367 protein-coding genes, 3 tRNA genes, 1 other RNA gene and 2 pseudogenes (2 of these 373 only partly in view) are annotated in these 369,829 nt (G+C 51.1%); 213 read left to right on the plus strand and 160 right to left on the minus strand.

Features of this window, described 5'->3' with window-relative positions; genetic code table 11:
• Positions 1–70, minus strand: partial view of a hypothetical protein gene (locus HND56_00280; protein ID QKK04209.1) — the 5' end (the start) only. Its footprint begins 98 nt before the window's first position; 70 of the gene's 168 nt are visible here — the first part of the coding sequence; it begins with the start codon at positions 68–70; its stop codon lies beyond the left edge, outside the window.
• A gap of 229 nt (positions 71–299) precedes the next feature.
• On the opposite strand from HND56_00280, the gene HND56_00285 reads away from it, so the two are divergent.
• From HND56_00285 to HND56_00315, 7 genes are all read left to right on the plus strand, one after another.
• Positions 300–1,025, plus strand: coding sequence for a D-Ala-D-Ala dipeptidase (locus HND56_00285; GenBank protein ID QKK04210.1), 726 nt, complete (start codon positions 300–302; stop codon positions 1,023–1,025).
• Positions 1,022–2,044 carry a hypothetical protein gene (locus HND56_00290; protein QKK04211.1) on the plus strand — a complete coding sequence of 341 codons (1,023 nt, stop codon included), beginning with the start codon at positions 1,022–1,024 and terminating at the stop codon, positions 2,042–2,044. Before HND56_00285 ends, HND56_00290 begins: the two co-directional genes overlap by 4 nt.
• A 387-nt stretch (positions 2,045–2,431) precedes the next feature.
• Positions 2,432–5,488 carry a VWA domain-containing protein gene (locus HND56_00295; protein QKK04212.1) on the plus strand — a complete coding sequence of 1,019 codons (3,057 nt, stop codon included), beginning with the start codon at positions 2,432–2,434 and terminating at the stop codon, positions 5,486–5,488.
• A gap of 90 nt (positions 5,489–5,578) precedes the next feature.
• Positions 5,579–8,515, plus strand: coding sequence for a hypothetical protein (locus HND56_00300; protein ID QKK04213.1), 2,937 nt, complete (start codon positions 5,579–5,581; stop codon positions 8,513–8,515).
• 37 nt (positions 8,516–8,552) lie between these two features.
• Positions 8,553–9,011 carry a hypothetical protein gene (locus tag HND56_00305; GenBank protein ID QKK04214.1) on the plus strand — a complete coding sequence of 153 codons (459 nt, stop codon included), beginning with the start codon at positions 8,553–8,555 and terminating at the stop codon, positions 9,009–9,011.
• Positions 9,004–10,512, plus strand: a complete 1,509-nt coding sequence (locus HND56_00310) for a hypothetical protein (protein ID QKK04215.1) — start codon at positions 9,004–9,006, stop codon at positions 10,510–10,512. The genes HND56_00305 and HND56_00310 overlap by 8 nt, the downstream gene beginning before the upstream one ends.
• Positions 10,513–10,861: 349 nt before the next feature.
• Positions 10,862–11,032, plus strand: a complete 171-nt coding sequence (locus HND56_00315) for a hypothetical protein (GenBank protein QKK04216.1) — start codon at positions 10,862–10,864, stop codon at positions 11,030–11,032.
• Positions 11,033–11,077: 45 nt separating this feature from the next.
• On the opposite strand, the gene HND56_00320 is transcribed toward HND56_00315, so the two are convergent.
• The 7 genes from HND56_00320 to hemC form a co-directional block, all read right to left on the minus strand.
• Entirely contained in the window at positions 11,078–11,488 is a 411-nt protein-coding gene (locus HND56_00320) for a hypothetical protein (protein ID QKK04217.1), read from the minus strand.
• Positions 11,489–11,575: 87 nt separating this feature from the next.
• Positions 11,576–12,970, minus strand: a complete 1,395-nt coding sequence (lpdA, locus tag HND56_00325) for a dihydrolipoyl dehydrogenase (GenBank protein QKK04218.1) — start codon at positions 12,968–12,970, stop codon at positions 11,576–11,578.
• A gap of 50 nt (positions 12,971–13,020) precedes the next feature.
• Positions 13,021–14,454, minus strand: a complete 1,434-nt coding sequence (locus HND56_00330) for a patatin-like phospholipase family protein (protein QKK04219.1) — start codon at positions 14,452–14,454, stop codon at positions 13,021–13,023.
• A 146-nt stretch (positions 14,455–14,600) separates the two neighbouring features.
• Positions 14,601–15,992: a hypothetical protein gene (locus HND56_00335; protein ID QKK04220.1), complete on the minus strand. Its 1,392-nt coding sequence runs from the start codon at positions 15,990–15,992 to the stop codon at positions 14,601–14,603.
• A 56-nt stretch (positions 15,993–16,048) separates the two neighbouring features.
• A complete protein-coding gene (locus HND56_00340; protein QKK04221.1) occupies positions 16,049–17,830 on the minus strand; it encodes a hypothetical protein in 1,782 nt (593 codons plus the stop codon).
• 17 nt (positions 17,831–17,847) lie between these two features.
• Positions 17,848–18,576, minus strand: coding sequence for a uroporphyrinogen-III synthase (locus tag HND56_00345; protein QKK04222.1), 729 nt, complete (start codon positions 18,574–18,576; stop codon positions 17,848–17,850).
• Positions 18,573–19,541 carry a hydroxymethylbilane synthase gene (gene hemC, locus HND56_00350; protein QKK04223.1) on the minus strand — a complete coding sequence of 323 codons (969 nt, stop codon included), beginning with the start codon at positions 19,539–19,541 and terminating at the stop codon, positions 18,573–18,575. The genes HND56_00345 and hemC overlap by 4 nt, the downstream gene beginning before the upstream one ends.
• An 87-nt stretch (positions 19,542–19,628) precedes the next feature.
• Between hemC and HND56_00355 the strand changes: the two genes are divergently transcribed.
• The gene (locus HND56_00355) at positions 19,629–20,480 is read left to right on the plus strand and encodes a prephenate dehydratase (protein QKK04224.1); all 852 of its coding nucleotides are present in this window, start codon (positions 19,629–19,631) and stop codon (positions 20,478–20,480) included.
• Between the two features lie 5 nt (positions 20,481–20,485).
• The gene (locus HND56_00360; GenBank protein ID QKK04225.1) at positions 20,486–21,331 is read left to right on the plus strand and encodes a hypothetical protein; all 846 of its coding nucleotides are present in this window, start codon (positions 20,486–20,488) and stop codon (positions 21,329–21,331) included.
• A 23-nt stretch (positions 21,332–21,354) separates the two neighbouring features.
• On the opposite strand, the gene HND56_00365 is transcribed toward HND56_00360, so the two are convergent.
• From HND56_00365 to pdhA, 4 genes are read right to left on the minus strand one after another with little or no spacing between them, the layout of a single operon-like run.
• On the minus strand, positions 21,355–21,564 hold the full coding sequence (locus HND56_00365; protein ID QKK04226.1) for a DUF2384 domain-containing protein: 210 nt from the start codon (positions 21,562–21,564) through the stop codon (positions 21,355–21,357).
• Between the two features lie 27 nt (positions 21,565–21,591).
• Entirely contained in the window at positions 21,592–22,911 is a 1,320-nt protein-coding gene (locus HND56_00370) for a pyruvate dehydrogenase complex dihydrolipoamide acetyltransferase (protein ID QKK04227.1), read from the minus strand.
• Entirely contained in the window at positions 22,901–24,289 is a 1,389-nt protein-coding gene (locus HND56_00375) for a pyruvate dehydrogenase complex E1 component subunit beta (protein ID QKK04228.1), read from the minus strand. The genes HND56_00370 and HND56_00375 overlap by 11 nt, the downstream gene beginning before the upstream one ends.
• A gap of 30 nt (positions 24,290–24,319) precedes the next feature.
• Positions 24,320–25,255 (minus strand): pyruvate dehydrogenase (acetyl-transferring) E1 component subunit alpha, encoded by a 936-nt coding sequence (gene pdhA / locus HND56_00380; protein ID QKK06510.1) that lies wholly within the window; start codon positions 25,253–25,255, stop codon positions 24,320–24,322.
• A 248-nt stretch (positions 25,256–25,503) separates the two neighbouring features.
• Between pdhA and HND56_00385 the strand changes: the two genes are divergently transcribed.
• The 3 genes from HND56_00385 (at position 25,504) to HND56_00395 (ending at position 28,360) form a co-directional block, all read left to right on the plus strand.
• Positions 25,504–25,920, plus strand: coding sequence for a PTS sugar transporter subunit IIA (locus HND56_00385; protein QKK04229.1), 417 nt, complete (start codon positions 25,504–25,506; stop codon positions 25,918–25,920).
• An 8-nt stretch (positions 25,921–25,928) separates the two neighbouring features.
• Positions 25,929–26,225 carry an HPr family phosphocarrier protein gene (locus HND56_00390; protein ID QKK04230.1) on the plus strand — a complete coding sequence of 99 codons (297 nt, stop codon included), beginning with the start codon at positions 25,929–25,931 and terminating at the stop codon, positions 26,223–26,225.
• Between the two features lie 131 nt (positions 26,226–26,356).
• Positions 26,357–28,360, plus strand: coding sequence for a PAS domain S-box protein (locus HND56_00395; GenBank protein ID QKK04231.1), 2,004 nt, complete (start codon positions 26,357–26,359; stop codon positions 28,358–28,360).
• A gap of 1 nt (position 28,361) precedes the next feature.
• Here HND56_00395 and HND56_00400 read toward each other — a convergent pair whose 3' ends face one another.
• Positions 28,362–28,811: a response regulator gene (locus HND56_00400; protein ID QKK04232.1), complete on the minus strand. Its 450-nt coding sequence runs from the start codon at positions 28,809–28,811 to the stop codon at positions 28,362–28,364.
• Positions 28,812–28,856: 45 nt separating this feature from the next.
• Complete coding sequence (locus HND56_00405; protein ID QKK04233.1) at positions 28,857–31,133, minus strand: GHKL domain-containing protein; 2,277 nt, start codon at positions 31,131–31,133, stop codon at positions 28,857–28,859.
• Positions 31,134–31,222: 89 nt separating this feature from the next.
• On the opposite strand from HND56_00405, the gene HND56_00410 reads away from it, so the two are divergent.
• Positions 31,223–32,320, plus strand: coding sequence for a M48 family metalloprotease (locus HND56_00410; GenBank protein ID QKK04234.1), 1,098 nt, complete (start codon positions 31,223–31,225; stop codon positions 32,318–32,320).
• Positions 32,256–32,963 (plus strand): DNA-3-methyladenine glycosylase I, encoded by a 708-nt coding sequence (locus HND56_00415; protein ID QKK04235.1) that lies wholly within the window; start codon positions 32,256–32,258, stop codon positions 32,961–32,963. The genes HND56_00410 and HND56_00415 overlap by 65 nt, the downstream gene beginning before the upstream one ends.
• Here HND56_00415 and HND56_00420 read toward each other — a convergent pair.
• A complete protein-coding gene (locus HND56_00420; protein QKK04236.1) occupies positions 32,958–33,473 on the minus strand; it encodes a hypothetical protein in 516 nt (171 codons plus the stop codon). The genes HND56_00415 and HND56_00420 overlap by 6 nt on opposite strands.
• Before the next feature lie 192 nt (positions 33,474–33,665).
• Positions 33,666–33,741, minus strand: a tRNA-Lys gene (locus tag HND56_00425).
• 194 nt (positions 33,742–33,935) lie between these two features.
• Here HND56_00425 and HND56_00430 point away from each other — a divergent pair.
• Positions 33,936–34,022: transfer RNA gene (locus HND56_00430), tRNA-Leu, on the plus strand.
• 170 nt (positions 34,023–34,192) lie between these two features.
• Positions 34,193–35,509, plus strand: a complete 1,317-nt coding sequence (locus tag HND56_00435) for a tyrosine-type recombinase/integrase (protein QKK04237.1) — start codon at positions 34,193–34,195, stop codon at positions 35,507–35,509.
• A 4-nt stretch (positions 35,510–35,513) separates the two neighbouring features.
• On the opposite strand, the gene HND56_00440 is transcribed toward HND56_00435, so the two are convergent.
• Both HND56_00440 and HND56_00445 read right to left on the minus strand, forming a co-directional pair.
• On the minus strand, positions 35,514–36,656 hold the full coding sequence (locus tag HND56_00440) for a HigA family addiction module antidote protein (protein QKK04238.1): 1,143 nt from the start codon (positions 36,654–36,656) through the stop codon (positions 35,514–35,516).
• The gene (locus HND56_00445; protein ID QKK04239.1) at positions 36,653–36,994 is read right to left on the minus strand and encodes a killer suppression protein HigA; all 342 of its coding nucleotides are present in this window, start codon (positions 36,992–36,994) and stop codon (positions 36,653–36,655) included. The genes HND56_00440 and HND56_00445 overlap by 4 nt, the downstream gene beginning before the upstream one ends.
• Positions 36,995–37,148: 154 nt before the next feature.
• Here HND56_00445 and HND56_00450 point away from each other — a divergent pair, with 154 nt between their 5' ends.
• Both HND56_00450 and HND56_00455 read left to right on the plus strand, forming a co-directional pair.
• Positions 37,149–37,649, plus strand: a complete 501-nt coding sequence (locus HND56_00450; protein QKK04240.1) for a SocA family protein — start codon at positions 37,149–37,151, stop codon at positions 37,647–37,649.
• 75 nt (positions 37,650–37,724) lie between these two features.
• Positions 37,725–38,453 carry a hypothetical protein gene (locus tag HND56_00455; protein ID QKK04241.1) on the plus strand — a complete coding sequence of 243 codons (729 nt, stop codon included), beginning with the start codon at positions 37,725–37,727 and terminating at the stop codon, positions 38,451–38,453.
• A gap of 17 nt (positions 38,454–38,470) precedes the next feature.
• Here the strand turns inward: HND56_00455 and HND56_00460 are convergent, their stop codons facing one another.
• The 3 genes from HND56_00460 to HND56_00470 form a co-directional block, all read right to left on the minus strand.
• Positions 38,471–39,364: a DUF1738 domain-containing protein gene (locus tag HND56_00460; GenBank protein QKK04242.1), complete on the minus strand. Its 894-nt coding sequence runs from the start codon at positions 39,362–39,364 to the stop codon at positions 38,471–38,473.
• A 459-nt stretch (positions 39,365–39,823) separates the two neighbouring features.
• The gene (locus tag HND56_00465; GenBank protein ID QKK04243.1) at positions 39,824–40,873 is read right to left on the minus strand and encodes a Fic family protein; all 1,050 of its coding nucleotides are present in this window, start codon (positions 40,871–40,873) and stop codon (positions 39,824–39,826) included.
• 520 nt (positions 40,874–41,393) lie between these two features.
• Entirely contained in the window at positions 41,394–41,741 is a 348-nt protein-coding gene (locus HND56_00470) for a hypothetical protein (protein ID QKK04244.1), read from the minus strand.
• 169 nt (positions 41,742–41,910) lie between these two features.
• On the opposite strand from HND56_00470, the gene mobC reads away from it, so the two are divergent.
• Positions 41,911–42,291, plus strand: coding sequence for a plasmid mobilization relaxosome protein MobC (gene mobC, locus HND56_00475; GenBank protein QKK04245.1), 381 nt, complete (start codon positions 41,911–41,913; stop codon positions 42,289–42,291).
• The gene (locus tag HND56_00480) at positions 42,288–44,192 is read left to right on the plus strand and encodes a hypothetical protein (protein ID QKK04246.1); all 1,905 of its coding nucleotides are present in this window, start codon (positions 42,288–42,290) and stop codon (positions 44,190–44,192) included. The genes mobC and HND56_00480 overlap by 4 nt, the downstream gene beginning before the upstream one ends.
• A 76-nt stretch (positions 44,193–44,268) precedes the next feature.
• On the opposite strand, the gene HND56_00485 is transcribed toward HND56_00480, so the two are convergent.
• Both HND56_00485 and HND56_00490 read right to left on the minus strand, forming a co-directional pair.
• Positions 44,269–44,475 (minus strand): hypothetical protein, encoded by a 207-nt coding sequence (locus tag HND56_00485; protein QKK04247.1) that lies wholly within the window; start codon positions 44,473–44,475, stop codon positions 44,269–44,271.
• Positions 44,476–44,520: 45 nt separating this feature from the next.
• A complete protein-coding gene (locus tag HND56_00490) occupies positions 44,521–44,811 on the minus strand; it encodes a helix-turn-helix domain-containing protein (protein ID QKK04248.1) in 291 nt (96 codons plus the stop codon).
• A 411-nt stretch (positions 44,812–45,222) separates the two neighbouring features.
• Between HND56_00490 and HND56_00495 the strand changes: the two genes are divergently transcribed.
• The 31 genes from HND56_00495 (at position 45,223) to HND56_00645 (ending at position 78,548) form a co-directional block, all read left to right on the plus strand.
• Positions 45,223–45,603 (plus strand): hypothetical protein, encoded by a 381-nt coding sequence (locus tag HND56_00495; GenBank protein ID QKK04249.1) that lies wholly within the window; start codon positions 45,223–45,225, stop codon positions 45,601–45,603.
• Positions 45,604–45,900: 297 nt separating this feature from the next.
• Positions 45,901–46,251, plus strand: coding sequence for a hypothetical protein (locus HND56_00500; protein ID QKK04250.1), 351 nt, complete (start codon positions 45,901–45,903; stop codon positions 46,249–46,251).
• Positions 46,252–46,371: 120 nt separating this feature from the next.
• Positions 46,372–47,661 (plus strand): TolC family protein, encoded by a 1,290-nt coding sequence (locus HND56_00505; GenBank protein QKK04251.1) that lies wholly within the window; start codon positions 46,372–46,374, stop codon positions 47,659–47,661.
• The gene (locus HND56_00510) at positions 47,658–48,755 is read left to right on the plus strand and encodes an HlyD family efflux transporter periplasmic adaptor subunit (GenBank protein QKK04252.1); all 1,098 of its coding nucleotides are present in this window, start codon (positions 47,658–47,660) and stop codon (positions 48,753–48,755) included. Before HND56_00505 ends, HND56_00510 begins: the two co-directional genes overlap by 4 nt.
• 21 nt (positions 48,756–48,776) lie before the next feature.
• Positions 48,777–51,959 (plus strand): CusA/CzcA family heavy metal efflux RND transporter, encoded by a 3,183-nt coding sequence (locus HND56_00515; GenBank protein ID QKK04253.1) that lies wholly within the window; start codon positions 48,777–48,779, stop codon positions 51,957–51,959.
• On the plus strand, positions 51,949–52,851 hold the full coding sequence (locus tag HND56_00520) for a cation transporter (protein QKK04254.1): 903 nt from the start codon (positions 51,949–51,951) through the stop codon (positions 52,849–52,851). The genes HND56_00515 and HND56_00520 overlap by 11 nt, the downstream gene beginning before the upstream one ends.
• A gap of 615 nt (positions 52,852–53,466) precedes the next feature.
• On the plus strand, positions 53,467–54,192 hold the full coding sequence (locus tag HND56_00525) for a HupE/UreJ family protein (protein QKK04255.1): 726 nt from the start codon (positions 53,467–53,469) through the stop codon (positions 54,190–54,192).
• Between the two features lie 36 nt (positions 54,193–54,228).
• A complete protein-coding gene (locus HND56_00530; protein ID QKK04256.1) occupies positions 54,229–54,846 on the plus strand; it encodes a transmembrane anchor protein in 618 nt (205 codons plus the stop codon).
• A 675-nt stretch (positions 54,847–55,521) separates the two neighbouring features.
• Positions 55,522–55,977 (plus strand): periplasmic heavy metal sensor, encoded by a 456-nt coding sequence (locus tag HND56_00535; protein QKK04257.1) that lies wholly within the window; start codon positions 55,522–55,524, stop codon positions 55,975–55,977.
• Positions 55,946–56,554: an RNA polymerase sigma factor gene (locus HND56_00540; GenBank protein QKK04258.1), complete on the plus strand. Its 609-nt coding sequence runs from the start codon at positions 55,946–55,948 to the stop codon at positions 56,552–56,554. Before HND56_00535 ends, HND56_00540 begins: the two co-directional genes overlap by 32 nt.
• A 121-nt stretch (positions 56,555–56,675) precedes the next feature.
• The gene (locus HND56_00545; protein ID QKK04259.1) at positions 56,676–57,923 is read left to right on the plus strand and encodes a TolC family protein; all 1,248 of its coding nucleotides are present in this window, start codon (positions 56,676–56,678) and stop codon (positions 57,921–57,923) included.
• Positions 57,920–59,776: an efflux RND transporter periplasmic adaptor subunit gene (locus HND56_00550; protein QKK04260.1), complete on the plus strand. Its 1,857-nt coding sequence runs from the start codon at positions 57,920–57,922 to the stop codon at positions 59,774–59,776. Before HND56_00545 ends, HND56_00550 begins: the two co-directional genes overlap by 4 nt.
• Positions 59,763–62,975 (plus strand): efflux RND transporter permease subunit, encoded by a 3,213-nt coding sequence (locus HND56_00555; GenBank protein ID QKK04261.1) that lies wholly within the window; start codon positions 59,763–59,765, stop codon positions 62,973–62,975. Before HND56_00550 ends, HND56_00555 begins: the two co-directional genes overlap by 14 nt.
• Positions 62,965–64,296, plus strand: coding sequence for an APC family permease (locus tag HND56_00560; protein QKK04262.1), 1,332 nt, complete (start codon positions 62,965–62,967; stop codon positions 64,294–64,296). The genes HND56_00555 and HND56_00560 overlap by 11 nt, the downstream gene beginning before the upstream one ends.
• 214 nt (positions 64,297–64,510) lie before the next feature.
• Entirely contained in the window at positions 64,511–64,975 is a 465-nt protein-coding gene (locus HND56_00565) for a copper-binding protein (GenBank protein QKK04263.1), read from the plus strand.
• A gap of 21 nt (positions 64,976–64,996) precedes the next feature.
• Complete coding sequence (locus HND56_00570; protein ID QKK04264.1) at positions 64,997–65,614, plus strand: DUF2231 domain-containing protein; 618 nt, start codon at positions 64,997–64,999, stop codon at positions 65,612–65,614.
• 275 nt (positions 65,615–65,889) lie between these two features.
• The gene (locus HND56_00575) at positions 65,890–66,297 is read left to right on the plus strand and encodes a MerR family transcriptional regulator (GenBank protein QKK04265.1); all 408 of its coding nucleotides are present in this window, start codon (positions 65,890–65,892) and stop codon (positions 66,295–66,297) included.
• 192 nt (positions 66,298–66,489) lie between these two features.
• Positions 66,490–66,681: a DUF2933 domain-containing protein gene (locus tag HND56_00580; protein ID QKK06511.1), complete on the plus strand. Its 192-nt coding sequence runs from the start codon at positions 66,490–66,492 to the stop codon at positions 66,679–66,681.
• Between the two features lie 3 nt (positions 66,682–66,684).
• A complete protein-coding gene (locus HND56_00585) occupies positions 66,685–67,350 on the plus strand; it encodes an isoprenylcysteine carboxylmethyltransferase family protein (protein ID QKK04266.1) in 666 nt (221 codons plus the stop codon).
• The gene (locus tag HND56_00590; protein ID QKK04267.1) at positions 67,350–67,523 is read left to right on the plus strand and encodes a hypothetical protein; all 174 of its coding nucleotides are present in this window, start codon (positions 67,350–67,352) and stop codon (positions 67,521–67,523) included. The genes HND56_00585 and HND56_00590 overlap by 1 nt, the downstream gene beginning before the upstream one ends.
• A gap of 44 nt (positions 67,524–67,567) precedes the next feature.
• Complete coding sequence (locus tag HND56_00595) at positions 67,568–69,796, plus strand: copper-translocating P-type ATPase (GenBank protein ID QKK06512.1); 2,229 nt, start codon at positions 67,568–67,570, stop codon at positions 69,794–69,796.
• A 43-nt stretch (positions 69,797–69,839) separates the two neighbouring features.
• Positions 69,840–70,115 (plus strand): hypothetical protein, encoded by a 276-nt coding sequence (locus HND56_00600; GenBank protein ID QKK04268.1) that lies wholly within the window; start codon positions 69,840–69,842, stop codon positions 70,113–70,115.
• Between the two features lie 8 nt (positions 70,116–70,123).
• Entirely contained in the window at positions 70,124–71,311 is a 1,188-nt protein-coding gene (gene nhaA, locus HND56_00605) for a Na+/H+ antiporter NhaA (protein ID QKK04269.1), read from the plus strand.
• Positions 71,312–71,334: 23 nt separating this feature from the next.
• On the plus strand, positions 71,335–72,702 hold the full coding sequence (locus HND56_00610; GenBank protein ID QKK04270.1) for an MBL fold metallo-hydrolase: 1,368 nt from the start codon (positions 71,335–71,337) through the stop codon (positions 72,700–72,702).
• Positions 72,699–74,216: a thymidine phosphorylase family protein gene (locus HND56_00615; protein QKK04271.1), complete on the plus strand. Its 1,518-nt coding sequence runs from the start codon at positions 72,699–72,701 to the stop codon at positions 74,214–74,216. The genes HND56_00610 and HND56_00615 overlap by 4 nt, the downstream gene beginning before the upstream one ends.
• A complete protein-coding gene (locus tag HND56_00620) occupies positions 74,213–75,097 on the plus strand; it encodes a ribose-phosphate pyrophosphokinase (protein ID QKK04272.1) in 885 nt (294 codons plus the stop codon). Before HND56_00615 ends, HND56_00620 begins: the two co-directional genes overlap by 4 nt.
• 3 nt (positions 75,098–75,100) lie before the next feature.
• Positions 75,101–75,787, plus strand: a complete 687-nt coding sequence (locus HND56_00625) for a hypothetical protein (GenBank protein QKK04273.1) — start codon at positions 75,101–75,103, stop codon at positions 75,785–75,787.
• Positions 75,788–76,154: 367 nt separating this feature from the next.
• Positions 76,155–76,424, plus strand: a complete 270-nt coding sequence (locus HND56_00630; protein ID QKK04274.1) for a hypothetical protein — start codon at positions 76,155–76,157, stop codon at positions 76,422–76,424.
• Between the two features lie 455 nt (positions 76,425–76,879).
• Positions 76,880–77,389 (plus strand): hypothetical protein, encoded by a 510-nt coding sequence (locus HND56_00635; GenBank protein ID QKK04275.1) that lies wholly within the window; start codon positions 76,880–76,882, stop codon positions 77,387–77,389.
• Between the two features lie 94 nt (positions 77,390–77,483).
• Positions 77,484–77,843, plus strand: coding sequence for a hypothetical protein (locus HND56_00640; GenBank protein ID QKK04276.1), 360 nt, complete (start codon positions 77,484–77,486; stop codon positions 77,841–77,843).
• A gap of 138 nt (positions 77,844–77,981) precedes the next feature.
• Complete coding sequence (locus tag HND56_00645) at positions 77,982–78,548, plus strand: hypothetical protein (GenBank protein ID QKK04277.1); 567 nt, start codon at positions 77,982–77,984, stop codon at positions 78,546–78,548.
• Between the two features lie 6 nt (positions 78,549–78,554).
• Here the strand turns inward: HND56_00645 and HND56_00650 are convergent, their stop codons facing one another.
• Complete coding sequence (locus HND56_00650; GenBank protein QKK04278.1) at positions 78,555–79,310, minus strand: hypothetical protein; 756 nt, start codon at positions 79,308–79,310, stop codon at positions 78,555–78,557.
• A gap of 114 nt (positions 79,311–79,424) precedes the next feature.
• Here HND56_00650 and HND56_00655 point away from each other — a divergent pair, with 114 nt between their 5' ends.
• Entirely contained in the window at positions 79,425–80,516 is a 1,092-nt protein-coding gene (locus HND56_00655; GenBank protein QKK04279.1) for a DUF21 domain-containing protein, read from the plus strand.
• 63 nt (positions 80,517–80,579) lie between these two features.
• On the opposite strand, the gene HND56_00660 is transcribed toward HND56_00655, so the two are convergent.
• Complete coding sequence (locus tag HND56_00660; GenBank protein ID QKK04280.1) at positions 80,580–81,293, minus strand: hypothetical protein; 714 nt, start codon at positions 81,291–81,293, stop codon at positions 80,580–80,582.
• A gap of 247 nt (positions 81,294–81,540) precedes the next feature.
• Positions 81,541–84,174: an ATP-dependent chaperone ClpB gene (clpB, locus tag HND56_00665; protein QKK04281.1), complete on the minus strand. Its 2,634-nt coding sequence runs from the start codon at positions 84,172–84,174 to the stop codon at positions 81,541–81,543.
• Positions 84,175–84,459: 285 nt separating this feature from the next.
• Here clpB and rpmH point away from each other — a divergent pair, with 285 nt between their 5' ends.
• The 5 genes from rpmH (at position 84,460) to HND56_00690 (ending at position 87,963) form a co-directional block, all read left to right on the plus strand.
• Positions 84,460–84,594 (plus strand): 50S ribosomal protein L34, encoded by a 135-nt coding sequence (gene rpmH, locus HND56_00670; protein QKK04282.1) that lies wholly within the window; start codon positions 84,460–84,462, stop codon positions 84,592–84,594.
• Between the two features lie 115 nt (positions 84,595–84,709).
• Entirely contained in the window at positions 84,710–85,054 is a 345-nt protein-coding gene (rnpA, locus tag HND56_00675; protein QKK06513.1) for a ribonuclease P protein component, read from the plus strand.
• Positions 85,051–85,338 (plus strand): membrane protein insertion efficiency factor YidD, encoded by a 288-nt coding sequence (gene yidD, locus HND56_00680; protein ID QKK04283.1) that lies wholly within the window; start codon positions 85,051–85,053, stop codon positions 85,336–85,338. The genes rnpA and yidD overlap by 4 nt, the downstream gene beginning before the upstream one ends.
• A 29-nt stretch (positions 85,339–85,367) precedes the next feature.
• Positions 85,368–87,311, plus strand: a complete 1,944-nt coding sequence (gene yidC / locus HND56_00685; GenBank protein ID QKK04284.1) for a membrane protein insertase YidC — start codon at positions 85,368–85,370, stop codon at positions 87,309–87,311.
• 1 nt (position 87,312) lies between these two features.
• Positions 87,313–87,963: a YihA family ribosome biogenesis GTP-binding protein gene (locus HND56_00690; GenBank protein QKK04285.1), complete on the plus strand. Its 651-nt coding sequence runs from the start codon at positions 87,313–87,315 to the stop codon at positions 87,961–87,963.
• A gap of 5 nt (positions 87,964–87,968) precedes the next feature.
• On the opposite strand, the gene HND56_00695 is transcribed toward HND56_00690, so the two are convergent.
• From HND56_00695 to HND56_00715, 5 genes are all read right to left on the minus strand, one after another.
• Positions 87,969–88,883 carry a polyprenyl synthetase family protein gene (locus HND56_00695; GenBank protein ID QKK04286.1) on the minus strand — a complete coding sequence of 305 codons (915 nt, stop codon included), beginning with the start codon at positions 88,881–88,883 and terminating at the stop codon, positions 87,969–87,971.
• Between the two features lie 158 nt (positions 88,884–89,041).
• Positions 89,042–89,863 (minus strand): flagellin, encoded by an 822-nt coding sequence (locus HND56_00700; protein ID QKK04287.1) that lies wholly within the window; start codon positions 89,861–89,863, stop codon positions 89,042–89,044.
• Positions 89,864–90,036: 173 nt separating this feature from the next.
• On the minus strand, positions 90,037–90,891 hold the full coding sequence (locus tag HND56_00705) for an alpha/beta hydrolase (GenBank protein ID QKK04288.1): 855 nt from the start codon (positions 90,889–90,891) through the stop codon (positions 90,037–90,039).
• A gap of 2 nt (positions 90,892–90,893) precedes the next feature.
• On the minus strand, positions 90,894–91,709 hold the full coding sequence (locus tag HND56_00710) for an alpha/beta hydrolase (protein ID QKK04289.1): 816 nt from the start codon (positions 91,707–91,709) through the stop codon (positions 90,894–90,896).
• 46 nt (positions 91,710–91,755) lie between these two features.
• The gene (locus HND56_00715; GenBank protein QKK06514.1) at positions 91,756–93,492 is read right to left on the minus strand and encodes an ATP-binding cassette domain-containing protein; all 1,737 of its coding nucleotides are present in this window, start codon (positions 93,490–93,492) and stop codon (positions 91,756–91,758) included.
• A 254-nt stretch (positions 93,493–93,746) separates the two neighbouring features.
• On the opposite strand from HND56_00715, the gene HND56_00720 reads away from it, so the two are divergent.
• Positions 93,747–94,682 carry a lysophospholipase gene (locus tag HND56_00720; GenBank protein ID QKK06515.1) on the plus strand — a complete coding sequence of 312 codons (936 nt, stop codon included), beginning with the start codon at positions 93,747–93,749 and terminating at the stop codon, positions 94,680–94,682.
• A 16-nt stretch (positions 94,683–94,698) separates the two neighbouring features.
• Here the strand turns inward: HND56_00720 and HND56_00725 are convergent, their stop codons facing one another.
• The 4 genes from HND56_00725 to HND56_00740 form a co-directional block, all read right to left on the minus strand.
• The gene (locus HND56_00725) at positions 94,699–95,172 is read right to left on the minus strand and encodes a hypothetical protein (protein QKK04290.1); all 474 of its coding nucleotides are present in this window, start codon (positions 95,170–95,172) and stop codon (positions 94,699–94,701) included.
• Between the two features lie 113 nt (positions 95,173–95,285).
• Positions 95,286–95,984: a hypothetical protein gene (locus tag HND56_00730; protein QKK04291.1), complete on the minus strand. Its 699-nt coding sequence runs from the start codon at positions 95,982–95,984 to the stop codon at positions 95,286–95,288.
• Between the two features lie 126 nt (positions 95,985–96,110).
• The gene (locus tag HND56_00735; protein QKK04292.1) at positions 96,111–96,617 is read right to left on the minus strand and encodes a hypothetical protein; all 507 of its coding nucleotides are present in this window, start codon (positions 96,615–96,617) and stop codon (positions 96,111–96,113) included.
• An 86-nt stretch (positions 96,618–96,703) separates the two neighbouring features.
• Positions 96,704–97,744 carry a lysine-2,3-aminomutase-like protein gene (locus tag HND56_00740; protein QKK04293.1) on the minus strand — a complete coding sequence of 347 codons (1,041 nt, stop codon included), beginning with the start codon at positions 97,742–97,744 and terminating at the stop codon, positions 96,704–96,706.
• Positions 97,745–97,836: 92 nt separating this feature from the next.
• On the opposite strand from HND56_00740, the gene HND56_00745 reads away from it, so the two are divergent.
• Positions 97,837–98,697, plus strand: a complete 861-nt coding sequence (locus tag HND56_00745) for a universal stress protein (protein QKK04294.1) — start codon at positions 97,837–97,839, stop codon at positions 98,695–98,697.
• Positions 98,698–98,710: 13 nt separating this feature from the next.
• Positions 98,711–100,135 (plus strand): hypothetical protein, encoded by a 1,425-nt coding sequence (locus HND56_00750; protein QKK04295.1) that lies wholly within the window; start codon positions 98,711–98,713, stop codon positions 100,133–100,135.
• 9 nt (positions 100,136–100,144) lie between these two features.
• On the opposite strand, the gene HND56_00755 is transcribed toward HND56_00750, so the two are convergent.
• The gene (locus tag HND56_00755) at positions 100,145–100,486 is read right to left on the minus strand and encodes a hypothetical protein (GenBank protein ID QKK04296.1); all 342 of its coding nucleotides are present in this window, start codon (positions 100,484–100,486) and stop codon (positions 100,145–100,147) included.
• A gap of 37 nt (positions 100,487–100,523) precedes the next feature.
• The gene (locus HND56_00760) at positions 100,524–100,850 is read right to left on the minus strand and encodes a hypothetical protein (GenBank protein ID QKK04297.1); all 327 of its coding nucleotides are present in this window, start codon (positions 100,848–100,850) and stop codon (positions 100,524–100,526) included.
• A gap of 163 nt (positions 100,851–101,013) precedes the next feature.
• Here HND56_00760 and HND56_00765 point away from each other — a divergent pair, with 163 nt between their 5' ends.
• The 8 genes from HND56_00765 to HND56_00800 are packed head-to-tail and all read left to right on the plus strand — an operon-like array spanning position 101,014 to position 108,326.
• Positions 101,014–101,556 carry a hypothetical protein gene (locus tag HND56_00765; GenBank protein QKK04298.1) on the plus strand — a complete coding sequence of 181 codons (543 nt, stop codon included), beginning with the start codon at positions 101,014–101,016 and terminating at the stop codon, positions 101,554–101,556.
• Positions 101,557–101,615: 59 nt separating this feature from the next.
• Positions 101,616–102,092: a nucleoside deaminase gene (locus HND56_00770; protein QKK04299.1), complete on the plus strand. Its 477-nt coding sequence runs from the start codon at positions 101,616–101,618 to the stop codon at positions 102,090–102,092.
• Between the two features lie 31 nt (positions 102,093–102,123).
• The gene (trpD, locus tag HND56_00775; protein QKK04300.1) at positions 102,124–103,086 is read left to right on the plus strand and encodes an anthranilate phosphoribosyltransferase; all 963 of its coding nucleotides are present in this window, start codon (positions 102,124–102,126) and stop codon (positions 103,084–103,086) included.
• Complete coding sequence (locus HND56_00780; protein ID QKK04301.1) at positions 103,083–103,844, plus strand: indole-3-glycerol-phosphate synthase; 762 nt, start codon at positions 103,083–103,085, stop codon at positions 103,842–103,844. Before trpD ends, HND56_00780 begins: the two co-directional genes overlap by 4 nt.
• Positions 103,834–104,439: a phosphoribosylanthranilate isomerase gene (locus tag HND56_00785; GenBank protein ID QKK04302.1), complete on the plus strand. Its 606-nt coding sequence runs from the start codon at positions 103,834–103,836 to the stop codon at positions 104,437–104,439. The genes HND56_00780 and HND56_00785 overlap by 11 nt, the downstream gene beginning before the upstream one ends.
• Before the next feature lie 5 nt (positions 104,440–104,444).
• Positions 104,445–105,656, plus strand: a complete 1,212-nt coding sequence (trpB, locus tag HND56_00790) for a tryptophan synthase subunit beta (protein ID QKK04303.1) — start codon at positions 104,445–104,447, stop codon at positions 105,654–105,656.
• Positions 105,653–106,435, plus strand: coding sequence for a tryptophan synthase subunit alpha (locus HND56_00795; protein QKK04304.1), 783 nt, complete (start codon positions 105,653–105,655; stop codon positions 106,433–106,435). The genes trpB and HND56_00795 overlap by 4 nt, the downstream gene beginning before the upstream one ends.
• Positions 106,428–108,326 carry a phenazine-specific anthranilate synthase gene (locus HND56_00800; protein QKK04305.1) on the plus strand — a complete coding sequence of 633 codons (1,899 nt, stop codon included), beginning with the start codon at positions 106,428–106,430 and terminating at the stop codon, positions 108,324–108,326. The genes HND56_00795 and HND56_00800 overlap by 8 nt, the downstream gene beginning before the upstream one ends.
• On the opposite strand, the gene HND56_00805 is transcribed toward HND56_00800, so the two are convergent.
• Genes HND56_00805 through maeA form a run of 3 tightly spaced genes read right to left on the minus strand, consistent with a single transcriptional unit; the run spans position 108,323 to position 111,123 of the window.
• On the minus strand, positions 108,323–109,183 hold the full coding sequence (locus HND56_00805) for a hypothetical protein (protein QKK04306.1): 861 nt from the start codon (positions 109,181–109,183) through the stop codon (positions 108,323–108,325). The two genes, HND56_00800 and HND56_00805, sit on opposite strands and share 4 nt — an antisense overlap.
• The gene (locus HND56_00810; protein ID QKK04307.1) at positions 109,183–109,506 is read right to left on the minus strand and encodes a hypothetical protein; all 324 of its coding nucleotides are present in this window, start codon (positions 109,504–109,506) and stop codon (positions 109,183–109,185) included. The genes HND56_00805 and HND56_00810 overlap by 1 nt, the downstream gene beginning before the upstream one ends.
• Positions 109,507–109,509: 3 nt before the next feature.
• Positions 109,510–111,123 carry an oxaloacetate-decarboxylating malate dehydrogenase gene (maeA, locus tag HND56_00815; protein QKK04308.1) on the minus strand — a complete coding sequence of 538 codons (1,614 nt, stop codon included), beginning with the start codon at positions 111,121–111,123 and terminating at the stop codon, positions 109,510–109,512.
• 71 nt (positions 111,124–111,194) lie between these two features.
• Here maeA and HND56_00820 point away from each other — a divergent pair, with 71 nt between their 5' ends.
• The 3 genes from HND56_00820 to HND56_00830 all read left to right on the plus strand — a co-directional run bounded on the left by HND56_00820 (position 111,195) and on the right by HND56_00830 (position 113,708).
• The gene (locus HND56_00820) at positions 111,195–111,899 is read left to right on the plus strand and encodes a pirin family protein (protein ID QKK04309.1); all 705 of its coding nucleotides are present in this window, start codon (positions 111,195–111,197) and stop codon (positions 111,897–111,899) included.
• A gap of 130 nt (positions 111,900–112,029) precedes the next feature.
• The gene (locus tag HND56_00825; GenBank protein QKK04310.1) at positions 112,030–112,554 is read left to right on the plus strand and encodes a hypothetical protein; all 525 of its coding nucleotides are present in this window, start codon (positions 112,030–112,032) and stop codon (positions 112,552–112,554) included.
• Positions 112,555–112,601: 47 nt separating this feature from the next.
• Positions 112,602–113,708, plus strand: a complete 1,107-nt coding sequence (locus HND56_00830) for a hypothetical protein (GenBank protein ID QKK04311.1) — start codon at positions 112,602–112,604, stop codon at positions 113,706–113,708.
• On the opposite strand, the gene cobB is transcribed toward HND56_00830, so the two are convergent.
• Positions 113,700–114,431, minus strand: coding sequence for an NAD-dependent protein deacylase (gene cobB / locus HND56_00835; protein ID QKK04312.1), 732 nt, complete (start codon positions 114,429–114,431; stop codon positions 113,700–113,702). The two genes, HND56_00830 and cobB, sit on opposite strands and share 9 nt — an antisense overlap.
• Before the next feature lie 32 nt (positions 114,432–114,463).
• On the opposite strand from cobB, the gene HND56_00840 reads away from it, so the two are divergent.
• Complete coding sequence (locus HND56_00840; GenBank protein ID QKK04313.1) at positions 114,464–114,970, plus strand: GNAT family N-acetyltransferase; 507 nt, start codon at positions 114,464–114,466, stop codon at positions 114,968–114,970.
• Here the strand turns inward: HND56_00840 and HND56_00845 are convergent.
• Together HND56_00845 and HND56_00850 are read right to left on the minus strand one after the other, a co-directional pair.
• Complete coding sequence (locus HND56_00845; protein ID QKK04314.1) at positions 114,967–116,010, minus strand: nitronate monooxygenase; 1,044 nt, start codon at positions 116,008–116,010, stop codon at positions 114,967–114,969. The genes HND56_00840 and HND56_00845 overlap by 4 nt on opposite strands.
• Positions 115,991–116,251: a hypothetical protein gene (locus HND56_00850; GenBank protein ID QKK04315.1), complete on the minus strand. Its 261-nt coding sequence runs from the start codon at positions 116,249–116,251 to the stop codon at positions 115,991–115,993. The genes HND56_00845 and HND56_00850 overlap by 20 nt, the downstream gene beginning before the upstream one ends.
• A 65-nt stretch (positions 116,252–116,316) precedes the next feature.
• On the opposite strand from HND56_00850, the gene HND56_00855 reads away from it, so the two are divergent.
• Both HND56_00855 and HND56_00860 read left to right on the plus strand, forming a co-directional pair.
• Entirely contained in the window at positions 116,317–118,119 is a 1,803-nt protein-coding gene (locus HND56_00855; protein QKK04316.1) for a mucoidy inhibitor MuiA family protein, read from the plus strand.
• Between the two features lie 41 nt (positions 118,120–118,160).
• A complete protein-coding gene (locus HND56_00860; GenBank protein ID QKK04317.1) occupies positions 118,161–119,873 on the plus strand; it encodes a mucoidy inhibitor MuiA family protein in 1,713 nt (570 codons plus the stop codon).
• Between the two features lie 7 nt (positions 119,874–119,880).
• On the opposite strand, the gene HND56_00865 is transcribed toward HND56_00860, so the two are convergent.
• On the minus strand, positions 119,881–120,690 hold the full coding sequence (locus HND56_00865; protein ID QKK04318.1) for a hypothetical protein: 810 nt from the start codon (positions 120,688–120,690) through the stop codon (positions 119,881–119,883).
• Positions 120,691–120,922: 232 nt separating this feature from the next.
• Here HND56_00865 and HND56_00870 point away from each other — a divergent pair, with 232 nt between their 5' ends.
• Genes HND56_00870 through HND56_00880 form a run of 3 tightly spaced genes read left to right on the plus strand, consistent with a single transcriptional unit; the run spans position 120,923 to position 125,323 of the window.
• Positions 120,923–122,404, plus strand: coding sequence for an NCS1 family nucleobase:cation symporter-1 (locus tag HND56_00870; protein QKK04319.1), 1,482 nt, complete (start codon positions 120,923–120,925; stop codon positions 122,402–122,404).
• A 34-nt stretch (positions 122,405–122,438) separates the two neighbouring features.
• A complete protein-coding gene (locus HND56_00875) occupies positions 122,439–123,797 on the plus strand; it encodes an aspartate aminotransferase family protein (GenBank protein ID QKK04320.1) in 1,359 nt (452 codons plus the stop codon).
• Between the two features lie 29 nt (positions 123,798–123,826).
• Positions 123,827–125,323 carry a CoA-acylating methylmalonate-semialdehyde dehydrogenase gene (locus HND56_00880; protein ID QKK04321.1) on the plus strand — a complete coding sequence of 499 codons (1,497 nt, stop codon included), beginning with the start codon at positions 123,827–123,829 and terminating at the stop codon, positions 125,321–125,323.
• A 77-nt stretch (positions 125,324–125,400) separates the two neighbouring features.
• Here the strand turns inward: HND56_00880 and HND56_00885 are convergent, their stop codons facing one another.
• Positions 125,401–128,439, minus strand: a complete 3,039-nt coding sequence (locus HND56_00885) for a hypothetical protein (GenBank protein ID QKK04322.1) — start codon at positions 128,437–128,439, stop codon at positions 125,401–125,403.
• A gap of 95 nt (positions 128,440–128,534) precedes the next feature.
• The gene (locus HND56_00890; GenBank protein ID QKK04323.1) at positions 128,535–130,487 is read right to left on the minus strand and encodes a response regulator; all 1,953 of its coding nucleotides are present in this window, start codon (positions 130,485–130,487) and stop codon (positions 128,535–128,537) included.
• Between the two features lie 110 nt (positions 130,488–130,597).
• Between HND56_00890 and HND56_00895 the strand changes: the two genes are divergently transcribed.
• Together HND56_00895 and HND56_00900 are read left to right on the plus strand one after the other, a co-directional pair.
• Positions 130,598–131,611 (plus strand): aspartate-semialdehyde dehydrogenase, encoded by a 1,014-nt coding sequence (locus tag HND56_00895; GenBank protein ID QKK04324.1) that lies wholly within the window; start codon positions 130,598–130,600, stop codon positions 131,609–131,611.
• 92 nt (positions 131,612–131,703) lie between these two features.
• Positions 131,704–132,213 (plus strand): hypothetical protein, encoded by a 510-nt coding sequence (locus HND56_00900; protein QKK04325.1) that lies wholly within the window; start codon positions 131,704–131,706, stop codon positions 132,211–132,213.
• A 49-nt stretch (positions 132,214–132,262) separates the two neighbouring features.
• Here the strand turns inward: HND56_00900 and HND56_00905 are convergent, their stop codons facing one another.
• The 6 genes from HND56_00905 to HND56_00930 all read right to left on the minus strand — a co-directional run bounded on the left by HND56_00905 (position 132,263) and on the right by HND56_00930 (position 136,813).
• Positions 132,263–132,568 carry a hypothetical protein gene (locus HND56_00905; protein QKK04326.1) on the minus strand — a complete coding sequence of 102 codons (306 nt, stop codon included), beginning with the start codon at positions 132,566–132,568 and terminating at the stop codon, positions 132,263–132,265.
• A gap of 214 nt (positions 132,569–132,782) precedes the next feature.
• On the minus strand, positions 132,783–133,334 hold the full coding sequence (locus tag HND56_00910; GenBank protein ID QKK04327.1) for a hypothetical protein: 552 nt from the start codon (positions 133,332–133,334) through the stop codon (positions 132,783–132,785).
• A 13-nt stretch (positions 133,335–133,347) separates the two neighbouring features.
• A complete protein-coding gene (locus HND56_00915) occupies positions 133,348–133,671 on the minus strand; it encodes a hypothetical protein (protein ID QKK04328.1) in 324 nt (107 codons plus the stop codon).
• Entirely contained in the window at positions 133,652–134,302 is a 651-nt protein-coding gene (locus HND56_00920; protein QKK04329.1) for a sigma-70 family RNA polymerase sigma factor, read from the minus strand. Before HND56_00920 ends, HND56_00915 begins: the two co-directional genes overlap by 20 nt.
• A gap of 96 nt (positions 134,303–134,398) precedes the next feature.
• Positions 134,399–134,695 carry a hypothetical protein gene (locus HND56_00925; GenBank protein ID QKK04330.1) on the minus strand — a complete coding sequence of 99 codons (297 nt, stop codon included), beginning with the start codon at positions 134,693–134,695 and terminating at the stop codon, positions 134,399–134,401.
• A gap of 216 nt (positions 134,696–134,911) precedes the next feature.
• Positions 134,912–136,813: a long-chain fatty acid--CoA ligase gene (locus HND56_00930; protein QKK04331.1), complete on the minus strand. Its 1,902-nt coding sequence runs from the start codon at positions 136,811–136,813 to the stop codon at positions 134,912–134,914.
• 244 nt (positions 136,814–137,057) lie between these two features.
• On the opposite strand from HND56_00930, the gene acs reads away from it, so the two are divergent.
• The 3 genes from acs to pgsA all read left to right on the plus strand — a co-directional run bounded on the left by acs (position 137,058) and on the right by pgsA (position 141,737).
• On the plus strand, positions 137,058–139,025 hold the full coding sequence (gene acs / locus HND56_00935; protein ID QKK04332.1) for an acetate--CoA ligase: 1,968 nt from the start codon (positions 137,058–137,060) through the stop codon (positions 139,023–139,025).
• A 201-nt stretch (positions 139,026–139,226) separates the two neighbouring features.
• On the plus strand, positions 139,227–141,098 hold the full coding sequence (gene uvrC, locus HND56_00940; GenBank protein QKK04333.1) for an excinuclease ABC subunit UvrC: 1,872 nt from the start codon (positions 139,227–139,229) through the stop codon (positions 141,096–141,098).
• Between the two features lie 93 nt (positions 141,099–141,191).
• Positions 141,192–141,737 (plus strand): CDP-diacylglycerol--glycerol-3-phosphate 3-phosphatidyltransferase, encoded by a 546-nt coding sequence (gene pgsA / locus HND56_00945; GenBank protein QKK06516.1) that lies wholly within the window; start codon positions 141,192–141,194, stop codon positions 141,735–141,737.
• Here pgsA and HND56_00950 read toward each other — a convergent pair.
• Positions 141,726–142,277: a hypothetical protein gene (locus HND56_00950; protein ID QKK04334.1), complete on the minus strand. Its 552-nt coding sequence runs from the start codon at positions 142,275–142,277 to the stop codon at positions 141,726–141,728. The genes pgsA and HND56_00950 overlap by 12 nt on opposite strands.
• A gap of 152 nt (positions 142,278–142,429) precedes the next feature.
• Between HND56_00950 and HND56_00955 the strand changes: the two genes are divergently transcribed.
• Genes HND56_00955 through HND56_00965 form a run of 3 tightly spaced genes read left to right on the plus strand, consistent with a single transcriptional unit; the run spans position 142,430 to position 146,073 of the window.
• Positions 142,430–143,155, plus strand: a complete 726-nt coding sequence (locus HND56_00955) for an RlmE family RNA methyltransferase (protein QKK04335.1) — start codon at positions 142,430–142,432, stop codon at positions 143,153–143,155.
• Between the two features lie 47 nt (positions 143,156–143,202).
• Positions 143,203–144,678 carry an IMP dehydrogenase gene (gene guaB, locus HND56_00960; protein ID QKK04336.1) on the plus strand — a complete coding sequence of 492 codons (1,476 nt, stop codon included), beginning with the start codon at positions 143,203–143,205 and terminating at the stop codon, positions 144,676–144,678.
• 15 nt (positions 144,679–144,693) lie between these two features.
• Positions 144,694–146,073, plus strand: coding sequence for a HAMP domain-containing protein (locus HND56_00965; GenBank protein QKK04337.1), 1,380 nt, complete (start codon positions 144,694–144,696; stop codon positions 146,071–146,073).
• Here the strand turns inward: HND56_00965 and HND56_00970 are convergent.
• The 6 genes from HND56_00970 to mutY all read right to left on the minus strand — a co-directional run bounded on the left by HND56_00970 (position 146,070) and on the right by mutY (position 153,025).
• Positions 146,070–146,789, minus strand: coding sequence for an N-acetylmuramoyl-L-alanine amidase (locus HND56_00970; protein ID QKK04338.1), 720 nt, complete (start codon positions 146,787–146,789; stop codon positions 146,070–146,072). The two genes, HND56_00965 and HND56_00970, sit on opposite strands and share 4 nt — an antisense overlap.
• A 4-nt stretch (positions 146,790–146,793) precedes the next feature.
• Positions 146,794–147,660: a purine-nucleoside phosphorylase gene (locus HND56_00975; protein QKK04339.1), complete on the minus strand. Its 867-nt coding sequence runs from the start codon at positions 147,658–147,660 to the stop codon at positions 146,794–146,796.
• Positions 147,661–147,693: 33 nt separating this feature from the next.
• Positions 147,694–148,779 carry a histidinol-phosphate transaminase gene (locus tag HND56_00980; GenBank protein ID QKK04340.1) on the minus strand — a complete coding sequence of 362 codons (1,086 nt, stop codon included), beginning with the start codon at positions 148,777–148,779 and terminating at the stop codon, positions 147,694–147,696.
• Between the two features lie 894 nt (positions 148,780–149,673).
• The gene (locus HND56_00985) at positions 149,674–151,044 is read right to left on the minus strand and encodes an AarF/ABC1/UbiB kinase family protein (protein QKK04341.1); all 1,371 of its coding nucleotides are present in this window, start codon (positions 151,042–151,044) and stop codon (positions 149,674–149,676) included.
• A 20-nt stretch (positions 151,045–151,064) separates the two neighbouring features.
• Positions 151,065–151,856: a DUF4852 domain-containing protein gene (locus tag HND56_00990; GenBank protein ID QKK04342.1), complete on the minus strand. Its 792-nt coding sequence runs from the start codon at positions 151,854–151,856 to the stop codon at positions 151,065–151,067.
• Between the two features lie 65 nt (positions 151,857–151,921).
• Positions 151,922–153,025 carry an A/G-specific adenine glycosylase gene (mutY, locus tag HND56_00995; protein ID QKK04343.1) on the minus strand — a complete coding sequence of 368 codons (1,104 nt, stop codon included), beginning with the start codon at positions 153,023–153,025 and terminating at the stop codon, positions 151,922–151,924.
• A 58-nt stretch (positions 153,026–153,083) separates the two neighbouring features.
• Here mutY and HND56_01000 point away from each other — a divergent pair, with 58 nt between their 5' ends.
• The 7 genes from HND56_01000 to HND56_01030 all read left to right on the plus strand — a co-directional run bounded on the left by HND56_01000 (position 153,084) and on the right by HND56_01030 (position 158,061).
• On the plus strand, positions 153,084–153,380 hold the full coding sequence (locus HND56_01000; protein ID QKK04344.1) for a DUF721 domain-containing protein: 297 nt from the start codon (positions 153,084–153,086) through the stop codon (positions 153,378–153,380).
• A complete protein-coding gene (locus HND56_01005; protein QKK04345.1) occupies positions 153,364–153,585 on the plus strand; it encodes a hypothetical protein in 222 nt (73 codons plus the stop codon). Before HND56_01000 ends, HND56_01005 begins: the two co-directional genes overlap by 17 nt.
• 75 nt (positions 153,586–153,660) lie before the next feature.
• On the plus strand, positions 153,661–154,227 hold the full coding sequence (gene efp, locus HND56_01010; protein ID QKK04346.1) for an elongation factor P: 567 nt from the start codon (positions 153,661–153,663) through the stop codon (positions 154,225–154,227).
• A 6-nt stretch (positions 154,228–154,233) separates the two neighbouring features.
• The gene (locus HND56_01015; protein QKK04347.1) at positions 154,234–155,061 is read left to right on the plus strand and encodes an inositol monophosphatase; all 828 of its coding nucleotides are present in this window, start codon (positions 154,234–154,236) and stop codon (positions 155,059–155,061) included.
• A 55-nt stretch (positions 155,062–155,116) separates the two neighbouring features.
• The gene (locus HND56_01020) at positions 155,117–156,322 is read left to right on the plus strand and encodes an OmpA family protein (GenBank protein QKK04348.1); all 1,206 of its coding nucleotides are present in this window, start codon (positions 155,117–155,119) and stop codon (positions 156,320–156,322) included.
• A gap of 37 nt (positions 156,323–156,359) precedes the next feature.
• Positions 156,360–156,875, plus strand: coding sequence for a hypothetical protein (locus HND56_01025; GenBank protein QKK04349.1), 516 nt, complete (start codon positions 156,360–156,362; stop codon positions 156,873–156,875).
• Positions 156,876–156,894: 19 nt separating this feature from the next.
• On the plus strand, positions 156,895–158,061 hold the full coding sequence (locus HND56_01030) for a hypothetical protein (GenBank protein ID QKK04350.1): 1,167 nt from the start codon (positions 156,895–156,897) through the stop codon (positions 158,059–158,061).
• A gap of 6 nt (positions 158,062–158,067) precedes the next feature.
• Here the strand turns inward: HND56_01030 and HND56_01035 are convergent, their stop codons facing one another.
• Positions 158,068–160,077 carry a hypothetical protein gene (locus tag HND56_01035; GenBank protein ID QKK04351.1) on the minus strand — a complete coding sequence of 670 codons (2,010 nt, stop codon included), beginning with the start codon at positions 160,075–160,077 and terminating at the stop codon, positions 158,068–158,070.
• A gap of 266 nt (positions 160,078–160,343) precedes the next feature.
• On the opposite strand from HND56_01035, the gene HND56_01040 reads away from it, so the two are divergent.
• From HND56_01040 to HND56_01070, 7 genes are all read left to right on the plus strand, one after another.
• The gene (locus HND56_01040) at positions 160,344–161,978 is read left to right on the plus strand and encodes an electron transfer flavoprotein-ubiquinone oxidoreductase (GenBank protein ID QKK06517.1); all 1,635 of its coding nucleotides are present in this window, start codon (positions 160,344–160,346) and stop codon (positions 161,976–161,978) included.
• Positions 161,979–162,066: 88 nt separating this feature from the next.
• Positions 162,067–162,912, plus strand: a complete 846-nt coding sequence (locus HND56_01045; GenBank protein ID QKK04352.1) for a diguanylate cyclase — start codon at positions 162,067–162,069, stop codon at positions 162,910–162,912.
• 11 nt (positions 162,913–162,923) lie between these two features.
• Positions 162,924–164,267, plus strand: coding sequence for a TldD/PmbA family protein (locus HND56_01050; GenBank protein QKK04353.1), 1,344 nt, complete (start codon positions 162,924–162,926; stop codon positions 164,265–164,267).
• 19 nt (positions 164,268–164,286) lie between these two features.
• The gene (locus tag HND56_01055) at positions 164,287–164,628 is read left to right on the plus strand and encodes a hypothetical protein (GenBank protein QKK04354.1); all 342 of its coding nucleotides are present in this window, start codon (positions 164,287–164,289) and stop codon (positions 164,626–164,628) included.
• Positions 164,629–164,871: 243 nt separating this feature from the next.
• On the plus strand, positions 164,872–166,248 hold the full coding sequence (gene radA / locus HND56_01060; GenBank protein QKK04355.1) for a DNA repair protein RadA: 1,377 nt from the start codon (positions 164,872–164,874) through the stop codon (positions 166,246–166,248).
• 24 nt (positions 166,249–166,272) lie between these two features.
• A complete protein-coding gene (locus tag HND56_01065) occupies positions 166,273–167,085 on the plus strand; it encodes a CvpA family protein (GenBank protein ID QKK04356.1) in 813 nt (270 codons plus the stop codon).
• Positions 167,082–168,065 carry a cation diffusion facilitator family transporter gene (locus HND56_01070; GenBank protein QKK04357.1) on the plus strand — a complete coding sequence of 328 codons (984 nt, stop codon included), beginning with the start codon at positions 167,082–167,084 and terminating at the stop codon, positions 168,063–168,065. Before HND56_01065 ends, HND56_01070 begins: the two co-directional genes overlap by 4 nt.
• 6 nt (positions 168,066–168,071) lie before the next feature.
• Here HND56_01070 and HND56_01075 read toward each other — a convergent pair whose 3' ends face one another.
• Positions 168,072–168,689, minus strand: a complete 618-nt coding sequence (locus tag HND56_01075; protein ID QKK04358.1) for a hypothetical protein — start codon at positions 168,687–168,689, stop codon at positions 168,072–168,074.
• An 80-nt stretch (positions 168,690–168,769) separates the two neighbouring features.
• Between HND56_01075 and HND56_01080 the strand changes: the two genes are divergently transcribed.
• The 4 genes from HND56_01080 to HND56_01095 all read left to right on the plus strand — a co-directional run bounded on the left by HND56_01080 (position 168,770) and on the right by HND56_01095 (position 171,306).
• Positions 168,770–170,029, plus strand: coding sequence for a UbiH/UbiF/VisC/COQ6 family ubiquinone biosynthesis hydroxylase (locus tag HND56_01080; GenBank protein QKK04359.1), 1,260 nt, complete (start codon positions 168,770–168,772; stop codon positions 170,027–170,029).
• Between the two features lie 134 nt (positions 170,030–170,163).
• On the plus strand, positions 170,164–170,451 hold the full coding sequence (gene ihfB, locus HND56_01085) for an integration host factor subunit beta (protein QKK04360.1): 288 nt from the start codon (positions 170,164–170,166) through the stop codon (positions 170,449–170,451).
• A 16-nt stretch (positions 170,452–170,467) separates the two neighbouring features.
• On the plus strand, positions 170,468–170,815 hold the full coding sequence (locus HND56_01090) for a LapA family protein (protein ID QKK04361.1): 348 nt from the start codon (positions 170,468–170,470) through the stop codon (positions 170,813–170,815).
• Between the two features lie 101 nt (positions 170,816–170,916).
• Positions 170,917–171,306, plus strand: coding sequence for a hypothetical protein (locus HND56_01095; GenBank protein QKK04362.1), 390 nt, complete (start codon positions 170,917–170,919; stop codon positions 171,304–171,306).
• 71 nt (positions 171,307–171,377) lie between these two features.
• Here the strand turns inward: HND56_01095 and HND56_01100 are convergent, their stop codons facing one another.
• Complete coding sequence (locus HND56_01100) at positions 171,378–171,596, minus strand: hypothetical protein (GenBank protein ID QKK04363.1); 219 nt, start codon at positions 171,594–171,596, stop codon at positions 171,378–171,380.
• Between the two features lie 107 nt (positions 171,597–171,703).
• Here HND56_01100 and uvrA point away from each other — a divergent pair, with 107 nt between their 5' ends.
• The 13 genes from uvrA (at position 171,704) to HND56_01165 (ending at position 182,796) form a co-directional block, all read left to right on the plus strand.
• Entirely contained in the window at positions 171,704–174,583 is a 2,880-nt protein-coding gene (gene uvrA, locus HND56_01105; protein ID QKK04364.1) for an excinuclease ABC subunit UvrA, read from the plus strand.
• A 92-nt stretch (positions 174,584–174,675) separates the two neighbouring features.
• A complete protein-coding gene (locus HND56_01110) occupies positions 174,676–174,933 on the plus strand; it encodes a hypothetical protein (GenBank protein ID QKK04365.1) in 258 nt (85 codons plus the stop codon).
• Between the two features lie 14 nt (positions 174,934–174,947).
• Positions 174,948–175,328 carry a gene transfer agent family protein gene (locus tag HND56_01115; protein QKK04366.1) on the plus strand — a complete coding sequence of 127 codons (381 nt, stop codon included), beginning with the start codon at positions 174,948–174,950 and terminating at the stop codon, positions 175,326–175,328.
• On the plus strand, positions 175,325–175,531 hold the full coding sequence (locus tag HND56_01120) for a hypothetical protein (GenBank protein ID QKK04367.1): 207 nt from the start codon (positions 175,325–175,327) through the stop codon (positions 175,529–175,531). Before HND56_01115 ends, HND56_01120 begins: the two co-directional genes overlap by 4 nt.
• A 382-nt stretch (positions 175,532–175,913) precedes the next feature.
• Positions 175,914–176,972, plus strand: a complete 1,059-nt coding sequence (locus HND56_01125; GenBank protein QKK06518.1) for a DNA-packaging protein — start codon at positions 175,914–175,916, stop codon at positions 176,970–176,972.
• Positions 176,973–177,165: 193 nt separating this feature from the next.
• Positions 177,166–178,389, plus strand: a complete 1,224-nt coding sequence (locus HND56_01130) for a phage portal protein (GenBank protein QKK06519.1) — start codon at positions 177,166–177,168, stop codon at positions 178,387–178,389.
• 82 nt (positions 178,390–178,471) lie between these two features.
• Complete coding sequence (locus HND56_01135) at positions 178,472–178,801, plus strand: hypothetical protein (protein QKK04368.1); 330 nt, start codon at positions 178,472–178,474, stop codon at positions 178,799–178,801.
• A gap of 18 nt (positions 178,802–178,819) precedes the next feature.
• On the plus strand, positions 178,820–179,572 hold the full coding sequence (locus HND56_01140) for a hypothetical protein (GenBank protein QKK04369.1): 753 nt from the start codon (positions 178,820–178,822) through the stop codon (positions 179,570–179,572).
• 10 nt (positions 179,573–179,582) lie between these two features.
• On the plus strand, positions 179,583–180,275 hold the full coding sequence (locus tag HND56_01145; GenBank protein ID QKK04370.1) for an HK97 family phage prohead protease: 693 nt from the start codon (positions 179,583–179,585) through the stop codon (positions 180,273–180,275).
• A 46-nt stretch (positions 180,276–180,321) separates the two neighbouring features.
• Positions 180,322–181,617, plus strand: coding sequence for a phage major capsid protein (locus HND56_01150; GenBank protein QKK04371.1), 1,296 nt, complete (start codon positions 180,322–180,324; stop codon positions 181,615–181,617).
• Positions 181,618–181,694: 77 nt separating this feature from the next.
• Complete coding sequence (locus tag HND56_01155; GenBank protein ID QKK04372.1) at positions 181,695–181,871, plus strand: hypothetical protein; 177 nt, start codon at positions 181,695–181,697, stop codon at positions 181,869–181,871.
• Positions 181,868–182,449 carry a hypothetical protein gene (locus HND56_01160; protein QKK04373.1) on the plus strand — a complete coding sequence of 194 codons (582 nt, stop codon included), beginning with the start codon at positions 181,868–181,870 and terminating at the stop codon, positions 182,447–182,449. Before HND56_01155 ends, HND56_01160 begins: the two co-directional genes overlap by 4 nt.
• A 5-nt stretch (positions 182,450–182,454) precedes the next feature.
• Positions 182,455–182,796: a head-tail adaptor protein gene (locus HND56_01165; GenBank protein QKK04374.1), complete on the plus strand. Its 342-nt coding sequence runs from the start codon at positions 182,455–182,457 to the stop codon at positions 182,794–182,796.
• Between the two features lie 3 nt (positions 182,797–182,799).
• On the opposite strand, the gene HND56_01170 is transcribed toward HND56_01165, so the two are convergent.
• Entirely contained in the window at positions 182,800–183,564 is a 765-nt protein-coding gene (locus HND56_01170) for a sel1 repeat family protein (protein ID QKK04375.1), read from the minus strand.
• Positions 183,565–183,642: 78 nt separating this feature from the next.
• Between HND56_01170 and HND56_01175 the strand changes: the two genes are divergently transcribed.
• The 14 genes and pseudogenes from HND56_01175 (at position 183,643) to HND56_01240 (ending at position 193,538) form a co-directional block, all read left to right on the plus strand.
• Positions 183,643–184,065, plus strand: a complete 423-nt coding sequence (locus HND56_01175; protein ID QKK04376.1) for a DUF3168 domain-containing protein — start codon at positions 183,643–183,645, stop codon at positions 184,063–184,065.
• 32 nt (positions 184,066–184,097) lie between these two features.
• Entirely contained in the window at positions 184,098–184,511 is a 414-nt protein-coding gene (locus HND56_01180) for a hypothetical protein (protein QKK04377.1), read from the plus strand.
• 25 nt (positions 184,512–184,536) lie between these two features.
• The gene (locus HND56_01185; protein ID QKK04378.1) at positions 184,537–184,890 is read left to right on the plus strand and encodes a hypothetical protein; all 354 of its coding nucleotides are present in this window, start codon (positions 184,537–184,539) and stop codon (positions 184,888–184,890) included.
• A complete protein-coding gene (locus HND56_01190) occupies positions 184,887–185,360 on the plus strand; it encodes a DUF1833 family protein (GenBank protein ID QKK04379.1) in 474 nt (157 codons plus the stop codon). Before HND56_01185 ends, HND56_01190 begins: the two co-directional genes overlap by 4 nt.
• Positions 185,361–185,615: 255 nt before the next feature.
• Positions 185,616–185,807 carry a hypothetical protein gene (locus tag HND56_01195; protein QKK04380.1) on the plus strand — a complete coding sequence of 64 codons (192 nt, stop codon included), beginning with the start codon at positions 185,616–185,618 and terminating at the stop codon, positions 185,805–185,807.
• Between the two features lie 122 nt (positions 185,808–185,929).
• Positions 185,930–186,346, plus strand: a complete 417-nt coding sequence (locus tag HND56_01200; GenBank protein QKK04381.1) for a phage tail protein — start codon at positions 185,930–185,932, stop codon at positions 186,344–186,346.
• A gap of 9 nt (positions 186,347–186,355) precedes the next feature.
• Positions 186,356–190,069: a hypothetical protein gene (locus HND56_01205; GenBank protein ID QKK04382.1), complete on the plus strand. Its 3,714-nt coding sequence runs from the start codon at positions 186,356–186,358 to the stop codon at positions 190,067–190,069.
• Between the two features lie 30 nt (positions 190,070–190,099).
• On the plus strand, positions 190,100–191,230 hold the full coding sequence (locus HND56_01210) for a hypothetical protein (protein ID QKK04383.1): 1,131 nt from the start codon (positions 190,100–190,102) through the stop codon (positions 191,228–191,230).
• A gap of 19 nt (positions 191,231–191,249) precedes the next feature.
• Positions 191,250–191,519, plus strand: coding sequence for a hypothetical protein (locus tag HND56_01215; GenBank protein QKK04384.1), 270 nt, complete (start codon positions 191,250–191,252; stop codon positions 191,517–191,519).
• A gap of 35 nt (positions 191,520–191,554) precedes the next feature.
• A pseudogene (locus HND56_01220) lies at positions 191,555–191,896 on the plus strand (structural protein).
• 200 nt (positions 191,897–192,096) lie between these two features.
• On the plus strand, positions 192,097–192,285 hold the full coding sequence (locus tag HND56_01225; protein ID QKK04385.1) for a hypothetical protein: 189 nt from the start codon (positions 192,097–192,099) through the stop codon (positions 192,283–192,285).
• Entirely contained in the window at positions 192,282–192,500 is a 219-nt protein-coding gene (locus HND56_01230) for a hypothetical protein (GenBank protein ID QKK04386.1), read from the plus strand. Before HND56_01225 ends, HND56_01230 begins: the two co-directional genes overlap by 4 nt.
• Before the next feature lie 214 nt (positions 192,501–192,714).
• A complete protein-coding gene (locus tag HND56_01235; GenBank protein ID QKK04387.1) occupies positions 192,715–193,059 on the plus strand; it encodes a DUF4258 domain-containing protein in 345 nt (114 codons plus the stop codon).
• A gap of 17 nt (positions 193,060–193,076) precedes the next feature.
• Positions 193,077–193,538: a transcriptional regulator gene (locus HND56_01240; protein ID QKK04388.1), complete on the plus strand. Its 462-nt coding sequence runs from the start codon at positions 193,077–193,079 to the stop codon at positions 193,536–193,538.
• A 37-nt stretch (positions 193,539–193,575) separates the two neighbouring features.
• Here the strand turns inward: HND56_01240 and hemA are convergent, their stop codons facing one another.
• Positions 193,576–194,823 (minus strand): 5-aminolevulinate synthase, encoded by a 1,248-nt coding sequence (hemA, locus tag HND56_01245; GenBank protein QKK04389.1) that lies wholly within the window; start codon positions 194,821–194,823, stop codon positions 193,576–193,578.
• A gap of 227 nt (positions 194,824–195,050) precedes the next feature.
• Here hemA and HND56_01250 point away from each other — a divergent pair, with 227 nt between their 5' ends.
• Positions 195,051–195,896: a hypothetical protein gene (locus tag HND56_01250; protein QKK04390.1), complete on the plus strand. Its 846-nt coding sequence runs from the start codon at positions 195,051–195,053 to the stop codon at positions 195,894–195,896.
• Positions 195,893–196,441 carry a hypothetical protein gene (locus tag HND56_01255; protein ID QKK04391.1) on the plus strand — a complete coding sequence of 183 codons (549 nt, stop codon included), beginning with the start codon at positions 195,893–195,895 and terminating at the stop codon, positions 196,439–196,441. The genes HND56_01250 and HND56_01255 overlap by 4 nt, the downstream gene beginning before the upstream one ends.
• Positions 196,442–196,457: 16 nt before the next feature.
• Here the strand turns inward: HND56_01255 and HND56_01260 are convergent, their stop codons facing one another.
• From HND56_01260 to gshB, 12 genes are all read right to left on the minus strand, one after another.
• Positions 196,458–196,781 (minus strand): YbaB/EbfC family nucleoid-associated protein, encoded by a 324-nt coding sequence (locus HND56_01260; GenBank protein ID QKK04392.1) that lies wholly within the window; start codon positions 196,779–196,781, stop codon positions 196,458–196,460.
• A gap of 24 nt (positions 196,782–196,805) precedes the next feature.
• On the minus strand, positions 196,806–197,237 hold the full coding sequence (locus HND56_01265; GenBank protein ID QKK04393.1) for a hypothetical protein: 432 nt from the start codon (positions 197,235–197,237) through the stop codon (positions 196,806–196,808).
• A gap of 92 nt (positions 197,238–197,329) precedes the next feature.
• Positions 197,330–198,589, minus strand: coding sequence for a DNA polymerase III subunit gamma/tau (locus HND56_01270; GenBank protein QKK04394.1), 1,260 nt, complete (start codon positions 198,587–198,589; stop codon positions 197,330–197,332).
• A gap of 29 nt (positions 198,590–198,618) precedes the next feature.
• Positions 198,619–198,716: signal recognition particle sRNA small type (gene ffs, locus HND56_01275), an RNA gene on the minus strand.
• Between the two features lie 101 nt (positions 198,717–198,817).
• Entirely contained in the window at positions 198,818–200,602 is a 1,785-nt protein-coding gene (locus HND56_01280; GenBank protein ID QKK04395.1) for a hypothetical protein, read from the minus strand.
• Between the two features lie 99 nt (positions 200,603–200,701).
• Positions 200,702–202,090: a hypothetical protein gene (locus HND56_01285; protein QKK04396.1), complete on the minus strand. Its 1,389-nt coding sequence runs from the start codon at positions 202,088–202,090 to the stop codon at positions 200,702–200,704.
• A 154-nt stretch (positions 202,091–202,244) separates the two neighbouring features.
• Positions 202,245–203,609 carry a TldD/PmbA family protein gene (locus tag HND56_01290; GenBank protein QKK04397.1) on the minus strand — a complete coding sequence of 455 codons (1,365 nt, stop codon included), beginning with the start codon at positions 203,607–203,609 and terminating at the stop codon, positions 202,245–202,247.
• A 29-nt stretch (positions 203,610–203,638) separates the two neighbouring features.
• Positions 203,639–205,105: a metalloprotease TldD gene (tldD, locus tag HND56_01295; protein ID QKK04398.1), complete on the minus strand. Its 1,467-nt coding sequence runs from the start codon at positions 205,103–205,105 to the stop codon at positions 203,639–203,641.
• Between the two features lie 131 nt (positions 205,106–205,236).
• Positions 205,237–205,896 carry a hypothetical protein gene (locus tag HND56_01300; GenBank protein ID QKK04399.1) on the minus strand — a complete coding sequence of 220 codons (660 nt, stop codon included), beginning with the start codon at positions 205,894–205,896 and terminating at the stop codon, positions 205,237–205,239.
• A gap of 124 nt (positions 205,897–206,020) precedes the next feature.
• A complete protein-coding gene (locus tag HND56_01305) occupies positions 206,021–206,341 on the minus strand; it encodes a hypothetical protein (GenBank protein QKK04400.1) in 321 nt (106 codons plus the stop codon).
• A gap of 11 nt (positions 206,342–206,352) precedes the next feature.
• Positions 206,353–206,661, minus strand: a complete 309-nt coding sequence (locus HND56_01310) for a hypothetical protein (GenBank protein ID QKK04401.1) — start codon at positions 206,659–206,661, stop codon at positions 206,353–206,355.
• A 69-nt stretch (positions 206,662–206,730) separates the two neighbouring features.
• Positions 206,731–207,735, minus strand: coding sequence for a glutathione synthase (gene gshB / locus HND56_01315; protein ID QKK04402.1), 1,005 nt, complete (start codon positions 207,733–207,735; stop codon positions 206,731–206,733).
• On the opposite strand from gshB, the gene HND56_01320 reads away from it, so the two are divergent.
• The 5 genes from HND56_01320 to HND56_01340 are packed head-to-tail and all read left to right on the plus strand — an operon-like array spanning position 207,734 to position 212,195.
• On the plus strand, positions 207,734–208,930 hold the full coding sequence (locus HND56_01320; GenBank protein QKK04403.1) for a glutamate--cysteine ligase: 1,197 nt from the start codon (positions 207,734–207,736) through the stop codon (positions 208,928–208,930). The genes gshB and HND56_01320 overlap by 2 nt on opposite strands.
• Complete coding sequence (locus tag HND56_01325; GenBank protein ID QKK04404.1) at positions 208,869–209,081, plus strand: hypothetical protein; 213 nt, start codon at positions 208,869–208,871, stop codon at positions 209,079–209,081. The genes HND56_01320 and HND56_01325 overlap by 62 nt, the downstream gene beginning before the upstream one ends.
• 50 nt (positions 209,082–209,131) lie before the next feature.
• A complete protein-coding gene (locus tag HND56_01330; GenBank protein QKK04405.1) occupies positions 209,132–209,974 on the plus strand; it encodes a 3-hydroxybutyrate dehydrogenase in 843 nt (280 codons plus the stop codon).
• An 18-nt stretch (positions 209,975–209,992) separates the two neighbouring features.
• Positions 209,993–211,309: a polyhydroxyalkanoate depolymerase gene (locus tag HND56_01335; protein QKK04406.1), complete on the plus strand. Its 1,317-nt coding sequence runs from the start codon at positions 209,993–209,995 to the stop codon at positions 211,307–211,309.
• A gap of 13 nt (positions 211,310–211,322) precedes the next feature.
• Positions 211,323–212,195 carry an MOSC domain-containing protein gene (locus HND56_01340; protein QKK04407.1) on the plus strand — a complete coding sequence of 291 codons (873 nt, stop codon included), beginning with the start codon at positions 211,323–211,325 and terminating at the stop codon, positions 212,193–212,195.
• Between the two features lie 6 nt (positions 212,196–212,201).
• Here HND56_01340 and HND56_01345 read toward each other — a convergent pair whose 3' ends face one another.
• The 3 genes from HND56_01345 to HND56_01355 all read right to left on the minus strand — a co-directional run bounded on the left by HND56_01345 (position 212,202) and on the right by HND56_01355 (position 216,261).
• Positions 212,202–213,905 carry a hypothetical protein gene (locus HND56_01345; protein QKK04408.1) on the minus strand — a complete coding sequence of 568 codons (1,704 nt, stop codon included), beginning with the start codon at positions 213,903–213,905 and terminating at the stop codon, positions 212,202–212,204.
• A gap of 114 nt (positions 213,906–214,019) precedes the next feature.
• The gene (locus tag HND56_01350) at positions 214,020–215,327 is read right to left on the minus strand and encodes a neutral trehalase (protein ID QKK04409.1); all 1,308 of its coding nucleotides are present in this window, start codon (positions 215,325–215,327) and stop codon (positions 214,020–214,022) included.
• Between the two features lie 88 nt (positions 215,328–215,415).
• The gene (locus HND56_01355) at positions 215,416–216,261 is read right to left on the minus strand and encodes a ferritin-like domain-containing protein (protein ID QKK04410.1); all 846 of its coding nucleotides are present in this window, start codon (positions 216,259–216,261) and stop codon (positions 215,416–215,418) included.
• 115 nt (positions 216,262–216,376) lie between these two features.
• Here HND56_01355 and HND56_01360 point away from each other — a divergent pair, with 115 nt between their 5' ends.
• Complete coding sequence (locus tag HND56_01360; protein QKK04411.1) at positions 216,377–217,303, plus strand: ribokinase; 927 nt, start codon at positions 216,377–216,379, stop codon at positions 217,301–217,303.
• Positions 217,304–217,377: 74 nt separating this feature from the next.
• Here the strand turns inward: HND56_01360 and HND56_01365 are convergent, their stop codons facing one another.
• Entirely contained in the window at positions 217,378–218,352 is a 975-nt protein-coding gene (locus tag HND56_01365) for a hypothetical protein (protein ID QKK04412.1), read from the minus strand.
• A gap of 240 nt (positions 218,353–218,592) precedes the next feature.
• Between HND56_01365 and dxs the strand changes: the two genes are divergently transcribed.
• From dxs to HND56_01380, 3 genes are read left to right on the plus strand one after another with little or no spacing between them, the layout of a single operon-like run.
• The gene (dxs, locus tag HND56_01370; protein QKK04413.1) at positions 218,593–220,572 is read left to right on the plus strand and encodes a 1-deoxy-D-xylulose-5-phosphate synthase; all 1,980 of its coding nucleotides are present in this window, start codon (positions 218,593–218,595) and stop codon (positions 220,570–220,572) included.
• A 47-nt stretch (positions 220,573–220,619) separates the two neighbouring features.
• Positions 220,620–221,405: a hypothetical protein gene (locus HND56_01375; GenBank protein ID QKK04414.1), complete on the plus strand. Its 786-nt coding sequence runs from the start codon at positions 220,620–220,622 to the stop codon at positions 221,403–221,405.
• A gap of 51 nt (positions 221,406–221,456) precedes the next feature.
• Positions 221,457–222,194, plus strand: a complete 738-nt coding sequence (locus HND56_01380; GenBank protein ID QKK04415.1) for a TlyA family RNA methyltransferase — start codon at positions 221,457–221,459, stop codon at positions 222,192–222,194.
• Between the two features lie 3 nt (positions 222,195–222,197).
• Here HND56_01380 and HND56_01385 read toward each other — a convergent pair whose 3' ends face one another.
• The gene (locus HND56_01385; GenBank protein ID QKK04416.1) at positions 222,198–222,962 is read right to left on the minus strand and encodes an SDR family NAD(P)-dependent oxidoreductase; all 765 of its coding nucleotides are present in this window, start codon (positions 222,960–222,962) and stop codon (positions 222,198–222,200) included.
• Positions 222,963–223,084: 122 nt separating this feature from the next.
• Between HND56_01385 and HND56_01390 the strand changes: the two genes are divergently transcribed.
• The 6 genes from HND56_01390 to arsB are packed head-to-tail and all read left to right on the plus strand — an operon-like array spanning position 223,085 to position 226,560.
• Positions 223,085–223,420, plus strand: a complete 336-nt coding sequence (locus HND56_01390; GenBank protein QKK04417.1) for a helix-turn-helix transcriptional regulator — start codon at positions 223,085–223,087, stop codon at positions 223,418–223,420.
• Positions 223,417–223,893: a glyoxalase/bleomycin resistance/dioxygenase family protein gene (locus HND56_01395; GenBank protein ID QKK04418.1), complete on the plus strand. Its 477-nt coding sequence runs from the start codon at positions 223,417–223,419 to the stop codon at positions 223,891–223,893. The genes HND56_01390 and HND56_01395 overlap by 4 nt, the downstream gene beginning before the upstream one ends.
• Positions 223,893–224,309: an arsenate reductase ArsC gene (locus HND56_01400; GenBank protein ID QKK04419.1), complete on the plus strand. Its 417-nt coding sequence runs from the start codon at positions 223,893–223,895 to the stop codon at positions 224,307–224,309. Before HND56_01395 ends, HND56_01400 begins: the two co-directional genes overlap by 1 nt.
• Entirely contained in the window at positions 224,302–225,264 is a 963-nt protein-coding gene (locus HND56_01405) for a permease (GenBank protein ID QKK04420.1), read from the plus strand. The genes HND56_01400 and HND56_01405 overlap by 8 nt, the downstream gene beginning before the upstream one ends.
• An 11-nt stretch (positions 225,265–225,275) precedes the next feature.
• Entirely contained in the window at positions 225,276–225,512 is a 237-nt protein-coding gene (locus HND56_01410; GenBank protein QKK04421.1) for a thioredoxin family protein, read from the plus strand.
• Positions 225,513–225,516: 4 nt separating this feature from the next.
• Complete coding sequence (gene arsB, locus HND56_01415) at positions 225,517–226,560, plus strand: ACR3 family arsenite efflux transporter (GenBank protein QKK04422.1); 1,044 nt, start codon at positions 225,517–225,519, stop codon at positions 226,558–226,560.
• A gap of 1 nt (position 226,561) precedes the next feature.
• Here the strand turns inward: arsB and HND56_01420 are convergent, their stop codons facing one another.
• From HND56_01420 to HND56_01430, 3 genes are all read right to left on the minus strand, one after another.
• Positions 226,562–227,563, minus strand: coding sequence for a hypothetical protein (locus tag HND56_01420; GenBank protein ID QKK04423.1), 1,002 nt, complete (start codon positions 227,561–227,563; stop codon positions 226,562–226,564).
• A 110-nt stretch (positions 227,564–227,673) separates the two neighbouring features.
• A tRNA-Phe gene (locus tag HND56_01425) sits at positions 227,674–227,749 on the minus strand.
• Positions 227,750–227,830: 81 nt separating this feature from the next.
• On the minus strand, positions 227,831–228,748 hold the full coding sequence (locus HND56_01430) for a diguanylate cyclase (GenBank protein QKK04424.1): 918 nt from the start codon (positions 228,746–228,748) through the stop codon (positions 227,831–227,833).
• Positions 228,749–228,866: 118 nt separating this feature from the next.
• Between HND56_01430 and HND56_01435 the strand changes: the two genes are divergently transcribed.
• From HND56_01435 to HND56_01445, 3 genes are all read left to right on the plus strand, one after another.
• Complete coding sequence (locus HND56_01435) at positions 228,867–229,487, plus strand: COQ9 family protein (GenBank protein ID QKK04425.1); 621 nt, start codon at positions 228,867–228,869, stop codon at positions 229,485–229,487.
• An 81-nt stretch (positions 229,488–229,568) separates the two neighbouring features.
• Positions 229,569–230,255 carry a hypothetical protein gene (locus HND56_01440; GenBank protein QKK04426.1) on the plus strand — a complete coding sequence of 229 codons (687 nt, stop codon included), beginning with the start codon at positions 229,569–229,571 and terminating at the stop codon, positions 230,253–230,255.
• Between the two features lie 206 nt (positions 230,256–230,461).
• Entirely contained in the window at positions 230,462–231,406 is a 945-nt protein-coding gene (locus tag HND56_01445; protein ID QKK04427.1) for a hypothetical protein, read from the plus strand.
• Between the two features lie 85 nt (positions 231,407–231,491).
• Here the strand turns inward: HND56_01445 and HND56_01450 are convergent, their stop codons facing one another.
• Positions 231,492–232,988 carry an MmgE/PrpD family protein gene (locus HND56_01450; protein ID QKK04428.1) on the minus strand — a complete coding sequence of 499 codons (1,497 nt, stop codon included), beginning with the start codon at positions 232,986–232,988 and terminating at the stop codon, positions 231,492–231,494.
• 102 nt (positions 232,989–233,090) lie between these two features.
• Positions 233,091–234,014 carry a hypothetical protein gene (locus HND56_01455; protein QKK04429.1) on the minus strand — a complete coding sequence of 308 codons (924 nt, stop codon included), beginning with the start codon at positions 234,012–234,014 and terminating at the stop codon, positions 233,091–233,093.
• A 149-nt stretch (positions 234,015–234,163) separates the two neighbouring features.
• On the opposite strand from HND56_01455, the gene HND56_01460 reads away from it, so the two are divergent.
• Complete coding sequence (locus HND56_01460) at positions 234,164–234,658, plus strand: DUF2147 domain-containing protein (GenBank protein ID QKK04430.1); 495 nt, start codon at positions 234,164–234,166, stop codon at positions 234,656–234,658.
• Here the strand turns inward: HND56_01460 and rnhA are convergent, their stop codons facing one another.
• The 6 genes from rnhA to ispH all read right to left on the minus strand — a co-directional run bounded on the left by rnhA (position 234,659) and on the right by ispH (position 239,499).
• Entirely contained in the window at positions 234,659–235,111 is a 453-nt protein-coding gene (rnhA, locus tag HND56_01465) for a ribonuclease HI (GenBank protein QKK04431.1), read from the minus strand.
• Entirely contained in the window at positions 235,108–236,073 is a 966-nt protein-coding gene (locus HND56_01470; protein ID QKK04432.1) for a homoserine kinase, read from the minus strand. The genes rnhA and HND56_01470 overlap by 4 nt, the downstream gene beginning before the upstream one ends.
• Positions 236,074–236,135: 62 nt before the next feature.
• Positions 236,136–236,786 (minus strand): hypothetical protein, encoded by a 651-nt coding sequence (locus tag HND56_01475; protein QKK04433.1) that lies wholly within the window; start codon positions 236,784–236,786, stop codon positions 236,136–236,138.
• An 88-nt stretch (positions 236,787–236,874) separates the two neighbouring features.
• Positions 236,875–237,828 (minus strand): hypothetical protein, encoded by a 954-nt coding sequence (locus HND56_01480; GenBank protein QKK04434.1) that lies wholly within the window; start codon positions 237,826–237,828, stop codon positions 236,875–236,877.
• Positions 237,818–238,444 carry a hypothetical protein gene (locus HND56_01485; GenBank protein QKK04435.1) on the minus strand — a complete coding sequence of 209 codons (627 nt, stop codon included), beginning with the start codon at positions 238,442–238,444 and terminating at the stop codon, positions 237,818–237,820. The genes HND56_01480 and HND56_01485 overlap by 11 nt, the downstream gene beginning before the upstream one ends.
• Positions 238,445–238,536: 92 nt before the next feature.
• Positions 238,537–239,499, minus strand: coding sequence for a 4-hydroxy-3-methylbut-2-enyl diphosphate reductase (ispH, locus tag HND56_01490; protein QKK04436.1), 963 nt, complete (start codon positions 239,497–239,499; stop codon positions 238,537–238,539).
• Positions 239,500–239,550: 51 nt separating this feature from the next.
• On the opposite strand from ispH, the gene HND56_01495 reads away from it, so the two are divergent.
• The 5 genes from HND56_01495 to HND56_01515 all read left to right on the plus strand — a co-directional run bounded on the left by HND56_01495 (position 239,551) and on the right by HND56_01515 (position 243,316).
• The gene (locus HND56_01495; protein QKK04437.1) at positions 239,551–240,108 is read left to right on the plus strand and encodes a hypothetical protein; all 558 of its coding nucleotides are present in this window, start codon (positions 239,551–239,553) and stop codon (positions 240,106–240,108) included.
• Positions 240,109–240,208: 100 nt separating this feature from the next.
• A complete protein-coding gene (locus HND56_01500; protein ID QKK04438.1) occupies positions 240,209–240,841 on the plus strand; it encodes a D-sedoheptulose 7-phosphate isomerase in 633 nt (210 codons plus the stop codon).
• Positions 240,842–240,860: 19 nt separating this feature from the next.
• Positions 240,861–241,115, plus strand: coding sequence for an exodeoxyribonuclease VII small subunit (locus tag HND56_01505; protein ID QKK04439.1), 255 nt, complete (start codon positions 240,861–240,863; stop codon positions 241,113–241,115).
• A gap of 30 nt (positions 241,116–241,145) precedes the next feature.
• Positions 241,146–242,105 carry a hypothetical protein gene (locus HND56_01510; protein ID QKK04440.1) on the plus strand — a complete coding sequence of 320 codons (960 nt, stop codon included), beginning with the start codon at positions 241,146–241,148 and terminating at the stop codon, positions 242,103–242,105.
• Positions 242,084–243,316: a CCA tRNA nucleotidyltransferase gene (locus tag HND56_01515; protein ID QKK04441.1), complete on the plus strand. Its 1,233-nt coding sequence runs from the start codon at positions 242,084–242,086 to the stop codon at positions 243,314–243,316. The genes HND56_01510 and HND56_01515 overlap by 22 nt, the downstream gene beginning before the upstream one ends.
• A gap of 3 nt (positions 243,317–243,319) precedes the next feature.
• On the opposite strand, the gene HND56_01520 is transcribed toward HND56_01515, so the two are convergent.
• Positions 243,320–243,529, minus strand: a complete 210-nt coding sequence (locus tag HND56_01520) for a hypothetical protein (protein QKK04442.1) — start codon at positions 243,527–243,529, stop codon at positions 243,320–243,322.
• 107 nt (positions 243,530–243,636) lie between these two features.
• Between HND56_01520 and genX the strand changes: the two genes are divergently transcribed.
• From genX to HND56_01535, 3 genes are all read left to right on the plus strand, one after another.
• Positions 243,637–244,662 carry an EF-P lysine aminoacylase GenX gene (gene genX / locus HND56_01525; protein ID QKK04443.1) on the plus strand — a complete coding sequence of 342 codons (1,026 nt, stop codon included), beginning with the start codon at positions 243,637–243,639 and terminating at the stop codon, positions 244,660–244,662.
• 26 nt (positions 244,663–244,688) lie between these two features.
• On the plus strand, positions 244,689–245,543 hold the full coding sequence (locus tag HND56_01530; protein ID QKK04444.1) for a shikimate dehydrogenase: 855 nt from the start codon (positions 244,689–244,691) through the stop codon (positions 245,541–245,543).
• A gap of 144 nt (positions 245,544–245,687) precedes the next feature.
• Positions 245,688–246,038: a hypothetical protein gene (locus HND56_01535; GenBank protein ID QKK04445.1), complete on the plus strand. Its 351-nt coding sequence runs from the start codon at positions 245,688–245,690 to the stop codon at positions 246,036–246,038.
• Positions 246,039–246,157: 119 nt separating this feature from the next.
• Here HND56_01535 and HND56_01540 read toward each other — a convergent pair whose 3' ends face one another.
• The 9 genes from HND56_01540 to HND56_01580 form a co-directional block, all read right to left on the minus strand.
• Positions 246,158–246,493, minus strand: coding sequence for a hypothetical protein (locus HND56_01540; protein ID QKK04446.1), 336 nt, complete (start codon positions 246,491–246,493; stop codon positions 246,158–246,160).
• A 12-nt stretch (positions 246,494–246,505) separates the two neighbouring features.
• The gene (locus HND56_01545; GenBank protein ID QKK04447.1) at positions 246,506–246,892 is read right to left on the minus strand and encodes a hypothetical protein; all 387 of its coding nucleotides are present in this window, start codon (positions 246,890–246,892) and stop codon (positions 246,506–246,508) included.
• 5 nt (positions 246,893–246,897) lie between these two features.
• Complete coding sequence (locus HND56_01550) at positions 246,898–247,851, minus strand: phenylalanine 4-monooxygenase (protein ID QKK04448.1); 954 nt, start codon at positions 247,849–247,851, stop codon at positions 246,898–246,900.
• Between the two features lie 27 nt (positions 247,852–247,878).
• Positions 247,879–248,556: a maleylacetoacetate isomerase gene (maiA, locus tag HND56_01555; protein QKK04449.1), complete on the minus strand. Its 678-nt coding sequence runs from the start codon at positions 248,554–248,556 to the stop codon at positions 247,879–247,881.
• A 24-nt stretch (positions 248,557–248,580) separates the two neighbouring features.
• Complete coding sequence (locus tag HND56_01560) at positions 248,581–249,021, minus strand: hypothetical protein (GenBank protein QKK04450.1); 441 nt, start codon at positions 249,019–249,021, stop codon at positions 248,581–248,583.
• Positions 249,018–249,497, minus strand: a complete 480-nt coding sequence (locus tag HND56_01565; protein QKK04451.1) for a hypothetical protein — start codon at positions 249,495–249,497, stop codon at positions 249,018–249,020. The genes HND56_01560 and HND56_01565 overlap by 4 nt, the downstream gene beginning before the upstream one ends.
• Before the next feature lie 20 nt (positions 249,498–249,517).
• Positions 249,518–250,522, minus strand: a complete 1,005-nt coding sequence (locus HND56_01570; protein ID QKK04452.1) for a fumarylacetoacetate hydrolase family protein — start codon at positions 250,520–250,522, stop codon at positions 249,518–249,520.
• 32 nt (positions 250,523–250,554) lie between these two features.
• A complete protein-coding gene (gene hppD / locus HND56_01575; GenBank protein ID QKK04453.1) occupies positions 250,555–251,622 on the minus strand; it encodes a 4-hydroxyphenylpyruvate dioxygenase in 1,068 nt (355 codons plus the stop codon).
• A gap of 99 nt (positions 251,623–251,721) precedes the next feature.
• The gene (locus tag HND56_01580; protein ID QKK04454.1) at positions 251,722–252,468 is read right to left on the minus strand and encodes a cyanophycinase; all 747 of its coding nucleotides are present in this window, start codon (positions 252,466–252,468) and stop codon (positions 251,722–251,724) included.
• Between the two features lie 143 nt (positions 252,469–252,611).
• On the opposite strand from HND56_01580, the gene metF reads away from it, so the two are divergent.
• A complete protein-coding gene (gene metF / locus HND56_01585; GenBank protein ID QKK04455.1) occupies positions 252,612–253,619 on the plus strand; it encodes a methylenetetrahydrofolate reductase in 1,008 nt (335 codons plus the stop codon).
• Between the two features lie 4 nt (positions 253,620–253,623).
• On the opposite strand, the gene HND56_01590 is transcribed toward metF, so the two are convergent.
• Positions 253,624–254,544: a hypothetical protein gene (locus tag HND56_01590; protein ID QKK04456.1), complete on the minus strand. Its 921-nt coding sequence runs from the start codon at positions 254,542–254,544 to the stop codon at positions 253,624–253,626.
• Positions 254,545–254,750: 206 nt separating this feature from the next.
• On the opposite strand from HND56_01590, the gene HND56_01595 reads away from it, so the two are divergent.
• Entirely contained in the window at positions 254,751–255,506 is a 756-nt protein-coding gene (locus tag HND56_01595) for a (d)CMP kinase (protein QKK04457.1), read from the plus strand.
• A gap of 6 nt (positions 255,507–255,512) precedes the next feature.
• On the opposite strand, the gene HND56_01600 is transcribed toward HND56_01595, so the two are convergent.
• The 5 genes from HND56_01600 to HND56_01620 form a co-directional block, all read right to left on the minus strand.
• Positions 255,513–256,049 carry a hypothetical protein gene (locus HND56_01600; protein ID QKK06520.1) on the minus strand — a complete coding sequence of 179 codons (537 nt, stop codon included), beginning with the start codon at positions 256,047–256,049 and terminating at the stop codon, positions 255,513–255,515.
• Positions 256,050–256,218: 169 nt separating this feature from the next.
• On the minus strand, positions 256,219–256,983 hold the full coding sequence (locus HND56_01605; protein ID QKK04458.1) for a hypothetical protein: 765 nt from the start codon (positions 256,981–256,983) through the stop codon (positions 256,219–256,221).
• A 164-nt stretch (positions 256,984–257,147) separates the two neighbouring features.
• The gene (locus HND56_01610; protein QKK04459.1) at positions 257,148–257,645 is read right to left on the minus strand and encodes a hypothetical protein; all 498 of its coding nucleotides are present in this window, start codon (positions 257,643–257,645) and stop codon (positions 257,148–257,150) included.
• Positions 257,646–257,775: 130 nt separating this feature from the next.
• Complete coding sequence (locus HND56_01615; protein QKK04460.1) at positions 257,776–258,519, minus strand: PhoH family protein; 744 nt, start codon at positions 258,517–258,519, stop codon at positions 257,776–257,778.
• A gap of 341 nt (positions 258,520–258,860) precedes the next feature.
• Positions 258,861–259,406 (minus strand): DUF882 domain-containing protein, encoded by a 546-nt coding sequence (locus HND56_01620; GenBank protein ID QKK04461.1) that lies wholly within the window; start codon positions 259,404–259,406, stop codon positions 258,861–258,863.
• A 446-nt stretch (positions 259,407–259,852) separates the two neighbouring features.
• On the opposite strand from HND56_01620, the gene HND56_01625 reads away from it, so the two are divergent.
• From HND56_01625 to HND56_01635, 3 genes are all read left to right on the plus strand, one after another.
• Entirely contained in the window at positions 259,853–260,809 is a 957-nt protein-coding gene (locus tag HND56_01625; GenBank protein ID QKK04462.1) for a hypothetical protein, read from the plus strand.
• Between the two features lie 156 nt (positions 260,810–260,965).
• A complete protein-coding gene (locus tag HND56_01630) occupies positions 260,966–261,388 on the plus strand; it encodes a hypothetical protein (GenBank protein ID QKK04463.1) in 423 nt (140 codons plus the stop codon).
• Between the two features lie 128 nt (positions 261,389–261,516).
• Positions 261,517–262,119, plus strand: a complete 603-nt coding sequence (locus tag HND56_01635) for a type IV secretion protein DotN (protein ID QKK04464.1) — start codon at positions 261,517–261,519, stop codon at positions 262,117–262,119.
• A gap of 18 nt (positions 262,120–262,137) precedes the next feature.
• On the opposite strand, the gene HND56_01640 is transcribed toward HND56_01635, so the two are convergent.
• The 17 genes from HND56_01640 to HND56_01720 all read right to left on the minus strand — a co-directional run bounded on the left by HND56_01640 (position 262,138) and on the right by HND56_01720 (position 282,287).
• Positions 262,138–263,136, minus strand: coding sequence for a MoxR family ATPase (locus tag HND56_01640; protein QKK04465.1), 999 nt, complete (start codon positions 263,134–263,136; stop codon positions 262,138–262,140).
• 33 nt (positions 263,137–263,169) lie between these two features.
• Positions 263,170–264,618 (minus strand): hypothetical protein, encoded by a 1,449-nt coding sequence (locus HND56_01645; GenBank protein QKK04466.1) that lies wholly within the window; start codon positions 264,616–264,618, stop codon positions 263,170–263,172.
• A 178-nt stretch (positions 264,619–264,796) separates the two neighbouring features.
• Positions 264,797–266,656, minus strand: coding sequence for a cell division protein FtsZ (gene ftsZ / locus HND56_01650; GenBank protein QKK04467.1), 1,860 nt, complete (start codon positions 266,654–266,656; stop codon positions 264,797–264,799).
• 304 nt (positions 266,657–266,960) lie between these two features.
• On the minus strand, positions 266,961–268,361 hold the full coding sequence (gene ftsA, locus HND56_01655; GenBank protein ID QKK04468.1) for a cell division protein FtsA: 1,401 nt from the start codon (positions 268,359–268,361) through the stop codon (positions 266,961–266,963).
• An 88-nt stretch (positions 268,362–268,449) separates the two neighbouring features.
• Positions 268,450–269,334 carry an FtsQ-type POTRA domain-containing protein gene (locus HND56_01660; GenBank protein QKK04469.1) on the minus strand — a complete coding sequence of 295 codons (885 nt, stop codon included), beginning with the start codon at positions 269,332–269,334 and terminating at the stop codon, positions 268,450–268,452.
• A complete protein-coding gene (locus HND56_01665; protein ID QKK04470.1) occupies positions 269,279–270,310 on the minus strand; it encodes a D-alanine--D-alanine ligase in 1,032 nt (343 codons plus the stop codon). The genes HND56_01660 and HND56_01665 overlap by 56 nt, the downstream gene beginning before the upstream one ends.
• 108 nt (positions 270,311–270,418) lie before the next feature.
• A complete protein-coding gene (murB, locus tag HND56_01670) occupies positions 270,419–271,381 on the minus strand; it encodes a UDP-N-acetylmuramate dehydrogenase (GenBank protein QKK04471.1) in 963 nt (320 codons plus the stop codon).
• On the minus strand, positions 271,347–272,810 hold the full coding sequence (locus HND56_01675) for a UDP-N-acetylmuramate--L-alanine ligase (protein ID QKK04472.1): 1,464 nt from the start codon (positions 272,808–272,810) through the stop codon (positions 271,347–271,349). The genes murB and HND56_01675 overlap by 35 nt, the downstream gene beginning before the upstream one ends.
• Complete coding sequence (murG, locus tag HND56_01680) at positions 272,807–273,985, minus strand: undecaprenyldiphospho-muramoylpentapeptide beta-N-acetylglucosaminyltransferase (protein QKK04473.1); 1,179 nt, start codon at positions 273,983–273,985, stop codon at positions 272,807–272,809. Before murG ends, HND56_01675 begins: the two co-directional genes overlap by 4 nt.
• Positions 273,986–274,035: 50 nt before the next feature.
• On the minus strand, positions 274,036–275,214 hold the full coding sequence (locus tag HND56_01685; GenBank protein QKK04474.1) for a cell division protein FtsW: 1,179 nt from the start codon (positions 275,212–275,214) through the stop codon (positions 274,036–274,038).
• Positions 275,201–276,550: a UDP-N-acetylmuramoyl-L-alanine--D-glutamate ligase gene (gene murD / locus HND56_01690; GenBank protein QKK04475.1), complete on the minus strand. Its 1,350-nt coding sequence runs from the start codon at positions 276,548–276,550 to the stop codon at positions 275,201–275,203. Before murD ends, HND56_01685 begins: the two co-directional genes overlap by 14 nt.
• Before the next feature lie 62 nt (positions 276,551–276,612).
• Positions 276,613–277,698 (minus strand): phospho-N-acetylmuramoyl-pentapeptide-transferase, encoded by a 1,086-nt coding sequence (locus HND56_01695; protein QKK04476.1) that lies wholly within the window; start codon positions 277,696–277,698, stop codon positions 276,613–276,615.
• Positions 277,688–279,196 (minus strand): UDP-N-acetylmuramoyl-tripeptide--D-alanyl-D-alanine ligase, encoded by a 1,509-nt coding sequence (gene murF / locus HND56_01700; GenBank protein QKK04477.1) that lies wholly within the window; start codon positions 279,194–279,196, stop codon positions 277,688–277,690. Before murF ends, HND56_01695 begins: the two co-directional genes overlap by 11 nt.
• A gap of 46 nt (positions 279,197–279,242) precedes the next feature.
• The gene (ruvB, locus tag HND56_01705; GenBank protein ID QKK04478.1) at positions 279,243–280,328 is read right to left on the minus strand and encodes a Holliday junction branch migration DNA helicase RuvB; all 1,086 of its coding nucleotides are present in this window, start codon (positions 280,326–280,328) and stop codon (positions 279,243–279,245) included.
• A 24-nt stretch (positions 280,329–280,352) separates the two neighbouring features.
• Positions 280,353–280,982 (minus strand): Holliday junction branch migration protein RuvA, encoded by a 630-nt coding sequence (gene ruvA / locus HND56_01710; protein QKK04479.1) that lies wholly within the window; start codon positions 280,980–280,982, stop codon positions 280,353–280,355.
• Entirely contained in the window at positions 280,979–281,482 is a 504-nt protein-coding gene (gene ruvC / locus HND56_01715) for a crossover junction endodeoxyribonuclease RuvC (protein QKK04480.1), read from the minus strand. Before ruvC ends, ruvA begins: the two co-directional genes overlap by 4 nt.
• A 46-nt stretch (positions 281,483–281,528) precedes the next feature.
• Positions 281,529–282,287, minus strand: a complete 759-nt coding sequence (locus HND56_01720; GenBank protein QKK04481.1) for a YebC/PmpR family DNA-binding transcriptional regulator — start codon at positions 282,285–282,287, stop codon at positions 281,529–281,531.
• 174 nt (positions 282,288–282,461) lie between these two features.
• Between HND56_01720 and HND56_01725 the strand changes: the two genes are divergently transcribed.
• Positions 282,462–283,259, plus strand: a complete 798-nt coding sequence (locus tag HND56_01725; protein ID QKK04482.1) for a hypothetical protein — start codon at positions 282,462–282,464, stop codon at positions 283,257–283,259.
• A gap of 107 nt (positions 283,260–283,366) precedes the next feature.
• On the opposite strand, the gene HND56_01730 is transcribed toward HND56_01725, so the two are convergent.
• Positions 283,367–284,224, minus strand: a complete 858-nt coding sequence (locus HND56_01730) for a parvulin peptidyl-prolyl isomerase (GenBank protein ID QKK04483.1) — start codon at positions 284,222–284,224, stop codon at positions 283,367–283,369.
• Positions 284,225–284,408: 184 nt separating this feature from the next.
• Between HND56_01730 and secA the strand changes: the two genes are divergently transcribed.
• Together secA and HND56_01740 are read left to right on the plus strand one after the other, a co-directional pair.
• Positions 284,409–287,120 carry a preprotein translocase subunit SecA gene (gene secA, locus HND56_01735; GenBank protein ID QKK06521.1) on the plus strand — a complete coding sequence of 904 codons (2,712 nt, stop codon included), beginning with the start codon at positions 284,409–284,411 and terminating at the stop codon, positions 287,118–287,120.
• A 35-nt stretch (positions 287,121–287,155) separates the two neighbouring features.
• Positions 287,156–289,582: an aldehyde dehydrogenase family protein gene (locus tag HND56_01740; GenBank protein QKK04484.1), complete on the plus strand. Its 2,427-nt coding sequence runs from the start codon at positions 287,156–287,158 to the stop codon at positions 289,580–289,582.
• A 35-nt stretch (positions 289,583–289,617) separates the two neighbouring features.
• On the opposite strand, the gene HND56_01745 is transcribed toward HND56_01740, so the two are convergent.
• The 4 genes and pseudogenes from HND56_01745 to HND56_01760 all read right to left on the minus strand — a co-directional run bounded on the left by HND56_01745 (position 289,618) and on the right by HND56_01760 (position 293,977).
• On the minus strand, positions 289,618–290,199 hold the full coding sequence (locus HND56_01745) for a hypothetical protein (GenBank protein QKK04485.1): 582 nt from the start codon (positions 290,197–290,199) through the stop codon (positions 289,618–289,620).
• An 880-nt stretch (positions 290,200–291,079) separates the two neighbouring features.
• Positions 291,080–292,471 (minus strand): annotated as a pseudogene (locus tag HND56_01750) (PleD family two-component system response regulator).
• Between the two features lie 111 nt (positions 292,472–292,582).
• Positions 292,583–292,948 (minus strand): response regulator, encoded by a 366-nt coding sequence (locus tag HND56_01755; protein ID QKK04486.1) that lies wholly within the window; start codon positions 292,946–292,948, stop codon positions 292,583–292,585.
• A 144-nt stretch (positions 292,949–293,092) separates the two neighbouring features.
• Entirely contained in the window at positions 293,093–293,977 is an 885-nt protein-coding gene (locus tag HND56_01760; protein QKK04487.1) for a DUF1849 family protein, read from the minus strand.
• A 64-nt stretch (positions 293,978–294,041) separates the two neighbouring features.
• Between HND56_01760 and HND56_01765 the strand changes: the two genes are divergently transcribed.
• On the plus strand, positions 294,042–294,839 hold the full coding sequence (locus HND56_01765) for a 4-hydroxy-tetrahydrodipicolinate reductase (GenBank protein QKK04488.1): 798 nt from the start codon (positions 294,042–294,044) through the stop codon (positions 294,837–294,839).
• A gap of 118 nt (positions 294,840–294,957) precedes the next feature.
• Positions 294,958–295,467 (plus strand): hypothetical protein, encoded by a 510-nt coding sequence (locus tag HND56_01770; GenBank protein ID QKK04489.1) that lies wholly within the window; start codon positions 294,958–294,960, stop codon positions 295,465–295,467.
• Between the two features lie 260 nt (positions 295,468–295,727).
• Here the strand turns inward: HND56_01770 and HND56_01775 are convergent, their stop codons facing one another.
• Entirely contained in the window at positions 295,728–296,198 is a 471-nt protein-coding gene (locus HND56_01775) for a methylated-DNA--[protein]-cysteine S-methyltransferase (GenBank protein QKK04490.1), read from the minus strand.
• An 89-nt stretch (positions 296,199–296,287) separates the two neighbouring features.
• Here HND56_01775 and nth point away from each other — a divergent pair, with 89 nt between their 5' ends.
• Positions 296,288–296,920, plus strand: coding sequence for an endonuclease III (nth, locus tag HND56_01780; GenBank protein QKK06522.1), 633 nt, complete (start codon positions 296,288–296,290; stop codon positions 296,918–296,920).
• Here the strand turns inward: nth and HND56_01785 are convergent.
• Both HND56_01785 and HND56_01790 read right to left on the minus strand, forming a co-directional pair.
• Positions 296,917–297,690: an MBL fold metallo-hydrolase gene (locus HND56_01785; protein QKK04491.1), complete on the minus strand. Its 774-nt coding sequence runs from the start codon at positions 297,688–297,690 to the stop codon at positions 296,917–296,919. The two genes, nth and HND56_01785, sit on opposite strands and share 4 nt — an antisense overlap.
• Before the next feature lie 54 nt (positions 297,691–297,744).
• Positions 297,745–298,536 carry a TatD family hydrolase gene (locus tag HND56_01790; GenBank protein QKK04492.1) on the minus strand — a complete coding sequence of 264 codons (792 nt, stop codon included), beginning with the start codon at positions 298,534–298,536 and terminating at the stop codon, positions 297,745–297,747.
• A gap of 251 nt (positions 298,537–298,787) precedes the next feature.
• On the opposite strand from HND56_01790, the gene HND56_01795 reads away from it, so the two are divergent.
• From HND56_01795 to prpB, 5 genes are all read left to right on the plus strand, one after another.
• The gene (locus HND56_01795; GenBank protein ID QKK04493.1) at positions 298,788–299,633 is read left to right on the plus strand and encodes a hypothetical protein; all 846 of its coding nucleotides are present in this window, start codon (positions 298,788–298,790) and stop codon (positions 299,631–299,633) included.
• 33 nt (positions 299,634–299,666) lie between these two features.
• Positions 299,667–300,239: a hypothetical protein gene (locus HND56_01800; protein ID QKK04494.1), complete on the plus strand. Its 573-nt coding sequence runs from the start codon at positions 299,667–299,669 to the stop codon at positions 300,237–300,239.
• Positions 300,240–300,272: 33 nt separating this feature from the next.
• Positions 300,273–301,088 (plus strand): metallophosphoesterase, encoded by an 816-nt coding sequence (locus HND56_01805; protein QKK04495.1) that lies wholly within the window; start codon positions 300,273–300,275, stop codon positions 301,086–301,088.
• A 63-nt stretch (positions 301,089–301,151) separates the two neighbouring features.
• The gene (locus HND56_01810) at positions 301,152–302,852 is read left to right on the plus strand and encodes a DMT family transporter (GenBank protein ID QKK04496.1); all 1,701 of its coding nucleotides are present in this window, start codon (positions 301,152–301,154) and stop codon (positions 302,850–302,852) included.
• 34 nt (positions 302,853–302,886) lie between these two features.
• On the plus strand, positions 302,887–303,849 hold the full coding sequence (gene prpB / locus HND56_01815; GenBank protein ID QKK04497.1) for a methylisocitrate lyase: 963 nt from the start codon (positions 302,887–302,889) through the stop codon (positions 303,847–303,849).
• A gap of 19 nt (positions 303,850–303,868) precedes the next feature.
• Here prpB and HND56_01820 read toward each other — a convergent pair whose 3' ends face one another.
• A complete protein-coding gene (locus HND56_01820; protein QKK04498.1) occupies positions 303,869–304,387 on the minus strand; it encodes a hypothetical protein in 519 nt (172 codons plus the stop codon).
• Between the two features lie 143 nt (positions 304,388–304,530).
• Here HND56_01820 and HND56_01825 point away from each other — a divergent pair, with 143 nt between their 5' ends.
• The 5 genes from HND56_01825 to HND56_01845 all read left to right on the plus strand — a co-directional run bounded on the left by HND56_01825 (position 304,531) and on the right by HND56_01845 (position 311,494).
• On the plus strand, positions 304,531–305,907 hold the full coding sequence (locus HND56_01825; protein ID QKK04499.1) for a glutamine synthetase: 1,377 nt from the start codon (positions 304,531–304,533) through the stop codon (positions 305,905–305,907).
• Between the two features lie 16 nt (positions 305,908–305,923).
• Positions 305,924–307,219, plus strand: a complete 1,296-nt coding sequence (locus HND56_01830; protein ID QKK04500.1) for an FAD-binding oxidoreductase — start codon at positions 305,924–305,926, stop codon at positions 307,217–307,219.
• A 105-nt stretch (positions 307,220–307,324) separates the two neighbouring features.
• The gene (locus tag HND56_01835) at positions 307,325–308,689 is read left to right on the plus strand and encodes a glutamine synthetase (protein QKK04501.1); all 1,365 of its coding nucleotides are present in this window, start codon (positions 307,325–307,327) and stop codon (positions 308,687–308,689) included.
• Positions 308,690–308,709: 20 nt separating this feature from the next.
• Positions 308,710–310,206, plus strand: coding sequence for an aldehyde dehydrogenase (locus tag HND56_01840; protein QKK04502.1), 1,497 nt, complete (start codon positions 308,710–308,712; stop codon positions 310,204–310,206).
• Between the two features lie 22 nt (positions 310,207–310,228).
• On the plus strand, positions 310,229–311,494 hold the full coding sequence (locus HND56_01845; GenBank protein ID QKK04503.1) for a hypothetical protein: 1,266 nt from the start codon (positions 310,229–310,231) through the stop codon (positions 311,492–311,494).
• Here the strand turns inward: HND56_01845 and HND56_01850 are convergent.
• Positions 311,491–312,555, minus strand: coding sequence for a hypothetical protein (locus tag HND56_01850; GenBank protein ID QKK04504.1), 1,065 nt, complete (start codon positions 312,553–312,555; stop codon positions 311,491–311,493). The two genes, HND56_01845 and HND56_01850, sit on opposite strands and share 4 nt — an antisense overlap.
• A gap of 157 nt (positions 312,556–312,712) precedes the next feature.
• On the opposite strand from HND56_01850, the gene HND56_01855 reads away from it, so the two are divergent.
• Together HND56_01855 and HND56_01860 are read left to right on the plus strand one after the other, a co-directional pair.
• The gene (locus tag HND56_01855) at positions 312,713–313,636 is read left to right on the plus strand and encodes an alpha/beta fold hydrolase (protein QKK04505.1); all 924 of its coding nucleotides are present in this window, start codon (positions 312,713–312,715) and stop codon (positions 313,634–313,636) included.
• An 83-nt stretch (positions 313,637–313,719) separates the two neighbouring features.
• A complete protein-coding gene (locus HND56_01860; GenBank protein QKK04506.1) occupies positions 313,720–314,073 on the plus strand; it encodes a hypothetical protein in 354 nt (117 codons plus the stop codon).
• Between the two features lie 8 nt (positions 314,074–314,081).
• Here HND56_01860 and HND56_01865 read toward each other — a convergent pair whose 3' ends face one another.
• The gene (locus tag HND56_01865) at positions 314,082–314,987 is read right to left on the minus strand and encodes a hypothetical protein (protein QKK04507.1); all 906 of its coding nucleotides are present in this window, start codon (positions 314,985–314,987) and stop codon (positions 314,082–314,084) included.
• A 1-nt stretch (position 314,988) separates the two neighbouring features.
• Positions 314,989–316,884, minus strand: coding sequence for an ABC transporter ATP-binding protein (locus tag HND56_01870; protein ID QKK04508.1), 1,896 nt, complete (start codon positions 316,882–316,884; stop codon positions 314,989–314,991).
• A 46-nt stretch (positions 316,885–316,930) separates the two neighbouring features.
• Here HND56_01870 and HND56_01875 point away from each other — a divergent pair, with 46 nt between their 5' ends.
• From HND56_01875 to HND56_01920, 10 genes are all read left to right on the plus strand, one after another.
• Positions 316,931–317,308 carry a hypothetical protein gene (locus tag HND56_01875; GenBank protein QKK04509.1) on the plus strand — a complete coding sequence of 126 codons (378 nt, stop codon included), beginning with the start codon at positions 316,931–316,933 and terminating at the stop codon, positions 317,306–317,308.
• A 54-nt stretch (positions 317,309–317,362) separates the two neighbouring features.
• Positions 317,363–317,734 (plus strand): hypothetical protein, encoded by a 372-nt coding sequence (locus HND56_01880; GenBank protein QKK04510.1) that lies wholly within the window; start codon positions 317,363–317,365, stop codon positions 317,732–317,734.
• A gap of 118 nt (positions 317,735–317,852) precedes the next feature.
• Positions 317,853–319,319 (plus strand): efflux transporter outer membrane subunit, encoded by a 1,467-nt coding sequence (locus HND56_01885; GenBank protein ID QKK04511.1) that lies wholly within the window; start codon positions 317,853–317,855, stop codon positions 319,317–319,319.
• On the plus strand, positions 319,300–320,499 hold the full coding sequence (locus HND56_01890) for an efflux RND transporter periplasmic adaptor subunit (GenBank protein ID QKK04512.1): 1,200 nt from the start codon (positions 319,300–319,302) through the stop codon (positions 320,497–320,499). Before HND56_01885 ends, HND56_01890 begins: the two co-directional genes overlap by 20 nt.
• Positions 320,496–323,678 (plus strand): efflux RND transporter permease subunit, encoded by a 3,183-nt coding sequence (locus tag HND56_01895; GenBank protein ID QKK04513.1) that lies wholly within the window; start codon positions 320,496–320,498, stop codon positions 323,676–323,678. Before HND56_01890 ends, HND56_01895 begins: the two co-directional genes overlap by 4 nt.
• Positions 323,623–324,270 (plus strand): sigma-70 family RNA polymerase sigma factor, encoded by a 648-nt coding sequence (locus HND56_01900; GenBank protein QKK04514.1) that lies wholly within the window; start codon positions 323,623–323,625, stop codon positions 324,268–324,270. Before HND56_01895 ends, HND56_01900 begins: the two co-directional genes overlap by 56 nt.
• A complete protein-coding gene (locus HND56_01905) occupies positions 324,267–324,680 on the plus strand; it encodes a hypothetical protein (GenBank protein ID QKK04515.1) in 414 nt (137 codons plus the stop codon). Before HND56_01900 ends, HND56_01905 begins: the two co-directional genes overlap by 4 nt.
• Positions 324,680–325,135: a periplasmic heavy metal sensor gene (locus tag HND56_01910; GenBank protein QKK04516.1), complete on the plus strand. Its 456-nt coding sequence runs from the start codon at positions 324,680–324,682 to the stop codon at positions 325,133–325,135. Before HND56_01905 ends, HND56_01910 begins: the two co-directional genes overlap by 1 nt.
• Positions 325,136–325,243: 108 nt before the next feature.
• Positions 325,244–326,701, plus strand: a complete 1,458-nt coding sequence (dapE, locus tag HND56_01915; GenBank protein ID QKK04517.1) for a succinyl-diaminopimelate desuccinylase — start codon at positions 325,244–325,246, stop codon at positions 326,699–326,701.
• On the plus strand, positions 326,664–327,152 hold the full coding sequence (locus HND56_01920; protein ID QKK04518.1) for a GNAT family N-acetyltransferase: 489 nt from the start codon (positions 326,664–326,666) through the stop codon (positions 327,150–327,152). The genes dapE and HND56_01920 overlap by 38 nt, the downstream gene beginning before the upstream one ends.
• A 9-nt stretch (positions 327,153–327,161) precedes the next feature.
• On the opposite strand, the gene HND56_01925 is transcribed toward HND56_01920, so the two are convergent.
• The 4 genes from HND56_01925 to HND56_01940 all read right to left on the minus strand — a co-directional run bounded on the left by HND56_01925 (position 327,162) and on the right by HND56_01940 (position 331,060).
• Positions 327,162–328,553 carry an NAD(P)(+) transhydrogenase (Re/Si-specific) subunit beta gene (locus HND56_01925; GenBank protein QKK04519.1) on the minus strand — a complete coding sequence of 464 codons (1,392 nt, stop codon included), beginning with the start codon at positions 328,551–328,553 and terminating at the stop codon, positions 327,162–327,164.
• A gap of 13 nt (positions 328,554–328,566) precedes the next feature.
• Positions 328,567–328,983 carry an NAD(P) transhydrogenase subunit alpha gene (locus HND56_01930; GenBank protein QKK04520.1) on the minus strand — a complete coding sequence of 139 codons (417 nt, stop codon included), beginning with the start codon at positions 328,981–328,983 and terminating at the stop codon, positions 328,567–328,569.
• A 37-nt stretch (positions 328,984–329,020) separates the two neighbouring features.
• Entirely contained in the window at positions 329,021–330,307 is a 1,287-nt protein-coding gene (locus HND56_01935; GenBank protein QKK04521.1) for a Re/Si-specific NAD(P)(+) transhydrogenase subunit alpha, read from the minus strand.
• Between the two features lie 84 nt (positions 330,308–330,391).
• Positions 330,392–331,060 carry a TetR/AcrR family transcriptional regulator gene (locus tag HND56_01940; GenBank protein QKK04522.1) on the minus strand — a complete coding sequence of 223 codons (669 nt, stop codon included), beginning with the start codon at positions 331,058–331,060 and terminating at the stop codon, positions 330,392–330,394.
• 414 nt (positions 331,061–331,474) lie between these two features.
• On the opposite strand from HND56_01940, the gene HND56_01945 reads away from it, so the two are divergent.
• Positions 331,475–331,648, plus strand: coding sequence for a hypothetical protein (locus HND56_01945; GenBank protein QKK04523.1), 174 nt, complete (start codon positions 331,475–331,477; stop codon positions 331,646–331,648).
• Positions 331,649–331,670: 22 nt separating this feature from the next.
• Here HND56_01945 and HND56_01950 read toward each other — a convergent pair whose 3' ends face one another.
• The 4 genes from HND56_01950 to murJ all read right to left on the minus strand — a co-directional run bounded on the left by HND56_01950 (position 331,671) and on the right by murJ (position 337,055).
• Positions 331,671–332,264: a hypothetical protein gene (locus HND56_01950; protein ID QKK04524.1), complete on the minus strand. Its 594-nt coding sequence runs from the start codon at positions 332,262–332,264 to the stop codon at positions 331,671–331,673.
• 3 nt (positions 332,265–332,267) lie between these two features.
• A complete protein-coding gene (mutL, locus tag HND56_01955; protein ID QKK04525.1) occupies positions 332,268–334,124 on the minus strand; it encodes a DNA mismatch repair endonuclease MutL in 1,857 nt (618 codons plus the stop codon).
• Positions 334,125–334,232: 108 nt separating this feature from the next.
• Complete coding sequence (locus HND56_01960; protein ID QKK04526.1) at positions 334,233–335,324, minus strand: Glu/Leu/Phe/Val dehydrogenase; 1,092 nt, start codon at positions 335,322–335,324, stop codon at positions 334,233–334,235.
• Positions 335,325–335,501: 177 nt separating this feature from the next.
• Positions 335,502–337,055 (minus strand): murein biosynthesis integral membrane protein MurJ, encoded by a 1,554-nt coding sequence (murJ, locus tag HND56_01965; protein ID QKK04527.1) that lies wholly within the window; start codon positions 337,053–337,055, stop codon positions 335,502–335,504.
• Positions 337,056–337,158: 103 nt separating this feature from the next.
• Between murJ and ubiE the strand changes: the two genes are divergently transcribed.
• From ubiE to cysK, 4 genes are read left to right on the plus strand one after another with little or no spacing between them, the layout of a single operon-like run.
• Positions 337,159–337,923, plus strand: coding sequence for a bifunctional demethylmenaquinone methyltransferase/2-methoxy-6-polyprenyl-1,4-benzoquinol methylase UbiE (gene ubiE / locus HND56_01970; protein QKK04528.1), 765 nt, complete (start codon positions 337,159–337,161; stop codon positions 337,921–337,923).
• A 5-nt stretch (positions 337,924–337,928) separates the two neighbouring features.
• The gene (gene coaBC, locus HND56_01975; GenBank protein QKK04529.1) at positions 337,929–339,170 is read left to right on the plus strand and encodes a bifunctional phosphopantothenoylcysteine decarboxylase/phosphopantothenate--cysteine ligase CoaBC; all 1,242 of its coding nucleotides are present in this window, start codon (positions 337,929–337,931) and stop codon (positions 339,168–339,170) included.
• 23 nt (positions 339,171–339,193) lie between these two features.
• Positions 339,194–339,667, plus strand: a complete 474-nt coding sequence (gene dut, locus HND56_01980; GenBank protein ID QKK04530.1) for a dUTP diphosphatase — start codon at positions 339,194–339,196, stop codon at positions 339,665–339,667.
• A gap of 3 nt (positions 339,668–339,670) precedes the next feature.
• Positions 339,671–340,627: a cysteine synthase A gene (gene cysK, locus HND56_01985; GenBank protein QKK04531.1), complete on the plus strand. Its 957-nt coding sequence runs from the start codon at positions 339,671–339,673 to the stop codon at positions 340,625–340,627.
• 7 nt (positions 340,628–340,634) lie between these two features.
• Here cysK and HND56_01990 read toward each other — a convergent pair whose 3' ends face one another.
• The 3 genes from HND56_01990 to HND56_02000 are packed head-to-tail and all read right to left on the minus strand — an operon-like array spanning position 340,635 to position 343,146.
• Positions 340,635–342,029 carry a VWA domain-containing protein gene (locus tag HND56_01990; GenBank protein QKK04532.1) on the minus strand — a complete coding sequence of 465 codons (1,395 nt, stop codon included), beginning with the start codon at positions 342,027–342,029 and terminating at the stop codon, positions 340,635–340,637.
• 27 nt (positions 342,030–342,056) lie between these two features.
• Positions 342,057–342,629 (minus strand): pilus assembly protein, encoded by a 573-nt coding sequence (locus HND56_01995; protein ID QKK04533.1) that lies wholly within the window; start codon positions 342,627–342,629, stop codon positions 342,057–342,059.
• Complete coding sequence (locus tag HND56_02000) at positions 342,616–343,146, minus strand: pilus assembly protein (protein ID QKK04534.1); 531 nt, start codon at positions 343,144–343,146, stop codon at positions 342,616–342,618. Before HND56_02000 ends, HND56_01995 begins: the two co-directional genes overlap by 14 nt.
• Before the next feature lie 310 nt (positions 343,147–343,456).
• Between HND56_02000 and crcB the strand changes: the two genes are divergently transcribed.
• From crcB to HND56_02020, 4 genes are read left to right on the plus strand one after another with little or no spacing between them, the layout of a single operon-like run.
• Positions 343,457–343,852, plus strand: coding sequence for a fluoride efflux transporter CrcB (gene crcB / locus HND56_02005; protein ID QKK04535.1), 396 nt, complete (start codon positions 343,457–343,459; stop codon positions 343,850–343,852).
• A gap of 30 nt (positions 343,853–343,882) precedes the next feature.
• Positions 343,883–344,899, plus strand: a complete 1,017-nt coding sequence (locus tag HND56_02010) for an RluA family pseudouridine synthase (GenBank protein QKK04536.1) — start codon at positions 343,883–343,885, stop codon at positions 344,897–344,899.
• A gap of 7 nt (positions 344,900–344,906) precedes the next feature.
• Positions 344,907–346,439 (plus strand): hypothetical protein, encoded by a 1,533-nt coding sequence (locus tag HND56_02015; protein ID QKK04537.1) that lies wholly within the window; start codon positions 344,907–344,909, stop codon positions 346,437–346,439.
• Positions 346,436–347,122, plus strand: a complete 687-nt coding sequence (locus HND56_02020) for a hypothetical protein (GenBank protein QKK04538.1) — start codon at positions 346,436–346,438, stop codon at positions 347,120–347,122. The genes HND56_02015 and HND56_02020 overlap by 4 nt, the downstream gene beginning before the upstream one ends.
• On the opposite strand, the gene HND56_02025 is transcribed toward HND56_02020, so the two are convergent.
• Entirely contained in the window at positions 347,119–347,673 is a 555-nt protein-coding gene (locus HND56_02025) for a response regulator (protein ID QKK04539.1), read from the minus strand. The genes HND56_02020 and HND56_02025 overlap by 4 nt on opposite strands.
• 277 nt (positions 347,674–347,950) lie before the next feature.
• On the opposite strand from HND56_02025, the gene HND56_02030 reads away from it, so the two are divergent.
• Entirely contained in the window at positions 347,951–348,493 is a 543-nt protein-coding gene (locus HND56_02030; protein ID QKK04540.1) for a hypothetical protein, read from the plus strand.
• A gap of 92 nt (positions 348,494–348,585) precedes the next feature.
• Entirely contained in the window at positions 348,586–350,388 is a 1,803-nt protein-coding gene (locus tag HND56_02035) for an acyl-CoA dehydrogenase (GenBank protein ID QKK04541.1), read from the plus strand.
• Between the two features lie 8 nt (positions 350,389–350,396).
• On the opposite strand, the gene HND56_02040 is transcribed toward HND56_02035, so the two are convergent.
• Positions 350,397–351,125, minus strand: a complete 729-nt coding sequence (locus HND56_02040) for a hypothetical protein (protein ID QKK04542.1) — start codon at positions 351,123–351,125, stop codon at positions 350,397–350,399.
• A 243-nt stretch (positions 351,126–351,368) separates the two neighbouring features.
• Here HND56_02040 and sucC point away from each other — a divergent pair, with 243 nt between their 5' ends.
• The 9 genes from sucC (at position 351,369) to gcvP (ending at position 360,079) form a co-directional block, all read left to right on the plus strand.
• Positions 351,369–352,541 carry an ADP-forming succinate--CoA ligase subunit beta gene (gene sucC / locus HND56_02045; GenBank protein ID QKK04543.1) on the plus strand — a complete coding sequence of 391 codons (1,173 nt, stop codon included), beginning with the start codon at positions 351,369–351,371 and terminating at the stop codon, positions 352,539–352,541.
• A complete protein-coding gene (gene sucD / locus HND56_02050; protein ID QKK04544.1) occupies positions 352,541–353,416 on the plus strand; it encodes a succinate--CoA ligase subunit alpha in 876 nt (291 codons plus the stop codon). The genes sucC and sucD overlap by 1 nt, the downstream gene beginning before the upstream one ends.
• 14 nt (positions 353,417–353,430) lie before the next feature.
• Positions 353,431–353,964 (plus strand): L,D-transpeptidase family protein, encoded by a 534-nt coding sequence (locus tag HND56_02055; GenBank protein ID QKK04545.1) that lies wholly within the window; start codon positions 353,431–353,433, stop codon positions 353,962–353,964.
• A gap of 278 nt (positions 353,965–354,242) precedes the next feature.
• On the plus strand, positions 354,243–354,722 hold the full coding sequence (locus HND56_02060) for a hypothetical protein (GenBank protein ID QKK04546.1): 480 nt from the start codon (positions 354,243–354,245) through the stop codon (positions 354,720–354,722).
• Positions 354,723–354,737: 15 nt separating this feature from the next.
• A complete protein-coding gene (locus HND56_02065) occupies positions 354,738–355,049 on the plus strand; it encodes a hypothetical protein (protein ID QKK04547.1) in 312 nt (103 codons plus the stop codon).
• Between the two features lie 130 nt (positions 355,050–355,179).
• The gene (locus HND56_02070) at positions 355,180–355,542 is read left to right on the plus strand and encodes a histidine triad nucleotide-binding protein (protein ID QKK04548.1); all 363 of its coding nucleotides are present in this window, start codon (positions 355,180–355,182) and stop codon (positions 355,540–355,542) included.
• A 37-nt stretch (positions 355,543–355,579) separates the two neighbouring features.
• Positions 355,580–356,716, plus strand: a complete 1,137-nt coding sequence (gene gcvT, locus HND56_02075; GenBank protein ID QKK06523.1) for a glycine cleavage system aminomethyltransferase GcvT — start codon at positions 355,580–355,582, stop codon at positions 356,714–356,716.
• An 18-nt stretch (positions 356,717–356,734) separates the two neighbouring features.
• Entirely contained in the window at positions 356,735–357,118 is a 384-nt protein-coding gene (gene gcvH, locus HND56_02080; protein ID QKK04549.1) for a glycine cleavage system protein GcvH, read from the plus strand.
• Positions 357,119–357,187: 69 nt separating this feature from the next.
• Entirely contained in the window at positions 357,188–360,079 is a 2,892-nt protein-coding gene (gcvP, locus tag HND56_02085) for an aminomethyl-transferring glycine dehydrogenase (protein ID QKK04550.1), read from the plus strand.
• A gap of 70 nt (positions 360,080–360,149) precedes the next feature.
• Here gcvP and HND56_02090 read toward each other — a convergent pair whose 3' ends face one another.
• From HND56_02090 to HND56_02120, 7 genes are all read right to left on the minus strand, one after another.
• A complete protein-coding gene (locus HND56_02090) occupies positions 360,150–362,492 on the minus strand; it encodes a S9 family peptidase (GenBank protein QKK04551.1) in 2,343 nt (780 codons plus the stop codon).
• Between the two features lie 245 nt (positions 362,493–362,737).
• A complete protein-coding gene (locus tag HND56_02095; protein ID QKK04552.1) occupies positions 362,738–363,505 on the minus strand; it encodes an enoyl-CoA hydratase in 768 nt (255 codons plus the stop codon).
• Between the two features lie 6 nt (positions 363,506–363,511).
• Positions 363,512–363,898, minus strand: coding sequence for a cupin domain-containing protein (locus HND56_02100; protein QKK04553.1), 387 nt, complete (start codon positions 363,896–363,898; stop codon positions 363,512–363,514).
• Positions 363,898–364,242, minus strand: a complete 345-nt coding sequence (locus HND56_02105) for a hypothetical protein (GenBank protein ID QKK04554.1) — start codon at positions 364,240–364,242, stop codon at positions 363,898–363,900. The genes HND56_02100 and HND56_02105 overlap by 1 nt, the downstream gene beginning before the upstream one ends.
• Entirely contained in the window at positions 364,239–364,862 is a 624-nt protein-coding gene (locus HND56_02110) for a hypothetical protein (GenBank protein QKK04555.1), read from the minus strand. The genes HND56_02105 and HND56_02110 overlap by 4 nt, the downstream gene beginning before the upstream one ends.
• A gap of 76 nt (positions 364,863–364,938) precedes the next feature.
• Positions 364,939–365,370 carry a hypothetical protein gene (locus tag HND56_02115; GenBank protein QKK04556.1) on the minus strand — a complete coding sequence of 144 codons (432 nt, stop codon included), beginning with the start codon at positions 365,368–365,370 and terminating at the stop codon, positions 364,939–364,941.
• 41 nt (positions 365,371–365,411) lie between these two features.
• Positions 365,412–367,244, minus strand: coding sequence for a hypothetical protein (locus tag HND56_02120; protein ID QKK04557.1), 1,833 nt, complete (start codon positions 367,242–367,244; stop codon positions 365,412–365,414).
• A 149-nt stretch (positions 367,245–367,393) separates the two neighbouring features.
• On the opposite strand from HND56_02120, the gene HND56_02125 reads away from it, so the two are divergent.
• Positions 367,394–367,792 carry a hypothetical protein gene (locus tag HND56_02125; GenBank protein ID QKK04558.1) on the plus strand — a complete coding sequence of 133 codons (399 nt, stop codon included), beginning with the start codon at positions 367,394–367,396 and terminating at the stop codon, positions 367,790–367,792.
• Here HND56_02125 and HND56_02130 read toward each other — a convergent pair.
• The 3 genes in view from HND56_02130 to HND56_02140 are tightly spaced (at most 35 nt apart) and all read right to left on the minus strand, a layout consistent with a single transcriptional unit that may run on beyond the window.
• Positions 367,786–368,511, minus strand: coding sequence for a 1-acyl-sn-glycerol-3-phosphate acyltransferase (locus tag HND56_02130; protein QKK04559.1), 726 nt, complete (start codon positions 368,509–368,511; stop codon positions 367,786–367,788). The genes HND56_02125 and HND56_02130 overlap by 7 nt on opposite strands.
• 35 nt (positions 368,512–368,546) lie before the next feature.
• The gene (locus HND56_02135) at positions 368,547–369,464 is read right to left on the minus strand and encodes an ABC transporter permease (protein QKK04560.1); all 918 of its coding nucleotides are present in this window, start codon (positions 369,462–369,464) and stop codon (positions 368,547–368,549) included.
• 22 nt (positions 369,465–369,486) lie between these two features.
• Positions 369,487–369,829 carry the 3' end of an ATP-binding cassette domain-containing protein gene (locus HND56_02140; protein QKK04561.1) on the minus strand. It continues 374 nt past the right edge of the window, so only the last 343 of its 717 coding nucleotides appear in the window; the start codon falls outside the window, past its right edge; its stop codon occupies positions 369,487–369,489.

A 369,829-nucleotide genomic window follows, 5' to 3' on the forward strand; every position in this document is an offset into this window, starting at 1 on the left:
TATTGCCGAAGCTTTTACAGAACAGCGACAGCGACGTTTCGCGCAATTCACCTTTGTCCTTCATACCCATATCGGAATCTCCTAAAGTTAAGCTATACACTAGAATTATCCTTCAAAAAGCTTAATATTTCCTTAAATTAGGATTTTGTATTTTGAAATACAAAATCCGCGTTCAGCTGCCACGCAGGCTTCGCCCGAAAGGGCGGCCCGCGCTTGCGGGCTATCTGTTGAGCGGTTTAATATAAAAACCGCTCAACAGATGTCTTTCAAAGACCATTATACAAGAGAATTGTGCCGGAATGAAACAAAAACAGATACCCCCTGCGGATTTACAGGCATTTGATGATTTTACCGCGACGCAGCCGATTGCGGTTGACCTTGTCTATGCGCAGCCTGAACACCGCGATAATATCTTCGGATGTGCCCTATACCGCGGGGATGCGAAATTATGGGGACATAAGGATATTGTGGCCTTAACACTGCTGGCGGCGCAAATCTGTCACAAGGAATATGGCTGGATATTGGAGATCAAGGATTCGCTGCGTCCCGTCGAGGCGCAGGCCGCTATGCAGGAAACAGCGATTGTCCGCGCCAATCCGCATTGGATGGAAGAGCCGCGGCTGTTATCGCCGCCGGGACATGGCGGACATCCGCGCGGTATGGCGATTGATCTGCTGCCCTTGACGGAAAACGGCGAGGAGATTGATATGGGGACGCGGTTTGACCATCTTTCGGAAGACCGCAGCAATAATCCGGCGGCGCGGGATTATACCGCTTTTTCAGAGGATGAAGCCTATAACAATCTGATTGTTGAAAACCGCAGGAAACTGACGGATGCGATGCTGGATGCGGCGGCGCAAAACGGTATGGAGCTGTTGCCGCTGCCGCAGGAATGGTGGGACTTCCGCTTTTACCCCGCCTATACAAAAAGTTTTTTACCGCTTTTCGATGCGGATCTGCCGGAAGAGATGCAAATGATGCTGCATGGTGACGGCAGAGTATATTCAGAAAGAACATATCCATGAGCTTTGATTTTTCCGCCGTCTTCTCATCCGCGCCCTTTGTGATCGCCGCCGTTCTGGCCGTGCAATGGGTTGTCGATACGGTCTTTCCCTTTAATGCCGGAAAAGCGCGCCCGTTATTGTGGCGGATGGCGGAGCGCGGCGTTTTGGTTTTTGCCGGCTTGTTGAATAACGGCGGTAAAGGGGCGGTCACACAATTGCTGCGCGGCATCGTCTTATTGCTGTTTCTGCTGGCGGGCGGATTTATACTGGGCGGGGTCTGGTCATTTGTGACGGCGCTGCTGATGTTTGCGCAAGGCGCAGTGCTGTTTGTCTGTTTCTATATTTGTCTTGGTTTTACGCGTCTCCATAAGATCCACTCACATCTTTTGGAGAGACTCGGGGAAACGCCGCCGGAACGTGCGGAGATTGTACGGCTTTTCGCTTGTCTCGGAATTCCGGTGCCGCGTATTTCCAAAGAAATGTCACCTTATATAAAGGCGGCGGCGGTTTCGGCAGGATATTATATGAATATCCTGCTGACGGGTCCGCTGTTCTGGTTCTGGCTGGCCGGGCTTTACGGCATGTTTTCCTATGTTCTTGTGATGGCGGCATTGATTGTTCTGCCCCGGCAGGGCGATTCTCTGTTCACCCTGCCGCTTCGTCTGGCGGCGCAATTAATGGATTTACTGCCCGGTCTGATAACGGCGGCGCTGCTATATGTTGCGGCATTGGCGGCGTTTCGCGTGCCGCCGCGGGCGGCGCTGGCGGATTTGCGGCAGGACCCGCTGCCGCTGCTGACAAACGGGTTGCTGGCGGTGACGGCGGTGATGGCCTCTGCCGCGGGGGTGATTCTCGGCGAGACCGCGCCGCATTGGTATATCGGGGTAAAAGCGGCGGAGACGGTTCTGGGAGAGGAAGCGGCGGATGCGGAAGGAATAGCGCAGCCGGAAGCGCTGCGGGCGGCATTGCGTCTTGCGGCGGTTCTTCACCTGTTGCTTTTGATCGCCGCAGCGGCGTTTAGTATAAAATTTGCCGTATAGGCGGTTTTTTTGTAATTTTCGCAATGGAAACGTAAAAAAACCGCATCATTGTTTTATTTTTTTTCACATATACCTTTTTTTCTCTTGTATATGAGTTTTTAATCGTCTAGGGTATGACTGCTTCGAGAAATGGCGCAAAAGCGCACAAAAGGTAATGATTCCCAAGGGAAGACCACCTTAGTTCGCTGGAATATATAGAGAAATTATGAAAAACCTCTCTGATGTGATTCGCCTGTTCTTGAATGGAAAGTGTAAAAGGTAAAGGTTAATAAAATCTGAACAGAGAAAACCGCCTGACAGCTTTCCGGCCGGAGCATAATGAAGAAGGTTTCGCTTTCGGATGGGAAAGTCAGAAACCCGCTCAAAACCTGAAGAAGGGGGCCGTAAATGGCAGATAAGAACAGCAATAAGGAACGCAAAAAACTTCAGAATATTCTGAAGGAGCCGCTGACTGGTCACCGTGTCATGCTGGCCTCGACGTTTCGCGCTGCGCAATCCGGCGCTCCCGTGGAATTCGGTCTTGAAGATCTTAAAAAATTCGTTGCGACGATTCCCGGCCAGAATGATGATTTCAAGGCCGAGGTGCAAAATATGCTGGAGGCTTTGCAATCCGGTAAGGCACCGAAACGTCCGCAAATCAACACCCCGTCCAAACAGGTTCTGTGGGGCGCGGGTCTGACCTATCTTGCTTTGAACCCCGACCAGCTTGGTGAATGGGAAAAGCCTGTCGATTGGCAGGGGCTTGAAAAATCCGGATTGTGGAAGCAATTGACGGAAAGCAGCTATGCAACGCAGGAGCTGTTGTCGCATTCGCAGAATGTCGAGGAAGTGCTGCGTCACCGCCATACCGCATATAAATGGGGTAAGCCCGGCAGCGGTGTCGGATACGACCAGAACAGCAATAAAATCAATATCGACTTCATGCACTGCCTTGTCGTCGGTTTCGAGCACGCCCGTGCCGATGTGATGCGCGAGATCGGTTACGCCTATCTGTCACGCAGCTATCCCGAGCGGATGCAGAAAGTTTATAAAGAGCTGTCGCCGCTTTTGGTGAAGTCACGCAAAGCGTCTGCGAAAAAAGGCCCGCAGCTGTCGAAAGACGAGTATAAGCAAATGCGTGTCTTGAGCGCCGAATGGCAGCTGCGCCATATGCTGTTTAAAGCGGCTGAAGGCAATACGGTCAATAAATATGTGGATAATCTGGGTCAGGTGCGGATGCAGGATTTCGGTGTCTCGCTGAATAATTCCGGCGTGACCTCCGAAGGATTCGGCTTTATGCCGCCGCCGAAAAAAGGCAATAACATGTCAGAAGAGCTGGCGCGTTACCTGAACCTTGTTCACACGGTGCGGATCAGCTTCTTCCAGAATAACGGTTTGTTTGATAATGACGATGCGGCCTGGAAACAGGGCGGTGTTGATACGGATCAGGTGCGGACGCTGGAGTCGCTGAAAAAGAAAACGGCGGGCGGTCCGAAAGGCGTTGACCACCCCGATTTCAAAATGCTGCTGGATTTATGCCGCGGTGATGAAGGTCTTGAAAATCTGCAGCCGAAACAGCATGAGCGTCTGTATGGCGATGATGTGATCGAGCGCAAAATCCGTGAAAACGATAAAAAGCGTAATCAGATTATCACGCATATCTGGGATTTATACGCGGAAGAATTGATCGAAAAAATTCTGGAGCAAACAGCCGAGCAGGTTGAGCAACAGCTTGAGAACGGCGAACAGAATAAAGACGAAAATAAAAACGATCATCTGCAAAATCAGGATGGTCCGCCGCAACAGCAGGACGGACAGCAGCAGGACGGTCAGGATCAGGATGGCCAAGACGGTCAGGACGGCCAAGATGGTCAAGACGGTCAGGATGGTCAGCAGGGCCAACAAGGTCAACAGGGCCAGCAGGGTCAACAAGGCCAGCAAGGCCAGCAAGGCGACCAGAGCGGCCAAAAAGGCGATCAAAGTGGTCAGGACGGCCAGCCGAGCGACCAAAAGGGCGATCAGAGCGGTCAAGACGGCCAGCAAAGTGACCAAAATGGTGATCAAAGCGGTCAGGATGGCCAGCAGAGTGACCAGAACGGCGATCAAAACAGCCAAGACGGTCAGGATGGTCAATCCGGCGATCAGAATGGTGACCAGCAGGACGGTCAAGGTCAAAACGGTGACGGCACGCCTGAAGAAGGCAAGCTGGGAACCGATGAAGACAGCACGGTTCCTGTTGACGGTGCCGGTGATATGCCGAATGTTGAAGATGCTGCTGAAACGCCGGGCCAAGAAGGGCAAGGTCAGGATGCGGACGGCCAGGACGGCGACGGTCAGGACGGCCAAGGTCAGGATGGCCAAGACGGTCAGGACGGACAAGACGGTCAGGATGGTCAAAAAGGCCAGAAGGGCGATCAATCCGGTGACCCGAGCGAATCCAGCGATCAGGCCGGAACCGGTGACGGTAAATCACTGTCTGAACTGGCAAAGCAGGACTGGACACAGTATGAGAAACGTGTTGCGGAATTGCGCGGCCCGATCATGCAGACACGGAAGGTCTTTAAGCGCGTACAGGATCTGCAAATGCAGAATAAAAAGAAGAAATCCTCTTCGATGGATATTCTGCCGCAGGATGGCGAAGTTATGGACCGCTTCAACATGGAGGCGCATAAGCATCTGACGCTGAAAAAAGCGATCGGTGATGTGCAGGAAGATGATTTGAAACGCTTCCACCTTGATGATGATTACGAAATCCCGGCCGAGATCGATATTCTGATTATGATTGACGGTTCCGGCTCTATGGGTATGGGCGGCGGCTCCAGTGCAAGCCCGCTGGAAAGCGCGCTGCAGGCAGGTGCGATTCTGTATGAAGCGGCTGCCGGTAAAGACATGAAGATGAATGTCTATGTCGGAATGTGGGGCGATTCAAACGCGCCGATCAAGATTAAGCCCGGCGATAACCGCACCAAAATCGGTCAGGTTATGCAGGCAATGCGTAGCGGTTTGCACAGCGGTACCGATCTGGCGCCTGCGATTAAACGTGCGGCGGAAACGATTTCCGAACAGCGCGGCAAAGGCGATACATTGAGCGGCTTTACGCATATTCTGGTTCTGTCCGATGGTGATATCGGCGATCAGGCGGAATCGGTTAAGAATCTACAATCGCTGTTTAAATTCTGTGACAAAGTCACGATGGATACGGCCATTATTAAGCCGCGCGGCGGTTCGTCCGAAATGGAACGGATGGCCAAGACCTTTAAAGGCAAGAAAAGTAAACCGAATGAAGAAATCGGTACCGTCATCGAAAATAAAGGTGATGCTGTTCCGATGGCGATTGTCGGCTTGCTGCTGAACAAGATCCGCAAATGCGGCAGCTTTAAAGCCGAGCCGCATCAGAAAAAACGTCGTGATATGAAGAAAGCGGCGAATGAGATGAAGAAACGCGGCGGCGGACGCAGATGGTAGGATAAGGTTTACAGGAACCGTATTTATTTAGGAACAGAAACAAAGAGAACACAAAACAAAGCTTAAAAAAAGAAGAAAGAGGTAGGCAAGATGGCAAAGAAAAAAGGTGAATTGAAAGGCAACGGAACAGATAAACTGTTGCACAAGAAAATCTCCGATCTGACGGACGCGGACGTCGATAAGCTGGAGGTCGCACTCGGCACGAATGCACGCCCTTACCCGATGTGGGGAACGGTTGTCGTTGACGAGGACGGACATCAGTCTATCGAACAGCGCCTTGGTAAGATTAAAGATGATGAAGAGCCTCTGCGTCTTTACTCCGAGCGCCCTTACGAGGAAGTCATCGGTATGATGTACCGGGATATGCCTACGCCCAGTATGATGCCGATGCTGAAAGACATCCTCGAGATGATCAAGCCGGAAAGCAAAAGCCGCATCTACTTTATGAAAGGTGATCCGGGTGCCGGTAAATCCTTCCTGGGTGGTCTGGTCGGCCGCGCACAATCCACACGCCCTGTCGAAATCTTCGATTGCGGCGGTAAGAACATGAACGACCTTCTGTTCGAGATGGTTCTGGATTTCGGTGCCGGTGATGCGCTTCCCGAAGCAATTGACAAACGTCTTGCAGCCGGTGCGTTGCAGCCGCTGTCCTACGGTCTGCTGAAAAGCGGTCTGCCGAGCAAATTCGTCGAGGAAACCGATGAAGGTAAACTGGTCATTGACTGGGAAGGCCTGAAAGAATCCGGTACGGATAATGTCGAGAAAGCTTTCCAGGTTCTGACGAAAGTCAGCAAGCTTGAAGGTCTGGACAGTGCCGGCGGAAACGCGCTGGGTATGAACTCGCAGTTCGGTCTCGCGATTCGCGACTTTGAAGAAGGCAACTTCTCGACTTATGACGAGTACAACAAATCGAAAGAAGGCACGGATAACGCCCTGCAAACATTCCTGCAATTCGCCAATGGCGAAATTGACGAATGTACAGTTGTTAACCCGCTGAAAAACAAAGATCAGACCAGTGGTCCGAGCGAATACACATTCCGCCGTGAAAACACGAAAACGGGCTGGGGTATCGTGATGACAGGTAACGCGGTTGAAGATGGTACGACAACCCGTTCGCTGAACAAATCGGTCTATTCCCGTCTGTCTCCGGTGACGATTCCGAAACCGTCCCTGATGGATTGGCAGCACCGTATCTGCCAGATCATGACAGGTCTGCCGGTATCGACGCTTTACCATTCCTTTAAGGACAAAGCGGATAAAGATCCCGAGCAATTCACGGAAATGCTGCTGTACTGGCGTACTGCCGGTCTGACGGAAGAGCAGAAAGCCAATGTTCCGCAAATCCACACATCGCTTCTGAAAAACTGGAAGAATGTTGTGGAAGCCTCCGAGAAACTCGCCAAGTTCTACAAAGGCTGGGCCGAGCTGACGGATCCGGACAAAGCGCTGATCAAAGACGGAAACCTTGTTGAAGAGGTGGATGAGGAATACCAGAAAGAAGTCAGTATCGACTTCCGTAAGGTCATCCAGCATCTGCAATATGCGATGCCGCTGCGTGCGCGCATGACGAAAAGCGAAAGCAACGAGGATGTTGATTTTGATCCGAAATCATGGGCGGAAAAACCTGCAAAACGCGTTAAGCGTACGCAGGAAAGCGTCGAGCGTAACTATGGTACGCGCCTGACCGATCTGCTTGCGGATAAAATCTATGAAACCTCCGGTGCTGCCGGTAAACCGGTTCTGTACAAGCATCTGAAAGAGCTGATGAAACAGTGCGGCCTGAAAGACCTGCACCTGCAGGAAGGCGCACATAGTAACGTCAAATCTGTCGAGGCATCGCTGAACATCAATCTGTTTGCGACGACCGATCCGAAAGAGCAGATGAAACTGGCGCAGAAAATGTTTGCCGATTATGTCCGTGAAAGCAATACGGATGTGAAAACGCAGGATGACAACGCCATTGTAACTGTTGCGCAGATCAAGGAAACGCTGGATCGTGTGAAAACACAGCTCAGCAGTGATGATGCGACTTTCGTTATCCCGAATACGGATGTCGAAACGCTGTCTTCGCAGCCCTTTATCACGGCGGAAAAAGTCGATGTTGCCAATGAAGCAAACCGCGACTTTGAGCCGGTAACGGAAGAACTGGTTGACCATGATGCTCTGATGATGACGCTGGCCTTCCCGAAAGCGAGCGAGCAGAATCTGAAAGCCGTCTGGGACAAGGAAAACCACCTTGCGCTGCTGCTGATGAAGAGCAACTACGCGCAAAAGCGGATTGACCTTGAAAGCGATATCGAAGAGCTGAAAGCACAGCAACCTTCGGCTTCCGCTGATAGTGACGATGATGCAAGCGGCTTCTTTGCCGGTGGCGATGATGATCTGGTCGGAAAACAGAAAGAGCTTCTGGACCTTCTGAAGAAGGAACAGGCGCAGCTGAAAGATTTCGGTCAGGACACAGACGAAGTCGACACATATATCACAACGCTGAAGAAAGACATCACCGCAGCAGGCGGCACAGTTGAAGACGATACCCGTACGGTAACGCCCTTCACCGGTGACATGATCCTGGATGATGATGTTAAAATCGCTGAGAACAACTCGGATACCGGTATCGGCGCGACGACAGTCGTGGTGAAAGCCACAAACGAGAATGGCGAAGCAGAACGCGTTCCGGTTCATATTATCGTCAACAACAACAGCCAGAAAACACTGGTTGTCGGTGGCGAGACATCGGAACGTCTGTCGACCCTGTTCCGCGAAGTCGGCGTGAAACATGTGAACCGTAATGACAAGAACGCGGCGTCTCAACTGCGCGAAGCACTGGATGACATCCTGCGCGGCGCATCCGAGGAAACGCGTAACAATGTCCGCTCGGCTCTCTTGTTCCGTAACGATCCTGTTGATGTTCCGGAAAGCAAGATTATCGAGCATAATGAGAAGGCAAGCATGGAAGATATTCTTCTGTCTTACGAGCCTTACCTCGGTAAATATCTTGTTGCGAAACAAGCCCCGCGCAATATCTGATTGATAAGGCGCTAGGCCCGGCACTGAAACGGACACCATGATCAAGGACGCGCTTGTGACGGAAAAGAAAGACAAGTCCGAAAAAAACAGTGACCCGAAAGAAAGATATGAGGGGGGAGGCTCCGCAGGCGGAGGCTCCCCTTCTTCATCTCGGGACAAGGCTGCTGCGACGGAGCGTAATATCGATATCGTGGCACGGCAGGCTGCACGGCTGCGGGCGATGGAAGCAGGTCCGATGGAAATATTGCCGCATGGATCACGGCTTTATTTTGTTGATAAAGGATGGGAAACCTCTATCATAGAAGGCGATCCGAACGTCAGAACTGCTGCGACTCTGCGCACATTTGAAGAGGCGTTCAAAGATCCGGAGGTGGGAACGATTTTTGTTCCAGAGGGTGCGCTTGTAACATTGGCCGGGGTAACGCGAATTTGTCGCCGTTACGCCGTGAGCAAAGTGATTTATAAAGAAGAAGAAGGGAAACAAAGCGATGCCTGATAACAAAAAAAATGACAGTTCTTTAAAACAGGCTTTCATTGCGACACTGTGCAAACACCCCAAAGCTTCTGATTACCAACAGGATGCCTTCCGCAGCGCCGATATTATGGGGCTTTACAAAAAGCTGAAAGAGGCCGGCGAAACGCTGTCGAAAGAAGATTTTCTGGGTGCGGATAAAAGCGGGGAATATTTCCTTGGCTCTTCGCGCGCATGGGATAATTTCCATCATATTGTTGAAATTCTGCGTGATAACGGTGAAGAATTTACCGCCGATGATTTCCTGACGGTGAAAGAAGGCTCTTATTACCAGCGTCCGCTGATTGAAAGCGTTGTCAGCCATGACAAAGTGGACAAATTGTTCAGCGCCGATGTCTGGAAAGGCCGTTTCGAAGAAATGGAAAATCTGTGGTATTACATTCCGCCGAATAAGCGCGGTCAACTGGCGCAGGATGAAGACGGACGTGTGCCGCTGAAACTGAAACGCGAAGTGCTGGAACTGGATGAACAGACGCCGTTGCGCGAGGAATCGTTGAAAAAAATCGGTGTTGATTATAAAGCCATCCCGGATATGTTCTCCAAACGCGGAACATTTGATGCGTTTTTGCAGACATTGTATGAAAACAACACGCCGCTGAAAAAGGAAGATCTGCTCTTCGTCAATAAAGACGGCGACACCATGTTCCACAATGCCGCGGCCTGGCAGTATTACGATAAAATTGTCGACAGTCTGCAGCAGACGGGACAAAGTTTTGGTATTGAAGAGCTGACCTTTAAACGCGGCCGGAAGCCGTCTATTCTGGAACGCGCCGCACAGCATAAAATGCTGCATAAAGTCTTCGAGCCGCGCTTCTGGATCGGACAAGTCGACGAAATGGTCGGGTTGTGGGATAATCTGCCGCCGGCACAAAAAGTCCTGAGCGGCCGCAACAGTTTCGATACGGTCGTTGCCGATGTGGAAAATATGACATACCGTTCGCATGTCTCTTTGAATGAAGATATGACGGCATCCTCGCTGACGACGCCGATTGTCGCCAATGACGGCAAGCAGAGCAAAGTTCTTCCGATCGGTCTGCGTGACACATGGGACAATATGGACATCGTGCGCGAGAAATTGCAGTCCAAAAAGGATGATCTGAAAGTAGCACATCTGCGCCAGACAAGCGGTGCATTGGAAAACACGGTCTTAATGGTGGCGGCGGAAGCCGGACAGTTCGATAAGGTTCTCGATATTGTCCGCAGCGATTCCGATACGCTGCAAGTACAGGACTTCCTGAAGCCGAATAAAAACGGTGTCTCGCTGCTGGATGTTTTGATTGAAAAACGCCAGTTGAAGAAAGCCTTTGCACCGGAAATCTGGGCAGGCCGTCTGCGTGAGATGCATATCCTGTGGAACAATGTTCAAAACCGTGACCGCGGGCAGGTTGATTTCCAAAAGGTGGTCAGCCAGGTGAACCAGATGACGGTGCGCCAGAAGCTGCGCCGTCCGGGCCGCAAAATGTAATCAAAATGCGGATATTTTTTAAAAACGGCGCAGCATTTGTTGCGCCGTTTTTCTTTTCATGTTGCAGCAAAGCGATTCGAGCGGATTGCCGCCTATATTGCTTTATCCGGCGAAATTGTGGAAAACTCCTGCATTATTGTAATAATATTGCGCATATTTTGAAAAAAACACCCATTATAGAAATAAAATTGACAGAAATCTAAAATTTTTGTTAACATTTTAGCTGTACTATCGTTTGCATTCATATGTGACATTGCAGAGAGAAGAAGGAGGTTAATACTCGGAATCTGCAAAAGCTGTGAATGTTTATTTTTAAAACAATCATTTGAAAAACGGGGTCTTTTACGTCATGAAACAGTTAAGCCAAGCCAAAGTCATCTTCGTCGTCGGAAATAATGTGCCGGATCTGGGCATTGGAAATGTTATTCCGAAAGCGCCGAAACTGCGCATGGTTGGCGAGGATGAGACACCCGAACTTCTCCCCAAAGAAATCCATTGCTGCATTGCCGCCACCGATTAAGGCGCAGCATTTTTAGATAAAACAGGCGTGACAGGTTGCCATTTTTTATGATGGTTGTGTCGGTTTTCTGTATTTTTGCATTGTTGCGATTGTGCCATTCCGGTAAACAGAAGGTAAAATCGCCACGGCATCTGTGATGCATTCTTCAATCAAGGAGGCAGTGTCAGCGAACCCGTTTTCCTTCGCGCTGTTTGCGATTTTCCTCCAATTCGGATCGACAGCGGATCCTGTCGCCATGATATCTTGTAAAGATTTATATGGTTGCAGATCAAAATCTTTACAGATAGTTCTGTAAAGCACATCAGGCTTATGTGTCAGCCTGTTGAAAGCTAGCTGCAACAGAGAGACGACCGCCGATTTTTGTGTATCCTTAATGGCATTCAGTTGCTGTTGCTGGAAAGTGAAATAGTCCGTCACATTATCTTTAATTGCGGTCGTCCATTGAACGGTCATCATTATATCCCTTTTAGAATCACATTATGAGAAAAATGATACGCCTGTTTTATTAATATGTCAAATGACACCAACTGGCAGAAAGGGTATTTAGAAATGCAACGCGCGGCCGTATGCATCCAGCACTGATTCATGCATCATTTCCGACAGGGTCGGATGCGGGAAGACGGTGTGCATCAATTCCGCCTCGGTCGTTTCCAGCGTTTTGGCAATGCCGTAGCCTTGAATCAGTTCCGTGACTTCCGCGCCGATCATATGGGCGCCGAGCAGCTCACCGGTTTTGGCATCAAAGACGGTTTTGACCATGCCTTCCGGCTCACCCAAAGCAATCGCCTTACCGTTGCCGATAAAAGGGAAGCGTCCGACTTTGACCTGATGGCCTTTTTCTTTTGCGGCGGCCTCGGTCAGTCCGACAGAAGCGACCTGCGGCATGCAATAGGTACAGCCGGGGATCAGACCCGTTTTCAGCGGGTGAACATCTTTGACGCCTGCGATCTTCTCAACGCAGATTGTGGCCTCGTGACTGGCTTTATGCGCCAGCCAAGGCGGTCCTGCGAGATCACCGATGGCATAAACGCCTTTCTCACCCGTTTCCGACCATTCATTGACGGTGACATGCGTGCGGTCCGTTTTGATTTTGGTGTTTTCCAGACCGAGATTTTCAACATTGCCGACAATGCCGACCGCCATGATAACGCGGTCAACCGTCAGTTCCTGCTTTTTACCGCCTGCTTCGAGCGGGACGGTGACGTTATTTGCGCCTTTTTTGAAATCGCCGAGTTTGGCGGAGGTGATGATTTTCATCCCCTGTTTCTCAAACTGTTTTTGCGCGAAGGTGGAAATTTCCGCATCTTCCACCGGCAGAATACGATCCATGACTTCAACGACCGTAACATCGACGCCAAGCGTGCGGTAGAAGCTGGCGAATTCGATACCGATTGCGCCCGAGCCGACGACCAGCAGTGATTGCGGCAGCGTGTCCGGTGTCATGGCTTCCTTATAGCTCCAAATCAGCTTGCCGTCCGGCTCTTTGCCTTCCAGCGCGCGTGCGCGTGCGCCTGTTGCGAGAATGATATTTTTTGCCGTCAGGGTTTCGGTTTTTTTATCCGGTGTTTCAACCGTGACTTTGCCGCTGCCGGCCAGTTTGCCGTGGCCGTTAAAGACGGTGACTTTATTCTTTTTCATCAGATGCGCGATTCCGGCGCTGAGCTGTGCCGCGACACCGCGCGAGCGTTTGATGATTTTTGAGAAATCGATGCTGACATCCTTGACCGACAGACCGAAAGCATCAGCATGTTGAATCAGGTGATAAACTTCGGCAGAGCGGAGCAGCGCTTTCGTCGGAATACAGCCCCAGTTCAGGCAGATGCCGCCCAGATGTTCACGCTCAACCAAGGCGGTTTTCATACCCAGCTGTGCGGCACGGATAGCGGCAACATAGCCGCCGGGTCCGCCACCGATAACGATGAGATCAAAATTTGACATGAGTTTCACCCTCCTCTTGTCTTAATGTAACTGCCGCTATTGCCGTATGATCAGCGCTTCGGAGCCTTGCCTTTTTTCTGCTGCGGAGACGGCTTGTTCTCTGCGGTATCTCCGGCAGGATTGTCATTGGCAGGTTTATCTTTTTTCTTCCACAATGTCCATGGCATAAAGACCGCTTTCAGCCCGTTTTTGAATTTGCTGGTCGGTTTTTCCTGATAGCGTTTTCTTTCACGCAAGACGCCGACAACCCGGTCCAGCTGGTTTAAATGGTCTTCCTCAAGGTTCTTGGCCAGTTCCTGAATATCCCGGTCTTCCGCGGGGATATCTGTGACATCGACATCGCTGGAATATTTCACCACTTTGGTATAGGCGATATTCAGCTCTTTCGTGTTTTTGGTATCGGCCAGGATATCGGTCAGCTCCGTCAATGCGGCGCGGCTTTGCGTATAGGCCTGATCGACATAGACTTTGCTTTTCAGAATTTCGCAAAGCCTGTCGAGATCATCACCGTAATCCTCAACCAGACGCTCGGAATAATCGAGCAGGGCGTTCAGGTTCTTCTCCGAAGCGTCATCCAGACGAATCGACGGGTTGATATCAGGCGCATATTTGTCAATCGACTGGTCAAAACTGAACAAGCGGTCACCGATTTCGGATTTTAAATCATCCAATACGGCAGTGCCGTTCATATGAATCATCAATCCGACGGTTTCTTTCAGCAGTGTCATGGGTGACACTTTATTAAATTCATCCGGAGACGCGCTGAGTTTCTGAAAGGCCGTGCCGATATGCACAACAACAATTTCCGCATCCGGCGGTGCCGCCTGTTTTGCCTTGGTATAGGCGTAACGCGGGGCGGAGGCGCTGAAGATATTACCGTCTAAAAAGGTATAACGCTCACGCACATCCGGCGTATTGGGATTGGGGGCGGTATAGGTATATTTTGCCTGAAACAGCGACGGTGCCGTGCAGCTTGCGCGCACTGCTTCCCACAAATCCATATTGCGCCAGCCGTCCTTATCGGAGAGTTTTTTGATGTTTTGAATCCAGGCCGGGCGATAGGCTTTCATATCCGTTGCCGTGACAATCAGATCGGTCAGGCTTTCGCCCATTTTTGTTTCGCCGTAAAGGGTTTTCAGAATTTTCTCAAAATTCTCGACATCATAATAACCGTCCGCACCGGGAACGAAATGTTTGATATTACGGAATTTGATATTCGGAAAAATATTCGGCGCTTCGCGTTTGAAGGTCTGGAGAACTTCACTGGCGGTATAGCGCGGTTTTTTCGGGTCATCTGCGGACGGAACCGTCAGGCTGGCACCGACAAGTGCGCCTGCCGAGGTCACGGCAATCATATCGAAGAGCTCGGATGTATGTTTACCCGTCTTTTTTTCGATTTCTTCCAACATTCTTGCGGGAATTAACCCGCGTACACCACCCCCGTCGATCACCAAAACCGTGTAAACGCGTTTTTTCGTGCTCATTCGGGTGCCTTTCTCGCGAAACGGCGCAAGCGAAAAGCTGACGCGCCGCTGTTCCTTTTTGAGAGCCTGCCTGTAAGAGGCTCTTTTACGAAACGTTTTTACGTGTCAGCAGTATAAGAGATTCCCATAGGGATGTCAGTAAATTATTATTTTCCAGAACTTTGCGGTGTCGGCGGGGCAATAATGCCGTCGCCGGGAGCGTCGATGCTGATGGTAGGAGACGGATTTTTGCGCCGTCCGCCCACGCCGGAGGAAAGCGCCCAGACAGATGTATTAAACGCACCGCAACCGCGGCATAACGGTTTCCATTTTTTGCCGGACTGTCCGCAGGAGCGGCAGACCCATGCGGGTTTTCCGGGTGTTTCGGCGGCCATTTCCAGCCATTCCCGTGCTTTTCCTTCATCACCGCCATCGACCAGTTCCAGCTTGGCCAGCATGCGGTAGTCACCGGATTGTTTGAACAGCCCGCGTGCTTCTTCCCATTTTTCCGCAGCCATGGCCGCGCGCCCCAATATGGCAGCGGAAGCGCTGCTATGCGGTGCCTTTTTGAACAAGCGGCGTACCCAGTAATAGCGGTTTTCTGCGCGGTCCAAATCGCTGGCATCTTTCTTGCGCAGCGCCGGTGTCATGGAATGCCACAATTCCTGTAAATCCGGATGCTGGTTCGTTTCCCATGTTTTCTCGACCACTTTGATCGCAGCGCGTTGCTTATTGGTTTCCAGCAGCAGGCGGGCATAGAAAACAGCTGCCGGCGCAAAAGACGGGTCGATGCGATAGGCTTTTTTCGCCAGACTGATTGCCGTGTGCAGAATGTCCTGATCTTCGGTTTCCATGGCGCGCGCCAGCAGGAGTGCCTGACGGTGATGTTCGCCCGCTATGCGGTCAATAGCACCGAGACGGACGGCTTTGGACAGGCTTTGCTCGGCCTTTTGCCATTGCCCCTGCGTGGCTTCATTTTCAAAAAGCTGTGCAACGATCCATGGCTGTTTCGGGGCGATCAGCTCCGCATGCTGCATCAATTCGACCAGACGGGCATAATCATTTTCATTTGCGGCCAGTTTCATCAAGCCGCGAATCCCGAAGAAAGAGGCGTGTTTATCATCCAGCAGGGTTTCAAATTCCAGCTTGGCGGCGGCAGTGTCACCGGCCATTAAGGCGGCTTGTGCGGTCAGTAAACCCGTCAGTGGCGCATCGGGAAGAAGTTTCTTTGCGCGTTTTGCCTGTTTGGCGGCGCCTGTGCCGTCACCTGCGGCAACGGAAGCCAGACCGCGGGTAATGGCAAGATAGCCGTTTTCGCGGCTTTGCACTTCGCGGTAATGGCGGACGGCCTTTGGAACGGAAATAAAAGCGCGGTAAAAACGGTAGCCGAGTGCAAAAAGCACAACAATAAAAGTGATAAAGAACAGCAGGAACTGTGTGGATGTTTCAATCGTGTAATCCTGCCAGTCGATACGGACATCACCGGGATGGGCCATCACCCATCCGACCGCAGCGACCAGAAGACCCAGCCGTAATATAAACCAGATTGCCCGTATCATAATTGTTCCAGCCTGTTTAAAAACCTTCTATAGACGTTTTAAACGCTTTTTATCGGTTAATCAAACTCTATGACGGTTTGCTGGTTGGGGTTTTTTGTCGGGTCCCATTGCAGATTAAGCGGTTTTCCGCCTTTCGGGATGCCGAGAGGCTGTAGGAAATTACGGTCAATAAAGTTTTCCATGCTGTCGATGGAGACGGAACCTGCGCGTCCTCCGCTGCCGTTTGAAAGGCGTCGCAGAATATCCTGACTGATCTTCATATTCGCATCCTCGGCCAGCAGGGCGGCGCGGGCTTTTTGTACCCATTTTTCTGCGGCTTTTCCGGCGGGTCCTTCAAGATTTTGCAGGGTTTGTACCGCACCGCGGACATCACCTTTTAAAATCTGTGCATGTGCCGTATTGACGACATTGGTGATGGGATGGTTGGGCGTCAGGATACGTTCGCCGTCTTTGGTGACAGTGACAAGACTGCTGAAACGCTGGGCGGCAAGATCGCTGATGGATAAATCTTCTCCCGATAATCCGGCGGCGACGATATCCGTTGCCAAATCGCCGAATTCCGATTGCAGTGCATCAGGCGTGAGAATACCGGATTCGGCATAAGGCGCCATTTTATTGATTGCGGCGGATAACTCCGGAGAATTGCCGACAAGGTCGCGGATGATTTGCAGATCATCTTTGAAAGGACGACCGCTGCCGACGCTTTCACGGAATTGTCCGAGCGCCAGCAGCATTGCGGCCGCACCCAGATCCTGACGGCTGACATCCTGCAGCAGTCTTGCGAGTTCTTCATTTTTTTCGCGGGCATCGGCAACAGCATCATCCAGCCTGTTCACATCACCTTGCATATGTTGAATAACGCCTTGCAGGTTTTTCACCGATTCATTGACATTCTCTTTTTTGCCGGAGCCGGTCATGCTGTCGATACGGTCCATTAAACCGTTCAGGCTGGAATACTGGCTTTCAAGTCTTTCAATACGGCTGCCGATTGTTGCGCCGCCGATTTTGCCGATCGCACCGACGGTTCTGGAAATCGTGTCCGTGCGGTTTTCCAGTTTTTCCAGTTTCTGATGCAGAAGACCGGCATAAGACGGGGAATTAATGGCATTGCCGCGTTGAACATCTGTTAAGGCGATGCCGAGATCATTCAGGCGTTTTTCAATTGCGGCAACACGATGTGCGCGTTCCTGCAAAGAATCATATTCCGGCTTCATCATAAAAATAAAGGCGGTTGCAATCAGCATGTAAAGAACGGAGGCGGTCATAATCGTCCGTTCAACGAAATTCCATTTTGTCTGCCAGACGACCTGACGGCGGCGGCGATCCATAAAGGCGCGGCGGTCAACACCTGTCCGGCGCTGGACGCCTGCGCGGCGTTCCGGGCCTTTGTAATTCGGGTCCAATCCTTTACGGCGGTCCTGCCCCGAGCGGCGCTCCTTGGCGGAGCGGCGGCCATTGGGGTTACGGTCTTCGCGGCGGTCATCAGGGATGATGATATCATTGCCGCTTTCAAGATAGCGGACGGCTTTCTCATTGCCATGCACCGCTGTCGCGGGGGACGGTGTTGCGCCGCTGACGGTCTGGCTTGTGGTGGAGCTGATCGCCATATTTCCGGTTTCATTGCCGGATTGCTGTTCCGCTGCGGATTCGTAGATATCAATCCCCTCGTCCTCTGCCAGTGCGGTCAGCTGTTCCAGACGGTTATCCGGAATACTGTCACGCTGTTTCCAGCCCTGTACGGTGCTGGGGGTCAGCCCCATTTTTTTCGCAAGCGGGCGGATACCGCCGAAACGGTTGATAATTTCTTCGGCGGAGAGGGGAGAGCTCTTTTTGATCATAGGGATGTGTTTCCGTTTTATCTGAATTGCTGTTCAATGCAATGCAACATATGTGCATGGTCGGGTTTTTCCGCTGTGAGGATATTTCCCCACTGTACGTCTTTTATCGCCTGCGCCGTACGTGTGCTGATACATATTGCTGTTATTTGACCATATTTTTCCGTCAGCTCATAGTTTTTTGACAGACGGATAAAGTTCTCAGCCGTACGTACGGAATAAAATAACACACAAGCTATCTTTTCATTATGCAGGAGGGATTGTAAATTTTTTGTAAAGTTTTCGGCACGTACGGCGGAATAAACCGTAAAAGTCGTGATTTTGGTGTTTTTCACGTCAAAATGATGGGCGCGGTCCCTGCCGCAGATATGCAGCATGTTTTCAGGCAGGGTGTTTTGGGCGGATTCTCTTTTAAAAACAGCCTCTAACGCTGTTGCGGAAGCTGCTGTGGCGGCGATATTGCGGAATCCTTTTTTTTTCAAAGCGGCTGCGGTTTTTTCGCCGACGGTATAGACCGGTTTTTGCAACAGTTCAGGAGGAATATCCTGCCAATGGGCGGCGGCGCGCGCGCTGGTGAAAATCAGTGCATCCGCCTGTACGTCTTTTGGTAATTGGTGTGAAACCGGACGGATTTCCAGCATCGGTTCGGAAAAAGTTTCAAAACCGCGTCTTTGCAGTTCACCGGCAAGTGCCGCAGCCTGCTGTGCAGGGCGGGTAATCAGAATGGTCGGTGTACGTATAGCCGTCACGCGACCCGCCCCATCAGTTGATCCAGAATATCCTGCGGGACTTCGGCGCGGATATCGCGCCCCAGCTTGTCACCGATGGCGCTCGCCGTGCCGTCATCGGTCTTTTGTACGGGTTTTGTGACGGCGGCATGCCAGAGCATTTCGCCGTTTTCGGTGGCAAGCGCGCCTTCCAATGTCAATTTTTCTTCCTGTTCATTATAGACCGCATGGGCGGCAATCGGGGTTTTGCAGGAGCCGTCGAGGGCGGCGATAAAGCCGCGCTCCGCCGCGACGCAAAGTGCCGTCACGGGGCAGTTGACGGGGGCAAGCAGATCACGGCAGCGCGTATCCCCTTTGCGGATTTCAACGCCGACTGCGCCCTGCCCTGCGGCGGGCAGCATGTCATCGGCATCCATCACAGCGGTAATCTCATCGGTCAGGCCAAGGCGGTTTAAGCCTGCGACGGCCAAAAAGGTTGCATCCGCCACGCCGTCGCGCAGTTTTTGCAGGCGGGTTTCGACATTGCCGCGGAACAGCACGACATTTAAATCAGGGCGTTTTGCCAGCGCAAAAGCCTTGCGGCGGACACCTGCCGTGCCAAGCGTCGCACCTTTAGGCAGGTCCTCAAGCGAGGCGTATTTGACCGACAGGAACGCATCATGCGCATCTTCGCGCGGCAGGATACAAGCCATTTCGCCTTCATCCGGCAGAAAGGCGGGGACATCTTTCATGGAATGTACCGCCATATCGATACGGCCTGCGAAAAGCGCTTCCTCGATTTCCTTGATGAATAATCCCTTGCCGCCGGCTTCCAGCAGGCTGCGGTCCTGAATTTTATCGCCGCTGGTGGTGATGATTTCGATGGCGATTGCGCTCTCTGCCGCCAGAGAAGGATGGGCGGCGCGCAAAGCATCAGCGACCATATGGGTCTGGATCAGGGCAAGGCGGCTGCCGCGCGTGCCGATGGTGACAAGGGGTTTTTCCATTATAAAACTCTTTCCGGCTTTTGTTTTTGCTTCTCTCTGTTTAAATTAAAACGACTGATAATGTAAGAGCGAAGGACTTAAAAAATAATGTCAGCAGAAAAGAAAAAAGTCGCCTATCAAGGCTGCCCGGGCGCTTATTCCGATATGGCCTGCCGCGCCGCCGCGCCGGATTATGAGCCGCTGCCCTGTAACAGTTTTTCCGATGCCTTTGATGCGCTGGAGGAGGGAGAGGCTGATTACGCGATGATTCCGATTGATAATGCGATCGCCGGACGTGTTGCCGATATCCATCATTTACTGCCAAACCGCGATTTTTACATTCAAAAAGAATATTTTATGCCGATCCATCACTGTCTGCTGGGGGTGAAGGGTGCGAAGCTGGAAGATATTACCCGTATTTTCAGCCATGTCCATGCACTGCCGCAATGCCGTAAATTCACCAAGCCGCTGGGGGCGGAAGAGATTGTCTATGGCGATACCGCCCGTTCCGCACAGAAAGTGGCGGAAGACGGCAATAAGGATTCCGCTGCGATTGCCTCCGCACTGGCGGGGGAGATTTACGGGCTGGAGGTACTGGCGGAAAATATCGAGGACGAGCCTTATAACACCACGCGTTTTATCCTGCTGTCAAAAAATGCGAAGGTGACGGAATATAGCGAGGACGGGCGTTATATTACCTCCCTGATTTTCGAGGTGCGGAACTGGCCTGCGGCGCTATATAAATCGCTTGGTGGATTTGCCACGGCGGGCATCAATATGACGAAGCTGGAAAGCTATATGATGAAGGGCAATTTTGTTGCCACGCAATTCTATTGCGAGGTCGAGGCGCATCCGAAGGAACAGCGTTTCCAATATGCGCTGGAGGAAATGGCCTTTTTTGCCAGCAGTATTCGCACGATGGGAACTTATGAGGCTGATATTAATAGGCAGGATGGGTAAAGTAAGTGGGACTTGGCAAGGCTGGTGATAATATGAAGGTAAAAAGCAAAGTGCAAGTTTTTGGAACGAAAGGAGAGGACGCTAACTGCAATCTTTGTAATAGTAAACTAAAAATGAGCCAAGCACATGTGCCGCCGAAATCTTGCGTTGAACAGAATAAAAGAGGGCGTGGTGTTAGCCACTATTTTTGGGGAGAGGGGAAGTACAACCTACAAAATGGCATTCATTTTTATACATTGTGTAAAAGCTGTAATGGTAAGTTGGGTGACCCTTTTGATAAAGAGCTGGCGTCTTTCTCTCGTACGTTACGAAGTAAAATACACTTATTTAAATATCTCCCTAACTATTCTTGGGGGATTGACTGTAAACCGAACTTGATAGCTCGTTCGCTGGTCGGTGCTTTCTTAACGGGCTCTCGTGGTTGTATTGATGCTTCGCATAGGGATTTACAACATTATATTCTCAATACAATAAGTGGGTTGCCGGGTAACTTAAAGGTAGGTTTCTGGCTGCACCCGTATGATAGCGTAATTGTGAAACCGGATTTTATTATGGCTGCTCCCAAGAGAGCGCCCCGACATGTTCTTTTTATAATGAAGTACTTTCCCCTTGCTTGGATACTTTATTATCAAGACGAGGGTACTGCTAGCTTTTGCAAGGAACACAATATTCACGATTTTTCTCAGTATCTCAGTACTGACGTTGATTCTATATCAAGAATTAGCGTGTATCCGAAAAAATATAAGCATCAATATTGGCCATCAACTTCTGATAATATACGAATTTTGATAGGAGAGAATGTTGTTAATAATGCTGTTTTAGGGAGTAGCTTGCAAGCAAGTTCAGAATGACGCTGTACGCGTTGTAACGAAAATTAGCGATTATTCTTCTGCGCGAGTTTATGGGTCAGATATTGATCGACTTTGACCGCGCCTTCATAGGGTTTGCAGATATTTAAAGGGGCGTAGCCGTTGAAATCGGCATTGGGGCTGGTCATCCACTCGCTGGCCTTGTCTTTGTCGCCGTTGTGGAGGGCGGCGGCTTTGTCGAAAATATCGCGCATGATATGCGGGTTGAAATCCATCGTCTTTATCCTTTGTTAGGCCAGCTGTTACGCCAGCATCGTCAGCGGGTTTTCGATCAAATTCTTGAAGGCTTCAAGGAATTGCGCGCCGACGGCGCCGTCAACGGCGCGGTGGTCGAAAGAGGCGGTGGCTGTCATCACCGTGCCGATGGCAAGGGCACCATCTTTCACGATCGGGCGTTTATCGCCTGCGCCGACCGCCAGAATACAGGATTGCGGCGGGTTGATGATGGCAACGAATTCCTTGATACCGAACATACCGAGATTGGAGACGGAGATCGTGCCGCCCTGATATTCCTCGGGTTTCAGCTTGCCGTCTTTGGCACGGGCGGCGAGGTCTTTGACCTCGGCGGAAATGGCTTTCAGGCTTTTGTTATCGGCATCCTTCACGATCGGCGTAATCAGCCCGTCGGGGATGGCAACGGCGACGGAGACATCGGCGCGGTCATAAATGACCAGCGCATTATCCGTCCATGAGGTATTGACGGCAGGCACTTTTTTCAGCGCCAGCGCGGTGGCTTTGACGATAAAGTCATTGACCGAGAGTTTGAACAGCCCGTCTGCGCCGTTATTGATTTGTTTGCGCAGATCGAGCAGTTTATCCAGCACGCAATCCACCGTCAGATAATAATGCGGTACGGTTTGTTTTGATTCCAGCAAGCGGCGGGCAATGGTTTTGCGCATACCCGAATTTTCCTGTAGATGATGCGGAATGCCGAGCATTTCGGCAAGCACGGCGGCATCGGGGCCGGAGCTTGCGGGGGCGAAAGTCGCGCTTTGTGGTGCGGCGGCGGATTTCTGTGCCGTGCCGCCTGTTTTGGCGTTTTCGATATCGGCTTTGACAATGCGTCCGTTCGGACCGCTGCCCTGAATATTGGCAAGGTTTAATCCGGCTTGTTCCGCCAGACGTTTTGCCAGCGGGCTGGCGAGAATGCGGGAGGCGGAGGTTGCGGGAATTGGCGCGGGCGCGGCGGTGGGTGCAGGCGCAGGTGCTGCCACAGGGGCGGCTTTCGGTGCGTCCGCTTTGACCGCTTCTTTTGCGGCGGGTGCGGTGGCATTGTCATTGCCGCCTGCCAGCAGTTTTTCAACGGCGCCGTCATCTTCGCCTTCTTCCAGCAGCACGGCAATCAGATCATTGACCGGCACATGATCCGTGCCTTCGGGAATAACGATTTTCGCCAATACGCCTTCATCAACGGCTTCGACTTCCATTGTCGCCTTATCGGTTTCGATTTCGGCAATGATATCGCCGGAGACAATCTCGTCCCCTTCGGCTTTTAGCCATTTGGCAAGTTTGCCTTCCGTCATCGTCGGCGACAAGGCGGGCATTAAGATTTTAACCGGCATAGCACACCTTCTTTGCTGCGTTGATAATCTCCTCGATTTGCGGCAGCGCCATCTTCTCGAGATTTTCCGCATAGGGCATCGGCACATCCGCGCCGTGGACACGCAGAACCGGTGCATCGAGATCGTCAAAAGCCTGTTCCATGATAATGGCGGCGAATTCCGACCCCATTCCTGCGACGGGCCAGCCTTCTTCAATAGAGACAAGGCGGTTGGTTTTGCGGACGCTGTTCAGGATGGTTTCCGTATCCAGCGGACGCAATGTGCGCAGATTGATGACCTCGGCAGAGATACCTTGTTCCGCCAGCGCATCGGCGGCTTCCAAAGCACGCCCGACGGAGATCGAGAAGGAGACCAGCGTGACATCTGTGCCTTCGCGTTCGATTTTGGCCTTGCCGATCGGAATGACGTAATCTTCGGAAGTCGGAACCTCGAAGCTTTTGCCATACATGATTTCATTTTCCAGCACGACAACCGGATTCGGGTCACGGATGGCGGCTTTCAGCAAGCCTTTGGCATCTGCGGCGGAGTAAGGGGCAACGACTTTCAGACCTGGTACATGCGCATACCAGCTGGCATAGCATTGCGAATGCTGTGCGCCGACACGGGCGGCGGCACCGTTCGGGCCGCGGAAGACAATCGGGCAGCCGAGCTGACCGCCTGCCATATAAAGCGTTTTCGCAGCGGAGTTGATGATGTGGTCAATCCCCTGCATGGCGAAGTTGAAGGTCATGAATTCGACAATCGGTTTTAATCCGGAATAAGCCGCGCCGACGCCGACGCCGGCAAATCCCATTTCGGTAATCGGCGTATCAACGACGCGGTCGGCACCGAATTCCTGCAACAGACCTTGTGTGACTTTATAGGCGCCCTGATATTCGGCGACTTCCTCACCCATCACGAAAACGTCCGGGTCGCGGCGCATTTCTTCAGCCATGGCATCGCGCAGAGCTTCGCGCACCGTCAGTGTGACGGTATCGGCAAAGAATTTATCTTCGTCGCTGGCAGGGGCGGCGGCGGTTGCGGGTGCGCCGGGGCGTTCCGGTTCAGCCGGACGCTCCATCTGTTTTTCAACCGCACAGGCTTCGACAGGTGCAGGTGCAGCGGCGGGGGCTGCACCGATATCGCTTTCACTTTCGCCTTCTTCCAGAAGGACGGCAATCGGCGTATTGACCGCGACATTATCCGTGCCTTCGGCAATCAGGATTTTCCCGATTTTGCCTTCGTCAACGGCTTCAACCTCCATCGTGGCCTTGTCGGTTTCGATTTCAGCAAGAACATCGCCCGCGGAAACCTCGTCCCCTGCGGCAACATGCCATTTGGCAAGCTTGCCTTCCGTCATGGTCGGGGAAAGTGCGGGCATGAGAATGTCGATCGTCATGGCAAATACCTTTTTAAAGAGCAGTGTTTTTTAAAGTACGATATCCGTCCACAGTTCCGACGGGTCGGGTTCGGGACTTTGTTGTGCGAATTCCGCGGCTTCGTTGACGATGGATTTGATCTCTTTCTCCACCGTTTTGATATCATCTTCGGAATAGGTGCCGTCATCCAGCAGCAGTTTTTTGATGCCTTCAATCGCATCGCTTTCGGCGCGGACGGATTGTACCTCTTCCTTTGTACGGTATTTGGCCGGATCGGACATCGAGTGACCGCGGTAACGATAGGTATCGAATTCCAAAATCATCGGGCCGTTGCCGTCGCGGACGTAATCGGCGGCTTTTTGCGCCTCTTCATAAACGGTGGTGACATCCATACCGTCGACTTTTTTGCCGGGAATGCCGTAGCCCTCGCCGCGTTTATATAATTCACCTGCGGCGGCGCGTTGCTGGCTGGTGCCCATCGCATATTTGTTGTTTTCGATGACGAAGATCACCGGAAGCTTCCATAGGGCGGCCATATTATAAGCTTCATAAACCTGACCCTGATTTGCGGCGCCGTCGCCGTAATAACAGGTGGTGATGCCGCCGTCTTTACGGTATTTATGCGCAAAAGCCAGACCTGTGCCCAGCGGCGCGGTGGCACCGACGATGCCGTGACCGCCGTAGAAATTCTTTTCGCGGCTGAACATATGCATCGAGCCGCCCTTCCCTTTGGAATAACCTGTGGCGCGGCCTGTCAGCTCGGCCATGACGCCTTTCGGATCCATACCGCAGGCCAGCATATGGCCGTGGTCGCGATAGGCGGTGATGACAGTGTCAATGTCTTTCAGGGCGGATTGTACGCCGACAACGACGGCCTCCTGCCCGATATAAAGATGGCAGAAACCGCCAATCAGACCCATGCCGTAAAGCTGGCCGGATTTTTCTTCGAAACGGCGGATCAAAAGCATCTCGCGGAAGAAGGTCATAAGCTGCGCGGCGGGCAGGCTTTCCTTCTTCGCAGATTTCTTTGGGGATTTTTTGGCTGCACTCTTCAAGGATGGTTTCCCCCCTTTTTTTGTTCCGGTTTTGACACTCACGATTTGCTACTCGCCTTATCTTTATCAAATTCGGTTACTAAAGTATATGATTCCCGCATTTTTTCAAGCTTGCAAATACACAAAAAAACGCAGTAATATGCCTTTTACAACGCATAAATCAAAAAGGCGCAAGTTTTATGATCGGTCTCGTTATCGTTACCCATGGAAAATTGGCAGAAGAGTTCCTGAATGTTGCCGAACAGATTTCCGGCAAACAGGAGGGGATTGAGACGGTTTGCATCGCCGAAAAAGACAATATTGAGGAAAAACGGCAGGAATTGCTGAAAAAAGTCCGCCGCGCCGATGGCGGTGACGGTGTGATCGTTCTGACCGATCTGTTCGGCGGCACGCCGTCCAATATCGCCATTTCCGTCGCGCAGGATGAAAATGTCGAGGCTTTGACGGGCGTGAATTTGCCGCTGTTGATCGAGCTTTTGACCGTGCGCGGTCAAACCGGCCATGATTTACAGACCGTGGCACAAAAAGCGCAGGAAGCCGGACGGAAATATATCCATGCCGCGACATCATTGCTGGAACAAAAAGAAGTCGGCTGATTTTCCCCATGCCCGCGCCGCCGAAAATTTTGACACAATCCGTTACCGTGACGAATGAAAAAGGCCTGCATGCCCGCACGGCCGCGCAGATCGTGGCGGAGGTGCAGCGTTTTCCGGAGGCGGTTTTGTATGTGGAACGCGACGGTTACAAAGTAGACGGGCGTTCGGTGCTGGGATTGCTGACGCTGTCGGCAACGCAAGGGACAAAATTGACACTGCATATATCGGGGAAAGAGGCTCCGGCGCTTTTGGCGGCATTAACGGCGTTATTCGCAAGCGGATTTTTGTCCGCTGCGCCGGAATAAGCCCTAGCCAATCGCGGTAAAATCTGTCATAATTTGAAGCGATAAAACGAGAAACAGGAAAACCGGCTTGAGGGGGAGGTTTTCTGCGAAAGAAGGAACGCCGGAAACAGGCGGAAAGCGAGAGCGAAAGAATGAGCTTGCAGCAGGATACAGCCTCAGTCGTCGGAACCAAACCCACAGAAATGATGCGTTGCGTTGTTGATGAAACCGGGGAAGTGGTTTTCGCAAGCCCTGCCCTGAGCTGGCATCTGGGTTCCAACACCTCCGAAATTCTGTCGCGTCCCATTGATAAAATCATCCATATTTTGTCGGGCGATAGCGGTGTTCCGCAAAATATCATTGACATCCAGTCCGGTTTTTACGATACGGCTCTGCAGCGCAAGGGGCGTGACCCGCTTTTGGTGCAAAGCCGTATTGATAATATTCACCTGCCCGACGGGCGGCGTTTCGTTGTGTTCTGGGTTGATCCCGATCAGAACGCGGCGGCTGTTGCGCAGGGTGCGGAACTGTTATCAGGTTATGAAAGCACGGCATTGGAACTGGCGAATATTGCCAGCCGCTTTGTGTCGCGCAAACGCATTAACCAGCATATGCACCGGAAGCTGGTGCGGGAAACCAGCGGATTATCCATCCCGCGCATCGGCCATATCTCGCAGGATGACGGTGAGCTGCGCCATTTCCTGAATCTGTCGAATGATTTGCTGGCGGTTTACCGCCGTGACGGGTCTTTTGTGCGCGTCAATTACGCTTTTAACCGCGTCTTGGGCTATACGGATGATGATCTGCGCCAGATCCCGTTTATTGATATGATCCATCCCGAAGACCGCGAATATGTTTGCGTTGAAATGAACAAGCTGACCGCGCTGGATGATTTTGAAGAAAAACGCGTTGATTTTCAGGCGCGCGCACGTTGCAAAGACCGCGGCTGGCGCTGGATTGAATGGATTCAGAAATCCATCGGCGGGCATATTTACATTATCGGCAGCGATATTACCGACCGCAAACAGCATGAAGCGGAATTGCGGTTGCAGGAACAACAGCTTTCCGAAGCCCAGAAAATCGGGCGTATGGGGCATTGGTACTGGGTGGTGAAGGACAGCCATATCGACTGGTCGGATAACCTTTATGAAATTTTCGGCGTAAAGCGCGGCGAATTCGAGCCCAGTTTGAAGAACATCAAAACCCTGATGCCGGATGAGGATGCCCAGCAGATTTTGCGTGTTTTCCGCCAATCCATCCGCGATGCCAGCGATTGCGTTCTGGAATTTCGTATTCGTATGGGGCCGATGAAAGAGCTGCGCTATATCCATTGTGAAGGGCGTTGCAAGACCGATCCGAAAAGCGGCAAAGTAAAAGCGCTGTTCGGCATTATGCAGGATATTACCGAGCGTAAATGCCATGAGCGCGCTTTGAATGAAGCAAAAGAAGCGGCGGAAACCGCTTATGCGTCGAAAACGCGTTTTCTGGCGAATATGAGCCATGAACTGCGTACGCCGTTGAATGCGATTATCGGTTTTTCACAAATGATGCAGCAGCAGCTGCTCGGCCCGCTGGGGAATGAGCGCTATGTCGAATATATCAGCGGTATCCGCGAAAGCGGTGAGCATCTGCTGAATCTGATTAATGACATTCTGGATATGTCGAAAATCGAGGTCGGCAAATACGAGCTGGAGATTGAGGATTTCAATCTGTCCAAGCTGGTGCAGTTGGCCGTGCATATGATCGAAACCCGCGCCCATGAAGGCAATATCCGCCTGATCGCCGATCAGGTGCCCGAAAATATTACCATCCGCGCCGACCGCCGCGCCATTATGCAGATTATGCTGAACCTGATGTCGAATGCGGTAAAATTTACCGCCAATGACGGCGAGGTTGAAATTTCCTGCAAACAGGGCGAACAACTGGTTGTTATCACTGTACGCGATACCGGTTACGGCATTCCCGAAGATAAAATCAATCTGGTGACTCTGCCGTTCGAACAGGTCAAAAGCGCGATGACGCGTGACCATGAAGGATCAGGCCTTGGCCTTGCCATCACGAAAGAGCTGGTGGAAATGCACAGCGGTACGCTGACGATCAAAAGTAAAGTCGGTGAAGGTACAAGCGTCACCGTTCTTCTTCCCCAGAATTACTGATCTATTCTTCCTGCGGCAGTTTGGCTGCCAGAAACCAGAATTCTTCGATACGGTGCGCGAAATCGACCATTTCCGAGAAGCTTTCCGGTTTGGTGATGAAGGCATTGGCGTAATGTTTATAGCTGGCGCGGACATCATCCTCATGGCCTGACCCTGTCAGCATGACAACGGGAATATCTTTCAGATCCTTATTGCCTTTGATTTCTTCCAGAACCTCAATGCCGCTTTTTTTCGGCATATTGATATCCAGCAAAATCATATGGGCGCGGGGATTCTTTGTATCGGTCAGAAATTCCAGTGCCGCTTCGCCGTCGCAGGCGGTGAAAACGCTGACGCTGCTGTTTTCGCAATGGCTGAAGGCTTTGCGGGCGATTTCGATATCCAGTTCGGAATCATCCACGATCAGAAGATTGATCGGCATTTTATTCGGCGTTTGTTTTTTGGTATTCATAAGATACATCCTTTGGATAGAAAATTATTTAATTAAATCAGTATATTATACATTATCGTGATGCGGCAGGGTGAAACAGAAACGGCTGCCGCCCTTGTAATCCGTATCAAGCCAAATACGGCCTTTGTGGTATTCTATAATTCTTTTACAGGCGGGTAAACCTATACCGGTGCCGGAATATTCGGCGTTCCGGTGCAGTCTTTGGAAGACTTCGAATATTTTCTCGGAAAATTGCGGCGCGATGCCGATGCCGTTATCACTTACGCAGATAATCCATTCATTGTCATTTTGTTTGCAGGAAACATGGATGCGCGGCGGCCTTCCCGGGTCTTTATATTTCAGCGCATTATCAAGCAGGTTCAGGAAAACCCGCGATAAAAGCGCGCCGTCGGCATGGACAACGGGCAGGTCATCCCGCGTGACGGAGGCATCATTCTCCGCGATAACGCTCGCCATATCCTGTTTGACCGTGTCGAAAACATCATTCAAAGACGTTCGTTCCTGTTCGCCGTCACTATGATTGATACGCGCATAGTCAAGCAGGCTGTCGATCAGGGCCGACATATGTTTGGTGCTTTTGCGGATGACTTCCAGATATTCCCGCGTTTCCGTTGCCAGTCTGTCACCGTCGCCGTCATTGATGAATTCGGCGCAGATCGAAATATGCCTGAGCGGTGTTTTTAAATCATGTGAGGCGGCATAGGCGAATTGTTCCAGCTCGGTATTTGATCTTTTCAAAGCCTGTGTCCTTTCGGCCACGATACGTTCGGTGGCGCTGGTTTGTCCCGTAATAATCAGCAGCAGAAATTGCAACAGCGAAACAAAGACAACGCCGCCGATCATGGTAAACCAGACTGCCCAGGGACGGTAGGCGGAAAAATATTCCGGCGTGGCGATATAGGTGATATTCCATGACCGTCCGGCAAGCTCTATCTGCCGCATTTCCCGCAAGACCGGCTGACGCGGTGTTTCTGCGGGAGAAGAGGGCAGTGCGGAGATCTCTGTGCCGCTATCTGCTGTTGTGATCTTGATGCCGTTTGTCTTTGTCGGCGACAGCAGCGTGTCAATCAAATGGGGAATATTCAATGTGACGACAACAAAGCCGGTTACGTTTCCGTTCATTTTATCATCATGGTTTTTAAAGACCGGGTCGGCGATGATGATTCCCTGTGTGTCGTCGGTCAGTAATAAGGGTCTGCTGGCCTGCGGTGTTTTTTCGGACAAGGCCTTTTCAAGCGCGATGCGTTTTTCTGCGACGGACCCCAGATCAAAGCCGATCGGAGGGTTTGAGTCTTTTTCCGGCGCAATCAGCAAAACCGGAAAGTAATCGGAACGGCGGTCGGCCGGGACAAAAGCGCTATCTTTGTTTTTTTCCAAAATCCGGAAACGGGGGCCGTGTTTCCTGCCGGTTTTTCTTTCAAACAGGGCGCGCTTATTCGCGGTGATATAAGGCACCCATTGCACATTCCGTATCTCGTCATATTGCGCGAGAATATGGCGTGTGAAAATGCGGAATTCATCAGCGGTTACTTCCTCGGAGGCAACATAAAGGCCGGAAACGGAATGCAGAACATTCCGCATACCTTCAAGATAATCCTGCACCTGATCGGTTTTACCTGTGACTTCCGTCTGAAAGCGGAGCTGGACACTTTTTTCTTCGACATGTTTAACCCATAGGAATACGGCAAAACTGGCAGCGGCCACACCGATCAGCGGCAGGGTGACGGTTATTTTCCGCTTTGCGGAAATGGATGCGGTGGAAGAGGCCAGCAAAATGAACAAAGGCGCGGCAATCAGAACGCCGATCGTATCGCCTGCCCACCAGGTAAAATACTGAAAGAAAAGTGCGCCCTCATCGACAATGCCGACGAGATTGAGCCATGTTACCGATAGCGCGGCGCTGATCAGGCATCCGACGGGGCCGCCGAGCAGCAGGAAAAGCGCAATATCCCGCCCGCTTTCCAGATGGCCGGGAAGACGGATACAGGTTCTGACCAGTTTTGCGCCCAGCCATGCCTGCATAAAAACAGCGGTGGAGATGCCCAGCGGCACGATCAGGAGCGCAGCACCTGATGAGGCGGCACCGGCCTGCGCGACGGCGAGGATATTGGTGCAAACGGCACCCAGCAGAATACCGGGCAAAACGGCATTGCCCCATAGCAGCACCGCCCCCAGCGCGATACCGGCGGCGGGCCAGATCGGCGTGGCGATTTCCGGCACCAGTTCAAGCAGCAGGCTGGCCGCACCTAATCCGAAATATAGCAGCGCCGCCAGAATATTGCGGCGGAATGCGGTTTTTTTATCTATACCGTTCCGTGTCATATAAAATAACCTGTTTCAAAACAAAGAACCTCCTAATAGAATATAAACCGATATGGATGTTGTTGCACAATAATAAGGCGAAAAGAGACATGTTGAAAAAAACCGGACAGATTGTTTTGGCGGGCGTTTTAGGTCTGTTGACGCTGCTTCCCGGAGGCTGCGCCGCACCCTATAGCGCACCGCCGCAGGTGAATGCGCAGGCGGTGCAGCAGGAAACGCTGGAACAGAAGAAACTGCTGTATAAACGGGCGGAGCAGGATAATGACCGTGTGGCAAGGATTGCCTTTCCGCTGATGACAGCGAATACCGCGTTTTGCGGGCGGAATGTTACGGCTTTTGACGGTTTGTCGGGCTGGACGCTGGATGCCTTCCCGCCGCAGGAACAGCAAATGGCGCGGCAGTTATTCGGTCTTGGGGCGGAGGTGACGCTCAGTCAGGTTGTCAAAGGCTCCCCCGGTGATAAGGCGGGATTGCGCAAAGGCGATGTGCTGGTTTCCATCAACGGTGTCCGGCTGATGACAGGGCGGCAGGGGCTGAAACAGGCCAGTGACTTGATGAAACAGGCGGGGTTGCGCCCCAGCCAGATTCACTTTATGCGCGGCGGTCAAATTGCCAATACGACTCTGACACCTGTCCAGAGCTGCGCGTTTTCGGTTTACATCGATCAGAAAGCGTCAAATTTGAATGCCTATGCCGACGGGCAGAATATCGTGATTTCGCGCGGGATGATGCGCTTTGTCGAAAGCGATACCGAGCTGGCGCTGGTGATCGCGCATGAGCTGGCGCATAACGCCATGGCGCATGTCGACAAGAAAAAGAACAACGCCTTAACGGGGGCGCTGGGCGGGCTGGCGATTGATGCGCTGCTGGGCGCGGCAGGGGTTTCGACCGGCGGGCAGTTCGGTCAGGCCGGTATGCAGGCCGGAGCATTGTCTTATTCCGTCGCCTTTGAACAGGAAGCCGATTATATCGGCATGTATTTCATGGCGCGAGCGGGATTCGATACGTCAAATGTGGCGACATTCTGGCGGCGCATGGCGGTGGAGCAGGGAAATGCGGCGATCCAGATCCGGTCAACGCATCCGACCTCGCCCGAGCGTTTTGTGGCCATTTCCCGCACGCATGAGGAAATCCAGAGTAAGAAAAAACGGGGGCAGACGCTGGCTCCGAATATGCAGAAGCGGTAGAGAAAACGTGACAACGGAAGCATGGCGTCAATTATCGACCGTTGAAGGTGCGGATGGCCGCCACCGCTGCGGCTGGGTCGGTGAAGGCAAGATTTTCGAGGGCAGGGCTTTTTACGAGGACTATCACGACAGCGAATGGGGCGTGCCTGTCCATGATGATGCGAAACATTTTGAATTTCTGATTCTGGAAGGCGCACAGGCCGGACTGAGCTGGGAGACGGTTTTGAAAAAACGCGCCGGATACCGCGCCGCCTTCAAGGATTTTGATCCTGCCGCGGTTGCCGCCATGACGGATGAGGCGCTGGAAGCATTACTGCAAAACCCTGAAATTATCCGCAACCGTTTAAAAGTCTTCGCGGCACGGAAGAATGCGCGGGTGTTTCTGGAGATTCAAAAGGAATGCGGCAGTTTCAATGATTATATCTGGTCATTTATTGGCGGTGCGCCGCTGGTGAATAGTTGGGAATCTCTGGGGGAGGTTCCCGCGACATCAAAGGAAAGCGACGCCTTGTCAAAAGATTTGAAAAAGCGCGGGATGAGCTTTGTCGGCTCCACCATTATCTATGCGCATATGCAGGCCACAGGTCTGGTGAATGACCATCTGACGGGTTGTTTCCGTTATGCCGAAACGGTGAATCTATAAGCCGCGCACCGGTTTTTGCGGTTTTCTGCGGCGCATATTGCGGGAAATTCCGCCCGCGGCAAAAGCCGCGCCCAGCAGTGCAAAGGAAATTCCTGCCGCCGTGCCGAAGGCTTTGTTCATGTCGCGGGTTTTTTCGGCATGACGCAGCGGTGTGACTCCGTGCCAGTGCAGATCGGAAATCTCTTTCCACTCCGCGCCGTCTCCGCGTTTTTCATACAGAAAGGCGTTGAGCGTATTTTTATCCATCGCATCGGCGGCGGCGTGTTCCTCATCTGTGACCAGCGGTTGAAGGCGCGTCAAGGCCTCGCTGCGCGCATCGGCGTAAATTTCTTTCGCGTTTTCCATGCCGCCGTAATAGGGTTTCATCCAGTAATTGCCGCGCTCCATATTCGTTAATACGGGTGTGGCGGCGATGGCGAAGGCGAAACACAGACCCGCCATGGCGTAATCGGCGTTTTTCAATAGCGTTCCTCCGGCTTTTCCAAGAAAGTCGGTTTTTTTCTGCGTCATGGCTTTGGATACTCCCCTTTTATATGACAGTCGTTATTTTTAAGAACCGGCTGTTTTAAAGGATACCTGCGTTATGGCAGCACATCCTTGCTGCCGCTATTGTAGCGATTCTGTATGTATTATGTCAATAAAAAACAGGGAGGAATAAAAAAAGCCCCTGTTTGACGAGGGGCTGTTTTAAAGCGTTTTCAATGGTGAGCGCTCAGGGATTCGAACCCTGGACCTACTGATTAAAAGTCAGTTGCTCTACCGACTGAGCTAAGCGCTCCCATAGAAAACAGTCAGCTTTTCCGTTGCTGAAAAAGCTCGTGGCACATTACTGCAAAAAAGCCAGAAAGGTCAAGGCGTTTTTTGCCTTTGCCCGCGATAAAATTCCCTTTAGATTTCACGGTGGTTTTCAGGGCGGTTTTCATTACCGAAATGCTTGACAAAAAAAAGCGAAAGCATTACTAAGAATGTCATGCCCAGATGGCGGAATTGGTAGACGCGCTAGCTTCAGGTGTTAGTTCTCGTAAGGGAGTGGAGGTTCGAGTCCTCTTCTGGGCACCAAAATTACGTAAATTCTGATAAATAATTTCCCCCTAACATGCTGTTTTAAAAAGACTTATTCCGATGATGTTGCCGGATAAGCCCTCCTCAAACCCCGCATTCGGTATACTTTTCGGTATACATTGTTGTATACTAAAAGGATAGGCTTTGACCGGAAAGGATGCGGCGATATGTCCGATTATCTGATTGAGCGCGACGGATATTACTATTATTTCCGGCGTGTGCCCAAACACATTAAACCCTATGATTCGCGGCGGCATATTAAAATCTCGCTGAAAACGCGGGATAAGGCAACGGCGAAAAAACGCGCACTTGTCCAGAATGAGTCGATTGAAAAATTCTGGCGTAATCTGGCACAGTCTGCCCCGACGGATTTGCAGCGCGATACGCTCTACCGTGATGCGGTACAAAAGGCACGGATGCACGGTTTTGTTTACCGCGATATTACCGACTTGTCGGAGAACGCTTCAGCGGCGGAACTGGTGGACAGGTTGCTAGCTCTGAAAGAGGCGGAAGACAAACAGCCTGGTGCTGCCGTTGAACTCGGCGCGGCGCTGGTCGGCACGGCAGAACATCCGGATATTAAACTCAGCGAAATCTGGGAAATTTACCGTCCGAAAATCGGTGATCGATTGGTTGGTAAGACCGATCATCAAATCCGCAAATGGGAAAACCCGCGTAAGCTGGCGGTTAATAACTTCATCAAGGCCGTTGGCGATAAGAACATTCTGGAAGTCAATCGTAAGGATGTTCTGGCCTTTCATGACTGGTGGTTGAACCGTGTCACCAAAGAGGGCAAGAAACCGGCCAGCGCCAATAAGAATTTCCGCCATGTGAAGGATATGCTTGATATCGTTTTTACGGCGCTGGATATAACGCCCGTTGTTGATGTCGAAACGCTGTTCGCCAAAATCAAGCTGCGAGTTGTTGATGACAGTCGTCAGTCCTATGAGGCGGAATATGTGCAGCGTGTCTTTATCAGCGGCGATGCCTTAAACGGCTTGAATGAGGAAGCACGGGCGCTTGTCTATATCATGGCCGACACCGGGGCTCGTGTGGCTGAAATCACCGGACTAATGCCCGAAGATGTTCGGTTAGATACACCGATCCCCTATATTCACATTCGATCAAATGCGCGGGGCGGGTTGAAAACTCTGCATTCCGAACGGCAAATTCCGTTAGTTGGTGCGGCTTTGTACGGTGCCAAGATGTTTCCGAACGGGCTGGAACGCTATTCCAGCGGTGACACGGCCTCAAATGTTATCAATAAATTTCTGCGCGAAAACAATCTGAATCCGTCTGAAGGTAACTCACTCTATTCGCTGCGCCATACGTTTAAAGACCGGTTGCGTGATATTCAGGCACCGGAGGAAGTGATCGACAATCTGATGGGGCACAAATCACGCGGCCCGAAATACGGGCGCGGGCATATCTTGGAGACCAAGCTGGAATGGCTCAACAAGATTGCTTTTAAGCCTCCGAAGTAGGAAATCAGTTTACTGCACTATTGCGTGAGCTTAAAGAAAACAACCTCTTCTCGTCCAGTTTAACTCTTAGTTTACTCAAAATTTTATATTGGTAGGACTGATAGCGTATTACATTTTCATGCAATAATCGGCCTAAAACGATACCGGGCGCAATACGCTGTTCTGCGGCAAATGTTTCAATAAACTCACTATCGGGATTTAAACACATCATTTCGAATTCCCTCCACTCTGCTTTGGGAATGAGAGTGTTCTGGGAAAAACTATTTGCCTCTGCTTCTAAATTGATCACAGAAGAAGCAGGCTCCATGTCAATAAACAATTCTTTTTTGCCGTGCAAAAGAATATGTCCCGCTTCATGAAAAAATGTAAACCAAAAACTGTCTTCAGTCTTATAGCGTCCACTTAATTGAATAAGTGCCTTCTCCTTTGTTAACCAACGTGCTGCACCACTCAACCTTGTCCCGTTGAATTCTGGAATAATAGTGAGCGCCACACCAGCTTCGGCACAAATTTCTTGCGCCTGTGGGAAAGCGCTATCAATGGGCTCTCTTGTTAATTCTCGGATTTTCTTGAGAGCACTTTTAAATTTATCGGCGTTGTATGACTTAGTTTCAATATCTTCTGCCTGTATCTGGCCACAGCGCAACCAAGCAGCAACAGAAAATTCATTACTATCGAATTTTTCTGAAGCACGATAGTAAGCTTTTTGGATATTATGCCATTGGCTAAGCGCATCTACGGATGCTACACCGAAAAACGATAAAACTTTCTTTAGTTGTTCAGCCGGGTTGCTTTCTTTATCTAAAAATCCGAATTTAACAAGGCTATTAACAGGAAAGCGGCCTAAGATTTCCTTGTGTTTTTCTAAATCCTTGTGTTCGACTTCCTCAGCCAGCTTTAGTCTATAACGTGCCTCCAAGTTGGACCATAGGCGCGCAGAGACACCCAGGACTTTCTCAAATTGCAAAGCTGTTTCAGGGGTAATAGCAGCCTTGCCAGCGATGATTTCGCTGATCATTTTTGCTGTTCTTCCGCAACGTTCTGCAAATTCCTTCTTTTTTATGCCACGTGCCTCTAATGTTTCTTCCAGAATTTCTCCGGGAGTAATAATATAATCAGGCATAAATGTTTCTGTACTTGTGCTCATCGGTGATAATCCTCACATATGTCTGTTATGACGATAGATGTTATTTTTTCTTTATCTATTCCACCGTCTTTTTTGCGTGGAATGGGATTATGATCCGGAATAAAAATAATCCTCCATTGTTTTTCTACATCAACAGCAAAGAGCTCGTCTTTGTCTTGCGTTAGTTGGTGGCAACGCTCCGGCGGTGTATGCGGCACATGTTCTAAGTTATCCGCCGAAACTAGAACCTCTAGCCGTCGCGCTATTTTACGTGCGCACTGCCGCCCGAAATTCTTTTGAAGCTCTTTCATGCTTTCGCATACTTTTTTCAGCTTCTTACTTTTAAAGTTTACATCCAATTTATAAATTTTTCCTTAACGTATTAGGTAAAGGTTTTGTTTATACGAAGTTATAAAAAAAAATACCCAAAGGCAAGTAAAAATTCTTAGTTGGTAAAAATAGTGCTATAGTGCAAGATACGAACTCGGGGACATTTACTTAGGTGTAATAGCGATGCCATATGATGGTAGAGATATAGCCAACTTTATTCTTGATATCTGCGATGAAAATGATCGTAAAATTACCAACCTTGCTTTACAGAAAATCATCTACTTTTGTCACGTCTGGTCTTTAATTGACTTTGATCGTCCTTTAATTAAACAAAGATTCGAAGCATGGCAGTATGGCCCTGTCCTTCCTTATGTATACAGAGAGTTTAAAGAATTTGATGCCAGTCCTATAACAAAAAGAGCGCAAAAGCTGAATATTGAAACTGGGAAAAAGGTGGTTGCCTCCATTCGGTTTGATGAAACAACAGAAGATTGGCTTAAAAGAGTGATTAACTTTTATAGCCGATTGTCAGCAGGACAGCTAGTTGAGTTGACACACACAGAAAATGGGCCATGGGCAAAAGTTTGGAAGCATGAAAGCGCCGTTAATCCGGGAATGAAAATTGACGACAGAGAAATCAAAATTTACTACTCCCAAGTTATACCGCCTTACGGAATACAGTAATTTAAAACCACCTTGACATTGCGTATAAAAATCATTACGTTTTTGGTTAAGGATTTTATATAGGATTTTTGTATTATGGCTACACTTAAAATACCAACTTTGTTACATGCGGCCCGTCTTTGTAAGGAAACGCCTGAGCTAACTCAAAGGGAGTTTATAAAAATCTTCTACAGTAAGATCCCGTTCAATTACAATCCGCTTGTAGCTGGTATGAGGGATATGATGTTATGGGGTATACCTTATGAAACAGTAGCACAGGGGATAATTAGGAAGGAAAAGCGACAAAAGGTTGCGGATAATTTTCTTGAGGCACTGCCGCTCATGCAAGAGTATGTTGATAGTATTTCACCGCATCATATTCAAGAAATGCCACGCGTTTACTACCCCCTTTCGCACGATTTGCGGATACCATTCTCTTCCCCTCTTGTTTATCAACAAAACAATCAATTACATATACCCTCTTTTATTTTTTGGAAAACGAACCCTCTAACCGAAGAACAAAAGTCGCTCTTGGCGACAATAATTGATGATTTGTTTTTAGAGGACCCAGATTTCGAAAACGCTAACTTCCAAATAGTAGACTTTAGTAAACCAGCTAAAAAAGAAGATCGGGAGTTATTGATTACAAATACAAAAGAGATACCTCGCCTTACGCAGAGTGAGAAAAATCGTAAACTGGAAAACCTCGTTCAAGGTTTTCATTTGGCTGAAGCAGAAATAGCAAATGCTCGACCCTCTCAGGAAAAAAATAGACCGCAACCTGAAAGTTATTCAAAAGACCAATACACCTTATTCTTGGAATAGAGAGTTCTGGAGACGGCCTAAGCCGCCTCCTGTTGTGTTTGCGGTTGCAGCGCTTTCAGAAAGTCTGCTGCCTTTACAGCCTGACTTGCGGCAGTGAAGATCGCTTTCTTGTCAGCTTTGAGAACGGCCAGCCAGTTCTCAAGATAGGCTGCGTGATCTTGTCTCGGTTCAACTGTGATACCGAGATCGGCGCAGAGGAATGCAGCACTCAGCTCTGCGACCAGTTCTTCCACCGCATAGGCGTTATCGCCGAAGCGTTTGCCGAAGGTTCTGTCCAGACGGTGCTTTGCACCTGTCCAGTGGCTGAGTTCATGCAGCAGCGTTGAATAATAGGCCTCTGTTGCCGTGCTGGTCTTGGAGCCGAGAAAGCGGCTTTGCTCGGGCATTGTGATACTGTCATCTGCCGGGCGGTAAAAGGCACTGTTGCCGGTATGTTTGATTGTTGCATTTGTATGCTTGATGAATTTCTCGACATTATCGAGGATTTCGACCGGATTTTCCGGTACGGGCGCTGGCGGTGCTTGATAGCCGTCTACCTGATCGGCGTTAAAGACGTAGGATGCTCTGGCGATATAGCGTGTTTCAAGTTCACCGTCGGTGTTTTCGATCTCATCTGTTTTATAGAAGATTACCAGAGAAGATTTTTCGCCTTTGCGGACTTGGCAGTCTTTTTCTTGCCATTGCTTGTATGTGCCCCATGTTCCGGTGCTGAAGCCTTGTGCCTGAGCTGAAACCCAGAGGTTCAGGATATTGATGCCGCGATAGTGATTGCCGGTATTGATGTTGTTCGGGCGGTTGAGGCCGGTTCCTGTACGGTGCCAGGGCATTTGCCAATCGCCTGCGCCTTTTTCGATAGCGGTGATGATGTTCTGCGTTACCCGGCTGTAAATATCTGAATGTTGTTTTGTCATTGTCTTACTTCCTTTTGCTTGGCGTTTGTTGGCCGCGACCGCCGCGGCCGTCTCATGGCAACCGATAGACGGCAGACCAAGCCAAAGGCGCACTCCAAAGGAGCCGCAACAAAGTGAAGGACGCGATAAAGCGGGCTGTTTCTTGTTTTCCGCGAGGAAGGCGCAAGCCGGGGAAGAAACCGACCGTCAAGCGTTGCGCCGCAGGGCGCATGCCGTCAGGTTCGCCACAAAAGAGACGACCGCGCCGGTTAGCGGCGATAGGCAAGCTTAAAAAAGGGAGAAGGGTTAAATGGCAGGTGTTCAGGGAATTTACAGGTGACGAAAGAATAGTGCATTGCTGTCCCTATGGCGCAGACATTAGTAGCGATACCCACGCTCAATAGGGTCAGAAATCGGTATAAAACTGGACAGCAAGCGTCCACCACGGAGCCTTATAGTATCAGAATTGGACTAGGTCACTCATGGGAGTCCATACCATGTTGATCGCCCTGCCCCATGCCGCGCAAGAAGGCCTTTTTCCACGAGTGATGAAAAAGTCGCCTTCAGAGTATTCGGACTTGCGCCATACTCCCGAACGATATCTCTGTTTGTAACGCGGCCATGATCACGAACATAATCCAAAATCTTGATCGCCAGTTCCGGCAAATCAGCGATTGCCCTCCGCTCACGCTCCACCTTATCGGCTAGGCGGCGCTTTTGTTGCTGTAAAGCACGTAGAAAAAAACTTAGCCAAGGTTGCCAATCCGGCGCTTCGCTGCGGATCGTGCCCTGCGTTTGGCGCAAGGCGAGGTAATAGCCGTCCTTGCTGTTTTCAATTACGCTCTCTAACGAGGAATAAGGCACGTAGGCATAGCCTGCCTGTAACAGCAGGAGTGTGGTTAGTACGCGGCTCAATCGGCCATTACCATCTTGAAAGGGATGAATGGCCAAAAAGTCGACTGTGAAAACAGCAACAATTAGCAGTGGATGTATCCGGTCAAGCTCACGGGCTTCGTTTAGCCATGTGACAAGCTCCTGCATCTGGCGCGGCGTGTCAAACGGCGTGGCGGTTTCAAATACGACACCGATCATCTTGCCGGCAGCGTCGAATGCGCCGACGTCGTTGCGCAGGGCTTTGTAATCCCCCCGGTGCCGCTCGTCTTTTTCGCTGTAACGCAGCAAGTCGCGGTGAAGCTGTTTAATATGATTTTCAGTGATCGGGATATCTTTCCACGAATGAAAGATCGCTTCCATCACCTCGGCGTATCCGGCGACTTCCTGCTCGTCACGGCTGGAGAACTTCTTGACCTCTAGCTTATCCAAAAGTTGTTCCACCTCTCGGTCGGTCAGCTTGCTGCCTTCGATGCGGGTGGAGGAGCCGATGCTCTCGATTGTTGCGACATGGCGCAACGCACGCAGGCGCTCGGGTGCGAGGGTTCTAAGGGCGCGCCATGCACCCTTGAACTCGTCAATCTCAGAGATCAAAGCCAGTAATTCAGGCGTGATCTGAATGGAATCAGTATTTATCATACCTGATAATATACCCGATTATACCGGATTGTCCATACCTGGTAATATATCCAATTATACCGAATTATGGAGGATGGCGGATTCTAGGGGGGGAGAGAATATCTAGTGGCATCCAATCGGCGTACGGTTGGTCGTTAGTCCAGAGCGCGAAAGCTTTTGGTCGATGGGTGTCCAGAGGGAGCGCTGAAAGCTCCCTTTGGTCTCAATGAAATTGTGCGCATCCAAACCGCACAGGGTTGGTCAGGGTTTTCAGGGGCAGGAACGCCCATGAAGCGATGGGGTATTGTTAAAGGGGAGAGCGCAGTCTCCTCCTTTGACGCGGGCTCAAACAGCGATATGTTTGTCTCCGTGAAACGGCCCTAAAAGAGGGATGCAACGGGAGAATACGGGTAGTAGTTTCTCCCTTGCCAAGATCGTTTTGTACTACAAAACACATCTTGCGCGGCAGGCGCGATTCGAGGTTTTCTGGGATTTTACTTGATAGGCTAGCGCGGGTTTTTGCGGGTGCTGTTAAACTTTTTTACTCCCGCGAAATCGTCCTTGCCTCTTCATCGCTCCAGGGCAGTCTTTGCACAGCGCCTTTGAGCAAAGTCTGCGGCTTTTTGCGGAGCGTTTCGTCTTTCGTATAGGTTTTCAGAGGCTTTGCTGTCTCGTTCAGCACGATAACAGCCTCGATCACCTTCACATGGACAAATTCAGCGGATATTTCCTCGATTTGTCCCGTAACCTGCTGTTTTCCGGTAATTTTATGCTTTGCCGCCTTGCCGCGCCCCTTTTTGCGGTCAGACCAGATGTTTTCCGTCCAGCGGATCACATCTCCAGGCGTTAAATCCTCCGCTGCGGCGATCCATTCCGTACTATCGGGCATGGTTTAAGCGTCCTTCCATTAGGAGAGTTTAGCAAAAACAGCGCGGAATGGCGAGAATATTAGGTCACAGAAATGGCTGAAAACCGGCCATAATTTGTGCAGTGCGACATGAAAGCACCGCCGCCCTCGTGATAAAATATAAGGATAGGGGAAAAGAAGGTGTTTTAAGATGGCTGATAAGGGGAAATATCCACCGCCTTATTCGCTCAGATTAACGTTTGAAGAGCGAAAACAGCTCCGGCAACAAGCCGGAACCAAGACGCTGAGCGCCTATATCCGCGAGAGGTTGTTTGAACAGCCCTCTCCACGCCGTCATTACCGGCAATTATCCGAAGATCATGCTGTTTTGGGCGAGCTTCTCGAAGAACTCGGCAAAACACGGCTGTCAAATAATCTCAACCAGCTGGCCAAGGCCTGTAACAGCGGTGCCTTTGAGGTGTCCGATGAAGCGGAAGCCGCAATCATCGAAGCACGCGATGATATTAAGCGTATGCGCGAAGAATTGGTGGCGGCGCTTGGCCTCAAGCCCAAAACAGGAGAAACGCCGTGATCCTGAAAGCCAGTCAGAGAAAAGGCGGAAAAGACCTGGCTTTGCACCTTGGGCGCGGCGATACCAATGAACATGTCACCGTGCATGAGGTGCGCGGTTTTATCAGTGAAGATATGATTGAAGCCTTTCAGGAGGCCGAAGCTTTAAGCCGGTTGACGAAATGCGAGCAATATCTGTTTTCTCTCAGCCTTAATCCGCCGAAAGAAGAATCTGTAGGGGTTGGGGATTTTGAAGAGGCGATTGATAAGGTCGAGAAAGCTCTCGGTCTGTCAGAACAGCCGCGCGTCATCGTGTTCCACGAAAAGAACGGGCGGCGGCATTGTCACTGCGTCTGGTCGCGTATCTTCCATGACGGCGAAAAATTCAAGGCGCTGAATATGGCGCATTACAAATTAAAGCTCAACGCCATTGCCAAAGAGCTGTTCCTGCATCACGGCTGGCATCTGCCGCCGGGATTCAAGAACAAAGAAGAAACCAGCCCGACCAATTACACGCTGCATGAATGGCAGCAGGCGGAACGGCTGAAAGACGATCCGGTTAAGCTGAAGGCGTTTTTTCAGGAATGCTGGAACGGTTCGGACAATAAGCAAAGCTTTGCAGGTGCTCTGCAAGAGCGCGGCTATTATCTCGCCAAAGGCGACAGGCGCGGCTATGTGGCGGTGGATTTTGAAGGGGAAGTTTATTCGCTCTCACGCTGGCTGGGCGTGAAGAAGAAAGAGCTGAAACAAAAACTCGGTGCCTATGAAGAGCTGCCAACGGCAGATCAGGCAAGAGACTTTCTGCAAAGCCGGATGCAGCAAGGAACAACGCAGCTTTTGGCTGAAAAACGGGCGATGTTCAAAGAGCGGAAGAAGCCTGTTGTGCAGGAGCTGCGGCAGCTGGTGAAAATCCAACGCCAAGAGCGTGCAGAGCTGCTGGAGCGGCAGAGAGAAAGATGGATTGTAGAGACCAAAACCCGCGCGGGGCGGTTTGCAAAGGGCGTGTCCGGCATCTGGGATATGATGACAGGCAAGAATGCCGAGATCAGGAAGCAGAATGAACAGGAAGTGGATACTGCGCATAGACGAGACCGTGCCGAGATGGAAGCAATGGTGCGACGTCATCTCGAAGAAAGCCGCGATCTGCACAAAACGCTGAACTTCTACAAGGAACAACATAGAGAAGAAGAATGGCAGCTTAAGAAGCAGATTGCCGGGCATATCAATGCCGCGACTGTGCCGGAGAAGCCGAAAGACAGTCAAGAACAGATTAAAGAGAAGTTGGCGGTGCTGGAGAGCAAGATTGCGGCATTATCAGGCGATATTGCCTCTTTGCAGGCATCACTCGACAGCGCATTGCTGTCTGATGATATGAAGGCGAAAATCCGTGCGCTTATCTTAAGAGCGCAGGAGACCATCATGGCCGAAAAAGTGCAGAAGAAACGCGCGGAGATAAAACAGCAGGAAAAAGCTGATACGGCAAGACTGATCCAGATGCAGCAGGAGCTTTACCGTGCCTTGCAGCAGCATGAGCAGTTAATACAGCAGCAGGAAGAACAGAAACGGCAAATAGCAGCAAATACGGCGTTTTACGCACGTGTGCAGCATATGAGCTATGATCTAAACGGCTTGCCGCTTTATCCGCTGAAAGTGACCGCACCACCGGGTGAGCCGTTCAATGAAGTGCGATACAAAGAGACATTAAAGCGCGAGAGCAATACCAGCCTTGTTAAAACCGTTAAAACAGTGCCGCCGAAGAAGCAGCATGTGACAACAACCGGCCTCAAGCAATCGACACTGACGGTTTCGGAAGTTCTGAAACGCGGCAAAATACCGCCGCGAAATGCTGGAAGGAAAACACGCGCTCCAGCGTTCAATGCAAAGACAACAGTAAAATTCTCAAAGACTGTTTTGCAGCCGTAAAGAGCTTGCTCAGATTAACTTTGTGAGTTATGCGATTTAGTATGATAACGCCCTTCACCGGAATATGCGGCAAGTTTTATTTTTTTAAGCCGAGCTCTTTCAATACATTATCTTTGTCAGATTTAATTAAAAATCTATCTGCGGGCATTTTAAGCACTTTGTCTATCAAGTCTGGCTCAAACAACTCTGCTGCAATCCGGCCTTGCTCTGCGCTTGGTGGAGAGGAAACACCTATTCGATTGAAAAACTCTGATACTTCTTGATCACTTAATTTTTTGGCCATGTTTTAATCCCGTTTCCAATATATAGTTTTTAGCGGCGATGCCATTTATGGCGTCTTAGAATTGGCAATCTTAGCGCTTAAGTAGCCACCTATTTTTGCTACAATTTTTTCATCGTTTTTGTTAATGGGCACCCTGCCTGATTCCACTCTGGAAATATCATCCTCTTGAGCACCGATCTCTTTCGCTAGCTCTTTTGTAGATAAGCCTGCAGCGATACGGAATTGTTCCAATAATCTACCAAGAGTTCTTTTCGTTCTTGTTTCTTCCCATCTTTCAAGAAACTCTTTGCTCGGTTTTAGCCCAGAAGAAAACTGCTCTTTATTTGGATCCGTCATTTCATCTTATCCTCATTATTTCCAGTGTATTCTACGGGGCGGCTAATCGCTTGTTTTCATTAATCTGAGTCGCCGCCGTTAAAGAGGCATAATGGCATACAGAAATTATTATGTCAATGTGTGGACGTAAAAACGTATATATAACAATACTTTAAATATGTTGTATTGCATTACATTGTCAAAATCGATGCTTGGCTATTTATACTAAAATGTGTGTTCATGATGTTGATAAGTATTCTGATTGGCCCACCCTCTGTGCGTGGTGGGGCAGGTAAGATACCTTCCATCTCGAAATATCGGGTGGTTTCAATGTTTACGCTTGTCTGAGAAGACAATTTTCCATTGGTAAAATCTTTGCTTATAAAAAAAAATCCTTGCACCTGTAGTAACTACAGGTTTTATATTAGAACTATGAAGTGGAAATTCAACATTAACAAAACCAAGGCCAGCGCTATTGGTAGCGTCTTTGCATCATTTGGGGCCATTTTGGCCTCGTCCTGCTGCATCATCTCCATTATGTTTTTTAATATAGGTATTGGTGGAGCATGGCTGGGAAATTTAGCTGTTCTTCATCCTTATCGTTTTCATTTCATCAGTGTTTCCGTATTGATGTTTGCTGCGGGCCTGTTCTTATTTGTGCGTGGCCAATTAAAAACTAAAGAGGTTTGTGACCCTAAAGACGGCAAACTCATAAAGCGTGTGCCTATCATGCTGACTGTATCTGCAATTCTGATTGCTGCGGCGATTGTATGGCCGGAAATGGAACCCATTCTTTTAAGAGCTATACGATGAAAGGTATATTTGAAACCCATTCCACAATCACATGTCCAAAATGTGGCCATGAAGAAACCGAAGAAATGCCAACGGATTCCTGCCAGTATTTTTATGATTGTAAAGGGTGTGGTGGAATTCTAAAGCCGGAACAAGGTGATTGCTGTGTGTTTTGTTCTTATGGCACTGTAGCTTGCCCACCGATACAGCTCGATAAAGGATGTTGTAAATAATTACTATACCTTCTTGTTTATCAAGTTCTTTGCTTGCTCCCCGTTGACAAAGTAAGGCTCTCTGTTTAACTCTAAAGATATGAAGATGGTGTTTCATATCATAACTCTTGTAATGTTTGTATTCGGTACGACCGTGTTGCCGTCAGCTGCGTGGTCGATAGGCTGCCAGGGGCTGGATTGCGCTGGTCTCGCATCTTCCGTAACAAACGAAATCGCGGCGGCATCCTATAATCAGGACAAAAATTCAGAACGGCCTATTCCGCTTGAAAGTCAGCATGATTGCGGTGATTGTTGCCACCATGCCCATGCCATTAATGCCGTTCTTGCTGTCACTTTGGTTGATTTTTCATGTGCCGAACATTTGTACGGTATATCTGACAACCTGAAACTTTCCATTATTTACGGACTTGACCGTCCGCCACGCACTTTTGCTTAAGGGCGAAGTGCGTCTGGAATTCATTTTTTCATAAAGCATTTTGCCTGTTTACACGGTAGCTAGATCAAAGGATCGATCTGCTACGAATTTGTATGACGAAAGCAAAAGAGATGAAATAAAATGATAAGAAAATGGATTCCGTTTTTGATTTGCGCTGTTTTGGGGGCGGCTCCTATACAGGCGTTAGCGCAAACCAACCATAATAAGCCGTTATTTGCTGTATTCGATGCAGTACTCAAAAATTCACCATCACTACGTTCCGGTGTCGCAGCTGTTGATGTGGCGAAAGCCGGAACAGTTCAGGCAGGATTGAGGCCAAATCCTTCAGCTTCATTTGAGGTGGAGAATTTTTCTGGCGATGGCCCGTTTTCTGGTGTTAATAGTGCCGAGATGACGCTCGGATTTACGCAGGAAATTGAAATAGCCGGAAAGCGGCGGTTACGGCGCGAGGTCTCCGGATATAATGTATCGATTGCCCATCAGAACGCTGTAGCATCGGCGCTGTCCTTATTGGCTGAGGCTTATCAGACTTACGCGGCGTACATTATTGCAGAAGAACGTCTGGCGCTTGCAGAGAAAAGGCGCACACTGGCCGATAAAATGCATGATGCTGTAAAAAAACGCGTGAAAGCAGCTGTTGCATCAGATATTCAGCATACACAAGCAGATATTGAACAACAGACAGCTGGTATCCAAAAAGCAAGGGCAGAAAGAGATTTGAGAAATGCGGTTCTGCGTCTTGAGCGACTGACAGCAACGGATATGACGCAGTTTGCAGCGGGTCGTGAATTTTTAAAAGCACTTCCTACGCTCCCGACCGAAGATATGTTTTTGTCATCTATTGCTGACCTGCCACAGATACATCTTTTGAAGTTTAAAGAATTGCAGGCGCAAAGGATGTCAGAGCTTGCAAAATCTAACGCTGTCCCGAACCCGACAATAGGACTGGGGGTGCGGCGGTTGAACGATGCAGATCGCAGCGCGTTTCTCGCGAGTATATCATTCCCCCTACCTGTTTTTGACCGTAATCAGGGAAAACGGCAAGAGGCACATGCTCTGAGAGAGCAGGCTGAGTTTGATAAACGAGCGGGCGAGCTGCTTTGGACGGAAACAGCAAAAAACGTCTATACCGGTCTGGAAGTAGCTGTGCAGAACGTTTTATCCTATCGCGACAAAATTATTCCTAGTGCACAAAAAGCCTATGATCAGGCTACGCAAGGATATGAGGCTGGTCGGTTTTCTTTCCTGCAAATGTTGACTGCGCAAAGAACGTTATATGAAGCCCAAGATGATTATTTGAGTAATTTGCTGTCGCTGCATGAATCAAAAGCACAAGCGGATTTTCTTATGGGAGTTCATCGGGACATAGTTGAAAAAACAGTCTCTTTACATGAAGGAGAGAGCCAATGAAAATATGTAATTTTGTAATAGCCCTCGGACTATGTCTTTCGCTTTCGACGTCTGTGGCGGTGGCTTATGCGCAATCGCATGATAGCCATATGCACGAAGAAACCCATGAGAAACATACGGTGACGGAGAGTGGAGGGCATGATGATCATAACGATCATAGTGAAGAAGGTGATAGTCACGATGAATATGATCACGATGCGCATGAGGAGCAAGATATTCATGACGATCATGGTCACGGTGCAGAAGACAAACATGATGATGAGCATGGAGAGCATGAAGACAGCAAGACGGAAATATCGTCGGAAATGGCTTATAGTGCCGGTATTGTTACCGAACAGGCAGATTCGAAAACAATTGCCAAAACAGTCGCATTGACGGGGCGCATTATTATAAACCAGAATGCAAAAGCAAATGTGCGGGCGCGGTTTTCCGGCATTATCCGTAGCGTGAACGTCAATCTAGGAGAGGCAGTCGAGAAAGGGCAGCTTCTGGCAGTTGTTGAAGCAAATGAGAGCTTGAAGGATTATAGCGTCACAGCGCCGATCAATGGCGTTATTCTGGAGCGCAATACCAATCTGGGTGATGTGGCAAATGGCAAACCTTTATTTGTCATTGCTGATTTATCTGAAGTTTGGGCGAAATTCCATATTTTCCCAAAGGATGCAGATAGAATAAAATCCGGACAAAATGTGCGGGTTCATACATTAGATGAAGGCAAACAAGGGGTAGCCAAGATCGATATGCTGTTTCCTATGGCGGATGAGGCAAGTCAGACATTGGTTGCGATTGCTCCACTATCAAATCAGAGCGGTTTATGGCGTCCCGGTATGACGGTTGAAGGCGATGTTATAGTTGCCGAAAAACCGGTACCTCTTGCTGTCCGTGTGTCCGCGTTGCAAACGATGGAAGATAGAACAGTTGTCTTTTTGAAAGAGGGAAATTCTTATGAAGCAATGCCTGTCCAGACCGGTATCAGCGATGGAGAATACGTTGAAGTTCTGAGCGGAATACAAGCGGGACAGGAATATGTCAGTGAGGGTAGCTTTATCATTAAGGCAGATATCATGAAAGCCGGTGCGGAGCACCATCACTAAGATGAAAGCGGAAACGGAATAATGTTAGAAAAAACAATTGAACTTTCTATACGGCACCGCTGGCTTGTCCTTGTTGCGGTTCTTGGTCTCTGTATCCTGGGTGGATACAACTTCAATCGATTGTCGATTGACGCTGTGCCAGATATCACCAATATACAGATACAAATTAATACAGAGGCATCAGGTTATACCCCGCTTGAGGTTGAGCAGCGTATTACCTTTCCAATTGAAACGGCAATTGCCGGTGTTCCGCGATTGGATTATACGCGCTCTATATCCCGCTACGGTCTTTCACAGGTGACAGTCGTGTTTGAAGAGGGCACGGATATTTATTTTGCTCGCCAGCTTTTGGCCGAACGTCTTTCGGAAATAAAGAGCGAAATGCCTGCTGGAATTGAGCCCGGAATGGGGCCGGTTGCGACAGGTTTGGGTGAGATTTACATGTATACGGTCGAAGCCGAAGATGGTGCTGTAAAAAAAGATGGTACGGCTTACACGCCGATGGATTTACTCACTATTCAAGAGTGGGTAATTATGCCACAGCTCCGCAATTTGAAGGGCGTGATAGAGATTAACACTATTGGTGGTTATGAACAGCAATATCATGTGATGCCATACCCGGATCAACTGCTTGCTTATGGCATTACGATTACTGACTTAATTACAGCACTGGAAAAAAATAACAGTAACGTGGGTGCCGGTTATATTGAAAAATATGGTGAACAATATCTTGTTCGTGTTCCGGGGCAAGTGAAAAATATTGAAGATATTCGCCAAATAATTATTGCGAAGCGTGATGAGGTGACTATTCGTATCGGCGATGTTGCGGATGTTGCTTTGGGCGCACCATTGCGTACCGGTGCTGCAACCCAAAACGGGGTAGAGGTTGTTTTGGGAACTGCAATGATGCTTATGGGAGAAAATAGCCGTGAGGTTGCTAAGCGCGTCGCAAATAAATTGGAAATAGTGAATCTCTCATTGCCTGAGGGTGTTGTGGCCAAGCCGGTTTACGACCGCACGGCTCTGGTAGATCGTACGATTAAAACGGTTGAAAAAAACCTTATTGAAGGCGCTTTGCTTGTTATCGTCGTTTTATTTCTGCTTTTGGGAAATTTTCGGGCAGCATTAATTACGGCATTGGTTATTCCAATCACGATGCTGATGACTATTACTGGTATGGTAGAAAACAAGGTGTCTGGGAATTTGATGAGTTTGGGGGCTCTTGACTTTGGCCTGATTGTTGATGGGGCTGTCATTATCATTGAAAACTGTTTGCGGCGTTTCGGTTTGGAGCAACATCGGTTGAAGCGTCTGCTAAGTAAAGAAGAGCGCTTTTCTCTTGCGGCAAGTTCGGCTGCGGAAGTGATTAAGCCCAGCATTTTCGGAATTTTGATTATTACCATTGTCTATATCCCGATTTTTGCACTGACAGGTGTGGAGGGTAAAATGTTCCATCCGATGGCTTTTACAGTTGTGACGGCGCTCCTGTGTGCATTAGTGCTTTCTCTTACTCTTGTACCGGCGGCTGTGGCTGTTTTTATTACCGGTAAAGTGCAAGAGAAAGAGAATATTGTCATGCGCGGTGCGAAAAGAGGATATGAGCCGTTACTGAAATGGAGCTTGCGTCATCCGGTTATTGTGATTTCTACAGCGCTCGTATTGGTTATTGTTAGTCTGTTCGGTGCGACACGTATGGGGACAGAGTTCATTCCAAATCTTGATGAGGGGGATATAGCTATGCATGCGATGCGTATTCCCGGTACGAGTATGACGCAATCAGTTGAAATGCAGTATGCGGTTGAGAAAGCTGTTGCTACATTTCCTGAGGTAAAAATGGTATTTAGCAAAATCGGTACGCCGGAAGTGGCGACAGATCCGATGCCACCGAATGTGGCTGATACATTTATTATTCTCAACCCCCGTAGGGAATGGCCCGATTCATCGTTATCGAAGGCTGACCTTGTTAAGCGGATTGAAGAGGCTGTTGAGAAACTTCCAGGGAATAACTATGAATTTACCCAGCCGATACAAATGCGCTTTAACGAATTGATATCCGGAGTGCGATCAGATCTTGCTGTGAAACTTTACGGTGACGATTTGGGACAGCTTTTGGAAACGGCACAGAAAATTGAAGCCGCCGTAAAAAATGTGAGCGGCGCTGAGGATGTTCGCATGGAGCAGGCGGATGGCTTGCCGACCCTGAGTATCGTTCCTGATCGAAAACGCCTTGATCTGTACGGGCTAAATATATCAGACGTGCAGGATGTGGTGCAAATCGCTATGGGAGGTCGACAGGCTGGCCAAATCTTTGATGGAGATCGTCGCTTTGATCTGGTTGTGAGGCTGCCTGAACGCTTGCGTACAGATATTAAAAAACTGGAAATGCTACCTATTCCGTTACCAAACACTTCGCACGGAGAGGCAAGAAATCCTGCCTATGTTCCTTTAAAAGAGGTGGCTGATCTTAGTATTGCTTATGGCCACGCACAGATTAGTCGTGAGAACGGTAAACGCCGCATATTTGTGACGGCGAATGTCAGAGGGCGTGACCTTGGCAGTTTTGTGGATGAAGTACAGAGAACGATACGACAGCAGGTTAAGATTCCTGCCGGGTATTGGGTTGATTACGGTGGTACGTTTGAGCAGTTGATATCTGCGCGTCAGCGCTTGGCGGTCGTTGTTCCGGTTGCATTGTTGCTGATTTTTGGATTGCTGTTTATGGCTTTTAATTCGGCGCGTGCGGCATGGCTGGTATTTTCCGGTGTGCCTCTAGCGCTAACAGGTGGGATAGGTGCTCTGCTGTTGAGGGATATTCCCCTTTCCATTTCCGCTGGTGTGGGGTTTATCGCTTTATCCGGTGTGGCCGTATTGAATGGAGTGGTCATGCTCTCATTTATTCGTGAGTTGGAAGACAAAGGAACGGATAGATATACAGCAATCATTGAGGGGGCATTGACCCGCTTGCGCCCGGTTTTGATGACGGCTTTGGTCGCAAGCCTTGGGTTTGTTCCTATGGCTTTGAATACTGGTGCAGGGGCTGAGGTTCAGCGTCCTTTGGCGACGGTCGTTATTGGTGGAATTATATCTTCGACGATTTTAACCTTATTGGTTTTGCCTGCTCTATACCGTTTGGTACCAGATAAGATATCCTTAAACAGAAAATCACAACGACAATCCACTGTGGAGAGTTCTCATGGGGCATAATCACCACCATCACCACCACCACCATCATCACGGTGATCTATCTATTAAAGGAGAACGGCGGCTACTCTGGGCAGTGGGGGCTAATATCCTTTTGACGCTTGCGCAAGTTATTGGCGGGCTAATTTCGGGTTCGTTGTCACTTATTGCAGACGCGCTGCATAATTTCAGTGATGCGGCGTCCTTATTGATAGCGCTGGTTGCTATCCGCATTGGAAGAAAACCGCCGGATAAATTTAAGACCTTTGGTTATAAGCGTGCTGAAACCATTGCTGCGCTCGTTAATTTGACCACACTAATCATAATCGGTTGTTATCTTTGTTACGAGGCAATTGTGCGCTTCTTTGCCCCTGAGCCAATCATGGGGTGGACCGTTATAATTGTTGCAACTGTGGCATTGGCGGTAGACCTTTTTACAGCAGCTTTAACTTACGCGCAGTCAAAACATAGTATGAATATGCGCGCCGCCTTTTTGCACAATATGACCGATGCGCTGGCATCTGTGGGCGTAATTATTGCTGGCACACTGGTGTTGCTTTACGGTTGGCTATGGGTGGATGCGGTTATGACACTATTGATCGCCGGATATGTGCTGTGGCACGGTTTTTTAGAGATGCCAAAAGTAGTTCATTTGCTAATGGAAGGGACGCCTGAGCATATTGATATCAAAGATGTGATTTCTGCAATGGAAACACAGAAGGGTGTAATTAATATTCACCATGTTCATATCTGGCAGTTGGATGAAAGCCGCATAGCTCTGGAAGCACACGTTGTGGTGCTTGAAAAGGAAGAATACGAAAAAATTAAGGCAGAGCTCAAATCGTTGTTACATGACAGATTTTCGATTGAGCACTCTACATTAGAATTTGAAATGAATGCGCGGATTTGTCCATAAGACTGGGTCAGATTAAAAATCTTGTATTATATGATATCTCGGCTACATTAAAATTGATGAAGAACTTTATTTTAACATTCTTAATAGTGCAGCTTTTTATGCCAGCTTTGTTACCGTGGCTACCTCACGGTTCTGTACATGCATGGCACAATCACCAGGAAAAACACTCTCAAAGCCGCAGTCAGTTAAATTTTGTTCAGGTACATGATCACCTGACACATGAGCATGAGCAAGAAGCTTCAGTCAATAAGCACCACCCTATAAGTCTGGACATCTCGGCGTATTTTAGTGATTATCTCCATGTCGATTTGCAGCACTCCAATCGCGACGTTTTGACGGCTTCTACGCAGGACAGTGAGAACTTTGATTATACACTCACGACTGATTCATTGCTGCGATCACGCTATAAGCTAGCTTCTGTGCAAAATCGTTCGCCTCCTGATCGACTAACGACTAGAGTGAAAATCACCCCTCTTTTTCTATCTACGCAGCGCTTGCGTATTTAAAATCTAAATTTGGAGCATGTTTGTATATCTATCACAGGATAGATATCTGTACCCTATGCCTTCAATTACTAATCCAAAAAATTCACTCTATGAAATGGAGACACTATTAATGACTAATTTTTTACAATTTTTTAAGGGACGAGAGCGATTGCTGACCTTTGTGGGTTTTGGAATAGTTTTCGCCGTTATCTTTGGATTTATTCCGGAAACTTTCGCTCACTCAGTAACAGAAGGCGATAAAGGCTATATTCAAGAAAGTACTGGAATACTTACCATGCCGTTTCTTTACCTTGGTGCAAAACACATGATGACCGGATACGATCATTTATTATTTTTATTCGGAGTGGTTTTCTTTCTATACCACCTTAAAGATGTAACGATCTATGTAACCTTGTTTGCGGTTGGCCATGTTATCACACTACTTTCAGGTGTTTTAATGGGGATCAGCATTAATGCCTATCTTATTGAAGTAATTATTAGCTTCTCAATTATTTATATAGCACTTGATAATATGGGTGCATATCAACGCTGGTTTGGCTTTCAGCCAAGTACAAAGATAGCCACGCTTATTTTTGGGCTCTTTCACGGTTTTGGCCTAGCCACTAAAGTACTGGATTATAAAATTTCGCCGGACGGCCTCTTCCCTAACTTAATAGCCTTTAATGTTGGTATTGAAGTAGGTCAGATTTTAGCTTTGGCCGTAATATTAATTTTAATGGGTTATTGGCGACGCTCAGAGAGTTTTATACGCCATTCTTATGCGGCAAATACGGCATTAATGACCGCCGGCTTCCTTCTTATTGGCTTCCATGTAACCGGATTTCTTACCGCATAACTAACTTAGATTTAACAAATAACAAAAGGAATTATCATGTATAATAAAAATACCCCTACACAAGCCGAGCTTCCTTCAACAGGCAAGCTTATTAAATCAACAATTATAGCGGCAGTTACCGCTGGTTTTTTACTGGTCACTGTTGTTATGCCTGCCGAATATGGTATTGATCCGACAGGCATTGGCAAAACTATAGGCCTGAAGAAAATGGGAGACATCAAAGTCTCACTTGCTGAAGAGGCGGCAGCAGATAAAGCTAAGAGTTTGATTGCTCAAGATGGTTCTGCAAATTCAACTATCGTAGAGCCTACGCCGGAGGCTGCGCCAGCCATATTAGTCCACGAAATGCAGGTAACACTTTCTCCTGATGAAGGCACTGAAATTAAAGTTGCCATGGCAAAAGGAGCAAAGGTTACTTACTCATGGTGGACAGATGGTGGTAAAGCAAACTTCGATATCCATGGGGATTCTAAAGAGCTTAAAATTGACTATCATAACTACGAAAAAGGCTCAAAGAAACGTGTCGACAACGCAACTATTGTAGCAGATTTTGATGGTAGCCATGGCTGGTTTTGGCGTAATAGAACATCTAAAATAATGACCATTACCCTGCAAACAAAAGGTGAATACACTAAGATTCAGCATATGAAATAAAGAGGGGTGAGCATGAAGACCTTATCTCATCGGCTTCTACCCGCGCAGTTCTTCTAAGAAGTCTTTTTGTAAATCGTTGGGCTCATCGAGAATTAGTCGCTTGTCTTGTTTTCCGATGTTTATCCCCCGCTATTTGACGGTAAAAGGTTGGTTGCGTTAAATATTTATCTCAAGATCGTGGCCTCTCACCGCAACCAACCAATGTTTTTTTGACGCAGAACTTATACTAAAAGAGTCTGCTGATGGAGTATTGTCTGCAAGCATAGCAATCAGATAAAAAAGTGAGGGAAAGGTAGCATTTGATTCGTATAAGGATTATATAAAGGCTATAGCTATAAGAGAGACGGATTTATGTTGTTGAGAACTGTGGACAAATTATTGGATAGGTTTTTCAAAAGGGAGGCATCCTTCTCTCGGCTTGATAGGCTTGAAGAGGATGTGTGGGGACGCATCAATTTAAGAGATGATAGTTATCAGGTGTCCTTTTTTCTCCTTCCAATATGGGAAAATGCTAGATTTCGTTATGTATCGTTAGCAATAGCATTGGTAATAGGGCTTATTGCTTCCCAACTATCGACTATAAGTGTGCACCCTGATAGCATGGGGCTGGAGGTGTTTTCAACAAACGCCCCATATATGCTCACATCCTCCATTCTCAACGCCATATAGAAAAATATGAAAAAAACAGAACAATTTATCACATTTGCGATATTAATCATTTGCATGGTAAGTGCTGGTGTTTTAGTGGGGCAACTCTTTAAGAGTGACGATGCTGCATATCATAGTGCGGTATCTGGTGATATGCATGCTCTTTTCCATCGTGACTTGAAGCTCAATGAAAAACAGGATGAAGAGCTGCAAAAAATTGAGAAACGTTTTTATCAGCAAAAGACGTTATTGGAAGAGCAAATGAAACTGGCTAATTTAGAACTTGCTGAAGCGATTAAAAGTGCGGATTACTCTTCTGCTGAAGTCCAAAAAGTTGTCGATAAAATTCATGCTGCGATGGGAAAATTGCAAAAACTTACCCTACAACATCTGACTGATATGCAGTCTGTTTTGAGTGATGAGCAAAACAGAATACTAGAGGAGAAAGTCGTTGAGCAGCTCTACCGAAACGCCGGACGGTAATTATGCTCCGGAAAGTTCTGATGAAGAGCTAATGCTTGCTTTACAGGGCGGGCAAGATAGTGCTCTTGACGATTTAATGAAGCGGCACAAACAGCCACTTTACCATTTTATTGTCAGCTATACACGTGATGACGATATTTCATACGATCTCTTACAAGAAACTTTTTGTCGGGTATTCACCCGCTCGGAAACATATAATTCTACATATAAATTTAAAACGTGGCTTTACCAAATCGCGCTGAACTTGTGTCGCGACTATTCGCGCAAGAAAAAATTATTATCTATTATGTCTTTGGATACGTTTTTTCGTAGTGAAGAAAATGGATCGTTACATGATGTTTTACCAAGTGATGCGAATATTGAAAGCCTGACGGAGCATCGCCAAACCTTAAAGCTACTTGGAAAGCATATTGACAAACTACCTCATAAATTAAAAACAGCTCTAATTCTCTTTGCTCTTGAGGATCATTCACAAGAAGAGTGTGCTCGGATATTAGGGGTTACTCCAAAAACAGTAGAAATGCGCGTATATAGAGCACGTAAAATTTTGATGCAAAAACTTGCGAATAATTTTTAAGTACAATTTTGGCGCCCATCGTAGCTTATAACTGTTAGCATTATCCTATATGAAAAGATTCTTGAGGGATGGTACGATATTCTTCGTAACATATTAAACGACTGTATTCTCGGAGAAGGTCATGACATTTAAAAGAATTCTATGTATTAGCGCTGTTCTTATTTTCTGCACATCGGGTTCCGCTATGGCGGCATCCTTTGAAGACTATGTGCGGCGTTTAAATGAACACCCTCAAGTGGAGAAACTTCTGGCTGAAAGTGCAGCATCCAATGCACAAGGAGCGGGGGAGCTGGGGCTTCCTGATCCAATGTTCATGATTGGTGTCGATAATATGCCTATCTCCGATCCGGCTTTTGATCGTTTTCTGCCAACATCCAAGGTAATCGGTTTTTCCCAAGCTATTCCTAACCCCGCTTTACGTGGGGCAAAAGCTGATAAGCTGCAACAAATGTCTAAGAAACAAGCACTGATAGCTAATTATACGCTTAGCAGGCTTCGTTTTATGCTGGTTGCTAAACTGGCAGAATATGAAAGTGTTAAAACGCAGCAGAAGCTGATCAAAACTCAACTTGGTCATTATCATGACCTGGAAAATACGTTTAAAGGGCAAATTGAATCTGGACGCTCTGTTTACCAGCGTTTTTCTGAAGTCGATGTCGAACGTGCCGAAGCTGAACGCAAGCAAAATGATCTTGACTCACAAAAGGCCGCAATTGAGGCGGAGTTTATTCGTTTGGTCGGGGAAGTACCGGAGATTGGTTTGCCGGAGATTGTTAATGAGAACTGGGATAAAAATCCTAATGTAATTTATGCTGTTTTGATTGCGGCGGAAGATGTTGCGATCGCACAAAAAGATATAGGAATTGCTGATGCTGCTTTTCTGCCGAATTTCGGTGTAAACGCAGTTTACAAACAGCGGGAGGGTGGCAGAAATGGAATGTTTTCAGGTGATGACTGGTTTTCTGTTCAGGCCCAGGTGAGTATTCCGCTTTGGGCATCTGCTAACCAGAAACCGAAATTGCAAGCGGCGAAAGACAGGCAGCGCGGCGCCATGTTTGCCTATGACGATGTGAGCCGGATGTGGGTGAAACAAATGACGGCGCTCCAGAGTGCCCGCGATGCTGCCGCGAAGAATGTGGCGGTGTTGCAGGATAAGGATCATGCGATGAAGGGCAAGATCGATGCGGCGCAGCGCAACTACGAGGCTGGAACCGAAGATCTCGACCGGGTGTTGTTGGCCAAAATTGACAGGCTGAATATTCAGGCGCAGCTGGCGCAAGTTAAAGCGGCGCATATAGCCAAAACGGCAGAATTTAATTCCAACATTGCCTCTCAAAATATCGGCGGTTTTAAGGAGACACAAGAATGAGAAAAATAATCCCGGCCCTGTTTCTGATCATGGCCTTCTTTTCGATGCCCGCTTTGGCGGAAGGGCAAAAATACACCTGCCCGATGCATCCGCATTACATTGCCGACCGGCCGGGCAGCTGTCCGATTTGCGGTATGGATTTGGTTGCTCTTGATGCGGAAGAAGAAAGCAGCGGTTCTGACGCGGCTGATACTTCTTCATCCTCAGCGCCATCCGGCGAGAAGAAAATTCTCTACTGGCAAGCGCCGATGAACCCGAATTACAGAAGTGATAAACCGGGAAAATCACCGATGGGCATGGATCTGGTGCCGGTTTACGGCGATGGCAGCGAGGGCAAAAAGAAAGACCCTAACGCACGAACGGCAGTTACGATTGCGCCTGAAACCATCCAAAACACAGGCGTGCGGACGGAGCAAGCGCAAATGGCGGCGTTTGGAACAGCCGTGCGCAGCTATGGCGATGTGACTGAAAATGTCCGTCTGCAGACCGATATTGCGGGGCGCGTGTCCGGCTGGGTACAGGATTTGAAATTCAAGGCTGAAGGCGATGAGGTTAAAAAAGGCGAATTGCTGTTTACGCTGGATAGCCCGGAGTTGATCTCGGCGCAGCAGGATTATATCAGTGCGCTGCAAACAGGCGTTCAGGGACGGATCGGCGCGGCGGAAAGACGGCTGCGTTCGCTCGGCGTGCAGAACTCTGTGATTAAGACGATCCGCAAAAACCGCAAGGCTGAAATCTATATGCCGTTTTATGCGGAAAGCGACGGCGTGATCAGCATGATCAGCATTCGTGAAGGCACCTATGTGAAGCCCGGCATGATGGTGATGCAGATACAGGATTATGCCTCCGTCTGGGCCGAGGTCAGCATTGCCGAACAGGATATTCCTTATATTGATGAAACGACCAAGGTTATGGTGTCTTTCCCCAATCTTGGCATTCAGGAAACGCGGGCGAAGATTGATTATATTTACCCCACCATTGACCGTGCCACGCGCACTGGCCGTGTGCGGCTGGTGCTGGATAATCCGGATAACATCCTAAAGCCTGGTGCCTATGCCGATGTGGAATTTGAAACGGGCGTGGAGCGCCGCCTGTCAATCCCCAGCGATGCGATCCTGAAAAGCAAGGACGGCGATTTTGTCGTGGTGGCCTTGAATGAATCCCGGTTTCAGCCGCGTAGAATTTTGGCGGGTCTGAAATATAAAGGCCGGACGGAAGTGCTGAAAGGCCTGGCCGAGAATGACAATGTCGTGGTCAGCGGGCAGTTCCTGATTGATTCCGAAAGCTCGCTGCGGGAATCCTTCCGCAAGATGCAGCGCATGCAAAGACCGTTGCATCTGCTTGAGGTCGGCGATGACCAGATGGCAATGATCGATCATCTGGCCGATGCCGCGCTTTATATCCATGAAGAATTGATGGAAGGCCGTACGCCCAACCCGAAAATGATCATGCCGGCGATAACGCTGGGCGATCATTTGATGCCGGTCTTCCGGGGCACGAAACTGCAATTCGTTCTGGAAGATGCGGAAGATGCGCTTGTCAAAGCCAAGGACAGCCTGACCGATATGGAATGGCAAACCAGCCTGAATGAGTTGGTGACGGCCTTAAAACCGTGGCTGCTGGAAGGCCGTCCGCAATATTACAAGGATAAGGGCTTAAAGCTTTATATGGCGCACGGTCTGGACAAATACTGGCTGCAGCTGGATGAAGAGGTGCAGAACCCTTACGGCGAAGGTCATCCGATGAAGATGGACTGGCCGGATAAGGTTGTTGAAGCCGCAAATGATACAGAAGCCCCTGAAGAGGCGGAAGCGGCAGAACGTTCAGCAGGAGGCGGCCATGGCGGACATTGATAACCAAGCGCCGGGCGGAGACGATCACCTTTCTCATGACCCGACGAAATCTTTTGTTGCCAAAGTCATAGACTGGTCGGTGCATAACCAGCTGCTGGTCGGCATGATGATGATTGCGTTGCTGGTGGCAGGCATATTGGCTGTGCAGAAAACGCCGCTTGATGCCATTCCTGATATGTCGGATACGCAGGTGATTATCCGCACCGATTTTGCCGGGCAATCGCCGCAGATCGTTGAGGATCTGGTGACCTACCCGCTATCTACCACCATGCTTGGTTTGCCGAAAACGAAAGATGTGCGCGGCTTTTCCATGTTCGGCAGTTCCTTTGTATACATTATTTTTGAAGATGACGTGGATCAATACTGGGCGCGAAGCCGTGTCATCGAGGCTTTATCCAAGATCCAGGGCGATTTGCCGGATGCGGCCAAGCCGCAAATCGGGCCGGATGCCACCGGTGTCGGCTGGGTGTATCAATATGCGCTTGTTGATAAAAGTGGCACTTATGATTTGGCACAGCTGCGCAGCCTGCAGGATTGGTTCTTAAAATTTGAGCTGGCGACTGTGCCCGGCGTGTCGGAGGTGGCTTCGGTCGGTGGGTTTGTGAAGGAATATCAGGTCTTGATCGATCCTAACCGTTTGCGCGCCTTTAACGTGCCGCTGAAACGGCTGATGGAAGCGGTCAGGAATGCCAGTATGGAAGCCGGTGGCCGGGTCATTGAAAAGGGCGAGATGGAGATGATGATCCGCTCCAAAGGCTATGTCACCAAACTGGATGAACTTCAGAAGGTTGTGGTCTATGCTCAGGACGGCGCGCCTGTAAGGCTGCAGGATGTCGCCCGCGTGATTGAAGGACCGGAGCTTAGGCGCGGTGTGACAGAGCTTAACGGCGAAGGCGAGGTTGTGGCCGGGGTCGTGGTGATGCGCGCCGGGGAGAACGCCCTGCATGTGATTGAGGGCGTGAAGGAAAAGATTGAAGAATTGCAGCACGGCCTGCCGGAAGGGATCGAGATTGTTTCGGTTTATGACCGTGCGCCGCTGATTGAGGGCGCTGTTGAGTATCTGGTGGAGAAGCTGATTGAGGAAGCTATCGTTGTGGCCTTGATCTCGTTTATTTTCCTTCTCCATGTGAGATCGGCTTTTGTGGCGATTGTGACTTTGCCCCTTGGCGTTCTGGCCGCTTTTATCGTGATGTCGGCGCAAGGGATCACAGCCAATATAATGTCACTGGGGGGAATTGCGATTGCGATTGGCGCGATGGTGGATGCCTCGATTGTCATGGTTGAAAATGCGCACCGAAAACTTTCGGAACTTCCCAAGGATGCTTCGCGTGAGGATAAAAACGCGGCCATTTTACTGGCGACCAAGGAAGTCGGTCCGGGGCTGTTTTTCTCATTATTGATCATTACCGTCTCGTTTCTGCCCGTCTTTGCTTTGACCGGACAGTCTTACCGTTTATTTGCGCCGCTGGCCTTTACCAAGACCTATGCGATGGCGTTTGCCTCTATCCTGTCGGTGACGATTGTGCCGGTGCTGATGCTTTGGCTTATTCGCGGCAAGATCCGCAAAGAGGAAGAAAACCCGATCAACCGCTGGTTCATTCACCTCTATGAGCCGATTCTGAAGCTGGCCTTAAAACGCAAATGGCTGACGGTTTTGATTGCCGCCGGACTTTTAGGCTCGATGGCCATACCTTTAGCCAAAACCGGATCTGAATTCATGCCCGCGCTGTATGAGGGTGAGTTGCTTTATATGCCAACCACACTGCCCGGCGTGTCCATCACCAAGGCCAAGGAAATTCTCCAGCAATCAAACCGCCTGATTAAAACCATTCCTGAGGTGCATCATGTCTTCGGTAAGGTGGGTCGCGCCGATAGTGCCACGGACCCGGCCCCGATCTCCATGATTGAAACATGGATCAGGCTGAAACCGCGCGATGAATGGCGTAAGGGGCTGGATGCGGACGGGTTGATCAAGGAGCTGAATAATCGCGTCAAAATCCCGGGCGTGGTCAATTCATGGGGCTATCCGATTAAAATCCGTATGGACATGATTTCCACCGGCATTCGTACCCCGATTGGGATTAAGATTGCCGGAGATGATCTCAATGTCATAGGCCGCGTGGCTTTGGATATCGAGGCAGCTGTGAAAGACGTGCCGGGCACGCGCTCTGCTTTTGCTGACAGGGTCACAGGCGGGAAATACCTGGAGATTGAACCCGACCGGGATGAGTTGGCGCGGCGCAATATCGACCTTGGCGTATTCCAAAAGATTATTCAGACGGCGCTGGGCGGCATGAAAATGGCGGAATCCATTCAGGGACGTGAGCGCTATAATATCATGTTGCGCTATGACCGTCCGTTTCGTGAAGATCCGGAAGATCTGGCCGATATTCTGGTGCCGACGCCGCAAGGCCAGCATATTCCGCTGGGTGAGTTGGCGAAAATAGAGTTCGTCGAAGGCCCTCCCATGATCAAGTCGGAAAATGCCCGCCTGACCGGCTGGGTGTTTGTCGATATTGAAGACCGGGATATTGGCACCTACGTTAAGGAAGCGCAGAAAATTGTGGCGGAGAAAGTCGATCTCCCCGCTGGTTATGCCTTGATCTGGTCGGGACAGTTTGAGCAGATGTTAGAGGCTGCGGCGCGTATGAAAATCGCTGTTCCTGCCGCTATCTTTATTATCTTTACGCTGTTGATGGTGCATTTCGGGCGGCTGGACAGAACGCTGATTATCATGCTCTCGCTCCCCTTTGGTTTGATCGGCGGGGTCTGGGCGCTATATCTGGCCGGATATAATTTCTCGGTCGCGGTCGGTGTCGGCTTTATCGCGCTGGCCGGGATTGCGGTGGAAACCGCCGTAGTGATGTTGCTTTATATCGATCACCAGGTACGGGAACATCCACCAAAAACCAAGCAGGATTTGCTTGAAGATGTGATCCATGGCGCGGTGCTGCGTGTCCGGCCGAAATTGATGACGGTCTCCGTTATTCTGGCAGGTCTGGCGCCGATCTTTATCACAGAAGGCTTAGGGTCTGATGTTATGCGCCGCATCGCCCTGCCGATGGTCGGTGGCATGATCAGCACAACCATTCTCACGCTCATTTTCATCCCGGTTGTCTATTACCTCTGGGAAGGACGGCGGTTTAAGCCAGCGGAAATCAAAAAAGACGAACAGGAAGCGCTGTCGCATGAAGCATGATCACTCCACGCAATATAAAGAAAACAGTTTAAGTCTGGTTGGGGCTGTCTCTATGGGGACAGCTGTTATCATCGGCGCAGGGATCTTTGCGCTGACCGGCCAGATTGCCGAGCTGGGCGGGCAGTGGTTTCCCCTGGCCTTTCTGGTTGCGGCTGTTGTGACCGCTTTTAGTGCTTATTCCTATGTGAAAATGTCGAATGCTTATCCATCCGCTGGGGGTATCGCAATGTTTCTGGAGAAGGCCTACGGTAAGGGCACAATCACGGCTGGCGGAGCATTATTGATGTATTTCTCAATGGTGATCAATGAAAGCCTGGTCGCGCGAACATTTGGCTCCTACACCATACAGCTCTTTGATGTTGGTAAAGACAGCTGGCTCATTCCGGTTTTGGGTGTCGGCCTTTTGTTGTTCGCCTTTTTCATCAATATTTCTGGTAACCGCTTGATCGGAACATTCTCGTTTGTTATGTCAGTGCTGAAAATCGGTGGGATTGCCGTATTTGGTATTGTTGGGCTGTGGTTATCGGGCTTTTCGTTAGAGAGTTTTTCCGTTGCCCCCGCACAGCCATCCGGTGCGAGCGGATTCTTAGCTGCGGTTGCCTTGGCGATTTTATCTTATAAAGGCTTTACGACCATCACAAATAGCGGCTCGGAGATTGTTGACCCGCACCGCAATGTCGGGCGGGCGATTATTATTTCTATTGCCATCTGCGTTGTTGTTTATTTTTTGGTGGCGTTGGCTGTAGCTGGTAACTTATCATTACCTGAAATTATTGCTGCGAAAAATTTTGCTCTGGCGGAGGCGGCGCGCCCTGTTCTGGGTGATTTTGGATTATGGTTTACCGTCGCCTTAGCGATTATTGCGACAGTTTCAGGAGTGATTGCTAGTGCTTTTGCAGTTTCCAGGATGCTCGCTATGCTCACCGATATGAAGTTGGTTCCACATAGTCATTTCGGAATGCCAGGCGATATTCAAAAGCACACACTTGTTTATACGATTATTCTGGCGATCTTTCTTACGGTGTTTTTTGATCTCAGCCGGATTGCTTCTCTTGGTGCAATTTTTTATCTCATCATGGATATTGCCGTTCATTGGGGTGTGCTCCGATATTTGCGCAAGGATGTGAAGGCTAATGTGCTTGTCCTGATTACCGCGATCGTAATGGATATTGCAGTGCTGGGCGCATTTCTGATAATAAAAGTGCAGACGGATATGCTGGTGATATATGTAGCTCTCGCCGGAATAATTTTTATATTTGGGGCAGAAAAGCTCTTTTTAAGCACGTCTTCTAATCCTGATGGCGGCGCCGATAAGCCATAAAAAAACCGTTTCTGCCCTTTGCGGCATTATCACTCTAATACCCACGTCTGCAATGTGGCCTAGCCGTAAATTCTCTCCGCATTGTATTAAGATTGGTGCCCTAAAGTTTCTAATATAGCCATTAAGAAAATCATCTTTTTTTGAGGGTTAGTCTGTATCTGTTCGTAACAGTTCTGTAAGCCGTTTTATTAAACTTTATAAGGAGAGCTCTGCTATGGATTTTGTCAAAAAGATGTTGTTTTTAACTATGGTATTTATTCTGGGATCGGCGTATACCCCTTCAGCATTTGCTGAAGGTGATCAACACAAGAGCCATCATCAAGAGCAGGCCAAACATGACCATCATGACAAGGTTAGCGCAAAGCATGATGCTGTAATGGGGAAGGCAATTATTCATAGCATTGATCTGGAAAACAGAAAAATCAATCTCTCGCATGAGCCGATCCCGGCTTTAAAATGGCCTCAAATGACCATGGATATGGATGTTGCTGAAAATGTAGATATAGCTTCTCTGGAGCCAGAACAAAACATTCTCTTCCATATCGAATTGGGTGCGGACAAAATTTACCGCATCACTCAGATTATGGAAGCGGATGATCATCAGGCTACTCAGCAGTGTGTAGCTGGTATGGACTGCCCTATGCAGAAAAACCTAAACCATGCAGAACATGCTCATTAAGGCAGGAGAAAAATTAGTATCATGGATATAGAACTCATTCCAAATTGGCATCCTGTATTTGTTCATTTTACGGTCGCTTTATTAAGTTTATCGGCGCTGATGTATTTGACAGGGTTCGTTTTAAAAAAAGAAAATCTGTTAGTTGTTGCGCGGTGGAACCTTTGGATTGGCGCGATTATTACAGTCGGCACAGTTCTGGCTGGTTTTCATGCTTATAATACAGTTGCACATGATGGCCCCTCGCATGCTGCGATGACAGATCATAGGCACTGGGCGTTAATGACAGCATCCGTATTTGGTGTAATAGCACTCTGGTCACTCATCATGCATCGTGGCGCAAAAACTGTGAGCGCGGCTTTTGTTCTGGTAATCCTTTTGGCTTCCGGATTACTCGCCATTACCGGCTATAAAGGTGGTGAGGTCGTATATCGACATGGTACGGGAGTAATGAGGTTGCCGAAGGTTACGGGGGATGGTAGTCACGCAAGCCACAAACATGGTGAAGAGGTGCGTGGTGATGAGCATAAGAGCCATGCGCACAATGAAGAGCCCGGCAACCATAACGCTATGACAGAAGAGGTTGATAAACAGCCGAGTAGCGATCACATAGATCACGACCATGGCGGAGCCACGCACTGATTTGTATATCTCTTCTTGGAGGGGTGTGGCGCTATGGTAGTAACGAGGTCAAAACTATAGGGGGTTATCACCCGAAAATTAATTGTTAAAGACAGCGCAGATCACTTCGTAATAGAGCGCTATGCATGAATTGGAATGATAGTACGGGGTCATAAAATAGCGTCGTTTCCTGATGCATGGGGCTCTAAGCTGTAACCAGTAAAAAACCGGCAGAAAAAACATCTTGATCTTAGAGTACACTTCAAGGTGTAGGGTTAACTGGAAAGGTGAAATATATGAGAAATTTAACTATAGGACAATTGGCAAGTGAAAGTGGCGTTCGTTCCGATACGATCCGTTATTACGAGCAGTTGGGGCTTATTAATCCAGATGGGAGGTCTGCAGTTGGATACCGTCTCTACGGAGCAGAAAGTATTCGCCTGTTAATGTTTATTCGCAGAGCAAAAGGTTTGGGATTTAAGCTGAGAGAGATTAAAACCCTTCTTGCTCTTAAGTCATCGCAAACTGCGACCTGCAAAGACATGTTAGAGCGGACAAATCATAAGTTGGAGGAAGCTAAGGGTAATATAAAGTACTTGAAAAATATTTACGGAGCGCTCGAAAAATTATCTCAGGAGTGCCCTGGTGGCGATATGCCGCTTAGTGAGTGTCCAATTTTAGATTATTTGCATGCAGAGGGTTAATACAATTTCTTTCAGGAATGTGTCGGTATTTGTACATATGCTGGGGTTATTTTGACAATACTGGGAATTGTTTTGGTCAACACACTTCAGCAAACAGCTCTGATGAAATAACAGGAGGAAATTATGAACCACCATCACAAACATTATCACAAGCCGGAAAATAAGAAAATTTGGTGGAAAACACCTTTCGGAATGGTGTGTATTTTCTTTTTTGCTATAGCTGGGTATCTCCTATTTATGGAGCACCGCGCACACATTGGCGACAAGTGGATATGGCTGCTACTGTTGGCCTGCCCGTTAATGCACGTATTCCATCACGGCGGACATAGTGGACATGGCGGCCACGGAAGCCATGATCATTCAGATATCGAAGAGGAAAAATAAACAATGGAACATGAAATGGGAAGTTCCTATGGACTATGGTCGTTGGTTATTTTGAATTCGGCAATATTTATCATTTTTGCTTTTAGTTTTTTCAAGCCACGAACCAAGAGAGATTGGCGAAGCTTCAGTGCTTTTTCCGCCTTTGTCGTGGCATTGTTTGTGGAGATGTACGGCTTCCCTTTAACAATTTATCTTTTGTCCGGATGGCTTGCGAGCCGTTATCCGGGTGTGGATTTCCTAGCTCACGAGAATGGGCACCTATGGCATACGATTTTTGGCTTTGATGGTGACGCTCATTCCGATCCGATGCATATTGCCAGCTTTGTATTTATTGGTGGCGGCTTCTGGATTTTATCGGCCGCTTGGAATGTGCTTTATAAAGCACAGCGCGTTGGAAAAATGGCGGTGACAGGGCTGTATGAAAAAGTACGACATCCGCAATATATCGGTTTTATTGCCATTATGTTCGGCTTCCTGTTGCAATGGCCTACGATCCCAACCCTCATTCTTTTCCCGATCCTGACCTATATGTATATCCGTTTAGCTAAGAAAGAAGAACAAGATTCAAGTGAACGTTTTGGCATAGCATGGGCAGATTATTCTGCCCGAGTTCCGGCGTTTATCCCTAAATTTTCATCATCTTCAACTGCTCAAAAAGGAGAAAAATAATGAACGATCATAAACACGATAAAAAATCCGGCGGGTGCTGCGGTAGTGATAAACATAACGATCATAGCAACCCAGAAAAAGACAAAGATGGCTGTTGTGGGGGAGATAAAGATAAAAAACCAGAAACAGATAAAGCAGAAGAAAAAGGCGGTTGCTGCGGTAGCAACAAATAAAGCGGAGAAATGACATGGCCTCACATGACCACGGCTCGACAAAAATGGCTGAAGATCATTCCCATTGTGCCCATCACGGTGACAATAAGCCTACCGATGACGCGCTCAAGCACGGTGGCAAATACGACAGGGTGCCGGAAGGGTTTGGTGGAACAGTTTATACCTGTCCCATGCACCCCGAAGTGCGTCAGCCTAAACCGGGGTCGTGTCCTATTTGTGGAATGGGCCTTGAAGCCGAAACGACTTCTGCTCGGGATGATGAGGAACCTAATCTGGAACTTGTGGATTTCGCTCGCCGTTTTTGGGTGGGGGCAGTTTTAACAATACCGCTCCTTATTTTATCAATGTCGCCTTTCGTTGGGTTTACTGCTATCCGTGAGTTTTTTGGGGAACGCATGACGCTCTGGATTGAATTTGCCTTGGGTACGCCCGTTATTGTCTGGTCGGGGTGGCCTTTTTTTGTGCGAGGCTTTCACTCTTTCCGCACTATGAAACTCAATATGTTTAGCCTGATTTCTATGGGTACGGGCGCAGCTTATATCTTCAGTATTTTTGCGGTTCTAATGCCTGATATTTTCCCTGATGGATTTCGTGATGCTGAAGGTCATGTCGGGGTTTATTTTGAAGCTGCTGCTGTCATTATAACGCTTGTGTTGTTAGGCCAGATTATGGAGTTACGTGCTCGTGAGCGCACGGGGGCGGCGATTAAGGCGTTACTGGATATGGCGGCTAAAACCGCCCGTGTGATCCGTGAAGACGGCACGGAAGAGGAAATTCCGCTTGAAGATGTGCTGGTTGGCGATAAGCTGCGTGTGCGCCCAGGTGATAAAGTGCCGGTGGATGGAAAAGTTCTTGAGGGCCGGTCTTCGGTTGATGAATCGATGATTTCCGGTGAACCGGTACCGGTTGAAAAAGTCTCCGGAGATACTGTGACCGGGGCCACGATCAATGGCACGGGCAGTTTGATTATTGAGGCGACACGGGTGGGCGCAGATACGACACTCTCACAAATCGTTGAGATGGTCGCTAATGCACAAAGATCGCGCGCTCCGATCCAGAAATATGCCGATATGGTAGCCGGATATTTTGTGCCTGTGGTGATTCTTGTTGCTATTTTTGCCTTTATTGGCTGGGCTATCTGGGGTCCGGATCCGGCGCTGTCTTATGGTCTTGTTGCTGCCGTGGCGGTGTTGATTATCGCCTGTCCCTGCGCTCTTGGTCTGGCCACGCCGATGTCGATTATGACGGCGACAGGGCGCGGCGCACAGGCTGGTGTTTTGATTAAGAATGCCGAAGCTCTGGAGCGTTTTGAAAAGGTCGATATCTTGATTGTTGATAAGACGGGTACCCTCACTGAAGGAAAGCCTAAGCTGGTTGCGGTGCTGCCTGAAGAGGGGCATGATGAGGCCGAAGTTCTGCGTCTTGCGGCTTCACTTGAACGCGGATCAGAGCATCCGCTAGCTGAAGCTATCGTGAAAGGAGCAGAAGAGCGTGGCGTAGATATGGCGGATGCCACGGACTTTGAAGCTATCACAGGTAAAGGTGTTAAAGGCGTGGTTGATGGGCATGCAGTGGCACTCGGTAATTCTAAACTGATCGCTGATATGGGGCTTGATAGCGGGGCACTGGTTGAGACTGCTAATGCACGGCGTGATGAGGGTGAAACGGTGATGTTTGTTGTTCTTGACAACGCTATTGCCGGGCTGGTCAGTGTGGCTGACCCCGTTAAGGAAACAACACCTGCGGCTTTGAAAGCGCTGCATGAGCTTGGTTTCCGGATTATCATGGCGACCGGTGATAATGAGCGCACGGCAAAGGCTGTGGCCGGACGGTTGGGGATTGATGAGATCCGCGCCGACGTTTTGCCGGAGGATAAAGCCCGGATTATCAAGGAACTTCAGGAGCAGGGTCTCAAAGTCGCGATGGCTGGGGATGGTGTCAATGATGCACCAGCCTTGGCGCAAGCCGATGTGGGCATTGCTATGGGTACTGGTGCGGATGTGGCGATTGAAAGCGCAGGTTTTACCCTCATTAAAGGCAATCTTGACGGTATTGTCCGCGCCCGCCGCCTCGTGCGCGCTACCATGCGCAATATCCGTCAGAATCTGTTTTTTGCCTTGGTTTATAATGCCGCTGGTGTTCCGGTGGCGGCGGGGCTTTTGTTTCCGCTTTTTGGCATATTGATTAGTCCGATGTTTGCCGCCTTTGCTATGAGCGCATCATCGATTTCAGTTGTTTTGAATGCACTGCGCTTGCGGCGTGTAAAAATTTGAAAGGGAACGAAAATTAAAATGGAACATCTCAGAGGAAGGAAATATGGATCAATTTTCTGGTGACATTGCAGCCATGCTAGAAATCGCACTGATCGGCGCCGGTCTGGTGGTTCTTTATTACGGGGGTAAAGAAGGCTCAAAGCTAATGAAGGCAGGTGCTTGTCTCATGCTGATCGGGGGCTTTTTGGGCCTTGCCTGTACTGGATATTGGTGGTTTAAATATCACAGCATAGGGGTTTTTGATAACCCGAGAGTTTCAACTGTCAATCTCGTGCACCATGATGGTGACACCAAGCATCATTTCTTTCCTAAAGAGTAATGAGAAATATGCAAAAGCGTACACGCCATTTTGCTGTCGCGGGTAAAATCGCTAGTGCCGATCAATGGGCTAGTCTTATGATGATTGGTGCGCTGGTTGTTGCTTTGTTCTGTGTTAATTCACCCCTGAAGCTAGCTTACGATATTTTTCACCACACGCCTGTTGCGATCAGTTTCGGAGATTTTGTTCTGCAAAAGCCGCTGGTGTTTTGGATTAATGAAGGACTGATGGCACTTTTCTTTTTGGCCGTTACCCTTGAAATTAAGCGCGAGATTCTGGAAGGCCACTTCTCTGGCATGCGCCAAATACTCCTGCCCGCTTTTGCGGCTTTAGGTGGGATGGCAATTCCGGCGGCGTTTTATTTTTTGCTCAACCGAAATAGTCACGAGTGGATTCAAGGCTGGGCGATTCCAACGGCTACCGATATTGCACTTAGTCTCGGCGTGCTGTCATTACTGGGCAAGCGTGTACCGATTGAGCTGAAGCTGTTTCTGGCCGCGCTGGCCATATTTGATGATCTGGGCGGGATTCTGATTATTGCACTTTTCTATGGTAGTCACCTGACTGTGAGCGTTCTTCTTTTCTCACTACTTGGTATTGCTACTTTATTTGTATTGAATCGCTTGGGTGTACCTCGTGCTTCGCTTTATGTCGTCATCGGCATCTTTTTATGGGCGACTTTTCAAGAATCCGGCATCCATCCGACTATGGCTGGTGTTGCAGTGGGGCTGGCTTTGCCTTTACGGCTTAAAAAGTCATGCACTCATATCCCTTTGCGCTTTGTTGAGGATGGTTTGCACCCGTGGGTAGCGTTTTTCGTTATACCGCTTTTTGCTTTTTTTAATGCTGGAATTATTATTAGCGATGTTACTCTGCATTATTTGGAATCATCGCTCTCACTCGGTATTATTGCCGGACTTGTTCTTGGAAAACCGCTTGGTATTTTTACCTTCGCGTGGCTTTCACATCTATTTGGTTTTGCCAGTTTGGCCCCTCACGTGAGTTGGCGGCATATTTTTGGTGTGGCGTTACTTGGTGGGATAGGTTTTACCATGGCGTTGTTTTTAAACACACTGGCCTTTCCTGTTGGGGGTAATTCTGAGGTTGGCAGAATAGCAATACTTTCTGGTTCTTTGATATCTGCCCTGGCCGGATATGTATGGTTATACTTCAGCTTGCCAAAATCTGAACATTAAACCATCCATCTAAGGAGATTTAAATGAAACTGACATTTTTAGGTGCAACTAGTACGGTGACCGGTTCGAAATATCTTCTAGAAGCTGGTGGTAAGAAGATTATGATAGATTGTGGCCTGTTTCAAGGCCATAAGGAGCTGCGCCTGCGTAATTGGCAAGGATTCCCGGTCAACCCACGCGACATTGATGCGTTGATCTTAACTCATGCCCACCTGGATCACAGCGGCTATATTCCCAAACTGACAAATGCTGGGTTTGAAGGGCCGATATACTGTTCCGAGGCCACGTTTGATTTATGCAAAATTTTGTTGCCCGATAGTGGTCATATTCAGGAAGATGACGCTGAACGCGCTAACCGCTATGGTTATACCAAACATAAACCAGCTTTGCCGCTTTACACGGAGCAAGAAGCCCGTGAGACATTTGAATATTTCAAACCTGTTGATTTTGGTAAGCCGTACAAGATTACAGATGAGCTTGAATTTACTTTGCATCATGCCGGACATATTTTGGGGGCATCTTTTATTAGGGTTAGCGACAAAGGCGGTACATCCATCCTATTTTCTGGCGATATAGGCCGTCTTGACGATCCTGTAATGAAAGCGCCGGAAAAAATAGAAGATGCTGACTATATTGTTGTGGAATCAACATATGGTGACAGACTGCACGGGAAAAGTGATCCTACAGAAGATATTGAACGTGTCGTTCAGGAGACCATTCAGAGAGGTGGTACGGTTGTGATCCCTGCTTTTGCAGTTGGTCGAGCACAAGCTATGATGTTCTACATTCACAAACTAAAAATCACTGGTCGTATACCACGTAATCTGTCAGTTTTTCTTGATAGTCCTATGGCAATCAATGTGTCTGATTTGCTTTGTAAACATATAAATGATCACCGAATGCCCCCTAATTTTTGTATGGATGTTTGTGGAGTTGCAACATACACGCGCTCTGTAGAGCAATCCAAAGCTATTAACAGTAAAAATAACAATATGCCGAAGATTGTTATTTCAGCTAGCGGTATGGCGACTGGGGGGCGTGTTCTTCACCATCTAAAGAATTATATTGGTGATGAGCGCAATACCATCCTTTTGGCTGGATTTCAGGCCGGAGGAACGCGTGGTGCTAGACTGGCTCGTGGAGAAAAGGAAATCAAAATCCATGGTCAACTTTTTCCAGTGCGGGCACAGATCGAGAAGCTCGATAACATGTCGGCGCATGCCGATTATGCTGAAATTTTGTCGTGGATGGGTGGTTTTAAAAGCCCACCACGTAAGGTATTTGTTGTCCACGGCGAAGCGACAGCGGCGCGAAGTATGAGAGATAAAATCGAAGAAAAATTTGGCTGGAACACAGAGGTTCCCGAATACCTACAAACGGAGGAATTATGACGGACAGACCTAAGTCTATATTGAAGCTGCGGCGCCTTGGTATAGATACCTATAAGGAGGCCGTGATATATATGCGTGAGGATTGCCATGTTTGTCGTGCTGAAGGCTTTGAAGTACAGGCGCGGGTTAAAGTAACTCTAAACGGGGAATATTTGATCGCGACGTTGAATATGGTGACATCCGATATTTTGCAGCATGGCGAGGTCAGCTTGTCCGAATATGCTCTACAAAAGCTTGAAGCCCGGGATGGGGATGAAATCCATGTTTCTCATCCTTCTCCCGTTCATTCTCTCAGCCATGTACGCTCTAAAATCTATGGTAATGCATTGGGATCGGATCATTTGCGGTTGATTGTCAATGACATAGTTGCCGGTCGATATTCAGACATTCATGTGTCTTCTTTTTTAACCGCTTGTGCAGGCGGGCGACTTAATGGGATGGAGGTCGTTCATTTAACCCGCGCTATGGTTGATAGTGGTGAGAAGCTGGATTGGGGCGGGAAACTGGTGGTGGATAAGCATTGCGTCGGCGGCTTGCCAGGAAACCGTACAACACCGATTGTGGTAGCAATTGTTGCAGCGCACGGGCTGACCATGCCAAAGACCTCATCGCGTGCTATAACTTCTCCGGCAGGAACGGCGGATACGATGGAAGTGCTGACCAATGTTAATCTTGATGTGGTAGCTATGCGCAAAGTAGTGGAGTTGGAAAATGGCTGTGTGGTCTGGGGTGGTTCAGTGTCTTTAAGCCCTGCAGATGATATTCTCATTCGCGTAGAAAAAGCTTTGGATCTCGATAGTGAAGGGCAACTTGTTGCGTCTATTCTGTCAAAAAAAATTGCTGCCGGATCTTCGCACGTTTTAATCGATATACCGGTAGGACCTACAGCTAAGATACGTTCTATAGAGATGGCCGCAGAACTTTCCCGTTACCTGGAACAAACAGGAGCAGAAATGGGGATAGGCGTGCGTGTGCATACAAGCGATGGCAGTCAGCCGATCGGGCGTGGCATTGGTCCCGCTTTGGAAGCGCGAGATCTTATAGCTGTGTTGAAGGGGGAAAAAGATGCTCCGGATGATTTACGACAACGGGCACTAGACTTGGCTGGATATATTCTAGAATTTTCACCGGACGTTGAAAATGGACAAGGTCGAGCACTGGCTATGGCTCTTCTGGAAAACGGCAAGGCATGGGAAAAGTTTCAGGCAATTTGTGAGGCTCAGGGGGGTATGAAGGATATCCCGACCGCTGGATATACGCAGGTGATTGAATCGAATAGAGCAGGGCAGGTCATGGCTATTGATAACCGCCGTATCGCCCGTGTGGCAAAATTGGCCGGAGCTCCTGCGGATAGGGAGGCCGGTGTAGATCTCCATAGCCCGGTGGGCACAAAGGTTGAAAAAGGCCAACCGCTTTTTACCGTGCATTCTAATGCGCCGGGGGAGCTTGATTACGCGTTGAGTTATCTTGAAGAACAGAATGGGATCATAGACATTCAAGGAGAAACATCATGAGTCTCTTATTTGCTTATCCGAAGAATGAAGAGCACGCTGTAGCGCTAGTCAAGGAGACCGGATATGAGCTGGGAGCAGTAAAAATCCACCATTTTCCGGATGGTGAAACTTTAGTGCGGCTGGAAACCGATGTAAAAGATAAAGATGTGATTTTATTTTGCAGTCTTGATCATCCTGACAGTAAAGCTATGACGCTCATGTTTATTGCGCAAACTGCCAAAGAGCTGGGTGCAAAATCAGTGGGACTGATTGCGCCGTATCTTGGCTATATGCGTCAGGACAAGCGCTTTAATGAAGGAGAAGCGATCACTTCCAATATCTTTGCAGCTTTTTTATCGCGACATTTTGATAGCTTGATCACTGTTGACCCGCATCTTCACCGTCACAAGACTATGAAAGAAATATATACTATTCCGGCACAGGTGATCCACGCTGCCGACGCCATCGCGGGTTGGATTAAGGGCAATGTAGAGAAACCCGTTCTAATTGGCCCGGATGAAGAGAGTGAGCAATGGGTGTCGGACGTGGCGGCGCGTGCAGATGTACCTTACACAGTTCTGACTAAGACGCGGCGCGGGGATAAGGAGGTAGAAGTTTCTGTGCCGGATGTTGATCAATACAAGGCTCATACGCCTGTGCTCGTAGATGATATTATCTCTACCGCACACACTATGATAGCAACAGTGATTCATTTAAAAAGAGCTGGAATGAATCCGCCAGTTTGTATTGGCGTGCATGCTGTCTTCTCGGGAGGTGGGTATGAAGCTCTGCAGAAGGCTGGCACCGCAAAAATAGTGACTTGCAATACAATCCCGCATCCCAGTAATGCGATTGACCTAAGTAGTCTACTTGCCGTGCATCTTCAGAATAAGAAAGTGTAAGGTATGTGCATGTCAGAACCTGTCAGTTTTGTGGCTGGTGGCATACTATTGGCAGGGGGCGCTTATGCGGCATGGAAAGCCTATAAAATTAACATGCGCTATTTTCCCGTTTCCATGATGCCGGTGTTGGCAGGCATTCAGCAAATGATGGAAGGGCATGTCTGGATGGGATTGACAAATGGTGATCCGAATATGGTCTGGTGGGGAGCGATGGGATTTATCTTTTTCTCATGGCTTATGTGGCCCACCTGGATTCCTTTTGCTATTTACTTTCTGGAGCCGCCTGGTAGTAAACGAAAAAGAACACTTCTGATGTTTTCTTTTGCGGGGCTAGCATTAGGGCTGACATTATATATCCCACATTTAGCTAATCCCGATTGGGTCAAGGTAGCCATTAATAATCATTCAATAGCTTATGAGGATACGATGTTCCTCGATTATTTTATCCCGCGTGAGCTGACTTACGCAATTTATATGTTTCTGATCGTCACGCCTCCATTGATTTCGAGATATCTGCATATGCGGCTATTTGGATTGACCTTGATCATCGTTATCGCTGTGGTTTGGCTTTTCCTTTCCTATGCTTATATTTCGTTTTTCTGCCTGTTGGCAGGTGTGGCAACTATGCACCTGATCTATATCATCGTTCATAATAAATGTTGTCGAGAATGCCCTGAGCTGTTTCTTTAAGCTTCTTTAATGAGGGTTGTAGAACCCTGGGGATGTCTGTTCTGGTACACAGATGGGGTCATTTGCTTTTTTTGCCGGTCGCTTAATGCTGGCAACATAATATTATAAATTGCTACCGATTCTTTTTATGGTGCTATTACACTGGTAGTATTTTCAAGGCGTTACCCAATTAACATAATTATAAACTATTATTGTTTATTCTATTTCATTGTATTTTATTGTTAAATTGGTTTTTCGATATTCAAAATGCTGGTTTCCTAGGGTTTTTAGTGTGTTTTTGCGGTATAATAGAAAGATAAGGCTTTTAAAAGCTCAGCACGCTGCAGGAGGGAACTAAACTGCAAACTTGGAAGGATGTGCTGCCGGAATGGACAAGCCGCAAGAGCCGGTTACATACAAGCGTAAATACGCCGACGGCGAAGAGGTTTCTTTTGTAGATCTGCGTGAGGCCTACCGGACAGCTGCGAGTCTGGTTGCGGATTTAGGCGACAACTATCTTCCCGTTTTTCAGCGTCTGGAGCAAGAGTTGCAAGAGCGGCAACAGAAGGAAGCTGTGAAGGCTCGCGCTCTGGAAGTCGCGCGGAAGGAACGACAAAAGAATACCACTGGACTGCCTCCGCATCTCACAAAGTCATGATAAGATTCCGTACATAAAATCTGCGTTTTTTGCTTGCAAAACGTGGACGTATTCCGTATATTTCGGTATACGTAACGGTATACACAACGGTATACTTTTATGTGGGGTCGATAAGGTGAAACGTTAGTGAATCAATGTTTATCAATAACTTAATGTGGTGTCTATTTAAGTAAGAGTCCTCTTCTGGGCACCACAAACAAAGAAAAAAGCCCCGTTGGGGGCTTTTTTCTTTGTTTGTCACTGGAAACTTCGCGCAAACAAGCAGCTTTAGCTGCGCCGGTTGCGCGTTAGTTGGAAGTGGAGACAAAAAGACCCCTTGAATGGGGTCTTTTTTCTTTATTCTGCCGCCAACCACCTTAAAATGAAATCTGTTGTTTTGTTTTCTTGTGGGGGAAGGATTAAATGTATTGTGTCCCGCTTTTTCCAATCCACTTCAACGATTAAGGAGTTTAAAAATGGACGAACTCCAAATGATAGATATGCTCGTTAATCAGGATTGGCAAACCGTTCGTGCTACAAATCTGTATGAATCTTTAGGAAAGCGCTTTCTTCTTCATATTACCTTTGAAACACAAAAAGGTAATATCACATTAGCTGGCGAAGCACATTCAGATAAAGAAGGGTATGACAATAGTTTTTCATTGAGTATTCCTGGATTACGCCCCAAACCTGAATGGGGGATTTCGTCTTCATCAAAAGATGTGTCGTGGGAAATAATAAATTTTAGCCAACAATGGAAAAATACACCTTTCGAAACCCTTATGAAGGCGCCTCGGGATGTCACATTTAGACATGATCCATTGATTTATATTCGTCAATACCCATGTAAAACATTTCTTGATCATTTTGTGTCGATGGAGTTATTCAAAAAAACTGACGATGGAAGGACTGTTAAATTCATTATCACGTCCTCTGACGAAGAGCCTTGTTGTGTAGAAATTGAAGAGACAATCGAGGAGAAGTAAAGGGGTCAGATTAGATTGAAAATCCGGCCTTATTGGAAAAAAGTGTGGAAAAAAGTGGGACACGATACAATTAATTCCCTGACGGGAATCCCGAATGCAACCCCGCTTTGTGCCTGTGTGGAAAAAGCGGGACACGATACAATTAATTCCCTCGCGAGAATCCCAAACTTTGTCACAAAGCGGTGGGTTTTTAATGCGTTACCATGCGGGTCAGGAGGATGAGAAGAAACAGGATCAGAATAATGATTTGAAGCCTTGTTGCGATTTTATCCCATTTTTTTTGCTCTTTTATATTATCGTTCCTTTTATTCACGCGCCCTCCTTGAAAAACATAGATAAACAGCCGCATAGCTTTGCGCTGCGGTACGGGTTTTTATCTATAAAAGGGGCGGCGGGCGGGAGCTGCTATAAGCCAGGATATTTTCAAGGACATCAAACATATTCCGCAGGCTAACACAGGTCATAGGCGGATGCAAAAAATCCGGCTTTCCGGTTTGCTTTTACCGCGCGGGCTTTGCCGGATTGACTCCGGCAAGGCTACGCATTAGGCTCATAGCCTTACATATTGCAGAAAATAAAAGGAAGATTGCGGATGCCATGGACGATTGAGGCAAAGGTGCAGCCTTTTGCGGGTTTTGCCGGTCATTTATATCTGGATATTTTTGACGATGCGGGAAAGCGCGTTGTGCAGATCAACGGTTTTTCCTTTTGCGACAAGACAAAGAAAATTACGCCGATCGGCACGCCGCAAGATAAATTAAAAGCCTATGTGACGAATAAGGTTGTTCTGGCTGAAACATCCGGGCTTGACCGTGACCATCAGCCCTATGACGGGCATGTTATTTTCTCCGGCACGAAGGAGGAGGTGCTGGAGGTGATCGACCGGCTGAAAGAACTGGCGGAGGAATTTAACGCCAAAGATTTTCTCTATCGCGTCTTTTCCTTTAACAGCAATACGGTTTTTTCGGCGATGGTGCATAAAATCTCCCAGATTGTGCCTGTCGATATGGAGGCCGTTGATAAAACAATCGCCCTTAAAAAGATTACGCCCGGCGTGAAGCGTAAGCTGATGCGCAATAAGACCAGCCTGACGGAGGTTTTTAATAAGGGTAAAAAATCCCGCGGCACAAAGCCGAAACCGCCGAAGCCGACACCTTAAAACAAGTCATATCCCGTAAGCGCGGCTGAGGAGGAAACCGACGGCATAGGCAAGTCCTGCCGCCGCGCCGCCTGTCAGCAGGGTTTCGATTCCTGCGCGGAGGCGCGGGCGCTGCATGGCTTGCCCTTTTAAGACGCCGATGGTGAAAAAAGCGCAAAGGGTAAGAACTGCACTGGCGGAGGCCGCTTGTACAAGCGGCAGCGCGGTTAGGAAAAACGGCAGCAGCGGTACCAGCCCGACCAGTAGAAACATAGCGAATGTGACAAAGGCGGCGGTGGCGGGTTTCGGCACGCTGACGGGCAGGCCGTGTTCCTCCACCAGCATGGTGTCGATCCAGCGGTTTTCATCCGCCGTGATGGTGGCGACGATTTTTTCCAGTATATCGCCTGTGAAGCCCTTGTTTTTGAAGATGCGGCGGATTTCCTCGCGTTCGCCTTCGGGGACGGTCGCGATATGATGGGCTTCCTCCCGCCGCGTTTTTTCGATGACTTCCTCGCGGCTTTTGGCGTTCTGGTAATTGCTGATGGCCATGCTGAAACCGTCGGCGACCAGATTGGCGCAGCCTAAAATGGCCACCACGACAGGGTTAAACCCTGCGCCGACGCCGCCCGCGACAACGGCAAAAGTGGTGATGCAACCGTCAATGCCGCCCAGCACGGCATCGCCGACATAGCTGTGCTGCGGCGGGCTGCCGATGCGCTGTTTGACGGCGGCGGGGGTGTGGGAGGCCTCCAGATTTTCCTGTGTTTTGCCGTTGCTCATTTTTCTGCCCGTATCTTTTTCAGGGATGGACGGCTATTTCTTGGAATTTCCGTCAATTTATATTATATATAATAGTCCGGCTTTACACGAAAGAAACAGGTTTAGACCCGCCATATGTTTGCCGCCCTTATCGGTTTTTTGTCTATTTCGATTATTTTCTCCTTCCTCTGCTCCCTTTGGGAGGCGGTGTTGCTGAGTATTTCGCCCTCCTATATGCAGATCAAGCTGAATGAAGGCGGGAAAGTCGGCGCGATTTTGCAGAATTTCAAAAACAATATCGACCGCCCGCTGGCGGGGATTTTGACGCTGAACACGATTGCCCATACGGTCGGCGCGATCGGGGTGGGGCAGCAGGCAACGAAAATCTGGGCGGACAGCAATCCGATGATTACGGGTTTTGTTGTGCCGGCACTGATGACGGCGGCGATTCTGATTTTCTCCGAAATTATCCCGAAAACCATCGGGGCGACGAATTGGAAGCTGTTTGCGCCCTTTACCGTGCGCTGTCTGGATATTGTTTTGAAAATTCTGGCGCCTGTGATCTGGCTTTGTCAGGGAATTACCAAGCTGTTTAATAAAGGCGAGAAAGAGAGCATCTTCTCCCGCACCGATTTTCTGGCGCTGGCGCAGATCGGCTCGGAAGAAGGGCATCTGGACGAAACGGAAACAAATTTCATCCATAATCTGCTGCATTTCCGCAAATATAAAGTGCGCGACGTGATGACGCCGCGCGTTGTCGTGGTTTCCGCCCCGCAAACAATGACGGCGCGGGAGTTTTACGATTTTCAGGAGGATCTGACCTTCAGCCGTATCCCCTTGCGTGAAAATGCGGAAACGGAAACCATCATCGGCTATGTGCTGAAAGATGATGTGCTGGAACATCTGATCGACAGCGAGGAAGATGCGCCTTTGGAAAAATTCCGGCGCGATATTATTACCGTGCCGGAGGGCTATACGCTGTTCCAGATTTTCGGCGATTTTATCGAAAAGCGCGAACATATCGCGCTGGTGATTGATGAATATGGCGGTGTCTCCGGCATTGTGACGATGGAGGATGTCGTCGAAACCCTGCTGGGCGCGGAAATTGTCGATGAAACCGACAAGGCCATTGATATGCAGGCGATGGCAAAACGGCAATGGAAAAAACGCAATCAGGATAGTGCGGGGCTTATTTCTGCGGAGGAGAAGCTTGCCGAGAAAAAATAGTGTTTATTACGCTGGAGGCGACCGATCGGTCGCCTCCTTGAAGTTTAAAATATATATTTTATTTTATGCGGCGTACCTACTAGGTCTAATTTTTCGATCTAAGTATTCAATGGAACGTTGTTGCATGTTAAAATTTATACTGTGTGGCGCTGTGTTCTCTTTAAATTTAAAGCCTAAGTGTATTGCTGCAAAGACTAGACTGCCCGAACATACATATTTAGGTTCTGATACTTCTCCGTCTGGGTAAGTAAAGCTAAGCTTTTCTGCTATATGCTTCAGCTTGTAGCTACCGTATTTTGTAGTAATTGTTTTTGTCTTCGGAATTTCACTAACTAAGTGGCAAGAGCGTAGAAATTCTTCAACAGCAAAATCCAATAACATGTCATTACGCTCTCCCATAAAACGCTGTGTGTATTCTTGCAGGGTTTCTTCTGGATGGTTTTGCGTATGAATGCCGATTCCTGATCGAGTTAACATGGGATATCTGTCCATGATGCGCCGAATAGCGGCCTTACTTGCGGCAAGGTAAAGTGGCTTTGCAGTAGGATGAAAGTCTTTGCCATTTAGGTAATTTCTAAAATCCTTCCAGCTTACAATAGTTTCGAAAGAAGAATGTTGATTAGTTGCAGCACGCAATGCGGCATTTGTTTGAAAACCTAGTGCGCGTGCCAGTGCTTCTATACGATGGGATGATTTAATTGCGGGGAGGGTTTTCCTCAGATCAGCTTTCATCGATTCGATAGTGGCTGAGTCAACAAAGATAGGTAAAGTGAACATAGATATGTCCTTTCTATAAGAGTTATAGTCCATCGATTACGCTATAACTCATTGAAAGAGCATAACTATTGCAAGAGAAATAATTCAGGACGTTTGACACGATGGTAAGTCGGAGGTGTCCTACACCCAATAAAACTTTATTATGGTGACAGAATATTTGTCAAGTTTGTATATTTCTATGGTGTGGGTAGTAGGAATAAAAAGAGGCGGCGCGAGGCCGCCTCTTCTTGTTGGAGTTTTGTTTTGCTTACGCCGCGGCGGATTTTTTGGGGCGTTCGGGTTTTTCCGCGGCGTCAGGCTTTTTTGCGGTGCTGAAATCCAGCGTATCGCCTTTTAGCCTGACATTGACGGTTGTGCCGTCCAGCACCTCGCCTGCCAGGATCAGGCCGGCGAGTTTGTCCTGCACTTCCTTTTGAATGACACGGCGCAAGGGGCGCGCGCCATAGGCGGGGTCATAGCCCTGATCGGCCAGCCAGTTCACGGCTTTGTCATCAATATCCAGCACGATCTGGCGGTCCTTCAGCAGGTCCCGTACATCTTTCAGCTGGATATGGACGATATCGGCCATATGTTTTCTCTCCAGCCTGTGGAAGAGCAGAACTTCGTCCAGACGGTTCAGGAATTCGGGGCGGAAGGCCGCGCGCACGGAGGTCATCACCTGACTGCGGACGCTTTCGGTTTCCTCGCCTTCTTTCAACCCGACCAGATATTCCGCGCCGAGATTCGAGGTCATAATCAGCACGGTGTTGGAGAAATCGACCACGCGTCCCTGCCCGTCGGTCAGGCGGCCGTCATCCAGCACTTGCAGCAGGATGTTGAAGACATCGGGATGGGCTTTTTCCACCTCGTCAAACAGGACCACCTGATAGGGGCGGCGGCGGACGGATTCGGTTAAGGCACCGCCTTCCTCATAACCGACATAGCCCGGCGGCGCACCAATCATGCGGGAGACGGAATGTTTCTCCATATATTCCGACATGTCCAGACGCAGCATGGCGCTGTTATCATTAAAGAGGAAGCCTGCCAGTGCCTTGGTCAGCTCCGTCTTCCCGACCCCTGTCGGGCCGAGGAACAGGAAGCTGCCGATCGGCAGATTGGTGCGTTTCAAGCCTGCACGGGCGCGGCGCACGGCGTTGGAGACGGCAATCACCGCTTCCTCCTGCCCGACGACGCGTTTGTTCAGGGCTTCTTCCATTTTCAGCAGTTTGTCTTTCTCGCCTTGCAGCATGCGGTCGACGGGGATGCCCGTCCAGCGGCTGACGACGGCGGCGATATCGCTTTCGCGTACCTCCTCCTTAATCATCGCGCCTGCGGCTTCCGGCCCCTCGGCGGCGGCGAGTTTCTTTTCCAAAGACGGGATAATGTCATAGGACAGCTCCCCCGCGCGGGTGAAGTTGCCTTCGCGCTGGGCCCGCTCCAGTTCGATACGGGCATTATCCAGCTCCTCCGTCAGTTTCTGGCCTGAGAGCAGCTTGTCTTTCTCCTCCTGCCATTGCGCCGTCATATAGGAGGATTCGGATTCGATTTCCTCAAGCTCTTTCTCCAGCTTTTCCAGACGGTCGCGGCTGGCATCGTCTTTTTCCTTTTTCAGGGCTTCACGCTCGATCTTCAGCTGCATGATGCGACGGTCCAGCTCGTCCAGTGCTTCGGGTTTGCTGTCGGCCTCCATGCGCAGGCGCGAGGCGGCCTCGTCCATCAAATCAATCGCCTTATCGGGCAGGAAACGGTCGGCAATATAGCGGTTGGACAGATTTGCCGCCGCGACAAGCGCCGAGTCGGTAATGCGCACACCGTGATGCATTTCGTATTTTTCTTTCAAGCCGCGCAGGATGGAGATCGTATCCTCCACCGTCGGTTCGGCAACGAAAACCTGCTGGAAACGGCGTTCCAGCGCGGCGTCTTTTTCGATATATTTGCGGTATTCGTCCAGCGTGGTCGCGCCGATCATATGCAGCTCGCCGCGTGCCAGTGCGGGTTTAAGCATATTGCCCGCATCCATTGCGCCTTCGGCTTTACCGGCACCGACCAGCGTGTGCAGCTCGTCCAGAAACAGCACGATTTCTCCTGCGGCGGCGCGGACATCTTCCAGCACCGCTTTCAGCCGTTCTTCAAAATCGCCGCGGAATTTCGCACCGGCGAGCAGCGCGCCGAGATCAAGCGCCAGCAGTTTCTTGTTGCGCAGGCTTTCCGGCACGTCACCATTGATGATGCGCAGCGCCAGCCCTTCGATAATGGCGGTTTTACCGACGCCCGGCTCCCCGATCAGGACGGGGTTGTTTTTGGTGCGGCGGGACAGAACCTGAATAACGCGGCGGATTTCCTCATCCCGCCCGATGACGGGGTCAAGCCGTCCTTCCCGCGCATCGGCGGTCAGGTCGCGGGAATATTTTTCCAGTGCCTCGTATTTATCCTCCGCCGTTTCACTATCGGCGGTTTTGCCTTTGCGCATGTCATTGACGGCCTGATTGAGCCCGTTTGCGGTCATGCCCGCCTTTTCCAGCAATTCATGGGTTTCGGCGGATTTTTCCACACTCATGGCTTGCAGGATACGTTCCAGCGTTGTGAATTTATCGCCCGCTTTTTCGGCGATCTGATGTGCCTTATCCAGCAGCCGTGCCAGCTCGGTTGACACATGCAGGCCGGTTGCGCCGCTGCCTTCAACCTCGGGAAAAGCGGCGATTTTGGCATCTACGGCGGATGACAGCGCATCGGCCCGTCCGCCCGCATTCGTAACCAGACGCGGGATAACGCCGCTATCGTCCAAGAGCAGCGCCTTGAGCATATGTGCGGGTTGCAGATATTGATGATGATGGCGAAGCGCAAGTGTTTGCGCGGATTGCAGGGCGCGTTTTGCCCTGTCGGTCAAGCGTTCGAAGTCCATGATAGGCCCTCCTTATATATATGTTGCACCACAGAACCCTGCGATATGATATTTTATATCATTAAGGCGTTCCGATTTGAAACCCGCTATGCGGCATCTCAATAACTTTATTGTAGCATAATTTTGCCGTTTTTTGCAAAAAATCGGGGAGAAAGCTTTTTAAACAGACACGGTTTTATGTTGACAGATAGAGGTAAATCACGATATAAACCACCACCTATAGGGATTTTTTGCCGGATTCCGAGAGGGGAATCGGTAAACAAAAGAAGAAACGGAGTTTAAAAAATGAAACGTACATTCCAACCTAGCCGCCTTGTTCGCGCACGTCGCCACGGTTTTCGTTCGCGCATGGCCACTGTCGGCGGCCGCCGCGTATTGAGCAACCGTCGCAAAAAAGGACGTATTCGTCTTTCTGCGTAAGGCTTTGGGCTGCGGGGTCCGCCCCGCCCTTTAAAACGCTTTTTTACTGATATTTTAGATATTTCTTTCCGCTCTTTTTCTATTCGCAGGGGGCAATATGTCACAGCCACAGGCCATGACGACATTGAAAAAACGTGCGGATTTTCTGCGCGCCGCCGCTGCCGGAGAAAAGAAAGTCACCCAGAATATTGTTGTGCAGATTTTCCGCCGCGCCGAAGAGGATGCCGGCGGTATTCGCGTTGGTTTTACCGCGACGAAAAAAACCGGCAATGCGGTGCGGCGTAACCGTATCAAGCGCCGTTTGCGCGCCTTGGCGCGGAATATTTTGCCGCAAGTCGCAGAGGGCGGTTTCGATGTCGTGCTGATCGGGCGCTGGCGGGCGGCGGAAAGCGCATTTTCAGAACTGGAACGCGATTTTCTCTATGCGCTGAAAAAACTGGGTGTAAAGGCGGGCGCATGATGAAAATTTTCAAATATCCGCTGCTGCTGCTGATTAAATTTTACCAATTGATGATTTCGCCGTTGAAACAGCCTTGTTGCCGTTTTCATCCCACATGCTCGGCCTATGCCAGACAGGCTGTGCAGAAATACGGGGTTTTAAAGGGCGGATGGCTGTTTTTGATCCGCTTTATGAAATGCCATCCCTGGGGACCGCACGGCTATGATCCCGTGCCGGATTTTTTTGACTGGCATCCGCGCCGAAAAAGCGGTAAAAAACTAAACGAACACAAGACAAAAACCTGAAAGAACTTCAAAAAGAAAGTGCCTGATCGATGCGTCGTCCCGATGATCCGAATAGTGTCCCGCCCAGTAATATAATTACGGCCGTTGTTTTTTCGCTGGTTATTCTGGCCGGATTCTATTTTCTTTTTGAAAAGCCGCGCATGGAAGCGGCACGGGCGAAATATGCTGCCGAGCAGGAGCTGAAAGCCGCAGCCGAGAAGAACGACCCCGCCTATATCGCGAAAAAAGCGGCGGAAGAAGCCGCGGCGGAGGCGGCGCGCATAAAAACGCGTGACGAGATTCTAAGTCAGGAAGCCGCACCGCGTCTGTCCTTTGAAACGGAACATCTGAAGGGCTCGATTTCTTTGAAAGGCGCGCGTCTGGATGATTTGATGCTGCTGGGGCATTACAAAACAGTCGCGAAAAAGCAACTGGTCAGTCTGTTTGCGCCGGAAGGTGTGGCGCATTCCTATTACGCGCAATTCGGCTGGGTGTCGCATGAACAGGCGGCATTGCCCGATGAGAAAACAATCTGGCAGGTAGAGGAAAATACGGCGGTTGAGAATGATCCCGCCGTTGCACATCGTATCGTACTGTCATGGGATAATAATGAAGGGCTGCTGTTCCGCAAAACCATCACGCTGGACCATGACTATATGTTCCATGTGACGCAAAGCGTGACGAATTACGGCGCAGAAAAACAGGTGCTGTACCCGTATGGCGCATTGAGCCGTGCGGGAAAACCTGTCGATTATATGGGTTTCTTCATTCTGCATGAAGGGCCGCTGGCCTGGCTTGATAATGATCTGGACAGTCCGAATTACGACAGCGTTGAAATCGGTGAGGCAAAAACCTATGAAAACGCGAAGGGCTGGATCGGTTTTACCGATAAATACTGGTTTGCGGGGCTGATTCCCGGCGATATGGAGAGTATGAATACCGTACGCTATGTGCGGCAGGGAACGGAGGCTGCGGAGGAATATCAGACCGATATCGTTGCACCGGAGATGAATATCGCACCGGGTGCAACCGTTCGCCATGAGATGAGGCTTTATGCCGGCGCTAAAGAACAGGCCGTTCTGCGCAAATACGAAGCCGCGCACGGCATCAAAAATCTGGAACTGGCGATTGATTTCGGTATTTACTGGTTTTTGACCAAGCCGCTTTTCATGCTGCTGACATGGCTGGGCAATTCTTTCGGTATCGGAATCGGTATTCTGGTGCTGACGGTTATTCTGAAGCTTTTGACCTTTCCTTTGACCAGCCGCGCCTTTACCTCGATGACCAAAACCGCGATTTTGGCACCGCAGATGAAAGAACTGAAAGAAAAATACGCCAATGACCGTGAAAAGCTGCAAACCGCCTTTTTGGAGCTGTATCAGAAGGAGGGGGTGAACCCGCTCTCCGGTTGCTGGCCGATGATGGTGCAAATTCCGATCTTTTTCTCGCTTTATAAAGTGATCCTGACCAATATTATGCTGCGGCATCAGCCGTTTTGGGGCTGGATTCAGGATTTATCCGCGCCTGACCCGACATCCATCTTTAATCTTTTCGGGCTGCTTCCTTTTGAGCTGCCGCAAATACTGATGATCGGCGCATGGCCCTGCCTGATGGGTCTGACCATGTTCTGGTTGAACCAGATGAGCCCGAAACCGACGGATCCGACGCAGAAATTGTTGAAAAGCTATTTCCCTTACCTGTTTACCATTATGCTGGCGCATTTTGCCTCCGGTCTTGTGATTTACTGGGCCTGGAGTAACGTACTGACCGTGATGCAGCAATATGTGATCCTGCGCCGTCTGAATGTGCCGATTTCGCTGATCCGCGGTCGTCTGGATGACCCGCAGGAAGATGCGCAGAAAGAGTTGGCGCGCCGCCGTGCGGAAGAAGGTGACGGAGAAGAGGCAGAGGAAACGCCTGACCCCGCGCCGAAGAAAAAGGCAAAGAAACAGCAGGCCGGAAAAAAACCTGCCAAACCGAAAAAGAAAAGCTGATATGTCCGAAGATGTGCAAAAACAAATCCGGCAGATGTTTTCAGGCGGATGCGTCTTCGTGACCGGTGCGGCCACAGTCGATGCCCTTCCTGATACCTCCGTACCGGAAGTGGCTTTTGTCGGGCGGTCAAATGTCGGAAAATCAAGCCTGTTGAATGCATTGACGGGGCAGGCGAGTCTGGCAAGGACATCACACACGCCCGGTCGTACGCAACAACTGAATTTTTTTGCGGTTTCCGATGGCAGTATCCGTCTTGTGGATTTGCCGGGTTACGGCTATGCCAAGGCATCAAAAGGCGCGGTGAAGTCGTGGAATAATCTGATTCGCGATTATCTGGAATATCGTCCCAATTTACGCCATGTCTATATTCTGATCGATTCACGTCACGGCTTGAAAGAGGGTGACAAGGAAGTGATGGATTTGTTGGATAAGATGGGTGTTGCCTATCAAATTATTCTGACGAAATCAGATAAAATTAAAAAAGAACAAATGGATAAAGTTGTTGCGGCAACGGAAGCGGTATTGAAGAAACATCCCGCGGCCTTCCCTGTGCCGCATAGCACAAGTTCCCACAAGAGATATGGTGTGGACGATATGCAGAGAGCGGTCTTTAAACTCGCGCATCCTGATATCATTGTCGATGATCAGTAAATAATCTATACGCGGCGCTGCAAGACGTAATCCGCGACATGGTGCAGCATGTCGGCGCGGCCGTAATCGAAAATCTTCAGATGTGATTTTGCCTGCTGGCACAGCATTTGTGCGCGTGACTGTGCGGCCTCGACGCCCATGGCGGAGACAAAGGTCGCTTTTCCGGCATCTTCGTCTTTTCCGGCATCCTTGCCCATTTCTTCCGGATTGCCGGTGATATCAAGCAGATCATCCGTCATCTGGAAGGCCATACCGAGATCATGCGCATAGTTGCGCAAAGCCTGACGGTGGGCGGGGTTGGCTTTGCCGAGGATGGCGCCGGCCTCACAGCAGAAGGCAATCAGCTTCCCTGTTTTCAGGCGCTGCAAGCGGCTGATGGTACCGATATCGAATTCTTCCTGCTCGCCCAGAAGGTCAAGCATTTGTCCGCCGACCATGCCGTGGCCGCCTGCGGCGCCGGCCAGTTCGGATACCAGCTCGATACGGACGCGCGGGTCTTCATGGGTTTCCGGCGTGGCCAAGACTTCAAAAGCCAGTGTTAAGAGTGCATCGCCGGCCAGAATCGCGGTTGCCTCGTCATATTCCTTGTGAACGGAAGGCTTGCCGCGACGTGTGTCGGCATCATCCATTGCCGGAAGATCATCATGAATCAGGGAATAGCTGTGTAAAAGCTCGACCGCAACACCGACACGGCGGGCGCGGTATTCATCAACACCGAAGATTTTGGCCCCTTGCATAACAAGGAAAGGACGAAGGCGTTTTCCGCCGTTTAGCACGCCGTAGCGCATGGCATCCCATAAAGGTGCTTCTGCCCAGTCCCCTTTGGTCAGCATTTTTTCCAGCGTTTTATTGATTTTTTCGCGGCATTCGTCCATCACCTGCTGTAGTTCGGGTGAGGCCTGTCTTGGGGAGGGTGCCATTTTCCTGTTTCTCCTTAAGAGGAATTAGAATTTCTATCCGCAACGATATTAGGCGTAAAAGCTGTCAAGTTCAAGCGGATAAAAGCATCGACGGCGTCTGAAAAGACGCCGCCGACATATTCGTATTCTTTGTTTTGTTGTTCTTGGATCTGTTCTTATTAGAACAGACGCAGAACAGACTGCTGAGCCTGGGATGCCAGAGACAGCGAGGTGATACCCAGCTGCTGCGCCGTTTGCAGCGACAACAGTTTTGCACCTTCCTCGTTATTATCGGCAAGGACAAGCTTGTCGGAACCTTCCTTCAGCGTATTGATGAGGTTTTCCGTGAAATCCTCGCGCGTCTGGATAATGTTCAGATTGGTACCGAAAGACCGTGCCTGTGCGCGCACCAGCGTCAGGGCGGCGGAAATCTCGTCCAGTGCAGCCTGTGCGGCTGTTGCGTCAGAGAAGTCAGCTGCCGAGATGGCCAGATCACCGCCTGTGGTGAAGTCAACGCCGGACACCGTCAGGGTTGAGCTCGCATCCTCGTTAAAGGTCACCGTCAGGTCACCTGAATCGAGCAGATTGGTACCGCGATAGCCGGAATCGGCTGCCACAAAGTCCGTCTGTGCAATCAGCTCATCATAGCTGGCTTCCAGAGATGTTTGGTCAGTCGGCGCACCGCCTGAAGCATTTGCCTGATCCAGCGCTTCCTGTGCGACGGCTTGCAGTTGCTCCAAAAAGGATGTGATGGTCGTGATACCTTGATCAGCCGCTTTCAGAACCTGTACACCCTGCCCGATACCGTCGAGCAGACGCTCCAGATCGCTTGCGCGGTTGGTCAGCGATTGCGATGCGAAGAATGCGTTGGCATCATCGAGCGCGCTGTTGACCTTTTTACCCGTGGCAAGACGGTTCTGGGTCAAGTCCAGAAGGCTTTGCGTACGTTGAAGGCTGAGGAGGTTTGTCCGCAGTGCTGCGGTAAGTGTTACTTCTGCCATTGTAGTTCTCCCTTTTCTAGGTTTAACGTTTTACGTTTTTAGATTTGCGAAATACTTTCGCGTTTGGAACAAATTCTGCCCCATAGTTCCATCATGCCATAGAAATCGTTAATAAAAGGTTTATTGATTATGTTATTTATCATATTGGGCGGTATTGCTATGGCGATAAAGGACTATTTTTTTTGGAACAGCCTGAAAATACCTTGCTGTCTGAGGAAGGCGCCTATTTCCGTACCGGTTTGCGGGAAATCATAGAGATTGTTATGATTGCCGCCTTCGATGGGGATAAATCTCTTTGGCTGCGCTGCGGCTTCAAACAGTTTTTCTCCCTCGGTAAACGGCACAACACCGTCTTCGGTGCCGTGCACGATCAGGACGGGCATCGGTTTGATATTGCGGATTTTCGCAATATTATCGTAGCGGTCTTTCAGCAGCAGGCGCGCCGGAATAAAGGGGTAAATAGCAGAGGCGACGGCGGCTGTGCTGGAAAAAGGTGTTTCCAGAATTAAAGCTGCGGCATCATATTCGGTTGCCATTTGTACGGCAACGCCGCTGCCGAGGCTTTCGCCGTAAATAGCGATTTTTTCAGGCGGCAGGTTCTTTTCCTTTGTCAGAAAATCCATTGCGGCGCGTCCGTCGGTATAAAGCCCCTCTTCGGTCGGTGTGCCGTCATTACCGCCATAGCCGCGGTATTCGACCAGTAAAACACCGACACCGAAAAGGTGATAGATGGCGGCTTTGGCAACGCGGTGACCGATATGCCCCGCATTGCCGTGAAACAGCACAATTGTGCCGGTATCTTCCGTTTGTGCAGGCATGTAAAAGGCTTGCAGACGCAGACCGTCTTTTGTCATCAGGGAAATTCTCTCCAGCGTGTCAACGCCGAAAACGCGGGGCGGCGGCAGCGGATTGGTATCGGGCAGATACATCAATTTCCGCTGGAAAACAAACATACAGGCGACAACCATCAACCAGGCCAGAAACAGACAGGCGGCGGTGGAAAGGGATATTTTTATCAGGGATGGCATGGTTATTCCGTGACCTCTTCCGGCAGGTTATTATTTTGCAGGGCGGTGTTTTCTTCCGTAAACGCTGTTATGACGGCGGGGGTTTGTGTGAAATCCCATAAATTATTATGCCCGCCGCCATCAATACTTGCAAAGGCTTTTGGTTGCGGCGCGGCGTTATAAAGGCGCCCGCCTTCGGTCTGCGGCACAATATTGTCATCTGTGCCGTGAATAATCAGCAGAGGCATGTCCAGATGCCCGATTTTGTCGATATTGTCATACCTGTCTTTCAAAAGCAGATCGATCGGGATCATAAAATAGATGCTTTTGGCAACGGAGGCTGCGCCGGTAAAGGGTGCTTCCAGAATAAGACCTGCGGCTTTGAATTCCGTGGCCATCTGCACGGCGACACCTGTGCCGATGCTTTCACCGTAAATAAAGATTTTCTCCGGCGGGATATGCAGTTCATCCTGCAGGAAGTGCATGGCCGCGCGTCCGTCTTTGTAAAAGCCTTGCTCCGTTGGTTTTCCGGGATTTCCGGCATAGCCGCGATAGCTGAGCATCAGCATGCCGGTTCCGGCGGCGCGTTGCAGCGTCTGGGCTTTGCCTGCGCGGTAGCCGAGATGTCCGGCATTGCCGTGGAAGAAAACCAGCACGGGCTTATTATCTTGCGGAGGAATATACCATGCCAAAAGCGCGAGATTGTCTTTTGTTGTTAAGGTGACGGCGCGGATACCGTCTATGGCATGTGCAGGAAGGGCGGGGGCGCTTGTGGCGGGGCTGTACATGATATGGCGCTGAAACAGATAAAGACAGGTGATAACGTAAAGCCATGCCACGGATATGCACAGGGCAACAGTCAGAATATTGCGACGGGTCAGTTTTTTAAGAATGGGTGCCTCCGCCGTAAAGGCGTTTATAGACGCCGTCTTTTTTCAACAATTCCTTATGTGTGCCGTGTTCAACGATTTTGCCGCGGTCAATCACGTAAATCAGATCGGCATTCTGTACGGTGGACAACCGGTGGGCGATCACAAGCGTTGTGCGTCCCTTTTGCAGTTTCTTTAAGGCTGACTGGACGGCGCGCTCCGATTCATTATCAAGGGCGGAGGTGGCTTCATCCAGCAGCAGCAGCGGTGCGCCGCGCAATACGGCGCGGGCGATGGCGATACGCTGCCGTTGCCCGCCGGAAAGCGTTGCCCCCTTCTCACCCAGAACCGTATCATAGCCGTTTTCCATCTCCAGAATGAACTCATGCGCCGTGGCGGCTTTGGCGGCGTCTTCAACCGCGTCATCATCGGCATCAAAGCGGCTGCAGCGGATATTGTCGCGGGCGGTGTCGTTAAAGACGGTGACGTCCTGACTGACCAGCGCGGCATGTCCGCGCAGACTGGCGAGGGTTACGTTACGGATATCCTCCCCATTCACCAGAATGCGCCCTTCATCGGCATCATAAAGGCGCAGCAGCAGATTGATGACGGTGCTTTTACCGGCGCCGGAAGGTCCGACCAGCGCAACGGTTTTGCCTGCGGGAACGGTAAAGCTGAGATGATCTAGCGCCGTTTCGGCCTCGCTTGATTTGTTATTGTCGGGATAGGCAAAACAGACATTTTCGAAAGTGATTTCGGGGGCTTTTTTCAGTTTCAATTCTTTGGCATCGAGGCGGTCGGCAATGCCCGGCTGCACATCCATCGCGTCAAAAACCCGCTGCGCGGCGGCAAGTCCTGTTTGCAGAACCGTATTCAAATTGGCAAGACGTTTCATCGGCTCATAAGCCAGAAGGAAGGCTGCGATAAAGGAAAACAGCTTGCCGGCGGTGGTTGCACCATCCATGACCTGATAACCGCCATAGATGATAATGGTGACGATTGCCAGCCCTGCAACGGTTTCAGAGAGCGGTGTCGCGAGCGCCGAGGTGCGGATGACCTTCAGATAGAATTTGTAAAGGCGGGTAATATTGTTTTTGACGCGGGTATCTTCATGTTCTTCCAGCCCATAGGCGCGGATATGCCGGATTCCTTGAAAACTTTGCTGCAGAACGGCGGTAAGGTTACCGGATTCCTCCTGCATCAGGGTCGCGGTTTTGCGCAGTTTTTTACCCAGCCGCATGACGCCGTAAGAGATCGGCGGGAAGATGAACAGGGAAATCAGAGTCAGTTTCCAGTCCTGATAAAACATCACGCAGACCAGTACGACGAGTGTGAAACTGCCCTTTGCCAGACCTGTGATGCTGTCGGCCATTGCCATACGCATCATCGTGGTGTCCGAGACCATACGGACAATCAAATGACCGCTGTCTTTTTGCTGGAAAGCGGCAATATCCATGCGGATCAGTTTTGAAAAGAGCTCTTTCTGCACATCGGCAATCATGGCTTGCCCTGCTTTTCCCATCAGAACGGTATGACCGTATGTTGCTGCGCCGCGCAGGGTGAAGGCACTGAAAATCAGAATAGCAACCTGCCAGAGCTGTTTCAGATCCCCTTGTGAAAAGACGTCATCAATGACAGGCTCCATCAGTTTGGCGAGCAGTCCCGTCATGCCGGCGGAGAGCAGCATCAGCAAGGTGGCGGCGATAATGAGTCCCAGATGCGGGCGCACATAGCCGGAAATGATACGGCGCATGAGTTTATGCGTCGCCTGATGCTGCCCGGTTTCTGTTTTTGCTGCCGTCAATGTTGTCTCAATTTTTCTTGTTTAATTCTTCTAGGCTTTGTCTCTTGAAACGGATATGATAATAAGAACTTGTATAGCCTTTTTGTTCAAAAAATACCACGTTTTAGGTCATGATCGGCAAGAAAAATAACAATAACGGCGATGATACCCTACCCGGCGGCGAAGACGGAAAACCGGAAAATCACGATCCGCAGAAGCCGCAGATGCTGCCGCCGCCGCAAATCGGTCTGGCGCTGGGCAGCGGCCTTGCCCGCGGCTTTGTGCATATCGGTGTTTTGCGCGGGTTAAAGCGGCACGGCATTACGCCGACGATTTTATCGGGAACCTCGATGGGGGCGCTGGTTGGCGGCGCTTATTTGGCGGGGCGGCTGGATGCGCTGGAAGACTGGGCCTGTTCCCTGAACCGTTTGAAGGTTTTATCCTATCTTGATTTCCGTGTCCGCAGCGGCGGGCTGATCGGCGGTAAACGGCTTTTAAAGCTGATGATGACGCATTTCGGCGAGGTCGAGGTCGAAGAACTGCCTTATCCTTTCGTATCGATTTGTACCGATTTGATGACAGGTCACGAGGTCTGGCTGCGGTCGGGACGTTTGGTGGATGTGATCCGCGCATCTTTTTCCCTGCCGGGTGTGTTCCCGCCTGTTTTCATGAAAAACCGCTGGCTGATTGACGGTGCGTTGACCAATCCCGTACCGGTTTCCGCCTGTCAGGCGCTGGGCGCGCGGATGACGATTGCCGTGAACCCGAATGGCGATATTATCGGTAAAGCATCAAAACCCGGTGCGGATTTCCCGAAAGTTGCCGGTTTTGACCTGCTGGATGAAAGCGATGATAATCCCGAAGTGAAGGCGGCGAAAAGCTTTTCACTGACGCGCCGTATTTTCCGTCGCGAGGAAAAAGAACCGAGTATGTTTGGTGTCATGGTGTCTTCCATGAATATTGCGCAGGACAGGCTGGCGCGCTCACGCCTTGCCGGTGACCCGCCTGACGTTCTGATTACGCCGCGTGTCGGTCATATCGGATTAATGGAATTTGACCGCGCCGAAGAGCTGATTGATGAAGGGGAAGCCGCCGTTGAACGCGCCCTGCCTGACATCAAAGCCGCCTATACGGTTTTATGCACGCATTATAACGCCTAGAATAGGCGGATTCCGGTCAGTAATGGCTCGGGTATTTTTTATCAAACTCTTCCAGAGCGATCAGAGAGTCTTCATAATAGCCCGGTGCCCTGCGGGAACGTGAATAATCATATGTTGCAAAGGCACTGCTGCCATATGTTACCAGTGTTTTCCGCCGTTCGGGCGCATTTGCCAGCTTTGCTTTCCGCATTGCTTCGCGTTTTTCCCGGCGTCCGACCAGATCGAAGCTGCCGCTGCCGGATTTTTTCTTCATATCGGCGCCGCCGGGACTTGCCCCTGCCATTTTCTCAAGATTTGCCTGATCCGCATCGATCTGCGCCTTCATTTCCGCACGTTTTTGTGCGGCGGCGGCACGTTTTTGGTCAAGATCGACCATAGCAGGTGTCTGGATACCGCCGCTTTGTGCATGGGCGGGGGCGGATTGCAGCAGCAAAGCCGCACCGATGCCGATTACGGCGACAAAAGCACCGATTTTAAAAGATTGTCGCATTTATGAGCCCTCCTTTGGCAAAAACATACCTCTCCATTATAGACGGAAAAAGTAAAAAAAATCCGTATAGATTTTAAAAGAAAGACCGGAGAATTCTGTCCGGTCTGTTTTTATTACGGCGATTTCCTGTAAGAGGGCGCCTCACGCGGTTGCGGGCGGTTTTGACGTATCTCCTTCTTTTTCCGCCGGTTATCGCGGCGGAAAAGCTTATTGTCTTCGATCGTGTCTTTCTTGTAATTATGCAGATCCCTGCCCATGCCGTCGCGGTGTTCCTTGCGGTCTTTGCGTTGTTCTTTTTTATGGTTGCGGTGCTGTTCCTGCATGTTCCGTTGGAAGGAGTCATGCTGGTCCTTTTTATACTCCCTGTAATCAATTTTTCTTTCAGCGAGGGATTTCTGAAACGCTTCATGCATGCTACGGGCGGCGGCAGGATCGGTTTTTGCCGTTTCACGAATCTTTTCGTATTCCGCATCAATTTCTTGTTGCAGCGCGGCGCGGGTTTTTGCGTTTTCTTCCTTTATATCTTCGCGGAGAGATTGTCTTTCTTCCATCGCGCCCTCGCGGTAGGCTTCATTCTCTTCCTGTGTTTCCTGACGAAAAGAGTCATTTTCATCCCGCAGGCTTTCGCGGAATTCTTCGCGGTCTTCCAGATTGTCTTCGCGGTGGTCGATCCGTTTTTCTATCTGCTCCTTATGGAATTGCCGCGGCGTTTCCGGCGCGGCTTCGATGGCATAGGCGGGCGCGGATAGCGTGATTAAAAAAGCGCCGATGCCAAAAGCGGCCAGAATAGTGCTTGTTTTCAGATGTTGCATTGCGGTTCTCCTAAAACGGTCAAAATTCCCTCCGCCTATTATACGCAAAGACGTTAAAAAATCCTGCGCGAAATAAAAAAAGCGGAGCCGGAAATTCTCCGGCTCCGCCTGCTTAAAAGAAACCGGTTATTCAGAGGGCGTATCCTGTATCTCCGGTTTCGGGGATTTCTTCATAACGTCTCTTTTTCCTTTTTTCATGCCCTCTTTCAGGGGCGGCAGACCGCATAATTCTCTCATTTTCGCGGCTTTGGCATGTTTGCCTTTATGGTCTTCTTTTTTTGCGGCGTGTTCGGCCTTCATTTTTTCGCGTTTGGCCTGCCATTCCTGTTTCATTTTCTCGGCGGCTTCGGGATTGGTGGCTTTCAGCTCTTCATAAGCGGCTTTGCGCTCTTGCATTTTCTTTTTGCGTTCCGCCATTTTTGCCTTTCTTTCTTCCATACGGGCGGAAAATTTGGCGCAGGCTTCTTCCTTGTTGAAATTCTTGCCCGGGCCGCGGCGGTCACCGGGAGAATTTACATCGGGCTGTACGGCCTCCGCAGCGGGGGCACTGTTTTCAGCATGGGCGGCGGCGGGCGTGAAACCCAGCATGACGGCAAGGCAGGCGGCGGCAAGATAGGGTTTGAAATGCGTCATTGATTGTCTCCTTTAAAAAACAGTTGGTATTCCGTGTCGTTACAGATGATACGCGGCGGAAAGAAGAAACCCTGCGCTTTTTTTGATTAATCCTGATAAAAATGTGTGCGGCCGGACGGGTCGCTGATTTGATAGATGCCGTCACCTTCGGCGGAAAGATAGCAGGGTGTGAGCGGGATTTTGCCGTGACCGCCCGGAATATCCAGCATATAGACAGGCTGTGCCAGACCGGAGAGCCGTCCGCGCAATTCCCGCATAATCTGTTGCCCTTCGGCAAGCGGTAGCCGGAAATGTGCCGTACCCGGCGCTTTATCAGGGTGGTGCAGATAATAGGGACGGACGCGCAGACTGACAAGGCGGCGGAACAGCGTTTCCAGTGTGGCGGCGTTATTATTCACGCCTTTAAGCAGCACGGATTGGGATAGCAGCACACAGCCTGCCTTATGGAGTTTTTTGAAGGCGGTTTCAACCGCGGGCGATAATTCCTGTGCATGGTTGATATGTACGGCGATATAAACGGGCTTTTGCATTTTTTTTAGCAATGTGCAAAGCGCATCCGTGATACGGCCGGGATCGGCAACAGGGACGCGGCTGTGAATGCGGATGACGCCGATATGGTCGATTTTGTCCAGTTCTGCCAGAATATGGCTAAGCCGGCGCGGGCTGAGGATCAGGGGGTCGCCGCCGCTGAGGATGACCTCCCAGATATTTTGATTGCCGCGGATGTAGTCCAGTGCGGCGTCAAGCTGTGCGGGTTCCAGCAGTCCCGCGCCTTTGCCGACTTTTTCACGGCGGAAGCAATAGCGGCAGTAAACGGCGCAGCGTGATACCGGCATCAGCAGAACACGGTCGGGATAGCGGTGGACAATACCGGGGACAGGGCTGTGGCTGTGATCACCGATCGGGTCGGTCAGCTCATCCGGTGTTTCGGACAGTTCCCGCGCATCAGGCAGATATTGCAGGGCGACCGGATCATCCGGGGCGGGTTTTGCGATTGTGTCGTAAACGGCAGGGGTAACGCGCACGGCATAGCGTGCGGCAACGCGGTTTAAATCCGCATCATCGCCGAACCCTGCCGGACGGTTTTCCAGTGCGGCCTGCGGTATTTGTTGTTTTTTAGCTGTCATAATAACGGTTTATATCTGAAATAAGGCTGTTTGGCAATCTTGTACAAAGCGCAAAACACAGGTTATACTCGTCAGCGGAACAGGGAAGACCCATGACGCAAATCGATCAATTTGAAAGCATTTTCCGCGCGGCGGATAAAACACTTTACGCCTATCAGATGCCGGAGATCAGAAAAATTCTGGTGGTGACGGATCTGACGGTCAAGGCATCGGAGGCTTTTCTGGTGCAGCTGCAGGAGTTTTTATCCGTTCTGTCCGTGCCGAAAGAGCCGAAATGGGTGCCGGTCAGCGGCAAGGATTTTAAAAGCTCCGCCGATCTTCTGAAACTGGTAAAAAAACACAAACCCGATCTGATTTGTACCTATCGTAACCTGCAGAGCGCGGGATGGAAATACCCGCATTCGCTGGGCGAGCATCTGGATGTGCTGGTACAGCTGGCGGATGTGCCGGTGATGATTCTGCCGCATCCGGAAGCCGGACGCGCTGACCGCCACGCCATGCAGAATACCAACCGTGTCATGGTGCTGACCGATCATTTATCCGACAGCCATGATCTGGTGAATATTGCCGTAAGGCTGACCCGTGAAAAGGGGCGTTTGTCACTGGTACACCTGGAGGATACGCAAGTTTTTGAGCGCTATATTGATGCGATTTCAAAAATTGCCACGATTGATACCGATGAAGCGCGGGAAAAAATCAAGGAAAGGCTGTTGAAAGAGCCGCGTGATTATATCGCCTCCTGCGCTGCGGTATTGGCAAGCCATGATGTGAAAATCAAAATCAGATCCGTTGTCGGCTTTGGCCACCACATTACGGCCTTCAAGAAGAAAATCGATAAACAGAAACTGGACCTGATCGTTATGCGCGGCAAGGATAAAACACAGATGGCGATGCACGGCATCGTTTATCCGTTGGCGGTTGAAATCAGGCAGATTCCGCTGCTGCTTATTTGAGGATAAGGACAAGATGACACCGGACGAAACATTGCCTTTACCTTTGCCCCCCGGCTTTGCACCGGAGATGGCTGCGGCGCATGATGTGCCGTCATGGGTGACGTATTTATTTGCGGGGTTACTGGTGGCAATGATTGCCTCGCTGGCGCTGGAAGAAAAACTTCACGCCAAGAAATCCGTTATTGTCGGGGTTTTTGCGATTATCTCGCTGTTTCTCGGTTCTTATTTCGGTCTGATGCCTTTTGGTGAGTTGACGCTGGCGGACGGGCATAAACTGTCGATGCCGGTTTATATTCCGGCAGTGGATTGGAGCGTGATTGCCATCATTGTCGGTTCGGGGGTTTTTGTGGATGTTACCTCGCGCTCGGGCTTGTTCACATGGATTGCGATTAAACTGACGAAAGCCTCGCGCGGCGACCCTTTGCTATTGCTGTGCTTTTACGGTGGGATGACGGTGCTGTTTTCCGCCGTATTGAATAATGTGGCGGCGATGATTATCGTCGGTTCGCTGACGGCGGTTTCGCTAAACCGTTTGGGGCAGAACAGTAAATTGCTGGGTTTCCTGCTGGTGGAAGCTTTGCTGACGAATGTCGGCGGTTTGCTGACGCTGATCAGCTCCGTGCCGAATATTATTGTCGGAAAAACGGCGGGTATCAGCTTTATGCAGTTTTTCATCTATGCCGCACCCTTTGTCGCGGTGACGACATTGGTGACGTTATTTCTTGGGGCGCGGATGTTTAAAATCAAGCGCCTGTCAGGAGATAAGCAAAAAGAAGAGGCACAGGCGCTGGTTGCCGGATTTGATGAAAATGACGGGATCGAAAGCCGCGGCTTTTTCATTTTCGGGGCGGTGGCGCTGACAGGTTTTATTATTACAATTGCCGCGGCCTCGGTTTTGCCTTTGATTAAAGATCTGGGAATGGGCTTTGTGGCGCTGGCTTTTGCGACATTAATGCTGCTGCGTTACAAAGCCGAGGCCGACCAGTTTTACAAGGCGGTGGATTGGGATTTGATCGGCTTCTTTATGGCACTGTTTGTCGTGATCAATGTCATGGAACATGCGCTGGTGCTGGATTTGATCGGTGGCGGCATTCAGTGGCTGATCGGCACGGAAGAAGGCGCGCGCAGTACGGGATCACTTTTGGTCGCGGCGGCATTTTTCAGCTCGGTCACCGATAATATTCCGCTGGCGGCAATGCTGGCGAAAATTCTGGGCGGTATGGGGACGGAAACATCTTCCCCTTTATGGTGGAGTGTGATTTTCGGGGCAAATCTGGGCGGAAATCTGACGCCGATCGGCAGTGCGTCGACGCTGGTAGCGGTCACGATCATGCATAAGCATAAATTGAAGCTGTCCTTTGCCGATTTTATAAAACTGGCGCTGCCTTTTGCCGTCGTGCAGATCGTTCTGGCGACGCTTTACGTCCTATTCATGTAAGAAACGGGTTTATGCGCCGGGCGCCGGGTCTTTCGGACCGTGTTTTCCGGCGGCGGCTTTATCCGTGAGCGCCGTTTTCAAGGCCGGCAATGCGCCGTCTCCCGCAGGGAGGGAAAGCTCTATGCTGTTCGCATTTCCTTTGTACAGTACCAGCGTGACCGGATCGGATAATCCGGCGAGATCGGGTGTGAAACGGATGGCGTCGCCTTCCCGGTCGGCATGGGCGATTGCCGGATGGTCGGTAAAATTTTCGGGGAAGGATTTATCGCCGCGCATGGCTGTCATCACTGCAATGCCTGCACCCAGCGTATCGGCATCGATAGTCTCACTTGCGTAAACGGTGATTGTCATGGCGTTTTCCTTCCGTTGATAAAATTCCGTCTTTCTTTTACGTCCGGGTTTGTAAAGTGAATGCGATATGGTGCATCAGCTTTTCCCCGTTTTCCGCATTGGTGACCAATGCAACGCGCTTAATTTTCGTCCAGCGCTCCATCTCTTTCGGCGGCAGCTTTACCTTCAGCTTTGCCATGGCACCGCCCATCTGGACGATATAGACAGTGCCTGTAGACGGATCGCCTTCAATCCAGGCCGGCACATCGTCGAATGCGGCATTCACTGTTAAAACAACGCTTCCGGCATCGTCAAACAGGAACGCAATTTCCGCCTCCAAAAGCCCGTTAATGCCTTGCGGCGACGGATGACCGGTATCGTGCATGATATCCGAATCAACGCTTTCATCGCTTTTGCGCCTAAATAACATATAACGCAATTTTGTTAAGAAAGTCTTTATCATAATACGTAACTTCGCCTTTGCGGACCAAATCTATCCTTTTCATCTTAACCGCCCCTGTCATTAATTCAAGAAAGCATTGCTTTGCTTGACCCGTTGCCGGTTTTGGCGTATTTTTGACGGCATGGATGAGAATGTGTTTATTTATCAACGTGATGATTACTCCTGCGGGCCGGCATGTCTTGCAACGGTCTCGCTTATTTTTGGTAAAGAAACCGATTATGAATTTTTCCGGCAGCTGCTGACCCCTAATCCTGAATCCGGTACCCGCAATTCGCAACTGGCGGCGGCGGCGGCGGCGCATCTGGGTGCGGTTGCGCATGGGGAAGACATCTATCGCGGCGGTATCGCGATTGCCAATATCATCCACGAACCCAGTGAAGACGGCCATTATGTTGTGTTTCTGGATAAACGGGATGAAGAGATCGCCTATTATGACCCTTACGACCATGAAATCCATATCAGAAAGCAGGATGATATCCGCTGGGTGTCGGAATCCGGTCATTTGGAGAAATGGTCCGTGAATTTTCCGCCGCTGGAGGGGGCTGATTTTGCGCTGTGGAAATCCCTGCAGGAAAAGGTTCACCGGCAACCGAAACTGATCCATAAACAGCCTGCCGCACAGTCTTGACAAGGCCTCCGCCCTGTCGCACCATAAACAGTCTTAAATCTTTCGGAGATAAAGAAAAAATGACGAGCGACCACGAGCACTTTATGCGCGAGGCCATTGCGCTTTCTGCGCAGAATATGGAAGACAATACCGGCGGGCCTTTTGGCGCGGTTATTGTGAAAGACGGCAAGATCGTCGGGCGCGGGTCGAATAAAGTGACATCCTCAAATGATCCGACGGCACATGCCGAGGTGGTTGCCATCCGCGATGCCTGTAAAAATCTGGACGATTTTTCGCTGGCGGGATGTGAAATCTATACCAGTTGTGAACCCTGCCCGATGTGTTTATCGGCGATTTACTGGTCACGGCTGGATAAAATCTATTTCGCCAATACCCAGCATGATGCGGCGGAAATTGATTTTGATGACCGCTTTTTATATGAACAGGTCGCCCTGCCCAAGGAAGAACGCAGCTTGCCATCCGTGCCGCTGTTGCGGGATGAGGCACTGAAAGTGTTTAAGGAATGGCAGCAAAAAACCGATAAAATCCCCTATTAAAGCCCTATTAAAGCCCTATTAAAGAATGAATATGAATGCGCAAAAAGACTCCATCCACCGCCTTGTTCATGATGAATTATCTATGGACGGGCAGCTGGATTGTCTGCGCGGATTGACGCTGGACAATCTGACGCCGGAACTGGTGACGGAGGCCGTAAAGCTGTTCCGCGGGCAGATGATTGCCGTGCCGCTGCCGCATAAGGATGCGGTTGACCCTGTCGGGACGGGCGGTGATAAATCCGGCAGTTTTAATATTTCGACCACGTCGGCCTTGGCGGCGGCAGCGGCGGGAACGGCGATTGCCAAACACGGCAATATTTCCATCTCGAGCAAATCGGGTGGGATTGATCTGCTGCAGGAACTGCATCTGACAATCCCCGGCACAGCGGCGCAGGCGGTGTCGGAATTTGAGCGCAATAATATCGTTTTCTTTTTTGCGCAGATATTCCATCCGGTTTTTAAAAACTTCACCGCGGCGCGGCGGGCGCTGGCGGCGGAAGGTGTGATTACGCTGTTTAATATTCTGGGGCCGTTATTGAATCCTGCCGAAACGCAGCGCACGGTAACAGGTGTGTTTCGCGCCGATCTTGTGCCGCTGGTGGCGGAGGTGAAACGCGCGACCGGCATTAAAAAGGCGCTGATCGTCCATGGCAACGGCATGGACGAACTGACATTAACGGGGGAGAATATCATCGCGGAAATCAATGGGGGTGATATTCGCTATTACACAAAAATGCCGGAGGATTTCGGTTTTAAATCCTGCACGGCGGAAGATATTCAGGGCGGCAGCCCACAGGAAAATGCGGTGATTACCCGCGCTATTTTCGACGGCAGTATTACAGGTGCAAAAAAAGACATCGTGGCTTTGAATACAGCGGCAGCAATTTATGTCGGGGATGACGACATCACATTTGATACGGCGCTGGAAAAAGCGCGGGCGGTGATTGAAAACGGCGCGGCAACGGCATTGCTGGAAAGGCTGGCAACAGTATGAGCATATTGGACGAGATTGTTGCGCATAAGCGGGAAGAGATAAAGGCACTGGCGGATGTCTCAAACCCGGTGCATTGTACACGTGATTTTGCGCAGCTGTTTGAAAATGCACCCTGCCTGATTGCGGAGCTGAAGGCGGCCTCGCCATCCGAGGGGGTGATTGCCGAAAATTTTGAACCGGAAACGCAAGCCGCGAAATATGTCGCAGGCGGCGCGAACGCGATTTCCGTTTTGACGGATAAAAAATATTTCGGCGGCAGTTTTGAGGTGCTGCGTAAAACGCGGGCGCTGACGGATTTGCCGCTACTGTGCAAAGAATTCATTATTGATGAAAAGCAAATTCGCGTAGCGCGTGATTGCGGTGCGGATCTGGTCTTGCTGATTGTGAAGATTTTGCGTGATGAAGAATTACTGCGGTTGAAAAATGCGGTGGAAGATTTGGGTATGGCGGCGCTGATTGAAATTCAGAATGAGGAAGAGTTAGAGCGCGCTTTGAAAACATCTCCCGATCTGCTGTTGATCAATAACCGCAATCTGACCAGCTTTGATGTTGATATGGGTACAACGGAAAATCTGCTGGCGGGCATTCCCGATCATGTGAAAGCGATTGCCGCCTCGGGCATTAAAACGCCGTCCGATCTTGAAAATTTTTCACCGCGTGTTGACGGTTTTCTGATTGGCACGACATTAATGCGGTCGGAAGATCCTGCCGCATTTCTGCGGAATTGCCGCGGAACATGGAAGACACATGCAGCCTAAAGTAAAGATATGCGGTATTACGAATTTGGGTGATGCGCTTTTGGCGGAAAGTCTGGGGGCGGATTTTATCGGATTTGTCTTTGCGGAGAAATCGCCGCGCCGCGTCAGTGAAACAACGGCCAGGGAAATTTCCGCTGCGCTGACAAGGGCGCGCGCTGTTGGTGTGTTTGTCGAACACAGCCGCGATGAAACCGAACGGATAGCGGAGGAGTGCGGCTTATGGGGTGTGCAGCATTATACTTATTTCCCCGAAGGGTTCTGGGGGCCGCATTATATTTACGCACTGCGGCTGGGCGCGCCGGATGCGCCACAAGATTTTTCTTCCCTGAATTGTGATTATATGCTAATTGATTCCTATGATGAAAAACAACATGGCGGCACAGGCAAAGTATTCGATTGGACGGAACTTCCGTCCGGCATTAACCGTGCGCGCGTTTTTCTGGCCGGCGGCCTAGGACCTCATAACATCTGCGCGGCCGCACGCGAAAACACATTCTCTCTTGATCTTTCCAGTAGCGTAGAAGCCCGCCCCGGGAAAAAAGACCCGGCAAAGCTCAAAAAACTTTTTACCAATTTAAAACATTGTGAAGGATAACGACAATGACAGTTTCCTTACGGAACCTGCCCGATGAAAAGGGTTATTTCGGAGATTTCGGCGGGCGCTTTGTACCCGATACGCTGATGCAGCCGCTGCTGGATTTGCAGGCGGCTTATCTGGAGATAAAAGATACGGCGGAATTCAAAGATGATTTGGCGGATTTGCTCAATCATTTTGTCGGCAGGCCGACACCGCTGTATTTCTGTGCGCGTTTGACGGCGGAATGCGGCGGCGCGAAAATCTATCTGAAACGCGAAGATCTGACCCATACCGGCGCACATAAAATTAATAATGCCGTCGGGCAGATTTTGCTGGCCAAACATATGGGTAAAACCCGCATCATTGCCGAAACCGGCGCAGGGCAACACGGTGTGGCGACGGCAGCTGTTGCGGCCAAGATGGGCATGGGCTGCGTTGTCTATATGGGGGCGGAGGATATCAAGCGGCAGGAGCCGAATGTGTTCCGTATGCGTCTGCTGGGCGCGGAAGTGCGCGGTGTGGAAAGCGGTTCGGCAACTTTGAAAGATGCCGTATCCGAAGCGATGCGCGACTGGGTCAGCAATGTTGCCGATAGTTATTATCTGCTGGGATCGGCTTTGGGGCCGCATCCTTATCCGATGATTGTGCGCGATTTTCACAAAGTCATCGGGCAGGAAGCGCGGGCGCAAATTCTGGAAACGGAAGGCCGGTTGCCGGATGAAATCTGCGCCTGTCTTGGCGGCGGCTCAAACGCGATCGGGGCTTTTCACGAGTTTCTGGATGATAAAGAGGTTGCACTGACGGCGGTCGAAGCCGGCGGCACGGCGATTGAAACAGGTCATCACGCGGCGCGTTTTTCCGGCGGGCATGCGGGAATTTTCCAAGGTATGAAAAGCTATGTTTTGCAGGATAAAAGCGGACAGATTTCTCTGACGGAGTCCATTTCCGCAGGATTGGATTATGCCGGTGTCGGCCCCGAACATGCCAATCTGATGGAAGAAGGGCGCGTGCAGTATTTATATGTGCATGATAAAGAAGCGCTGGCGGCTTTCCGGAAATTGAGCCGGATGGAGGGTATTCTGCCTGCGCTGGAATCATCGCATGCGCTGGCTTACGGGCTGCGCCGTGCAAAGGAAATGACACAAGAGCAAATCATTATCGTTAATCTTTCCGGGCGCGGCGATAAAGATATGGGGATTGTGATGGAAGCATTGGCAGAGGAGTTGTCGTTATGAGCAGAATCGCAAGCACATTTGCCAAAGGCAAAGCCTTTATTCCCTATATTACGGCGGGCGATCCCGATATGGCGACGACGCTGTCGGTTTTGAAAACACTGGCACGCAGCGGCGCGGATATGATCGAGCTGGGGATTCCTTTTACCGACCCTGTTGCCGATGGTCCGACGATTCAAAAAGCGTCCGAACGTGCTTTAAAACATCCGTTCCGCATGGAAAGCATTTTCGGGCTGGTGAAGGAATTCCGTTCGGCGGGATTTGAAACACCGGTTGTATTGATGAGCTACGCCAATCCTGTTTTTGTCTACGGCTATGAGGCCTTTGCCAAAGAGGCGGTGGCAAGCGGTATTGATGCGGCTTTGCTGACGGATATTCCGCCGGAGGAAGCGGAAGACTATGTTGCTGCGGCAAAAAAATACGGGCTGGGAACGGTCTTTCTGTGTTCGCCGACGACATCACCGGAACGGCTGAAACTGGTCGATGATGCCTCCACCGCCTATGTCTATTATGTGGCGCGTGCGGGGGTGACGGGCGCGCGCGATGATCTGCCCCGTGATGTACAGGAAGCATTGGCGGATTTGAAGAAAAATCTGAAGAAACCGCTTTGTGTCGGCTTCGGTATTTCGACGCCGCAGCAGGCGGAGGTGATGGCAAAATATGCGGATGGGGTTATTGTCGGCTCCGCCCTTGTCGGTTTGTTTGAGCGATGGCGCGGGACGGAACTTCTCTCGCATATCGCAAAACTGACGCAGGATTTAAAAGGAGCCATTCATGCTTAATATAGAATTTGTAAAAACAATTGATGATACAAAACCCTTCGCCCTGATTGAGAAAGAAGGACGGCTGAATTTTTATCAGGGGAGGGTCAGCCGTCTGGACAATATTCGTGATATTCATAAGCTTGCACGGCGTGAAAATAATGATGTTGTTTTTGTGCTGCCTTATGCCGCCATTCGTGAACGCGGTTTCGAGGCTAAGGGAGATGAACCTGTTTTGGGGTTGTCGGCAAAAACACAGCTGGGTTTCGCAACGGAAGAGATTTTGCCGCATCTGCCGCAGGAAGGATTTGATCTGGACGGCAGTGTTGAACCGCTGCTGAATGACGATGATTACGCAGCACTGGTGGCGGCGTTTCAGCAGAATGAAATTGAAGGCGGGCATGTGTCACAGACGACAATCTCGCGTAAATTTGCGGGGCGGATTAAGAACCTGTCACTGCAATCGCTGCTGGGAACATTCCGCCGGATTATTTTGCAGCGCGGCCATTATATGGCGGTGCTGTTTTACAATCCGGCTGCGGAGGAAAATGACGCGCAGATTATTCTGGCGGCAACACCGGAGCGGCATCTGGAAGTGACGGGTACGCGGACGATTATGACGCCGATTGCCGGAACCTTGCGCAAGGAGGACCGCGAAACTTTTCCCGAAAGATTGAAACAGTTTATTCACGATAAAAAAGAAATTAACGAGCTGTTTCAGGTGCTGGATGAGGAAATGAAAATCATGGGTCTGATCTGTCCGGAAGGCGGGGCGGTGAACGGCCCGTTTCTGCGTGAGGTCGGTGCGGTTGTGCATACCGAATATAATCTGATCGGCAAACGGACTTTGCATTCGATTGACGCTTTGCGTGAAACGCTACATGCACCGACGGTGGTCGGCTCTCCCATGGAATCGGCGGCGCGGGTGATAGCAAAATACGAACCTGATTCCCGCCGTTATTACGCGGGGGAAATCGGCGTTTATAAAAGGCCGCGTACCGAAGAACCGGATGGTGATATTGATGCCGCCATTTTGATCCGTATGGCGGAAATCGGCAAAGACGGAAATTTTGTCGTGCAATCCGGCGGCGGGCTTGTCCGTGATTCCGACCCCGCAAATGAGGCGCGGGAATCGACGGCAAAGGCGATGGGAATTCTGCGTTATTTCACCAGCGAGAGCGATGCCGTTCCTTATTTGACACAGGAATTACAGGACGGCATCCGTGCGGATTTTGAAGCACGCAATGACCAGCTGTCGCAATTCTGGATGCAGAAACAAAACCATTATGCGCCGCAGCTGGGAACGGCGCTGGAAGGTAAATCCGTCACGATTATTAATAACGAGGATAATTTTGCGCATATGATCGCGCATTTAATTCGCAGTTTTGACGCAGACGTCACCGTCACGGATACCTTTGCCTATAACCCCGCACAGGATAAAGCGGATGTGACATTGATCGGCCCCGGTCCCGGTAATCCGAACAGCCGTGATCAACCGCGTATGGCAAAGCTGCATGATATTACGGCGGCTTTGCGCAAATCGGGCAGGCCGCTTTTGGGTGTGTGTCTGGGGCATCAGGTCTTGGCACTGCATGAAGGCCTGACGGTGGCGCAGCAGACCAGCTCGACACAAGGTATGCCGATTGCTGTGACGGTTGACGGTCAAGATTGCCGTCTGGGATTTTACAATTCCTTTTCGCCCGTGATGGATGAGGCGGCTGAAAAATGCCGCGGTATTGCGTTTGATTGTGATGATAAGAGCCGCATTATTGCGATGCGCGGTGCGGGGTTTTCCGGCTTTCAATTCCATCCGGAATCGGTGATGTCAATCGAAGGGGTGGAGCTGCTTTATAAAGCGCTGGCGCATTTGACGGACACGGCGCAGCGGGAAAAAGTCGCGCGGGTGCTTTAAGGCGATAAGAGCAGAATGTTTTTATAGATATCGCTGGCCTCATGCGGGTCAAGTTTGATTAAGCCGGCGAAAAGCGTTGTCGAGACAAAACACATTTCGGCATTCGTCATATAGGGGTTTTGCATGGCCTGTTTGATTTTATCTTCCTGCCCGCTGTCGCGATAGATTGCCTCAAGCCGGCGTTCAAGGCGGCGGGTCGTGTAAAAGGACGGATCATTCGGTGCCTGCAGGGCGCTTTCGATGATGCCAAGTGTCGTATAGGTTTCATTGATAACGGCATCATCGCCGATAACGACCGAAACGCTGCGCAGCCTTGCGGTTTTTCCGGTAATGTAATCGGCGCAGGTGTCATATTGCGCGGAGCGCATAAGCCCGTCGAGGACGGAGGATTTCGACCGCAGCAGGCTGTGAATGGCCTCGGGTGATGCTTTCATCATATAATGCCCGAAATGCGGCATAATTTCATCCAGCAGAATGACGGTGACGGCTTCGACGGCGTCGTCCTGTGGCAGTTCCAGCTCCATCACAGCGGCAATCCGCGCGGTGATGCGGTCTTTCAGATCAGGATGATGCTCATACAGGATTTTTAAAACCGGGTGCTGTGTTCCCAGACTGTCCAGAACGGCGATATAGGGCGGTGCTTTCAGAAGCATAAAAATACCGAACAGGCAGGGGATTAAAACGGCAAACCGTGCCGGCGGCCAGCCTGCGGCTGCGGTCTCCCCTTTTCGCAGTCCCGGAAAAAGACGTGTCAGCACCATCCAGACGGCAGTGCTGATGAGAAAACCGAGCACGGCAATAATCAGGCTTTTCACCGGAGAATTCCACAGGATAAATTCCGTCCACTGCTCTTGCATCAGAAAGTCTCTTCCCCGTTTTGGGGTGCGGGTATGGTTGTTTTTTCAATATCGATTTCCGCCGTGTTTTCCGCGGGGGGATTATCCTCCGTCTGCGGTGTGGCCAGCGGCAGATAGACGGCGGTGAAGACGGCACAGACAATCAGCACGCGGGACAGCGGCATATAAAGCGGTTCGCCGTCTTTGTTTTTTGTCCTTAAAGCGGGAAACATTTTTGCGGCTATCAGCCATGTGATCTGCGCGGCAAATACGGCGAGCACAACAAGAAGAATATCTTTTGTGCGGCTGTCCCAGAGTATGAAATCCGTCAGATATCCGGCCATTTTTTACCTTTTAAAGCGCTGCAGTAATTTGCGTGCGGCACCTGTTTGCGGTGCCACCCGAAAAGGGTCATAGGATTTTTTATCCAGAAATTTATCAATATTTTTCGGCGGGGCGGCGGGGACCAGCTTTTCTTTCACAGCCGTTTTGATAACGGATTTTGCGATGGCGCGCGACATCTCGCCCGCCTTTGCCATACGCGGATAAAGCGACCCTGCCGCAAGATCGTCTTTGCTGACATTGGCGGCCAGCGTTCTGGCGGCGGCCAGTAGCATGGAATCGGTAATTTTTGATGTTTTGGACACCATTGCCCCCAGACCGATACCGGGGAAAACAAAAGCGTTATTGGCCTGTCCGGGGATGAGTGTCTTGCCGTCATAGGCGACGGATTTGAACGGGCTGCCGCTGGCGAAGAGCGCCTTTCCTTTACTCCATTTATAAGCATCCTCCGCGGTGCATTCGGCATTTGCCGTCGGATTGGAGAGCGCGAAAATGACCGGGCGCTCATTCAGCGCCGTCATTTTCCCGACGGCTTCTTTGGGGAATGCGCCTGCTTTTCCGGTTGCACCGATCAGCACATGCGGCTTTACCGTATCAATGGAAGACAGAAAATCCGCAGGCGCGGCATCAACGGCATAGGGTTTTTTATGCGCTTCCAGCTTGTCGCGGCTTGTTGTGACCAAACCTTTACTGTCCACAAAGCTGAGGCGTGTGCGTGCTTCTTTTTCAGACAAGCCTTCTTCCTGCAGGGCCTTGACGATCAAATCGCCGATACCCGTTGCGGCAGAGCCTGCGCCAAGGAACATGATGCGCATATCCTTGAAATCCGTTCCCGTTTCGCGGGCGGCGGCATAGAGCCCTGCCAGCACAACTGCGCCTGTGCCCTGAATATCATCATTGAAACAGGGGAGCTGATCCTGATAACGCGTCAGCAGGCGGTAGGCGTTATCGGTGGCAAAATCTTCGAATTGCAATACGGTTTTCGGATATAGTTCTTTCACCGCATCAATAAATTCATCCATCAATTCCAGATATTCCGCGCCGCGCAATCTTTCAGAGCGGTGACCAAGGTAAAGGGGGTCGGCAAGCAGAGCCTTGTTATTGGTGCCGACATCGAACATGACCGGCAGGCTCTGTCGCGGTTCAATACCGCCCAGCGCGCTGTAAAGCGATAATTTGCCATGCGGGATTTCCGCACCGTTTGCGCCCAGATCACCGAGGCCGAGGATGCGCTCCCCATCCGTGACGACAATGGCGCGGATATCTTTTTCCGGCAGTGCGGCGAGTTTCTCTTTGATTTTGCCCTTATCCGCAGGGGTGATGTGCAGCCCGCTGACTTTGCTGAAAATATGTCCGGCTTTTTGGCAGGCTTCGCCGACGGTCGGGGTATAGACCAGCGGCATGACCTCCTCCATATTGTTGTGGAAAGTCTGGAAAAACAAATCCGTGTCGCGCTGTTTCAGATTGGCGAGGTAAAGATATTTTTCGATAGCGCTGTTTTTCTGTGCGAGAGCGTCCATCACCGCATCTGTGCGGGCGGTGTTGTTATTTGCGCTCTTCTTCTCCGGGGAAAAGAATTTTTTGACGGGTGCCGCAAGAGTATTAAACAGCTTTTTCATGGACCGGCTTTCTTTATAATAAAGACGCATTTATTGTGACATGAAACAAGGGAAGAGAAAAGGGGCGGAAAATGGCTGTGACAATTTATCCTTTCGAAGGGCTGGGGCAGTTTAAGAATGACTGGCTGCATGCGCGCTATCACTTCAGTTTCTCGGAATATCACAATCCGGCGCGGATGGGGTTCGGCACATTGCGCGTCATTAATGATGATATTATTCAGCCGCAGAGCGGTTTCGGCATGCATCCGCACCGTGATATGGAGATTATTACCTATGTTCGCACAGGCGCGATCAGCCATGAGGATAATCTGGGCAATAAAGGCCGCACCGCGGCGGGCGATGTGCAGGTGATGAGTGCGGGCAAAGGTATTCTGCATGCCGAGCAGAATGCGGAAGATGAGGAAACCAATCTGTTCCAGATATGGATTACGCCGCGTGAAAACCGTGTGCAGCCGCGCTGGGATATGCGGCAATTTCCGAAAACGCCTGTAACGGAGGCGCTGCATTTGCTGGTCTCGGGACGTAAAGAGGATGATGCGCAAGGCGCGCTCTACATCCATCAGGATGCGTTTCTCTATGGCGGGCGGCTGGCGGCAGGGGCGGAGATTGTGCATAAGCTGCACAATCAGGCCTATCTGCTGGTGTCGGAAGGCGAGATTTCACTGGACGGGCAGGTGCTCAAAAAAGGTGACGGTGCGGAAATTACAGCGCAGGAAGCGGTCAAAATCAGTGCCGTCAGCGATGCGGAAGTCGTTGTGATTGACGTTCCGGCGTAAATAAACGGAAAATAACGAAAAAACCGTATTGTTATAACAAATGTTAAAACTTTTTCCTTGACTTTCCCCTGTTAAATTTGCCATAATAAAAACACAGAGAAATACCAGAAAACAGGGGAGTACGGCTTTTATGAAACAGTTTGTTAAAACGGGTCTGGTCGGAATTTTTGCAGTGGGTGCGCTGGTCGGATGCGACAAGGCGAATTTTGAAAGCCGTCATGATTATCTGGAGCGCCGCGCCGCCGAAAAACAGCAGGAATTATTCGAGAAAATGCCTGCCTTGCAGGTTGCGGCGGTGACAACCCCCGAAGATTTCAAGGATTTGAAAAAAGGCGTCTATGCCACGCGCTTTGTTGAAGAGGGCGATACGTTGCACTATCTCGTCAATGTCGTGCAGACCACCCATGCGCATAAGAATGTGATTGTCACCGGCGGCGAGGGTGATGAGAAAAGCCTGTCGGAAAGATTTAGCACATTATCGGCAAAAGACCTGACCCCGATCGATCTGCCTGCGGAATTGTGGGAGCTGTCAAAAGGCCAGTACGAAATCACGGCGGAAGTCGCGGGTGATTTACAACGCTGCACCGCCAATGTTTCGCAAACGACACATGGGCATAAAAATGTCGTGCTGTCGCAGTGTCGTCCGGTGCGGTAAGGCAAATTCTTCTATCCTTTATGCGCAAAACTGGCTTTAATTAGACCATGCGTAGGATTTTTATTCTTTTTGTTGTTGTGTTTCTTGTGTCTCCTTTTGCAGAAGGCGCGGTTCTTGCGCAGCCCGCGCCTTGGCAGGGATCACTTTATGAAGGTGATGGAGGTGCGGGAACTGCTTTACAGACCAGTATCGTTGAAGAATTGACAACGCCTATTCAGAACCGTCTTTTAAAAAAAAGCTGGAGAGATGCTTCTGCGGAGGAATTGGCAGATGCGTTTGTTGAGGCTGTGCTTGGTTACGAGTTAACATTCGATGTTTTAAGAAAGATCGAACGAGCAAAGGGGGATGTTTACAAACGTACGGAAATTGTTTTCGACCCTGAGAATCCAGAATATGTCAGAACTCTGCGAAATGGGGGCTATCATGTTACAGAAAAAGGCCTTTACAAGTATCGTGGAAATGAACCGATCTCCATGGAAATAAGGCACTTCGCTTCGAAACTTGTGCGTGAGAGAAAGAACGGATTACCATTGCCTTTGGAGAAGGATGACCCTGTCTATCAGGGTTGGTTACGTGAAGCGGAGTCCCCTTTTGAAGAAATGAGAAAGAAAATTCAGGATGTAACAGGCATCTCTGTGTATGGGGAATTTACGTTAAACGAGTATATAAAAGATATAACTGTGAATGTGCGGGATGAGATCGATGAAGATACACTCAGAATTGCCTTTAAATTTAATCATGAAGGTTGGACTGACGGAAACAGAACTGCTGATCGTTATCGGGAAAAGGTGCGAATGCCACTCCATTTGCGCAAGGTAGTTGGAGTATCGTACCACGAACGAGATCGAAAGAGAAAGAATGCGCATTACCCAATGAATGTAAAAGTCTATGTCGGGGCAGATAGCTTAGAACATATATATGTAGAGTGTGGTGAGCGTTATACAGCTCTGAACGCCAAGCAAGAATTAGCGCAACTGGGCTGTCTTATTAAAGCTGTTGGTTTGGTCAACTTGAACTTTTCAGGCGGTGCTGATTATGCTCTGTGGATGCTGCGCGTTCTCTATGATGATCGTATCACACAGGGCATGATGGAAGAAAAATTGCGCCAAGTGCTGCCTGATATATTGCGGGACAAAATGAAGGAATTACAGTAATTCGTTGACCCAGTTGGTGACGGTTTCGGTGGCGGGACCGTAAAAGCCTTCATCGAAAGCGGAATGGGTGAGGGAGCGTTCGAGGTTGAGCTCGACGGTTTTTGCGCCGTGCAGGGCGGCGGCTTCGACAAATCCGGCGGCGGGGTAGACATGGCCTGATGTGCCGATGGCGGCGAAAAGATCACAGCCGGAGAGATGATGATAAATCTCGTCCATGTAAAGCGGCATTTCACCGAACCAGACGATATGCGGGCGCAGCCCTCCCGCAATGCCGCAGGCGGAACAGTGTGTCGCGGCATCAAAATCATCACGCAGTTCCGAAATTTCACCGCAGGACAGGCAGCGCGCTTTCAGTAATTCGCCATGCATATGCAGCAGGTTTTGACTGCCTGTGCGGTCATGCAAATCATCAATATTCTGCGTCACGACGACAACTTCGCCGTCATAGTTTTTTTCCAGCGCGGCCAGCGCGTGATGTGCGGCATTCGGCGCGATCTCGGGGGAGAGAAGCTGCTGTCTGCGCTGATTGTAAAAACGGTAAACCAGTGCGGGGTCGCGGCGGAATCCTTCGGGGGAGGCGACATCCTCAACGCGGTGATCCTCCCACAAACCGTCCGACGCGCGAAAGGTGCGGATGCCCGATTCCGCTGAAATACCTGCCCCTGTTAAAATGACGATTTTTTTCATTTCCTCTTTTCCTGCACGGATTTTTCTTTCTATCATAACGGGGGAAGAGGAAGAAAAGGAAGGCAAATATGGCACAGACGCGTGCAGTAAAAATGGCGGGAGATGTACTGGAACAGGCGGCGGAGATTTACCGCATCTGTTTCAACGCCCCCGATAAGGGTGAAAACTGGACGCAGGAAACGGCGAGAGATTATTATCGCGGTTTGCGGGATAAGGACGGATTATTCTGGGTGATTGAAAAAGACGGTGTGATCGCAGGCGTCTGCGGCGGCTGCCCGCTGGAGCGGAGTGATATTGCGGCGGATCTGGATGATATGGAGGAGAATTGTTTTTATTATGCCGTGGCCTCTCTGTCCCCCGCTTTTCAGGGGATGGGGCTGGGGTCACAGCTTTTTGCGGATTGGCTGCGATTGATGAAGGAGACGGATTATCAGGCCGTGGTCGGGCGTTGCCGCGCCGACAACCATGCCATGCTGCGTATTTTCTTGAAAAACGGTTTTCAGGAAATCAAACGCTATCGCGCCGAAATGGGCGGCGTTGTTTGTGACCGTGTGTTGCTGCGTAAACAGCTTTAACGGCGCAAGCCGCCTGACGGTTTTTTGCGGTTGTTATCATTGCCCGCACCGTTTGACGGTTTCGCGTCTTGGTCATGCGCCTGTTTATATTCATCCTTAAAGCGCGTGACCAGTTCCGAAACCGAGGGGATATCGTCAATATTCTCGACACCGTGCCCTGCCGACCAGACGGTTTTCCATGCTTTTGCATCTTCCTCCAGCGGTTTCAGCTTGCCTTTGCCTGACGGGCCTTTTTTCAGCTCCTCCAGATCAAATCCGGCTTTTTCCAGACTTTGGCGCATGAAATTGGCGGGAACGCCGCTGACCGCATCGGTATAGATGATGTCATCTGCCACCGCATCAATAATCATTTGTTTGTAATCTGCCGGGGCGGCGGATTCCGTTGTATTGATAAAACGCGTACCCATATAGGCGAAATCCGCGCCTTTTTTCTCGGCATTATAAACATCTTCGCCAGTGGTCATGCCGCCTGCTAGGACGATAATACCGTCAAAAACCTTGCGGATGTCTTCCACCAGCGTTTGTGCGTCCTGCGTTCCGGCATGGCCGCCCGCGCCTTCGGCAACGGCGATAATACCGTCAACGCCTGCATCGGCGGCTTTTTTCGCGTGATAGGCATTGGTGACATCATGCAGTACAATGCCGCCATAGGCATGGACTTTTTCCACCAGTTCCGGCACCGCACCCAGCGAGGTGATGATGACCGGCACTTTGTGTTTGATGCAAAGTTCCAGATCTTCCTGCAGGCGCTTATTGCTTTCATGCACGATCAGATTAACGGCATAGGGGCCGATTTTTTTGCCCGGATTATCTGTCGCCAGTTTTTCAACACCGTCATTCATCTGCACCAGCCATTTTTCAAAATCATCCGAGGTCAGGCAGTTCAATGCGGGGAAACTTCCGGTAATGCCTTCTTCGCAACAGGCCAGCGCCAGATCGGGATTGGAGACCAGAAACATCGGCGCGGCGATCAGCGGCAGATCGAGCTTTTCTTTCAGCGCGGTTTTGGCGTCTGTTTTTTTACTTGGCTTTTTGGTCATTTTTTTTCTCCAATGTTGCGAGCTCGTCTTCCATACGGGCGCAGTTTAATTGACGGGACAGGCGCAGCTCTTTCAAAGACGGGCCGGTATAAAGCATAAAAGCGGTCAGAACAGGCAGCGCCATCAGTGCCAGCGCCAGCAACGCATGCTGGGCGTTATGCCCGTTAACCAGAATAAAAATGCTGCTGCCGAACTGGATCAGCGCGGCAAGATATGTCACAAAGCGGAAAAACCGGCACATCGTCGTTAACCTTTCCCATACTTTTTTGTTTGATAATGTTGCAAGACTTTAACATGCGGAGGGGCATGGACGAAATGAAAAAACTGTTTTTCCTTATTTTGGCGATTTGTCTGGTGATGCCTGCGGCGGCGGATGCGGCGGCGGAAACCGTCACAGCTGACAGTAAAATCACGGCGGTGACGGTTTATGCCAACCGTGCGGCGGTAACGCGTACGGCCCGTGTGAAAATCGGCAAAGGTGCGCAGGAAGTGGTGTTTGGCGGGCTTCCGGCGCAGATTGATACCGATTCCCTGCGTGTGGAGGGACGCTCCCGCGCGACGGTGACGATTGGCGCTTTGATGCATAAACAAGTGATCTCGCAGGAGCTGACATCGGAGCGGGAGCGGGAACTGAATGAGAAGCTGCAGCTTTTGCGTGACCAAATCGCATCGGAAAATATCGGTTTGGAAGCCCTGCAGGAAAGGCAGAATCTTGTCGGCAGAATCGGTGATAACACGCCGCTGCAGCGCGATGAGGAATTTCAGCCTGTGGAATTTCATCCCGAGGAATGGGCAAAAGCGGCACAGGCCGTACAGCAGGATATGTCGGAAACGCTGCGTATGAAACAGCAGCATGATATGAAGATCAGGAAACTAAATGAGGCGGTTGCGCAAATTACGGAAGAGCTGCGGTCGCAGCGCACGGGGCAGCGCAGCTCCTATCAGGTGACGGTGCCGCTAGACTCATCCGCTGCCGCTGATATGACGATTGAATTGACCTATCAGGTACAGAATGCGTCATGGCATCCGATTTATGATGCACGGCTGGAAACGGCGGAAAAAGGCCGTTTGGAACTGGTGCAATATGGTGCGGTGAAACAGCTGTCGGGTGAGGATTGGAATGATGTGGCACTGACCTTGTCAACGGCGCAGCCGCAGCGCGGCACATCACCGCCTGCATTTTCGCCGATGTGGTTGATGAAGAGAAATTATGACGATATGACCTCGGAAGAGTACAGAAGAGCCGTGGAAGATACCAATGTCAAACGTGCAGAGATTGCAAAACGGATCGGCGGTGCAGCACTGCCGACACCGATCGGGCAGGTTCAGGGTCAGCTGGATGTTAGCCGTGATGAAGAAGAGCAAAATATCGGTACTGACCCGCTACAGGAATGGCGGCGGACAGCGAAAGCAAGCCGCGCGAAAAAGCCCGGGCAAAAACAGGCGCGTTTTGTTGCCGCGAATATCGAAACCGGCGGTTTTATCAGCGAATATAAGGTGGCCGGTCCGGCGACGATTTTAAGCGATAATACCGAGAGTAAATTACTGGTCGGATCATTCGAGACGGAAAGCAAGCTTGAGGTGCATGTCCAGCCGGCGCAAACAACGGAAGCCTTTCTGGTGGCGCATAGCAAGCTGAAAGGGGAAACGCCTATTCTGCCCGGCCCTGTCAGCCTGTTCCGCGATGGCGCTTATATCGGCAAAAGCCGTTTTCCGCTGCTGCGTCCCGAGGAGGAACATAATCTGTCCTTCGGGATTGATGACCAGATTTCCGTCAAACGCAACAAGCTGAAAGACAAGCGCAAGGAAGACGGGCTGATTATCAAGGAGTCGATTATCGAGCGGAATTTCGTCAGTGATATTCAGAATTTGCGTAAAACGCCTGTCGATATCCGTCTGCGCGAAGTCATTCCCGTCAGTAAATCAGGCGATGTGAAAATCGAAATCCTGAAAGATAAAACATCCGCCGGTTATAAAACGGATGTGGAAAATATCGCCGGATTGACGGAATGGGTCTTTACGCTGAAACCTGAACAAAAACAGGAGATGCGTCTTGGCTGGAAAGTGACCTGGCCGAAAGATCAAAATCTGTCGGGTCTGCCGCAATAGCATAATGGAAAGAACGGAGTTTTAAAAAGATGCGGGTAAACATGAAACAGATATCTTTTTTTATGCTGGCGCTGCTGCTGATTTTTCCGGCTTTGGCACAGGCGGAGGAATTTACGGCGGAAAGTAAAATCAGCGGCGTGACCGTTTATACAAACCGCGCCGCCGTGACGCGGCATGCAAAGATAAAACTGCCGCAAGGGGCGCATACGGTGGTATTTCGCGGCTTGCCTGACAGAATTGCCACGGATTCCCTGCGTGTGGAAGGCAGTGCCAAGGCGGATGTGGTGATCGGTGCCTTGGCGCATAAACGGGTGATTACGCAGGAGCTGACCTCGGAAAAAGAGCGGGTGCTGAGCGATAATCTGCAAAAACTCGCTGACCAGATCGGTTTTGAAAAAGCGGAAATCAATGCCCTGAAAAACCGTCTGCAGCTGATGGACACGATCAAAACCCATGCCTTGCAGCAAATTAATGAAGAGATCAAAAGCTTTACCCTGCAGCCGCTGCAATGGATCAGCGCGGCGAAAAAAATGCAGGAAGAAACCGCCGCCGTTAAACAGGCGCAGCAGCAGCATGATATCAATATCCGTGATTTGAACGAGGCGGTGCAGAAAGTAAAACGGGAATTATCGTCTTTGCGGACGGGATCGCGCAGCAGTTATGAGGTGACGGTGCCGCTGGAGGCGATGGCGGCAACGGAGCTGGAGCTGGATTTGACCTATCAGACCGGCAATGCCTCATGGCAGCCGATTTACGATGCGCGTCTTGATACGGATAGCGGTGATCTGGTGCTGGTGCAGTACGGCGCGGTGCGCCAGCTTTCCGGTGAAGACTGGAGTGATGTGGCTTTGACCTTGTCCACAGCGCAGCCGCATCGTAGTGCCGCCTTGCCGCCACTGAATCCGGTATGGGTGAATAGTTATAAGTCATCTGTGGATTACAGTGTGTTACGCGCTAACGCAACGGCACAGGGGACTGTTGGCGCTGTTACTGATCCCTTGCAGGAATGGCGGCGCACAGCGGAGGCGCGGCGGTTTGAAATAGAGTTTAGCGATGACCATGACCCAACGGCAACGGCACCGCAGAAACAGGCACAATTTGCCGCGGCGCAAGTGGATACCGGCGGTTTTGTCGCCGAATATCGTGTGCCGAATACGGTGACGGTTCTGAGTGATAATGAAGAAACAAAGCTGATGGTCGGCAGTTTTGATGTTGAAAACAAGCTGGAAATCCATATCCAGCCGCAGCATCTGGCGGAGGCGTTTCTGGTGGCGCATGGCAAGCTGAAAAGCGAAGCGCCTGTTTTGCCCGGGCAGGTGAATCTGTTCCGTGACGGTGCTTATGTCGGGAAAACGCGGATTCCGCTGCTGCGCCCCGAGGAAGAGCATAATCTGTTCTTTGGTGTTGATGACAGCCTGTCCGTCAAGCGCAATACGTTGAAAGACGAACGCAAGGATGACGGATTGATTGTGAAGGAGGCTTCATTGGAGCGCCATTACATTACGGAGATCAAAAATCTGCGCAAAACCCCTGTTGATATCCGTGTGCGTGAAACCGTGCCGGTCAGCAAGGATGACGAGATTGAAATCGCCATCCTGCGCGATAAAACCACGCAGGGTTATGAGACGGATATTGACAAGATTAGCGGTCTGACGGGATGGTCATTCACGCTTGCGCCCGAAGAGCAGAAAGATATCCGCCTTGGCTGGAAAGTGACCTGGCCGCAAGAGGACAGAATTACCGGCCTGCCATAGACGCTGTTTACGCGCGCCAGACTTTACTGGCATTCATGGCGCTGACGGTGCGGTATTCCCATGTATGATAATCGTCTTTTTGTACAAAGCCTGCAGCTGTGCGGTTATCCAGCACGTAATTGCCGTCATCGGCATTGACGACCAGTACGGCATGGCCTGCGGTTTTATCCCATTTCATCGTCACGGCGGTAAAGCGCATATCATCATCCGGTACGCCGAGATAATAAAGCGAGACATATTTCATGATGGCGAAATCATCACAGTCACCAAAGCCGTTTTTGAGCGATTCCGCAGGTGTGGCGAAATAATCCTTTTTGCCGTAGATATTTTCGTCGCTGTCATAGATCAGGAAATTATCCACGCGGCGGTCAACTTCGCAGAGCTGTTCAAACAGCGGTTTGTCTTTCAGATCATCCAGAGATTTTGCCCAGTTGACAACCAGATCGCGGTTTTCGCCGGGGCGCTGCATCTGGCGGTTATGGCGGTCGATGACGCGTTTCCAGTCGCGGGATGTCCATGCACTGCGCGTTTCTTTCATATCGCGGTTGAAAATATTGGACAGTGAGGCTTTTTCGGTTTTTTCGGATGTGCCGCGTAAATAATCGCGTCCGCTTTCAAGACTTGTCCATGCCGATGTGCTGCGTTCATTGACCGTGACATGTTCCGCCGCTTTGGAATCCGGCGGCAAATGAAGATCGGCGGCGGCATAGGAGATGCCTTGTGCGGCGACGGATAACCCGACAGCGGCGATGGCAAGGTTGAAATATTTGCGGAGGTTTTTCTTCGGTTTTTGTGAGGACGGGTTTTTAGGTTGCAAGGCGACACTCCTGAAAATTGGACAACAGGCACACCTTGTAAAATAAAACCGCTTTAAAAATGGTAGGACGGGGAAATATAAAAGTAAACAGGGATAATGCCCGTGAAAACAAAAACTTGCCTTTGGCGGGATTCATATTATAGTAAGTCCCGTAAATTCGCGGTTTACCGCTGGAGTTTGCAAGGGTGTGCACGATTCTTATAGACATTAAACAATGGAGGCCGGAGCCTTTATGCACGCCGATCATTCCGATATCAAAATGCCGAAAACAGCTGATGAGGCTTTGTGGAATGCCGATCTGGCGGTAACGCCTGATTCCGCGCGCCATTGGGACTGGAAGGCGATTGCCGCATTATGGGTCGGGATGGTGGTTTGCGTACCGACTTATATGCTGGCGGGCAGTCTGGTTTCCGAAGGGATGGCCTGGTGGCAGGCGGTTGTGACGGTATTGCTGGGCAATTGCATCGTGCTGGTGCCGATGATGCTGCTGGGTCATGCGGGAACAAAACACGGTATTCCCTTTCCGGTATTGCTGCGCTCTTCCTTCGGCACATTCGGTGCGAAAATTCCCGCCGTTGCGCGGGGACTTGTTGCCTGCGGCTGGTTCGGCATCAATACATGGGTCGGCGGTTCGGCCATTTACATCATCATCAATAATCTGACCGGCGGCGTGCTGGAAACCGCAAATCCGCTACCGCTTCTGGATATTAATATCTGGCAGACGCTGTGCTTTTTGGGATTCTGGGGGCTGCATATCTGGTTTATCCGTCACGGCACGGAATCCATCCGCTGGCTGGAAACGCTGGCGGCGCCGTTTTTGCTGTTTATGGGGCTGGCACTTTTGGGCTGGGCCTATTTTACCGCAGGCGGTTTCGGGGAAATGTTATCGACGCCGAGCGCTTTTGTGGCAGGCGGTGCGAAGGAAGGGCAGTTTTGGATGGTGTTCTTCCCCAGCCTGACGGCGATGGTCGGGTTCTGGGCAACCATGGCATTGAATATTCCTGATTTCACCCGTTTTTCAAAAACACAGAAAGACCAGTTTATCGGTCAGGCGCTGGGGCTGCCTTTGCCGATGGCGCTGTTTGCCTTTATCGGTGTTGCCGTGACCTCGGCAACTGTGACGATTTTCGGCGAGGCGATCTGGGACCCTGTACAGCTGGCCGGAAAAATGGGCGGCACGGCAACCGTGCTGGCATTATGCGGTTTGGTGATTGCGACGCTGACAACCAATCTGGCGGCGAATGTGGTTGCGCCGGCTTACGGTTTTTCCAGTGTGGCACCGAAAAAGATTTCTTTTAAAACCGGCGGCTATATCACCGCCGGTATCGGGATTGCGATTTTCCCGTGGAAGCTGATGGAAACCGCGGGTGATTATCTTTTTGTCTGGCTGGTCGGTTATTCGGCGCTGCTGGGACCGATCGCCGGTATTATGCTGGCGGATTATTATTTCATCCGTAAGACGGATTTGGAAATTGATGATTTGTATAAGCGCGACGGTATTTACAGCCGCGGCGGAAAAGGCTGGAATGCCGCAGGAATGATTGCGTTGGTCTTTGGTGCGCTGCCGTCACTGCCCGGTTTTGCAAAAGCGGCAGGGTTTATCGCGGATGTGCCGGAGATTTTTTCGACGATTTATTCTTATGCATGGTTTGTCGGGCTGCTGCTGGGCGGTGCGGTTTATCTGATGCTGCGGAAAATTTGTAAAACGAATTGAATTGATCTTTTTTTTGAGAAGGAAAGGAAAAGCCATGTCACTTGCTACGACACCGAATACGCCGACGGAGGAAGCGCGCCGCAACAAAACGGGGCTGGAGGAGTTCTGGATGCCGTTTTCGGCGAACCGCCAGTTTAAGTCAAAGCCGCGCATGTTCGTCTCCGGTGATAAAATGCATTATATGACCGATGACGGGCGCAAGGTGATGGACGGCACGGCAGGGCTGTGGTGCTGTAATATCGGCCATTCCCATCCGAAAGTGGTGAAAGCCGTGCAGGAACAGGTGCAGGAGCTGGATTACGCCCCCGCCTTCCAGATGGGGCATCCGAAAGCTTTTGAACTGGCGACGCGTCTGGCGGAAATGATGCCGGGCAGTCTTGACCATGTTTTCTTTACCAATTCCGGATCGGAATCGGTTGATACGGCGCTGAAAATTGCGCTGGCCTATCACAATGTGCGCGGCGAGGCCGGACGCACCCGTCTGGTCGGGCGCGAGCGCGGCTATCACGGTGTCGGATTCGGCGGTATTTCCGTCGGCGGGATCGTCAATAACCGGAAGTTTTTCGGTACGCTGCTGACAGGTGTTGACCATTTGCCGCATACGCATGATTTGAAAAAGAACGCCTTTACCAAAGGCCAGCCGGAACATGGTGCGGAACTTGCCGATGATCTGGAACGGATTGTTGCGCTGCATGGCGGGGAAACGATTGCCGCCGTGATTGTCGAGCCGATTGCCGGTTCGACAGGTGTGCTGATACCGCCGAAAGGTTATCTGGAACGTCTGCGCGAGATTTGCACCAAACACGGTATCCTGTTGATTTTTGACGAGGTTATCACCGGTTTTGGCCGTGTCGGTAATGCCGCCACCGCGGCGGAATATTACGGTGTGCAGCCTGATATTATCACCATGGCAAAAGGCCTGACCGCCGGCACGATTCCGATGGGGGCGGTTGCTGTTGACAGTAAAATCTATGACGCTTTTATGAAGGGGCCGGAAAACGCGATCGAGCTGTTCCACGGCTATACCTATTCGGGGCATCCGATTGCGGCTGCCGCAGGTCTGGCGGTTCTGGATGTTTATAAAGAGGAAAAACTCTTCGCCCGTACGGAAGAATTGGCGCCGTATTGGGAAGAGCGCATCCATGCTTTGAAAGAGCTGCCGCATGTGATTGATATCCGCAATACCGGCTTGATCGGTGCGATTGAGCTGCAGGGAATTGACGGCAAGCCGACGGCGCGCGCTTTTGAAGCCTTCCTGCAATGTTTTGAAAAAGGTCTGCTGATCCGCACGACGGGTGACACGATTGCCCTGTCGCCGCCGCTGACGATTTCCAAAGAGCAGATTGATGAAATTTTCGACACGCTGTCCGGCGTGATCAAGAATTTGAAATAGAAATTTTTTATAAGATGGAGGAAGAAAACATGCTTGCACAATTGAAACATTATACGGGTGGCCATGCCGCCCCCGGCAGCAGCGACCGCTTTGGCGATGTCTTTAACCCGGCAACGGGCGAAGTGATTGCGCAGGTGCCTTTCGCCTCCGCCGCTGAAATTGATGCGACGGTGCAGATTGCCAAAAAAGCGTTTGAAAGCTGGTCGCAGGTGCCGCCGCAACGCCGCGCCCGCGTCATGTTCCGCTTTCTGGAATTGCTGCATCAAAATGCCGAAGAGCTGGGCCGTATTGTCAGCCGTGAACACGGTAAAGTGAAAACCGATGCCGAAGGTGAAGTGCAGCGTGGTATCGAAATTGTTGAATTTGCCACAGGTATTCCCAGTTTTCTGAAAGGGGAATATTCCGACAGCGTTGGCACGGGCGTAGACAGTTATTCTATGCGCCAGCCTTTAGGTGTGGTGGCGGGCATTACGCCGTTCAATTTTCCGGCGATGGTGCCGATGTGGATGTTCCCGATTGCGATTGCCTGCGGTAACACCTTTATTTTGAAACCGTCGGAGCGTGATCCCTCCGCCGCCATGTTTATGGCGGAGCTGCTGGAGCAGGCCGGACTGCCCGAAGGCGTGTTCAATATCATCCATGGCGATAAGGAAGCGGTGGATGCCATTTTGCACAATGAGGATATCAAAGCCATCAGCTTTGTCGGTTCGACCCCGATTGCCGAATATATCTATACAACCGGTACGAAAAACGGCAAACGCGTGCAGGCTTTGGGTGGTGCGAAAAACCATATGATTATCATGCCTGACGCCGATATGGATCAGGCAACTGATGCATTGATGGGCGCGGCTTACGGTTCTGCCGGAGAGCGCTGCATGGCGATTTCCGTTGCGGTTGCCGTCGGTGATGATGTTGCCGATACGCTGGTGGAAAAACTGACCCCGCGCATTGAAGCGTTGAAGGTCGGCCCTGCGGAAACGGATGCCGATATGGGGCCGTTGATTACGGCGGTTCACCGTGACAAGGTTTTGTCTTATATCGATAGCGGTGTTGCAGAAGGCGCGAAGCTGGTTGTGGACGGGCGCGGATTGAAAGTGCCGGGTTGCGATGGCGGCTTCTTCCTTGGCGGCTGTCTGTTTGACCATGTTAAGCCGGAGATGAAAATCTATAAGGAGGAAATCTTCGGGCCGGTGCTGTCACTGGTGCGTGCAAAAACTTATGCCGAGGCCGTGAAACTGATTAATGATCATGAATACGGCAACGGCACGGCGATCTTTACCCGCGACGGCGGCACGGCACGTGCCTTTGCCCGCGATATCGAGGTTGGTATGGTCGGCATCAATGTGCCGATTCCCGTTCCGGTGGCGATGCACAGTTTCGGCGGCTGGAAACGCTCACTGTTCGGTGACCAGCATATGCACGGGATGGAAGGCGTCCGCTTTTTCACGCGCCTGAAAACCATGTCCGCCCGCTGGCCTGACGGTCCGGCGCAGGGTGCGGATTTCCATTTCCCGCAAAATAAATAGCATTTGCTGAAAACGGATAAAGAAAGAGGGCTGATCAATCAGCCCTCTTTTTATTTATAAGAAAACTTCTTGCGGCGTTACTGGATCAGAATCGGTTCCTGACTATGTGACAGCTGTGCGGGGATATGGTCGATTTTGACGGCTGCGCCGGAAAGCGACTGTAGCGCCGGAACAAGACCTGCGGTCAGTGTTTGCAGATCGCGGCTGTAAACGGGTTGTGCGACATGAACGATGGCCGAGAAGCTGTGCTGCGGTACGGCATAGAAAACAAACACGGCCTCGTAATTATTGCCCTGAACGGGGCAAAGCGTGTGAACGCTTTGAATACTGTCGCTGACGGTTTTATCGGACAAGACGCGCAATTTGTTTTCACAATCCTGATTATAGCGCGAGACATAACGCGCCGCGAGATCACGGAGATTGGCGTTTTTATATTGCGGCCATGCCTGTTGTTCAAACAAGCCGTTGGCAACACCTGCGCTCCATTTCAGCATATAGCCGTCTTCGCTGAGTTGCGGGTTCTCCGGTGCGATACCGGATTTTTTCAACAGGGCCGATAGCGGCTGTTCCGCCGTGGCGGTACTGCCATAGGACGGCAGCGGGGCGGCTTTTTGCTGTACCGGTGCGGGGGCTGCCAAAACCTGTGTTTGCACAGTCTGTTTTGTCTGCATCGGCATATGTGCCGATGGTGCGGTCAGATCGTGATATTGCGGCTGCGGTTGTTGCTGCTGCTGTATGACGGGGTGTTCCGCATAAATAGTCGTTTGCTGTTGTTGCTGCATCTGCATCATTTCCGCAGCGACCTGTGCGGCTTCATTTGCGCGTTTTTCGCGCTCGGCCAGAACGCTGGACGGGGTCGGAACATCCAAAGCGGTGGCCGGACGTTCGCCGCGGTGGACGGCCATAATACCGTCAAGGAAATTGCGATACGCATCGGGAGCGGGCTCTGCTGCTACGGGAGCTGCTTGTGCCTGCATATTACCGGATGCCGCGGCATAAGGCATATGCGTGCTGACAGCAGGTTCCATCGCCGTGACGGTGTTTTCAGGCGTATTATCCGCAGGTGCCTGCGGCTCGTAATCGGGAATATACTGCCCGCCCTGCTGTGCCTGCATACGTGCCGTTTCTGTCGTGACGGGAGCGGGCAGGGAATTGGCCCAGTTGTTTTGTGATTGGTGCGGCGTTTGTGTCGGTTTTGCACCGGGGTTGTAGCTGCGCTCCAATGCGGCGAGATCTTCCGCAGAGATTTCTTTCACGACCAAAGACGGTTTTGCGTTACCGCCGGCCTGCGGTTCGATATGGGTCATGGCGGCAGAGGCGATATCGTTATCTCTTCCGGTATAGCGTTTATTGACGTGTTCGATCTTTTCCCGTGCGGCGCGTGCAGCTGCCAGCTCGGCGGCATATTTTGTTTCCTGCGCGGCAACGCGTGCGGCGGTGTCCTGCGCAATTTTTTGTTTTTCCTGTTCGGCGGCAGCCAGACGCTGTTGAACGGCGGCGTTTTCGCGGATCAGTTTTTGACGTTCCGCCTCATGTTGGGTACGCAGGGCGGCGAGTTCTTTTTCCAGACGTGCTTTTTCCGCCAACACGCCCTGATCGGCTTGTTTTGCTGCAAGCGCGGCTTTTTGCTGTGCCTGTTGCAGACCGGCAAGGCGTTCCTGCATTTGCAGATTTTCGCGCATCAGCTTCATACGTTCGTCTTCATGCTGTTTTTGCAAGGCTGCGATGCGCTGTTCCGCGGCGGTGAGTTCCTCTGCCGTTTTGGCCGCATTGCGGGCGCGGGCGGCTTCTTCCTGCTGCGCCTGCTGCAGACTGGCAAGACGAGCCTGCATTTTTTCATTTTCTTCCAGCAGTTTTTGCTGCTCGGCATCATGCTGTTGTTTTAAAGAGGCCATACGTGCCGCGGCGGCTTGCATTTCAGCCTGTTTCGCAGCGGCGGCTTTTGTTGCGGCTTCGCGTTCCATCTCTGTACGTAGTTTGGCAATTTCCTGCTGTTTTTCCGTTTCCAGTTTGGAGAGATAATCCTGCAACTTTTTATTATTCGCGCTCAGCAGTTGGCGTTCCGCCTCATGCTGTTTTTGCAGTTCGGCCAGTTTGGATTCGGCGGCGCGGCGTTCCGCATCCGTTGCCGTTTTTTCCTTGGCAAGGGCGGCGGCGGTTTCTTGCGCTTGTTGCAAGGCCGCCATTTTTTCCTGCATGCGGCTGTTTTCCGCGATCAGCTGTGCACGTTCGGCGGCGTGACGCTTTTCCATCTCGCGGATATGCGCTTCGGCCTGTTGTTTTTCTTCCGCTGTGACGGCTTTGCTGCGGGCTTGTTCGGCTTCCGCTTTTTGTGCTGTCTGCAGATTGGCGATTTGCTCCTGCATGCGGCTGTTATCGGCGATCAGCTGCGCGCGTTCGGCGGCGTGGCGTTTTTCAATCGCGATGATTTTCCGCTCGGCTTTTAAACGCTCATCCTCGGCGGCGCGGCTGCCTGTGGTGATCTGTACCGGCGTTTTGACGGATTTCTGATTTTGCAATTCGGTGATGCGGTTTTGCATCTCCTTGTTTTCTTTGACCAGTTTGGACATTTCCGTCTGATAACGTTTTTCCAGCGAATCCATTTTTTGGTAAGCATCCGTCAGCTCTTTGGTCGTTGTGGCCCCATTCGCGCCTGCGACCTGCTGCTGCAGTTTTTGAATGCGCAACCGCTCTTTTTCCAGCCATTCCCGCTGCTGGACAAGGCCGCGTGCCTGACGTTCCAGATCTTCCTGTTTTTTCATCAGTTCAAAATCGACCTGTGCGATATTCAGGTTTTTGAAACCGTGTCTGTCCTGCGCATCCTTGTAAAGGGTAGCGTTTTCGATTTGTTTGCGCTGCAGGGAGAGGGAGTGTTTCAGCTCCTCCAGTTCCTTTTCCTTTTTGATCAGCTGTGCGCGCAGTTCGGACACATCGGACGCATCGGCCAGCGCTTCCTGTTGCCGGGAGGAAACCGGAGCGGCTTTCAGCGGTGCAACATTCTGTACAGGGATGTTGTTATCTGCGGCAAAAACGGGCGTGCCGGCAAGGGAGATCACGGCTGTTCCGACCATCAGCGATAACAGGCTGCCGAAAACACGGTTTTTGGAAACGGACATTGGTTTTTTCTCCTGAATAAAAAATCAAAATAATGTTAATTTCATGCATTTCATGTATAGCGCGGCGGGAGGGAATTTACCAGCTTAAATTAGGCTCAAAGCGTGTTCAGATAAGCCTTTATGCGGGTAAATTCGTCTTTGACGCGGCGGATATCCTCTGCGGGGACGGTATCGCCGTTCTGCAGGCAGGTTTCGATCTTTGCGGCGACCTGCCCCAGTGCCGTGCAGCAGGCGGAATGCGCCGCGCCTTTTAAACTATGTGCATCTTCTTCGAGTTTCTCTAAGTCTTTGTTTTTATGGGATTTCTCAAGGCTATCGATGAGGGGCTCCGTCATCTCGACGAAAAAGCCGAGCATTTCCATGATGGCGGCCTCATCAAAACCGCCGAGCAGTTCTTTTGCCGCTTCCGCATCAATGGGGGTGCTGTCATCAATGCTTTTTGCATTATTTTGTGCCTGTGCGGGAACGTCCTCCGCCTGTTCGCTGAGCAGACCCCAGCGGATCAGCAGCCGCCGCATCTGTCCCAGAGAAATCGGTTTCAGAAGACATTCATCAAAACCGCGCGACAGGTAAACCTGTCTGCGTGACAGCTGGACATCGGCTGTCAGGGCGATAATGGGCAGGCGCTCATCAAGTGTGGTGCGGTTTTCATCCTCTTCGATGGCGCGCAGTCTTGCCACCAGCGTATAGCCGTCCATTTCCGGCATATGCAGATCGGTCAGCAATAATCCGTAATCCCGTTCCGCCAGTTTGTTCATGGCCTCGATGCCGTTTTCGGCAAAATCCGCCTGAATGCCAAGATGGACGAATTGCCTTTCCAGCACATCGCGGACGGAAGGGTTATCTTCGGCGATCAGAATGCGGTGCGGTCTTTGTGAAATATATTGGGCGGCATTGCGGGCGGCGGCGCGGACGGCCTCCCCCAGCCCCAGACGGCTGGCCGGTTTGCCGAGATAGGTGGCGCCCAGCGCCCGCGCCGAATGCTGCAGCCCCGCATCATCACGCGCGGTATAGATGACGATGCCTGTAAAGGGGCGGATTTCCGCGGCATATTTTGCAAGATCGACGCCCAGCCCGTCAGGCAGTCCCTGATCGATAATGGCAACGTCAAAACTGCGCTGTTCCAGCAGTTTTAAGCCGGCCTCATAAGTGCCGCAATTTTCAACTTTCGCGCCCATAGATGTCAGACAGGCGACGATTTCCCGTGCCGCCGCCGGATGATCTTCAACGGATAAAACGGCAAGACCGGCAAGATCGGGCAGGGACGCGAAATTTTCGGAACTGACAGGTGCGGCGGGAATTTCAAACCAGAAAACACTGCCCTGACCGGGGGTGCTGTCAACACCGATAATGCCGCCCATCAGCTCAACCAGCTTGCGGCAGATTGACAGCCCCAGCCCCGTGCCGCCGTATTTTCGTGTGGTGGAGCTGTCGGCCTGTGTGAAAGGCTGAAACAGTTTTTCCGCGACATCCTGTGACATGCCCGGGCCGGTGTCACGGATTTCAAAGCGCAGCCCGACCATATGTTGTTCCGGCGCGGGAAGTTCCTGCGTTTGGCAATTGACGGTTAAACTCACGCTGCCGCGGGTGGTGAATTTGATGGCATTTCCGACCAGATTCAGCAAGACCTGTCTGAGCCGTTTCGGATCACCGGCGACGACGGCGGGAACGTCTTCGGCGATGTCCGCCGTCAGGCTGACACGGTCACCATGCAGCTTGACCTCCATACATTCCAGAATGCCGTATGCCAGCGTTCTTAAGGGAATTTCCAGCGGCTCAAGCACCAGTTTTCCGGCATTGATTTTGGCAAGATCGAGGATGTCATCCAGAATTTCCAGCAGACCTGTGGCGGCGTCTTTTGCCGTATGTGCCATTTTTTCGGTTTCATTGCCGGAATTTTCCTCCAGAATCAGTTCCAGCAGACCGTAGATGCTTTGCATCGGCGTGCGGATTTCATGGCTGACAACGGCAAGGAAATCCGACTGTGCGTCATTCAGTTCATGAGATGGACGTCCCTCTTCGTCTGTGCTATCTGTAGTGCCGGTCATGTGGGTACCGCATATATGTTCTTGTATTTATCTGTCTTGACTGGGGCAGGCAAAGCCTGCATTAAAAAGCGTATCGTTTTCACACGGAAATGTAAAAGGGATTGGAACTGATGTCTTATAAAGTCGCTGTTGTCGGTGCAACGGGAAATGTCGGGCGTGAAATGCTGAAAACGCTATCTGAGCGTGAATTCCCCGTCAGTGAAATTTATGCTATTGCCTCGGCGCGTTCGGCGGGCAAAGAAGTCTCGTTCGGTGAGGATAAGGTTCTGAAAGTTCATGCGCTGGATGATTTCGATTTTAAAAAGGTTGATATTGTTCTGATGTCTGCGGGCGGAAAAATCGCGGAACAGGCTGCGCCGCGTGCGGCGGCGGCAGGGGCGGTTGTGATTGATAACTCCTCGCAATTCCGTATGGATCCCGATGTGCCGCTGGTTGTACCGGAGGTGAATCCGGAAGCGCTGGACGGCTACAAAAAGAAAAACATTATTGCTAATCCGAATTGTTCGACAATCCAGATGGTGGTGGCGCTGAAACCGCTGCATGATTTGGCACCGATCCGCCGGATTGTCGTATCGACCTACCAGTCGGTATCCGGTGCGGGGCATGAGGCGATGGACGAGCTGTTTAACCAGACACGTGCCGTTTATATGAATGCGCCGCTGAAAAAAGAAAGTTTTTTCAAGCAAATCGCTTTTAACGTCATTCCGCAAATCGATGTGTTCCAGAAAGACGGCAGCACCAAAGAGGAATGGAAGATGGTGGTGGAAACGCAGAAAATTATGTCGCCGGATATTCAGGTTAGTGCAACCTGTGTGCGCGTACCGGTTTTTATCGGCCATGCGGAATCCGTTAATATCCAGTTTGACGCACCCGTCAGTGCTGCGCAGGCGCGGAAAGCGCTGCGTGATGCGCCGGGCGTTTTGGTGATTGACAAGAATGACGAACAGGACGGTTATATCACGCCTGCGGAAATTACCGGAGATGATAATGTCTTTGTCAGCCGTATCCGTGAGGATAAAAGCGCCGAGAACAGCCTGAATATGTGGATTGTGTCTGATAATCTGCGTAAAGGTGCGGCCTTGAATGCCGTACAGATCGCCGAGTTGCTGGTGAAGTTGTTCTGATTCTTTTTCGTGCCGGAAGCGTAATATTTCTTTAATGCATCTGCCTTATAATGAACGTGTGAGAACACCGTTTCAGACAAAAGGGGGATAGCATGGGGTGGGAAAAATATATCGAACTGGATAATTGCGAAAACGGCGGCCATTCCTACGATACTTATTATTCGCAGGGCGGTTATATGATTTTATCCGGCTATGATGAGGAAAAATCCCGCCATTTTCTGAATGTGGTGGAAGCGGCAGTCCAATTTGACAAAGACATGAAACCCGCAAAACAACTGGGAGAGATGATCGCCGCCGGTGATTTGGAGCCGGAATCCCTGACCAAAGCGGGGATCGGCTTCCATTATGTCGGTCTGGCGCAAGGTGTTAATAAACACGCTCTGGCAGAAGCTATCGGCACATCGCTGGCAAACGGTCAGACGCCCGGCTATGCTATTAACTGCGGTCTTTTAAAACAATACGGCTATGCCGATGATGCGGCACGGGAAGGCGCGAATAGTCGCAAGACGACAGATTTGATAAAAAATCTTCAGGAAAAATTCCCCGAAGGACCGCAGCGAAAGAAGCTCGCATCTTATGCGGGCGCAATGGGGAGTGTTTAATGGGAAGCGTTTGAGGAATAGAAGCTTTCAAATTGCTTGAGAAAGTTATTTATTCACCGCCTGCGGGTTCAATCCTATCGAAATCATCAGCAGTCTGGAAGATCGGCGCATCGCGGTGAATGGCACCGGGGTCGTTCTGGATTTGGCCAAGGCTGTTCACTTTATAGAGGGCGGCGAGATCGCCTTTCTTTTCAGCGAAAGAAGCACCTTCCTGATAAAGCGGATTGATCTGTTTTCTGACTTCCGTTTGCAGAAACATGACCCCTGCCAGCAGCGCGACCATAATGACGCCGTCGCGCAAAAGACGCGTCAGCTTATAGCTGTTTTTGGATGGCGTATTGGTTGTGTCCGTCATTATTTTCTCCCCGTTCTATAAAATACGGCCCTTACCCCGTAAATTATGAAATACATAATACCAGAAACGGCAAAAAAAGTAAAATAAATGACGGTATGAAAGTTATTTTTTATTTATAAACAAACACTTATATATAGCACCAAAAGAAGAGTAAAGAGAAAGGCGCAGCCCGTTATCCGGTGCTGCGCCTTTTTATTATTATGCCGTAAGATACTTATTCCACAGGTGTTTCTTCGGTCGTTGCGGGCAATTTCGAATCGGCATTCTGTAATTTTGTCATCAGCTTGTCGATGAACATATTGGCCTTCGGTTCGTGATTACGGATGGCTTCGGCAATTATGTGGCGGTCTACTGCGGGCAGTGCGGATAATGTTGTGCGCATTGTCCCGCGGAGATCTTCACGCAGGCTGCCGGCAAAATTTTCTTTTTTTGCGACAAGCGCATCCAGCGCTGTTTCATCCACGGCATCGCCGTCAATAATCGCGGCAAATTCCAGCTGGAATTCGCGTCCCTTTGCGGCATTGGCTTTCATTGTATCTTTGCGCGCCAGCAAGGCCTCGCGGATGATGTCTTTTCCTTCGGGGGTTAGCGATACCCAGACCTGTTTCAATTGTGCCAGCGGGCGAACCGCGCCTGCGGCGTCAGCCAGTGCCGTGCTGCCGAGGGCAAATGCGGCAAAAAACAGGTTCAGCGTCAGAGAGACGGCCAGAATGATATTGCCTGTTTTGAAGCGTTTTTTTCCGGTATTATTTTGCGTTGCAGTCATCTTCGCTCTCCTTTCAAATCAAAAGCAGTGATGTGTGGAAATCCACCGGCGTATCGGCAAGCAGCGCGGCCGCTTGCAATTCGCCGTAAAGTATTTCGGCCCCTAGCCCCGTAAAAAGACCTAATGCGGCGATGGAAAAAGTGATCCCTGCCGTTAAAAACGGATGTTTCATTATGGTGATGAACAGGAAACCGCCCGTGTCTTCACCTTCCCGGCAAGATTGCGCTGCCTGCGCCGTGATCTTTGCGGCCAGTTTTTCGTGATTGTAATCAGGCGCGTCTGCGGCCATATCCAGCAATTTGTCCAGATATTTTTCGCTAATCGGTTTTGTGGTCATGGTAGCCCCTTTCTTCTAACATTCCGCCAAGGCGATGACGCATCGATTCCCGCGCACGGTATAGCAGCGATTCGACCGCCTTCTCGGAAACATCCAGTATTTCTGCAGCTTCGCGCTGGCTTGTACCGTCGTAATAACAAAGAATCAGTGCGGCTTTTTGTCTGTCCGGCAGTTCCGCAAGCGCTTCGCGCACGCAGGCCTCCAGCCCGGCTTTCAGCATATCTTTTTCGGCGGTGTCGTCATCCCGGCTTTCCAGTAACATGCCCGCATCATGGTGGTATTTACTGCGCCGTTTTTCGCTGCGCAAATGATCGATACAGGCATTGTAAGTGACGCGGTGCAGCCATGTCGTAACCCTTGCCGCTGCCGTCCATGAGGCCGCATTGTCCCATAATTTCAGCAGAGCCGTTTGCGCGATATCTTCGGCATCATCGGCAGAACCGGTCATTTGCGCGGCAAAACGCACCGTGCGGCGCAGATGGCGGTTGACGAAAAGGCGAAAGGCTTCGGAATCGCCTTTGCCGATACGTTCCATTAATTCCTGATCTTCCGCAGCATTTTTCTGCTCGTCCGGAAGTGCTACGACTTTGTCATCATCATTCCGCATAGGAGATGTTTCTTCTTCCGGCATATACGCCGCTATGATGGGTTTCGCGTTTCTCATACAAGTTAAACGCATCACGGCGGGCTGACCCCGCGTTATTTTTTATTTTTTTTGAAAAAAAAATCAGTCGCCGGCTGCCGGGGCGATATTTTGCAGATCGTGCATTTCGGCTTCGGAGACGTAACGCGCGGCGTAAAGCTCCGACAAGTCGAAATTATGGCTGTCTGCCGTATTTCCGGCGACCATCAGATCAGTTACATCGGGAATGGCGGCAATTGTGACAGGGGCTGTCTGATGCAGCTGTGCCTGCTCTTTCATGACGGCGGCTTGCAATGTCAGCAGCAGGCCGATAAATACGGCAACGGTGAGGCCGTCTTGAAGAAAGCGGCCAAGACCGGCATTTTGGGTATTTTGGGACATTTTAAGAACACTCCTTAAAAAGAAAGATTTTTCAGGGCGCGCAGAAAGCGCAGGGACGGAGGTGTTATAGATCGGCGCGGCGGAGGTGCCGCAAGTCGCTTGCAGATATTTTAACGTAAAATGCTGCAAAAGAAAAGGACTGCGGGCATTTCTGCGCCGCAGTCCTGTTTCGTTGGAACGCCTCTTTCACGAGAGTGACGGGCGTTTTCTTATATATTACATGCCAAAACGGTTGGCGTTGCGTTTGCGCAGCGTGGTCGGTGCCGCATCGCTACCGCCCTTATTCTCATTCGCAGCAGCTTCGCGCTTGGCCTTTTCTTCTTCGGCAAGAGCTTTGCGGTCAGGTTTACCGATCAGCGTTTTCGGCAGCTCTTTGCGGAATTCGAATTGTTTGGGCATTTCGATCGGGGACAATTTGTCCTTCAGGAATGTTTTGACCTCATCAACACTCGGCTCTTTCTCGCCCGGTTTCATCACGATGAAAGCTTTGGCAACTTCGCCGCGTTTGTCATCCGGTACGCCGATCACGAGGACTTCGGAAATGCTGTGATTTTGTGCCAGAGCATCTTCGATATTACGCGGATAGACGTTATAACCATTGGTGATGATCATGTCTTTGATACGGTCAACGATAAAGACGAAACCGTCATCATCAATATAGCCGATATCGCCGGTGTGGAAGAAGCCGTCTTTATCAATCGCTTCTTTCGTCGCGTCATCACGTTTCCAGTAGCCTTTCATCAGCTGCGGACCGCGCAGGCAGATTTCCCCTTTGACATTGACCGGCTGGTCTTTTGTCGGGAATTCGGGGTCGCGGATACGGACTTCCGTTCCGGGTGCGGGTAGGCCGATGGAATTGGCTTTCTGCAGACCCTTCAGCGGATTGGCGGTCGCCATCGGTGAGGTTTCGGACAGACCGTAACCTTCAAACAACACACAGCCGGTTTTGCCTTCGAAATCCTTTTTCAGCTCGTCGCTCAAAGGTGCGCCGCCGGAAATGCAGTATTTCAGCGAGGACAGATCATATTTCGACAAGGACGGATCATCGGCAATCGCTTTGTAGATGGCGGGAACGCCGGCGAAAATCGTCGGTTTGTCTTTGTGGATGGTTTTGATCGTGTCTTTCAGTTCGAAACGCGGCTTCATATTCAGCTCTGCGCCGATGGCAATCGACAGGTTCATTTCCGCCGTCATGGCAAAAACATGGAAGAAGGGCAGAACGGCCAGAACCTGATCCTGCTTCTTTTCGCCTGTGGCGGCTTTTTCGTTACCCGTACCCATATCGAACCATGCTTTGGTCTGTTGCGTGTTCACATACAGATTGGCATGGGTCAGCATGGCGCCTTTCGGCAGGCCTGTCGTACCGCCGGTATATTGCAGAACGGCGATATCATTTTCAGGGTCAATCGTGACGGGCTTGAATTTGCCGTCATTTTTCAGCAATTTGCCGAATGTGGTGTGCGAATCGTCTTTCGGCAGTTTTGCTTTAAACTGTTTTGCCTCGGGTGCCATTTTGCTGCCCTTGAACACTTTATCCAGCCATGTTTTCAGGCCGAAAAGGTAGTTTTTCGGAAAGGGCAGTGCTTCGGACAGGCTGCAGGTAACGATTTTTTTCAGCTTGTTGTCGTCTTTGCCGACCAGATCGCCGAATTTCGGATAGATCGATTCCATGTCCAGCGTGACAACGGCTTCGGCATCGCTGTCCTGAATCAGATGTTCCAGTTCATTTTTTGCGTAAAGCGGGTTCATATTGACAACAGTGGCACCGGCTTTCAGCGCGCCGTAGTAAGAGGCGACGTAAAAGGGGCTGTTCGGCAGGCACAGGGCAACTTTGCTGCCTTTTTTAATGCCCATATCCTGAAAGCCTTTTGCGGCTTTATCGGCCATTTCGCCGACTTCTTTATAGGTGTATTTTTTGCCCATGAAGGACAGGAAGGTTTTATCGCCATGCTCTTTAACGGCGTCGTCCAAAAGATCGGTCATCGGGCGTTTTTCGAATTCCTGATGCCAATCGACATCGACGGGATAGTTTTTCAGCCACGGACGCAGATCGTTGTCATTTCCGACAGCGGCTTTTGCGGTTTTGCTTTTACCTTTGGCTTTCTGCGGTTTCGTCATTCTTTTACGCCTTTCTTTGAATAGTGAGCACGATCAAATTCATAAAATTTAATTTTCGCATTGTTATGTATAATGTTGGAGCAAGTAATATGCTATATTTTTATGGTTCTTGCAAGAACTTTTCGTGCAGCTCTTCCCTGCGGTTTTGCGTGGCGGTAACGCTCTTGCAGTTTTTCGCGGGATTCTCTATGATTCCGCCATATTCAAGCATGTGGGATTTATTTAAAACCTATAGGAGAGAGCCATGACAGAACAACATACCCAGCATATGACGATTCCGGTTCCGGAACATATTAAAGAGACGGCAAAAATCAACCGTGCCGATTATGACCGGATGTATAAAGAATCCGTCGAAGACAGTGAAGGTTTTTGGGACAAGCAGGGCAAGCGTCTTGACTGGTTCAAACCCTATACCAAAGTGAAAGATACCGATTTTAACAATCATGTCCATGTGCGCTGGTATGAAGACGGCACGCTGAATGCCGCTTATAACTGTATTGACCGCCATTTGCCTGCCCGCGCCGCGCAGACGGCGTTGATCTGGGAAGGTGATAATCCCGCAGACAGTAAAAAAGTGACTTATGCACAGCTGAAAGACGAAGTTTGCAAATTGGCAAACGGTCTGAAAAGCCGCGGTGTAAAAAAAGGCGACCGCGTCACGATTTATATGCCGATGGTTGTGGAGGCGGTTTATGCGATGCTGGCCTGCGCGCGTATCGGTGCGGTGCATTCGGTTGTTTTCGGCGGCTTTTCGCCGCAAAGTCTGATTGACCGTATTCTGGATTGTGAATCCGATGTGCTGATTACGGCTGATGAAGGCGTACGCGGCGGCAAGAAAATTCCGCTGAAAGCGAATGCCGATAAGGCGCTGGAAGAATGCCCGGATGTTCACACGGTTATCGTTCTGAGACATACGGGCGGCAATACCGGCTGGAAAGACGGCCGCGATATTTGTTACCGTGAGCTGTGCGATGCGCAATCGACGGATTGTGAAGCTGAGGAAATGAATGCGGAGGATCCGCTGTTTATTCTTTATACGTCAGGGTCAACGGGCAAGCCGAAAGGCGTGCTGCACACGACCGGCGGCTATATGGTTTATGCCGCGATGACGCATGAATATGTGTTCGATTATCACGATGGTGATATTTACTGGTGTACGGCGGATGTCGGTTGGGTCACCGGACACAGCTATATTGTTTACGGCCCGCTGGCCAATGGTGCGACCACGCTGGTTTTTGAAGGCGTGCCGAATTACCCTGATTGGAGCCGTTTCTGGCAGGTTGTGGACAAGCATGAGGTGAATATTTTCTATACCGCACCGACGGCAATCCGCGCGCTGCTGCGCGAAGGCGATGCGCCGGTGAAAAAGACCAGCCGCAAAAGCCTGCGTATTCTGGGCTCGGTCGGTGAGCCGATTAATGAAGAAGCATGGCTGTGGTATTACGATGTCGTCGGCGATAAACGCTGCGCCGTTGTGGATACGTGGTGGCAGACGGAAACGGGCGGTATTCTGATTAGCGGGTTGCCGGGTGCGATCGATATGAAACCGTCTTTTGCAACTGTCCCGTTCTTTGGTGTACAGCCTGCGCTGGTCGATGGTGAAGGCAATATTATCACGGATCAGGTCGCGGAAGGTAATCTGGTGATGCTGGATAGCTGGCCGGGACAGATGCGCAGTGTTTATAAAGACCATGAGCGTTTTGTGCAGACCTATTTCTCGACCTTCCCCGGAAAATATTTCACGGGTGACGGTGCCCGCCGCGATGAGAACGGTTTTTACCGCATTACCGGACGTGTGGATGATGTGATTAATGTCTCGGGTCACCGCCTAGGAACGGCGGAAATCGAGGAAGCCTTGAACGCGCATGAAAAAGTGGCGGAATCCGCCGTTGTCGGTTATCCGCATGACATCAAAGGGCAGGGTATCTATGCCTATGTCACGCTGAACAGCGGCGAAGAGCCGAATGAAGAGTTGCGCCGCGAGCTGGTCGGGTGGGTACGGACGGAAATCGGTCCGATTGCCACGCCTGATGTTATTCAATGGGCACCGGGTCTGCCGAAAACCCGCTCGGGTAAAATTATGCGCCGCATTTTGCGTAAAGTGGCGGAAGGTGCGCATGACCAGCTGGGCGATACCTCAACGCTGGCGGATCCGTCTGTTGTGGATGATCTTGTTGCCGAACATAAGAATTTGGTGAACAAGGCCGCCTGAAAAGCGGAATAAGGACAAAGAAAAACCGGGATGCGCTTTGGAACGCATTCCGGTTTTTTTACACCCACAAAATATAAGAAAGGCCGTTTGTCCTTTTCCTCTGTGAAAGTCGTTATAAAGCGACTTCCTGTTCCCATTACAGCAGTGAAAAGTTATTATTTTGTTAAGAGCCGTATAAAAAAAGCAGATCGTGCAATAAAAATGACAAAAACGCGTGAGGCCGTTCCGCCTTCTCTTGCGGAGGGGATAAAAATCATTAAAGAATTTGCCGCCGGATTGCCGCTTGATCCGGGGGTGTACCGTATGCTCGATAAGAACGGTGAAGCGCTTTACGTCGGCAAGGCGAAAGAGCTGAAAAAGCGCGTGCAAAGCTATACGCGGGCGCGGCAGTTGACGGTGCGGCTGGCACGAATGGTGGCGGAAACGGTGCGGATGGAGTTTACCGTGACGGCGACGGAGGCGGAGGCGCTACTGCTGGAAACCAATCTGATCAAAAAGCTGAAGCCGCGTTATAACATCCTGATGCGCGATGATAAATCCTTCCCCTATATCGCCATTACCAGTGACCATGATTATCCGCGGGTGTTGAAACATCGCGGGGCAAAGCGGAAGAATCGTGACTATTTCGGCCCTTTTGCCGGGGCGGGGGATGTGAACCGCACATTGGCGCTGTTGCAAAAGGCTTTCATGCTGCGGAACTGCACCGACCATGATTTTGCCACGCGCAGCCGCCCCTGTCTGCAATATCAGATCAAACGCTGTACGGCGCCTTGTGTCGGTTATGTCAGTAAAGAGGATTATGCGGCACAGGTGAAAATGGCCGAGAATTTTCTGACGGGCAAAAGCGCGGAGATTCAAAAAGACTTCGCGGCAAAAATGCAGCAGGAAAGCGATGCGATGAATTTCGAAAAGGCGGCGCAGTACCGCGACCGGATTCGCGCTTTGTCTGCTGTGCAGTCGCGGCAGGGTTTCCATGCGGCAGGGTTGCAGGATGCCGATATTATCGTCATTCACCAGCAGGAAGGGCGCAGCTGTATTCTTAGTTTCTTTTACCGTTCGGGGCAATATTACGGCAATCATGCTTTTTATCCGCGGCATGATGTCGATGCGGAAGATGCGGATGTTATGACGGCCTTTTTATTGCAGTTTTATGAGAGCCATCCGGCGCCGCCGGAAATTTATCTGAATGTGAAACCGCGCGAGAAAAATCTTATTGCACAGGCGTTATCATTACAGGAGGAGAAGAAGGTCGCCATCCTGGTGCCGCAACGCGGGCGCAAGCGGGAGATGATCGAACAGGCCGCACTGCAGGCTGAAAAACAATGCCGTGACTACGTATCCGGACTGGCGACACAAAAACAGCTGTTGAAAAAACTGGCGAAAATTCTGGGGCTGGCGGCGGCGCCGACGCGGATCGAGGTCTATGATAACAGCCATATTTCCGGCACCAATGCCGTTGGCGCCATGATCGTTGCCGGCGAAGAAGGTTTTCAAAAACAGTTTTACCGTAAATTCAATATTGCGCAGGGCAGTCTGACGCCGGGTGATGATTATGCCATGATGCGGGAAGTTTTGCGCCGCCGCTTTGCCCGCGTGCAGAAAGATGATCCGGATAAGAGTAAAAATCTGTGGCCTGATCTTGTGATTCTGGATGGCGGCAAAGGGCAGCTGTCAACGGGGCTGGCGATTTTTGAGGAATTGGGGATTGCGGATGTGCCGATAGTGGCGGTTGCCAAAGGTGTGGAGCGGAATGCGGGGCGCGAGAAAATTTTCCTGCCCGGCAAAGCCGCGCCGCTATCCCTGCCGGAGGGGGATGCCGTGCTGTATTTTATCCAGCGTATCCGTGACGAAGCACATCGTTTCGCGATCGGCGCACATAGAACGCGCCGCAAAAATGCCGCGCATAAAACACCGCTGGATGATATTGACGGTATCGGTGCGAAACGCAAGAAAGCATTATTGAAACATTTCGGCTCTGCCCGTGCGGTATCGGAGGCCGGGATCGCCGATATTGCGACTGTGGAGGGGATCAGTCACGAAATGGCCAGAAAAATCTATGAATATTTCCGCTAAACCTATAGTCTGGCAAGGGAATAAAGTGATTCTTGAAACAACAAAAATAAACCTATAAAAGGCGGTTCCGACGTGCTGACAAACTTACCGAATATGTTGACAATCTTCCGGGTGGTGGTCGTGCCGCTGCTGGTGGTGCTGTTTTATATCGGGGGGGCGACGGCGATCTGGACGGCGGTCGTGATTTTTGCGCTGGCGGGTGCCAGTGATTATCTGGACGGGTATTTTGCCCGCACCATGAAACAAACCTCCGATTTCGGGCGGTTTCTTGACCCGATTGCCGATAAGCTGATTGTGATCGTATCGCTGATGCTGGTGATCGGATTCGGCCATTTGCAGGGTTACTGGATTTTGGCGGCAATTATTATTGTGGCGCGCGAGATTATGGTCTCGGGGCTGCGCGAATTTCTCGGCCCGTATAAAATTACCGTGCCGGTGACAAAGCTGGCGAAGTGGAAAACAACCGTGCAAATGCTGTTTCTGGGGTTTCTGATTGCGGGACCTTACGGTCCGACGCTGGTGCCTTATGCCGAGGAAATCGGCCGTTACGGGCTGGTATTGGCGGCTGTTGTGACCGTCATTACCGGATGGGATTATATGAAGAGCGGTTATAAAACCGTGAAAGAGCTAGACAGTTAAGCCTTTTTGCTTGTGACCCTCAGCGCGCCGTCCGGGAAAGGCAATAACGACACCGGTTGATCTTTGCGGCGAGAAATCCATATTTTCACGAAAATGTCCCAGAACCGGAGATTGCGCTTCCGCATTGACGGCCATGGCGCTTTCGATATACTGTGCGGCAGCGCCTTCCTGAATATCGACAATACGGCTGTGAAAAATGCACAGACCCAGTTCAATCATCGCCTGATTGCCGGCATGATGGGTTTGTCCGTCCAGTTCCATATGGATGATGCGGAACACATCACCGCTGCCGATACGCATGGCGCGAATCTCGACATTTTCTTCGTAATCTTTGTAAATCTGGCCGTCATCGGCTTCGTAATCGCCGCGGCGGTGATACAGGGAGGCGGAGAACAGGCGACCGTCTTCTTCCATGCGGATTTCGGCGACACCGTTGATCATCGGGTTCGCGGCATCGCTGTAGGAGGCTGTGTATTGTCCGTCTTCGGATAATACCTCAAAGCCCATTTTACTTGCTAAATCCTGAATGCTGTAATCCATTTATCGCGCCTCTCTCTCAACACCAATAAGCTTGTCTGCTTTGTTTTTCCTGTTTTTAATTGCACCTTGGTGACGCAGACTTTATCGTAGCAAGAGAAGATTATCGAAAAGTTAACATGCAAAAAGATTTTTATCTTTAGGAATTATCAAAAATGGCACCGCCATCTTCATCAGGAGCAGGCTCGGGTTCGGGAACAGGAAAAGGCAAGCCGCCGCGCGGTTTGCAAAAGAAGAAGCGCGTGCGCACGGCACGCGGACGGAAAAATTCTTCGACGCGCTGGCTGGCGCGGCAGTTGAACGACCCTTATGTGGCGGAGGCTAAACGGCATGGATACCGCAGCCGCGCCGCTTTTAAAATCATACAGCTGGATGACATGCTGGGCTTGTTTAAACCGGGGCGGCGGGTTGTCGATCTTGGCGCTGCGCCGGGCGGCTGGATGCAGGTGGCGGCAGATAAGGTAAAGCCGTCCTCAACCGGCGGCGTGGTTGTAGGGATTGATTATCTGGAAATGGATGAAATTCCCGAAACAACGATTCTTATGAAAGATTTCACCGATGACGATGCGCCGGAAGTGCTGAAGCAGATATTGGGCGGACAGGCTGATGTGGTGATGAGCGATATGGCACCGCCGACGACAGGCCACAGGACGACCGATCATATACGCATTATGGCGCTGGCGGAGATGGCTTTTGAATTTGCGCGTGAGGTGCTGGCGCCCGATGGCATATTTCTTGCGAAAATATTGCAGGGCGGTGCGCAGAAAACATTGCTGGATGCGATGAAAAGAGACTTTAAAAAGGTGCGCCATGTAAAACCGGATGCCAGCCGTAAAGATTCTTCTGAAATGTATATTGTCGGAGAGGGTTTCCGCGGATAAGATAAGCAGGACGAATTTTGACCTTTTGATCGGGAGTGTAAGAAAAAATGATTCATGAATTTAATCCGCCGGCGGCTTTGACCTTTGACGATGTATTGCTGGTGCCGCGGAAATCCGAGGTGATCCCGTCCGAGGTATCGCTGAAAACACAGCTGACCAAAAAAATTACGCTGAATGCACCGTTGATTTCGGCGGCGATGGATACGGTCACCGAAGCACCGATGGCCATTGCGCTGGCGCAGGCGGGCGGTATCGGCGTGATTCACAAAAGCATGCCTTTGGGCAAGCAGGTGGAAGAAGTCCGGCGCGTTAAACGCTATGTATCGGGAATTGTGACGGACCCGATTACGATTTCACCGGAATCCTCTCTGGCGGAAGCGCTGGATCTGATGAAAACCTATGGCATTTCCGGGATCCCCGTTGTGGAGCAGCCGTCGAAAAAGGTTGTCGGTATCCTGACAAACCGCGATGTGCGCTTTGTCGAGGAATTCGAACGCCCTGTTAAAGAGCTGATGACGCATGAAAATCTGATTACCGTCCCGAAAGGAACGGACCGGGAGGAAGCCAAGCAGTTGCTGCATGAACACCGTCTGGAAAAGCTGATTGTGGTCGATGAGCAAGGGCGCTGTGCCGGACTGATTACCGTGAAGGATATCGAACGCGCGATTTTAAACCCTTTTGCCAGTAAGGATGATGATGGCCGTTTGCTGGTGGCTGCTGCTGTCGGCGTCGGTAAGGACGGGATTGACCGCGCCATGGCGATGGCGGATGCAGGGCTTGATCTGGTTGTTGTTGATACGGCGCATGGTCACTCCAAGGCGGTGATCGAGACTGTGAAACAAATCCGCCAGATGCGCTCCAAAGATATTCAGGTGATGGCCGGTAATGTGGCAACAGCCGAGGGTGCGGGCGCTTTGATCGAAGCGGGGGCGGATGCCGTTAAAATCGGTATCGGTCCGGGATCAATCTGTACGACGCGGATTGTCGCCGGTGTCGGCGTGCCGCAGCTTGCCGCGATCAAAGCCGCAGTACATGCCTGCAAAACCTATGATATTCCGGTTGTTGCCGATGGCGGCATCAAATATTCCGGCGATATTGCTAAAGCTATCGGTGCGGGGGCGAATGCCGTGATGGTCGGTTCACTTCTGGCCGGAACGGATGAATCGCCGGGCGAGATTATCTATTATCAGGGCCGCGCCTTTAAGAGCTATCGCGGTATGGGGTCGCTTGGCGCGATGGCGAAAGGCTCTGCCGACCGTTATGCGCAATCGGGTGATATGGGGCTGGGTAAACTGGTTCCCGAAGGTGTCGAGGGCCGCGTGCCTTATAACGGCGCGGTCGAAACTGTGATTTACCAGCTGCTGGGCGGATTGCGTTCGGCAATGGGCTATCTTGGTGCGCCGGATATCGAGACGCTGAAACGCGATGCGGAATTCGTGCAAATCACCCATGCGGGTGTGCTGGAAAGCCATGTTCATGATGTGCAGATCACACGCGAGGCACCGAATTACCGTCAGAAATAAGTACGGTCATATTTTATGCGCATTCACCTTCCTTACGGCAGATTCTTAAAACGGTACCTGCCGCGCACGCTGCTTTGGCGGACGATGATGATTATCATCATTCCGGCGATGCTGCTGCAGGCGATTGTTTTCTTTATTTTTATGGAGCGGCACTGGGACGCGGTCGGCACAAGGCTGGCCATGGCTGTCGCGGGGGATATTTCGATTGTCTTGCGCGAGTTTGACGGGCTTCACGGCCAAGTTTCGGCGGATGACCTGACGCAGCGGCTGAATGAAATAATGGGCGGCACCGGTTTTGTTATTTATTACCACCCTGAGGCGGCATTATCGGGGCAGCACGGAAAAATCGGGAAATGGTTTGATATTGCGCCGCTTATGATCGCGAGGCTGGAGAGTGTTGTGCCGCATGATTTTCTGGTCGGCACGCCGTCGGAACGGCATAAGATGATCCAGATTCGTATCGGGCTTGAACAGCGCGGCGTTCTAGTGATTGATATGCCGGAATACCGTCTTTATACGGCGACATCCTATATTTTTGTGCTGTGGATGCTGGGCAGTGCCGTGGTGCTGTTCACGATTGCGGTTTTGTTTATGCGCAATCAGGTGCGTCCGATCAGGCGGCTGGCTGTGGCGGTGGAGAGTTTCGGGCGCGGGATGGATGCGCCGGATTTTCGTCCCGAAGGGGCGCTGGAAGTACGGCAGGCGGGGGTGTCCTTTCTGAAAATGCGTGAACGTATCCGCCGTCAGGTGGAGCAGCGCACCGCGATGCTGAACGGTATTTCACATGATTTACGCACACCCGTTACCCGTATGAAAATAGAAATCGAGATGCTGGAAGACCGTGAAACGGCGGAGGCGTTGAAAAGTGATCTGGACGCAATGGAAAAAATGCTGGAAGGATATCTGGCCTTTGCGCGCGGCGAGCAGGATGAAAAAGGTGAAGCCGTTTCCCTGAACCGTTTTCTGGCCAGTATTGTTGAAAATGCCCGCCGTCAGGGCGGGGAAATTCTGTGCAATGTCGAAACCCTGCCGGAAATACAATGCGAGGTAAAAGCCTCGGCGCTGTCGCGTGCTTTGAGTAATATCATAGATAACGGGTGTAAATACGGCACGGAAGTGCGCGTGTCACTCAATTTGGTTCAGAACGAGGTTGGCAATGATCTGGCGGAAATACTGGTGGAGGATAACGGCCCCGGCATTCCCGCAGAGTCTTACGGCGAGGTGTTCCGCCCCTTTGTGCGGCTGGAAAAGTCACGCAATCCCGAAACCGGCGGTATCGGCCTCGGTCTGTCGGTGGCGCAGGATATTATTCACAGCCATGGCGGCCATATCACGCTGATGCCGCGCAAGGATGGTAAAAAAGGGCTGGCGGTTTCCGTTATTCTGCCGCTTTAGAATGTTTTGCGGGTTTCACGTTTTTTGCGGATAAGGGATGTCAGCAATTCTGCGGGGCTGTCGGTTTTTGTGCTGTCGCGGGTGAAGTGCTGGGCGAAGGCATCCTGCAGGGTTTCCAGCGGCAGATCGGGATTATAGCCGAATTTTGCGAAAAGCTTTGTCAGCCCGCCTTCCTCTTTCAGGGCTGCGGCGGCGCGGGTTTTGTCTTCTTCCGTGACATCGGGCCAGATGCCGATATTTCTTTTAGCCAGAAATTCCCAGTCGAATAACTCACCGGGGTCGCGCTTGCGCCCGGGGGCAATATCGGAATGTGCCAGCACATTTGCGGCGGGGATATCATGCCGCACCATGATTTCTTGGCACAGGGCGGTGACGGCTTCCATTTGCTCCGCGGGAAATTCACGGTAGCCGTTGCTGTGCCCCGGATTCTGGATTTCAATGCCGATGGAGTGGGAGTTGATATCGGTTTTGCCGTCCCAATAGGATTTCCCCGCATGCCATGCGCGTTTTTCTTCTTCGACAAGCTGATAAATCGTGCCGTCTTCATCGACAAGGTAATGGGCGCTGACTTCCGTTTCCGGATTTTGCAGGATGGATAATGCCTCGAAAGCCGATTTGGTATCGGTGTAATGCAGGATCAGCATATCCGGCGCGTTCTGCCCATCGGGCAGGTTACGGCTGTTTGCATTGGGTGACGGGCTGTCGATAATGTCCATAGGCTCAAGCGGCGGCCAAAGCGGTGTTGTGAAAGCGCACGACAAAATCCTCGATCAATGCCGTCAGATTCTGATGTGCCAGTTTTGCACCGGACAGCGTATGTTCATGGCTGAGCGTTTCATCACGCATGCCTGCCGCCATATTGGTAATAACGGCACAGCCAAGGACGCTTAAACCGCAATGTACGGCCAGAATACATTCCGGCACGGCGGACATGCCGACGGCATCGGCACCGATCGTGCGCGCCATGCGGATTTCGGCAGGGGTTTCAAAACAAGGGCCGCGGAAGGCCGCCAGCACGCCTTCATAAAGACGCAGATCGATCTTGTCGGCGGAATCTTTCAGTGCGGCGCGCAGCGTTTTATTCCATGCGCCTGTCATGGCGGGGAAACGCGGACCGAATTCATCCTCGTTTTCGCCCAGCAACGGATTAATGCCCATCAGATTGATATGATCCATAATGGCCATGATTGAGCCGGGGGGCATGTCATCATGCAGGCTGCCGCAGGAGCTGGTTGTCATCAGCGTCTCCACACCTGCCGCTTTCAGCGTACGGATCATGGTTTTCAGCGGCAGGAAGTCACTGGTTTCGCCTGCGGCGCCGATTTCATAGGTGTGGACGCGTCCCTTTAGACAGATCAGCGGTACGCCGTCCAGCTCGCCTGCGACCAGATCGCCGCTATGGCCTTCGACCGTCAGCACCGGAAAGCCGGGCAGGTCTTTATAGGGAATGGTGACGGCATTTTCCAGCTTATCCGCAAAACTGCCAAGGCCGGAGCCGAGGATGATGGCGAGACGCGGCATGTCTCCTTTGATTGTCTGTTGGATAATCTCCGCTGATTTTTTGACATTCCGGCTATGCTGGGTCATGGCGCGTCCTTTTCGGTTTGGTGGGTGTCGTGGTCAGTTTTTTAAAATCTCGCCGAGGGCACGGCATAGTTCTTTGTTTTCGTCTTCCAGTCCGACGGTAATGCGCAGATGTTCCGCCAAACCGTAAGCGCCCATCTGGCGGATGAAGATGCCCTGATTGCGCAGTTTTTGGCGGATATTTTCCGCCTCCGCACCGAAATCAGCCAGCAGGAAATTGCCGGCGCTGGGCTGTGTGCCGATGCCCAGTTTTTGCAGTTCTTCCGCCAGCCATGCCCGCCACTGCGTGTTATGCGCGATGGATTGCTGCAGAAAATCATGGTCGGAGAGTGCAGCAATACCGACAATCTGGGCAACGGCATTGACGTTAAAAGGGCCGCGGACGCGGTTGATGACGTCAGCGACATCGGCGGGGAAATATCCCCAGCCAAGGCGCAATCCGGCAAGGCCGTAAATTTTTGAGAAAGTGCGCAGCATCACGACATTGCCATATGTGTCGACCAGCTTTTCGCCGCTTTCGTAGGTCGGCAGGCTTTCGGCAAATTCCGCATAGGCGGCGTCAATCACCAGCAGCACATGCTCGGGCAGGTTTTCGCGCAGGCGTTTGATTTCCGAAGACGGCAGATAGCTGCCGGTCGGGTTGTTCGGATTGGCCAGAAACAGCAGTTTCGTTTTATCCGTGACCTTGGCGAGCAGCGCATCGACATCGGCGGTCAGGTTCTGTTCTTCGGCGTAAACCGGTGTGGCGCCGACGGCTTTTGCGCCGATCGCATACATCAGAAAACCGTGACGGCTGTAGAGGACCTCGTCACCGACGCCTGCATAGGCACGGATCAGCAGAGAAATCAGCTCATCCGATCCCGCGCCGCAGACGATTTTGTCTTTATCCAGATTGTAGGTTGTGGAAATGGCCGTGCGCAAGGCGGCGGCGCTGCCGTCGGGATAGCGGTGCAGTTCACCCGCATGACCCAGATAGGCGGCTTTGGCCAGCGGGCTGCAACCGAGCGCATTTTCATTGGAGGCCAGGCGGATAAAACGTGTGATGCCTTCGATTTTTGCCTCGCCGCCGATATAGGGATTGATCTCCATAATGCCGGGTTTCGGTTTGCGTAACGCGCTCATATCTCTGCCTCTTTCCTGCTAATCTTTTACGCCCCAGAAATAGCGCAATTCCGCGCATTGTTCAAGCTTTATGACAGCACTCATTCATCAACATTTTGTTAACGCATTTCCTGTATCATATAACTGTACAAATTTTATTTCTGTGGGATTGCCAAGAAGATGTTTCAAAAACTATGTCTTGATAAAGATTATCTGCGGCAGGTTTTCTCCTTCATTATCTACAACAAAATTGTGGATAATCTCGACAGCCAGATCGAGATGCTGGAAGAGCTTTTTTCCGTCGATAACTGGGCGGGGCGGCTGGATGAAATGGAAGATTTATGGCACAGCATCCCGATGCCGAAAATGACGCGGGATGCCTTTGATTTTATCGGTGCAAAACGCTGCGTTTCCTATGATATGGGGCAGGAGTTGCGCGAAGACCGCTTAAAAAAATACGGTATTGATTATAACGATATTCCGCATATGTTTTCAGACCCTGACAAATTTATGGCGGTTTTTTCAAAATTGCAGATGTATGGCGACGGTTTGAAAAAATCGGATTTGTTCCTGCTGGATAAAAACGGTGAGAACGCCATGTGTCAAAAGGGAACATGGAATAATTTTAATCTGGTGCTGGAGCTGTTATCCCGCAACGGTGAAACGCTTGCAAAAGATGATTTTCTGAAATGTAAGGGGCGCATGAATGCGCCTTTGGCTTATGCGGCGTGGAACGGCTGTCTGGATAAGGTTTTTGCGCCGGAGCTTTGGCACGGACGCAGAGAGGAAATGATGGCGCTGTGGGGTTACGTCAAGCCGGCATGGACGGTCGGGATTGATATTTTCGAGGTGAAAAACAATACCCGCAGCCCGTTGATGAATGCGGCTTACCGTGCATGGACGGGACTGAAAGCTTTATGCGGCATCCGGGAGCTCAAGACCGAAACGTCCGAGGACATCTTTCTGCGTTTCTGTGAGGGTCTCAAGGGAGAAATCTGCAATCAGGTCGTTAAAAACGCGAAACCAATTAATCTGTGCCTGAAGATGGAGAAAAATCGATCCCATCCCCAAAGCTGCACGATCCATAAAAACGAATTCCCGCGGCACCTTCAACCCGCCAATATTGCGTAATTCCTTATGAACTTTTGAGGCGACGTCACGCCCGTAAACCGTTTCACCGAGTTCGCCGATCGGACGTTTCTTGTCTTCCAGTATCGGACTGTACAGGAAACGCGCCCAGATATTCAGCACATCCACCAGCTCTTTTGTCAGATTTTCAAAACCCCAGTTGCGGTAGGCTTGCGCAGCCATGTCTTCATCATCATTTTGCAGGGCGCGGTACAACATAATCACACCGGCGACAAAACGCGGCGGAAAAATGCGGATACAGCCAAAATCCAGCAGATTGATTGACAGGTCTTTTTGCACGGTGTAATTGCCCGGATGCGGATCGCCGTGGATAATGCCGTAATTATACAAGGGAATATACCAGGCGCGGAACAGATTCATGGCAAGCGCATCGCGTGTTTCCTGCGGCGCGGTTTTGAAATCAAGAATTTTTCCGCCGTCATGCCAGATAGAGGTCAAAAGCCGCCCTGTGGACAATTCCTCGAGCACATCAGGGACGTGCACCGTATTTTCATGCCGCAGCATATGGGCATAGAGACGCTGGTGACGTGCTTCGCGGCGGTAATCCAGCTCTTCATACAGCCTCTCGGAGATTTCCTTATAGATTTCTTCGGGCGAGATGGAGTTATCGTATTTCTGAAAGATGCGGAAAATCAGTTTCAGCTGCTTCAAATCGGCGGCAACCGCGCTTTCCATGTCAGGATATTGCAATTTGCAGGCAATATTTTGTCCCGCAAGGGTGACGGCTTTGTGAACCTGACCGAGGGAGGCTGCTGCCGCGGCTTCTCTGTCAAAACTCTTGAATTTGCTTTGCCAGTCGCGTCCCAGCTCGGCCGCCATACGGCGGCGTACAAAGGGCCATCCCATTGGCGGGGCGTCGGCCTGCAGGCTTTGCAGCTCTTGCGCGTATTCCTGCGGCAGTGCCTGCGGAATGGTGGAAAGAAGTTGTGCGACTTTTAGAAGAGGGCCTTTCAGATTGCCGAGTGCTTGCGTTAACTGTATGGCGTGTTTGTCGCGGTTAATACCGATGCCGAGATATTTCTCGCCTGCCAGCCTAGCGGCCAGCCCGCCCATTGTTGTCGAAACGCGGGCATAACGGCTCAAGCGTCCGGATGCGGTCGATTTCTCCGTTTCGTCTGCGCCGTCATTTTTTGACATGATGTTGGTTTATCCGTTATTTACAGCTCGATCTTGACCATATGCTGTGTCAGTTCCTTATCGGCAAAAACATCCATTTCCAACAGTTGCCCGTTAAAAATGACTTCCTCCTGATCCGTTCCGGAGGTGCGGATATCGGCGATGGCATCCAGCCGTACACGGAAACGGATATGGACTTTACGCGTGTTGGTTCTCTCGTGCGGCTGTACAATACTGACAAATTTTTCCGCCTCTTTCGGTGTCATCGGAATTTCTTTGAAATTGATGGCACTTGGCAACCGGACGCTGAAAGAGGTCGGCAGGTGTACGGCAATAAACTGCTTTGATTTACCAAATGCATGGGAGCAGTTCTTTTCACCGCGTTGTGATTGTGTACTGTAACGGAAAATATTCAAAAGGCGAATGCCTTGAAGCGAGGCATTCTCGTTCAAAGGAAAGATTTCTTTTTCAAAATCGTAAGGGTCAAGCTCCACGGAGCCGCTGAATTCGAAATAGCTGAAATATTCGCGGTCAAGGCGGTTGATCGACATATTCATATTTTCGCGGACTTTACGCCATTCGAATTCGTTATTGTAATATTCCACAACAAGCGGGCAGGCGAAAATCCGCGCATAACCGTCAATGTTTTTCGCGGGTCTGTTATCGGCGGGTTGGGACAGAAGATAAGTTGTAATAAGGGCATTGTAATTTGCGATAATATATCCTGTGCCGATTTCGGCGAAAGCCTGCGCTGCGGCATCACGGGCAGGCGAGGCGGCGGTCATTGTGACAGCCAGAACACAGGATATTAGGAAATTACGCAACAGTTTCATCAGATCGTCCTTTTATTGTCCCTTTCGGATTCCATACACTTCAATAAGCTACAATGAATATTCTATCACAGGAAAGATTTATTTTCTTTTAAAGTATGGTCATGGAGTTTTTTCATGACGCTGGGAAGGGCGTATTTATGCAGGTCTTTTTCTGCGGCCCAAAACAGGGAACCGGAAAGAGTTGTTTCAGGAACGGAGCCTGCCCAGACGGTCAAATGCAGGGTGAAATGGGTAAAATGATGCGTGACCCGGCCGGGCAGTTTTCTGAAAACGGCAGGAATATGACCGGGCAGCGGAAAATGCGCGAGAATATCCTGTTCCTTTTTATAAATACTGTCCCGCCACGGTGTGGAGGGGAATTCCACCATACCGCCGAGAAGACCGCTTTCAGGGCGTTTTTGCAAGAGCAGTTTTCCGCTGTTTTCCGCCGATAAAAAGAAAGCGGTTCCGTGACGTTCGGGTTTTACCTGTTTTGGCGCGCGTTTTGGCAAATCTGCGGCAATTCCCTGTTGATGCGCCAGACATGTCTTTTGCCACGGACAGGCGGGGCAGGCGGGTTTTGTCGGGGTGCAGAGGGTCGCTCCCAGCTCCATTAAGGCCTGTGTCAGATCACCGGCGTTTTTATCATCCGCATAAGCAAGCCGTTCAGCGAAAGATTTCAGTTGTTTTTTATTATCGCGGATCGGCGTGGTAATGGCGTGATAGCGCGTAAGAACACGCTCGACATTGCCGTCAACGGCGGCGGCGGGGATATTTAAAGCGATAGAGGTAATAGCGGCCGCCGTATAGGGTCCGATACCGGGCAGTTTTTGCAGTTCTTCCGCCGTGGCGGGAAATTCCCCGCCATAATCCTGTGTGACGGTTTGGGCGCATTTATGAAGATTGCGGGCGCGGGCGTAATAGCCAAGTCCCGCCCATGCCGTCAATACATCATCCAGCGGTGCGGCGGCGAGGTCTTCAATGCGGGGCCATTGCCGTATAAATTTCAGGAAATAGGGAATAACGGCTTTTACAACGGTTTGTTGCAGCATGATTTCCGACAGCCAGACATGATAGGCAGGCGGCGGCGGTGTTCCGGGAGGGCTACGCCAGGGCAGGCTGCGATGGTGGAGCCCGTACCATGTCAGAACGGTGTTACGCAGATTTTTATCACTTGCGGCGGCGGTCATTATATTTCTCTGGATTTCTCTCTGGTATTGCAGGCTATCATTCCACTATAATGCGCGGATGTCAAAGCCCCGTTCCATAGCCGATTTTGTGCCGAAACTGACCGAAAACGCGTTCGGAAAGAAATCCGCGTTGCTGGGAAAACTGATGGTGCATTGGGATGATATTGCCGGGCCGGTGCTGGCGGAAAATGTCAAACCCGCAGAGCTGCAGCACCGGACAAGCAAGCAGAAGGACGGTAAAAGACAGCAAAATGTCGTGCTGGCGCTTTATGTGCGTGACGGCGGCACGGCGCTGGAAATGCAATACCAGACCCATGCAGCTGCTGGAAAAGATCAATATGTTCTGCGGTTATAATGCCGTCGCGGAATTGCGTTTTGTGCAGGCTCCTGAAGCCTTTTTGCCGCAAAAGCCTTTGGAAAAAGCTCGTCCGCCATTGCCGGAGGAAAAGAAACGGCAAATTCACGAGATGGTCGAGGGGGCCGGTATTGAAGATGCGGAGCTGCGCGCGGCATTGGAACGGCTGGGCGAGGGGGTTTTCTCGCAATACCGGGAATCGTGATAGGGATTGCAAGCCGGGGCGCAAAATGTTATGAGAAACCTTGACGAAACGCCCAATCAATAAGAGGTCACCAAGATGAAAGTCAGCGCTATTACGATACGCCCCGGCAACGTACTCGAATATAACGAGAAACTGTGGGTCGTATTGAAAAACGATATTATTCAGCCCGGTAAGGGGGCGGCTGTTGTCCAGGTGGAAATGCGCGATCTTTCCAGCGGTAACAAAACCAATGTCCGTTTCCGCACACAGGAGACTGTGGAGCGCGCCCGCGTGGATGAGGTTGAATATCAATTCCTGTTTGAAACCGATGGTGATTATGCCTTTATGAATGTTGAAAATTACGAGCAAATTACGATTTCCAGCGATCTGATCGGTGATCCCAAGGTCTTTTTGCAGGATGGTATGATTGTGCAGGTGCAAATTCACGACGGTAACCCGCTGGGTGTTGCTCTGCCTGATCAGGTCACGATGCAGATTGTCGAGGCTGATCCTGTTGTGAAGGGCCAGACGGCTTCTTCCTCTTATAAACCGGCAGTGCTGGAAAACGGCGTGCGCGTGATGGTGCCGCCGCATATTGAAAGCGGAACGCGTATCGTTGTGAAAACCGCCGATAACAGCTATGTTGAACGCGCGAAAGATTAAAAAACAATGAGAAACGCACAATATTCCCCGAATATCGCTGTCATGATCCGTGCGGCGGAAAAAGCATCCCGCGGCCTTGTACGCGATTTCGGAGAAGTGGAGCAGCTTCAGGTTTCACGTAAAGGTCCTGCCGATTTTGTCTCCGCCGCTGATATCCGCGCGGAAAAGACCATTTTTGAAGAGCTGGATAAAGCGCGCCCCGGCTATGGCTTTCTGATGGAAGAACAGGGAAAGCGCGCTCCGAAAGACGGGCATGAATCGATCTGGGTGATTGACCCGCTGGACGGGACAACGAATTTTCTGCACGGCTTGCCGCATTGGGCGGTATCAATTGCGCTGGAAGTGAAAGGCGAGATTACCTGCGGCGTGATTTACGACCCTGTGAAGGATGAATTATTCTGGGCGGAAAAAGGGCGCGGCGCCTATATGAATAACCGCCGGTTGCGCGTTTCGGGACGCGGCGAGATGTCGGATGCGGTAATCGCGCTGGGAACACCGGCGATCGGGAAGGAAGACGATGATTATGCCGTTTTTCTGGAGCAACTGGATGCGGTTGTCCGCCGTACGGCATCAACACGCCGTATGGGGGCGGCCAGTCTGGATCTGGCTTATGTGGCGGCAGGACGTTTTGACGGTTTCTGGGAAACCGGCCTGCAGGCATGGGATGTTGCCGCAGGTGCACTGATTATCAAGGAAGCGGGCGGCTTTGTCACGGATATGGACGGCAAAGCCGGACATATCTATGGCGGCAGTGTTGTCGCAGGAAACGGCCAGTTACAGCGGCAATTGCTGGAACTTGTCGCGCGTCCGAAAAAGGCAAAAGCGTCCGCCTGATTTTGAAGAATAAGAAATTTTATTTTATTGATGAAAAAAACCGGAGAATGAAAAGATGCGTAAGACCTCTTTAACACTCACAGTTGCAGGCTTTGCCCTGATTTGCACAATGACGACAGCCAAGGCGCAGAGCCCCGGCGTCGAAGTGAATTACGATGTTTTGAAAAATACGGCGATTCACCAACATTATTCCGTGCAGAAAGAAAAAGAACGGGAAGCGCGTGAAAACATGCTGTCTGCTCCGGAAAATATGACGGATGAACAGCCTGTGCAATCTGGTGTCAGCGGAACGGGCGCCTTTTTGACCGGGCCGGAAGTGTCGGGTGAAATTCTGGACGGCGCTGCGCCCGTACTGACCGATCCGATGCCGCATCAGGAAGATGCTGCGGCAGATGCGGAAAAACTGTTTGAAGAAATGCAGGGCGTGCAAACCGCGCCTGAACAGGAAATGGCTGAAGAATTGCCGCATCCCGCCGAAGCAGCGCCGGAAACGGTTATCAACTGGGTTGAAGAAGAAAAAGCTGCGGAAACAGCCGCACCTGCTGACGCCCCTGTTGTGGAGATGATGCCTGCCGATCCGCGCATCCTGAAAACCGCGCCGGATGAACTGCCGGAATCTTTGCGCCGTGAAATGATGGGGATTCCCTCCGGCGATACCGAACAGCACTCTGCCGCTCCTGTGGAAGCACCTGTTGTTGCGGCGCCGGAAATAGAGACAAAAGCGGAGGTGATGCCGGAAAAGATTGTGCCGCGCCCGTTGCAACGTCCTGCTGCTGCAAAACAACAGGCTATAGAGAAGCGTGAAGCGCAGGAAGCCGTGTCTGTACCGGAAGCTCTGCCAATGCCGGATAAGGCACCTGTGGAGGAAGTGGCGGCCGAGAAACTGCCCTTGCCGGAAGCCAGCCTGATGCCGGAGGCGTCAGTAGCCCCTGCGGTATCCATGGATGTCGAAAATGCGGTTTCCCTCGCCTTTGACGGCAGCGAAAGCCGCATTACGCCGGAAATGGAAACCGTGTTGAAAGATATCACCACGCGTCTCGCCGCTGATAACGGGTTGCGTGTCCAGCTGAACGCCTTTGCCAGCGGTGAAGCCGGTAATCAAAGCAGCGCCCGCCGTATCTCGCTGTCACGCGCTTTGTCGGCGCGTGATTATCTGGTGGAACATGGCGGTATTACGCCGACCCGCATGGATGTGCGCGCTTTGGGTGACCAGACGCAAAAACAGCCGATTGACCGCATCGACTTTGTTTTTGTAGAGTAACGGGTGAGTTTATCTGTTACTTTATGCGGCACGGTTAATGAAAAAATTACAAAAATTCCTAATTCTATTGCCGTTACTTTTCGGGATTTCCGCCTGTGTGCCTGCGGAAATACGCCCGCTATCCGAATGGTCCGTCTTTAAAAAAACATCCCCTCCTGCTGCTGCGGGACAGAATACTGCGCCGCGTGCGGCAGTTGATCCGCGGCCATACGGGCCGTTTATTCAGTGTACGGTTTTTGACGGGCAGGCAAAATTCCCGTCCGGCTGGTTCCCGCTGCAGAATACGGATTTTAAAATCCGCCGCGGTGACAGCAACAGTTTTACCCTGCACAGCAAGAAAAATGAAATGCGTGAAATTTATGTGCGTTTTGACGATGCCGGACAAAAAATGGTGTTCTGCCCTGAAACGGATGATGCCGGACGGAACGGTAAAATTCCCTGTTACAGCATTTACGCGCTGGAAGATGATTTTGATGCGGGTATTAAGCGCACTTTTGATGTGCCCAAGGCTGTACGCGGCAGTGAGATGACCTGCAAGACCGCTACAAAGTAAAATTTTTAGAGGAAAATACATGAGTAGAATGGTTGCGGTTGTTATTGCCGTCTTGCTGACTTGTCTTGCTGTAGTCGGAGTAGCGGAAGGCGAACCCCCGTGGAGCGATAATCCCGATTACAAAAGCCCTGCGGCGGTTGATAAACCGCGTGCGACATTTTCTATGGCGACTTTGTCGGAGCTTGATGGTGTTTTGCGCCCGACATCAAAGCACCAAATTCTTCACCATTTTACGTCTTTTACAATGCCAAGCGATTTATGGCTGGTAGAGCGTCAAATAAGAAATGAAGCCTTCTACGAAAAACATAAAAACGAGAAGCATTGGAGTTTTACCCGTTATGCCGGATATCCCCTACGGAAGAACGGAGTTACTTTGTATGATGAGAAGAATCATGTGCAAATTGCGGCGAAATATGCCGATGCGCCGCAAACCGGTCACATTGTTCGCTGGGTAAAAGAACAGCCAATAACTGTTGCATTGCTTATAGATCAAAATATGGATTTAGAAGATTTTCGCAAATGGAATATTTCCTTTAAAAATGATCAGGAGCAGCGGGACTATCTGGAAACTGTAAAGCAAATAAGGCGGGACACGCTGCGTGTATTCGAGCGTTTAAAGCCGCGTTTGGAAGCGGCAACAGGGCTAAAGCTGGAATTTGTTGAGAAGCCGGATAAGGACGTTTTCTACAAAAAATATGATGGCGATCCCTGTAAGAGCGCTGATATTACCATCCAGTTCGGGATTAAGAAAAGTTGCAGGCGTCATGGTAGAGCAAGAGCGGATTTTGACCCTGATGATGAAATCGCTTTTCAAGCTTATGAAGTTGTTTTTCCAATTTTGCACAGCCAATACAACGCACGCAGTATTCGGGAATTTTATAAGGGAGGGCAATATCTGAAAATTATCTTCGGCGTTTCCGAAATCGGAGAGGATTACAGCATTAAAAGCAGTATATGCAATGCCCGTGGCGGGCCGATGCCTGAAGGTAAAATATTGCGGGAAAAGTTTCTGGAGAATTGTCTGATTACAGCACTCGGCCTGCGTATGGACAGCGATTTTTATGATTTTGATTATCTAATGTTTCTACTTGATAGTCTTTACGGCATGGAAGCGGGCTGGACGTATCAGCAATATGTGTCGCCTAACCTCATGCAACGTGTGACACATTCCAAAGTAGAAAAATAATAAATTCTAGAACAATCCGAAGCGTTTTTTGCGTTTGGCCGGTTTTTCAGCGGATTTGTCCGTGGCGGTTTCGGCAGTTTGCGTTTTTTCCTGCGTTGTTTCCGCCGGTGCTGTTTCAGCGTCGGGCTCTTTTTCCGGCTGTGCCGCTTTGGCGGCGGCTTCCGCTTCGGCTTTGCGTTTGGCTTCTTCCTCGGCGGATTTTTTTGCCTCGGCATCGGCCTGTTTCTTTTTCGCCGTATTGATCAGAATCTGCTGCATACCGCTGAGATCTTGCGCTTTTTGTTCCATGAAGCGTTTGAAGTTTTTCTGCACTTCCGGTGACGCGGTCTGGAATTGCGGACGCAGGGTCAGTTCGGTATCGCCCTCTTTGGGCTGTTCGGCGAAAATCTTTTGTACAGCCAGTAAATGATCAACGGAGCGTTCGATTTCCGGTGCAAAGGCTTCGACCGGAACGATGTTCAGCATACCGTTACCTTTCGGATCATCGCGTTCGTCAATATAGAAATAATCGGCCTGCGACATGTTGCTCATACCGGGGAAGAGGGTCGATTTCAGACGGTTGGTCGGACGGGTGACGTTTTCCACCGATACAATGGCATTGATCATCAGATATTCCGCACAGGCCGCTGTATCTTCATTGGCAGGCAGATTCTGCATGGCGAAAACATATTTCCCCATAATGTCATTTTCCAGCGGAGCCAGCACTTCCTTCATCTGCTCACCCAGTTCGGTTCCGGCAAAAGCATCAAGATTGCTGTGACTGGAAATCAACTGCCCCGGGGTTGTGGCTTTGGAAACGGTATTATTTGCGACCATGGCCGAGAGCGGCGTCATCGGCGGCAGACCCGTTTTGATATCGCCGACAACTTTCTGGCGGTAATCGGGATCGGTATCGATTTTGTCGAAAATAGCGGCCAGCGGGAAGATCATCTGCTTGCCCGTCGGCTCGTGCATCAGCGGTACAAAGGCGGCTTTCACAGCACCGCGCGCGGCATCATAATTGCCCTGACTTTCAAAATAATCGACGGCCTGCGGCAGCGGAACGGATTTGACGCTCTTTTTCTCTTCCGTATCTGCGGCGGCGGCATCTGCAGTTTTCTCTTTACCGGCAGTTTTTTCATCTTTTTTGTCTGCCGTTTTTGCGGCATCCTCACCGACCGGATTTAACGGCACTTGTGCGATCTGGAACATGCTGTCTTTGGCCAGATAGGTTTCGACCATATCGGCAAGGCTGTAGGAGCCCCAGATCGTCGAATCGACCAGATAACGCATATTTTCGTCGAAATCCTCGGCAAAGCTTTCCTCGTCATCGCGGTACTGCCCATGCAGGGCGGAATAGACCAGAAACGGCAGGGCTGCCTTCTGTTTGTCTTCAGGCGTACTGAAAGTTGCGGCATCGGCAAATTTGCGTGCGGCGCTGAGCGTATCCTGAATCATGTCATATTGTTCATTGTAGAAATGCTGCTTCATTTCGTCGGCATTGCCGCCGGTCATGGTGGCTTGCATTTCCAGCTGCTGTTCCATTGCCGTCTGGTTGGTGATGATGTCTTCCATAAAGACTTCATAAGCCAGTTTGACAACGGGGTCATCGGGCAGCTGTTTGGTCGCGTAGTCTTTGTCCATATAGGCGCGGTTGATCATTGAGCCGGTAATCAGGCTGACATTATCCAAAAAGACATCTTCCGAAATCGGTGATGTTTCGCCATCGGCATTGACGAATTTGCCTTCGGCGCGGCGGCTGAGCATATTATTGACGGTTTCGCCGAGTTTCGGCTCGATCTTTCCGAAAAATTCCGGGGCGGAGGCCAGCGCTTCATAGGCATTGGCAAAGGCTTTTGCCGCCAGTTTGGTTTGCGCTTTATCGCCTTCATATGATTTGATCTGGTCGAGAACGGCGGTAAAGACTTCCTCCGCTGCGTAATTATCTTCTGTCATGACGCTTTTGATCGACTTGTGCAATCTGTCGTAATCAGGCTTTACCTCTTCGGGCAGCCGTGTATCTTCAAAAGCCATCATTGTCTTACACCCTCATTCATTTGAGCCGGAAGGCTCTTTCTACAAGAATCTCACTTACCGCATAATATATGACAATATAACATAATAAATCGTCATATGTCAAATAAATATCCGGTTCCCGTCATGGGGCAGGCTTATGCCTCTGCCGCTATCTTGCATTACGCGGGCAGACTGCCTAAAGTATTCGCACGGAACAAAAACAACGGAAAAACGAACGAAAACAGGATATAAAAATGAGCGAATCCGAACAGCCGCAGCGCGAAAGCATGGAATATGATGTGGTGATTGTCGGGGCGGGACCGTCCGGACTTGCCGCCGCCATCCGTTTGAAACAGCTTGCGGCGGAAAAGGGAGCGGAAATCAGCGTTTGTATCCTTGAAAAAGCCTCTGCCGTCGGTGACCATCTGTTATCGGGCGCAACAATTGAAACCCGCGCATTGGATGAACTGATTCCCGACTGGGCGGAAAAAGGCGCACCTTTAAAAACCGCTGTGACGGCGGAGAAATTCCTGTATCTGACGGAGAAAGGCAGCCTGCCGCTGCCGGTGCCGCCGCAGATGAAACCGCCGAAAGGGAAGAAAAACTATATTATATCGCTGGGGGAACTCGGGCGCTGGCTGGCGGAACAGGCTGAAGAGCTGGGCGTGGAAATCTATCCCGGTTTTGCCGCCGCCGAACTGCTGTACCATGATGACGGCAGCGTCAAAGGGGTGGCAACAGGCGATATGGGGATCGGCAAAGACGGCGTACGGAAAGACAGTTACGAACAAGGCATGGAACTGCATGCGCGGCAGACGGTTTTTGCCGAAGGCTGCCGCGGATCGCTGACGAAAATTTTATTTGAGCAATTCGGGCTGCGTAAGGATTGTGATCCGCAAAGCTACGGTATCGGCATTAAGGAAGTCTGGGAAATCCAGCCGGAAAAACATCAGGCAGGTCTGGCGATGCATACGGTCGGCTGGCCGCTGGACAGCCGCACTTATGGCGGATCATGGATGTATCATTTTGAAGGGAATCATGTCTCGGTCGGTTTTGTCATCGGGCTTGATTACGAGAACCCGCATTTGTCGCCCTATGATGAAATGCAGCGTTTTAAACATCATCCTGCCATTGCCAAAGTTCTGGAAGGTGGTAAGCGCATTGAATACGGTGCACGTGCTTTGTCCGAAGGCGGCTGGCAATCGATCCCGAAATTGAGTTTCCCCGGCGGTTTATTGATCGGTGATACGGCGGGTTTTCTGAATGTACCGAAAATCAAAGGTACGCATACGGCGATGAAATCAGGCATGGTTGCGGCGGAAGCGGTTTTTGCGCATCTGACGGCGGATGAAGCGCCGCAGCAGAATGAATGTACGGGTTATGCGGAATTGCTGAAACAAAGCTGGGTGATGGAAGAGCTGTATAAGGTGCGCAATATCCGCCCCGGCTTTCACAAGGGTTTTATCATGGGCATGCTGCGCGCGGCATGGGAAACCCTGACAGGCGGTAAATTTTCCGGTACATTGCCTTATAATCACGGCGACCACGAGACATTGAAAAAAGCTGATGAGGCACCGAAAATCGCTTATCCGAAACCTGACGGTGTACTGAGCTTTGACAAAATGTCCTCGGTCTTTCTGTCCGGCACAACGCATGCGGAAGACCAGCCCGCGCATTTGAAACTGGCGGATGACAGTGTGCCTGTTGCGGTAAATTTGAAACTTTATGATGCGCCCGAACAGCGTTACTGTCCGGCGGGTGTGTACGAGATTATCCGCGATGCGGAGGGCAATAATCCGCAGCTGCAGATCAATGCGCAGAACTGCGTGCATTGCAAGACCTGCGATATCAAAGACCCGACACAGAATATCAACTGGGTCCCGCCCGAAGGCGGCGGCGGCCCGAAATATGCCAATATGTAAGGCGGGTTTCGGCAGAAGGCTTTCCCTTTGCCCGTTTTTATGCTGGTATAAGCAAGGCATTTTTTAATTATTTGAGGGCGGCTTTTCCATGCGTATTCTGATTATCGACCGTGATCCCTTATCCATCAAACTGATGTCGTCGAAACTGGGGCAGGCGGGGCATGAGGTCGTTTGTGACGACAGCAAGCAACGCGCCATCAAATTGGCGGCGGAACAGTATTTTGATTGTGTCTTTGTCGACCCGACGCCGCTGAATGATGTGCGTCCCGTGGTGCTGGAAATCTGGCGCGGCCTGAAAAAAGACCAGCATCGCCCTTATATGGTGTTGCTGGCGAAAGCGGCGGAACGCGAAGCGGCCATTGGGCGCGGCTGTAATGATGTATTGTTAAAACCTTTGGATGCGAAGGCGCTGGAAACCGTGGTCGGCAATGCGGCGCGGCTGAATTATTATTACAGCGTTTTTCAGCAGGAGGTTGGTGATTATTTCCCCGAAACGGCAATCGGCGTATTGGGGCAAAAAGCCTTTGAGCAACTGTTTCTGGCGTCGGTTGATCGCGGGTTCCGTTACGGTGAGCGCAATTGCGTCATGTTTATCCGCGTCAAGAATTTTGAAGAGCTTTTAAAAAGCGGCGGCGAGAAAGCGGCGAAAGAGGCTTTGGACAAGCTGGGCGAGAAAATCTCCTGGATTCGTCGCCAGAGCGATGTTGTCGGTCATATCTGCCCCGATACTTTCGGGATTCTGATGCAGCGCCCGATCTATGAAACGGAAGTTTATGACGCGTTTTCCCGTTTTCAGGAAAAAACCAAGGAATTTGTCGCGACACTGCCGGAGAAACACCGCCCTGAAGTGCATCTGTCCGTTGTTGAGCTGCCTTATGGTGCGATTCTTTGTGATGACGGTGATACGCGTTTCTCCAAACTGGATAACGGATAAGGAATAATAAAATGAAAAATATGCCGCTGGAAGATATCTTGAATCAGGCTTTGAAAGCCGGGGCGGATAGTGCCGATATTTTATTGGCGCATAGTGTTTCGCTTTCAGCCGGTGTACGGCTGGGGAAAACGGAATCGCTGGAGCGGTCGGAAAGTTTTAATCTGGGCTTAAGGGTTTTTAAGGGCAAGAAACAGGCGATTGTTTCCAGTAATGATATTTCGGATGCGGCGATCAAAACCACGGTGGAACGGGCGGTTGCGATGGCGGGGCATATTCCCGAAGATGAATATTGCGGTATCGCTCCGGAAGAGCTTTATGCGCAAAACTGGCAGCATGATGCGGAGCAGCTGGAGCTGGAAGACCGTGTGGCGACGGTCGGGCCGGAAAGGCTGCTGGAACTGGCGCTTGAGGCCGAAGATGCGGCGCTGAGCGTTGACGGTATTGAAAATTCCGAAGGTGCCAGCGCAGGCTGGGGGCCGGAACATTATACTTATGTGACCAGTAATGGGTTCAGAGGCAGCTATGCCCGGACAGGGGCGGGGCTCAGCGTTTCCGTTTTGGCCGGAACGGGAACGGAGATGGAGCGCGATTACGCCTATCATTCCGCCTGTCATTTTGATGATCTGGAAAGCCCGCAGGAAATCGGCAAACGCGCTGCGGAACGCACATTGAAACGCCTGCATCCGCAAAAAATCGCTACGGCACAGATGCCCGTGGTTTATGATCCGCGCGTCTCCAATTCCCTGTTGCGGCATTTATCGGGCGCGATTAACGGTTCGTCCATTGCGCGCGGCACATCCTTTTTGAAAAACGATATGGGTAAACGCATTTTTGCCGAAGGTATTACCGTTACGGATGATCCGCGTATTTGCCGCGGCATCCGTTCCCAGGTTTTTGATGATGAAGGTGTCTCGTCAGAGGAATTGTTGCTGATTGAAGACGGCGTATTGCAAAGCTGGGTGCTGGATTTACGCACGGCGCGGAAGTTGAAACTGGAAACGGGCGGGCGTGCCTCGCGTGATGTGTCCTCCCCACCCTCGCCTGCGGTGACCAATCTGTTTATGGGTGCGGGGAAAGTGACGCCGCAGGAATTGATCGGTGATATCAAACGCGGCATCTATGTGACCGAACTGATCGGCAGCGGCGTGAATATGGTCACAGGCGATTACAGCCGCGGCGCTTTCGGCTATATGATCGAAAACGGCGAGATTACGCATCCCGTCACCGAAATCACCGTCGCGGGTAATCTGCGCGATATGTGGCTGAACCTGACCCCGGCCAATGATCTGCGCCACCGCTACGGCATTGATGCGCCGACCCTGCGCATTGACGGGATGACGGTTGCGGGGAATTGATGGTGTCAGGCTTGCTCAGATGAATTTTGATAAAGTCAAAGAGCGCGGCGTTCTTGCTGTTTTTTCAGTTTTGTTTTTCGTTTGTGTATTAGTTGGATTAATAGCCGCTTACGAAAGCGTGAATGTTGCTTTGGCGACTCCGGAAGAGTTAAAGTTGTGGCCGTTCGGGTGGGAAGGTGGCGGTTTTAAGTATGAGTCCGCAGAGGTTTATCTGGGAACAGGAATTTTACAGTCTTATATTTTTGTTCAGGCAATGATTATCGGACTTTATTTTTATATTAAACGGCAGCGGTTTGCAGGTGTTGTTGTTTTGTTTTCTACACTGTCATTCTGGTTTTTGTTTGTCACATTCATTCCTTGATAAGAAGGTTTTTTCACCTGCAACTCGGAATGACGGGCTGACGGTTGCCGGTAATTAGCTGCGGGAAAATGCTTTTAAAAGGCGTTTACCGGGCTAATGGTGACTTCGGTAAGTGTTCTATTCTAGCTGCGTTTAATATGCGGGAGCAAGCGTGAAGCTAAGGCGATCAATTGACGGCGAGCGTTTACTTGCGGCGGGAAACGGCTTATTCTTTTATGAATGGAAAAATAAGGGTTTTGCATTATGGCCAAAACAGCAGCTCAATATGTTTGTCAAAATTGCGGCTCCGTCTATAACAAATGGGCGGGGAAATGTGACGGCTGCGGGGAATGGAATACGATTTCGCAGGAAACGGGTTTTTCCGATGCCGTGCCGAAAGGGCTTGGCACGAAAAAAGGCCGTGTGATTGATTTTGTGCCGCTGGCGGGCGTCAGTAGTGATGTGCCGCGCCATATCAGCGGCATTCGTGAGCTGGATCGTGTGGTCGGCGGCGGGCTGGTGCCCGGTTCTGCCGTGTTGATCGGCGGTGATCCGGGGATCGGGAAATCGACATTATTACTGCAGGCCGTTTGCCGTCTGGCGGATAAAGTGCGCTGCTGTTATGTTTCCGGTGAGGAAGCGGTTGATCAGGTGCGGATGCGTGCAGCAAGGCTCGGCCTTGCCGATAGTAAAGTGCGGCTGGCGGCGGCGACGAATGTGCGCGACATTGTCAGCTCTATGGACAAAGGCGAAATTGATCTGATCGTCATTGATTCCATCCAGACCATGTATCTTGATAATATTGATTCCGCGCCGGGGACGGTCAGTCAGGTGCGTGCCTCATCGCAAGAGCTGATCCGCATGGCGAAAAAGAAAAACATCGTCGTGCTGCTGGTCGGCCATGTCACCAAAGACGGGCAGATTGCCGGACCGCGCGTTGTGGAACATATGGTGGATGCGGTTTTGCATTTTGAAGGTGATCGCGGCCATCCGTTCAGGATTTTGCGGGCGGTGAAAAACCGTTTTGGCCCGACGGATGAAATCGGCGTGTTTGAAATGGCGGAAGCCGGACTGGTCGAAGTTGAAAATCCATCGGCTCTATTTTTGTCGCAACGGCAGGAGGATATTGCCGGCAGCGCGGTTTTTGCCGGCATGGAAGGCACGCGTCCCGTGCTGGTCGAAATTCAGGCGCTGGTCGCGCCCTCGCCGCTGGGGACGCCGCGCCGTGCGGTGATCGGCTGGGATTCCTCCCGTCTTGCCATGGTGCTGGCCGTGCTGGAATCGCGCTGCGGTGTACAGATCGGTATGAATGATGTTTATCTGAATGTGGCAGGCGGTTTGCGCATTAATGAACCTGCCGCTGATCTGGCGGTGGCGGCGGCATTGCTGAGTTCATTGACCGATATTGCGCTGCCCGGTGATACGGTGGTGTTCGGGGAAATCGGGCTGTCGGGCGAGATCCGCCATGTCGGGCAGATTGAACACCGTTTGAAGGAAGCGGCGAAGCTGGGCTTTACGCAAGGTTTTATTCCCAAACCGCTGCGCACAAAAAATACTGGTCAAAAGAAGCTGTCTCAAGATATAAAGGTGGTGGAACTGGAGAAACTTTCGGATTTGATGCCGTTTTTCGCCATTGATTAGATTTATTGACACCAAGAGGGTCTGATGACAGCCATTATTTTCGACATCGTCGTCGGTGTGATCGTTTTGATTTCCACGTTGATTGCGACTTTGCGCGGTTTTGTGCGCGAGGTGCTGACGATTCTGGGTCTGATCGGTGCGACTGCCGTGACATGGATTTTCGGCGGCGTGATGTCGGGTTTTTATACCGGACATATGACGCGCTGGGCCGAGGGGCGGCTGGAAGAGATTCCGGAGGGCGGCGTGACGCATATGCCGTTATTCAGCGGGCGGCTGGAACTGCCGATTGATTTTTTCTCGCAGGTTGCCTCCTATAGCACGGTTTTTTTCCTGAGTTTTTCTATTGTCGCGGCAATCAATTTCTATGTTGCAGGGTTGGTACAGGAATCGAAACTCAGTATTGTTGACCGCTCGCTGGGCGCGGCTTTTGGTCTGGCGCGCGGTGTGTTGCTGGCGACATTGCTGTATATTCCGATTGCGCTGTTTGTCGCAGATGAAGAGGAAAAGCCGGTCTGGATTGCCGAGGCGCAGACCGCGCCGCTGCTGCAATACGGGGTCGATATTATCCAGACGCATTTTATGCCTGAAAAAGATGAAGATGAGAAAGACGGCAAAAGCCGCGATAAAACCGCGAATGCGGCTGAAAAAATCATCTCGAATATGAAAGATGCCGCGCTGGAAGCAGGCGGCGGCGTGAATACCGATGATATTCTGTTTGGTGCAGGCGGTAAAAAAGATAAAAACACGCCCAAAGATGACGGTTATGACGGTGATGACCGCGGAGAACTGGACCAGCTGATTGAACAAGAGCTGGATCAAGGCGGCATGAACCCATGAGTATTGCCAATCCCTTTTTGCATGATCCCGACCAGCGCGGCGAGCAGGAGCGCGGCAATAAGCTGAAACGCCTTGCCGCCGTTGCCAGTGTGACAATGGCGATCACGCTGATTGTTACCAAGCTGGTGGCCTATATGTGGACGGGCTCTGTCAGTCTTTTGTCATCGCTGATGGATTCAACGCTGGATTCGCTGGCTTCGATTGTGACATTTATCAGCATCAAACGTGCGATGGAACCTGCCGATAAGGCGCACCGCTATGGTCACGGCAAGCTGGAGGCGATTTCCGCCATGGCGCAGGCGGCCTTTATCGTCGGCAGTGCCGTTTTTCTGTTTTACGAAGCATTGCAGCGGATTGTTAACCCGCATGTTATTGAAAAAGTGTCGCTGGGTTATGCGGTGATGCTGCTGTCGATTGTTTTGACGCTGGCACTGGTGATGTTTCAGAAATATGTGATTAACAAAACCGGCTCTGTCGCCATTGAGGGCGACCATATCCATTATAAGGGTGACCTTTTGATGAATGCCGGTGTGGTTTTGGCGATGTTTCTGGCCAGTAAGACGGGCTGGCTTTATTTTGACCCGCTTTTTGCGCTGGCGATTTCCGTTATTTTATTGAAATCGGCGAAAGAGGTCGGCACGCAGGCATATGATATTCTGATGGATCGCGAATTGCCGGATGAAGAACGCGCGAAAATCAGTGAAATTGTGATGAAGCACCCGCATGCGAAATCCGTGCATGATCTGCGTACACGCAGTACCGGGCAGCAGATTTTTATTGAACTGCATCTGGAGCTGGACGGAAAAATGACGCTGGATATGGCGCATCACGTGACCGAAGAGATCGAGATCATGGTCTATGCCGCTTTTCCGAATGCGGAGCTGATTATCCATCAGGAACCGGCCGGAATTGCCGATGACCGTCTTGATACCCGCGTGGAAGATGCCACGGCAGCGGAAGAGGCCTCCAGACAGGGTTAGGCTTTTTTACGCGCCAAATCCCTGTTTTTTTGTCTTCAGATAGGCTTTGCCGGTAATGTCGCGCTTGCAATGCTGCGGATAGGACGGGTCTTTCAGGAAATTTTTCAGAACGGATTCATATAAATTCGTCGCCTCGTCACGGGTCTTGACGCCGTTTTCCGTCAGATGATGCGGAACAGTACCGGTCTGCTGCAGGATGAAGTAATCCTGTACGATCGAAGCCTGTTGTTCCATGCCGTAATTGACAAGGTCTTTGCCGTCTTCCAAGACATAATCATAGGCGGCGTTATAGTTGAATTTATGCTTCATGCTTTCTTTCGTCGCCTCGACAATCGGGTTCAGCACGTTATTCTTGAACTGCCAGACATGCACCATTTCATGCAGGAAGGTGCTGCGCATGGACAGTGAAACATCCTGCGCGGTGTAATCCTCCTTATAAAGATCCTGCGGCATATAAAGATGCCCGTTCGGTGCCATCGCCGTATGGTCGGACTGCAACCCGCCCGGCAGATAGGGACGGTTGTGGATTTTGACATTCTCATAATCGATCGTGTCTTCGAAATAGGTTTTCAAGAAGGCGATCTCCCGGTCATTCAAATGCCGGTAGTCTTGTTTTTCAGACATGTTTTCGTTGCTCCTGTAGCCTTTGCGGGGATATAATGCCCCTTGAAAATCATAGAGCATGATAGGGGGGAAAATCTGTCATGGCAATAAAAAGTAAAAAACATATGAAAACAGAAGTGCTGGTCGCCGGCGGCGGTCCGTCCGGTTTGACGATGGCGTTGTTGTTGGCAAATGCCGGTCTGAATGTGATCTGTGTGGATCAGGCGCAGAAATCCGAACAGCTGAAAGAAAGCTTTGACGGGCGCACAACGGCGATTTCCGCGGCGTCGAAAAATGTGCTGGCGGCAGCCGGTATATGGGATGCACTGGAAAAAGATGCTTGTCCCATTCTGGATATTCGTGTTGCCGATAGTGATTCTCCGCATTTTCTGCATTTTGCCAGCGATGAGAGTGATAAAGGGGCTTTTGGCTGGATTCTTGAAAACCGTGTTTTACGCAAGGCTCTGTTTGAGGCGGCGGAAACATCACCGCTGACGCATTTGCAGCCCGCAAAGATAGAGGAATTTGCTTATGCCGATGACGGTAAAGCGGTGACGGCAACACTGTCCACGGGGCAAGTGATTGAAGCGCAGCTGCTGATCGGCGCGGATGGGCGCAAATCCGCCGCGCGGGACTGGGCGGGAATCGGTACGGTTGGCTGGAGCTATAAGCAGGAAGCGATTGTCTGCTGTGCACAGCACGAGCTGGACCATGAAAATGTTGCTGTTGAACATTTTATGCCATCGGGTCCGTTTGCAATTTTGCCGATGATGGATACGGAGACAGGCAAGCATTGCTCTTCCATCGTCTGGACGGAGCATGGCGGTGATGCAAAGCGCTATCTTGAGATGAGTAAAAAAGACTTTGATGCGGCCTTGCAGGAGCATTTCGGCGACCAGCTCGGTAAAGTGAAGCATCTGGGAACACCGATGGTTTATCCGTTGTCGCTGATGCATGCCAAACGCTATACCGCGCCGCGACTCGCCCTGATCGGTGAGGCCGCCCATGCGATTCACCCGATTGCGGGGCAGGGATTGAACCTGAGTATGCGCGATATTGCCCTGCTGGCGGAAATGGTGGTTGACCGCCGCCGCGTCGGGCTGGATATCGGTGCGGCAACCATGCTGAAGACATACCAGCGGTTGCGCAAAACGGATAATCTGATGATGGCGGCGATAACGGATGGCCTTAACAGGCTGTTTTCAAACAATATTCCGCCTGTGCGTTTTTTGCGGACGCGCGGAATGTCGATGGTGAACCGTTTGCCGCCGCTCAAGCGTTTTTTTGCGGGACAGGCAATGGGCTTTGGCGGGCTGGGCGGTCGCGGCTTGCCGCGCTTGCTCAACGGAGAGTTATTGTGATTTTTTTGTGCTTTTTGAAAAGGATGGCTTGACGAAAGCGGACAAGGCTGGCAATCTTGTCCTCAAGTTTTCAATGGAAAGCAACCAAATACGGATTCTTTAAAAGTTCTTGTTTGAGAAGGCAGGGAATAAAAATGACGAAATCAGAACTTATCCAGCGTATCGCAGAGCTCAACCCGCATTTGTATCTGCGCGATACGGAACAGATCGTGAATACGATTTTTGAGGAAATTTCCTCTGCCTTGTCACGCGGTGACCGGGTTGAATTGCGCGGCTTCGGAACCTTTTCCGTGAAACAGCGTCAGGCGCGTCAGGGCCGCAACCCGCGCACCGGCGAAAAAGTTTTTGTCGAAGAAAAGCATGTTCCGTTCTTTAAGACCGGCAAAAAACTGCATGAGCGTATGAACCCCGAAAACGCATAAAACGGGGGAACGCGCGATGATGAAATATTTTTCATGGTTCATCACGATTCCGCTGACTGTCCTGTCTTTGATGTTTTTGATCGGTAATACCGACAATGTTTCCGTTTATTACTGGATGGATACGCCGCCTTATGAGCTGCCGCTTTATGCCGTTGGGCTTGCGATGCTGGCTGTCGGGTTTCTGGGCGGGGCATTATTTGTTTCCTTAAATTACTACGCGCTGCGCCACGAACACTGGAAAGTGAAGCGCCGTCTGGCCCGCATCGAAACGGAGCTGGAAGAAAGCAAAAAGAAGCCGGCCAAGCCCGCAGAGACAGAAAACCGGGAGATGCCGCAGAAACTGGCTTTATTGAAGCCGCGCTAATATTTCCATTCCCCTCGTTGATTTTCCCATAAAAAAGAATTATACTGCCTGCCACAGCCGCATATTGGAATCACGGACGGTTTGAAAAGGTTATAGGCCGCATGGGTGCGAAGAAATTACAGAAAAGATTATCGCTTGCGATTATCCTGTCGGAGATGGGGCATGTTTTCTGTTGCGTGCTGCCCAGCATTTTCAGTGTTCTCAGTGTTTTCGTCAGCGCGGGAGTTATCTCGGTGATGCCGCCCTTTATGGCGGTTTGGCATGAGGCCATTCATAAATGGGAAATACCGATTATTCTGTTTTCCGGCACGCTTTTGCTTTTGGGCTGGGCGCTGCATAGCTATAGCCAGAAAATCGACTGCCATGATACGGGCTGCCATCATCCGCCCTGCACGCCGAAGAAAACAAAATCTTCAAAACTGCTGATGGTCGCCACGGCGCTGTTTGCGGTGAATGTGTTGATTTACCTGAGTATTCACGCCGGGGGTTAATCAGCTATAGGGCAATAAAAAAAGCGCGGCCTCTTACATAAAAGCCGCGCTTTATTCTTTTACGGAGGCCGTTATTTTGCGTTGGCGGCAATCAGCTCGTCAATCATGCCTTTGGGCACTTCGACGACAAATTCATCATCTGCGATGCGACCGGATAGTTTCTGTTGTTCTTCCGTCGTCAGTTTCTTACCGATAATGACGTAAGAATCATCTTCTTTCTCAAAAACCGCCGGGCAGCAGTTAGAAGTGTGGCAAAGGTAATTTTCGGGGGTAATTTCTTTCATGCTCATCAGAGGTCTCCTGAAAAACTGTTACAAAGCGCGATTTTCATGTGTCGCAGATGTTTCATTCTACGAAATATACTTGAATCTTGCAAGCTGCGTGCTATGTTGCGCGCATGGGCGATTATAACAGGGATATCCGCGTACGCGGGGCGCGTGAGCATAATCTGCGGAATGTCGATGTTGATATTCCGCGTGACAAGCTTGTGGTGGTGACGGGATTATCGGGCTCGGGGAAATCATCGCTGGCTTTTGACACGATTTATGCCGAAGGGCAGCGCCGCTATGTCGAGAGCCTGTCGGCATATGCGCGGCAGTTTCTGGAGATGATGCAAAAGCCGGATGTTGATTCCATTGAAGGGCTGTCGCCCGCGATTTCCATTGAACAGAAAACGACCTCGCGCAATCCGCGTTCCACCGTTGGGACGGTGACGGAAATTTATGATTATATGCGTCTGCTTTGGGCGCGGGTCGGTGTGCCGTATTCCCCTGTGACGGGCAAACCGATTACCAGCCAGACTGTCAGCGAGATGGTTGATAAAGTCATGGAAATGGGGGACGGGGTGCGGCTGTATCTGTTGGCGCCGATTGTGCGCGGGCGTAAAGGGGAATATAAAAAGGATTTGCAGGAGCTGCAAAAAAAGGGTTTCCAGCGCGTCAAAATTGACGGCAAAATCTATGATATTGATGATACGCCTGCGCTGGATAAGAAAATAAAACATGATATTGAAGTCGTGGTTGACCGTCTGGTCGTGCGCGAGGATATCGGGACGCGCCTGGCGGATTCGGTGGAAATTGCACTGGAGCTGTCGGACGGTTTGCTGATTGCCGAAAATGCCGATGACGGCAAGCAGACGGTTTTCTCCGCGCGTTTTGCCTGCCCTGTTTCCGGTTTTACCATCCCTGAGATTGAGCCGCGTTTGTTTTCCTTTAATAATCCGCATGGTGCCTGCCCCGATTGTGACGGTTTGGGCAACAAGATGCGGTTTGACCCTGAGCTGGTGGTGACGGATGAAGATTTGCCGCTGAATAAGGGCGCGATTTCGGCATGGTCATCGCCTTACTATCAACAGGCGTTGCAAAGCCTGTGCGACCATTACGGTGTGAAGATGAAAACGCCGTGGAAGGATTTGCCGGAACATGTGCGTGATGCCGTGTTATACGGATCGGGTGAGGAAGAGATCGCCATGATCTATGAAGGCGACCGCATCCGCCGCTATGAGGTTGTGCAGCCTTTTGAAGGTATTATTCCGAATTTGCGCCGCCGTTATTACGAAACCGACAGTCCGCGTATGCGGGAGGAACTGTCCCGTTATCAGTCCAGCCAGATTTGCGGCACCTGTGAAGGTTTCCGTTTAAAGCCTGAAGCGCTGGCAGTGAAAATTGACGGCAGACATGTCGGTGAAGTCTCGCTGCTGTCCATCGGCGAGGCGGTGAAATGGTTTGACCATGTACCGGAAACATTGTCGGAAAAGGATAATAATATCGCCGGACGGATTTTGAAGGAAATTCATGAGCGGCTGCATTTCCTGAATAATGTCGGGCTGGATTATTTAAGCCTGTCGCGGATGTCGGGGACGTTGTCGGGCGGGGAAAGTCAGCGTATCCGCCTTGCCTCGCAAATCGGTTCAGGCTTGACGGGGGTGCTTTATGTGCTGGACGAGCCGTCCATCGGGTTGCACCAGCGTGATAATAACCGTCTTTTGGAAACGCTGAAACGGTTGCGCGATATGGGTAATACGGTGCTGGTTGTCGAACATGACGAAGATGCCATCCGTACCGCCGATTATCTGATTGATATGGGCCCGGGTGCGGGTATTCACGGCGGCGAGATTGTCGCGCTTGGCACGCCGGATGAGGTGATTGCCGCGGGAAAAGGTGTGACGGCTGAATATCTGAACGGCAAGCGTGAGATTTCTGTGCCGAAAACGCGCCGTCCGGGAAAACAGCTGGTCTTATCAGGCGGAAAGAAGCGCGGCGAATTTTTGCAGCTGATCGGGGCAACACATAATAATCTGAAAGATGTGGATGTAAAAATTCCGCTGGGCACGATGACCTGCGTGACGGGTGTATCGGGCGGCGGGAAGTCATCGCTGATTATTGACACGCTTTATGCGGCGGCGGCGCGGCAATTGATGAAGGCACGGCAGACACCGGGTGAGTATCGTGAAATCCGCGGGCTGGAATATCTGGATAAGGTCATTGATATTGACCAATCGCCGATCGGGCGGACGCCGCGCTCGAACCCCGCGACTTATACCGGTGCCTTTACGCCGATCCGTGAATGGTTTGCCGGACTGCCTGAGGCGAAGGCGCGCGGCTACGGGCCGGGGCGTTTCTCTTTTAATGTGAAGGGCGGGCGTTGTGAAACCTGTCAGGGTGACGGCGTCATCCGTATTGAGATGCATTTCCTGCCTGATGTGCATGTGACCTGTGACAGCTGTAAAGGTAAACGCTATAACCGCGAAACGCTGGAGATTAAATATCGCGGCAAATCCATTTCCGATGTGCTGGATATGACGGTTGAGGAAGGGCTGGATTTCTTTAAAGCCGTACCTGCGATTAAAAACCGTATGCAGACCTTGTTTGAAGTCGGGCTTGGTTACATCCATATCGGGCAGCGGGCAACGACTTTGTCGGGCGGGGAGGCGCAGCGTGTGAAGCTGGCGAAGGAATTGTCGAAACGCTCGACAGGCAGAACGCTTTATATTCTGGATGAGCCGACAACAGGGCTGCATTTCGAAGATGTGCGCAAATTGCTGGAAGTGCTGCACCGCCTTGTCGATCAGGGGAATACGGTTGTGGTGATCGAGCATAATCTGGATGTGATCAAAACTGCTGACTGGCTGGTCGATATCGGGCCTGAAGGCGGCGACAAGGGCGGGCAGGTGATTGCCGAAGCCACCCCCGAAGGACTTGTGAAAGTGGCGGAGAGTTATACGGGGCAGTATTTGAAGCCGCTTTTGGCGCAAGTGAAAACGAAGAAATCAGCTTAAATTTACATTTTGTAAATTTTATATTGACATTTCGGGAATATTTCTGTAGTGTAATCCTTATCATCCCGAAAAATTATCTGACAAGACAAATCATGACACAGGACAATATGGGCGAAAATGCCGGTATCCGAGAACGTATCAATGTTCTCGCCATTATTCGCGCGCTGGAAGACCATATTCTGAACGGTACGGAAATGAGTGCGACGCAGATTAAGGCGGCGCTGGTACTGCTGAAGAAAGCCGTGCCTGATATCACGGCGGCGGCGGAAGCCAAGAACCGCGAGATCAGCAAAGAAGAAATGCTGAAAATTCTGAAAAAACACGAAGACGCTTTGCAAGAGCTGGAATAAGGAGATATCCGAAAATGAGTGACATGACGGCACCGCGCATTACGGCGCGGGGAGAGATTGCGTTCGCTTTCGCGGGTGCGGAACATCTGTTTAAACCGACGCTGGCGAATATTGCCGCGCTGGAGGAGAAACACGGCAGCCTGTGGCTGCTGGTCGAGAAGATCGAGAAGAATGCGTTGCCGCTTTCCGCTTTGGCCGCGTCTTTTGCCGCGCTGCTGCCGCAGATGACGGAAGAGGAGATCGGTGCGGAAATTCTGCAGAAAGGCGCAGCGCATTATCTGCTGTTGCTGCTGCAAATCTGTGCGCCTTTGCTGACGGGATTGTCGGCAATCGGCGCGGCGCGGGAAGAGGATGTTCCGGCGGGGGAGGACAGCCCCCGGTGCGCCGGACTGTGACGGATGCGCGCAAGGCTGCGCGTTTTTGTCTTGGTGCGCTGGGGTGGACGCCGCAGGTTTTCCGCTGCGAGGCCGTATTGCAGGATATTATTGACGCGTTGGAAGGTTATGCGCTTTATCGGCTCGGCACGGATACGGCGGAGATGCGTTTGCCGCCTTCCGCCGCGTTTTTGAACGAGATGACGGCGCAGTTCCCCGATTGATATGGACAAAAAAGAACGCGCCATCCGGCAAAGGCTGAAGGATGATTTCATTCATTACGCGGAAAAATGCCTGAAAATCCGCTTGAAAACCGGCGGGGTTGCGCCGCTGATACTGAACCCTGCGCAGCGTTATATTCATGAGATGCTGGAGCGGCAGAAACGGGAAACAGGACGCGTTCGTGCGCTGGTCTTGAAGGGGCGGCAGCAGGGATGTTCGACTTATGTCGCGGCGCGGTTTTACTGGCAGTTGACGCATCGGCGCGGTGCAAGCGGTTTTGTGTTGACCCATTTGGAGGCGGCATCGAAAAATATTTACAAGATTTTGCGCCGTTTTCACAAATTCTGTCCTGTCCTTGTGCGCCCTGAGGCGACGGCGGAGAATATGCAGGAGATGGTCTTCGGCAATCTGGAGACGGCCTACCGGATAGGAAGCGCGGGTTCGGCAGGAGTCGGGCGGTCGGACAGTCTGCAATATTTTCACGGATCGGAAGTGGCGTATTGGCCGCAAGCGACCACGCATATGGCGGGTATTTTGCAGGCCGTACCTGATCTGGCGGAGACGGAGATTATCCTTGAAAGTACATCAGGGGGGGCGGAAGGACTATTTTATAAAATGTGCATGGCGGCGCAAAATGGCGAGATTCCTTATCAGCTGATTTTTGTGCCGTGGTTCTGGCAACCGGAATATGCGCTGGCTTTGCCGGAGGGCGTATTGGAGCTGACGGCGGAGGAAAAGGATATCAGCACGCATTATGATTTAACGCCGCAGCAGATTTATTGGCGGCGGATGCGGATCGGCGAGCTGGGGGGCGTTTGGGCGTTTCGCCGTGAATATCCTGCAACGGTGGAGGAGGCCTTTCATGCGGATCGCCCCGGTGCGCTCTGGACGCGGGCGATGCTGGAAAAAAACCGTGTACAGGCGGCGCAAATTCCGCCGCTGTCGCGGATTGTCATTGCCATTGATCCTGCTGTGACCAGCAAAGAGGGCAGTGATGAAACCGGCATCATCGTCGCAGGTCTGGGTGAGGACGGGCATGGTTATGTATTGGAGGATTTAAGCGGCAGATACAGCCCGCGGCAATGGGCACAAAAAACCGTGGCGGCGTTTTGCCGTTATAAGGCCGACCGTATTGTCGCGGAAGTAAATCAAGGCGGGGATATGGTGACGGCGGTTTTAAAAACATGTGATCCGCATATCCCTGTGAAAACGGTACGTGCCAGCCGCGGGAAATATGCCCGCGCCGAGCCCGTCGCAGCACTGGACGAGGCGGGGCAGGTGCATCATGCGGGTGTGCTGGGGATGCTGGAAGACCAGATGTGCGCATTTCTTCCCGGCGGCAGTACAGCTGCGGGCCAAAGCCCTGACCGTGTTGATGCCCGCGTCTGGGCAATCAGTGAGCTGATGCTGGGACGGAAAACGGATGGCCCGCAACTGTGGTGAAAATTCAAAAACGCAATAAATTGGATAAAAAATTGCTAAAATGTAAATTTTTATCTTGACAATGCGGGAACAAAAGCAGTAAGCTTATTTCATCATCACAAATTCTTCTTTGCAGCGGCTTTTCGACAGAAAGGCCGTTTTTGTTTTTTCTACTTTTTGAAAAGGACAATACATCATGGGATTGAAACACCGGATGACCGGTTTCTTTGGAGGCGGCAAAAATGCGGCGGAACAAAAAACAAGTGCGGCGGCACCGCTGCTGGTACAGTTTGGTACGGGACAGCCGCGCTTTACGCCGCGCCGTTATGACAGACTGGCGGAAGAGGGATTCCGCAAGAACGTCATTGCCTATCGCTGTATTCGTTTGATCGCACAGAATGCCGCGGCTGTGCCCTGGTCATTATACCAAGGGCATCAGGGCAACCGGGTCAAGCTGCATGATCATCCGCTGTTGTCTTTGATCAATCGTCCAAATCCGATGCAGGGGCGCGGCGAATTGATGGAAGCTTTATGCGGTTTCTTTATGATTGCCGGTAATGCGTGGCTGGAGGCTGTCGGTCCGTCCGGCGAAACACCGCATGAGCTGTGGGCGCTTCGCCCTGACAGGATGACAATTGTGCCGGGACGTGACGGTACGCCGGACGCCTATCGTTACAGCACGGGAGGTCAAAAAATAGACTTTAAAGTCGATCGCGTGACAGGGCGTGCGGCGGTGCTGCATTTGAAAAACTTTCATCCGCTGGATGACTGGTACGGGATGAGTCCGCTGGAAGCGGCGGCATTCAGTATTGACCAGCATAATGCGGCGGCGAAATGGAATACGGCTTTGCTGCAGAATTGCGGGCGTCCCGGCGGCGCATTGGTTTACAATCCGCCGCATGCCGACGGGCCGGATACGCTGACGGCAGAACAGCGGCAGGTTTTGAAAGACGATCTGGAGCGTCATTACAGCGGCGGTGATAATGCCGGACGGCCTCTGGTACTGGAAGGCGGGCTGGACTGGAAAGAAATGTCGCTGAGCCCGAAAGATATGGACTGGCTGGCGGGCAAGGATATGGCGGCGCGGGAAATTGCGCTGGCCTATAATGTGCCGCCGCAGCTGGTCGGGGTGGAGGGGTCACTGACCTATGCCAATTTCGAACAGGCGCGGCTGGCTTTATATGATGATGCCGTGCTGCCGCTATTGGCGCATATGCGGGACGAGCTGAATAACTGGCTGGTGCCGCAATTCGGCGCTGATTTGAAAATGGATTTCGATCTTGATGCTGTGGAGGCACTGGCGCCGCGCAGGGAAAAGATCTGGTCGCGCCTGAATAACGCCTCCTTTATGACGGTGAATGAGAAACGTGCGGCGCTTGGGTTATCTCCTCTGCCGGATGGGGACTGTCTGGAAATGCAATCAGAGCCCGCGTCCTGACCCCTGCAAGAACTTGCAGTTGTATGCAGGTAAGGGATTATGTAGTTTCTTGGCAGATCAACGCGAACGGGGATGAGAAAATATGCACAAGACAGCACAAAAACATATCCGTCTTGATATCGGCAAAACCCGCTTTCTGGTGCGGCTGAGAATGCCGCTGGTCTGCCAGATTGAAGATGAAATCGGCGGGCTGCCGCTAATTCTGGCGAATTTGCGCAGCCAGAACTGGAAACTGGCGGATCTGGTTGCGCTGGTTCATATCATGCTGGCCGAGGAAGGAACATCATATGATTACCATGAGCTGGGCAATCATATCCTTTCGGCGGGAACGGGATATTATCACGGCAAGGTGACGGAGTTTTTGGAATTGTGTCTCGCCGATCTTCCGCAGTTTGCTGCCGGTCACGCTTAACGTCAAAAGGATCGTATCATGAAAGAAGCAGAGGACAGTGTCCGCCTGGTGCGGGACGCGTTGCAGGATTATATCCATAGTCAGATTGTTGTGCCGCTGGAAAGTGATCAGAGCCTGCGCAATAAGGTGATGCGTGATTTACGCAGCCGCGCACAGACAGTCAATGAGACAGGGCGGCAGATGAGCGTCTTGAATGATGCAATGACGGATGTGTCGCGGCGCGGTATCAAAAATCTGACCGATGGTTTGTTTTCGCTGTCAAAAAACGCCAGTGCGACGCAAAAGGCGCTGCATAAGGAATTATCGTCTTTGACGCGGGATTTGTTGAACGGCATTCTTGCACAGATCCGTGCGGCGGGAACACGGGGCATTGTGAATGCACCGGCAGAGACCGGCGGCGGATTACTTTCAGGCATATTTGAATGGGCGGGAGGGCTGCTCGGTTTTCGTGCGGGCGGCGGTTCGGTGATGCCGGGGCAGGCTTTTGTGGTCGGTGAAAAAGGCCCTGAATTGCTTGTGACGGGGCGGACATCGGGCACGGTCATTCCCAATGGTGGTGTTTCCGGCGGTGCGGCAGCGGTAAATGTGACAGTGATTAATAATGCCGGTGCGGAAGTGTCTGTGCGTGAAAGGCCGTCACGGGGCGGTGGTCGCGAGTTGGAAATTATGGTCGATGCGCTGGTGGCGAAATCCATCAGTCAAAGCGGGTCGAAAGCCTTTCAGGCGATGGAGGCGACTTATGGTCTGCGTCCGGTGTTAAACGGCAGATAAGGAAAAAATCATGACAGGTCAGTTTTTGCAGGCGGCTTTCGGGATCGAGAAAGCCGGAGAGACAGGTGTGTTCGAAGGATATGCCTCCGTCTTTGATGAAATCGATAATGTAAAAGACCGTGTCGCATCGGGAGCATTCCGTGCGTCATTGGAAACGCACCGCCGTCAGGGGCGTATGCCGCCGCTGTTGTGGCAGCATGATATGCGTGAACCTGTCGGTGTGTTGAAGGAAGTTTATGAAGATAAAAAAGGTCTGCGTATTCGCGGGCAGCTTTTTATTGAGGATATTCCGCGTGCCCGTCAGGCGCACCGCTTGATGAAAGAAAACGGATTATCGGGGTTATCAATCGGTTTCCGTGCGGCGGAATCCGCTTTTGATCCGGGCACAGGTGTGCGGACATTGCTGAAAATCGATCTGATGGAAATTTCGCTGGTGACCTTCCCTGCGCTGGACAGCGCACGGGTCGCCGGTGTGAAGGCGGCTCTGCAATCCGGCAATATGCCGCCTGTCAGGGCGTTTGAGGGTTTCCTGCGCGATGCAGGATTTAGCCGGAAACAGGCTAAGGGCATTATTGCCTGCGGCTATCATGGCTTGAAAACAGCGCCGCGCGATGCGGCGGAAGATGTAAATGACGGGGGTTCCGCTGAAGAGGCAGATATTTTGCTGAATTTGGCAGACCGTCTGCGGGAACTCGCGCTGTAGAATTTATCTTTGAAATTTTTTCTTTGAACAATGAAAGGAATGCATCATGCGTCAAGATGTTAAAAACGCTGTCGGCGAGCTTGAAAAAGCTTTCGCCGATTTTAAACAGGTGAATGATATTCGTCTGAAGGAAATTGAGAATAAGGGCTCTGCCGATCCGTTGACGGATGTGAAAGTACAGCGCCTGAATCAGGAAATCAGCCGCGCGCAGGATGCCGCCATGACGGCGAAGCAACGCGTAGATGTGCTGGAAACCGTGCTGAAACGTGCGCCTGTCGGCGGCAATACGGGCGGCGAATATGAGGAGGCCTGCCGCTTTGCGCTGGAATTGAAGGGCAATTGGCCTGCCGATGGCGGCGATGTGGAACAGTATCGCAGCTATAAAAAAGCCTTCCGCAATTATCTGCGTAAAAACAATGCCGGATCGGATATTGAAGAAATCAAGGCGCTTTCGGCAGGGTCTGACCCTGACGGCGGTTATCTTGTGACGCCCGATATTTCCGGACGTATTGTGCAGTTGGTCAATGAAACCTCGCCTATGCGTCAGGTGGCCAATATCGTGACCATCGGTACGGACCGTCTGGAAGGAACGCGCGATCTTGACGAGGTGACGACAGGCTGGGTTGCGGAAACGGATGCGCGGACGGAAACCGACACCCCGCAGATCGGTCAATATGCCATTCCTGTGCATGAGCAATATGCGGAGCCGCGTGCAACGCAGCGTCTGCTGGATGATGCCATGTTCAATATCGAGGAATGGCTTGCCGCAAAAATTGCCGACAAGTTTTCCCGTATGGAAAACACGGCCTTTGTCAGCGGTGACGGTACGGGCAAACCAAAAGGTTTCCTGACCTATGCCGCCGGTGTTCCGGACAGCACGACCTTTAACGTGATTGAGCAGGTTGTCAGCGGTGCAGCGGGGGCATTTGCCGCCAGTAATCCGGGTGATGCGCTGATCAATCTGATCTACAGCTTGAAAGGCGTTTATCGCAGCAATGCCGTTTTCATGATGAAACGTGCGACGCTGGCGGAAGTGCGCAAGCTGAAAGATACGGATGGCAATTATATCTATAACCCCGATATGCAGAACAAGACCGGCGGCACGCTGTTCGGTTTCCCTGTTGTCGAGGCGGAAGATATGCCGGCACTGGCGGCTGACAGTCTGTCGATTGCCTTTGGTGACTTTAATGCCGGTTACCAGATTGTTGATCGTCAGGGGCTGCATATTCTGCGTGACAATCTGACAGCCAAGCCTTTCGTCAAATTCTATACGACGAAACGTGTCGGCGGTGATGTTGTGAATTTCGAAGCCATTAAACTGATGAAATTCGCGGCTGTCTAAGAACCGCGGCATATCCCACGGACGGGGGCGGCTTGATGTCGCCTCCGTCTCTTCTTTCGATGTACAGGAGCTGATTTATGACGGTCAAAATAAAAGTCATCAAACCTTTCACTTTCGCTTATGACGGGATCAAGCCCGTACATTATGCGCCCGGCGAACACAGCGTCTCGCAGCGTTGCGCCGAAGTTGCCATTGCGGAAGGCTGGGCAAAAAAACAGCCCGCCAAAACAAAAAAGAAAGGCGGGAAAACATGAAAATGTCATTAATGCTGACGATACCGCCTGTCGCAGAGCCTGTTTCAACAGCGGAATTGCGTGATTATTTGCGCCTCGCTGCGGAGAGTGATGAAGCACTGTTATTTGAAATGATCAAAGCCGCACGCGGTATTTGCGAGGCTTTTACGGGACGCTGTTTTATCGCACAGGGCTATTCGTCATTTCTGGATGTCTTTCCGCAGGCGGGCGAACTTGGTTTTTCGCGTCTGCCGTTACTATCGCTGGATTTTGTAAAAATTCATACACCCGACGGTACTGTTGCGGAAGATGATTTGGGGAAATATGAAACGGATATTTCCGACGGGCGTATTGCCTTGAAAAACGGTGCTCTGCCGCCGCAATCCGCAAAACAGCACGGCGGTATTGAAATCGGTTTCACCGCCGGATATGGCGCGGAAGCAACGGAGGTGCCGTCCGCTTTGCGGCAGGCGGTGCTGCGGGTGGCGGCGGATTTGTATGAAAAGCGGGGCGATATGCAGTCCCCTTCCGGCAGTGTGATCCTGCGCAGCGGGGCGGCAGGGTTACTGCAGCCTTTCCGGGTTATGGGCGTGGAGTAAGGGCAATGGATAAGGATATTATGATTGGCAGAATGACTCGTGCCATGACTGTGGAATCGCCTGTTGTGAGTGCTGATGACGGCGGCGGTGCGGAGGTAATCTGGCAGGCTGTGGCGGAGAATTCTGTGATTGATGTGCAAAATCTGCAAGTAAAGGCAGCTGAAAAACTGCGGTTCTCACAGCTTTCCCGCCGGGTGACACATAAAATTGCTGCGCGCAACCATCCGGCACTCGTCACGGGGAACAGGCTTGTTGATGCAGAAGGTGCGGTCTACAGGATCACGGAAACAGAACAGGCTGACCGGCAGGGAGCCTATGCGGTTTGCTATCTGGAGCGCATGGTTTAGATATTATTCGCTGTCGCCGTCCGGTACGGTTTCTCCCTGATTGTCATCCGGAACGGTTTCCGGTTCCTGTGGGGAGGGAGCAGCTTGATCCGGGGCGACGGTTGCGATGTCCTGACCGGTTTCCGTGTTCCAGTGGATATGGGTCTGGGCAATATCTTCCCATTTTTTCTGTTTCCAGTTTTTGAGCGCTTCATCAGCTGCGGGACGGTTTTTGATCTCCATCTGCTTGTCGTAGATATGTTTTGCCAGTTTGTTTGCCGTACTGCGCATTCTGAGGGGAAGATCTCTGTCCCGCCCTGCCAGGCTGAGCCATTTATAGGAGTCTACCAGATCGGATTGCAGGCCGATTTTTTCGTCACCTGCGGCCAGTGCCATGCCGACGGCAAATTGTGCGACGGAGTTATTGAGTTCTGCCGCTTTGCGGAACCATTCCAGTGCGGCTTTTTTATTTGCCTCGACACCCTGACCGCCGCTATAGAGCGCGGCAACGGAGACCATTGCCTCCGCATTGCCCTTTTGGGAGGATCTGAGGAAAAGGTCAAAGGCTTTTCCCGGGTCTTGCGGAACGCCGAGGCCGTCGGCATACATTTTGCCGAATAAAAGCAATGCGTCAGCATCGCCTTCCTGCGCGAGAGGGAGCAGAAATTGTGTCGCGGCAGCCCAGTTTTTTTGGTCGAATGCCGCTTTCCCGGCCGCAAAATCGGCACGGGCGGTGCCGGCGGATATAAAGACGCATAACGTAAAAGCAAGCAGGAATCTGTACAGCATTTGAAAATCTCCTTTATGGGCAAAGGATAAAGGATTTTTGCATTTGCATCAATTTTTTCTTGGCGAGGAGTGAAAGCCATGACAGCAGACAGCCAATGGGCGGTGCAATCCGCTCTTTATGATAGTCTCTGCGGCGATAGCCAATTGATATCTCTTCTGAAAAACGGTGCGGAAAGTATTTTTGACGCCGTTCCGGATGATGCCGCACTGCCGTGCCTTGTGATGGCGGGAATGCGGACGGAGGCGTTTGAAACGCAAGCGGGCGGCGGAATGAAAATTCTGTTGTCTCTGGAGAGTTACAGCCGCTACCGCGGAATGCGTGAGTTAAAAATGATTATGCAGGCTGTTTACGACCATCTGCACGGAAAGGATGACCTGCTTGTGGCCGGGCATCATGTTATTGACTGCCGCTTTTTGTCATCCAGAACACTGATGGATGAAGACGGTTTGACGCGCCGCGCTGTGCAGAATTTTGAAATCCTGACGGAACCCGCTCTTTAGAATTTTAACAACAGAAACAAGGAGACACGAAAATGCCCAGTCAGAAAGGACGCGATTTTTTGCTGAAAGCCGGTGACGGCGGCAGTCCGGAAACATTTACGACAATCGGTGCCGCACGCAGCAATGCGCTGGTGGTGAATAATAACCCTGTCGATGATACGGCGATGGATAGCGGCGGCGTACAAAGCATGATTGCCGATGCCGGGGTGCAGACATTGCAGATTACCATTGACGGATTATTTAAAAACGATGCGGCGGAAGAGCTGTTGCGCAGTGCGGCGATGGATAGGGTTGCCGCAAATTTCCAGCTTGCTTTCCCGAATGGTGACAGTTATCAGGCCGCTTTTGTCGTGCAGGACTATAATCGCAGCGGCAGTTATGACGGGCTTGAAACATTCGCAGCGACATTGATCCGTACCGGATCCGGTGTTTTGACACCGGCTTAAGCGGCAGCAGGAAAAGGATAAAAATATGACAGCCCAATGGCCATCGGCATTGCCGGAGAGTCCGCTGACGGAGGCTTATGCAGAAGCCTTGCCGGATAATATTATACGCAGCAGTACGGATCAGGGTCCGGCAAAACTGCGCCGCAGAACAACGGCTGGTGTTCGTCATCTGCAACTTGCCTATATTTTGTCGGCGGCACAGACGGAACTGCTGGACGGATTTTATCTGGAGGATTTGCAAAGCGGCAGTCTGCCTTTCCTGCAATCCCATCCCCGTACCGGAGAGGAAAAGAGCATGCGTTTTAAATCGCCGCCTGATTATACGTCTTTGAATGGCGGCTATTTTCGCGTGACGCTTGAACTGGAGATACTGCCATGAGCCGTCCCTTGACACTGGCTGCGTTAAAAGCCGTGAATGCGCAGGAAACTGACGAGGTTTTTCTGGTTCTGCTGACGCTTGCCCATGAAAGCCTGATCCAGCCGCTGCGTGTGACAAGTGATGCGGTGAATACGGTAAGCCGGGGAGAGGTTTTTACCGCCTATCCTTTTGATTTGTCCCTGCCTGAAGACAGCGAGGCTTTGACGGCAACGGCGCATCTATCCATTGATAATGTGGACAGGGTGATCGTTGCAGCATTGCGCGGATTGCAGGATAGCCCGTCTGTGACGGTGGAAATTGTGCGGGCGTCTGCCCCTGATATTGTGGAGGCGGTTTTTCCTGATTTCCGCCTGTCGGAAATACAATATGATGCCGCCACGGTGACCGGCGTGCTGACAATTGAAGACTTTACGGCCGAACCTTATCCTGCCGCCGTCTTCACACCGGCGGGATTTCCCGGTCTTTTTTAGTGTAAATGAGCATTTTCGTGATTTTTCGAATCAGTTGCCGCCATTGTTGATTGCACTTAAATTGTTGAAAATAAATAATAAGTAATTTTTTGTTTTGCAAAACGCGCCGTTTTATGTACAATGGTATAATCAATTCGGATAAGGAACAGTGGGTGAAACAATAAAAAAAGAAAAGAAGGAGCGGCGGATATGACAGATCAAGATAACACAGTACAGTCGGCATTCGGAACAGTTACCAGCACAACTGCAGCGGTTATGACAGCGCTGGATAATGTGGTTTCAGGCAATGAGGATGCTGTTAGTGCTATTCGCTCGACAGTACAAGCGAGTAGCAGTAACAGTAATAGTAACAGCGCCAAAGCCGCAAAGGGGAACAGCAATAAATCCTCGACGACAAAATCACGCCCTTCGACGGCGATGTCGGGCAAAGGTGGTGGCGGACGCTAGTTTTCTAGAGTTTTAAAACTCCTTCTAAGACAGAAATATATGCACCCATATCTGAAACGGTATGGGTGCTTTTTTTTGTCCTGCAACAGCATTATCAAATAACAGCAAAAGAGGTTTAGACAATGCCGATCCCTTACTGGGCCGGTCATTATATCGGCTTGCCGTTCCGTGAGCACGGACGGAGCATTGCCGGAACGGATTGCTGGGGGTTGGTACGTCTTGTTTTGCAGGAACAGTTTGCGGCGGTTCTGCCGTCTTATGCCGCGGATTATCAGACAACCGGGAACGCAACAGAGCTGGGGAAACTGATCGGGCAGGAAGCGGAGAAATGGATCGCCATATCTGCGGGACAAGAAAAATTGGGAGATGTCATTGTTTTAAGAATGCGGGGGGCACCGATGCATGTCGGGCTTGTTTTGGGAGACGGGCGAATGCTGCATATTGAAAAACATATCAACAGCGCCATCGAAGATTACCGCAGCAGGCGCTGGCGTGAACGGGTGACGGGGTTTTACCGTCATCCGCAGCTTGAAAAATAGGAAGAATTCATGATTTCTGATAAAAACAACAAACCCGCAGCGGCGGTGCGGGTTTCCGCACGTCCGCATCCTTTTGCGGCGCAGAATAATCTATATTTTTTGCCTGCGGGTACGACGCTGGAGGAGATGGCGCAGAAAATACAGCCGGATCCGTTGCTGCGCAGATATTTGCGGGGTTTCATTAACGATGCGATGATTCCGCAACGGAAATGGCGTTTCATACGTCCGAAAGCGGGGACGGATGTACGGTTTTGTTCTGTCCCGATGGGCGGCGGTGGCGGAAAGAATCCGCTGCGTACGGTTTTGAGCCTGGCTATTCTGGCATCAACCTCCTTTTTGGGGACGGCGTTTGCAGCCGGTGCTTTGGGACAGGCATCGCTGTTTGGAATCAGCGGTGGCAGACTGATCAGCGGTGCACTCAGCTTTGCGGGACGGTTGGCTTTGAATGCGCTGGCTCCGCCCCCGCGTCAGCGTTTGTCCTCATCTGCCAAGGCAAGTCCGACGCTGTTTATTCAGGGTGCGCAAAACCGTCTTGATCCCTTCGGGAAAGTGCCGCAAGTTCTGGGCAGGCACCGCATGGTTCCGCCAATGGGAGCAAAGCCCTTTACCGAAACTTTCGGGGATGACCAGTATTTACGGATGTTGTTTGTCTGGGGATACGGTCCGCTGGATATTGCCGATTTAAAAATCGGGGAAACACCGCTGTCGGAGTTTAAGGATGTTGAGATTGTGCACCGTTACGGTTTTCCCGAAGATGCGCCGCTGACGCTTTATAGCGGCAGCGTTATTCAGAATGACTTGCAGATTGCCTTGCGGGAAAGTGAAGGTTATCACATCCGGACAACGGCAACGGATGCGGAGGAGATTTCCGTTGATGTAACCTTTCCGCGCGGTTTGATGGTGCTGGCGGATGGCGGTGTACGCCAGTCGCGCAATGTGGTGCTGGAAGTACAATATGCACCTGCCGGCACAGAGGCGTGGAGTGCGGGGGAAGAGGAATTCGCGCTGCTGGATGTTACGGGCAACCAGAATAATGCGCTTAGAAAATCCGTCCGCTTTATTGTGCCGAAAGGCCAATATGATGTGCGTATACGCCGTATCACGGAAGATTCGGAAGATGATTCCGTATTTGACGAATGTGTCTGGACGGCGGTCAGAACATTGCGTTATGAAGCACCGATTGCCATGGCAGGACTGGCGGTAACGGCGCTGCGTATCAAAGCGACGGATCAGTTGAGCGGTGTGATTGACCGTTTTAACGGTGTGGTGCAATCCATTGTGCCTGACTGGGATGGCGAGAACTGGGTGTCGCGCGCGACATCCAATCCTGCGGCATTGTTCCGTCATGTTCTGCAAGGTGCGGCAAATGCCCGTCCGCTGCCGGAAAACCGCCTTGATCTGGCCAAGCTGGAGAATTGGCATGCGCTTTGTGAAACAGAAGAACGGGAATTTAACGCCGTTATAGACTATCAGGCATCGGTGCGTGATGTCCTGATTGATGTCGCGGCGGCGGGGCGTGCTGCCCCTTCCGTTATTGACGGGAAATGGGGGGTGGTTGCGGATATGCCGCAAGCGGTTCCCGTACAGCATTTTACGCCGCGCAACAGTTCCGGTTTCCGGGGAGAAAAGCATTTTGATACGCCGCCGCACGGCTTGCGTGTGCGTTTTGCCAATCAGGAGAAATATTGGCAGCAGGATGAAATGCTGGTTTATGACGACGGCTATGATGCGGCAACGGCCGTGCGGTTTGAAACGCTGGAACTGCCCGGTATTACCGACCCTGCGCAAATTTGGCGCGATGCGCGTTATCATATCGCCACGGCGCGGCTGCGCGGGGAAAGCTACAGCTTTACCGTTGATATTGAACATCTGGTCTGTACACGCGGCGACTTGATCCGTCTGACGCATGATGTGCCGTTATTCGGCGTACAGGCGGCACGGGTCAAAGCCGTCAGTGAAACCGGCGGGCTGGTAACGCATGTCTTGCTGGACGAAGAGATCGAGATGCAGGCGGGGCATACATATTCCGTCAGATTCCGCAGGCAGGACGGTACGAGTTTGGTCAAACAGCTGGTGACGGCTGCCGATACGGCAAATAATCTGCAATTTGAAACGCCGTTTGATTTGGCTGATGCGCCATTGGCGGGGGATCTGGCCATGTTCGGTGAAACCGGACAGGAAAGCGTGGAGCTGATTGTGCAATCCATCCGCCCCGGCCCCGATCTGACGGCGCGTCTGACTTGTCTGGATGCAGCCCCTGCCGTCCATCTGGCTGATCAGGGGGTGATTCCGGCTTTTGACAGTCACATCACTCTGCCGCAAGGGCTGGAGCGTCCGCCCCGTCCGCATATTTTATCCGTCCAGTCCGGCGCGGAAGTGCTGGAGGTGCAGGATGGCGGTCTTTTCGCGCCGCAGATTGTTGTGCGTTTTGCGCCGCCTGCGGCAGGGGATGATTTGGAATTACGGGTCAAAATCCGTGATGTGAATAACAGTTTCTTTTCTGCGGCGCGGTTTACATTGCTGGACGGGGATGCGGTCTCAATCAAAGATGTGCGGACGGCCGGTATTTATGATTTGCGCTTTTTATACATTCGAAAGAACGGCTGGTCTTCGCAAGAGACATTACTGCCGAATTACCATGTCATCGGCACAGGCGGCGCGCCGCAGGATGTGGAAGGTTTTCGTATCAGTGTTCTGGGGGATACGGCCTTTCTGTCATGGGAGGCGGTGCCGGATATTGATCTCAGCCATTATATTCTGCGCTTTAGCGCCGCAACGACAGCAGCCTCGTGGCATGAGGGGGTTGATATGCTGCCGCATATTGAGAAAGGTGCGTCTTCGGTGGCGGTTCCCGCATTGGTCGGCACATATCTTTTGAAGGCGGTGGACATGCAGGGGGAACAGAGCGTATCTGCGGCCGGTATCGTATCGACGGCTGCCGGATTATCCGCTTATAACGCGGTTGCGATTCTGACGGAAGACCCCGCATTTACCGGATTTTGTGACAATATGGCGGCAGCCGGAGGTGTTTTAAGTCTGTCCGGGCAGGACAGTATTGACGATTGGGGCGATATTGATGCGGTCACGCGTTTTGATATCGGGCTGAACGGTCTGGCACCGGAAGGCAGTTATACATTTGCATCCCCCTTTGATCTGGGAGCTGTCTACAGCTCGACCCTGTCAGCATCGGTTGCGGTTGATGTGCTGGATTTATCCGCTGTGATGGATGAATGGGGTGATGTCGACAGTCGGCTGGATTGGGATACCGCCAGCGGCGGCGGCGCATGGCAGACCCGTTTACAGTTGCGCACAACCGCTGATGACCCTGCAGATGCGGAGGCTGTCTGGACGGAATGGGAAGATTTTATGGTCGGCGACTATACGGCGCGCGGCTTTGCTTTCCGTTTATTGGCCCGGACGGAAGACATATTTGTCACGCCTGTCGTGTCAGCTCTGAGCGTGAAAATCGATATGCCCGACCGGGTGGATGGGCGGGAAAACATTCTGTCGGATTCTGCCGGTTCAAGCGTTGTATTCAACCGTTCTTTCCGTGCCATACCTGCGATTGCCGTATCGGCACAGGATATGGAGACCGGCGATTACTACAGCATTACGGAGACCACGGAAAGCGGTTTTGATATCCGGTTCTTTAATGCGGCAGGCGCGGGAATTATGCGCCGTTTTGATTATGTGGCCAAAGGATACGGCATTCGCCAGCCTTAACCGTTCTTTTTTAACAAGGAGATTATCACGATGACACAATCCAATCCTATTATCGGCGCAGATAAAAGCGGTCTGCAATACCGTAATGAAGATAATGACGGCAAACGTGCGCTTTTAAATCATCATAAGGGTGCAACCGCCCCCTCTTATGCCGAAGCGGGGGCGTTATGGCTGGATGATAATGCAACGCCCTGGCTGCTCAAATGGTATGACGGCACAAGCTGGATTACGCAGGGCAGTCTTGATGCGGGTAGCGGTTTGTTCACGCCCTATGTGAACGGTGCGGCACTGGGGGATGCAGGGGAAAGTTCCAAAGGTCTGGTTTTGCGTGCAAGCGATGCGGAGGCGGCAGCCGGAGAGGATACGCAGAAATTTATTACACCTGCGCAACTGGCGGCTTACGGCGGCGGCGATTTTTTAACCAGCGTCAGTCAGGGGGATGTGAACACGTCGACGGGAGAAATCTCGGGGATGGTGAGTACGACCGGCGCGATTATCGGAACATTGCCGGGCGGGGAATACGGTTTCAGCTATACGCTTTTGGGGGTTACGGGTGCGTCATTTAATACCTATGTCACAACGGACAGCAATAGTTATGCCGCCAAAATTTTTGCGCATAAAACAGCAGGCGGCGGAACGAGTCTTATTACGGTCAAGCAGCGCTATATTACGGCGTCGCCGCCTTTTGATATGGGGGACGGTACGGCCTATGGCTTCCTTTATTTAAAACTGGATGCGGCGGGAAATATTATCGGCCATTATCTCGCCGATGTGCCGCCCTGGGGTTATAACGGCCCGACATCCGTGCGTGCCGATAAAATCGACCGTATCACAGGCAAGAAATACCGCAAGGTTCTGACGCCGCAAACTATGGAAGCTTATATGGACGGCGCGCCGCTGGAATACATTTACGAGGAAATCACACAAGAGATTAAAAACGCCGATATGGATCTGATACCGCAGCCTTTTGCTTTGGCGGAAGGCGAGACGGCGGTGCTGGTTGATCCGCTGGATCAGCGTATCGAAAAACTGATCGAATTACAGAATACGGGCGGAGATGTTGCCGCTCTGATTAGCGGCGGTTTTGTCCGCCCTGATAACGAGGCGCTGTCTCGTAGCGGCCCTGCAGGCATTATGCAGGTTGCCTGGAAGAACGACTGAGTCCTGAAAGGATCAAAAAATGGAAAATCACACATCATCGCTGCTGCCGGCGGTTTTTGCGGCGCTGTTTGCCGGAATGGGAACATTACTGGCCTCCGAAGAAAAACTGACATGGCGGATTGTTGTCGGGCGGGCATTGAGTTCAGCGGCGCTGGGGGCTGCGGCGGGAGCGATTTTTCTGTGGTTTCCCAATGCGCCGACGGCGGCGCTGGTCGGGGTTGCGGCATCGCTGGCCAGCCTTGGTACCAGCGGGCTTGAGAAATTACTGCAACTGGTTGCAAAGAAATAACCGAAAAGGAGTGACAGACAATGAATGATATTCTGATGCCGCGCGGCATTCGCAATAATAATCCCGGCAATATCCGTAAAAGCAGTGCGCATTGGCAAGGAATGCGTGATGAGATGTTCGATTCCGCTTTTGTGGAATTTACCGACCCCGTTTTCGGCCTGCGCGCGATGATGAAGATTTTCCTGACCTATTACCACAAATACGGTCTGGATACGGTTCAGAGCATTATCAACCGCTGGGCGCCACCGTCGGAAAATGCGACTGACCATTATGCGGCGCATGTTGCGCGGAAGCTGGGTGTAAAACGCTATGATCTGCTGGATGTTCCGGCATTACTGGTGCCTTTGGCGCAGGCTGTGGTGCTGCATGAAAACGGTGCGCCGCCCCGTGCATTGGAAAAACCGCATTATTGGTATGCGGATGAAATCTATCAGCAGGCGCGGGACATGGCGCTGGGGATCAGGGAAAGCGAGAGCGGCGGTAAACAGGGCGGTTTCGCGCCGCAGGAGGGGTTGTTCCCCGTTTATGAAACCAAAATGCATGACGGATATGGCAGTTTTTTGTAAGGGAGGAAAATATGTTGAAAAATATTCTGACATTTATAATTGCGCGAGCAAAGGAACGCTCGACATGGCTGGGGCTGATTTCCTTCGGCGCGGCGCTGGGGGTCGCGTTATCTCCCGAACAAACGGAGGCTATTATCGCGTCAGGCGTTGCGCTGGCGGGACTTGCGGCGGCGTTCAGCAAAGATGCGCCGAAATCATGACATCACTTTTGATGGCAGTGCTGGGATTTTGCGCTTTGTCATTTTGCGTGTTTCTGGCCTGCCGCTGGGCGTTTCGCGCAGGGCGGGAAGAAGAAAAAGCCCAAAACGAGCGGGGGAAAAATGAACATATTGAAAAAGCGTTGCTGCATCGTGACCGTCTGCGCCGCGATGCTGATTATGCCCGCCGCTTGCGCGCCCGCTTCACGCGCAAGTGATTTCTGCGCCCTCTACCGCCCTGTTTACCTAAACAGCAGTGATACGGAAGAAACGAAAAAGCAGATAGATGGCAATAATGCAATATGGTTAGAGTTTTGCTCATAATATAATGTAAAAAAACAATATTTACATAAAAAAACACTTGATTTTAATGATTTGGTAACTTATATTGAGGTATCATAGTGATACATACATATATCAAGGTGATATATTATGGCGAAAAATAAAAATACTGGAAAAACTAAGGTCGCAAAATTTCCTGCTAATGGAAAAATTAGTGATACAGACCTTTTAAAAAAAATAAGGGAATTGATTGCGGCTGATAGTGGAAACTTGTTTTATACCAATCACGCGCTGGATCGTATGGAAGAACGAGGTTTTACCAGACGGCAGGTTGATTGTTGTATCCAAAAGGGGTGGGTTAAAGAGCCCAATTACTACGATCATAAGAACGGAAATTATGTAGTTAGTATTACACGAGGGTGCGCTGGAGAGACAATTGATGTCATTTTAGCTTGGTGTCCTGAAGATAATGTTGTTGTTATAACTGTTTATTGATATGGAGGTATTTAAAAATGGCTAAGTCTAAAAAATACCACTATACGGAGTGTGGTCTTGATTACGTTTATCTTTTGAATGGGTATACAGAAAGAATAACCCCATATGGGAAGGCTGTTTCTATCACTGCTGTGGAGCAGTTACATAAGATTATTGGAGAAGCAATCATTTCAAGTCCAGAGCCATTGAGTGGAGCGGAAATTCGTTTCTTGAGGCATGAACTGGACTGGTCTCAAAAAAGATTAGGCTCTCAATTGAAAGTAGAGGGACAGACTGTCGGACGGTGGGAACGTGGTGAAACTTCAATTGATAGTACGGCAGACAACTATATTCGCATCTTATACGCTTTATATGCTTTGGATGATAGTGCGGATGATATCAAATCTTTTGTGGATATGATGGCCGACTTAGATTCTAAAAAGGTACACAAAGAACTTAAGTTCACAAAAACTGACGAAAGCTGGAAAACCGCAGCTTAGTACAGAATTTTGCAGGGTATCATTACAGTATGTTTTCTTAGGCGACCTGACGCACGAGGCGGACGGGTTTTGCGGCGGGCAGAACCTTTTTCAGGCAATCGGCCAGATAGTGCATGTCCTCATCCGTATGGAAGGGGGACGGGGTCAGGCGTAGGCGCTCGGTGCCGCGCGGTACGGTCGGGTAGTTGATCGGTTGTACATAGATGCCGAAACGCTCCAGCAGAATATCGCTGGTTTGTTTGCAGATGCGCGGATCGCCGATCATCACCGGAACGATATGAGTTTCGGTATCCATGATCTGGATGCCGCGCTGCGTCAGAATTTGTTTCAATGTCGCGGCGCGTTCCTGATGTTTTTCGCGCAGATCGCCCGCCTGTTTCAAATGGCGGACGCTGGCCAAAGCGCCGCTTAAAACTGCGGGCGGCAGGGCTGTTGTAAAAATAAAGCCCGGAGCGTAAGAGCGCACAACATCGACAATCGCCTGACTGGCGGTGATATAACCCCCCATCAGGCCGAAGGCTTTGCCAAGTGTGCCTTCAATCACATCCAGACGGTTCATCAACCCGCGCTGGTCGGCAATACCGCCGCCTTTTTTGCCGTACATGCCGACGGCATGGACTTCGTCCAGATAGGTTAATGCGCCGTATTCTTCCGCGATATCACAAATTTCTTCGATCGGCGCAATATCACCATCCATGGAATAGACGGATTCAAAGGCGATCATTTTCGGGCGGCAACGCTCGACGGAATCCAGCAGGCTGCGCAGATGTTTGATATCGTTATGGCGAAAGATATATTTTTCACAGCCGCTTTGACGAATGCCTTGAATCATGGAGGCGTGGTTCATCTCGTCGGAGAAAATCACGCAGTCAGGCATCAGTCTTGCCAGCGTACCGATAGCGGATTCATTGGAGACATATCCGGAGGAAAACAGCAGTCCTGCTTCTTTATCATGCAGATCAGCCAGTTCTTTCTCAAGCGCGATATGGTGGTTTGTGGTGCCGGAAATATTGCGCGTTCCGCCCGCACCTGCGCCGTTTTTGCGTACGGCATCGCAAACGGCGTCAATGACGACGGGGTTATGCCCCATGCCGAGATAATCATTACTGCACCAGATGGTGATTTCTTTTTCTACCCCGTTTTCCGTCCGGAAAAGCGCTTTGGGGTATTTTCCGACCATACGTTCAATATTCGCGAAAACGCGGTAACGTCCTTCCCTGTGCAAATCTTCGATACGTGCTTGAAAAAAACGTTCGTAGTATTCTTTGCTTTGGGCCTGGGACATGGCTTTTAAACCCCTTGTATTTCTTTTGATTTTTTTTATTGCTTTGCTTGCTGTTCAAGAGCCTGAAAAACAGTTATATTGAAAAGCGAAGGTAAAGCCGTGGCTTTAGGAATATGTAGAAAGATTCCGGGCAAATTGCAAGGAAAAACGGTATTTGTAAAATTGCCTTCACACGCTTAGACTGTTTTTAGTTATTTGTATTCAAGCAACAAGAGACCGTATTCCTGATGAAACAAAAGCCCCTTTTCTCGGTCAAACCCAAATTTATCCCCAAAGTCGTGATGATGCAGTCGCTGTTTTACGGCTTCTTTGGTGCATTATTCTTAACGGTTATCGGTGGTCTGCTGCTGTCGCTTTTGACAATGATGCTGGGGTTTCTTGGTAAAATTGCGATCGGAAATATTTTCTGGGGATGTTTCCTGCTCGGGATTATCGGTATTCCGATTCTTTATTACGAGATCCGGCGTAAAAATGCCGCCGCAACGCGGTTTGATTTCTTTGAGGACCGTTTAAGCTTTTCCTATTTTTCCGGCCGCTTTCTAAACAGAAAGCAAGGCAGGCTTTATTACCGGGATATTGTGGATGTTGTACAAAATACCAGCTTTTTGCAGGGGCTTGGCAATCTGAAAACAATTGAACTGCATGCGCCAGCCTCAGCCTATTATGAGCCGGGGCAGAAATTTGTCGGTATCGCGATTGAAGATGTGCCGATGGGGACCGGCATTGCCGAGAAAATTCTGGATGTTTTGGATAAAGTACATGCCGAATACCGCGATGCATGGGCGGCTGATATGCAGCGCAGTGCATTGGCGGAGGCGCGCGCCGCGGAAGATGCCGCATCTCCGGCGGAAGAAGAGGTGGCGGAGGCGGAAGCGTCTGAAGACACCGCGGATCTGCTGCGGGCGCAGCCTGTGATTCCGCCGTCATCCGTTCCGTCCCGTGATACGCAAGAAGATGCGGCGTTGGAAAGTGCCGGCGAAAATGAGCCGGAGGATAATGCGGAGGAGGAACCGCAAGAGCTGGAACCCGCCATTTCCGATGAAAGACCGCATCATTCCGGAAAAGATAAGTGACGGAAACAGCCCCAGATAACAAGCCGTTATTCAGGCTGCGCTCCGTTTTCCATCCGGCGGTGGTGGCGTATTCTTATCCGATCCGTATCATTGGTATTTCCTGTATTTTATTGATGCTGCTGCCTGAAATGGCTAAAGGCATGGCCTGGGTGACGGGCGTTGAAGGATTTTTATCTTACCTGATGGCGATTTCGATTGTCGGGCTGATCGGTTTTGCCGGTCCGCTGTTTATGACATGGCTGGATTATAAGGCTGTGGCCTTCACCGTTTACCCCAACCGCATTGAATTCATCCAGAGCTTCTGGATCAGGGAGCAATCACGCGTGTTGCTGCACAGTGTGCGCGAAATAAAGCCCTCGGCAAACTGGCTGCAGAAACGTTACGGTATCGGGAATATTTCGCTGGTTGTGGAATCGCGTATCGGCGCCAAACAAATGGGCACGGTTCTGCCGAATATCCGTTATCCTGAAAAAGTTGCGGCAAAATTATCAACGGTTCTTGAAGACCATAAAAGACGGCAACAAGAGCAACAGCAGCAACAGTAAAACCGCGTTGTCAATCTTAGAACTGGAAATCAAGATCGGGCGGCAGGCCGAGATCTTCCATGATTTTTGCCGTTTCTTCAGAGATTGCCTGTTCAGCCTTTTTGCGCGCATCATTGATGGCGGCAACAATCAGATCTTCCAGAACCTCGATATCATCGGGGTTGACGATACCCGGCTCCAGTTTCAGCGCACGGACTTCTCCGCGGCCGGTGATTGTAATATTGACCATACCGGCACCGGCTTCGCCAATAATTTCTCTTTCATTGGCGCGCTTTTGCATCTCCGCCATTTTTTCTTTCATGACTTGTGCTTTTTGCATCATTTGGGCGAGATTTGTCATTTTTTCTTCTCCTTAAAAACACGTCTAATTCTGTTTGGCAATATCCCGGATCGTCGAAAGGCGCGCTCCGGGGAACCGTGCCAGCACATCTTTCACAATAGGATGATTGGCGGCATTTGCAAGCTTTTGTTGCTGTGCCTCCCTGTCTTCATCGGCCAGCGTTTTCATCTCCGCCGTTTTCCTGTTTTCGGGAACAAGCGAGATAATCCAGTTTGTTTTCGTCCAGTCTGACAGATGCTTTTTAATCGTGCCGGGGGCGCTGCTATCCCCTGCCGGATCAAGCCAGATATCTATTTTTCCGGCGGCAAAGCTGACGGGAACCATAAAATTATAAAGCTGGCTGTAAAGCAGCATCTCCTGTTTTTCCCGGAACATTTCGGCGATATCGCGAAAGCTTTGCGGCGCGGTGAGCGTGTCGGGATCCTGTGCCGGAAGCGCGGGGATATCTGCCGGCATCTGCGCCTGCGCTGCGGCATGTGTTGCGGCAGTGGAAGAAGGAGGGGGCGTTCTGACAGGCGGCGGTGCCGAAACGGAGGATTCTTTCGGGTTTAGGCTTGTTTCAGGCTTTTTTTTTGCGTCGCGGCATCGTCACTGCCGCTGTTTTCCAGCGCCGTAATAATCTCCGACGGCAGCGGCATTTGCGCGGCGTAAATTGTGCGGATTAACACCATATCCAGCGCCTGTGCAGGCGTGGCGGCGGTTTTTAGCTCCTCCCGCCCTTTGGACAGGATTTGCCACAGCCGTGATAATGCCGGAACGGATAATGTATCCGCCAGCGCCAGTCCGCGCGTTTTTTCCGTTTCCGGCAAAAAGCCCGTTTTCAAGCTTTCCGGCACAAGCTTGCCCTTACTGACAAGATGCACGGCGTCCAGCAGGTCTTTTAGAATCTGGTCGGGGTCGGCGCCGGAGGTGAAGAGTTTTTCGGCGATTGCGAAACTGTTTTCGGCATTGCCTTCGCTGAGTGCCGTCAGCAGATCGAAAATCATATTGCGGTCGGACAGGCCAAGCATGTCACGCACCAGCGCCGCTGTGATTTTACCGTCAGACAGCGCAATGGCGCGGTCAAGCAGGCTGAGCCCGTCACGGGCGGAGCCGTCCGCGGCGCGGGCAATCATATGCACGGCTTCGTCTTCGGCCTCGATTTTTTCCCTGCCCAGCAGCTCCGTGAAATAGTCATTGAGCAAATTGCTGTCGATACGCGGCAGGTCAAAACGCTGGCAACGCGAGAGAATAGTGACGGGAACTTTGTTGATCTCGGTCGTGGCAAAGATGAATTTGACATGCGGCGGCGGTTCTTCCAGCGTTTTCAAAAGCGCATTGAAAGCCGATTTTGACAGCATGTGGATTTCATCAATGATGAAGATTTTAAAACGTGCCGAAGCCGGGGCATATTGCACGGAATCGATAATATCGCGCACATCATCGACACCGGTACGCGAGGCCGCATCCATTTCCAGCACGTCGACATGGCGGCCTTCCATGATGGCTTTGCAATGTGTGCATTCTCCGCAGGGTTCTGCCGTGATGCCGCTTTTTTCATCCTTGCCGATACAATTCAGTGCAAGGGCGATAATTCGTGCCGTTGTGGTTTTACCGACACCGCGGACGCCTGTCAGAATAAAGGCATGGGCGATGCGGTTCATGGCGATCGCGTTTTGCAGGGTGCGGACCAGAGCATCCTGTCCGATCAGCTCGGAAAAATTACGGGGACGGTATTTCCGTGCCAGCACCAGATAGGGCGTATCCGGTTTGCCGTCCGTATTGGCGGCGCTTTCCTGTTTGCTCTCTGTTTTTTCAGGCTGGGACATGATTAAAATTTTACATTAAAAAGTAAAAAGGTGGAAGGCCGAGCAACGACCCAGCACAACCCATATGCGGCTGCTTCCTTTCGGATCTGACCGGGTTAACGGGACAGCTGCCCATTGTCAACCTTCCACCCCGTAATATGAGGGGATTCGGCGCGAAAGGCAAGGAAAACACATGGGAATCCTGCGGAAAATGCCGTGAAAAGCCGTAGATAAGGGCAAAGCCTGTCTTTATCCGCCGGTGCGCGGCCCGGATGTACGGATATCGGGGCGCGTATCGGGAACGCTTTGCGTGACTTCGGGATCAACTTTGGACAGGAAGGCGTTGTAATCATCCGTCGGGATGCTTGGCATATAGGGCGGTCTGCCGCTGCCTTGCGTCCAGCCTGCATTTTGCTCCAGCCCGAGTGTCTGTACGCCGGCTTTTTGCAACAGCGGCGTGTTGATGGTTTCGCTGGTGATCTCGTCGATTTGCAATGTGCCGTCAGCATCGACATGGATATGTAAGGGGATGACGGTATCACCCTGCTGCAGATTGGCAATAATACCGGCCTGCGGGTCCTGCACGTGCAGAAGATTTTCCGCGACGGCGTGAATGGCACCGGCTTCGGGCATGCTGCCGTAATCAATGGGGCCGTTATCTGCTGCGACCTCTGTTTCAGCGACAACAGTCTCAGGTTCTTTTTCCACTTCAACTTCGGTCGTGGCGGTAGGGGTTTCCGGCGGCGTTGTTTCCGTCACGGTTTCCGGTGTTACCTCAGGCGTTACCTCAGCTGTTACTGCGGGTGTCACGACGGTATCACCGGCATCTACAACGGTTTCGGGGGCGGTGCCTGTTACGCCGTCAGTCGCCGCGATTGTAGAACCGTCCGGCGCGATATCGGGCGTATCCGGTGCGTCGAAATCAAAAGGCAGGTCGATAATGCCGGTCGCGAAAGCCGCGCCGACAGCGGCCAGCCCCAGCAACGCCCATTTGTGTTTTTTCGCCGCTGCTGCGACGGAGGCGATTTTGCCCATGCCGTTATTTTGTTTTTCTTTCGCCTCTTTTTGCAGCGTATTGTAAATGCCGGAAACGGCCTTGGTCATTTTATAAGCGCCATAGGCAACAGCGGCCAGCGGTACCAGCGGCGGTGCCACCATACCGACCGCGCCCAAAATAGCGGCGCGCTGCAACGTGGCTGTCCCCATGGCGACCAGCGTTGTACCGTGTTTATCGGCGAAATTTTTCAGGAAATGCGTAAAGCCTTCCGAGGGCAACCCGTTTAAGGTGGTTACGGTGCCCATGCGTCCGGTCATATCGGTGCCGACAGTTAAGGGACGGCGTGCCGTATCAACAAATTCCGCCGGAGTCATGCGGCTGAGCATCGTCAGGGTGGCGCGGTCCTGCGGATCGCGGTTGACGGCTTCGTAATAGGCTTTGTCGATCAGATAAGTATCGCTTTTTTTATAGCGCATATCCGTATCGACATAATTCAGGAATTCATTCAGCATACGCTGGTTATAGTCTTCGTCGCTTTCATTTTCGTATTGTTCGTCAGACGGCTCTTCCATATATTTCAAGACGGAAGGCGCTTCGACATTTTCCGCGAGTTTCGCGCGCATCTCTTCCAGCCAGTCCTCCATCAGGACACGCTGTTTTTCTTCGTCATATTCGTGCAGGCGGCGCATGAAATCATCATTCATGACCGCGGCGAAGGTCGCGTTCAAATCTTCTTCATTGTCTTTGACCTGATGGGCGGCCAGTTTTTCAATATTTAAAGGGGTGGAGACGATTGCGCTGTGGGTGATGCTGCCGCCGCCGCCGGCGATGATGCCGATATTTTCCTGACGGGCAAGCCAAAAGCCGATTTCCTCCGGTACATCCTCGATTTTGCCGATTTCTTCATTATTGCGGAAGATGCGCACCGCGTCTTCATCAATATCGACCCGGAGATTGCCGGATTCAACCGCGTCTTCCAGCAATAATACCGGATGCCCGAAAATATCTGTAATCAGCCCTGCATTCTCTATGCGCATATTGCCTCCACGTAACGCATGTTATTCTCTACGCTTAGAGGACAGTCTATAGTAAAAAGGTAAAAAATATGTAAATGGCGGCGGCGCAGCTGACTGTCTTTAGGAAAACAGGAAATTATTCATTTTATCAAAGACTTGTTTCTGTTCCGCTGTGGCGTCATCGCTGTCATAACCGGCAATGGCAACCATGCGCTGCAAGGCCATCAGCGAGGAGAGGGAAACCTTGATGTCATTTTCCTTGATATAGGCCAGTGCCTTTTTAAAGTCTTTTAGTTTGCGGATGGTGATCGGCATTTCCTCGAATTTGACGATTTCGTCACCGTCGATTGAACCCTCTTCGGAAAAGGCGACATCGCCGCCGCGGGTAATGCCGACAAATTCCGGCTTGGCGCAACGATCAACCCAGCGGAAAAATCCCGTGACCATCGTACGGTCGAGCAATGTATCGAAATGCTGCTTTGTGCCTGTTTCCTCTGCCAGTTCCCGTGCCATGCCGTAAGCGATGGCTTTGCGCAAATCTTCCGGTTTTCCGGCTTTGTCAAAATCGCTGTAATCCATCGATCCCGAGCCGCCAAGTCCGACTTTTTTCGCGTCAATCACCTTGCCGGCACCCTGATGCAGCATGCCGATTTTATTGTTATCGGTCAGCAGCAAGGTTGTAATGCCGATATGGCCGGAAACGCTTTCATAAAAATCGGGGCGGATGCGCAGCATGGTGCGCCCGTTGACCTGCTCCTGCCGCACGGGGTAATAGGCGCTGAGATCGGAATAGATTTCCTCATGCCCGCGCAGGTTACGGCGGATAAGCCGGCTGCGGAAAGCCTCGTTGGTCAGCAGCGCATCGAAATAATAGGATTTACGCAAGGTCAGCGGTTCATCATTCAGCAGCCCGTCCGTAAGCCCGTAAAGCGCCAGTTTAACGCCGTTCGTCGTATGCTGGGTTTTGGTGGCAACGCGCAGCGCCAGATACATGATCTGCAGATTGGAGATGATGTAATTGATGTCTTTGCTGACTTCCTGATAGCGCAGGGCATCGGTCAGAATGATTTTGTCACTGACCTGATCGCTGGAAAAGGGGATTTCCGCGCTAAGCTCCTGCCCGGCAATCGGATTTTGGAATCCGGCATTTTCTTCCGCTTTCGGCGGCAGAATATCCGCCATCGGAAAGCTGCGTTTATTATTCCAGATATGGGTGCAGAGCTGTGAAAAATGCTGAATTCCCGCATGCATGGGGCGGTATTTTATTGGCAGGATTGACATCTCGCTGCCGAATTGCAGCAGCAGAATGCTGATTTCCAGCGCCATGGCGGCGTAATCCCACTTATCATTGATATCAATGATGGAATAGGAAATCAGCATCAGTGTCAGGATGACGATGGTAATTTCTTTGCGGTAAACCTTGTCCCAGCGCATCAGCACGACGAACAAATCCCAGCGCCCTTTGATATTGCGCATAAAATTCAATAATGCCGGATTTTTTGTTTTCATTATTTGTTCCGAAAGGGATGAGATGCATGGGCGCGAAAAAACGCCCCCATATTGTTCCACAGATGGCAGTGAAAACACTATAGAAAAATTGTAAAAAAAAACCGCCCGTTTTTTTTCAGAAGGCGGTTTTTTCGTGTTCAATATGTTATGGCGCTTATTTTCCGGCGATGGTGGCGCGGTTGATGCGCGTTGTCGGCGCGGCCAGCGAATGTTTTGATTTCGGCTGCGGCGGCGTGTCATCGGCCAGCGAGATATCCATGAACATCTCTTTCAAATTTCCGGAGACGATAAAACCGTCAACCGATTCATCGGTGATTTTACCGTCGCGGATCATCTTGCCGTAAGCCTGACGGGAATAGGTGCCGTTATTGACATTGACGGTACCGCCTTGAAAGCCCTGAATATAGATGCCTTCCTTGATGTCGGAGATCAGCTCGTCCGGTGTTTCGATACCGGGCTGGACGCGGGTATTGGTGCGGCCGTTTTCACGTCCGATCGGCTCGATTCCCAGTTTGCGGGATTCGGCCAGATTGCTGTTGAAGGATTTTAGAACACCGTTTTCAACGAAAGTGATCTCTTCACTTTTGATTCCCGCCGTATCGACAGAGCGCGAGGCGACGCCGCGGTGCAGATTCGGATTGTCGGTAATCGTGACTTCGGCGCTCATAATTTGCTGTTCCAGCTTGCCTTTCAGGAAGCTTGCGCCCTGATGGATGGCGGTGCCGTCAATCGCCTGAAAGACGGAGTTGAAAAAGCTTTCCGCCGCATCATTATCCAGTACGATCGGATATTCACCGGTGTCGGGCAGGCTTGCGCCCAGTTTTCCAACCGCGTTCAATCCGGCGCGTTTGCCAAGGTCTTTGGCACCGGCCATATCACAGAAATGGCGGGCCACGCTGTATTCCCCGTCAATCTGCATACCGTTTTCATCTTCGGCAACAACGCTGGCGCTGGCCTGATACAGGGTACGGCTTTCCTGAATATCGACACCGTTGGTGGCCATAATCAGCAGATGGGTGTTTTTCTTGGACATGCTGACGGAACGCGTTGCCTTTGTGCCTTTCACCGACATTGCAGCGGCTTCGACTTCCTTAGCGTAATTGATCAGCGTTTCATTGCTCGGCTCTGTAATATCATAGAGGTTCAAATCGCTTTGCGGGCCCGTATAGACTTTTTCCTTTTCCAGCAATGCGGCGCTGGGGTTTTCCGGCGCAAGATGAATGACCTTCATATTTTCATTCATGGCGTTTTTCAGCGCGGTCATGCCCAGTGTATTTTTGGTGAAAGAGATGCTGCGGTCATCTGCGTAAAGCGTGACAGTGACTTTATGCGTCGTGCCGCCGACGGCGCGCGCAACATGGCCGCGTTCGATTTCCGCTTCACGTTCGGTGTTTTCGCTGATAACGACTTTCACATCGGTAATGCCGTATTTCGCGCCTTCTTCCTTGGCATGTTTGATCAGAGCCTCGGCGACGGGGCGTGCGGCGCGTTCGAATTCTTTCGGTTTACTTGCTACCATTTTCAGTTCTCTCCTTAAAGTCAGGCGGTTTATTTCTTTGTACCGCCTACGGTCATGTTGGATACACGCACAGTCGGCTGTCCGCAGCCGACAATGACGCTTTGCCCGTTTTTGCCGCACATTCCGGCGCTTTTTTCCAGTTCCAGATCATTGCCGACCATTTTGATCGACTGGATAACGGAAAGACCGTCACCGACCAGCGTTGCCCCCTTAACGGGTTCGCATAATTTCCCTTTGCGGATGCGGTAGGCCAATGTGGCATTCATATTAAATTTCCCGGAGGTAATGTCAACCTGCCCGCCGCCCATGTCCTTGATATACAAGCCGTCTTCGACGGATTTGATAATATCTTCGGGCTCGTGATCACCGGGTTTGAAATAGGTATTGGTCATCCGCGGCATCGGTGTTTTGGTATAGCTTTCGCGGCGGCCGTTTCCGGTCGGCGCGGCTTTCATCAGCAGCGCGTTCTGGCGGTCCTGCATATAGGATTTCAAAATACCTTTTTCAATCAGCGTATTTTCCTGCGTCGGTGTGCCTTCGTCATCAAAATGCAGGCTGCCGCGCTCACCTTTCAGATCGCCCTGGTCGACAACCGTGACCTCATCAGAGGCGACTTTCTGACCGATTTTACCGCTATAGACGGAAATGCTGCGGCGGTTAAAATCGCCTTCCAGCCCGTGACCGATGGCTTCATGCAGCAATACGGCAGGCCAGCCCTGATTAAGGACGACTTCCATTTGACCCGCAGGTGCATCTTCGGCAATCAGCAGGGTTTTGGCAAGGTCCAGCGCTTCATCTGCGGCGGCTTTCCATTCGCTGTCGGCGAAAATATCCTTGCAGTCAACAGGACCGCCCAGCAATTTATAGCCGGTTTCGCTGTTGCCGTTTTCATCCGTGACCTGAATCTGGATCATTAGCGAGACATTCGGGCGTGTATCGACCAGACTGGTGCCGTCTTCGGTAATGATATGCACGGCTTTGGATGTGGCTTTATAGCCCAACGTGACATTGGTGACGGCGGGGTCGAGGGATTTTATATGCGCTTCAATTTCGTCAAGCTTGGCGATTTTTTCCGCCAGATCCATGCTTTTCATCGGGTTTTGGGCAGGGTAGAGCTGATCCTGCGTGCGTCCGTATCCGCCCAGTTTTTCGGCGGCTTTGCCGCTTTCCAGAATTTCCTGTGCCTCCTGCACGGCTTCCGTCAGGGAGGCTTTGTTGAAAACATCCGCATAAGCATAGCCGACGCGTTCACCTTGTCCGACGCGGAAGCCGAAACCGGCTTCACTATTGCCGACGGAGACGGTTGTATATTCGCCCTTATCCTTGGTGAGCGCCTCACGCTCTGTGATTTCCTGATAGAATTCACCGTAATCGGCATCTTTCAGCGCGGCTTTGACAATCTCTTTTGTTTCATCCGGCGTTAAATCGCTGTCTTGAAAAAAGGCATTTAATGCGGCAGGTGTTTTCGTCGGGCGTTTGGGCGTGTTTTCGCTCATTCTCGTCTCTCGTTCTTATGTTTTTTTAGATTCGTGTTTGTGTGTGGCAAATTATGTATTTTTATTACATAAAAGTCAAGAAAAGGCGCAGGATGTTACGTGCCTATCCTGTCTAAAACGTGTTTCAAGTGTCAGATCGGGAAAAATCCGCCGCGCTTCGGCGGTTTGAAATGCGGCACATCTTCGCCGCGGTCCAGTTTGCCGCGCAGAATACCGGTATGGCCGTTATATTGTTTGTCGTTATCGGCAAGGCGTTTGGCCATATCAATGGCGCTTTCGCCCGCCTTGTTTTTGACATTCTCATCTGCGCCCGCGACGATCAGATTATAGATTTTGCGCTCCTGCCCTTCTTTGACCAGAACATGCAGCACGGTATCACCGTCTTTGTTCAGTTTTGCGACATCCGCACCTTTATCCAGCAGTAATTTGACCATTTTCGGATTGTCGGAATCAGCGGCATAGTAAAGCGGACCTGCGCGTCCGCCGCTTAAGTGGTTCGGATTTGCCCCCGCATCCAGCAGCATTTCAACCACATCGGTATCAGGGCGTTGCACAGCCAGTAACAGGCAACTGAAACCTTCACTCGTGTGCAAATTTGGTTCGGCCCCGGCATCCAGCAGGGCGCGGATAATTTTCGGATTGATGGAGCTGTGGGCGCAGGCCTCGTGCAGAGCCGTCCAGCCGAAATCACCGATCGTGTTCGGATCTGCGCCGTCTTCAAGATATTTCATGACAAGGGCTTCGTCATTATCGGCGGCGGCTTCGATCAGGGCATAGTCTTCGTAAGACATGAAAGGCGCACTCCTTCAAAGCGGATATTGGGGAAACAATGCGCTATCTTGCGTGACGGAAGCCGTCTCTGTCAAGAAAAGAGAATGCTGCGGCGCAGCAGAAATGCGGGAAGGAAAGAGGCGCTCAGGATTGGCGGTTCAGGGTGCGGGGCTTCTTATAGGAGGGGCGCTGGTCTTCTGCCGCCAGCCATTTTTCCTTGATCTCGTCCATCTCTTCATAAAGGTAATATTCTCTATCTTTGTCGGTGACGAGTGTATTGATATTGAAAGTTATCCAACAATCCAGTGTCTCAACATAGTCGCGCTGTTTTTTATTGGCAACAATTTCCCCGATCTTTTGCGTGTCGATCAGAATCGTATCCCCGCTATGCCGTTTCACGATCTCGGGCGCTTTTTTTGTGCCTTTTGCTTCCATAAAGGCAAGCTTTAGTTCCAGAACAGCCATGTTTTTATCCTTTAAGGGTTGCGGGAGACGTTGCGTGCTTTCCTGTAAACCGGTGCGCGCAAGGCTTCGGCCCATTTACGTTCGATCTCTTCCATATTTTCAACGGTGAAATATTGCTGCCCGTTATCCATGACAACGGTATTGACGCGGATGCTGACATGACGCCCCGCCTCGTTGTGATAACCGAACTGGTGAAATTGATCCTCCAGAATATCGCTGATTTTATCGGCGTGCAGTAACATGGTTTTGCCGTTATCTGTGACCCGGCTTTCTTCTTTCGTATGCTCAATCCATGCGCGTTTCAGTTTGACGATCGACATCGACTCTCTCCGTTGTTTTAAGAACGACGTAAGTTAACATAATATAAGAAAAATGTCAATGAAGGCAGGTCAGGCAACCGCTTTGTCTGTGGAGGCGCAATCTGTTGCGCGCGATTTGCGGCAATGCAGTTCCACGGCTTTTTCCAGCAGCAACGCAGCCGGATCCTGTCCGGAGATGCGGGCGATTTCACGGAAGCCTGTCGGGCTGGTGATATTAACCTCGGTCAGATAAGTGCCGATAATATCAATTCCGGCCAGCAAAACACCTTCCTGCTGTAAGCGTTTTCCGACAGCTGCGGCGATTTCCAGATCTTTTTTATCCAGCTTGCGAACCTCGTGATCGCCGCTGACGGCAAGATTTCCGCGAATACTGCCGTCTTTCGGCAGGCGCACCAGCATATAGGGGAAGGGCGTACCGTTGATGATGATGATGCGCTTATCGCCCTGCTTGATCGCGGGAATGAAGCGCTGTGCAATAATCGGATAGCTGCCGCGCCCGGTCAGGGTTTCCCAAATGACGTCGAAATTGACATCATCTTCGGTGACCATAAATACGCCTTCGCCGCCCATACCGTCCAGCGGCTTCATAATGATCTTTTTATGCACGGACAGAAATTCTTTCAGAACCGTCTGTGATGTTGTGATCGTATAGGGCGGGGTATAGTCCGTGAAAGTGCTGGCGAAGATTTTTTCGTTAAAATCGCGCAGAGTTGCGGGCGGATTGGTAACCGTTACGCCTTCTGCCGCGGCCTGATCCAGAACATAAGTCGTGTGAATGAAGCGTTTATCAACCGGCGGGTCTTTGCGCATGAAAATGATATCCAGCTGCGCCAGCGGCATATCCTGTTTTTCGGACAGTTTGCACCACTCCGCCGTGTCATCAAAGACCTCAATCCCTTGAACGATGCCGCGTGCATGCCCGTTTTCAATGAAGACATCGCCCTGTTCCATGACAAAAACATCATGGCCCGCATTTTGTGCGGCCAGCATAATTGCAAGCGAGGTATCTTTTTTCGGCTTGATATTATGTACGGGGTCTATTAGAATTCCGATTTTCAAACGGGGAGCTGTCATGTCTATAAACCTTTGTTCTGATTCTGTTCCTTGCGCCGAGGCGCATTCAACACCAACAATTACCCACCCGCAAATTACCTATAACGATCTTATCGACGATTTGGCCGCGGGAATCAAGGAAAAAAAATTATGGAAGATCGGTGTCGAGCTGGAACAGTTTGCCTTTGACAAGGCGACAGGCGCTGCGCTTCCTTATGAAGGTATGCCCGGAATCCGTATGCTGCTGGAACATTTTGCCTGCAAATTCGGCTGGGAAAAAATCATGGAAGACGGCAATCCCGTCGCGCTGGTGAAAGACGGTATTTCCGTGACGCTGGAGCCGGGCGGTCAGGTTGAATATTCCGGTTCACCTGTGGCGGATGTGACGGCAGCCGTGCAGGAGATGGATTCTTTCATGCAGGACTTAAACAGTGCGGCCGAAGATTGCGGCATCGGTTTCCTGCGTAAAGGGCTGCATCCCGATTGGCACCGCGAAGATATTCACTGGATGCCGAAAGGCCGTTACCGCATCATGCGTGATTACATGCTGAAAAAAGGGCGTCACGGCATTGATATGATGATGCGCAGCTGCGGCGCACAGCTTAATCTCGATTTTTCCAGTGAAGCGGATATGGTGAAAAAATTCCGCGTGGCGCTGGCATTGCAGCCGGTGATTGTGGCATTGATGGCAAACTCCGCGAAACTGGATGGCAAAGATACAGGTTATGCCAGCTACCGCTCTTATGTCTGGACCCAGACCGATCCCGACCGCTGCGGCAATCTGGATTTTGTCTTTTCCGATGACATGTCTTTTGCTTCTTATGTCGATTATGCGCTGGATGTACCGATGTATTTCCTGTATCGCGACGGCAAATATCTGGATACGGCAGGGCTGTCTTTTCGCGACTTTATGGCAGGCAAACTACCCGGTTTTGAGGGTATGTATCCTTCCATTAAGGATTGGCAGGATCATCTGACGACGCTGTTCCCCGAAGTGCGTTTGAAACGCTATCTGGAACTGCGGGCGGCGGATTGCAACAGTGATGCGATGGTTTATGCGATGACGGCTTTCTGGGCGGGTATTCTGTATGACCGGACCGCGCTGGATGTCATGCATGAAAATGGTGATGGGCTGGTCTGTGGCTTTGCGCCATATGTTGCCGGAACTGGCGGCAAAAGACGGATTAAATGCCGATTTGTCATCCGTGGGTTATGATTTCCGGCAGATTGTGACATTTGCGCTGGATGTTGCGGCGGACGGGCTGGAACGTGATGAAACCGAAGCTGTCGGTATTTTGGCACCGTTCTGGAAAAAGCTTGCTTGTACCGCGCCTGAAGATTGCGGTGACGGCGCGGAAGTGGCATAAAGAAGACAGCCATAAAATCAATTTCCGCCAAATAATCAAAAGGGGACGGCATGTCCGGTTTTTTCTTTCAAAACGCCCAGAACGCCGATAAGCCTTTAACGGGCAGGGTCGCTGTTGTCACGGGGTCAACCAGCGGTATCGGCAAAGCTGTTGCCGAAATACTGGCACAGGCCGGCGCGGATATCGTGCTGAACGGTTTCGGCGATGCCGCGGAAATCGAAAAACAGCGGCAGATCCTGGTCGAAAAGACAGGTGTACGCGTTTTTTACAGCGATGCGGATATGAGCAAACCCGCTGAAATCCGCGATATGGTCGAAAAGGCGCATCAGGCGCTGGGGCGTGTGGATATTCTGGTCAATAATGCCGGTATCCAGCATGTTTGTACGGTTGAAAACTTTCCCGAAGAAAAATGGGACCAGATTATCGCCATCAATTTATCGGCAGGGTTTCATGCCACCAAAGCGGCGGCAAAATATATGAAACAGCAGGGCGGCGGCCGCATTATCAATATCGCCTCCGTTCACGGGCTGACGGCCTCGCCTTATAAAGCCGCCTATATTACCGCCAAACACGGCATGATCGGCTTTACCAAGGCGGCAGCGCTGGATCTGGCGGAATACGGCATTACCGTCAATGCGGTCTGTCCGGGTTATGTCCGCACGCCGCTGGTGGACAAGCAAATCCCCGAACAGGCGAAAGAATACGGCATGAGCGAAGACGAGGTTATCGCCAAGGTGATGCTGAAAAACCACGCCATCAAGGATTTCGTCGGGATTGAAGATATTGCGTCCTCCGTGCTTTACTTATGCAGCGATGCGGCATCGAAAATTACCGGTACACAGATGGTACTGGATGGCGGCTGGCTGGCGGGGACGCCTGCGAATAAAGGATAAGGCAAGCAGGAGAGAAAAATGAAATACAGCTGGCACGATTTCCTGCAAAAATCCATGAAGCTGCAATTCAACTTCCTTGCGCAATCGACGAAAAATTACTCCGATGCGATGAAATTTTTAAAACAGAACGGCATTCTGCCCGGTCTGTCCGATGCTGCCGCCGATGAAGCCGCAGCCGCATCCGATTTTTGGGATTATTTGTCCAAAGACCATCCCAAACCGCCCTTTGGCCTGACGGAAACCGCGATTGCGGGGAAAAAAATCACGGTAACCGAAACTGCGGTGAAAGAAAAACCTTTCGGTACATTGAAACATTTTAAGCGGGATTGCACCCGCAATGACCCGAAAGTGCTGATCGTGCCGCCGACCTCCGGCCATTATGCCTCAATGATGCGCGATACGGTGAAAGAGCTGCTGCCGGGGCATGAGGTCTATGTGCTGGATTGGGAAAATCCGCGCGATGTGGACGTGAAACACGGCGATTTCAGTCTGGAGGATTATATCGATTATGTGCGCGATGCGCTGGAAGAGCTGGGCGAAGACGTGCATATCATCGGCTTTTCACAATCAACGGTTCCGGTTTTGGCAACCGGCGCTTTGATGGCGGCGGAAAAGGATAAAAACAGACCGGCCTCGATGACATTGATGGGCGGGCCGATTGATGTCACGGCGGAACAATCCTCCGTGGCGGAATTCGCGCAGCAGCATGATCTTGACTGGTTTAAAAGAAACACCATCATGAAAGTGCCGTCGGACTATGAGGGTGCAGGGCGTGAGGTCTATCCCGGATTTTTGCAGCTGGCAGGGCTGATGGCGGTGAATGCCGATGCGCATCATAAAAACCGCAATGATCTGATTGCGGCCTTGCGTGCCAAAGACACGGAAAAATCCGGCAAAATAAAAGATTTTTATGATGATTATCTGGCGGTCAGCGATTTGCCCGCGCAGTTTTATCTGGATACGATCAAGCTGGTTTTTCAGGATGCGGCGCTGGCAAAAGGCACAATGACGCATCACGGCAAAAAAATCGATCCTGCGGCGGTGACGGATATTCCGCTGTTGACGGTATCGGGCAAAAAGGACGAGATTGTGCCGCCCGCGCAGAATGAAGCCGCGCAGGATTTGTGCAAGAACCTTACCGATGACAGCCGTAAAAGCCTGATACTGGACAAAGCCGGACATTATGATCTGTGCAGCGGCGCAATTTTCAAAAAACAAATTTTGCCTGAATTGACGGCGTTCATCCGCGATGCGGGGGTAAAACGCGGCATTGCCTATGATGCCGCGCCGCAACAGCCTGCCCGTAAAATGCGCAAAGGTAAAAAACCGCAATAAGGAGTTTTCCCTCATGGCGATGACCGTTTCCTCCTGCCATATCTATCCGTTGAAATCAGGCGCAGGACAGCCCGTTCCGGCGCTGGAATTGCTGCCGCGCGGGCCGCAGGGCGACCGTGAATGGATGCTGGTGGATGCTGAAGGTGTTTTTATCACCCAGCGCATGCGCGGCTGTGAAAAGCTGGCGCTTGTTTCCACTGAACAAATGGCAGAGGGAACGGTTTTCTCCGTCGCGGATAAAGAGCCGCTCTCCGTGTCCATGCCGGACAGAGAAATCGCCGTCAAAATCTGGAAAGATGATGTGACAGCGCTGGATGCCGGAGATGCGGCGGCGGCATGGTTTTCTGATTATCTGGAACTGCCCTGCCGTCTGGTCAGGCTGTCGGAGAGTCCCGCGCATAAGCGGATGCTGGGTAAAAAATGGCAGATGGAAGACGGGCATGTCAGCTTTGCCGACGGCTTTCCGTTGCTGGTGACGGGGGAAGCATCACTTGCCGCCTTGCAGCCGCATTTCCCTGACGGAGAAGAGATTGCGATGACGCGGTTTCGCCCTAATATCGTGCTGGCGGAGGCGGCGGCTTTTGAAGAAGATGTTTTATACCGCATCAAAATCGGCGACGTGGTGCTGCGGCTGATGAAGCCCTGCACGCGCTGCAAAATTACGACCATTACGCAGGAAACAGGTGCGGCGGCATCGAATGAACCGCTGAAAACAATGACAAAACTGCGCCGCGGCAAAAGCGATGATCTGGCCGGGGTGTTTTTCGGCCAGAATGCGGTGATTGAACAGAGCGGCATGATCCGCGCAGGCGATGCGGTGGAAGTGCTGGAACGCCGCGACATGCATCCCGCGCTGGAAGTGGCGGAACTGAAATTCACCGGATAATGATTATCAGGCGCTGCGCCGCCAGACGCGGATTTGTGACAGGCGGGAATCGCGGTGGCGGAAATAGCCGAAATCTTTCGGTTTGGCTTTGGTCGTATCCGTGAAGACTTTTTTCAATGATTTAACGGGGGTGCGTCCGCCTGCGCCGATATGCAGGGCGGTGACATCATGGTCATGGCGGGCGGTCAGTTCTTGCGCCGTTTCCTGCATCAGCTTTGTCCATTGCGCGGCGCTGACGCGGTCGCCCAATGTTTCCAGCGAGTCAAAACACAGCTCGCCTTTTTTACCGCGCCATGCCCAGCTTTGTCCGATAATATCGCCTTTACCGCTTTCAACGACATAGAAACCGCCGTTTTCCGACAGATAGCCGTGTTTGGTACAGGCCTCGCCCATTTTTCCGATACTTTGGCAGCAGGCGGTGATCTCACCCAAAAACAAGCCGCGCACGTCATTTTCCGGCAGGCGGCGAAAGACACCGCCCGGTAGGCCGAATTTCTCGCCGTCTATGGTGATGTCGGGCATACGTTTCCGTTTTTGTTTCGGCAGTTTTCCGACCAGCGACAGAGCGGTATCAAAATGTTGTTGTTTGACATCGTAATTATAGCAGAGCTCCGCCAGATCGGGATAATGCATGGCGCGTTTATACAGATATTTGGCGCATTCGGCGCGGGTATTCTGGGTTGACCATGTTTTGCCATCCGAAGAATGTTGCGGCGAGGTGACAAAGCGGCTGAATTTCACCAGTCGCGCCATGGACGGGCCGCATTTCAGCACGGCATCACCCCAATCCTTGATATGCGGTGTACCGCTTTCCTGCGCGGGGTCTTTGGTCACAAAATCATTCAGCCACATGCCGGCAGTGACAAATTCTTTCAGCGATTGCAGCTTGGGCTTTTTGATATCGGGAAGATGCGGCGGCAGTAAAATATCTTCAGACAAATCATAAAGCGGCGTATCGCCCGTGCCGCCCCATTGTTTCAGATATTGCATGACGCGCTGTTCGGATTGAAACAGTCCGGAAAGCCGGAAAGCGGCAATATGCGCCTCTTTACCGCTGATGCCTTCGACATCCAGCACTTTTAAAACGGCCTCGAAACAGTTTTGTTTGAAAAATACGGGATTCTCCGCAGCCAGCCCTTTTGGCGGTGCGCGGCGCAGTTTTTTCTGCCAGGGCGCGGCATTTTTTTGATAAATCTTGAACTTGCGCGCATCGGCAAAGGATAAAAATGTCTTGCTGCCGCCGTTTTGCAGCAGAATATCCAGAACAGGCCAGTTTTCATTTTGTGCGGCAACACGGACGGATTTATGCATTTTCGCGCCGGCACTCGCGCCTTTATCCAGCAGGGTTTGAATATCATCCGGCGCGGCATCGGGGGCGGCGGCAATCAGGGCGTCATTTAAGGTATTCAGATTGCGGCGTTCTTGAGGCGCTTGCGTTTCCGGCTGTTTTTGCGGCAGGGTTTTTCCTGTGATTTCGGCATAGGCTTCCAGAATATCGCCTGTTTTCTGCGGTGTGCGTTTTTTCGGGGCGCTGTTGGCTTTCAAATATTCTGCACCCTGTCTGGCCGCTTCCAATAAACTGTTTTCGGTGACGGTTTCGCCTGCACGGTCCAGTTGGATGGCATAAACGGGAAGCGCCTTTTCAACTTCGGCGGCTTTCTCCGCATCTTCTCCGCGCAAAATCTCCAATGCGGCCTGTGCTTTTAACACAGGCGCGGGAATCTTTCGGGGTTTTTGCGCATCTTCAGACATGCGGGGGAGTATAGGATATTATCTCTTATATGTAAACAATAATCATATAGGTGTTTGTTTTTATTTTTTAATTCAGGCGTAATGCTGTGCCCAGTAAAGCCACATGGCGGCTGTCCATGTAAAGCTGTCACCGCCCAGGCCCGTACCGTCAATCGGATCGAAATATTCGTAAAAGCCGTGGCTTTTCAGCAGTGTCGCCGTATCCGTGCCGATACGGGCGGCACGCTCGTCTTCGCTATAACTTTCCAGACCTTTGGCAATCATAAAATTGACGATGGCCCAGACAGGGCCGCGCCAATAGCGCAGGCGGTCAAAATCAGGTTCTTCCGGCGACAGCGACGGTACCAGATAATCGGCGTGATAGGTCAGGCTGTCCATTGTTTTCAGCAGCAGCGGCAGCTTGTCTTTCGGCACGGCATGGGCGAAAAGCGGCAGAAAACTGCCGGAGGTCACCATATCGATCTGCTTTTCCGCAATCAGATCATAAGAGCAATAGGCCTGTTTTTCCGTGCACCAGAGCTTTTCGAATGCCTCCGTCTGCAAGGTGACCCAGCCTTGTACCGTTTCCTCATAGTCGTGGTTATCAACCACCTGCATCAGCCACAGCAAATCACGGTTGGCACGCAATAAAATGGCATTGATACCGACATCGGCAATACGGAAGGGCAGAATGGGGCGCAGCTTCTCATGGTCGTAATTGTTCTCGCGGAACAGCTGTACCAGTGCGAGGTAATGATCATATTCTTTTTTCGGCGGACGCTGGGCGGCATCAACCAGATCCGTATCACGGCGGTGATATGGTTCCAGATTATCCGTGGAAACGCGGAACAGGGCTTCCTCCCATTCGGCGCTGTTATCGCGGCCTGTTTCCCACGGGTGCCACGTTTCGGCAAGCCCTGTGCCGTCAGGATCGCGTTCGGTCAGATACCAGCGGTGATAGGCGAATAGTTTCGGCAGCAATGCGCGGATTTCGGCGCGTGCCTGTTTACGATCCTGACTTTCTTCATAAATCAGACGCACGCAGGAGGCGGCAACAGGCGGTTGTGAAATGCCGGAGGTGGCAATCGGGCTGCGCCCTGTCCGCCAGACATCGGGGCCGGGGAAATAGCTGTCACTATTCCGGTGAAAAACGATATGCGGCACCATGCCGTTTTCCCATTGATGGGTGAACAGCGTGCGGATTTCCTCCCATGCGCGGGGTTCGTCAAAACCTGCAAATCCCAGTGCTGTCAGGCAGGAATCCCAGTTCCATTGAAAGGGGTAGAGCTTATCTGTCGGAACGGTATAGCGTCCGCTGTCGCCTGTGCGGGTGTTTTGCTGCAGGATGCCGGTTGCCTGCTCACTCATCTGCGGATAAGCCTGTGCGGGTGCTGTGTTCATCTGCCGTGTCCCCCTTTTTATTTTTGCGTGGCACTATTTTTAAGGAAAATTCACTGTATGACAAATCTTTTCTGTCATATGGAGGATTTTATTTTTCCGTGATGTCTTCAGCCAGCGGTGCGTACCAGTCCTGCGGCAATCCGGCATTTTCGCGTGCGGGGTCGTTAAAAGGCGGTTTTAGGAAGCCGTGAAAATATTGCCGGACAAGGCTTTGCCATTTTTCCTCTGCATTAAGCCCGTGAAAATCGCAGTAATACCCGAACCAGCGCGTGCCTGCCGCGACATGGGTAATCTCGTCCTGATAGATGGTTTGCAGTATCTCCGCCGTTTCCGTATCGCCCTGTTTTTGCATGGCGGTTATCATCGCGGGGGTGACATCCAGCCCGCGCGCCTCCAGCACCATCGGCACGATGGCCAGCCTTGCGGCAAAATCATGAGCGGTCATTTCTGCGGATTGCCACAAACCGTCATGGGCGGGGAAATCGCCATATGTTTTGCCGAAAGCCGCCAGACGGTCGCAAAGCAGCAGGAAATGCCGCGCTTCATCAGCGGCAACGCGGCACCAGTCATCGAAAAAATCTTTCGGCAGCGAAAAATCCACTGCAGCGGCATTTTCCGCCGCCAGCGGTGCAAAACGGGCAAGAATGTCACAGGCCAGATCAATGGCATTCAGCTCAATATGTGCCAGCGCATGCAGCAGCGCGGCTTTATTTTCATCGCTGCCGGATTTGCGGCGGCGGGGCATATCGCGGGGCGGCAGCAATTCCGGCTTTTCGGGACGCCCCGGGCGGTCGGGCGGAAGGGTGTTGCCAATTTTCAGGATGCGGTTTTTCTGCCAATCCTGCCCGTATCGTAGCATTTTCTGCGCTTTTTGCGCCGGATCCGTTTCCGTCAGGACAGCGGCGGCGGCGTTGCTGAGTGTGGTGGTGGTCATCTTCAAAATTCCGCTTTTTCAAAATCTGTAAATTGTGTTCTAATGGATAAAGGCGGATTTTTCAAACCCGCCGATCAATTCTCGGGTAAAAGCACTCCTTAAAGGATCTGTTGTTTTGATTATTGTTTTTGGCGCATTAAATGTCGATATTGTGATGCCGGTGAAAGAATTTCCGAAGCCGGGCGAAACAATTGTGTCCGAAGATTATATCAGCCGTTCAGGCGGTAAGGGTTCAAATCAGGCAATGGCTGCGGGGCGTGCAGGCGTCAAAACCGCAATGGTCGGTAAGGTCGGAGATGATGCTTTCGGGCGGCGCTGTCTGAATAATCTGAAATCGCAAAGCGTGCTGGGGACGGGGATTGCCATTTCCGACCGTCCGACCGGCTGTGCGACGATCTGGGTTGACCATGCCGGTGAGAATATGGTGGTGGTCAGTGCGGGTGCCAATCTGGATGCTTCGGCAGAGCAGATCCCCGACGAGATACTGACGGAAAAAAACATGGTTCTGACACAGCTGGAAGTGCCGCATGATGAAACCTATACGCTGCTGCGCCGCGCGGGAGAAAAAGGCTGCCGGACGGTGCTGAATGCCTCGCCGGTGACGGCGGCGATCCCGACTGACGTTTTGAAAATTCTGGATGTTTTGATTGTGAATGATGTTGAGGCCAAACAACTGGCGCATCATCACAAACTTGCCGCGAAAACACTTGAAGATATTGCCCGCGAGCTGGTGGATAAAGGAGAAAACCTGACCTGTATCGTGACCATGGGTGCGAAAGGTGCGCTGGCTGTGACGCCTGAAGAGGAATGGGTTGTGCCGTCCCTAAAGGTGGATGTGGTTGATACGACAGGGGCGGGGGACTGTTTCTGCGGCGTATTTGCCGCCTCGCTGGAGAACGGCGATACGCTGCCTGACTCTTTGAAACGTGCAAGCGTGGCGGCAGGGCTGTCCTGCCGCGTTCTGGGGGCGCAGGCAGGTATGCCGTTTGAGGATGAAATTGACGCACATATGGGCGATCTGTCCGCACCGCAACAGCTTTAGAAGGGGTATTTAAGAAAAACCCCCGCGGAATATATCGCGCGGGGGCTTGTTTCTTTTAAAACCGTCAGGCGGGATTAGTTATTACCCGTACCCGGTTTTTTCGCGGAGGGCTTGCGTGCCACGGTGTTATCATTCGATGTGGCTTTTGCCTGATAGTAAGTGTCGAGCACATCGTAATATTTTGCCTGCAGCGGCAGTGTTTCCTGCATAACTTGCGGCAGGCTCATCATCATGCCCATTGCGGCTGTTTCATCATCATTGGCGATACCTGTCAGGCCTTCGGACAAAACGCTGTAAAGCTGTTCGGCTTTTTCCGTGATTTGCAGGCAGGCGGTTTTCTGCTCATCCGTCATTGCTGTGGAAGAGGAAACTTTTGCCTTCACGGCGCCGACTTTCTGTGCAACATCTTCCATGATATCAACAATATCGGAAACGGCGGAGGTGTCACCGGTTTGCAGCGCCGGCATCACATCTTTCATGACTTCGTCCATATTGGCGCTGTATTGCACCATGGCGTTGTAGCGTTCGAAATCCTCGATGGTCATATCGCCATTAACGGCAACATCAGCCAGTGTTTGTCCGGATTGGAAACCGTAAAGCGTTTCCAACAGGTTTTTTTGTGATTTTAGCGTATTTTCCTGCGCCATTTGCTGACCGATCATGGTCTGCATGGCTTGCTCTTCTGAAGGCTCGGCACCTGTCATGGCGGCAAGACTCAGATCCATCATATTCATATTGGCGGTGGCTGTTCCCTGCTGCGCCAAAATCATACCTGTAAAGGCATCGCGCAGATCTTCGGATAATGCATCGGAATTGCTGACGCCTTTTTTGACTTTTTCAAGTCCGTCGACCAGCTGGGTCAGTGTTTCTTTCTGTTTTTGCATGAAGCCTTGCGCTTTGGAAGGGTCGAACATCATTTCCATCTGTTCTTCCATGCTGGGCTGTTCCTGAACAGCGATTTTTGCGGCGATTGCTTGCGTTGCCTTGAAAACCTGTGCGTGGTTTTCGTATTTGGGAAGCGCTTCACCGTTGAATTTATCTTGAGACATTACAAATGATCCTTTTCTGCGGTTTAATATATTTTGCGATATAAAAATTTACGGAATAATTCCTCAGGGCGATTCCGGCGCCCGCAATATGTATAATAGAGAATGGTGTAATGTGTCAAGTAGTTTTGGAAAATAAAAGGAAAATCATCCGCTTGATAAAACCATAAAAACATTGCCTTCACACGTAAAATTCTGTAAACAGGATGACGCCTTTAAAAACATAAAAACGGACAAAATGTCATGGCCGATCAAAAAAAATCCCCGTCTGTTCCCTCTGCGCAAAGTAAAACACCGCTTTTGGATAAAGTCGTTTTTCCCGCCGATCTGCGCGGAATCGACCGTAAATCCCTGCGCGTTCTGGCAGATGAGCTGCGGGCGGAGATGATTGACGCGGTTTCCGTGACAGGCGGGCATCTTGGCGCGGGTCTGGGCGTGGTCGAACTCAGTGTGGCACTGCATTATGTTTTCAATACGCCGGATGACCGTTTGATCTGGGATGTCGGGCATCAATGCTATCCGCACAAGATTCTGACCGGACGGCGTGACCGTATCCGCACGTTGCGGATGGGCGGGGGCCTCAGCGGTTTTACCAAACGCAGTGAAAGTGAATATGACCCCTTTGGCGCAGGTCACAGCTCCACCTCGATTTCCGCAGGTCTGGGCATGGCGGTTGCGCGCGACCTTGACGGAACAAATACGGATGACAAACATGTTGTTTGCGTCATCGGTGACGGCGCGATGAGTGCGGGCATGGCCTATGAAGCCATGAACAATGCCGGTGCGATGAAAAACAAGCTGATTGTGATTTTGAACGACAATGATATGTCGATTGCACCGCCGGTCGGCGCGATGAGCGCCTATCTCTCCCGCATGATTTCCTCCAAACCCTATCGCGGTTTGCGTGAAATCGGCAAAAAAATGACGCAAAAATTCCCCGAAGCCTTGCAGCGCGCCGCCCGCCGTGCGGAGGAATATGCGCGCGGTATCGTCACAGGCGGCACATTGTTTGAAGAGCTTGGTTTTTACTATGTCGGCCCGCTTGACGGTCATAATCTCGATCACTTGTTGCCGGTACTGGAAAATGTGCGTGATGCCAAACAGGATACGCCTGTTCTGGTGCATGTGGTGACGCAAAAGGGGCGCGGCTATGTTCCGGCGGAAAATGCCGCCGATAAAATGCACGGTGTCTCCTGTTTTGATGTCGGCACAGGGGCGCAGCAAAAAGGCAAGCCCGGCGCGCCCAGCTATACAAGTGTTTTTGCCGAAAGCCTTTTGCAGGAAGCGCGCGAAGATGACAAAATCGTTGCCGTCACGGCAGCCATGCCGTCCGGTACGGGGCTGGATAAATTTGAGAAAGAATTCCCTGACCGCTGTTTTGATGTCGGCATTGCCGAACAACATGCGGTGACCTTCTGCGCGGGTCTGGCGGCGGAAGGTTTCAAGCCTTTTGCGGCGATTTATTCGACCTTTTTACAACGTGCCTATGATCAGGTTGTGCATGATGTTGCCATTCAGAAACTGCCTGTACGTTTTGCGATTGACCGCGCCGGACAGGTCGGCGCGGATGGCCAGACACATGTCGGCGCATTTGATGTTGCTTATCTGTCCTGTATTCCGCATATGATGCTGATGGCGGCGGGTGACGAGGCTGATATGAAACATATGGTCGCAACACAGGCCGCTTATGATGCAGGCCCGTCGGCTTTGCGTTATCCGCGCGGCGAGGGCGCAGGCATTCCGATGCCGCAGCGCGGTGAGGTGCTGGAAATCGGGCGCGGACGCATTATGCGCGAAGGTACGGATATTGCGCTGGTCAGCTATGGCGGGCGTTTATATGAAACACTCGCGGCGGCGCAGATGCTGGACGGTGACGGTATTTCGGCAACCGTGGCGGATGCGCGTTTTGCTAAGCCGTTGGATGAAGCCTTGCTGTTGCGCCTTGCACGCGAACATGAAGCGGTGATTACAATTGAAGAAGGTTCCGTCGGCGGTTTCGGTGCGATGACGCTGCATATGTATGCGGCAAATGCCGTGCTGGATAGCGGGTTGAAAATCCGTACATTAACCTTGCCCGATATGTTCCTGCCGCAGGATAAACCTGCCTTGCAACACAAAGCCGCAGGTCTGGATGCGGAAAGCATCGCCGCAACGGCACGGCAAGTGCTGGGGCGTGAGGCGTCGGTTGTAATGCCGCTTTCTTCCAAAATAAAATCTGTATGATGTCTTTGTAAGGGCAGTATCAAGAAGGGAGTGAAAGTTACATAATAATGTCTTCAATTTCTCAACTTGTGTCATGGTGTAACGATAATTCTGGCTTTTTATCCCTTTTACTGTTTCTTGCAGCATTGGCTTATGGCTGGCTCAGTGGTGGCGCACGAGCATTGGTAAATCTTCTTATTAATAAAGATAAAGAAAGCCGTATTGATCTTCTGGAGCGCAATTTACAATTGAAAGAGCGTATGAAAGGGGACTTTTTAAAAGATAATTATTTTCAAGAGTGTTATGAATGCGATATTTCGGAAAAGTTAAAGAGGCCAGTCGATAAATTTATCGAAAAAGAGATTTTGATCCGTGATATTAAAGATGATACTTACCCTAACTTACTTGATAGAAAAGGTATTAGCCCGTTCTTTAAATTGGCTCCAAAGGACTTTTATCATAATGGCTTATCTTTATTTGGTTATCCACAACAAGCCGTCGTTGATGAACTTGGTAACTGGACGTTGCGCTGGAAAAATGTTCCGAAGGGGTTTGTAAGCATAACAGTACACCCTATTTATTACATCCCATTTTCCCGTATTGTGAATTACGATATGGATAGAAATGAATACGATGACGGCCCGATTGTTTTTTGTAAATTTGAAGGCTTGCAAGGCGGGCCATACGAAAAGATAGAATACGAGCCAATTACTAAAGACAGCCCCTCGTATTGTAGGCGGTTATTGCAGAGTAAGTATTTCAAAGATAATGCAGTAGGTTGGTTTATTCTCCGAGTAAAACGGCTTATTTCGAAAATAGCAAAAGAGCCAGCAGAGAAAATCAGAGCGTACTGAAGAGTGGATTACCGCCTGTGCGGGAATAGCGGAATAAGTTGGAGTGTTGTTTTGGGCGAAACGCGAGTCGATAAGCTGCTTGTTGAAAAAGGGCTGGTGAAAAGCCGTGTGCAGGCTTTGCGCTTGATTGAGGCAGGGCTGGTTGAAATTGCGGGTAAAACCGTCACAAAATCTTCACAGAAATATTCTACAGAGACGGAGATTGTGCTGACAGGGGAGGATCCCTGCCGTTGGGTTAGTCGTGCGGGGCTGAAGCTGGAACATGCGGCGGCGTATTTTGCGTGCGATTTTCGCGGGAAAACCATACTGGATATCGGTGCCTCAACCGGAGGTTTTACCGAGGTGGCGCTGGCAGGCGGCGCGGCGCATGTCTATGCCGTTGATGTGGGGGTTGGTCAGATGGATGACACTCTGCGCGGGCTGGAAACGGTGACAGTGATGGAGAAAACCAACGCCCGCGACCTGACGCCGAACATGTTTACCCGCGCCATTGATATGGTTGTATGTGACGCGAGTTTTATTAGTCTTGAAAAAGTCCTGCCCGCCGCCTTGCATCTCGCGGAACAGGGCGCGGTGCTGGTCGCGCTGATTAAACCACAATTCGAGGCGGGCAAAGGCAATCTCGGAAAAGGCGGCATCGTCAAAGATGTGGCTTTGCAGGAAGAGATTTGCACCCGCATCACCGCATTTCTGGAAGATGCGGGCTGGATGGTGCGCGGCCTCACCGACAGCCCGATCGAGGGCGGCGACGGAAACAAGGAATTTCTGATCTGTGCCGAAAAATGCTAAAGCTTATTTCGGGGCGAGGCGTACAGCGCCGTCAAGGCGGATGGTTTCTCCGTTAATCAGGGCATTTTCACAGATATGTTTGACCAGCGCGGCGAACTCATCGGCTTTGCCGAGGCGTTTGGGGAAGATTGTTGTGGCAACAAGGCTGTCATGCACTTCTTGCGGCATTCCTGCCAGCATCGGGGTTTCGATCAATCCCGGTGCGACAGTGACAACACGGATGCCGAAACGCGCCAGCTCCCGCGCGATGGGCAGTGTCATACCGACAACGCCGGCTTTGGAGGCGGAATAACCCGCCTGCCCGATCTGTCCGTCAAAGGCGGCAACCGAGGCAGTGTTGATAATAACGCCGTTTTCACCGTCATCATTAACGGGGTCAGCTTTGCTCATTTCCGCGGCGGCAAGGCGCAGCACGTTGAAACTGCCGACCAGATTGACGGAAAGGACTTTCTCGAATAAGGCAAGGTCATGCGGGGCTTCGCGTCCGACAACGCGGGAGGCCGGGCAAATCCCTGCGCAATTCACGACAATGCGCGGCACGCCCATTTCAGAGGTGATGTCTTTAAAGACGGCTTCGACTGCCGCCGCATCGGAAACATCGCAACCAAAGGCGCGCCCGCCGGTTTCGGCAGCGGTCTTTTGTGCATCTTCAAGGTTCAAATCAATCGCCGCGATTTTCGCGCCGGATTTTGCCAATGCTTTGGCAGTGGCGGCACCCATGCCTGATGCCGCGCCGGTGATAACGGCAATTTGTCCGGAAATATCCATTTTGAAAACTCCTCTTTGTTCCAATTTCGGGGAAGCTTATCACTTTCTCTCACGCATGGGAATATTCCGTCCGCGCTATTTTTACATTGACGAGAGGATAATATATCTATACAATTAGATATATGGATAAGAAAAATGTCATAAAGGCGCTTGATGCGCTGGCGCAGGAGAGCCGTTTGGATATTTTCCGCCTGTTGGTGGAAACCGGACCGGTCGGGTTGATGATGGGGATGATCGGGGAAAAGCTCGACTTACCGCATGCAACACTGTCCTTTCACCTGGATAAGCTTTACCGCGCCGGATTGCTGAAGCGCCGCCGCGATGGTCGCGCAACGATTTACAGTGCCGATTATGAGGCGCTGGTCGGCTCCATCCGTTACCTGACCGAGAATTGCTGTAAAGACAGCGAAATGACCTGCCGTATTGATATAACCGAGAAAAAGGAGTGCTGCCCATGAAACGTCTGCATATACATGTCGGTGTCGAAAATCTTGATGAAAGCGTGAAATTCTACAATGCGCTGTTTGGTGCGGAACCCTCAAAAGTAAAACCCGATTACGCTAAATGGATGCTGGAAGACCCGCATGTCAATTTTGCCATTTCGACACGCGCAGGAAAAAGCGGTGTGGATCATCTGGGTATTCAGGTCGACAGCGCGGAAGAGCTGGAGGCATTGCGCGGACAGATTGCGGATGCCGAAATCGCGGCGCTGGACGAAGGTGAAACCACCTGCTGCTACGCCAAATCCGATAAATCATGGGTGACGGACCCCGCAGGGATTGCCTGGGAAGCCTATCATACGATGGAAGATGCACAGATGTTCTCGGGTAAAATGCAGGAAGAAAAAAGCGCTTGCTGTGTGCCGGAAAGTAAGCCTGAAAAAACCGCTTGTTGTGCGCCTGCTGAAAAAACATCCGGTTGCTGCGGCTAATGAAAAAAATTCTGGTACTTTGTACGGGTAATTCCTGCCGTTCCGTGATGGCGGAGGGCTTGTTCAATCATCTCGGCCAAGGGCGTTTTTCTGCTGCCAGCGCAGGGAGTGATCCGGCAGGTTACGTGCATCCGCAGTCGCTGGAAACACTGCAACGTCACGGCATCACATGTGATGCGCCGCGCAGTAAATCATGGGATGAATTCGCCGGTCACAATTTTGATTACGTGGTGACGGTTTGTGATCAGGCGGCGGCGGAAAGTTGCCCGGTCTTTTTAGGTAAGGCTGAAAAGCTGCATTGGTCAACCCCCGACCCTGCGAAAACGCAAGGGAGTGAGGCGGATATAAAAGCGGCATTTGATCAGGCTTTTGCAATGCTGAAAAACCGGATAGAAGAATTTATCGCAGATGCTTGAAATTTTCACAAAACTGGCGAATTTTCTTGTCTATGACAGTCTGGCACTTGATGCTGCAACGCATGGGGCGAAGGCGCTGCATTTTTTTATTGAAGATACGACCAAAATCTTCTTTCTTCTAACGGGATTGATGCTGATTATCGGCTTTTTCCGTTCATGGATATCTCCCGAAAAAGTACGGGTCTGGCTGGACGGGAAGCCGAAAATATTGGCTTATTTTCTTGCAGTTTCTCTGGGGGCTGTGACACCGTTTTGTTCCTGTTCCTCCATTCCTTTATTTATTGCCTTTCTTAGTTCGGGAATTCCGCTGGGCGTGACAATGGCGTTTTTGATTACCTCGCCGATGGTAAACGAAGTCGCTGTGGTTCTTTTCGGTGAAGCGCTTGGTTGGCATTTTACGATTGCTTATATCTTTACGGGAATGGCGACCGGAATGATCGGCGGCGCTGTAATAGATTTTTTCAAGCTTGATAGATGGGTTGAAGCCTTTGTGTTGCAGGTTTCCGCACCGCAGCAGATTTTAGACGAGCCGGAAATGACGATGCAAAAACGGTTCCGCCACGCCTGGGAGGAGACAAAGGATATTCTCAAGCGCGTTTGGCTTTATGTCGTTATCGGTGTCGGTGCAGGAGCGGGAATACACGGCTTTGTACCGCAGGAATGGTTTTTGCAATATGCGGGGACGGATAATCTTTTTGCCGTTCCTGTTGCGGTGCTGATGGCTGTGCCGCTTTATTCAAATGTGACGGGTATTGTGCCGGTGGCTGATGTATTAATCAGTAAGGGTCTACCTGTCGGGACAACGCTGGCCTTTATCATGAGTACGGTTGCGATCTCACTGCCGGAACTGGTGATTTTGCGCAAGGTTTTAAAGGTAAAGATGCTGGTATTCTTTGTGATATATCTGGCGACGGCCTTTGTATTGGTCGGCTACGGATTTAATGCGTTATTTTGAAAGGAAGGGTAATGAGAAAGAAAATTGAAGTTTTCGGAACAGGTTGTAAGAAATGTGTTTTAACCGAAGAGATGATTAAGAATAAAGCACAGGAAATCGGTGCGGATATTGAGCTGACACATATTTACGATCCGGTGGAAATTGCAACACGCGGCATTATGAGCACGCCTGCGGTTATGATTGACGGAAGACTTGTTCATAAAGGCGGACTTCCCGATCAATCTGACATTGAATGCTGGTTGAAATAAAAAAATGGCATCGTGCAGAAAACATAATTTATCATTTCTTGACCGTTATCTGACTTTGTGGATTTTTCTGGCAATGGCGGCAGGGGTCGCTGTTGGCACGGTTTTCGGTGGCGTGCCGGAATTTTTGAACAGCTTATCTGTCGGCGCGACCAATATTCCGATTGCGCTGGGGCTGATTTTGATGATGTATCCGCCTTTGGCGCGCGTACGTTATGAAGAATTGCCGCTGGTTTTTAAAGACTGGAAAATCCTGCTGTTGTCACTGGTGCAGAACTGGGTGATCGGCCCTGTCCTGATGTTTGCGCTGGCCGTGCTGTTTTTGCGCGATTATCCCGAATATATGACGGGACTGATTCTGATCGGTCTTGCCCGCTGTATTGCGATGGTGATTATCTGGAATCAGCTTGCAGAGGGGGATAACCAATATGTTGCGGCGCTGGTGGCGTTTAACAGTGTTTTTCAACTGATCTTTTTCAGTGTCTATGCGTGGTTTTTCCTGAATCTGCTGCCGCCTGTCTTCGGACTGGAGGGACAAGTGCTTGATATCAGTTTCCTGACGATTGCGGAAAGTGTTCTGATTTATCTGGGGATACCGTTTTTTGCGGGCTATATGACGCGCAAAATCCTGATAAGCCGTAAAGGGCGGAGCTGGTATGAAACCCGCTTTTTGCCGAAAATCAATCCGCTGACGCTGGGGGCCTTGCTGTTCACAATTGCGGCGATGTTTTCCCTGAAAGGCGGGATGGTGCTGGAACTGCCTTTGGATGTGCTGAAAATCGCTCTGCCGCTGGGGATATATTTCATCGTGATGTTTTTTGTCAGTTTTTTGATGGGTAAGGCCATCGGTGCGGATTACGGTAAAACCACCGCCGCGTCTTTTACGGCGGCAAGTAATAATTTTGAACTGGCGATTGCTGTGGCGATTGCGACTTTCGGCCTTGGTTCCGCCGTGGCTTTTGCAACGGTTGTCGGTCCGCTTGTTGAGGTGCCGGTATTAATTGCTTTGGTCAATGCCGCATTCTGGCTTAGAAAGCGGCTGTTCCGGTAATCTATTTCTTGCGGATAAAGCGCCGCAGAGCCTGTTGCTGTTTCCTGCGGGCATCCTGCTGTATTTTATATTGATAGGCGGAAATGTCTTTTGCGAATTTTTCCTTATTGTCATCCGACAGCAAAGCCGTATCCGCACCGGCGGCAATCAGCCGGCGGATACAATGCTCGTGATTGGCTTGCTGTGCCAGCGACAGCGCCGTTTGACCGCTATTGCTTGTGATATCCGTTTTTGCACCTGCTTCCAGCAATGAGACGACAATGTCTTCGTGCCCGCGATGCGCGGCTTCCATCAAGGCGGTTAAGCCGCGGTTATTTTGTGCGTTTTTGTCGATACCGTCAAAAAAATCTGCCTCGAAATTTTGAAAATTCCTTCCGCCATGCACGGCGCGGTGCAGGATTGTCTCGTTCTCATTGTTTTTGACATGGATATTTGCGCCTGCGGCAATCAGCAGCTTTGCGCAATCCGCACGACCGTTCATGACGGCATAGCTTAATGCTGTCTCGCCATTGGCGCGTTTTGCGTTCACATCCGCATCGGCGGCAATCAGAATACGGAGAATGTCGGTATGGCCGCCGATGGCGGCGGGGATGAGCGGAATACCCTTGTTCGCATCAGCGCCGGCGGCAATGAAGCGTTCCACATAGGCCGTCATCCCTTTGTCCGCGGCAATTTCAAGGCTTGAATCGCAGCTGGGATCTGCACCGGCCTCCAGCAGCCGATCCAGACATTTTTGAGCGTCTGCGCTGTGCGGCATATGATATAAGGCAAGGCTGAGGGCGCTGCTGCCGCGCGCTGTCATGTGGTTAAGTTCCGCGCCTTTCTCGACCAGAATATCCAGAATTTCAAAGTGATTTCTAAAGGCAGCGATAATAACAGGCGTGAATCCGTCTGCGGTTTTTGTATTGATATCGGCATTATTTTCCAGCGCCTGCCGCAATGCGGCGGTGTCTTGCCTGTCAGCGGCTTTTATCAGAGCCTCATCCCATTCATTGCCGGACACTTAAAACCTACGTGAAATGCTTATTTTTTAAAACAGAGGCTGTTGTAATGCAAAGTGCGGCTCCCGTCCAGTTTTTCCGTAAGAAAAATTAAAATGAAGGGGGAGGGGAGTGGTGCCCAAGGGCGGATTTGAACCACCGACACAAGGATTTTCAATCCTCCGCTCTACCAACTGAGCTACTTGGGCATATGACGAAATATCGTATAAAAAAAGTTTATACGCATTTTTTTTGGCAAAGTAAACGCAAAAATACGACAAATTGGGAGTTTAAGGCGTATCGTGGTCAAAAATATGTACGCCGTTACCACCGTTTTTAATCACGATCTGCAGTGCTGTTGCCGCATTTTGCATGGCTTCTTCCAGCAGGGTCTTGCGGTCGTCATAACCGACGACCCCGATACTGATCGTGGATTTGATATCCATTTCCTGATGTTTAAAGCCGCCTTCGGCAGCCAGTTTGACCAGACGGCGGGTAATCACCTCGGCACCGTCCAGAGGTGTTTCCGGGAACAGAATGGCAAAGGTCGGGCCTGACCAGCGGGCCAGAATATCAACATTGCGCAGCGTATTGCTGCAAATTTTCCCAATCCATTGCAGGGCGCGGTCGCCGACATTATAGCCGTGTTCTTCGTTGATTTTTTCTAAGGCATCAATATGAATGATGGCGACGGAGAAGGGGCGGCTATAGCGTTTGGAGCGCAGCGCCTCTTTTTCGGCAATAGAGGCAAATTCCTCCTTGTTCATGACACCGGTCAGCGGATCGGTTGCGGCAATACGCAGCATTTCACGGTCACTGTCGGTTGAAATTTTCTGGTCGCGGACAATGGCGACATAGCAGGGTTTGCCGGAAACAGGCGGGCGCATAATGGTGATGGTGGCATAAAACTCGCTGCCGTCACTACGCTTGCCGATAATTTTACGGGTGCGTTCCGCCATATGTTTGACGCGGATATCGCTATGCGCGAATTCATCGACAAAAACGCCGTGCTGCATATGGAAGCGGTCAGGAATAAAAGCGTTCAGCGGCAGATCAACGATTTGTTTCTGCGTGTAACCGAAAATGGATTCCGCCGCATGGTTGGCAAAGATAACGCGCATGGAGTGGTCGAAAACGAGAACGGCATCCTCGTGCAGGATCAAAATCTGTTTTGAGATTTCTTCAACGCTGGAACCTAAACCGAACATATTTTCTTGCCCTCGTTCCGGGTTACCGGAAAAATTATTTTCTTATTATTCCATCAAGCGGGAATTTATCACTATAATAGCGGTAATCTCAACAAGGTAAATAGAATCTGTGGGCAGAATGAAAAAAAAGAGTGATAAAAAAGCGGAAAACAAGGATAAGGCGTTACTGGAACTTCTGCCTGTTTTCGGATTTGACGGCTGGTCTGAAACGGTGTTTCAGCAGTTTCAGGGTGACGGGAAACACGGAGAATTTCGTGACGCTCTTGATGCGGCGCTGTATTTTTCGGATTGGGCCGACTGCCGGATGACGGAAAAAATTGCGGCTATGAAGACGTTTAATTCTTTGAAAATACGCGAAAAGATATTTACGGGCGTGAAAACGCGGCTGGATGTTTTGCTGCCGCATAAGCAGGCGGTAAAAAATTCCGTACGTTTTATGTCCTCTTCACCTGTGCGGGGGCGGCATGTGCCGAAAATGCTGTGGCACACGGCTGACCAGATATGGTTTTTGGCAGGGGATACGGCAACGGATTACAATCATTACACGAAAAGAATGCTGCTATCGGGTGTGCTGGCGACAACGACGGCATTCTGGCTGCGCGACGAATCGGAAAATCACGAAGAGACCGAAGTTTTTCTACAAAAGCGTATTGAAAATGTCCTGTCTTTTGGCAAAGCGGTCGGGAAGGTAAAAAAAGCCGGCGCGGCTGTTTTTCACCGTGAAGAGGGCGGTCATTAAGTAATCTGCAAGTTTTTCCGTTTAAAATATAACAAGAAAGACCGTGTTTGGCGGTTCGAAACGGGAGAACGGGCGGTATTGATGTTTTTTGACCCTACTGTTGTTGTGCAGCCGGATTTTCGGGACTATCTTGCGCCTGTTGCCGCCGTGACATCGTGCAGTGAATTCCGTTCCCATCCGGCGATTAATGTGCTGGTTGATGATGTGCCCGTCAAATACGATACCTCCAAAAGCTATGCCGAATTGCAGAATTTCAATATTGATACGATCTCGCCTTATGGCGCGAATGTGCAAACGCGCGTGACCGGATTAACCGACGGGCAAACCTATTTTACCACAGAGGCCAGCGTCAGGTCGCAGACGCATCAGCTTTTCAAGACAAGCTGTCTGTGGTTTGAATCAATTACGGTGACGATCAGCACAATTCCGACGGTTTATCTTGCCCGTGAGCAATTGCAGAATAAATGCCGTTACCGCTCGACTTTGGCGCATGAAATGAAACATGTTGAGGTCAACCGCCGCATGGCGCGCGAATATGCGCCGGAAATTAAAAAAGTCGTGATGAATGAGGTACGCCGCATCGGTGTCGTCGGTCCGGGGCCGGCAAGCCAGCGGGACAGTATTCAGGCGGATATGCTGAAGGCGGTTAATCAGAAAGTGGCGGTCGTTATTGAAAAAATGAAGCGGGAACAGCGCGCCCGCCAGCAGGCAATCGATACAAAACGGGAATATGACCGTTTATCAAAAATGTGCGGCGGAAAATTCTGATTTTTCCGGCTTTTACGCTAATCGTTAATTTTTCGTAAATAAATCTTGTTTTCCCTAAGACGGCATGCTAGCCTTCTCCTTAAATAACATAAGACTGAAAAAGAATCGGGCTTTTTAAGGGTTTTCCGCTTGTTCCGACATCAAAACCGGATAGGCTGAAATTTTTAAAAGCTGCGTGACCTGAAAAGAAAGAGGAGGGAAGACCCATGAATATGAAATCATCCTTGGCATTCGAAAACACCGGTTTGCCTGAAAACGAAACCATCAAAAAAGCCTATGAATTTGGCGTGAAGTCGCATGTTCGCCGCTTTGATGAAGAGCTGAAAATGGCGCATAAAAGCATTGATTCCCAGCTGAACCAGCAATTTGACATGATCAAAATGAGCGGTCAGTATAATGAGGAACAGCTCAAGCAGTTGAAAAAACAGCAAAAACAAGTTGCAAATCAAATTAAAGACCAGATCGAAAACCAGCTGATGGCAACACGCGATGTTGATTTCCTCGCACGCGTTGTCGGCCCCGCAAAAGTTGTTGCGGAAAGCGATGCAAGTGCTGAAAACGTTGTCAGCGCCATTCTGGTTCTGGAAACGGTTCGTTCGCCGAAAGATTACGAAGAGATCAAACAAGGTCTTGGCGATAAAATCTCCGGCATCGTTGCTGAAATTCTGGATATGGAAGCTTATCCGAGCGAGCAAACGGCAAAAATCTCCGGCATGTCCGATGACAGCAAACGCGCCAATCTGGCGGTTATGGTCGGCGGTATGCGTTCGCTGGCTGATATGGCCAAACAACTGCCGCCCGAACAGAAACTGATGATGGTCGGCGGTAAAGATGCTGCGAAAAACAAAATCGACTTTGCATCCGCCGTACGCGGCATTGACAGCAAACTGGATGATATGTTCGTTGAAGCTTTCAACGATGTCTCCAAAGTCATTGATGTCGGCGTCCGCGTCGAAGTTGATAAAGACACAAACACGCTGAAAGCGGTTGATGTTGACATCACGCCTCCGGGTATCGGTCCGGGTGCGGGCGGCAACAGCGGCCCTGGCCTTGGTGGTGATTTCTTCGGAAATGACGACAAAAAAGGCCCGTCTACCCCCCCGAGCAAAGGCTTCGGCGGCGGTAACAAAAAGCTGGGCGGCGGCTTCTAAGAAGCCCCTTCCGCAATAACCGTATTAAAGAAAAGGCCCTGCATTGCAGGGCCTTTTCTGTTGTGCCGTTTTTTTTTACAAAAGTTTAAAACAGGCCCTTCTTGCCTTTTTCAAGATCGTCAGGACATTGAATCGTCAGCCCGCGCAGCTCTTCCTCGCCGAGTTCGGGCAGGCGCTGGACGAGGTCGAGGAAGCGGTTTTGCTCTTCCTCGGCAATGACGTTTTCGCACAACATGCGGAATTTATCGATATAGTTTTCACGTTTAAAGGGACGCGCACCGGCGGGATGGGCATTGGCAACGCCGAGTTCGTCGATGATTTTTGTGCCGTCTTTCATTGTGATTTCAACACGGCCGCCAAAGGCTTTTTTCTGCGGATCGGGGTCGTGATAGCGTTTCGTCCATTCAGGGTCTTCGACTGTGCGGACTTTGTGCCACAGCTTGACCGTGTCTTCACGCTGCGCCCGCTCAGGCGCATAGGAATTGACATGATGCCAGCTGCCGTCCTGCAGGGCGACGGCGAAAATATACATGATGCTGTGATCCAGCGTCTCGCGGCTGGCTTTCGGATCCATTTTCTGCGGGTCGCCCGCGCCCGTGCCGATGACGTAATGGGTGTGGTGGCTGGTATGAATCAGCACATCTTCGACTTTATTAAAATCGTCGATTTTCTCGCCCATCCGTGCGGCCAGATCAATCAGTGCCTGGCTTTGATATTCGGCGGAATGTTCTTTGGTATAGGTTTCAAGAATGGCGCGTTTGGACTCGCCTTCATCCGGCAGCGGAACCTGATACAGCGCATCCGGCCCGTCCAGCATCCATGCAATGACGCTGTCCTCGCCTTCATAAATCGGTGACGGCGCGCCCTCGCCGCGCATACAGCGGTCGACGGCTTCAATCGCCAGTTTACCGGCATGGGCGGGGGCAAAAGCCTTCCAGCTGGAAATCGCGCCTTTGCGTGATTGACGCGTGGTGCAGCTGACATGCAGCGCCTGCTGGATGGATTGGTAAATCAGTTCGGTATCCAGCTCCATCATCGTGCCGATTCCGGCTGCGGCCGCAGGGCAGAGATGCGCGATATGGTCGATTTTGTGTTTATGCAGGCAGATGGCCTTTACCAGTGCGACATGCAGCTCATAAGCGGTGGCAAGGCCGCGGATCAGGGATTCACCGCTGCGCAGGGTCTGTTGCGCAACAGCCAGCAGCGGCGGAATATTATCCGCAGGGTGTGAATAATCGGCGGCAAGAAACGTATCATGGTAATCCAGTTCGCGCACGGCGGTTCCATTCGCCCAGGCCGCCCATTCGGCACTGACGCCGTGCCCCATCGGCAGACCGAAGACATTGGCGCCGCCCTGACGGGCATGGTCAAGCGCTTGCGCCCGTGCGGTGACAACCGGACCGCGGTTCAAAGATGCTGCGGCAACAGAGGCATTATCAATCATACGGTTGATGATCATTTCAGTGACATCGTCATCGACCGCGACGGGGTCGGCGGCCATTTTGGCCATTTTCCACGCCAGTTGCTCCTGTTTGGCAAGAGTTTCGGCCTCTTTATAAACGCGTACGCTGTGAAGTTGCATCTGCTTGTTCCTTCGCTGTTTATTCGTTTTCACGAACACTCTAGCGGCAGGAAAAGCAAAGGACAAGAATTTTAAGAGCGTCCATATGGAACGCCGGGCGCTCTAATAGCGGTTTTTATGACCGTGCGGAGGGGAGAAGATCGGGTTATTGCGCGGTGCGGCCTGCAGGAAATAGTGCAGGTTAAATCCTGTTTCAAGGAAGCTCGCTTCAAAAATATTCGGCTTATCAGGGCGTTCACCCATGCCGTAAAGGCTTTGCAGAGAAGCCTGCGGCGCGGATTGCGTATTGCCGTAAATGCTTTCGCCCCGTATACCGCCATATTCGGAATAATGCCCCATACGCGGCGTACGGTAATGGCTGCGGAAATATTCCCGTATGGCGCGGACATGCGCCGTGCCGTCATAGGCATTATTGCCAAGACTGTTCTCGCCGCTGCCGAAAGCGCGGAAAACGCTGCCGTAGCGCGATTGTGTGGCGGCGTTATAAGCATCGGGGTAACCGCTGTCTTTCATTTCCTGCAGAATTTCCGCAGTCATCGCAATACGCACGGCCATGCGGAAATGGTCATCAACCGTTTGCGGACGCCAGTTGCCGCTTTCGGGATAGCCGCGCAGATTAAGATCGCCATTGACCAGCTTATCCACCATTAACAACGCCGTTTGTGCAATCTGGTTTTTCTGGATACGTTCGCCCGGAATAAGCGGCATGCCGCCGCGATCGACCTGCACCGGAACATCATAGCCGGACAGACAGACTTCATCGCCCTGCTCATCCAGAAATGTAGCGGCCATCCGGCTGGAACGCAGGGCAAACAGTGCCTGTTCCGCCGTTTGTTGCTGTACCATTGTTACGGAATTCTGGGAGGAAAGATTCGTCTGCGGGACACATATATCCTGAAATGTATTTGTTAAATTCGTATATTGCGAATCGTCAAAATGAATATTCTGCGCATTTGCCGCGCCTGCGCCAAGGGTAAGCGCCGAAACGCCGGCCAGCAATGTGGTACGAAAAATCTTTCTGAGCATGGCTGCAGCCCTGTCCCCTGTTACGCCTTAACGATGTTACATAATATCACAAATATCATATAAAGGCAAATAACGGAGCGGTTTAGCGGGTTTACCGCTGTTTAACAAAGTTTCCGTATAATATAATAAAAAAGGCAGGTAATCCGGTTATGACGACGGGTAAATTCAAGCGCACGGCTTTTCTGACGCTGTCCATTTTATTCAGCGGCCTTGCCGCCGCGCCTGCGGTGATGGCGGGCGGCGCAAATGATATGGAGGGCGTTTGGGAAAATGAAGAGATCGGCGTGGTTGAAATCGCTCCCTGCAAAGATAATGACAGCAAATTCTGCGGTTATTTGCAGATGGCGTCGCCGACAGCGATTGAAGAATTTAAGTTACGGGTCGATAAAACATCGCGTAGCATTCAGGGGCTGATGGTGATGAGCGATCTGACGCCGAATGCGGAGGAGAGTAAATTTGAGGATGGCCGTTTCCGCAATACCGATAATTCACAGGCGCAATCCGCGACACTGACGATAAAACTGGACGGGGAAGCGCTGAATGTGCGTGCCAGTATCGGCTGGTTCGGAGAGGATTTTAAATTCAACCGCGTGACCGAAGACCGGCAGATTTTCGCTTCGGCCAATATCAGCCCGAAAATGTAGTTATTCCTCTTCACCCGGAAAAGGATAGGGGATGGCATCACGCGCCAGCTGGTCGGCGCGTTCGTTTTCGGGATGACCGCTATGCCCTTTGACCCAGATCCATTTTACGCTGTGATGGCGGGCCATTTCCTCATCCATGGTTTTCCACAGGCCTGAATTTTTCAGCGGTTTGCGACCGGCTGTCTTCCAGTCGCGTTTTTTCCAGCCCTGCAGCCATTTTGTTGCGCCGTCGATCACATATTGGCTGTCACTGTGGATGGTGACATCGCAAGGAGAGGTTAAAGCCTTCAATCCCTCGATGACGGCTGTCATTTCCATGCGGTTATTGGTGGTATCTTTTGTGCCGCCGGAGAGCTCTTTTTCATGCCCGTTATAACGCAGAATCGTGCCCCAGCCGCCGGGGCCGGGATTACCGCTGCAGGCACCATCGGTGAAAATATCGACTTTTTTCACGCGGCCCCCGTTTCGCAGCGGATATCATGTTCAAGATGATAGTCCAGCTTTTGTAGATATTCGTTCGGATCATGCGGTGTGACCAGCGCTTCCTGCGGGCGGTTGAACCGTTCGGCAAGGCGGCTCATTAAAAAGCGCAGTGCTGCGCCCTGATGCAGGATTTGCAGGGATTTCTTATCCGCGTCCGTCAGCGGCAACACAGCCTGATAGGCGTTCAGCAAAGCGGTGTATTTTTCCGTATTGAAGGTTTTTTCATCATCAAAACACCATGCATTGACGCAGATGGCGAGGTCATAAGCCAGAAAATCCTCTCCCGCCAGATAGAAATCGATGATGCCTGTCAGACGTTCCCCCTGAAAAAGCGTATTATCAGGGAACAGATCGGCATGAATATGTCCCGTCGGAAGATTTTCCGGCCATTTTTTTTGTAAACGCTCGATGACGGGCAACAGTTTTTTTGACAGACCGGGCGCAAATCTGTCGGCATAGGAAAGATAATCGTCCTTGCGTTGCAGCAGGCGGGGCAGAGACCACGGATTCGGGCGCTTCAATGCAAAATTCTGTCCGGCTTTGTGCATGCGGGCAAGGCAGTCCCCCAAGGCGGCGCAATGAGCAGGAGTAATCGGCGCGGGGGCGCTGCCCTCCAGAAAGCTGAGAAGCAGGGCGGGTTTTCCGGATAAAACGCCGATTTTTCCGCCGTCTTTATCATTCAGGATGCGCGGGCAGGGAAGGCTTGCGATATTCAGTCTGTCCATCAATGCGGTGATGTAAGGCAGTGCCTCGCGCCCCGGAGAGAAATCTTCAATCAGGGTCAGGATATAGCGTCCGGAGTCCGTTTCCAGTAAATAATTGCTGTTGTTAATGCCTGCCGCGACAGGTTCATAGCTTTTTAACGCACCCGTCTTGTAATGCGTCAGAAAGCTTTCCAGTGCGGAACGTCCGATATTTGTGTAAACAGCCATGAGGCCGATTTTAAGAGATAATCACCGTCTGTGACAATGTTTTACTGAAGGTAATGCTTATTTTACTTTACGGGGCGCAGATAGGGCGGCAGTTCTTTTTTACCGCTTTTATCTTCGATTTTCTCTTTGTTTTTGCCTTTACCGAAGCTGTTCATCAGCGGGGTGGGGTTTTGCGCATGATGTTTGCCGATTTCGATATAGCATTTCTTATTGGCGTAAAACATCAGATAGTCATCCATATGGGCGCGCAAATGCTGTTTCTGTCCGTCATCGGCTTTGACCAGACGCTGCGCGACCTCATGGATTTCATAAGGCAGGCTGTCGGGCTTTTTCTCAAGCGCGGTTTTGATCAGAAGTTCCGCTTCGGGATAAATGACGGGATTGGCAAATAACGCCTGAAACACGGCTGCAGAGGTGGAAAAACCTGTCACACGTTCCGGCGCATGTGTCAAAATGGCATGAATAACCCCGCCTTTAAAACCTTTGGCGGCTGCATCGAAAGCACGCTGATAGGCGGCGGGTTTTAAGGCAATATAACCGTTTTCCGTGCCGTAATGACCGGGACAGTTGATATCACGTGTCAGCATATAATGAACGGTTTTACTGTCACCATTGGCGGCGGCATTGATAAAAAGCCGTTCGGGATTGGCGCTGGCGGCCTGCATTGCGGCGCGCAGCCTGCCTTGATCATCCTGTCCCCATTCCTGTGTCATATTTGCCGTCCTTTCCGCATTTCCGCGCGGGTAAAATCAATGGGGCTACTATAACATAAAAAATTTAATATGTAAAATTAATGTGATTTTAATCACCTTTTGCGGCATCTTCCAACCATTCTAGACGGTAGGTAATGCGCTCTTTTTGAACAGTCTTGAAGGTTTTTTTTGTGAAGTGCGCTAACCACTTCTTGTTAATAATTTTTTCGTTTGTATCCAAAGAGTGTATATATGCTTCAGAAAACCTAGAACCAATTTTTCCAGATATTAGCTCTTCTTCTCCATCAGGCTGAAATTCAAATTTCTTTTCTATGGGTAATACACCAATGAGACGCCCAACTTTCCGAACTTCAGTTTCGTCTACCTCGGACTGATCTGTACGGTTGTATGCTCTAGTAATAGCATAATTATCAAAATCAAAGCTTCGGTGGGCTTCGTAAAGTTTTAATCTGGAGTTATGTTTGTGTAAGGTTTTTATAAATTGTTTTAGGGCAGAAAAAACTGCGTGGTCTATATCCTGTACAATCTCATCAAAGCGTTCATCATCCTGAGATGTAACACCATCTAATATATCTGCAGATTTTTCAATGGCTTCTTTAATTGGAGTGGCAAATAGTGGCATTGGTTTTGTATCAATTTCTTCCATTAAGAAACCGAAAGAACCATGAGCGATACTAGTAATACAGAGATTTGATGGAATATGCTCTAAAGTGGCATCTGTTGCGCTATGCTTGACGTTCCTACTTCTGGTCACGAGCTCCATTGTTGTATCAATCATTCGATTGAATTTAGCTAGTATATCAGAAGCAAAGTCGGCATTGATGCCATAGGATCCAGTAACGGGATCTCCATTAAAGAGAAGCGCCACTTCTCCTATGTTGGATCTATGGTTAATTAGTTCTTGGATTTGCTTTTCTACTTCGATTTTCCTCTTTTTTAAAGACAGGTCGGAGAGGGAAAAGCTATCAGATTGCCTTTGCAAAAGGATATCGATTTTTCCAAGTTCAGCAGAAAGCATGTCTATCTCGAATTTACTCGCCATTACTTTCTTTCCGCGTTTTAAGTATCTTCAAAAGGGTTTCTTCATTTTCTTCTCTCAATATTGGAACCTGAAGCATCCCTTTTCTTTGATGTGTTTTACGTTGATGAGAAAAAAGTTGTACCCAGTAGGATGCCCTATCAATTAGCATTTCTGGGGGCGAATTTAATTCTTGTGTATAAAAATCGCAGTGATATTTTTCTTTCAAATCCGCTAGAGTGGGGTTCCCATCTACATCTAACACCACTAGTCCATTATCTAATAAATTTGTTAACAGCTCATTACTATTATTTACATATTCATCAGGCAGATGTAAAAAGGCGATAATATCAATATCGTTTGGGGGTCTGTTTTGAATAAGCTCAATGTTCTCGCAGAAGCTACCATCAACCCACATAAAGCCATTGTTTATTCCACATTTGTTAAGGACTTTTCGTAATTCTAAGAAGCCAATAAGAATAGATATCCGTTCTGCGGAAATTGCAAAACATGTGACTAGGTCTTGAATAGTTGTTTTATAGGGTGACTGGATTGTTGTGGCATCCTCTCCCAAAAAAGGAGGGATTAGGCCACTTTCATTAAATGAAGGAATTGTAGATTGTTCCTTAAAGTTAAACATTTACCAATTCGCGATATTAAAAATTGAAACTTTTATGAGTTAAAGTAACAATGTTATATATTAATTCAATGTTTTTTACTACACGTACGCTACTATGCGGCAACGTCGCGCGGCAGTTTGAAGGTGATGTTTTCTTCGGCAACTGTGGCATGTTCAATATTGATACCGCCAAACAGAGACTCGGCGGTGTCAATGACGCCCTGAATCAGTTTCTCCGGTGTGGAGGCGCCGGCGGAGAGACCAAGCGTATCGACATGTTCCGCAATGCCGTCCCAATCAACGGCATCGCTGTTTTGCGCCAGATAGGCGTTTTCACATCCGTGTTTTTGCGCCGTTTCCACCAGACGGTTGGCATTTGAAGAATTGGCGGAACCGATCACAACCAGCATGTCACAGCGCGGCGCAATGGCCTTGACGGCATTCTGGCGGTTGGTGGTGGCATAGCAGATATCTTCTTTTTTCGGCGCAGCAATTGCGGGAAAGCGGCGCAGCAGAATATCGACAATGCCCTGCGTATCATCAACGGAAAGTGTGGTCTGTGTGGCATAAGCCAATTTTTCCGGTGTGGTGCTGTTAAAGTTTTCGGCATCTGCGGCGGTTTCAATCAGTGTCACGGCACCGTCAGGCAGTTGCCCCATTGTGCCGATCACTTCCGGATGTCCGGCATGGCCGATCAGCAAGACATGCAGCCCGTCCTTATGATGGCGCTCGGTCTCGCGGTGAACCTTGCTGACCAGCGGACAGGTCGCGTCAATAAAGAACATACCGCGTTTTTGCGCCGCTTCGGGAACGCGTTTGGGGACGCCATGGGCGGAGAAAATCACCGGCACATTTTCCGGCACGTCGTCCAATGTTTCAACAAAAACCGCGCCTTTTGCGCGCAGATCATCCAGCACATGTTTGTTATGGACGATTTCGTGGCGGACATAGACGGGGGCGCCGTATTTTTCCAGCGCTTTTTCGACAATAAGAATGGCGCGGTCCACCCCTGCGCAGAATCCGCGCGGATTGGCCAGCAGGATTGTCAAAGACTTATCTTGATATTTCTTGCTCATGGGGTTTATATAAAGATATCCGAAGCTTTTGTCGAGAGAGACCCTAAGAATATGTTTAAGAAGCGTCTGTTTAAAAAACTGCTGACCGTCACGGTACTTTGCGCTCCGCTGTTGATGGCGGGATGTTCCGGTCTGAAAAAAGGCAAAATTGCGCCCTCGCTGCGCTGCCCGCAAACAGGGTTGATGCATTACACCGATACGGCTGTCTTTAAAGATGCGGCAGGGCAGGAAACCGCTTTTGTGGCCTTGCAGGATTTTCGCGGCAGTTGTGATTTTGTGCAAAAGGGTGAAAAAGCCGTGGATATCAAACTGGATTTGAGCTTCTACGCTGAAAACCGCAAAACGGATACGCCGCTGACGCAAAAAGATTTCTCTTATTTTATCGCCATTCTCGGCCCGGATGAGGCGATTTTGACGAAAGAGGTTTTCCCGCTCTCGATCGAATTTGACAAAGAAAGCGGCGCAGGGCTGGCGGTTGAGAATGTGCAGCAGCATATTCCGCTGGCTGATCTGGCACTCTCCGCCCGCTATAAGATTATTTTCGGGCTGCAACTGACACAGGAACAGCTGACCGAAAACAAACGCGGACCGCTGAAAACCGCGCAGTAAAATAGCCGCAGGATGAAAGAATCCTTGCCCGCCAAGGCCTGCTATGCCATAAGAAAACGGAATAATATAAATAACATTTAATTTTTTGGAGTCTGAAACCATGACCCTGCCTATTGAAGAATTCTGGAACAGCGAATTTGCCGAACATGTCACAGTGGCTGAACAAACGGCGCATCTGCTCAAAAAAGATTTTGCGGCGCTTTTGGATGCCTGCATCCGCAGCATTCAAGAAGGCGGTAAAGTCATGTTTTTCGGCAATGGCGGCAGCGCAGCGGATTCCCAGCATCTGGCAACCGAGCTGACGGCACGCTATAAAACGGACCGTAAAGCGATTGCCGCAATTGCACTGACAACCGACACATCCGCCCTGACGGCGATCGGGAATGATTTCGGTTTTGAAGACTTATTCTCCCGCCAGATCGAGGCTTTGGGCCGTGCAGGCGATGTCGCCATCGGCATCAGCACATCGGGCAATAGCGCCAATGTTTTGAAAGCGCTGAAGCTGGCGCGGGAAGAAGGTATCGTCACCGTTGGTTTCACCGGCGGCACGGGCGGTAAAATGGCGGATGTTTGTGACATTGTTCTGAAAGTACCATCGCCGACAACGGCGCGTATTCAGGAAATGCATATCACACTGGGGCAGATGCTGTGCGGTGCGCTGGAACAGGCGCTGGGTCTGACGGCGGCGGAACACACAATGCCCTGTTTTCAGGATATGCGTAAAACCGCATAAGAATTAAGTGAGGATAGGAATGGCAGAAAGCGCGACGGCAAAACAGGATATCGGCAAAACAAGTTTTGAAGATGCCTTGACCGAACTGGAACGGATTGTGCGCGAACTTGAATCCGGCAAAGGCGATCTTGAAACTTCTATCGAAGCCTATGAAAAAGGCATGGTTTTAAAACAGCATTGCGAAGCCAAGCTGAAAGAAGCGCAGGCCAAAATCGAAAAAATTACGGTCAGTGAAGACGGCAGTGTCAAAACATCGGGTTTCGACGTCGAATAATCCACGCGCATAAATAAAAAGAAGGCAGCGATGGAAATTGAAAAACTTATTTTTTACCATCATCCCTGTCTGGATGGCAGTACGGCTGCATGGGCGGCTTTGCAGGCCTTTGGATATGATAATACGGCTTATGTCGGTTTCACCCATGATCAGGATGATGTTCTCTTAAAAGCAATTGATGACTATGTCACGGAAAAGACCATTGTCTATTTCTGCGATATCGTTCCGCCGCGCCCCATTCTGGAGATGCTGCCGGAAAAAGCCGGCAAAGTCATTATTTACGACCATCATGTCAGTGCCGAGAAAATGCTGAAAAACTTCTCGCATCCGAAATGCGAGATTGTGTTTGATATGAACCGCTCCGGTGCCGGACTGACATGGGATATGCTGCATCCGGAAAAACCGCGCCCCTTCGTGATTGATCTGGTTGAGGCGATGGATCTGTACCGGACCGATACGCTGGGATCGCGTCAGGATTTTTTCAGCTTTGCCGCCGGAATGGATACATTGCCGGTTAAAGATTTTAAAGCCTTTGCCGAAGAATTCAGTCAGCTGGCAGGTTCTGATGACGAGCGTGCGCTCTTATCGGCGCGCGGGCATGAACGGCGCGATATCTATTTGAGCCGTATTAAAAACGTGCTGGCCGATTTGCAATATGTGACCCTGCCGGGGCTTGAAGCGCTTGAGGGATGCGAGGTCGGTTTCATCCGCGGCGATATCCGCAGTTTCGGGCGTGAATTCTGGTTCCGTTTTCAGGAGGTTTGTGACCGTGACCGGAAAGTCGTTATGCTGTGCCGTGACGAACCTGACGGGAAAAGTATTGCGATCAGTTTCCGCAGTACGCCGGAAACCGATGTCAGTTGCGCCGCCGAGGAAATCGGGTCAAAATACGGCATCAGCGGCGGCGGTCACCGCAATGCGGCAGCCGCGCGCCTGACAAAGGAACAGTTTGAATCGCTTGTGGAAAAATGGAACCTTCCTATCAGTTAAGCAGCCTTCCGGCATGGATTGCCTATCCCGAAACGGAACGTCTTTTTACGGCGCTGTCGGCGGATGGTGCGGAAACAGCGCCGCGTTTTGTCGGCGGTTGCGTCCGTGACGCCTTGATGAACCGCACAGTCTGCGATATTGATCTTGCCACACCGCTGTCGCCTGAAAGGGTGATGTCCTTACTGGCGGAAGCCAAGATCAAATATGTCCCGACAGGGGTGGAACACGGCACTGTGACGGCAATTGTCGACCGGATGCCTTTCGAGGTCACGACTCTGCGCCGTGATGTTGAAACGGATGGGCGGCATGCAAAGGTCAGCTTTACCGAAAACTGGCAGGAGGATGCCGCGCGGCGCGATTTTACGGTGAATGCGCTTTTTTGCGATATGACCGGCAAGGTTTATGATTTCTTTGGCGGCGTACGGGATCTGCGGCAGGGGCTGATCCGCTTTATCGGTGATGCCGAAACCCGCATTCAGGAAGATTACCTGCGCATTCTGCGGTTTTTCCGCTTTTACGCCCATTATGCCGGCGGAACACCGCCCGATGAAACAGCACTTGCCGCCTGCGCAAAATATGCGGCGGAAATTCCCAAATTATCAAAAGAACGTATCACTCATGAATTTTTGCGTCTGTTGGAGGCCAAAACGGCGGCGCGTTCCTTACATTTTATGGAGGAAACCGGCGTCCTGCGCTGTGTTGCGCAGCAGGATGCGGCACTTGATGTGCTGGAAAGACTGATTAAGCAGGAAGAATACTGGGATACGGATTATGATGCGATGCGCCGCCTCGCTGCGCTTTTTACCGCAGATGTGGAATTGTTCCGGCTGCCGCGCAGTGCGGAAAAACAATGGAAAACCCTGCGTGATCCGGCACTGATAAAAAAAATCTGGCCCGGTATGACGGAATTCGAAATCCGGCAATTTGTCTATGATAACGGCAATAGTCTGCTGCGTGATATGTTGCTGCTGGCAGCGGCGCGGGAGCGTGATGCCAAGAAACGCGATACCTACCGTCATTTATACCAATTGGCGACATCCTGCCGCCTGCCGCGCTTTCCGGTTCTGGGTAAGGATGTTATGGCGCTGGGGATCGAAGAAGGAAAAGAGCTGGGCGATGTGTTGCGCAAGGTCGAAACATGGTGGCGCGATAAGGATTTCCGGCCGGGACGAACCGACTGTCTTGCTTATCTGAAATCTTTGGTGGAATAAAAATTACAGCCCCAGCCACTCTATTTTCAAATGGCGTGCCAGATAGGATTCCGTTAAGGCAAGAAAGCTGGTTGACCAGACCGCGAGTCCTGTCAGCGCGGGAACCAGAATAGAATCTGTTTGCCAGCTTTGCAGCAGCGAGGTGATCAGCACAATGCCGCAAAGCGTACCGGCATAGGAAGACAGAAGTTCGGTCATTGTTTTTCTGCGCATGGTTTTGCTCTCTTGATTCCTGTTGCTCAACTGTTTAAAACGTAACATTACCTTAACAAAAAATTAACATAATCTGCATGAAAATGCAAGGAAAAACAGCGTTTAAAATGCCAAATATCGGAAAAGAAAAAGAAAAATGGTGGCGCCCGGCAGTGTTTGCGGAGAAGATTCTGCATCTGGAAAAGCGTGCGCGGCTGGTTTCCGGTATAAGGAAGTTTTTTTCCGCGCGCGGTTATCTTGAAGTGGAAACATCTGCTTTGCAAACAAGCCCGGGTATGGAAGTGCATGTGAAAGCCTTTGAAACGCGGCTTTACGATGTGAATAGGGAAGATTTTGCCGAAAAGCGCCTGCATACCAGCCCCGAGATTGCGATGAAAAAACTGCTGGTTGCCGGGCTGCCGAAAATTTTTCAAATCTGTCAGGTTTACCGCAATGCCGAGGGCTCAACGCTGCACAGCCCTGCTTTTACGATGCTGGAATGGTATCAGACAGGGCTGTCTTATCGCGGATTGATGGAGGAAACCGTGGAAATGATCCGTGCGGTCGCCGATGGCGTCATTCATTGGCGCGATCAAATCTCCGATCCTTTTGCGGATTGGCAGTTTATCAGTGTAAAAGAGGCTTTTGTGCAATATGCAGGCGTGGATCTGGAAGCGGTGCTGGAGGATTATGACGGTTTTGCCGCAGCGGCGCAGCAGGCAGACTGCCCTGCCCATGACGGTGATACATGGGATGATATTTTCTTCCGCATTTTTTTGGAGAAAATTGAACCGCAGCTGGGGCATCCTGCGCCGACAATTCTGTATGATTATCCGGCGGGTATGGCGGCGCTGTCACGTAAAAAACCGGAAGATTCACGTTATGCGGAGCGTTTTGAGGTCTATATTTGCGGTATGGAACTGGCCAATGCCTTTGGCGAGCTGACGGATGCGGCGGAACAGAAAAACCGTTTTGTGCATGCAATGCGGGAGAAAAAACAGATTTATGCGGAAAATTATCCTGTTGATGAAGATTTTATTTCTGCGCTGGAATATGGTATGCCTGAATGCAGCGGTATTGCGCTTGGTGTTGACCGTTTGGCGATGCTGCTCTCCGGCGCGGAAGATATCCGGCTTGTCAGGGCGGATATGTAGGGAAAGACGAAGAAGGTGCAGAAATTATGAGCGAAGAACAGAAAAGCTTCCGCCGTGCGGGCGTTATCGGCTGGCCGATTGAACATTCGAAATCGCCGATCCTGCATAATTACTGGCTGGAAAAATACGGGATTGAGGGCAGTTACGAGAAAATTGCCGTGCAGCCCGATATGCTTGCCGACGGTTTCCAGCATCTGATTAAAAAAGGCTATGCCGGATGGAATTTGACCATTCCGCATAAGGAAGTCGCTGTGCCGTTGATGGACAGTCTTGATCCTGCCGCAGAGCGTATCGGTGCGGTCAATACCGTGGTGGTGGATGAAGACGGTAAGCTGAAAGGCTATAATACCGATGGTTACGGTTTTCTGAAGAATTTGCAAAACAGCGTCCCGGAATGGGAGCCGAAAAACTGCACGGCATTGGTGCTGGGTGCCGGCGGCGCAGCACGGGCGGCAGTGGATAGTCTGGCGCAGAGCGGTGTGCCGCAGATATATATTATGGCGCGCAACCTGAAGAAAGCCGCGCAGCTGGCAGAAGATTTCACAACGGAAAAAAGCCGGATCAGCGTTTATGAATGGGGTGAAAACCCGGCATTGTTCGAAACCGTGACTTTATTGGTGAATGCGACACCGCTGGGGATGGAAGGCAATGAGGACGAACCTGATCTGACCATCATCCGCCATTTACCGAAAGATACGGCGGTTGTTTATGACCTTGTTTACACACCGCTTGAAACCGATTTGCTGGAGCGGGCAAAAAAACGCGGGCTGAAAACCGTGACAGGTATCGGCATGCTGGCCTATCAGGCTGTGCCGGGATTTTCCTACTGGTTCGGGCAAAGGCCGGAAGTGACGGAAGAGCTTTTGAATCTTCTTACCTGATATTTCCCCGAATATATTGACATAAAAATAAAACCATGCTAATCAATGACGGTCGTTTTGATAAAACGACTCACAAGAATTTTTTATGTTTGGAATATCCGGCCACAGAAAAAGGCCGTATCAGCAAGGATTGGGTTTTTAAAAATGAACAAAGTCACCAAAAAAGTCGTGGATGTTGCCGTGGCATATGCAACGGAGGAAGTCACAAGCTATTTGTATCAGGAATTTCAAAAAGCGGGCGGTGTTTCCGGCGTGGTCGCCAAAGTCGGCGAAGCGAAAGATTACGCGTTCGAGCGCGGCGGCAATATCGTCACAGCCGTTAAATCCGGTGATAAGGATGCCGTGTTAACCGAAGCCAAGAATGTTGCGGATGACGGTGTCGGCGCTGTTATCGGTGCGACACGTTTTGCCGGTCGCGGCGCAAAACATATTGGCACCAAACATGCCAATATGGCGCGCGCAGTGAAACGCTATATACAGGATTTCCGCAGCTAAAATGCTGATGAGCGCAACAGAATAAGCAAAACCCCGCGAATTTCGCGGGGTTTTGACTTCTGGACGTTTTTAAGATGGTCTATATATACGCGACATACATAGTTATGTCAATATAAATATTACTTTTGCGGCTTAACCGGCGGCGGCGTTGTATAGCGCACATAAACAGGTTGGAAGAAGGTTTTGCAAACCGCGCCTTCGACTTTCTTGCCATTGGCTTCCGCCGTAAAGGCGGTGCGCATCGCGCCGGAACCGAAACAGTCTTTAAAAGAGGCTTTGCCGGTAATTTCGACATTTTGCAAATGTGCCTGATTTTCCAGTACATCGCGTGCTGTTGCTTCATCGGTATAACCGACGGCTTCCACACCGACCAGCCCGGCGGCAAATGCGGCAACCGTGCCGCCTAAGATTCCGCCGATAATTTTTTGACGTTTTGTGGCAGGTTTCTTTGACATGTTGTTATCCTGTTATTTCTTACAGCTGCGGTGTCCGGTTCTTTGGCACAATTTGCGTGCCAGCAGCCTGACATCGGCCTCGCTGTCTGCGCCTTTGGCGCGGTTATAGATCAGCGCAACGACCTGCACATTCTTTTTTGTGTATCCCTTATTGGGGTCGATACGGTCAAGAGAGGGCGACCAGGGATTGGACTGGCCTTTGCCGCCGCTGCTTTCGTTAAAGTCGAAAGAAACGCCTGTCGCCTGGCATTTGCCCTTTTTCAGAGCGGCCTCGATAAATTCTTTACTAAGGGAGAAGCTGATGCCTTTGTCAGTGGCGCGCTGGCGGGCGTTCCAATAAAGCGATCCGGCTTTTTTGCGGATTTGCTGCTGGTGAACTTCGTCTGGCTTCTTTTCCATGGGCGCTATGTACCCGCTTTTTCGGCGGCCTCCTGCTTTTGTTTCTTTCTTTCCGCCCTATTTGCCGCCGCCTTTTTCGCGTATTCACCCGTGCCTTTATGAAGAACAATATCGCTGTCCGTCAGCTCTGTCGGCTGGATCGTCGGCAATTGACGGACTTCCTCGTAATAGGGAAGAAAGTCCGGCTTTGTTGCTTCAAATAATTCATCAAAACTTTCGATGACGTGATAAGTATCCTGAAAATCATCAATGAAGAAACGGCTGCGCAGCAGGCGCTTCACATCGAATTTCACCCGGTTCGGAGACGGGCTGTCGAGCGCGAAAACCGATTCCGTCGGTGAGGATAAAATTCCTGCGCCGTAAATGCGCAAACCTTCCGGCTCCTGAATCAGGCCGAATTCAACCGTGTACCAGTAAAGACGCCCGATCATGTAAACGGCCTTGTGGTCGGCGGCTTTCAGGCCGCCGCGGCCATAGGCTTCGATATAATCGGCAAAAACAGGATCAGCCAAAATCGGCACATGACCAAACAGGTCATGGAAGACATCAGGCTCCTGAATATAATCAAACTGGTCGCGGGTGCGGATGAATGTGCCGACCGGAAACAGGCGGTTTGCCAAAAGCTCAAAGAAAGGCTCTACGGGGATCGGCCCGGGAACACCGACGATTCTCCAGCCGGTTCTTTCCATTAAAACCTTATTCACCTCGTCAAAATCGGGGATCTGGCTGTCATTGATGCCCAATGCTTTTAAGTTATCCATGAAAAGACTGATGGCACGACCGGGCAGGATTTCCATCTGGCGGTGGTAAAGATCGCGCCAGATCGCGTGTTCTTCCGCCGTGTAATCTTCCCAGCGCTGCGGGACGACGAAGTAATCCACATCACCGCGTTTCCAGTCACCCAGATCGCTGTAATGACCTTCAAAAACACGGGAGCTGTTGCCGGTAACGTTTTCCATGGTTTTGTTCTCTCTCCTCCGAGCGGGTTATGCCGTGGCTGCTTTACGCAGTTCTGCGGGGGTATCGGGCTGACTGTGCGGATCGGCTTCAATAAAAGCCGGATGTTCCAGACACTTCTTCTCAACAGCCTCAATCAAGGGGAAACGCGACATATCGCAATTAAAACGTCTTGCATTATAGATTTGCGGAATAAGGCACATATCTGCAAGCGTTGGTGCCGATCCGCAGCAATACTCCCCTTTTGTATGATACGGACTTTTATTAAGCATAATCTCGATTGAGGTCATACTATCATAAATCCACTTCTGATACCACTTTGTTTTTTCTTCTTCGCTGACGCCCAGTTTTCCCGTCAGATACTTCAAAACGCGCAAGTTATTGACAGGGTGGACATCGCAGGAGACGATCAGGGCAATCTGGCGGGTAAAAGCGCGCTGTTTTGCGCCTTCGGGATAGATGCTGGGGCCGGGATAGCTTTCCTCCAGATAATCAAGTATGGCAAGTGATTGCGTTAAAACATACCCGTCTTCAAAAACCAGCACCGGGACAGCCCCTTGCGGGTTCATTTCACGGTAATCTTCGGCCCATTGCTCGCCTTTGACCAGATTAACGCCTTTTTGCTGATAGGGAATTTTTTTGTAATTCAGTCCGATGCGGACGCGGTAAGAGGTGGAGGAACGGAAATAATTGTAAAGTGTCAGCATGATTCACAGCTCCTGTATTTGTACTCACCTACGAAGAAAGTTGCGCAGATTGCGGTGTTTTAAATTCTGTGCGGCATTTTGCCGGTCTTTGTCTATTCTTGCCGCCATGTGGTCTCTTGCCGTGTTGATGCGGTCATAAAAAGGCTTCAGTTCTTTTGTAATGGCACTCATATCACCATTCCGGCCCACCAAATGCCCGATAGGTTTTGAGAGCGTCACAGTGGCTGCTTCACCATTTAAGCGGCGGATATTTTGTAAAAGCCAGATACATTCGCTAAGCCCGTTCCAGAAGATCGTCCCGTTATCATTTTTTGCGTCTTCATAGCTCATACGGGCCGTCGTGATTTCGACGGATTTCATGGCGGCTTCGGCACGGACGCGGCTGCCGTAATGGATGGCCGTCATTTGATTGACAAGTTCGTCTCTTATATCTTTTGCGCGGTAGTGCTGCGGCATAGATGTCATCTCTTCGGTCCCGGAGGCTTTTTGATAAACTGGCGCAGATTGTTGCGCTGTTGGTTTTGCTGATGATTGCGTTTTTCACGGGCGGCGGCCAGTTCTTCCTGCCGTTTCACTTCCAGCTCACTGTCATAGAAAGATTTCAGGGCATCCGCCAGCGGACGCACGCTGTAATCATGGTCATAGACATCATCCAGATAATCATCCAGTTTGCGCGGCAGGGATATCGGTGTATTTTCTCCGAAAGCTTCGCGGTGCTTATCCAACACCCACAGGCATTCAAACAGCCCTTCGGAATAGCCGGAATAGTTTTTCTCGGCCGCTTTGTCGTAAGGAAGATGGCGGATATCGTTTTCAATACGTTCCATTTCGTAAAGTGACGGACCCATACTGCCATACATACCAAGCGCAACAGAGGCGAGTTCTTCTTTTATGGCTTTAATCGTATAATTATGGGGTTTCGGCAGTGAAGGTGTTGTCATTCCGGTTTACCCTTTCCCTTTCAGGCGGCGTTCTTCTTGGCGGAAGATGCCTCGTAACGTACAAGTTTCTGGTCAATTGCGCCGAAAATAGACGCGCCATCCGTATCTTTCATTTCAATGCGGATTGTGTCGCCGAAAGACATGAACGGGGTCGTGATTTCGCCGTTATTGATTTTCTCCAGCGTGCGGATTTCAGCAATACAGGCAAAACCGTTGCCGGCATCCTTGTTGGAGACCGTGCCGGAGCCGATGATCGTTCCGGCGACCAGCGGCCGCGTTTTCGCGGCATGGGCGATCAGTGTCGGGAAATCGAAGATCATGTCATCACCGGCATTCGGGCTGCCGAATTTTTTGCCGTTATAATGCACCAGCATCGGCAAAGCGAGTTTTTTGCCGTCCCATGCGGCGCCAAGCTCTTCCGGCGATACCGCCACAGGTGAAAAGGCGCTGGAGGGTTTTGACTGGAAAAAGCCGAAGCCTTTGCCGAGCTCTGCGGGAATCAGATTGCGTAGCGATACGTCATTCACCAGCATCACCAGTTTGATATGTTTTGCGGCTTCCTCCGGCGTAACGCCCATCGGCACATCATCGGTGATGACGGCGGTTTCCGCCTCGAAATCAATGCCCCATGCTTCATCGGCGGCGGCGATATCATCGCGCGGGCCGATAAAACTGTCAGAGCCGCCCTGATACATCAGCGGGTCCGTCCAGAAGCTCTCCGGCATTTCCGCGCCGCGTGCTTTGCGCACCAGTTCGACATGGTTGACATAGGCGCTGCCATCCGCCCATTGATAGGCGCGCGGCAGCGGTGAAGCGCAGGCCGCCGCATCAAAGGGGAAACCGTCGCGCTGCCCGTTTTCCAGCTCTTCGGCAGCTTTCTTCAGTTTCGGTTCCATTTCCGCCCAGTTATCAAGCGCGGATTGCAGTGTCGGCGCGATTTCACCGACAAAGCTTGCTTTGCTTAGGTCTTTGGTGACAACGGCAAGGCGACCGTCGCGCCCGTCTTTTAAGGATGCCAGTTTCATGTGCGTCTGCTCCTTTTTTCAGTTCGTTTTTTTTAAGCTTTCAATACGCCGCGGCGGATCTGGTCTTCTTCCAGCGATTCAAACAGCGCCTGAAAGTTTCCTTCGCCAAAGCCTTCATTGCCTTTGCGCTGGATAATTTCAAAGAAGATCGGGCCGATCGCTTCTTGTGTAAAGATTTGCAGCAACAGGCCTTGGCCTTCCGTCGGCGCGCCGTCAACAAGAATGTTCAGCTTCTGCATTTTTTCAAGGTCTTCACCATGTCCGGGAACGCGGCTGTCGACTTTTTCGTAATAGGTCGCAGGTGTGGTCTGGAAACCGATGCCGTTACCGTTCAGTGTTTCAACGGTGGTGTAGATATCATCGGTGCCAAGGGCGATATGCTGGATGCCTTCGCCCTTATATTTGTGCAGAAACTCTTCAATCTGCGATTTGTCATCCTGCGATTCATTGATCGGAATGCGGATTTTGCCGCAGGGGCTGGTCATGGCTTTACTGACCAGACCTGTCAGCTTGCCTTCAATATCGAAATAACGGATTTCGCGGAAATTGAACAAATCTTCGTAGAATTTCGCCCAGACATTCATATTGCCGCGCTGGACGTTATGGGTCAGATGGTCGATATAGGTCAGACCGCCATCGGCATATTTACCGCTTGTCTCTTCATTGACCATGTTGAAATCGACATCATAGATATTGCCTTTATCGCCGTAGCGGTCAACCAGATACAGGCGCGATCCGCCGATGCCTTCGACAACGGGGATTTCCAGTTCACCCGCACCGATGGGGTTTTCAACCGGCTTTGCACCCATTTCAATGGCGCGTGCGTAGGCTTTTTTCGCATCTTTGACACGGAAAGCCATGGCGCAGGCGCAGGGACCGTGCTCTGCTGCGAATTTTTGTGCAAAAGAATCGGGTTCGGCATTAATGATGAAGTTGATCTGCCCCTGGCGGTGCAGCGTGACATTTTTGCTTTTATGGCGTCCGACCAGACGGAAGCCCAGTTTTTCGAATAAGTCGCGCAGCTCTTCCGGCTGGGGGTGCGCATATTCGACAAATTCAAAACCGTCGGTTCCCATCGGATTTTCAAAAAGATCGGCCATGATTTCTCTCCTTATAGCTGAAATGCTGATATTTGCTTGCCGCCAATGTAGAGATTTTCCGCGTAAAATGCAAATCTTACCTGTGCAGGTAAAAGCCTGTTACAAACGGTGCCGTGCGCCATGCCGCAAAGTTTTGACGTCAAAGTCGGCAGGGGTGAAACTTTGATCTGTAGATGTTGCGTCAGGGCTTTTTGTGACGATGGTGACGCTGCCGCTGCCGATGACCTCAATTTTGCCATCCTTATGCAGAATAACAGCCGTATCTTCATCAAGGCCGATGCCGGTCTTGGACGGGTCGGCGGCAACAAGATTAAACAGGCGCGGCAACCGCCCGCGGTTCATAAAATGGGTATCAAAGATGATATCCTCCGCAAAACCGAAGCCGTCTCCGGTCTTGATGCCGCCTTTGCGGCGGGCATCTTCCGGCGTGCCGCCTGTGACCATACAGGCTGACATCACAGCGGCACCGGCACTTGTGCCGGCAATGATCAAATCTTTTTCGCGGCGCTCCTGCAACTTGTCGGTGAAAGGGGTATCTTTCAGGATGCGCGCCAGTTTTGACTGGTCGCCGCCGGAGAAAAAGACGATATCAGCATGGTCAATACTGTCTAGGAAGCTTTGCTCACCGGCTTCTGCGGCGGTTTCAATGTGAGAAATTTCACAGTTTTTGACACCCAGGCGGGCAAAAGCATCGCGATAGGTCTTTGCGACATCGTCAGGATAGTTTGTGGCGGTCGTGATGACATGGACGCGTGAGGCGCTGTCTTTTGCGGCATTCAGCACCGCGCGTAAAACCACGGCTTTATTCTGTTTGTCTTCGGCTCCGCCGATAGCAATCAGTGTCATGGATGCAACATTCCTATATGTGTCGATGAAAGTTGTTATTAAATAACATAATATTGAAATTTTGTCCAGCAACGGGTAAAAAACGGCGGGTTTAAAATATTTTAGCTGTTTTCAGCACAAAGCTTTTTCGCCATAATGGCGCAATGACAAACGAGGATGGAAAATTGCAGCAGAATAAATGGAAAACGGGACAGGTTGTCTCGGGCTATGGAACAATTCCGGCGCGGACTGCGGAAGATATTATCGGTGATAGCGGATTGTCGCTACCCTTCATTCCGCCTGTAGAAAGCAATCTGTCCGTCAGTTTCGAATTTTTCCCACCCAAGACGGAAAAAATGGAGGCGCAGCTTTGGGACTCTGTGGCGCAGCTGGCGCCTCTATCGCCGGAATTCGTCTCCGTGACTTACGGGGCCGGCGGTACAACGCGGGAACGCACCCATGACGCGGTGATCCGTATTCAGAAAGAAACCGGCATTCCTGCTGCCGCACATTTAACCTGTGTCGGCTCCTCGCGGGAGGAAATCGACGAGATTGCGCGAAGATACTGGGATGAAGGTATCCGCCATATTGTCGCTTTGCGCGGTGATCCGCCGGAGGGCAGTAAAACTTATGTGCCGCATCCGGGCGGCTATGATTATGCCAGTGATCTGGTCGCAGGGCTGAAGAAAATCGGCGATTTTGATATCAGTGTGGCAGGTTATCCCGAAGTGCATCCTGAAGCCTTATCGGCGGAAGCTGATTTTGAAAACATCAAACGTAAGGTCGATGCCGGCGCGAACCGCATTATCACCCAGTTTTTTATGGAACCGGAATTCTTTCTGCGCTACCGCGACAAGCTGGCGGCGGCAGGCGTCACGGTTCCTGTTGTGCCGGGCATTTTGCCGGTCAATAATTTTGAAAGTGTGCGCAAATTTTCAAAAATGTGTAACACCCATCTGCCGGACTGGCTGGCGCTATTGTTCGAAGGGCTGGATAACCAGCCGAAAACGCGTAATCTGGTTGCGGCAACGGTTGCGGCGGAGCAATGCCGCGTATTGTACCGGAACGGGGTACAGAATTTCCATTTCTATACGCTGAACAGGGCGGAGCTGGCCTTGGCGATCTGCCATATGCTCGGCCTGCGCGAGACTGCGGCAAAAACAGCCGGGTAGTTTATTACTGCACGGGGTCCGGCGTAACATTGCAGCGACGGTTTGAGGAAATAACCCGCGGCGGGCGACCGGTTTCAGGCATGCGCGCTTTTTGATAGGCGACGGATTCCAGAAAGAGTTCGGCGCGGCGGCGTTCCAGTGCCGTCATATTGTCAAAATCTTTGACGCGGTTTTTCCGGAACTTCTTGTAAAAAGCAATATTGGCCGCACGGATATCTTCAAAATCCGGCAGGTCTTTCCCCTTGACGGCGGCATCAAGATAGAGCGCGTTATTATAATCCTCATCACAGACATACATGGCGCGCAGATAGATGAATTTTTGCGCAAAATCAGAATCATCATCCAGTTTTTCCATGGCCTTGATTGTCTGTAAATCAGCATCAGTCTCACGGATGAAAGGATCACGCAGCAGCACGTTTTTTTCGCTGCAATGCCGCAGCTCATGCAAGATCAGTAATTTACGTGCTTGCCCGTCTGAAATCCCGAACCTGCCCAGATCAAAAGCCGCATTTTGCGACAGTGTGATGCGGCATCCGATAGCCGGTGAAGCGTAACTGCGCCAATGGTGCCACCACCATGTGGTTACCAATCCGTCAATACCGGCAATACGGTCGGCGTTATAAAGGTAAAAGAATATAAACGGCTTTTCCGTCAGCATATGCAGATGCGTTAAAAGGCTGTTCTTTTTCCGGACACGGATCGGGCTTTTGTTGATTTCCAGTATTTCCACAACGGCGGCGCGGTCGAGATTGCTTTTTTTCAGCTCCGTATCAATATCGGGAAAAAAAAGCCCCAGAACCGGACTGACAACATACATGGAGATCAGGAAAATAACCACATAACGCCATTTATTCGGGAACAGGAAAAGATGATAAAATTCAGCGAGAAGGAACCGGATCAGGACGATAGCTCTTTTATCTTTCATAATAACTGGCACGCTTTTTGCATAGTCATTGGGTGGTTACAACATAAATCATAGCTCTGTTTTTTTTGAAATGCCACTTGCAAAAAGTTAAAATTATGTTAAAATAAAGATTGATAAGTTAACAAAAGGTTAACAAACAAGATTCGCAAGACGCAATGCGGCATTGAAGAATAAAGAGAGCATCTAAGACAAACGGGAGAAGAGAGATGCAAGGGACAAATACGGTACGAAAGCAGACTGCCACAGTTGAACAGCAAAGCACATCACTGCTGGTGCATGTCGGACACCGCATTGTGGTGGCAATTGACGGCCCTGCCGGTGCGGGAAAAGGCACGCTGGCAACCCGCCTTGCGGAAGAGCTGGGACTGGCTTTCCTGGATACGGGCGCGCTTTACCGCGTTGTGGCCACGCTGATGATTGACAGTAACGGCAACCCCGAACGTGCGGAAGATATCGATTTTTGCATCAAAGCTGCTTTGAAATATATCACACCCGAATTGTTAAGCCGCCCCGAACTGCGCCGCGAAGATGTTGCGGCTATGGCCTCAAAAGTGGCGGCGGTTCCGGAAGTGCGTGCGGCATTGCTGGACTTCCAGCGTCATTTCGCCAAACACCCGCCCGAAGGTTATAAAGGCGTTGTTCTGGATGGTCGCGATATCGGCACGGTGGTTTGCCCCGATGCGGATATTAAGATTTTTGTAACGGCAGATGCGGAAACCCGCGCCAAGCGCCGTTATGAAGAAGTGATGGCCAGAAACGGCAAAGCCGATTATGAGGCGATTCTCGCCGATATGAAGGAACGCGACCTGCGTGACAGCACACGCGCCGTTGCTCCGACCAAACCTGCGGAAGATGCCATTATCGTGGATACGTCTTCATGGGGGATCGAGGAAACCTTCAAAAACACCCTGCAAAAAATCCGCGACAATATGGCGACCCAGAGCAAAGAAAAAGCCGCCTAGAACCCTTTAAACAGGAATACGGTGTACATGCACGTCATGAGCGGAATGTTTTTTCAAAATGGCTGTCGCTTTTTCGATCATGTCCGGTGAGCGCAGATTGACCCATAACAGAATACCGCCCAGATCGACCTGTTCCTGAAGAAAATCGGCGTGATGTTTGGCGATCATGCGTGCGAAAATACCGCCAATCCCTGCGCCGGCAGCGCCTGCAGCTGCGGCGCTTATAGCAGCAGCCAGCGCTGTTCCGCCGGAGGCGACGGTCACGGCAGCGGCCGTTGTCGCGGCAAGATAGAGCGGCAGGCCGATGGCGGAACCCTCCGCTTCGCCGATGGTTTCATTGGGAATGAAAATCGTACGGGGCGCGTCTTTGTCATCTTCTGCCGCCCGCACTTTTTTATAATGATGCCCCAGCTTTTCCTCGACGGCTTTTTCGTCAGCAAGAATACTGAGTTCCTGCCGCATGAAACCGTTTGATTGTAATTCATCCATTGCCGCCTGCAGATCATCGGCGCTGTGAAAAACGGCAACGGCTTCCTCGACCATTTGCGTATTTTGCGTTTCTTGCGGGTTATTGCTCATGGCGGCTTTCTCCTTTGGTTGTGTCATTTTGTTACAGGATATATTGCCGCAAAGAGGTTTCCAAGTGGTTAAACACGAAAAACCTCCGCCTGTAGAGGAGGGGGATCGCGAAACAGACTATACGGCGCATATTTTAGCGCAACGGAGAGAACTGGTTCGGATTGGCAATGAAATCGGAATAGCGCGGATGGTCAAACATGTGATGCACATAGCATTTCGGGTACCATTTGCGCAGAATTGATTTGGCCAGCATGTGGTAAACCGGTGTGATTTTCTTATTATCCGAGAGGTCGTTATATTCCGCAATCGCCAGTTTTTCGCCCATAAATTCATTGGTCAAAGCGGTCTCATTGCCGATGATGTCGTCAAAATAACAGCGAACACGCGGCAAAAAGTTTTCGGGCGCGGTGTCAAAAATTCGTAATGCCGATTTGGTCGAGGAATAAAGATCGACATCAAATAAAATCGCACCGACCGGGGCGGGCTTGTAGGTCTCGTAAAAATCTCCGATGGTGTCTTTGACATCACCGATAACCAGTTTCGCGGTTTTAAGGCTGGATTTCAGCAGCTCAAGATCCATCGGGAATGATCCGGCCCGCCATTGGTGCATAATGTCTTTATAGCCTTCCAGCTCCGGCAGTCCTTCGGCGGTGTCGAATCCGTAAACCTCGAATTTCAGGCCGGTCAGCTCCGTCAAAATGCCCGCATGTTTCTCCAGATAGCGCAGACCGGAACCGCCGGCGACGCCGAATTCAATGACGCTGATGGTATCGTATTTTAAGGCCAGTGCCTGCTGCGTTGCCTGATAAAGCGTATAGGCGTATTGCGGGTTTTTAAAAAACTCCAGACTAAAGCGGGATTTATAGCAGGCAAGGCGGTTTTTCTTCAGCAGGCTCATTTGTGCAGACTCTCTGTTCAAAGCGGTGAATGCGGTGCAGTATTAATAAAACATCGCTACTGAACAGGCAAGCAAGATTATATGTTGTTGGGAATTTGCGGCAAAATCGGCAAAACCGTTTTGTTAAACAGCAGAATACGAATAGGGAAAGATAAGAAAACGGTTTATAATTTTATCTGCCCTTGAACGACTTGCTGCATTGTCGGTTTTTTGGTTTTGATAAAGCGATCCGAATCTGTCCGCATAATCTCATGCAGGGCTTGGGCGGTTGCTGCAATATCCGGTGTTTGGTTTAAATCAGGCTCTATTTTCATGAAAGCGGATAGCGCATAGGCGGAGATCACCAATTCCTTATTACTCCCGTGAAAGAACCGGTCCAGATCTTCGGATTTATTTGCCTCCGGGATAATCTCTTGCAGTTTTGTGTTTAATTCCTGCGCCATCGCCTGAAGATCCAGAAACTCGTTATCTTTTAGCGTGGCATTACCGCGTTCTATAGCATAGCTGGTGCCGCCGATCACATCGTCAATGCGTGTCCATTTATGCCCGGTCAGCTTGGCAAGAAAATCGACACCCTCCGTGTTTTCCGGCGGAGTCGGTGCTTCCGGTGCATCCGTTTTTTTATGGGGAAATATCTTCGACAGCTTTTTAAAAAAATCCATATTGCGACTCCTGCTTGTATTGAATGCAAAACCAGTCTAGACAAAAATTGTAAATTTTATGTTAAAATAAGCAGTCCCCGCCTTATAGAAAAGCGGGGACTGCCGTATTTGCCAAGGAGCAGGTAAAGGGTTAAATCACATCCAGCATTTCCGCGACCAGCGGGTGACGGACGATGTCGGTTTCCTCCAAGCGGCAGACGGCGATATTTTCTACCGGTTCAAGCCGTTGCGCGATATCGGCAAGGCCGGACATGCCGGTTAAAAGATCGGTCTGGTCGGGGTCGCCTGTGACGACCATTGTTGAATGCCAGCCGAGGCGTGAGAGCAGCATCTTGATCTGGACATAGGTGCAGTTTTGCGCCTCGTCAATCACGACAAAAGCGTTGTTCAATGTCCGTCCGCGCATATAGCCGACCGGCGCGATTTCAATTTCGCCGTTATCCAGCATATGTTTCAGGCGTTTGATGCCTAGCCTGTCATGCAGCGCATCGTAAAGCGGGCGCAGATAAGGTGCCATTTTATCCTGCAGGTCACCGGGAAGATAGCCGATGCTTTCGCCCGCTTCGATGGCGGGGCGTGACAGGATAATCCTTTCGACTTCGCCGCGCTCATAAGCTTCGACGGCGGCGGAAATGGCAAGATAGGTTTTACCAGTTCCGGCGGGGCCGATGGCAAGAACCAGATTATGGTTCTCCATTGCATCCATCAGCTCTTTCTGGCCTTCGCTGCGGGGTTTGATATTCTTCACATATTTTTTATCGCGCTCTCCTTTATATTCTGAAAGCGGATCCCACCCCTCCTGAAACAACGGATGTACTTTGACAGAGTCGTTGTCTTTTTGCATGTATTTTGCTGTTTTGGATTTTTTACCCATGGCAGTGTCTCCCTTATATAAGGTGGATGGCAGAGCGTCTGTAAGAAGAACGCTCCAGAGGATGGTGGTAGAAAACAAAAAACCTCCCAAGAGGGAGGTTCGCGAAAAGGCATATTGCATTTTTCATTGCCGCGGCGTTTTTACGGTGGCCGCCGTCGGCCCTGAAAGTTTTTGTTGTATCAAACAGTAAATGTTTTTTCTGCAACAGTTCAACCTTGAAAAGGTTCATTTGAAACGGTCGAATGACCGCATGTCTTTATATTACCATGCGCGAATCACTGATGCCAGCATTATTTTGCAGGGCAGCATTTTTGTGGAATGATTATAAGGAGCGCTCCGGCTTACCAGTGGCGTACGCGTCCGGTGTCAATATGGACGAACTGGCTTTTCGGGTAATAACCGACACCGCCTGCTTTCAGAGCCATAGCCTGACGGCGTACATCGGTCAGGCGGCGACCCGGAAGACGGAGATCAACAGCTTGTCCCTGCATATGCAGGCTCTTCTTGGCGACACCGAAACCCATACGGCGCAAGCGGCTGTTTGTTTTCGGCGAACGGTAACCGGAAAAAATATTATATGATTTACTCGTTTCCATACGCTTTTGCAGGACAAACAGGATATCCATCAGGCGCGGGTCAATCGGAAAAATCTCTCCCGTGCGGTGGTCGCGCATAATTTTTTTGATTTCAGCAAAGGCATCGGGTAAATAGCGCCCGTCTTCCCAATATTCGCCTTTGAAAACCTCGCCGGTATGGGCGTTCTGAAATGTGAGACGCCGGCCTGACGTCAGACTCGCGGCATCCGTTGAATCCGGCCACCACAGCTGTGCCGCCGTTGCTATGATAAGGCTGCCGCCCAGAAACTGTCGTCTGTCAAAAACTTCCATCGCTCATGTACTCTCTTTTATATAAATCCTTTTGCTGTCTTTTTACGGCGAACACGATGATGAATGCAAGAAGATAACGTCCCGATCATTTCAAACGTCTTAAATATCTATCGTGAGACCTTAAAAGAAAACAATGTATCTTCATCCATTATATCATAAAAACCGTACCCTCCAAGTAAAACTTGACGCGGGAAAACGGCCTTTTTACTATATATTTAGGCATAATTGCATGTCGCCCTGCAATGAAGACGGTTATAACAAATTAACGAAATTTTTATAAAATTTTTGCCTTTTTGCCGTGTAAAATCACAAATAAGGTAATTAAATAAAAACAGTAACTTAGTTTGTTTTTAAGGTGTTTTCTTGTAAGGATGTTTGCGGTAGATTCCAAAACATGCCTATAATAGTAATATAGAAAAAATAACTGCCAGAGGTATTGATTCGACATGAAATTGACTAAACTGGCGCTTTTCGCCCTCGTCGCATTCTGGGCTGTTTTGGTTGGTCTTCCTGAATTGGCGCATGCCGCAGCTCCTCCTCCGGGTCCGAGCGTGGGGAAGGTATTGACCAATCTTCACGTTTCCATCAGCCGCGTCCCGAATATTTTAACGACAATTGCCTTTATCGGCGGGATTGTTCTTGCCGTAACGGGTGTGTTGAAGCTGAAAAACCATGTCGATAATCCTAATCAGGTGCCGCTTAGCGACGGTATTAAACGTCTGATCGCCGGCGGTGCCTTTCTGGGGCTGCCCGTGACAACCAATGTGATCAAGGGGTCGCTGTTTGGCAATGATGGCGGTGAATTGGGCAGCGGTACCGGTTTTGGCGTGAAAGCGGCAAAAGCACTGCCTGTCGCTTTGGATAATGTGGCCGTCACGTTCATTACGAACATGGCGACTCCGATGAAATACCTGTTGATTTCCTTTACCTTTATCACCGGGCTTGCAATGATTTTGGTCGGTATCTCGCGCCTGATTAAAACTGCGCAAGAAGGGCCGCGCGGCCCGGCAGGTATGGGAACCTTTTTCACATTCGCCTGCGGTATGGCTTTGATGGCTATCGGTCAGTCGATGGGGACCTTCAATGTCAGTATATTCGGTGACGGTACGATGAAGAACTATGCCGTCTTTTCGGCAACAGCCAAGGCGGCGCTGGGTAAAAGCGAACAGCAGATGCGGAATGTCATTGGCTCTGTCCTGATTTTCGTCTCGCTGGTCGGCTTTATCGCCTTTATGCGCGGATTATTTATCTTAAAACTGGTTGCGGACGGCAACCAGAACCATTCGATTACGCAGGCGCTGACCTTCCTGATCGGCGGGGCGCTTGCGGTCAATCTGGGTGCTGTCATCAATGCCGTTCAGAGTACGATCGGATATAATGCGATCGGCTTCACATTTACCTGATGAAAAGCTGAAAGCGGGCAGTATTTTAGAAAATTAATTGTTTTTTAATATATTGTTAGTAAAATAGTAAGAATGGAGTGGAATACTCTATATAGACTACGAGTGCAGAAAATAAAATCATATTAAGCCTATATTACGTACAAGGAGTACACAGTAATGAAACATGTAAAGAAACCACAACTTAGCCATAAACTCGCGGCCGGTCTTTTCGCGGGTATGGCTGTTGCACCGCTTATGTCCACCAAAGCTTTCGCTCTGGCGGCACCCGGCGTCGCAACGCAGGATTTTACAACAACAACAGATGCTATTACGACATCCGCATCTAAAATCCCGAACCTTATCTCTACCGTTGCGTTTATCGCCGGTATCGGTATGGCTATCGCGGGTGTTTTCAAAATTAAAGCGCATGTGGACAACCCGGCGCAGGCTCCGCTTAAAGACGGTCTGATCCGTCTTGCCGTCGGTGGTGCTCTGCTCGCGTTCCCGCTCTTGACCAACTTGATGGTCTCTCTGATCGGTCAGGACAACGCAGGCGGTCACTTGGTGCACACGCAAATGGGTAACGTTACGTATCCGTAAAAAGAAAAAAGGTATACGAACAGTTGAAGTATCTTAATATCGTGCCCGGGGTTAGTGTTTATTCTGACGCCGGGCGCGTCTTTTCATATAACGTCCTTGATATAGATGAAGCGTTGCAGCAAAAAGTGATGCAGCGCGACAAGGGCGTTTGCCAGTATTGCGGCTTTGAATCGGCCAAGCACCAGACTGTCCATTACACAGGACAGGATCCTGATAAGCCGGGCGAAATGAAAAGAATCGAAAACTTTGTCACCTCCTGTCATTATTGCCAGCAATGTTTCTATCTTGATCAGGTGGCGATGATGCAATCCGGCGCACTGATCTGGTTGCCGGAAATCGGGCAGGCGGCTTTGAATCATATCTGCCGTGCCGTTTATATTGCACGGATTACACAGGGTCCTATTGCCGATGCGGCCCGCGAAACGCTGGATGTTCTGTTGTCACGCAAAGAAGAGGCCAAAAACCGTATCGGGACGGATGATGTGATGCAGTTGGCAACGGTTCTTCAGGATTTTCTTGAAAATACGGAATACAAACACCGCCACGCAAAACTCAAACATTTGCGTATCCTGCCGCTTGACCGCCGCATTGTCCGCGAAGGAGATCTGGAATTTAATCAGTTCCCGCAAATTCTGGCTTATTGGCGTTCGAAAGACGGCCCCTTCGGCGAAATGCCGCCGCGTGTCTGGGCTGAAAAATTCCTGCTGGCAAAAGAGCAGTTGTCTGCTTAAAGGCCGGCGGCTCTCTCTTCAGACATATTTCTCACATATTTTTGTAATGATTTGCTGCAAAGTAATACCGCGCGTCCGCGCCGGGAAAGACAGCGCCATACGGTGCTGCAGGATAGGCTCGGCAAGCGCAATCACATCATCCATGGAAGGAGCATGACGACCGTCAACAAGTGCGCGGGCACGGGCGGCCAGCATAAAGGCCTGTCCGGCCCGCGGACCGGGCCCCCATGAAACGAAGTCCTGTACCTCGGCCAGATCGCTTTGCTCGGGACGTCCGCGGCGGACAATATCCAAAATCGCATCCACGACATTTTCACCGATCGGCATTTGTCGGACAAGTGCCTGCGCCTTGATCAGCTCTTGCGGTTTGGTAAGGGTTTTCGGGCTTTTCTCAGACGCGGTTGTTGTCTTGGCGATAATATCCTTTTCATCGGCCAATGTCGGATAGGTGACATTGATTTGCATCAGGAAACGGTCAAGCTGTGCCTCGGGAAGCGGGTAAGTTCCTTCCTGTTCCAGAGGGTTTTGCGTGGCCATAACATGGAAAGGCTGCGGCAGTGCATGGTTATGTCCGCCGACAGTGACAGTATATTCCTGCATCGCTTGCAGCAGGGCGGATTGTGTCCGCGGACTGGCGCGGTTAATCTCGTCGGCCATCAGAAACTGGCAAAAAACCGGCCCTTCGACAAATTTGAAATGGCGGTTGCCGTCTTCATCCTGTGCCAGAATTTCCGAGCCGGTAATATCTGCAGGCATAAGATCCGGCGTACATTGGATACGGCCTGTTTCCAGACCAAGAACGGTTCCCATGACACTAACCAGACGGGTTTTCCCCAGCCCCGGCAGACCGACAAGCAGCATATGCCCGCCTGACAGCAGCGTCGTTAAAGACAAATCGACAACCTGCTCCTGCCCCCATATGAAATTATGGATTTCGTCACGGATATCGGCAATCCAGCGATAGGTCGTGTCAAAGGCTTCGCTCATATCTCCGGTTTTTGCTTTTGCATTGGCCATGTTTTTTTGTCCTTTAAAATAAAAATAGTGTGCCTAAAAGAGTTTGGTTTGCGTCTCGGCTTTGTACCGTATGCGGAATGCAAACAGGACTGCGATAAAGATCATTGTGAACAAAAGCAGTAATCGCATGGGGTTCGGTGTGCTGAGATCTTGGAATTGTGTGAATTCCACCAGCTCGATAATCACGGAAATCATGCCGAGTACCGTGAAAATCAGGATAAAGGCCCCCAGTTTCTTTTCATGAACCTGATGCAGATCCTGTACAAGCCTGTCATGGATGTTTTTCGCCAGATCCAGTTGATTTTTCAGCGCATAGATACGGTCAGCCGTTTCCCATGTTTCCTCAATCGTACGTAAAATTTTCAGGCTCTGCGGATCCAGATGGTTGTCGTAATCATCATAGACACCGCGCAGGAATTCCGTGCGGGCATGGTATTCAACAAGAATGCGCGCTTTTTCTTCCAGCAGGGCGGGATTGGGATGGGCATCGTCAAGATTGATGCTGCTGTTGATATGAATCAGGTTTTCACAAATCTCTTCAAACATCGTGTAAAAGACGTTCTTGACCTGTAAAACACGGCGCAGCAGAGAACGCTGCCATTGCGAAGAATATCCTTCTTTGTAAATGACGATATGATTGGCATGACCGATGAAAACGGCCATATTTTCGTCCAGAGAGGCATCCTCCGTGTATTTTTCATCGCGGATAAAAATTTGCGAGGTATAAAGCTCTTTGGCTTTTTGAAAGCTTTCCTCGTCTTTGCAGGGAATTTCATACACACAGACCGCGCTGATAATTTTGCCGATTTCTTTCTGATGTCCCAAATATTGGTTGTTTTGTTGCGCTTTGATATTGCTGACAAAGGCCGTATTGGACATGATGTCTTGCGGTGTATTGATCCAGACGGTCTCAAATGTTTTTGAAAACAGTTCTGAATAATCATTTAACTGCTTGCCGATGGATTTGCAGACTTCTTTAAATTCCAAAATGGTCAAATCCTGCTGCGCCCGGATGGCTCCTGTAAAAATCACGGAGCCGTAACCGAAATCATTCATGCGTATTTCGATACTGGAAATCAGGAAGGTCGCCGGAGACACTTCCGGCTCTTCCGTTTCCTCTTCAAAAGTCGGCGGCGCGTTTTCATCGCGGAAAGCTGCGGCATCTATCTGGGGTTTAAGCCCGAGTTCTTTCAATTTTTCCAGCAGGTCGCTGTCTTTCAGGATACGCGTGATAAAAAATTGCGGGATAATCGGAAAGCCGCGCGTCGTGTCAGGCTGTATCTCGCCGCCGTCACTGTAAGTCAGGAAGTTCGAGGCGCCCCATGTGCCATGCGCGACATTGGATAATGTGTTCATAAATTCTTTTTGGAATTCATGGTAGCCGATGCCCAGAAACCGTTTTGATTCAAGAAATAGTCCGGTACGGATCGGACCGTTGAAAGAAACGGGGTGCGTGTGGTCTTTGCTGAGAAATAGTGTCATTTGTATGATTTTAAAAGTTGGTTGAAAGAACCGTCCTTCCTATCCTAAAAACAAATCCTTTATTTTGTCTAAATATTTCTACTTTTTTGCCGGAAAAAGAGCGGTAAGAGCCATGGGAAAAGAAAAAAAGCCGGGACTAGAAGTCCCGGCAAAAAAGTTAAAGGCAATAAGAACTTGTTTAATTCGCTTGTCGGCGCAGGAAGGCCGGGATATCCAGCTCATCATCATCACCGCTTTTCTTGACATCGCTGCCTGCGGCGCGTGATGTTTCGGAAACCGGGGCTTTTCTTTGCCCTGTCAAACGCTCAAAGAACGAGGGCTTCTCTTCTTTCTGCGTTGCGGCTTGCTGTGCCGGTGCTGTTGGGCGAACCGGAACACTGGTCTGTTGCGGTGCTGTCAGCGGTGTTTTCAGGGCATCCGTATTTTGCTGCGGTGCGGCGGATTGCGCGGAGGCGGCGGTTTCGTCACCCTCTACTAACAATTCCTCATCCGTCACAGTGCGCGGATCGACAGGTTTCGGCGGAATAAAGCTGTTTCCGCAGGCGCTGCGCTGAGGTTGCGGCCAGTTTGTATCGAAAGCCGGGCTGCGTTTTTGGCTGACAGGCGTTTGCGTGCGCGTTTGTGTCGCGGAAACGTCAAAGCTGCTTTCATCCAGTTTTACAGCGGCGGCTGTTTGGCCGTTGCTCATCGTGCCGAGCGTTGTTTCCGCATGGCCTGTTTCATAGCTTTGCGCCGGTTGCGCAGGCTTGGAAACGGGGGCGGGGCTTTTTGCCTGTGCGGCATAGCCTGCACCCGTATTGCCGGCATTCTGCGCTGCCAGCGATGCCGGCAGTTTCGGAATATCGGAGCGGAAGCCCGTATTCATCGGTGCGGCAGCGCGGGGGGCGGGTGCCCATCCGGCGGTGCTTTGCGATGTGCCGTAGTCAGTATCGCCGGAGCCTGTTTCCGTAGATGTTTTAACAGCTTCGGGTTCTGCAACAGGTGTTTTCGGTGCCGCAGGCTGTTCAACAACGGGTTTATTGTAACCTTGCGTTTTTACAGCTTGGTCGTGACGGAAAACTTTCTTCTGCAGTTCCGCATCGATGCCTGTGGCAACAACGGAAACGCGCATTTTACCTTCCAGATTGGCATCAAAGGTCGAACCGAAGATGATATTGGCTTCGGAATCCACCTCGTCACGAATACGGTTGGCGGCTTCGTCAACTTCATACAGCGTCATATCCATGCCGCCGGTGATGTTGATCAGCACACCGCGTGCGCCTTTCATCGAGATATCGTCCAGAAGCGGGTTCGAAATGGCAGCTTCCGCAGCTTCAAGAGCGCGGCGCTCGCCTTCCGCTTCGCCCGTTCCCATCATGGCTTTGCCCATTTCGGCCATAACGGCGCGGATATCGGCAAAGTCCAGATTAATCAGGCCCGGCATCACCATCAGATCGGTCACACCGCGAACGCCGGATTGCAGAACTTCATCTGCCAGACAGAAAGCATCAGCGAAGGTGGTTTTTTCATTGGCGATGCGGAACAGGTTCTGGTTGGGGATGACGATCAGCGTATCGACATATTGCTGCATGTCTTCAATGCCGTTTTCGGCCAGTTTCATGCGGTGCGTGCCTTCGAAGTGGAAAGGTTTGGTCACAACGCCGACAGTCAGCGTGCCGCGCTCGCGCGCCGCACGTGCAATCACCGGTGCTGCGCCGGTTCCTGTGCCGCCGCCCATTCCGGCAGTAACAAAAACCATATTCGCGCCATCAAGATAGCTGAGAATTTCGTCAATGCTTTCTTCCGCCGCGGCTGCGCCGATTTCCGGATTTGCACCCGCGCCAAGTCCGCGTGTTACATTCGGGCCAAGTTGTATTTTTTGTTCAGCGATATTGCTGTCAAGGGCCTGTGCATCGGTGTTACAGACCAGGAATTCGCAGCCTTCAAGGCCGGAACTGATCATGTTATTGACGGCGTTGCCTCCTGCGCCGCCGACTCCGATCACAGTTATCTTCGGACGCAGGCGCGTGTCCTGCGAGTGCATTCTGATGTTCAACATTTTAGTCCTCCGCTTCGAATGTATTCCTATCTTAAGCACAGTTTTTCTTCATTTCCAGAGTCTGATTTTTCTTTTTTTGGAATTTTGTTACTTTTTTTGGACTCTGTGTGAAATAAAACCTGTGTTGTTTTCTTAAAACCTGTGGAAAAAGAACCTATCAGATTGATGCGGCTCTATTCTTTTAGGATACTTGTTTTGTGTAGAAACGCAAAGGAATTCTTAAAAATCTATTAAGAAAAAGCGTCTTTTTCTGCAACTTATACGAAAAAGCACTTATTTATAGTCATAATGCGGTGGTTTTGTTCTACCAGTTTTCACGAAACCAGCTGGCGGCTTTTTTCAGCAGATTATCGGGCAGACCCAAAGACGGCAATCCGATCGCCGGAATGCCGAGCGCGGGGATGCGTTGCGGTGTGCGCGGACGCGCTGTCTGGCCTGCGAATTCGGCAGCATGGGCCAGCAATCCCAAAGTCGTGGCAAAGCCGGGTCCGCCGGTGGATTCCGGCAATCCGCTGATTTGCTCGGGACTGCCCAGACGAACCTGTTTGTCCAGCACATGACGCGCCAGCTCGGAAATGCCGGCCAATTGGCTTGCGCCGCCCGTTAACACGACGCGGCGTCCGGCAATCTGCCCTAAGCCGTCATCATTGAGTTTTGCGCGTACCAGTTCAAAAGTCTCTTCCAGCCGCGGCTGGATAATGCCGGTCAAAAGCGAGCGCGGCACTTTATTTCCGGCAATTCCGCCGCTTTCGCCGACGGCGGGGACATCAATACTGTCATGGTCGCTATGGGCAACGCCGGAGGCGCAACCGTAAAGAATTTTGATGCGCTCGGCATCCATGACCGATGTCGTCAAGCCGCGGGCGATATCATTGGTGACATGCTGCCCGCCAACGGGAATGGCGCCTGTATATATAAGTGCGCCGTCAAAGAATACGGCGATCTGTGTCGTGCCCGCGCCCATATCAATAATGGTGCAGCCCAGATCACGTTCGTCGGGAACAAGGCAGGACAGACCGGAGGCATAAGGGGAGGCGCAGAAGCCGGAGACATCAAGATGATTGGCGGTAACGGCGCTGGCAAAATTTTTCAGCGCGGAAACGGGGGCGCTGATAATACTGAGATCAACCCCCAGCTCATGCCCGTACATACCGACAGGGGTGCGGATGCCGGTCTGATTGTCAACGCTGTAGGAAACGGGAATAACATGGACGATTTCCTCATGTCCCGGTGCGGCAATGTTGCGTGCCTGATAAAGGGCGGCGTCAATATCCTTCTCGGTGATCTGATGGCCGGAGATGCGGACATCGACGGAAAAGTGATGCGGGGTTGTAAACAGGGCGGGAATATTGACAAAGACGCTTTCCAGTGTTTCGCCGTTCATTTTCGGGCGCGCCATATTTTCGGCGGCTTGTACCGCGCTGCCGACGGCATTTTCCACCGCTTTCAAATCAATGATATTGCCGTTCTTCATTCCGGCCGAAGCATGGTGACCGATACCGATAACCTCGACAAGCTTGCGGGTTTCGGTATCTGCCAGCGCAATCATGCAGCAGATTTTGCTGGTGCCGATATCGACAATGGCGACAGGAGCAGTCTGCGTCTTTTTCCGCTGCGGAAGATTGATATTTTTATCTTCCGTATCCTTGCCGTTTTGCAGCGGTTTCATTTTGTCGAAGTCGAATAATGACTGTGCAAAGCGCATGGCTGTTGTCTCCTGTTTCGTGTTCTTTATTTTTATTGTCTTCTTGGATGCCCGATAGAAAGGCTTTTCGATGTCGTCTTTTTTTATTTTAGTTCTTTACGTCTTTGTTGCCGTGTCCGGCGGAGGCGGTCGTAGTCGTATTTATTGCCGCGCGTTCCGGACGGAACACGGCGCGGTTTTCGACGCGCAGGTCGATAGAAATCCATTGATGGTCGAGAATTTTCTCGTCCTTGTGCATTTTCATCAGTGCGGCCAGCGCAAATTCGGGCGCATGTTCCGGCAGTTTGACGCGGGTGCCGCCTGTCAGAAGCAGATCCCAGCGCCTTTCACCGATGCGTACGGCGCTTTCCAGATATTTTGTCAGTTCCGGTTCGGCGTTCAGCATGACGCTGAGCGCGGCGATATGTTTATGGGCGTCTTTGCCGATAATCAGGGGCAGATAGGAAAATTCCTCAAGATTATCGCGGGTCAGCACGCGGCCTTCGCGGTCAATGACGGCAAGGCTGCCGTCATTCTGCCACATCGCCACCGGAACGCGTTCCGTCAGATTGACAGTGATTTTATCAGGCAGACTGCGGCGGATGCGGACATCCTCCACCCAGGAAATAGAGGCAATCCGTGTGGCGGCCATTGCGGGATCAAAACCGAAAATCGGTGCGCCCTCTTCAACATTTAGCAGACGGCGCAGCTCTTCAGGGTCGGTACGGGACCGTCCGGCAACGCTTACTTCGCGAATGGCAAAACCTGTCTGGGCCGTTGCTTGCAAACTCTTCTCACTTATCCATGTCGTCATTTGAGAGACCAGCCCTGCGGATGCAAGACCGGAAAGAAGCCACAACCCGAAAGCCGCGACTGTTCCCAGTATAGCAAATTTTGCGAAATCATGCGCGGGTGAATTGCGCATTTTTATTTCTTTTTTACGCTTGCTGCTTTTCTTCGCTGTTTTGCGCGTTGTTTTTTTGGCTTTCGCCATTTGTTTCCCCTTCACGCGTCCCCTGTTTGACCATGCTGCGGAACAGCGCGTCTTCGATCATCCAGACAACCAGTTCTTCAAAACTCAGACCCAGATAAGCAGCCTGTTCAGGAACCAGAGATGTCGGCGTCATGCCAGGCTGGGTGTTGATTTCAAGGAAGAACAGACCTTTGCGGCCTTCCTCCGTGTCGTTATAGCGGAAGTCACTGCGCGTCACGCCCTGACAGCCCAATTCCCGATGTACGGTTTCCGCATATTGCAGGGCGGCATCGAAAATATCTTGCGGAATATCGGCGGGCAGGACATGTGTTGACCCGCCATCGGCATATTTAGCCTCGTAATCATAGAAATTTGTTTGCGGCAAAATTTCGGTAACGGTCATCGCATTTCCGCCCATCACAGCAACGGTCAGTTCGCGCCCGGGGATATATTCCTCGACCAGTACCTGTTTATCGGCATTGCCCAGTGTCCAGATTTCCGGATCTTCCAGCGGGCAGCGGTTTGCGCCTTTGGGCACAATATGCACGCCAAAGGAAGAGCCTTCCGCATTTGGTTTGGCAACATAAGGCGCAGGAATTTTGATGCCATGCAAGGCGTAATCGCCGCGCGACAGCAGTTGGCTTTCGGGAACCGGCACACCGTGTAAGGCTGCGATTTCCTTGGTTTTGCTTTTATCCATCGCAAGGGAGGAGGCCAGCACGCCGGAATGGCTGTAAGGCAGTTCCAGAAGTTCAAGCAGACCCTGCATCGTGCCGTCTTCGCCGAAAGGGCCGTGCAGCATGTTCAAAACGGCATCGGGCGCGGCCTTATCCAGCTTTTCCAGCAAGGCTTTGATATCGCGCGTCACGTCAATGCGGCTGACTTTAAAGCCGTTTGCTTCCAGCGCATCGGCACAAAATTTGCCGCTAACCAGAGAGACGGGGCGTTCCGCAGACCAGCCGCCAAGTAAAACGGCTACATGGGGTGTTTCTGTCATCTGTCACTATATCCTTTTATTTTGCGCCGCAGAGAAGCCGTCGGGCGTGTATGAATAACTCACCTACCATAACATATAAGAGGGTCTCTGGCGAGAGGGGTTTTGGGATTATTCAGCCAGCGGCACGCCGATACGGCGGATCTCCCAGCGCAGGGAAATGCCGGATTGTTCCAGTACGCGGGCGCGGACGGTTTCTCCCAGTTTTTCAATATCGGCGGCTGTGGCATCGCCTGTGTTAATCATAAAATTGCAATGTTTTTCCGAGATTTGCGCGCCGCCGATTTTCAAGCCGCGGCAGCCTGCCGCATCCACCAGCTGCCAGGCATGTTTGTCACAGTCGGGATTGTCGCGGAACGGATTGGCAAAGGTGGAGCCACCGGTTTTCTCGCGGATGGGCTGGCTTTCCTCGCGCTTGTTTTTGATCTCTTCCATGGCGGCAAGGATTTCCGCTTCGTTTCCTGCGCCGGTTTTAAATGCCGCGCCGGTAAAGACTGCGCCTTCCGGCACCGTGCTGTGACGGTAACGCATTTCGAGATCACCGGGGGTTAGTTGCAAGAGCGTGCCGTCGCGGGCAACCGCATCGGCATATAGCAGCACATCCTTGAACTCGCCGCCGTAAGCGCCTGCATTCATGGTTAACCCGCCGCCGATTGCGCCCGGAATGCCGGAGAGAAAGGCCAGCCCTGCGCGGCTGTTGGCTGCAGCGAATTTGGCAACGCTGACATCAAGTGCGGCAGCACCTGCATAAATCACACCGTCATCCTGCAATGCCGTTTTGGCGAATTCCCCGCCCAGACGGATGACAACACCGGGAATGCCGCCGTCACGCACCAGTAAATTCGACGTCGCGCCAATGACTGTTAAGGGAATATCGGCGGGACAGTTTTTCAGGAAGGCGGCAAGGTCATCCGTATCGGCGGGGCGGAACAGCACTTCGGCGGGCCCGCCGACGCGAAACCATGTCAGCGGTGCCAGCGGCACATTCTCGCGCAGCTTGCCGCGCGTTTCCGGCAGGCGGTCAATCAAAGCCATTGTATTAGACGGCCTGGCGTTGTGTGGCTGTGTCGTCATTATTTTTGTCCTGTTCGGAAAGCTGGCTCGGCAAGGCATAGGCCCATTGCGTGACATCGCCTGCACCAAGGAACAGCACCATATCATGCGGTTTGGCGCTTTTGCCGACCAGACGCGGAATGTCCTGCGGGCCGACAATGGCCTGCACATTTTTATGGCCGCTATTGCGGATGCCCTGTACCAGCGTATTTTTATCCGCACCGGCAATCGGCGTTTCACCCGCCGTGTAAACATCGGCGACCAGAACCTCATCGGCGGCATCAAAGCATTTGCAGAAATCATCAAATAAACCGGAGAGTCGGCTGTAGCGGTGCGGCTGCATCACGGCAATCACGCGTCCGCCTTTGCTTTCGCGGCGTACAATATCACGCGCGGTGCTCAGGACGGCTTTGATTTCTTCGGGGTGATGGGCGTAATCATCAATAATACGAATGTTATTGACCACACCTGTGGTGGTAAAGCGGCGTTTGACACCTGTGAAATCGGCCAGCCCTTTACGCATATCATCTGCGGAAATCCCAAGCTTGTAGGCGGTTGCAATACAGGCCAGTGCGTTCAGGATATTGTGTTCGCCGAACATCGGCAGCAGAAAATCATTCATCACGATCTTATTGCCGAAGACGCTGACATCAAACAACATGCCGTCGGCGGTGTTGCGGATATTGGTGGCGCGAATATCGCTGCCTTCTTTAAAGCCGTAGGTGACGACCTTGCGGCGCACATCCTGCACGAGTTTTTTTACCGTGTCATTATCGGTGCAGGCAATCACAAAGCCGTAGAAAGGCAGACGTGCCGCGAATTTTTTATACGCCTCTTTCACATCGTTAAAAGACCCGTAATGATCCATATGTTCGGGGTCGATATTGGTGATAATGCCGATACTGCAGGGCAGCAGGGTAAAGCTGCCGTCGCTTTCATCCACTTCAACAACCATCCAGTCGCTTTCGCCGATGCGGATATTGGTGCCATAGGCATTGACGATGCCGCCATTGACGACAGTCGGATCCAGCCCCGCCTTTTCCAGCATATGGCCGATCAGCGAGGTTGTCGTGGTTTTGCCATGTGTTCCGGCAATGGCGATGCTGTTTTTGAAACGCATCAGCTCCGCCAGCATTTCGGCGCGGCGGATAATCGGAATATTGCGCTCATTGGCGGCAACCAGTTCCGGATTATCGGCATGTACGGCGGAGGAGTAGACCACGACCTCAACAGGGCTGCCGCCCGGCGGTTTTAAAACATTATCGGCATCATGGCCGATGGCAACATGGATACCTTTATCGCGCAGACGCTGGACATTTGCGCTTTCCTTGGCATCCGATCCCTGCACCTTGTAACCCAGACGGTGCAGGATTTCGGCAATACCGCTCATGCCGATGCCGCCGATACCGACAAAATGCAGAATACCTGTTTCAAGAGGCCAGTTCTTCATGCTGCAAGGTCCTTCTCTTTTTCCTGATCTTTGTGAAGCGAGGCATTTTGGCCGCCGCCACCGCCGCCTATATCATAAACCAGACGGGCAAGACGTCCGGTTGCACCCGGTTTACCGCAGCTTTTGGCCGCTTCTGCGGCTTTGAGCAGCATATCCGGTTTTTCAAAAAATTCTTTCAACAACTCGCCTAGCGCCTGCGGTGTGAAGTTTTCATCTTCCATCACCCATGCGCCGCCGGCCTCGGCAATGGCTTCGGCATTGCGGCGCTGCTGCCCGTCACTGTGTTTCAACGGCACGAACAGCGCGGGGCGCCCGACCACGGCGACCTCGGCAACAGTTGAAGCGCCGGAACGCCCGATAAAGACATGGCAACGCACCAGCTGTTTGGCAACATCATTGAAAAACGGGCGGATATCGGCGCTGGCATTGGTTTCCTCGAACCGTTTGAGAACGGTGTCGATTTCTTCGGGACGGCATTGTTCGCGGATAGAGATGCGGTGTTGTAAATCACCGGGCAGGGATTTGATGGCGGCGGGGATGACTTCGCCGAAAATACGCGCGCCCTGACTACCACCCATGACAAAAATATTTAATGTGTCATTATCGTCAAAAGCGGGAAGCGCCGCCCCCTGTTGCGCCAGTATATCGGCGCGGACGGGATTGCCGACCAATATGGTTTTACGGACAAAATGAATAACGCCTTCCGTATCGGGCAGGGAGATCGCGATTTTTTTCGCTTTCTTCGCCAGCCTTGCATTGGCTTTGCCCAAAACGGCATTTTGTTCATGCAAAATGGTCGGCACATTTAAAAGCTGTGCCGCGAATACGGCCGGAAAAGACGGATAGCCGCCGAAACCGACCACGCAATCCGGTTTGGTTTTTTTAATCAGCAGCAATGCCTTCAGGATGCCCATCCCCATGGTAAAAAGGGCGGTGATTTTTCCCAGCAGACCGCTGCCCATCGTGGCGGAGGGTAGCACTTTGACATCAATGCTGCTTTTTTGCGCCCAGGCGCTTTTTTCATGAAAAGCAAGCCCGCGGCTGTCTGTCGCCAGAATGATGCGGTTACCGTGTTTTAAAATCTCTGTTGCCAGCGCCTGCGCCGGAAACAAATGTCCGCCGGTACCGCCGGCGGACAGCAAGATCGTGTGCTGTTTATTCTGTGTATTTTCCATGCGCACATTATAGTGCCTGTTTTTTTGCAAGAACAGCGAAAAACGCAGCTTTATTTAAAGAAAGGACGCGCTGCGCGAATGGTCGGTGCGGGCAACGGGCGGACAGCGGAAAACATGTCGCGCGTCTGTTCTTTGCGGGTTAGCGCCAAGACAAATCCCATGGCAATTCCTAAAGATAACAGGGAAGAGCCGCCATAAGAAACGAATGGCAGCGTCATGCCCTTGGCAGGGATCAACTGCAGGGATGACCCCATATGAATCAAAGCCTGCGCACCGAATTGCACCAAAATACCGGTCACGGCCAGAATGCGGAAAGTATCGCCGCTTTCCCAGACACGTGCCATGCCGCGGATAACGATGAAGGCAAAAATACCGATCAGCAGCAATGTCAGGATAAGCCCGAATTCTTCCCCGGCGACGGCGAAAATAAAATCGGCATGGGCATCAGGCAGATACAGCTTGATATGACCTTCACCGGGGCCGGTGCCGAATAATCCGCCTTCATGGAAAGAATCCAGTGATTTTTGTACCTGATAATTATCGCCCGCGGCGGGGTTTAAAAAACGGTCAATCCGGCTTTGCACATGCGGAAAAACGAAATAGGCACCGATAATGCCGCCGATCCCCAGAATACCCAGTAAAGCAATCAGCGCGAAAGACAGCCCTGCCAGAAAAATCTGCACACCCCATATCAGGGACAACACGATAGACATACCCAGATCAGGTTGCAGCAGCAGCATAGCAAGCAATACCAGATACACACCGGTGGCGGCCATCATGCCGGGGAAATGCGGATCGGCCTGTTGGCGGGCAATCAGCCATGCGGCAGTTACGGCAAAGGCGGGTTTAATGAATTCGGAAGGCTGCAGGGAGAAGCCGAATAAATGAATCCAGCGCGTTGCGCCTTTGATATCCGATCCGAAAACAAGTGTGCCGATCAATAATACAAAAAAGCCTGCCAGCAGCGCCGATGCCGCGCGCCAGATGTTGCGCATCTGCATCATTGACAGCGCCATCATCATCCCCAGCGCCGGAATCAGGAAAATAATATGCCGGATGACGAAATGGAAAGGCGGCAGTCCGATCCGGTCGGCAACAGCGGGGCTGGCCGCCATCACCAGAATAATCCCTGCGAGAACTAATCCGAAAAGCGCCCCTATTAACCAGCGGTCAACCGTCCACCACCAGCGGCCCAGAATAGATTTATCGGTGCGTTCAATGGACAGCATGGGTTCGCCCCCCCTCTGCTGCGGTAATGCGTTGCGCTAATTGCCGGAAAATATCGCCGCGCTGTTCAAAATTTTTGAACTGGTCGAAACTGGCGCAGGCCGGTGACAGCAGCACATGCGATTTTTCATCCGGCATGGCGGCGGCCATTTGATAGGCTTCATATACGGCGGTGTCCAGCGTTTCGGAATAGTGATAGGGGATTTTGTGTTTTTGCAGATATTCGGCAATGCCGCTGGCGGCTTCCCCGATCAGAAAGACATGGGCGATGTTCCTGCCGTGTTTGGTCAGCAGCGGGTCAAATTCGCTGATTTTTTTGGCGATGCCGCCGGCAATCCAGTAGATATTGCCGTAAGTATCCAATGCAGGTGCGGTGGCATCGGGATTTGTCGCTTTGCTGTCATTGATAAAGACGACATGCCCGACAGAGGCGGCAATTTCCTGACGGTGCGGCAATCCGGGGAATGTTTCCAGCGCGTGGCGGAACTGCGCATCTTTCATATCGGGCAACAAACGGCGGCAGACCGCATAGGCGGCGGCAATGTTCTGCGTGTTATGTTTTCCGGCAAGGCAGGGTAATCCGTCCGTCGGGACAGGAAGGTCGCGGATGATGGCGGTACCAAGTTTTGCCGCCAGTTCTTTGCAGTAATGATCTTCTCCTGTGATGACGGCGAAACGCGCATCATCAAATAATTTTGCTTTGACGGCGGCATAGCCTTCCATACTGCCATGGCGGTCGATATGGTCAGGCGTAATATTCAGTAAAACGGCGATATCAGGGCGGAAACGCGGGCAAAGGTCGATCTGGAAGGAGGATATCTCAATCACATAAGTGCCTTTGCCGTCTTCATATTGCGGCAGATCGAGTGCGTTTTTGCCGATATTTCCCCCGGCAACTGCCGTCATACCCAGCTGGTTTAATATATGGGCGATCAGTGCTGTCGTGGTTGATTTGCCATTGGTGCCGGTAATGGCGACAATCGGATTATGCCCTGTTTGCGCCAATCCGAATAGTTCAATATCTGAAATCAACGGGCAGCCGGCGGCAACGGCAAGGTTGCAAACCGGATGCGGGACAGGAAAATGCAGCGGAATACCGGGTGCCAGAACAACCGCAGACAGGGTTTTATAATCAAATTCCAGCGGATCACTGACCCATTTTGCGCCGGATTTTTCCGTTTCTTCTCGGCGCTCCTGATTGTCATCACCGGCAAAAACTTCGAACCCTGCGGCATGCAGCGCCCTGACAGCGGCAAGGCCGGATGAGCCGATGCCAAAGACCATGATCGGTTTTCCTTGAAAAGACTTTTCTGTCAGAAGACGGCTGAGATCAATCATGAAGCGGCATCGCCCTAAAGAAAAAGAACGGTTGAAACTGGCGGGCGAAGAAAAAGAAGCCCTTACCGTAATTTTAATGTGGCAAGGCCCAGCAATGCAAGAACAATAGCGATAATCCAGAAACGGATAACAACGGTTGTTTCCTGCCACCCCATTTTTTCAAAATGGTGATGAATCGGTGCCATGCGGAAAATACGCTTACCTGTTATTTTGAAAGAGGCAACCTGCAGGATCACGGAAATCGTTTCCATTACGAATAATCCGCCGATAATCGCCAGTACCAGCTCATGCTTTGTCATCACCGCCAGCGCACCGAGTGCGCCGCCGGAAGCCAGTGATCCGGTATCACCCATAAAGACCATGGCGGGCGGGGCGTTATACCACAGGAAACCCAGCCCTGCGCCGATTAATGCGCCGCAGAAAACGGCCAGTTCGCCCGTACCGGGAACGTAATGAATTTGCAGATATTCGGCGAAAACGGCATGGCCTGCCAGATAGGAAATAATCCCGAAACAGCCGAAGGCAATCATCAAAGGCCCGATGGCAAGACCGTCCAGCCCGTCTGTCAGATTAACGGCATTGGCCGTGCCGACAATGACGATGATGGCAAAAGGCAAAAAGAACCAGCCGAGATTCAGCAGAATATCTTTGAAAAACGGAATGGCCAGACCGGTGCTCATCGGTGTGCCGGCAAAATGCATAAAGGCGCATGTTGCGGCAAAAGCGATGGAACCTTCCAGAAACAGGCGCAATTTTCCGGGCAGCCCCAGATGGGTGCGTCCTGTCAGTTTCAGGTAGTCATCGACAAAGCCGATGGCGGCGAAACCGACAAAACATCCCAGCGCAATCCAGATATAAGGGTTCAGCACATTCGCCCATAACAGCGTTGCCACCCCTGCGGCGAGCAGGATCATAATGCCGCCCATGGTCGGCGTGCCTTTTTTCTTGAAATGGGTCTCGGGGCCGTCTTCACGGATCGGCTGGCCTTCCCCCTGTTTTTTCTTCAGCCAGCGGATAATCGCCGGGCCGCTGAGGAAGCTGATAATCAGCGCCGTCATCAAAGCGCCGCCGGTGCGGAAAGTAATATAGCGGAACAGGTTAAAGGCCTGAAAATTATCAGCCTGATCGGCCAGCAGGTTATACAGCATGTTCGCGTGCCTTTTCTATTCCCGTTTCGCAGCTTTTGCTGCCGTCATCGCTTCCGCTGCAGCGTCCGGGAACGTGCAGATCCTGCAGAGCCTGCACGACATAAGCCATGCGGCTGCCCAGAGACCCTTTCACCAGTATCACATCACCGGGGCGTATGATTGCCGTCAGTAATTGCGCCAGCGTTTTGCTGTCTTCGGCATAGCCGCCCTGCCATGCGGGGGGCACGATATTGTAAAGCGCCTCCATCAAGGGGCCGCAGGCAAAAACCAGATCAGTCTTGGCTTTCAGGACGGGATTGACCAGCTCGATATGCAGGCGTGCGCCGTCTGCGCCCAGTTCCAGCATATCGCCGAGTACGGCAATACGGCGGCCCTCTGCTGCGGGGACGGACATTTCCAGTACGCGCAATGCGGCCTGCATTGAAACAGGGCTGGCATTATAGCTTTCATCAATCACGGTGACGGGAATATCGCCGTCACCTAGAAAAACGGGGATGTGATTGCCGCGTCCTTCGACGGGGGTGATATGTTCCAGCGATTTTACGGCTTTCTTCATATCACAGCCCAGCAGTTTTACGACCAGTAAGATAGGCAGGGAGTTCAGAACAAAATGTTTTCCCGGTACGGGCAGGTGATATTTATATTTATCGCCGAGAATTTTAACGGAAACACGGCTGCCATCCGACAACAGCGTACAGTCGCGCAGACGGGAATCCGCGCCGGAGCTTTCTCCGAATGTCACAATATGTTCCACGCCGTAATCTTCTGCGGCTTTTTGCAGGATCGGTGCGTAGGGATTATCGGCGTTCAAAACCGCGATGCCGCCTTTTTCAATACCGTCTTCCATGGCCGAGAAAATTTCGGATTTTGCCCGGGCGATCTCTTCAATCGAATTGAAGTTACCGATATGGGCAGGTTCGATATTGGTAATGACGGCGATGTCGGGCGCAACCATCCGTGCCAGCGCCCCCATTTCTCCGACATGGTTGATCCCCATTTCAATAACGGCGAAATCGGCATCTTTCGGCAGATTTGCCAGCGTTAGCGGCACACCCCAATGATTGTTAAAGCTTTTTTTATTGGCGTGACATTTGCCTTGATCAGACAGGATTGTGGCCAGAAATTCCTTGGTGCTGGTTTTGCCGACCGACCCCGTAATGCCGATAACGCGTGCGATGCTGCGGGCACGGGCGGAGGCTGCCAGATTGACCAGCCCTTCCAGCGTGTCATCAACAATAATGAAATTACCTTCAGGAAAGTTTTTTTCGCCGGTTTCCTGCCACCAGACGCGGCTGACCATGGCGGTGCCGGCACCTTTTTCCAGGACTTCGCCGACAAATTTATGCGCATCGTGATTGGGGCCTTTCAGGGCAATAAAAAGACTGTCCGCCGGAACATCACGGCTGTCATGGATAACCGCGGAAATCTCCGTACGGTCATTGCCTTGCCGTTTTTCGCCTTTGGCAGCGGCGGCCGCCTCGTCAAGTGTCCAGAGCATGGGCTTTTCTTCGCCTGTTTTCTTGTTCTTTTATATTGCGCTCAACTTATATCGCCAAGCCTGTATCGCCGTCAAGGGCGGAAAGCAGATCGCTGTCGCGCGTTTTCGGCGCATCAAGACCCAGATGGCGGTAACCTTTATCAGCAATCACCCGTCCGCGCGGTGTGCGCTGGATAAAACCCTGTTGCAGCAGGAAGGGTTCAATGACTTCCTCGATCACATCACGCTGTTCGGACAGGGCAGCGGAGAGCGTATCGGCGCCGACCGGGCCGCCGCCGTAAAAATCGACGATACACTGCATATAGCGGCGGTCCATACCGTCCAGACCTTCATGATCGACATCCATCTGCGACAATGCGGCATCAGCCTCTTTCTTGCCGATAACGGTTTTACCGCCGCTGCTAACCAGCGCGAAATCACGCACACGGCGGGTCAGGCGTACGGCAATCCGCGGTGTACCGCGACTGCGGCGGGCGATTTCAAACGCGCCGTCTTCGCTGATTTCGGTATCCAGCAGAGCGGCATTGCGCAGGACAATCTGTTTGAGATGTTCCGCACCGTAAAATTCCAGACGCAGCGGAATGCCGAAACGCTCACGCAAGGGGGTGGTTAAAAGGCCGCTGCGTGTTGTGGCGGCAACCAGCGTAAAAGGCGGCAGGTCAATTCTGACCGTGCGGGCGGCAGGGCCTTCACCGATAATCAGGTCAAGATGCCCGTCTTCCATCGCAGGGTAGAGAATTTCTTCAACGGCGGAGCTGAGGCGGTGGATTTCATCAATGAATAACACATCATGCGGCTGCAGATTGGTCAGAATGGCGGCAAGGTCGCCGGATTTGCTGATAACAGGGCCTGCGGTGCCGCGAAAGCCGACGCCAAGCTCGCGGCTGATAATTTGTGCCAATGTGGTTTTCCCCAGACCGGGCGGGCCGGAAAACAGCACATGATCCATCGGTTCACCACGCTGTTTGGCCGCTGCGATAAAGACGTTCAGATTTTTGCGCAAATCATCTTGTCCGATAAATTCGGTCAGGGCGAGTGGGCGGTTGGCCATGCCTTTGGCGCTGTTATTTTCCATCAACCCGTCTTCTGCGGTTTTTTGCGGGCTGATGCTGCGTTCGGGCTGTGTATTCATATGTTTGTCCTGTCTTTTTTTAAATTAGACGGCGATGCTGAGAGATTTCAGCCCGTACCCGATCAGTTCTTCCAATGTGGCTTCTGCGCCAAGCGCGCCGCTTGCCTCGGATACGGCGCGGAAAGCATCGCTGCGTCCGTAACCCAGATTAACCAGAGCGGAAACGGCATCTTGCGCATGAGATGATTTTTGCGCAGGCAACGGACTTCCGGCTTTTGCGGCGGGTGCGGCTTTTGTACCGCCCAGATCAAAATTGGCAACCTTGTCTTTCAATTCGGTGATGATACGTGTTGCCAGTTTCGGGCCGACACCGTCGGCGCGGCTGAAGACGGTTTTATCCTGCGCGGCTATCGCCAGCGGCAGTTGTTCGGGCGGGGAAACGGACAGAATTGCCAGTGCAACACGAGCCCCAACGCCTTGAACGGTGCAAAGCTGTTTGAACCAGTCTTTTTCTTCCTGATCAATAAAACCGTACAGGCTGATATTGTCTTCACGGACATTGGTCTCAATCAGCAATGTGATGAATTCTCCCATACTGCCCAGATGTGACAATGTGCGTGACGAGGCCGAGACCAGATAGCCGACGCCGTTCACATCAATAATCATGTCATTCAGTCCGATATGGGCGATTTTTCCCGAAAGCCGTGCGATCATTTTAAAACTCTTCCTTGCGTGTAAAGGGCAGCGGTGCTGCCGTGATGGGCGTGACAGACGGCAACGGCAAGCGCATCCGCCGCATCCTCCGATTTGATTTCAATACCGGGCAGCAGCGTGCCGATCATCATCTGTACCTGTCCTTTTGCGGCATGGCCTGTGCCGACCAGTGATTTTTTCACCAGATTGGCGGCATATTCCGCGACATCCAATCCGGCCTCTGCCGGGGCAAGGAAACAGGCGCCGCGTGCCATGCCAAGCTTTAAGGTTGAGGCACCGTTCTTATTGACAAAAACTTCTTCAATCGCCGCCTGTTCGGGGGCATGTTCACGGATAACGCGGACAAGCCCTTCGCGGATTGCCAATAGACGCTGAGAGAGCGGCAGTGACGGGGAAGGGGAAATCACGCCATGCGCGATATGGGATAAATGCCCGCTTTGAAAACGGATGATACCCCATCCGGTATGGCGCAGGCCGGGGTCTATGCCGAGAATTCGCATGGCTTCGCTTCCTAAAGATATTATAAGGCGGCCGTTCTTATAATTATTATCCGGCAGCCATCAGTTTTTCCATGATCGCATCATCAATTTCAAAATTTGCGGATACGGATTGCACATCATCGCTGTCTTCCAGCGCATCGATCAGTTTCAGCAGCGTTGCGGCCTGCGCTTCGCTCAGGGAGACGGTATTTTGCGGCAGCCATGTCAGCCCCGCCGATTCCGGCGCACCGAGTTTTTCCTCCAGCGCATCGCGTGCGGCGGCAAAACCGTCGGGCGCGGTGGTGATTTCATAAAATTCGCCGTCATTATCGACATTGGCTGCGCCGGCTTCGACGGCGATTTCAAACATCTGGTCTTCTTCGGCGGCGGCAAGGGGGTAAGTAATCAACCCGACACGGTCAAACATAAAATTCACGGATCCGGTTTCGCCAAGCGCTCCGCCGTTTTTGCTGAAGGCGGTGCGCACTTCGGAGGCGGTACGGTTGCGGTTGTCAGTCAGCGCATCAACGATAATGGCCACGCCGCCCGGCCCGTAGCCTTCATAGCGGATATCTTCGTAATTATTGGCATCGTCGCCGCCGGGGCTGCCGCTTTTAACGGCGCGGGCAATGCGGTCATTGGGCATATTGGCCGATTTTGCCGCAGAAATTGCTGCGCGCAGCCGCGGGTTCATGTCAGGGTCGGGCATACCCAGCTTTGCGGCGACGGTAATTTCCCGCGCCAGTTTATTGAACGCCTTGGCGCGTTTTTTGTCCTGTGCGCCTTTACGGTGCTGAATATTTTTGAATTTGGAATGTCCGGCCATTTTTTTACTTTTTAGAACTTGTTTGAGGGTTTTAATACGCGCCTATCATAGCATTCCTGCGGCAGGACGGGCAAGGCTGAAAATATTCGCATATAGAAGAACGGGAGGGCTTGTATAAAATTTTTGTCTGCGCCATAATGATGAAAGTTAAGAAATAGTTAACGTGAAAATAATATGAGCCTGCGCAGGAAAAATAAAACATCCGTCTTCCGCACCGGTCTCGTCTGCGCTGCGGCGTTGACGGTCTTTTTGGCGGGTGCTCCCGTTTTTGCGGACGGTATGCCGCCCGGCTATACGGAAGAGATGACGCCGCTGGATCGCGCTTTGATGGATATCAACGGTATTGAGCCGGATGGCGATAATACGCCGGTGCCGCTGACGCCGCAGGAGAAGAAAGTCGAACCCGTACAGGCAACGCCGCCTGCGCCGGAAGCCGATGCAACAGCTGAAAAAGCACCTGTCCCACAAACCGCCGCGCCGGAAAACCGGATCGTGCAGGTACAGGAAGGCACGTCCTTCTTTGGCCTTAGCCTGGGTGTTTATGATGCCTTTACCAATGGTCAATTGGCGGGCGCGTTTAATTTTGAATTCCAGCCCGGTGTACGCATTATCGGTAAATTGCAGCCAATCTTCGGTGCGATGCTGGCCTCCAACGGTGCGATGTTCGGTTATGCCGGTGTCGGTCTGCCGCTGGATATGACGGAAAAAATCTTCTTTATGCCGTCGCTGGCTGTCGGTGCCTATAAAGACGGCGCAGGCGTTGATCTGAAAAAGACGATTGCCTACCGCCTTGGCGCGGAGATCGGTACGAAACTGGCCAATGGCGCGCGGCTTAGCCTTGATGCGCACATGATTACCAATGGCAGATCGTTGAATCACAACGACCGCACTGAATTCATCGGCATCAAATACACGATGCCGCTCCAAAATTTCGGCAAGAAGAAAAAGCAAAAGCTGGAACGCCCTTATTAATCGTTCACTCTGTGACGCGTAGCTGATTGTCTTTGAAGAATATTCCGCAGATGTAAAAAAACGCCCCCGTTTTGCGAGGGCGTTTTTCAATAGCTGTGCTGCGCTGTTTAGTTCAGCGGCTCACCGTCAAAGGTGAAGCGTTTGATCTCAGCGGTTTTGCGCAGATTTTGCACATATTGTTCCAGCACTTTCTGGCCCAGCTTGCCTTTGATCTGGTCGGCAACGTCTTCCAGTTTCGGTGCGGCGCGTTTGCGCAGATCTTCGGCCTTTACGATATGCCAGCCGAATTGTGTTTTAATCGGCTCTTTTGAATAAGCGCCTTTTTTTAGGGCAAATGCGGCTGTGCTGAATTCGGGAACCATTTCCTCTTTGGTGAAGTAACCCAGATCGCCGCCATTGGCTGCGCCGGGGTCTTTGGAATGTTCTTTTGCCAGCTCTGCAAAATCGCCGCCGGCATCCAGCTGTTTGATCAGCTCGACAGCCTTATCCTTGGATTCAACCAGAATATGACGGGCATGCATTTCCATTTTATCGCCCAGCTCTTTTTTCAGCTTGGCATATTCGGCTTTCACCTCTTTGTCGCTGACGCCTGACTTCACCTTGCGCTCAAGATAAACCGCTTTCAGAATCTGGTCATGGGCGCTGGCCAGACGTTCTTTCACTTCGGGGTCGTTATCCAGTTTCGCTTTTGATACTTCCGCTTTCAGCAGGCGGTCTGTAATCATCTGGTCAATCAGCATCGGGAAAATCTGCTCAGCTGAAACCGGCATATTCGGCGGCAGGTCTTTCATAATATGCATGACGTCGCTGCGCTTGATTTCGTCACCATTGACGATGGCAACAGTCGGGTTTTCTTTGCCGGCATCCGCTTTTTCGGCGGAGGCGTGATGGGCGGTAAAAGCAAGGCCCAGAACCGCAACGGAAAAAATGGCGGCAAAGGTAAAGCGTTTGATACGTGCTGACATAAGACTTCTCCTTAAAAATTCTTGTCTTTATGGGATTAATGCAGACATTAATGGCAGGGTTTTACGGCAATTGCAAGGGAGAATTTTGCGCGATAATGAGAGAGTAAATGCTTGTAACGCGCGGCTTGGAGGTGTATAAAACACAGATATACAGGATGATGATGATATGAGGAAGTTTATCGATATGTTTGGCGCACTCGCTTACAAAATTTTCGGCAGCAGTAATGACCGCGCTTTGCGCAGCTTGCACAAGCCCGTGGATCAGATCAACAGCCTTGAACCCGAGATGGAAAAACTCTCGGATGAGGAACTGAAAGCCCAGACGGCAAAGCTGAAGAAAAAGCTGGAAGACGGCGCAACGCTGGATGATATTCTGCCGGAAGCTTTTGCAACGGTGCGCGAGGCCGCGAAGCGCGCGATTAATCACCGCCCCTTTGATGTCCAGTTGATGGGCGGTATCGTTCTGCACCAGGGTAAGATCGCCGAGATGCGCACGGGTGAGGGTAAAACCCTTGTGGCCACGCTTCCCTCTTATCTGCACGCGCTGACCGGAAAAGGCGCGCATGTCGTGACCGTGAATGATTATCTGGCACATCGTGATGCGGATTGGATGCGCCCGGTTTTTGCTGCGCTGGATATGACGGTCGGCTCCATTGTTGCCAATCTCTCTGACGCCGAGCGCCGTGCGGCTTATAATTGCGACATCACTTACGGAACCAATAACGAATTCGGCTTTGATTATCTGCGCGATAATATGAAGATGCGTCTGGAAGATATGGTGCAGCGCGAATTTAATTTCGCCCTTGTCGATGAGGTCGACTCGATCCTGATTGATGAGGCGCGGACGCCGCTGATTATTTCCGGTGCGGTCGAAGATGTCGCAGAGCTATATATTGCGGTGGATAAAATTATCCCGCATATGGTGAAAGAAGATTACGAGATTGATGAAAAAGTCAAAAACCTGACCATGACCGAACAGGGGATCGATCATGTGGAAGAGCTGCTGCGCGATGCGGGGCTATTGACCGATGGTAATCTGTATGACCCGCAGAATGTCAGCCTTGTTCACCATGTGAATCAGGCATTGCGTGCGCATAAGCTGTTCAACCATGATGACCATTATATTGTGAAAGACGGCGAAGTTGTGCTGATCGATGAATTCACAGGCCGCATGATGGATGGCCGCCGCCTGTCCGAAGGTCTGCATCAGGCGATTGAAGCCAAGGAAGGCGTGCATGTTCAGAATGAGAATCAGGTTCTGGCCTCCATTACCTTCCAGAATTATTTCCGCCTTTATCCGACCCTGTCCGGTATGACCGGTACGGCTATGACCGAGGCGGCGGAATTTGAAGATATTTACGGGCTGCAAGTCGTCGACATCCCGACCAATCTGCCGCAGGTGCGTATCGATCACCATGACGAGATTTACCGTACGGCGGAAGAAAAATACGAAGCCATCGTAGAGGTGATTGCTGATTGTTACGACCGCCGACAGCCTGTTCTGGTTGGTACGACCTCAATCGAGCGCTCGGAATTCCTGTCAAAAACACTGAAAAAGGCCAAAATACCGCATAATGTCCTGAATGCCCGCTATCACGAACAGGAGGCGCATATTATCTCCAAAGCCGGTGAGCCGGGCGCCGTCACGATTGCCACCAATATGGCCGGTCGCGGAACGGATATTAAACTGGGCGGCAATTTTGATATGCGCTGCGAAGATGAAATTCCGGAAGATGCGGATGATCTGAAGCGCAAGAAAATCAAAGACAAAATCCGCGCGGAAATTGACGAGGCGGCAATCCGCGTCAAGGAACAGGGCGGCTTATATGTGGTCGGTACTGAGCGGCATGAATCCCGCCGGATTGATAACCAGCTCCGCGGACGTTCCGGCCGTCAGGGTGACCCCGGTGCCAGTAAATTCTTTATCTCGCTGGAAGATGATCTGATGCGGATTTTCGGCTCCGAACGTATGGATGTTTTTCTGCGCAAAATGGGCTTGCCGCACGGGCAGCCGATTGTACATCCGCTGATTAATAAATCGCTGGAACGCGCACAGAAAAAAGTCGAGGCACAGCATTACGATATCCGTAAAAACCTGCTGAAATTCGATAATGTGATGAATGACCAGCGTAAAGTCATTTACGAACAGCGCAAGGAAGTCATGTCATCGGATGATGTTTCCGATATCGTGCGCGATATGCGGCATGAACTGATCGAAGATCTTGTTGCGACACATATGCCGCCGGGAACTTATGCCGAACATTGGAATGTCGAGACGCTAAAACATGAAGCACTTCGTCTGCTGGGGCTGGATGAACCGCTGGAGGAATGGGCAAAGGAAGAAGGGATTGCACAGGAAGAAATTCTTGAAAAGCTGACCGACCATTCCGACAAACGTATGGCGGAAAAAGCGGCCAGCTTTACGCCTCCGGTGATGCGTATGGTGGAAAAAAGCGTCTTGCTGCAATTGCTGGATCAAAGCTGGCGCGACCATTTGCAAAATCTGGAACATCTGCGTCAGGGAATTTTCCTGCGCGCCTATGGCCAGAAAGACCCGCTGAACGAATATAAATCCGAAGCCTTTGCGATGTTCGAGGAAATGCTCGACCATATGCGTGAGAATGTTACGATGGCGTTGAGTCTGATCGAGGCCGGTCCGGAATCGCGTATTCCGCCGATGCCGTCCAGCGGTACGATCCGCACGATGGAAGGCCGCGGCGAGGGCTTGATGCCGGAACAGGGAAGAAACGACAGTGACGGCGATGCGGCAGGCACTTACGTGAAGCCCGAATTTGATGCGAATGACCCGACAACATGGGAAGATACCCCGCGTAACGCGCCTTGTCCTTGCGGCAGCAAGCTGAAATACAAACATTGCCACGGCAAGAAAAAGTAATTTTTTAAGAGACATATTTTAAAAAGGAGCAGAACATGACCGCAAGTACAAATTCCACGGCGACGATCAAGGAAATCTACGAGACGATGGAATACGGCCCTGCTCCTGAAAGTGCGGATCATGCTATGGCATGGCTTGCCGATCACAAACAGAAATTCGGCCATTATATTGACGGGAAATGGGTTCTGCCGAAAGACGGAAAATTCATGAAAACCGTCAATCCCGCCACCGGTGAAAAACTGGCGGATGTGCTGGACGGTACAGCAAAAGATGTTGATACGGCTGTGAAAGCTGCGCGTAAAGCTTTACCGGCATGGCAGGCGCTGTCTCCTTTCCGCCGCGCCAAACATCTTTACGCCTTGGCACGTCTGCTGCAAAAACATGCACGGTTATTCGCTGTTGTTGAAACGCTGGATAACGGCAAGCCGATCCGCGAAACACGTGATATTGATGTGCCGCTGGCGGCGCGTCACTTCTATTACCATGCCGGTTGGGCGCAGCTGTTGGAGACGGAGTTTCCGGGCTATGAGGCGCATGGTGTTGTCGGTCAGATCATTCCGTGGAATTTCCCGCTGCTGATGCTGGCATGGAAAATCGCCCCTGCATTGGCGGCCGGAAATACGGTTGTTTTGAAACCGGCGGAGTTTACGCCGCTGTCAGCAGCACTGTTTGCAGAAATCTGTATTGAAGCAGGACTTCCCGATGGTGTCGTGAACATCGTTCAGGGCGCAGGAAAAACCGGCGCGGCGCTGGTTGCGCATGACGGTGTGGATAAAATCGCTTTCACCGGCTCGACGGAAGTCGGCCGCATTATCCGTGCTGCAACTGCCGGAACGGGGAAAGCCCTGACACTGGAACTGGGCGGGAAATCTCCGATGATTGTTTTTGATGATGCCGATCTGGACAGTGCGGTTGAAGGCGTTGTTGACGGTATCTGGTTCAATCAAGGCGAAGTTTGCTGTGCCGGTTCACGTTTGCTGGTGCAGGAAGGCGTTGCCGAAAAAATGCATAAAAAACTTGCGGCACGGATGGAGAATTTCCGCGTTGGCAACCCGCTTGATAAATCCATTGATATGGGTGCGGTGGTTGATAAAACACAATACGACAATATTACGGCCATGATTAAACAGGGCGTAAAAGAAGGCGCAACACTGATGCAGCCGTCTTGCGCGATGCCGAAAAACGGCTGGTTCGTACCGCCGACCGTATTGGCGAATGTGTCGCCTTCGGCAACCGTTGCGGAAAAAGAGATTTTTGGCCCCGTCCTGTCCACAATGACATTCCGTACACCGGAAGAAGCCGTCGCATTGGCCAATAATACGCGTTACGGTCTGGCGGCAGGTATCTGGAGCGAGAATATTAATCTGGCGCTGGATCTTGCTCCGAAACTGAAGGCGGGCGTGGTCTGGCTCAATTCCGCCAATCTGTTTGATGCGGCTTGCGGTTTTGGCGGCTACCGCGAATCCGGTTTCGGGCGCGAAGGCGGACGTGAAGGCATGTATGCTTACCTCAAGAAAAGCGTTGTCAAAAAACTGAAACCCTATGCCGCTTCCGAGGGTAAGGGGATTACCAAAAAACGCGGTTTGAAACCGGCGGCATCCGCCAGCGGCTTTATTGACCAGACGCCGAAATTCTTTATCGGCGGCAAGCAGACGCGCCCTGACGGTAATTACAATCTGTCGGTTCTGTCACCGGCAGGGGAATTTGTCGGTCAGGTTGGTGAAGGTAACCGCAAAGATATTCGTAATGCGGTTGAGGCCGCGCGCAAAGCGGAAGGCTGGAGCAAGGCCGCGCATCATCTTCGTGCGCAGATTTTGTATTTCATTGCTGAAAATCTGGAGCGCCGCAAATCAGAATTTGCAGCCCGTATCATGTCCATGACGGGCGCAAGTAAAGCAAAAGCGACGGAAGAGGTCGAATTGTCTTTACAGCGTCTGTTCACCTATGGCGCATGGTGCGATAAATATGAAGGCACGGTACATACGCCGCCGCTGCGCACGGTGTCCGTTGCGATGAAAGAGCCGGTCGGCATTATGGGCGTGATCTGCCCTGATGAAGCGCCGCTTTTGGGCTTTATTTCATTGATTGCTCCGGCGATTGCGATGGGGAACCGCGTGATTGTACTCCCCTCCGAACAACATCCGCTTGCGGCGGTTGATTTCTATCAGGTGCTGGAAACCTCCGATTTGCCCGCAGGTGTTGTCAATATTGTCACTGGATGGCGTCAGGAACTGACAAAAACGCTGGCGGAACATGACAATGTTGATGCGCTGTGGTATTTCGGCCCTGATATGACAGGATCGGCCTTTGTTGAAAAATCATCCGTGACCAATCTGAAACGGACATGGTGTGCGGACGGTCTGAAGCGTGACTGGTTCAACGCCGATCAGGCGGAAGGCGAAGAATTCCTGCGCCATGCAACGGAAGTCAAAAATATCTGGGTTCCTTACGGGGAAGCGTAAGAGCGGCGAAACATAAAGAAAAAGTGTAGAGTTTTTTAAGGCGCGCCGGGTGCCATCGTGTTTTGCTGCACAGAGCCGCGACGCGGTTTATTGCTATCCACATTGTCATTACTGCCCGTCTTATTATCAGTGGTCAGTGTTTCACCGATAACCTGTCCGGCATGCTGCGCCTGTTCGACAATTTCATGTGCAAGTCCTTCGGCGACTTTGGCAGGAGCAATTCCGGCAGTTTGCAGGGCTTCCCGCGCCGTTTCCGACGTTTCCCGGTATTGTGCCGCAGCTTTATCATAGACGCAATCGGTAATGGCCTGTGCCATCTCTTGCGGTGTTGCTGTTTTAGAAAATTCCGATGTCAGATACTGGTTACGGCATCCGTCCAGATATTGGGCGGTATCCCCGCGGGTGAAATAACCGCGGCGGCGCAATTCATCCGCACCGATGGCGGGGTTTAAAATATCTTTCGTCAGCTGGTCAACAACTTCTTGCCCCGGTTTTTCGGGGTTCATCTCATGGATGCCATAAGAAACGACTGCGGCAAAACCGCCGATTGCGCCGACAAATATCAGCGCAATTGCTCCTGCGGGATCTTTGATAAATTCTTTCAGAGCCTTAAACATGCCATGTCCTTGGTAACAATAAAAAATACTCTTCCGAGATATCGGAAAAGTATACGCGAAAAGAGAAAAAAATGGAAGGGGAAAGAGGATTTTTCTACATTTTAGAATGGTTTAGAAGGGGTTAACTTCCTGCGGCGCTGGTGCTGCCATGCGTGTTTTCACTGTCTTCTTCCTCTTTTTTGTTCTCCTCTTCCGTCCGCGGCGGTTGTTGCGGCGGCGGAGCGGGTTGCGCCGTTTGCTGCGGCTGCGGCGGTTGTTGCGGTGGCGGAGCGGGTTGCGCTGTTTGCTGCGGCTGTGGCGGTTGTTGCGGCGGCGGAGCGGGTTGCGCTGTTTGTTCCGGCTGTGGCGGTTGTTGCGGCGGCGGTGCGGGTTGCGCCGTTTGCTGCGGCTGTGGCGGTTGTTGCGGCGGCGGTGCAGGTTGCGCCGTTTGTTCCGGCTGCGGCGGTTGTTGCGGCGGCGGTGCAGGTTGTGCTGTTTGCGCCGGTTGCGGCGGCACGGGTGGTGCTGCCTGTTGCGGCGCAGGCGATGACCCCATAGGATCTGTCAGGGATGGATCGACAAAAAAGCCGTCATCAGGAATGATTGTGGTTTTCCCGGGTGAAGGCGGTGGCGGTGCTGCAATCGGTGTAGGATGTTTCTCATCTGTTATGGATGGTTTTTGTGCCTGCGGGGCTTCATCTTCATCCGGTTCATCAAAGAAACCGCTATCTGCAGGGGATGGTGTTCTGGCGGGTTGTTGCGGCGTCGCTGTGCCGGGAGCTGTGGCGGCAGTATCCGCATTGCCGGTTGCTTGTGGCGGCGGTGCGGTATTTCCTTCCGCGCCCGTATCGCCGTTATCGCCGCCTTCCTCGTTTTTAGGACGCCGTTGCGGTACGCTGGCAGGATCAATTTTACCGATGCCTTTGAAAACGCAACAGTTGCGGCCGCCCTCTTTCGCTTCGTAAAGCGCATCATCCGCTTCTTTCAAAGCGCGGTTCGGATCAATACCTGTTTCGGTCAGGACGAAGCCGCCGATACTGACGGTCACGGAAAGTTCACCGCCTTCGACCTGATCGCATTCAAAAACCTTGTCGCCGATCATCCTGCGCAGACGTTCGGCAACCATGATGGCGACTTCCTGCGTGGCATCGGGCAGGATGGCGACAAATTCCTCACCACCCATACGTGCGACCATATCAAGGCTACGCAGGCCTTTATTGACGCGTTCGGAAAAAGTTTTCAGGACGAAATCCCCGATATCGTGACCATAGGTATCGTTAAAGGGTTTGAAATGGTCAATATCCAGCATCAGAATGCCGACAGGCTTTTTATCGATTTCGTGTTTTGCCAGAATTTTTTCAAGGTGAACCATCAGATAGCGGCGGTTGTAAAGTCCGGTCAGCTCATCTGTCAGCGCCATGGAAAGGCTCAGTTCATAATTTGTTTTCAGCCGGTCCTGATAACGCTTGCGGCGGATCTGTGTACGGACACGGGCGATAAATTCGTTCCGGTCAAGCGGGCGCAGAATATAGTCATGCGCACCGATTTCAAGCCCGCGGGCAATTCGCGGCATATCCTGTTCTTCGCCGACCATCAAAATCGGCACGGCACGGCTGCGCTCGTTCGAGCGGAAGAAGGAACACAGGCGCAGCCCGTCCTCATTCACCATGTTCAGGCTGACGACAATCAGGTCGAAATCCTTGAACTGGGCTTCGCCCATGGCATCTTCACCCTGCCGGACGGCAACGACTTTTGCATTGTCGCGCTCCATGGTCTCCACCATTTTGCTGCTTTCCATCTGGTTGTCTTCCACCACCAGAATATGGGCATTTTCAACCGACTCGGCCATAATGGTTTTATCACTGTCCATGGCGCCAAGCTGGTTTGCGGCTTTTTCGCGTACCTGCCATTCATCAACGATCATTTTCAGACGTACAAGCGAACGTACACGTGCCATCAGTGCGGTATCATTCACGGGCTTACTCAAGAAATCATCCGCGCCTGCCTCCAATCCGCGTACGCGGTCAGTGGCATCGGTCAAAGCAGTGACCATAACGACGGGAATATGGACAGTGGCGGGGTTTGCTTTCAGACGTTCGCAGACTTCGAATCCGTCCATGCCCGGCATCATAATATCCAGAAGCACGACATCGGGCTTTTCTTTTTCGGCAATTTCCAGCGCCTCCGGACCGCTTGTTGCGGTCAGAACATCATAATATTCCGCCTTCAGCTTGGCTTCGAGCAGCTTTACGTTTGGCAGGATATCGTCAACAACCAGAATACGTGCAGACATTTTTTTTCATCAATCGCCGTTAATATTTTTACATTTGTAAGACAAAAAACAATGTGAAATTATTCTGCCTTACCCCTCTCTTCACCCTAAAGGATAAAGATAAACTCTTCCTTAATCCAAATATTTTTTTACCGTCTGAATAAATTGCGGAACCGAAATCGGCTTGGCGATATAGTCCTCGCAACCTCCGGCACGGATTTTTTCTTCATCACCTTTCATGGCAAAAGCTGTGACGGCAATAACCGGAATATGCTTCAATGCTTCTTCGGCTTTCAGCATTTGCGTGACTTCAATGCCGGAAATCTCCGGAAGCTGAATGTCCATAACAATCAGATCAGGCATATGTTCGCGCACCAGATCAACGGCATCACGTCCGTCCCGTGTTTTGACGGTCTTGTAGCCGTGTGCGGAGAGCAGATCGTCGAAAAGCTTCATATTCAGCTCGTTATCTTCAACAATCAGAACGGTTTTGGACATATATCACCTGTGTTTTGCCAGTATTTCGAAAGAGAAGGAAGGGCTTTGAAAAGACCGTATTCACCTGTCACATCACTTTATAACACGGTATTGGTTAATAAAATCTTTACCTTTTATTTCATAATTTCTTTAAAGGACGATATGTCAGCAGTCGTTCTTTTTCTTCGGACCCAGAGATTTCAGGGTTTCAAGAATGGTAAAACTGCCGAAATGTACGGCGGCTTCGCTGACAATGCCGTTATCATGCAGAATAACATCCATTTCATGTGACGGTGTGCCGCCTTCGGTATCATCATTTTGGGAAAGCGGGAAAAAAGCCAGGCGCATCCGCCATGCGCGTTCCGTCAGCATTTCGGCGGCGATTTCGGGGTTTTTTGCCAGTTTCAGGCGCAGGGCGATCATTTCTTCTTTTGTCAGCTCATCGCCGATAAAAGTGTTCACTTCGACCAGGCCGCTTTCATCCGCGCCGTCAAACCAGACCATGTTATAAAATTTTTCGCCTTTTTCGGCGCGTTTTAAAAGTTCCAGAATATACTGGTTGGGAAAGAGCGTTTTTTGCTCGAAATCAAAGGACAAGCCTTCGGGAACCTGAAATTCGGCATGGCCGTTGCCATTGCCGTTTATCTGTGTGGCGCTGCCGCGGAATTCATCACTTAATTCGCCATTGACCATGCTTTTCGAGGCGAATTGGAAGCCGCTGCCGTCTTTGGCTTCCCAGTTTGTGAAGTGCTTTTTCTCGGAAAAGCCGCGCTGGTTACTGTAAAGATAATTCAAAGAAAAGCTTTGTGAAACCGTCCAGCCGTCACAGGTATCATCCAGATGATAGGACATTTCGCCGTTAATACTGACAAGAGGGCTGGCGGAATTGCGGTCGGTCATGCGCACGGAATAGCTTGATTCATGCGGCGCAAGAATATGCGGTGCGTTCAGGGCATAAGCGTCTGTCGCCGTAAAAGACAGCGCGGCAAGAAACCCCGCCGCAAAGAGCGATGCGCCGCGTTTTTTGAAAAATTTGTCCGTAAAACTCATAGATAAGCCCTTTTGTATACCGCATTTTCAGCCTACACTAAAAACATTAAAAAAGGAGAAAAAAATGCGCATAGCCGTACTCGGAGCAACAGGACGTATGGGGCAGGCCGTCATCCGCGCGGTGCTGGAAAAGGATAAGGAATTCTTGTCCGGCGGACATATCGGCAAGGATAAAAGCAAAATTGATAAGGATCTGGGCGTGATTGCCGGCGGCGAGCCCGTTGGCGCATTGGCAACAGACCGTATGCAGACGGTTTTCGCAGGCACGGATGTGGCGATTGACTTTACCTCCCCCGACTGTGTGGAGGAACATTGCCAATTTGCCAAAGCGGCCAAAACCGCTCTGGTTGTCGGTACGACCGGGCTGACGGAGGAACATCTGGATATGCTGCGCGATACGGCGGATACCGTGCCGGTCGTCTGGGCGCCGAATATGAGTCTGGGGGTGAATATCCTTTGCTCGCTGGTAAAAAAAGCCGCATCAATATTGGACGATGATTACGATATCGAAATCTTCGAAGCGCATCACAAATTTAAAAAAGACGCGCCCTCAGGCACGGCACTGGCACTGGCGGAATATGCGGCAAAAGGTCGGGAGATTGAAAATTATAAACCTGATTACGACATTCGCGAAGGCGAACGTGAAAAGGGTGCAATCGGTTTTTCTGTGATGCGCGGCGGTGATATTGTCGGTGAACATGATGTGGTTTTTGCCGCTGGCGGCGAAAGACTGATTTTAAGCCATAAAGCCACTGACCGCTCTATCTTCGCACGCGGCGCTGTCACCGCCGCACTCTGGACCAAAGACAAAGCCCCCGGCTTTTATTCGATGCAGGATGTGCTGGGGTTGTCGAAGACATGACGGGGAGATTGGCTAATTTATCTGACCCTTTTACTGCTCTTCATGCAGACTTCCCCAAAAAATGTATTGCGTCCCGCTTTTTCGTGCGCTTTTTCCCGCTTTTTCCGGAACTAAAACTATGACAAAAAAAATGCCTAATAAAGATGAATGCCTCTATATTTATGAAATGCTAGATGCTGGCCTCATAAATTTTACCTATATCCACCCATGGGCAGATAAGTTGATAGGAGCAACGGAAGCTCTCCCTTCATGGTTATGTGATCTTTCTACAAAAAAATATCAGGGCGACTTAATCAAAGCGCTTGGAGAGTATGTATTTAGTGAACCATTTGAGCCTGTACCAGCAGATATAGAAAAATTCCATGTTGCCTGTTTGTATTTGAGATATGAAAGGCATGAATTGTCTTGGGCTACATTTTTATCTGAAACAGGAAAGTACCTAGATGGTGTTAATGGCGGACTAGACTGCGAGACTCCATACCATTATTTAAACATTGTTCAAGATTTCAACTTCTCTCTAGATGCAGAAGAACAAACAAAAAAGCAGTATCTTGAAGACCATGAATTAGAACCATGGATAAAATTGGCCAAAGAAAAGTATAAGCCCTTTTTAGATTTAAAAATGTAATGTCAGACTAAAACCAAACCGCTCTCCTGCGCTAGTTCGGAAACCCGTTCCATGTTGTGCTGTGTAAAAAAAGCGAAAAAAAGCGAAAAAAAGCGGGAAAAAAGCGGGACACGGAAAAAAGCGGGACACAATACAATTAATCTTTGACAAAAAAGTCATCCTGAAATTGTTTCAGGATCCACGCTTCCATAGGCGCATATCTTTCAGGCAGGGAAGTGGATTCCAAAACAAGCTTGGAACGACGAATATATTATCGTGCATTAAAGCAGACTTTCGAAAGTCAGTAATTGCAGTTTGATCTCTGCGCCCCAGCCGTAATTGACTTTGCCGCCACTTGTATGGACAACGCGGTGACAGGGGACGAAGACGGAGAGCGGGTTTTTGCCAACGGCACTGCCAACGGCGCGGACGGCTTTCGGTTTTCCGATTTTTTCTGCGACATATTGATAGGTGACGGTTTTACCGCAGGGGATTTTCAGCAGTTCTTTCCAGACTTTTTGCTGGAATGCCGTGCCGTAAAGTGTCATCGCAGGCGCATCTTCGCCTGTCAGCAGCCAGTTTTTTGCGGCTTTTAGCTGTACATTCGTGGCGGGCGCTAAAGCGGATTGGGGGAAATGTTTTTGCAGATCGGCTTGCTGATCCGTCAATCCGAGGAAGCAGAGTTCTGCACCGTCAAAAGCAAACAGAACCGGGCCTTCATAGCCGATACCGTCTTTTTGAGTGATCGCCATACAGCCCCACGCAACGCTATGGGGTTGTTTTCTCTTATCCAGATATGTGATATTTGCTGTCATGCGGTTTATATAGCAAGGAAACCATGATGAATGCAAAGAAAATAGATGAATTTTTCGCCCGCTTGCAACAGCAAAACCCTGAACCAAAAGGGGAGCTGAATTACACCAATCCCTACACATTGCTGGTGGCGGTGGTGCTGTCGGCGCAGGCGACGGATACGGGCGTGAACAGGGCAACAGAAAAACTGTTCAAAATCGTGAAAACGCCTGAGGATATGGTCAAGCTGGGGCTGGACAAGCTGATTGACCATGTCAAAACCATCGGCCTTTATAATGCCAAGGCAAAAAACGTCATCGCGCTGTCGGAAATTCTAATTAAGGAGCATGGCAGTAAAGTGCCCGAAGATCGTGACGCGCTGGTGAAGCTGCCCGGCGTTGGCCGTAAAACCGCGAATGTTGTGCTGAATATTGCTTTCGGTCATCCGACCATTGCCGTGGATACGCATCTGTTTCGTCTGGGCAACCGTACAGGGCTTGCCCCGGGGAAAACGCCGGAAGCGGTGGAGCAGAAGCTTTTAAAAGTCGTGCCGAAAAAATATTTGCAGCATGCACATCATTGGCTGATTCTGCACGGCCGTTATGTCTGCAAAGCGCGCAAGCCTGATTGCGTCAACTGCATCGTCAATGATCTGTGTGAATATAAGGAAAAGACCGTTTAGTCGAATTCCAGCACCATACCGTCATAGGCGGGGCGGATATTCTCGGGCAATTCGGCGCAGAGCGTATCGTAATCCATAAAATTGGTCAGTACCGTCAGATAGGTCATGCGCGGCTTTAACCGTTCGACCCATTCTTTCACCTGTTTCAAAGTGGCATGCGTGGCGGATTCTTCACGGTGATAGCCTGCGCAATCCACAATCCATGTATCAATGCCTTCCAGCGCCTTGAGTGAGGCTTCCGTGAAATCCTGCACATCGACGGAATAGGCGAAATCACCGAAACGGAAACCCAGTGAGGTACAGCTGCCGTGATCCTGCGGGAAAACATTGATTTTTGTGCCTTCGATTTTCAGTTCCGTTGTTTCGGGAATAACATTAGCCGCCAGAAACGGACGGTAAACACCGCCGTAACCGCCGCGGAAAGCATAGGCGAAATGACCGCCGAAATCATCCATCGTGGCCTGATTGGTATAAAGCGGAATCGGTTCGCCGCGGTGATAGCTGATGACGCGCAAATCATCAATGCCGCAAATATGGTCGGAATGGGCATGGCTCAGCAAGACGGCATCAATCCGGTTCTGTTTAGCGGCATTCAGCTGCATACGCAAATCATAAGTGGCATCGATCAGAATATCGGTGCCGTCATCCTGTACAAGCAGGGATGCGCGGCTGCGTGCATTCTTCGGATTATCGGGATCACAGGTCCCCCAAAAACCGCCGGCAGCCGGTGTGCCGACTGAAGAACCGCTGCCGAGTACCGTAACCTTCATTTTTATTGCTTCCTTTTTCTGCCGCCGTGCTTTCATTGAGGACGGGCGCACACTCTATAATCTTTTCACCTTTTTGAAAAGGCGGTAAAAATTTTCCGTCGTGATTTCTCCGATTTCCTCGGTGGAAACGTCTTTTATTTCCGCCAGTTTGGCTGCCGTATGGGCAACAAAGGCGGGTTCGTTTCTTCTTCCGCGCATCGGCACGGGCGCAAGATAGGGAGAATCGGTCTCGATCAGAATACGGTCCAGCGGCACGGTTTTGACAATTTCGCGCAAATCATCGGCTTTTTTAAAGGTGATGATGCCTGACAGAGAAATGTAAAAACCCAGATCAAGCGCCTTCTTTGCCAGTTCCGCGCCGGAGCTGAAACAATGCATGACCCCTGTCAGTTTTCCGCCCGCATATTCTTCCTTCAGAATGGCGGCCGTATCATCATCGGCATCGCGGGTATGGACAATGACGGGCAGACCGGTTGCGGCGCAGGCTTTTAAATGGTGGCGGAAACTGTCCAGCTGCCGCTCACGCGGGGCGTTATCGTAATAATAATCCAGCCCTGTTTCACCGATACCGACGACTTTTTCGTGGCTGTCGGCCAAGGCAATAATGGCGTCACAATCATATGCCTCTTCCGCTTCTTCGCCGGCATTATGCGGATGTGTGCCGACGGTACAGAAAATATTGTCGAAACGTGCGGCAATATCGCGGATTTGCGGAAATTTTGTAATATGCGTACAGATCGTGACCATTTGCCCGACCCCTGCATCGCTTGCGCGGGCGACGACGCTTTCAAGGCCGTCTTCTTCAAAATCAGGGAAATCCAGATGGCAGTGGCTGTCGATGAACATGATTTGTTCCTTTTCTTTCGGCTTTTTTACCATATGTGCAAGAAAAGTCAAATAATCAGCCGCATAGCCGTTATTTTTTGTTTTTTCCCTTGTACGTGACAAGGATTTTTGTAAATATGATTTGCCTCAGGAACAAGGCATTAAGCGAATATAAAGACGCAGGCGCGTCTGACGGCGGTGTGTAAGGAATGGAATCCGGTAAAACGGGTGCCGTATATTTTTGTTTGATTTTTAAGACGAGGTGACGAGATATGGCCGACGATAATAAAAAACAGCCTGATAGCAAGCCGGAAGCACCGGCAGCTCCGAAAACGCCGAAAAAGTCTTTCTTGAAACGCATGAAACCCAATCTGCGTCTGTCAGAGCGCTTTAACTTCAAAGCAATGAAGCGCAAGGCCATTATCGGCGGCGTGACACTGGCGGTTGGCGCGGGTGCAATCGGCGGTGCGGTCGGCGGTAAATATCTTTATGATGAAACGGAGCGGACGGTACAGTTTCAGGTCGAAGCGCTGGACAGTAAGCGCACGATTGTCCGTGAAACCTGTGACGAAGTGAAAGTCGAAAAGCATTTTTCATGGAAAGAACCGGAAGTCTCCGTCAACCGTTCAGCCTGTGATCAGGAAGTGCTGGGACGCATTATCAGAACGCCGCAGGGTATTTTTGCCAATGACCCCTCCCGCATCGATTTGAAGAATCGTAATGAAGTTGAAACCATTGATGCCAATCTGAAACCGGGCGCATGGTATGAAGCGGTTGTGAAGGGCTGGGACTTTATGGGCCCGCCGAATATTATGTCCGTCGAGCGCCTGCCGAATAACTGGCGCGAAATCCGCGAGGCACGCGAGCAGGGGATTGAGCTGCAGGCTGAATTCAATAACGGTGCCGGACAGCAGCGTGATGCCGCAAAAACGACACCTGCGGTGACGACGCCGACAACAGGCGGTACATCCGCACAACCCAGTCTGGAAGATATTGAACGTCAATTGGAAATTCTGAAACTGCAAAAACAGCTGGAACAATTGCAAAATGGCAGCGGACAAAATAATGACCAGCCCGCACAGCGTACCGGCACGACCGGCCCGCGTCCGCAGCAGTAATTAGATCCCGTTTTTGAGGAAGGATAGAAAGATATGGCAGACAGAAAAAAAGATAACCGCGATCTTGAAGATAAAATCGCTGACTTTAAAGACAATGTCGTAAAAGGCACGAAAAGCCTGTTCAGCTTCAAAACGCGCCGTCAGAAAGTCACCAAACTCGGCCTTGCTGCCGTTTTCGCGGCGGTTGCGCTGCCGATCGGCGTGCAAAATATGACCGAGCAGGAGCTAAGCTATACCCGCGTTGCCGATAAACAGGTGATTACCGAGACCCAGTCCGTTGTGACAAAAGAGCTGTTCCGTCTGGAGGAAATGCGCGACCAGTTGCAGGATGGCAAAGTTGTCGGACAGGCGCCGGAAGTGGTTGAGGAATCGCGCCAGTTAAGCCGTGATTTCAACGAAAACACCCGCCATATTCTGGAACTGGGTGACGGCAACCGTTATGAAGTGCGCCCGACGCTGGGTGGCCTTTCCAAAGGTGAAATGGAAGAGCTGTGGGAAGATGTGAAACCGGGCAGCTATTACACCTTTACAACGGCGCGCACGATTACCGGTGACCGCGTGGTGACCGGATATCAGAAACGCAGCAGCTATTGGTATGATTATTAATAGCCGCAGGTTTTGAAAAAAGGGGCGATCGGAATGCCCGCTGTTCTGAAATTGCCGAAAAATACCGAAGGCCGCGATTTTGTCGTCGGCGATATTCACGGCGCTTATGATCTGCTGGATCAAGCGCTGGAAGAGGTCAAATTCGATCCCGCAAAAGACAGGCTGATTTCCGTCGGCGATCTGATTGATCGCGGCAGGGATTCCCGCCGTTGTCTGGAATATCTGGAGCAGCCGTGGTTTTATGCGCTGCGCGGCAATCACGAAGATATTTTCATGGATATGTGCTACAAGGACGGGCGCATGAATTCCGTCAAGGCGGAATTCAATGCCCGCCGCAACGGTGCGGGCTGGCTGAAAAAAGAAAGCCCCGCCTTTCGCAAAAAACTGAAAGCCGCTTTTGAAAAACTGCCTTTGGCGATGGAGGTTGAAACCGACCGCGGCACGGTCGGCTTTGTTCATGCCGAAGTACCGGAAAATATGGATTGGAAAACATTCCTGAAACAGCTGAAAGCGGGAGATCCGGATACGGTGGAAACCGCATTATGGGGCCGCCGCCGCGCCGAAGAAGGTGACAACAGTGAAATTGCAGGGATTGGCCGTATTTTTTCAGGCCATACCGTGAATGAAGGCGCTGCGTTAAGGCTTGGTAATTGCTTTAATCTGGATACGGGCGCGGTGTACCGGGAAAAATACGGTGATAAGGCGGAAGGCTGCGGTATCACCATCGCCGATATTAAAGCTGCCGGGCGCGCATTGACAAAACCCGTGAGTAAAGCCGTGAATGCGGTATTGACTCTTCGGGATCCGCCGAACAGGCCGTTTTTTAAGCGCAAGCCGAAATCGTTATAATAACCAAGGAGTAAGCATTCCCCTTTAAGCCCCGTATGGACTTGCCCGTTCAAGTAACGTAGCATGGGCATTGGACGTCAATTCGGGGGGATTGCCATGGCCGTCATGTTTATGCTTATCGCTATATTTCTGTTTTCTTTATGGACACCTGTCATCACATTCTGCATTCAGCAGATCAATCTGTGGGAATTCATTTTTTGGACGGAGCTGATCGGCTTTACGGTCTCTTTTTGTTTGCTGAAATTTTTGACGCGGCGCGACAAGGTAAAATATAAACGCCTGCGCGATTTAAATGCGCGCGAAATGATGATTTTCTCCGCCTCCGGTTTTTTGCGCGTTCTGGCGATGGGTTGTTTATTCACCTCTTTTCTGCATCTGTCCGTGGCAGGGGCCATCAGCGTTTATGATTTCTGGCCGATTATGGCGTTATTTATATCGCCCGCCCTTGTGACCAAAGATTGGAGCAAGATCGGATTAAAAGAAATTTTCCTGTCACTTTTTGCTTTCGCAGGCGTGATGATGCTGCTTTATCCGGAGACTCGCGCACAGTTTTTCACTGCCGAACCGGATCCGTGGAAGCGTTGGGGAATTTTACTGCTGCCCTTTGCCGCGGGTTTTTCCAATGCGCTTTCCGGTGTTATCAAGGACGGGCTGATCCGTAAAATGCAGCTGGAAGACAGGCCGTTTTTATCTATTTTTGTCGTTGATATTAATTACGGTTTTTTCTGCGTTATCTTCGCGGCGCTCGCCGTCTTTGCCGGACGTGAATTTTTGGCGGTTCCGCCCGGTACTTATACGCTGGAAGGCGTTTCAGCGCTTTTGTTCTTCAGTCTCGTGATTGTGGTGATGGGGCGGCTCAGTTTTACGCTCGGCCTTGCCCGCGCCAAGATGCAGAATATTTCCGTGCTTTGGTTCATTCTGCCGATTTTGACATTGTTCTGGCTGTGGCTGTTTGATATGTCGGCGATTACCGGAGAGATTATCCTTGGTGCGTCAATGATTACCGTGGCCAATCTTCTGATTACCTCTAAACCCGATGACCGTCTTTCCTATCCGGCGACAATCATCACTTTGCTGCTGGTCAGCATCTATTGCTACTTTTTTGAAGGGCTGGATGTTGACGATTATTATCAGGCCGCATCGGTGCCGCTGTTCTTTTATTCCATTCTGATTGCGTTTTTGATGGACAGGCTGATTCGCCGTGACCGTTTCGAAGAGGATCTGGTTGTCGAGATGATCCGCCATGTTGAAACCGACGGGCCGCGTCAGATAAAACAGAAAAAAACGCTGATCGATAAATTGACGGGAATCGTCAAAACCAGTGATGTGGAAAAAATCGATGCCTATTATCAGGATTTGCGCAATGGCGGGCATAAATGTTTCCGCGATGTGACGGAAAAACTGGATGCGCTGGTTTTGTCGCGGATGCAGGGCGCGAATTTCGGCGAGGTACTGGTGCTGTTTCTGGTCGGCATGCTGGGGATTTTGATGTTGTCAGTCTACCGTCCGCCCTATTTTGCGGGAGATTGTTTCGCCATTGTGTTGGCGGCGGCGATTGCCTTTATGTTCTTTATGGTCGTGGATTTGATGCGTCTGCGCAGCCAGTTTTTTCTGGAGCTGGATGATAAAGGCAAATTCCGTATGTCACGTGATATTATGCGGGCAACATTGATCGATACGGTTGTGTCGGGTGTGCTGGTTTTGGTGGTTATTCTGGCAACGCTCGGAGCCATGTGGCTGCGGCGCGGCACTGTCGGTTTTTAACGGTGGTTTTTAACAAGCGGAGAAGGAAAAGAAAATGAAAAAAACAGCAGGTTTAAAACTGCGCGAGGCGATTGCCAAGGAACATCCGCTGCATATGGTTGGCGTTGCTGATGGCAGCGATGCGCTGGAGGCGGAAAAAGCAGGGTTTCGCGCGCTTTATATTTCCGGCAGTCAGGTTGCGGCATCGCGCGGCTGGGCTGATATCGGGCGTCTGGAGCTGCGGCATATGGTCGAGGCGGTGGTGCGTGTTCTGGACAGCGGCACACAGCTGCCCGTTCTGGTCGATGTTGATACGGGTTTTGAAGATGCGGCGGAAACAATCCGCGCTTTGGAAGCGGCGGGTGCCGCCGCCGTGCATATGGAAGACCAGCAGGATTTGAAAATGTGCGGACATCTGGACGGTAAACATGTCGTGACGACAGAGGAGATGGTCACACGTCTGAAAAAGGCTGTTGCCGCCAAACAGGACCCGCAATTTGTTGTTATGGCGCGCACGGATGCGCTGGCAGCAGAGGCGGATAAACTCTCCGCCAAAAGCGGTAAACCGAAATCTGATCCGGTCATTCAGGCCGAGGCGCTGCAACTGACATTGGCGCGGATTACAGCCTATGCGGCGGCGGGGGCCGATATGATTTTTGCCGAAGCCTTTCCTGATTACGCCACTTACCGGCTGGTTAAGGAAGCGGCGGGCGGCTTGCCCGTTCTGGCCAATATGACGGAATTCGGTAAGGTTGATTTATTGTCACCGGATGAACTGAACAAAGAATCCGACGGTGCGATTGATCTTGTCCTGAACCCGCTGCCTGTCTATCGTGCACAGCGCCAGACAGCCGCGGAGGCTTATCAGGAAATCCACAGAACAGGCTCGCAGAAAAATCTGGTTGCGGACGGAAAATTGCAGAAACGTGAAGATTTTAAATCGCTGGTCGATTATGACGGTCAGGTGGCAAAGCGCGCGGAAGATCTGGCGGATAAAAAAGAGGCCGTCGGCGAATAACCCGGCGGCTGTCCGTTGCTTAGGCGTCTTTCTTTTCCGGCTCTTTCTTTTCCGGTTGTGCCATGCGGCGTTTGCGCAGGGCATGCAGCGCTAATCCGAACAGGAAACCCGCGGCGCCGACCGGCACAAAGCCGAAAAAGAAGAACTGGCTGGTGCGGTTCAACTGAAAAAATGTCGGCAGGGAAAGAATACTCCACAAAGAAATGGCGTAAAAAGGCATCAAAAAACGCGCCATCCAGATAATGCCGTCATCCTTGCTGTGCCGTTCTCTTGGGAGTGTGTAGGCATAGCGGCTCATCACGAAATTATTGAAATGTCCGGCAATCAGTTCCCAGCACAGCAGGGCAGCCAGACCGGAACGCACCCAGAAAATGACCGGGGAGTTACTGGTCAAATGAATAGGAAAAAACAGCATCACCAGATATAGTCCCGCAAGGCAGGAGGTAACGGGCCATGAATGCGGGCCGTCCGTTTTGCGGTAATTGATCTTTAGCCAAATGACAGCGATAAAAGCAACCGCCAGCAGAGTCCATTCCATATCTTTACGTCCTCCATCGTTCTAAAAGAGTGTAACCGAAAAAATAAAAAGACGAAACGCCGTTCTTATCGCGATTGTGCCGTCATAGATATTTATTGTAAGCTATGAGGGTATTTTTTTTGAGGATTTTTCCTGAAACCCGTATGACCCAAAAGAAACCTGCCGTAAAAACAGACGCCGCAAATTTTTTTGCGGAAAATCCCGACATTACAACGGTCGAGGCATTTATCGTTGATGCAAACGGTGTGCTACGCGGCAAATGGCTGCCGGTCAAGGGCGCGCAGAAACTCTTTGAGAGCGGTTTGCGGATGGCGCGCTCCGTCTATGCGGTTGATATTTGGGGTAATGACGTGCTGGAGGCGGGATTGGTCACGGAAACGGGCGATACCGATGGCGTCTGTTTTGCCGTGCCGGGCAGTCTGAAACGCGTCCCGTGGCTGGAAACGCCGACGGCACAGGTCCTGTTGACCATGCAAATAGCGGAGGGCAGTCCTTTCTTTGGCGATCCCCGCCATATTCTGGAACGTATGGCGGCACGTTATAAAAAGCGCGGATTAAAAGCCGTGACGGCAACGGAGCTGGAATTTTATCTGTTCAGCCCCGATCAGAACAGACAGGGCTATCCCTCGCCGCCCATATCACCGCGTACCGGACGCCGTCAGGATGCGGTACAGACTTACTCTCTGGGGGAAATGCGTGAATTTGAAGATGTGCTGGCGGGTATTCGTCAAGCTTGTGAGTTGCAGGCGGTTCCTGCCGATACGACGCTATCGGAGAACGGACCGGGGCAGTTCGAGGTCAATCTTGTCCATACGGATGACATATTGGACGCGGCGGATCATGCCGTCATGCTGAAACGTATTGTAAAAGGGGTTGCGCGCCGTCACGGGCTGGATGCAACTTTTATGGCGAAACCTTATGCGGAGGAATCAGGAAACGGCCTGCACGCACATGTCTCGGTTCTGGATAAAAAGGGCAGGAATATTTTTGCCGGCAAAACAACGGAAGGAACGCCCGCCTTGCGCCATGCAATCGGCGGTTTGCTGGCGGCTTTGCCGGGCAGTACGGCGGTGCTGGCGGCGAATGTCAATTCATACCGCCGCTTTGCCAAAGGATCGCATGCGCCGACAAAAATCACATGGGGTTATGATAACCGCAGCACGGCCATACGCGTACCGGACAGTGATCTTAACAATACCCGTATTGAACATCGCGTTGCCGGCGCGGATGCCAATCCCTATCTGGTGATGACGGTTATTCTGGGCGGTATTCTGGCAGGCCTGGACGGCGAAACGGATCCGGGAGAGCCGGTCGCGGGAAATGCCTATGCCAGCCCTGCGGAAACGCTGCCGCTGACATGGGGGAAAGCGATTGCGCGTTTTCAAAGATCGGAATTTATCGGTAACTGCCTCGGTGCGGAGTACCGCAAACTTTATGCTGCCTGCAAGGCGCAGGAAAAAACACTATTCGACAGTATGATCAGTGATGTAGAATATAATACCTATTTAAGGGACATATAAGGTTTAAACCGGAACCATGACTGCAGAAACAACATATCCCGATTCTTATTATGCCGCGACGGCGAATGCCGCGCCGGAACGCCCGTCCTTGGCAGGCGATCACAGCTGTGATGTCTGTATCGTCGGTGCGGGATATGCCGGTCTTGTCACCGGACTGTTTCTGGCGGAAAAAGGCTATAAGGTTATGGTGGTCGAAGCGGCCAAAGTCGGTTTCGGCGCATCGGGGCGCAATGGCGGACAGCTGATAAACGGTTACAGCCGCGGCTTTGATCAGATTAAATCCTCCTATGGCGAGGATACGGCCAATGCGATTGTTGCGATGAGCTTTGACGGCGGCAATGTGATCCGCGACAAGGTCAAAACCTATGATATTGCCTGTGACTTGAAATCCGAAGGCAGCTTCTTTGCCGCCTATACTGCGGCGCAAATGAAAGATCTGGAGCATGAAAAACAGCTTTGGGAACGCTTTGGCCATACCGGGCTGGAACTGATGGATAAAGAAGCGGTTGGTAAAGATGTTGTCGGGTCGGATGTTTATGTCGGCGGCATGGTTGACCGTTGGGGCGGTCATATGCACCCGTTGAATCTGGCATTGGGCGAGGCGGCGGCGATTGAATCGCTGGGCGGAACGATTTTTGAAAACAGCAAAGTGACGAAAATCGAAAAAACCGCCAAGCCGGAAGTCCATACGGAAAACGGAAAAATTACGGCGGATTTTGTGGTGGTCTGCGGCGGCGGCTATATGGAAGAAAAGACCCTGCCGGAAATCACCAATAAGGTCATGCCGGTGTCCAGCCAGATCATCACGACGGAAGTTCTGGGCGATGATCTTTGCCGGCAGTTGATGCCTGCGGATTACTGTATCGAAGACTGCAATTATATTCTGGATTATTACCGCATCACAGGTGATAAGCGTTTGCTGTTCGGCGGCGGCATTGTCTATGGCGGTGCGACCCCTGCCGATATCAAGGCAAAGCTGGGGCCGAATATGAAGAAAGTCTTTCCGCAGCTGAAAGATGTGAAAATCGATTTTGCATGGAGCGGCCAGATGTCTTTTACCTTCCGCCGCCTGCCGCATGTCGGGCGTTTGACGGATAATATTTATTTTGTCCACGGTTTCAGCGGTCACGGCGTGACCCCGACTCATCTGATGGGCAAGCTGGTCGCCGAAGCGATTGCCGAACAATCCGCAGGATTTGATGTTTTTGCCTCTATCCGGCATTTCCCCTGGCCGGGCGGGCGGAGATTCCGCGTGCCGCTAACCGCTTTGGGCGCATGGTTTTACGCTCTGCGTGAAAAACTTGGTCTGTAGCGTCTTATCGGGCGCATTCTTTAATTATTATTCCGGCAGCGTTTCAAATCTGCTGTTAACACGCAAAGACAACATCACTTTATAAGAAATGGAATAGGTGTTTCTATGAAATACGACAGTAAAAAAATCGACCATATCAAAAAATGGCTGGCCAAAAACAATATCGCAGATGTTGAAATTCTGGTCAGCGACTTTGCCGGCATTAGCCGCGGTAAAGTCATGCCGACCGCAAAATTTGTTGAAGGGCTGCGCAGTTACGGCCACCGCGTACCCGAGGCCCTGTTCGGGCTGGGAATTAATTGTGACTTTACCTATAACCAGTTTGTCACCGAACAGGAAGTCGATCTGTTTCTGGTGCCTGATCTGCAAACCATGAGAATTGTACCTTGGCATGAAACGCCGACGGCTTGTGTGATTTGCGATCCGGTGAAAGAAGGCGGAGAACAGACAAATATCGCGCCGCGGCAGGTGCTGAAACATGTTGTCTCCCTCTATGAGAAAAAAGGCTGGATGCCGATTGTTGCGCCGGAATTTGAATTCTTTCTGCTGGCACGTCAGGAAACGATTGAACGCGAACCGATGCCGCCGCGCGGTATCTCCGGTAAAATCGCATGGGATACGGGTGAATTGTCGATCACGGGTCTGGAAGAGTTTAAGGCGCTGTTCAGTGATATCAGCCGTTACTGCCGCGTGATGGGTATCCAGATCGATACGCTGACGCATGAGGCAGGCCCCGCGCAGTTTGAGGTGAATATCTCGCATGGCGAGCCGATCGGCATTGCAGATCAGGCCTTCATGTTTAAACGCATCGTCAAGCGTGTGGCGATTCAGCACGGTATGTTCGCAAGCTTTATGGCGAAACCTTATCCCGATCAATATGGCAGCGCGATGCATATGCACCAAAGCGTTATCGATACCAAGAGCGGCAAAAACATTTTCGCCGACAGTAAGGGCAATGATACGCCGCTATTCATGTCCTTTATCGCGGGCTTGCAGGAATATATTCCTGCGGTGATGCCGATGCTGGCACCCTACGCCAATTCCTATCTTAGAATTTGTGACCGTTTCGATGCGCCTGTGAATACGCATTGGGGGCGGGAAAACCGCTCGGCAGGCTTGCGTGTCCCCAGCGGCGGAAAATCCGCGCGGCGTGTTGAAAACCGCATTGCCGGCGCGGATGTGAATCCGTATTTGGCCTTTGCGGCATCACTGGTGGCGGGGTATATCGGCATGGTTGAAAAACTTGTGCCTGATGATCCGACGGATGAACCCGCTTATAAAACGGATCGCCACAGATTGCCGCAGCATCTTTTCTCCAGCCTTGACGAGATGGAAGCTTGCGAGCCTTTGCGCAAATATCTCGGCGAAGCTTTTGTTCAGACCTATCTGGATGTGAAGCGCGAGGAATATATGGCGAATATCAACGCATTATCGCCATGGGAAATCCGTTATCTGATGTTGAATGTTTAATTACTTTAAGGAAGCCCCTCATGCAGGCCGTTAAAACATTTGAAGACTGGCGTGAAAAGGCAAAGCGCCTGTCAATCCAAGGCAAAGCTTTTATCAACGGGCAGTTTATCGCCTCTGCATCGGGAGATGTGTTCACCAGCATTAATCCTGCAACAGGCGAAGTGCTGGCCGATATTGCTAAAGGTGATTCTGCGGATATTGATGCCGCGGTCAAGGCCGCACGACACAGTTTTGAAAAGGGCGTGTGGAAAGATTTGCATCCTGCCAAACGCGGTGCGATTTTGGCAAAATGGGCGGAGCTTGTACGCGTACATCACGAGGAACTGGCGCTGCTGGAATCACTGGATGCCGGAAAACCGATTTCCGATGTGCTGGCGATTGATATGCAGGCGGCGGCAAAGACGCTGGAATGGTATGGCGCGGCAATTGACAAGGTGAATGACGAAATTGCACCGACCGCACCCGATGCGCTGGCACTGGTCACACGGGAGCCGCTGGGTGTGATCGGCATTGTCGTGCCGTGGAATTTCCCGTTGCTGATGGCCTGCTGGAAAATTGCACCGGCGCTGGCGGCGGGCAACAGTATTGTCGTCAAACCTGCCGAACAGTCACCTTTGTCAATTCTGCGTCTGGCGGAATTATCGCGGGAGGCAGGCATCCCTGACGGCGTCTTCAATGTTGTACCGGGTTTCGGTGAAACGGCGGGCAAAGCGCTTGGCCTGCATAATGATGTCGATATGATTGCCTTTACCGGATCAACGCAGGTCGGCAAGCTGTTCATGCAATATTCCGGTCAGTCGAATTTGAAACGCGTCTCGCTGGAATGCGGCGGTAAATCGCCGCATATTATTATGCGCGACTGCCCTGATCTGGATAAAGCGGCCGCCAGCGCGGCATGGGGGATTTTCTTTAATCAGGGCGAAGTCTGCACGGCAGGGTCGCGTCTGTTGCTGGATGCGGAAATTAAAGACGCTTTCATGGAAAAATTGCTGGCAGCGGCGGAAGACCACATCCCCGGCAATCCGCTGAACCCTGATACGACTGTCGGCCCGATGATTGAAGAGGCACATATGCAGCGCGTGCTGGCCTATATCGAAACGGCGAAAAAAGAAGGGGCTGCGGCTGTTTACGGCGGCGGCCGCATTGCAGATGCGCCCGGTTTTTTTGTTGAACCGACGATTTTCGACGGCGTGACGCCCGATATGACGATTGCACGGGAGGAAATTTTCGGTCCGGTTCTGTCCGTTTTGACATTCAAGACAGAGGAAGAGGCGCTGAAAATCGCCAATGACAGTATCTACGGCCTTGCCGCGGCTGTCTGGACGCGTGATATCTCGCAGGCGCACCGCATGGCGCGGGCACTGCATGCCGGAACCGTCTGGGTGAATTGCTATGACCCTGCGGGGGATTTGTCCGTGCCTTTCGGCGGCTTTAAACAATCGGGTTTCGGGCGGGATAAATCCCTGCATGCGCTGGACAAATACAGCGATCTGAAAACGACATGGATTCAGCTTTAAAATATAAGATGTTTAAGTCGTCATGACAGCGAGAGTTATTTTATATACTGCAATTCTTTTGATTTGTCTGATACTCGGCTCTTTCTTCCATTACGTGTGGTCGGAAAGGGAAGATTTGTTCAAAAAAGAGTTTGATCCGCAGCGCGTTATCGAAGAAGAAATTTTAAAAAACGATCCCGTTGCCATCAAAGAGTGGAGAAAAATGCAGCGCGAAGATGCTGCATTAAAACAGAAACAGAAAGACTTCATCCTGTCGATAGGTGGTGAAAATCTTCCGCGTTCCGTTTTGATAGCGGATTTTCTGAATGTCGCTTTTTCATCAAAGCTTTGGAACGAAGATACGGGACAAGACTATGAAATGTTTCTGCGCACAAAGGAAACGCAGCCGCTTAGCTCCATCCTTGAAAAACGCTATCCATGGCTACGGCTTTTATACAGAAATGATAATCTGCCGAAACCTTATGCGCTGACAAAATGGGATCAAAAAATAACCATTGGTCTGGACTGGCCGATGGGAGCTTTTTCACATGGCCGAGCAGTGGAAGAAAAATTTCCCGGCACATATAAAATGTTTGAAAAACAGATCAAGGATATAATACCTGATATTCAACGGTTAACCGGTCTTGACGTTGAGTTCATTGCGAAGAATGATCCGCGGGAAAAAACAGAAGAATTCGCCCGCATTCGTGTGATACCGATCATACGGACACATTTACGCAATTATTTTCGCTTCCACCGGGAGAATATGTATGGGCGCGGCGGCGCGAGTTACAGCTGGCACATTGATGAACATGAGTACCATTTTTGGGGGGCGGTTCAGTTTACACCGCTTAGCCGCACACAGGTTTACGGTTATCTGGTGCCGCAGGAAAATAATACGCTTTCGATGTCTGTTTGCCGGATTATCCCCGCCGTTGGCGAGAAATTAGCGAAGGCACTCATTACCGAATGTTTGTTGCGTTCTTTGGGGTTGCCGGAACTATCGAAACAAAAACCGAAAGATACTCTTGGGGAGTGGAACCTCTCACATACCCCTGATTCATTGTTACCCGCTCTTGACGGTAATGAAAAAGCCTTTCTTGCAAGAGGACCGTTTTACGGTATAGATGAGCGTACGGTTCATCCCTTTCGCAGTGAATTAACAGATGAAGATGTTTTGCCGAAAGGTTTTTCAGCTTATGATCAGGCAATGGTTTCTCTTCTCTATTGCCCGGAACTGCGCTCAGGTATGGATAAACACCAAGTGCTTGCAGTATTGTTATCCGATCGTAGCCGATGCTTTCGTTAAGTGCGCATATTCAGCATCATTAGAAACGGAGACACCGGCATATCATCAATCCGGCCGTTACGCAGCTGCATGACATGTGAGTCGGGCGGCGGCGGTAATTTTGGTGCCTGTGCGGCAGCATCTTCAATAACGCGCTCGGAATATTGTGTGGATTGCAGGAATTCACGCTGCAAATCCTTGCCGCCAATCGCCGCCGGAGCCGTGATTTCCTTTGGCACAATATTGGCCGTATCGTTGCGCGGAATTTGATAGGCATCTCCCGGATTGGGCAGGGATTTTCCGGCCGGGCCAAGCAGGTCTTGCAGGAAATGGAAGGCATTTTGAAAAATTTCCGTTTTGGCCAGCCACAAACCGAAGCCGCCGCCAAAAAATCCTGCGGCAAACGCACCGCCCAGTTTCAGCATCCGCGCCTTGTTGAAAATCTTGCTGAGTTTTTGTTTTTTCTTGCGGTTTTTAATGCGTTCACCAATCACATCTTTGGCAAATGTATAGGCAACATTCGCCGCCCCGGTGGCAACCGCCAGTAAACCCAGCATGCCGTAAGTCGTCACGCCGCCGATAATACCCAGCACCCAGGTAATGGCAACAACGCGAAATGTCATGGAAACAATTCGTCCGGCCAGCATGTCGGCGGCTTTACTGCCCAGACTTTTGCTGACATTTTTAAAACGGCTGCCTTCCGGCTTTGTCCATGCGCGGCGTACACCGTTAAATCCGGCGATATCAATACTGGTTTCCAGCACCCGCCGTTTCAGGGATTTTTTACGCCGTTGCCGCTCGGCAGGGGTTTCAGGTTTATAATGCGGCTCATTCGCCGCGTCATTCTTTTGCGGAATGTCTGTGCTTTCCGTCGCGACAGCTTCGATAATCGGCTCCGGGGCGGGTTTTACAATCTCTTTTTGCTCCGGCTTGGGGGGCGGCTTTACGGGTTTTTTTGGCTTTTTTTGCGGTACGCTCTGTAGCGGCAGATTTTTCCACAAATCGTCATTCGCCGCAACGGGTTTCGCGGGCGGTGTTCCTGACTTTACTGTCTTTTTCGCATTTTTATGCGGTTTTGCCATGTCTGCTTTTATGCCTTTTGCAGATGAAATATGTCTCTAACCCTAAAAAAACCGCCTATCTTTTATAGAGAAAACGGCGCAGAAACTCAAAACAAAAATGCTTGTCTTTGGTAATTCCTTATGTGAATATGATGTCTCATACAGGAAGAAATGAAAAATGGCCTCAGAAAAAAAGCGTAAAACAGCCCGCATTGCTGTGAGCTTTATCACCGCAGCTGCGGCGATTGGCGGGGTTGTCAGCGTGAAATACCTGTCCGCCTGGCAGCAGGAAAATATGCAGGAAATTGCTGTTTCTGCCGAAACGCCCTCTGCCGCCTGCATTACGGCGCTGCAGGAGAATTTTTCAAAAAGCGCGGTGCGGCAGACAATTCCGCGCGGCAATAATGATCCCGTTATCGTGATTCCCGGTTTTTTGACGGGAGATGCTTATATGTCGTCACTGGCCGGTAAAATCAGCGACCACGGTTACAATGTTTACGAATGGGGCGGCGGCATGAATACCGGCGCCTCTGCCGAAGATGTCGCGGCGCTGGAGGCGGTGTTGGAAAAAGCCTATGCCGAAAACGGCAATAAGAAAGTGTCGCTGGTCGGTTACAGCCTTGGCGGTGTCTATGCACGGGAACTGGCGCGCAAATATCCGGAAAAAGTCGATAAAGTGATTACGCTGGCTGCGCCGATTTCCCCTGCGGCAGATGATGAAAAATCGCTGAGGCGTTTGGAAAATCTTTATACATTATTCCACGGGGACGAAAATCCGCAGGATGATGCCGTCTTTCGTGAGGCTTTGCGCACACCGCCGCCTGTACCGGTAACATCACTGTTATCGGCGATTGATATGTTTGTACTGTGGCAGGAGGCGCTGCAACCTGATACAAAGCTGTCGGAAAATATCCCTATTGGCGGCGGGCATGTGTTTATGCCCTTCAGTACGGAAGTGGCCAATATCGTGTTGGACCGTCTGGCGCAGCCGCAGGATAATTGGCAGAAAATTTCCGCAACACCCTATTGCGGTGAAAAGCCGCAGCGCATTTCCGTGTCGCCACCGGTTAAACCGCCGGCGACACCGCCTGCAAATCCTTGATGACCCTTGCTTTGCGCGGGTTGTGATGATAGGCTGTTTTTTTATATTTTGAATATCTTCATTTTGGAAAGGAATCGCAAAAGATGTCCCAGACTAAAGTTCATGTGATTGAAGCTGATCTCACCGGTAATGTTCACGAGGTTGTGGAAAATCGCGATAGGCTGGGCCGTGACATTGCCGCATTGGCAAAAGCTGAAGGCGCGGAAATCCATTTCCATGATTTTAAAGAGGCTCTGGCCGGTGCCCCTGTGATTCTACTGGAATGCGCGGATGATTTCCTGACCAAGGTTGAAAAACTCGACGGTTTTGTCAAGGCGCATGATGTCTGGCAGGATATGGAGACGGAGCGCAGTTCTTCATTGACGGCTTATTTTACGTCAACACCCGCCCCCGCACAGCAAAAGCGCCAGCATAAGCCGCGTCGTCCGGGCATGTAATCTGTTTTCTAGAATAATTCAAGAATCAGGCAGCGCGCTGATCCGCCGCCGTAATTTTCCACAACCTCAAGCGGACTGTGAATGATGTCGACATAGTAACGCCGTAAAATGCGTTCCTGTTCCGATGTCAGCGCGGCATAGGCGCGGGAGGACATGGTCAGATAGGCAATGCCGGCCTCACCGCGGACTTCCAGCGCATTGCCGCACATCTCGTTCATCTGTTCCATACTGAATGAAACAATATCATGGGTCTCCGCCAGATGCTTGCGGAGGCGTCTACGTTGCGCCTCATCAGGAATACAGTCAAAACAGACCCCCGCAACATCGCGTCCGATAAACATCATAAGATCGGTATGGTAAACCGGCATGCCTTGCGGCGTTATCGTGTCAAAACAAACCAGTTCGTAATTTAAATCCGTCGCCCATTTTTCCGCCACGGTTTTATGGCTGCGCTCCGACAATGCCAGATAGGCAATGCGGTTAATGCGATCCAGAACGAAACTGCCTGTCCCTTCAAGAAATTTTCTTTCATCTGAAAAAGGCGCGTAATCATGAAAAATTTTGTATTGTTTCTCAAGAATGGCGCAGATTTCAGGGGTGCGTTCAGCGCGGCGGTTCTTTGCCATCATCGGGTAATAGACGGCGGTGCGGTTCGGATGGGTGGAAACCCAGTTGCCGGGGAAAATATGATCGGGGCATTGCGGGCTGCCGGGCGCACGGGTGATTTTGACGCCAAATGATTCCAGCAATGCGGTAAAACGGTCGATTTCCAGCCGTACGGCTGCCAGCAGGGCGGCGGGATCTGTTTTTTCTTCTGTGTTTTGATAAGGATTGGTGGCGCTGGTTTCCGGATTGGCAAAAAACACCGCAGGTTCAATAAACAGAAGATGATTGGCGGATTGTTCTACAAGCATGTTATTTTTTTCCTGCCCGTTTCTTTTTTGCTTTTTTCTTTGGCGCAGCATCTTCTTCCGGCTGTTCAATCGTGATAAATCCGCCGGATTGTTTTTTCCACAGCTGCGCATACAGCCCGTCTTTTTTCAACAGGCTGCGATGTGTGCCGTCTTCGGCGATTTTTCCCGCATCCAGAACAACCAGACGATCCATATGGGCGATGGTGGATAAGCGGTGCGCAATGGCGATGACGGTGCGGCCTTCCATCAGTTTTTCAAGGCTTTCCTGAATCAGCTGTTCGGATTCGGTATCAAGGGCGGAGGTCGCCTCGTCCAGCACCAGTATCGGTGCGGCTTTGAGGATGGCGCGGGCGATGGCGATACGCTGGCGCTGCCCGCCGGAAAGTTTCACACCGCGCTCGCCGACCATGGAGTTATAGCCTTCCGTCGTCTCCATGATAAAATCATGGCAATTGGCTTTTTTTGCGGCGGCGATGACATCTTTATCTGTGGCATCAAGCTTGCCGAAACGGATATTCTCCATCAGCGTGTCTTCAAACAGTGTCGTATCTTGCGGAATAACGGCGATATGTTCACGCAGGCTTTTGGTGGAAATCTCGCGGATGTCCTGACCGTCAATCGTGATACGGCAATCAGGGGCTTCGTAAAAACGCAGCAACAAATTCACCAGCGTTGATTTTCCTGCGCCGGAACGTCCGATAATACCGATTTTTTGTCTGGCACCGATATTCAGGTCAAAACCGCTGAACACTGCGGCCGCTTTTTTATAGGCAAAGCTAATATGGTCGTAGTGGATCTCGCCTTTTTTGACTTTTAAGACGGGCAGATGGTCATCACGGATGCCGATATCTTCGAAACTTTTGACGATATTCCCAACCGCGTAAACATTGGTATGAGTCTGCACCAGATCGGCATATTTTTGGGCGACGGCGGCAAAAACACCGTCCAGCCGCAGCATATACTGGAAAATGGCAACAACGGTTCCCAGTGCCAAAACTTCACCTGCGCCGATTTTCATGTGATGGGCGATATAAAGATACAGAACCAGAAAATGGCTGAGCACAATCAGCATCGACATTAAGAACCATTTCCACTCCACCAGAACAACAGCGCGGGCAAAGGGAGCCCACCATGATTGGATCGCACCGGAAAGATGTTTTTCCGTTGTCTGCGACAGATTGAACATGATGACATTCTGGATATTGCTGACATAATCGAACAGCGCGGCAGAGAAAACATGTTCGCGCTCATTGATGCGGTGATTCAGGCGCATGATGATTTTGTCAAAATAAGTCAGCAGGTAAAAAATCAGGCAGGAAATCACGAATAATGCCAGACTGACATAAACATCAATAAAGGCCAGACCGACAAAAACGCCGGTGAAACGGACGATGGATTGCAGATAGATAAACTGGGTTTCGGCAAATCCCGATAGTGCATTGGCGGCCTTATTGACACGGTTGATGGTTGCGCCGCTGTGATGGTCGTGATGCCAGTGCAGCGGCAGGCGCGTTATATAGTCATAGAATTTCAGGTTAAAATTCTTTTTGATCGTATAGGCGGTCATGCGCTCGATGCAGCGCCCCGGTCCGTGGAACAGCCAGAATCCGAATGTTCCGAGCACATAAAGCGTCAACCAGAACAGGGATTGCTTTAAAATTTCATCGCCGCCGGCTTGCAAGGCGTTAATCAGCTCACCCAATACGTAAGGCTGGGTCATAAAAATCGCATTAGCCAGAATGAACATCACGTAATATTGCACAACGCGTTTTCTCTCGTCCCCCGCATAGGTCCAGCAACCGGAAATCAGCCGCCAGTATTGCGCCAGAATGCCGTAACTGCCAAGATCGTCATGGTCGGTCTTTGACTGTTTCTTATTATTTTTGTGTTTTGCCACGACAGCCTTCTTTCTCTTAAAATGAAATATATGTTATAATAAAATAATGAAGCTTTGGAAAAAATATCTCGGTGTTTTTGCCGTTTTGTCATTCCTGATGGCGGGGGTTCCCGGCATGGGTTATGCTTCGGCTGTCTGCGACTATGATGAAAACGCCGGAAAAACTGTGATGACACAGCAAAAAGACATGTCATCCGGTTGCCATGATATATCTTCCTCCTCCGAGATAGAAAAAACGGCGGAAACCAAGCAGGGTTGTTGTGAACCCTTCTGTGACGGTGTCGGTTGCGGTAAAATGCCGCTGGTGGCCCCTGCGGAAATGACTGATTTCAGAATGCCGCCCTTATCCGGTTATGAAGTATTTGACCTGACCTCCAATGGCACCCGTTTGGAACGATTGATGCGTCCGCCGATCTTCCGCTGATAAATTCTGTAACCTGTTTTTGACAGGCAACGAAATATTATCAGGAGAAAAAACATGAAAAAAATTATTTTTACTTTTGCAGCATTCGTGCTGCTGTTATCCACCCCTGTTTTTGCACAGGATGCTGCCGCAGAAGCGGAAAATCCGTTCCCGTCTTTGCACAAGGTTGAGGCAAAATATGTCTGTATGGTGAATAACCGCGTCTTTCCTATTGTACAAATCCCCGTTGAAGTGGAAGGAAAGACCTATTACGGATGCTGTGCGATGTGTGAAGCGCGGCTTCAAAAAGACGCCAGCCTACGCAAGGGGGTCGACCCGGTTAGCGGCGCGGAGGTGGATAAAGCCGATGCGGTGATCGGGGCAAAACGTGACGGTTCCGTTTATTACTTCGAAAATGAGGAAAATTACGAAGCCTTTCAGGAGTAAAAGAACCGCCTGCCGCGGCAGATTATCTTGTTATTGATTTTTTTCGAGGGTTTTTCCGCTGTAACTGCGTATATAGTGGATAAAGCAAAAAACCGATCAGGAAAACGGCGGAAAACCTTTGAAAAGAAAATACAAACATTCACTCCATGCAAAAGGCTTGGCCTTGCTGCTGCCGTCGCTGATGCTATTGCAGGCGGGTTGTACCGCTGTGCCGGATGGGCGCGATCCGCTACAAATGTCGTCTTCCTATAGCCGTTCCCTGGATAGCGCAGCGGGTTATGATGCTGTGCGCGGACAATATTGGCGGGAATTCGGTGATGATGCTTTGAATAAGCTGGTGGAAGAGGCGCTGAAAGACAATCCCAATCTCGAACGTGTACGGCAAAGATTATTGCAGGCCGAGGCTGTGGCAAAAAAAAGCGGTGCGGATTTATACCCCTCTGTCACCGTCACGGGCGGTCGCGATTTGGGGCGTGGAACGGCGGCAGGCAGTGGTGATTTGAGCCTCAGCGGCGCCGCATCTTATGAGCTGGATATCTGGGGGAAGAATCGCGCATCTGCAAAATCAGGCAAGCTTGACGCTTTTGGCGCTGCAGAAGATTTGCGCGCGGCAGCAGTAACATTGGCGGCGGAAATCATACAGGATTGGCTAAGATTGGCCGCTCTGCGTGAGGAAGAAGCATTGTTAAACCGCCAGATCAGCATTAATGAAAATGTGATGGAGCTGCAGCAGGCGCGTTTTTCAGGCGGTATTGCCTCGGCGCTGGATGTGTTGCAGCAAAAAGAAGTCCTTGCACGCGTACGGGCGCAATTGCCGGACGTACAGGCGGGGCAGGCGCTGGCCCTGAACCGTTTGGCGGTGCTGGCAGGGCGTAGCCCGGCGGAATTCATACCGCCTGATCAAGCGGCATTGCCGGCGTTGTTGCCCCTGCCCGGAGCCGGGTTGCCCAGCCTGTTGCTGGAGGAGCGGCCTGATATCCGTGCGGCATGGCTGCGGGTTTCTGCCGCCGATTGGGCAAAAGAAGCGGCCGCGGCTGACCGTTTGCCCGGCGTTAATCTGACGGCAAATTATGCAACAATGGGGGCGGCATTCGGTAATTTATTCACGAATTGGGCGCTGACACTGGCGGCATCGCTGGTTGCGCCGGTTATGGATGGCGGGACGCGGGTTGCGGAAACCGCACGGCAGCAGGCTGTCGCGGATGAGCGGTTTCAAACCTACCGTGAAACCGTTTTAAACGCGCTGAAAGAAGTTGAAGATGCACTGGCGCAGAACAAATATCAGGCCGATAAAATCACAGCGGTTGAGGAACAGCTTGAAGCCGCGCGTAATGCGCTGGCGCAGGCGCAGATCAGCTATACAAATGGCAGTACGGATTATTTATCTGTTTTAAACGGGCTTTTAAATGTGCAAAGCCTTGAGAGACAGATGGTGCAGGCGCGGCGTGATTTATCGCTGTACCGTGTGATGTTGTACCGCGCGCTGGGCGGCCGCGGCTGGACGGATACCGTCATGGCAGATTCTGCGGAAAAACAGACTGAAACGGAAAACGGAGAGGAACAGGATGTTCGCGAAGCTCTTTAAAATTATTCTGCCGGTAGCGGTGGTTGCGGGCGGCGTCTTTGTCGCCTTGTGGTATGTCGAAAATCCGGCAACGGTCGAGCGCCGCCCTGCGCCGCCGCCGATGGCGCTGCCTGTGGAAACTGCTGTGGCGGAAAGCGGTGATTATACCGTCGTGGTCGAGGCGATGGGACAGGTCATTCCTGCGACCAGCGCACAGATCAGACCGCAGGTCGGCGGTGAAATTATCACAACGGCGGATGGTTTTGTTCCGGGCGGTTTTTTTGTGCAGGATGCCGTCATGTTGCAGATTGAGCCCGCCGATTATGAGCTGGCTGTCAAAAAACAACAGGCATTATTCCAGCAGGCGGAGGCGGCATACCGTTTGGAAATGGGGCGGCAGGAAGTTGCAAAAAACGAATTGGAGATGCTGGAAAGAACGACAGGAAAAAAACCGGCCAATACCGCACTTGCTTTGCGTCGCCCGCAACTGGATCAGGCGCGGGCGGAAATGGAAAAAGTGAAGGCTGATCTTGATACGGCGCAGCTGGCTTTGTCACGCACGGCTGTAAAAGCACCGTTCAACGCCTTGGTGACGGAGCGGCGCGCCGTGCGCGGCGACCGTGTGGCAGCGCAGGAGATTGTGGCGACATTGGCGGGAACGGATGAATACTGGGTTGAATTATCGGTTCCCTTAAGTGATTTGCGCTGGCTGCATTTTCCGGCACCGGCGGAAATTGTACTGGATGGAAAGCGCGGCACACGACAGGCGCAGCTGGTACGTATGACCGGAAAACTTGATGAAGCCAGCCGTCTTGCCGGTGTGCTGGTGGCGGTGGCTGATCCGATGCTGTTGGCGGAAGATGCGTCAGTCACAGATTTTCCAATGATGCTGGGGGATTACGTGCGGGTGCGGATCAAAGGTGAAAAACTGACAAACACCGTACGCGTACCGCTGGCATGGTTGCGTGACGGCAGCATTGTCTGGACGGCGCAGGACGGTTTGTTGAAATTTAATGCCGTGCAGATTTTACGGGAAGACCGCGATTACGCCTATATTGCCGAGGGATTGACAGCAGGGGACATGCTGGTGACATCCGATATCTCCGTTCCTGTAGAAGGAATGAAAATCCGTACGGATGCGGAAGCCGTGAAAGAAAATGTGACATCCGGTGCAATCCTTCCTGAAGGAGGTACTGAATGAGCGCAAACAAGACAGATCACCCGGACGAGATTGAAAACGGTCCGATCAAATGGATGGCGGCGCATCCTGTGGCCGCTAATCTGTTGATGGTGATTTGCCTGTTGGGCGGGCTTTTTATTTTTACGCAATCAACGCAGGAGGTCTTTCCCGAATTTGCGCTGGATACGGTCACAGTACGCATGTCTTACCCCGGTGCCAGCCCCGAAGAGGTGGAACAGGGGATTGTGCTGGCCGTGGAGGATGCGGTGCGTGATATTGAAGGGCTGGGAGAAATCACCTCCCGCGCGACAGAGGGGGCGGCATCGGTTTCTGTCGAGGTTCTTGATACTGAAAATATGATGCGGGTTTTGCAGGATGTGCAATCCGCCGTGGACCGTGTAACGACCTTTCCGGTTGATGCGGAAAATCTGACAGTGGCAATCAACAGCCGCCGCCGTGATGTGGTGACATTAGCATTATTCGGCGATGCGGATGAACGCGTTTTGCGCAATGCGGCGGAACAAGTGCAGGCGGTGCTGGAACAGGATCCGGATATCGGCCCGGTTGAGCTCGGCGGCGTGCGCGATTACGAAATCCATATCGAAGTGTCGCAGGATAATCTGCGCCGTTATAATCTTAGCCTGCCGCAGATTGCGCAGCGTGTGCGGCAGACAGCGCTGGAGCTGGGCGGCGGTGCGTTGGATACGACCAGCGGCGAAATTCTTGTCCGTATGACGGAGAGGCGCGATACGGCAAAGCAATTCCGTGACGTGCCGGTGATTATCCAGCCCAATGGCAGTCAGGTTTTACTGGGGGATATTGCGCATATCCGTGAAGCTTTTGCCGACAGCAATAATTATGCGGTTTATAACGGCCATCAGGCGGTATTTCTGGATGTATACCGTATCGGTGACCAAACACCGGTCGGTGTTTCCTCCCGCGTGAAAGCGCATATCGCAACGCTGAATGAAACACTGCCGCCGGGGATTGATATCATCGTGCTGGATGACCGTTCCAAAATCTTTCAGCAACGTGCGGCGTTGCTGGTCAAGAACGGGTTATGGGGGCTGGGTCTGGTTGTGCTGCTATTGACCTTTTTTCTGGAAACGCGGCTGGCTTTCTGGGTGAGTATGGGGATACCGATTGCTTTTATGGGCGCGTTCCTGACTTTTCCGGCGACAGATTTTACGGTCAATATCGTGAGCATGTTCGCCTTTATCATCGCATTGGGGCTGGTGGTGGATGATGCCATCGTATCGGGGGAAAATATTTACAGCTACCGTCAGAAAGGCATGTCGCCGCTGATGGCAGCCGTCACCGGTGCGCGCGAGATTGCCTATCCCGTCACGGTCAGCGTATTGACCAATATTGTTGCCTTCCTGCCGCTGTTTTTCATGCCGGGGACAATCGGCAAAATTTTCAGTGTTATTCCGGTCGTTGTTTGTGCCGTCTTTCTGTTTTCCCTGATTGAATGCCTGTTTGTGCTGCCGGCGCATCTGGCCTTTACGCGCAGTAAAAAAGAGCCGGGCAAGGTCATGAAATTTCTGGGCACACCGAAAAGAAAATTCCAGCGCGGTTTTCAGTATTTTGTGAAACGGTATTTTCGCCGTTTTATCGGCATGACGGTGCGCCACCGCTATTTTGTCGTTGCACTGTTTATGGCTTTTCTCGCCGGAGTCGGCGGCTATGTCGGCAGCGGGCGTATGGGGATGGAGATGTTCCCGCGGGTGGAATCCGATTATGCTTTTGCCTCCGTGACATTGCCGGTCGGCACGCCGATGGAGCGTGTTATGACGGTGCAGAAACATATGCTGGATGCGGCGAAAAAAGTGGTGGAGGAAAACGGCGGTGACAGGCTTGCAACCGGTGTTTACGGTAAAATCGCCGAAAATGTGATTGAGGCGCGGATTTACCTGACGGATCCCGATATCCGTCCGGTCAGTACGCGCGAGACAGTGGCCCTGTGGCGTGACGAAGTCGGTGTGATAACCGGTCTGGAATCCTCCTCCTTTCTGTCGAATAGGGGCGGGCCGGGATCGGGCGCGGCTTTGACGGTGGAATTAAGCCATACCGATACGGCCGTGCTGGATGCGGCAGCGCAGCGTTTGGCTGTGGCATTGGCGGATTTCCCGAATACGAAAGATATTGATGACGGATCGGCGCAGGGGAAAAAGCAGTTTAATTTCCGCATGACCACGCTGGGCTATACGCTGGGGATGACGACGGAAAATGTTGCGCGGCAGGTGCGGGCGGCTTTCTATGGCAGCGAGGTTTTTAAACAGCAGCGCGGGCGTGATGAAGTCCGTATATTGGTGCGTTTGCCCGAAGCGCAACGCTCGTCACAATATGATTTATACAATCTGATGCTGCGTGCGCCGGACGGGTCGGATGTGATGCTGCGCGATGTGGTCACGATGGAAGAAGGCCGCGCCTATACCTCGATTTACCGCCGCGACGGACGCCGTGTTGTGCAGGTGGCTGCAGATGTGGACCCGCCTTCGCAGGCGGGACGCATTATCAATGTTATTACGCAGGATGCGTTGCCGGAATTGCAGCGCCGCTATCCAGGATTAACCTATTCTTTTGAAGGGCGGCAGGCGGAAATTCGCGACAGTATTATGAGCCTTCTTTGGGGGCTGTTTGCCGTGCTGTTTGTGATTTATGCCTTGCTGGCTTTGCAATTCGGCAGCTACAGTCAGCCTTTGATGGTGCTGTTGGCCATTCCTTTCGGCGCAATCGGTGCGGTTTTCGGCCATATGATTATGGGCTATTCCTTAAGTGTGATGAGCCTCTTGGGGATGATGGCACTGTCAGGGGTTGTGGTGAACGGATCGCTGATTTTGGTCGATTTTGCCAATCGCCGCCGCGCAAAGGGAATGACGATAAAAAGCGCGATTACCGATGCCTCCGTACTGCGTTTTCGTCCGATTTTGCTGACGACTCTGACGACGTTTATCGGACTGGCACCGATGATTTTTGAAACCTCGCGGCAGGCGCGGTTCTTGATTCCGATGGCGATTTCACTAGGTTTTGGAATTTTGTTTGCGGCGCTTATCACGCTGGTGCTTATTCCGGCTTTCTATGTCATTATAGTGGATATCAGAGGCTTTTTTGGCGCACGCAAAGCAAGGAAAGAACAGCGAAGTGAAAAACCGCAAGGACAGACCGGACAAGAACAGTCAGAAGGAGGGGCGGGATGAGGAAAAACGCCTGGCCTATTTCCCTGACCGGAAACGGGAAGACCCTGTATTCTCGGAACTGTCGGATGAAACACTGGCGGCAATGGTGCGGGATGGCGATCAACGGGCTTTCGCAGAGATTGTGCACCGTTACGCCCGTAAATGTTACGGCTTTGCTTTTAAATATGTTGCAGACCGGGAAGATGCGGAGGATGTCGTGCAAACCGCTTTGATGAAATTCTGGCAGCGCCCGCATATGTGGGATCCGGAGCGCAAGACGCGTTTCGCAACATGGTTTTACCGTGTTGTGCTGAATGCCTGCCGCGATGCGCTGCGCGCCCGTAAAACCGTGCTGCCGCTTTTCGAAGAAGCCGTTCCGGCGGAGGGTATCGCAAGCGGGGAAGAGGCTTTGATAAAACAGGATGTGCTGCAGGCGCTGTCACGTTTACCGGAACGCCAGCATCAGGCAATCCTGCTGTGTTTTTATGAGGGGATGACCCATACCGAGGCGGCGGCTGTGATGGAGACAACGCCAAAATCAGTCGAGTTGCTGGTACGCCGTGCGAAAACGGCGCTGAAACAGAAGATGGAAAAAGAAGGAGGCTGGACATGACGGAACGGGAATTTCGCGATTATCTGGACTCCTATGGTGCGGCGCTGGAAAAATGGCCGCAGCATCTGCGCGTCAAGGCAGAGAAAGCACTCGTGGAAGATGCGGCACTGCGCGATGTACTGACGGCTGAAAAAGAATTTTCCCGCGCCTTTGCGGTGGATGTTCCCGCGCCTGACGGGGAGTTTGAAAACCGTATTCTGGCGGCATCATATGCCTTGCCGCAAAAAGCGGTGTTGCAGGACGACACCCTGCCGCGTTTGATATCATGGCGTATTGCGGCATCCGTTTTGCTGTTTGCGGCAGGTATTGCGCTGGGCAGTTTGCAACAAGCTGCCCGGACAGATGGTTATGCAGTGCAAGCTGACACGCTGATGAGCTATTACGCCTATAGTGAAGACGGGGGGATGTAATGAAACGCTTGAAAACCGCATTGCTGATTTCCGTAGCCCTGAATATTTTTCTGGGCGGGCTTTTTCTGGGCGGGAAAATCTCGTCTTTACAGCCGCCTGCTGCCAGCCCTGTCAGTCAGGTTCTGACAGCCGAAAAGCAGAGTCGTTATCAGGCGGAAATGGAAAAAGCGCGGCAGCGCTTCCGCGAAGGGCGTGAAAAATATGACGCACTCCATACGGCTTTAATGGCGGCGATGGAGGCAGAGAATTTTGATCGCGCCGCTTTCGATACAATTGCGGCGGATATGCTGACAGAGCGGACATCTCCTTTATCCTCATTCCTGACCACGGCGGCGGAACTGGCGGCGGATATGGATTTCGAAGAACGTAAAGCCATGGCCGCTGATATCAGATTGCGTTACAAAGCATATCGTGCGCGTCAAAACTGTCCTGATGCGGCGGAGAAAAAGGAATAAGCGTAAAAAAAATTACAATTTTACGTTATTTTTGACTCGGTGTTTCCCGTAACTTATGATAATTTCCAAACAGGTACCAAATCAGTCCTGTTTAAAGAAGAGTTTATCATGCCGAAAGACGGTTCAAAATCTGCGCCCAAAGCGGAAAAGAAAACTGTGCTTCCAGCGCCTTTTATGCCGCAGACGGCGGAGGATAAGGCGCTGATTTCCTTTGCGCAGGAGCTTGTGCGCATCCCCAGTATTACGGCTCTTGATCCGGCTGATCTGGAGGCGTCGCGCAAAACGCTGGATATTGTCGAGAGTTTCGTTGCGCAGACCGGTGCGGATAGTAACCGGATGAGCTTTTCCGGCGGCCATGAAAAATGGGATTACGAGGTCGATAATCTTTACGTTGAATGGGTTTTGGGAACGCCTGAAGAAGGCAAGCCGGAAAAATATCTGTGCTATATCGGCCATACCGATGTCGTGCCGACAGGAGAAAAGAAAAACTGGTCGGATGATCCGTTCAGCGGCGACATTAAAGACGGTTATCTCTATGGGCGCGGCATTACCGATATGAAGGGCAGTGTGGCGGCTTTTGCCGCAGCAGTGAACGAGTTGGCGGAACAGGCTGAGACTGAAGGCGTCAATATCCGTATCGGTATCGTCCTGACCACGGATGAGGAATGGGCGGCTGTGAATGGTACGCGTAAAATCCTCGACTGGCTGAAAAAAGAAGGCAAAAAACCGGATGCCTTTATTGTTGGCGAGCCGTCTTCGCAGGATGAAATCGGCAGTCATATAAAATTGGGGCGGCGCGGTAGCCTGTGCGGGACATTTACCGCCAAAGGTGTGCAGGGGCATGCCGCTTATACTGAATTATTCGAGAATCCGAACCGTGCTCTGTCGCTGGCACTGACCATCCTCAATAGCGAAGCATGGGCGGATGGTAATGAATATTTCCCCAATACGAATTTTGAGGCTGTCGCGACAAAATCAGGTGATTTTAACGCCTCTGCCATTATCCCGGAAAAGGCGGAAGCCTTGTGGAATATCCGCTATACCCATAACCAGACACCTTCAGCGCTGGCAAAATGGATTGAGGATAAGCTGAAAAATCCGCCGGAATGGGCAAAGAACCATCCCGATGCCGATAAGCTGGATAAAATTACTGTGACGGCCAATCTGGATACGGCCTCTATGCCTTATTACAGCCCGCCCGCATCTTTGGCAAAAGCTGCTGCGAAAGCGGTGGAGGAGATCAAAGGCAAAGCACCGGTTCTGGATGGTAGCGGCGGTACGACGGATGGACGTTTTGTGCAGGACTACTTCCCCGATGCGGAAATCATCGAGCTGGGTCTGCCCGAACGCGGCGGCTATGACAGTCACGGTAAACAGCCGGGCGATTATTTCAAAAAAGGCGGTATGCACCAGATTGACGAGCGCGCGAATATTCAGGATATTGTGACTTTGCGCGATATTTTTAAGGCGACATTGCGCAATTACGGTACGCAGGACAAAACCGCTGAACAGAAAAAGGCCGCAAAACATGATCACAATCATTCCCTTCCACGACGCAAACCCTGACGCCGTACGCCGGATTTATGCGGAATCCGTCGCTGCCAATCCGCAGGGTTTTGTGCAGGATTTGTCCTTTCACGGCGATATCATGGCGCAAGCTGCGGATATGGCGGCGGAGGGCGGCGCATTTCTGGTCGCATTACTGGAAGATATGCCGATCGGCATCGGCGGGTTGAAGCCGGAAAAGGAAGACGGCGTTTACGAGCTGTGCAAATTACATGTCCTGAAAGAACATCACGGCAAAGGCTACGGAAAAATGCTGTCATGGGGGTTGATTGATGCCGCGCGGGCAAAAGAAGCCGCGGCTGTTACGCTACATGTGACCGCCACGCAGGAAGCCGCAATCAGCCTGTATGAACGTCTGGGGTTTGAGCGCACCGACCGCAAAACCTATGATGTGCAAATCGGTAACACGGTGCAAAGTTTTGATACCGTCTTTATGCGCCTTGCGCTTTAGCAGAAAAATTTAATGCTCAAGCGCTTTGACGATTTCTTCCGTCATCTTTTTGGCATCATCCAGTAGCATCATCGTATTGTCCTGATAGAAGAGCGGATTGTCGATACCGGCATAGCCCGAACCGAGCGAACGCTTGATAAACAGCACCGTTTTTGCTTTTTCAACATCCAGAACCGGCATACCGTAAATCGGTGATGTTGTGTCGGTTTTGGCGGCGGGGTTGGTGATGTCATTGGCACCGATAATATAGGCGACATCGGTTTGTGCGAAATCGCGGTTGATGTCTTCCAATTCAAACACTTCGTCATAGGGCACATTTGCTTCGGCCAAAAGCACATTCATATGGCCGGGCATGCGTCCTGCGACAGGGTGAATGGCATATTTTACATCCACACCTTCTTTTTTCAGGATATCGGCCATTTCACGCAAAGCGTGCTGTGCCTGTGCCACCGCCATACCGTAACCCGGCACGATGATGACTTTCGAGGCGTTTTTCATGATATAGGCGGCATCTTCGGCAGAGCCGATTTTCGCCTGACGGTCACCCAGATCTTCAGCCGCACCGGAAGCCTGTTCACCGCCGAAACCGCCCAGAACAACGCTCAGGAAGGAGCGGTTCATACCTTTACACATGATATAGGACAGGATGGCACCGCTGGAGCCGACCAGCGCACCGACAATAATCAACAGCGGGTTATGCAGCGTAAAGCCGATACCGGCGGCGGCCCAGCCTGAATAACTGTTCAGCATGGAGACGATGACAGGCATATCCGCCCCGCCGATCGGCACGATAATCAGCACACCGATCAGGAAGGCCAGCAATACGACCGCCCAGAAAAAGAAGGACATTTGCGAGCTGCACAGCAGAATAATCAACAGCACCAGACCGCAGCCCAGCAGCGCATTGACCATATGCTGCCCCGGATAAACCATGGGCTTGCCGGAAATCACGCCCTGCAATTTCCCCCAGGCGATAATGGAGCCTGTAAAGGTAATGGCACCGATGGCGGCCCCCAGCGACATTTCGAGCATACTGCCAAAAGCGACATAGCCCGGTGCACCAAGGCCATAGGCCTCGGGATTGTAGAAAGCGGCGGCGGCAACGAAAACAGCGGCAAGGCCGACCAGCGAGTGGAAGGCCGCAACCAGCTGCGGCAGCGCCGTCATTTCAATTTTCAGCGCGATCAGCGTACCGATTCCACCGCCGACAAGCAGGCCCAGAAGGATCAGGCTGTACGTCGTCACATGCGGCAGCAGCAAGGTCGCAACAATGGCAACCGCCATACCGGTGATACCGTAGGCCAGCCCCTTGCGCGACGTTTCAGGATGCGACAAGCCGCGCAGCGACAGGATGAAGCAGATGGAAGATGCAAGATATGCGAGAGAAATCATTGTGGTCATTGGTCAGTTCCCCTCACGCTTTCTTTTTGAACATATGCAGCATACGCCGCGTTACGATAAAGCCGCCAAAAATATTGACGGCAGCCAGAACAACGGCAAGAAAACCCATCAGCTTTGAAAACCCGACGGCGGAGGCGCCGACGGCAAGTAAAGCGCCGACAATCACAACCGAGGAAATGGCATTGGTAATCGACATCAGCGGCGAGTGCAGGGCGGGTGTGACGCGCCAGACAACATGATAACCGACGAAACAGGCTAAAACGAAAATAATCAGCCCGTTAATGAAGAAGCCGTCTCCCTGCTGGGCGGCGGCCATGCCTGCATCCTGTGCGGGGGTGGTAGCGGCAAGGGCGGCGGCTTTTTCTGCCAGTTCCGTGGCGGCAGCGGCAAGGTCGCGTGCGCCCTCTGCAAGATTTTGCTGGTTTGACATGTCGTTTACTCCGTCCTGTCTTTTTTAAACGAAAAGATTATTTCTTGGCTTTTTTTGCAGCCGGTTTCTTTGCCGCTGTTTTCTTTGCGGCAGCTTTTTTCGGCGCAGCTTTCTTGGCGGGCTTCTTTTTGCCCGCGGCTTTTTTTGCGGGCGCTTTTTTCGCCGTCGTTTTTTTCTTGGCGGCAGATGTTGTCTTACCGAAAAGCGGGTGAATAACCGCGCCTTCTTTGGTCAGTGCCGTGCCTTTGATAATGTCATCATCCCAGTCAATCGCCAGTTTTTTACTGTCGTCGTTAATAAGAATTTTGACGAAATTCAGGAGGTTGCGCGCATAAAGCGCCGAGGAAACCGTGGCAAGGCGTGAAGCGACATTCTTATGCCCGATAATCGTAACGCCGTGTTTGACGACGACTTTACCGTTTTCCGATGCCGCGCAGTTACCGCCCTGCTCAACGGCAAGATCAACAATAACAGCGCCGGGCTTCATGGATTTCACCATCTCTTCGGTAATCAGAACCGGTGCGGCGCGTCCGGGGATTAAGGCCGTTGTAATGACGATATCCTGTTTCTGGATGGTTTCCTCGACCAGTGCCTGTTGTTTTTTCTGATAGTCTTTCGACATTTCCTTGGCGTAACCGCCGGCGGTTTCAGCCTGTTTGAACTCGTCATCCTCGACGGCAATGAAGGTGCCGCCCAGTGATTGCACCTGTTCTTTCGCGGCAGGGCGGACATCTGTGGCGGAAACGACCGCGCCAAGACGTTTGGCGGTGGCAATGGCCTGCAATCCGGCAACACCGGCGCCCATGATAAAGACTTTTGCGGGCGGAACCGTCCCGGCCGCCGTCATCATCATCGGAAAAGACCCTGTGTAATATTCCGCAGCATCCAGCACGGATTTATATCCGGCCAGATTGGCCTGCGAGGACAGAATGTCCATGCTTTGTGCGCGGGTTATGCGCGGCACCAGCTCCATCGCAAAGCCGGAGAGCTTGTTTGCCGCAAGGGATTTGACAATATCCTGATTATTGTAAGGCGATAAGGCACCGATGACCAATGCGGATTTTTTCAGCTTTTTTAAAACGCTGTCCTGCGGCGCGCCGACACAAAGCAGAATATCGGCATTTTTTACGGCCTCATCTGCGCCGGAGAGTTTCGCACCCGCCTCTTTATATGCCTCGTCAGTATAAGAGGCCTCTGCGCCGGCACCTTTTTCCAGTGTCACGGAACAGCCCGCGGCAATCAGTTTTTTAACGGTTTCGGGAATGACGGCGACACGGCGCTCATTTTCATTTTGTTCTTTTAAGACAGCAACATGTAAAGACACGGCGGTAACCCTTATCTGAATATAAATGACGGATTGATTTCCAACTGCACTAAGCTTGCCTCATCCGGCGGCATTTGTGAAGCCCTAACTCTGTTCCTGATGAACGTATTTTTGCAGAATGGCGGGATCGGCGCGGAAAATATGCACCATATTGAGCAACAGTTTTTGGAATAGCTGGCTTTTTTCCGCAGGATTGTACCATGCCTGACGCATCAGATCGAGATAAGTGGCCAGCGAGATTTCAAGGCTCATGCCGATATCAAGGTCTTCGGGTAGGTCGCCGTCTTTTTGCGCCTCCTGTAACAGCGGAATGATGAGCTCGAGAAAAGGCCGGTAAATTTCCTGCGGGGACAGCCCGTTTTCTTGTTTGCCATGCACCCAGATATAGGAAATAAAGGCAATGGAATTGGCCAGTGTCTGTCCCGTATCTTCCTCCCAGATTTGTGCGGTGAAATACAGCAGATGTTCGATGGCGCTGCGGCCTTCGCGTTTTAGGGCGCTGATTTTTTGAAATTTCTCTTCAAGATACTCCCGGTGCAGAACAATCAGGATCTCACCTTTGGTATCGAAATGCGCATAGACCGAGCCATAGGCGACATCGGCTTCTTTGGCAATATCGGTGGGGCTGGTTTCAAAAAAGCCCTTTTCATCAAAGAGAGCGGCGGCGGCACGTAAAATGCGTTTACGTGTTTCCTGCTTCTGTTTTGCGCGTTTGGTATCGCTCCGCATACGTCCAGGTTTCTGAACTTTCATGGGCTATTCGTTCCTAAAAGCGTCTATTACTTAAAACAATATCGTTTCGGCGCCGCTTTGCCTGCTCTCAAATTTTTTCAACAATTAATCAGTCTCTTATGAAATATCGCCTTTTTTTTGCTTTGTGGCAAGGCGGATTTTCCGGCGCGCTGATTTTTTTCATTGACAAATGTCAATGAAAATGTTACAGTTAAAGAATAGGGACTGGAATCTTCATTTCATTTCCCGATTGGAAAGGGAAATGAAGACCCGGAATAATTCCAACAAGAAGTCTGGGAAAGCCAGATCCTAAAAAAAATACTTAGAAGCCGGGGTCGTCGACAAGCCCGGCTTGCTTTTTTTGGGCAAGAAATTCTTAAAGTTTTTCGGCTATAATAAAAGAACGTGTTGTAATAAAAGGAAAAGAGGTTGTCTATGAGCGTTGCGCCGGTCGTCACACAACAGGCATTGTTCCAGATTCGCGTTGCGACGGAGGTTCTGAAAGCCAATGCCGAAGCGCAGCAGGCGCTTGTGGGGATTATTGCCGATGCGGCCCGTAGCGCACCTGTTTCTTCCTCTCTTGGGACGCGTCTGGATATTCGCGCCTGATTTGCGGCGGCATATTATGAGTTTATGGCCTAACCCACCAGCTTGTAACATCTTTAAATTGGAAAGATGAGCCTGATTGCAGGCCTTTAAAGCCGCGCCATATCCGTGTGAACCACCATGCGCCAAAGCTAATCCATCCGGTAAACATGGTAATCAGTCCCAAAACGCCGTTATCGGCCATAAACTGCTGTAATCCCATATCATTGGGAAGGAGCGCGGCATCGCCCGCTTGTTCTACGGCATCAAAAGCAGCTTTATCACCAAATTTTAGAAGAATACCCATACCCAATATGGTGACGAACGGCAGGAAAAGCCATAAGCCTATCCAGAAGGTACGGATCAGCCATCTGTAATGGGGAGAAAAGGGGGTTTTCTTGCCAAATTTTGCCGATAAATAGCAGAGGAGAACGATGCCGATCATGGTGAGGCTGGCAACCAGCGGAATCGGCTGAATCGGTGTGAACATCAAAACCGAGGAGGCTGCAAAGGAGATATAAATAATTTTCAGCTTTTGGGTTTCGTCCACACCCGCAGAAACCTGTTTGGACGGTACAGCGCCGGATGTGCTGTTTTTATCTGTTTTATCTGCATTTTTTTTGCTGTCTTGTTCTGCCATGATTTATCTTCTGCCGAAAAGTTTCTCAATATCGTTTAACTTTAGCTCAACATAGGTCGGTCGTCCATGATTACATTGACCGGAATGCGGCGTGGCTTCCATTTCGCGCAAAAGCGCATTCATTTCTTCCGTTTTCAGCACGCGTCCGGCACGGACGGAACCGTGGCAGGCCATGGTCGAGCAGACTTCTTCCAGACTTTCTTTTAAGGAGAGCGGCTGGTCCAGTTCGTCCAGATCATCAGCCAGATCACGCAACAGTTTTTTGCAATCGACCTGTCCCAGCAGGGCGGGGGTGGCTTGCACGGCAATCGCACCTTGGCCGAAGGCTTCAATATCAAGCCCCAGCTGTGAAAAAGCCGGTGCGTTTTCCAGCAGACGCTCTGTCGCGCCTGCGTCCAGCTCGACGATTTCGGGGATCAGCAATCCCTGACTTTTGACGGCGCCTTTTTGCAGCTCGTTTTTCATACGTTCATAAACCAGCCGTTCATGTGCGGCATGCTGATCGACAATCACAATGCCGCTTTGCGTTTGTGCGACGATATAAGTGTTGTGCAGTTGCGCACAGGCTGCGCCCAGCGGGTATTCACTGTAATCTTCCTGTTCACGGAGATCATTTTCTGCGGCGGGCGGCGTTTGCGTATGACGCATGGCCGGTGCCAGCGGCATTGCGGCTGCGGCTGCCAGATTGGGCTGTGATGACGGGCGCGGATATTGATAACCATGTCCGGACATGCCCTTCAGATTGCTGTAGCTTTCGGAAGGCTGACTGTATTCCCCCTGCCACAGATTATCGCTTTGCGGCGCAGGGGTGCTTTTGGCAAGATAACCCAGCGCCTGCCCGGCAACGGTTGTGGAGGCGCGGTGCTGTGCTTCGCCGAGTGCATTTCGCAATCCGCGCACAATCAAACCGCTGATATTGCGCGGGTCACGGAATCTGACTTCCGATTTGGCCGGATGCACATTCACATCCACCAGCTCGAACGGCACATCAATAAACAAACACAGAACCGGGTGGCGGTCGCGTGCCAGATAATCGGCATAGGCGGCGCGGATTGCGCCGGTCAGCAATTTATCGCGTACAGGCCGCCCATTGACGAACAGATATTGCGCCTGCGCATTGGAGCGGTTCAAAGTCGGCAGCCCTGCAAAACCTTTCAGCACGGCATCTTCCTTTTCCAGCAAGACCGGCATGGCATTTTCGGAAAAATCCGCGCCCATAATATCCGACAATCTTGCCAGACCGGCATTGTCGCCCGTGCGCGGCGGCAGGGAAAAGACTTTTTTGCCGTTATGTTCCAGAGAAAAGCCGATATCGGGATAAGCCATCGCCAGACGCTCCAGAGCATCACGGGCATGGCGCGCCTCGGTCGGCGGCGTTTTCATGAATTTCAGCCTTGCGGGGGTCGCGTAAAATAAATCGCGCACTTCAATGAGTGTTCCTTCCGGGCAGGCGGATGGCGCGACATCATGTACCAGCCCGCCTTCAACCAGAATTTCATGCCCGTCCGCCTTTTTTCCGCGCGGGCGGCTGGCGATTTTCAAGCGGCTGACGGCACCGATGGAGGCCAGCGCCTCTCCGCGAAAACCGAGGGAGGCGATATGCAGTAAATCCCCGTCCGGCAGTTTTGATGTGGCATGACGTTCAACGGCAAGCCGCAAATCATCCGTATCCATACCGATACCGTTGTCACGGATGGAAATCGACGACAAGCCGCCGTCGCGCAGCGCGATATCAAGCTGTGTCGCGCCGGCATCAATGGCGTTTTCGGCAAGTTCCTTCACCGCGGCGGCGGGACGTTCAATGACTTCGCCCGCAGCAATCTGGTTGATCAGGGATTCCGGCAGTTTTCTAATAAGCATGGCATTAAACTACCGTATTTTTTTCTATCTGTCATCACAGGAAAAGAAAACGCCGCCCGTAAAAAACGGACGGCGGATTTTAAAAAAAATATCTTAAATTTCTGTCTTTCAGGCGGCCTTATCCTGACCGTTCTCCAGGAATAAAAAACGTTTCTCTGCCACGCGGTCAGCAGCTTCGGCAGTGCAGACATTTTCATGTTCCGCACGCAGGAAAATTTCCTCCAGCGTTTCGCGGATGGCGTAAATATGGCGGATCGCATCTTCTTCACGGCCCTGCACGCCTTTGGTAATACGGGCAAGATATTCGTAATAAACATTGATCAAACCGCCGGCATTGACCACGTAATCAGGTGCATAGAGAACGTTTTTCTCTTTCAGAGCAACACCGTGACGGCCTGTTTCCAGCTGATTGTTGGCGGCGCCTGCGACGACTGAAACTTTCAGACGGGCGAGTGTTTTGTCATTGATAATACCGCCCAGCGCGCAAGGTGCGAAAACATCGGCATCAACGTCATAAATTTCATCGAGACCTACAGCGGTTGCACCGAGCTGATCAACGGCTTTTTGAATGCGTCCCGTGTCAATATCGGTGACGGTCAGAATGGCGCCTTCTTCATGCAGACGTTCGCACAGACTATAGCCGACATTGCCAAGTCCCTGCACGGCAACGCGCACACCTTCAACAGAGGTTTTGCCCAGACGGTGCTTTACGGCGGTTTTCAGACCTGTGAAAACGCCCAGTGCCGTCATCGGGGACGGGTTTCCGCCCGCTGTGCCCGTACCGCTGACCGGCAGGCCGACAACATGTCCGGTGTGTTGATGGATATTCACCATGTCTTGGTCATCGGTGTTTACATCTTCCGCGACAATATAAAGCCCGTTCAGCTTTTCAACCATGCGGCCCATTGCCTGCATCATTTGCGGGGTTTTGTCTTTTTTGGCATCGCCGATAATGACGGATTTTCCGCCGCCCAGCGGCAGCCCTGTAATCGCCGCTTTGTAGGTCATACCGCGGGACAGGCGCAGCACATCCGTCAGTGCCTCCGCGTCGCTGGCATAATTCCACATACGACACCCACCCAAAGCCGGGCCCAGATTTGTGTTATGGATCGCGACAATCGCTCGCAATCCCGTCGCTTTGTCCGAAAACAGTACAACTTGCTCATGGTTATCAAATTCAGGGTGGGTAAAAAATTCCATGCCTTATTACTCCTTGCTGGTATGATTGATACCGCTGTGGCTTGTTGATCCAAGGGACAGCACAAGATAATATTCGTACAACTTTATGTACAAACATATATCGTTCGTATGTTTGCCAGACAGAAACGCCAAAATCAAGGAAATCTTATGTTGCATAGCAGCATGAGAAAGGGCGGTTTAGGCGCGTTTTTGCAGTAAACCTTTAAAATGACGCATATTTCCCGTAATGAAGACGGCGAAAAAATATACGCTCATTCCGGCGAAAACCAGCGCAAACATATGGGTAATTTTACCGATCACATTTTTTGGAAACAGAGTCGCGAGTCCCGCATACTGCAATAAAATAAGGGTCACGACCATCAAACCGGCGCAAAAAGCCAGGGATAACAGCTGTTTTGTCTCTGCCGTTGTCCATGTGACGGCAGGATTTTTGTGCAAGACGGCGCGGGTCAAAAGTGCAGCATTTACCCATGCGCCGCAGGCGGTGGCCAGGGCAATGCCGACATGTCCCAGCGGTTTCAAAAATGCGATGCTTAATGCGATATTTACCGATGATCCGATAATGGCATAGCGCACAGGGGTTTTGGTATCTTCGGCGGCAAAAGAGGCACTGCTGAGGATTTTTACGGCGATAAAGGCAGGCAAGGCCAGCGCATAGGCTTGCAACGCGCGTGCGGACATTAATGTGTTATCGGCGGTAAAGGCGCCATGTTCAAAAAGTGCCGCGATAATCGGCACAGCCAGTACAATCAGCCCTGCCGTTGCGGGCAGCGCCAGCATCGTGCCGACAGTCAGGGCTTCTCCGAACAGCGCCCGTCCTTCGGGATGGTTTTCGGATTTGATGGCGCGGGACAGCATCGGCAGTAAGGCAACACCGATGGAAATCCCGATAATGCTTAACGGAAACTGATACAGACGGTCGGCATAATACAGATAAGAAATCGCCCCCGCCGGAAGGAAGGAGGCCAGCACGATATCAATAAATAAATTAACCTGTGCCACGCCTGCGCCCAGAATACCCGGTCCCATCAGCTTGAACAGTTTTTTCATGTCGCCATTCATCTGCGGACGGGCCAACCCGATGCCAGCACCGATGCGGACGCATTGCCAGATCATCCAGATCAGCTGCATCACGCCTGCGCCGATCACGCCGAAAGCCATCGCATGTGCGGCGCTGGGAACATTTCCTCCCGCCATGGTGTAAACCAGCGCGCCGATCAGCGCCAGATTGAAAAACAGCGGCATAGCGGCAAAAGGCGCAAAACGGTCAAAAGCATTCATCACCCCGCCCAGCAGGGCAACGAGTGAAATCAGCACCATATAAGGGAAGGTAATGCGCGATAATTCTACCGCCAGATCATAACGCCCGTTGCCGCCGGCAAAACCGGGCGCAATCACATAGATAACAAACGGCATGGCGATGACCATCAGAATACTGAAAGGGATCAGGATCAACAGCATCATGGATTGCGTGTTACGGGCGAATTTAAGCGCTTCCTCTTTGCCCTCTGTGGCAAGTTTTCCGGAAAAAACGGGCACGAAGGCTGCGCTGAACGCCCCTTCCGCAGTGATGCGCCGGAAAAAATTCGGCAGTTTCAAGGCGACGAAAAACGCATCCGCCAGCGGCCCCGCACCCAGCACGATGGCGGTGAGCATATCGCGGATAAAACCCGCAATACGGCTAAGCAGTGTCCAGCTGCTGATTGTGGCCATGGCTTTAAAGAGTTTCATTTACTGAGGATTACCCCTGATTTATGCCTTTTAGGACTGTCATATCCGTGTGTTTCTTTATATACTGACAGCACTATCATAAAATAAATCGAAGGCAAAACATATGGCAAAACAGGCGAAAAATCCTGAATCGGAATGGTTCGGTTACCGCAAGGTGGATGCGACGGAAAAAACACGGCTGGTCGAAGACGTATTTTCCTCGGTTGCGACACGCTATGATTTGATGAATGATCTGATGTCAGGCGGGCTGCACCGTTTGTGGAAACGCAAATTTCTGTCGATTGTTTATCCGCGTACCGATCATCATCTGCTGGATCTGGCAGGCGGCACGGGCGATATCGCTTTTCGCTATCTTGAAAAAACACAGCATCGCGCCCATGTGACGGTTTGTGATCTCAGCGCGGAAATGCTGGAGGTCGGTCGCGACCGTGCCATTGACCGCGGTATCTTAAAGGAAATCGACTGGGTGGAGGGGAATGCCGAAAAACTGCCCTTCGACGATAACAGTTTTGATACCTGTACCATTGCCTTCGGATTGCGGAATGTGACCCGCATTGATACGGCTTTAAAAGATATCCACCGTGTGTTGAAGCCGGGCGGACGTTTCTTCTGTCTGGAATTCAGTCATGTTGTTCTGCCGGTGCTGGATAAGCTTTATGATGCCTATTCCTTCCACATCATTCCGAAACTGGGGGAATGGGTCGCAAAAGATGCGGAAAGTTATCAATATTTGGCGGAAAGTATCCGTAAATTCCCGACGCAGGAAGATTTGAAGCAGCGCATCACAAAGGCTGGTTTTTCGCAGGCACGATACCGCAATATGTCGGGCGGTATTGTGGCTATTCATAGCGGCTTGAAGGAGGCTTGAAGAGAATGACACTGGCCGGAAAAAATATTTTACTGATTATCAGCGGCGGCATTGCCGCCTATAAAGCTTTAGAGCTGATCCGCTTGATAAAAAAGCAGCAAGGTGATGTGCGCTGTATCCTGACCAAAGGCGGGGCGGAATTTGTGACGCCGTTGTCTGTCGCGGCTTTGTCGGAAAATCAGGTCTATGCCGATCTGTTCTCATTGAAAGATGAAAGCGAGATGGGGCATATCCGCCTGTCACGCGAGGCGGATCTGATTGTCGTTGCGCCCGCCACGGCGCATATGCTGGCAAAAATGGCGCAGGGCTTTGCTGATGATCTGGCGGCGACTGTCTTACTGGCATCAGATAAGCCTGTCATGGTTGCCCCGGCAATGAACCCGCAAATGTGGGCGCATCCTGCGACGCAGGATAATATCGCATTACTGAAAAAGCGCGGCGTTTTGTTTGTCGATCCTGCCGCAGGAGAAATGGCCTGCGGAGAAACCGGTGAAGGCCGTCTGGCGGAGCCGGAAGATATTCTCAAGGAAATCTCCGCACAGCTTGCCGCGCAAAAGGGGGCGCTTTCGGGAAAAAAGGCGCTGGTCACCAGCGGCCCGACTTATGAACCGCTGGATCCCGTGCGCTTTCTGGGCAATCATTCCTCCGGCAAACAGGGGATTGCGATTGCAACGGCGCTGGCCAAGGCGGGGGCGGAAACAACGCTGGTGACAGGTCCGACGCATGAGAGTATTCCCGCAGGTATCAATATTGTGCGTGTCACAACAGCGGCGGAAATGCTGGCGGCCTGCGAAGCGGCGTTGCCTTGTGATATTACCGTTTGCGCGGCGGCGGTTGCGGATTGGACACCTGTCAATACCGCAGAACAGAAAATGAAAAAACGCGATGGTGCCGGACCGCCCGCGATTGAACTCAAGGAAAATCCCGATATTTTGAAAACACTGGCCGGGTTGGGTAATAAACGCCCGCCCTTGCTGATCGGTTTTGCTGCGGAAACAGGTGATGTTGTCTCCCGCGCGACAGCGAAACTGGCGAAAAAGGGCTGTGACTGGATTGTCGCCAATGATGTCTCGGCAGGGACGGAGACATTCGGGGGTGACAGCAATACCGTGCATCTGCTAAAAGCGGGGCAGGAAAAAAACAAAAAGCCGCAGCTTGATACCCCATTGGTGGAGCAATGGCCGCGCATGGGAAAATCCGCTGTGGCGGCCAAGCTGGTCGATCATATTATTGCGGCATTGAAATAGTTTTAAAAGCGAAGGAGACGAGTATGACAGACACAAATATTGATATCATGCGGTTTGAACACGGCAAGGATTTGAACCGCCCTGATTATGCGACGCCGCTTTCGGCGGGGATGGATCTGGAAGCCGCCGTGACGGAAGATCTGGTTTTGAAACAAGGGGAATGGCAATTGGTACCGACCGGACTTGGTATTGCGCTTCCCGAAGGTTTCGAAGCGCAAATTCGTCCGCGCTCCGGCCTTGCCGCAAAACATGCGGTCACGGTTCTAAACAGCCCCGGCACGATTGATGCCGATTACCGCGGCGAAATTAAGGTCATCCTGATTAATCACGGCAAGGAAGATTTTGTGATTACACGCGGTATGCGTATCGCGCAGATGGTCATTGCGGCGCATGCGCGCGCCGTCTGGAACGAGGTTGAAAACCTTGATGAAACCCAGCGCGGTGCAGGCGGTTTCGGTTCGACCGGAACCGATACGCTGGTTGCAAAATCGGCTTGATATATGGAATTCCGCGGAAAAATCTATGATTCGATTACCGATACGATCGGTGCAACACCTTTGGTGCGCCTGCCTAATCTGACAAAGGAAACCGGCGTGCATGCCGATATTCTGGCGAAGCTGGAATTTTTCAATCCGCTCTCCAGCGTCAAGGATCGCTTGGCGATGGCCTTGATCGAAGCGGGAGAGCGCGACGGCAAAATTAAAAAGAATACGGTGATTATCGAGCCGACTTCCGGCAATACCGGCATCGGTCTGGCTTTTATCTGTGCGACGCGCGGTTACCGTTTGATTTTGACGATGCCGGAAACCATGTCATATGAGCGCCGAAAACTGCTGCGCATGTTTGGCGCGGAATTGCATCTAACCCCTGCGGAAGAGGGAATTAAGGGCGCAATAGACAAGGCGCAGCAGCTGGCAAAAGACATTCCCGGCAGCTTTATCCCGCAGCAATTCCAGAACCCGGCCAATCCTGAAATTCACCGCGTTACAACGGCGGAGGAAATCTGGCAGGATACGGAGGGTAAGGTCGATGTGCTGATTGCGGGAATCGGGACAGGCGGCACCATCACCGGTATCTCGCAGGCGTTGAAGGCGAAAAAACCGCAGATTACGACGATTGCGGTTGAGCCGGCAGACAGCGCTGTTTTATCGGGCGGTACTGTCGGCCCGCATAAAATCCAGGGTATCGGACCGGGTTTTGTGCCGGATATTCTGGATACGGATGCGGTTGACGAGGTCATCACCGTCAGTAATGAAAAAGCCTATGAATGGACGCGCAAAGTGATTGAAACCGAGGGGATTCCCGTTGGGATTTCCGGCGGCGCGGCTTTATGGGCGGCATTTGAAACCGGTGCGCGCCGCGATATGCTGAATAAGCAGATTGTGGTCATTATCCCCAGCTGTGCCGAACGTTACTTGTCGCTGCCGCTTTTTGCCGATCTGGCCGAACCGAAATAAATCTTTCCTATTTACTGATATGCAGCTTGCTGAGCTGGTTGGCGATTTCCTGAAACACATCAACAAGATCATCATTGGTCGGTGCATCGAAATACATACTGTCATCCGAGGCACAGTTCCGGTAAAAAGTCTTGGTACTGGCGCTGATACCTGATTGGAAGGTTACCGTATAGATACGGACACCATTTGCTTTGATGTTTTCGCAGGTTTCCTCTAAACGGTCATTCAAATCAGACGGTGTAATGCTGTGTTCACTGGTCTTGCCATAGGCGGAATAGGTCGGATGCATTGTGTTATTACCATCGGTCATCATCACAATCGCTTTACGCCAGCGCGGATCATCCCATTCCTCCCCTTCGGTAAAGGGTTCTTCCGGTGAAATCAGACGCCCGCCCCAGGCCATACCGATATTGCCGTATGTGTGACCTTGTGCGTTAAGAGCATTGATTGTATCTTCCAGCGTCGTACGGTTATTGGTCAGAGGTACGACTGGTGTCGCGGGGCAGTTGGTATTCGGGTTACCGCTATACCATTGCGTACATTGATAAACCCAGCCCTGCCCGGAAACCCATTGCCAGCCGTATCTATAACAAGTGCGGGGATAACGGTACATCTGCCATTCCACGGGCGGCTCGTCTTCCGTGTCCAGCGGATAATCGCGCGCCAGCACACAGCCATGCCATTGATTGGTTTGGCCGGTATTATAGGTGATAGTGCTGGGGTCGGCATAATAATCATCGGTATCCGGTGTGACGACAAAGGCCGTTCCGTATTCCGTACCGTCCGGATTCTCGCCCCATCCATAGGGGCCGACATTGACGGAGGAACTATAGGGGACAAGGCCGATTTTTAAGTAATCTTCATCTTCGATCCGGTCGAACATAATCTCCAGAAAGTCATTGGAGGCCGTCTTCAGTGCTGTGATATTCGACCCGGCCATAGAGCCGGTGACATCAAGCACCAGCACAACTTCCAGACCGGACAGCTCACGCGTGACCTCGGAAAAAGCGTAAACTTCAACCTGATCTTTCCCGAACAGGCGCATAAATTTCGTGTCAACGCGGGCATGTGCGGTGATGGTCACAACCTGATCATCAATAACCATTTCCACATCAAAGGCCGTACCGATTTTTTCTTCAGGATAATTTGCCGCTATGAATGCTTCCATACGCTCTTCCAGCACATCAATATCGCCGGTGGTGCCGGCAACGGCCAGTGCCGCTTTATCCACGGCATTGCCAAGGCGGTTTTTGACGTTATAGGCCTGTCCCATATCCACGGCCAGCCCGACGGCGGCGACCAGAACAGGGATGACAATAGCAAAGACCACAGCCGTCGCACCGGAGGTATCGCCGATATATTTGCCGATCATGGACCGGATATTTTTGAATATTTTCTTCATAGCGATTCATCTCCCGGGAGGACGGTTCTACTCTCTTTGTACAAAGGAAGAGACGCGTCCGCGTACAAAAGCCGTTTCCTGCATATTAATAGGATCAACAATGACATTGGAAAAACGCGGCTGATAGGTATAAACAACCGTCACCGCGACAATGCCTTCATTCTCTTTTCCCAGACCTTCGGAAAGCGTTTCAATATTCGCGACCGGGTCCATGTCGAATGTATCACGCCACTGGATTGTCGGGGTGGCATCTTCACCGACAAAGCGGATGCCGACAACATCAATACCAAAACTGTCAATTGCGTAAGGCTCCATGCTTAAATGTGCTGCTTCAATAAATTCGTCCAGCATATCGTCCGATAAGGTTTTTTCGCGGGCAATCAGGTCGGAGGCAATATGCGCAGCGGAAATCAGTTTCTTGTTTACCAGCAAGCCCTGTCCGGCATCGAAGGAGCCCATCAACATTGTCATCAAAAGCGGAAACAGCATTGCGGTTTCAATCACGATGTTACCGCGGTCGTCTTTTGCCCAGCGGCGGCATAATCGCCCCACACGCTGTTTTATGAGCGTTGCCGCTATTTTTGCGCTATTCAAAAGCATAGGGTTCGTTCCTCAATACAACTGTGGCCATATGGGTGTACACATTTTCAACAGGGCCGCTATCCAGAATATGACCGATCAAGGGCGTCATGAAATTGTAACGATAGGCAAGGCGCACCAGTACCGTACTTTCAACACCGCCGGGGGCAAAGCCTTGACTGACCAGATTGCCGTCTTCGTCAAATTGCGGTTCGTAATCGGCGACGCTGTAAAAGCTGTCTTCCGGAATTTCAATGACTTCATAACTGACACCGTCGCAATCAACAATAACGCTGATCGTACTGCACAACCGCTCTTGAAAAACGGTCAGCGGGTCACCTGATTTTTGTGCTTCTCCCGTGCGGATCACACGGGCGGCATCATGTGCCGCACCTTCAAGCGCCATACCTGTTGCAAAAAACAGGCAGAATTCCAGAATGCCGATAATGGTGATAAAAAACGGCGCGGCAACCAGTGCAAATTCAATTGCAACGGCACCGTCTTCGTTTTTTGTCCATAATTTCGGCAATTTTATCATAGGTTTTGCTCTTCCTTGTTTTTATGCGCCGCATTCATAACATAGCATGCGAATCACATTCCCTCTATATGCAGTCGACAATGCATATCCTCCATTGTAAGCCCAACACAGCAAACAAATCATTAAATTTCATTAGGATACAGATATAAACTGTAACGAATTTTATCTAGTTTTTTTCTATTTTTCCTTTCTCTCGGTTTTTGTAAGCTGTATCTCTCCTGTTTTAGGGCGTTTGTTTTTGTTTCATCCTGTGCGAAGATGCTCTTATAGTGGTTTGTCGTACCGGACAATCAAAAAGAAGGTTTTTGAAATGTTTAGCACCCTTTCGGTTTCAGCAATTCTGTCCGTCTCATGCGGCGGTGCGATCGGTGCTGCGTTGCGGTATATTTGCGCGGTGATGATGAATCGCGAGATTTTTCCGTTCGGTACGGTGGCAGTGAATATCGCCGGCTCTTTTGTGATGGGGGCATTTGCCGCGTGGCTTTTATCGCGTCCGGAAAACACCGTCCAGGCTGAAAATATACGTCTGTTTCTTGCTGTCGGTCTACTGGGCGGTTTTACAACCTTTTCGGCCTTCTCTCTTGAAACCATGAAAATGTTTCAGACTGGGTTTTCAGCGCTGGGGGTTTCTTATGTGGCATTATCGGTTTTTGGCTCACTTGCGGCGGTTTTCCTGGGCTATGCCGTGATGCGTGGTGCCGGATGATTGCAGATCAATAAAAAGAAAGAAAAAAATATGTCGGATCAAGGTGTGCAGACACGGGTTGTGGAAGAAAAAGATGACGGTATGCGTCTGGATCGCTGGTTCTTACAGCATTTTCCCAATCTGAAATTCGGACATTTGCAAAAACTGTTGCGCGGCGGACAAATCCGCGTGGATGGCGGGCGGGTCAAAAGCGGTTCGCGGCTTGAAACAGGGCAGACCGTGCGTATCCCGCCTTTGGATGCGCTGGCCGCCAACCCCGTAAAGAAGAATGTCAAAACAACAGACTATAAACTGGATGAAGAAGATCGCGCCTTGCTGGCCTCATTCGTGCTGTATGAAGATGATGATGTGCTGGCCGTCAATAAACCTGCGGGGCTGGCCTCACAGGGGGGCAGCCGTCAGAAACGCCATCTGGACGGTATTCTGGCGGCTGATGCGCGGGAAAAAGGAATTGACCGGCCGCATCTGGTCCACCGTCTTGATCTGGAAACATCGGGCGTTTGTCTGGTTGCAAAAAATGCGGCTGTTGCCCGCAAACTGGGTGATGCGTTTCGCGGGCATAAGCTGCAGAAATATTACTGGGCTGTTTGTCTGGGTGTGCCGGAGGAAACAGAAGGCGAGATTGTCGCCCCGATCGCCAAGAAAAGCATACGCGGCGGTGACGCAATGGAAGTTGATCCGGAATTCGGCAAATCCTCGCGGACTGTCTATGCGGTAGCGGATCGTCTGGGAAACAGCGCGGCATGGGTGGTGTTTTCGCCTCTGACGGGACGGACGCATCAGATCCGTGTGCATGCGGCTTATATGGGTTGCCCGCTGATTGGTGATACAAAATATGCCTCGCTGGAGGAAGAAGAGCGCTTTCAGGATGTGATGCAGGAGGAAGACCCGCCGCTGCATCTGCATGCACGCCGCCTGATTGTGCCGAAAAGTGTTTTGGGGAAGCGGGCGCTTGATATTACGGCACCTTTGCCGGATCATATGCGCCGGACATGTAAAAAATTCGGATTTACCGAAGATGCCACCATGGAAGAGGCGCTGTTATAGGGGCTATATGGGACAGTTTTTACGTTATATGAGTGTTATTTTACTGCGTCTGGTCATTGTGCTGGTTGTACTGACCGGCCTTTCTTATGTCGGATTACTGCTGTATCTGAATTTCAATGACTGGCCCGAACTGATTGCCAGTAAAAGCCAGAGGGAATGGGGGCGTAAGGTTATGATCGCCGGGCCTATTTACACGGGATTTAATCCGAACAGCCCGCGCCTGATTTTCAGCGATATCACAATCGGACCGGGCAAGGAAGACAAGATCACGGTTCACGCGGAAAGCGGCGTTATGATGCTGCATGATATTTATACGATTTTCCGCCGTCACGACCAGATCAAAAAAGTCGTCGTCACATTGGAACTGAACGGGGTTTCGGTGAATGAAAAACCTGTCGGCACATCAAAGCTGAATATCGTTTATGAACAGGAAAAATGGCGGGTTGATCCGTTTGAAATCGGTATCGGCAAGGGCGGTATTACCGGTACGGCGCAGATAGAAAAAGACCGTTTTGATATGAAGGCGGTTGCCGCTGATGTGGATTTCGGCTCTTTTCTGGATGAAGAAGAGGCTGTGCTGAACGCCGAAATGACGGTGACGAGCGGCCTGACGGAAGAGGGCACGACGCTGATGTCCGTCAAACCGTTGGAGATACGCTATGCGGGCGGCGGTTTTTCCGGTGCGGTAACGGCGGATGAACAGCAGATGAAGATGACGGGAACATTATCGGATATTGATTATCTGAAACTGGCGGAGAAATCCGAACAGTTGCGGGACGTGCTCTCGCCCGAAGTAAGAGAGGCGCTTTCCGGAAAGTTGAGCGGGGATATTCTATGGCAGCATGCGCAGGAAGGAGAGGAACAGGCACATCTGCAAATTGCGCCCTTACGGATTAAGGCGGCTGCAGGCAGTTTTTCCGGGTCATGTTCTTATAATGAGGAAGTGCTGCATTTGAAGGGAGAGCTGCAGGATGTTGATTACGGGCGGTTTTTCGAAGAGGTTGACGGAAAGCTGGATGCTGATCTGGATCTGTCCGCCGCTTATGCCGCGCCGGGAGCTTTGACGGGAAAAGTCGTGATCCGTGCGGGAGAGGGCAGTATTCAGGGAAATGTGATTGATCTGTGGTCAGGGGATCTGGTGACGGCATTGCAAAATACGACAATCGGAAAAAATACGCCATTTTCCTGTGCGGTCGGGGTCTTTACGGTTGCGGACGGTATTGCCACCGGGCCGATGGTGCTGGATACGGAGAAGACCGTCATTCACGGGCGCGGCAGTATCAATCTGATTGCGCAAAGCTATGATTTGACTTTTTATCCGCAGCCCAAACAGAAACAGGAAGGGGCGATGAACCTAGCCGCACCTTTGCGTATCACAGGCCCATGGGAATCCCCTGAAATCGCACCGGAAACAACAGGTATGATTATGAAGCTGGGCGGCATGCTGACAGGCAGCAATCTTGGCGAAATGCCTGTGGCGCCGGCAGGGAAAGATTTCTGTGCGGCGTTACTGGAAGGTGAGAAGGCGGCAGGGCAATGAAACGTTTTTATAAATCCGTCACGCTGGAAAAAGAACCCGGCGGATATGGTGTTTTTCTGGACGGAAGGCCGGTCAAAACGCCGCTGCGTAAAATATTGCTGTTGCCGTATGAAGGCCTTGCTGCAAAAGTCGCCGCAGAATGGGATGCGCAAAAAGAGACAATCAATATCCATGATATGCGGATCACGCAACTGTCCTATACTTATGCCGATAAGGCGGAAGACGAAAAAGACGGTATTATTGCCGAGCTACTGCCATATATCGAGACGGAGCTGATTTGCTATCCTGTACCGCATCCTGCGGATTTGCAAAAAAAACAGCAAAAACTATGGCAGCCGCTTATGCAGGAATTTACAGCGAAAACAGGCATCACGCTAAAAACCGTGACAGAGATCACGGGTGCGGCAAATGGCGCGGATGAAATGGCGGCATTTGAAGCCGTGCTGCGGAAAGAGGATGGTATCACCCTGACAGCCGTGCAGGCGGCGGTGCCGCTATTGGGATCGGCGGTTCTGGGTTATGCGCTGGCAAAGAAATGGATCACGCCGGCGGCGGCGCATGAGGCGGCACTGGTTGAAGAACTCTATCAGGCTGAAAATTGGGGCGATGATGAAGAAGCCGCAAAAAAACGTGCGGAACTGCTTGTAAATCTTGAAGCGGTTGACGCTTTTACGGCAGTTTAGTTTTGTTGTTGTTGCCGCTGTTGCGCGGCGGAGGTCGTCGGGCTCATCACCATACGGCGGTCATAGCCTTCAAACGGCTTTTCTTTAAGACGTCTGTCAGGACCGACATAGCCAAGATTGCCTTCCTCATCCGTGAAATGCACAAAGGGGCGCGGTTTTTCAATCAGCCGTTCAATCCGCGATGCCAGATCTTTGGCGGAAAAAGGTTTCACCAGATAATCGGAAACGCCGTTATCGCGCGACAGGAAGACGCGCCGTTCATGGCCGGATCCTGCCGTCATCAAAATGGGCACAAAAGGATTGGGAGAGCGCGGATTGGTACGGATTTCCCGCACCAGCTGAATGCCCTGATCGGGAACGCCCATCCAGTCAATAATCAGCAGATCATGGTTTCCGCGGACAAATTTCTCGAACCCTTCCTGTTTGGAATAGGCCGGAAAAACATTGATCTCCGGCACGCCCAGAAGACGTAGAACACCTTGGAAAAGTTGAAATAAAGGGGTTGAACTTTCGACAACAAGAACTTTAACTGTATCTAATTCATATGCCATGATCGGCGAAATACTCCGTAATGTTGCAAACCGAATATAAACTTAAAAATATGTTAGATTTTTATTATAGCATGAGTTTTTACATAAGGAAATATTTTTCTCATTTAACGCATTTTTCTTGATTTAAATCAATTGAATAGTTGCACTTGCAGTCTATAGAATATGGTTTACAATGGTAAGATAAAAGTGATTTACAAAACTGAGTCGCAAGCGGCTGTGCGGTGACGTTGCTATATCACTGCACATATATTTATGAAAGATTTAAGGTGTCGTCACGATGGCGGGTATTTCCAACCAAACAAAATTGCGCCGTGCGGAAAAAATCGTTCCGCCCAATGTGCTGAAAAAGAAAGTCGGTCATGGCGGCTTTGATAAAAAGAAAATCGAAAAAGCGCAAGATCTGATCGAACATAACGATATTGACTTTACGCCGATTGCGCAGGAACTGCTGGATGAGCTGCAAACAATCATAACCGAGATTGAGACCGGCAAAGTGGAGGGGGAAAGAGCGATTGAAAAATTGTTCTTCCCGGCAATGCAGCTGCGGGCACAGGGCGGCATGTTCCAATATCCGCTGGTATCAAAAATCTGTGATGTGCTGATCAATTTCATGGAAACGGTTGAAAAACCCGATAGTGATGCGATGGAAATTGTTATGGCTCATCATAGAACGCTGACCGCTATTCTGGCCAAGGATATGAAGGGTAAAAATTTTGCAGGCGGTGCAGGCGGTGATCTGTGCAAGGCCTTATCCGATGCCTGTGCGCGATACCACAAAAAACATGTGGCATCGCAGAAAAACGAAACGTCTTTAAAATAGAGCAGTGTGTGTGTTGAAACCGCGCGGGATTGTCCCGCAGGCGGCTTTGTGATATATCTCGTCTTTATTTTTAAAGGAAGTGAGGCCACGCCATGACAGCGAATTCTCCCCGCACACCGCAAAATTATCCCCCCGAAACACGCGGCAGTAATTTTTTCGACAATGACCGTAATCTGCAGGATATTCTGGAGCGCATTGCGCCTGATCTTTTGAAAGACCATAAGAAGAGGCTCTCTGATTTTGGCGAATGGGTCGGCGACAGGCTGGATAAGCAGGCCGAATACAGTGACCGCCATGCACCGCCAAAGCTCGAGACTTATAATAAAAAAGGCGAACGCACAGGCCGTGTGATTTTTAACCCGCTTTACGAACAGGAACATCAGGAAGCCTATAAAAAAGGCGCGGTCGGTCTTGCTTTCGGAGATGACCCGTCGCCGCATCTTTTGTCCTTCACGATGGGATATATGCTTTCGGAAGCCGATATTTCCGTGCATTGCCCCGTCACAATGACAGGCGCAGTTGCATATGTGCTGGAACATTTCGCCCCTGACGCGGTGCGCGAAAAATATCTTCCGGAACTGACCCGTATGGACGGTTTCACAAAAACCGGCGGAACATGGGCGACGGAGCTGCATGGTGGCTCCGATGTCGGCGCGACAACAACACGGGCTGGCAAAACCGATAAAGACGGCAAAGTGAAACTGAACGGGCTGAAATGGTTTACCAGTAATGCGACATCGGGTCTGGCGCTGGCGACCGCACGCCCCGAAGATGCGCCGGAAGGCAGTAAAGGTCTGGGGCTGTATCTTATCCCCAGCCATCTGGAGGATGGCTCGGAAAACAGCTATCATATCCGCCGCCTGAAAGACAAGCTGGGCACAAAAGGTCTGGCAACCGGAGAAATTGATCTGGTGGATACAGAGGCGATTGAAATCGTCCCGCCGCCGCACGGACTGAAAATTATGATGGAAGCCTTGGAATACAGCCGCATCCATAATGCCGTCGGTGCTGCCGGTGCACATCGCCGCGCCTTTCTGGAGCAGATCAGCTGGGCGGAACACCGCGAAGCTTTCGGAAAAACCATTGATAATTATCCGATGGTGCAGGAACAGCTTTTGAATACGCTGACAACATTGGAGGCCGGAACGGCGCTGGCTTTCGAGGCCGCCCGCAGTTTTGATGATGCGCTGGAAGATGATGCAAACCGTTCATGGCTGCGTATTTCTACGGCGCTGGCAAAATACAAAACCGCAGAATATGCCATTCAGGCGGGCAAGAACGCCATCGAAATGGTCGGCGGTAACGGCTATACCGAGGAATTCCCGACAGCACGGCTGTTCCGCGATACGATGGTTCTGCCGGTATGGGAAGGCCCCGCCAATATTCAGGCGCTGGAACTACTGCGCATGGTTGCCGGACGGGAAAACGGGGACGAGGTCTTTTTGAATAAAATCACCGCCATTGCCGATGCCATGCCCGATGTGATGAAATATGAGCAAGAGGCGCTGAAATCCGCACAGAAAAAATGCAAAAATGCGCTGACCTATTTGCGGAAGAACCCGCAGGATGGCGAGGTTTTCGGGCGTAATTTGCTGGATCTGATGTCTGACACATTGTCGGCGGCACTGCTGTGTGAGGAAGCCGCACACGGCCTGTATCACGGCAACGCCCGCAAAGCCGTTGTGGCGCGGCGCTTTATTGACCGCTTTATGGAGGGGGCGAAAATTCCCGAAATCGGTAAAGATAAGAAAGATCCGGCGCTGAAGCATTTTAAGGATCTGGTCGGTTACGGCCATATTGATCCGGCGGCATCAGGCTATGCCCCCGCCAATGATGATGCGCAGCCTGCACCGGCCGCTGCGAAGCGCCGCCGCAAAACGCAGCGCAAACCTTAAGGCCGATATTAATGTTTTGGAGTCGGCGGGCTGAAAGGTGTTTTTGAACGGCCTTTTTCCCAGTTGCGGAAGCCTTCGCTCTCTGCGCCTTTGCGCAGGCGTTTGTCAAATCCGAAAATGTTCAACAGCAGGCCGAATACCAAGCCGAGATAAATAGAGTTTTCGTTCAGATCGGCGCTTTCTTCCGCCATCAGGCTTTGCAACTTATCCAGATCACCGTTGCTTTTTGCGCGGCATTCGCGCAAAACGGCATAGGCATCGGTTTCATTTTGCATGCCGGCTTCGAAGCCCTGATAGCCGATCACTTCCGGGTCGATAATATCGTCTTCCAGATCATCCATGTAGTCCAATACGTCTTCTTCAGACAGATTACCGTCGAAATGAACCTCTTTGATAAATTTCTGTGTGCCTGCATGGAAGCTTTTCTGCAAGGTATTATGTTTTGCCAGCATGTTTTGATATGTGTCGCTGTCATTCTGATTGGCAAAAGACAGTTCTTTATTGGCGGCGTCCAGCGTCTGTTTCTGCTCTTCCAGCGTTTGGAAGGCGGCATCGAAATATGCGGCAGAGTCTTCGTAATTTTCGCCGCGGTCATCATCGGGGACCGGCAGCATCAAAGGGTAGGTCAGAACCATGGCCGGAAGGGCCAGTGACAGTGTGGCGGCAAGGGAGCCGGCTTTTGATCTGAAGACTTTCCCGACGGCGCCCCTTACGGGATGGTTGTTTGATCCGGACATAATTTTTCTCTCGCAATCGCAATTGTTATTTTATCAAAGTGTTACAATATATTTATTATGGCAAATAGTCAAGGGGTGGAGGATTTTTGTACAACAATACAGTCACTTAAGCCGGTATTGTTTTGCATGAAAACTACGGCGATTTGCGGCATGAAAAATTTGCGGTAGATTTTGCGCGGTGCTATGCTTAACGCCTGATTCTTGCGGTGTGTTATCAATAGAAATAAAGGAACGGAAAATCATATGAATATCCATGAATATCAGGCCAAGGAACTGCTGCGCGCGCGCGGAATTACCGTGCCGGCCGGCGGCGTTGCCTATACGGCGGAAGAGGCGGTTAAGGTCGCTGAAAAACTGGACAGCGATGTCTATGTCGTCAAAGCGCAAATTCATGCGGGCGGGCGCGGCAAAGGCGGCGGCGTCAAAGTCGTGAAGACGCTGGATGATGTCCGCACCGAAGCCGATAAAATGATCGGGATGCAGCTGGTGACGCATCAGACCGGGCCCGAGGGCAAGGAAGTGATGCGCGTTTATATCGAGGAAGGCTGCAATATCGACCGTGAACTGTATCTGGGTCTGCTGGTGGACCGTGCAACCGCACGCATTACCATCATGGCTTCGACCGAAGGCGGCATGGATATTGAGGAAGTGGCGGAAAAAACACCCGAGAAAATCCTGAAAATCGCTGTTGACCCGGCAACGGGTATCCAGCCTTTTCATGGCCGCAAGCTGGCTTTTGGTCTGGGTTTGCAAGGGGAGCAGGTCAAACAGGCACAGAAACTGGTTGGTGCGCTTTATAATGCTTTTGTGGAACTGGATGCCTCCATTCTGGAGATTAACCCGCTGGTTGTCACAAAAGAAAATGATGTCATTCCGCTGGACTGTAAGCTGAATTTTGATGATAACGCGCTGTTCCGCCATAAAGATATCGAAGAGCTGCGTGACGAGTCGGAAGAAGACCCGGCAGAACGCAAGGCGAAAGATCTTGAGCTCAGCTATGTCAAGCTGGCCGGAAATATCGGCTGTCTTGTTAATGGTGCCGGTCTGGCAATGGCGACGATGGATATCATCAAGCTCTATGGCGGCGAACCGGCCAATTTTCTGGATGTCGGCGGCGGCGCGGATAAAGAACGCGTCACCGAAGCCTTTAAACTGATTTTATCCGATCCGAATGTTGAAGGTATTCTGGTGAATATCTTCGGCGGCATTATGCGTTGTGACATTATTGCCGACGGGATTGTTGCCGCAACGCGCGAAATGGGGCTGACAATGCCGCTGGTCGTGCGTCTGGAAGGCACGAATGTGGATAAAGGAAAAGAAATTCTGCGTAAATCGGGGCTGAATATCATCACAGCCGATAACCTTGCCGATGCGGCGCAAAAGGTCGTTCACGCGGTCAGAGAGGATGCAGCTTAATGTCAGTACTTGTCGATAAAAATACAAAAGTGATTTGTCAGGGCTTTACCGGAGCGCAAGGCACCTTCCACTCCGAACAGGCGATCGCCTACGGAACGCAAATGGTTGGCGGTGTGACGCCGGGCAAAGGCGGGCAACAGCATCTGGGTCTACCGGTTTTTGACACGGTGGAAGAAGCCGTGAAAGCAACCGGTGCCTCGGTCAGTGTTATTTATGTGCCGCCGCCCTTCGCAGCCGATGCGATTTTGGAGGCTGTCGATGCGGAAATCGCATTGGCCGTCTGCATTACCGAGGGTATTCCGGTTACGGATATGGTGCGGGTCAAACGCGCGCTGGAAGGTTCGGCAACACGGCTGATCGGGCCGAACTGCCCCGGTATTATCACACCGGGCGAATGTAAAATCGGTATTATGCCGGGCCATATCCACAAACGCGGACGTATCGGGATTGTCTCCCGCTCCGGTACGCTGACCTATGAGGCGGTTGCCCAGACAACGGCAAACGGCCTTGGCCAGACGACTTGTATCGGTATCGGCGGCGATCCTGTTAACGGCACCAATTTTATTGATGCGCTGGAACTGTTTCTGGAAGACCCGGAAACGGAAGGCATTTTGATGATCGGTGAAATCGGCGGCACGGCGGAAGAAGAAGCCGCGGAATTCCTGTCGCAGCAATCGCGCAAGAAGCCTGTGGCCGGATTTATTGCCGGTACGACGGCGCCTCCCGGTAAACGTATGGGACATGCGGGTGCAATTATTGCAGGCGGTAAGGGCGATGCGGCTTCGAAGATGGAGGCGCTGAAAGCCGCCGGTATCGTTGTTTCCGACAGCCCTGCCGGTTTGGGTGAAGCAATGCAAAAGGCAATGGCTGCTTAAGAGAAAGGCGGAAGATGGGTGATAATCTGATTTTGGTTACGCCCGATTCCGCTGATCCGACACGCGGTATTCTGCAATTTCACGGACAAAGTTATGACTGTGTTCTCGGGCGCGGCGGCGTTATTGCCGCTGCGGCAAAGCGCGAGGGTGACGGCGCGACTCCGTTGGGTACATGGGCGCTGCGCTGTGTTTATTACCGCGCGGATAAAGTGAAAAAGCCCGAGACCTCTCTGCCTGTGCACGTCATCGCAGAAACGGATGGATGGTGCGATGACCCCGTCGACCCTGCCTATAATCAATTGGTGACGCTGCCTTGCGACTCATCATATGAGGAGATGTGGCGCAAGGATGATGTCTACGATATCGTCGTGCCGCTGGGCTATAATGATTCCCCGCCCGTTCCTGATAGGGGAAGTGCGATCTTTCTGCATCTGATGCGGCCCGAAAAAACGCCGACGGCGGGCTGTGTGGCGCTGACGCTGCCCGATCTTTATGCGGTGTTGTCACACTGTGATTCCGCAACGGCGATATATGTAGCCGAAAAGTAAATATCTGATAATGTTTATGTAAAATATATTCATAAGAGCCGGCAGGTTTTTATCAGAATAGCGTATTTATTTTTCCTTTTAATTCAGATATTTAAAATATATGTTTTTGTTCTGTGAAAAATTATCCTCTCTTTCCTTCTCTGTAAACTATTCGTTAACCTTATTACCATAAAGTACTATTAGAAAGCTTGATAAGAACCGACGTTTGAAACCCCTGATATGAAGGTCATCGGAAACAAACGCGGTAAATAGAAGACAACGTGGAAGAGAGGTCTAAAATGGCAGAAGCAGAAGCAGCAGTACAAGAGAAAACCAGCCTCGGTGCGACATTTGGCGCCGTTGACAAAAAAGGGCGGACACAAGATTTCGGTCTCGGGAAAGAGATTGCGAGCGAACGCTCCTCTTTGCGCAACGCTTATCAGGCCGAAGCACAGGCCAAGATGGTGATTGAACCTGTTCTGCAAGCCGATGGCAAGGTAAAACACACGAATACGACAATCTCGCTGCTGGACGGGCAGGGACGCGAAAAAATCGTCACTTATGCCGCCGCCCGCAACCGCGCGATGAAAGTCTTGAATGATGCCGATGCGAAACCCGGCGAAAAGGGCGATGCGCTGATTGTTATGGGTATCGTTGATCTGGATCAGCGCAATGAAATGGGCTATACCGGCGACAAATTGATGGCCGGGCTGCAACAATCCCGCGCAAGGCAGAAATTTACATCAGGAGGTGGCCGGCGCCCTGGCCAGACAAGATAGACGGAGGGGGCAGCCATGATCCGTCTCGCAATCCCAGATTTGGTTCCGGCAGAGGTCTATACGGACCGGGACGGGGATTTGCGGGTCAAAGTGCGGCCGCTGTCGGATAAGGAGGGTTATACCGCCGATATTCCGATGGATGTCGCAAAAGAGCTGCAAGAAAATCTGGATTATACTGTGGCCGAGGCGAAAAACCTCGGCCTTTCTCATATGCAGCTGGAAAATTTCCGCGATATGCAGAAAATTTTCACAAAAATTCTGGGCGGGACTCCGGCGAAAAAACCGCGCCGCCGCCGGAATAAAAAAATCACCCCCGTACGCCGTTAGGCATCTCATTTTTTTCTCCATGTTTTTCTCTTTTTTTCGCAAGGGAATCTCCTTGTCTTCATGCGTCAATACGCCTAAATTTGTGGGGTATTTGTCTCATGGACAGCGTTAAAGGCAGGGAGGAGTAATCATGTCCTATGATCCGAACAATATTTTCGCCAAAATTTTGAAAGGGGATATCCCTTGCGATAAGGTATATGAGGACGATCATGTCTTGGCATTCCGTGATCTGCACCCGCAAGCACCGACACATATTCTGGTGATTCCCAAAACCGCTTATACGGATATGGATGATTTCACCGCCAATGCTTCCGCCGAAGAAATAACGGCATTTTTCAAAGCGGTCGGACAGATTGCCCGCACGGAAGGCGTGGCGGAAAGCGGCTACCGCATCATTTCCAATTGCGGCGTCAATAGCGGTCAGGAAGTACCGCATCTGCATATTCATATATTAGGCGGGCGCAAGCTGGGGCGCATGGTTGCAGCAGCATAACGAAGATATTTTATTTCAGGAGTTTTAAGGAATGAGCATGGCAACAGCCTCTATCAAAGAACAGCAAGTGCTTTTGAAAACGCCGCTTTGGGCGTGGCATAAGCATCATGATGCCCGCATGGTGCCTTTTGCCGGTTATGATTTGCCGGTACAGTATGCGGCAGGGGTAAAGGCCGAACATATGCAGGTGCGCGAAAATGCGGGGCTGTTCGATGTGTCACATATGGGGCAGGTTATCATCCGCTCCCGCGATAATGGTGATCCGGCGGCGGCGCTGGAAAAAATCGTTCCCGGTGATATTTGCGGTCTGGCAACAGGCAAGATGCGCTATACGGTGCTGCTGAATGATAAAGGCGGCATTCTGGATGATCTGATTGTCACGCGTCTGGGTGAAAACAAACTTTTTGCCGTGTTGAACGCGTCGCGTAAAGAAGAGGATATCGCCTATATTGAAAAAATGATCGGCGATCTGGTGCAGGTGGAATTGCTGGAAGATAAAGCACTGCTGGCGCTGCAAGGCCCGAAAGCACTGGAAGTGCTGGAGAGAACAATTCCCGAAGTCAGCTTTAAAGGCCTCGGCTTCATGTCCTCGAAATATGCGGTTTTTGAAGGGGAAGATATTCTGGTCAGCCGCAGCGGTTATACGGGGGAGGACGGTTTCGAGCTCTCCGTATCCAAGCGTAATGCCGAAAAACTGGCCAATGCATTACTGGAAGACGGTCAGACAGTCTGGCCGATCGGTCTTGGTGCGCGCGACTCTTTGCGCCTTGAATCAGGCTTTTGTCTTTACGGGCATGATATTTGGGAAGAGACCACACCGGTTGAGGCAGGGCTGCTCTGGGTTATTCCGAAACAGCGCCGCACGGCTGATGCGGGATATTGCGGAGCGGCTGTGATTGCTGCGCAGATTAAGAACGGCACGGAGAAAAAACGCATCGGTCTGCGCCCCGAAGGGCGGGCGCCGATCCGTGAAGGTGTCGCACTTTTTGATGAAAACGGTACGGAGATCGGCAGTGTCACCAGCGGCGGTTACAGCCCGCTTTTGGAAGCGCCGATTGCGATGGGTTATGTGGCTTCCTCCCATGCTGCGGCAGGGCAGAAGATACTTGCAAAAATGCGCGGAAAAGACTATCCGTGTGATGTTGTTAAAATGCCTTTTATCACCAAAGGATAGGAGAGGAGACAAGGTAAAATGAGTACGCTTTATTTCACGGAAGAGCATGAATATATTCTGGTTGATGACGACGGTATCTGCACGGTCGGCATTTCCGATTATGCGCAGAAACAGCTGGGCGATGTCGTTTATGTCGAAACGCCGGAAGTCGGCGCATCTTTTGAAAGCGGTGACGAGGCCGGTGTGGTCGAATCCGTTAAAATCGCCAGCGAAATTTACAGCCCGGTCTCCGGCGAAGTCGTTGAAGTCAACGAGGCATTGGCCGATAACCCGTCACTGGTGAACGAAGATCCTATCGGCGACGGCTGGTTCTTTAAAATCAAAATGACGGATGAAGCCGAGTTGGAAGATTTGAAAGACGAAGCGGAATATCAGGAATTTCTGGACGAAATTGCCGCCTAGATAATCGGCAGGCATTTGACGGCGGAGGCGGTAGTGGGAAAACTTATTCACTTTAGGAACGATGGCGACATGACAATCAGCAACACGGATCTTAAACAGGACAGTTTTGACACAAGGCATATCGGCCCCGATGCGGCAGAAACGGAAGAAATGCTGAAAGCTGTCGGTGTTGACAGTCTTGACGTATTGGTACGTGAAGTTGTGCCCGGGTCCATCTATGCGGATGCCCCGCTTGATCTGCCGGAGGGGCTGTCGGAATATGAGGCGCTGAAAAAACTGCGCGGCATTGCGGGCAAAAACAATATGCTGCGCTCCTTCATCGGGATGGGTTATACCGATACGGTGACGCCGCCGGTTATTCTGCGTAATGTGCTGGAAAATCCGGGCTGGTACACGGCCTATACACCCTATCAGCCGGAAATCAGTCAGGGCCGTCTCGAGGCGCTGCTGAATTATCAGCAGATGATTATTGATCTGACAGCGCTGGATATCGCCAATTCCTCTCTGCTGGATGAAGGCACGGCAGCCGCCGAAGCCATGACGATGGCGCGCCGCGTCGGCAAATCGAAAAGCGATGTTTTGCTGGTCGATGAAAATTGTCACCCACAAACGATTGATGTTTTGAAAACCCGTGCCGAACCTCTGGGCATTACGCTTGAAATCGGTGCGCCGGAAAGTTTCGCAAGCAAGGACGGTTTTGCCGTGCTGCTGCAATATCCCGATACCACAGGGGAAATCATCGATTATAAAACACTGACTGCGGCTGTTCATGACAAGGGCGGTCTGGTGATTGTTGCCGCTGATCTGCTGGCACTGACATTGCTGACGCCGCCCGGTGAATGGGGCGCGGATATCGTCGTCGGTTCGGCGCAGCGTTTCGGCGTACCGATGGGATTCGGCGGGCCGCATGCCGCATTTTTTGCCACGCGTGATGACTATAAACGCTCGGTTCCGGGACGCATTGTCGGCGTATCTGTCGATGCGAAAGGGCGCCCGGCTCTGCGTCTGGCGCTGCAAACACGCGAACAGCATATCCGCCGTGAAAAGGCAACCAGCAATATCTGCACGGCGCAGGTGCTGCTTGCCAATATCGCAGGCTTCTATGCTGTCTGGCACGGTGCGGAAGGCTTGACCCGTATTGCAAAACGTATTCACAATTTGACGGCATTGCTGGCGAAAACACTGCAACAGCAGGATATTAAAAGCAGCAACCAATATGCTTTCGATACGCTGACATTTGATCTGGGCAGTGCGGCGGCTGAAAAAGCGGCGCTTGATCGCGGCGTAAAAAGCGGCATTAATCTGCGCGGCTTCGGTGACGGACGTATCGGTGTGACGCTGGATCAGAAAACGGATTTGCAGGATATTGCGCTGATTGCCGCTGTGATTGCGGATAAGGATCCGGATATTGTTGCAGAGGCGCCATCGCTGCTGCCGCAAAATTTATTGCGCCAATCCGCATTTTTGACTCATCCGGTTTTCAGTAAATACCGTTCCGAAACGGAAATGCTGCGCTATCTGCGCCGTTTGGAGCAAAAGGATATTGCGCTGAACCGTTCGATGATTCCGCTTGGCTCCTGCACGATGAAACTGAATGCGGCGGCGGAAATGCTGCCCGTCACATGGCCGGAATTTTCCGATATGCACCCCTTTGTGCCGCAGGATCAGGCGCAGGGTTACCGCGAGATGATCGCGGGGCTGGAAGAAATGCTGTGCAAAATCACCGGCTTTGCCGCTGTGTCACTGCAACCGAATGCGGGCTCGCAAGGCGAATATGCGGGGCTGTTGACTATTCGCGCCTATCATCACAGCCGCGGTGAGACGCACCGCAATATTTGCCTTATTCCCAGCTCCGCTCATGGCACAAATCCGGCCAGTGCGGTGATGGCGGGAATGGATGTCGTTGTCGTCAAATGTGACCAGAACGGCAATATCGATCTGGATGATCTGCGTGCGAAGGCGGAAAAGCATAAAGATAATCTCGCCGCATTGATGGTGACCTATCCCTCCACCCATGGCGTGTTCGAGGAAGGTATCGTCGATATCTGCGATATCGTGCATGATTTCGGTGGACAGGTTTATATGGACGGCGCGAATATGAATGCGCTGGTCGGCGTGGCCTATCCGGGGAAATTCGGTGCGGATGTCGCGCATCTGAACCTGCATAAAACCTTCTGCATTCCGCATGGCGGCGGCGGACCGGGTGTCGGTCCGATTGGCGTTGCCGCGCATCTTGCCCCCTTCCTGCCCGGCAGTGCCGTGGTAGATGGAATCGGCGGGGCGGAGGCCGTCTCCTCTATTTCTGCAGCGCCTTTCGGTTCTGCGGGAATTTTGTCGATTACATGGATGTATATTGTGATGATGGGCGGGGAAGGTTTGCGCCGTGCGACCGAGCTGGCGATTTTGAATGCCAATTACATCGCCAAAAAACTTAGCGCGCATTACAGCATTCTGTATACGGGCAAAAGCGGTTTTGTTGCGCATGAATGCATTCTGGATACGCGCCGCATTCATACCGAAATCGGCGTCAGTGTTGAAAGCATTGCCAAGCGCTTAATGGATTTCGGCTTCCACGCGCCGACGATGTCTTTCCCCGTACCGCATACGCTGATGGTGGAACCGACGGAAAGCGAAAGCAAGGAAGAGCTTGACCGCTTTATTGCGGCAATGTCACAAATCCGTGCCGAAATCACGCAGGTGGAAAACGGTGACTGGGCGGTTGATGATAATCCGCTGGCCAATGCGCCGCATACATTTGCCGATCTGCTGGCGGAAGACTGGGATAAGCCTTACAGCCGCGAAACAGGTGCGTTCCCGCTGCCGCATATTGCCGAGGATAAATACTGGCCGCCTGTCTCCCGCATTGATAATGCGGCGGGTGACCGCAATCTTGTTTGCACCTGTCCGCCGCTGGAAGCTTACGAAACATCGGCAGGAAAAACGGCGCAGGATGCCGCCTGATTATGAACGGATAAAAGAAAAACGCGCTCCGGCATAGCGGGAGCGCGTTTTCTTTTATCTTCGATATTTCTTATGCGCCGGGGCCGCCGCGTTTTTTGCGGAAGATGCCCGGAGTAATTTTTTTCGTAATTTTCTCCGCGAGTTTGACGCTGCGTTCAGCCAGATCGTTAAAACCGCCCGCGATTTTGCTGTCAGGCGTTTTGACGTTTTTCAGCGAGGCTTTGTATTCCTCCTGATTAATCGGGCCAAGCGCCTTTTCCAAAAAGGCATGTGTCTCGCCGATTTCAATCAGTGAATCCTCTTGCGATTTTCCCGCACCGTGACCGGTGTTTTTGGACACGCGCAACAAGATCTGGTTATCGGCATCGGATTCGCTTTGCATCGTTGCTGCCCATTTATAGGCATGCCAGGGCAGAACGCGGTCATCATGGTCGCCGGTCTTAATCAGGGTCGGCGGATATTTCGCGTCTTTTTTGACATTGTGCAGCGGTGAATAGGCAGCTGCGGTTTCGAAATCCTTTTTCACATCAGGATCGCCGTAATCGGATTTCCATGCCGCGCCATAGGTTCCCAGCTGGAAACGGAACATATCAATAACGGGCACAGCAGAGATCACCGCACCGAAAAGATCAGGGCGTTGCAACACTGTTGCGGCGGTCAATAGCCCGCCGTTACTGCCGCCTTCGATCGCGATACGTTTGGAGGAAGTGTATTTTTCCTCAATCAGGTGTTCCGCGCAGGCAATCAGATCATCATAGACATTCTGTTTGTTTTCGCAGCGTCCCTGATCATACCATTCCTGCCCGTATTCACCGCCGCCGCGCAGATTGGCACGGGCATAGATACCGCCGCTTTTCACCCAATGGGCAACGCCGGAGCTGAAACCCGGATTAAGTGAGATATCAAAGCCGCCATAGCCGTAAAGCTTCACGGCGGCACTGCCGTCCAGTTTGGCATCGGGATGGCGGATGATGGTCATCGGCACTTTCGTCCCGTCTTTGGAGGTCGCGGTAATGCGTTCGACAATGCAATCCGTCAGATCAACAGGCAGGTCGTTCTGTTTGATCAGTTTGAAATCGTTTTTATCGATATCATATTCATAGCGGTTACCGCTTTGCTGGTCATTGCTGATGCTGAAAATCAGCTTTTTGTCTTCGGGCTGGAACTGGGCAATACCATACAGCGCCAAAGGCAGCGGCAATGCGACATCATATTGGAACTTTCCGTCCAGATCATGAACCTTCAACTGATCCGCCGTATCATGGCTGTGATTCACAAACAGCTTGCCCTGATGGATAAAGGCGCTGTCCAGCGTATCTTCCGCATCTTCGGCAATCACGGTTTCCCAGTTTTCAGGGGCAGGGTTTTTCAGGTCAAAACGTACCAGACGGCCTTTCGGCGCGTCCAGTTTTGTGATGGCATAGACTTTATCACCGATTTCGGCAATCGGGCTGATATCGGCAACACCGTCATCAATCAGTTTTGTGAAATCATCATTGGTTCCGGCCTTGCGGAAATAAAGCCCGTTTTTCGGGTCGGTACCGATGCTGGTGCTAATCCATTCATTCTTTTTTGTTTTCAAACGGAACAGACCGGCAAAGGCCATTTCGCGGTCATCGGGGGTAAAGACAATTTTGTCATTTTTCACATCTTCACCGATTGTGTGATGTTTGACGAAAGAACGCTTATGCGCGTCATTCATCGGATAGCCGTAATGGAAACCTTTACCGTCTTTATCCCATGTCACACTGCCGAAACGGAAACCGTCGATTTTATCGGCGATGTTTTTTCCGGTTTTGGTGTCCAGAATATACAGCGTTTTCGCGTCACTGCCGTTTTCGGATAATAGATAGGCAACGCGTTTTCCATCCGGGCTGGGGAAGGTGCCGGACAGGGCGGTCTTGCCTGTGGCATCCAGCTTATTCGGGTCAATCAACACATGCGGGGCGTCATCGGGCTTGCCTTTTGGGCGTACCTGATAAACAGCATGGTTGGAGGCACCGTCATGGTAATGGGAAAAGCTGAATTTGCCGTAGCTGGCGGGAATGCTTTCGGTTTCGCGGTTCAGGATTTTTTCAACAAAATCGCGGGCGGATCTTTGCACCTCATCCGTGCCGGCGATATATTCCTGAAAGCGCTCATTCTGGCGGTCAACCCAGTCACCGACTTCCGCAGCATCAATATCTTCCAGCGGGCGGAAATGGTCATGCACCTCATAGCCGTGCAGATTTGTGACCGTATCATCATGCGGCGGATTCAAAGCACGCTTCAGCCCCTCCACCGAAGGCGGGGGAGAGCCGATGGTAATTTTTGCAGTTTTTAAATCTTCGCGTTCCGCTTTACCGGTTTTGCTGAAATAGTGACGAATTTTGCCGAAAACACCTGTTTCGGGCTTTTTGTCAGGTTGTGCCATTTTATCCGTGCCTTTTTGTCATTGTCTTTAAACACCCGCCGCCGGCTTGCCAAAGCCGGAGCGCACTACACACAAGACCCTCAATTTCCGCACGGAAATTTTCTATTAGAATGTTATGAAAAATTGAAACACTCTTTCATAACAGTAGTAAAAATTGCAACGATATGTCAAGTTTTTATTGATAAATATAGCACCTGCAGATATCACCACCTCCGCATGCGTGCCATTCCAATCAAATGAAGAGCTTAGCCTGATTTTGGCGCGCCCGGTTTTTTGCGCCCGAAAAACGTCGTAATGGCGTTTTTGGTTTCTTCCGAGGTCAGGCAGTCCTTGAACACATCGGCCTCGCGGGAAATGCGGGCGGCGACGGATTCAAAATCCTGCCGCATCAGCGCCTTGGTTTCGCGCAAAGCGTTTTGCGGTTTTTTTGCCAGTTTCTCTGCTGTTTTCATAGCCGTATCCAGCACATCATCCGCTTTGCAGATGCGGTTTACAAAACCGACCTCTTTCGCGTCTTCTGCCGTGAAGGGCTCGCCCAGCATTAACAGCTCGGCAGCGCGCTGATGTCCGGCAAGGCGCGGCAGCAGCATCGAAGACCCTGCCTCCGGCACAAGGCCGAGATTGATAAAGGGCAGGGAGAAGGTGGAATCTTCCGCAACATAAACAAAATCACAATGCAGCAGCATGGTGGTGCCGATGCCGACGGCTGTGCCGTTTACTGCTGCGACGACGGGCAGCTCCGCTTCGGACAAGGTTTTTAAAAATTGCAGAACCGGGCTTGAATCATCCTGCGGCGGATTGTTCAGAAAATCCAGCAGATCATTTCCGGCGCAAAAAGCGTCTTGTGATCCGGTGATCAGGATGACACGCAGATCAGGGTCATTGCCCGCATCTTTAATCGCTTTTGCCATGTCGCTATACATGCCTGTTGTCAGCGCATTCTTTTTTTCGGGACGGTTCATGGTGATGGTCAGGATGCCGTCTTTTTTCGATGTTTTGATCAGGTCAGTCATAAATATTCAATCCTTGTTTTGTTCTTGCGGAAGCAAAATCACGTAATGCTTTTTTAAAGGCGTCAGGCTTTCCCATGTCCCTTTGAAACCGGCCGGGATAATGAACCCCTCCCCTGTTTTGATATGCACGGCATTGCCGTCTTCATCCGTCAGCACGGCTTCACCTTCGATCAGCTGGCAGAATTCCCATTCCGTATAAGCAACCTTGTGCTTGCCCGGAGAGGCTTCCCAGATGCCGCAGTAAAGGCGGTTATTCTCGCCGATAAAATGATTCCATGTCACGGTGTCAATCGGGCCTGTGAGTGTGCGTTCGGCGGAAATTTGCTCCGCCTCTGCGGCAGGCGCCTCCGGCCCTTCGGTTTTCAGTACGAGAATTTTTGCCGTATTGCTCATTATTCTACCGCCGTCCATGTTTCGCTGTCCACAACGCCATTCGGCCCCATGGCATTGTAATGGCGGTATTGCAGACGGATATTTTCTCCGGTGGGGATATTGTCACCGTCAATTTTGACATGCAGCGTTTCCCCTTTTTTATCAGTCAGACAGGCGCTGCCTTTGGCAACATGCCCATCGGTGACGACAGCCTCTTGCGGGATAATATGATACAGACCGTCCTGATCCGTTTTTTTTACATCAGCCGTTACATCACATTCCATCCAGAAACTGGCCTGCGCCGTTTGCGGCAGGGCAGCGCCTAAAAACAACAGCACGGAAATCAGTATGACGGATCTGGTCATGGCGTAAATCCGCCTTTGCGCGGTGCGCGGGGTTTCAGTGTCGGATTTTCCGGCGTTTCCGCAGCTTTCTTTCTGAGCTGTTGGAGGAAGTTATAGCATTTCAGCTCGTTCCGTGCGTCATTGATGGCGATATGCGCCTCATCATCGGGCAGGCGCGGCAGGCGCAGGCCTTGATTTCCGGCTTCGCGTTTCAGCTCGTTAATGTCGCGGAATTCGACATGGCCGATTCCCTTTTCGTTTTTCAGGGTTTCAAAAAATTCGCCCATACCGCCGAAAAGCTGGCAGATCAAAACATTGTCGTAGGAACCGTTTCTTGCCCACAGCTCGACCTTATCCGCCGGCTCAAACATATCCAGCACACCTTGACGGATTTCATCGATGCTTTTCCATGTATCGGGGGCATCCAGTTTGTCGATGACATGGGTCTTCAACCACGGTTCCTGTTTGGCGGCATGCAGATTAAACTCTTTCGAGATGCCGTAATATTCACTGCCTTTTTCATTCAGGATACCGATGCTGACCAGCTCGCAGCTGAAATCAGACGGGTTGTCATGGAATTCCGTATCGAAAAAATAGCGGCGTATGGCAGGCTGTTTAGGCGATTTCTGCGGTGCGGACATCGGGCGGTTTCCTCTGCGCTGTTTTGTGTATAGAGAATATGTTTATAGCAGAAGCGCCGGAGGCTGTAAACGGAATCTAACCGCCGCGCGTGGCGCATTTATAGACGGCATAGCCCAGCACGGCAAAGCCGATCAGCAGCACCAGCCCGACAGTACGAAAGCCCAGCTTTAACGCTTCTTTCTGTCCTGCGCGGATATCGTCATAGACGGCTTCCATGGAACCTGTCTGTTTGTAAACGGCAAGCTGTCTTTCGGCGCAATGCCAGGTATAGGCACCGAAGAGAGGACCGAGTATCAGGCCGGAACCAAGTGCCAGCAAAATCGCCTCGTCACGGGTGAATAAATTTCCGATATAAAAAAACACCAGATAAAAAAGACAGGTGACAAGCAGGATAAAGGGCAGAGAGGCGCGCAGGATGAAACGCGGGCGTCCGATAGCACGGCGGGTTTCCCATTTTTTTAAGCCGTTCTCAAGCGCGATAAGATATTTTTCTTTGACCTTGCTCATAGAGAAAGATTACGTGGAATCCCGAGCAGAGGCAATTGCCGTTAATGCGGTTTCGGTTTCGGATTTTTGCGGCGGTAACGGTTATAGCCGACGGCCCCGCCTGCACCGGCACCACCCAGTAACAGCAGACCGGCAAGCCCGCCCCACAGCATAAAGCGGGTTTTTGTGTGGTCATTATATTGCGCTTGCAGCTTTTCTCCGGCGGCGGTATGGACGCTTTCATAGCTAGGTACGGCAGAGGCATCGCGTGCCTCCAGCACCATATTGAAATTATGCGCAAGGCTGTTGCTGCTTTCATCCCGGGCGGTCAATCCGGCGGCGGTTAAATCCGCTGCGGTGACGGACGGATCGGTATGGGCGCGCTTCAGCAAATAATAAGCATCAAAGGAAAATTCCTGTTTGCTCTGCGTTCCGGCATAAGCGGGATCATTTTGCAGCGCTTTGTAATATTCGTCCCAGGGGGCGTATTGCACGGCGATTTTTTCGCGGGCGCGCTCGATAACCTGATCGAACAGCACGCGGCGTTCTTCCAGATTTTCTGGCATCACATCAGGCAGAATTTCATCACGTGCTTCAAAAATGAATTGCATGTTATTGTCCAGATTATTGTCAGACACTCTGTTCCAGAAAAATTCGTTCGGCGTGTCATTGTCATCATCTTCATCGGGGGTGTTTTTGATCATGTCCCATGTGATGTTTTTATCCAGCGCCGCACTCCAGAATGTGATCAGGCTGGTATAATACATATTGGCAAAATCGGGGCTTGCGGCAAATTTTTTGCCGAATTCCCGTGCAGCTTCCTGATAACTGCCATCGCGTTCATAACGGGCTTGTTTTTCCGGCAGCGGTGATAAATCCAAAAAGACATTATCGGCGCTGAAGGGGTAATCCCCGTCTGTTGCAATACCGGCTTTTTTACCTTTTTTGAAATCCTCAATATTTCGGATTGTCGCGTCATCTATTTCCTGAAATAAGGCCGCGCGTTTATCCAGCTGCAGCGGCGGCGTATCGGGCAGTATCTCGTCACGGGCACGCAGCAGCGCATCAATATTATTGTCACGTTGCAGGCCGTCACCGGCAGTCCATTTGCGGAATTCCGTTGGCTGGTCATCATTATCGTTATCCGGCACTTGCGAAAGCAGATCCCATGTCATTTCCGGATTAAAATAAGCGTCCCATAAATGCGCATAGCTGGTGTAATACATACTGCCGTTGCGTTCTTCATTATAGGTGCCGTTGGCGGCGGTGCGCCATGCCTCTGCATAGTTTTCATCCGTTTCGTAACGCGCCAGCTTTTTTTCACGCGGAGTCGGATCCAGATGGATGTTGCTGGCATCGAAGGCATAAGAAGCATAATAATCCATCGCATCATCAAAAGCGGTATGACGCACTTCACCCGCCACGGCTTTGAAGCGCAGCAGCGGGTCACTGATAGCCGTGTTGTCGGGATTGCGGGCGGCGGCAATCAAATCACCGATATTGTCATCCAGTGTGGCACTGTTGCGGGCATCCTGCTCCGTTCCGTCAAAACCCAATAGCACATTGGCATTCACATCTTGCGGGTTCATCACCGTATGCAGAATGGCGAGAAATGTCTGTGTGGACGGCGCATCAAACCAGTTTTCCTCCCGCGCTTCATCGGCAAGGGCGGTCAGATTTTTATAATAGTCACGGTCATTTTCAAGGCGTTGCAATTTATCTCCCAAAGAGCTCTGGTCGGATAATGCCTGCACCATCACCTGTGTCGGGGTCAGTTCCGCCATAACCGCATCATTGATATCTACAGGCATATCTTGTGCGACGGCAGGTGCCGCCGCCAGCCCTGTGAAAAGCGTCGCTAAAGAGAGCGCTGTTGTTTTCCCGAAACCCGTCATTCCGTTTTTTCCCGTTATGATATCAGGCGGGTATCATATATGAAAATATGAAATATGTCAAATGCTGGGCGGTTGATAGAGCCTATCTTTTCAGCCATTGCTTGCTTATAATATGGGAGAAGAGAAAACGTAACGGGAGGACATGTTCAATGGTTCTTATAGCTGCAATTTATGGCGCTTTACTGGCAATGCTGTTTCTGATGCTGTCAATCCATGTCGTGACCCTGCGGCGTGAGCTTGGCATTGCATTCGGCGACGGCGGCAAGGAAGATTTGACCAAGGCTGTGCGTGCACATGGTAATTTTGCCGAATATGTGCCGATCGCGCTGATCCTGTTTGTGATGCTGGAGCTGAACGGTACCAGCGATTATCTTGTGCATCTGCTGGGAGGGGCGCTGGTTCTTGCGCGGGCGTCACATGCATCCGGTCTGTTATTTTCAAAGAACAAAATATCCAAACGCCGCGTCTTCGGTACGGCGCTGACATGGATTGTCATCGGTGTTTCCGGTGCGCTGCTGATTTCCAATTCAATGAACTACGTTTATTGACGATCCGGCTTTAAAAGCGCATCGCTTTCTTTTTCAATGACGGCTTCCAGCTGCTGCATCATTTCCTGCGGCGGCAGCCCGGCCGGGATTGCAGGCAGAAAGCGGAAACTGACCGTACCGGATTTTTTCCAAAAGGCATTGCGTCCCCAGAACAGGCCGGAATTCAGCGCTACGGGAATCACAGGCAGTTCGACATCTTTGTAAATTTTACCGATGCCGCCGCGGTAATCCGCTTTTACCCCCGGAGCAACACGTGTGCCTTGCGGAAAGATCAAAATGGGGCGGCCTTCGCTTTTGACGCGTTCGGCACCTTTAATAATAGACCGCATGGCCTGCGCGGCAGAGCCGCGGTCAATCGGGATCATGCCCATTTTTTTCGGATACCAGCCCCAGATCGGAATCCATGTCAGCTCACGTTTCAGCACGATGGCGGGATCGTTGAGAATTTCGCACAGCTTCAACGTCTCATAAGCCGACTGGTGTTTGGAGGCAACGATAAAAGCACCGTCCTTCGGAACATTTTCCCAACCTTCGACATGAAGATGCAAGCCCAGAATATATTTCTCGATGAAGTTCATATAGCCGAAATAGATTCCGCGGACAATACCGACACTTTTCTCGCGCGGCAGCAGCAGCGTCCACAGCAGCGTGATGCTGAAAAACAACGATCCTGAGAAAAACAGGATATTAAAGGCAAGCGAGCGGATGCGGTCTGTCATGATGGAGAAAAATCAACCCGTTCTTTTTAAGCGGCTTATGCGGCGTTCCAAATCTGCTGGCGCAGAATATTCTTCGTGCGCAGTCTTGCTGCAATGTATAGCAGCCCCAGACCGAAAGCAAGAATGAGACCGAGCATGACCGGGTCGATTTTGACAGCGGCGGGCAGCAGCCCGAACAGACCGAGCAAATAGGCGGGAATCAGGAACAAACCGGCGACCAGTGCGGCGCCCATTGTCAGACCTTTTAAAATATTACGCAATGTATGGCGGCTGAAGACATACAGAATCATTTTGTCTTCGGCACCCAGCACGCGCAGCAGCGCGATTGTCTCTTGTTGCGGGCGCAGCCATTTCGGTGCGGCGGCCAGCATGGCGGCAACAATCAGCGCGGCGGCAATGACGGCGCTGATATTCAGAATCATTAGAAAACGGGCATAGCGGGTTTTCAGGGCGGTGACCTGCGTATCGTGGCTGTGGTCACGCAATTGCGCGGCCGGAAAATGTTCCGCCAGTTCGCTCATTTTTTGTAAGAAGACAGTCTCGCCTGAGGCTGCGATTTTGATCTGCACCAGTGCGGGCAGGGCGGTTTTTGCATCAGTTTCCTGAAAAGCAGGTATGCTGCGGGCATCCAAAAGCGCGGCTTTTAAAATACCGGGAATATTGCGCAGCGTATCAAGTGCCTCATCAGCCTGCTCCTGCGGCGTCCGCGTATCTTGCTCCGATTTGAAAAAGGCCAATGTGTAAATGCCGGATAGTCTGTCCTGTTTTTCAACAACCGATATATGGACATGCTGCCACAGACCGGCAATCAGAAAAATCAGCAAAACGAATCCGGCCATGCGCGGTGCAGGCGATAAAACGCGCGGATCATTGGCAACCGGCATCAGATTCTCCGGATAGACGGGAATCTTTTTTGGATTCGGTGCGGCGGTCTCTGTCTGTTTTGCAGTCATCTTTGTTTTCCTTCGGAGTGAATCAGGCGGCGGAGGATAGGTTGTCGTAAGAATCGGGCGCGGCGAAAACCTCGCGGGAGGGGATCTGCATGATTTTCCCGCCTTCAAGATGCAGTGCGGGGCGCGGCCATGATTCGAGAATCCAGCGGTCATGCGTGGCCATCATAACGGTTGTGCCCAGCTTGTTCAGTTCGGATAACAGGCGCAGGATGCGTTTACTGGATTCGTTATCGATATGCGCGGTCGGCTCATCAGCGAGAATCAGCAGCGGACGGTGGACAACACCGCGTGCCAGCGATACCGCCTGTCTCTCGCCGCCGGACAAAGCGGTCGGCAGGTCATAGGCTTTATGATCCAGATCCAGC

It is taken from the genome of Pseudomonadota bacterium (assembly GCA_013285465.1).
Lineage (GTDB): Bacteria > Pseudomonadota > Alphaproteobacteria > Micavibrionales > CSBR16-224 > CSBR16-224.

What these genes read in the sequence shown, in the direction of transcription:
- HND56_00285 (QKK04210.1), top strand. Translation starts at nt 300, where the DNA reads ATGAAACAAAAACAGATACCCCCTGCGGATTTACAGGCATTTGATGAT.
- HND56_00290 (QKK04211.1), top strand. Translation starts at nt 1,022, where the DNA reads ATGAGCTTTGATTTTTCCGCCGTCTTCTCATCCGCGCCCTTTGTGATC.
- HND56_00295 (QKK04212.1), top strand. Translation starts at nt 2,432, where the DNA reads ATGGCAGATAAGAACAGCAATAAGGAACGCAAAAAACTTCAGAATATT.
- HND56_00300 (QKK04213.1), top strand. Translation starts at nt 5,579, where the DNA reads ATGGCAAAGAAAAAAGGTGAATTGAAAGGCAACGGAACAGATAAACTG.
- HND56_00305 (QKK04214.1), top strand. Translation starts at nt 8,553, where the DNA reads ATGATCAAGGACGCGCTTGTGACGGAAAAGAAAGACAAGTCCGAAAAA.
- HND56_00310 (QKK04215.1), top strand. Translation starts at nt 9,004, where the DNA reads ATGCCTGATAACAAAAAAAATGACAGTTCTTTAAAACAGGCTTTCATT.
- HND56_00315 (QKK04216.1), top strand. Translation starts at nt 10,862, where the DNA reads ATGAAACAGTTAAGCCAAGCCAAAGTCATCTTCGTCGTCGGAAATAAT.
- HND56_00320 (QKK04217.1), bottom strand. Translation starts at nt 11,488, where the DNA reads ATGATGACCGTTCAATGGACGACCGCAATTAAAGATAATGTGACGGAC.
- lpdA (QKK04218.1), bottom strand. Translation starts at nt 12,970, where the DNA reads ATGTCAAATTTTGATCTCATCGTTATCGGTGGCGGACCCGGCGGCTAT.
- HND56_00330 (QKK04219.1), bottom strand. Translation starts at nt 14,454, where the DNA reads ATGAGCACGAAAAAACGCGTTTACACGGTTTTGGTGATCGACGGGGGT.
- HND56_00335 (QKK04220.1), bottom strand. Translation starts at nt 15,992, where the DNA reads ATGATACGGGCAATCTGGTTTATATTACGGCTGGGTCTTCTGGTCGCT.
- HND56_00340 (QKK04221.1), bottom strand. Translation starts at nt 17,830, where the DNA reads ATGATCAAAAAGAGCTCTCCCCTCTCCGCCGAAGAAATTATCAACCGT.
- hemC (QKK04223.1), bottom strand. Translation starts at nt 19,541, where the DNA reads ATGGAAAAACCCCTTGTCACCATCGGCACGCGCGGCAGCCGCCTTGCC.
- HND56_00355 (QKK04224.1), top strand. Translation starts at nt 19,629, where the DNA reads ATGTCAGCAGAAAAGAAAAAAGTCGCCTATCAAGGCTGCCCGGGCGCT.
- HND56_00365 (QKK04226.1), bottom strand. Translation starts at nt 21,564, where the DNA reads ATGGATTTCAACCCGCATATCATGCGCGATATTTTCGACAAAGCCGCC.
- HND56_00370 (QKK04227.1), bottom strand. Translation starts at nt 22,911, where the DNA reads ATGCCGGTTAAAATCTTAATGCCCGCCTTGTCGCCGACGATGACGGAA.
- HND56_00375 (QKK04228.1), bottom strand. Translation starts at nt 24,289, where the DNA reads ATGACGATCGACATTCTCATGCCCGCACTTTCCCCGACCATGACGGAA.
- pdhA (QKK06510.1), bottom strand. Translation starts at nt 25,255, where the DNA reads ATGACCTTCTTCCGCGAGATGCTTTTGATCCGCCGTTTCGAAGAAAAA.
- HND56_00385 (QKK04229.1), top strand. Translation starts at nt 25,504, where the DNA reads ATGATCGGTCTCGTTATCGTTACCCATGGAAAATTGGCAGAAGAGTTC.
- HND56_00390 (QKK04230.1), top strand. Translation starts at nt 25,929, where the DNA reads ATGCCCGCGCCGCCGAAAATTTTGACACAATCCGTTACCGTGACGAAT.
- HND56_00395 (QKK04231.1), top strand. Translation starts at nt 26,357, where the DNA reads ATGAGCTTGCAGCAGGATACAGCCTCAGTCGTCGGAACCAAACCCACA.
- HND56_00400 (QKK04232.1), bottom strand. Translation starts at nt 28,811, where the DNA reads ATGAATACCAAAAAACAAACGCCGAATAAAATGCCGATCAATCTTCTG.
- HND56_00405 (QKK04233.1), bottom strand. Translation starts at nt 31,133, where the DNA reads ATGACACGGAACGGTATAGATAAAAAAACCGCATTCCGCCGCAATATT.
- HND56_00410 (QKK04234.1), top strand. Translation starts at nt 31,223, where the DNA reads ATGTTGAAAAAAACCGGACAGATTGTTTTGGCGGGCGTTTTAGGTCTG.
- HND56_00415 (QKK04235.1), top strand. Translation starts at nt 32,256, where the DNA reads ATGAGGAAATCCAGAGTAAGAAAAAACGGGGGCAGACGCTGGCTCCGA.
- HND56_00420 (QKK04236.1), bottom strand. Translation starts at nt 33,473, where the DNA reads ATGACGCAGAAAAAAACCGACTTTCTTGGAAAAGCCGGAGGAACGCTA.
- HND56_00435 (QKK04237.1), top strand. Translation starts at nt 34,193, where the DNA reads ATGTCCGATTATCTGATTGAGCGCGACGGATATTACTATTATTTCCGG.
- HND56_00440 (QKK04238.1), bottom strand. Translation starts at nt 36,656, where the DNA reads ATGAGCACAAGTACAGAAACATTTATGCCTGATTATATTATTACTCCC.
- HND56_00450 (QKK04240.1), top strand. Translation starts at nt 37,149, where the DNA reads ATGCCATATGATGGTAGAGATATAGCCAACTTTATTCTTGATATCTGC.
- HND56_00455 (QKK04241.1), top strand. Translation starts at nt 37,725, where the DNA reads ATGGCTACACTTAAAATACCAACTTTGTTACATGCGGCCCGTCTTTGT.
- HND56_00460 (QKK04242.1), bottom strand. Translation starts at nt 39,364, where the DNA reads ATGACAAAACAACATTCAGATATTTACAGCCGGGTAACGCAGAACATC.
- HND56_00465 (QKK04243.1), bottom strand. Translation starts at nt 40,873, where the DNA reads ATGATAAATACTGATTCCATTCAGATCACGCCTGAATTACTGGCTTTG.
- HND56_00470 (QKK04244.1), bottom strand. Translation starts at nt 41,741, where the DNA reads ATGCCCGATAGTACGGAATGGATCGCCGCAGCGGAGGATTTAACGCCT.
- mobC (QKK04245.1), top strand. Translation starts at nt 41,911, where the DNA reads ATGGCTGATAAGGGGAAATATCCACCGCCTTATTCGCTCAGATTAACG.
- HND56_00485 (QKK04247.1), bottom strand. Translation starts at nt 44,475, where the DNA reads ATGGCCAAAAAATTAAGTGATCAAGAAGTATCAGAGTTTTTCAATCGA.
- HND56_00490 (QKK04248.1), bottom strand. Translation starts at nt 44,811, where the DNA reads ATGACGGATCCAAATAAAGAGCAGTTTTCTTCTGGGCTAAAACCGAGC.
- HND56_00495 (QKK04249.1), top strand. Translation starts at nt 45,223, where the DNA reads ATGAAGTGGAAATTCAACATTAACAAAACCAAGGCCAGCGCTATTGGT.
- HND56_00500 (QKK04250.1), top strand. Translation starts at nt 45,901, where the DNA reads ATGGTGTTTCATATCATAACTCTTGTAATGTTTGTATTCGGTACGACC.
- HND56_00505 (QKK04251.1), top strand. Translation starts at nt 46,372, where the DNA reads ATGATAAGAAAATGGATTCCGTTTTTGATTTGCGCTGTTTTGGGGGCG.
- HND56_00510 (QKK04252.1), top strand. Translation starts at nt 47,658, where the DNA reads ATGAAAATATGTAATTTTGTAATAGCCCTCGGACTATGTCTTTCGCTT.
- HND56_00515 (QKK04253.1), top strand. Translation starts at nt 48,777, where the DNA reads ATGTTAGAAAAAACAATTGAACTTTCTATACGGCACCGCTGGCTTGTC.
- HND56_00520 (QKK04254.1), top strand. Translation starts at nt 51,949, where the DNA reads ATGGGGCATAATCACCACCATCACCACCACCACCATCATCACGGTGAT.
- HND56_00525 (QKK04255.1), top strand. Translation starts at nt 53,467, where the DNA reads ATGACTAATTTTTTACAATTTTTTAAGGGACGAGAGCGATTGCTGACC.
- HND56_00530 (QKK04256.1), top strand. Translation starts at nt 54,229, where the DNA reads ATGTATAATAAAAATACCCCTACACAAGCCGAGCTTCCTTCAACAGGC.
- HND56_00535 (QKK04257.1), top strand. Translation starts at nt 55,522, where the DNA reads ATGAAAAAAACAGAACAATTTATCACATTTGCGATATTAATCATTTGC.
- HND56_00545 (QKK04259.1), top strand. Translation starts at nt 56,676, where the DNA reads ATGACATTTAAAAGAATTCTATGTATTAGCGCTGTTCTTATTTTCTGC.
- HND56_00550 (QKK04260.1), top strand. Translation starts at nt 57,920, where the DNA reads ATGAGAAAAATAATCCCGGCCCTGTTTCTGATCATGGCCTTCTTTTCG.
- HND56_00555 (QKK04261.1), top strand. Translation starts at nt 59,763, where the DNA reads ATGGCGGACATTGATAACCAAGCGCCGGGCGGAGACGATCACCTTTCT.
- HND56_00560 (QKK04262.1), top strand. Translation starts at nt 62,965, where the DNA reads ATGAAGCATGATCACTCCACGCAATATAAAGAAAACAGTTTAAGTCTG.
- HND56_00565 (QKK04263.1), top strand. Translation starts at nt 64,511, where the DNA reads ATGGATTTTGTCAAAAAGATGTTGTTTTTAACTATGGTATTTATTCTG.
- HND56_00570 (QKK04264.1), top strand. Translation starts at nt 64,997, where the DNA reads ATGGATATAGAACTCATTCCAAATTGGCATCCTGTATTTGTTCATTTT.
- HND56_00575 (QKK04265.1), top strand. Translation starts at nt 65,890, where the DNA reads ATGAGAAATTTAACTATAGGACAATTGGCAAGTGAAAGTGGCGTTCGT.
- HND56_00580 (QKK06511.1), top strand. Translation starts at nt 66,490, where the DNA reads ATGGTGTGTATTTTCTTTTTTGCTATAGCTGGGTATCTCCTATTTATG.
- HND56_00585 (QKK04266.1), top strand. Translation starts at nt 66,685, where the DNA reads ATGGAACATGAAATGGGAAGTTCCTATGGACTATGGTCGTTGGTTATT.
- HND56_00590 (QKK04267.1), top strand. Translation starts at nt 67,350, where the DNA reads ATGAACGATCATAAACACGATAAAAAATCCGGCGGGTGCTGCGGTAGT.
- HND56_00595 (QKK06512.1), top strand. Translation starts at nt 67,568, where the DNA reads ATGGCTGAAGATCATTCCCATTGTGCCCATCACGGTGACAATAAGCCT.
- HND56_00600 (QKK04268.1), top strand. Translation starts at nt 69,840, where the DNA reads ATGGATCAATTTTCTGGTGACATTGCAGCCATGCTAGAAATCGCACTG.
- nhaA (QKK04269.1), top strand. Translation starts at nt 70,124, where the DNA reads ATGCAAAAGCGTACACGCCATTTTGCTGTCGCGGGTAAAATCGCTAGT.
- HND56_00610 (QKK04270.1), top strand. Translation starts at nt 71,335, where the DNA reads ATGAAACTGACATTTTTAGGTGCAACTAGTACGGTGACCGGTTCGAAA.
- HND56_00615 (QKK04271.1), top strand. Translation starts at nt 72,699, where the DNA reads ATGACGGACAGACCTAAGTCTATATTGAAGCTGCGGCGCCTTGGTATA.
- HND56_00620 (QKK04272.1), top strand. Translation starts at nt 74,213, where the DNA reads ATGAGTCTCTTATTTGCTTATCCGAAGAATGAAGAGCACGCTGTAGCG.
- HND56_00625 (QKK04273.1), top strand. Translation starts at nt 75,101, where the DNA reads ATGTGCATGTCAGAACCTGTCAGTTTTGTGGCTGGTGGCATACTATTG.
- HND56_00630 (QKK04274.1), top strand. Translation starts at nt 76,155, where the DNA reads ATGGACAAGCCGCAAGAGCCGGTTACATACAAGCGTAAATACGCCGAC.
- HND56_00635 (QKK04275.1), top strand. Translation starts at nt 76,880, where the DNA reads ATGGACGAACTCCAAATGATAGATATGCTCGTTAATCAGGATTGGCAA.
- HND56_00640 (QKK04276.1), top strand. Translation starts at nt 77,484, where the DNA reads ATGCAACCCCGCTTTGTGCCTGTGTGGAAAAAGCGGGACACGATACAA.
- HND56_00645 (QKK04277.1), top strand. Translation starts at nt 77,982, where the DNA reads ATGCCATGGACGATTGAGGCAAAGGTGCAGCCTTTTGCGGGTTTTGCC.
- HND56_00650 (QKK04278.1), bottom strand. Translation starts at nt 79,310, where the DNA reads ATGAGCAACGGCAAAACACAGGAAAATCTGGAGGCCTCCCACACCCCC.
- HND56_00655 (QKK04279.1), top strand. Translation starts at nt 79,425, where the DNA reads ATGTTTGCCGCCCTTATCGGTTTTTTGTCTATTTCGATTATTTTCTCC.
- HND56_00660 (QKK04280.1), bottom strand. Translation starts at nt 81,293, where the DNA reads ATGTTCACTTTACCTATCTTTGTTGACTCAGCCACTATCGAATCGATG.
- clpB (QKK04281.1), bottom strand. Translation starts at nt 84,174, where the DNA reads ATGGACTTCGAACGCTTGACCGACAGGGCAAAACGCGCCCTGCAATCC.
- rpmH (QKK04282.1), top strand. Translation starts at nt 84,460, where the DNA reads ATGAAACGTACATTCCAACCTAGCCGCCTTGTTCGCGCACGTCGCCAC.
- rnpA (QKK06513.1), top strand. Translation starts at nt 84,710, where the DNA reads ATGACGACATTGAAAAAACGTGCGGATTTTCTGCGCGCCGCCGCTGCC.
- yidD (QKK04283.1), top strand. Translation starts at nt 85,051, where the DNA reads ATGATGAAAATTTTCAAATATCCGCTGCTGCTGCTGATTAAATTTTAC.
- yidC (QKK04284.1), top strand. Translation starts at nt 85,368, where the DNA reads ATGCGTCGTCCCGATGATCCGAATAGTGTCCCGCCCAGTAATATAATT.
- HND56_00690 (QKK04285.1), top strand. Translation starts at nt 87,313, where the DNA reads ATGTCCGAAGATGTGCAAAAACAAATCCGGCAGATGTTTTCAGGCGGA.
- HND56_00695 (QKK04286.1), bottom strand. Translation starts at nt 88,883, where the DNA reads ATGGCACCCTCCCCAAGACAGGCCTCACCCGAACTACAGCAGGTGATG.
- HND56_00700 (QKK04287.1), bottom strand. Translation starts at nt 89,863, where the DNA reads ATGGCAGAAGTAACACTTACCGCAGCACTGCGGACAAACCTCCTCAGC.
- HND56_00705 (QKK04288.1), bottom strand. Translation starts at nt 90,891, where the DNA reads ATGCCATCCCTGATAAAAATATCCCTTTCCACCGCCGCCTGTCTGTTT.
- HND56_00715 (QKK06514.1), bottom strand. Translation starts at nt 93,492, where the DNA reads ATGCGCCGTATCATTTCCGGCTATGTGCGCCCGCATCTGGGACTCATT.
- HND56_00720 (QKK06515.1), top strand. Translation starts at nt 93,747, where the DNA reads ATGCTGCCGCCGCCGCAAATCGGTCTGGCGCTGGGCAGCGGCCTTGCC.
- HND56_00725 (QKK04290.1), bottom strand. Translation starts at nt 95,172, where the DNA reads ATGCGACAATCTTTTAAAATCGGTGCTTTTGTCGCCGTAATCGGCATC.
- HND56_00730 (QKK04291.1), bottom strand. Translation starts at nt 95,984, where the DNA reads ATGCAACATCTGAAAACAAGCACTATTCTGGCCGCTTTTGGCATCGGC.
- HND56_00735 (QKK04292.1), bottom strand. Translation starts at nt 96,617, where the DNA reads ATGACGCATTTCAAACCCTATCTTGCCGCCGCCTGCCTTGCCGTCATG.
- HND56_00740 (QKK04293.1), bottom strand. Translation starts at nt 97,744, where the DNA reads ATGACAGCTAAAAAACAACAAATACCGCAGGCCGCACTGGAAAACCGT.
- HND56_00745 (QKK04294.1), top strand. Translation starts at nt 97,837, where the DNA reads ATGACGCAAATCGATCAATTTGAAAGCATTTTCCGCGCGGCGGATAAA.
- HND56_00750 (QKK04295.1), top strand. Translation starts at nt 98,711, where the DNA reads ATGACACCGGACGAAACATTGCCTTTACCTTTGCCCCCCGGCTTTGCA.
- HND56_00755 (QKK04296.1), bottom strand. Translation starts at nt 100,486, where the DNA reads ATGACAATCACCGTTTACGCAAGTGAGACTATCGATGCCGATACGCTG.
- HND56_00760 (QKK04297.1), bottom strand. Translation starts at nt 100,850, where the DNA reads ATGCACGATACCGGTCATCCGTCGCCGCAAGGCATTAACGGGCTTTTG.
- HND56_00770 (QKK04299.1), top strand. Translation starts at nt 101,616, where the DNA reads ATGACGAGCGACCACGAGCACTTTATGCGCGAGGCCATTGCGCTTTCT.
- trpD (QKK04300.1), top strand. Translation starts at nt 102,124, where the DNA reads ATGAATGCGCAAAAAGACTCCATCCACCGCCTTGTTCATGATGAATTA.
- HND56_00780 (QKK04301.1), top strand. Translation starts at nt 103,083, where the DNA reads ATGAGCATATTGGACGAGATTGTTGCGCATAAGCGGGAAGAGATAAAG.
- HND56_00785 (QKK04302.1), top strand. Translation starts at nt 103,834, where the DNA reads ATGCAGCCTAAAGTAAAGATATGCGGTATTACGAATTTGGGTGATGCG.
- trpB (QKK04303.1), top strand. Translation starts at nt 104,445, where the DNA reads ATGACAGTTTCCTTACGGAACCTGCCCGATGAAAAGGGTTATTTCGGA.
- HND56_00795 (QKK04304.1), top strand. Translation starts at nt 105,653, where the DNA reads ATGAGCAGAATCGCAAGCACATTTGCCAAAGGCAAAGCCTTTATTCCC.
- HND56_00800 (QKK04305.1), top strand. Translation starts at nt 106,428, where the DNA reads ATGCTTAATATAGAATTTGTAAAAACAATTGATGATACAAAACCCTTC.
- HND56_00805 (QKK04306.1), bottom strand. Translation starts at nt 109,183, where the DNA reads ATGCAAGAGCAGTGGACGGAATTTATCCTGTGGAATTCTCCGGTGAAA.
- HND56_00810 (QKK04307.1), bottom strand. Translation starts at nt 109,506, where the DNA reads ATGGCCGGATATCTGACGGATTTCATACTCTGGGACAGCCGCACAAAA.
- maeA (QKK04308.1), bottom strand. Translation starts at nt 111,123, where the DNA reads ATGAAAAAGCTGTTTAATACTCTTGCGGCACCCGTCAAAAAATTCTTT.
- HND56_00820 (QKK04309.1), top strand. Translation starts at nt 111,195, where the DNA reads ATGGCTGTGACAATTTATCCTTTCGAAGGGCTGGGGCAGTTTAAGAAT.
- HND56_00825 (QKK04310.1), top strand. Translation starts at nt 112,030, where the DNA reads ATGAAACAGTTTGTTAAAACGGGTCTGGTCGGAATTTTTGCAGTGGGT.
- HND56_00830 (QKK04311.1), top strand. Translation starts at nt 112,602, where the DNA reads ATGCGTAGGATTTTTATTCTTTTTGTTGTTGTGTTTCTTGTGTCTCCT.
- cobB (QKK04312.1), bottom strand. Translation starts at nt 114,431, where the DNA reads ATGATAGAAAGAAAAATCCGTGCAGGAAAAGAGGAAATGAAAAAAATC.
- HND56_00840 (QKK04313.1), top strand. Translation starts at nt 114,464, where the DNA reads ATGGCACAGACGCGTGCAGTAAAAATGGCGGGAGATGTACTGGAACAG.
- HND56_00845 (QKK04314.1), bottom strand. Translation starts at nt 116,010, where the DNA reads ATGACCAAAAAGCCAAGTAAAAAAACAGACGCCAAAACCGCGCTGAAA.
- HND56_00850 (QKK04315.1), bottom strand. Translation starts at nt 116,251, where the DNA reads ATGTGCCGGTTTTTCCGCTTTGTGACATATCTTGCCGCGCTGATCCAG.
- HND56_00855 (QKK04316.1), top strand. Translation starts at nt 116,317, where the DNA reads ATGGACGAAATGAAAAAACTGTTTTTCCTTATTTTGGCGATTTGTCTG.
- HND56_00860 (QKK04317.1), top strand. Translation starts at nt 118,161, where the DNA reads ATGAAACAGATATCTTTTTTTATGCTGGCGCTGCTGCTGATTTTTCCG.
- HND56_00870 (QKK04319.1), top strand. Translation starts at nt 120,923, where the DNA reads ATGCACGCCGATCATTCCGATATCAAAATGCCGAAAACAGCTGATGAG.
- HND56_00875 (QKK04320.1), top strand. Translation starts at nt 122,439, where the DNA reads ATGTCACTTGCTACGACACCGAATACGCCGACGGAGGAAGCGCGCCGC.
- HND56_00880 (QKK04321.1), top strand. Translation starts at nt 123,827, where the DNA reads ATGCTTGCACAATTGAAACATTATACGGGTGGCCATGCCGCCCCCGGC.
- HND56_00885 (QKK04322.1), bottom strand. Translation starts at nt 128,439, where the DNA reads ATGTCCGTTTCCAAAAACCGTGTTTTCGGCAGCCTGTTATCGCTGATG.
- HND56_00890 (QKK04323.1), bottom strand. Translation starts at nt 130,487, where the DNA reads ATGACCGGCACTACAGATAGCACAGACGAAGAGGGACGTCCATCTCAT.
- HND56_00895 (QKK04324.1), top strand. Translation starts at nt 130,598, where the DNA reads ATGTCTTATAAAGTCGCTGTTGTCGGTGCAACGGGAAATGTCGGGCGT.
- HND56_00900 (QKK04325.1), top strand. Translation starts at nt 131,704, where the DNA reads ATGGGGTGGGAAAAATATATCGAACTGGATAATTGCGAAAACGGCGGC.
- HND56_00905 (QKK04326.1), bottom strand. Translation starts at nt 132,568, where the DNA reads ATGACGGACACAACCAATACGCCATCCAAAAACAGCTATAAGCTGACG.
- HND56_00910 (QKK04327.1), bottom strand. Translation starts at nt 133,334, where the DNA reads ATGACTGCAACGCAAAATAATACCGGAAAAAAACGCTTCAAAACAGGC.
- HND56_00915 (QKK04328.1), bottom strand. Translation starts at nt 133,671, where the DNA reads ATGACCACAAAACCGATTAGCGAAAAATATCTGGACAAATTGCTGGAT.
- HND56_00920 (QKK04329.1), bottom strand. Translation starts at nt 134,302, where the DNA reads ATGCCGGAAGAAGAAACATCTCCTATGCGGAATGATGATGACAAAGTC.
- HND56_00925 (QKK04330.1), bottom strand. Translation starts at nt 134,695, where the DNA reads ATGTCCCAAAATACCCAAAATGCCGGTCTTGGCCGCTTTCTTCAAGAC.
- HND56_00930 (QKK04331.1), bottom strand. Translation starts at nt 136,813, where the DNA reads ATGACGAAACCGCAGAAAGCCAAAGGTAAAAGCAAAACCGCAAAAGCC.
- acs (QKK04332.1), top strand. Translation starts at nt 137,058, where the DNA reads ATGACAGAACAACATACCCAGCATATGACGATTCCGGTTCCGGAACAT.
- uvrC (QKK04333.1), top strand. Translation starts at nt 139,227, where the DNA reads ATGACAAAAACGCGTGAGGCCGTTCCGCCTTCTCTTGCGGAGGGGATA.
- pgsA (QKK06516.1), top strand. Translation starts at nt 141,192, where the DNA reads ATGTTGACAATCTTCCGGGTGGTGGTCGTGCCGCTGCTGGTGGTGCTG.
- HND56_00950 (QKK04334.1), bottom strand. Translation starts at nt 142,277, where the DNA reads ATGGATTACAGCATTCAGGATTTAGCAAGTAAAATGGGCTTTGAGGTA.
- HND56_00955 (QKK04335.1), top strand. Translation starts at nt 142,430, where the DNA reads ATGGCACCGCCATCTTCATCAGGAGCAGGCTCGGGTTCGGGAACAGGA.
- guaB (QKK04336.1), top strand. Translation starts at nt 143,203, where the DNA reads ATGATTCATGAATTTAATCCGCCGGCGGCTTTGACCTTTGACGATGTA.
- HND56_00965 (QKK04337.1), top strand. Translation starts at nt 144,694, where the DNA reads ATGCGCATTCACCTTCCTTACGGCAGATTCTTAAAACGGTACCTGCCG.
- HND56_00970 (QKK04338.1), bottom strand. Translation starts at nt 146,789, where the DNA reads ATGGACATTATCGACAGCCCGTCACCCAATGCAAACAGCCGTAACCTG.
- HND56_00975 (QKK04339.1), bottom strand. Translation starts at nt 147,660, where the DNA reads ATGACCCAGCATAGCCGGAATGTCAAAAAATCAGCGGAGATTATCCAA.
- HND56_00980 (QKK04340.1), bottom strand. Translation starts at nt 148,779, where the DNA reads ATGAGCGCGTTACGCAAACCGAAACCCGGCATTATGGAGATCAATCCC.
- HND56_00985 (QKK04341.1), bottom strand. Translation starts at nt 151,044, where the DNA reads ATGTCAAAAAATGACGGCGCAGACGAAACGGAGAAATCGACCGCATCC.
- HND56_00990 (QKK04342.1), bottom strand. Translation starts at nt 151,856, where the DNA reads ATGAAACTGTTGCGTAATTTCCTAATATCCTGTGTTCTGGCTGTCACA.
- mutY (QKK04343.1), bottom strand. Translation starts at nt 153,025, where the DNA reads ATGACCGCCGCCGCAAGTGATAAAAATCTGCGTAACACCGTTCTGACA.
- HND56_01000 (QKK04344.1), top strand. Translation starts at nt 153,084, where the DNA reads ATGTCAAAGCCCCGTTCCATAGCCGATTTTGTGCCGAAACTGACCGAA.
- HND56_01005 (QKK04345.1), top strand. Translation starts at nt 153,364, where the DNA reads ATGTTCTGCGGTTATAATGCCGTCGCGGAATTGCGTTTTGTGCAGGCT.
- efp (QKK04346.1), top strand. Translation starts at nt 153,661, where the DNA reads ATGAAAGTCAGCGCTATTACGATACGCCCCGGCAACGTACTCGAATAT.
- HND56_01015 (QKK04347.1), top strand. Translation starts at nt 154,234, where the DNA reads ATGAGAAACGCACAATATTCCCCGAATATCGCTGTCATGATCCGTGCG.
- HND56_01020 (QKK04348.1), top strand. Translation starts at nt 155,117, where the DNA reads ATGCGTAAGACCTCTTTAACACTCACAGTTGCAGGCTTTGCCCTGATT.
- HND56_01025 (QKK04349.1), top strand. Translation starts at nt 156,360, where the DNA reads ATGAAAAAATTACAAAAATTCCTAATTCTATTGCCGTTACTTTTCGGG.
- HND56_01030 (QKK04350.1), top strand. Translation starts at nt 156,895, where the DNA reads ATGAGTAGAATGGTTGCGGTTGTTATTGCCGTCTTGCTGACTTGTCTT.
- HND56_01035 (QKK04351.1), bottom strand. Translation starts at nt 160,077, where the DNA reads ATGATGGCTTTTGAAGATACACGGCTGCCCGAAGAGGTAAAGCCTGAT.
- HND56_01040 (QKK06517.1), top strand. Translation starts at nt 160,344, where the DNA reads ATGGAATATGATGTGGTGATTGTCGGGGCGGGACCGTCCGGACTTGCC.
- HND56_01045 (QKK04352.1), top strand. Translation starts at nt 162,067, where the DNA reads ATGCGTATTCTGATTATCGACCGTGATCCCTTATCCATCAAACTGATG.
- HND56_01050 (QKK04353.1), top strand. Translation starts at nt 162,924, where the DNA reads ATGAAAAATATGCCGCTGGAAGATATCTTGAATCAGGCTTTGAAAGCC.
- HND56_01055 (QKK04354.1), top strand. Translation starts at nt 164,287, where the DNA reads ATGAATTTTGATAAAGTCAAAGAGCGCGGCGTTCTTGCTGTTTTTTCA.
- radA (QKK04355.1), top strand. Translation starts at nt 164,872, where the DNA reads ATGGCCAAAACAGCAGCTCAATATGTTTGTCAAAATTGCGGCTCCGTC.
- HND56_01065 (QKK04356.1), top strand. Translation starts at nt 166,273, where the DNA reads ATGACAGCCATTATTTTCGACATCGTCGTCGGTGTGATCGTTTTGATT.
- HND56_01070 (QKK04357.1), top strand. Translation starts at nt 167,082, where the DNA reads ATGAGTATTGCCAATCCCTTTTTGCATGATCCCGACCAGCGCGGCGAG.
- HND56_01075 (QKK04358.1), bottom strand. Translation starts at nt 168,689, where the DNA reads ATGTCTGAAAAACAAGACTACCGGCATTTGAATGACCGGGAGATCGCC.
- HND56_01080 (QKK04359.1), top strand. Translation starts at nt 168,770, where the DNA reads ATGGCAATAAAAAGTAAAAAACATATGAAAACAGAAGTGCTGGTCGCC.
- ihfB (QKK04360.1), top strand. Translation starts at nt 170,164, where the DNA reads ATGACGAAATCAGAACTTATCCAGCGTATCGCAGAGCTCAACCCGCAT.
- HND56_01090 (QKK04361.1), top strand. Translation starts at nt 170,468, where the DNA reads ATGATGAAATATTTTTCATGGTTCATCACGATTCCGCTGACTGTCCTG.
- HND56_01095 (QKK04362.1), top strand. Translation starts at nt 170,917, where the DNA reads ATGGGTGCGAAGAAATTACAGAAAAGATTATCGCTTGCGATTATCCTG.
- HND56_01100 (QKK04363.1), bottom strand. Translation starts at nt 171,596, where the DNA reads ATGAGCATGAAAGAAATTACCCCCGAAAATTACCTTTGCCACACTTCT.
- uvrA (QKK04364.1), top strand. Translation starts at nt 171,704, where the DNA reads ATGGGCGATTATAACAGGGATATCCGCGTACGCGGGGCGCGTGAGCAT.
- HND56_01110 (QKK04365.1), top strand. Translation starts at nt 174,676, where the DNA reads ATGACACAGGACAATATGGGCGAAAATGCCGGTATCCGAGAACGTATC.
- HND56_01115 (QKK04366.1), top strand. Translation starts at nt 174,948, where the DNA reads ATGAGTGACATGACGGCACCGCGCATTACGGCGCGGGGAGAGATTGCG.
- HND56_01125 (QKK06518.1), top strand. Translation starts at nt 175,914, where the DNA reads ATGCAGGAGATGGTCTTCGGCAATCTGGAGACGGCCTACCGGATAGGA.
- HND56_01130 (QKK06519.1), top strand. Translation starts at nt 177,166, where the DNA reads ATGACCGGTTTCTTTGGAGGCGGCAAAAATGCGGCGGAACAAAAAACA.
- HND56_01135 (QKK04368.1), top strand. Translation starts at nt 178,472, where the DNA reads ATGCACAAGACAGCACAAAAACATATCCGTCTTGATATCGGCAAAACC.
- HND56_01140 (QKK04369.1), top strand. Translation starts at nt 178,820, where the DNA reads ATGAAAGAAGCAGAGGACAGTGTCCGCCTGGTGCGGGACGCGTTGCAG.
- HND56_01145 (QKK04370.1), top strand. Translation starts at nt 179,583, where the DNA reads ATGACAGGTCAGTTTTTGCAGGCGGCTTTCGGGATCGAGAAAGCCGGA.
- HND56_01150 (QKK04371.1), top strand. Translation starts at nt 180,322, where the DNA reads ATGCGTCAAGATGTTAAAAACGCTGTCGGCGAGCTTGAAAAAGCTTTC.
- HND56_01155 (QKK04372.1), top strand. Translation starts at nt 181,695, where the DNA reads ATGACGGTCAAAATAAAAGTCATCAAACCTTTCACTTTCGCTTATGAC.
- HND56_01160 (QKK04373.1), top strand. Translation starts at nt 181,868, where the DNA reads ATGAAAATGTCATTAATGCTGACGATACCGCCTGTCGCAGAGCCTGTT.
- HND56_01165 (QKK04374.1), top strand. Translation starts at nt 182,455, where the DNA reads ATGGATAAGGATATTATGATTGGCAGAATGACTCGTGCCATGACTGTG.
- HND56_01170 (QKK04375.1), bottom strand. Translation starts at nt 183,564, where the DNA reads ATGCTGTACAGATTCCTGCTTGCTTTTACGTTATGCGTCTTTATATCC.
- HND56_01175 (QKK04376.1), top strand. Translation starts at nt 183,643, where the DNA reads ATGACAGCAGACAGCCAATGGGCGGTGCAATCCGCTCTTTATGATAGT.
- HND56_01180 (QKK04377.1), top strand. Translation starts at nt 184,098, where the DNA reads ATGCCCAGTCAGAAAGGACGCGATTTTTTGCTGAAAGCCGGTGACGGC.
- HND56_01185 (QKK04378.1), top strand. Translation starts at nt 184,537, where the DNA reads ATGACAGCCCAATGGCCATCGGCATTGCCGGAGAGTCCGCTGACGGAG.
- HND56_01190 (QKK04379.1), top strand. Translation starts at nt 184,887, where the DNA reads ATGAGCCGTCCCTTGACACTGGCTGCGTTAAAAGCCGTGAATGCGCAG.
- HND56_01195 (QKK04380.1), top strand. Translation starts at nt 185,616, where the DNA reads ATGACAGCGCTGGATAATGTGGTTTCAGGCAATGAGGATGCTGTTAGT.
- HND56_01200 (QKK04381.1), top strand. Translation starts at nt 185,930, where the DNA reads ATGCCGATCCCTTACTGGGCCGGTCATTATATCGGCTTGCCGTTCCGT.
- HND56_01205 (QKK04382.1), top strand. Translation starts at nt 186,356, where the DNA reads ATGATTTCTGATAAAAACAACAAACCCGCAGCGGCGGTGCGGGTTTCC.
- HND56_01210 (QKK04383.1), top strand. Translation starts at nt 190,100, where the DNA reads ATGACACAATCCAATCCTATTATCGGCGCAGATAAAAGCGGTCTGCAA.
- HND56_01215 (QKK04384.1), top strand. Translation starts at nt 191,250, where the DNA reads ATGGAAAATCACACATCATCGCTGCTGCCGGCGGTTTTTGCGGCGCTG.
- HND56_01225 (QKK04385.1), top strand. Translation starts at nt 192,097, where the DNA reads ATGTTGAAAAATATTCTGACATTTATAATTGCGCGAGCAAAGGAACGC.
- HND56_01230 (QKK04386.1), top strand. Translation starts at nt 192,282, where the DNA reads ATGACATCACTTTTGATGGCAGTGCTGGGATTTTGCGCTTTGTCATTT.
- HND56_01235 (QKK04387.1), top strand. Translation starts at nt 192,715, where the DNA reads ATGGCGAAAAATAAAAATACTGGAAAAACTAAGGTCGCAAAATTTCCT.
- HND56_01240 (QKK04388.1), top strand. Translation starts at nt 193,077, where the DNA reads ATGGCTAAGTCTAAAAAATACCACTATACGGAGTGTGGTCTTGATTAC.
- hemA (QKK04389.1), bottom strand. Translation starts at nt 194,823, where the DNA reads ATGTCCCAGGCCCAAAGCAAAGAATACTACGAACGTTTTTTTCAAGCA.
- HND56_01250 (QKK04390.1), top strand. Translation starts at nt 195,051, where the DNA reads ATGAAACAAAAGCCCCTTTTCTCGGTCAAACCCAAATTTATCCCCAAA.
- HND56_01260 (QKK04392.1), bottom strand. Translation starts at nt 196,781, where the DNA reads ATGACAAATCTCGCCCAAATGATGCAAAAAGCACAAGTCATGAAAGAA.
- HND56_01265 (QKK04393.1), bottom strand. Translation starts at nt 197,237, where the DNA reads ATGCCGGCAGATATCCCCGCGCTTCCGGCACAGGATCCCGACACGCTC.
- HND56_01270 (QKK04394.1), bottom strand. Translation starts at nt 198,589, where the DNA reads ATGTCCCAGCCTGAAAAAACAGAGAGCAAACAGGAAAGCGCCGCCAAT.
- HND56_01280 (QKK04395.1), bottom strand. Translation starts at nt 200,602, where the DNA reads ATGCGCATAGAGAATGCAGGGCTGATTACAGATATTTTCGGGCATCCG.
- HND56_01285 (QKK04396.1), bottom strand. Translation starts at nt 202,090, where the DNA reads ATGAAAACAAAAAATCCGGCATTATTGAATTTTATGCGCAATATCAAA.
- HND56_01290 (QKK04397.1), bottom strand. Translation starts at nt 203,609, where the DNA reads ATGGTAGCAAGTAAACCGAAAGAATTCGAACGCGCCGCACGCCCCGTC.
- tldD (QKK04398.1), bottom strand. Translation starts at nt 205,105, where the DNA reads ATGAGCGAAAACACGCCCAAACGCCCGACGAAAACACCTGCCGCATTA.
- HND56_01300 (QKK04399.1), bottom strand. Translation starts at nt 205,896, where the DNA reads ATGTCTTACGAAGACTATGCCCTGATCGAAGCCGCCGCCGATAATGAC.
- HND56_01305 (QKK04400.1), bottom strand. Translation starts at nt 206,341, where the DNA reads ATGGCTGTTCTGGAACTAAAGCTTGCCTTTATGGAAGCAAAAGGCACA.
- HND56_01310 (QKK04401.1), bottom strand. Translation starts at nt 206,661, where the DNA reads ATGTCGATCGTCAAACTGAAACGCGCATGGATTGAGCATACGAAAGAA.
- HND56_01320 (QKK04403.1), top strand. Translation starts at nt 207,734, where the DNA reads ATGTCTATAAACCTTTGTTCTGATTCTGTTCCTTGCGCCGAGGCGCAT.
- gshB (QKK04402.1), bottom strand. Translation starts at nt 207,735, where the DNA reads ATGACAGCTCCCCGTTTGAAAATCGGAATTCTAATAGACCCCGTACAT.
- HND56_01325 (QKK04404.1), top strand. Translation starts at nt 208,869, where the DNA reads ATGTTGCCGGAACTGGCGGCAAAAGACGGATTAAATGCCGATTTGTCA.
- HND56_01330 (QKK04405.1), top strand. Translation starts at nt 209,132, where the DNA reads ATGTCCGGTTTTTTCTTTCAAAACGCCCAGAACGCCGATAAGCCTTTA.
- HND56_01335 (QKK04406.1), top strand. Translation starts at nt 209,993, where the DNA reads ATGAAATACAGCTGGCACGATTTCCTGCAAAAATCCATGAAGCTGCAA.
- HND56_01340 (QKK04407.1), top strand. Translation starts at nt 211,323, where the DNA reads ATGGCGATGACCGTTTCCTCCTGCCATATCTATCCGTTGAAATCAGGC.
- HND56_01350 (QKK04409.1), bottom strand. Translation starts at nt 215,327, where the DNA reads ATGAACACAGCACCCGCACAGGCTTATCCGCAGATGAGTGAGCAGGCA.
- HND56_01355 (QKK04410.1), bottom strand. Translation starts at nt 216,261, where the DNA reads ATGACCACCACCACACTCAGCAACGCCGCCGCCGCTGTCCTGACGGAA.
- HND56_01365 (QKK04412.1), bottom strand. Translation starts at nt 218,352, where the DNA reads ATGTCTCAAGATAAATTCAACGGTGAAGCGCTTCCCAAATACGAAAAC.
- dxs (QKK04413.1), top strand. Translation starts at nt 218,593, where the DNA reads ATGGCCGATCAAAAAAAATCCCCGTCTGTTCCCTCTGCGCAAAGTAAA.
- HND56_01375 (QKK04414.1), top strand. Translation starts at nt 220,620, where the DNA reads ATGTCTTCAATTTCTCAACTTGTGTCATGGTGTAACGATAATTCTGGC.
- HND56_01385 (QKK04416.1), bottom strand. Translation starts at nt 222,962, where the DNA reads ATGGATATTTCCGGACAAATTGCCGTTATCACCGGCGCGGCATCAGGC.
- HND56_01390 (QKK04417.1), top strand. Translation starts at nt 223,085, where the DNA reads ATGGATAAGAAAAATGTCATAAAGGCGCTTGATGCGCTGGCGCAGGAG.
- HND56_01395 (QKK04418.1), top strand. Translation starts at nt 223,417, where the DNA reads ATGAAACGTCTGCATATACATGTCGGTGTCGAAAATCTTGATGAAAGC.
- HND56_01400 (QKK04419.1), top strand. Translation starts at nt 223,893, where the DNA reads ATGAAAAAAATTCTGGTACTTTGTACGGGTAATTCCTGCCGTTCCGTG.
- HND56_01405 (QKK04420.1), top strand. Translation starts at nt 224,302, where the DNA reads ATGCTTGAAATTTTCACAAAACTGGCGAATTTTCTTGTCTATGACAGT.
- HND56_01410 (QKK04421.1), top strand. Translation starts at nt 225,276, where the DNA reads ATGAGAAAGAAAATTGAAGTTTTCGGAACAGGTTGTAAGAAATGTGTT.
- arsB (QKK04422.1), top strand. Translation starts at nt 225,517, where the DNA reads ATGGCATCGTGCAGAAAACATAATTTATCATTTCTTGACCGTTATCTG.
- HND56_01430 (QKK04424.1), bottom strand. Translation starts at nt 228,748, where the DNA reads ATGTTCGGTTTAGGTTCCAGCGTTGAAGAAATCTCAAAACAGATTTTG.
- HND56_01435 (QKK04425.1), top strand. Translation starts at nt 228,867, where the DNA reads ATGAAAAAAAAGAGTGATAAAAAAGCGGAAAACAAGGATAAGGCGTTA.
- HND56_01440 (QKK04426.1), top strand. Translation starts at nt 229,569, where the DNA reads ATGTTTTTTGACCCTACTGTTGTTGTGCAGCCGGATTTTCGGGACTAT.
- HND56_01445 (QKK04427.1), top strand. Translation starts at nt 230,462, where the DNA reads ATGAATATGAAATCATCCTTGGCATTCGAAAACACCGGTTTGCCTGAA.
- HND56_01450 (QKK04428.1), bottom strand. Translation starts at nt 232,988, where the DNA reads ATGCAACTTCACAGCGTACGCGTTTATAAAGAGGCCGAAACTCTTGCC.
- HND56_01455 (QKK04429.1), bottom strand. Translation starts at nt 234,014, where the DNA reads ATGCTCAGAAAGATTTTTCGTACCACATTGCTGGCCGGCGTTTCGGCG.
- HND56_01460 (QKK04430.1), top strand. Translation starts at nt 234,164, where the DNA reads ATGACGACGGGTAAATTCAAGCGCACGGCTTTTCTGACGCTGTCCATT.
- HND56_01470 (QKK04432.1), bottom strand. Translation starts at nt 236,073, where the DNA reads ATGGCTGTTTACACAAATATCGGACGTTCCGCACTGGAAAGCTTTCTG.
- HND56_01475 (QKK04433.1), bottom strand. Translation starts at nt 236,786, where the DNA reads ATGACACAGGAATGGGGACAGGATGATCAAGGCAGGCTGCGCGCCGCA.
- HND56_01480 (QKK04434.1), bottom strand. Translation starts at nt 237,828, where the DNA reads ATGGCGAGTAAATTCGAGATAGACATGCTTTCTGCTGAACTTGGAAAA.
- HND56_01485 (QKK04435.1), bottom strand. Translation starts at nt 238,444, where the DNA reads ATGTTTAACTTTAAGGAACAATCTACAATTCCTTCATTTAATGAAAGT.
- ispH (QKK04436.1), bottom strand. Translation starts at nt 239,499, where the DNA reads ATGAGCAAGAAATATCAAGATAAGTCTTTGACAATCCTGCTGGCCAAT.
- HND56_01495 (QKK04437.1), top strand. Translation starts at nt 239,551, where the DNA reads ATGTTTAAGAAGCGTCTGTTTAAAAAACTGCTGACCGTCACGGTACTT.
- HND56_01500 (QKK04438.1), top strand. Translation starts at nt 240,209, where the DNA reads ATGACCCTGCCTATTGAAGAATTCTGGAACAGCGAATTTGCCGAACAT.
- HND56_01505 (QKK04439.1), top strand. Translation starts at nt 240,861, where the DNA reads ATGGCAGAAAGCGCGACGGCAAAACAGGATATCGGCAAAACAAGTTTT.
- HND56_01510 (QKK04440.1), top strand. Translation starts at nt 241,146, where the DNA reads ATGGAAATTGAAAAACTTATTTTTTACCATCATCCCTGTCTGGATGGC.
- HND56_01515 (QKK04441.1), top strand. Translation starts at nt 242,084, where the DNA reads ATGGAACCTTCCTATCAGTTAAGCAGCCTTCCGGCATGGATTGCCTAT.
- HND56_01520 (QKK04442.1), bottom strand. Translation starts at nt 243,529, where the DNA reads ATGCGCAGAAAAACAATGACCGAACTTCTGTCTTCCTATGCCGGTACG.
- genX (QKK04443.1), top strand. Translation starts at nt 243,637, where the DNA reads ATGCCAAATATCGGAAAAGAAAAAGAAAAATGGTGGCGCCCGGCAGTG.
- HND56_01530 (QKK04444.1), top strand. Translation starts at nt 244,689, where the DNA reads ATGAGCGAAGAACAGAAAAGCTTCCGCCGTGCGGGCGTTATCGGCTGG.
- HND56_01535 (QKK04445.1), top strand. Translation starts at nt 245,688, where the DNA reads ATGAACAAAGTCACCAAAAAAGTCGTGGATGTTGCCGTGGCATATGCA.
- HND56_01540 (QKK04446.1), bottom strand. Translation starts at nt 246,493, where the DNA reads ATGTCAAAGAAACCTGCCACAAAACGTCAAAAAATTATCGGCGGAATC.
- HND56_01545 (QKK04447.1), bottom strand. Translation starts at nt 246,892, where the DNA reads ATGGAAAAGAAGCCAGACGAAGTTCACCAGCAGCAAATCCGCAAAAAA.
- HND56_01550 (QKK04448.1), bottom strand. Translation starts at nt 247,851, where the DNA reads ATGGAAAACGTTACCGGCAACAGCTCCCGTGTTTTTGAAGGTCATTAC.
- maiA (QKK04449.1), bottom strand. Translation starts at nt 248,556, where the DNA reads ATGCTGACACTTTACAATTATTTCCGTTCCTCCACCTCTTACCGCGTC.
- HND56_01560 (QKK04450.1), bottom strand. Translation starts at nt 249,021, where the DNA reads ATGACATCTATGCCGCAGCACTACCGCGCAAAAGATATAAGAGACGAA.
- HND56_01565 (QKK04451.1), bottom strand. Translation starts at nt 249,497, where the DNA reads ATGACAACACCTTCACTGCCGAAACCCCATAATTATACGATTAAAGCC.
- HND56_01570 (QKK04452.1), bottom strand. Translation starts at nt 250,522, where the DNA reads ATGAAACTGGCATCCTTAAAAGACGGGCGCGACGGTCGCCTTGCCGTT.
- hppD (QKK04453.1), bottom strand. Translation starts at nt 251,622, where the DNA reads ATGGCCGATCTTTTTGAAAATCCGATGGGAACCGACGGTTTTGAATTT.
- HND56_01580 (QKK04454.1), bottom strand. Translation starts at nt 252,468, where the DNA reads ATGACACTGATTGCTATCGGCGGAGCCGAAGACAAACAGAATAAAGCC.
- metF (QKK04455.1), top strand. Translation starts at nt 252,612, where the DNA reads ATGACAAACGAGGATGGAAAATTGCAGCAGAATAAATGGAAAACGGGA.
- HND56_01590 (QKK04456.1), bottom strand. Translation starts at nt 254,544, where the DNA reads ATGAAAGATAAAAGAGCTATCGTCCTGATCCGGTTCCTTCTCGCTGAA.
- HND56_01595 (QKK04457.1), top strand. Translation starts at nt 254,751, where the DNA reads ATGCAAGGGACAAATACGGTACGAAAGCAGACTGCCACAGTTGAACAG.
- HND56_01600 (QKK06520.1), bottom strand. Translation starts at nt 256,049, where the DNA reads ATGGTCGAGGAAGCCGTTGCCGTTTTTCACAGCGCCGATGATCTGCAG.
- HND56_01605 (QKK04458.1), bottom strand. Translation starts at nt 256,983, where the DNA reads ATGAGCCTGCTGAAGAAAAACCGCCTTGCCTGCTATAAATCCCGCTTT.
- HND56_01610 (QKK04459.1), bottom strand. Translation starts at nt 257,645, where the DNA reads ATGGATTTTTTTAAAAAGCTGTCGAAGATATTTCCCCATAAAAAAACG.
- HND56_01615 (QKK04460.1), bottom strand. Translation starts at nt 258,519, where the DNA reads ATGGGTAAAAAATCCAAAACAGCAAAATACATGCAAAAAGACAACGAC.
- HND56_01620 (QKK04461.1), bottom strand. Translation starts at nt 259,406, where the DNA reads ATGGAAGTTTTTGACAGACGACAGTTTCTGGGCGGCAGCCTTATCATA.
- HND56_01625 (QKK04462.1), top strand. Translation starts at nt 259,853, where the DNA reads ATGAAATTGACTAAACTGGCGCTTTTCGCCCTCGTCGCATTCTGGGCT.
- HND56_01630 (QKK04463.1), top strand. Translation starts at nt 260,966, where the DNA reads ATGAAACATGTAAAGAAACCACAACTTAGCCATAAACTCGCGGCCGGT.
- HND56_01635 (QKK04464.1), top strand. Translation starts at nt 261,517, where the DNA reads ATGCAGCGCGACAAGGGCGTTTGCCAGTATTGCGGCTTTGAATCGGCC.
- HND56_01640 (QKK04465.1), bottom strand. Translation starts at nt 263,136, where the DNA reads ATGGCCAATGCAAAAGCAAAAACCGGAGATATGAGCGAAGCCTTTGAC.
- HND56_01645 (QKK04466.1), bottom strand. Translation starts at nt 264,618, where the DNA reads ATGACACTATTTCTCAGCAAAGACCACACGCACCCCGTTTCTTTCAAC.
- ftsZ (QKK04467.1), bottom strand. Translation starts at nt 266,656, where the DNA reads ATGTTGAACATCAGAATGCACTCGCAGGACACGCGCCTGCGTCCGAAG.
- ftsA (QKK04468.1), bottom strand. Translation starts at nt 268,361, where the DNA reads ATGCGCTTTGCACAGTCATTATTCGACTTCGACAAAATGAAACCGCTG.
- HND56_01660 (QKK04469.1), bottom strand. Translation starts at nt 269,334, where the DNA reads ATGGCGAAAGCCAAAAAAACAACGCGCAAAACAGCGAAGAAAAGCAGC.
- HND56_01665 (QKK04470.1), bottom strand. Translation starts at nt 270,310, where the DNA reads ATGACAGAAACACCCCATGTAGCCGTTTTACTTGGCGGCTGGTCTGCG.
- murB (QKK04471.1), bottom strand. Translation starts at nt 271,381, where the DNA reads ATGACGACACAGCCACACAACGCCAGGCCGTCTAATACAATGGCTTTG.
- HND56_01675 (QKK04472.1), bottom strand. Translation starts at nt 272,810, where the DNA reads ATGAAGAACTGGCCTCTTGAAACAGGTATTCTGCATTTTGTCGGTATC.
- murG (QKK04473.1), bottom strand. Translation starts at nt 273,985, where the DNA reads ATGGAAAATACACAGAATAAACAGCACACGATCTTGCTGTCCGCCGGC.
- HND56_01685 (QKK04474.1), bottom strand. Translation starts at nt 275,214, where the DNA reads ATGCTGTCCATTGAACGCACCGATAAATCTATTCTGGGCCGCTGGTGG.
- murD (QKK04475.1), bottom strand. Translation starts at nt 276,550, where the DNA reads ATGATTGATCTCAGCCGTCTTCTGACAGAAAAGTCTTTTCAAGGAAAA.
- HND56_01695 (QKK04476.1), bottom strand. Translation starts at nt 277,698, where the DNA reads ATGCTGTATAACCTGCTGGCCGATCAGGCTGATAATTTTCAGGCCTTT.
- murF (QKK04477.1), bottom strand. Translation starts at nt 279,196, where the DNA reads ATGCTCTGGACACTTGACGAGGCGGCCGCCGCTGCCAAAGGCGAAAAA.
- ruvB (QKK04478.1), bottom strand. Translation starts at nt 280,328, where the DNA reads ATGAATACACAGCCCGAACGCAGCATCAGCCCGCAAAAAACCGCAGAA.
- ruvA (QKK04479.1), bottom strand. Translation starts at nt 280,982, where the DNA reads ATGATCGCACGGCTTTCGGGAAAAATCGCCCATATCGGACTGAATGAC.
- ruvC (QKK04480.1), bottom strand. Translation starts at nt 281,482, where the DNA reads ATGCGAATTCTCGGCATAGACCCCGGCCTGCGCCATACCGGATGGGGT.
- HND56_01720 (QKK04481.1), bottom strand. Translation starts at nt 282,287, where the DNA reads ATGGCCGGACATTCCAAATTCAAAAATATTCAGCACCGTAAAGGCGCA.
- HND56_01725 (QKK04482.1), top strand. Translation starts at nt 282,462, where the DNA reads ATGAGCCTGCGCAGGAAAAATAAAACATCCGTCTTCCGCACCGGTCTC.
- HND56_01730 (QKK04483.1), bottom strand. Translation starts at nt 284,224, where the DNA reads ATGTCAGCACGTATCAAACGCTTTACCTTTGCCGCCATTTTTTCCGTT.
- secA (QKK06521.1), top strand. Translation starts at nt 284,409, where the DNA reads ATGTTTGGCGCACTCGCTTACAAAATTTTCGGCAGCAGTAATGACCGC.
- HND56_01740 (QKK04484.1), top strand. Translation starts at nt 287,156, where the DNA reads ATGACCGCAAGTACAAATTCCACGGCGACGATCAAGGAAATCTACGAG.
- HND56_01745 (QKK04485.1), bottom strand. Translation starts at nt 290,199, where the DNA reads ATGTTTAAGGCTCTGAAAGAATTTATCAAAGATCCCGCAGGAGCAATT.
- HND56_01755 (QKK04486.1), bottom strand. Translation starts at nt 292,948, where the DNA reads ATGTCCAAAACCGTTCTGATTGTTGAAGATAACGAGCTGAATATGAAG.
- HND56_01760 (QKK04487.1), bottom strand. Translation starts at nt 293,977, where the DNA reads ATGAGTTTTACGGACAAATTTTTCAAAAAACGCGGCGCATCGCTCTTT.
- HND56_01765 (QKK04488.1), top strand. Translation starts at nt 294,042, where the DNA reads ATGCGCATAGCCGTACTCGGAGCAACAGGACGTATGGGGCAGGCCGTC.
- HND56_01770 (QKK04489.1), top strand. Translation starts at nt 294,958, where the DNA reads ATGACAAAAAAAATGCCTAATAAAGATGAATGCCTCTATATTTATGAA.
- HND56_01775 (QKK04490.1), bottom strand. Translation starts at nt 296,198, where the DNA reads ATGGCGATCACTCAAAAAGACGGTATCGGCTATGAAGGCCCGGTTCTG.
- nth (QKK06522.1), top strand. Translation starts at nt 296,288, where the DNA reads ATGAATGCAAAGAAAATAGATGAATTTTTCGCCCGCTTGCAACAGCAA.
- HND56_01785 (QKK04491.1), bottom strand. Translation starts at nt 297,690, where the DNA reads ATGAAGGTTACGGTACTCGGCAGCGGTTCTTCAGTCGGCACACCGGCT.
- HND56_01790 (QKK04492.1), bottom strand. Translation starts at nt 298,536, where the DNA reads ATGTTCATCGACAGCCACTGCCATCTGGATTTCCCTGATTTTGAAGAA.
- HND56_01795 (QKK04493.1), top strand. Translation starts at nt 298,788, where the DNA reads ATGGCCGACGATAATAAAAAACAGCCTGATAGCAAGCCGGAAGCACCG.
- HND56_01800 (QKK04494.1), top strand. Translation starts at nt 299,667, where the DNA reads ATGGCAGACAGAAAAAAAGATAACCGCGATCTTGAAGATAAAATCGCT.
- HND56_01805 (QKK04495.1), top strand. Translation starts at nt 300,273, where the DNA reads ATGCCCGCTGTTCTGAAATTGCCGAAAAATACCGAAGGCCGCGATTTT.
- HND56_01810 (QKK04496.1), top strand. Translation starts at nt 301,152, where the DNA reads ATGGGCATTGGACGTCAATTCGGGGGGATTGCCATGGCCGTCATGTTT.
- prpB (QKK04497.1), top strand. Translation starts at nt 302,887, where the DNA reads ATGAAAAAAACAGCAGGTTTAAAACTGCGCGAGGCGATTGCCAAGGAA.
- HND56_01820 (QKK04498.1), bottom strand. Translation starts at nt 304,387, where the DNA reads ATGGAATGGACTCTGCTGGCGGTTGCTTTTATCGCTGTCATTTGGCTA.
- HND56_01825 (QKK04499.1), top strand. Translation starts at nt 304,531, where the DNA reads ATGACCCAAAAGAAACCTGCCGTAAAAACAGACGCCGCAAATTTTTTT.
- HND56_01830 (QKK04500.1), top strand. Translation starts at nt 305,924, where the DNA reads ATGACTGCAGAAACAACATATCCCGATTCTTATTATGCCGCGACGGCG.
- HND56_01835 (QKK04501.1), top strand. Translation starts at nt 307,325, where the DNA reads ATGAAATACGACAGTAAAAAAATCGACCATATCAAAAAATGGCTGGCC.
- HND56_01840 (QKK04502.1), top strand. Translation starts at nt 308,710, where the DNA reads ATGCAGGCCGTTAAAACATTTGAAGACTGGCGTGAAAAGGCAAAGCGC.
- HND56_01845 (QKK04503.1), top strand. Translation starts at nt 310,229, where the DNA reads ATGACAGCGAGAGTTATTTTATATACTGCAATTCTTTTGATTTGTCTG.
- HND56_01850 (QKK04504.1), bottom strand. Translation starts at nt 312,555, where the DNA reads ATGGCAAAACCGCATAAAAATGCGAAAAAGACAGTAAAGTCAGGAACA.
- HND56_01855 (QKK04505.1), top strand. Translation starts at nt 312,713, where the DNA reads ATGGCCTCAGAAAAAAAGCGTAAAACAGCCCGCATTGCTGTGAGCTTT.
- HND56_01860 (QKK04506.1), top strand. Translation starts at nt 313,720, where the DNA reads ATGTCCCAGACTAAAGTTCATGTGATTGAAGCTGATCTCACCGGTAAT.
- HND56_01865 (QKK04507.1), bottom strand. Translation starts at nt 314,987, where the DNA reads ATGCTTGTAGAACAATCCGCCAATCATCTTCTGTTTATTGAACCTGCG.
- HND56_01875 (QKK04509.1), top strand. Translation starts at nt 316,931, where the DNA reads ATGAAGCTTTGGAAAAAATATCTCGGTGTTTTTGCCGTTTTGTCATTC.
- HND56_01880 (QKK04510.1), top strand. Translation starts at nt 317,363, where the DNA reads ATGAAAAAAATTATTTTTACTTTTGCAGCATTCGTGCTGCTGTTATCC.
- HND56_01890 (QKK04512.1), top strand. Translation starts at nt 319,300, where the DNA reads ATGTTCGCGAAGCTCTTTAAAATTATTCTGCCGGTAGCGGTGGTTGCG.
- HND56_01895 (QKK04513.1), top strand. Translation starts at nt 320,496, where the DNA reads ATGAGCGCAAACAAGACAGATCACCCGGACGAGATTGAAAACGGTCCG.
- HND56_01905 (QKK04515.1), top strand. Translation starts at nt 324,267, where the DNA reads ATGACGGAACGGGAATTTCGCGATTATCTGGACTCCTATGGTGCGGCG.
- HND56_01910 (QKK04516.1), top strand. Translation starts at nt 324,680, where the DNA reads ATGAAACGCTTGAAAACCGCATTGCTGATTTCCGTAGCCCTGAATATT.
- dapE (QKK04517.1), top strand. Translation starts at nt 325,244, where the DNA reads ATGCCGAAAGACGGTTCAAAATCTGCGCCCAAAGCGGAAAAGAAAACT.
- HND56_01920 (QKK04518.1), top strand. Translation starts at nt 326,664, where the DNA reads ATGATCACAATCATTCCCTTCCACGACGCAAACCCTGACGCCGTACGC.
- HND56_01925 (QKK04519.1), bottom strand. Translation starts at nt 328,553, where the DNA reads ATGACCACAATGATTTCTCTCGCATATCTTGCATCTTCCATCTGCTTC.
- HND56_01930 (QKK04520.1), bottom strand. Translation starts at nt 328,983, where the DNA reads ATGTCAAACCAGCAAAATCTTGCAGAGGGCGCACGCGACCTTGCCGCT.
- HND56_01940 (QKK04522.1), bottom strand. Translation starts at nt 331,060, where the DNA reads ATGAAAGTTCAGAAACCTGGACGTATGCGGAGCGATACCAAACGCGCA.
- HND56_01945 (QKK04523.1), top strand. Translation starts at nt 331,475, where the DNA reads ATGAGCGTTGCGCCGGTCGTCACACAACAGGCATTGTTCCAGATTCGC.
- HND56_01950 (QKK04524.1), bottom strand. Translation starts at nt 332,264, where the DNA reads ATGGCAGAACAAGACAGCAAAAAAAATGCAGATAAAACAGATAAAAAC.
- mutL (QKK04525.1), bottom strand. Translation starts at nt 334,124, where the DNA reads ATGCTTATTAGAAAACTGCCGGAATCCCTGATCAACCAGATTGCTGCG.
- HND56_01960 (QKK04526.1), bottom strand. Translation starts at nt 335,324, where the DNA reads ATGGAATTTTTTACCCACCCTGAATTTGATAACCATGAGCAAGTTGTA.
- murJ (QKK04527.1), bottom strand. Translation starts at nt 337,055, where the DNA reads ATGAAACTCTTTAAAGCCATGGCCACAATCAGCAGCTGGACACTGCTT.
- ubiE (QKK04528.1), top strand. Translation starts at nt 337,159, where the DNA reads ATGGCAAAACAGGCGAAAAATCCTGAATCGGAATGGTTCGGTTACCGC.
- coaBC (QKK04529.1), top strand. Translation starts at nt 337,929, where the DNA reads ATGACACTGGCCGGAAAAAATATTTTACTGATTATCAGCGGCGGCATT.
- dut (QKK04530.1), top strand. Translation starts at nt 339,194, where the DNA reads ATGACAGACACAAATATTGATATCATGCGGTTTGAACACGGCAAGGAT.
- cysK (QKK04531.1), top strand. Translation starts at nt 339,671, where the DNA reads ATGGAATTCCGCGGAAAAATCTATGATTCGATTACCGATACGATCGGT.
- HND56_01990 (QKK04532.1), bottom strand. Translation starts at nt 342,029, where the DNA reads ATGAAGAAAATATTCAAAAATATCCGGTCCATGATCGGCAAATATATC.
- HND56_01995 (QKK04533.1), bottom strand. Translation starts at nt 342,629, where the DNA reads ATGCTTTTGAATAGCGCAAAAATAGCGGCAACGCTCATAAAACAGCGT.
- HND56_02000 (QKK04534.1), bottom strand. Translation starts at nt 343,146, where the DNA reads ATGATAAAATTGCCGAAATTATGGACAAAAAACGAAGACGGTGCCGTT.
- crcB (QKK04535.1), top strand. Translation starts at nt 343,457, where the DNA reads ATGTTTAGCACCCTTTCGGTTTCAGCAATTCTGTCCGTCTCATGCGGC.
- HND56_02010 (QKK04536.1), top strand. Translation starts at nt 343,883, where the DNA reads ATGTCGGATCAAGGTGTGCAGACACGGGTTGTGGAAGAAAAAGATGAC.
- HND56_02015 (QKK04537.1), top strand. Translation starts at nt 344,907, where the DNA reads ATGGGACAGTTTTTACGTTATATGAGTGTTATTTTACTGCGTCTGGTC.
- HND56_02020 (QKK04538.1), top strand. Translation starts at nt 346,436, where the DNA reads ATGAAACGTTTTTATAAATCCGTCACGCTGGAAAAAGAACCCGGCGGA.
- HND56_02025 (QKK04539.1), bottom strand. Translation starts at nt 347,673, where the DNA reads ATGGCATATGAATTAGATACAGTTAAAGTTCTTGTTGTCGAAAGTTCA.
- HND56_02030 (QKK04540.1), top strand. Translation starts at nt 347,951, where the DNA reads ATGGCGGGTATTTCCAACCAAACAAAATTGCGCCGTGCGGAAAAAATC.
- HND56_02035 (QKK04541.1), top strand. Translation starts at nt 348,586, where the DNA reads ATGACAGCGAATTCTCCCCGCACACCGCAAAATTATCCCCCCGAAACA.
- HND56_02040 (QKK04542.1), bottom strand. Translation starts at nt 351,125, where the DNA reads ATGTCCGGATCAAACAACCATCCCGTAAGGGGCGCCGTCGGGAAAGTC.
- sucC (QKK04543.1), top strand. Translation starts at nt 351,369, where the DNA reads ATGAATATCCATGAATATCAGGCCAAGGAACTGCTGCGCGCGCGCGGA.
- sucD (QKK04544.1), top strand. Translation starts at nt 352,541, where the DNA reads ATGTCAGTACTTGTCGATAAAAATACAAAAGTGATTTGTCAGGGCTTT.
- HND56_02055 (QKK04545.1), top strand. Translation starts at nt 353,431, where the DNA reads ATGGGTGATAATCTGATTTTGGTTACGCCCGATTCCGCTGATCCGACA.
- HND56_02060 (QKK04546.1), top strand. Translation starts at nt 354,243, where the DNA reads ATGGCAGAAGCAGAAGCAGCAGTACAAGAGAAAACCAGCCTCGGTGCG.
- HND56_02065 (QKK04547.1), top strand. Translation starts at nt 354,738, where the DNA reads ATGATCCGTCTCGCAATCCCAGATTTGGTTCCGGCAGAGGTCTATACG.
- HND56_02070 (QKK04548.1), top strand. Translation starts at nt 355,180, where the DNA reads ATGTCCTATGATCCGAACAATATTTTCGCCAAAATTTTGAAAGGGGAT.
- gcvT (QKK06523.1), top strand. Translation starts at nt 355,580, where the DNA reads ATGGCAACAGCCTCTATCAAAGAACAGCAAGTGCTTTTGAAAACGCCG.
- gcvH (QKK04549.1), top strand. Translation starts at nt 356,735, where the DNA reads ATGAGTACGCTTTATTTCACGGAAGAGCATGAATATATTCTGGTTGAT.
- gcvP (QKK04550.1), top strand. Translation starts at nt 357,188, where the DNA reads ATGACAATCAGCAACACGGATCTTAAACAGGACAGTTTTGACACAAGG.
- HND56_02090 (QKK04551.1), bottom strand. Translation starts at nt 362,492, where the DNA reads ATGGCACAACCTGACAAAAAGCCCGAAACAGGTGTTTTCGGCAAAATT.
- HND56_02095 (QKK04552.1), bottom strand. Translation starts at nt 363,505, where the DNA reads ATGACTGACCTGATCAAAACATCGAAAAAAGACGGCATCCTGACCATC.
- HND56_02100 (QKK04553.1), bottom strand. Translation starts at nt 363,898, where the DNA reads ATGAGCAATACGGCAAAAATTCTCGTACTGAAAACCGAAGGGCCGGAG.
- HND56_02105 (QKK04554.1), bottom strand. Translation starts at nt 364,242, where the DNA reads ATGACCAGATCCGTCATACTGATTTCCGTGCTGTTGTTTTTAGGCGCT.
- HND56_02110 (QKK04555.1), bottom strand. Translation starts at nt 364,862, where the DNA reads ATGTCCGCACCGCAGAAATCGCCTAAACAGCCTGCCATACGCCGCTAT.
- HND56_02115 (QKK04556.1), bottom strand. Translation starts at nt 365,370, where the DNA reads ATGAGCAAGGTCAAAGAAAAATATCTTATCGCGCTTGAGAACGGCTTA.
- HND56_02120 (QKK04557.1), bottom strand. Translation starts at nt 367,244, where the DNA reads ATGACGGGTTTCGGGAAAACAACAGCGCTCTCTTTAGCGACGCTTTTC.
- HND56_02125 (QKK04558.1), top strand. Translation starts at nt 367,394, where the DNA reads ATGGTTCTTATAGCTGCAATTTATGGCGCTTTACTGGCAATGCTGTTT.
- HND56_02130 (QKK04559.1), bottom strand. Translation starts at nt 368,511, where the DNA reads ATGACAGACCGCATCCGCTCGCTTGCCTTTAATATCCTGTTTTTCTCA.
- HND56_02135 (QKK04560.1), bottom strand. Translation starts at nt 369,464, where the DNA reads ATGACTGCAAAACAGACAGAGACCGCCGCACCGAATCCAAAAAAGATT.